This is a genomic window from Sphingomonas ginsengisoli An et al. 2013 (assembly GCF_009363895.1).
GTDB lineage: Bacteria > Pseudomonadota > Alphaproteobacteria > Sphingomonadales > Sphingomonadaceae > Sphingomicrobium > Sphingomicrobium ginsengisoli.
Genome location: NZ_CP045434.1, coordinates 57,672 through 505,791, shown reverse-complemented (window position 1 = coordinate 505,791; position 448,120 = coordinate 57,672). Strand labels below are relative to the sequence as shown.

The window sequence follows — 448,120 nt, the reverse complement described above, 5'->3', positions numbered from 1 at the left end:
CCTTGTCGCCGAGCAGCCGCCCGACAAACAACAGCCGCAGCGGCCCCTCCTCCGCCGGCAGCGGCCGCGCGGCGAAGCGGGCGAGATCGACCCCCGACCCCGGCAACAGCCGTACCTGCTCATGCCGCACCAGCCCCAGACCGACGAACAGCGCGGCATCCTCGCCGTTCTGGAAGAACACCGCCGGGCAGCGCGCGAAGGCGGTGCGGTAGAGCCCGCTCAGCAGCCGCTGGAGCAGCCCGCCGCGAATGAAGGCGGTCCCCAGCCCGCTGACGTTGGGAAAGGCGGGAATGCCGGTGAGCCGCGCCGCCATCGCCCCGTAGATATTGGGCTTGGCCGTCCAGCTGATCAGCGCCGCAGGCCTCTCGCGCCTGAGCAGCCGCACGAACCGCGCCAGCAACAGCGCATCGGCAGCGGGATTGAGCCCGTCGCTGCGCAGCGGAAGGGCGGCGGTGCACCAGGGCAGCGCCACCGGCTCATCCGCCGGCGCCGCCGCCAGCACCGGCTCGAAGCCGGCCGCCGCCAGCCCGCGCAGCAGGCCGCCGCGAAAGTTGGACAAATTCCACAGGCTGTTGGCACTCGCGAGCAGCCGCGGTGCGCCTCGCGGCTCGGTCATGGCCGCCATTCTAGCCAGCCGTGGGCCGAGCGCCAGCCACGCCCGCAAGGGTTACCGTTTTATCACAGTAACCATCTATCAACATTGAATTTGCTAGGGGCCGGAAACCAGCTAGGCTTATCGCGTTCTAGGGGTATTATTCGGCAGTCGCCCTTGTTATGGGCGGGCAGTCGTTGAAAAGGAATGCTCGTGGTGCGTCCGACCGTGAAGATCATTGCAGTTCTGGCCGCCGCCTCCTTCACCCTGTCGTCGCCGGCTGCCGCCGCGGTGCAGTCGCAGTCCTCGCAGGCCGCGCTGATGAGCCCGTGGGTCGCCTTGAGCGCGCTGGGCTCGACCTCGTCGGGTGCAGCGCTCTGCGCCAACGTCGCCGCCGCCGCTGCCGCGGGCCAGGTCGGCACCGTCGGCTGCGTCCTGCCCCAGGTCGACGCTCCGGTCGCTGCCCCGGTCGCCGAGGCCGTGCCGGCCCCGCTGCCGGTCGCTGCCGCCGCCCCGGTCGCCGGTGGAGGCTTCGGCTTCCTGCCGATCCTGCTCGGCCTCGCCGCGGTCGCCGCCGGCGTCGCGCTGCTCGCCGGCAAGGGCAACAACAACAGCACCATCAACCTGCCGCCGCTCTCGCCGAGCTAAGCGCAGGGCGTCGGCATCGCCTGAGCGAGCCGACCCATCCTCTGGTACCAGATCAAGCTGTTCGTCGAGCATGCGAGCGGCTTCAGCATGGACAGCCTCCACGTCCTCGTCGGCGTGACCCTGCAACTCGCTGCCGCCGCTTTCTCGCGTCGCGGGCTGGCGTCATGGCGTCCCTGGCTGGCGGTGTTCGCGGTCGAGCTGCTCAACGAAGCGAACGATCTGTGGGTCGAGCAATGGCCCGACCCCGGCCAGCAATATGGCGAGAGCATGAAGGACATCCTCCTCACCATGATCCTGCCGACTTTGCTCCTGCTCGTCGCCCGCCGCCGCCCCGCCGTGCTGGTCCCGCCGCCGCCGCAACCGCCGGCATGATTGTCGCTGCCCTGACCCCCCGCTAGGCTTGGCCGTGGCCACGCTTCGACCGATCCTGCGGCTGATCGCCCCGGCCCGCCGCCGCGAGGCGGTGCTGCTGGTCGCGCTGATGGTGGTCGGCGCGCTCGCCGACCTCGTCACCGTCGGCGCGCTAGTCCCCTTCCTCACCCTGCTGGCGGGCGGCTCGGCGAACAGCCGCTGGAGCGCTCTCGCCCAGCGCTTCACCGTCGGCGAGGCCGCCGCCTTGTTCGCCGCGGCGGCGCTGGCGGCGGGGCTGCTGCGGCTCCTTCTCACTCGCTGGACCCAGCGCTTCGCCGCCGCCACCGGCCACGATACCGCGGTCGAGATCCAGCGCCGGCTCCTGCTTCAGCCTTACTCCTTCCACCTCCACCAGCATTCGAGCGGGCTGGTCGCGGCCCTCGCCAAGGTCGAGGAACTGGTCTGGCGCGTCCTCCTTCCCTTGCTCCAGGGGCTCGCCGCGCTGCTGATCGCCGCCGCCTTGTTCGGCGCGCTGCTCTGGCTCGAACCGCTCGTCGCCGGCGTCGTCCTCCTCGGCTTCGGCCTGCTCTACGGACTGATCGCGCTGGCGGTGCGCGGACCGCTCGCCCGCGCCGGCCAGGATTTCGAGCGCCACTACGACCGCCGCATCCGGCTCGTTCAGGACAGCCACGGCGCGATCCGCGACATCATCCTCGACGGTTCGGCCGCGACCGCCCTCGACTTATTCCGCCGCAGCGACCGCGCGCTCGCTTTGGCCCAGGCCCGCAGCGCCACCATCGCCGCCGCGCCGCGCTTCCTGGTTGAGGCGCTCGGCCTCGGCCTCATCGCCCTGCTCGCGCTGTGGCTGAGCGGACGGCCGGGCGGGCTGGTCGCCGCGCCGCCCCTGCTCGGCGCGCTCGCGCTCGGGGCGCAGCGCCTGCTTCCGCTCCTCCAGCAGCTTTACCAGAGCTGGGCCGCGCTGACCGCGAGCCAGGCCATCACCCGCGAGGTGCTGCGCCTGCTCAGCCTGCCGCTCCCGACCGCCAACGACACCGACGTCCCGCCCTTGCCCTTCGCCCGCAACATCGCCCTGCGCCACGTCGACTTCTCCTACCCCGACCGCGCCGGCCCCGCGCTCGCCGGCATCGACCTCACCATCGCCAAGGGCGAGCGGATCGCGCTCAGCGGGCGGACCGGCAGCGGCAAGAGCACGCTCGCCGACCTCGTCATGGGCCTGCTCGAGCCAACCGCCGGCGCGCTGCTGGTCGACGGTGTCCCCGTCGGCGCGACCGAGCGGCCGCGGTGGCGGCGGCTCATCGCCCACGTCCCCCAGGCCGTCTTCCTCAGCGACGACAGCATCGCCGCCAACATTGCCTTCGGCGTTCCCGCGGCGGCGCGCGATCCCGCCCGTCTCGCCCGCGCGCTCACGCTGGCGCAGCTCGACGCGCTGGTCGCCGAGTTGCCCGCCGGGGTCGACACCCCGGTCGGTGAGCGCGGTGCGCGACTATCGGGGGGCCAGCGCCAGCGGATCGGCCTCGCCCGCGCCATCTACCGCGACACGCCCGTCCTCGTTCTCGACGAGGCCACCAGCGCGCTCGACGACGAGACCGAGGCGGCGATCCTCGCCGCGCTCGACCGCCTCCAGGCCGCCGGCACTACCATCCTCATCATCGCCCACCGCCGCTCGGCCTTGCGCGGCTGCGACCGCATCGTCCGCTTGGACGGCGGCCGGATCGTCGAAATCGACGAGGCGCTGCCCGCCTAGCCTCGTTGCTCGGCCAGCCAGGCCTGGAACATCAGTACGCTCCACAAGGCCTGCGCCCCGTCGCGCCGCCCGGCGAGATGATCCGCCCACCGCCGCCGCACCAGCGCGGTCTCGAACCAGCTCTGCTCGTTCAAGCTCGCCGGTTCGAGCAGGCTCTCGGCCCATTCGCGTAGCGGCCCCTTGAGCCAGTCGCCGAGCGGAATCCCGAAACCGGTCTTGGGCCGGTCGATCAACGCCGCCGGGACATGACGGTAAAGCAACTGCCGGACGAGATACTTCCCCCGACGATCGCGGATCTTGAGCGACAGCGGAATCCGCGCGGCCAGTTCGGCGACGCGGTGGTCGAGAAACGGCACTCGGGTTTCGAGGCTGACCGCCATCGACGCCCGGTCGACCTTGGTCAAAATATCGTCGGGCAGAAAGCCGAGCGCGTCGGCAGTGGTCAGATCGATGGCATTTGGCGGATTCGAATCCGCCAAATGGCGGATTTCGACGCGGCTCGCGCCCCGAACGGGCTCCTCCCCCGCCCATTCGTCGAGGAACAGATCGGCCAATTCCCCCAGCGACCGCGCCCTCCCCGCGACCTGCAATCCCTTCTGGATCTTGGCTCCGACATGGGGTTGCCCACTCGGCAGCAACCCCTTCCAGACCCCCGGCGGCACCCGCCCCAGCACCCCGCCAGCGGCCCGAAAAGGCGCAGGAATCCGCGACAAACGCCGCCACAACGCCGGCGCCTGGACATGCCGATTATAGCCCGCGAACAGCTCGTCGCCCCCGTCCCCCGTCAGCGCCACCGTCACCTCGCCCCGCGCGAAACGGCTGACGAGAAAGGTCGGAATCTGCGAGCTGTCGGCAAACGGCTCGTCATAAATGGCGGGAATCAGGGGAATAATTTCCCTGGCGTCAGCAGCGGTGACGAGCTGCTCGTGGTGAACCGTGCCGAGATGTTCGGCGACGGCCCGGGCGTGGTCGGCCTCGTTATACCCCTCCTCCCCAAATCCGATCGAGAAGGTCCGCACAGCGTGCCGCGAGTGGCGCTGGTAGAGGGCGGTGACGGTCGAACTGTCGACCCCGCCCGAGAGAAAAGCGCCGACCGGCACGTCGGCAACCGCCTGGTCGGCGATCGCCTGGCCGAGCGCCTCCTCGAGCGCGGCGAGCGCCGCCGCCTCATCGGCGATCGGCTCGGCGAAGCCGGCGGCGACGACTTGGCGATAGTCCCAATAATGTCGCAGAAATCCGCCATCCGCTGCCGGTGCCTCGCTCAGCGGCGTCGTCGCTGCCGCGCGGTCGAGGGTGAGGATCGAGGCCGGCGGCAGCTTGAAGATGCCGCGATAGATGCTGCGCGGCGCCGGGACGTTGCCGCGGCGGGCGAAGGCGTCGAGGCTGGCACGGTCGATCTCGCCGCGGAAGTTCGGGTGGCGCCGCAAGGCTTTGAGCTCGGAAGCGAAGACGAAATCTCGGCCGCACCAACCGTAGTAAAGCGGCTTCTCGCCGAAGCGATCACGGACGAGCAGCAGCCGGCGCTCACCGGCGTCCCACAACGCGAAGGCGAACATGCCGGCGGCGGCAGCGAGCGTGCGGTCGAGGCCCCAGGTGGCGATCGCCTGGAGTATGGTCTCGGTGTCGCTATGCCCGCGCCACCCGCCCGGCGGTCCGGCGCCCTCACTCTCCAGCGCGCGGCGGATCGCGCCGTGATTGTAGATCTCGCCATTGTAGCAGAGCGTCCAGCGCCCGTCGGCCGAGGTCATCGGCTGAGCGCCGTGCGGCGACAGGTCGACAATGGCGAGCCGGCGGTGCGAGAAACCGATGCCGGCCTCGGCGTCGCGCCAGACCCCGCCGGCGTCTGGGCCGCGATGGCGCAGGCTCTGCCCCATCGCCTCGAGCAGGCGTTCGTCGGGTGGTGCGTTTCCGTAGGTTCCGGCGATGCCGCACATGTCGTTGAAATGCCCTCGCCGCTACCGGGCCCGTCTGGCCAGTCGCGCGCCAGGGCGCAAGCCTCAGGGCTGCCAGCGGCCCGCCATGATGTCGCTGATCTCGCGAATCCGGTCGCGGTAGGCGGCCGCCATGCAGGCGCTGTTCGCGCAGCGGTCGCGATAGCCGAGGAAGCGGTCACGGGTCTGGTGGAGCAGCGCGTATTGCGTCGACGAGGCGTTGCGCAGCGCGTCGACGTAAACGCTGGTCATCCGCCGGTCGAGCAGCGCGAGGCCGTCGTCGTTGCACACCGCGATCTCGCCGCGGGTGCGGGCATAACGACAGTTGAAGCCGGGGTCACTGCTGGCCTGGGGCGGGGTCGGCGCGGGCGGCGGCGTGGCGGCGCGCGGGACGGGCAGCGGCTGGGGAGTCGGCGCAATGGGCGACGGCGCCACGCCCGGCTCGTCCAGCGAGCCGGCGTCGGGCGCGGTCGCATCGCCAGATCCGGACTCGCTCGTGGCGGGCGTTTCTCCCGTCCGGGCGAGCGTCGCCAGCGGCACCGTGATCGGGTCGGCGCCCGCCAGCGTGATCACCTGCCCGCTGCCGTCGGCGGCATTCTGCAGCGTGTAGTCGAGCGGCGCCGACAGGGTGGTGCGGCCGCCCGCGACGACCAGGCCCGGCGGCAAGTCGATCGAGGCCCGGCCCGAGCAGGCGAGCGCGCCGGTCGCGCCATCCTGGCTCTTGAGGACGGGCGACTCCATCCGCAGCGTCGCATAGGAAGCCAGCCGGTCGAAAGTGGCCTGGTCGTGGCCGCGGGTGGCGGCGGCAAGGCGGAACAGCTCGGCCTTGACCCCGTCATAGGTCTGACGACTGGCGCAGCGCGCCGCCGGATCGGCCGCCGCCGTCGCGGTCGCGTTGCCTCCGCTGTCGTTGGCGGCGGTGGCGCCATTGCCGTCGACCCGATCCTCGCCCGGCCCGCTGCGCGCGAGGTTGACGACGAAGAAGCCGACCAGCACCAGCGCGACCAGCCCGGCGAGGATCACCCACAGTGGCGGGCGGCGGCGGACGACCACCCGGTCGGATTCCTCGACGTCATAGTCGTCACGCGGGTCGAAGCGACGGCCGCGTTCATCGACTACATCGCGGCGACCAGGGCGATCATAGGGCGGTTCGGGCGGACGGCTGGACATGGGCGTGCAACTCCCGAAAGCGGCAAAGGGTGGCAGCCGCTAGAGGACCGCCGCGATGTCCTTGGCGATATCCTCGGGCTTGGTCTGCGGGGCGTAGCGTTTGAGCACCTTGCCCGCGCGGTCGACCAGGAACTTGGTGAAGTTCCACTTGATCGCCTCGCTGCCGAGCAGGCCGGGCGCCTCATGCTTGAGATAGCGGTAGACCGGCGCGGCGGCGTCGCCGTTGACGTCGATCTTGCCGTAGACCGGGAAGCTGACGTCGTAGGTCAGGCTGCAGAAATTGGCGATCTCGGCGGCGTCGCCCGGTTCCTGCGCGCCAAACTGGTTGCAGGGGAAGCCGAGTACCGAGAAACCCTGCGCGGCGAAGCGGTCTTGGAGCGCCTGCAGCCCGGCATATTGGGGGGTGAAGCCGCACTTGCTGGCGACGTTGACGATCAGCAGCGCCTTGCCGTCGAAGGCAGCGAGGTTGGTCTGGCTGCCGTCGGCCGCGGTAATCGGAAGCTGATGAAGCTCGCTCATGCCAGGCGTCCTTCGTGGAGGCGGACGACGCGGTCCATGCGTGCCGCGAGCCGCTCATTGTGGGTGGCGACCAGCGCGGCGCTCCCCTCCCCGCGCACGAGATTGACGAATTCGGCGAACACCACGTCGGCAGTCGCTTCGTCGAGGTTGCCGGTGGGCTCGTCGGCGAGAACCAGCGGCGGCCGGTTGGCGAGCCCGCGGGCCACCGCCACGCGCTGTTGCTCCCCGCCCGACAGCTTGGCCGGACGGTGGTCGAGGCGGTTGCCGAGCCGTAGCGTGGTCAGCAGCTCCTCGGCACGCGCCTTGGCCGCGGCGGGCTCGGCGCCGTGGATGAGCTGCGGCAGCACCACATTCTCGATCGCGGTGAAGTCGGGCAGCAGGTGGTGGAACTGGTAGACGAAGCCCAGCGCGTCGCGGCGCAGGTCGGTGCGGCCGGCATCGTCGAGCTCGCTGGCCTCGCGGCCGGCGATCCGGATCGAGCCTTCGAAGCCGCCTTCGAGCAACCCGACCGCCTGGAGCAGGGTCGACTTGCCCGAGCCCGACGGCCCGAGCAAAGCGACGATTTCGCCGGGCATGATCGCCAGCTCGACCCCGCGGAGCACCTCGATGGTGGTCTCGCCCTGGGTGAAGGAGCGCTTGAGGTCGCGGGTGGCGAGGACGGGCTCACTCATAGCGGAGGACCTGGACGGGGTCGGTGCTGGCCGCCTTCCATGCGGGGTAGAGCGTCGACAGGAAGCTCAGCAGCAGCGCCAGCAGGATGATCGCGGCGATCTCGACCGGGTCGGACTTGCTCGGCAACTCGGACAGGAAGCGGACCGAGGGATCCCACAAATTCTGGCCGGTGACGAGCTGGATCACGTTCACCACCGACTGGCGGAAGTAGAGGAAGACGGCGCCGATGATAATGCCGAGCAGGATGCCGAGCGAGCCGATGGTGGTGCCGACGGTGACGAACACCTTCATCATGCTCCGCCGGCTCGCGCCCATCGTGCGCAGGATGGCGATGTCGCGGGTCTTGGCGCGGACCAGCATGATCAGTGACGAGAGGATGTTGAACACCGCGACGAGGATGATCAGCGAAAGGACGACGAACATCGCCACCCGCTCGACCTCGAGCGCTTCGAACAGCGCGGCATTCATGTTGCGCCAGTCGGTCACCCGGCCGCGGTCGCCGACGATCTGCTGGAGCGCGGCGACCTGCGGCTGGATCTTGTCGGGCTTGGTCACCATGACCTCGACCATCTGCGCATTGTCGCCGAGCATGAGGAGGTTCTGCGCGTCCTCGATAGGCATGATCACATAGCTATTGTCATAGTCGTAGACGCCGACCTCGAAGGTCGCGGCGACGGTGTAGCTGACGATCCGCGGGACGGTGCCGACCGGGGTCGCGCGGCCCTCCGGGCTGATCAGGCTGATCTCACTCCCCGGATAGGCGCCGAGCTGCTCGGCGAGGCGGGTGCCGAGCGCGATCTTGCCCGAGCCGGGCTCGAGCAGCCGAAGGTCGCCCGACTTGACGTTGTTCATCAGTGTCGGGGTGTTGAGCAGGTCGGCGCGGCGGACCCCGCGGACGAGCACGCCTTCAACCCGGCCATTGGCGCTGGCCATCAGCGGCTGCTCAACCAGTGGCAGCGCCGAGACCACGCCGGGAACCTGCCTGGCCTGGGTGGCGATGCGCTGCCAGTCGGGCAGGCGTCCCTCGTAGCCGACCACGATCGCATGGCCGTTCAGGCCGACGATCTTGTCGAACAGCTCGGCGCGGAAGCCGTTCATCACGCTCATCACGATGATCAGCGCGGCGACGCCGAGCGCGACCGCGCCGAGGCTGATCGCGGCGACCAGGAAGATGAACCCCTCGCCCTTACCGGGGAGGAGATAACGCTTGGCGATGGTGCGCTCGTAGCGGTTGAGGATCATGCGGTGAGGTGCGCCAGCGCGCTCTCGAGGCTGATCTCCTGCTTCTCGCCGGTGCGGCGGTCCTTCAATTCGACCGTGCCGGCGGCGAGGCCGCGCGGGCCCAAGATAACCTGCTTGGGCAGGCCGATCAGGTCCATCGTCGCGAGCTTGGCCCCGCCTCGCTCGTCGCGGTCGTCGTAGAGCGTCTCGACCCCGGCGGCGGTGAGCTTGGCGTAGAGGTCGCCCGCCGCAGCCATGCTCGCCGCATCGTCGCCGCGCATGGTGACGATGCCGACCTTCCATGGCGCGATGCTGTCGGGCCAGATGATCCCGGCGTCATCGTGGCTTGCCTCGATGATCGCGCCGACCAGGCGGGAGACGCCGACCCCGTAGCTGCCCATGTGCGGGGCGACGGTCTCGCCGCCCGGCCCGGTCACCTTGAGCCCCATCGATTCGCTATACTTGGTGCCGAAGTAGAAGATGTGGCCGACCTCGATCCCGCGCCCGGTGCGCTGGCGGTCGACGGCGACCTCAGCCCAGCGGCCTTCCTCATGGGTCTCGTCGGTCGCGGCGTAAGTGGTGTTGACGCGGTCGAACAGGCCCTTGAGCCCGGCCTCGTCGGCGTAGCTCAGGTCCGCCTGGCTCCAGTCGAATTCGTCGTAGGCGGCGTCGTAGAAGACTTCGCTCTCGCCGGTCGGGGCGAGAACGATGAACTCGTGGCTGAGGTCGCCGCCGATCGGGCCGTTGGCGGCGCGCATCGGCACCGCCTGGATGCCGAGCCGCTGGAACGTCCGCAGGTAAGCGAGCATCTGGCGGTAGTAGCTCAGGCGCGCGCCCGCTTCGTCAAGGTCGAAGCTGTAGGCGTCCTTCATCAGGAACTCGCGCCCGCGCATCACGCCGAAGCGCGGGCGGACCTCGTCGCGGAACTTCCACTGGATGTGGTAGAGCGTGCGCGGCAGGTCGCGGTACGAGCGGGTGTCGTCGCGGAACAGCGCGGTGATCATCTCCTCGTTGGTCGGGCCGTAGAGGATTTCGCGCTCGTGTCGGTCGCGGATGCGGAGCATCTCGGGACCGTAGGCGTCGTAGCGGCCACTCTCGCGCCAGAGGTCGGCCGACTGCAGCGTCGGCATCAGCAATTCGATCGCGCCGGCGCGGTCCTGCTCCTCGCGGACGATCTGTTCGATCTTCTGGAGGACACGGAAGCCGAGCGGAAGCCAGGCGTAGATTCCGGCGGCGGTCTGGCGGACGAGCCCGGCGCGGAGCATCAGCTTGTGGCTGACGATCTGGGCGTCGCTCGGGCTCTCCTTGAGGACGGGCAGGAAGGCTTGGGAAAAACGCATGGCGCGCTCCTAGAGGCGGCAAGCTGAACAGGCAATGCGGCGGGCCGATGTGGCGCACACGCCACAAGCGTCGCGCAAATGCGCCACCCCACGCAATTGCGTGGTGACAAGCAACCTGATTTGGATCAGCTTCCCATCACCAAGCGGGCGATCCGGCCAAGAGCCAGATTGTCCGGGAGGCTGCCGGGACGGTCAGGGCCGTTCGGTGGGCAGGCAACACTCCAAAGGGGGCTGACGAGCAATCGTCACGCGGACGCCCGGGTCTCTCCAGAGATCCGGGCGTTTGCTTGTGCAGCTCAGCGGCGCGGCGTCAGCGCCTGATCGTGCAAGCCGCGCCAGACCCGTAGCGCCTGGACCGTCTCGAAGACGTCGTGGACGCGGAGCAGCTGCACCCCCTGCTCGGCCGCCTTGATCGCCAGCGCGATGCTGCCGCCGAGACGGCGGTCAGCGGGGGCTTCGTTGTGGAGCGCGCCAATGGTGCGCTTGCGGCTGGCGCCGACCAGCAGCGGGCAGCCGAGGCCGTGGAAGGCGGTCAGCTCGTTCATCAGCTCAAGATTGTGCGCGACGGTCTTGGCGAAGCCGATGCCCGGATCGAGGATGAGATTGGCGCGGGCAATGCCGGCGGCCTCGACCGCGGCGATCCGCTCGGCGAGCCACAGCCAGACTTCGACCAGCGCGCCGCGCGGGTATGACGGATTGTCCTGCATCGTCTCGGGACGGCCCTGGTGGTGCATCAGCACGGTCGGGACCTTGGCGGCGGCGAGCACTTCGGGAGCGCGATGGTCCCAGGTCAGCGCCGAGACGTCATTGACGAGGCGGGCGCCGGCGGCGAGCGCGGCCTCCATCACCACCGCCTTGCGGGTGTCAGCCGAGACCGCCACGCCGCCCGCCGCCAGCGCGCGGACCACGGGCTCGATCCGGCCAATCTCGTCGCCTTCCCAGACGGGCTTGGCGCCGGGGCGCGTGCTCTCGCCGCCGACGTCGATCATCGCCGCGCCCTGCTCGGCCATGGTGAAGCCGGCCGAGGTGGCGGCCGCGGGATCGGCGTTCTTGCCGCCGTCGGAGAAGCTGTCGGGCGTTACGTTGAGGATGCCGACCACCTGCGGCTGGTCGAGCCGGATCGTGCGCTCGCCCAGCTGCATGGGCGCGCGCGGGGCGGTGATCGCCGCCCACTGCGCGGCGGTGTCGTCATCGAGGTGACGATCGAGGTCGGCGACCGGGACGAGCTCGGCCGGGCCGCCGTCGACCGGAATGAATTCGACCGCCGTAAACCACAGCATCCCCCCGGCAAGGCGCGCAACCTTGCCGTCATGGCCGAAGGGCGCGTCGACGAAAGCGGTGGGGCGGAGGATGGTTCGGGTCATGGCTCAACCGTCATTGCGAGGACCGAAGCGACGAAGCAATCCATCGGCAGGCTCAGGGCGCACGTAATGGATTGCTTCGCTACGCTCGCAATGACGAAAATTACTCCAGCCCCGCCAGATGCTCCTGCCGCAGCGTGTCGAGCGGGACCAGCCGGCCCTGCCGCTCGACGTGCCAGAAGGTCCAGCCGTTGCAGCTCGGCGCCTTGTTAAGCCCGGCGCCGACCTTGTGGATCGAGCCGGTATGCGGCCCACACGACAGCGAGCCGTCGGCACGGACGGCGGCTTTCCACCGCCGCTTGGCGTCGCTCAGCACGGTGCCGGGCGCAATCATCCCGCTCTCGACCAACAGGCCGAAGGCGACGCGCGGCTGGCTGCGCTTGTCGGGCACCGTCTCCATCGCGCTCTCGTCGAGCGGCAAGGTGGCGTGGATCCGCTCGCGGGCGACCGCGACATAGCTGTCCTCGCGCTCGATTCCGATCCAGCGGCGGCCCAGGCGGCGGGCGACCGCGCCAGTGGTGCCGGTGCCGAAGAAAGGGTCGAGCACCGTGTCGCCCGGCTTGGTGCAGGCGAGCAGCACGCGGTAGAGCAAGCTCTCGGGCTTCTGCGTCGGGTGCGCCTTGTGGCCGTCGTCGTCCTTGAGCCGCTCGAACCCCGAGCATATCGGCAGCACCCAGTCGGAGCGCATCTGCAGGTCGTCGTTGAGCGCCTTCATCGCGCGATAATTGAAGGTGTATTTCGCCTCGGCGTCCTTGGCGCACCAGATCAGCGTTTCATGCGCGTTGGTGAAGCGGGTGCCGCGGAAATTGGGCATCGGGTTGGCCTTGCGCCAGACGATGTCGTTCAGGACCCAGTAGCCGAGGTCCTGGAGCGCGGTGCCGACGCGGAAGATGTTGTGGTAGCTGCCGATCACCCATAGCGACCCGTCGTCCTTGAGCACGCGGCGCGCCTCGGCCAGCCAGGCGCGGGTGAAGGCATCGTAGGCGGCGAAGCTGGTGAACTGGTCCCATTCGTTGTCGACCGCGTCGACCCGCCCGCCCTCGGGCCGGAACAGGTCGCCGCCGAGCTGGAGGTTGTAGGGCGGATCGGCGAAGATCATGTCGACCGACTTGGCCGGCAGCTTCTTCAATTCCTCGACGCAGTCGCCCTGGATGAGGTGGCCGTCCTCGAAGACCGGCGCCTTGCGCACGCGTTCCTTGACCGGCCGGACTGGCAGAACGAGATTCATGGATAGCACCCCCGGAGTGGAGCCTATGCTGAGTCCGACCGGACTCGCGGTCAATCGGGAAAGGGTTAACGGTGCTTGCCGAGCGCCGAGAACGGAACGAGTCCGCAACGTTTGCGGCACAAGATGTTGAGTCTGTGAGGTTCCGCTGGACTCAACCGGCTGTGGTGTGGCGCGGAGGACTCGTCTCCGCTGTTTCGATCAAATCGGACGTGCGATGACACTTCGCACTCGTCTCAACCGGACGTGCTGCATGTGTCCAGCGACATATATTTCGCGAGCGCATACGAAGAAGTCGCCCCAGTAATCCTCTTTGGGCCAAGCGTTGCGCATTGAGAAGCGGATATCCGGCACGTCTTCGTCGTCGTCGCGTAAATTGATGATGTGCCGGGTGCCGGACACCGTGATCCGCCTGATGCCCGCACCGTTCCAGAATGCGAAACGCCCTCGAACCCATTCGCATTGTCCAGCACGCGTTGGGAAGCGTGGCGGTGCGGCCGGCATTGCCGCAAGGACGATTGCCGCGAGTGCAATCATTCCGCCGCAATCGCGAACGGCATCTCATGCAGCGCCACCGCCTCGCGGACGAGGGCGAAGCTGCGGCGGTGAAGCGGGGTCGGGCCGAGGTCACGGAGCGCGCGGCGGTGGTCGGGGGTCGGGTAGCCGCGGTTGGTCTCCCAGCCGTAGCCTGGGTGCGCTTCGGCGTGGGCGGCCATGATCCGGTCGCGCGTGACCTTGGCGACGATCGAGGCGGCGGCGATCGAGCGGCACTTGGCGTCGCCGGCGACCACCGCAACGCTCGGCCGGGTCCAGCGCGGGGAGCGGTTGCCGTCGACCATCACCATCTTTGGCTCGAAGCCGAGCGCCTCAACCGCGCGGGTCATCGCCAGCATCCGCGCCCAGTAGATGTTGAGCGCGTCGATCTCCTCGACGCTGCAGATGCCGACGCCGAAGCGCGCCTGGACGGTCAGCCGGGCGTAGATTGCCTCGCGGGTGGCGAGGTCGAGCTTCTTGCTGTCGTCGATCCCGCGCGGGAAGCGCTCGCGGTCGAGCACCACGGCGGCGGCGACCACCGGCCCCGCCAGCGGGGCGCAGCCGGCCTCGTCCACGCCGGCCAGCGGCATGGGGTGATCACGCTCGAGCTTGAAACAGGGTCGGGCCACGACGCCTAGGGTAGGACGGCGCGCTTGACCTCGAAAGAGTCGAATGCGGGCGCCGGGCTCGGCTCGTCGCTTTTCGCCGGCGCTTCCTCGGCCTCGAGCCGCCACGGCGGATAGCGGCGATGCTCCCCCGCCTTGTAGAGGAAGACGATGTTGCCCGACGGGTCGCGCAGCCGTGCCTCGCGCCACATCCACGGCTGGTTGCGCGGGCCGTGCTCGAACGGCAGGCCCTGGCGAGCGAGCTGCTCGACCCGAGTGTCGAGATCGTCGCATTCGAGGTAGATGGCGGTGGTCGGCCCCATCTCCTCCTCGGGGTCGATCTGAATCGACAGCGTGCCCCCGCCCCAGCTCTCGAAGCGGGCGTAGCCATTTTCGGGGCTGTCGACGATTTGCTTGAGGCCGAGCCGGGCGTAGAAGGCGACCGACTTGGCGTAATCCTTGCCGGTCAGCGTGACCTGGTTGAGGCGCGGGCCGCCACCGACATCAAGTCGGACGCGCTGGTGGCCCATCGGCCCGGCGCCCTGCCCCAGCCCCGGCGCTTCGTAGAGCGCCATGCGGACGAATTCGCGCGCGGTGGCGATGGCGCCGGCGAGGTCATTGCCCTCGGCCAGCCCGACCGCGATCGCGCTGGCCAGCGTGCAGCCGGTGCCGTGGGTGTGCGGCGTGTCGATCCGGCTGCCCTGCCAGCTGGTGATATTGTCTTCCTCGATCAGCGCGTCGGCGAGCGCGTCGCCCTCGTCATGCCCGCCCTTGATCATCACCGCACAGCCGTGCGCCCCGACCAGCGCCAGCGCGGCCTCGACCGGGTCTTCCTTGCCGGTCAGGCGCTGCAGCTCGGGCAGATTGGGGGTGGCGATGGTGGCGATGTCCATCAGCCGATTGAAGGCGGCGACGGTGGCGTCGTCGGCGAGCGCCGCGCCGCTGGTCGCGACCATCACCGGATCGAAGACGATCGGCACGCGCGGTTCGAGCTGCTCAAGGCGGTCGGCGACGACATGCGCGGTGAAGGCCGAGCCGATCATCCCGATCTTGATGGCGTCGACACCGAGGTCGTCGATCACCGCGTCGATCTGCGCCAGCACGATTTCGGCCGGGACCGGATGCACCGCGGTAACGCCGAGCGTGTTCTGCGCGGTGATGGCGGTGATCGCGGTCATCGCATGGCCGCCGAGCATGGTGACGGTCTTGATATCCGCCTGCACGCCCGCGCCGCCCCCGCTGTCGGAGCCCGCGATGATCAGGATGCGGGGGGTGGTGTTCGACATGGTTCCCGTCATTGCGAGCCGCAGGCGAAGCAATCCATTGCTGCGCTCATCGAGGCACTGGATTGCTTCGCTACGCTCGCAATGACGAACATAGCGTTAAGCAGCCGCTTGGCGCACCGCGTCGCAGATGCGGTCGACGACGGCGTGGACCTGCCCCTCGTCGTCGCCTTCGGCCATCACGCGAATGAGCGGCTCGGTGCCCGACTTGCGGATGACGAGGCGGCCGCGGCCGGCGAGCTCGGCCTCCGCGTCGGCGATGACCGCCTTGACCGCGGCGTCGTCGAGCGGCGCGCCGGACTTGAAGCGGACATTCTTGAGGAGCTGCGGCACCGGCTCGAACTGGTTGAGCAGCTCGCTCGCCGACTTGCCCTGCCCGACCATCGCCGCGAGGATCTGGAGGCCCGCGACGAGGCCGTCGCCGGTGGTGCTGTGGTCGGTCAGGATGATGTGGCCCGACTGCTCCCCGCCGACGTTGCAGCCGGTCGCGCGCATCGCTTCGAGCACGTAGCGGTCGCCGACCTTGGTGCGGTCGAGGCGGAGGCCCTCGGCCTGAAGCTTCCGCTCGAGCCCCAGATTGCTCATCACCGTGGCGACCACCGCCCCGCCCTTCAGCTGGCCGCGACGGTGCTGGTCCAATGCGATCAGCGCCATCAGCTGGTCGCCGTCGATCACCTTGCCGGTCTCGTCGACCACGATCAGCCGGTCGGCGTCGCCATCGAGCGCCAACCCGATGTCGGCGCCACTGGCGACCACCGTTTCCTGAAGAAGCTGCGGGTGGGTCGAACCGCATTCGTCGTTGATGTTGGTGCCGTTGGGCGAGACGCCGAGCGGGATGACGTCGGCGCCCAGTTCCCACAGCGCATCGGGGGCGACGTGGTAGGCGGCGCCGTTGGCGCAATCGACCACGATCTTGAGCCCGTCGAGCCGAAGGTCCTCAGGAAAGGTGTTCTTGGCGAAGTGGACGTAGCGGCCGCGCGCGTCCTCGATCCGCTTGGCGCGGCCGATGGCCTTGGGCTCGGCGCGGATGGGGTCGCCCTCGAGCATCGCCTCGATCTCGAGCTCGTCCTCGTCGCTGAGCTTGTAGCCGTCGGGGCCGAACAGCTTGATGCCATTGTCGGCGAAGGGATTGTGGCTGGCCGAGATCATCACGCCGAGGTCGGCGCGCATCGAGCGGGTCAGCATCGCCACGGCGGGGGTCGGCATCGGGCCGAGCAGGACGACGTCCATGCCGACGCTGGTGAAGCCCGCGACCAGCGCCGATTCCATCATGTAGCCCGACAGGCGGGTGTCCTTGCCGATCACCACTCGGTGGCGGTGGTCGCCGCGGAGGAAGCGCGCGCCGGCGGCCTGACCGACCTTGAGTGCGATCTCCACCGTCATCGGCAGGGTGTTGGTGAGGCCGCGGATCCCGTCCGTGCCGAAATATTTGCGGGTCATCGGGCGCTCCTACCGCGCCAGCGTCAGCCTATCCAGCGCCAGATGCCGACGGGGATTGGGTGGAGCCAGGTCGCCAGCAGGAACAGTGCGACGCCGCCGAGCAAAGCGGTCCAGCCCGGTGCGGCGAGTCCGCGCCCGAAGGGCAAGTAGCTGGTCTGCGCCTCCCACTCGGCCCAGCGTTCGCCGAGCAGCGCCTTCTTCTTGGCATCCTGCCCGGCGGCGCCGCCCAGCGCGAGGATGAGGATGGCGAGCGCGACGATCATCGCCGGACGCTGCGGATTCACCAGCAGATGGGCGATCGCCCACAATGCGAAGCTCCACATCATCGGGTGGCGAGTGATGCGGAAGACGCCATGCGGCGGCGGGATCGCGGCCTTGGGGTTGGCCAGCGTCTCGATCGCGGGGTTCTTCACGAACGAGCCGACCAGCAGGATCGACGCGAACAGCATCAGCAGCGCGGCGATGCCCCAGGCGAGGTCCGACGGTTCCCACAGCCAGTCAACCCCGCCGGCGCTGCGCCGCGCCAGGATCAGCGGGATGAAGGTGGCGAAGGAGACGGCGCTGTAGGCGGCGACGAAGCCGCGCGGGCCGAGGCGGCGGACCAGCGGCGCGCGCAGCGGGTGCGACATGACGAGATGCGTGCCGACGAACAGAACCGCGAAGAGGAAGATGGCCCCCATCGCGCTCACCGCCGATAAGCCGGCGGGAGAACGCCGGGCGTCAGGTCCTGGTAGCGTTCGCGCAGGCGGGTCTGGCGGGTAACCAGCGGCTGCTCGACCCCATCGATCAGCACCGTCTCGGCCGCCGCCACATTGTCGAGCGGATCGGCCGACCAGATGACGACGTCGCCGTGGCGGCCGGGCTGGAGGCTGCCGATCTCACCGCCCACGCCGACCGCTTCGGCGGGCCGGCTGGTGATCAGCGCCAGCGCCTCGCCCCAACTCACCCCCACCGCGCCGGGCAGCCGGCCAAGCGCGACCAGGTTGCCGGCATATTGGCGGGCGCGGAACGCCATGCGGGTGTCGTCGTCGTTGACGGTCCCGATCGCGACCTTGACCCCGGCAGCGCGCATCCGGCCGATGTTGCTCTGCGTCGCGGCGATGCTCTCGAAGGCGGCGGGCAGGTCGGACAATGCCGAGGCGATCACCGGGATTCCGCTGCGGGCGAGCTCGGGGGCGACGGTCCAGCCCTCGTCGGCGCCGACCAGCACCAGCTTGAGCCGCGGGAACTCGCGACCCAGCGCGATCACCTGGCGGATGTCGGCGGCGCGCTCGGCGTGGATCATCAGGATCTGCCGACCCTGCAGCACCGGCACCAGCGCCGCGGCGTCGAAGCGGGTCAGCAGGACGTCCTGGCTGCGACGGGCGTCGTAGAGGCGTGATTCGTTGGGGTTGCGGACGACCGGCTGGCTGTCGGGCGAAATCGGATTGCGGGTGACTGCCGCGGCCGGGATGCCGCGACCAAGCTCGGCCGCTTCGCGCAGCGCGTTGCGGAGGAGGACGTGGGCCGCGGCGCGCGAGCCGCCCGCCTGCTCGGCCCCCTGCTCGCCCAGCTCGACATATTGGAACAGCCGGGCGCGGGTGACCGGATCGACATCGGCGGCGGTGTCGATCAGCGCGCCCTGGCCGGCAAAGATGCTCTTGCCGACGCCGGGCGCGACGATCGCGCGGGTGACCCCATCGGCGCGGTTGACCGCCACCGGCTGGGCATTGGGATTGATCGCCGGGGCGATGTCGAGCGCGGCGCTGAACGGGCCGTCGCTGCTGATGTCGGTCGCTTGCTCGACCCCGTCGACGTCGGTCAGGCCGAGGCGCGAGAAGCCGGCGACGATTCCCGGAGTGACCCACTTGCCGGTGGCGTCGATGACGCGCGCGCCGGCGGGCACCGCGACGCTCGCGCCGGCGGCGACCACCCGGCCGTCACGGACGACGACGGTGCCGTTGGGGATCGGGGCCGAGCCGTCACCGATGGCGATAGTTCCGCGGACGATGGCGATGGTCTCGGCCGACGCCTTGTAGCCGACGAGGACGCCGGCAAGGCCGCAGACGATCCCGGTGACGCCGAGCCAGGAGATGCGCTTGCGCTGGGTCATTTGACGTCTCCCTCGCCGGGCTGGCCGAGCTCGAAATCGCTGACCGGGCGCAGCCGTGGGTTGTTGGCGTCGTACATCAGCGCACCGTCGATCCATACGCGTTCGGGCCGCGTGTAGGTGCTGAACGGATTGCCGTTCCACAGCACGACGTCGGCCATCTTGCCCGGCGTCAGGCTGCCGGTCTTGTCGAAGATGTCGAGCGCCTTGGCGGGGTTGGCGCTAAGCCAGGTCCAGGCATGCTCCTCGCTGATCGGGATGCCGACGCGGCGGCCGGCGGCGATCGCCTTGCCGGCCTCTTGGTACAGGCGCTGGATGCCGTTGGGATCGTCGGAGTGAACGATAGCGCAGGCGCCGGCCCGGTCGACCAGCGCGATATTCTCGCGGATGGCGTCATAGGCTTCCATCTTGAAGCCGTACCAGTCGGCCCACATCGCCGCGCAAATGCCATTCTCACGCAGCAAGTCGGCGATCTTGTAGGCTTCGACCGCGTGGTGGAAGGCGGCGATCTTGTAGCCCATCTCGTGGCTGAGATCGATCATGATCGCCATCTCGTCGGCGCGGTAGCAGTGGTTCTGGACGAGGATTTTGCCCGCCAGCACGCCGCGCAGCGTGTCCATCGCGAGGTCGCGCTCGGGCATGTCGCCGCCCTTCGCCTCGTAATTGTCCCACTTGCGCTTGTAGGCCTGCGCGTTGAGCCAGGTCTGGCGGGTGACCGCGATGTTGCCCATCCGGGTCGAGGGCATCTGCCCCTTTGAGCCGTAGACGCGCTTGGGGTTCTCGCCGCAGGCCATCTTGAGGCCGTAGGGCGCGCCGGGGAACTTCATCCCCTGGACGGTGCGGGCGGGGACGTTCTTGAGCACCACCGAGCGGCCGCCGAACAAGTTGGCCGAGCCGGGCAGGATTTCGAGGGTGGTGACGCCGCCGTTGGCGAGCGCGCGGCTGAAGCCGGGGTCCTGCGGCCAGACACTATGCTCGGCCCAGACCTCGGGGCGGGCCGGCGCGGTCGCTTCGTTGCCGTCGTCGTGCGCGGCGACCGCCGGGCTCGGATAGTCGCCGAGGTGGCTGTGGATGTCGATGACGCCGGGGGTGACATATTTGCCGGCGGCGTCGACCACCATCGCGCCGGCCGGAGCCGACAGCCCGCGACCGACCGCCTGCACCCGGCCGTCGGCGATGAGCACATCGCCGCCGTCGATCCGCCCGCCCTGCCCGTCGAGCACCGTCGCGCCCTTAAGCAGGGTCGGGACGCCCGGATAGGCGCGGTAGGTCGAGGGATAGGGATCGTGGTTGAACTTGACCGGCGGCTCCTTCGCCGGGGTCGTCGCACAGCCGCTAAGCACCCCGGCGGCGAGCGCCGCCAGCAAGCCGAGGCCACTCGCCTTCAAAATCCCCATCGTGTCTTCCCTGTTTGACGACGCTTAGTTGACCCCGTGCATCCACTTCTTGAGCGGCCAGGAGAGCAGGAACAGCACCACGCCCGCCCCGATCGCGATCCAGGCGATGGTGCTGAAGGTGCCAGTGTAGGTGGCGAGGCTGTTCTTGAGGTTGGTGACCTGGCCGCCGACGGTCTCGACGCTGGCGAATTGCGCCACCACGCCCGCGACATATTGCGCGACCGAGATCGAGAGGAACCAGACGCCCATCATCAGCCCGACGATGCGGGCGATCGACAGCTTGGTGATCATCGAAAGGCCGACCGGCGAGATGCACAGCTCGGCGAGCGAATGGATCAGGTAGAGGCCGGCGAGCCACCACAGACCGACCTGGTAGTTGTTGCCCGCGCCGGCGAACTGCGCGCCAAACACCAGCAGCAGAAAGCCCGCGCCGACGCCCATCAGCGCGATCGCGAACTTGACCGGGATCGACGGCTCGAGCCCGCGCTTGGCGAGCCGCAGCCACAAGGCGCTCATCACCGGGGCGAGCAGGACGATGAACAGCGGGTTGAAGTTCTGGGTCTGCGGCGCCGACAGGTTGAACAGCCCGAACACCGAGCGGTCGGTGTTACGGTCGGCGAACAGGGTGAGCGAGGAGCCGGCCTGCTCGAACAGGGTCCAGAAGAAGACGTTGAAGACGATGAGGATCATCGCCGCGGTCATCATCTGCGCTTCCTGGCGGGTTCCCTTGGCGTAGGACCAGGCGAGGATGCCCGGCACCGCGACGATGAAGGTGCCGAACAGGAGCTTGCCCATCAGCGAGAGCGAGGCGAGGTAGCCGATGAAGCCCGAGCCGGGCGCCGCCGGCTGCGAGTTCATCAGATTCTGGAACAGGAACACCAGCACCGGTACCGCGACCGCCGCACCGATGTAGATGAGGATGTCGCGGTTGGGCGCATGGTCGGGGCGGTTGCCATATTCGCTGAGCAGCCCGCGATCGAATTGCACCAGCGCATAGCTGATCAGCATGCCGAAACCGGCGAGGCTCAGACCCGCCCACCAGCCGAGCCAGTCGGCGAGCAACGGACAGAAGAGCTGGCCGCCGATGCTGCCGAGGTTGATGCCCATGTAGAAGATGGTGAAACCCGAGTCGCGACGGCGGTCGCCGGTGGCGTAGAGCGCGCCGACGACGGTCGAGATGTTGGGCTTGAAGAAGCCGTTGCCGACCGAAATCAGCGACAGCGCGATGAGCATGATGGTGATGGTCAGCGGATCGCGCTCGGCGCCGGCCTCGAACTGGCCCTTGGGCAGGCGGCGCGCTTCCTGGCCGCCGTTCAGCAGCGAGACGCTGCCGTCGTCATTGCCGCGGATCTGCAGCTTCTGGTTGTCGACCACGACCGAGCGGACCTCGTCGGTGCGGCTGGTCGGGCGGTCGACGAAATTGTCGACCACCACCTCGTAGCGCTGGCCGTCGATGGTGGCATAGGGCTTGGCCGCGCTGCCGCCGAAGGCGAGCATGAAATAGCCCGCGGCCATCACCAACGCGCCGAACTTGATCGCGCGCTTGGAGCCGAGGAACTGGTCGGCGAGCAGGCCGCCGATCAGCGGCGTTAAGTACACCAGCGCGGTGTAGCCGCCGTAGAGGCCGGTCGCCTGGCTGTCGGTGAAGAGGAAATGCTTGGTCAGGTAGAGGGTCAGAAGCGCCCGCATGCCGTAATAGCCGAACCGCTCCCACATCTCGGTGGTGAACAGGCGCGCGAGCTGCCGCGGATGACCGAACCACCCCCCGTCGCTGCGCCCGACGTCCTCCGTCATGGGCGCGGTGGTGGTTTCGGGGCCGACGTTGACCATGCAGTTCCTCTTCCCTGGCGCGCTGACGAGCGCTGAATGGCGCGGCACCGTAACGGCCCAAATGCGTCTGCCAAGCACATTGTGACCGCCGGGCGGCGTCCCTATGTCCCCGGCGCATGCTCAACGACCGCTCTTCCGCCCTCGCGCTGCTCTCCACCCGGCGCTCGGGACGGCCGCGCGAGATGGTCGCGCCGGGCCCCTCCCCGGCTGAGCTCGCGCAGATCCTGTCGATCGCGATGCGGGTGCCCGACCATGGCAAGCTGGCGCCGTGGCGGTTCGTGATCGTCGAGCCGGAGCAGCGCGCGGCGCTGGCCGCGCTGCTGCACCGCGCGCTCGACGAGAATGACCCGGATGCCGGACCGGCGCACCACGCCAAGGCCGAGGAATTCGCGCACCAGGGAGAAGCGCTGGTGGTGATGCTCGCGGCCCCGGTCGCCGGGCATAAGGTGCCGGTGTGGGAGCAGGAACTGTCGGCCGGGGCGGCGGCGATGAACCTTTTGTTGGCGGCCCACGCGCTGGGTTACGTCGGGGGCTGGATCACCGGCTGGGCGAGCACCGACCCGACCGTCCGCGCGGCTTTCGCGCAGTCGGCCGACGAGCGGATCGTCGGTTTCTTCTTCCTCGGCAGCCCGGGAATTGCGCTGCAGGAGCGGCCCCGACCCGATCCGGCGAGCATCGTCCGAAGCTGGTCGCCGCCCGCCTGACGGACCGTCACCGACTTGCAATCTTCTCCGCCACGCTGTATTAGGACAGCATGACGCCGCGCACCGCCCATGAGAAACCGGTTTACGTCCGCCTGCGCGAGACGATCACCGACCGGATCTTGAGCGGGCAATATCGTGACGGGGGCTCGCTTCCCTCGGTCCGCGCCCTCGCCGCCGAGCAGGGCGCCAATCCGCTGACCGTGGCCAAGGCCTATCAGGGCTTTCAGGACGAGGGACTCGTTGTGGTCCGCCGCGGAGTGGGCATGTTCGTCGCCGAGGGCGCGCGCGCACGGCTGACCAGCAGTGAGCGCGAGGCGTTCGTCGCGCAGGAGTGGCCGGCGATCCGCGCGCGAATGCAGCAGCTCGGGATCGATCCGGTGGAACTGCTGGAGCGGAGCTAGGCGAGCGCTTCGGCCGGCACCGCGTAGAGCAGCTTCGCGCCCGCTTCGGCCCCGGCGGCCAGCCCGATCGCTTCGGGCACCACCACATCGATGAAGAAGCCGGCGGCGGCGCGCTTGACCTGCTCGAACGGCGTGTCGCCGACCGCCGCCTTGGCCTGACGCTCGAGCAGCCAGCCGGCGGTGAGGACCGCGCACATCGTCAGGAACGGATAGCTGCCGGCCAGCCGGTCGTCGGCCTCGGCCGCGCGAAGGGTCGCGGCGGCGACCTCGACTGCGTCGGCGAGCGCTTGGAGCGTCGGTGACTGCGTTTCGGCGCGGATGTCGGCGATGAGGCCGTCGAAGGCGAGGCCGCCGTCGAGGCCGAGCTTGCGGCCGACGAGATCGGCGGCCTGGATGCCGTTGGTGCCTTCGTAGATCGGGGCGATCCGCGCGTCGCGGAGGTGCTGGGCGGCGCCCGTCTCCTCGACATAGCCCATCCCGCCATGGACCTGGACGCCGAGGCTGGCGACGTCGCAGCCGACTTCGGTGCCCCACGCCTTGACCAGCGGGGTCAGCACGTCGGCGCGCAGCGCGGCCTGCGCATCGCCGCGATGCGCGCGGTCGACTTGGCCGAACGCGTAATAGGTCAGCGCGCGGGCGCCCATCGTGAGTGCGCGCATCCTGAGCAGCATCCGACGGACGTCGGGGTGCTCGGCGATGGCGACGGGCTCGCGGCTCGGGCCGCCGGCGCGGGCGGACTGGACGCGGCCCAGCGCGTAGTCGACCGCGCGCTGGGTGGCGCGCTCGGCGATGCCGACGCCTTGCAGACCGACGTTGAGGCGCGCGTTGTTCATCATGGTGAACATCGCCCGCATCCCGCCATGCTCGGGCCCGATCAGCCAGCCGGTTGCCCCGCCCTCGTCGCCATAAGCCATGACGCAGGTCGGCGAGGCGTGAATGCCGAGCTTGTGCTCGATCGACGCGCAACGGAGGTCGTTGCGGCTGCCGTCGGGGAGGATCTTGGGGACCAGAAACAGCGAGATGCCGCGGGTGCCGGCGGGCGCATCGGGCGTACGGGCGAGCACGAGATGAATGATGTTATCGGCGAGATCGTGGTCGCCGTAGGTGATGAAGATCTTGGTGCCGGTGATTGCCCACGAGCCGTCGCCGTTGGGCTCGGCGCGGGTCTTGAGCGCGCCGACATCGCTGCCCGCCTGCGGCTCGGTTAGGTTCATCGTCGCCGGCCATTCGCCCGAGACGATCCGCCCGAGATAGTCGGCCTTCTGGCTGTCTGAGCCGTGCGCCTGCAGCGCCTCGATCGCGCCCATGCTGAGCATCGGGCAGAGCGCGAAGGCAAGGTTGGCGGCGTTCAAATCCTCCATCACCGCCGCGCCGAGCGCCTGCGGCAGCCCCTGCCCGCCCGCTTCTTCGGGCGCCGAGATGGTCATCCAGCCGCCCTCGACGAAATGGCGGTACGCGCCATGGAAGCCCTGCGGCATGGCGACGCCTTCGGGCGACCATTTCGCCCCGACCTCGTCACCGACCCGGTTCAAGGGCTCTACTTCGCCCTCGGCATATTGCGCCGCGCCTTCGAGCACCGCGTCGACGATGTCGCTGTCGTTGGTGAGCTCGGCGATGCCGACGACGTGATCGAGGACGAAACGCTGTTCCTGGACGGGGCACCGGAAGGTCATCGCAATTCCTTGTGAGCTGGCAAGGATTGCCATAGCGGCGGGGCCATGAGCGGTGAAGTGACCGAAATACGGGTAGCGGATGCGGCGGGCATCGCGGCGGCGGCGGCGCTGATCCGCGCCGGCCAGCCGGTCGCGGTCCCGACCGAGACGGTCTACGGGCTCGCCGCCGACGCCACTCACGGCGAGGCGGTCGCGCGGATTTACGCGGCCAAGGGACGGCCGAGCTTCAACCCGCTGATCGTCCATGTGCCCGACATGGCTACGGCCGAGCGGCTTGGCGTATTTGGCGACGAGGCGCGGGCGCTGGCCGAGGCACACTGGCCGGGGCCGCTGACGCTGGTGGTGCCGCTTCGCGATGGTGCGCCGATTGCCGGGCTGGTGACAGCGGGCCTGCCCACGATCGCGCTGCGCGTCCCCGCCCACCCGGTGATGCAGGCGCTCCTGCGAGCGGTCGACCGGCCCCTTGCCGCGCCGTCCGCCAATGCGAGCGGGCGGATCAGTCCGACTACTGCGCAGCATGTGCTGGCGAGCCTCGACGGTCGGATCCCGCTGGTGCTCGACGGCGGCGCGACAACGCGCGGGCTGGAGAGCACTATCGTCGGCGCCACCGGCGATCGGTTACGGCTGCTCCGCCCCGGCCCGTTGCTCATTCCCGGCGCCGAGCCGGTCACTGGCGGCAGTATCGAGGCGCCCGGAATGCTGGCGAGCCATTATGCGCCGACCAAGCCGCTCCGCCTCGACGCCACTGACCGCCGCGAGGGCGAGTGGCTGATCGGTTTTGGCCCCGTCGCCGGCGACGACACACTCAGCGCAAGCGGCGACCTCGTCGAGGCCGCCGCGCGCCTGTTCGCCTGCCTCCACCATGCCGACGCCCAAGCAGCCGAGCGGATCGCCGTCGCCCCGATCCCGGACGACGGCCTCGGTGCCGCGATCAACGACCGGTTGCGCCGCGCCGCGGCCTAGGCGGTCGCGCCCGCCTGGCTCTTGAGGCGGTTCTGGAAGCTCTTGCGCAGCTTCTGCAGCTTGGGCGGAATAACCGCCATGCAATAGGGATTGCGCTGGCCTTCATTGGCCCAATAGTCCTGGTGATAATCCTCGGCCGGATACCAGTCGGTCAGCGGCTCGATGGTGGTGACGATCCGCCCGCCGTGATCCCCATTATGCTCGGCGATCTTGGCCCGGGCGATGTCGGCCTGCTCTTCGTCCAGCGGGAAGATGGCCGAGCGATATTGGGTGCCGATGTCGTTGCCCTGCCGGTTGAGCTGGGTCGGATCGTGCGTGGCGAAAAAGATGTCGAGCAGATCGCCGTAGCTGACCTGCGCCTCGTCGAACGTGATGCGGATCGCCTCGGCGTGACCGGTGTCGCCGCCGCACACCTGCTTGTAGGTCGGGTTGACGGTCTGCCCGCCGATGTAGCCGCTCTCGACGCTGCGCACGCCGACCACGTCGAGGAACACCGCCTCGGTGCACCAAAAGCAGCCGCCGGCCAGGATTGCTTGGCTTTCCGCCATGATTCTCATCTCCGCTTGAAGGTGACGGAGATGTAGGAAGCGCGGGCCGCCGAAACTAGCGGCTGGTGTGGACGGCCTTGAGGCTGGCGACCTCGAGACGCTTGCCGATCCACTCGGCTAGCTCGTCGAACCGCAGTTCCTCTTCAAACACGATGCCGGCGCGGCGGTCCGAATACCAGCGCACCTCGCCCTTCACCGGACGCAGGCTCTCGATCACCACGACGACCTTCTTGCCGAGGCAATATTCGTTGATCGGCTCGACTTTCATGCCGCCGAGCGAAATGTCGTGGACGTTGCAGGTGTAGAAGGTCTTGCCGACCTTGACCGAGGCGCGGCAGTCGACCTGCAGGCGTGGCGGGCGTGGGCGGAAGCCGTGGCGCGGTTTGCGCCCGGCGAGCAGCTCGCCGAGGTCGACATTCTGGTCGAACTTGATGCCGACAGTGCCTTTGCGGATCCAGACCACGCTGGAGGGAATTTTCTGGCCGGAGAATTCGAGCTCGACCGAGTCGCCGACCGGCGGCGATGCGCCGCACTCGGCCATCAGCCCGCCGGCCGAGACGTTGCGGATGCGGATAAGCTGCTCGCCGCCGACGCTGGTCAGCTTGCCGACCTGCAGCGTCGAGAGCACGCGATCCTCTTCACGCCGTTCGACCGGGCGCGGCACATTGGTGCTGAGCGAGAAGGTGGTCGACTCGAACGCCGCCTCTTCGCTTAGAGGTTTGCGGCCTTTGCGACGAATGAGGGAAACGAACACGGAACAATTCCCCTTGGACAGGCACTTTGAGGGGACAGCCTGCACTCCTCAGGGTTAAGAAGCCGTTTCAACTGTGATGCGTGACGATCGGTTTGACGAGCGCGGTCAAGCCAGCGCAAGGGAAGAGAAACTCAGGAGCAAGGATGATAATGGAGCGGCCGCGCCTGCTGCTGATCGACGACGAACCGGCGCTCGCGGCCTTCGTGGCCACGGCGGCGCAGGAATCGGGCTATCAGGCGTTCATCGGCACCAACGAGGAAGATTTCCGCCGCCAATATCATGAGCAGCGGCCAGATGCGGTCGCGCTCGACCTCGGTATGCCGGGGATGGACGGGGTCGAATTGCTGCGCTTCCTCGCGGGGGAGGAATTCAAGGGTCCGGTGCTGATCATCTCGGGCTTCGACCGGCGCGTGCTCGAGAGCGCGTTCCGGCTCGGCCAGGCGCTCGGCCTCCGGATGGTCGGACCGCTCGAGAAGCCGACCCGGCTCGAGGAACTCGAAGAGGTGCTCAAGGAGGTGCGACCGGCGCCCGCGCCATGACCAGCCGCAAGGATATTGCGCTGCTCGACGGGTTCGAGCGAGCCTTGCTCAATGGGCGGCTGGCGATGGCCTATCAGCCCAAGGTGGCGCTCGACGACGGGCGGCTGATCCGGGTCGAGGCGCTGGTCCGCTGGACCGATCCGCAGCTTGGCCAAGTCGCCCCCTCGCGCTTCGTCCCGCTGGCCGAGCGGCATGGCCTGATCGACCAGCTTACCCAGTGGGGCCTGCGGACGACGCTCCGCCAGTGGCTCGAGTGGCGCAACCACGGGCTCGACACCTCGATCGCTTTCAACATTTCGGCGCTGTCGCTCCAGCACCTCGATTTCCCTGACCTGGTCGAGCGGATGTGCCGCCACCTCCACGTCCCGACCGACCGGCTGGTGCTCGAGCTGACCGAGGGGGCGACCCAGCCGCTGGTCAAGCTGATGGACACGCTGACCCGCTTCCGGATCAAGGGGATCGGGCTGGCGATCGACGATTTCGGCACCGGCTATTCGACGCTGATGCAGTTGAAGCAATTGCCCTTTACCGACGTGAAGATCGACCGCCTGTTCGTATCGGACATGGTCCGCAGCAACGACAGCCGGGTGATCGTCAAGAGCGTGATCGACTTGGCGCACGGGCTGGGGCTGACCGCCACCGCCGAAGGGGTGGAGACCGCCGAGCAACTGGCGATGCTGCGCCAAATGGGGTGCGACACCGCACAAGGTTTCCTGATCGCGCAGCCGCTCAGCCCCGACGAGTTGCTGCCGTGGAACAGCCGGCACAAGCGGCGCTGGAAGCTGCTGGTCAGTCCGTCCAAGGACCCGATCGTGCGGCGGCGGATCGAGGCCGACGTCCGCGCCTAGCCGCGGGCGAGGTCGCGGGCCTTCGCCATGGCAGCGAGGCCGGCGGCGATCGTTTCATCGCGCTTGGCGAAGCAGAGCCTGACGAGGTTGGTTGCCGGCGCTTCCTCGTAGAAAGGCGAGAGCGGGATGACCGCGACCCCGGCCCGCTCCACCGCGAGAGTGGCGAAGGCCTGGTCGTCGAGCGCGATACCCGAGGCGGCGAGATCGACGCACTGGAAATAGGTCCCCTCGCTCGGCAGCAGAACGTAGCCGGCGGCGGCGAGGCCGTCCGCCAAGCGGTCGCGGGCGGCGGTGAAGGCGGCGCGCATCGGCGCGAGCCACTCGTCGTGCCCAAGGCCGACCGCGACCGCCGCCTGCAGATTGGGCGCGGTGGCGAAGGTCAGGAACTGGTGCGCCTTGGCCGCCAGCGCGGCGAGCTCGGGCGGAGCGACCAGCCAGCCGACCTTCCACCCGGTGAGCGAAAAGATCTTGCCCGCCGAGCCGCATTTGAGGGTGCGCGCGGCCATTCCGGGCAGCGAGGCGAAGGGCACAAAGGCGCGTCCCTCGGGGAGGACATGCTCCCACACCTCGTCGGAGAGGACGAGCAGGTCATGACGATCGGCGACGCGTGCGACGGCGGCAAGCTCGGCCGCGTCGAATAGCCGCCCCGTCGGATTATGCGGGTTGTTGAGGACGATCAGGCGGGTGCGTGGGCTGACCGCCGCCGCCAGCTCGCCCTCGTCGATCCGCCACTGCGGCGGCCGCAGCGCGACTTCGCGAATGACGCCGCCGGCCCGGCGGATGAGCGGCGCATAGGCGTCGTAGGCGGGGGCGATGACGATCGCCTCGTCGCCCGGCTCAAGCAATGCGAACAGCGCCGCCGCGATCGCCTCGGTGGCGCCACTGGTGACGAGGACGTTGTCAGCGGAGAGGTCGAGGCCCTGGTGGCGGGCGTAATGGTCGGCGACCGCCTGGCGCAGCGCCGGCAGACCGCGCGAGGGCGGATATTGATTGCTGCCGCGGGTCAGCAGGCGCGCGGCTTCGGCGACCAGCGGCTCGGGCCAGCCGAAATCGGGGAAGCCCTGGCCGAGGTTGACCGCTCCATGCGCCGCGGCGGCGAAGCTCATCCGTTCGAAGATGCTGACCGGCATGGCGGCGTAAAGCGGGTTCATCGCAGCACGCCCCGGGCCTCGAGGTCGGCAATCTCGGCCGCGCCCATCCCGAGCTCGGCGAGGATCGCGGCCCCATCCTCTCCCTCGCGCCGAGGCGGCCGTGGCGGGTCGGTCGGGGTGGTGGCGTAGCGCGGGGCGGGTCCGGGTTGGGTCACGCCACCGACCTTGATGAAGGTGCCGCGCGCCCGGTTGTGCGGATCGTCCGGCGCGTCGCCGAGGCCGAGCACGGGGCCGACGCAGGCATCGGTGCCGGCGAAGCGCTCGAGCCAGTCGGCGCGCGGGCGGCTTGCGAAGGCGGCGGCGATCTCGGCCTTGCTCGGCGCTCCAGCCAAGCCGAGGCCCTCGAACAGCGCGGCGCGGAATTGCGGCTCGAGCGCGCCGACGCTGACATGGCGGTCGTCGGCACAGGCGTAGCAGCCGTAGATCGGGTCGCCGCCATCGAGCAGGTTGGCGCCGCGCTCGTCGCGCCACATTCCGGCGGCGCGCAGCCCGAAGATGACGGCACCGGTCAGCGCCGCCCCGTCCGTCATCGCCGCGTCGATCACTTGTCCTGGGCCGCCGCGCTGAACGGCGAGCAAGGCGCTGACCATCCCGAAGGCGAGCATCAGCCCGCCCCCGGCGTAGTCGGCGACGAGATTGAGTGGCGGCATCGGGGGACGGTCGGCCGTGCCGATGCACGACAGCAGGCCGGTCAAACCGAGGTAATTGATGTCGTGACCGGCAGTCTGGGCGAGCGGCCCCTCCTGCCCCCATCCGGTGATCCGTCCGTAGACCAGCCGTGGATTGGCGGCGAGCAGCGCATCCGGCCCGAGCCCGAGCTTTTCCATCACGCCGGGGCGATAGCCTTCAATGAGCCCGTCGGCGCGCTCGGCGAGGCGGCGGACAATCGCCCGCCCCTCTTCCTGCTTGAGGTCGAGCGCGATGCTTTCGCGGTTGCGGGTCAGCGGATCGTTGGGGACGCTGAGGTTGCCCTGCCGCTCGACCCGGATCACCCGCGCGCCATGGTCGGCGAGCATCATCGCCGCGAATGGGCCGGGGCCAAGGCCGGCCAGCTCGACGATCGTCAGTCCTGCCAGCGGTCCGGCCATGTCCCTCTTCTCCCCCGCCGCTCTAGCCTCTAGCCTGCCCGGCACAAGGAGAAGCCATGCTCGACACCGGCGCGCGCACCATTTTCAGCGAGGACCATGAGGCGTTCCGCGACACCGTCCGCAAGGTGGTCGGCGCACTCGACACCGATCGCCACGAACGCGAGGGCATCGTTGAGCGCGCGGCGTGGCAGGCGGCAGGCGCGGCGGGGCTGCTCTGCCCCGGGGTGCCCGAAGCCTATGGGGGACCGGGGCTCGACTTCAGCTGGAACGCCATTGTCGACGAAGAGGTGGCTTATGCCGGCTCGGCGGTCGGCTGGACGCTGCAGAGCGACATCGTCGCCGATTACATCATCGGCTACGGCAGCGAGGAGCAGAAGCACCGCTGGCTGCCGGGCATGGTGTCGGGCGACACCATCACCGCCATCGCGATGAGCGAACCCGGCGCGGGCAGCGACCTGCAGGGAATGAAGACGATCGCGCGCCGCGACGGCAACGGCTGGCGACTGAACGGCAGCAAGACCTACATCACCAACGGGCAGAGCGCCGACCTGGTGATCGTCTGCGCCCGCACCACCGAGGAAGGCGGCGCGCGCGGGATCAGCCTGTTCCTGGTCGAAGAGGGCGACGAGGGCTTCAGCCGCGGCCGCAACCTCGACAAGATCGGGCTGCACGGCAACGACACCAGCGAATTGTTCTTCGAGGATGTCGCCCTCCCCGCCGATCGCCTGCTCGGCCAGGAGAATGGCGGGTTCGGGATGCTGATGAACCAGCTGCCGCAGGAGCGGCTATCGATCGCGGTGCAATGTCAGGGCGCGGCGCAGCGGGCGTTCGACCTGGCGGTCGAGTTCACCAAGGACCGGAAGGCGTTCGGCAAGACTGTGTTCGAATTTCAGAACACGCGCTTCACGCTGGCCGATATGAAGGCGCGGCTGCAGGTCGGCTGGGCGCATCTCGACTGGGCGATCGCGCGCCATGTCGCGGGCAAGCTCACCGCCGCCGAAGCGAGCGCGGCCAAGCTATGGCATTCGGAAACGCAGTTCCAGCTGTGCGACCTCGCGCTCCAGCTGCACGGCGGCGCTGGCTATATGAACGAATATCCAATCGCCCGGCTGTGGCGCGATGCGCGCGTCGCCCGCATCTACGGCGGGACCAGCGAGATCATGAAGGAGCTGGTCGCGCGCTCGATCTAGGCGGCGGCGCTCATGTCGCGCGCCTGCACCTCGGCGGCGAGCGCCTTGCGGTCGGGCTTGCCGATCATCGTCCGCGGCAGGGCGTCGCGCAGCTCGAGCCCGGCGAGCCGCTCGTGCTTGCCGACATGCTTGGCGAGATAGGCGGTCAGCTTGTCCGCGCTCGCCTGGCAGCCCTCGTTGAGGACGACAAAGGCGTAGGGCCGCTCACCGACGCGCTCGTCGGGCGCGGCGACGACGATCGCCTCGGCAACTGCCGGATGGCTGGCGAGCACCGCTTCGAGCTGGCTCGGGAAGACCTTGAACCCGCCGACGTTGATCATGTCTTTCAAGCGGTCGACGATGCGCAGATAGCCGTCGGGTTCGATCCGGCCAATGTCGCCGGTGCGGAATTCGCCTTGGTCGAGCGGCTCGACGCGCTGCTCGTCGGGGCGCCAATAGCCCTGCATCAGCTGCGGGCCGCTGACCACGATCTCGCCGCTTTGCCCGACCGGGACGTCGCGGCCGTCCTCGCCGACGATCCGCACCAGCGTGCCCGGGAGCGGCTGGCCGACGGTGCCGGCGTGGGCCTCACCGACGTAGGGATTGACCGAGACCACGCCGGCGCTTTCAGTCATGCCATAACCTTCGAGCACGCGGGCGCCAGTCGCCGCCTCGAAACGTTCCTTGAGCGCCGGGGTCATGGCCGCGCCGCCCGAAAACGCCTGCTTGAGCGAGGCGAAGGCGGCGGGCGAGCAAGCGGGGTCGTCGATCAGCGCCTGGAACATCGCCGGCACCCCGGCCATGTCGGTGCAGCGTCGGCGCTTCAAGGCGGCGAGCGCCTCGCGCGCTTCGAACTTGGGCAGCAGCACGATCTCCGCGCCGCCGAGCACCGAGCGGTTGAGGATCGCGGCGATGGCGAAGATGTGGAACAGCGGCAGGCAGCCCAGCACCCGCGCTTGCGTCCCCCGCGGCGTCGGGTCGATCGCTTCGAGCTGGAGCGCGTTGATCGACAGGTTGGCGTGGGTCAGCGCCGCGCCCTTGGGGACGCCGGTGGTGCCGCCGGTAAACTGAATGAGGGCGAGATCACGCTGCGGGTCGACCTTCATTGGTTCAGGCGCACCATCGTTGGCGAGCAGCGCCGACCAGCGGGTGACTCTGGGGTCAATCGGCAACGGCTGGCGCTCGCCACGCTTGAGCAGGCGGAAGCCGAGCGCCTTGGGCCACGGCAGCACCTCGGCGAGGTCGCCGACGATGACGTGGGAGACGGCTTGCTCGTCGAGCAGGCGCTGGATCGGCGGCCACAGCCGCTTGAGGTCGAGGCAGACGATCGCCTCGATCCCGCTGTTGCGGGCCTGGGCGAGAACCTCGTCGGGCGAGTAGAGCGGCGAGAAATTGACCACCGTCGCGCCGGCCAGCAGCGAGCCGTAGAAGGCCGCCGGATAATGCGGGGTGTTGGGCAGGAACAGCCCGACGCGCTTGCCGGCGAGGCCAAGCCTCTGCAGCCCGCGGGCGACATGGCGGACTTGGTCGAGCAGGTCGGTATAGGTCGTGCGGCGACCGTAGAAATCGAGGGCAATTCGCTGCGACCACGCCGCTGCCGCGCGTTCGAGCAGCGCGTGAACGGGCAGCGCGTCGAAGCTGCGCGCCCAGCCGCCGGGATGGCAATAATGCTCGCTCCAGATCGCCGCCACGCGCTTCGTCCCGTTATCGTCTGGCTCTCTGTAACCAAGATAGGTTTCTCAAAGCCTCACGGAAGGTCCGCCCGGCTTGCGCGCCATGTTGCCGGCCTTAAGCATGGCCGCGCATGTCGACCGTCCCTGCCCCGCCCCTGCTCCGTCCCGGCACCGACCCGCGGCTGATCGAGGCGGCATTGGCGCTCAACGGCGACCGGCTCGACGTGGCCGAGCGCACCCTCAAGGCGTTTCTCAAGGAGGATCCGTTCGAGGTCCGGGCGATCCGCATGTTGGCCGAGCTGGCGGCGCGGATCGGGCGAATGGGCGACAGCGAGACGCTACTCCGCCGGGCGCTCGAGATTGCCCCGGCGTTTGTGCCTGCAAGGGCCAACCTCGCGCTCGTGCTCGCCCGGACCGGGCGCGCGGCCGAGGCGCTGCCGCTGCTCGACGCGGTGTTCGAGGCCGAGCCCGACGATATCGGCCACTTTAATCTCAAGGCGGCGACGCTTGGCCGGCTGGGCGATTTCGACGAGGCGATCGCGCTTTACGAGCAGGTGCTGGCGCGGGCGCCCAATCAGCCGCGGGTGTGGCTGAGCCTCGGCCACATGCTCAAGACGGTCGGACGCCAGGCCGAGGGGATCGCGGCCTATCGCCGGGCGATCGAATTGCGGTCGCAGCTGGGCGAGGCGTGGTGGAGCCTCGCCAATTTGAAGACCGTGCGGTTCGACGAGGCCGACCGGACGACGATGGAGCGCATGCTCGATGAGCCGGGCCTCACGCCCGAAGACCGCTTCCAGCTCCATTTCGCGCTCGGCAAGGCGTGGCACGACGCCAAGGAGCCGCCGCGCGCCTTCGGACATTATGCCGAGGCCAACCGGCTGCGGCGCGAGCGGTTGCCCTACGATCCTGCCACGATCAGCACGGCAGTCGACCGGGCGATCGCGGTATTCACGCCCGAGCTTTACGCCGCTGCTGCCGGAAGTGGCTGCCAGGCGCCCGATCCCATTTTCATCGTCGGGATGCCGCGCGCGGGCTCGACCCTCGTCGAGCAGATCCTCAGCTCGCACAGCCAGGTCGAGGGAACGAGCGAGCTGCCCGACCTGCCGGCGGTCGCGCGCGAACTGCTGGGTTATCCCGGCAGCGTCCGCGAGATGGATGCGGCGGCGCGCGAAGCGGCGGGTGCCGACTATCTCAAGCGTGCCGGGGTGCAGCGGCGTACTGCGCGGCCCTTCTTTATCGACAAGCTCCCCAACAACTGGCTCTACGTGCCGTTCATCGCGCTGGTGTTGCCCAACGCGAAGATCATCGACGCCCGGCGCCATCCGCTCGGTTGCGGTTTCGCCAATTTCCGCCAGCATTTCGCGCAGGGGCAGCCGTTCAGCTACGACCTCGCCGACATGGGGCGCTACTATGCCGACTATGTCCGGCTGATGGCGCATGTCGACGCGGTGCTGCCGGGGCGCGTCCACCGCGTGATCTACGAAGAGATGGTCGCCGACACCGAGACGCAGGTGCGCCGGTTGCTCGACGCCTGCGGGCTGCCGTTCGAACCCGCCTGCCTCGAATTCTACCGGACTGAGCGGGCGGTCCGCACCGCCAGCTCGGAGCAGGTCCGGCAGCCGATCTATCGCTCGGGAACCGAGGAATGGCGCGCTTACGAGCCGTTCTTGGGCCCGCTCCGCGAGGCGCTCGGCCCGGTCCTCGACGCCTATCCCGCGGCGCCTTTGCAACGCTGACGTAACAATCGCCTCCGTCTTCTTAGCGAGCCGTTGACTTGCCCGGCGGAATTTGGCCGATTGCGAGCCTGTCGATCTGCAGGGGGCATTCTGTGACCGGTCGCGCGCTTCGCACGCTTATTCTCGCTTCCACCGCGCTGGCGACGCCGGCCTTCGCCCAGCAATCGGGCGCCGCCGGCGGAGTCAACAACACTCCGCCCACGCCGCAGCAGCAGAGCGCCTCCGCCGGGCAGAGCGAGGACCCGACCGAGATCGTCGTCACCGCGCAGAAGCGCGAAGAGAATCTGCAGAACGTTCCGGTCAGCGTGCAGGCGATCGGCACCCGCCGCCTCGACCAGCTCAACATCTCGAACTTCGAGGATTACACCAAGCAGCTGCCGTCGGTCAGTTACCAGACCGCGCAGCCAGGCCTCACCACCGTTTACATGCGCGGCGTCGCGACCGGCGGCGACGGCAACCACTCGGGCTCGCTGCCGAGCGTCGGCACCTATCTCGACGAGCAGCCGGTGACGACCATCGGCGGCACGCTCGACGTCCATATCTACGATGTCGCCCGGATCGAGAGCCTCGCCGGACCGCAAGGCACGCTCTACGGCGCGTCGAGCCAGGCCGGCACCATCCGCATCATCACCAACAAGCCCGACCTGCGCGCGACCTCGGGCCGGATCGACGGCGAGATCGACAGCGTCGCGCACGGCGGGGTCGGCGGCAAGCTCGAAGGGATGATCAACATTCCCCTCACCCGCAACATCGCCTTCCGCGGGGTCGCCTTCTACCAAAAGGACGCGGGCTACATCGACAATGTGTTCGGCCAGCGGACCTATTACGTCTACGCCGACGGCATCCCGACCGTCACGGTGAACAACCGCAACCTGGTCAAGAAGAACTTCAACACCCAGCGAACCTATGGCGGGCGCGCTGCGCTCAAGATCGACCTCGACGAAAACTGGACCGTCACCCCGACGATCATGCACCAGGATCTCAAGGCCGACGGCGCCTTCTTCTACGATCCCAAGCTCGGCGACCTCAAGATCGACCGCCTCTTCCCCGAAGTGCGCAAGGACCGCTTCACCCAGGCCGCGCTGACGGTCGAGGGCAAGGTCGGCAATTTCGACGTCACCTATGCCGGCGCCTACCTTCACCGGCCGACCTTCACGAGCAGCGATTATTCGGATTACGCCGACGCCTACGACCAACTCTACGCGGCCTACGGCGGGCTCGGTTACTTCTATTACCAGGATGCGGCGGGCAACAATATCGACCCGCGCCAGCACATCGACGCGACCGACAATTTCAAGAAGATGAGCCATGAGCTGCGGATCGCCAGCCCGCAGGGCAATCGCTTCCGGGTGATCGCCGGCGCCTTCATGCAGCGGCAGTCGAACGACATCTTCCAGAACTACATCATCGACAATCTGGCGCCGCAGCTGTCGGTCAACGGCCTGCCCGGCACGCTGTGGCTGACCAAGCAGAAGCGCGTCGACCGCGACTATGCGCTGTTCGGCGAGGCGAGCTTCGACGTCTCGCCCAAGCTGACGGTGACCGCCGGCGGGCGCGTGTTCCGCTACAACAACTCGCTGTTCGGTTTCTTCGGTTTCGGTCGCGACCCGGCCTACTTCCAGGGCGCCGACGACAATCCGCCGCCGAACGGCGCGGGGAGCACCCGGACCGGCGTCGCCGGCTGCTACACCACCAGCGGCGACAGCCTGCGCGACAGCCAGAGCAACGGGACCGACACCACGCTGATCACCGCGGGCGCCATTCCGGGCACGCCGTGCACCAACCTGGCCGACTATGTGAACGGCAAGCTGGTGCCCAAGCGTGCCAAGGGCAGCGGCTTCATCCACCGCCTCAACGCGCAATGGAAGCCGGCGCAGGGCGTGATGTTCTACGGCACCTGGTCGCGCGGCTTCCGCCCGGGCGGGATCAATCGGCGCGGCACCCTGCCCCCCTATGACCCCGATTATCTGAGCAATTACGAACTGGGGTGGAAGCTGACGCTTGGCCAAGGCTGGCGCTGGAACGGCGCGGTCTACCACCAGAAGTGGAACAAGTTTCAGTTCAGCTTCCTCGGCGCGAACAGCTTCACCCAGATCCAGAACGGCCGCAACGCGCGGATCAACGGGGTCGAGACCGACGTGAGCTACGTCGGCGGCGGGTGGACGCTCAATGCGTCGGGTGCCTACACAGACGCCAAGACCAAGGGCATCATCTGCTCCGACGTCGCCGACTTGACCGCCGACTGCAGCGCGAGCTTCGTCGCGGCGCCGAGCGGGACCCGGCTGCCGATCACTCCGCGGTTCAAGGCCAACGCCACGGCGCGCTACAGCTGGCCGGTGTTCGGCGATGCCAAGGCCCACCTCCAGGGCGGCGTTTCCTACCAGAGCTCGGCGCCCGCCACGCTGCGGACGCAGATCCAGCTGGTCGGGGCGCCCCCGACCCTGGTCAACCCGCGCGATTTCCTTGGCAATTTGCGCGCCTTCACCTTGTTCGACCTCGCCGCGGGCTTCGACTTCCGTCGCTGGAACATCGAGCTGGTGGCGCAGAACGTCTTCGACAAGCGCAACGACCTCAGCCGCTTCACCGCCTGCTCGAGCTGCACCCGCGTGCTGGTGGTGCCGGGAACCCCGCGGACGATCGGGCTGCGCGCCGGGCTTAAGTTCTAGCGCGGGCGGCGACAGGCCACGGCGGCCCGTCACCCCTCACCATCCGCGTCAGTGAACGGCGCGGGCCTGGTTGTCCTGCTTGCTGTCGAGCCTTAAGCGCGGGTCGAGCCGCGGCCCGCCCGTCACGAGCGAGGCGGCGAGGCGGCCGACTTCGGGGCCATGCTTGAAGCCGTGACCCGAGCCGCCGCCGACCAGCACGGTGTCGCGCCACAGCGGGTGACGGTCGATCAGGAAATCGCCATTCGAGCTGTTCTCATATTGGCAGACTTCGGCGGAAAGCAGCGGCGCGTTGCGGAGCAGCGGGAAGCGCCGGTCGCGATAGGCTGTCACCTCGACCAGCGCGGCCTCGGTCGGCCGGCGGCTCTGCGTGTCGGGATCGACTTCGACGCCATGCGCATCGTGGGCGAACTTGACCCCGCGCCCCTCGAGATCAGGAAAGCCGTAAAAGATGTCGCCGCCGTTGAAGTCGGCCCAGCCGGGCATGGCCGCGGGCTCGAACCGCGGGTCGGCGTCGGGCGGCGCGAAATAGAAGACTTCCTGACGGGTCGCGACGATCTTCCGCGCCAGCAGGTCAGGCAGCAATTTCGGCAGCCAAGGCCCGGCGGCGAAGACGAAGCGGTCGGCCTCGAGCAGCGAACCGTCGCTCAGGTGGAGCTGGCCAAGCTGGTCGCCACTTGCTCGCGGCGGCATTACGCGCGCCTGGCGGTAGTGGCCGCCGGCAGCGACGAAGCCCTGCACTAGCGTCTGTACCGCCCGCCGCGCCATCAGCGCGCCGAACTGCGGCTCGAACAGGCCGGCGACGATCCCGCTGAAATCGATCATCGGGAACCGGCAGGCGAGCGCAGCCGGCTCGAGCAATACGCTGGGGATGCCGAGCTGGTGATGCGCGGCGATACTGTCGCGCAGATAGGCCTCTTCGCGCGGGAAGAAGAACAGCACGCCGCATTGGTGGAGGATGGGCAGCCCCGCGACGTTGCTCAGCCGCTGCCACTCGGCGAGGCTGGCGAGCGCCATGCGGCTGTAGACGAGGTCCTGGCCATAAGCGGCGCGGGTCAGCCGGCTTTCGCCCCCCGACGAGGCGCGGCTGTGGGCCGGCCCGGCGGCGTCGACCAAAGTGACCTGGTGACCGGCGCGGCGAAGATACTCGGCGGTCCACGCCCCGAACACGCCCGCGCCGACCACCGCCACCCGGGCCGCGCTGCCACGCGGGGCGGCGCGGAGCACGCCGGGCGCGCCGACCGCGCCGCCGAGCAAGGCCAGCGCGTCCCGGCGGCTGGTCGCCGGCCCGGTCCCGCGCTGGCGCTTGCGCGTCACCTCACTGGCCGAACTTGAAGCGGGCGGTGATCCCGATCGTGCGCGGCTGGCCGATGTTGTACCCGATCCGCGCCCGCGCCCCGCGCTCACGGTCGAGCGACAAAAGCGGCTTCTTGTCGAACAGGTTGTTGGCGAACAACTGGACCTCGATCCCGCGGGTGAGGGTCACGCCGGTCGAGACGTTGACCAGCGTGTAGGCGGGCAGCTTGAACGAGCCGAAGTCGTTGACGCCCGAGCCGTACGCGCCCGTGCCGGGATCGTAGAAGAGCGCGTTGGGGACCAGCGCCGCGCCCGGCTCCTGGTCGCCGGGCTGGGTGAAGCGGCTGCCGATCCGCTGGACGCTGGCGGTGGTGAACCAGTCGCGCCCGTCGCCGAGCGGGACGGTGTAGCTGCCGGTGGCGGCGAGCTGGTAGCGGGGCACCGTCGGCAGGCGATTGCCGTCGCGGATGCCGGCGATCACGACCCCGCTGGTGGTGGTCACGCTGCTGTCGAACTTGGCGTCGGTCAGGCTGCCCGCGAAGGACAGGTCGAAGCCGGCACCGAGGCGCGCGTTCAGTTCGGCCTCGATGCCCTTGGCGTGGGCCTTGGGCACGTTGAACACCACGCGCGACGAGCAACTGCCGGCGTCGGCGGTGACCTGGAGGTTCTTGATGTCGTTGTAGAAGGCAGCCGCGTTGAAGGTGATGCCGTGGCGGCTGTATTTGACGTTCGCCTCGTAATTCCACAGCGATTCATCGCGGTAGGTCGGGCGATTGCCGAAGGTCAGCGCATCGACCCCGGTCGCCCCACCCGAGCAGAGCGGGATGTTGAGCGGATCGTTGACGCCGCCCAGGCGGAAGCCCTTGGCGGCCTGGAGATTGACGCTGAGCGCGCGGTTCGGCTGCCAGGTGACGATCCCGCGCGGGCTGAAGCCGTTGGACTTGGTCTTGTCGCCGATGCGGGTGTCGCCGTTGGCGAAGATCCCGCCAGAGATGAAGTCGCGGGTTTCCTTGAAGTCGTAAAGGCGGCCGCCGGCGGTCAGCTTGATCTGCCCGAACTTGTAGCTCGCCTCGCCGAACAGCGCTTTCTGCTTGATGACGTAGGGGATCGACGAATTGTACGGCGAGTCCGGCGCGAAGCCGTTGCGGGTCTGCGCGACGGTCACGCCGGGCGCGGCGACGTTGAGGAACAGCTGGCTGTAGACGTCCGAGCCGGGGGTCGGCAGCAACTGCTGATACTTGCGGTCGACATGGCTGGAGAAGCCGCCGACCACCCACTGGAACGGGCCCGCGCCGGTCGAGCCGAGGCGCAGTTCCTGGGTCCACTGCTTGAGGTCGGTGGTGTCGCGCAGGTTTGACGGCAGGTTGGCGCCCGGCGCGGCGAGCGCGGTCGCCCCGGCGAACGAGACATAGACCGAGCCGGTCAGCGCCGAGGCGTCGCGGCTGACCAGGATGTTGCGCTTGATGTAGCTGGTGACCGAGGTCAGCTCGACATTGGGGCCGAGCGCCGCGCTGGCGGTGAGGTCGGCAAGCAGGGTCTTGTCGCGGAAGGCTTCGCGCAGCTTGAGATATTGCTGATACTCGCCGAGCCGCGGCTGCGAGGTGGTGAACTGGTTCGAGTAGAGGTTGTAGCGATCCTCGCGGTTGAAGCCGTTGGCCTTGACCTTCTGGTAGACGATCCGAGGGGTGAGCTTGATGCCCGGCGCCGGCTGCCACAGCAGCGAGGCGCGGGTGCCGACGCGCGAGCCGTCGTTAACGTTCTTGCCCGCCGCCGGGCCGATGGCGTCGATGAAGCCGGGATATTTGGTGCCATAGGCCACGATGCGCGCGGCGGCCGTCGGGCCGAGCGGCACATTGATCGCGCCCTTGACGTCATAGCCGCTGCCGCCGTGCGCGACATGGTTCACGCCGACCTCGACCTGGCCGTCGGTGTGGCCGAGGCGCGGCTGGTTGGTGATGTAGCGGATGGTACCGCCGACGCTGCCCGAGCCGAACAGCGTGCCCTGCGGCCCGCGCAGCGTCTCGACGCGATTGAGGTCGAACAGGTCGAAGTCGGGTGTGAACAGCGACAGCGAGACGACGCTTTCGTCGAGATAGACGCCGACCTGCTCCTTCACCCCGGGCTGGTCGCGGACGATCTGGCCGGCGGAGACGCCGCGGACCGACACCTGGCTCTGCCCCGGCCCGAGGTTCTGGACGGTGAGGCCGGCGACGTTGCGCGAGAGATCCTCGACCGTGGTCGCATTCGACCGCTCGATCTGCTGCTGGGTCTGGGCGTTGATCGAGAAGGGCACGTCCTGGACGGTCGACGCGCGCTTGGTCGCGGTGACGATGACCTCGGCCGGCTCAAGATCTGGGCTGGTCGCCGCGGTGGCCTGATTGGCAGCCTGCGCCTGCGCCTCCCCGACCGTCTGCGCCGCCGCGGGCATCGCGAAGGCGCCGAGCGCCGCGCCGATCAACAGGTGCTGCTTGAGGCTAATCATGTCCTGTCCCCCGATTTTTGTGCAGGTGCGAAGAGATTATGCCTCCGCGCCGTGGAGGTGAAGGCTCGTCGCTCCAAAATGAAACGGTTCCGTTACAACTGTGGTAAACGGGTCACTCATTGTGGCGCGCAAGCGTGCTTTAACCCTCTTGGGCGCAAGGATGGCGGGCCGACAGGAGGGTGTGCCGATGGCGAGTATGAGCAAGCGTCAGCAAGCGGCGGAGGACCAGCGGATCCACGATCGCGTCACGGTCCGCTGCCCGGCGCGGGTCCGCATCGGCAATCGTCAGCACGCCGCTTATCTCGAGAACATCTCGCTCGGCGGCGCGCGCCTTAAGACCTTCGGCACGATCCGCGATACCGGCAAGGTGACGCTGAAGCTGCCCGACCTGCCTCCGCTCATGGGCGAATTGCGGTGGGTCGAGGATGCCGCCGGCGGCGTGATGTTCGCGCTGCCCGAAGTCTCCGAACTGGTCCGTCGCTGGATCGCCGAGCGCAATGCCAAGAGCCGCGAGCCCGGCAACGACTAGAGCAGGGCGAGCATCCCGAGCGCCAGCCCGACCATCATCAGATTGACCAGCACGGTCGCGCCGGCAACGCGCGGCCCGACCTCGCCGAGCGTCTTCAGGCGGACGCCGAAGCCGAGCCCGGCCATCGCCACCACCGCCAACCAGTTCGACACCAGCCCGAGCGGTCGCGCGAGGTCCTCGCCGATCAGCCCCGTCCAGCGGCACACTGCAAGCACGAGGAACGCGATGATGAACCACGGCAGGAACAGCCGCGGCCGCGCGGCTGGCGCGACCGAACTGTCGGCATCGGCGAAGCGCGGGGCGAGCAGCGACAGCAGCAGGGTCAACGGCCCGAGCATCAGCACCCGGGCGAGCTTCACAAAGGTCGCCAGCGTGATGGTCGCCGCCCCGAACGGCGCCGCGGCGGCGAGCACCTGGGGCACGGCATAGACGGTGAGGCCACTCAGCAGCGCATAGCGCGGAAGCGGAAGCGCGAAGACATAGACCGCGATCGGCAGCAGCAGCACGGTGACCACGCCGAGCAAGGCGGTGAGAGAGATGGCGGCGGCGATCTCTTCCTCGTCGGCGCCGATTATCGGTGCCACCGCCGCGATCGCGCTGTTCCCGCAGATCGCATTGCCCGCCGCGATCAGCATCGCCAGCCGGCGGTTGAGGCCGAGCAGGCGCCCGAGCCAGAAACCGCCCGCCAGCGCCACGAACACCATCGCGGCGATCAGGACGACCGCGACCAGCCCAAGCGTTTCCAGTGCGGCAATGCTCAAGGTGGCGCCGAGCAGGGCGACCGCAACGTCGAGCACGGTCTTGGCGCCGAAGCGGATGCCCGGGGCGACCGATGGCGGGAGCCTGAAGCTGTTGGCGAGCGCCATACCGAGCAGAATGGCGAGTACCAGCGGTTCGAGCCAGGCGCGGCCGAGCAGCAGTGCCTCGCCCGCGCCGAGCGCTTGCGCGGCTAGCCCGACCGCGACGCACAGCGCTAAGCCGGGCAGCAGCGACAGCGGCGCGCGGCCGTTCGGCTCGGTCGAGGGCGCGCTGCTCACTCGGTAGCGGCCAGCAGGTCGTTCCATCCGCCGAGGCGGCGCGCGCGGGCATCGACGTCGGTTTGCGGCGCGAACTCCTGCGACGCGGGGAGCATCGCCGCGGCGGCGGCGGCGAGATTTGGGTGAAGCCCCGCCCCAACCGCCGCCAGCATCGCCGCGCCGCGCGCGGTGGTCTCGACATCGGCCGGGCGCCGCACCGGCAACTCGAGCATGTCGGCGAGGTCCTGGGCGAGCCAGTCATTGGCGCTCATCCCGCCGTCGATCCGCAACTCTGCCCAGCGCGCGCCGGCGGCGGCGAAGGCGGCGGCGAGATCGACCGTCTGGTGGCTGATCGCCTCGAGCGCGGCGCGGATGACGTGCGCGCGACCGGTGCTAAACGTCATGCCGGCGATCACCGCAGTGGCGTTGGGCCGCCAGTAGGGCGCGCCCAGGCCGGACAGCGCGGGCAGCAGGAACACACCGCCATTGTCAGCCACCGAGCGGGCCAGCGCCTCGCTCTCGCCCGCCGACAGCAGCATCTTCAAATCGTCGCGGAGCCACTTGATCAGGCTGCCGGCGACGAAGATCGAGCCTTCGAGCGCATAGTGCCGCTGACCGCCGACGTCGCACAGCACGGTGCCGAGCAGGCGGCCGGGGTCGTCCGGGCGGCGCTCGCCCAGATTGGTCAGGACGAAGGCGCCCGTGCCGAGCGTCAGCTTGGTCTGGCCTGGCGCGAGACAGCCCTGGCCGATCGTCGCCGATTGCTGGTCGCCGACCAGCGCGCAGATCGGGATGGCGGCGCCGAACCATTCAGCGTCGGTCTCCCCTACCCGCTCCGCCGTACCGACGATCCGCGGCAGCGCCGCCCGGGGCACACCGATGAGGTCGCACAGCGCCGGGTCCCAATCCTGGCCGTCGAGCGGCATCAGCATCGTCCGGCTAGCGTTGGTGGCGTCGGTGACGTGCGCGGCGCCCTTGGTGAGCTGCCAGGTCAGCCAGCTTTCGACCGTGCCGAAGGCGAGCGCTTCGCCGGCATCCAGAACGGCGGGTTGCCCGAGCAACCAGGCCATCTTGGTGCCCGAGAAATAAGGATCGAGGAGCAGGCCGGTGCGGCGCTGGACCTCAGGCTCGTGCCCGGCGGCGCGAAGCTCGGCGCAGCGGTCAGCGGTGCGGCGATCTTGCCAGACGATTGCGCGGTGGAGCGGCTGGCTCGTGCGGCGGTCCCACGCGACCACGGTCTCGCGTTGATTGGTGATGCCGATCGCGGCGATGGCGGCGGGGCCGCCGATCCGCTCGACCAGCTCGCGCCCGCAGGCGAGCGTTTCGCGCCAGATCTCGTCGGCGTCATGCTCGACCAGACCGGGCGCCGGATAATGTTGCGTCAGCGGGCGACTGCAACTGCCGTGAACCGACCCGTCGCGGCCGTAGAGGATGGCCCGGGTCGAGCTGGTGCCTTCGTCGAGAACCAGGATCAGCGGCTGTCCGCTCATGCCGCGTGGTCCTTCACCCACTGGCCGATGTCGACCACCGGGATGTTCGCGGCGGTGGCCCAGCCGGAAATCTCACGCAGCCGCGCCATGCTGCCGTCCTCGCGCAACATCGCGCACAGGACGACGCCGTCGCCGAGCCCGGCGTCGGCGACGATGGCGAGACCCGCCTCAAGCGTCGACAGGCGCTTGGCGGGGCCAGCAGGGTCGGCGATCAGGGGGAAGACGTGGCCGGGCGAGACGAGGTCGGCGCGACCCTTGGCCGGATCGACCGCGACGGTGATCGTGTGCGCCCGGTCGGCGGCGCTGATCCCGGTCGAAACCCCTTCGGCCGCCTCGATCGACTGGCCGAAGGGCCGGCCGCTGCTGCCGTGATGCTCGCGCTGCTGCAGCTCGATCCCGAGCGCGGCGGCGCGTTCGGCGCTGAGGCCGAGGCAGATGAGGCCGCGGCCGTGGCGCGCCATGAAGGCGATCGTGTCGGGGGTGATCCGGCTGGCGGCGGCGGCGAGGTCGAGGTCGCCGCCGCGCAGGGCGTCACCGGCGAGCACGACCAGCCCGCCTGCCCCGAGATGTTCGGCAAGGTTGCTCATGCAAATCGTCCCGCGGCCTGCGCCACCTGGCGGCCGACCAGCTCGAGCTGGCCCTGGATGCTGGGATCGAGGCAGGCGCCATTGTCGTGGAAGCTGTCGGGCCCGGTCTTGATCGCGGCGCCGAACGGGGTCGGCCAACCGCGCAGCGCGTGGGCGATGGTCCTCAGCGTGGTCATTCCGCTGTTGGCGGCCTGGTGGCCGAACGCGGTGACGATGAGGCCGACCGGACGGCCTTCGAGATAGGGCCGGCGATCCTGGGCAAGCTCCTCGAGGTAATCGATCGCATTCTTGACCATCCCCGAGACGGTGCCGTGATAGCCGGGACTGGCGAGGATCACGCCGTCCGCCGCACGCACCGCCTCGATGAGGTCCTTCCCATCGGCCGCGCTCCAGTCGGGGCCGCGATAGTGCGGGAGGCGGGCCATGTAGGCGCCGTCGAAGGTGGCGACTTCGGCGCCCTCGTCGGCGGCGGCAGCGGCGGCAATCGCGAGGGCGCGCTCGGTGCTGCTGCCGGGCCTGATGGTGCCGCCGATGGCGACGATTCGGCGGGTCATTCGGCGGGCTCCTTGAACAAAGCGGCGAGGCGGGCGCGCCCATCGGGCGGGATGACGAGGCCGAGCTTCGAGCGCCGCCACAAAATGTCGTCGCTGCTCATCGCCCACTCCTCTTTTCGCAGCCAGTCGACCTCGGCCTGCGACAGGCCCGCGCCATAATAAGCGCCGAGGTCGTCCCAGGCTTGCGCCGCACCGAGCCAGCGCCGCGCCTCGGTGCCATAGGCTTTGCCGATCCGGCGCGTGTCGTGGGGCGCGAGGAAGGGATAGTCGCGGGCGAGATCGTCGATCAGCCGGTCGAGCCCCTGCACCGGGAAGTCGCCGCCGGGCAGCGACGACCCGCCGGTCCAGGCGCCGCCGGCCAGCGCGGGCAGGCGCGGTGCCAATCTGTCGACCGCGGTCTCGGCGAGGTGGCGGTAGGCGGTGATCTTGCCGCCGAAGATGTTGAGCAGCGGTGCGCCCTCGCCCTCGTCGCTGAGATCGAGGCGGTAGCCGCGGGTGGCCGCTTCAGGCTTGCCGCTGGCGTCGGCGACCAGCGCGCGCACGCCGCTGTAGGTCCAGTCGACGTCTGACCGGGTCAGCTGGCGCTCGAAATAGAGGTTCGCGCCCTCGATCAGATAGGCGATCTCTTCCTCGCTGGCGCGCGGCGGGACGTCGGGGCCGGGATGGTCGACGTCGGTCGTGCCGATCAGCGTGAACTTTTCCTCATAGGGAATGGCGAAGAAGATGCGGCCGTCGCGCAACTGGAAGAAATAAGCGAACGGATGGTCGAACAGCGCCGGAACGACGATGTGCGAGCCGCGCACGAGGCGGACGACCGGGGCTTCGGCGGCCGGTTCGGCGCGGCCGATGACGGTCGCCACCGCCGGACCTGCCGCATTGACCAGTGCGCTCGCGCGGAAGGTCCGACCACCGGCCTCGATCGTCCACCGCTCATTCTCGCGGCGGGCGGCGGTGAGTTCGTGACGGGTGAGGACGGTCGCACCGCGCGCCGCGGCGCCGCGGGCGTTCAGCACCACCAGCCGCGCGTCGTCGACCCAACCGTCGCTATATTCGAATGCGCGCCCGGCATGGTCGCGGAGCGCGGCGCCCGCCGGATGCGCGGCCAGCGTCACCGTCCGCGTCGCTGGCAGCAGCTTGCGGCCGCCCAGATGGTCGTAGAGGAACAGCCCCGCGCGGATCATCCAGGCCGGGCGCTGGGTCTCGGTCAACGGGAGCACGAAGCGCATTGGCTGAATGCAGTGCGGCGCCATCGCCCACAGCCGCTCGCGCTCGATCAAGGCCTCGCGGACCAGCCCGAACTCGTAATGCTCGAGGTAGCGCAGGCCGCCGTGGATGAGCTTGGTCGAGGCCGACGAGGTGCCCGAGGCGAGGTCGCCGCGCTCGAGCAGGAGCACGCGCGCGCCCCGTCCCGCCGCATCGTAGGCGACGCCGGCGCCGTTGATGCCGCCGCCGATGACCGCCAGATCGAAACTCTCCGGACTGCCGCTCACTGCTCCCCTCGACCCGTCTGTCTTACGGTGTCATAGTCTCGCGATGCTGTGGCCCAAGCCGGGCGGCTTGGCAACGCCTGAGGGCGTAGCGGGGAGAGTGAGGATGGACCAGCGCGAAGACCAGGAACCCAGCGAGGCGGGGCCTGAACTGGCGGTTCAGCGCCTGCTGATCGTGCTGATCTTCGCGGCGAGCGCGCTCAACTACGTCGATCGGCAGGTGCTGGCGCTGCTCAAGCCGACGCTCGAGGCGCAATTCCACTGGACCGACGAGCAATTCGCGCATTTGGGATCGGTGTTCCAGATCACCGCGGCGGCCTCGTTGCTCGGGGTCGGCTGGTTCGTCGACCGCGTCGGTGTACGCTGGTCCTATGCCCTGGCCGTCGGCGTCTGGAGCGTAGCCGGCATGGCGCATGCCGCCGCGCGCACGGTCACCCAGTTCGTGCTGGCGCGGGCGGTGCTGGCGGCGGCGGAATCGGTCAATACGCCCGCCGCGCTCAAGGCTTCGGCGGTCTATCTCCCGCTCGATCGCCGCTCACGCGGGATCGGGTTGGTCAACACCGCTCCCAATATCGGCGCGATCATTACCCCATTGCTGATCCCGCCGCTGGCGCTCGCCTTCGGCTGGCAATCGGCGTTCGTGGTGACGGGCGGCCTCGGCTTCCTCTGGCTGATCGCCTGGTGGTGGGGTACGCGCCGGTTGAAGCCGGTGGTGGCCGAGAACAGCCTCCAGGCGCGCGGCGCACGCAACGTCGGTGCGGTCCTGCGCGACCGGGCGAGCTGGGCGGTGATCGGCGCCAAGGCACTAACCGACCTCGTCTGGTGGTTCGTGCTGTTCTGGATGCCCGACTTCTTTAACCGGCAATTCGGCCTGTCGCAGGGCAAGTTGGGCGTTCCGGTCGCGATCATCTTCCTGCTCGCCGCCGCCGGGGCGCTCAGCAGCGGCGCGGTTTACCCGTGGCTGCTGGCGCGTGGCTGGAGCGTCGATCGCGCGCGTAAATCATCGATGCTGTTCTACGCGCTGGTGGTACTGGCGATGCCGCTCGCGTTGCTGGTTCACAGCCCCTATTTGGCGGCAGTCCTGATCGGCCTCGGCCTGTTCGCGCACCAGGGCTTCTCGACCAACATCTTCGGCATGGCGACCGACATCGTCCCGGCGGCGCGGATCGGCACGGTGATCGCGTTCGGCGGGGTGGCCGGCAATCTGACCGGCAGCGGGATCATCGAGTTGGCCGGCTGGTCGCTGACCAACGGCCATGGCTATGCGCCGATGTTCGTGATCTGCGGCTCGGCCTATCTGCTGGCCTTGCTGTTCATCCACCTGGTCGAGCCGCGCCTGACCCTTCGCCAAGGCTGACGGCGCACAAAAAAAGGGGCGGCCCCGGAGGGAGGCCGCCCCATCTTCGCGCTGGAGGATGAGCGCTTAGAAGTTCACCCGCCCGGTGATCCCGTAATAGCGATCGGCGTCGCGCGGGATCTGGTAGCGATAGCTGCCCGCTGGACCACCGTTGGTGATCGCCGCAGCGTAGCTGGTGTCAAACAGGTTGCGGACCTGGAAAGTCAGCCGGTAGCGGTCCGCCGAATCGCCGACGCCAATCGAGGCGTTGACGATCGCATAGCTCTTGATCGTCCCGAGCTGGCGCTGGACCGGGTCGGAGGCGAACAGCGCAAGCTGACTCGACTGCGCATTGCCGTTCGCGCCGAGGTAGACGTCAACCGGGCCGCCGGTGCGGACGTGGTAATTGGCCGACAGCGAGCCCTTCCACTTGGGCGCGAAGCCGAGCGGGGTGAACGGCGGAATGATCGCGCTGCTCGCCGCGCCCGGGGCGGCGTTGAACTTGTCGACGGTCGCGTCGGTGTAGGCGACGCCCCCGCTGACCGTCAGGTCGTCCAGCGGACGCCAGATGAGATCGGCCTCGACGCCGCGGGTCGAGACAGTCCCGGCGTTGGTGAAGCGGGTAACGACCACCCCGGCGACGAGGTCGGGATTGTTGGCCTGGAAGTTGTTGTACTTGGCGTAGAAGGCGTCGAGGTTGAGGACCAGCCGCCCACCCAGGAACGTGTTCTTGAGCCCGACCTCGTAGCTGTTCGACGTTTCTGGATCGATCCGGTTGGTGCCCGTCGCGGTCAGATTGTAGAAGATGTTGTAGGCCGGGCCCTTATAGCCGCGGGTATAGCTCACATAGCCCATGATATCGCGGCTGAAGTCGTACTGTAGCGCGGCCTTGCCCGAGACGTTGCTGCTGCTGGTGCGGGTGCGGAAGGGCACGCCGTTAGAGGCAAGCGGCGCGGCGGCGAGCGCGGCGGCAACCGTGCTGCCCGAGTTGATCAACTGGACGTAGCGATCATAGACGCCCTGGTCGAAGTTGGGCTGGATGCCCGGCGCGGCGGTCGGCTGGCCGGAACCGTTGAGGGTAAGGCCGGTCGAAACGCGGCTGTGGAAGACCGACAGACGGTCCTTGGTCCAGCGCAGCCCGCCGACGAAGCGGAAGCGGTCGGTGGCGTTGAACACGCCCTGGCCGAACACTGCGAAATTGCGGAAGGTCGAGCCGAAGTCGGCGGTCCCGGAGGGCGTCGTCGAGGCGTTGGCATTGGGTCCGCCGCACGGGATCAGCACGTTGGTCGGCGCTCCAGTCGCGGCAGTGCAGACGACGTCGTTGCGGGTGAACACGCGCTCCGACTTGGCGCGCGAATAATAGCCGCCGAGGACATAGCTGATGAGCTGCTTGGACGGACTGGTCAGCCGCACTTCCTGTGACAGCGTGCTGCTGGTCTGCGGGCCGAAATCGTGAAGCTGGTTGAAGCCGACATAGGCGCGCGGCAGCCAGTCGCCGTCGCGGATCTCGGTGTTATCCCACTTGCGATAGGCGGTGATGCTGGTGAAGGTGTCGTTGCCGACCGGCACGTCGACCTGGCCCGAGACGCCCCATCCCTTCTCCTTGGTCCGGGTGACGAGGTCCTGGTTGATGGTGCGGGTGTTGTCGCCGAGCGGGGTCGGCAGGACAGAGAACACCGGCGCGGCGGTGGTGAAGCCGGTGGCGACACCATTGGCGACGACCGGGGTGCCGGTGGCGATCACCTCGGCGCAGCAATTGTCGTTGTTCTTGTGATAGTCGCCGATCAGCAGCACGCGCAGCCCGCTGTCGGGGCGGTAGAGCAGTTGCCCGCGCACGCCGTAATGCTTGTAGCCGTTCACCCGGTCGTTGTTCTGGGCGAGGTTGCGGATGTTCCCGTCGTAATGGCCATAGAAGCCGGTGACGCGGGTCAGCACGTCCTTGGACAGCGGAACGTTGATCACTCCGCGCAGGCGCACCTCGCTACCGCCGGTAAAGTAACTCGCCTCGACCGTCCCGCCGGGCCGCGCGGTCGGCTGCTTCGTAAGGATGTTGATGACGCCCGCCGAAGCGTTCTTGCCGAACAGCGTGCCCTGCGGTCCACGCAGAACCTCAAGCTGGTCGACGTCGATGAGGTCCGAAAAGGCCTCGCCCGAGCGGGCGTAGACGACACCGTCGACGATGGTCGAGACCGATGGCTCGCCCGCGATCGAGAAGGAGGCGGTGCCGACGCCGCGCAGGAAGATGGTCTGGTTAAGCGTAGTGCCCGACTTGAGGAAGTTGAGCGCCGGGACGAGCTGGGTCGCGCTCTCGATGCTCGGGCGCGCGGCGGTCTCAAGCGCGGTGCCACTGACCACCGACACGGCGACCGGAATGTCCTGCAGCCGCTCGCTGCGCTTCTGCGCGGTGACGACGATGTCGCCGGGAGCGGCATCGTTGGCATTGGCCGCCGGCGCCTGTGCCTGGTCGCTGCTGGTGGCGGGCGGCGCCGCCGGGTCGGCGGGCGGGACCGAAGGCGGCGTCTGCACCGCCGGAGCGGGCTGTGCGGCGAGCGCCGGTCCCGCCATGCCAACGGTGGACAGAATCGTGCCTAGCAGAAGCGTGTTCTTCATTGCTCTTTCCTCCTCACCGCGCGCGGCGACTCCTCCTACGGTCGGAGTTTGCCCCAACCATCCTCACGCAGAGGTTGATATCGACCGTCCCTTTATGTCAAGCGTTGTCATATGGCCGAGGGGCAAGCAGCTTCGAGCAATCGACTGGCGTGGCGAGAGCGCGACGGCGACATCGCGCTGACGCTGGGCGACGTGGTGCTTCTCGACACCGGCAAGGGTGCGATCGCGCGAATCGCGAAGGGTGCGCCGACGGTCGAGATGTTCCGCGGCAATTTCCGAATCGGCGATTCGCCCCGTGACGAACAGGTGCTGGCGTTCGCGACCCTGGAGGGCGAGCGGCTGCTGCTGGCGACCAGCGAAACCGCCGCGCCAACGCTCGAACTGTCGCTGGCCACGCGCGCCGATACCGATGGCGTGCTCGTAGTGCGCACGCTGGTCCAGGACTTTGATCGCATCTGGCTCCAGCTCGAAGGAGCGCCGGGCGAGCACCATTGGGGCGGCGGCGAGCAGATGAGCTATCTGCGACTGACCGGTCGCCGCTTTCCGATTTGGACCAGTGAACCGGGCGTCGGCCGCGACAAGGACGATCCCTTCACCAAAGCGATGGACACCGCGGCAATGGCCGGCGGCGACTATTGGACGACCAACTATCCACAGCCGACCTATCTCTCGTCGCGCGGCTATGCCTGCCATTCGACGAGTAGCGGCTATGGCGTGCTCGACTTCACCGATACGCGCGGTCCGTTGCTCGAATGCTGGCAAGGCGAGGTCGAGCTCGAATTCACCGCCGGCGCTACGCCGGTGGCGCTGGTCGAACAATTGTCGACCCGCTTTGGCCGCCAGCCGCCACTCCCCGACTGGGCAATCGGCGGGGCGATCGTCGGGCTCAAGGAGGGCATCCGCAGTTTCGAACGGCTCGAGCGGATCGTCGCGGCGGGCGCGGCGGTCAGCGGACTGTGGTGCGAGGATTGGGCGGGCATCCGCGAGACCAGCTTCGGCCGGCGCCTGTTCTGGGACTGGCAGTGGAACGCGCAGCGCTATCCCGACCTCCCCCACCGCATCGCCGACCTCAACGCGCGCGGCATCCGCTTCCTCGCCTACGCCAACCCCCATCTGGCGGTCGACGGACCGATGTACGCCGAGGCGGTCGCCGGCGGCCACCTCGCGCTACGCCAGGACAGCGACGAACCCTATGCGGTCGACTTCGGCGAGTTTGAGGCCGGGGTAGTCGATTTCACCCGCGAGGAAAGTTGCGCCTGGTTCGCCGAGCGCGTGCTCGGGCGCGAGCTGCTCGACCTCGGTATCGATGGCTGGATGGCGGATTTCGGCGAATATCTGCCGACCGACGTGCGACTGGCGAGCGGCGAAGATCCGATGCTCGCGCATAATCGCTGGCCGGTGCTGTGGGCCGAGGTCAACGCGCGGGCGCTCAAGTCGCGGGGCAAGCGGGGTCAGGCGTTGTTCTTCATGCGCGCCGGCTTCTCGGGGGTGCAGGCGCATTGCCCGTTGCTGTGGGCTGGCGACCAGAGCGTCGATTTCTCGCGGCACGACGGGATAAACACGGTGATCACCGCCGCGCTCTCGGCCGGGCTGGTCGGCAACGCTTACAGCCATTCGGACTGCGGGGGCTACACCTCGATCGGCGGCAAGGTGCGCAGCGCCGAACTGCTGATGCGCTGGTGCGAATTGGCGGCCTTCGCGCCCGTCATGCGCAGCCACGAGGGCAACCGGCCCGACGACAATCTGCAGATCGACAGCAGCGACGAATTGCTCGCCTGCTTCGCCCGCTGGAGCCGGGTCCACGCCGCGCTTGCGCCCTACGTCCGGCACCTGTGCGACGAGGCGGTGATGAGCGGGCTGCCGGCGCAGCGCGCGATGTTCCTCCATTACCTCGACGACCCCGAATGCGCAGCGTTGCAGGACCAATATCTCTACGGCGCAGACCTGCTGGTCGCCCCGGTGGTCGAGGAAGGCGCGACCGAGCGGCGGGTGTATCTGCCCGCGGGTGAGCGCTGGACCCACCTCTGGTCGGGCGCTCCAGCGGGTCCCGGGTGGGTGACCGCCGCCGCGCCGATCGGCAGCCCGCCGGTCTACTTCCGCGAGGGCAGCGACTTCGCGCCCTTGTTCGCAGGCCTTCCTTCGGCTTTGGCGGGGGCGCAATGAGCGAGCGCAGCAACATCCGCGACGTCGCGAGCCGCGCCGGCGTGTCGGTGAAGACCGTCAGCCGGGTGCTCAACCGCCACCCCTATGTAAGTGCCGCGACCCGTCAGCGGGTCGAGGCCGCGGTGCAGGCGCTCGACTTCAAGCCCAGCGTCGCCGCGCGCATCCTGTCGGGCGCCAAGTCGAACCAGCTCGCGCTGATCTACGACAACCACAGCCCCTATTACATGCACCAGGTCCTGACTGGCTGCTGGGAGCGCTGCCATGAGCTCGGCGTTCGCCTGCTGTCGCAGCCGGTGGTCGTGACCGACGCCGACGTCGGCGACCAGGTCCGCGGATTGATTGACGAGACCCATGTCGACGGGGTGATCCTGTCCTCGCCGGTGACGGATTGCGAACCGGTGCTCGAAGCGCTCGAGGCGATCGGCACGCCGTTCGTGCGGATCAGCCCGGGCACCAACCACGCGCGCTCCTCGTCGGTGTTCATGGATGACGTCCAGGCGGCCGACGACATGACGACTTACCTCATCAATCGTGGCCACCGGCGGATCGCCTTCATCCGTGGGCATCCCAACCACTTGGCCTCGGACGACCGGTTGTTCGGCTACCGCCGGGCGCTCGACCGGGCCGGCATCGCGTTCGAGCCGCAACTGGTCGCCGACGGACTGTTCGACTTCGACAGCGGCTGCGCGGGAGCGGCGCAGTTTCTCGACTTGCCCCGGCCGCCGACCGCGATCTTCGCCGCCAATGACGACATGGCCGCAGGGGTGCTTGCGGTCGCGCACGACCGTGGGATGGACCTGCCGCGCGAGCTGTCGGTGGTCGGGTTCGACGACACCACGCTGGCGCGCACCGTGTGGCCGCCGCTGACCACTATCCACCAGCCGATGTTCGACCTCGCCAGCACCGCCACCGGCCTTCTGCTGTCGGGCGAGTTCGCGCATCGCCGCCTCGATCACCGCCTCGTCGAGCGCGCCTCGGTCGCGCCGCCGGCGGCGCGCAAGGAGAAGAAATGAGCGAACTGCCCTTGCCGCCGTCGACCCTGCCGCTCGGTCCGTCGGGACCGTCGATCTCGCCGCTCGCGTGGGGGATGTGGCGCCTGGCGGGCTCGCGCGCCGAGGCGGCGACGCTGGTGGCCGCGGCGCTCGACGCCGGCATCACCCTGCTCGACACCGCCGACATCTATGGCTTCGATGGCAGCGGCGGGTTCGGTGATGCCGAAACGCTGCTGGGCGAGGTGTTGGCGGCCGATCCTGCCTTACGCGGCCGGATGGTGCTGGCGACCAAGGGCGGCATCCGCCCGCCCCTCCCCTACGACCAGAGCGGTGCGTATCTGGCCGAAGCGCTCGACGCCTCGCTCAAGCGGCTTCAGGTCGAGCGAGTCGAACTCTACCAGATCCATCGCCCCGACATACTCGCCCATCCGCACGAGGTCGCCCGCGCGCTCGAAAATGCGGTCGCAAGCGGCAAGGTCGGCGCGGTCGGGGTGTCGAACTTCACCACCGCGCAGATCACCGCGCTGGCGCATTTCCTGACCGTGCCGCTGGCCTCGACCCAGCCCGAGATTTCGCCGCTGCGGATCGACTGTTTCGAGAATGGCGAACTCGACCAGGCGATGCAGCTGGGGATGCGCCCGCTCGCCTGGTCGCCGCTCGGCGGCGGGCGTCTGGTCGATCCGCAGGGCGAGCGCGATCGCGCCATCGCTGCGGCGCTCGACGCGGTCGCGCACGACCAAAACGTCAGCCGCACGGTCGCCGCCTACAGCTGGCTGATGGCGCATCCGGCCGGGATCGTTCCGATCGTCGGCAGCCAGCGCCCCGAGCGGATCCGCGAGGCGGCACAGGCGACCGCGGTCCGCTGGAACCGCGAGCATTGGTATGCGGTGCTGGTCGCCGCCAGAGGAGAGAAATTACCATGAGCGCCCAAGGTCCGTGCGAAGTCAGCTGGTTCTCGGCGCTGTGCGACGACGACTATGAGTATCTCGGCGTCCCCGACGACAAATTGCGCTCGAGCTGGGAGCATTGCCGCAACATCGTGCTGGCCGCCGAGGATGGCGGCTATGACAACATCCTGTTGCCGTCGGGCTATCAGCTCGGCGTCGACACGACGGTTTTTGCCGCGGCGATCGCGCCCTACCTCCAGCGACTCAAGCTGCTGTGGGCGGTGCGCACCGGCGAGGACTGGCCCGCGCAGCTCGCCCGGCGGGTGGCAACGCTCGACCGCATCCTCGGCTGGAACGCCGACCACAGCGGCGGGCGGTTGACAGTCAACATCATCGCCTCCGACCTGCCGGGCGAAAAACTCCCCTCGGCGGCGCGCTACCAGCGCGCGATCGAGGTGATGCGCATCCTCAAGACGCTGCTGGCGGGCGAGCATCTCAGCCACCAGGGCGAATTCTATAACCTCGACCTCGATCCGATGCGGATCACGACGCTGTCGGGCAAGCCGCCCCTGCTCTACTTCGGCGGCCTCAGCGACGAGGCGCGCGAGGCGGCGGCGATCGGCTGCGACGTCTATCTGATGTGGCCCGACACCATGCCCAAGGTGAAGGAGACGATCGCCGACCTCAAGGCGCGGGCCGCCAGCCATGGGCGCGAGTTGCGCTTCGGCTATCGGGTCCACGTCATCGTCCGCGAGACCGAGAGCGAGGCCCGCGCTTACGCCGACAAATTGCTGTCGAAACTCGACGCCGCCACCGGCGACGCAATCCGCAACAAGTCGCTCGACGCGCAGAATTATGGCGTCCAGCGGCAGGCGGAGCTGCGCGGCGCGGCCGATGGCGAGGGCTTCGTCGAGGACAATCTGTGGACCGGGATCGGGCGTGCGCGCTCGGGCTGCGGCTCGGCAATCGTCGGCGATCCCGACCAGGTGCTCGCTAAGCTCCAGGCCTATCGCGAGGCCGGGATCGATGCCTTCATCCTCTCGGGCTATCCGCACATCGCCGAATGCGACTTGTTCGCACGCCACGTCCTGCCGCGGATCGACCACGCGCCGTTCTAGCGGCGGAGGCGCGCCCGCAGCTTGCGCCATTCACGCGCGCCTTCCATCGCGATCCCGCGCGCGGAAAGATCGATCCGCTTGACGTCGAACAGGGTCACCGAGCCGGCTTCCGACAAAGTGTGCAGGCCGCGATCGAACGGCGCGATCCCCGCTGGCGGCGCGATCGCCGGGCCGAGGGTGTGCGACGCGGCGGTGGGCGAGATTTTGAGCGACAGGATGCGGGTCGCGCCGCCGTAAGTGCGGCGGCAATCCTGGACCGGCAGAACGATCGTCTCTCCGTCCGAGATCGCACGTCCGGCCGGGCGCGATCCGTCGAGGCCTGTGCGGATGGGGTTGGCGGGATGCGGCGTCCACGGACCGCGCGGATGGTCCGCCCACGCGGCGTGCAGGACACCCTGCTTGGCGAACTCGCTCGTCGCCGGGCAGTAGAGCAGCCACCAGCGGCCCTGATGGAAGACCGGCGTTGCATCGACCGGAACCTCGGGCAGTTTGAGGTCGGCGGCCGCGGTCCAGCCATGCGGAAAATCGGTCGCGCGGTATAGGGTCGAGCCGCCGCCGCGATGCGCCTCGGGCAGCAGCCAGGTTTCGCCCTCGGCTTCAAATACGATCGGATAGGACAGGTGCCAGGGTTCGGCGAGCACGGTTGACCGGTCGAGCAAGTGCAGGTCGGACGAATAGGTCAGCGCCTCGATCGTGCCGATCCGGACACGATAGTCGTAGGCCTCGACGAAGATGTGGAGGCGATCGTCGCGCCACAGTCCGAACGGGTCGGCGAGGAAGCGGAATGGGCCGGGATCGGGCAACCAGACGAGTCGCTCGCCGGCGAGCGATCCTCGCGCGACGATGGTCGCGAACGGCGCGCAGGCGATGGCGCTGCGCCAGATATCCTTGCGAAGCGGCACGTTCTGCTCCCGGTGGAGCGTGCTTAGAGCGCGGCCCGCTCCATCGCGCAATCGGCGGCGAGCGCGGCGGTGTCGTTGGCCGAGACCAGTAGCCGCGCCGCCTGCCCGTCGAAGCCGGGAGCGATGCCGACGAGGCTGAGGTAGCGGCGCGCGACCGGGCCGATGCGGAACCGCTCGACCAATGCGGCGAGCGCGGCGGGGTCGACCGCGGGGCGAGCGAGCATCTGCTCGATGCCGCGCGCGAGCGCCCCGACATCGCAGATCGGCACCACTTGTCCGGCCTGCGGATCGTGGAGCAATTCGTGCACCGCCGGCGAGCAATCGGTCGCCAGCACCGGCCGGCCCGCCGCCAGTGCTTCGATGATGACGGCCCCATAGCCCTCATGCTCCGAAGGCATCGCGAGGAAGCTGGCGCGATCGAGCCAAGGGCGGATGTCGGGGACATAGCCGAGCAATTGCACCCGCGCCTCAAGACCGAGTTCGCTCACCAACGCCCTGATCGCCACCTCGTTCGGGCCCGAGCCGGCGATCACCAGCCGCGCCAAGGGATGACGGGCCGCGGCGAAGGCCCGCACCAACGTCTCGATGCCCTTGCCCGGCACCAGCCGTGAGGCGGCGAAGATCACCGGTGCGTCGCCAGCGACCGGCGCCCGCAGCCGTTCACGGCGCTGCCCCAGTGCCGGCAGCGGGATGGCGGTGACGTCGGTGCGGCCGAGCATCCGTCCGGCCTGCCGCGCCGCGCCCCAGCACATGCCGACGACCTGGTCGACGTGGCGCAGCCTCGAACGCATGCGATGCTCGAACAGGCGCTGGCGAAGAGGCCCGCGCTGGGGCTTGGACAAGGCGGCGCTGACCTGCGCGATGATCCGCGGGCGGATTGCGGCCGGAAGGCTGGCGAGCGGCCCGGCGACCGGCCAGTGGGTGTTGCCGGGAATGTAGACCGCATCGACCGGATGGGCCGCGAAATGCGCGCGGGCGGCGAGCGCCAGGCGGCGCAGCGAACCGCGTCCGCGAGCGATCGGAAGTTCCGGACCGGCCAGTTTCACTGACGGATGGAGCAGATCGATCAGCGGCCCGCTACGGGCGCCGCAGAAGAGCTCGACCTCGACCCCGAGCAGCGACCAGTGATTTGCGAGGCGAACGGCAATCCGCTCGGTGCCGCCGAGTGCGAAGTCATGGATCACCACGCCCATCCGCGGTCGCGGCCCGATCGCGGCCTGGCGGCCGATCGGCAGGCGCAACTCGAACGAGCGGTGCATGGAAGCGAGCGGAGCGGCCCAGGCCATAGAATTTTTGCACAATCCTCGGTGGCTACTGCCCGTTAGACGGCGCGTCGGGTCCGAAGCCGCAGCGGGTTACTTGCATTTAATCTTTCTGCCCCCGATGCTTGGGCTGATGGAGGGTGGTTCGGCAGGGCTGGAGGCGGTGTTCCTTGCGCAGCGGCCATTGCTGTTGCGGATGCTGACCGCGCGTCTGCAAAGCGCCGACGATGCCGAGGATGTACTACAGGATCTGTGGCTCAAGCTCGGCCAGATGAGTGCGCGGCCGATCAACGCACCCGCCCCTTTCCTCTTTCGGGCCGCGGCTAATCTGGCGACCGACCGGCGGATCGCCGCGAGCCGGCGCGCCGCGCGCGACGTCGCCTGGGCGGACCACCAGCCTGGCCCGGACGATGTTCCCGGGATCGAGCGAACCTTGCTGGCGCGCGAGATGCTGGAACAAGCGAACCAGCTGATCGCCAAGATGCCGCCACGGATGGCAGCGGCGCTCCGGCTGTACCGGATCGAGGGCCTTGGTCAGCGCGAGATCGCCGAGCAATTGGGGGTGAGCGTCAGCGCGGTCGAGAAGCTGCTGCGCAAGGCTTATGCGCAAATTATCAGTTTCGCGGCGAAACCGGCGGGTGCGGAATCGCCCGGCTGGCGCCGTCTAGGCAGTGAAGGATCAAGCTCGCGTGTCGACTGAAGGCGGATCAGTGCTGGATCAGGCGATCGCCTGGCACCTCCGCCTCGCGGAGGCTGACGATGCTACGTGGGAAGATTTCACCCGCTGGCTCGAGGCCGCACCCAAGCACGCCGACGCCTACGATCAGGTAGCGATGGTTGACGGCCTGCTGCCCGACGCGACCGCGCTCAGCCACGCCGAACTGCCGGTCAGCGCGCCGAGCGCCAACGATAACCTGCCGCTTGCCGGCCGTGCCCGCTGGCTCGTCGGTGGCGGCACCGTGGCCGCCGCTGCCGCTGCAGTCGCGCTGCTGCTGGTGCCCGCGCTGCGAAGCGCGGCGGCTCCGAGCATTTATGAGACCCCCGCCGGCAGCGCGCGCACGATCGCGCTCGCGGATGGGTCGTCGGTCGAGCTTGGCGGCGGTTCGCGCCTCAGCGTGACCGGGTCAGGCACTCGGGTCGCGATGCTCGAGCGCGGCGAGGCCGTCTTCCACGTCCGCCATGATTCGAGCCATCCCTTCACCGTCAAGGTCAACGACATTGCGGTGCAGGACCTCGGCACCGTCTTCGCGATCATGCGCGACAGCGATGCCGTGCGGGTGGCGGTTTCCGAAGGGTCGGTCGCGGTGAGCCGCGCTCAGCACCGCCTAACGCTCGGGCGAGGCGACATGGCGGTTGCGGTCGCGGCGCAGGACGCGCTGGCAAGCGCGCGGATCGATCCGGCGGCGGTCGGCGGATGGCGTAGCCGCTCGCTGACCTTCCAGGGTGAGCCGCTGGCGAGTGTCGTTGAACGGCTCAACCGCCTGTACGCGCTGCACATCTCGCTGGGGCCGAACTTGTCCGACCGTCCGTTTACCGGCATGGTCCAGCTGACTGGGGATGCCGCGCGCGATGTACCGCACCTGGCGGCGCTGATTGGGACGACGTGGCGGCGTGACGGCGAGGGGTGGGTTTTGTCGAGCGCGGATCCGGTCCGGCGCTAGCGCGCTCGTCCTCGCTCTGGCGCCGGTGGCGCCCACGTTCGCAGCTCCTCCCCCGGCAATCATCGACATTCCCGATGCTACCCTCGACGTGGCCGTGGTCGCGCTTGCCCGCCAGGCGGGCGCCGAGATCGTCAGCACCGAGCGCGGGCTGAACCGCGTCCGTTCACGCGCCGTGCGTGGTCGGTTGCCGGTCGCCGCCGCGCTCGAACAATTGCTCGCCGGAACGCCGTTCGAGGCGCTTCGCCTCGCCAGCGGAGCGTTCGTGATTCGCCGCCGCCCCGCCCCGCCGCCAGTCGCCGCCCACGCGGCGCCGCGGCGTCAGCCTCTCGTCCGGCAACCGCAAGTGGCCGAAGCGGCCCCGCCAGTCGTCATTGTTCAGGCCAGCAAGCAGCAGACCCCGTTGATCCGCTACCCCGGCGCCGTGACCTCGGTCAGCGGCATCGACCCCTTGCGCGCCGGGTCGAGCGGCCGCGCCCGCGACCTGTCGGACCTCGGCGAAACCATGCCGGTGCTCCAAGGCACCCATCTCGGTCCCGGCCGCGACAAGTTGTTCATCCGCGGCATCGCCGACAGCAGTTTCAGCGGCAGCACTCAGTCGCCGACCAGCCTCTACTGGGACGATGTCCAGCTCAACTATACCGGGCCGGACCCGGGCCTGCGGCTCTACGACGTTAGCAGTGTCGACGTGCTCGAGGGGCCGCAGGGCACGCTTTACGGAAGCGGCGCCATTGGCGGCGTGATCCGGGTCAATTCCAATCCGGTCGACCTCGGCAATGCCGGTGGCGCACTCGGCGTCGGGATCACGGCGACGCAGGAGGGCGAGCCCGGCGCCGACGGTGCGGCGATGCTCAACCTGCCGCTGGTTAGCGGCGTGCTTGGCCTGCGCGCCGTCGGCTATGCCAGCCGTGAAGGCGGCTATCTCAACGATCTGCGGCGCGGCGCGAACGACATCAACCGCACCACCACGCGCGGCGGCCGGTTGACCGCGCGCTTCCGTCCGGGCGCCGGCTGGCAGGTCGAGGCCGGCGGCGTCTTCCAGGCGATCCGTTCGCGTGACGGCCAATATGCGTTGCGCAGCGCCCCCGCGTTGAGCCGCCGATCGGCGATCGCCCAGCCTTACCGTAATCAGTTCGCGCTCGGCCGCCTGTCGGTGGGGCGGCAGTTCGGTAACGGGCTGCAATTTCAGTCGACCACCGCGATCGTCGGCTATCGCTCGACCGACCAGTTCGATGCCACCGGCGCGACCGCGCTGCTGCCGGTCACCTATGTAGCCGAGCGCCACAAGCGCCTCCTCAGTCACGAGAGCCGACTCAGCCGCAAGCTGCCCGACGGGGCGAGCTGGGTGGTCGGGGTGGGCCTGATCGATAATCGCGATTCACTGGCGCGGACCTTCTTCTTCGTCGACCAGCCGGTCAGCGTCACGGGCGTCACCAACAAGACGACGTCGCTGTCGGCCTTCGTCGAGGCGACCCGGCCGCTGTCGCGGCGGTTGTCGGCCACCCTCGGTGCCCGCGTCACGACGGCGCGGGTCGATGGCGACCCCTCGATCAACCCGCGCCCCGGCACCTTCGTGCGCGGCCACCCGACCCGGCGCATCGATCCGACCGCCGCACTGGTGTGGGAAGTCCGCCCCGACACCACGATTTTCGCCCGGCTCCAGTCGGGTTTCCGCACGGGCGGGCTCGCGGTGGCCCCCGGCGTCGGCCGGGTCAGCGACTTCGAAAGCGACACGGTGCGCATGAGCGAGGTCGGCGTCCGCCATCTCAAGCGCGGCGCGACCGGCCTCAGCATCGGCAGCACTGTGTCGCTGACCTATTGGAACGACATCCAGGCCGACCTTATCACCCGGCGCGGGACGCCGAACACGGTCAATCTGGGCGATGCGCGCATCCTGTCGTGGGAAGGCAATGCGGAGTGGACACCGCTGCCCGACCTCACCGCCAAAGGCTCATTCCTGGTCAGCCGCAACCGCGTCACGGGGCCGATGGCCGACCTCTCGCAGCGGCGTAACCGGCGCCTTCCCAACACGCCGCTGTTCTCGGCGTCGGGCGAAATGGGATATCGTTGGCGAGCGTTAGCTGGGGCGCCAAACCTGAAATTCAGTGCCAGCTACGTCGGCCGCTCGGTGCTCGGCACGGGCGACCTGTTCGATATTGCGCAAGGGCGCTACCTGCTGCTGGGCGCTGCCGCCGGGATCGATTGGCGCGGCTTCCACTGGTCGCTCGCGGCCGAAAATCTCGGCAACGCCGCCGCCAACCGCTTCTCCTACGGCAACCCATTCACGCTGGTCGCCCGCGACCAGATCACACCGCTGAGGCCGCGTAGCGTGCGCCTTGGCGTATCGACTCGCTGGTAGGCTCAGTCGGTCGGCTTCCAGCCGGTCAGGAAACTGGCGACCGCCATCTCGATTTCCGCCATTCGCTGTTCGGCCGGATAATCCTCGACCAGCCCCAGCAGCAGCCAGTGCCACGAACGCGCCTGGAGCAGGCCGACGAACTGGCTCGCGGCCAGCGCCGGATCGGCGGCGCGAAGATCGCCGCGGTCCATCGCCGCGCGGACCAAGGAAGCTAGCCGGGCCTTGCCCCGCGCGGGGCCGCGCTCGAAGAATAATCTTGCCATCTCGGGGAAGCGCGCCGCCTCGCCGATCACCAGCCGCTGGAGGTCGATCATCGGCGGGCTGAGCACGGTGTCGAGCAAGGCGCTGCCGAACAGCCGCAACTGCTCGGCAATCGGCGCCGACGGGTCGATCGGCGTCGTCAGCGCCCGGCCATACCGCTCGACCAGATCGTCGCAGACCGCCGCAAACAGCGCCTCCTTGCTGGGGAAATAGGTCCACAAGGTGGTCTTGGACCCCCCTGCAATCTCCGCGATGCGCGACATGGAAGTGGCGCCATAACCATGCTCGAAAAACACCGCGCGTGCGATCTCGACCAGCCGCGCACGGCGTTGCGATGCCGCAGAGGCTGAGCGTTCGACAATTTCTATACCGCCCAGTATCTTTCTCCTTGACTCACCTGCGGCAGGACGTCAGGGCGCGAGCCGTACTATTCAGTATGGTCCTTTGCATGCGCCCGATCAACTCAGCTCCGGTCCTTGCCATGCTCGCGCTGGCGGGCTGCGCCGCCGTCCCGCATTTGCCGCCTGCCCCGTCGCTGGCCGATCACCCGGCCACCACAACCGCCACCAGCCTGGCGGGAGGCACCGCGAGCTTTCCGACCGATCAATGGTGGCAGGGCTTTGGTGACCCGCAGCTGACCGAACTGATCACCGAGGGGCTGCAGGGCGCGCCCGACGTCAAGCTGGCGGCGGCCCGGGTCCGCGCCGCCGAGGCAATGGCCGACGAGAGCCGCGCGGCGACGTTGCCGACGATCACCGCCGACGGCACGGTCGGGATCGTCCAGCAGAGCAAGAATCTTGGCATCCCCCCGCAATTTGTGCCGCCGGGAATCCAGGATACCGGGCGGATCACGCTCAGCGGCAATTTCGACCTCGACCTGTGGGGTCGCAACCGCGCCCGGCTGCGTGCCGCCCGCTCGGAAGCGGAAGCGGCGCGGGTCGACCAGGCGCAGGCCGCGCTGATGCTGTCGACCGCGATCGCCACCGCTTATGCCGACCTCGCCAGGCTCTACGCCGAGCGCGACGTCGCCGCGACGGCCGTGCAGGTGCGCGGGCAGACCGCGACGCTGACCGGGCAGCGAGTCCGCGCGGGCCTCGGAACCGAGGGCGACGTTGCCGCGGCCCGGGCGCGCGCAGCGGGCGCATCGGCCGACGTCCAGGCACTCGACGAGCAGCTCGTCCTGACCCGCAACCGGCTGGCGGCGCTGACCGGCGCGGGCCCCGATCGGGGCCTTCACGTCACTCGCCCGACGCTCCGCTCGCAGCCTTCCGCCCTTCCCGCCAACCTCCCGCTCGACCTGCTCGGTCGCCGTCCCGACATCGTCTCGGCGCGCCTCCGGGCCGAAGCGGGGGCGGCGCGAATCAAGGCGGCCAAGGCGTCCTTTTACCCGAACATCAACCTGGCTGGGCTGATCGGCCTGCAAGCGCTCGGGCTCGAAAATCTGTTCTCGAGCAACTCTCTCTACCTCAATGCCGGACCGGCGATCTCGCTGCCGATCTTCGAGGGTGGCCGCCTGCGCGCGCAATATCGCGGGGCCCGCGCGACCTACGACGGCGACGTGGCGCAATATGAAGGCAACATCGTCACCGCGCTGCGCGAAGTGGCCGACGCGGCTGGCAGCCTGCGTGCGCTGCAGGGCCAGCTGGCGCAACAGCGTGCGGCGCTGGCGGCGGCGCAGGACGCCAAGCGGGTTGCCGAGCTGCGCTATCGCGCCGGGCTGACCAATCAGCTGGCGGTGCTGCTGACCGACGATCAGCTGCTCCTCAGCCGCCGCGCGGTGGCCGACTTGGAGGCGCGCACCCTCACCTTGCAGGTAAGCCTCATCCGCGCGCTGGGCGGCGGCTTCGCCAGCGCTCCTTCGACCATGACTGGAGTTCATTGATGGCCGACAATCCCATGGCCGATCCGCCCAAGGACGAGCAGGTCCCCGCGCAGGAACCCGCCGCGGGCCAGCCAGGCGGCAGTAATGAGCCGGCGATTCCGACGCGGAACCGGCGCAAGCTGTTCGTCATCCTCGCCATCGTGCTGGTCGCCGCGGGCCTGATCTGGTTCGTCTGGCACCGCATCACCCAATCCGGCCGTGTCAGCACCGACAACGCCTATGTCGGCGCGGAGACCGCCCAGGTCACGCCGCTGGTCGCGGGCAATGTCGTCAAGGTGCTGGTGTCGGGCACGCAGACGGTGAAGACCAACGACATCCTCGTCGTCCTCGACGACACCGACGCGCGGCTGGCGCTGACCAACGCCGAATCGGCGCTGGCGCAGGCCCAGCAGCGCTATCGGCAGGCCACCGCGGGCGTGTCGACCGCGCGTAGCCAGGCTGTCGCCCGAACCGGTGATATCGAGCAGGCGCAAGCGCGCCTTGCTTCGGCCAGCGCCGAGGTCAACCGGACCGCGGCCGAATTGGCCCGGCGCCAGTCACTCGGGGGCACCGGCGCGGTCAGCGGTGAGGAATTGACCTCAGCCCGCACCGCTTACGCCGCCGCCCGGGCCGCGCGCGACCAGGCCGCCGCCGCTGTGCAAACCGCGCGGGCGACCCGCGATGCCTCGATCGGCCAGGTCGAGCAGAGCGCAGCGGTGATCCAGGGCACGACCATCGGCACCGCACCCGACGTCCGCGCGGCGCAGTCTCAGGTCGAGTTGGCCCGGCTCAACCTCGCCCGCACGGTGATCCGCGCCCCGATCAACGGCGTCGTCACCAACCGCACGGTCCAGGTCGGGCAGCGGGTGGCGGCGGGAACGCCGATCATGACGCTGGTCCCCATCGCCCAGGCCTATGTCGACGCCAACTTCAAGGAAAACCAGCTGGCGCAGGTCCGCCCGGGCCAGCCGGTCGAGCTGACCTCCGACTATTATGGCGGCGATGTCGTCTTCCACGGCAAGGTGGTCGGCTTCGCGGGCGGCACCGGTGCGGCTTTCGCGCTGATCCCCGCGCAGAATGCGACCGGTAACTGGATCAAGGTCGTGCAGCGCCTGCCCGTCCGCATCGCGCTCGACCCGAAGGAGCTGGCGCAGCATCCGTTGCGGGTCGGGCTGAGCATGGACGCGACCATCGACACCCGGGGCCGCTGATGGCGCTCAAGGCGATCAAGGCGATTAAGGCGCAGGAGAAAGAGCCCGAGCCGCTGCAGGGCGGCAAGCTCTTGCTCGGCGCCTTCGCGCTCGCCTTGTCGAACTTCGTGGTGGTGCTCGACACCACCATCGCCAACGTTTCGGTGCCGCATATCGCCGGCGGCCTCGCCGTGTCGCCGACCCAGGCGACGTGGACCATCACCTCCTACGCCGTCGCCGACGCGATCACCGTCCCGTTGACGGGCTGGCTGTCGGCGCGGTTCGGGACGGTTCGCTGGTTCGTCTTCTCGCTGATCGGCTTCGGCATTTTCTCCTTCCTGTGCGGCATTTCGACCTCGCTCAGCATGCTGGTGCTGTTCCGCATCCTGCAGGGCCTGTCGGGCGGGCCGCTGATGCCGCTCACCCAGATCCTGTTGCTGCGGATCTTTCCCAAGAACCGTGCCGCCGCGGGCCTCGGCATCTGGGCGATGACCACCACCGCGGCGCCTATCCTGGGGCCCATCCTCGGTGGCTGGATCAGCGACAATTGGACCTGGCCGTGGATCTTCTTCATCAACCTGCCGGTCGTCGCCACCTGCATCATCTTCTCGATCCGGATCGTCGCGCCGTTCGAAACCAAGCGCCTCAAGCAGCCGATCGATGTGGTCGGGCTGGGGCTGCTCATTCTGTGGGTCGGGGCGTTCCAGATCATGCTCGACACCGGGCGCGACAATGACTGGTTTGCGAGCTGGTGGATCACCGAGCTGGCGATCGTCGCCGGGGTGGGCCTCATCGCCTTCATCATCTGGGAGCTGACCGACCGCCACCCAGTGGTCGACATCAAGGTGCTGAGGCACCGCGGCTTCCTCTTCCCCTCGCTGGCGATCGGGATGGGATTCGGCGCCTTCTTCGCGCAGGTCGTGCTGACGCCGCTGTGGCTGCAGCAGTCGCTTGGCTATACCGCGAGTGAGGCCGGGCGGGTGGTCGCCTGGACCGGCGTGTTCGCAGTCCTGCTGTCGCCCGTCGCCGCGCGGCTGGCGACCAAGGTCGACCTGCGGGTCACCGTCTCGATGGGGATCATGTGGCTGTGCTTCGTGACCCTGCTCCGAACGCGCTGGGACCCCGCGCCGGATTATTGGACGCTGGCGATCCCGCACCTGCTGCTCGGGCTCGGCATGCCCTTCTTCTTCATCGGCCTGACCCAGCTCGCGCTGGGCGCGGTGCCGCCCAACGAGGTCAATAGCGCCGCGGGCATTCAAAGCTTCATGCGGACGCTATCGGGCGCGATCGGGACCGCGCTCGCAACCACGGCGTGGGACAATAGCTCCAACGTCGCCCGTTCGGAGATCGTCGGGCGCATGAACGACGCCGGCGGGCTGCTCGACCGGTTGCAGGGCGTCGGGCTCACCGCCGACCAGGCGCGCGCTTCGCTCGAGCGGATCGTCGTCGGGCAATCGTCGACGCTCGCGCTACTCCACATCTACTACATCGCCGCGGCGGTGTTCGTGGTCGCGGCGGTATCGGTCTGGTTGGTGCCCAAGCCCAAGAAGCCGGGAGCCATGGCCGCGAGCCACTGAGCGCCAAGTAAATTGCGCGTCGGCCGTGCAGTGCTAAGCCTCGCCAAGTGGGGCAATTCGTTCAACTGCAGGCGACGCCGGCGGCTTTGGAGGCGCTGCGCACCGGGCTGACGTCTTACGGGCCGGCCGCCGGCGATCCGGCCTGGCTGGTCGGCGGCGTGTGGCTCGCCACGCGCGGGGCCCGGTTGCTGGCGACCGCGGCGGTCGATGTGCTGGCCGACGGCCAGGTCGCCCGGCCGTTGTGCCTTCATTCGCCGTCGGAACTGGTCGAGCAAATCGCGGCGGACCTGCCTGATATAATCGGCCGGCTGCGCTCGCGCGGGAGCGATCTAAGCTTCGGTCCGCCGCCCTCGCTCCCGCCGGCCCCGACGCTCAAGCCGTGGCCCGCTGCGCCCTATTTCATGGCAGTGCTGGTGCGCGCCTATCGCCGCCAGGCCGCGATCAACCACATCGCCTGCGGGCTGTTGTTCCGCAGCGAGGCCGGGCGGCACTTGCTGATCTCCACCGATCCCCATTCGCTCGCGCTGGTATTCAGCGAGGAGATGGACCTGGTCGAACGCTACGAAGCCGACTGCGAGGTGCTCTCGCTCGACCGTTATCTCGCGCGCTGCTCCGGCTAGGCGGCGACCGGTTCTGGGCAGTCGAGCAGCTGCCGAACCGCCGCCCGCTCGCCTTCGCTGAGCTCGGGCCGCCAGAGGTCGGCGATCAGGACGACGCGGGTCTCATCGCTGTCGTTCCACGCCTCGTGCATCGTCATGTCGTCGAAGATCAGCGCCTCGCCCTCGCGCCACTCGCGCGTCTCCTCAGCCACCCGGAAGCCGCAGCGGTCGGGCACGATCAGCGGGAAGTGGACGATCACCCGGGCGTTGGTGAGGCCGGTATGCGGCGGGATGTGGCTGCCCGGCGCAAGGATCGAGAAATAGAGACTGGGCGAGATCAGCGGCAGGTGCGGCCTGGCGAGGTGCGCGGTCGCCGCCATCGTCCGCGGGCAGCGCGAAGCGAATTCCTCGACCACCTCGCCGTTGCGCATCAGCGGGATCATCGTCCACTCGCCGGCGCGGCCAATCTGGCCTTCCGCGCCGTGCAAAGCGGACAGGTGCGCCGACAGCTCGGACCGGTCGGCCACTAACGCGCGATATTCGGCGCGGATGGCGTCGGTTTCACGCTCGACCGTAGCGACTCCGGGGAACTCGCTGCGCTCGAAATAGCCTTGCGGGCGCAGCCGCGGAATGCGGAAGTCGGGCGCCACCATTGCCCCCGCCCCGAGATTTTCGAGCAAATTCGCCTGGAAGCCGCGCATCCGCCGCTCCTCGTCCGGGCCGAGGCTGCCGGGTTCGGGCGCCCAACCCAACAGCGCCTGCCGCCACGCATCGGCAGCGCGGACCCACGCCTTCGCGTGCGCAAGCTGCTTGGCCATCGCCGGCTGGAATACAAGGTCGCGCGGGGCGTTGGCGCAGGCCGCGCGATAGGCGCGCTCGGCCGCGTGCGGCGCGCCCATTGCTTCGCGCAGGCTGCCGAGCAGCAGGCTCATCAGGAAATTGCGCGGTTCGAGCTCGACCGCCGCGGCCGCCGCCTTGGCCGCCTTGGGATAGTCGCCGAGCGCGCGATACACCGTCGCCAGCCGCAGGAGGGTGGTCGCATCGCGGCCCCGCTGGGCGGCCTGCTCGAGCAGACTGCTCGCCTGCCGCAGATCGCCGCGCGCCATCGCCTCGTCCGCCTGAGAGATGAGCGGATAGACGGGGGACGACCTGATGATGCCACGCTCCTAAGCTTGAGACGCTGTCACATATCGCGCGCCTTCTCGAGGCGGTGAGATGTTCGACAAAGATAGGGCGCGGCTTCTACGAACGGCGTACCCGAAAGTCACGCAGGCGACATTCCGAAAACGCTTTTCAGGCGGTCAGTTCGAAGCTTCCGTGCACGCCGTCCGCTTCTGCCGACGGGGCGATCCAGACGTCGAAGGTTCCCGGCTCCACCACCGGGCGGTTCTGCACGCCGATAAAGGCGAGGTCGGCGGGGCGGAGGACGAACCTCACCACCTCTGACGCGCCCGGTGCAAGCGCCAGCTTGCGGAACGCCTTGAGCTCTCGCACCGGGCGGGTGACGCTTGCTGCCCGGTCGCGGACGTATAGCTGCACCACTTCCTCGGCGGCGCGGCGTCCGCTGTTGGTGATCTGCGCACTGATTGCGATTTCCCCGCTCATCGGGATCGCCGCCGCACTCAGCGCCAGTTCGGCATAGGTTGGCTTGCCGTAAGTCAGGCCATGCCCGAATGGGTAGAGCGCATTGTTGCTGATGCCGCGGAAATGCGTCTTGTAGGGTTGCAGCGGGCCGACCGGATTGGGCCGGCCGGTCGGTTTGTGCGCGTAATAATAAGGCTCCTGCCCCGAGCGTTGGGGGAAGCTCATTGGCAGGCGCCCGGCCGGTGAATAAGCGCCGAACAGCACGTCGGCGATGGCGTGGCCGGTCTGGCTGCCGAGGAACCAGGTGACGAGGATCGCGGGCGCGTTCGCCACCGCGCCCTCGAGCGCCAGCGCCCGACCGTTCTTGAGCACCACCACCATCGGTTTGCCGACTGCGGCCACGGCTTCGGCCAGCGCCTGCTGCGGCGGCGGGACCACGATCTCGGTCCGCGACTGCGCCTCGCCCGACATGTTCTGCCCCTCGCCGATTGCGAGCACGACGATATCGGCTTGCTGCGCCGCCGCGACCGCCTGGGCGATTCCGCCGGGCAGCGCTTCCTCGATCCCCGAGCCGGGCGCAATGATCACCTGGTTGCGATCACCGACTACGGCGCCGACCCCGGTCGCGAGGTCGATCGCCTTGGCATCGTCGCCATAGACGCACCACGGCCCGATGAGGTCGTGCTGGCCCGCCGCGAACGGTCCGATCAGCGCAATTTTCTTGCCCGAGCGCGGCAGCGGCAGCAGGTCGCCGTCGTTCTTGAGCAGCACGATCGATTTGCGCCCCGCCTCGCGCGCGAGGACGAGTGCCGCCGGCTGCATCGAGCGCTGCCGCTCGCGCTTCTCGTCGATCCGGCGGAAGGGATTTTCGAACAGGCCGAGCATGGCCTTCATGGCCAGCACGCGCCGCACCGACTGGTTGACGCGTTCCTCGGGCACCTCGCCGCTGCGCACCAGGTCGGGCAGATGGTCCCGATAGAAGCCGCTCTGCATGCTCATGTCGACGCCGGCCATGAACGCGAGCTTGGTCGCCTCGCGCGCATCCTTGGCGAAGCCGTGAGCGATCATTTCCTCGTCGCCGGTGTAGTCGCTGACGACGAAGCCCTCGAACCCCCACTCGCCCCGCAGCAGGTCGGTCATCAGCCACTTATTACCGGTCGAGGGGATGCCGCTGATCTCGTTGAACGAGGCCATCACCGACAGCGCGCCGGCGTCGAAGGCGGTCTTGAACGCCGGCAGATAGATCTCGCGCAAGGTGCGCTCGGACACGTCGACCGTGTTGTAGTCGAGGCCCGCTTCGACCGCGCCGTAAGCGGCGAAGTGCTTGGCGCAGGAGAGCATGGTCGAGTCCGACTTGAGCCCGGCACCCTGGAAGCCATGCACCCGCGCCGCGGCGAAGAGCTTGCCGAGCAACACGTCTTCGCCAGCGCCCTCGACGCCGCGGCCCCAGCGCTGGTCGCGGGCGACGTCGACCATCGGCGCGAAGGTCCAGTCGATTCCAGCACCGGCGGCCTCATACGCCGCGGCGGCGGCGGTGCGGCGGGCGAGGTCGGGCTCGAAGCTGGCCACTTCGGCGAGCGGCACCGGGAACACCGTGCGGTGGCCGTGGATGATGTCGGCGGCGAAGATGAGCGGGATCTTGAGCCGCGAATCGCGCACTGCGGCGGTTTGCAGGATGCGATGCATGTTGGCGCCGTTGCCGTTGAACACGCCAGTCAGCAGCCCGCGTCGCGCTTCCTCGGTCTGCTTGCCGAAGTCGCCGTTGGACGGGGGATTGAGTGCGGCCGCCGCGCTGCCGCCCCACGCCGATGCCATCAGGCTCAACTGCCCAGCTTTCTCCTCGAGCGTCATGCGAGCGACAAGGTCGTTGGCGAACGCCGGGATGGGGAGCCGGCCCGCCGCCTCGACCAGTGCCCGCGCCGGGCTGGCGAGCCAGGCGAGCGTCGCCCCCGCCCCCAGCATCGTCGCACGGCGCGAAATCGGCTTGTCGAGCATCGTCCCCTCCTCACTGGCACACGGGCCCACACGCGGCACCGCACCCGGGTCGTCAGCTCCTCAATCTCCTCGGTTGACGAGCCGTGTAACCGGTTACATGACGGACCCGGGCGGGGATTGCAATCCGCCTTTCACGGTTGTCCGAACCGAAATCCGCCGCAAGAAGGAGCCCATGGCCGAAGCCACCATCCGCGATGTCGCGCAGCTTGCCGAAGTGTCGGTGGCCTCGGTCTCGCGCGTGTTGAACGGCTCGGGCAAGGTCAGTCCGGCTGTCCGCGAGCGTGTCGAGGCGGCGATCGCGGCGCTCGGCTACGTGCCGCATGCCGCGGCGCGCAGCCTAAGCATCGCCCGCACCCATTCGATCGGCGTCGTCCTGCCCGACCTCCACGGCGAGTTCTTTTCCGAGATCGTCCGCGGGATGGAAACGGTCGCCAGCGAGCGCGGCTACCTGCTGCTGCTGTCGAGTCTGCATAAGGACACCAGCCTCGGCACCTCGGCGCTGCGCGCGCTGCGCGGGCGGGTTGATGCTGCGGTGGTGATGGCGCCGCACCTCAGCGACGCGGAGTTGGCGCTGACCCTGCCGCCGGGAGTTCCGGTGGTGCTGCTCAACAAGCGCGCAGCCGAGGACAGTCACCTGTCGATCACCATCGACAATGAGGGCGGCGCACGGGCGATCGCCGAACATCTCCTCGCGCGCGGCTGCCGGCGCTTCGTCCACATCGCCGGCCCGTCCGGCAACGCCGATGCCCGCGAACGTGCCGAGGCGTTCGCCGCCGCGCTGAGCGGCCGCGACGGCGTCCTGCTGCAGGTCGTCCAAGGCGATTTCAGCGAGGATTCGGGAGAGGCCGCCATCGCTGCATTGCTAGGGTCAGGGCAGCACTTCGACGCAGTGTTCGCAGCCAACGACAATATGGCGATGGGCGCGCTGCAGGCGCTGCGCGCGGCGGGCAAGCAGGTGCCGGACGAAATCGCGGTGGTCGGGTTCGACGACATCCCGCTCGCGCGCCACCTCGGGCTGACGACCGTCAGCGTGCGGATCGCCGACCTCGGCCGCCGCGCCTTGATCGCGCTGATCGACGGGTTCGAGGAAGGCATTGCACCCTTCCACATGGTCCACCGGGTCGACCTGGTGTCGCGCGCGACGACGGTGCGCTCATGAGCGGCTGGAACCGTCGCGAGCTGCTGGTGGGCGGCACGGCCGCGTTGAGCGCAACCGGCGTTGGTGGCCGCGCCGCTGCCCTCGCGTCCCGCCCGCCCAATCGGCTGCCGGCCTTTTACGAGGATATCGAGCAGCGCACCTTCCGCTTCTTCTGGGAGACGGCGAACCGCGCCAACGGGCTGGTCCCCGATCGCTGGCCGACCCCGTCCTTCTCGAGCATCGCTGCGGTCGGCTTCGCCCTCCCCAGCTACGCTGTCGGCGTGGAGCGCGGCTGGTGCAGCCGGGCCGCGGCGCGCGACCTGACCCTCACCACGCTGCGCTTTTTCCACCGCGCCCCGCAGGGTCCGCAGCCGAGTGGCACGGCGGGCTACAAAGGCTTCTTCTATCACTTCCTCGACATGACAACCGGCACCCGCTTCCGGCAGGTCGAGTTGTCGAGCGTCGACACCACCCTGCTGATCCTGGGCGTGCTGTTCGTGGGTCGCTATTACGACGGCGCGCATCCCGCCGAGCGCGAGATCCGTGGCCTCGCCGATGCGCTCTATGCGCGGGCCGACTGGAATCATTTTCGCAGCGATGGACGGCTGCCGCTATCGATGGGCTGGCTGCCCGAGATCGGCCTGCTCGAGCGCAATTGGGTCGGTTACAATGAAGGCATGGCAACCAACCTGCTGGCGCTCGGCGCGCCGGTCCATGCCGCTCCCGCCAACCTGTGGGACGCCTGGGTCGCCCCCTACCCCTCCTGCTGGCGCGGCGAAGGCGCGACCCGGCACGTCGCTTTCGCGCCGATGTTCGGTCATCAGTACAGCCACATGTTCATCGATTTCCGCGGAATCCGCGACGCGCCGATGCGCGTGGCCGGCTTCGACTATTTCGAGAACAGCCGCCGCGCGACCTACGCCCAGCGCGCTTATTGCACCGCCAACCCGATGGGGTGGGACGGCTATTCGAGCGACATCTGGGGACTCTCCGCATGCGACGGTCCGGTCGGCGTGACGTTGCCGTTCAAGGGCGGGCAGCGCCGCTTCCACGGCTATTCGGCGCGCGGCCCGGTGGGCATGCCCGACGGGCTCGACGACGGCACGCTGGCGCCGACCGCTTCGCTCGGCTCGCTCCCCTTCGCGCCCGAGATCGTGGTGCCCGCGGCTCAGGCATTGCTGCGCCAGCACGGCAGCCGCATCTACGGTCGCTACGGCTTCATCGACAGCTTCAACCCGAGCTTCCGCGACACCAAGGTTCGGCTGGGCAACGGCGCGGTCGACCCGCAGACCGGGTGGGTCGCTCGCGACTATCTCGGCATCGATCAAGGCCCGATCCTGCTTCAGGCCGCCAATCATCGCAGCGACTTCGTCTGGCGTTACATGCGCGAGGTGCCTGCCCTCCGCCGCGGCCTTCGCCTGGCCGGCTTCACCGGCGGCTGGCTCGACGCCTAGCGGACGGCGACGGTGCGGCTCAGCCGCGAGACGCCGCTTTCGTTGAACGCTTCAACCGCCACCCAATAAGGCACGCCGGCGTTCAGCGACCGCAATTCCTTGTTCAGCGCCGCGCCGGATCCGAGCTCGTCGGCCCACAGTTGATAGGTCTGCGACAGGCGATCGCGGCGGATGCCGAAGCGGATGTTGTAGCCGACCGCACCCGGAACCCGCTGCCAGCGGACGGTCGCGTCGCGCTGGTCCTGGTGCCGCGTAGCGACCAGCCCCGCTGGCGCTGCCGGCGCGCGGCCATCAGCGCGGCCGAAGACGCGCAAGTCGCTGATCGCCAGATGAGCGGCGCCGACATGGCCGTGGACGTAGCGGATGAAGCGCGTCCGCACCGGCTGCGGCAGTTCGAAATAAGCGTTGGGCCGGTCGCGTCGGGGCGCCTCGGTTCGCGCCAGTGGCTGCCAGCTTTTGCCGTCGAGCGACTGCTGCAGCTCGAACTCCGTATAGATGTCGGGCGCGTCGGCGAAGCGGCCCGACTTGTAGTCGGCAAAATTGACCTGCACCGCACGCACCTCGCGCAAGTCCCCGAGGTCCATCGTCAGCGTCTCGCCCGGCGCATTGCGCGCCGCCACCCAGAAGGTGCGCGGATTCTCGTCGCTTGCCCGGTCGGCGCTATACTCGCCGAGCGTCGATGAGGCGGTGAGCGGCTTGCGGTAGCTCAGCAGCATCCAGCCCGCGAACAGGCTGTCGGGGTCGGTGAAGCGGCTGGTCGGGATCAGTCGCGGCCAGTCGCCGAAGCGGGTCGAGGCGCTGAACTGACCATCCGGATAGAAGCGCGCCGGATAGATGACGATCCGCCGCTCCATCCCCCAATTGTAGCCGATCCACGAGGTGCCGCTGTTATACCAATTGCCGAAGCCGTCCTCGACGGTCGACCCGTGGCCGACCCCCTCCGCGAAGCCACCCGGACGGTAGGCGATCGGATTCCACGGCGCATAGGTGAACGGCCCGAGTGGCTTGTCGCTCGTGTAGGTGCCGTTGGCGTAGACGTTGAATTCGGAGCCGGGCGCGCCGTACTGGAGGTAGTAGCGGCCGTCGTGCTTGGTCATCCAGGCGCCCTCCATGTAGGACGGGCTGGGCTTGCCGGGCGCCCAGCAGGCGCAATGGTCCTGCCCGAACCGTTCCCACCCGTGGGTCGCCGGATCGAGCGACAGCATCGGCTTGGCGGGGGTCTTGTAGATGAGTTTGTCGGGCTCGAAGGCGATCTCGCTGCCGTACATCGGAAAGACATTCGACGAGCCCCAATAAAGGTACCACTTGCCGTCATCGTCCTTGAACAGGGCGGGATCCCATGGGCCGGTCGGGATCTCGCCGGGCTTCATAGCCTCGGGATCCTTGTTTACCGCGCCGGGCAGCGGGGGCATTCGGCGGACGAGGAAGTCGAGCTTGCCGCTGTCGGGATCGCTGGTCGAAAGGATCGACTTGGGCTCCATCATCGAGGGCTGGATGATGAGCTTCTCGCCGTCGGACCACACCGCGGGGGCAACGATGCTCTCGAATGGCCAGCGACTGGGGGTGATGAAGCGCCAGTGGGCGAGGTCGCCCGAGCGCCAATAGCCGTCGGCCAGCGTCTGGAACATGTAGAAGGCGCCCTTGTGGCGCACGATCGCGGGGTCGGCGCCGGTGCGGTAGGATGCGCCGTCGTAGATTTGCTCGAAATTGTAACGGTAATCGAGGTCGACGGGATTGATCGTCGTTCGCTGCTGCGCGGGCGCGGCGGTCGCCAGCAGACCGACGGCGACCAATGGAAGGAGGCGGCGGAACGACATCTAGCGACCTTTGACGAACAGGTTGGCAGTCAGACGGCCCTCGCGCGGATCGCCGCTGAAGGCCATGGTCGGCGGGATGATCCCCGAGTGCAGTAGGCTGCCTTGGTAGATGACTAGCCGGTCGGCGACGGCCTCGACCGCGCCGATTTGCTCGTAATGCGCGTCGGAGCCGCCGATGTAGCCGGCGTCGGGAGCGAGGGCGGCGGCGGCGGTCTCGGCGGCGCGCACAAAGGTGGCGACGTTCTGCTCGGTCACCATTTCGATCCCGGTCGAACGTTGGCGATAGAAAGCGGTGCCCGATCCTTCGGGCACGCGAAGATAGTGGAGCAACGCGAAATGCCGCGGATCCGGCGTGTCGAAATGCGGCGCGCGTTGCGCCGGGGCGAGCGCAGCGGGAGCGGTGGTCACCAGCGAGAAGCTCGCCTCGAGGAGATCGAACTCGTCGATGTCGAATGCGCCCGCAAGGAAAGGCGCAGCGCTTTCGCACAGGCGGCGCGCGTAAGCGTCGGCGTCGGTATCGGCGGCAGTGATGAAGCGGCGCAGGCCCGGGTAATAATTGCCGGCGGCCGGAGGAAATGGCGCCAGCTCGTCCGCCAGTGCCGCAACCGCCTCGGCATCGCCCGAAAAGTCGTCGATCACGACGACCGGGCTGGCCTCACGGCCGACGCGGCGAAGCTCAGGTAACACAGCTGCCCTTTAATGAAACGGGGAGGAAGCACCACGCCCGCTCCCCGTCCCTGGTTTCGATCGGTCAGAACTTGAAGCGCGCGCCAACCTTGAAGTTGCGTCCCTGGCTGGCGACGCTGCCCGGATCGTAAGCGCCGGTCGGTCCCGGTCCACCGACGTTCTGGAAGCCGCCACCCCACATCGAATAGTTGCGGTTGACGAAGTCGAACACGTTCAGCGCCTGGAAGTAGACCGTGAATTCCTGGTCGCGGTTCCACGGCGCCTTGAACGACTTGGTGACGTTCAGATCGACGTTTTTGTAACCGATGCCCTTGGGATGGTAGATGCCGAAGTTGGTCGTGTAGCAATCGGTCCCGCCGCCGCTGACGGGCACGTTGCAGAGCACGCCGCCATACTTCGGACCCGAGGACAGGGTCACGATGGTCGACAGGCGGATATCGAGCGGGAGGCGGACCGTACCGCTGCCGACGAAACGCCAGCGCTCGAGCCCGGTGGTCGGTCCCCAGCCCTGGGCACCAATGGTCGGCGCATCGAAGTTGAACGGATCGCCGATGCTGTTGGTGTTGCGGGTGTCGTTCGAGCGCGCGGTCGACAGCGTCAGCGCAGCGCTGAAGCCGTAGCCCGAATCTTCGGTGTAGGGCTTGTCAGCCTGGAGGTAGAGCGCGGCGTAGCTCGCCTTGCCGTCGCTGTTGCCGATGAAGATGCTGCCGTAGCGGGTGCCGTCGACGCCGATCAGCGGCGCCCCGTTGATAGCCGACGGTCCGTAGAAGATGCCGCGCGAATAAGGGACGCCGTTGTAGACGTAGATCTGATCCGGCCCGTACGACCCATCGGGGAAGCGGTTGCCAACCACTTCCTGGAAGATGTTGTGCGAGCGGATGTAGGACACTGACGCCGAGGTGTTGATCCGCCCGAACCGCTTGCGCACGCCGGCGCTGAACTGGTCCGAGTAAGGCACCTTGGTGTCGTTGTTGAGCAGGTGGACTTCCCCGCCCTGCGTCGCCGCGAGCGCACGGAGCGCAGCCGGATCGGTGGGGATCGTCTGCACGCAGCCGGGGGCATTATTTGACGACGCACATGTCTGGAAAGTGACGACCGTCTGATAGTAATCCTTAATCGTCTCGATCGCGGAATCGATGAACAGCGAACGGTCGTAATAACGGCCAGCGCCTGCCGTCAGCACCAGGTCGCGATCGCCCTTGACGTCATAGGAGACTCCGAGCCGCGGCTGGAAGGCGCCGAAGAAGTGCTTCCGGTTGCTGCCGGTCGAGATGTAGTCGTCCGGATTGAACCCCGCCGCCGCAAAGCCGGGATAGGCGCGCAGCGCCGCGGCGACCGCCGGCGGCGTCACGAAATTCTCATTGCGGGCGTTGGATTCATAATCCCAGCGCAGGCCGGCGCTGATCTGCCAGTGATCGTCTGGCCGCCAGTCATCCTGCACGAAAGCGCCAATCTCGGTGTTCTTGGCGCTGACCGGCTGGACGTCGGCGGCATTGATGCTCGCCGCATAGGGCACCGCGCCAGTCAGACCGGTAAAGGTCTTCCCATCGTAGAAATAGGTGCCCGAGCCGTTGTTGTCTTCGAGCCGCTGCAGCTTGGTGAAGTTGACCTTGCCGCCGAACTTCACCGTATGGTCACCGGCATTCACCGTGACATTGTCCTTGATCAGGAATTGCCGCTGGCGATCGTCCTGGGTGAAGTTGGTGCCGCCGAGTTGGATGAGGCGGTCGTTGCCGGTGTTGAGCACCGTCCCTGGGGTGAGGGTCACGACATAAGAGGAGCCGTCGACATTGGGCACGGCGCCGTTCTGCGCCTTGTCGCGGGCGACGATCAGCTCGTTCAGCCAGCCGGAGCCGCGGTGGGTCCAGTTGACCTGATAGCGATCCTCGTTGTTGCGGTTGCGCGTCGATGCGTCGGTAGTGGTGATCCCGCCGTTGATCTGCAGATTGTTCTCGCGCCGCCGGAAGCCGGTCAGATTGACTGTGTCGGCAGGCGTCGCGAACCAGGTCAATTTGCCGAACAGCAGACTTTCCTTGAAGTCAGCCGCATAGCTGCCGTTGTACTGCGAACGCGCCGAGGCGGCATAAGCGGCGGCGGCCGGGCTCAGTAGTGCGAGGTTCGGGTTGGTGGTCGGATAGACGTTGATGTCGCTCGACCCGAAGGTCTTGTTGGTGCCTTCATAGTCGATGAAGAAGTGCAGCTTGCCCGGGATGATCGGCCCGCCGATGTTGCCGCCGTAAAATTTGTTGCTGAAATTCGGCTTGGGCCGATAGGGCGAGGTGGCGTTGTTCAGGTTTCCGGGACGGTCATCGTAATTCTGGCTGATGAAGCTCTTGGGCTGCCATTCACCGAAAATCTCGCCGTGGAAGGTGCGGCCACCGGTCTTGGTGATCGACGAGATCACCGCCGAACCCGCCTGCTCGAACTCCGCCTTGAAGTTCTGCACCTGGACGTCAAACTGGTCGACCGCCGACGCCGGGAAGGGGTTGCCCGACGAGTAGTTCTGCCCGTTCGTCCCGCCGTGGTTGACGAGGTTCTTGATGCTGACGCCGTCGATGAAGGTGTTGGTGTTATCCGAGTTGATGCCGCCGGCCTGCACCTGGCGCGCCTTCCCGCCAAGCTGCGGCGGCGACACCGTGACGCCCGGGGCGAGCGCGGCGAAATTGAGGAAGTTGCGGTCGCCGTTGGGAAGATTCTCGATCTGGAACCGCGAGACGTTGGTCGAGACAGTCGGCGTCTTCACGTCACGGGCGCGCGACCCGATCACCACGACGTCGGCGCCGCTTGCGCCGCCAGTCGCGGCTACGGCCGCCAAGAAATCCACTGTCACCGCCTGGCCCAGCGGCACCGTCACCGTCTGGGTCTTGCCGCCGGTCTGCACGCGGTACGTGCTCGGCGGCACGCCGACGATCTGGTAATTGCCGTTGGCGTCGGTCCGCGCACTGTCGGTGCGGCCGGTGTTGGTGTCGGTGAAGGTCACCGCCGTACCCGCCGCCGCGCCGTCGATATGGCCCTGAATGCTCGAGGTCGTCTGCGCCTCGGCCGGGACCGCCGCCATCATGCCCACGGCCAGCGAAGCCACCGAGATGCCCGTCGACAGTCGCAGCTTGAGAAGCTTGCTGATCATATTCTGGTCCCCATCCTGTTCATGGCGCGGCGCGGGAAAACCGGTGTAACCGGTTACATCTCCTGCGGCCGACGTCCTCCTCGTCCTCAGGGGGCGCAAACAACTCTTGTTGGGCAGGCAAGTCAACGGGGGGCGGACGGGCGGGCCCAGGCCTGTGGCGGCAAAGCCACGCTGTGCAGCCGCGCTCAGTGGGCGAGGCGAACGGGGGTCAGGGAGAAGTTGACCGGCGATGCGCCCGCCGACGGCTGCGCGCCGCTGGCAAGCAACCGGTCGATAAAGGCGCCATGGTCGGGCATGCGCTCGGCGACATCCTCGATCACTTCGGCCATCTCGGCGAGGTAGGCAGCAATCTCATCGTCGGGAACGAAGCGGGTCACCGGGTCGGGCCAAGCAAGGAAACCTTGGCCGAGGAGGACCTGGACCCAGCTCTCCTCGGCGAACAATTCGGCCGCGCCATGCTTGAAGAAGCGGCCCGAGGAGCGGAACAGTTCGTAGCGCTCGGTCAGGCTGTCGGGCACCGCCATGGTCCGCACATGATCCCAGAACGGATCGCCGCCGCGCCGGGTGACATTGTAGTGAGCGATGATGAAGTCGCGCACGTCTTCATATTCGAAGCGCGACTGGCGGTTGAATTCGGCGATGTCGGGCGCCGCCATTCCGTCGGCAGGGAACAGCGCGAGCAACCGCAGCACCGCGGTCTGGATCAGATGGATGCTGGTCGATTCGAGCGGCTCGAGGAAACCCGACGAAAGGCCGACCGCGACGACATTCTTCTCCCACGCCTTCAGCCGCCGACCGGGGGCGAAGCGGACTGGACGCGGGTCGGCCAGCGGCTCGCCGTCGAGGCTGCCGAGCAAGGTCTCGGCAACCTCGTCGTCGCCGATCAGCGCCGAGGAATAGACATAGCCGTTACCGGTGCGGTGCTGGAGCGGGATCCGCCATTGCCAACCGGCGCGCTTGGCGGTCGAGCGGGTGTAGGGCGTCAGCGGCGCGACGCCCGCACACGGCACCGCCATTGCCCGGTCACACAGCAGCCACTCGTTCCAATGCTCGTAACCGACCCCGAGCGCCTCGCCGATCAGCAGCGCGCGCATCCCCGAGCAATCGACGAACAGGTCACCCTCGACCTCGCGCCCGTCGCTTAGACGCACCGTGTCGACGAACCCGCTCTCTCCGTCCTTGAGGACTTCGACGATGCGCCCCTCGATCCGCTCGACCCCGCGTTCCTCGCAGACCCCACGCAGGAAGCGTGCGAACAGCGAGGCATCGAAGTGATAGGCATAATCGATATCGGCCAGTGGCGAGGCCGGGTTGCTCGGATCGGGGAAGCAGAAGCGGTTGCGCAAGGCGGCCGCGCCGCACAGCGAATAATGGTCGAAGTGACGGATGCGGTCGGGCGTCCGCGCGCGCGCCGCCAGCCATAATTGATGCGGATGAAGCCACAGCATGTCGCGACCGATCTTGCCGAAGCCGTGGAAATAGTCCTCGCCCGGCGCCCCCCAATCGACGAACTGGATGCCCAGCTTAAAGCTCGCCTTGGTCGCCCGGATCATGTCGACCGGGTCGACCCCCGCCAGCGCCAGATAGTTGCGGATGTGCGGGATGGTCGCCTCCCCCACCCCGATCGTGCCGATCTCGTCGCTTTCGATCAGCCGAATCTCGACCTGGCTCAGCCATTGCGACAGCACCGCCGCGGTCATCCATCCCGCGGTGCCGCCGCCGACAATCGTCACTCGCCTGGTTGGTCGCATCATGTCGAGGCTCCGCGCGTACCGGTCGGGTGCTAGCGGACCCGCGGCGAGTGGCTGGCTGGGGCGGCAGGATTCGAACCTGCGAATGCCGGTACCAAAAACCGGTGCCTTACCACTTGGCGACGCCCCAGCAGAGCGCGCGCTTATAGAGCGGCGGCGGCGCTCCTCAAGGGTCTAAGCGCGGGCGATCCGGCGGCGCGCGGAATCGGTCGCCGGCGCCGAGATGACTAACGCGCGCGGATCGGCGGCGGCCGGACGGCCGAAGTGGAAGCCCTGCAACTGATCGACGCCCATCTTCTCGAACAGGCGAGCCTGCGCGGCGGTTTCGATCCCCTCGGCGGTAACGTCGCAACGCATCGCCCGGCCGAGCGCGATCACCGCCTCGACGATCGCGCGGGCGTCGCTCCGCCCCTCGCCCGCCCCGGCGACGAAGCTGCGGTCGATCTTGATTTTGCTGAAGTCGCCGCGGGCGAGCGATTTCAGCGAGCTGTAGCCCATCCCGAAGTCGTCGAGCACCAGTCGCACTCCGATCGAGCGTAGCCGCGCAAGCGTTTGGCGAGTGGATTCGTCGTCGGCGAGGAACACGCTTTCGGTGACCTCCAGCTCGAGCCGCGCAGGCGACAGGCCGCTGCTCGTCAGTGCGTTGATGACCGTCCCGACGAGGTCGGCACCAGTGAGCTGAACCGCCGACACGTTGACCGCGAGGCGGGCGCTGTCGGTCCAGCTGGCGGCCTCGCGGCAGGCTTCGCGGACGACCCAATTGCCGACCTGGCCGATCAGGCCGGTGTCCTCGATGACCGGGATGAACAGGTCGGGTGGGATGTCGCCGCGCTCGGGGTGGCGCCAGCGAAGCAGCGCCTCGCGGCCGACGATGCGGTGGCTGCCGGCCTCGACGATCGGCTGGTAGGCAAGGCTGAGCTCGCCACTCTGCAGCGCCAGCCGCAGGTCGCGCTCGAGCTCGCGCTGGGCCTTGGCACGCTCGGCCATGGCGGGTTCGAAGAAGTGGTAGCGACCGCGTCCGGCGGCCTTGGCGCTGTAGAGCGCGAGGTCGGCGTTGCGGGTCAGCGTGCCCTCGGTCGTTCCGTCCCACGGCGCGAGGGCGATGCCGATGGTGGCGCCGATGGTGAGGTCGGCGCTACCAATCGCGAACGGCAGCGCGAGCGCGGCGATGACTTGGTCGGCAAGGGTGCCAACCGCGGCACGATCGGTGATGCCGGGCGCGACGATCGCGAATTCGTCGCCGCCAAGCCGGCCGACCTCGGCTTCGCGGACGACGGTCCGCAGCCGCTCGGCCACCGCCGCGAGCAGCTGATCGCCGAGCGCGTGGCCGAGCGTGTCGTTGACCAGCTTGAAGCGGTCGAGATCGAGCAGGAGCAGCGCGCAACCGCCACGGCCCGACCGTTCGCGCAGCAGCGATTCCTCGATCAGCTCACGGATCAGCAGGCGATTCGGCAGGCCGGTCAGTGGATCATGCCGCGCGGCGCGGATCGAGTTGCGCCCGACGCGGCGCGAGCGGGTGACGTCGGAGCCAACCCCGCGCCAGCCGGTGATCCGCCCTTCCGGCCCGAGCAGCGGCTGGCCCGAGAAGATCCACCACGCGCGGCCGCCGCGGACCGGCACCGCAATCTCGCGGAAGGCGGTGCCGTTGGCGAGCGCGTCGAACAATTGTCGCATCGAGCGCGAGACCGAGCGGGCGTCACCGTTCGGGTCGAGTAGCTGGCGCACGTCCCCGCCGAGCAACCGGTCGACCGGCTGGCCGGCGCTGTCGATGAAGGCCGACGACATGTGCCGCATGCACAGGCTCGCATCGAGTTCCCACAGCCAGTCGCTGCCGCTCGCCTCGAACTGGCGAAGCAGGGCGATCATCGCCGCCTGTTCCTCGACCTCGAGCCGGGCGCGGAGGTGGCCGACGAACTGCCGCGCGTTCCACAATACGGTGTAGGAGAGCGCGCCGCCGAACAGGCACACCAGGCTGATCAGCAGCGCATGGCCGGCGATGGCCAGCGCCGCCATCGCCGCCATGCTGACGATCGCAACATAGGTCAGCGCGGCCGGCGGCACCGTCGACAGCGTGACGCTTGCCCCGCTGGCGAGGCCGAACAGCATCAGCGCGATCAGGATCTTGTCGACGTCGCCGGCCTGGCCGAACCAAACCAGCGCCGGAACTGCCCACAGCACCGAGAGGATGACGATCGCCGGCATGATCGTGCCGACGCTCGACGGCTTGCGCGCGGCGTAGGCAGCGTCGTGGCGCAGCCGCCACGCACGCAGCAGCCGCTGGCAGCAGAGCAGGCTGAACAACGTCGCCCAGGCGATCAGCTGGTTGTGTGAGATCTCGTCCCACAGCGACGAGACCACGGTGGCGGCGGCGACGAGGTTGGCGCCGACGGTGAGCGGGACCATTCCGACCAGCGCCGCGACCTGTGCCTCCTGGATTTCGCGCCCGGTGGCGTCGCGCGGCTTGGCGATGAGGCATAGCTCTTTGAGCGGCACTTCGGCGACCAGGCGGTCGAGCCGCGGTCGTTCGCTGCCGTCGACCAGCATGTTACGCTCGGCACTCATCGCCGCAGGGTAGCCCGCGATCGGCAAACAAGACGTAAAGGGGCTCGGCGGGGTCGCTCACCATGCTCAGGCCAGCGGTCGCCGATGGGTTTCCTCAAGCCAGATGGCACTGACCACGAAGGCCAGGGCGACCACCGCGATCGTGTACCACAGCCCGGCATAGGCATCGCCGGTGCGCACCACGATATATTGCGAGATGAGTGGCAGGAAGCCGCCGAAATAGCCCGAGCCGATATGATAGGGCACCGACATGCTCGTGTAGCGTATCCGTGCCGGGAACATCTCGACCAGGATGGCGGCGACCTGGCCATAGGTCATCGCCGACAGGCCGACCATCACGAACACCGCAAGAATGATCTTCCATGGCTGCTTTTCGGCAGGATCGGCCTGGTCGGGATAGCCGGCGGCGACCAGCGCGGCGGTGTAGGCGGCCTGGTCGAAGCCGCCGATCCTGGCCTGCCCGACATTGAGCGCGACATCGGATGCCGCGACCTTGCGGTAGCTGACCCCGCGCTTGGAGAGATAGTTCAGCGCCTGGGCGCACGGGGTCAAGTGCTTGGCCGCGAACACGTTGAACTCGCAGTCGGCGGGTAGCTCAAGGCGGACCGGCGAGGCGGCGGTGGCGCGGCCCAGCGCGGGATTGGCGCCATCGGCCATCAGGTGGAACAGCGGGAAGAGCAGCGCCAGCGTCAGCGCATAGCCGAGCAGCAGCAGCTTCTTGCGCCCGACCCGATCGGACAAGGCGCCGAAGCCGACATAGAGCGGCGCGGCCAGTGTCGCGCCGGCGGCCATGTAGAGCAGCGCCTCTTCCTCGCCGACCCGGGCGGTGCCCTGGAGGAAGTAGAGCGTGCCGAACTGGCTGGTATAATAGATCACGGTCAGGCCCGCGGCGACGCCGAACAGCGCGACCATCACTCGCTTGATGTTGCCCGGGTAGGTCAGGCTGTCCTTGAACGGATTGCGGCTGGTTTCGCCTGCGTCCTTCATTGCCCGGAAGACCGGGCTCTCGCTGAGCTTGAGCCGGATGTAGAGCGAGATGGCGAGCATCACGAAGCTGGCCAGAAACGGCACGCGCCAGCCCCACCCGTCGAACTGCTCCTTGCTCACCGCGTGGCGGCACAGCAGGACCATCACCAGGCAGAGCAGGAACCCGCCGACCACGCTGAACTGGATCCAGCTGGTGTACTGGCCGCGCTTGGTCGGCGGTGCATGCTCGGCGACGTAGATCGCCGCACCGCCATACTCACCGCCGAGCGCGAGCCCTTGGATTAGGCGCAAGCCCACCAGCAGGACCGGCGCCCACAGGCCGGCAGTGGCGAAGGTCGGCAGGAAACCGATCGCTCCGGTCGCGCCGCCCATCAGCGTGATGGTGATGAGGAAGGTATATTTGCGCCCCACACGGTCGCCGAACCAGCCGAACAGCAATGCGCCCAATGGTCGCACGCCGAAACCGGCGCCGAAGGCAGCCAGGCTGGCGAGGGTGGCGGCGGTGGGATTGTCGGCCGGGAAGAACAGCTTGCCGAGCAATGCGGCAAGGATGCCGTAGAGGAAGAAGTCGTACCACTCGAACACGGTGCCGAGCGCTGAGGCGGTGATGACCAGCCGGTCGCGCTTCGGATCGACGACATGCTCCGGTGTTGCCGGCGCGGCGGTACTGGCCATTTAATCCCCCTCCGCGCGCGACCTTAAGCGAGCGGACGGCAGGAGCAAGCCTCGTCAGGCCTGGCGGTGGTTGACCAGATCGTCGTAGTCGCGCTGCAACTGGCGCGAGAGGTCGCCGACCTCGAAATTCCACGGGCCCGCCGAGCGGACCAGCGTCACTTCGGCGGCCGAGCCCGTCAGGAACATCTGCTGGAAGCTTTCCAGCTCCTCGGGCCAGATAGCGCGGACTTCGACCTCGATCCCGCGTTTCTCGGCGAGCTCGATCACCGTCTGGCGGGTGATGCCGTTCAAGAAGCAGTCGGGGGTCGGGGTGATGAGCTTGTTGTCGCGGATGAAGAAGGCGTTGGCGCCGGTCGCCTCGGCTACCTGGCCGCGCCAGTCGAACATCAGCGCATCGTCATAGCCGCGGTCGTCGGCATGCTGCTTGGACAGGGTCGCGATCATGTAGAGCCCGGCGGCCTTGCTATGGACCGGCGCGGTGAACGGCGCCGGCCGCCGCCACGGGGCGATGTCGAGGCGGATGCCCTTGAGCTGCTTTTCCTCGTCGAAATACTTGCCCCATTCCCAGCAGGCGATGGCGAGGTGCGGTTCGGTCCCCTTGGGATTGACGCCCATCGATTCCGACCCGCGCCACGCGACCGGACGCATGTAGGCGTCCTCCATTCCGCTAGCCTTGAGCACTTCGATGCAGGCGGCGTCGATTTCGTCGACGCTGTAGGGGATTTCGAAACCGAGCAGGCGGGCGCTTCGCTTCAGCCGGGTGCTGTGGTCGGTCAGCCGGAAGATCTTGCCGCCGTATGCGCGCTGGCCTTCGAATACGCTCGAGGCATAATGCATCGCGTGGGTCAGGATGTGGACGTTCGCCTCGCGCCAGGGGACGAGCTTGCCGTCCATCCAGATCCAGCCGTCGCGATCGTCAAACCCTGCCATATGCGTCCTTACTCCAGTGCGGGCGACTTAGGCGGCACCCTCGGGCGACGCAATGGCGCGGGTGGCGGCGGCCAGCTCGCCGCCACGCTTGGTCGCAGCGGCGACCGTGCGCTCGAGCAAGGGCGTTAGTTCGGGCTCGAGCACCGCCAGCCCGGCGGCGGTGGTTCCGTTCGGGCTGCGGACCCGACGGACGATCTCGTCCATCGAGGGGTTGTCGGTGACCGCCAACCATCCTGTGCCGAATACCGTCTCACGCGCGATCGCCAGGGCCAGCGACGGCTCGATCCCGCGCTCCTCGGCGGTCTTGGCGAGCGCCTCGATGAAGCGCGCGACATAGGCCGGCCCCGCCCCGCCAATCGAGGCGATCGCACCCAGCTCGGCCTCGGCGTTGCAGTCGATCGTCAGCCCGAGGATCATGAAGAACTGCCGCAGCCGCGCGCGCAGGGCGTCGGAGACGTCGGGCATGAACAGCGCGGTGATCCCGCGCCGCACTGCGGTCGCGACGTTGGGCATCGCGCGGACAATCGCCCCGGCGGTCGGGAACAGCTGCCGCAGGCTCGCCGCTTCGGTCCCCGCAAGCAGCGAGATGACCGTGGTCTGCGGCGTGACGTACGGCGCGATGGTCGGCGCCAGTTCGAGCACCTGTTGCGGCTTGAAGCCGAGGATCAGCCACTCGGCCGGCCGGCCCGCCTCGCCCAACGTCCGCACGGTGCGCACGCCCGGCACCTCCTTCCCGCTCGGCCGGATCGCGACCGACTGGCCGAAGTCGACCCTGGCCGAGCGCCAGCCCGCGACCATCGCCCCGGCCATGTTGCCGCAGCCGACGAACCAGATCGACGGCGCCAACGGACCCGACGAGGCCGGTTGGCCCCCAGTGACATTCACCACGTTCATGCGTCTATCCTCGCCTCAGGCTTCGCCCGCTGTATCGATCAGCGCGGCGCTGATCGCCTCGCCGGGCGACTTGCCGCCCCACAGGACGAACTGGAAGACCGGGAAAAAACGCTCGCATTCCTCGAGCGCGGCTTCGGCGATCGCTTCCGCCTGCTCGAAACTGAGCGCATCGCCGTCGCCATTATCGAGCAGCGCCGAGTAGCGGAACACGATCAGCCCCGAGCCCGACCATAATTCGAAATGGCCGAGCCACAGCTGCTCGTTGATCAGGCCCAACGTCTCGTAAATCGCCGGACGCTTGTCGGCCGCGACCTTGATGTCGGGAAAGGCGAGGAACTGGAGGACCTGGTCGTCGGGCCGCCACACCCCGCGCAGCTCGTACTGCGCCCAGCTGCCGGGCGCGCTAGCCACGATCTCCCCGTCGCCGGCGCGCTCGCACGACCAGCCCCGGGCCTCGAAATATGCTTCGAGCACCTCGATCGGAGCGCCGTCCTCGCGCTCCTCGTTCCGGTCATCCTCGCTCAACTGGTCGCTCACTCCTCGGGCGTTTCGACGCCCGTGGACGGCCCCTTCTTGCGCGGTGCAGCGGACGGCTTGGCCGTCGCCGCAGCGGGCGCGCCGCGCGCTTCGAGCGCGGCCAGGCGGTTGCGCAGCGCTTCCACTTCCTCGCGCGCGGTGGCGGCCATCGCCTTGACCGCCTCGAACTCGTCGCGCGAGACAAAGTCCATGCCGCCGACGAACTCGCGCATGCGCTCCTTTATTCCGTCCTGCGCCTCGCGGGTCATCCCCGCGACGGTGCCCGCGGCGCCGTTCATGATCTTGACGAAGTCGTCGAACAGCCGGTTCTGCGACTGCATGGTCTAGCCTCCCGTAATGCCCAGCGGCGCGCGATCGGCGCCCGGATTAAGCTTGCCCGTCTCGTGGTTGAGAACCGTCGCCAGGCACAGCCATGCCAGATAGGGTACAAGCAGCAATGCCGCCACCCTGTTCAGCGGCCAGGCGGCGATGATCGTCGCGGTCACCAGCACGTCGAGCGCGAGGATGATCAGGAACGCCCAGTCGATGAAGCCGGCCCCGAAGAAAACCGGCGACCACAGGAAATTGAGCGCGAGCTGGACCGCGAACAGGGTAAGCGCCAAGGTGCGTTGGCGCGACGCGGGCAACGCCAGCAGCAAGGCCACGGCGATCCCCATGAAGGTGTAGAGCGTCGTCCAAACCACGCCGAATGCCCAGCCCGGCGGCTGGATGCTCGGCTTGTTGAGCGGAATATACCAGCCGTTCGAGAAGCCGCTGTTCGACAGCCAGCCGATCGCCGACCCGGCAACGACGATCGCAGGCACCGCGACCAGCGCGATCTTCCACCAGCTGCGGCGCGGGCGCGGCGCGCCGTCATCGAAGCCGTCAGCCGTGGTCGCCATACTCGTCCTCCTTCACTGCCCCAAGAAGAAATTCGACGTTGCCCTCGGGCCCGGTGATCGGGCTCGGGGTAATCCCCAGAACCCGCCAACCCTGCGAAGCGATCCATGCCGCAGCGTCGGCGCAGACGCGCTTGTGGACGGCCGGATCACGGACCACCCCGCCCTTCCCCACTTCCTCACGCCCGGCCTCGAACTGCGGCTTGATCAGCAGCACCGCATGGGCGCCGACCCTCGCTAGCTTAAGCGGCGCCTCGATCACTTTGGCGAGACCGATGAAACTGGCGTCGCAGACGACGATGTCGATCGGCTCGGCAATCTCGACGGCGGTCAGGTTGCGGGCGTTGAACTGCTCCATAACGACTACCCGGTCGTCCTGGCGCAGCTTCCAGGCGAGCTGGTTGGTCCCGACGTCGACCGCGAACACCTTGGCCGCACCGCGCGTAAGCAACACGTCGGTGAAGCCGCCCGTCGAACTCCCGACGTCCAGCGCCACTGCGCCGGTCACGTCGATGCCGAAGTGGCTAAGGCCGTGATCCAGCTTGAGTCCGCCGCGCGACACCCACGGATGATCCTTGCCGCGCAAATCGAGCGGCACGTCGGCGCCGACCATCTCGCCAGCCTTGGCGATCTTCCGTGTCCCGGCAAACACCAGCCCGGCCATGATCAGCGCCTGCGCCTTGGACCGGCTCTCGACCAGCCCGCGCTCGACCAGCGCCTGGTCAGCGCGTTGCTTCATGCTCGCTTACGCCCGCGCGCCCTCTTCGACGCCGACGCTGTTGCGGCGGAGTGCTTTCAGGACTGTGTCGACGATCGCCGGCGCGTTGAGCCCCGCCTCGTCATACTGCTTGTCGGGCTTGTCCTGATCCTGGAAGCGATCGGGCAGACGCATGGTGCGCAGCTTGAGCCCGGCGTCGATCAGGCCCTCGTCGCTGGCGAGTGTCAGGACGTGGGCGCCGAAGCCGCCCACCGCGGCTTCCTCGACAGTCACCGCGACCTCATGTGTGGTCAGCAGTTTGCGGATCAGCGCCTCGTCGAGCGGCTTTGCGAAGCGCAGGTCGGCGACCGTGGTGCTCAGCCCCTTGCTCTCGAGCTGCTCGGCCGCCTTGAGCGCTTCGCCGAGCCGGGTACCGAGCGACAGGATGGCGACGGTCTTGCCTTCCTTGACGATCCGCCCCTTACCGATCTCGAGCCGCTCCGGCTGCGCGGGCATGAGCAGCCCCTCACCATTGCCGCGCGGATAGCGAACCGCACTCGGCCCGCTATCATGGAGCGCCATGGTGTGGACCATGTTGGCGAGCTCAACCTCGTCGGCGGCGGCCATCACCGTGAAATTGGGCAGGGTGCAGAGGTAGGCGAGGTCGAAGCTGCCGGCGTGGGTCGCCCCGTCGGCGCCGACCAGCCCGGCACGGTCGAGCCCGAAGCGGACCGGCAGATTCTGGATCGCGACGTCGTGGACGACTTGGTCGTACGCGCGCTGAAGAAAGGTCGAGTAAATGGCGCAGAACGGCCGATAGCCCTGCGCCGCCAACCCTGCCGCGAAGGTCACCGCATGCTGCTCGGCGATGCCGACGTCGAAAGTGCGCTCGGGGAATTTCTTCTCGAACCGGTCGAGCCCGGTCCCGCTCGGCATCGCCGCGGTGATCGCGACGATCTTGGGATCGCGCTCGGCCTCCGCGGTCAGCGCGTCGGCGAACACCTGGGTATAGCTTGGAGGGCCGCTCGGCCCCTTGTCCTGCTTGCCGGTGACGACGTCGAACTTGACCACGCCATGATATTTGTCGGCACTGTTCTCGGCGGGCGCATAGCCCTTGCCCTTCTGCGTCACCGCATGGATCAGCATCGGGCCGTGGTCGGCGTCGCGGACGTTCTCGAGGATCTCGACCAGGCTGATCACGTCGTGTCCGTCGACCGGACCGACGTAATAGAAGCCAAGCTCCTCGAACAAAGTCCCGCCGGTCATCATCCCGCGGGCATATTCCTCGAACCGCTCGGCCGCGTTGCGGACCGGGCGCGGCAGGCGGCCGGCGATGCGAGCTGCGAGCTTGCGCGGCGTAAGATATTTGCCACTCGACACCAGCCGGGCGAGCGCGTTGCGAAGGCTGCCGACCGGCGGCGCGATTGACATGTCGTTGTCGTTGAGGATCACGACCAGCCGGTTCCCGGCGGCCTCGGCATTGTTCATCGCTTCATAGGCCATGCCAGCGGTCATCGCGCCGTCGCCGATCACCGCGATGGCATGTTCGGGCCGGTCGTCGAGTTTGCTGGCGATGGCGAAGCCCAACGCCGCGCTGATCGAGGTCGAGCTATGGGCCGCGCCGAACGGGTCATATTCGCTTTCCGAGCGCTTGGTGAAGCCGCTCAGGCCCCCACCCATGCGGATGGTGCGGATGCGGTCGCGCCGTCCGGTGACGATCTTGTGCGGGTAGCATTGGTGCCCGACGTCCCAGATCAATTTGTCCTGGGGGGTGTTGAACACATAATGGATCGCGACGGTGAGCTCGACCACGCCGAGCCCGGCGCCAAGGTGCCCGCCGGTGACCGACACCGCCGAGATGGTCTCGGCGCGAAGCTCGTCGCACAGCTGGGGCAGTTGCGCCTTGTCGAGCTGGCGGATGTCGGCAGGAGACTGGATGCGGTCCAGCAGCGGCGTCGAGGGACGATCGGACATGTCCCAGCTCTACCCGAGCGACCGGCGGCTGTCGAACGATACCAAGGGTCAGGTGTCCGCCTGCTGCCGGCGATGCGCCACCAGCCGGTCGACCGCCGCGACCGCCGCGGCGAAACGCGCCTCGCCCTCGCCGCTGATCTCCACCACCGGAGCGCGGGTCAGCTTGAGCACGTCGCGGGTAATGCGGTCGAACTTGGCGCGCTGACGAGGCTCGCCATAGACGCGCGTGCCATCGTCGACGAAGGGGATGTCGGGCTTGAGCAGCAGGTAGAGGTCGGCCTGGCGGTGGCAGACAAGCTGGTCGGGGACGTAGCCGATCATCATCTGCGACCAGGCGGCGGTCATCAGCGCGTCGGTGTCGGCGATCAACAGGCGGTTACACCAGGCGCGCGCGGCCTCGATCTCGGCCTGCTGGGCAAGGCCGATCAGGAGCAGGTCGCTCTCGCGGCAGTCGGTGCCATGCGCCTCGCAATGCGCGCGGCCATATTCGGGCACCTCGATCGTCTCGTAATGGCGGGCAAGCTGATCGGCGAGGGTCGACTTGCCGACGCTCTCGACGCCGTGGAGGCAGACGGTGAGACTGTAATGCGCCTTGACCGGTTCCGGCAGCCACGGCCAGTGTCCCCACCAGTCGGCGCGGACCGCGCTCGCCGAAAGGCCGCCAAGGCCGGCCCGGTCGGCATCGAGAATCCGTCCGCCGAGCGGCACGAAGAACGCCTGGATTCGCGTCGCAAGCTCGGCGCCATAGGCCTCGCCGGCGAAGATATAGTCGATCGGCTCGGGATGGGCGTCGCGGACGATGGTCGTCCATTGCTCCCAGAAATCGGGCGCGTCAGCGGGCTCCTGCGGCGCCGGGCGGTCGAAATAGACAATCCGGCACTCGGGGAAGAGTTGGCGCATCCACTCCAGCCGCGACGGGCCCGGGATTGGGTCGCCGTCCTGCGCGCAGACCAGCACGGTCAGCCGATCGACCAGCTGCCGCGCCGAGCGGATCAGCGCGACGTGTGCGGCGTGGGGCGGCATGAACTTGCCGAGCAGGAATCCGCGCTTCACGCCGTCGCCTTTCGTCGCCACTCGAGCAGCCCGGCGACTGCCAGGCAGAGGAAGATGCCGTAGAGCCCGGCGGTGATCAGCAACCCGCGCGAGAAGAACAGCGGGATGGCGGTTAGATCGACCAGGATCCACAGCCACCAGCTCTCGACCTTGCGGAAGCTCTGCAACAGCTGCGCGGCGACGCTGGTGATCGCAATCGGGCCGTCGACGAACGGCGCGGCGGCGTCGGTCAGCGACGACATCAGGCTGCTCCAGACCCCGGCGGCGACCACGATCGCCGCCGCCCAGCGCAGGCGGTCGGACGGACTGAGCTCACCCACCGCTACGCCGTGCTCGATCTGCTCGGCGCGCTGCCACGCCCACCAGCCATAGAGCTGCACCGCGATGAAGAAGAGCTGGAGGAGCGCGTCGCTGTAGAGCCGCTGCTGAAAGAAGACGAAGAAATAGACCGCAACGGTCGCCAGCCCGAACGGATAATTCCAGATCGACCGCCGGACGACCAGCAGGACATTGACCACGCCAAGCGCGGCGGCGATCGCCTCGACCAAATTCATGAGGTTCGCCGCGGGTCCGAGCTTGAGCTAGCTGCAGCTCTCGCAGGTGCCGCGCACCTCGATCACGGGCTTGGTAGGCGCGAAGCCACTCTTTTCGGCCGCTGCCCGGACACCCTCGGTCAGCCGGTCGTCGTCGATATGCTTGGCTTGTCCGCACTGGTCGCAGATCAGGAAGATGCAGTCGTGCAGGCACCCGGGATGCGAGTTGGCGACATAAGCGTTGGCGCTCTCGACCCGCATCGCGAGGTTGGCGCCCACGAACAGGTCGAGGATCCGGTAGACGCTGTTGGCGGCGACCCGTCGCCCTTGCGCGGTCGAGACCGCTTCGGCGATGTCGTAGGCGCTCGCCGGCCGCTCGAAGGAGGCCAGCGCCTCGAATACCGCTTCGCGCATTCCGGTCCACTGCTCGCCGGTTTCGGTCAGGCGCGCCTTGGCCGCGTCGACCAGGCGTTCGCCCTCGTGGCTTTGATGATGATGGCCGGACATGGTGATGAGATACTCTCTCGCCGCGCCAGGAACAAGTGAACCGAGCCGCGAAACGCTTCGTTACGGTGGGTGATGGCCCTATCCCCCGCCCCAGCCGACCTCCAGGAACCGCCGCGGCGCGATGCGCACGAGGGCGAAGGCGCGACCCGTGGCACCGGGCGCATGGAAGCATTTGCCGACGGCGTCTTCGCGATCGCCTTCACCCTGCCGATCTTCAACGTGATCGCGCCGCAATTCCGTGACGGCGGCCGCTTCCTCGGCGCCGACCTCGCCGCCGCCTGGCCGCAGGATATCGGCTACCTCCTCGCCTCGGTGGTGATCGGGCTGTACTGGGTCCACCATCATTTTTCCGGAGCGATCTATCGCACCACCGGGCACTGGTTCCTGCTCGCCACCGCGGTCTTCCTCGCCATGGTCGGCTACATCGCCTTCCCCTCGCGAGTGTTCGCGGAAAGCCTGGTTCATCCCGCCGCCCTCCCCGCCGCGAGCATGTTCCTGGTCGACATGCTCGCGCTGACCTCATTGAGCTGGCTGCTCAAATGGAATGTCGGGATGGCGCGCGGCAACGTCGATCCTCGCCTGCGATCCGACTACGTCCAGCGACTCAACCGACGATATTGGATCAAGTCGGCCTGCTACGTCGCCGCGGCGGTGGTGGTGCGGTTCAGTTGGCAGGCCGGGCTGGGACTTGCGACGCTCAGCCTATTGCATCTGATCTGGCCGCCCGAGACCCCGCGCTACCGGACCGAGGCACCGCTGATCGACGGAGACGACACCTAAGTGGTGGAGCGCTTGCCGAACGGATGCACCGTGCCGCGACGGTTGAGGTCGTGGCCGAGCGCCAGGAGCAGCACTCCGACGATCGTCGCCGCCGCTTCCGACCCGTCGTGCGGAAGCGACAGCGCGCCGGCCATCACGCCGAGACCCAGCCCGCCGACCGCGCTCGGCATCATGAAGCCATGCTCAAGGATGCCGCGGTAGAGAGCGAAGGCGCCGATCCCCATCGCCAGCGTCAGCCCGACCTCGTGAATCAGCTCTGACCCGAGGATGCCGCCCGCCGCCGACAGGAATGCCACCAGCACCGTGGTCGCGACGCAATGCACGACGCACAGCCCGGACAGGCCGATGGCCAGCCGATCGAACCGGTGAGTCGAGTGGAGGTGCGCCGTCACGAGCGGTGATATACTGAGACAAGCCTTAAGTTACAACATCTCATGGCGCCGGAACGACGCTTTCGGCAGCAGGTGTGGCCGGCCATCCCGCCCTCGCCCAACGACCCGCTTGCCCGACCCTTCGCTGCCGACCATATCGCGCGCATCATGACCGCCACGACCCTTCCGCTGGAGCGTCCCACCGCTTCGGACCTGCCCACCGCCCGACCGCGCGCACTATCGACCTGGCTGCTGACCGTCGCCGCGCTCATCTTCGTGATGGTGGTCGTCGGCGGGATCACCCGGCTGACCGAGAGCGGGCTGTCGATCACCGAGTGGAAGCCGATCAGCGGAACCCTCCCGCCCCTGACCCAGGCGCAATGGGAGGAGGCGTTCCGCGGCTACCAGCAGATCCCGCAATATCAGCAGCTCAACAACGGCATCACCCTCGCCGAGTTCAAGGGCATCTTCTTCTGGGAATATGTCCACCGCCTGCTCGGTCGCGTCATCGGACTGGTCATCGCGCTCCCCTTGCTGTGGTTCTGGGTCCGAAAAGCGATTCCGCGCGGCTACGGCGGGCGGCTCGTCGCCATCCTGCTCCTGATCGGGCTGCAGGGTGCGATCGGCTGGTGGATGGTGGCGAGCGGCCTCAGTGAGCGGACCGAAGTCAGCCATGTGCGGCTGGCGGTGCACCTGCTGACCGCACTGCTGCTGTTCGGCGCCGTGGTGTGGACCGCGCTCGACCTGCGCTCGCCAGGAAGTGTCCGGCGGCGGCTGCCGACGCTGGCGATCTGGTCGCTGGCGGCGTTGAGCCTCCAGTTGATGTTCGGGGCGTTCGTCGCGGGGCTGCGCGCCGGTTATGCCTTCGACACCTGGCCGCTGATGGGCGACGAGCTCTACCCGAGCGGCGCGCCATGGCTCGAGCCGCTGCTACGCAACTTCGTCGACAATCCGATCACCGTGCAATTCGTCCACCGCTGGCTGGCCTTCGGGGTGCTCGCTTTTGCTGTCGTGCTGGCGCGCCAGGTCAAGCGCCTCGGCAGCCGGCGCGAGGCGGTGATCCTGCACGCGGTGATCGGGCTGCAGATCCTGCTCGGCATCGCGACCCTGCTGACCGGGGTCGATCACCACATCGCCGCGACCCACCAGGGCGTGGCGGTGCTGTTGCTCGGCGCGTTCCTGTTGACCGGTCACCGGATCGCCGTGTTGCGCGACGAGACGCAAGCAGGCCATGACGTCAGGCAGCCTGAAACCATAGGGTAACATATTACCCGTCAAGAACATGCCTCAAATGCTTGACTTTTTGCCCTCTCGCCGCGATTAGCCGCGTCCAAGCGCTGCCCGTCGGGCGGCGTTTTCATGTTTCAAATGAGGGTTTTTCAGCCATGAAGGCGCTGTTGAAGACCACCAAGTCGGCCAAGCCGGCGGAGGTCGAACGCAAGTGGCACATCATTGATGCCGACGGTCTGGTGGTCGGGCGTGTCGCGTCGATCATCGCCAACATCCTGCGCGGCAAGCACAAGCCGAGCTTCACCCCGCACGTCGACTGCGGCGATCATGTGGTCGTGATCAACGCCGACAAGGTCCGTTTCACGGGCCGCAAGGCGCAGCAGAAGATCTACTACAAGCACACCGGTTACGCCGGCGGCTTGAAGGAAACCCGCGCCGACAAGATCCTCGAGGGTCGCTTCCCCGAGCGCGTGCTCGAGAAGGCCGTCGAGCGGATGATCCCGCGCGGCCCGCTCGGCCGTGAGCAGATGCGGCACCTGCATCTCTACAACGGCACCGAGCATCCGCACGAGGGCCAGGCTCCGGCGACGCTCGACGTCGCTTCGATGAACCGCAAGAACAAGGTGGGCGCATAACATGGCCGACAAGAAGTCCCTCTCCGACCTCGGCGAGCTGACCAGCCAGCCGGCTCCCACGCCGACCCCGGCGCCGGCCGAGGCCAGTGCGGCTCCGGCCGCCGACGCGGACACCTCGACCGACGAGGCGCCCGCCGCCCCGGTCAATGTCCAGCCCGAAGCCCCGCTGCGCGAGCAGCAGCTCGACAAGCATGGCCGCGCTTATGCGACCGGACGACGCAAGGACGCTGTTGCGCGCGTCTGGCTCAAGCCGGGCACCGGCAAGATCGAGGTCAACGGCCGCGATCAGACCGTCTACTTCGCCCGTCCGACCCTGCGCCTGGTGATCAACCAGCCGTTCGGGATCACCGATCGCGCCGACCAATACGACGTCGTCGCGACCGTCAAGGGCGGCGGTCTGTCGGGCCAGGCCGGCGCGGTGCTTCACGGCATCGCCCAGGCGCTGAGCCGCTACGAGCCGGTCCTCCGCACCACCGTCAAGCGGGCCGGTTTCCTGACCCGCGATCCGCGCGTCGTCGAGCGTAAGAAGTACGGCAAGGCCAAGGCTCGCCGCAGCTTCCAGTTCTCGAAGCGCTAGGCTTTTCTACTCCGCCGGCTGGCCCGGCAACGAACGAGGCGCTCCGCTCCGGTGGGGCGCCTTTTTTGTGGCGCGGCCGGGGTGGAACCTCGCGCGTTTCTGCGCGCTTGACCCAGACTTGCAAGGGAGACCCAACCGCATGGCGCTGGCCTTTACCCGGCCGCCGAGCCCGCAGCTCGGCGAGTGCGAACTCACTCATATGGAGCGTGCGCCGATCAGCGCCGACCTCGCGGCCAAGCAGCACCGCACTTATGAGGAATTGCTCGCCAACGCCGGGTTCGACGTCGTCCAGCTGAAGCCTTTGGCCGAGCATCCCGACGGCGTCTTCGTCGAAGACACCGCCATCCTGCTCGGCGACCATGCAATCATCACCCGCCCGGGCACGCCCTCGCGCCGCGCCGAGGCCGACGACACGGCCGCGACCCTGGCCAAGCATTTCACCGTTCACCGCCTGCGCCGTGGTCGCCTCGACGGCGGCGACGTCCTCAAGGTCGGCAAGCAATTGTTTGTCGGCCTGTCGAGCCGGACCGACAGCGCCGGCGCGATCGCGCTCGCCAACCTCGCCGCGCCGCTCGGCTACGAAGTGATCGGCGTTCCGCACAAGCGCTGCCTGCACTTGAAGACCGGCGCGTCCTACGCCGGTCGCGATGACCGCGGCCGCGAGGTCGTCCTACTTAATCCCGACTGGATCGACCCCGAGCCGTTCAGCGACCATCTGGTCGTCCCCAACCACCCGCTCGAGCCCTATGGCGCCAATGTCCTGCGTGCTGGTGGCGCGTTGCTGGTTCCCGCCGACGCGCCCCGCACCGCCCAGCGGCTGCGCACGCTCGGGTTTGAGACGCGGCCGGTCGATGTGGGCGAATTGCAGAAGGCCGAAGCCGGCCTCACCTGCATGAGCCTGATCGCGGAGTAAGTCAGGCGACCCGACGGTCGGCCTGTTCCTCGTTAGTCGCGAGGACGTAGAGCCCGCGTGAGTCCTTGTCGGAGACCAGCTTGCGGGTCTGGCCGATGACGGTCTCGCCCGCGCCAAGCATCAACCAGCCGTCGGCCGCCATCGCGCTCGCCAGCCGGTCGAACGCCTTCTCGCGGGTCGCCTGGTTCAAATAGAGCAGCACGTTGCGGCATAGCACGATGTCGAACTCGCCGGGGTGCGGCGGCAACTCGAGCAGATTGTGGGTCTGGAACCGCACCGTCTTGCGCAGCGCCTCGACCGCGCGCCAGCCGGCCGGGGTCTCCTCGAACCACTTCACCATCTGCGCGATGCCAAGCCCGCGTTGGACCTCGAACTGGGTGTAGGTGCCCGTCCGCGCCCGCTCGACCACCGTCTCCGAAACGTCGGTGCCGATGATGTCGACCGTCCAGCCGGCCCATTTGAGGGGGTCCTCGGCGAACATCATCGCCAAGCTGTAGACCTCCTGCCCGGTCGAGCAGCCCGCCGACCAGATCTTGAGCCGCTTCGACGAGGCGCGACGCTCCATCAGCTTGGGCAGCGCTGCCTTGGCGATGAGATCGAACGGGGTGCGATCGCGGAAGAAATAGGTTTCGTTGTTCAACAGGGCCTCCACCACCTTGGCGGACAGGTTGGGCTCCTTGCCCATGACGAGGATCGTGATGAGTTCGTCGATGCTGGCGATCCCTCGCTCGCGCATCAGCGAGGAGAGCGCGGTTTCCAGCCGCCAGCGGCGGTTCATCGTCAGTTGCTGACCGGTTCGCGCCTCGAGCAGGCCGGCGAGGATGCGGCTCGAGCTGTCGCTTATTTCCATGGTTGGTCTCCCGCCCGGGACGCAACACGGCGGGCAAGCTGAAGGGGTGGCAGGACGGCGCTGGCGAGCCCGGCGTCGGTGACCGCCTTGGGCATTCCCCAGACGGCGCAGCTGGCTTCGTCCTGAGCGAAGATGGCGCCGCCGGCCCCGACCAGCCGGGTCGCCCCGACCTGGCCGTCGCGGCCCATGCCGGAGAGGATGATCCCGAGGCCAGTGGCGCCGTAGAATTCGGCCATCGAGGCGAGCATCGGGTCGACCGACGGCAGGCAGCCACTGCTGACCGCGCGGCGATCGAGCCGGACCACCGGATGGCCGCCGCGATTCTCGACCGTCAGATGGGCCTCGCCCGGCGCGACCAGGATGACGTCGCGGAGCAAAGGCATTCCGTCCTCGGCGACCAGCGCGCGGCGCTTGGCGGCAACGCCGAGCTGGCGCGCGAAGACGCTCATGAAGGCGGCCGGGAGATGCTGGGTGACGAGGATCGGCACACAAAGCTTGTCGGGCAGCGCCGAGAACATCAGCTGCAGCGCATGGATGCCGCCGGTCGAGGCGCCAATCCCGAGGCACTGCATCGGCTCATTGCCCATCGCCCGCAAGGCGGCGACCGAGCCGTTGCGCTGGATCAGCTGGTCGGCATTGCCGAGCGCGCGCAGCTTGGCGAGCAGAACTTCGCTGAACTTGCCGTTGAAGCGGCCGATGCCCGGCTTGGGAAGCGTGTCGGCGGCGCCCAGCGCCAACGCAGAAACGGTCACCTGCGCCCCCTGCTCGGCGAGCGAGGAGACGATGATCACCCGCGCCCCCCGTGCCGCGTCGAGGATCGCGGGCAGCATCTTCAAGCCCCCGGCACCCGGCATTTCGAGATCGAGCAGGATGACGTCGACACGGACGTGCGCGAGCGCGTCGATGGCGTCCTCGGCCGTCCCGGCGACCGCTGCGAGCTCGAACCCGCGATCGCCCTCGACCATCCGCGACAGCACGGCGCGGGCGACGGTCGAATCGTCGACGATCATCAACCGGATCGGCCGCCGCTCGTCGCCGCGGGCCTTGCTGGCGAGCGCGGCGCTCATGCCCGCGACCTTACGCGACGCCGACGAGCTGAAGCTTGATGTGCAGCGTCTCGCGGTCGAACGGCTTCATCACATATTCGTCGGCCCCGGCCTCGAGCGCGGCGCGGATGTGCGCCATGTCGTTCTCGGTGGTGCAGAAGACGACCTTGGGCTGGTCCGAGTGGCCGCGCTGACGCAGCAGTTTCAGAAATTCCATCCCGCTCATCACCGGCATGTTCCAATCGAGCAGGACGACATCGGGCATGGTCTGCTCGCAACGCTCGAGCGCTTCCTTGCCGTCGCCGGCTTCCTCGACTGTGAACTCGAGCGTCTCGAGGATGTGCCGGGCGACCTTGCGGATGACCTTGGAGTCGTCGACGATGAGGCAGGTTTTCATAAAGGCTACTCGGTCCTGTCGGTTCGGGTCTGACTTAGGGAGGAGAGGTAACGGAGCCGTTAAGCGGCCTGGGCTTCGACGCCCTCGACGAGCGCGCCGACGTCGACCAGCAGCAGCGCGCCTTCCTCGGTGTCGATCAGGCCGGCGCTGACATGCTCCCAGCCCGGCCCCATCGCGGCGCGGACCGGCTGCGGCTCGCCCGCGGCCTCGACCACGTCCTCGACGCTGTCGACGATCAGCGCATAATGATGGCCCTCGATCTCGACCACCGCGGCCTCGCACAGCCCGCGGCTGAGGTCGCTGCTGCCGAGGTCGAGCGCGCGGCGGCAGTCGATCACGGTCAGCACGCGGCTGCGCAGCGCCGACAGGCCGGCGACATGCGCCGCGGCGCGCGGCACCGGGATCAGCGCGTCGAGTTCGACCACGCTTTCGACGGCGGCAGCCGGCAGCGCCACCCGCTGGCCGGCGATGGTGACGATGAGCAGCAGCGTGTTCACTTGGCGCCTCCTTCGGCGGCCTTGAGCGCGAGCATCAGTCCGGCGCGGTCGTAACGGTAGATGCTCTTGTCGTTCTTGCGGGCCTCGGGCTCGGCACGCAGCCAGATGGTCCGCGCGGCCTCGTCGTTGGCGGGCAAGGGCTGACCCTTGGCGGCGATCACCAGGTCGGCCTCGACCTCGCTGTCGCCGCTGACGACGGTGTAGCCGGCGGCCTCGACGATCGGGCGCAGCATGTGCTGCATCCACGGATCGTCCGACGGCAGGCGGCAGATCATGCTGCGCTCGGCGGCCGTGGCGGCGCTGCCGAAGCGGGCGAAGAGCCAGTGAACGTCGACCAGTTCGGCCGGCTCGCCGCCGATCAGGGTCACGCCCTCGACCTCGCCGGCGGACACGGCCGGAAGCACGTCCTCCTCCAGCTCGGCCATGTCGATCACCTCGCGGAAGGCCAAACCGATCTCGCCCTGCCCGTCGCTGAGGCGGAAGAGGCGGACCTTGGTCTCGCTGTCGGGCGCGCGATCGAGCCCGGCGAGCGGCACGATCGCTTCGCCCAGCTGGACCCGAAGCTGGCCGGCGCCCCACTGGATGGCGCTGGCGGGAACTTCCTCGATCCGATCGACCAGGCCGAGCCGGACGGCACGACGCTGACCTTCGAGCGTGCGGAACAGCAGCACCGGCGTGGTGGCGCGGACGCTCGCCGTCGCGGCATTGGCATCGACGATGCGGCTGCCGCGCTCCTGCTGCTCGAGCTTGACCCCGCCGACCTGCGCCAGCCCGGCGGCATCGAACAGCAGGATCGGCGAGCCGTCGTCGGCGAGCGTCGTCCCGGCGTACAGGCCGGTCGCCATCACCGCCGGGGCGGCCGGCTTGACCACCAGTTCCTCGTGATCGTGGACCTTGTCGACCGCCAGCGCGAACACATCGCCGCCAGCGGGCTTCAAGACGATCAGCGTGCGCTCGGCGTCGGTCAACGCACTCGGCAGGCCAAGGATATCGGCCAGGGCGACCTCGGGCACGCGGCGGCCGCGGATGGTCGCCACCCCTGCCCCGCCGACCTGGCTCAAGACCACGCTCTCGCCATTGGCGCGGACGATCTCTTCGATCGCCGAGCGCGGAATGGCGAAATGCTGGCTGCCGATCGAAACGGTCAGCGCTGGAATGATGGTAAGGGTCAGCGGCACGCGCAGCGTCATCCGGCTGCCGTGGCCCGGCCGGCTGTCGACCTCGACGATCCCGCCGATCCGCTCGATATTGGAGCGGACCACGTCCATGCCGACCCCGCGGCCCGAGATGCTGGTGACCTCGGCGGCGGTGCTGAGGCCGGCTTCGAACATCAGCGCATATTGCTCGCGCTTCTCGAGCTTCGCTCCGTCGGCGGCTTCGATCAATCCGGCGGCGACCGCCTTCTCGACCAGACGCTTGCCGTCGATGCCTCGCCCATCGTCGCAGATGTCGATCAATATCTGGTTGCCCGACTGGCGCGCCGAGACGGTCAGCAGGCCGATCTCACGCTTGCCGCCCTTGAGGCGGTCGGCGGGCTTCTCGATCCCGTGGTCGACCGCGTTGCGGACGATGTGGGTCAGCGGATCGCGGATCATCTCGATCATCTCACGATCGAGCTCGACGTCGCCGCCCTCGATATCGACGAGCACCTGCTTGCCGAGTTCGGCCGACAGGTCACGGACCATTCGCGGCAGGCCGACGAACAGATTTTCGATCCGCTGCATGCGGGTGCGGGTAATGGCATCGCGCATTTCGGCGATGATGCTGGACAGCCGCTCAAACGCCCCGTCGACCGATACGTCGACCTCGCTGTCGCGCAGGCGGCGGGCAAGCTCGTTGCGGGCGAGCACCATGTCGCTGACCCCGCTCATCACCCGGTCGAGCAGTTCGACCGACAGGCGGATGGTCCGCGGCGCGGCGCTAGCGGCGAATTTCTCGCCGACCACCGCGGTGGGAGCGGAGGCGGGCCCCTCGGCGCCGGGCTGCAGCGCGGCAATCAATTCATGGTCGTCGCCCTCGGGCAGTTTCTCGCCCGCACCGATGACGTCGATCATCTCGCCGATGCGGTCGATCACCGCGAGCACGGCACTGACCAGCGCAGCATCGGGCTGACGGCGGCCGGCGCGGACGTCGGCGAGCGAGTCCTCGGCGGCGTGGCTCAGCGTCTCGAGGCGCGGAAAGTCGAAGAAGCCGCAATTGCCCTTCACCGTGTGGACAAAGCGGAAGATGCTGTCGAGGCGGGCGCGATCGGCCGGCGCGGCCTCCCAGGCGACGATCTCGCCCCCGAGGCTTTCGAGCATCTCGCGACACTCGGCCACGAAATCGGCAATCAGGTCGTCCATTCCGCCCCTACGCAGCGCTGTTCGGCCTGCGGTCTAGGGACCAAGGAGTTAAGGCCGCGTTAGCCCTGCGTCGGCAGGTCGGCCCCGATCAGCAGCAGCTGGCCGTCCTCGGGCGACAGCTTGATCGAGCCGCCCGCATTGGCGGCCAGCCCGTGCGCCAGCCAGGCGCCCGCCGCCCGCGCCTCGACCGTGCCGCCGGTCGAACCGCGCACCAGAGTCTCGCGCAAGGTCGGGTCGAGTAGCAGCCGCGGGCCTTCGGCACGGATGACGAGCTCGATCCCCCTCGAGCCGCGCTCGGCGCCGACGTCGAGCCGGCCGCCACGAACAAGCGCGTCGCCGGCGATCATGGTCAGGTTGAGGAGCAGCTTTACCGCGTCCTTGGGCAGCCGCCCGTCCGCGACCATCCAGCCGAGTTCGATCTTCTTCTCGGCCCCGAACAGACCCTCGATCGCCGCCTGCGCCTCGCGAGTGTCGATCTCGACCCCGAAGCCGCCGCCGGCGCCGAACGCCAGCCGGAAGAATTTAAGCTTATTGGCGCTCGCCCGCGCACTCTCAGCCAGTAATTCGAGGCACTTGGCGCGCATTTCGGGGTCCTGCTCGTCGGCGAGCAGTTCGATGCCGTTGTTGAGCGCGCCGACCGGCGAGAGCAGGTCGTGGCAGAGGCGGGAGCAAAGCAGACTGGCGAGATCGATCGCGTTCATAGGCGCGGTGGTGGCCGATGCCGCTAAACCGCGCAAGGGCTTGAAGTCGGCGCAGCAAATTCCAACATCTGATGGGAATGGCCGGGGGGTTGCAGATCATCGAGGTGGCGCTGACGTCGGGCCACGCCGGCTGGCGGCTCGACCGTGCGCTGGCCGACGCCGTGCCGACCCTGTCGCGCGAACGGCTCAAGGCACTGGTCAAGTCGGGCGCGCTCGAACGTGCGGGGTCGGCGGTGCGCGACCCGGCGCTCAAGGTCGCCGGGGACGAGGCGTTCCGCCTCGCGGTGCCCGAGCCGTCGCTTCCGCACAACGAAGCGCAGGATATCCCGCTCCGCATCGTGTTCGAGGACGATCATCTGCTGGTGGTCGACAAGCCGGCCGGGCTGGTGGTCCATCCGGCGGCGGGCAATCTCGACGGAACGTTGGTCAACGCCCTCCTCCACCATTGCGCCGGTCGCCTCAGCGGCATCGGCGGGGTCGCGCGGCCGGGAATCGTCCACCGGATCGATAAGGACACTTCGGGGCTGCTGGTGGTCGCCAAGTCCGATCCCGCCCACGAAGGCCTCGCCCGCCAGTTCGCCGCGCACAGCATCGACCGCCGCTATCTCGCCGCCGTCTCCGGCGTGCCCAAAACCGCCGAGGGGACGGTTGACGCGCCGCTCGCCCGCTCGAGCAGCGACCGCAAGAAGATCGCCATCGTCGCGGACGGCCGCGGCAAGCGGGCGGTAACCCACTGGACCCGGCTCAAGACCGGCAGCGGCGCGGCGCTAGTCGAATGCCGGCTCGAAACCGGGCGGACCCATCAGGTGCGGGTCCACATGGCGTCGATCGGCCATCCGCTGCTCGGCGACCCGGTCTATGGCCGCTCGCCGCCCAAGCGGATGCAGGAGTTGCTCAGGGGCCTCGGCTTCCGACGCCAGGCCCTCCACGCCGCGGTGTTGGGCTTCACTCACCCGATAACGGGGCACAGGCTATCGTTTCAGTCGCCGGTTCCGACCGATATGCAGGAACTGTTCACGGCGCTTGGTGTATAGGATTTAGGAGGCTAGGGCGGCTCGGTTCAAAGCTCGCTCGGCCTGGGAAGGAACGCTTTAAGGTCATGGCACAGGCGAAGGCACTTTCGATCCCCGCGGCGGGCGGTGAGGCTGGCCTCAACCGCTACCTCTCGGAGATCAAGAAGTTTCCGATCCTCGCTCCCGAGGAGGAGTTCATGCTGGCCAAGGCTTGGCGCGAGCACGGCGACACCGATGCCGCGGCCAAGCTGGTCAACTCGCACCTGCGCCTCGTCGCCAAGATCGCGATGGGCTATCGCGGCTACGGCCTGCCCGTCAGCGAGCTCATCTCCGAAGGCAACATCGGCCTGATGCAGGGCGTCAAGAAGTTCGAGCCCGATCGCGGCTTCCGTCTCGCCACCTACGCGATGTGGTGGATCCGCGCCTCGATCCAGGAATTCATCCTGCGCTCGTGGAGCCTGGTGAAGATGGGCACCACCGCGGCTCAGAAGAAGCTGTTCTTCAACCTGCGCCGGATGAAGAACCAGATTGACGCGTTCGAAGAAGGCGACCTCAAGCCCGCCGATGTCACCAAGATCGCCACCGACCTCGGTGTGAGCGAAGATGAAGTGGTTTCGATGAACCGTCGCATGGCGATGGGCGGCGATACCAGCCTCAACGCCCCGCTGCGCGGCAACGAGGATGGCGAGAGCCAGTGGCAGGATTTCCTGGTCGATTACGGTCCCTTGCAGGACGAGATCATCGCCGAGGATGAAGAGAAGAAGGTTCGCCACGAACTGCTCGGGCGGGCGATGGAATCGCTCAACGAACGCGAGCGCCACATCCTTGCCGAGCGCCGCCTCGCCGACGACCCCAAGACGCTCGAGGAGCTGAGCCAGGTTTACGGCGTCAGCCGCGAGCGAATTCGCCAGATCGAGGTGCGGGCTTTCGAGAAATTGCAGGGTTCGCTGTTGCGGATCGCTACCGAACAGCGGTTACTACCAGCGGCCTGAGCGACGCGGGCCCCAGCCACTGGCTGGAGCCCGCACCCCCGCTCGGCTATGGAATCACCGGCCAGTTTGCGCCGTTTACCGGCCGGTGATCGCCATGGTGATGGTAATGGCCGGACCGACCGGCAGCCCGGCCATCTGCCGCTGCGCCCGCTCGATCGCCGCGGCGACCTGGTCATGCGTGCTGTCGAGCGCGAAGGTGACGCACTCTTGAGTGCCATAGGGCCCGTTCAGATCGTCGCAGAGGTCGTTGGCCGTCCGCCAGATGCGCCCCTGGAGGACGCGCTGCCCGGGCCGATAGGCGAGGTTCAGGTCGGCAAAGCTGACCCGCCGTTCGGTATCGAGCCGATGCGGCGACGCCTTGACGACTACGTCGCCGTTGGGGCGATAGGCCTTTGCGCCGCTGGCGCTGGCGACAAGAGCGACCGCGACGAACCCCGCGGCGCACAGGCTGGCTATCGATCGACTATTCATTGCGACCTCCCGCTTGAACGACGGAGAGGAACTCCCCGCCATTTCTCCGCTTACCCCTGGAGGAAGGTCTCAAGCTTCATCGTTTCGGTCAGCACCGGCCGCGCGTCGCCCGTTGGTGCCCCGTTCGCCAAACTGTGCTCATGGCTCGACGACTCGGCCGTTAACAGCCGCAGCACCGCCGCCACCCGGCTTCGGGCCAGATTGTAGCGCGTTCCGTCCTTGAGCTGCGCGACCCAGCGTCGATCGAGATGCTGAAGGCGCTCGATGAAATCGGTTCGTACAACGGTGGAGCGGTGGAGGCGGACGAAGCGCTGCGGATCGAGGCGTGCCAGCAGATGTCCAATTGTCTCGTGCACGAGGCACTCGGATCCGGTCAGGAACAGCCGCATATAATCGCCCTCGGCGACGATCTTGTTGATCATCCCGGCCTCGATGCGGCGGCGGCCGTCGGCGCAGGGCACCCAGATGACGCTGTCCGCGCCATGGCAGTCGACCGTCCGGCCGACGAAATTCGATTCGACCCGTGTCGCGAAGTTCGCGAGCGGGGCCGCCAGCCGCTCCATCTCGCGCAGAAATTCGGCCAGCGACGCCAGACTGGCGTGAACGATCAGGTCGAAGGTTCCGGACACCTCCATCACTGCCTCGACCTGCGGACAGGCGAGAATGCATTGCTTGAATTTACTCAGGCCATCGGGCGGTGCACGGTGGTCGAGCGCGACGCAGACTATCACGGATAGATCGGGCATGCGCAGCCTCCTCGGCGGAAGCGGGCCTCGGTTTACGCCGAAGTTAACGCCGTCGCAATCGCCGTCCGCGCCGGACGGACTGTCGCGCGCGGCCTTGCAATCGACGGGAAAGAGGCAGAGCCTCGTCGACCCCCAAGGCGCGTGAGCGCCCTTCAGGCGACTCGCCGCCCGTATCTCGGACGAAGGAGAGTCGCACATGCATGAGGCTGTATCGGGCACCCGAGCCATCGCGCTGGTCGGGCCGGCCGGCGCGGGCAAGACCTCGCTGGCCGAAGCGCTGCTGTTCGCCAGCGGAACGATCGATCGGCAGGGATCGACCGGTCACGGCTCGAGCATCGGTGATCATTCGCCCGAGGCGCGCGCGCGTGGCGGTTCGACCGAGCTCAACCTGCTCAACTTCAGCTTCATGGGCGAGCGCTTCGCGCTGCTCGACGTGCCCGGCGGGACCGGTTTCGCGGCTGACGGCACTCGCGCGCTGGCCGCCGCCGACCTCGCCATCGTGGTGGTCGATCCCGATCCGGCGCGCGCCCCGCTCGCCGCGCCGGCGCTGCGCATGCTCGACGAGTTGGGCGTTCCCTACCTCGTCTTCGTCAACCGCATGGACCAAGCGCGCGGCTCAATTCGCGAACTGCTCGAAGCGCTCCAGCCGATGAGCGTCTCGCCGCTGATCGCCCGCCAGATCCCCATTCGCGAAGGCGACCGGGTCACCGGCTTCGTCGATGTCGCGCTTGAACGCGCCTTCCATTACGAGCCCGGCAAGCCGTCCGAGCGGATCGACATCCCGGACGATCTTCGCGAGCGCGAGCAACAGGCTCGGACCCAGCTCCTCGAGCAGCTCGCCGACCACGACGACGCCCTGCTCGAGCAACTGCTGATGGACGAGCAGCCCGAGGCCGAGCATGTTTTCCGCGACCTCGCGCGGGAGACCGGCGAGAACCTCGGCGTGCCGGTGCTGTTCGGCTCGGCCGGCAACTGCTGGGGCGTGCGGCGGTTGCTGAAGGCGCTGCGGCACGAAACCCCCACCCCGGCGAGCACGGCCGCCCGCCTCGGCGTCGGCAACCCGGCGCTGTGGTGCTTCAAGGTCAGCAATGCCGGCCAGATGGGCCGGCTTGCTTTCGCACGGCTGCTCGGCGGATCGCTCGCCGAGGGGCAGGAAGTCCACGCAGGGGACGGCCGCGGTCAGCGGCTGGTGGCGATGTTCGCGGTCCAAGGTGAGAAAACCACGAAGCTCGCCAAGGCGGATGCCGGCGAAGTGGTCGCGCTCGCAAAACTCGAACGAGTGGCCGCGGGCCAGTGGCTCGGCCTCGGCGCCCTGCCGGCGGCCCCCGAACTTCCCTTCCCTGCCCTCAACTATGCGCTGGCGATCGAGCCCGCAGACCGCAAGGATGACGTCAAGCTGTCGGGGGCGCTGGCCAAGCTGCTCGAGGAGGATTCGACCCTACGCCTCGAGCATGACGAGGGTGCGCACGAGATGGTGCTCCGCGGCGTCAACGACGAGCAGCTGCAGACCGTCATCACCAAGCTCAAGCGGCGCTACGGCGTCAGCGTCACCCACCGCCCGCCGAGCATCGGCTATCGCAGCAGCATCCGCCGCTCAGTGACCCAGCGCGGGCGGCACAAGAAGCAGTCGGGCGGCCACGGCCAGTTCGGCGATGTGGTGATCGAAGTCCGCCCGCTCGGCCGCGGCGAAGGCTTCATCTTCACCGAGACAATCCATGGTGGTGCCATCCCGCGCCAATATGTCCCGGCGGTCGAGCAGGGCGTCCGCGACGCACTGGCGCGTGGGCCCTTGGGCTTTGCGGTGGTCGACGTCGCGGTGACGCTGACCGACGGAAGCTACCACAGCGTCGACAGCAGCGAACTCGCCTTCCGCACGGCCGGGCGAATGGCGATGCAGGAGGCGCTCGGTCAGTGCCAGCCGCACCTGCTCGAGCCCGTGCACCGGGTGACCGTGGTCTCGCCGACCGCAGCGACCAGCAAGGTGAGTTCGGCGGTTGCGGGCCGGCGCGGGCAGATGCTGGGCATGGGGCCGCGCGACGGCTGGACCGGCTGGGACCGGGTCGAGGCGCTGATCCCCGAGGCCGAGCTGGCGGGCCTCGAAGCCGAGTTGCGCTCATTGAGCCAGGGCCTCGCCACCTACGAGGCGACGTTCGACCATCTGGCTGAATTGAACGGCCCGTTGGCCGACAAGGTGGTTAAGGCGCGCGAGCCCGAGCACGTCTGACCCTCACGCGGGCTTGTCATTGGCGGCGAAGCGAAGCAATCCGGCCTGACACACTGGATTGCTTCGTCGCTGCGCTCCCTTGCACTGACGATAGAGGGGAGCTGACCGCGTGGCCAAACGCCTGACCTGGTACATTCTGGGAGCCCTGTTGCTCGGCCTGTTCACCGGCTGGGCAATCAATGCTGCGATCGACAACGGAACCCCCGAAGCGGCGGCGCGGCTGAAGGACATCGCCGGCTATTTCGGGATCGTCACCACGCTGTTCCTGCGGCTGATCAAGATGATCATCGCCCCGCTGGTGTTCGCGACGCTGGTCGCAGGGGTGGCGCACATGGGGGATACGGCGGCACTCGGCCGGGTCGGGATCCGCTCGCTCGCCTGGTTCATCACCGCCAGCCTGCTGTCGCTGACGCTGGGCCTGATCCTGGTCAATATGCTCCACCCCGGCGTCGGGCTGAACCTGCCGCTGCCCGACGTCAGCGCGGCCAGCGGGGTTGAGACCAAGGCCTTCAACGTCAAGGACTTCGTCACTCATCTGGTCCCCGCCTCGATGATCCAGGCGATGGCCGAGAATGAGATTCTGCAGATCGTCATCTTCTCGCTGTTCCTCGGCGTCGCCATCACTGCGGTTGGCGAAAAGGCGCGGCCGCTGGTGCGCGGGGTCGAGGCGCTGGTCGAGGTCATCCTCCAGGTCACCAACTACGTGATGCGCTTGGCGCCATTGGCGGTATTCGCCGCGGTCACTGCCGCGATCGCCGAGCAGGGCATCGGCATCCTCGTCTACTACGGGCGCTTCATCGGCAGCTTCTACCTCGGTCTGATGCTTCTCTGGGTGATGCTGCTCGCCATCGCCTTCCTCGCGGTCGGACAGCGGGTGCGGCACCTCATCCGCTACATCCGCGATCCGCTGATCCTCGCTTTCTCGACCGCCTCGTCCGAGGCCGCCTACCCTCGTACGCTCGAGGCGCTCGACCGGTTCGGGGTGCCGCCGCGGATCGCCAGCTTCGTCCTGCCGCTCGGCTATTCGTTCAATCTCGACGGCTCGATGATGTACATGACCTTCGCGACGATCTTCATCGCGCAGGCCTATGGCATCGACCTCACGCTGGGGCAGGAAATCACCATGCTGCTGGTGTTGATGATTACCAGCAAGGGCATCGCCGGGGTGCCCCGCGCCAGCCTGGTTGTGATCGCCGCGACCTTGTCGATGTTCAAAATTCCCGAAGCGGGGCTGCTGCTGATCCTCGCGGTCGACCACTTCCTCGACATGGGCCGCTCGGCGACCAACGTCGTCGGCAATGCGGTGGCGGCGGTACTGGTCGCCAAGTGGGAGGGCCCGATGCACAGCGAGGGTGACCCCGACGTCGACGCCCTGCCCGCACCGAGCCACGTCCCCCCGCCCCCGCCGACGGTGTGAGCGACAACCTCGACGCGCTGCCGGCGCGCTTCACCACGGTACTGTGCGACCTGTGGGGCTGCGTCCACGACGGCTTCCGATTGCTGCCCGGCGCCGAAGGCCGGCTGCAGCGCTGGCATGGCGAGGGGCGGCAAACCATCTTCGTCACCAACGCCCCGCGGAGCGCGGCGATGACCCGGGCGCAGCTCGACCGGCTCGGCCTCGACCGGGGCCTCTACGACGGGATCGTCAGCGCGGGCGAGGTCGGGATCGCAGCGCTCAAGGGACGGCCGGTCGGTTTCTGCGGGACCGCCGAGGACCGCGCCGACCTCACCGCCGCCGGGCTCGAACTGGTCGAAGCGGGGTTTACCGAGCTCGCCTGCGCCGGATTGGAGTGGCACGAGACCGTCGCCGACTATGCCGCGCGGCTGCGCGCCTGGCGCCGCGCCGACGTGCTGCTCCACTGCCTCAACCCCGACCGGGTGGTGATTCACGGCAACCGACGCGTGGTCTGCGCCGGAGCGCTGGCCGATGCCTATGAGGCGCTGGGCGGGCGGACCGTGTGGCACGGCAAGCCCTACCCCTCGACCTACGATTATGCGCTGCGGCTGGCCGGCCATCCGCCCAAGGAGACGGTGATCGCGATCGGCGACGGGCTCCAGACCGACGTGCTCGGCGCGGCGCGCTACGGGCTCGCCTGCGTCTTCGTCAGCGGAGGAATCCACGCTGGCGAGCCCTACCCCGCCGAGCTGACGCCGGGCTGGCGACCGCTGCTGACGGTCGAGGGGCTGTAGCAACGGCCGGCTAAAAGCCCGCCGCTTTACTCGCCACCGCCTGCTGCTAGCCTTAGGCGATGCATGCGGGGGCTTCGCAATGGCTCGGCGTCAACATCGCGCCACGGTTCGACCAGCGCTCGCTCGCCCTCTACGTCCTACTCGCCTTCAGTGGTCTGCTGGAACTGATCGCGCTTGGGATATCGGGCGTCGACGTCTCCGCCTTCTTCGGCGTCGCCGAGGCGATCGGGCTGACCGCCCTCATCCTCGTCGCAGCGATGCTCCGCCGCCTCGGATGGGTGCGGTCGAGCACCGGACTGGAAACGTGCGTTCTCGTCGCGGTGGCCCTCGCCATCCTGTTCCCGCTCCAGTTCGCCATGGCCACGGTGCCGGCGCCATGGGCCGACGAGGCCCTGTTCGCGGTCGACCGGGCGCTCGGCTTCGACTGGCTCGCCTTCGCATCGGCGCTGCGGGGGGAGACCGCGACGCGCCTGCTGCGGATCGCCTATCTCTCGATGTGGCCGCAAGCCTATGCTATCCTGCTGCTGCTAGCCGCGACGGGGGCGATCACTCGGGCCTGGCGCTTCCTCACCGCGCTGTTCCTGATCTTCCTCATTGCGGTGATTTTCATCGCGATCGCGCCGGCGCAGGGACGTTTCGTGCTGTGCGGTCTTCACCCGGCGGACATTCCGGTCTTCCTGAATTTCTGCGACTACCCCGCCGTCCTCGCCGCGCTCCACGACCGGTCGCTGCGGCTGATCGACGCGGACCACATGATCGGGATGGTGAGTTTTCCGAGTGGCCACTCGGCCGCGGGTGCGCTGTTCGTCTGGGCGGTGTGGCCGTATCGGCCGCTCCGCCTCCCTGCGCTTCTGCTCAATATTGCCCTGTGCGCCGGCGCGATCGTCGTTGGGTCGCATTATCTGGCCGACGTTCTCGCGGGCTTTGCCCTTGCAGCGGCCAGCCTTTGGGTCAGCAGGTCGATGGTGCCAGACCCTTGTGTGCCGAGTCCACTCTGCGAGCCGGCAAAGGCGCCAGCGGCGACTGCACAGTCGGATTCGATGAGCATTTGAACAAAGTTTAACGTGCACCAGTCCCGCCGACCGGCGAGGGCGCCGGGCGTCGACCCTCGTTTGACCGCGACGCTGGCGCCGTGGTTACGCTGGGGTCCGTTCACAGACGGGCGACATGCTGCGTATGAACCAGGTCGACTCCCACGCGGCGTTCCGGCGTCGACTCATCCCCTCGCCCGAGCGGCCCCTGCAGCTGGCCGTTATCGTTCCGGTGCTGAATGAGGCAGCGAACATCACCCCGCTGATAGCGCAGCTCGAAAGAGCGCTGACCAACCTCGTCTGGGAGATCGTCGTGGTCGACGACAATTCGCCCGACGGTACGGCGGACGTTGCGCGCGACCGAGGCGTCATCGACCCCCGCGTCCGGATCGTCCAGCGGGTCGGGCGGCGCGGCCTCTCCTCGGCGGTAGTCGAGGGGATGCTGGCAACCAGCGCGCCGGTGCTCGCGGTCATGGACGGTGACCTTCAGCATGACGAGGCGATCCTGCCGAAGATGTACGAGATAGTCGCTCGCGGGGGCTACGACCTTGCGATCGGCACGCGCTACGCCGGCGAGGGTTCAACCGGCAATTGGAGCGCGTCGCGGGCCCGGATCAGCAACTTCGCCACGAAGCTGTCAAAGCGCTTGCTTAAGGCCGACGTCAGCGATCCGATGAGCGGCTTCTTCATGATCAGACGGACGCCGATGATGGCGGCCCTCCCCCATCTCTCGACAATCGGGTTCAAGATTCTGATGGACCTGGTCGCCTCGTCGCCGCGGCCGCTGCGCATCGCCGAAGTTCCCTACACTTTCCGCGAGCGGCTTCACGGGGATTCGAAATTCGATCTCAAGGCGGCACAGGAATTCGGCGTCCTGCTGCTCGACAAGCTGGTCGGCCATCTGGTGCCGGTCCGCCTACTGCTGTTCGCCTTGGTCGGGGCGTCAGGCGTATTGGTTCATCTTGCGGTGCTCGGCTCCTGCCTGTGGAGCGGCGCGAGCTTCCGGGCCGCACAAATCGCTGCGGTAGTTGTCGCGATGACGGGGAACTTCCTGATCAATAATCTGATCACCTTCCGCGACCGGCGGCTGCGGGGGATGCGCTTCTGGCGGGGGCTGCTGACCTTCTACGCCGTGGGCGCGATCGGGGCGGTCGCCAATGTCGGGATCGGGACCGTTGTCTACCGGCTCGACGGCATCTGGTGGCTGGGCGGCCTGGCCGGGGTCGCGGTTGGCCTGGTGTGGAATTACGCCGCCTCGTCGGCTCTCACCTGGCGCAAAAGCTGACGCACGTGCGCATTCTCACCTTCCTCCACAGCTTCGAGCCGGGCGGGGTCGAGCGGGTTGCGTTGCGGCTGGTCCGGCAATGGCGCGAGATGGGCGTCGAGGCGCCACTGTTCATCGGCCGTGAGGAGGGCGACCTCAAGGCCGAGCTGGCGCGGGACCTCGCCTTTTCGACCCCGGCCAGGCAGATCAAGGGCGACCGGTTCGAGACGTGGTGGATGCTCTGGCAGCTGCCGAAAGTGATCCGCGCGCACCGCCCGGACGTCATCTTCTGCGCCGGCAATACCTACACCGTGGTCGCAGCCGTGACCAAACTGCTGATGAGCCGCCGCTGCCCCCCGATCGTAACCAAGGTCAGCAACGATTTGGTCCTCCCGGGTCTGCCGAGCTGGCTCGTCGTCCTCTATCGCCTGTGGGCGCGGACGCAGGCGCATTTCATCGAGGGCTGGGTGGTGATGCACCCGGCCATGCGCGCCGAGGTCAGTGAATATGTCGACCCGGCGTCGATCTGGACGGTAGCCGATCCGGCCCTGACCACGGCGCAGGTTCGCCAACTGCGCGGATGGCGCCCGCCATCGATCGACCAGGCAGGAAAGCGCTTCGTCGCGCTCGGACGGCTGGCCGCGCAGAAGAATTACCCGCTGATGCTGCAGGCCTTTGCGCGGGGATCGGGTCCGAACGATCGGCTGACGATCTTCGGCGACGGTCCGCTTCGCGCCGAGCTGGAGATGCTGGTCGGGGAGCTTGGCCTCGGGACTCGCGTGCGATTCGCCGGTCATCTGCAGGACCCTTGGCTGTGCCTCAAGGATCAGGACGTCCTATTGCTGAGCTCGGCCTACGAAGGCATTCCGGCGGTACTGGTGGAAGCGATGACCTGCGGCATGCCCATCATCGCGACCGATTGCGGCGAAGGGGTGCGCGGTCTGCTGGACGGCTATGACGAGGTGACGCTCTGTCCCGCTGGCGACGTCGAGGCGTTCAGCGCGGCGGTGCGACAACGCTCCAAGGGCTCTGCGACCCGATCGGCAGCGGCTTTCGACGCCGAGAGCTACACGGTCGAGGTCGGCGCACGACACTATCTCGAGGCCTTTGCCGCGACTGCTTGGCCAGCGCAGCGGGCGGCTGGCGCAAGAAGCGTCGGTCTGCAGCCGTCTCGGATCGCTCGGACCCTGCCGATTACTCACCGGGCCGATACCGATCTGACGGCGGTAACGAACGACTGATGACGAGCGCAGCGATCGCGCCCGTCAGCGCGCGGCTCCCCCGTCGCGCCTCATTGCAGCCACCGTCATTTCCGCCGCGCCAGGCGCTGGTGATCGGCGCCATCCTGCTCGTCGCTACCCTGATCGCTCGCGGCCAGACGTTCGGCAATCCGGTGCTCGGCTTTGACGAGCAATTCTATCTTGTCGTCGGCGACCGGTTGCTCGGCGGCGCTTTGCCCTTCGTCGATGTGTTCGACCGTAAGCCGATCGGGCTGTTCCTGATCTACGGCTTCATCCGCCTCCTCGGTGGCGAGGGGACGATCCAGTATCAGCTCGTCGCCGGACTGTTCGCCTGGGGCACGGCGACGCTCGTGTGGCGCTTTGCCGGGCGAGTCGGCAATGCCCGCGGCGCGATTGCCGCGGCGCTCGCCTATCTCCTCTGGCTCGACCTGATGGAAGGCGAAGGCGGCCAGGCTCCCGTCTTCTTCAACTTGCCTGTCCTGTGGGCGGCGATGCTGACCGAGCAGGCGATTCGCCGCGGACGCATCGATTGGCGAGCGGGGCTGGCGCCGATGCTGATCGTAGGGGTGGCGATCCAGATCAAATATACCGCGCTCTTTGAAGGGATTTTTTTCGGCTGCGCCCTGCTGGTGGGCGCGTGGCGGGCGCGGGCGGGGACGGCTTCCCTTATCGGCATGGCGGCGGTCTGGGTCCTTATGGCCCTACTGCCGACACTGGTCGCTTACCTGGCCTATCTGGCGCTGGGGCACGGCCAGGATTTTCTCTTTGCCAACTTCATCTCGATGTGGGGCAAGCTCGCCGACCCGTTTGCCACCAGCGCGATCGGGCTCGTTACCATCGCCGGCATCCTGTTTCCCCTGACCCTGTGCATCATCCTGCCCCCCCCAGCAGACGGCGAGGCCCAGCGCCGCTCGCTGAAATTCGTATATTGGTGGCTGGCCGCGGCGGTTGCGGGGATGCTGGTCATGCGGAGCTTCTCAACTCCTCAATATGCGATGCCGGTGCTGGTGCCCGCGGTGATCGCCGCCGCGCCGCGGCTCGGGCAGATGCGGCCCAGCCCCCGCTTGGTCTGGCCGTTCCTGCTGGTCATCTTCGTGGCCTCGCAGATCGTCCTGTGGTCGCTCCAGAACCTCAAGGGCCGCGCCCACGAGGCCGCGCTGATCACCCGCGCCGCGACGCCTGCCCGCGGTTGCCTATTCGTCTATGACGGCTACCCGGCGCTTTATCGCCTGACCCATGCCTGCGTGCTGTCGCGCTTCCTTTTTCCGGGCCATCTCAACATGGAGAATGAGAATAGCGCGCGCGCCCTCGGAGTCGCGCCGACAGTGGAGGTCAGGCGGATCCTGGCGCAGCGGCCCGCGACGATCGTGATGGACGATCCGCCATTCGAGCGGGTCAATTCCACCACCTACGCCATCGTCCGCGCCGAGGTCGCGCGACACTATGTCGAAACCTTCAGGATGCACACCGGCGACCGCAATCGCCTGGTCTTCACGCGAAAGGATGCTGTGACGCCGACCGCAGCGCGACGCTAGCGGGTCGGTGCACCCACCGCTCGGGCTAGGCCGTGAAATTCAATTGCTTGAGCAGCGCCGCGAACCGCGGATCGCCGCGGACGGGGTCGAGAAAGGGGTCGACCCTGAGATAGGCAAGCCCCGAATCCCGCGCGCGCACGGCTTCTGCCAGCTCGGCGAAGGCCCGGTCCTGGTCACCCAATTGCGCGAAGATCTCGGCGAGCTGGTAGTTCAAGGTCACATCGGCCCGCTGCTTGAGTTGGGTCGCCAGCTGTTCAGCGCCGGACTGATCCCCCGTCCGTGCGGCGAGCAAGGCAAGGCGCGGTCCGCGAAGTGGATTATCGGCGCCCATCAGGCCGTACTCGGCCTTAGCCTGTGCCGGCTTACCAAGCTGCAGAAATGCGTCGCCAATGAACAGGTGGGAGATCAACCGCGTCGGCGCGAGGCGCAGCGAGGATTTGGCGGCGTCGATCGCCTGCGGGTAATGCCGCAAATAGAACAGCATCTCGGCCTTGTAGCTATAGAGCGCGGCGTTGAGCGGATCGAGCGCCCTGCTCCGGTCGGCGACCTCAAACGCCTCGGCAGGCGTGCCGAACAGCGCCAGATTCCGGGAGGCGGAATTCAGCACGCCGGTATCGTTGGGCGCGAGAGCGAGCGACATCTTCGTCTCGCGTAACGCCGCCCCGAAATTGAGTCGGCCCTGGGCGTTGAACGCCAGCACCGAATGCGGACCGCCAAGCGCCGGCGCGATGGCGATGGCCTTGCGCGCGGCCGCTTCGCCTTCGGAGAGCTGGCTGTCGACCTTGGTGGGATCGCTGAACAGGATTGCCATGGTGGTGAACGCGCTCGCCCTGGCGATATAGGCATCTGCGTAATGGGGATCGAGGCGGATAGCCGCATCCGCCAAGGCGATCCGCCGTTGGAAGCTGTCGGCCGAGGTCATCTCGCGGCTCAACTTGCGGCATTGCAAGATGAGGTCCTGCGCTTCGGCATTGGCAGTCCCGCCGAGCGCGATCGCGACCTTCTTCGCCGCCCCCAGCGCGACCCTGAGCGCACTCGCCACCTCGGTCGCGATATCGGTCTGGATCCTGATCGTGTCGCCTGGCGCGCGGTCGTAGGTCTGCGCCCATTTCTCCACGACGTCCGCGCCGTTGACGAGTTGCGCATCGACGCGGATCGTTTGGCTCGAGCGGCGGACGCTGCCGGTCAGAATGTTGGCGACTCCGAGCTTGGCGGCCGCTTCCGGAATCGCCAAATCCTTGACCGCATCGCAAGAAGCCCGGCCGATCACTTCGAGCCCGACGCGAGAGAGCGCGCCGCGCAATTCTTCGGCGATGCCGTCCGAGAAATAGGCCTGGCTCGGATCGCCGGACAGGTTGGCGAAGCTCATCACCGCGACGCGGTTCGAGACCGCCGAGCCCCACGGTGTGAGGAGCGCCCACGCGCCGACGCCGGCAACGGCTACCGTGCCCGCGCCGCCGGCGATCAGGACGCGGCGGGAGATGGCGGGTGACTTGCTCGCGGTCCCTGTCGGCGCAGCCCATTTTCCACTTTGGCAGGACCGCACGGCGTCCACCAAGGCGCGGAAGTTGGGGTCGGCCGGATTTCCCTTCCACGCCTTAAGCGAGAGAAGCTGGACTTCGCCGAAACCGAGCGGCGGATCGACCTCGTCGAGCCGGATGGGGAGGTAGACGCCGCGGCGGCGGGCGCGGGCAGCCTCGTCGCGGACGAACTCGCCGTCGGGGCCGACCGACCGCTTGGTCCAGACGACGATGACGCAGGCGGCAGACTCGAGGTGCTGCTCGATATCCTGCCGCCAATTGCTGCCGCCGCCGATGCGCGCGTCCCACCAGACCGGAAAGCCCTCGGCCTCGAGCGCGGCGACGAGCGGTTTCAGTCGGGCGCGGTCCTCCGACTTGTAGGAAACGAAGACTTCCGCCGGTCCTGTCATGGCTGCCCCCGCGCGAGCGTGCAGTCAGCCTAAGGAGAGTGCGCCAATTGGCAAGCCGTTGGCCTGGCGCGACCAGCGGTCCTAGTAGAGCCGCAATCCTCGCGTTTCGTCGAGCCAGGCCGCTTCGTCACGCCCGGCCAGGACATCAAGGTCGCCGGGCTCGGCCGACGGATCGTCGACCCACTCGCGCAAGGCCGGGCCGCCGTTGATGACGTCGATGGCGAGCTTGTCGAAGACGTACTCATACGGGAAGTCGCGCCACAGGTCGTAGTCGGGCACGAGGGTGCGGATGGCCTTGAAGGCGAGCGCCTGGAGCCGCCAGGGCTTGAACGCCGCATGATCGTAGAAGCGGCCTTCGGCGTGGATGAACAGGCCGGCGTTCAATTCGTGCGCGTGCTTGTGGAAGGTCGGCTCGAAAAAGACTTCGCGAAGCGAGCAGCCGGCAAGCCAGTCGGGGGCGACCCGCTCCATCTCAGCGTGGATCGCACGCGGGTCGAGGCCGGGGGCGCCGAACAGCTCGAGCGCGCGGGTGGTCCCGCGGCCTTCGCTCAGTGTCGTGCTTTCGAGCATGACAGTGCCAGCGTAGGCGCGGGCCATGTTCAAGTTCGCGGCGTTTGGGCTCGGGTTGATCCAGATACGGTCGGTGGGCCAGCCGAAACCGGGGGCGGCGTCGGGCTCCCACCCTTCCATCTCGATGACGCGATAGTCGACGTCGAGATTGAAGTGGCGGATGAACCAGTGGCCCATCTCGCCCATCGTCAGGCCGTGGCGCATCACCATCGGGCCGGCGCCGACGAAGCTCTCCCAGCCGGGGAGCAGCAGCGTCCCCTCGACCGGGCGGCCGGCGGGGTTGGGTCGGTCGAGCACCCAAACGGTCTTGCCATGCTCGGCGGCGGCTTCGAGCAGGTAGAGCAGGGTCGTCACGAAAGTGTAGATGCGGCAGCCGAGGTCCTGCAGGTCGAATAGGAAGACGTCGGCGCTGCTCATCATCTGGCCCGACGGGCGGCGGACCTCACCGTAAAGGCTGAACACGGGGATGCCGAGGCGCGGGTCGGTCTCGTCCGCGGTCTCGACCATATTGTCCTGCTTGTCGCCCTTGAGCCCGTGCTGAGGACCGAAAGCGGCGGTGACGTTGAGCCCGGCGGCGATCAGCGCGTCGATGCTATGCGTGAGGTCGGCGGTCACCGAGGCCGGATGGGCGAGCAGCGCGACGCGCTTGCCGTCGAGCGGGCGGCGAAGCGCGGGATCCGCGAGCAGACGATCGATACCGAAGGAAGTCATTCGTCGGTCACTGGCGGGAGGGTCGCGGCGAGGCAAGCGGGCAAGTGGAAATCGGGTTTGTCGGCACCGTGGGCGAGCGCCCAGTAGCTTTTGGTCCCGCCGACTTCCTCGACCACCGCGGCAAGGCCGAAACGGCCGCGTTCGGGCAGGTCGAGCACCGCGTCGACCAGCAATTTGTCGCCGATGTCCTCGACGTCGCTCTCGGGCGGCTCGATCGCCGGCTTGGTCATGCCCGCGCGATAGGCGGCGAAGTCGTAGGCCGCCCAGGCGCCCGAGGGCGAGAAATTATACTCGCGGTAGCCCGCCCCCGCCGCGGGCTCGACGAACAATTCGAAGCAGGTCGATTTCCACAGGTCGTCGTGGCGGCCGCGGCGGGGCTTGTCGGGAATGACCAGGCTGTCGGTCGGGGCATGGAGGTGGAAGCTCACCTCGACCCGTCCGTCGTCCCAGCGCTCGACCCAAGCATCGAGCGACATCGCGGCGCGGGCTGGCGGTGTCGCGGGGTGCGGGATGAGCGTGAGGTGCATGCGGCTGGTTTGGCGGAGGGGCGGGGCTTCGACAAGACGAAGTGAGGCGGTTAGAGGCGCTGACATGACCGACGTGACATCCGCCCCTGCCCTGCTCCAGCTGCTGACCGAGCGCGGTTATATCCATCAGACGACCGATGCGACGGCACTGGGTGCGCTGGCAGAGCGCGAGGTGGTCAGCGGCTACATCGGGTTCGACGCGACCGCGCCGTCGCTCCACGTCGGCAGCCTGGTGCAGATCATGATGCTGCGGCGGTTGCAGCAGGCGGGGCATCGGCCGATCGTGCTGATGGGCGGGGGCACGACCAAGGTCGGCGATCCGTCGGGCAAGGACGAGAGCCGGCAGCTGCTGACCGACGAGAAGATCAGCGACAATATCGCCGGCATCCGCAAGGTGTTCGAGCGGTTCCTGACCTTCGGCGAGGGCCCGAGCGACGCGGTGCTGGTCGACAATGCCGACTGGCTCGACCACCTCCAGTATGTCCCCTTCCTGCGCGAGGTCGGGCGGCACTTCACCATCAACCGGATGTTGACCTTCGACAGCGTCAAGCTGCGGCTCGAGCGCGAGCAGCCGCTGACCTTCCTCGAATTCAACTACATGATACTGCAGGCCTACGACTTCCTCGAGCTGTCGCGGCGGCTGGGGTGCCGGCTGCAGCTCGGCGGGTCGGATCAATGGGGCAATATCGTCAACGGCATCGAGCTCACCCGGCGGATCGACGGGACCGAGCTGTTCGGGGTGACGACGCCGCTGATCACCACAGCCGACGGCGCGAAGATGGGCAAGACCGCGGCCGGGGCGGTGTGGCTCAACGCCGACGGGCCCGAGGGATATCGGCTGCCGGCCTACGACTATTGGCAATTCTGGCGGAACACCGCCGATGCCGACGTGGGCAAGTTCCTGAAGCTGTTCACCGACGTGCCGCTGGACGAGATCGCGCGGCTGGAAGCGCTGCCGGGGGCGGAGATCAACCAGGCCAAGGTGGTGCTGGCGACCGAGGCGACCGCGCTGCTCCACGGCCGCGAGGCGGCCGAGGCGGCCGCGCGGACGGCCGCCGAGACCTTCGCCGGTGGTGGCTCGGGCGAGGCGCTACCGCGGCTCGAAACGGGGGGCGAGATCGGGGTGCTGGCGGCGCTGGTGGGGCTGGGCTTCTGCGCTTCGAATGGCGAGGCCAAGCGCAAGGTGGCCGAGGGCGCGGTACGAATCGATGATGTTGCGGTGAGCGACATTTCGCACGTGATTGCCGTGGATTCCGAGGTGAAGTTGAGCCTTGGCAAGAAGAAACACGGACTCTTGGTTCCGTCACCCTGAACTTGTTTCAGGGTCCATCTTCGAGCCGCGGTGAGCGCGAGAGAATGGATGCTGAAACAAGTTCAGCATGACGAGCAGGGGAATTAGCCGGAGCGCAGCAGATCGACCGCCTGGTCGCGTTCGAACAGGTAGAGGCAGAGCCGCGCTGCTTCGCCTCTGGGCCCCGCCAGGCCACCGTCGCGGTCAAGCAACAAGCGCGCATCGTCGGTGGCTGCGGGAGCCAATTCCTGCATCTGCTCGGGTGAGGCGAGACGGAAGGCGGCATCGCCCGACTGACGGGTGCCGAGAATCTCACCCGGGCCGCGCAGCTTCAGATCTTCCTCGGCGATGCGGAAGCCGTCGCTGGTCTCGCGCATCAGCGCTAGGCGGGCGCGGCCGGTCTCGCTCAGCGTTGGGCCGCGGACCAAGAGGCAGGTCGATTTCCCCTCCCCCCGCCCGACCCGGCCGCGCAACTGGTGCAATTGGGCGAGGCCGAAACGCTCGGCGCCCTCGATGATCATCAGCGTCGAGTTGGGAACGTCGACCCCGACCTCGATCACCGTGGTAGCGACCAGCACCTGGAGCTGGTTGGCAGCGAAGGCCGCCATGACGGCGTCCTTGTCGGGCCCCTTCATCCGCCCGTGGACCAGCCCAACCTGCCCGGGAAAGCGCGCGGCGAGGATGGCGGCGCGGTCCTCGGCGGCGGCGGCGTCGCTGGTCTCGCTTTCCTCGACCAATGGGCAGACCCAATAGGCCTGACCGCCCGCGGCGAGGTGGCGGCCGAGGCCGTCGATGATCTCGGGCAGTTTCTCATCGCTGATGACGCGGGTCTCGACCGGGGTCCGGCCGGGCGGCATCTCGTCGATCCGGCTGACGTCCATCTCACCATATTGGGTCAGCGTCAGCGTGCGCGGGATGGGCGTCGCCGTCATCACCAGTAGGTGCGGCGGGCGCTCGGCCTTGGCGGAGAGCAGCAGGCGCTGGCTAACGCCGAAGCGGTGCTGCTCGTCGATCACAGCGAGGCCGAGGTTCCGGTAGCCGACCTTCTCCTGGAAGATGGCGTGGGTGCCAACGAGGATGTGGATGCTGCCGTCGGCGAGGCCCATCAGCACGCTGTCGCGCGCGCGACCCTTTTCGCGCCCGGTCAGGATGGCGACGCGGACGCCGATCGGGTCGAGTTGCTTGAGCAGGGTCGCATGATGCTGGCGGGCGAGGATCTCGGTCGGGGCGAGCAAGGCGGCCTGGGCGCCGGCCTCGACCGCGTTCAACATCGCGAGCAGCGCGACCAGCGTCTTGCCCGAGCCGACGTCGCCCTGGAGCAGGCGGAGCATCGGCGTCGCCTGCGCCATGTCGCCGCGGATCTCCTCGGTGACGCGGCGCTGGGCGCCGGTGAGGTCATAGGGCAGCCGGAGCTTCGCGATCAGGCTGCCATCGCCTTCGAGCGGATGGCCGCGCTTGCGGCGGCTGACCTGGCGGAGAAGCTGGAGCGCGAGCTGATTGGCGAAAATCTCGTCATAGGCGAGGCGGCTGCGGGCGGCACTGTCGAGATGGTCGGCGTGGGCCTTGCCGAGCGCGCTGCGCCAGGCCGGCCACGAGTGACGGGCGAGGACCGAGGGCTCGATCCACTCGGGCAGCGCGGGCGCGCGCTCGAGCGCGGCGGTGGCGAGCTCGCGCAGCCGTCGGCTGGTGAGCCCTTCGGTCAGCGGGTAGATGCTTTCGCGCAGCGGCGGCTCGGGCTTGCCGGGCTCGAGCACGTCGGGGTGGACCATCTGCCACTGGTCGCCATAGGCTTCGAGCTTGCCCGAGACGGTCCGAGTTTCGCCGAGCGGGAGCTGCTTCTTCGCCCAGCCGCCATTGTTGAAAAAGGCGAGCGTGATGACGTTGCCGTCGCCGTCGGCGGCGTAGATGCGGGTCGGACCGCGGCCGGCGCTCTGGCGCGCGTCGAACGGCTTGACCTCGAGCACCACATGGCTGCCGAGCAGCGCCGCCGAGGCGGCGGGCGCCCGAACCCGCTCGATGCTCCCGGTGGGCAAATGAAACAGCAGGTCGACCAGGCGGCTGAGGCCGAGGCGGTGGAGCAGGCGCGTCAGCTGCGGGCCGACGCCCTTCAGCGTCTCCACTTCGGCGAACAGCGGATTGAGCAGGTCGGGACGCATGCCATCGTCTCGTAGCCGGAACCGTCGCCGTCATGCCAGCGCGGTCTGGACCTCGGCCTTCGCCGGGGTGACAGGAAAGGGTGGAAACCCTATCTCCGCCCGATGCAATCCGAGGACGTCGAACTGAAGCGCCTGCGCTGGCGGGCGCACCATCGCGGGGTGAAGGAGGCGGATCAGATGGTCGGCGGCTTCTTCGACCGCCATTCGGCGAGCTGGAGCGCCGCCGATCGGGCGCTGTTCACCGAGTTGCTCGAGGAGCAGGACGTCGACATCATGGCGTGGGCGATCGGCGCGCAACCAGTGCCGCCGCGCTTCGCCGGGCCGCTGATGCAGTCAATGCAGCGGCTCGACTATCTGCCGTTCGCGCGTTGAGCCCCGCATGCCCGAGCTGAACGCGATCCTCTCCGCCCGCCGCCCGCTGACCCTGGCGGGCGTGCCGACGGGCTTCCTGCCGTGGCTCGCCGCCGATCTCGCCCGCGCCGCCAGCGGCACCGGCGGCGGTGGCCGCGCGGTGGTGATCGTCCCCGACGAGGCGGCGATGCGTTCGCTCGCCGACACCGCGCCGGTGTTCGCGCCCGAGTTGCAGGTCATCACCTATCCCGCCTGGGACTGCCTCGCCTACGACCGCGCGTCGCCGTCGCTCCGAGTCATGGCCGAACGGCTGGCGGCGCTACAGGCATTGCAGGGCGCCCGCAGCGGGCCGCAGCTGCTTATCGCGACCGCCAATGCGGTGACCCAGCGGACGTTGACCCCGTTCCGGATCCGCCAGCTGACCAAGCGGCTCGCGCCCGGCGAGCGGATCGACCGCGACAAATTGATCAGCCTGCTCAGCGCCAATGGATATCAGCGCGCTGATTCGGTCGCCGACGCGGGTGACTTCGCGGTCCGCGGCGGGTTGATCGACCTCTACCCCGCAGGCCAGCCGCACGCGATCCGGCTCGATTTCTTCGGCGACGAGATCGAGACGATGCGGGCCTTCGACCCCGCCGACCAGCGCACCACCGGTCCGGCCGAGGCGTTCACGCTGATGCCCGCGAGCGAGGCGCTGCTCGACGAGGAGAGCATCAAGCGCTTCCGAGCGGGCTATCGCGAGAAGTTCGGCGCCAATGCGACCGGAGACCCGCTCTATCAGGCGATCAGCGACGGGCGCCGGCTGGCGGGGATGGAGCATTGGCTGCCGCTGTTCGAAGAGAAACTCGCGACGCTGTTCGACCATTTGAGCGAGCAGGACATCGTCATTCGCGATGGCGGGACCGACGGCGCGGTCGATAGCCGCTACGAATCGATCCAGGACTATTTTACCAACCGCGAGCGGGCGATGGTCGCCGAGCCCGGCAGTTATCGCCCGCTGCCGCCGACCGCGCTCTATCTCGCGCGCAGGGAATGGGACGCGCTCGTGGCCGAGCGACCGGTCCACCGCACCTCGCCCTTCCCCGAGCCCGAGACGCCGTCGATCATCGACTTCGGCGTGACCCCGGCGCGAGATTTCGCGCCCGAGCGGGCGAAGAACGAGAATATCTACGAGGCGGTGGTCGCGCACGCCAAGGCGCTGCGCCGCAGCGGCCACAAGGTGGTGATGGCGAGCTACACCGGCGGTGCGCGCGAGCGGTTGGCGGGTCTGCTCAAGGACCATGGGCTGAGCGGCTTGAAGGGCGCGGGCGGGTGGCAGGAAGCGCTTGGGCTGAGCCGCGACGCGACCCTGATCGTCCTGCCGCTCGACCACGGCTTTACCACCCCCGAGGTGGCGGTGCTCACCGAGCAGGACATGCTCGGCGACCGGCTGGTGCGGCGGCGCAAGCGCAAGAAGAGCGCCGACGCGTTCCTGTCGGAGCTGGCGACGCTGACCCCCGGCGACCTCGTTGTCCACATGGAGCATGGGATCGGCCGCTACGAGGGGCTGACCCGGATCCCGGTCGGCACCAGCCCGCACGACTGCGTCGCGCTCGAATATGCCGGCGGCAACCGGCTTTACGTCCCGGTCGAGAATATCGACGTGCTGTCGCGCTACGGCTCGGAGAGCGAGGGCGTGGCGCTCGACCGGCTGGGCGGCGAGGCGTGGCAGCGGCGCAAGGCGCGGATGAAGGAGCGCATCCGCGAGATCGCGGGCGACCTCATCAAGGTGGCGGCCTTGCGTGCGACGCGCCAGGGCGTGGTCGCCGAGCCCGACAGCGCCTACCCCGCCTTCGTCGACCGCTTCCCTTACGAGGAGACGGAGGACCAGGATCGCGCGATCGGCGACGTGATCGAGGATCTGGGCGCGGGCAAGCCGATGGACCGACTGGTCTGCGGCGATGTCGGCTTCGGCAAGACCGAGGTGGCGCTGCGCGCGGCGTTCGTCGCGGCGATGGCGGGACAGCAGGTCGCACTGGTCTGCCCGACCACGCTGCTCGCCCGCCAGCATTACACCAATTTCGTCGAGCGCTTCAAAGGCTTCCCGATCGAGATCGGTCGGCTCTCCCGGCTGGTGCCGGCGGCCGAGGCGAAGAAGACCCGCGAGGGCCTTGAGGCAGGCCAGGTCGACATCGTGATCGGCACCCACGCGATCCTCGCGAAGGGGGTCAAGTTCAGGAAGCTGGGACTGGTCATCGTCGACGAGGAGCAGCGCTTCGGGGTCACCCATAAGGAGCGGCTCAAGGAGCTGCGCGCCGACGTCCATGTGCTGACGCTGACCGCCACGCCCATCCCGCGCACGCTGCAGATGGCGATGAGCGGCCTGCGTGAGCTGTCGGTCATCCAGACCCCGCCGGTCGACCGGCTCGCGGTCCGCACCTACGTCACCCCGTGGGACCCGGTGGTGGTGCGCGAGGCGCTGCTGCGCGAGCATTATCGCGGCGGCCAGACCTATTTCGTGGTGCCGCGGATCGCGGACCTCCCTGACATCGAGGATTGGCTCCGCGAGGAAGTGCCCGAGGTGAAGGCGGTCACCGCGCACGGGCAGATGAGCCCGACCGAGGTCGAGGAGAAGATGAGCGCCTTTTACGACCGCAAGTATGACGTGCTGCTATCGACAACCATCGTCGAGAGCGGGCTCGACATTCCGAGCGCCAACACGCTGATCATCCACCGCGCCGACCGCTTCGGACTGGCGCAATTGTACCAGCTGCGCGGGCGGGTCGGGCGCTCGAAGACGCGCGCCTACGCCTATTTCACGACCCCGCCCGACCGGCAGATCACCGAGACCGCCGAGAAACGGCTGCAGGTCCTCGCTAACCTCGACAGCCTCGGCGCGGGCTTCCAGCTCGCCAGCCACGACCTCGACATCCGTGGGGCGGGCAACCTGCTCGGCGACGAGCAGTCGGGACACATCAAGGAAGTCGGGTTCGAACTCTACCAGTCGATGCTGGAGGAAGCGATCCTCGAGGTGAAGAGCGGCGCGACCGAGCGACGCGAGGACTATTCGCCGCAGATCAACGTCGAGGGCGCGGCGATCATGATCCCCGAGCTCTACGTCCCCGACCTCGATCTGCGGATGGGGCTCTACCGGCGCCTCGGCGAACTCGAGGACAGCCGCGAGGTCGAGGAATTCGCCGCCGAGATGATCGACCGCTTCGGCCCGCTGCCCGAGGAAACCGGTAACCTGCTCCAGGTAGTCGAGACCAAGATCAACTGCCGCAAGGCGTGCATCGCCAAGCTCGACGTCGGCGCGCGCGGCGCGGTGGTGACCTTCGCGCCGAGCGGCTTCCCCGACCTTCCCGGGCTGCTCGGCTATGTCGAGCGATTGAAGGGCGCGGCCAAGCTCAGGCCCGACAGCAAGCTGCTGGTCAGCCGCGACTGGTCAACCCCGCACGCCCGGCTCAACGGCGCGCTGCAACTCAGCCGCGGACTGGCGCGGGTGGTGGCCGCGAGCAGCGGCGGACCCGCAGCCGAGACCAAGGACAAGGTTCTCGCCTGAGCTAGAGCCGCGCGACCCGGCTGACGAGCGGCATCACGACGTGCCGCTGCTGGTCGTCGGGCCATAGGGCGGCGAGCTTCGCGAAGGCGTCGGCCAGCGCGGCCTCGCCCAGTTTCTGGGTCGCCGACCAGCTGCGGATCAGGCCGGCGAATTGGCGGCCGGTCCAGGCGAGGTGGATGGCGGCGGGGCTCAGCCGCACTTCCTCGCCGGGGAAGGGGATGGTGCGATAGCCCTCCATGATCAATCGGTTGCCCGCCGCCCAATAGGAATCGAGCGGCGCGAGGAAGTTGCGGGCGACCAGCGCGTCGACCTCCGGATCGACGAACGACCAGCCATAGCCGAGCGCCGCGACGATCCCGCCCGGCTTCAGAACCCGCCGGACCTGCGCGTAGAAACGGTCGAGATCGAACCAGTGGATGCATTGCGCCGCGAGCGCGAGGTCGCAGCTGGCGTCAGGGAGCGAACAGTCCTCGGCGGCTTCGACCGCGAAGCGCACGCGGTCATGCGGCTCGGCCTGGGCGATCTGCTCGGCGCTGGCGTCGGTCGCGACCACGCTGGCGAAATGACCGGCGAGCAGCCGCGCGGCCTGCCCGTTGCCGGTCCCGCAATCCCACGCCAGCCCACGGCCAGGCGCCAGCGCGGCAAGCTCGGCGATCGTCCGCTCGGGATACGTCGGCCGCGCGGCGGCATAGAGCTTCGCATGACCCGAAAACAGGTCAGGGAAGCTCATGGCTCACGCCGCCGCGTCGTCCTTTTTCTTGTCGGTGTAGACGCGCACGGGCTCCTTGGTGCCCATGACGACTTCCTTGTCGACATGCACCTCGTCGACCCCGTCCATGGTCGGCAAGTCGAACATGGTGTCGAGCAGGATGCCTTCGAGGATCGAGCGCAGGCCGCGCGCACCGGTCTTGCGCTCGATCGCCTTGCGGGCGACCGCATGGAGCGCTTCGTCGGTGAACTCGAGTTCGACGTCTTCCATGTCGAACAGCTTGCCATACTGCTTCACGAGCGCGTTCTTGGGCTCGACCAGGATCTTGACCAGCGCGGTCTCGTCGAGGTCCTCAAGCGTCGCGATCACCGGCAGACGGCCGATGAACTCGGGGATCAGGCCGAACTTCAGCAAGTCCTCGGGCTCGCAATTCTTGAGCACCTGGCCGGTCTTGCGCTCGTCGGGGCCGGCGACATGCGCGCCGAAGCCGATCGACTTGCCCTGGAGGCGGTCGCCGATGATCTTCTCGAGGCCGGCGAAGGCGCCGCCGCAGATGAACAGGATGTTGGTGGTGTCGACCTGGAGGAATTCCTGCTGCGGATGCTTGCGCCCGCCCTGCGGCGGGACGGAGGCGGTGGTGCCTTCCATCAGCTTCAAGAGCGCCTGCTGGACGCCCTCACCCGAGACGTCGCGGGTGATCGAGGGATTGTCCGACTTGCGGCTGATCTTGTCGATCTCGTCGATGTAGACGATCCCGCGCTGCGCCTTCTCGACGTTGTAGTCGGAGGCCTGGAGCAGCTTGAGAATGATGTTCTCGACGTCCTCACCAACATAGCCGGCCTCGGTCAGCGTGGTCGCGTCGGCCATGGTGAAGGGCACGTCGAGGATGCGGGCGAGCGTCTGCGCAAGCAGGGTCTTGCCGCAGCCGGTCGGGCCAATCAGCAGGATATTGGACTTGGCGAGCTCGACGTCCTGGCCGCCCTTGGCGCCGTGGTTGAGCCGCTTGTAGTGATTGTGCACCGCGACCGAGAGCACGCGCTTGGCGCGGCTCTGCCCGATCACATAATCGTCGAGAACCTTGCAGATCTCCGCCGGGCTCGGCACGCCGTCGCGGGTCTTGACCAGCGCCGACTTCGATTCCTCGCGGATGATGTCGTTGCACAGTTCCACGCATTCATCGCAGATGAACACGGTCGGGCCGGCGATCAGCTTCCTGACCTCATGCTGCGACTTGCCGCAGAAGGAACAGTAGAGGGTGCTCTTGCTGTCGCCGCCGGAAAGCTTCGTCATAATCGTCCTTGTCTGGGGGCGCCCGAAGGCAGCCACTCGCGAGCGATGCTAGCCCGCTTTCTCTCATTATCAAACTATCGGAAGGCTTAACGTGTTGCGGCCCCCGAAACATTTGAGTCCGGATATGGCGTGGGTGCATCGGTGCGACAAGGGAAGCCGCTCCGAAACAGGGACTTAGCGGTCAGCCTGGGAAGAAGGTCGTCAGCCAGAAGATCAGCGCGGCGACGGCGGCGCTGGCGGGGATGGTGATCAGCCAGGCGAGGACGACGTTCTGGGCGACCCCCCAGCGTACCGCACTGGCCCGGCGGGCGACTCCGGCGCCGATGATCGAGCCAGTGATCGTGTGGGTGGTCGAGACGGGGATGCCGAGCCAACTCGCCCCGAACAGCAGGATCGAGCCGCCGGTCGAGGCGGCGAAGCCCTGGTGCTGGTCGAGCTTGGTGATGCGGCTGCCCATCGTTTCGATGATCTTCCACCCGCCGGTCAGCGTGCCGAGGCCGATCGCGATGTAGCAGCTGATCGCCACCCAATGGGGCACTTCGAAGGCGCCGTGGAGATAGCCGGTCGAGAAGAGCAGCACGGTGATAATGCCCATCGTCTTCTGCGCGTCGTTAAGGCCGTGGCCGACCGAATAAGCCGCCGCCGAGACGAGGTGCAGCGTGCGGAAGGCACGATCGGCACCCCGGACGGTGGCGCGGCGGGCCGCCCAGCTCGAGACGAGCATCACGATCATCGCCATCGCCATTCCAAGCAGCGGCGCCAGCGGGATGAACACGAGGGTCTTGGTGACCCCACTCCACTGGATGGTGCCGAGACCCGCCGAGGCGAGGCCGGCGCCGACCAGTCCGCCGACCAGCGCGTGGCTCGACGACGACGGAATGCCCTTGAGCCAAGTGACGACGTTCCAGAACATCGCGCCGATCAGCGCGGCAAACACCACCGAGGGAGTGACGAGGTCCTTGTCGATGAGCCCCTTCCCCACCGTGTCGGCGACCTTGTGCAACGCCGGAAAGGCGAGCGTCAGGAAGTAGGCCGCGAAGTTGAAGAAGGCGGCGAACAACACCGCCTGGACCGGGCCGAGCAGCTTGGTCGCAACCACGGTCGCGATCGAGTTTGCGGCGTCGTGGAGGCCGTTCAGATAGTCGAACGCCAAGGCGACCACGATCAGGCCGACTAGCAGCGGAAGCGCGAGCTGATGCATCAGGCCCGAACCTCAGGCATTGTCGATGACGATGCCGTCGATCTCGTTGGCGACATCCTCGAAGGCGTCGACGATCCGCTCGAGATGCTTGTAGATTTCGCGCCGGACGGTGAACTGCATCGCCCCGCCAGTATCGCCGCCGAAGCGCTGGAAAGCGCTCTTGAGGCCGGCGCGGTGGATTTCATCGGCATGGCCTTCCATGCGGACCAGTCGCTCGGTCAGCTCGTGCAGGCGGGTGCCGTTGGCGCCGACGTTCCGCAGCAGCGGAAGCGCCTCGGCCATCAGCCGGCCGCAGTCGATGATGATCGCGACCATGTCGCGCATCTCGGGCTCGAAGGTCGAGAAGTCGTAAAGGTCGACCGCGTTGGCGGCGGCCTGCATCTCGTCGATTGCATTGTCCATCGAGCTGATCAGCGAGGTTATCGCGCCGCGGTCGAAGGGGGTCAGAAAGGTTCGACGGACGGTGTGGAGCATTTCGCGGATGATGTTGTCGGCGTCATGCTCGCGCTCGCTGATCTCGCGGATGTGCTCGGCGCGGTGGGCGCCGTCATTGAACAGCCGCCCGAGCGCATTAGCGGCGCCGCAGACGCTCTGAGCGTGCGCCTCGAACAGCTCGAAAAAGCCGCCGGTCTTGGGCAGCAGGCGTTGGAACCAGGCAAACATCGGACCTACCTTCGATTTTTCGGCCATGATGGAGAGCAGCGAAGCGCGCCGCGTGGCGGTGTTGAACTCCGCCGCGTTGAACGAGCGGATGAGGTCGGCAAGGTCAGGCTCCTCGACCATCCCGGCAGCCTCGGACAGGCTGAACCAGCGGCGAGTGCGTTCATGGCCTTCCTTCCACTCGGCCAACTCCTCGCTGACGCTGAGCGGATAGACGTCGACGTCGAACATCAGCGAGGCGCCGGTCTTGCGGCGCTTGCGGTAGCGGTAGGAGCCGAGCGGAATCGGGCAGACCGCGCCGCGGACGCCAGCTTCCTCCTCGGCCTCGGCGGCGGCGGCGGCGTGGGGGCTGAGCCCGGTCGCCTGATTACCCTTGGGGACGACCCAACGCCGGCTCTCACGGCTGGTGACGAGCAGGACGCTGACCGGCGCGTCGCGGCCCGGGCCGCCGGTGCGGTATGGCAGAGCGGCAATCTGGCGAATGGTCCCCTCCCCGCGAGCCATGGGCGTGACGCGAACGTGACGGCCCCATGACAGAACGGGCGGGAAGCACAAGCCTCCCGCCCGCCGTCAGGTCGTTCGGTCGTTGGCCTCAGGCCGGGGTGTCGGTCCCCGCGCCCGGGGTCAGGCCGGCGCCCTCGAAGTCGCCGCTCTCGGGACGCTTGTCGAACACCGCGTCGATCAGCCCGAAGTCCTTGGCCTCGTCGGCCTCGAGGAACTTGTCGCGATCCATCGCGAGCTCGATCTCCTCGATCGGCTTGCCGGTATATTTGGCGTAGAGCGAGTTGAGGCGCGTGCGCATGCGCAGGATCTCGCGCGCCTGGATCTCGATGTCGCTGGCCATGCCCTGCGCCCCGCCCGAAGGCTGGTGGATCATGATCCGGCTGTTGGTCAGCGCGACGCGCATCCCCGGCTCACCCGCGGCGAGGAGGAAGCTGCCCATCGAGGCGGCCTGACCGATGCAGACGGTGCCGACCCGCGGACGGATGTATTGCATGGTGTCGTGGATCGCGAGGCCCGCGGTGACCACGCCGCCCGGCGAGTTGATGTACATGAAGATGTCCTTCTTCGGGTTCTCGGACTCGAGGAAGAGCAACTGGGCGGTGATCAGCGAGGACATATGGTCTTCGACCGCGCCGGTGATGAAGATGATGCGCTCGCGCAGCAGCCGCGAATAGATGTCGAAGCTGCGCTCGCCCCGGTTCGACTGCTCGATGACGATCGGCACGAGGGCCGAGGCGATGTCCTGATGATCCATGAGGAAGATGCGATCCTGTATTGTGGTGACGCCTACATCGGGCGGTTGCGGGAGGAGTTCAAGCGGGGGTCGGTCCGCCCCTAAAATAGGAGGGCGGCCGTCACGAATGCCGACCGCCCCTTCCGTTCACGATGGCGGCCCGCCTACATCTTATAGGAAAGGCGGACGTAGCCGAAGCGGCCCGGCACGTCGTAGGTGGTCGGATCGAAGTTGTTGATGCTGCACGAGAAGCAGGGCGGCGGATCCTTGTCGAACAGGTTGTTCACGCCGACGGTCAGCCCCAGCCGGCGGTCGATCATCGACGGCAGGAAGGTCAGCTGGATGTCGGTGTAAAGCCGGCTGTTGAGCTTGTTGGGCCCGCCGGTGTTCGGATTAATCTCCGTCACCGAATTGATGTAGCGACCGGTGATCGCGACATCGAGGTTGGCGAGGCTCCAGTCGAGCGTCGCATTGCCCTTCCACTTGGGATAGGCCTGGTCGGGGCTGCCCCGCTCGGTCCCCTCGCGGTTGATGACGACGAAGCCGTTGGAGGCCGACAGCCGGTACTTGAGCAGGTGGCTGGCGTTGGCCGAGATGCCGACCCGGCCCCACGAGGCGGGACCGGTGCGGTAGTTCAGCGTCATGTCGATCGACTTGGTGCGGATGCTGTCGAGATTGCCCAGCGTGCCGTCGATCTCGTTGATGAAGCCGTTGGCCGTACGCTTGACCAGCGCGCAGCTGGCAGCATTGCCGAGCAATGCGCAATTGTTGAGCGTGACGTTGGGATCGACCGCGCCGATCGCATTCTTGAGCCGGATGTCGGAGTAATTGACCTCGACGTTGAAGTTGCTGCCGCCGCGCCGCGCCCATTGCGGCGAGAAGACGATGCCCGCGGTGAGGTTGCGCGACTTCTCCGGCTTGAGGTTGCGGTTGCCCTGCGTGATGACCGGCAGCTGGCCGCCCTGGTCCTCCGCATAGCTGCCGCTGGCCGGGACGCCGTCGGCGATGCAGTTGGCGCGCACGGTGGCATTGGTCGGGAACAGGCCGCCCGCCGCGCTGGTGCAGGGGTCGTTGGCCGGCAAGTCGAAGCGCGACCGGCCGCCGAACAGCTCGCCCAGGCTCGGCGCGCGGAAGCCGGTCGAGTAGGCACCACGCAGGAGCAGGTCCTGCACCGGCTTCCACAGGCCGGTGACGGTGTAGGTCGTGGCGCTGCCGCTGATCGAGTATTTCGAGTGACGGACCGCGCCATTGAGGTCGAGCGAGTAAGCGAACGGCTGCTCCTTGAGGATCGGCACCCGCATTTCGCCGTAGATTTCGTTGACTCGATAGTGGCCCGCCGCCGGCTGCGCCGGAATGTCGGCGCCAAGACCCGCGGCGACGATCGGGTCGGGCGTGAAGTAGGCGCTTTGGTAGCGATGCTCGATGCCGACCGCGACGCCGACCGGACCGGCCGGCAGCTCAAACAGGTCGCCGGTGAGGTTGGCGGTCAGGCCGCGCACCTTCTGCTGGCTTTGATCATGCTCGGTGAAGGCGATGTAGTTGAGCATCGCCGGCGTGATCGAGCCGTTGCCGCCGAACAGGTTCAAGGGCACGCAGCCCGCGGTAGCGAGGCAGGTTGAAAGCGGCCCGATCGCCAGCGCCACGCGGTCGGCACGGACGTTGCCGGTGAACGACTGGCGGGCGTTGTTGACGCCAAGGATGCCGTTGACGTCCCAATACCATTCATGCCCGAACAGCGGCACCTTGCCGTCAAGCGTGGCGTTCAGCGAGAAAGTGTTGACCCGCTGGTTGAAGGTCCGCTGGCCGGCTTCGACCAGGCGACGGGCGATGAAGCTATAATTGGGAGTGCGCCCGTTGGGCGTGCCGTCGGGGTTGAGCCCGCTTTCAAGCGTCACGCCGAACGGGTTGTACGGGTTGGTGACGTCGAACGAGAGCGTGTCGAACAGGCTGCCCGCGCCGTTGCCCGCGTCAGGTCCGATGAACAGCGGCTCGAACGCCGCCTGGTTCTGCGAAATACGGCGGTTCCAGCTGCTGCGGATGCGCAGGTGCGTGTTGGCGCCGAGGTCGGTCTTGGCGCTGACCCACACGCCGTAGCGCTTGTTGGGCGTCTGGAAGTAGTTGAACGGCGCGAAATTGAAGCGGTCGGCCGAAGTGAACGGCCGCAGTTCCGCCAGCGTCGGCGTGTTGTCGGGCGGGTTGGAGATGGTCTGGCTGCCGCGGAAGGTCAGGAAGCGGCCGTTGACGGCGGCGCTGCTGCACCCGCCGACCGGATCGGTGCAGCTGGTCTGTCCCGGATTAGGGAATTGCGAAATGGAGCGGTTCGCCGAGCGGACCGCTTCGGATTTCACATAGGCGCCGCCGACCGCGAACTGCAGCGGGTGCGACGTACCGTTGCCCCAGCTCGCCTGATAGTCCTGGGTCTTGCCGTCGCCGTACTTCAGGAACTGGCCATATTGCGCCGACAGGCGGAGGCCCTTCTGCTGCGACACGGTGATGACGTTGACCACCCCGGCGATCGCATCCGAACCGTAAAGCGGCGATGCTCCGGCCTGGAGCACCTCGATCCGCTCGATCATGTTGGCGGGGATCGAGTTCAGGTCGACGTTGGCAGGAATGCCGCTGGCGCTGGTCGCGTTAACGAAGCGAAGGCCGTCGACGAGCACCAGCGTGCGCTTAGCGCCGAGATATCGGAGGTCGATCTCGGCCGAGCCGGCTCCGACACCGCCGCCGTCGGGCGGATTGCCGAGGTTGCCCGAATTATTGACCTTGGAGTTAAGGCCGCCCGCCGCGCTCGGCAGGCGCTGAAGCACGTCGGCAACCGCCGACAGACCGGTCTTGGCGAGCGATTGCTGGTCGAGGGTGACGACCGGCGAATCCTGCGCGAGCGGATCGCGGCGGATGCGCGAGCCAGTCACCACCACCTCGTCGCCGACCGGCGTATCAGCCGCGGCAGCCTGCGCCGGCGGGACGGTCGGCTGCACGGCGGCAGCGACGGCGGGACTGGCGGCGAACGCGCTGGCGATGACGAAGGCGGCGCTGCTCGCGCGCAAATGGATGTCGCGGTGGTTCATGTCTCTTACCCCCTGCTTTCGCCAATTTCTGGCGGGCAGCGGCAAGGTGACCTGCTTACAGCGCGCTTCCCAGCGCTTTTCGCACTCGAAGCGGACTCTTTCGGGGGATAGTTGCTTTTGCGTTACAATCCGCTGCCCGGCGCGGGCAAAGCGAGATAGGCCAGCCGGCGGATTTCACGGCGACCGCGGGTGACGGTGTCGAGGATCAGCCCGGCGAAGAAGCACAGCACGGCGATGATCGTCATGCCGGTGACCAGCACGGCGGTCGGAAAGCGTGGCACGAGCCCGGTGTGCAAGTAGGTGGTGACCAGCGGCACCGACAGGACCAGCGCGGCGAGCAGCAGCGCGGCGCCGATCGTCCCATAGAACAGAGTCGGCCGCTCGACCCGGTAGAGGGTCCCGATCGTCTTGAGGATCCGCCAGCCGTCGCCATAGGTCGATAGCTTGGAGGCAGAGCCCTCGAGCCGCGCACCGTAGCGGGTGATAACCTCGCCCACCGGCATTCTGAGTTCGAGCGCGTGAACGCTCATCTCGGTCTCGATCTCGAACCCGCCCGAAAGGACCGGGAAACTCTTCACGAAGCGGCGCGAGAAAACCCGGTAGCCGCTGAAGATGTCGGTGAAGCTGCGACCGAACAGCCCGGCAAGCAACCCGGTGAACAGCTTGTTGCCGAGCACGTGACCGCCGCGATAGGCCGACTTGGCTTCGTGCTGGCGAGTGCCGACCACCATGTCGAGCTGGTCGGCCAACAACTGCTCGACCATTGCCGGGGCCGAGGTCGGATCGTAGGTGAGGTCGCCGTCGGCCATCACATAAACGTCGGCGTCGACGTCGGCGAACATCCGCCGGACGACGTTACCCTTGCCCTGCTGTCGCTCGCTGCGGACCACCGCTCCCGCCGCCCGCGCGACTTCGAGCGTCCGATCGGCGCTGTTGTTGTCGTAGACGTAGATGGTCGCGCGCGGGAGCGCGGCGCGGAAACCCGCGACCGTCTGCGCGATCGCGGCTTCCTCATTGTAGCAGGGCAGCAGGACGGCGACGCGCGCGGCTGCGGTCATGGCCGTCCTGCCCCTCTACCTGCCGAGCCTTACGCTTCGGCCTTTTTGCTCTTCTTGGCCGGCGCCTTTTCCGCTTTCGCGGCCGCCGGCTTCTTGCCCGCAGCGTCCTTTACCGGCTTGGCCGGCGTCGGGGTCGCCGGCTCCGCCTCGACCGCACCCTTGGCGGGCTTGGCGGGCTTGGCCTTCGCCTCCGGCTTGTCCTCGGCGGTGGCCGGAGCGGCCTCTTCGTTGACCGCAGCGGCCTTCTTGGCCGCCGGCTTCTTGGCGGCCTTGGCGGGCTTTGCCTCGTGCGCGTGGTCGTGACCGCAGTTCGGACCGTGGACATGGCCTTCCTCGCTCTCGAGGTCGGCCTCGACCTCGGCGCGGGTGGCGGCGCGGTCGGTGATCGCGGCCTTGCCGAACAGGAAGTCGACGACCTTGTCCTCGTAGAGCGGCGCGCGCAGCTGGGCGGCGGCCATCGGGTTCTGCTGGACGAACTGGATGAAGCGGTCGCGCTCGGCCGGCTCATACTGCTGCGCGGCCTGCATCATGATCCGCTGCATTTCCTGCTGGGTCACGTCGACGCCGTTGGCCTGGCCGATCTCGCTCAGCAGCAGGCCGAGACGGACGCGGCGCTCGGCGATCTTCTTGTAGTCGTCCTTGTCCTTTTCGAGCTCGGCCTTGGCGGCCTCGGGGTCGGCCTCGTGGCTAGCCTCATGCTCGAGCTGGTTGAGGATGTTCTGATATTCGGCCTCGACCATCGAGGGGGGCACCTCGAAGCTGTGCGTGTCGGCGAGCTGGTCGAGCAGGCGACGCTTCATGTGGGTGCGGGTGAGGCCGTTCAATTCCTGCGTCTGCTGGTCGCGCAGCAGGTTCTTCAACTGGTCGAGGTCCTGCAGGCCGAGGTTCTTGGCGAACTGGTCGTCGAGGGTCGCCTCGCTGCCCGTGTTCACCGCCTTGACGGTGACGTCGAAGGTGGCGTCCTTGCCCTTGAGGTTCTCGGCCGGATAGTCGGTCGGGAACGTCACGTTGAGCGTCTTGGAATCGCCGGTCTTCACGCCGACCAGCTGGTCCTCGAAGCCGGGGATCAGCGAGCCCGAGCCGATCTCCACGGCCATGTCCTCGCCGGTGCCGCCGTCGAAGGCGACGCCGTCGACCTTGCCGACGAAGTCGATCACGACCTGGTCGCCCTGCGCGGCCTTCTTCTTGGCGCCGGCATCAGTCCAGCTCTTCTGGCCGGAAGCGAGCTGCTTCAACTGCGCGTCGACCTGGGTTTCGTCGGCGTCGAGCGTCAGCCGCTCGAGCTTGAGGTCGTCGATCTGCGGGGTCGGGACCTGCGGCAGCGTCTCGAGGTTGACGGTGAGCTCGGCGTCCTTGCCGGGCTCGTAGCCGTCCTCCAGCTTGACCTCGGGCTGCATCGCCGGACGCAGGTTGTTGTCGTTGAGCAGCTGCTGGACGCCGTCCTGGACCGCGGTTTCGAGCGCCTGGCCCTGGAGCGCCTCGCCGTGCATCTTGCGGATGAGGTTGGCGGGCACCTTGCCCGGCCGGAAGCCCGGCATGCGGATCGTCGGGGCAAGCCGCTTGACCTCGGAATCGACCTTGGCATCGATCTCCGCGGCGGAAATCGTCAGCTTGTAGGCCCGCTTCAGGCCTTCGTTCAGGGTCTCGACGCTCTGCATGATGACTGTGCTATCCTATTGAATTCTGATCGGGTCTGAACCGGGGTTCGAAAACTCGCGGTGCGAACTTCGCCGTGCAAGCATCCCCCGGATGCTTGCACGGCGAAGTTGGTGCGCGCGGAGGGACTCGAACCCCCACATCTTGCGACAACAGGACCTAAACCTGCCGCGTCTACCAATTCCGCCACGCGCGCATCGGACCCGTGAGGCGGGAGGCCTATAGCAAGGCTGGGGCGAGGGGCAAGCGCAACCACCGCCGGTCCGCTTCGTTCAAAAGGGACAAGGAGTTTCCCGATGCAACAGCTGCCCCCCTTCCCCGACAACGCCCCCGAGCATGAGCCGGGCCAGCCCGCCACCCCAACCCCCGAGCCGGCGCGCCCGACCCCGCCCGGGCAGCCGACCGAGGTGCCGAGCGAGACTCCCGGGGCCGAGCCGCCGATCGACGTCCCCTCGCCCGGCGGGCCGGACACCAACACCCCGCCGACGCCGATCTCGCCGGTCAGCTAGGCGCGCTCAGCGGCGGCGGGCGCTCACCACCATCGCCTCGAAGTCGGGCAGCGCGGCGGCATAATAATGCGACCGCGCGGCATCGAACTGGATGAGGTAGAGCCTGCCGTCGATCACCGCGCCGACCGCCCGCCCCTTGCGCCACAGCTCGTCGCTGTCGAGGTGCTCATAGTCGTATTGGAAGCCCGCCGCGCCGAGGAACGGGCGCGGCGCCAGGTTCAGCGTGCGCCACTCGATCGCGCCGCCCTCGATCCGGTAGAGGCTCTCGAGCAGCGAGGCGATCTCGGGCGGGGTCATGGTGGCGCGGAAGCGCGGCACCTGGCGATCGGCCTTGCGCTCCTGGTGGATAATGCGCTTGTCGTTGGCGAGGCCCGAGACGAAACTGATGCTGTCGAGATAGGGGCCGTTGAGCGTCCAGTCCTCGACCGTGCCGATGTCGGTGAAGCTGCTGCGGCTAGCGCGGTTCCATTCGCGCGGAGACACCACGGCCATCGCGCCATTGCCGACCGCGACGACGCGGTTGGGGCGGACCAGCGAATAATAAGCGAAACCGCCGAGGCCGTTGGGTCCGCCCGAACAGGCGGCAAGGGCGAGCGAGATGCCCGCAAGTAGAGCGTGGCGGCGGACACGCATGACGCTCCTCAACTAGCCAGCATCTGGCGGACGAACGGCGCGTCAGGGGCGGACGGAGCGAGCGCGAGGTAGCGCTGCAGCGCGGCGTGGCTCTCGTCGCGGCGGCCGGCTTTCATCAGCGCGATGCCGTGCCAGCGCCAGGCGTCGGCGGGCGCGTCGGGGTAGGCCACCGCCGCCGCATAGCTGAGCGCTGCGCGGGCGTCGTAATCGGGCGTGTTGCGCAGCCGCAGCGACTCGCCCTCGTAGAAGCGGAGCAGGCCATTCCAGCCGTCCTGCGCGAGCGTCTGGATCACATATTGCGAGGCGCCCGCGTCGTTCAGCTTGACCTGGTCGTCGAGCAGGGTCGGGCGGATGGCGGCAATCGCGGCAAGGTAGCGCTCGCGCCCGCGGTCGTAGCGGCGGCCGGGCACGGTGAGCCCGGTCGCCGAGGCGGTAAGATCGATCATCCGGTCGCGCGGCGCGGGATGGTCGGCGAAGATCGAATAGCCGCGGTCGGGCCGTTTGCGGCGGACGGCGGCGCTGAGCTCGATCTCGCCGATCAGCTGCTGCCAGGTCTCGGCCATCGACAAGGGCGCGTAGCCGGCCTGAGCGATCAGCTTGATGCCGAGCGCGTCGGCCTCGGCCTCGAGTTGGCGGTTGTAGCGCAACAAAGTGAGGATCGTACCGAGCTGCGCGAGCTGGTCGAGGTTACCGGTGTAATAGCCCGCCGCGCCACCGACCACGCCGCCGAGCATCGAGGCGAAGGAGTAGATGTCGGTCTTGCGGCGAGTGTCGCGCCACTGGCGAAGCTGGTGCTTGAGGAGGAAATGGCTGCTCTCGTGGGCGAGTACGCCGGCCAGCTGCGCCTCGTCGCGCATCCGCAGCAGCAGACCGGTGAAGACCACCGCGAAACCGGTCGGAAACATCATCGCGTTGAACTCGGGAACGCGCGCCAGATAGACGCGCAGGTCGCTGGTGGCGGGGCCGCCGACCTTGCCGACGAGACCCTGGAGATAGCGGTTGAGCGCGGGATCCTGCACCAGCAGGTTCGAGCCGGCGATCTCCTCCTCGACCCGCGCCATTTGCTGCCACATGCCCCGCTCGTCGGGGTCCTGCGGGCGGTAGCCGGGGCCGACCATCGGGGTCAGGCTCGCGGGGTCGATACGGGCCGACGCCGCGGTGCCTCCAAACAGTGCCGTGGCCCCCGCCCCGGCCAGCATCGTGCGGCGGGAGAGCGAAGTCATGGCCGCGCCCGCTGCGCCGCCTGCGCGCGGCGGACCTCCCGGCCCGGCTTCATAAGGCCGAGCAGCCGCTCGACCATCTGCGCCGCGCCGTCGGGGGTGCGCAGGTCGCCCATCTTTAGCCCGGCGACCTGGCTGCCCGCCTGGAGCACGTTGAACCAGACCACCTCGCCGGTGCGCAGGTCGACCAGGCTGGCATAGGCGAACTGCCCGGCGCCGCCGACATTGGGCGCGCAGAAGCCGATAAAGCAGCCGGCGATGCCGAGCACCTGCAGCGCGACCCGCCCCTGGCTGGCGAAGCTGTCCTCGGCGTGGAGGAACAGCGCATAATCGTAGCCGGTGCGCTGGCCGAAACGAACTGCGTCCGACCCCAGCGTATAGTCGAGCCCGCGGCGGCGCTTGGTCGGCAGCGACACGCCCGAATATTTGTGAAGGGCGATCGACTGGTCGACCGCGGCGTTGAGCCGCTCAAGCTCGGCGACCTGCTCGGCGGGGACCGCAGCCAAACTGTCGCGGCGGTCGAGGATCAGAGTCTGGCCGCCCCGCCCCGCCTGCTGCGCCCTGAGCGCGGCGATGACGTTGGCGCGGGCCTGCTCGGTCCAGTCGGCGCGGGCCTCGACCAGCCCGCCGGTGGTGACCGCCCCGACCTGGATGTCGGGCCGGAGCACGAGCAGCTTATAGTCGCCCTGCGGCGGGGCGAACTGGAGGTCGGCATATTGCTGTGTCTGGACGCAGCCGCCCACCGACAGTGCGGCAAGGGCAAGCAGCGGTACCTGGCGACGCATCGGAAAAACGTATCACGCCAAGCGCTTGGCGCAAGCGGGCCGAATCCCGATCTGGACCGGTCAGCGGCAGCGCACTCCCGCGGCGCCGTCGAGGCAGCGGCCGTCGATCGCCGGCGCGGCAAGCGTGAGCCCGATCATCGGCGCCAGCGTTGGCAGGATGTCGACCGTCTCGACCGCTTCGGTTCGGTCGGCGGGCGCGGCCCCGCGCCGCCAGAAGATGATTGGCACCCGGCGATCGTAATCCCACACCGAGCCATGGGTGGCGGTATAGCCCGGCGCGGGCTTGGCGACCGCGCTGACATAGGGCTTCAGGACCACGTAAAAATCGCCCGACCGCTGCCGCTCGTAGGAGGCGCGGACCCGCTGGATGACGCTCCACTTGTCGGGGTGGCCGTGAGGCACCGGCGACCGCAGGATCTCGTCCTTGGTGTAGACCGCATAGACCTGCGGCTGCGCCTTGTAGCGCGCGACCGTAGCGGCAAGGACGCGGCGCGCGGTAGCCGGGTCGAGGCGCTTGTCGAGCCAGCCGTCGGCGCCGATCCCGTCGCCGACCAGCACCGGCTCGGTCCGCCCGACCTGCGGGGCGAGCAGCTTGCCCACCGCGCTCGGCGCCAACGCCGGGTCGGCGCGCTGGGCCTGTGGCACGCCTTGGTCGCGAAGCCGCTCGGGGATGTCGAGCCCGCCATGGTCGGCGGTCAGGACCAGCGCATAGTCGATCCCGGTCTTGTCCATCTGGTCGAGGAAATCGCCCAGCTCGCGGTCGAGCGCGAGCATTTGCAGGCACATCTCCTGCCCGCGATTGCCGTAGGCGTGGCCGACATAGTCGGTCGCCGACAGGCCGACGGCGAGCACGTCGGGCGCCGGGCCGCGGCCGAGCCCAAGCTCGTTCACCAGCGCGGCGGCGCCGGCGAGCACTGCCCCGTCGAAATCGGGGTGTGCACGGACGAAGCGCGGGTCGTTCGCCGCGCGCTGGAGCGTGCCGTTGCCGACCGTCAGCGTCGGGGTGATCGCATAGGGCTTGGCACGCGCGGTGCAGTTGGCCGGCGGGACCAACGGCTCGCTGGCTTGCGCGAGTTTGGCGGCCCACAGCTGGTTCAGCCGGACGATGGTCTGCGGTGGCGCCTTGCCGGTGTCGGTTGTCCAGCTTTTGCCGTCCCAATACCAGCGCTGGTCGACGTTGCGGCCGCCCATCATGATCGCCGCGCGGTCCTTGCCGGCGATGGCGACGTTCCGGCTCTGCGGGCTGACCGCCTTCAGCCGATCACCCAGCGTGGCGACGCGCAAGTGCGCCGTGCTGACCTTGTAGTTGGTGAAGGTCGTGTCGGGCTGGGTCTCGTCCTCGGCGCAATAGACATGTTTGTCGGCGCGCGCGGCGCCCTGATCGATCCAGTCGTTGGCGACGATCCCGGTCTCGGACGGGTGGTCGCCGGTGAGGATGGTCGAGTGGCCGGGGCAGGTCTCGGTCGCCGCGTGGCTCTGGTAGCCGTTGCGGAACACGGTGCCCTCCCGCGCCAGCCGTGCAAAGCCGCCGCTGAACTCGCCACGATAGCGGTCGAACAGGTCGGCGGCGAACTGGTCGACCGAGATGGCGACGATCAGCTTGGGCGGGGTCGCAGGGGCGGCGGCGGGCGCCGGAGCGGCGGTGACGGCGGCGGCGGCCGCGAGGAGCAGTGGCAAACGCATGGCCGCCCTCGTAACCGAAGGCGGCCATGCCAGTAAGCGGGTCGAAGCCGACCGGCCTACTTTTTCATCTTTACCATGGTCATCAGCGTCGGGCTGGCGACGTCTTGGCCGGTGCGGGCATCGACGATGACGTCGCGGCGATAAGCCAGTACGCCCGGGATCGGCGCCATCCGGGTGACCGTCAGCCCGAAGTAGTTGTTCATCTTCGGCGCCGCGCGGAAGGTCGGCGCGATGCTCGGCCACGCCGCGAGGGCGGGCGGGAGGCCGGTCCGTGAGGCGATCTGGGCGAAGGCCGGAAGCGGCGGCTTGCCGGCCGCGACCCGTCGGGCGTTGAGCTCGGCCTGCGCGACCCGGCCGACGTCCTGCTGTTCCGACCAGTGCGGCAGGCTGGAGAGCAGATTGCCGAGGTCGGTGATCGTGCCTGGCCGGACCTCGAACTGGACCGAGCCGAGGCAGAAGCAGGAGCCGGCGGCGGTGCCGTTGGGTGCCTGCATGACCGGGCCGTACCAGACATAGGTGCCCGGCTTGACCGCGCTCAGATAGCTGAAGCCGCCGCCGGCATCCTTGCCGAATGCGTTCATCGGCCCGAAGCTCTCCATGTCGCGCAATTCGGCGGCGGTGATGCCGAGGTTGGCGAGGGTCGGCACGACCGGATGCTCGGGAATGGCCGACTGCGAGTTACGGGCGAAATTGGCCTGGACCTCCCAGTCCTTCATCTGATTGGCATAGCGCCGCTGCGCCTTGGCCCAGGCCTTGTCGCGCTCGGCGTTGTAATCGGCCCAGGTCGCCGCGTCGGGCACCCGCAGAAAGGTCCCGAACTGGCGCTGCTCGCCCGAGACAAAGATGTAGCCCTGGGAGGCATCGCGCACGACCTTACCCGACTGCACGTCCTTGTCGGAAATCGGCTTGGCCGGCGCGGCGGTGGCGACAACCGCGAGCGCAGCGGTCGCGGCGAGAATGCGAAGTCGGCTCACAGGCCCAGCTCCTTGGTGGTGGGTTGCGGGCCCGAGGCGATCAGCGCCTGCAGCGCCAGCGCGTGCAGCCGCACCGGCTCGCGCTTGCGGCCGTTACCCTCCTCGAAGTTGAAGGCGGTCCACAGGTCGCGGGTCAGGCCGTAGCGGCCATAACCCTTGAACGACATGCAGTTGCGCAGGTTGGTGCGGCGCTGCTCGCGGCGCGCGGCCGAACCGAAGATGGCGTCGGCGATGGCCCCCCCGATCGCGCCGCCGATGGCGCCGGGAAGGACGCCATATTGCGCGATCGCCCCGGCCATCGCGCCCGAATTGCCACCGAGATAGATGCTGCTGCCACTCGCCAGTGCGTCGCACTCGCGGATGTCGGCATAGGCTTCCTCGAAGCTGGTATTGGCCCGGTGGAAGTAGAAATATTTGTCGAAATTCGCCTCGGCCTCGGGCGACGCCGCGAAGGTCAGGCTGGGTGCGACGAGCCCGTCCCGCGAGGGGATGGTGAAGTCGTCGGAATCATCGTCCGGCGCCGGCGCGGCGGCGGTCGGAGTGGCGGCGGGCGCAGGCTGCGCCCAGGCTGCGGCGGGCGCAGCAACGGAACCCGCGGCTAGCAGGCACAACATCGATATACGCAAGAATAGTCCCCCTGTTCTCGGTCAGGGAACAATATTTCGGCACGAGTTAAGCGTCAATTAGCAGCGCAGGCGATTAGCCCAATTTGGCTTTCAGCCGCTCGTTGACGACGCCGGGGTTGGCCTTGCCGGCCATCGCCTTCATCGTCTGCCCGACGAAGAAGCCGAACAGCTGCACCTTGCCGTCCCTATACTGCGCGACCTTGTCGGCATTGGCAGCGAGGATCTTATCGATCTCGGCATCGATCGCGCCGGTGTCGCTGGTCTGCTTCAACCCCTCGCGCTCGACGATCGCGCCGGCGGGGTCGCCGGTTTCGAGCATCTTCTCGAACACGGTCTTGGCGATCGAGCCCGAGATGGTGCCGTCGGCGACGAGCCCGAGCAGTTCGGCGGCATGCGCGGGCGAGACCGGCGCCTCGGCGATCGATTCGCCGCGACGGTTCAAGGCGCCGAACAGTTCGGCGACGACCCAGTTGGACGCCTGCTTGGGTTCGACCTCGTTGCTCAGCAGCGCGTCGAACCAGCGCGCGGTCTCGACCTCGGCGGTGAGTACGCTGGCGTTGTAAGGCGAGATGCCCATCTGCTCGTAGCGGCGGCGCTTGGCGTCGGGCAGCTCGGGCAGCGACTTTAAACAGTCCTCGACGAACGCCTCGTCAAGCTCGAGCGGGAGAAGGTCGGGGTCGGGGAAATAGCGATAGTCGTGCGCGTCTTCCTTGGAGCGCAGCGTCCGCGTCTCGCCCTTGTCTGGGTCCCACAGGCGGGTTTCCTGGACGATGCTGCCGCCCTCTTCCAAGACGTCGATCTGGCGGCGGGCCTCATGCTCGATCACCGCCTGGACGAAGCGGACCGAGTTGACGTTCTTGGTCTCGGTGCGAGTGCCGAATTCGGCGCCCGGCTTGCGCACGCTGACGTTGACGTCGGCGCGCATCGAGCCCTCCTCCATATTGCCGTCGCAACTGCCGACATAACGGAGAATGGCGCGCAGCTTCCTGAGGTAAGCCCCTGCTTCGACAGGCGAACGCATGTCGGGCTTGGAGACGATCTCCATCAACGCGACGCCCGAGCGGTTCAAGTCGACGTAGCTCATCGTCGGGTGCTGGTCGTGCATCAGCTTGCCCGCATCCTGCTCGACATGGATGCGCTCGACACCGATCTTGCGGGCGCTCGCCTCGTCCTTCTCGTCGAGCAGCACCTCGACCGTCCCCTCCCCCACCAGCGGATGGTAGAGCTGGCTGATCTGATAGCCCTGTGGCAGGTCGGCGTAGAAGTAATTCTTACGATCGAAGCGCGACCAGCGGTTGATCTTGGCGTCGATCGCGAGGCCGGTGCGGACCGCCTGGCGAATGCACTCGCGGTTGGGCACCGGCAGCATGCCGGGCATCGCCGCATCGACCAGGCTGACCTGAGTGTTGGGCTCGGCCCCGAAGGCGGTCGCCGCGCCCGAGAAGAGCTTGGCGTTGGAGACGACCTGGGCGTGGACCTCGAGGCCGATCACGACCTCCCACTCGCCGGTGGCGCCCTTGAGGCGATAGGGTGCGTTCACTTGATTTGCTTTCCGGTTTTGCTGTCGAAACGCGCTTCCCCAAATCCTTTGCGCCGGCCTGCGCGGCTCAGAAGGCCCAGCGCATAGCCGAGTACAAGGCAGATGACGGGGACTAGCCAGTTATTCACCACCACTTCTTCGGGCGGGCGGTGAAGCCCGCCCGCTCTTCGATCGCGAGACCGGCGTTCAGCACGCCCTGCTCGTCGAGTTCGTTGCCGATCAGGTGCAGCCCGAGCGGCAGCCCCTGCGCGTCGAGCCCGCCGGGGACGCTCATCGCGGGCAAGCCGGCGAGGCTGGCGGGGACGGCGAAGACGTCGTTCAAATACATCGCCAGCGGGTCGCTCATCTTCTCGTTCAAACCGAACGCGGCGCTCGGCGCGGTCGGGGTGAGGATGAGGTCGCAGCTTTCGAAGGCCTTGCGAAAATCCTGCTTGATGAGGGCGCGGACCCGCTGGGCCTTGGTGAAGTAAGCGTCGTAGAAGCCGGCCGACAGCACGTAGGTGCCGATCATGATCCGGCGCTTGACCTCGGCGCCGAAGCCGGCGGCGCGGGTCGCGGCGTACATGCCCTCGAGCCCGCCGCTGCCTTCCTCGCGGATGCCGTAGCGGACGCCGTCATAGCGGGCGAGGTTGGACGAGGCCTCGGCCGGGGCGATGATGTAATAGGTCGGCAGCGCGTATTTGGTGTGCGGCAGGCTGATCAAGACAGGCTCGGCGCCTGCATCCTTGAGCCACTCGATCCCGCGGTCCCACAGCGCGTTGATCTCGTCGGGCACGCCGTCGATGCGATATTCCTTGGGAATACCGATGCGCTTGCCCTTGAGATCGCTCGACAATCCAGCTTCCCAATTGGGCACGGGGAAGTCGAGCGAGGTCGAATCCTTAGGATCGAAGCCGGCCATCGCTTCAAGCAAGATCGCGCAGTCGCGGACCGTGCGCGCCATCGGCCCGGCCTGGTCGAGCGAGGAGGCGAAGGAGACGATGCCCCAGCGCGAGCAGCGGCCGTAGGTCGGCTTGATGCCGCTGATGCCGGTGAAGGCCGCGGGCTGGCGGATCGAGCCGCCGGTGTCGGTGCCAGTGACGCCGGGGGCGAGCCCCGCGGCGACCGCCGCCGCCGACCCGCCCGAGCTGCCGCCCGGAGTGAGTGCCGCGTTGCCGCCGTCGTTGCGCTTCCACGGGGAAATCACAGGACCGTAGGCGCTGGTTTCGTTCGACGAGCCCATTGCGAACTCGTCCATGTTCAATTTGCCAAGCATCCCCGCGCCGGCGCGGCGGAGGTTGGCGGTGACCGTGCTCTCGTAGGGCGGCTTGAAGCCCTTGAGGATGTTCGAGCCGGCGGTGGTGTCGGTGCCGGCGGTGGCGAACAGGTCCTTGATGCCAAGCGGGATGCCCGACAGCGGCATCAGCGCGTCGCGCTGGCGGTCGCTGTCGGCGGTGTCGGCAGCGGCGAGCGCGTCCTCGGGAGTCGTCACCGTGTAGGCGTTGAGGGTCTTCGAGGCGGCGACGGCGGCGTTGTAGCCCTCCGCGATCTCGCGCGCCGAGAAGGTGCCGGCGCGGAAGCCGTCGCGCAGCTCGGCGAGCGTCAGGCTGGTGAGCTCGGCCACTATTCGATCACCTTGGGAACGGCGAAAAAGCCATGCTGCGCATCGGGGGCGTTCAGCAGCACCGCGTCGCGGACGTTGCCGTCGTCGATGACGTCATCGCGCAGGCGCAGCTTCTGGTCGATCACCGCGGTCAGCGGCTCGACCCCGTCGGTATTCACCTCGGCGAGCTGCTCGACCCAGCCGAGTATGTTGTTGAGTTCGGGCACGAGTGCCGCGACCTCCGCGTCGCTCATCTGCAGACGCGCAAGCCGGGCGACGTGCCGCACGGTGGCGGTATCGACGGACATGGGGCGGGCGTTAGCGAGCGCCCGCCCCGGTCGCAAGCCGTGCCTAGCGGCGGTGGCGGCGCTCGGCGCGCCACTGCGCCCGACGCTGCTCCCAATAGCGGCGTCGGTCGTCGTTCCAGCGGATCGGCCGGCGGGCGCGGTCGTAGACGTAGATGCCGGTGCCCGGATAATAATAGTCGCCGTACCAGCCGCCCCACGGGCGGGCGTAGCCGTAACCGTAGCCGCCGTAGCCGCCGTAGCCGCCGTAGCCGCCGCCGTAATAGCCACCACCATAGCCACCGTAATAGCCGCCGGTGCCGATGCCGACCGAAAGGCTGGAATAGCCATAGGGGCCATAGGTATCGCAGCCGGACAGCGCAGCCGCGCCAGCGACGGCCGCGGCGGCAAGAAGCATTCGGGAAGGAGTCATGAGCTTCGCTCCACGCACAACAAGCCCACCCCGGCCATTAAATCCGTCGGCCGCCGGCGCTGAATGGCGCGTGAATATGCGAGCGAGCGTTAAGGCCGCCAAACTGATAAGGATGGCCGATGAAGAATGTTTCCGCCCATAGCGAAGCGCACATGGTGCAGCGGGTCGGCTGGCTGCGCGCCGCGGTGCTCGGTGCCAACGACGGGCTGTGCTCGGTAAGCAGCCTGATCGTCGGCGTCGCTGCCTCGGACGCCAGCCGGCCCCATGTCCTCCTCGCGGCGGTGGCGGCGTTGGTGGCCGGCGCGATGTCGATGGCGGCCGGCGAATATGTCTCGGTCTCCTCGCAGGCCGATCTCGAGGAGGCCGACCTCGCGCGCGAGCTCGCCGAGATCGAGAAGAATCCGATCGCCGAACGCAATGAGCTGGCGCGGATCTACATGGGCCGCGGGGTCGACAAGGAGACCGCCGCCGCCGTCGCCGACCAGATGATGGCGCATGACGCGATCGGCGCCCACGCCCGCGACGAACTGGGCATTAGCGAGCATGCCGCGGCGCGGCCGCTGCAGGCGGCGGGGGCCTCGGCGCTCACCTTCACGCTCGGCGCTGGGGCACCCACCATCGCCACCGCACTGGCACCGGCGGGCGCGATCCTGCCGGTGGTGGGGGTGGTGACCTTTCTTGCGCTGATGCTGCTTGGCGGCCTGGGGGCGCACGCCGGCGGGGCGTCGATCGGGCGCGGGGTTTTCCGAGTTACTTTCTGGGGCGTGCTGGCGATGCTGGTGACCGCCGGCGTCGGCCATCTGTTCGGGGTCGCCACCGCCGGATGAGCCCGCTCGCGCAGCTCGAGGCGCTCGAGCCGGCGGCGCCGCTGGCCGACGTGCTGGCCTTTTACGACAGCCTGCCCGGCGTCGCGCCGGAGGCGATGCGCGGGCGGTGGCGCGGCGGCGAGATTGCAACGGGCCATCTCTACGATGGGCTGCTGGGGCCGTCGGGCTGGTGGGGTAAGGCGTTCCGCTCGATCGACGACGTCGATCCTCTGCTGTTCGAGCGCGGTAGCGAGCTGCTCGCGGCCAACCCCGCCCTGCTCCCGCTCGGGCTGATCGAGCGTTTTCCCCGCCTCGCCAAGTCGGCTCCGGCCGCCGCGCTGTTCCGCGCTGTGGTGCCACTGCTGCGTACCGGAAAGCCTCGGGCGCGCCTACGCCCCCTCACCTATCGCGGCGTGACCTCGGCGGCGATGATCTACGACGCCCACCCGATCGCCGACTGCTTCCGCGCGGTAACGCCAGATGTGCTGCTCGGCGCGATGGACATTCGCGGGCACGCCAATCCCTTCGTCTTCACCCTGCGGCGGGTGGCGACCGACTAGCTTGCTTGGCTCGCGCCCCGCCCCTACCTGCCGCCACCATGTGCGTCCGCCGCTTCCTGCTCGCCATCTTCTTCCTGACCCTGCTGGTCGTCGCGGCGGCGTTCGGCATCTATCAGTATGGCAGTTCGGTGCTTGTCCGGCAGGCGCAGCCCGAGGGCCACTTCCAGGCGCCGGTCGCGGCGAGCGGGCCCGACTATGTTCAGACCGCCAACTGGCTGTCGCTGCCCGACACGGTGCCGCCGGGGCCGGGAGACTGGCTGCCGAGCGGCTCGCCGCCGCCCGACAGCGCGCGGCCGGTCAGCGTCTTCTACATCCACCCGACCACCTATCTTGAGAAGGACCATTGGAACGCCCCGCTCGGCGACCGTGAAAGCCAGGACCGCGCGGCACTGTTCGTCCGCAGCCAGGCGAGCGCGTTCAATGCGATCGGCCAGATCTATGCGCCTAAGTACCGCCAGGCGGCTTATGGCGCCTTCCTGCTCCGCAACGACGACGCGACCAAGGCGCTCGACCTCGCCTACCAGGATGTAGCGCGGGCGTTCGATCGCTTCCTCGCCCAGGCCCCCGACGGCCCGATCATCCTCGCCGGACACAGCCAGGGCGCGCTTCACCTGACCCGGCTCCTGCGCGAGAAGGTCGCCGGCACGCCGCTCGCGAAGCGAGTGGTCGCGGCCTATGTGGTTGGCTGGCCGGTGTCGGTCGCCGCCGACGTGCCGAAGATGGGCCTGCCGGCGTGCGAGCAGGCGACCCAGGCCGGCTGTATCTTGAGCTGGCTGAGCTTCGCCGAGCCCGCCAACACCTCGCTCATCTCCGACGTCTACGACGGCTCGACCGGCTTCACCGGCCAGCCACGGCGGCGCGAGGACATGCTGTGTGTCAATCCGCTGACCGGCATCCGCAACGCCGCCGCGCCGCCGCAGGTCAACCAGGGAACGTTGGTGCCGAGCGACGACACTATGACGACCGGAAACCTCCAGCCCGGCGTGGTCGGCGCGCATTGCGACAAGGGCTTCCTGCTGCTCGAGGGGGACCTGCCGAAGATGGGGCCGTTCGTGCTCCCGGGGAATAACTATCACGTCTACGACTACGCCCTGTTCTGGGCGAACATCCGCGAGGATGCGCAGCGGCGGCTCGCGGCGTGGAAAGCGCGTTGATCACCGCCAGCGCGGCCGAATTTGCGGCGGCGCTGCCGAATGGCGGCAAGCTCGCCGGGCTTGACGTCGGGACGAAGACCGTCGGGGTAGCCGTATGTGACCCTGGATGGTCCTTCGCCGGACCGGCCGAGACGATCCGCCGAACCAAGTTCACCGCCGACCTCGTGGCGCTGCGCACGCTGGTCGAGCGCCAGCAGGTGGTGGGCCTCGTCGTCGGGCTGCCGCTCAACATGGACGGGAGCGATTCGCCGCGAACCCAGTCGGTCCGCGCCTTCGCCCGCAACTGCCGCGTGCTCGAGCGGCCGATCCTGCTGTGGGACGAGCGCTGGTCGACCCAGGCGGTCGAGCGGGCGATGATCGCCGCCGACGTCAGCCGCGCCCGGCGCGCCGAGGCGGTCGACAAGCTGGCGGCGGCGCACATCCTCCAGGGGGCGATCGACGCGCTGGTCAATCTGCCGCGCGCCGATTAGCAGACGCGTCCGTGGACCTGCTTTCGATCGACACCCTGTCCGATGGCCAGATCGCCATCCTCCTCGACGCCGCCCAGCTGTTCGCCGAGCGCAAGGGCTCGAGCGACCGGCTGGCGGGCAAGGTCGTCTTCAACATCTTCTACGAGAACAGCACCCGCACCGCGATGAGCTTCGCAATGGCGGCGGCACGGCTTGGCGCGCAAACGGTGACGCTGTCGGTCGAGCATTCGAGCGTCAAGAAGGGCGAGACGCTGGCCGATACCGCGCTGACGCTCGACGCGATGCGGCCCGACGCGATCGTCATGCGCCACCGCAACAATCTGGCGCCGCACGAGGTCGCGCGGCTGGTCGACTGCCCGGTGATCAACGCGGGCGACGGGACGAACGAGCATCCGACCCAGGCGCTGCTCGACGCGCTAACGCTACGCCAGGCGCTCGGCGCAATCGCCGGCAAGACGATCGCGATCGTCGGCGACATCCGCCACAGCCGGGTGGCGCGCTCCAACGCCAAGCTGCTGCCGCGGCTGGGGGCGACGGTGCGGCTGGCGGGACCGCCGGCGCTGCTTCCCGACGATCTGCCCGGCGGAGGCGAGATCGAGGCGGCGATCGCCGGCGCAGATGCGGTGATGATGCTGCGAGTCCAGCGCGAGCGGATGGACGACGAGCTCGGCGACGCGCCGGGCGAATTCCTCAGCCGCTACGGCTTGACCGAGCAGCGGCTGGCGCTGGCCAAGCCCGACGCGTTCGTGCTCCACCCCGGGCCGATGAACCGCGGGGTCGAGATCGCCGACAGCGTCGCCGACGGTCCGCGCTCGCTGATCCGTCGGCAGGTCGCGAACGGGGTCGCCGTCCGCATGGCCGTGCTCGAGATGCTGTTGAAGGCCTAGCGGCTAGCGAAGGCGATCGGCGCGTCGCCCGCGACATTGCGGACGAAGCAGGCCGCGCCCGCGCTCTTCAGGCCTTCGCACACCTGGCGCGCTTCGGCGTTCGAAGCGAACCCCTGCAGGCTCAGGCGATAGACTGGGCCGATCGGCGCCTTGAAGTGCGCGGTCGTGGGCACATAGCGACCGAGCACGCCCTTGTGGCTGCGCGACAACTTGGCCCAGCCGGCCTGCAGCTTGCCCTGCGACCCGTAGGCGCCGAGCTGGACCACCACGCCCGAGTTGGCGAAGCGAATCGCTGCGCTGCGGCGCAGCTCGCTGACCTTGGGCAGGGCGCCCGAGGCGCGGACCGGCTCGTGGCGGAGCGCGTCGAGGTTTTCGGCGATGTCGGCGAGCGGACCGGCCTGCTCGGGCGCCGGAGTGGCGGCGGGCAAGGCGACGGTGACCGCGCTGGCGGCGACCGCGACCGGGGCCGAAACCACCGGCGCTGCAGGCGCGGCGAAGCCGGCGTCATTCATGACGGTGGTGTCGGCGGCGGCGGTCGCCGCGATCATCGGGGCCGGCGCGGCTGCCGCCACTTCGACGGGCGCCGGCGCGGCCTCGGCCATGCGGACGCTGCCGGTGGCGTCGCGCAGCGCGAGGCGGATCGGCTGGCCGGGATCGCTGGCGGCGGGGGTGACCCCGATCAGCGTCGCGACCTTGGTCGCCCCGGCCTGCGGCGCGGCGAGCTTCATCCACTCGGCGATGCGGGCATCGACCTGGTCGGCGGGAACGTCCTGCGCCGCGACCACGCGGGCATTGTCCCAGTCGCCGGCAAGCGCATGGGCAAGCGCCAAATTCTGGCGGGTGCGGGCGTCGGCCTCGGGCCGGCGGGCAGCCTCATCGAGCAAAGCGACCGCATTGCCCGGCTGGCCGGCCAGCGCCATCGCCAGCCCGACATCGGCCGGGTCGGTGGTGTTGCGCAGCTGGTCGAGCATCGCCAGCGCCTCAGCATTCTTGCCCTGGGCGATCTGGCTCAGCACCAGCTTCATCGCCACCGCGCCCTGGTCGGGGAGCAGGCTGAGCGAATCCTTGTAGGAAGTCTCGGCCGAGGCGAAGCGGCCTTCGGCCATGTAGACGTTGCCGAGCAGCGAGCGGAAACCGGCATCGGTCGGCGTCGCGGCGACTGCGCGCTCGGCGAGACGGACGGCCTCATCCTTGTTGCCGGCCTGGAGCGCCGCGAGGGCGCGGGTGGCGATTCCGAGCTGGGTGTCGACCGGGCGGGCGAAGCCGCCGCTGACCTTCATATTGGCGGTGGGGCCGGCGCATCCGGCGATCAGGCTGGCGGCGACGGTGACGGCCGTGAGCGCGGTGCTTGCGCGAAGCGTCTTCGACATGGCTTGGCCCCTTTTTCCTACTGTTTACTCGCCCTCTCGACCGGTGCCCGTTCGGCCATCGCTTCGAGTTCAGGCATGGACGCGAGGAGCTCATCGAGCGCCCGCGTGACGAGCTGCTGAGCGGACTTGCCGGTAATGGCGCAGGCCAGCCGCAGCTTGAGGTGACGCGCCGGATCGAGCCGGAGCGTGAAGGCGGCCTTGCCCTTGGCGGCCGGCTCGGCGCGACCGCGCGGCTCGGCGACGACCGACGCCTTCAGCGACGGCTTGGGCATGACCTGGATGACCGGCGCGGACTGGATCACCGGCGCGGGCGCAGGGGCCGCGAACTCCGGTTGCGGAGCCTCGGCGACCGGCGCAACGACCGCGGTCACCGGGTGGGCGAGCTCGAGCGTGTCGTCCTCGTCCTGTTCCTCGACCTCGTCGGCCATAGGCGCGGCATGGCGCGCGGTGGTCAGCGAGCCGTAGCTCACCGCGACCTGCTCGTCCTCGCCCTCATCCATCTCGGCGTCGAGCTCAGCGTCCACTTCGGATACTTCCTCGCCCCCGTCCTCGGCATCGCCATAGGCGCCGAAGCGCTCCTCGATCTCGGCCTGCTGGTCGTGGACCGGCGAGATCGGGGTCAGCCCGGCGAGCGGGGTACGCGAGAGCTGCGGCACTTCACCATCGTCGCCGACCGGCGCGAGGGTCGGCCGGGGCAGATCATGCCCCATGTCGTTCCAGCCAAGGTCGTCGAGATTGGCGCCCGCCTGGCCGAAGCCCTGGGGCCGCATGGCCGGCCGCGCGGCGCCCTTGCGGGCGAGGAGACCTGAGGAGAGGGACGCAAACGCCCGGGGTTCGCTCTTCACTGGAGCACCCTTCCCTTTCGCTTAACCGACAACACGGCGGCCGAAGCCACCAACCGGACGCGGCGCCGCGGCGACCGCGCCAACCGGACCGCTGGCCGGAGTCGCGAACACGTTGCGGCGGAACGCCTTTTCGAGACGCTCGTGAATATAGTCCCACAGCTCGACCACCTCGCGGGCCGAACGGCCGTTGGGGTCGACTTCCATCACCGTCCGGCCGTCGATCATCGAGGCGGCGAAATCGGTGCGGTGGTGGATGGTGACCGGCGCGACGGTGCCGTGCTGCGACAGCGCAACCGCGGCTTCGCTGGTGATCTTGGCCTTGGGCGTCGCCGCGTTGACGACAAAGATCAGCGGCTTGCCGGCACGGTCGCACAGGTCAACGGTAGCGCCGACGGCGCGCAGGTCGTGCGGGCTCGGACGGGTCGGGATAACGATCAGCTCGGCGACCGCGATCACGCTCTGGATCGCCATGGTGATCGCCGGCGGGGTGTCGATCACCGCTAGGCGGAAGCCCTGCTGGCGAAGCACCTCGAGGTCCGAGGCGAGGCGCGCCACCGTGGTCTGGGCGAAGGCCGGCATGTCGGCCTCGCGCTCGTTCCACCAGTCGGCCAGCGAGCCCTGCGGATCGATGTCGATCAAACAGACGGGCCCCTGCCCAGCCAACTGCGCCTGCACCGCGAGATGTCCGGACAGGGTCGTCTTGCCCGATCCCCCCTTCTGCGATGCCAAAGCCAGAACGCGCATCCCAATCCCCTTGCCTATTTGGCCGTGTCCATGCCGGCATGCCCGCACCACGCCTAAAATCTGGTTAAGATTGCCGGGCCCTGTGGCGGCCGCGCCGCTTGTCCCCTCGCGCGCATGAGGTAAGCTGCATGTGAGACGCCCCGACTTGGGACGAGGCGTGGGGGAACGAACGATGTTCTGGTTGGCAGCAGCGCTGCTGGTGGTCGCCGAACCGGCGCCGGGTGCGAGCGTCGAGGACGGCATCGCCGCCGCGGCGCAGGGCGACAATGCCCGCGCGATCGCGATCTGGACGCCGCTGGCCAAGAGCGGCGATGCCGAAGCGAATTACCGGCTGGCCGAAGCCTACCAGACAGGCCGCGGAGTGCCGGTCAATATCCTGCGCGCGCGCCAGCTCTACGGCCGCGCCGCCAAGGAATGCCACGCCCCGGCCCAGGCCAGCCTCGCGCTGCTCGACATTTCGAGCGGGCGGAAGGCCTCGGCGCTGAAGCTGCTCCGCGCCGCCTCGGCGAACAACGAGCCGCGCGCTCTGCTGTTCTACGGGCTCGCGCTGTTCAACGGCGACGGCGTCCCGCTCGAACGCGAGCGCGGCTATGCGATGGTCAAGCGCTCGGTGGCGCTGGGGCTGGTCGATGCCGAGCAGACGCTGTCGGAGATGGACGTGGTGATGTTCGTCACGCCGCCGGAGCGGGCGCGGACCAATCTCGCCCCGGGTGCGCTGCCAGCGCCGAAGCTCGCGCAATCGTCACCGAAGCGGCCAACCACGGCCCAGCCGCCTGTCGTCACGCCGTCCCCCACGACGCGGGGTCGTCCCGCCCCGCCACCGCCGAGCGCTGCGGCCGCCGCACCGGCTGGCGGCGGCGACTGGCGGATCCAGCTGGGCGCCTTCCGCCGTCCGGGCGCGCCGCAGGAATTGTGGGGCCGCATCAGCGCGCGCCTGCCGGGACGCCAGCCGTTCCTGCCGACCCAAAACGGACTGACCGCGCTGCAGGTCGGTTCCTTCGCGACGCGCGGCGAGGCGCAGGACGCCTGCCGCGCCGCGGGCACCAGCCCCTGCGTCGTGATCCGGGTTCGCTAGCCGGTCACCCACTCGGCGCGGCGAATGCCTTGCGCCCACAGCAGAGCGGTGAGGTCGTTATGATCAATCCGCGCGTCGGCGACTTCGCGCAGCTTGGGCTTGCCGTGATAGGCAACTCCCAGCCCCGCTTCGGCGATCATCGGCGCGTCATTGGCGCCGTCGCCGACCGCCAGCACCGCCGCCGGCTCGATCCCCATCTGGGTGCGGCGCTTGATCAAAGCCTCGCACTTGGCCGCGCTGTCGACGATCTCGCCAGTGACGAGACCGGTCAGGTGGCCGTGGATGCTGTCGAGATGGTTGGCGCGCACTTCGGTGAAGCCGAGTTCGGCCGCGGTGGGATCGGCGAAATCGTGGAAGCCGCCGGTCACCAGCAGCGTCCCCGCGCCGCGGGCGCGCATCGTCTGGACCAGTGTCCGCGCCCCCGGATTGGGGCGGATGCGCTCTTCGCGGCAGCGCTGGATGCAATGGGTGCTGAGGCCGTTCAGGGCGGCCACCCGCTGGTGGAGCGCGGTGGCGAAGTCGATCTCGCCGCGCATGGCGGCGTCGGTCACGGCCGCGATCTCGTCCTTCATCCCGGCATAATCGGCGAGTTCGTCGATGCACTCCTGCCCGATCATGGTCGAATCCATGTCCGCCACGAGGAGCCGTTTCACGCGGCCTTCGGCAGGCTGGACCACGACGTCGAGGCCCATCAGACCACGTTCGAGCATCAGCCGGATTTCCTGTAGCCGCTCGGGCGCTTCCTCGACCATTACGTCGGCAGCGTCGCCTTCGTCGAGCCAGCTCCACGTCTCGGCGTCGACCCGCGCCGAGGCGAGCAGCCGAAGCGCCTCGTCGATTCTGTCCTGATTGAGCGATCCGGCTGCTATCAAGGTGGCAATGAGCAAAGGACGTCCTCCTCTCGGCCTCATCGCCGGTCCGACTGCTGCGGGCAAGTCGGCGGTCGCGCTCGCCTGGGCCGAACGGGCGAACGGGGTGCTGATCAACGCAGACAGCGCCCAAATCTATGCAGGCCTCGGCATAATCAGCGCGGGGCCGTCCCCAAGTGAATTCGCGCGTGTCGAGCATCGGCTGTTCGGGTTTCGCGATCCCGGCGACCCCTGCTCGGCCGCCGAGTGGGCCGGGCTGGCCGCGCGGGAGGTCCGCGCGGTGTGGGCCGACGGCCGCTTGCCGATCCTCGTCGGCGGGACCGGGCTTTATCTCCGCACCCTGCTCGACGGGATCGCGCCGGTGCCGCCGATCGACCCGGCGGTGCGGAGCGCGGTGCGCGCGGCGACGGTCGCGGACAACCATCGCGAGTTGCGCGAGCTCGACCCCGAGGCCGCGACCCGGCTGCACCCGGCCGACACCACCCGGATCGCCCGCGCGCTCGAAGTGGTGCGCTCGACCGGACGATCCCTCGCCGACTGGCAACAGGCGCGTGAGGGCGGGCTGCGCGCCGAGGCCGACCTGCGCGGCGCGATCCTCCTCCCGCCGCGGGCCTGGCTGTACGAGCGCTGCGAGGGGCGCTTCGCGGCGATGCTCGACGAGGGCGCGATCGCCGAGGTGCGGTCGCTGCTCGAGCGCGGGCTCGATCCGGCGCTGCCGGCAATGCGGATGATCGGGGTGCGCGAGGTGGCGGCGCTGCTGCGCGGCGAGGTCGACCGCGCGGGTTGCGTCGCGGCGGGTGCCCAGGCCACTCGCAACTATGCCAAGCGCCAGTATACGTGGTTCCGACACCAGCGGCTGGGGGACCTGATGAACGTGGAAGACGCGCTGGACGAGGTGAAGATCGATCGGTTGGCGGCGACGCTGGCATGCTGACCGACCGCGACCTCGACCCCGCCCCGCTTACGGGCAAGACGGTGGCGATCATCGGTTACGGCAACCAGGGCCGGGCGCAGGCGCTCAACCTGCGCGACAGCGGCGTCGCGGTGCGGATCGGGCTTCGGCCCGGCAGCCCGAGCGAGGCCGAGGTCCGCACCGCCGGCTTCGACGTCATGCCGCCGCTCGCCGCGGCGGACGGGGCCGACCTCGTCATGCTGCTTGCCCCCGACGAAAAGCTCGCCGCGATCCACGACGAACTCGCCCCGGCGCTCAAGCCCCGCGCGGCGCTGGGGTTCAGTCACGGGCTGGCGATCCACTTCGGGCTGATCCGACCGCGCGCCGAGCTCGACGTGATCATGGTCGCTCCCAAGGGGCCGGGGACCGCCCTGCGCAGCCTGTTCGTCGAGGGCCGCGGGATGGTCGCGCTGGCGGCGGTGGCGCAGGACGCGACCGGCGGGGCGTGGCCGCTGGCGCTGGCCTATTCCCGGGCGCTCGGTTGTGGGCGCGCAGGCGTCATCCGCTCGACCTTCGAAGAGGAATGCGTCGCCGATCTGTTCAACGAGGGCGCGGTGGTGTGGGGCGCGGTGCCCCAGATCTTGGAGGCCGGCTTCGACACGTTGGTCGCCGCCGGCATCCAGCCCGAGGTCGCCTACCTCGAATGCGTCACCGAGTTGAAGCTGCTCGCCGGGCTGATCGAGGCGCGCGGGATCGCCGGCACCGCCGAAGCGATCAGCAACACCGCCGAGTTCGGCGCGCTCACCGGCGGCCCGAAGGTGATCGATGCGACGGTCCGCGCGCGAATGGGCGACGTGCTCGACGAGGTCCGCTCGGGCAACTTCGCAAACGCACTGAGCGAAGAGGCCGACGGCGATTATCCCCGGCTGCGCGCGGCGCGTCGGGCAGCACGGGAGACGGCGCTGGAAACCGCGCGGCGGCGGCTCGCCGGCGAGGCCTAGCCGACCACGTCCTTGATCGGATAGCGATCGCCGACGCTGGCACGCTCGGCATAGACCCGCTGCAATCTGCGATGCGCCTCGCGCGCGGCCGGATCGTCGGCCCCTTCGAACCGCTCTTCCTCCTCGGCGGCACGCCGGGCGAAATAGATGCGACTGGGTTCTTGGATCATGGCGCGGCTCCTTCGCGAGGTCCGTAAAACCGGGATTAACACGGCGGCGTCACGAAAGCGAATCGGCGGTCTGCAGACGCCCGATGAATTCATCGGCCGGACACGCGTCAGCCATGGAATTCAACTATGCCCGTCGGCAGGATCGAGGGCCTTGCCAATGCCAACCCTGTTTTCTGCACGGTTTCCCCATCGCGCTCGGCGCAACCGATCGCTGCCGGCGCGTCACACCGCTGCGGCGGCAATCGCCGCCGCGCTGCTCGGCGCAGCCTCCCCGGTCGCCGCGCAGGACCGCGTGGCCGAGATCTGCCGGGGCACCGAGACGACCGAGGCGGGAGGCAAGATTTCGCGGTCTCTGTACGCGGTCGACTTCAGCGCCGATCTTAAGGCCGGCTATGTTTGCTACAATCGGTGCACGGCGGCCGAGACCTTCGCCATCCACACTGGTCAGACGAATCCTATCACATTGGCCGACGTCGATAGCCCCACTCAGGTTCGATCGACCAAATTCGATCGTCGCACGTCATTGCTGATCGATCATCAGGTCATCCGCGTGCTTGGTGAGGTGCGACGCAATGCGACCGCCACCTGTCGCCCGACCACGTACCGTCAGCCGACGGTTGCGCGTGTCGAGGCCGGCGGCGGAGATCGTTAGGACGACGCCCGACTCATTTCCGCCCGAACAGCCGCTCGATGTCGCCGTGGGCGAGCTTCACCCAGGTCGGGCGACCGTGGTTGCACTGGCCGCTGTGGGGGGTGACTTCCATCTCGCGCAGGAGGGCGTTCATCTCGGCGACCGAGAGGATGCGGCCGGCGCGGACACTGTGGTGGCAGGCGAAGGTCGCGGCGACGAGGTCAAGGCGCTCCTTCAGGCCCTGCGGGCCGCCAAGCTCGGCGATCTCGGCGGCAAGATCGGCAAGCAGGCGTTTGAGGTCGGGCGTGCCGAGCACCGCCGGCGTGGCGCGGACCAGCATCGCGGACGCGCCGAAGCGCTCGACCTCGAGCCCGAAGGCGGCCAGCTCGGCGGCGGCCTCGTCGAGGCGGTCGCAATCGGGTTCGTCGAGCTCGACCACCTCGGGCAGGAGCAGCGCCTGGCGCGGCACCCCACCATTGCCCGCGCCGCGCTTGAGGCGTTCGAGCACGAGCCGCTCGTGCGCGGCGTGCTGATCGACCAGCACCAGCCCGTCCTCGGCCTCGGCGACGATGTAGGTCGCGGCGACCTGGCCGCGGGCAACCCCGAGCGGGTGGGCCGGGACCGGCGCGGTCGCGGGCTCGGCCCGCGCGGCTGGGGCGGCGGTGAAGAGGGCGTGGGTTTCGTTTAGCATCGTCCCGGCGAAGGCCGGGACCTCAGCGCGCGTAGGCGCCAGATACTCATGCTCCCCGAGATCCCGGCCTGCGCCGGGATGACCGCTGGGAGGTGTCAACTCGCTGGTCCACTGGACGGCGGCGGCGGGCTGCATCCGCGCGGCGCTGCGATGGCCAGCCTCGTCGAGCGCATGGCGAAGGCCGCCGACGATCAGCCCGCGCACTGCCTGCGGATCGCGGAACCGGACCTCGGTCTTGGCTGGGTGGACGTTGACGTCGACCTCCTCAAGCGGGAGCTGGAGGAAAAGCGCCGCGATGGGGTGGCGGTCGCGGGCAAGGACGTCGCTGTAGGCGGCGCGCAGCGCACCGACCAGCAACCGGTCCTTCACCGGGCGGCCGTTGACGAACAGATATTGGTGATCGGCCGCCCCGCGGTTGAAGGTCGGCAGGCTGACGACCCCGCCCAGCGCCAGCGGCCCGCGCGTCAGGTCGATCGGCAGGCCGGCGCGCTCGAGCTCGGGGTCGAGCAGCGCGGCGACCCGCCCGGGCAGGGTCGAGGGCTGGACCGCCAGCGTGCGACGCCCGTCGTGCTCGAGGGTGAAGCCCACGTCGGGCCGGCTCATCGCCAGCCGGCGGACGGCGTCGAGGCAGGCGGCATATTCGGCGCGCGGGGAGCGCAGGAACTTGCGCCGCGCGGGCACCTTGGCGAACAGCTCGTCGACCCGCACGCGGGTGCCGGGCGGGAGCGCCGCGGGCCCCTCCCCCACCCGCTCGCCATGGTCGACGACGATTCGCCAGCCGTCATGGTCCGCCGGCCGGCTTTCGAGGGTGAAGTGGCTGACGCTGGCGATCGACGGCAGCGCCTCGCCGCGGAAGCCGAAGCTGGCGACCGCCTCGATCCGCTCGTCGGGCAGCTTGGAGGTGGCGTGCCGCTCAAGCGCGAGGCTCATCTCGGCTGGATTCATGCCCGCCCCGTCGTCGCTGACCTCGACGAGGTCGAGCCCGCCGGCCGCCAGCCGCACCTGGACCGACCGCGCGCCGGCATCGAGCGCGTTCTCGACCAGCTCTTTCAGGGCGCTCGCGGGGCGCTCCACCACCTCTCCGGCAGCGATTCGATCGACGAGGTGAGAAGGCAGCCTTCTTATTGACATGGCAGGGGGTCTAGCCCAATCGGTCAGGGCGGGCGAGGGACTGCGACGGGACCCGGTTTACCGGCAGTTACCTCGTTGGGATTTAATCATTTTTCAGGAAGACGGGCGGGCATGTTCTGGACTCGGTGGTTCAAGTGGATGTCGCACGACATGGCGATCGATCTCGGGACGGCGAACACGCTCGTCTACGTGCGCGGTCGGGGGATCGTGCTGAACGAGCCGTCGGTGGTCGCGATCGAGACCATCAACGGGGTCAAGAAGGTCAAGGCGGTCGGTGACGACGCCAAGCTGATGATGGGCAAGACGCCCGATCAGATCGAGGCCATTCGCCCGCTGCGTGACGGGGTCATCGCCGACATCGACGTCGCCGAGCAGATGATCAAGCACTTCATCCACAAGGTGCACGGCGGCAAGATGCGCGCCTGGCGCTTCCCCGAGATCGTGATCTGCGTGCCGTCGGGCTCGACCAGCGTCGAGCGCCGCGCGATCCGCGACGCCGCCTCCAACGCCGGCGCGAGCGCGGTTTACCTGATCGAGGAGCCGATGGCCGCCGCGATCGGCGCCGACATGCCGGTGACCGAGCCGATCGGCTCGATGGTCGTCGACATCGGCGGCGGCACCACCGAAGTCGCGGTGCTCAGCCTTCGCGGCCTCGCCTACACCACCTCGGTCCGCGTCGGCGGCGACAAGATGGACGAGGCGATCTCCTCCTACGTCCGGCGCAACCACAACCTGCTGATCGGCGAAGCCACTGCCGAGCGGATCAAACAGGAGGTCGGCATCGCCAAGCCGCCGGTCGACGGCATCGGCAAGACGGTCCACATCAAGGGCCGCGACCTGGTGAACGGTGTTCCCAAGGAAATCTCGATCAACCAGGGCCAGATTGCCGAAGCGCTGTCGGAGCCGGTAGGGACCATCGTCGAGGGCGTCCGCATTGCGCTCGAGAATACCGCGCCTGAACTGGCCGCCGACATCTGCGACCAGGGCATCGTCCTGACCGGTGGCGGCGCGCTGCTGCAGGGTCTCGACGAGGTGCTGCGCGACGAGACCGGGCTGCCGGTCACGGTCGCCGAGGATCCGCTCACCTGCGTCGCGCTCGGCACCGGCCGCGCGCTCGAGGAAGAGCAGTTCCGCGGCGTGCTCCAGACCGCGTAGAGGAGCCTGACGCGTGGCGGCGCCGATGGGTGCGCGCCCGGGCTGGTCGCGACGGGCGCAATATGGCCTGTTTTTCAGCTTCCTGGCGGTCATCGCCGGAACGCTGATCGGGCTCGTCCTGCTGGGACTGTCGATCGTCGCGCCGACGGCTTACGCCGGGGTGCGGGGAGCGGCGCTCGACGTCACTGCGCCGGTCAGCAATTCGCTGCGGGCGGTGACCAGCACCGTCGGCGGGCTGTTCAGCGGTGCCGAGAATTACTGGGACGCCGCGCGCCAGAATGGCAGGCTCAAGGCCGAGCAGGCCGCGCTTCGCCGCCAGATCATCCAGGCCCGCGCGATCCTCAACGAGAACGCCCAATTGAAGGCCGCGCTGCAGCTGCGCGAGAAAACCCCGGTGGCGGTGGCCAGCGGACGCATCGTCGGCTCGTCCTTCGAAAGCCAGCGCCGCTTCGCGCTCCTCTCGGCCGGGCGCAGCGACGGGGTCGAGGTCGGTATGCCGGTCCGCGCTGCCGACGGGCTGGTCGGTCGGATCGTCGACGCCGGGGCCACCGCCAGCCGCGTCCTGCTCGTTTCCGACCGCGCCAACGTCGTTCCCGCCCGCCTGCTCCGCACCGGCCAGGCGGTGATCAGCACCGGCCGCGGCAACGGGACCATCGACGTCCGCCCGCTCGAGGTCGGGCGCAATCCGTTCAAGCGCGGCGATATCGTGGTCACCAGCGGGACCGGCGGACTCTACCCGCCCGGGGTTCCGATCGCGCGGGTGATGAAGCTCGACGACGACGGCGCGATCGCGCTGCCGATGGCCGACCCCGCCGACGTCAGCTTCGCCCAGGTCGAGCGACCCTATGAGGAGGCCGCGCTCGCCGCCGGCGCCGAGGTCCCCGCCCCGACCAGCACCGCCGCCGCGACCGGGCCGGTCGACGGGGGCCGCTGATGGTCCGCTCCGCGCTGGCCGGCAAAAGCCAGATCGGTCGTGGGCCCAAGCCGATCGCGCCGTTCGTCGCCCCGGTCAGCATCGCGCTGGCAAGCCTGCTCGGATTGCTGCCGATCGTCGCCCAGGTCGGCTGGGGGCCAAGCTTCGGCTACCTCATGCTGATCGCCTGGCGGCTGCTCCGCTCCGACGCCTTCCCCGGCTGGTGGGCGGCGCCGCTGGGCCTGTGGAACGACCTGGTCGTGGGGGAGCCGATCGGGCTGTCGATCTTCGTCTGGACGCTGTCGATGCTGCTGCTCGACCTCGCCGACCGGCGGACGATGTGGCGCGACTATTGGATTGAGTGGCTGCTCGCCGCTGGGCTTTTGTTCATCGGTGCGGTGGTACGGTGGAAAGTCGATGCCCTGATGGGCGCCCGCAATGAGTTTCACGTGATCTGGCCGCCGCTGATCATTGCCGTCCTCGCCTTCCCGGTCGCCGCCTGGGCCGCGAGCCGGCTCGACCGCTGGAGGCTCGGCCGGTGAACGCGCCCATCCGCTTCACCGCGGTCCACCAGAATTTGACCTTCTCGCGGCGGATGATGGTGGTTGGCGCGGCCCAGGTCGCGGTCGGCGGGGCGCTGGTCGGGCGGCTGGGCTGGCTCGCGGTGCGCGAGAACGCCAAATATAATCTGCTGTCGGAGAGCAACCGGGTCCAGCTGATCATCGTCCCCCCGCGGCGCGGCTGGATCGTCGACCGCGGCGGCAAGCCGATCGCGATCAACCGCTCGAACTTCCGGGTCGACCTCATCCCCGACCAGGTCAAGGACGTCCCCGGCACGATCGCCAAGCTGACGGGCCTGCTCGCACTCACCCCCGACGAGGTCGACCGGATCAACCGCGACATCGACGCCGCGGTCGGCTTCCAGCCGGTCCAGGTCGCCGAGAACGTGCCCTACGAGCGCTACGCCGCGGTCACCGTGCGGCTCCCCGAACTGCCCGGGGTGCAGCCGATGCGTGGCTTCTCGCGTTTCTATCCGACCGGGCCGGCGGTGGCGCATCTGATTGGTTATGTCGGCACGCCCTCGGCGGTCGATTACAAGAAGACCAAGGACCCCCTGTTCCTCACCCCCGGTTTCAAGATCGGCAAGCAGGGGCTGGAAAAGGTGCTCGAGCCCTACATGCGGGGCAAGCCGGGCGGCCAGCGGATCGAGGTCACTGCCAGCGGCAAGCTGGTCAAGGAACTCGACCCCAAGCCCGACCAGAGCGGCAGCACGGTCGCGCTGACGATCGACGCCGGCCTGCAGGAATATGCCGCGCGGCGGATGGGCGACAATTCGGGCGCGCTGGTCGCGATGGACCTCGCCTCGGGCGACATCCTCGCCTTCGTCTCGATGCCCGCGTTCGATCCCAACAGCTTCTCGAGCGGGATCGGCCGGACCGAGTGGAAGATGCTGTCGGAAGACGACCACAAGCCGCTGATCAATAAGGTCGCCCAAGGGCTCTACCCGTCGGGCTCGACGATCAAGCCGGCGATGGCGCTCGGCTTCCTCAAGCAGGGCGTCGATCCGTCCGCGCGGGTCTTCTGTCCGGGCGGGATGCGGATCGGCAACCGCTTCTTCAGCTGCGACGACCGCCACGGCTCGATGGACATGCACTCGGCGATCGCGCGCAGCTGCAACACCTATTTCTGGACGATGGGTCTGCGCACCGATCCCGAGCTTACCACCGAGATGGTCAACTATCTCGGCTATGGGCAGCAGTTCGAGCAGCTGCCGATCAACCAGCGTTTCGGCACCATGCCCAGCCCCAAGTGGCTCGAGCAGAAATACAAGCGCAAGTGGCAGGGATTCGACAGCGCCAACACCTCGATCGGCCAGGGCTATGTGCTGATTAATCCGCTCCAGTTGGCGGTGATGCCGGCGCGGCTCGGCTCGGGGATGCTGCTTCAGCCGCGGCTGCTGATGGGCGCGCCGAAACACCCGGTCGCCCAGGTCGCGGTCGACGCCGAGCATCTCAAGATCGTCCGCGAGGCGATGGGCGCGGTGGTCAACGGCGGCGGCACCGCGGCAGCTGCCAAGCTGCCGCTCGACGGTGTCCAGATGGCGGGCAAGACCGGCACAGCACAGGTCTACAAACTGACCCAGCGCAAGGTCGCCAATGCCAATTGGGCGCTACGCGACCACGCCCTGTTCGTCGCCTTCGCTCCCGTCGAGAAGCCGCGCTATGCGATCGGCTGCATCATCGAGCATGGCGGCTTTGGCGCCTCGTCCGCCGCGCCGATCGTCCGCGACACCATGACCTATCTGTTCGACCAGCAGAAGGCGTGGGCGACGCTCGGCCCGCTCGAGCAGAGCTGGGGCGGCTCGCTCGCAGAACGCACCGCCCGCCAGTCGGCGGCGTTCAAGGCCGCGGCGCAGAGCGCCGTCCAAGCCAAGGCCGCTGCGGCCGAGGCCGCGGCCAAGCCCGCCAGCGCATGATCCTCTCCTCGATCATCCCGCAGCCGCTCGCCCGGCTGCCGTGGAAGCTGTTGTTTCTGATGGTCGCGATCGGCAGCTTCGGGCTGGTCAACCTCTATTCCGCCGCCGGCGGCTCGATCCAGCCGTGGGCTCTCAAGCAGGGGCTGGCGATCGTCCTGTTCCTCGGCATGGCGGTCGCTCTGAGCAGCGTGCGCGAGGAGCGGATCAAACCGCTGGTGATGCCGATCTACGGAGCGATCGTGATCGCGCTGGTCCTGACCGACGCGATGGGCATCGTCGGCAAGGGCGCCCAGCGCTGGCTCGACCTCGGCATCATCCGCCTCCAGCCGTCCGAATTCATGAAGCCCTGCATAGCCCTGATGCTCGCCCGCTTCTACGAACTGCTCCCGGCCGGCGACATTCGCTCGTTCCGCGCGATCTGGCCGGCGGCGGCGCTGATCGGCGTGCCGGCGCTGCTGATCATCGCCCAGCCCGACCTCGGCACCGGCCTCATGGTCGTTTTCGCCGGGGTGACGGTGATGTTCCTCGCCGGCTTGCCTTTGCGCTGGTTCCTGCTTCCCGGCGCAGCGATCGCGGCCGCCATCATCCCGATCTACGAATTCCTGCTCCACGGCTACCAGAAGAAGCGGATCGACATCTTCCTCGACCCCGAGAGCGATCCGATGGGCGCGGGCTATCACATCACCCAGAGCAAGATCGCGATCGGCTCGGGCGGGATCTTCGGCAAGGGCTTCATGCAGGGAAGCCAGAGCCACCTCCAATATCTGCCCGAGGGCCATACCGACTTCGCCTTCGCCACCCTGACCGAGGAATGGGGGATGATCGGCGGCACCGCCATCATCATCGCCTATCTGTTCGTGCTGCGGTGGGCGATGAAGGTCGCCGCCAACGCCCCGACCCGCTTCGGCCAGTTGAGCTGCGCCGGGCTGGCCGCGGTGCTGTTCTCTTACTTCGCGATCAACCTGCTGATGGTGATGGGACTCGCCCCGGTGGTCGGCATCCCGCTCCCGCTGATCAGCTACGGCGGCTCGGCGGTGATGACCGTGATGATCTGCCTCGGCCTGCTGATGAGCTTCGAGCGCCAGCAGCGCTCGCGCAGCGGATCGACGCTTAGCTAACACGAGCGCTGAAAAGCGGTTGCATTGCCCGGAGCCCCCAGTTAGAGGACCGCCCGCGCCCTGCTACGGCACCGGCGCGTTGCCTGACAGGCATGGACGCATAGCTCAGTTGGTAGAGCAGCTGACTCTTAATCAGCGGGTCCTAGGTTCGAGCCCTAGTGCGTCCACCATTCTTCCCCTTTCGATGATCTCACGCTTCTAGCGCTCAATGCGGTAGAGGCTGGCGTCGGCACTCTGCGCGACGAGGCGGAGGCCGTGGAATTGCGCAGGCCGGGGCGGCTCGGTGCCGAGTAGCCAGACGTAGTCGAACCACGGGCGCGGCAACGCGCTCAGCGCTTGGTCGACCGTCCAGTTGGTCACACAGGCGGCGGGCTGAACCATCTCGGACGGATCGGTGGCGAACGGGCCCGGTGGGCGATAGCGCAGCCTGAGCAGGTTGATCCCCTGCCCCGGCCACTGGTCATTGCTGAACCCGTCGCGGCGCACGGTCACCATCGAGGCAAGATGACCGTCGCGGACCGCCGCCCAGCTGTCGTCGCAGTCGCGACCGACCAGCGCAACCACACGGGCGCCCTGCGGCAGTTGATCGAGCTGGTCGAGGCGCTCGTCCTGCTGCCGACCCGCCAGCGCGAAACTGGCGCTCTGCGTGGCGGTCCGGACGACGAAGAACAGCGTCGCGGCGATGGCGAGCCGGGCAGCGAAGCGCCGGTCGCTGCGGTCGCTGTCGATCGCGACGATCGCGACGGCGAGCAGCACGGGAAGCAGGCGCATGTCGGCCAGCGCCGAGTTGAGCATGTAGAAGGGTAGCACCAGGCAGGCGAGGCTCATCAGCACCGCGCCGGCGGCCAGCGGCTGGGCGAAATGCAGGCGCGGGTCGATGCGCGCGAACAGCAATGCCGCGAACAGCAGCATCCCCGCCGGCAGGTCGAGCCACTTCCAGCGGTCGCGCAACGGGGCCACCAGCCAGCGGAACTTGAGCGGGAGGTCGAACCAGCCGGTGAACGACCCACCGCCTGCGTTACGGATCGCGCCGAGTAAGGGGATCAGCGGCGCCGCCAACACGAGACAGGCCACGGCCGAGGAAATTAACGCGCTCGGCCAGCCGCGTCCGCGCCGGTCGCGGGAAGCGACTAGCTCGGCTCCGAAGCAGAGCAGGCCAAGCACACCCCAGCCGTAGATGTGCGTGAAGTAGAGCAGCAGGCTGACGGGCATGAACAGAATACCGCGCAGACGCCGCCGACCCAAACGCGCCAGTCGCAGCCACCAGGCGAAGGCGAGTAGCGCAAGCGCGACGCTCAGCGAAAAATTGAGGAATCCGTAGAGGAAGGGTGTCGCGTAAGCCAAGGGCGCGGCGAGCGCGGCGGTCGGCGGCAGGCGGCCATGAACCTCGCGCGCGATCGCCAGCAGTCCGCCAACGAACAGCGCCGGAATGGCGAGCACGACCAGCTTGACGCCAAGCTCGAGCCCGACGAGCGGGGCGATGACCTCGACCAGCAAATCGACGCCGAGATTGCCGACCGGCGCGCAGTGAAATTCGTAATAGCGCTGCAGCCAAGGCGAGCCGTCGAGGCTGAGCTGGACGTGATAGCGGGCAAGGTGCCCGGGCAAATCGAGCAGCGGCGGCAGCGATGGCCATAACAGCGGCACCATCGAGCCCAGCACGAGCAGCGCGACGAACCAGGTGCTGTTCCACCACGCGTGCCTCGTGCCCGCGCCTTGTTCGCGTTCGCTTTCGATCTGTCCGCCCTGCCCCACGCTCGCGACGCTAGTGGAGCGCTTAGCGCTGGGAAAGGGCGGCGGACCGTCCGACCGGCTTTGACCAGCGCACCTCGCAGCTGCCGACCGCTTGGGCATCGGTCCACCCGGCGATCACCGCGGGCTGGCAGCTGGCGAGCAGGCCGGAAAGCCCCGGCGCCTCTGCCATCACGCGGTGCGCGACGAGGCCGCGCTCCCGCCAGACCAGCTGGTGCCAGCGCAGCAAGGGCGCATAGCCCGGCCGGCCAAGATGAAGGCTACCCGGATCGACGACCGTGACAGCGGTCGTGCCGCGTGCGGCTAGCGTGGCGAACAGGTCGCCATACGACGCCTGCGGGTAGAAATCGCGCTCGGGAAAGCGATGGTAACGCCAGTCGATCGATTGCTGCACGAGGACCAGCCCGGTCAGCCCGAGCGCGGTGCCGAGCGTGATTGCCTCGACCCGGCGATTGGACCGCCAGGCGCCACTCACCATTCCGACAAGGTGGCGGAGCGACAGAGCGGCGATGATCGCCAGCCAGGGAAAGACCGGAAGGGCATATTGCAACGCGCGGTTGGTCGCTGTGCTCAGCACCAGCAGCGAGAATCCCGCGATCGCCAGCGCATAAAAGAACAGCAGCTTCGCGCGAGACGGGAGCTTGGAGAAAGCGAGCGGGGCCGCGACGAGGAACGGGCCGGCGATGAACCAACCAACCGGCAGCGAGGTCAGATAGAATAGTGGCGTGCTCGGGACGTTGAGCGACTGGCTGAACCGCCCGGCAAGGTCATTAGTGAGCGCCGCGGCGACATAGCCTGGCGCAGCCCGCTCGCGCAGAACGTAAAAGACCACCAGCGGAATGACGGCCGTCGCCGCGGCGAGGGCGAAGCGCGGCGTCTGCCGGAGTACCCGCCCGAAGCGGCCGATGGCGATGAGGTAGAACACCACCCCGACCATTGGGATGAAGGCGGCGATGCTCTTGGTCAGCGCTCCGGCGGCCACCAGCGCGCCGATCAGAAGCAGCGACGCCACGCTCGGTCGTGCTTGGTGGACCGCGAAGAACAAGCGCTGCAGCGCAAGCGTGACGAACAGGGTCAGCAGCGCATCGAAGTCGGCGGTCCGTGCCCCATGCTCGCCGAAAAAGCCTGGGCTCAGTAGCAGCATCCCCCCCGCGGTCAGCGCGACCGCCAGCGAGCCGGTCGTCCGGCGGGTGAACAGCACGCTGGCCAGCAAGGTCCCAAGCGCCGCCAGCGCTGATGGCAGCCGCATCGACCATTCGGACGGGCCGAACAGCGTCATGCTCAAGTCCATCAGCCAGATCAGCATCGGCGGCTTGGTGTTCCACAGGTCGGGCTGGAAGCCGAAGGTCGTGACCAGGCTGGGCCCGGTCAGATACATTTCGAGGGCGTTGTTGGCGTTGCGTGCTTCGTCCTGCAGCGCCAGCGGCGCCGTGCGCGGATCGACGAACAGGAAGGCGGCGGCGAGCGCGAGGAACAGTAGCACCCACAGCCAGTCCGCCACCGACCGACGAGCCAGTGGCGCGGATCGACCGTGAGCAGGAAGAGCGGACGCCAGCAACACCCCCGCTCGATAGTGCAATCGTCGTTAAAATTTGGTGCGTTTTGCACGACTTGGCGGCGAAGGATCAGCCCTCGCGCTGATAAATCAGGCCCAATTCCTCAAGATCGAGGTCGCGTTCGAGATTGTGAAGCGTCTCGTCCTCGATCTCGCCCTTGCGATGGAGCCGGATCAGCGTCGCGCGACCGGCGGCGAGCGCTTTCAGCATGATGTCGAAATGGCCGCGGATATTGTCCATGAAGCCATCGGCATCGCGGGCGTATTTCTCGGTCGCGGCGGCGCGCTTCTGGTACATGTCGAGGAGTTGCGGGTGCACGACCTCGCCGTCGGGGCCGTAGGCATGGCGCTCGGCTTCGGCGAGCTTGGCGCGGGCGATCGCCGCCTCGGCCTGCGGCAGCGGCACCTTGGCCGGGGGCTCATGATCCTCCGGCTTGACCGCGCGGATCAGCAGCCCGAGCGTGCTGCCCTGCACCACCACCGTCATCAGGATGACCGCGAAGGCGGCGACCAGTATGAAGTCGCGGCCGGGAAAATCGGCCGGCAGGGTCAACGCGACGGCCAGGGTCACCACGCCCCGCATCCCGGTCCAGGCGAGGACCACCGCCTGCCGTTCGCCGAGCGGACGGGCGCGCTTCGAGCCGGCGAGGCACAGCAGGCGCAGCAGATAATCGGTCGCGAACACCCAGACGAAGCGGGCGAGCACGACCGCCGCGAGGATGCACAGGATCGGCCCCCACAGGTTGGTCAGCACCTGTTCGAGCCCGCCCGCACGATCGAGCACGCTGCGCAGTGACGAGCCGATCAGGATGAACACCAGCGCCTCGAGGCAGAAGGTTAGTGTCCGCCAGAAAGCGTTGCCCTGCAGCCGGACCGCGGCGGGCATGATGACATGCTGGTACCAGCCGAAGATCAGGCCCGCGGTGACGGTCGCGATCACTCCCGAGACGTGGACCGCCTCTCCGGCCAGATAGGCAACCCAGCACAGCAGGGTGGCGGTAGTCACCACCAGCGTCTCGTTCGTAAGCCGGCGCAGGATCCACACCCACAGATAACCGACCCCGATCCCGACCGCGACGCCGCCCAGCGCTAGCAGCGCGAACTGGCCGATCGCGGCGCCGGGGCTGAAGACGCCGCTCAGGGTGGCGGCGACGGCAAAGCGGAACAGTACCAGCCCGGTCGCGTCGTTGAGCAGGCTCTCCCCTTCGAGCAATGCCTGCAGCCGGCGCGGCAACTGGACCCGCTGGAGGACCGCGCGCGCCGCCACCGCATCGGGCGGCGAGACGATCGCACCAAGCGCGAAGCAGGCCGGCCACGGCAGGATGGGCAGGATGAGGTGCACTGCCACGCCGACCACCAGGGTGGTGAAGACCACCGCCCCGACCGCCAGCGAAAGGATGCCCGGCAAGTGACGGCGGAAGCGGCCGAAGGCCGTGAAGTAAGCGCCGTCGAGCAAAAGTGGTGGGAGGAATAGGACCAGCGCGAGTTCTGGATCGAGTTCGATCACGGGGATGCCAGGCAGGAAAGCGAGCGCTCCGCCGCCGACCAGCAGCGCCGAGGACGGTGGCAGGCCGACTTTCTCGGCCAGCCATTGCAGGGCCACCACCGCGCCCAGCAGCAGGAGCACCAATTCGAAGGTCTGGACGGCGTGCACGAGAGCGATGTTAGGCTGGTACGGTGTGGCTGGCCACCGCTTGCTTCGGTTGCAGTTCACCTTGCGGACGCCTAGCTGTCGGTGATGGTCGCCCGCCTGCTCAGCCTGTTTGCACTCACGGCGCTGCTACTGATGCCGTTCGCGCCCGCACCGGCGCAGGCCGCGACCAGCTCAAGCATGGCGATGAGCGGCGACGGCCACTGCGGCGGCGAGGCACCCGTGGGTGCAGACAAATCGCTCCCCGGCGCGCACTGCGGTGCGGCTTGCGCGCTAGTCATCCCACAAGTCGGCGCCGTCATGGCACCGACTCCCGCCCGCGAAAAGATGCCGGCGGCTAGCCCGCTGACCCCGCTCGACGGCCGCACGCCCCGACTGGCCACACCACCTCCCCGCCTCGGCTGACGAGCGCTCCGTCGCCATTCAGCACAGAAATCAGACGATCGCGCCGGGGCCCCGAGGCCGCGCGACACTGGGGATACGATGATCAGACCGAAGACCCTCCTTGCCGCGAGCACGGCCTTGCTGCCGGCCGCCGCCCTCGCCCAGTCAATGCCCGGGATGGACATGCCCGGGATGCACCATCCGACGCCCGCGAACTCCGCGCCGGCCGCCAAGCCGAAGCCCAAGCCCAAGGCTAAGGCTAAGGCTAAGCCGGCCCACCACGCGACGCCGACCACGCCTGCTCGTGAGAACCCGCCGGCGGCTGCCGCGCATCCCGGCCACGAAACCCCGGCCGTGGCTCCATCGGCTTCGCCTCCGGCCGAAGCACCGCCGCCCGCACCAATGGACCACGGCTCCATGGACCACGGCGCAATGGATCACGGCGCGATGGACCAAGGCGGCATGGCGATGGGCGCGATGGACCACATGATGACCGGCGCCCTCGGCAGCTACGCGATGACCCGCGACGGCTCGGGTACGAGCTGGGTGCCCGACAGCGCGCCGATGATGGGACCGATGATCTCGCTCGGCGGCGGGTGGAGCGGAATGGCGCATGGCTCGGCGACGCTGATCGTCGATCACCAGGGCGGGCCGCGCGGAGCCGACAAGACCTTCGTCGCCTCGATGTTCATGGGCATGGCGCAGCGTCCGCTCGGCACGGGCACGCTGACTCTCAAGGGCATGGCCAGCCTCGACCCGCTGATGGGCAAGGCGGGCTATCCGTTGCTGCTGGCGACCGGCGAAACCGCCGACGGCCGCACCGAACTGGTCGACCGCCAGCATCCGCACGACGCGCTCGCCGAACTGTCGCTGACGGTCAGCCAGCCGCTCGGGGCCAGGACTAGCGGCTTCGTCTATCTCGCATACCCCGGCGAGCCGGCGCTCGGGCCGACCACCTACCTCCACCGCTTCTCGGGCATGGGCAATCCCGAGGCGCCGATCAGCCACCACTACCTCGATTCGACCCATGTCACATTCGGCGTCGCGACGGCGGGCGTGGTCCACGGACCGCTCAAGCTCGAAGGCTCGCTGTTCACCGGACGCGAGCCCGACCAGCATCGCTGGGACGTCGAGCGCCCGCGCTTCGACAGCTGGTCGCTGCGCGCGACGTTCAACCCCTCACCCGACTGGTCGCTGCAGATCAGCCACGCCTTTCTAAACAGTCCTGAGGGGCTGCATCCCGAGGAGAACGTCCGTCGCACGACCGCCTCGGCGACGTGGAATCGACCCTTGGCGAAGAGCGGCTTCTGGCAAACCACGCTGGCGTTCGGGCAGAACCGCACGAGCGGTGGCGACCACGCTGCGAAGACCACCCGCGCAGCGCTGCTCGAGAGCGCAGTCGAGATAGGCCGCTGGGGCGCGTTCGTCCGCGGCGAGGTCGCGGGCAAGGACGAATTGTTCGGCGACGATCTCGCCGATCCGCTCGCGGGCCGGACCTTGACCGTCGGCAAGCTTTCGCTCGGCGGCTACCGCAGTCTGCCGCTCGGCGCGCTGACCGTGGACGTCGGCGGGTTGGTCAGCACCTTCGCGCTGCCGGCGGCGCTCGAGCCGCGCTACGGGCGAAGCCCGAAGGCGGCGATGCTGTTTACCCGCTTGCGGCTGGGGCGCTCGGCGGGGGCGCCTCACCCCTGATCGCCCCGATGGCGGCGGCGAGGTCCGCCTGGCGGAACGGCTTGGTCAGGCGCGGGAAGGCCGGCGCCAGCGCATCGCTCTCGGCGTAGCCTGAGACGATCAGCACCGGCAGGCTCGGCAGGCGGGCGCGGAGGCGAACGGCGAGGTCGGTCCCGCTCAGTCCCGGCATCAGATGATCGGAGACCAAAAGGTCGGGGTGCAGCCCGTCCTTGACCAGCTCGAGAGCCTGCTCGGCCGACTTTGCCTCGACCACGCGATAGCCGAGGTCGGTCAGCATCGACGCGGTCGATTCGCGCACCAGTTCCTCGTCGTCGACCAGCAGCACGAGGCCCTGCCCGGCCTCGCGGGCGGCGCGACTGGTTCGCTCGGCCTCGCCGACGCGTTCGGCCGAGACCGGGAGCCACAGCTCGATCCAGGTGCCCTCGCCTTCGCGGCTGTCGATCCTAAGGGCGCCGCCGAGCTGGGCGGCGAGGCCGTGGACCATCGACAGGCCGAGGCCGGTGCCCTTGCCGACGCCCTTGGTCGAGTAGAACGGCTCGATGCAGCGGGCGAGCGTCTCCTCGTCCATCCCGAGCCCGGTGTCGGCGACCGTGAGGACGATGTGCGGCCGGCCGGCGAGGTCGGGCAGGTCGGACGGCGCGTCGGCCGAACGGACGTCGATATTGAGCCGGCCGCCGCTCGGCATGGCGTCGCGCGCGTTCACGCTGAGGTTGAGCAGCGCCATCTCGAGCTGGTTGCCGTCGGCACGGGCTGGCGGCAGCCCCGGCGCGACCGTCACCGCCACCCGCACCCGCGGCCCCGATGTGCTGGCGATGAGGTCGGCCATGTCCTCGACGATTTGGCCGACGTCGATCGCCGTCGGCTGGAGCGGTTGGCGGCGGGCGAAGGCGAGCAGGCGCTGGACCAGCGTCTTGGCCCGCTCGGCCGACTGCAGCGCGCCGTCGACCAGCCGCTGCATCCGCGCGTCACCGACTTCCTTGCGATGGAGCAGGTCGAGACTGCCGATGATCGGGGTGAGCAGATTGTTGAAGTCGTGCGCCACCCCGCCGGTGAGCTGGCCCATCGCCTCAAGCTTCTGCGACTGGCGGAGTGCCTCCTGCGCGGCCTCGCGCTCGCCAACGACCTTCTCGACTTCGCGTTCGAGCCCTTCGGCCAGCCGCTTCTCGCGGTCAATGTCGATCGTGGCGACCACCCCGCCCACCAAATTGCCGCCGGCATCCTCGATTGGGGCGGCGACGTAGCGGACCCAGGCGAGCGAACCGTCGCCGCGCGTCACCTGGCATTCGAGTTCGGGTCGCTGCTCGGCCCCGCTGACAACACGAGCCAGCGGGAATTCATGGTTCTCGACCGGTCGCCCGTCACCGTGAAAGGAGCGATAGTCCCGCGCATAGTCGCCGACTTCCTTGGTCAGTGGCGGCTCGGTCAGGAGGATATCGCCGATCCGCTGGTTGCGCCCGGTGAGTTTGCCCGTCGCGTCGGAGAACATCAGTCCGACCGGCATGCTCTCGATCACTGCCCGCAGGGTCGCTTCGGATTCCTCGAGCGCGGTGCGGGCGCGGACAGTGTCGTCGACGTCGGTGCAGGTCCCCATCCAGCGGACGATCTCGCCCTCTTCGTCGCGCACCGGCAGCGCGCGGCCGAGCACCCAGCGATAGTCGCCGCTGTTGTGGCGCAGGCGATATTCGATCTCATAGGGTTCGCCGCTGGCCAGCGAAGCGCGCCACCGCGCCCAGGCGCGCTCCTGGTCGTCGGGATGAAACATGTCGTTCCAGCCCTCGCCGTCGGTCGATCCCGGCGGCGTGCCGGTATATTCGTACCAGCGGTCGTTGTAGAAATCGTGGAAACCGTCGGGGCGGGTCGACCAGACCATCTGCGGAATGGCGTTGAGGCGAAGCCGCAAATCCTCTTCGCGGCGCACCCGCTCGGTGACGTCGCTGAACAGGATGGCCACATGTCGCCGCGCCGGATCGCCGATCCGAAAGGCATAGACTTCGAACCAGCGGCCAAGCGGCGCAGCATGTTCGACGAAACGCTGGGAGATGCCGGTCCGCGCGATCTCGGCATAATGGTCCGACCAACTTTGCTCGAGGTCGGGAACCGCCTCCTTGATCGAATGGCCAATCACACTCGGGGGAAGACCGCTCTGCCGTGAGAAGGCCGGGTTGATTTCGATGAAGCGGTGATCGACCTTCCCGTCGTCGCCGGGCGTGACCTCGACGACGCAGAAACCCTGCTCCATCGATTCGAACAATGCCCGGTAGCGCTCCTCGCTGGCGAGCAGGCGGCGCTCGGACTCCTTGGCCTGGGTGATCTCCTCGGCCGAAATGGTGACGCCGATGATCGAACCGTCATCGTCGCGCATCGGCAGCCAGTTTTCGCGCCAGGTGCGTTGGACCCCGGGCTGGGCGGCAGTCTCGCCCGTCATCTCCAGCCCCCAGACCTCCTCGCCGGCAAGCACCCGGTCGAATAGCGCTTCGCCGGCTTCGGCGAGCGCGGGCACGACATCGCGCAGCGTGCGGCCGATATGGTCGTCGGCCGCGACCCCATTGATCTCGGCAAGCCGCTGGTTGATCCGGACGTAACGGCCATGCTGGTCCAGCACAGTCAGCCCGACCGGCGCGGCCTGGTAGATTGCCTCAATTTCACGAGCGCCGATCCGCGCCGCTTCTTCCGAGTGCCGGCGGGCGGTGATGTCGACGCATGCGCCCGACAGGAGCGCGGGCTTGCCGTCGGCGTCGAGTACGGTCTTGCCGCGGTCGTACAGCCAGCGCTGCTCGCCATCCGGGCGGATGACGCGGAATTCCATGTCGAAGTCAGCGCCCTCGGCAACGCAGCGCTCGCACCGTTCGACCACCCCAGCGCGATCGTCGGGGTGAACCATCGCCAGGAACTGGTCGAGGCTGCGCGCGGTCTTCCCGGGCGGCAGGCCGAACAGGCGGTCCAGTGCCTCGTCCCAGTCGAGCGCGTTGCTGCGCATGTCCCAGAAAAAGGTCCCGGTCTCGCTCGCCTCGAGCGCGGCGGCGAGCCGCTGCTGCGCCTCGCGCATCCGTTCTTCGGCGATCAACTGGTCGGTGATGTCGGTGTTGGTCCCGAACCAGTGGGTGATGGCGCCATCTGCGCCGTGACAGGGATTGGCGCGCGACAGAAAGGTGCGGAACGTGCCGTCGGCGCGGCGCAGCGGGAACGTGTCCTCCCACGGCTCGCCCGCGGCCAGCGCGGCGCGCCAATTGGCCACCACCCGGTCGAGTTCGGCGGGATCGTGGACGGTGGTCCAACCCCAACCGAACATCTGGTCGAGCGTGGTGCCAGTGTAATCGAGCCAGCGCTGGTTGTACCAGTAGATCGAACCTTCGGCGTCGGCGATCCACGCCAGCTGGGGCAGATTGTCGGCGAAGGCGCGGAAGACGTCGAAAGCCGCAAGCTGTGTCGAAGCCGGCGACGCGTGGTCTTGGTCGGCCATGGCTGAAGCGGATCCCCCCGGGCTTATTGCCCTGAATTGCGTAACGGTGATGTTTGCATCCCTTTGCTGCGGTTTGCCAAGCGCCGACGGCCTTGGTAGCCAATCGAAACGCATCCCCTCCAGCGGAGCCGCCGCAAGACATGGCCGTGCCACGGATTTTCGACCAGCTGCGCCTGCCCGTGATCGGCGCGCCCTTGTTCATCGTCTCCAACCCGGCGCTGGTGATCGCCCAGTGCAAGGCCGGCGTGGTCGGCAGCTTTCCCGCGCTCAACGCGCGCCCGCAAAGCCAGCTCGACGAGTGGATTCACGAGATCACCGAGGCGCTCAGCGCGCATGACCGCGACCATCCGGACGCGCCAGCCGCGCCCTTCGCCGTCAACCAGATCGTACACCGCTCGAACGAGCGGTTCGAGGAGGATGTCGCGACCTGCGCCAAGTGGAAGGTGCCGATCGTCATCACCTCGCTCGGTGCGCGCGAGGAGCTCAACACCGCAGTCCATAGCTGGGGCGGCATCACGCTCCATGACGTGATCGACGACCGCTACGCCCGCAAGGCGATCGAGAAAGGCGCGGACGGCCTCATCGCGGTCGCCGCTGGCGCCGGCGGTCATGCCGGCAAATGGTCGCCGTTCGCGCTGGTGCAGGAAATCCGCAAATGGTTCGACGGGCCGCTGGCGCTGTCGGGCTCGATCGCGACCGGCGGGGCGATCCTCGCCGCGCAAGCGATGGGCGCCGACTTCGCCTACATCGGCTCGCCCTTCATCGCCACCGACGAGGCCCGCGCCGACGAAGGCTACAAGCAGGGAATCGTTGCCAGTGGCGCGGGCGACATCGTCTATTCCAACCTCTTCACCGGTATCCACGGCAATTATCTGCGCTCATCGATCGCCGCGGCCGGGCTCGACCCCGACAATCTGCCCGAGAGCGGCCCCGAAGCGATGAGCTTCGCCAGCGCCAGTGGAGCCAAGGCATGGCGCGACATCTGGGGCTCGGGAATGGGGATCGGGGTCATCGACCGGGTTCAGCCGACCGCCGATCTCGTCGCCCGGTGGGCGGCCGAATATAGCGCGGCTCGTGGCCGGCTGGCGATCAGCTGAGGCTGGCTAAGGCGGCGCGCCAAGCCTCGGGCCACGGCACCGGGCGGCGGTCGTTTCGGCCAACCGCGACATGGACGAATTCACCCGCCGCCGCGGCCGTCGCCGCACCGGGCGCGAATACCCCGATCCGGTAACGCACCGACGAGCGGCCAAGCTCGGCGACCACAAGGCCAACCTCGACTTCGCCGGGAAAGCTGAGCGGCGCGAAATAGGCGCAGCCTGTTTCCGCGACCAGCGCGATCGGGTCGCCGGCGGCGATGTCGAGCAGCCCCCGCTCGACGAGCCACGCGTTCACTACGCTGTCGAACCATTGGTAATAGACGGTATTGTTGACGTGCCCGTAGGCGTCGTTGTCGGCCCAGCGCGTAGTAACAGTCTGCCAGTGGCGGAAGTCGGCGCGGGCGGGCGCGGCCGGGCGGCTCACCACGCCGCCTCGTAAAGCCGCTGGGCATCGGCCTCGCTGATCGGAACCGGATTATTCACCAGCAGTCGTTGTTGCTTCATCGCTTCGCGCGCAAGCGTCGGTGCTTCCTCGAAGCCGATGCCGTGATCGCGCAGGCGTGGCTGAAGCCCGCTGTCGATCACCAGCCGGTCGAGCCGCTCGATGAGCAGCGCCGCCCGGGCCTGGCTGCCGAGAGCACTGCAGTCGGGGTCGAGCACTTCGGCCAGCTCGGCATAATGCTCGCGCGCCGCCTCCGCATTGAAGCCGAGCACGTGGCGCAGCATCAGCGCATTGCTGAGCCCATGCGGCAGATGGTGGATCCCGCCGAGCGGATAAGCGAGCGCATGGACGCCGGCGACGGGCGCGTTGGCGAAGGCCAGCCCGGCAAGATGCGCGCCGAGCAGCATCGCCGAGCGCGCATCGCGGTCGCCCGGGTCTTCGCAGGCCGTGATGAGGTTGGCGCCGAGCAACCGCAGCGCCTCGCGGGCGTAGAGATCCGACAGCGGGTTCTTGGCGTGCGCCGAGGTGTAAGCCTCGATCGCGTGGACCATCGCGTCGATGCCCGTCGCGGCGGTCAGTGCGCGCGGCATACCCAATGTCAGCTCGGCGTCGAGTACCGCCCAGTCGGCGATCAGCGCCGGGCTGTTGACCCCGCGCTTCTCGGCGCCTTCGCAGGTGATCACCGCGACCGGAGTCGCCTCACTGCCGGTGCCGGCGGTGGTGGGAACGAGCGCCAACGGCAGGCGCGCGCCCGTCGCCAACCCGACCCCCCAGATGCGGTCGAGGTCGTCGCCCGAGCCGAGCAGATAAGCGGCGAGCTTGGCGACATCCATCGGGCTGCCCCCGCCGAACCCGATCACGCTCGCCACACCCGCGTCGCGGCCGGCTTCGACCGCGGCCAGCAATGTCGACCGCGACGGATCGGCTTCGACTGCGTCGAAGACGGTGACCTGCCGTCCGCTCTGGGCCAACGCAGCGAGGGCGTCGTCGGGCAGTCCCAGCCGCCGCACGTCGGCGTCGGTGACGAACAGCACCGGTCCGGCGGGAAGCTGCTCGGCGAGGTCGCGGCTGCGCCCGGGGCCGCTCAGCAGCCGCGGGCCGGGATTGAAGCGGAAGGACGTCATGCGGGCGAGCGTAGCGCGCGTCGCGGCGCGCTCCTAGTCGCCGTGCGCGCCGCGCCGGAGGTCGCGTTCGAGCCGCCCCATCAGCGCTCGCGCCGGGCTCGGCACCGGGGCCTCGTCGAAGCCCTCTTCGTCCAACCTTTTGACCCGCGCATAAAGCTCGGTGCTGGCCGTGACGAGGCGCTGGGCGGCCGCGGGAAGTTGCGAGACCACGTCCGGATCGCTGTCGGCCGCGTGGCCGAGGCGCCGCTCGGGACGGGTCGCGCTGGCCGGCGCGATCTCGCCCGTCTCGACCGCGCGCTGGGTCAGCAGCCAGGCGACGATGTGCATGATCCGCGTGGTGACCTTGAGCGACTCGCAGGCGAAGCCGACCCGCACGAACGGATCGAGCTGCGAGCGTTCGTCGCGGCCTTCGCGATCGAAATAGGTGCGCGCCTCGTCGGCCAGCACCATCGCCTCGGTGTAGAGGCTCTCGATCAGGCGCGGGGTGGTCCGGGCACGATCGGCAGCTGGGTCGAACGGGTCACTCATGACGCTCTTCTGGCACGGTATCGTTACGGGGGGAACGCGGCTTGGACGGACGGGGTGCGCCCTGGCACCACCCATCCCTTTGCGGGACAGCTCAAGCGATGATGTCGGGGACCAATTGGTCTTCAAGAAAAGCGATCTCGTCCTTGAGACGTAGCTTGCTCCGCTTGAGCCGCGCCAGCTCGAGCTGGTTGCCGTTGGGCTCGGCGACGAGCGCCCGCAACTCCTCGTCGAGCGTCCGATGCTCTGACCGCAAGGCGTCGAGCCGACCGTGGAGAAGATCGTCGTTCATAACCTCGTTTAACGGCTACCTTGGGGAAACGGCCAACCGAGCGGAGGCGCGGGCCGGATGGATCAAATGTGACGCGACAAAGTCGTCCGTCTGTGGTTTTCTAATGGGGTCGCTACCTAAGGAAGGGAATGACGAATATGGAAAATGCACACGTCGACGCTCTGGCATCTAAGCATGCTGCTCTCCAGTCACAGATCGACGCGGAAGAGCAGCGACCCCACCCCGACGATGTGCTCCTCCATCAACTGAAAAAGGAAAAGCTGCGTCTCAAGGACGAGATGCTCGGCCTCGCCACGCTGCACTGAGTGGGAACGGCGCCCTGCCCCGCCCCCCGGTGGGGTCGGGCGCGTGACCCAAAAGTCAGTCGTCGCGGCTGACCTTCTCGATCCGTTCGTGCCGCTCCTGCGCTTCCAGCGTCATGGTCGCGATCGGGCGGGCTTCGAGCCGGCCGAGGCTGATCGGCTCCCCGGTGACGTCGCAATAGCCATATTCACCGGCATAGAGGCGGCGGATCGCCGCCTCGATCTTACCGATGAGCTTGCGCTGGCGGTCACGGGTGCGAAGCTCGATCCCCCAGTCGGTTTCGCTCGACGCGCGATCGGCGAGATCGGGCTCGCGGAGCGAGTCGATCTGGAGCTGGGCCATGGTCGCCCGGCTCTCCTCGACGATGGCGTCCTTCCAGTCGAGCAGCTTGCGCAGGAAGTAGGCCTTGTGCGCGGTGCACATGAACTCTTCGTCGTCGCTCGGCTTGTAGCCGTGCGGCAGGATCATCGTATCGAACGAGACGGGGTGATCCCCGTAGATGTCGACCAGTGCCGTCGCCATAAGTCCCCTCCCTCATGGTCACGAGCGACCGCCACAAGGCCGCTCGAGACCGTTCAAGCACGGTGCCGCCGGTACCCGGGGCCACCCGGACAACCGGAGACGAATACGAGACTTTACCGGGACTTAGACCCGGTGAAGTCGGCCATTCCCCAGCGCGCCCATAAGTCCATCGCGAGAGTCGAACAAGCGCCCTGTTGACTGGACGACACGCGAATCGTGCCGTTTGTTGCCAAAATGGCGCAAGTCGGGACACTTGCGGGCTCTCCGGTGCTGGGCCAGAGCCGCGGCATGCGCATCCTCCTCACCAACGACGATGGCGTGAACGCCGCTGGCCTCAAGCTGCTGGAGGAGGTCGCGCGGCGGTTTTCCGACGATATCTGGGTGGTGGCGCCGCTCGAGGAGCAGTCGGGCACGGGTCATTCGCTGACCCTCACCAGGCCGCTCCGGCTGCGCAAGCTGGGCGAGCGCCGGTTCGCGGTGGCGGGCACGCCGACCGATTCGGTGCTGATGGCGCTGTTCCACGTGATGAAGGACGCGCGCCCGGACGTGATCCTGTCAGGCATCAATCGCGGCGCGAATCTGGGTGAAGATGTCACTTACTCAGGCACGGTCTCGGCGGCGATGGAAGGCGCGCTTGCCGGGGTGCGCTCGATCGCGCTCAGCCAGGCCTACGCCCGCGAAGGGATGGGCGACACCGTTCCCTTCGCCGCGGCCGAGGCGTGGGCCGAGCGCGTCCTTGGTCCGCTGCTGACGGAGGACATGCCCGCAGGAACGCTGGTCAACGTCAACTTCCCGCCCAGCGCGCCCGACGACGTGCGCGGCGTCCGTGTCTGCCGCCAGGGCATCCGCGACTATGGGCGGACCCAGATCATCCACCGCACCGACCCACGTGGCTTCAACTATTATTGGCTGGGACTAGGGCCGCTGGTCCAGACGCCTGGTCACCAGACCGACCTCGAAGCGATCGCCGACAAATATGTGTCGGTCACCCCGCTCCACCTCGACCTTACCCACGAGCCCTCGCTCAACGCGCTGGAGGCGCGGTTCGGCCCTCGCTGACGAACCGGGCGAGCTCGACATCGTCGAGCGCCTCGGCACCGAGGAAGCCTTGGTAATAATCGCAGCCCCACTGCTGGAGCAATTCGAGCTGGGCCGGGTCCTCCACCCCTTCGACCACCACCTCAAGCTCGAGTTCACGGGCGAGCGCAATCAGCGCGCGCACCACGATCCGGTCGCGGCTGCCCCCGACCATGTCGATGATCAGCCCACGGTCGATCTTGATGAGGTCGAGCGGCAACGTGGTGAGGTAAGCGAGGCTGGCGTAACCGGTACCAAAGTCGTCGACGGCGATCCGCACGCCGGCGGACCGCAGCCGCGCCAGCCGGGCGGCCGCCGCAACGGGATCGGCGACCAGGCTGCCCTCGGTGATTTCGGCGGTGATCCGCTCGGGCGTCAGGCCGGCGGCGACGATCTCGTCGAGCAGCCACTGCTCATAGCCGGGCCGCGCCAGATCTTCGGCCAGCAGGTTGATCGACAGCTTGAGCGCGGCGCGGCCGTCGCGCCACTGGCCGGCGGCCTGGAGCGCCTTGCGCTGCATCGTTCGGGACAGACGCTCGGACAGGTTGGCGTCCGCTGCGCGGGCGAACAGCTCGACCGGACTGGCGACCCCGGGCCAGCGGGCGAGCGCCTCGACCCCGATCATCGCCCCGCTGGCAACGTCGAACTGGGGCTGGAAGGCGATGCTGAGCTCATCGTTCTCGAGTGCCCGCTGAAGCGCCTCGTCAGCCTGGCGAACCGGCGCCGGCGCAGCGGGCCGATCGGAAGCGCGTTTGCCGCGCTGGGGATGGAAAGGGGCCGTCATCACTGTCCGTTTAGACGCCGTCGCCCTTAGATGCACCCTTGCGCCACTCTCCTGCGTCTTAACGGGACAGTGGCGGCGGGCCGATCGGCTGCTATGCTGCCGGCGTAAGGCCGCCCCGGCGGAGGAGTAAAGTGAGCGCCATCTTGCCCGCGAGCCCCGCCACCGTCGACCGCGACCTTGCCGCCCGGGGCATCGGCCTCGTTGCCAGCCATAATGAAGCGGCGCAGGCGGCGGCCAAGCTGCTGCGCCGTCGCTACAGCTTCGCCGAGGATCGCCAGGCGACCCAATTGGTCGCGCTCGGCGGCGACGGTTTCATGCTTCACGTCCTCCACCAAATGCTCGACGAGGGCGAGTTCCGGCCGGTGTTCGGGATGAACCGCGGCACGGTCGGCTTCCTGATGAACGAATGGCGAATCGATCGCCTCGCCGAGCGGATCGAAGCCGCCAAGAAGATCAGCGTCGCCCCGCTGACCATGGTCGCCCGCACGATCCACGGCGACGAATGGACCAGCAACGCGATCAACGAAGTCTCCCTGCTCCGCGAAACCCGCCAGGTCGCCAAGGTCGAGGTGCTGGTCAACGGCCGCGTGGTGCTACCCGAGCTGGTCGGCGACGGCGTGTTGGTGGCGACCCCGGCCGGATCGACCGCCTATAATCTCTCCGCCCGCGGCCCGATCCTGCCGCTCGCGGCGCGGATGCTGGCGCTGACTCCGATCGCGCCCTTCCGCCCGCGTCGCTGGTCGGGCGCGATCCTGCCCGACGATACGCGGCTACTGTTTCGCATCCACTCGCCCCACGATCGAATGGTCGCCGCGGTCGCCGACCAGTTCGAGGTGCGCGACGTCGCCGAGGTCGAGGTCAGCCTCGACCGCAGCCGCTCGCTGAGCCTGCTGTTCGATCCCGAACACGCCCTCGACGAGCGGATCGCGATGGAACAGTTCGCCTCCTGACGGGGGTTGCCAAGCCCAAATCGCTAAGCCATAGGCGCGGGCGTCCGCACTGGACCGCTCCCCGATAGCTCAGCGGTAGAGTAGGTGACTGTTAATCACTTGGTCGTTGGTTCGAATCCAACTCGGGGAGCCAGCTTCTAGCCGGCTCAGGCGCTAGACTTTCCTGAACTCACTGCACCGTTGCTGCCGTCCGGGCCCGGATACGCTATGCACCGTTGTGCCGGGTGACGGAGAAACGCTGTGACGGGTCACGAACGGATCAAGCGGGAAATCGAGCGGACCGCCCAGGCGATCCGCGCCGAAATGCAGGCGCTGGCCGAGGAGTTTCGCCGGAATATCGAACCGGCGGTAAACGATCCCGGCCATCCCGGCGCGGTGCGGAAGACGGCCGACGAACTGACCGCGACGTACGAGCGACGCATCGCGGCATGCGCCCAACGCCTGGATGCCGAGCTAGCCCGGCACTTTCCCGATCGCGCGTGCCCTTCTCGCGGTCCCTATGAGGAACCGCGTCGGCGCGCGCAGCCTCGCAACCGCCGCCTGCCCAAATGGCCGCCCGACAAGCGCCCAAGCGCGGGCGGTGTGACGGTCGAGCCCAACCGACCCAACAATCTGTCGGGTGGGGCCGCCGCTCCGCTCGAATTCGACTGAGCGTCGCGGACGCGCGCGCGCCACCCGATCGTTAGCCCTTCGCCAATTCCTTCTCGGGCGCCTTGACGTAAGCGTCGGGGTCCTTGTCGACCGCCTTGATCCCCTCGCGGTGCTCGCTGGTGAAAGCGATGAACTGAATCCCGAGCCGGTGCCGCTCGTCGACCGACGCATGCTCGCGGAAATCGGCCAGCCCCTGCCGCTCTTCCTCGCCCATGTGCTTGCTGTTGGCCTCGTCGGCCTTGGTCACGGCCTTGAACCAGGAGTCCGAGCCCGGCTTTTCCTTGTCGACCGCCTCGCCGGCATCGCGGATTTCGTTGTGGTCCTCGATGGCGTCCTTGGTTTCTTCTTTGGCGCTGTCGGCATCCGCTTCGCCGCTGCCTTCCTTGAGTAGGCGCGGATAAAAAAAGCGCTCCTCGGCCTCGGCATGGACGTCGAGCAGCGCCTTGAGCGCTCCCCAGACCGCGCTCAGCTCGTCGGGCTTCGCGTCGTGCATCTGCTGGAGAAGCCCGAATAGCCGCCGCTGCTGCTGATGCTGGTCGAGAATGAGATCGGTGATGTCCATGCGCGCCTCCGAGGAATGTCCTCGCCCGAACGCGCCGGAATGCCGCCGGTTCAGCGCCTAGTCGATCGCCGCCATCAGCGAAGCGTTGCCGCCCGCCGCGGTGGTGTCGATGCAGCTCACCCGCTCGGTCGCGAAGCGCGCGACGTAATGGGGTCCGCCTGCCTTGGGCCCGGTCCCCGACAGCCCTTCGCCGCCGAACGGCTGCGCCTCGACCACCGCGCCGATCTGGTTGCGGTTGACGTAGAGATTGCCGACCCGCGCGCGCCGCTCGACGTGGTCGCGGACGGTGTCGATCCGGCTCTGCAGGCCGAGCGTCAGGCCGAAGCCGGTGGAATTGATCTGGTCGATCACCGCGTCCAGCCCACCCGCAGGATAGCGGATGACGTGCAGGATCGGCCCGAAATGCTCGCTGTCGAGGTCGGCAAGGCTGGAGATCTCAGCCAGCACCGGGGTGACAAAGCTACCCTGCTCGGCGCCTTCGGGCAGGGGCAGTTCGCACAGGATCTTCGCCCGCGCGCAAAGGTCGGCGATATGTGCGTCGAGCAGCGCCTTGGCCTCGGCATCGATGACCGGGCCAACGTCGACCGCGAGTTCACCCGGCTGACCGATGCGCAGGGTCTGCATCGCCCCGGCGATCATCGTCAGCATGGTGTCGGCGACATCGTCCTGAACGAACAGGACGCGCAGGGCCGAGCAGCGCTGACCGGCCGACTGGAAAGCCGAGGCGATGACGTCGCGGGTGACCTGCTCGGGCAGCGCCGAGCTGTCGACGATCATCGCATTCTGGCCGCCGGTCTCGGCGATCAGCGGGACGATCGGGCCGTCGCGCTCGGCAAGGCTGCGGTTGATTGCCTTGGCGACACTGGTCGAGCCGGTGAAGGCGACTCCCGCCGTCAGCTGGTGCGACACCAGCACTGCGCCGACCTTGCCGTCGCCCACCGCGAGCTGGACGACCTCGGCCGGGATTCCCGCGCGGTGCATGAGGTCGACCGCGAGCGCGCCGATCAGCGGGGTCTGCTCGGCTGGCTTGGCGATGGCGGCGTTTCCCGCGGCAAGTGCTGCCGCAACCGGCCCGGTAAAGATCGCCAGCGGAAAATTCCACGGGCTGATGCAGGTCCACACCCCCCGTCCATGGAGGCGTAGCTGGTTAAGCTCGCCGGTCGGTCCGGGCAGCGTCTCTGGCGCGGTGAACAGCCGCCGCGCCTCGGCGGCGTAGTAACGGAGGAAATCGACCGCCTCGCGCACCTCGAGGATCGCGTCGGGCAACGTCTTGCCCGCTTCACGAATGCACAGCGAATAAAAGTCCTCGCGATGCTCCTCGTAAAGATCGGCGACGCGGTCGAGGAGTGCGGCGCGGCGATTGCCGCCGAGCGCGTCCCACCCCGGCTGGGCCTTGAATGCCGCGGCCAGCAGCGCGTCGACCTGCGCCGTCGTGGTCTCGATGGCGGTGCCGACCACCTGCCGATGGTCAAATGGTGAGCGAACATCGCTGCGCGCGCCGCTCCCCTGCCCCGCCGTCCACTTCTTGCTTTCGAGCCGCCGCAGCCGCGCCATCAGCGGCTCGCGCACACCAGGATCGGACAGGTCGCAGCCGCTCGAGTTGGCGCGGTTGCTGCCGAACATCTCGCCCGGCAGCGCGATCTTCGGATTGCGCCGCGGCTTCAGCCCCGCCAGCTCAGCAACCGGATCGCGGATGAGGTCGTCGAGCGCGATCTGCTCGTCGGCGATACGATTGACGAAACTCGAATTGGCGCCGTTCTCAAGCAGTCGGCGAACGAGGTAGGCGAGCAGCTCCTTGTGGCTGCCGACCGGCGCGTAGATGCGGACCGGGGTCTGCGGCTGGCCGAGCTTCGCCTCGAGCTTGGCGAGGCCCTCGTAAAGCCCCTCGCCCATGCCGTGGAGGCGCTGGAACTCGAACGGGGTCGACCCTGCCAGCGCCTTGATCGCGCCGATGGTGGTCGCATTGTGGGTGGCAAAGGCGGCGTAGATGCAATCGGGCGCGCCGAGCATAACCTTGGCGCAGCCGAGGTAACTGACGTCGGTCGCAACTTTGCGGGTGAAAACGGGATAATCGTCGTAGCCGCCGACCTGCGCGACCTTGATCTCGCTATCCCAATAGGCGCCCTTGACCAGCCGGATCATCAGCCGGCGGCCGTGGGCGCGGGCCAGGTCGACCACCCATTCGGTGACCGGCAACGCGCGCTTGGCATAGGCCTGGAGCGCCATGCCAAGCCCGCTCCAGCCGTTGCTGAACAGGCTATCGTCGCGAACCAGCTCCTCGAGCAGGTCCATCTGCAGCTCGAGCCGGTCGGCCTCTTCGGCGTCGATGGTGAGGTGGATGTCGGCCGCGCTGGCGGTGACGGCCAACTCGCGCAGGATCGGAAGGATGTGCGCCTTGGCTTCGTCGGCGCGGAGGAAATCGTAGCGCGGGTGGAGCGCCGACAGCTTCACCGAAATGCCGGGCGAGGCGATGAACCCACCCTTGGCTTCCTTGGCAATGCGGGCGAGCGCGTCGCGGTAGGACTGGGCGTAGCGGTCGGCGTCGGCCATCGTCCGCGCCGCTTCACCGAGCATGTCGAAGCTGTGGCTGAGCCCGCGCTTGCGCTCGGGCGCGGCGCGGGTCAGCGCCTCGTCGATGGTGCGGCCGAAGACGAACTGGCCGCCAAGGATCTTCATCGCCTGGCCGACCGCGGTGCGGATCACCGGCTCACCCAGCCGCCCGACCGCGCGGCCGAGCGCCGCGCTCCAGGTCGAGGAGCGGTCGTTGGCGCCGTCGAGTACCTTTCCAGTCAACAGCAGCGAGAAGGTCGCGGCGTTGACGAAGGGCGAATGGCTCTCGCCCAGTTTCTCCTTCCAGTCGGGACCGGACAATTTGTCATGGATCAGCTCGTCGGCAGTATGCGCGTCGGGAATGCGCAGCAGCGCCTCGGCCAGGCACATCAGCGCCACCCCCTCGTCCGAACCGAGGTCGTAGGCGTGGAGGAAGGCGTCGAGCCCGGCCGGCTTGGCCGCGCGGACGTGGGTCACCAGCGTCCGCGCAATCGCGGTCGCCTCGCTCTGCTTGCCGACCGGCAGCCGCGCCTGGTCGAGCCGCTCCGCGACGACCTGCTCCTCGTCGCGGCGATAGTCGCGGCGGATGGCGGCGCGGTCGAGGCTGGCGCCCAGCGGCTGGTGCGTGTTCATCGTGGCGTCCTTGCGTCCATCAGCTCGTCATTGCGAGCCAAAGGCGATGCCATCCAGTGCCTTGAGGACTGGAAAGCGCCGCTACACTCGCAATTCGAAAACCTCTTAAGCCAGCTGGCCGTGGCAATGCTTGAACTTGCGACCCGACCCGCACGGGCAGGGCGCATTGCGGCTGACCGGCTCGTTAAGCGCGCCCTCGGGCAGTGGCGGCAGGTCGGGCTGCGGGATGTTCATCGCATCGTCGGGCCGCGGCGACGGCACCAGCCCGCGCGCGGCGGCGTCGAGGTCGAAGGTGTCGTCCTCGCCGGTGAAGGGGTCGAGGTGCTGGGTGAGGAAGGCCGGCAGCTCGGGCAGCGGCGGCGCTTCCAACTGGACCTGCGCCTTAACCAGCATCTTGGTGACGTCCTCGCGGATCGCGACCAGCAGCCGTTCGAACAGCAGGAAAGCCTCCTGCTTATATTCGTCAATCGGCTTCTTCTGCGCATAGGAGCGCAGATGGATGACCTGGCGGAGCGCGTCGAGGGTCGACAGATGCTCCTTCCAGTGATGGTCGAGCGTCTGGAGCAGGAAACTCTTTTCGATCTCGCGCCAGCGCTCGGGCTCCATTTCGGCGACCTTGGCCGTCATCTGCTCGTCGGTCTGCGCCTGCAGCCGCTCGACGATCATCTCCGGCTCGACCGCGTCTTCCTTGAGCCAGTCGTCGATGGGCGGCTGGAGGCCCAGCACGTCGTCGACCGCGGTCTTGAGGCCGGCGACGTCCCACTGCTCGGGATAGGTGCCCTCGGGGCAATAAGCCGCGACCAGCCCGACGATGGTGTCGGCGCGGAACTCCTCGATGACGTCCGAGATATGCTCGGAGTCCATGATCTCCGAGCGCTGCTCGTAGATCACCTTGCGCTGGTCGTTCATCACGTCGTCGAATTCGACGACCTGCTTGCGGATGTCGTAGTTGCGCGCCTCGACCTTCTTCTGCGCGGTCTCAATCGCCTTCGACAGCCACGGGTGGCGGATCGAAGCGCCGTCCTCGAGCTCCTTGTTCATCAGCCGCGAGAAGGCGGTCTGCGGACCAAAAATGCGCAGCAGGTCGTCGTCGAGGCTGAGGTAGAAGCGCGAGAAGCCCGGATCGCCCTGACGGCCCGAACGACCACGCAGCTGGTTGTCGATGCGACGCGATTCATGCCGCTCGGTGCCGAGGACGAACAGCCCGCCCGCCTGGCGGACCAGCTCGCGCTGCTCGAGCACCTCGTCGCGGATGCGGGCGATCGCAGCTTCGCGCTCGGCGCCCTCGGGCACGTCCTTGAGTTCGTCCTCGACCCTGAAGTCAATGTTGCCGCCGAGCTGAATGTCGGTGCCGCGGCCCGCCATGTTGGTGGCGATGGTCACCGCGCGCATCCGCCCCGCCTGGGCGACGATATGCGCCTCGCTTTCGTGGAAGCGCGCGTTCAGCACCGAGTGGGTGATCCCCTCGGCCTTGAGATATTCGCTCAGCAGCTCCGACTTCTCGATCGAGACGGTGCCGACGAGCACCGGCTGGCCGATCTCCTGGCGCGCCTTGATCTCCTTGGCGATCGCCGCGAACTTGTCGGTGATATTCTTGTAGAACTCGTCCTCGTCGTCCTTGCGCTGGACGGGCACGTGGGTCGGGATCGAGACCACGTTCATCTTGTAGATATCGAAGAATTCGGGTGCTTCGGTCAGCGCCGTGCCGGTCATGCCCGACAGCTTCGGATACATGCGGAAATAGTTCTGGAAGGTGATCGAGGCGAGCGTCTGGTTCTCAGGCTCGATCGCCACCTTCTCCTTGGCCTCGACCGCCTGGTGGAGGCCGTCCGACCAGCGCCGCCCGTCCATCATCCGGCCGGTGAACTCGTCGATGATGACGACCTTCTCGTCCTTTACGATATAGTCGATGTCCTTGCGGAACATCGTGTTGGCCTTGAGCGCCTGATTGAGGTGGTGGACCACCTGGGTGTTGGCGACGTCGTAGAGGTTCGAGCCCTCCAGCAGCCCCGCCTGCTCGAGCAGCCGCTCGGCCTTTTCGGTGCCTTCCTCGGTCAGCACGACGGTCTTTAGCTTCTCATCCTTTTCGTAATCGCTCTCGCCCAACTGGACCACGACCGCGTCGGCGGCAAGGTAGAGGTCCGACTTGTCGTCGGTCGGTCCGGAGATAATCAGCGGGGTCCGCGCCTCGTCGATCAGGATCGAATCCACCTCGTCGACGATCGCGAAATTGAAGGCGCGCTGGACCATCTGCTCGCGCGAATACTTCATGTTGTCGCGGAGGTAATCGAAGCCGAGCTCGTTGTTGGTCGCGTAGGTGATGTCGCTGTTGTAGGCGGTGCGACGCTCCTCCTCGGTGAGGTTGGGGACGACCACGCCGACCGTCAGGCCGAGGAAGCTATGCACCCGGCCCATCCACTCGGAGTCGCGCTTGGCGAGATAATCGTTGACCGTGACGACGTGGACGCCGGTGCCCGGCAGCGCGTTCAGATAGGCCGCCAGCGTCGACACCAGCGTCTTGCCCTCGCCAGTCCGCATTTCGGAAATCTCGCCGCGATGAAGCGCGATGCCGCCGATCATCTGGACGTCATAATGGCGCTGGCCGAGCGTCCGCTTGGCCGCTTCGCGCACCGTCGCGAACGCCTCGGGCAACAGGTCGTCGAGCGTCGCTCCGTTGGCCAGCCGCTGGCGGAAGATCACCGTCTGGTTCTTGAGCTCGTCGTCCGACATCGCCGCGATCGTCGGCTCGTAGCCGTTGATGGTGTCGACGATCCGGCGGAGCTTGGCGACATAACGGTCGTTGCTGGAGCCGAAGATCGACTTGGCCACGTTGGCGAGCATGAAACTTCCTTATGGGCGCGTGAGGCGTGCGTGATGGCGCTCGCGCGCGAGCGTTTTCGTGTGCGCGGCGATGTAGGGACGGCTTAGAAGCGCGTCAATTGAAGGACATGCGAAGTCGCGCTTACAGCGCGCCTTCGAGCCAGCCCTGGATCTGCCCGCGCGGCGCGGCGCCGACCTTCTGCGCGACCGGCTGGCCGTTCTTGAACAACAGCATCGCTGGGATACCGCGCACGCCATATTTGCCCGGTGTCTCGGGATTTTCGTCGATGTTGAGCTTGGCGATGGTGACCTTCTCGCCCAGCTCGTTGCTGATTTCCTCGAGCGCGGGGGCAATCATCCGGCACGGTCCGCACCATTCCGCCCAGAAATCGACCAGCACGGGCTTGTCGGAGCCCAGCACGTCGGTGGCGAAACTCTCGTCGGTTACGGTCTTGCTGGGCATGGCGGGATGCGACTCCAAGTAGGTTGTTGAGCCGACATATGGGGGTTCAGTCCGGCAGTGCAATCAGCTTCGGACCTGCGGTGTAGAGCAGCGACGCCGCGACCCGCCGGCCGGGGAAGATCACTCGCAGCGCCTCGACGTAGGCGGCCATCTGGAGCCGGTGCGAAGACGGCACGGCAGCCAGATCAGCGGGCACGGCGCGACCGGTCTTGAAGTCGACCACCTCGACGAGGTCGGCGCCGACGACCAGCCGGTCGACCGTCCCGGCAACGACCCGGCCGTCGGGCAGGGTCGCGGCGATCGGGGCCTCGGCCAGCGCACTTGGCGCGAACAGGGCGGCGAAATCGGGATGCTCGATGATTTCGAGCGCCGCGCCGAGCAGCGCCGCGCGCTCGCCCGCATCGGCGACCGCCGCCGACTGTTCGAGCCACCGGTCGCCCGCCGCCCGGCGCTGCCCCGGTTCGACCCCAGGCAACCGCTCGAACAGCGCATGGAGTAACACCCCGCGACGCGCGGCGGCGCGCAATTCGGGCGTCGGCGGCGGTGCGGCCTCGCGATCCTCAGCTAGCTGCGACGGCGCGAGCGGACGCGACGGGCGCGCTTCGGGCGGGGCCGGCTGGCGGATCCATTCGGGCAGCGCCGGCGACGGCACGGCGGTGCGGGCCTTGGCAATTCTCAGCGTGGAACTGCTCGCCGGCCTGGAATATCGGAGCACAGGACCGTCCTGCTCGGCGCCCAGCCGCTCGAGCGCGGCGCCGGCCATCACGTGCCAGCTGTTGGCGGGCAGCGTCTTGGCGCGTGGCTTCAGCCCGGCGATCACCAGCCGCTCGGCGGCACGGGTCAGCGCGACATAGAGCAGTCGCCAATGCTCCTCGAGGTCGCGCGCCTTCTGCGCGCCGATGAGGTCGGTGAACGGCGGCGCTAGTTCCTCCTTGCGCGGACGGATCACCGGAGCGTTGCCGGCCTCACCAAACGGCAGCGCGATCGGGCCGTTGCGCTCGCCCAGCTTGGCCGGATCGGCGGTGGCGTCGGCGAGGATCACGACCGGCGCCTCGAGCCCCTTGGCGCCATGCACGGTCATCACCCGGACCGCGTTGGTGGGCGCCGAAGGGTCGCGCTTGATGGTCACCTCGCCGCTCCCGAACCAGGCAAGGAAGCGGTCGAGCGACGGCGTCTCGACCCGCTCGAAGTCGAGCGCGGCGGCAACCAGCTCGTCGATCGGGTCGCGCGCCGCGGGCCCGAGCCGGCCGAGCAGGCGGCGGCGCCCCTGCAGCGGTCCCGACAAGATCAGCTCGAGGAAGCGCGCGGGGGTGATGAAGTCGGCTTGGGCGAGCAGGTCGGTGAGGCTGGCGTGCGCGGAGGCAAATGCACCGCCTTCAGCCGATCGCCGCCGCAATTCCTCCCACAGCGAGCCGTTGCGGCCATGCGCAAGCGTGTAGAGCTGGTCCTGGTCCCATCCGAGCAGCGGCGACACTAGAAGGCTGGCGAGGTTCAAGTCGTCGAGCGGCTGAACCGCGAAGGTGACCGCCGCCATCAGATCCTTGACCGCCAACGGCGAGGACAGGTGGAGGCGGTCGATCCCGGCGACCGGCACGCCCTCCTTAAACAGGCGGGCGACGATCAGCGAAGCCAGTTCGCCGCGGCTGCGGACAAGGATCAAGATATCGCCCGGTGTGATCGGCTGCCCGGTGGTGGCGAGCGGCTCTGCTTCCTCGAGCCAGTGGCGAATGGTCCGCGCGAGCTGGCCAGCGTAAAGCCGCGCCGGCTCGGGCAGCCAGCCCTCTTCGCCTGCGTCACCATTGTCGTTGGCGGCGTTGTCGTCCTCTTCGTCGTCGAGCGCGAAGGGCGGCCACAGTTCGACCGACCCGCGTCGACTGGCATGGTGCGAACGGTGAGGCTCGGGCTGGTCGGGCAGCCCCATCGCTACTGCGCCCACCTCGGCAATCATCGCGTCGACCACGTCGAGGACCGGCTGCGCTGAGCGGAAGCTGCGGCTGATCGACAGGTCCTGGAACTGGCGGACCGGCTCGTCGGCGTCGACCGCCGCGTCCTCAAGCGCCTGGACCCGCTCGCGGATCGTCTGCCGCGCCCGCTCGAATTCGCGCGGGTCGGTCCCCTGGAAACCGAAGATCGCCTGCTTGAAATCGCCGACCATGAACAGGGTGCGATGGTGGCGGCTGGCGCCCTCCCCGCTGAAGAATTCGTCGAGCAGCGAGAAGACGATCCGCCACTGACTGGCATTGGTGTCCTGCGCCTCGTCGACCAGCACATGATCGGTGCGGCGGTCGAGCTTGTAGCGGACCCAGTCGCCCATGCCCGGCGTGGCGAGCAGGTCGCGGGTCCAGCGGATGAGGTCGTCGAAGTCGGCCACTCCCGCGGCGCGCTTGGCCCGCACATAGCTCTGCGCAAAGGCCGCCCCGGCGCGCAGCCCCGCCGCCTGGACCGCAACCAGTTCGGCCTTGCGGAGCAGCAACAGCAGTTCGCTCAGCTCCTCGGCCAGGGCATCGCAATGCGCTTCGGCATCGGGCAATTGCTTGAGGAGGCCGCCGCCGATTTTGCGACGCTCGCCCGCCTGGGTGAAGACCAGCCTGGCGAGATCTCCAAGCAAAGCGCAGCGTTCGGCCGGCGGCTTGCCGAGCCAGTCGTCGACCAGCGCGGCCATCGGCAACGCGGTCTTGACGCCCCACGCCCGGTGCGCGTCGCCGACCGCCCGCAGCAGCGCGCAGTCGAAGCTATCGTCGTGGCAGCGCGCGGTGACCATCGCGACGATGTCGCCCTCGGGCAGGTCGAGCTGCCCGCGCAGCCACGCTTCGGCGGCATCGATCGTCGCGAAATAGGTCAGCGCCTCGGGCTCGCGAGCGCAGGCGAGCAGATAGCGCTCGGCCTCGCGCTCGCCGAGCCGGCGGCTCAATGCTTGGATGTCGTCGACCAGCCCCGGATAGCCACCCTCCCCCGCCTCCGCATCGGCGACCAGCGCGGCGAGCGTGCGGCGGGCGAGCAACTCTTCCTCCCGCCCTTCGAGCGGGCGGAAGCCCGGCGTGATCCCCGCTTCGGCCGGAAAGGCGGTGAGCAGTGTTTGCGCGAAGCTGTGGATGGTCTGGATGCGCAGACCCCCGGGCGCGTCGAGCACTTCGGCGAACAGGCGCCGCGCCCGCTCGCGCTCTTCGGGACCATAATCGGCGCCGATCGCCTTGAGCTCGCGGCCGAGTTCGCTATCTTTGAGCCGCACCCAATAGGCCAGCCGGTCGCCGATGCGGTTGGCCATCTCCGCCGCGCCGGCCTTGGTGAAGGTCAGGCAGAGGATGGTTTCGGGCGCGGCCCCACCGAGCAGCAGGCGCAGCACGCGCGCAGTCAGCACCTGCGTCTTGCCGGTCCCGGCACTCGCCGACAGCGCCGCATGAATCGCCGGATCGGCCGCCCGCGCCTGCTCGGCCTGTAGAGTGTGCAGCGCGGTCAACCGGTGGGCCATGACGCGACCATAGCGCTTCCCATCGGGGGCGCCATGCGTTTAGGAGCACCCAATCATCGGACGAGGGAGCCCATGAGCGAGACTGTGAAGAAGACCGACGCCGCCAAGCCCGACAAGGGCGACCACCGCAATTTCAAGGCGGGCGTCGCGGTCGGCATCGGCTCGGCGGCGATCGTCGCGGCGTTGCTCTACGCCCGGTCGGGCAAGCCGAAGAAGAAGTAGGCCTGCTCAGTCTTCGCGGCCGTACCACTCTTCGAGCCGCATCAACTGATCATAGTCGCCATAAGGCGCGTAGGCCGGGTGAAGCTTGGCGACGAAGGGCTCGCTACCGGTCAGATATTTGTCGGCCGCCCGAGTGAACGCCGCCGCCGCGGAAGCGAGGAACGCCTCCGGATCGCCCTCGTCGGCGACCGCCACGAAGCCCGGCGTCCGCGCCCCCGACTTCTTCGCCAGCGACCAATATTCATGCGCCCCTGGTGCGCCGCTCACGCCGGGGAAACCGCCCTGGCGGGCGATCAGGCCGAGCAGGCCGAGCTGCAGCGCGAACCCCTCGGCCAGCGCTTTCTTCGACGGCGGCTGCCCGGTCTTGTAGTCGAGCACCGCCAGCCGCCCGTCGGCGAGCCGATCGAGCCGGTCGGCCTTGCCCTTGAGGGTGATCGCGCCAAGCACCGCCTGCCCCTCGCACTCGGCCACCAGCGGACGGCGGCCGCCGGCCTGGTTCTCCGCTTCGCGCGCGGCGATGAAGGCGATCGCCTCATACAATCGCGGCGCCCACAGCGCGCGGAGCAACGGGTGGATCGTCTCCTCGGCGAGCAGCGCCGCGGTGCGGCCCATCAGCCGTTCGGGATCGCACTCGTCCTGCTTGAGCCACTCCTCGAGCACCTCGTGCACCGCGCTGCCCTTCCACGCCGCGGTGGTGTCGGCGTCGACCGGCTCTAGCGCGCGTAGTTTCAGCATCGCCTTGGCGTAGAAAGCGAAGGGGTCGGCGTTGAGGCGATCGACGTCGGTGACGTAGATTTGTCGCGGCCGCTCCTCGGCGGGCGGCGCGGGCGCGGGCCGGTCGACCGGTTGCGGCGTTCCCGCATCGTCGAGCGCGGCGGCAAGCCTTTCGAGCCGATGGTCGCGGGCAAGACCGCCAGTCAGCGCCTGCAGCCGCAGCAACAATCGCGAGGCGACGGTCGGCGAGCGGCTGTCCCGCCGCGCCCGCGTCAGCAGCACCCGCGGCGCCCCGAGCAGCCCGGCGAAATCGTGCGCGGCAAGGCCGATCCGGAACTCGAGCCCCGGCAGGCCTAGCGCCTTGCGGACCGCCGGCGCGAGCCACGGGTCGGGCTGCGGCAGCGCCGGCCAGGTCCCCTCGTTCAATCCGCCGAGGATCATCAGGTCCGCCTGCACCAGCCGCGCTTCGAGCAGGCCGAGGATCGCGATTCGCGGATGGCCGCCATAAGGCGGCCGCACCGCCTCGGCGTCGAGCAACTGGCGCAGCAGCGGCACTGCATCCTCGGGGCGGACGTCGAGCGCCAGCGCGCCGTCGGCCTCTTCCAGCCCGGTAAGCAGTTCGGCAGCAGCGCGCCCGTCGGGACCGCTCCACGCCGCCTCGCCCGCAATCCCGCCGGCAAGCTCGCGCAGCATCGCGGCGAATTGGCCCACCGGCAGCGGCCGCTCGAACGCGCGGTCGACCCGCTCGAGGCAGGGTCGCACCGTCGCCCATGCCGCGCCGCAGCCCCTCGTCCGGCGGTCTCGTTCCTTCTCCGTGCAATGGGCATCGAGCCCCGCCAGCCCGGCCGGCGGACGCGGCCCGCGCAGCGCCAAATCGAGCAGGCGCGCGGCTTCGAGCCACGCCTGGCGATCCTCGCCCGTTCCGGCAAGCGGATGCTTGAGCAGCGCCAGCACCGGCACCGGCGCCAACCGTTCGGCGGCCGCGGCTGCGATAGCCAGTAAGAGCGTGCCCGCGGCGGTCTGGCCGAGCGGGCGGCCCGCGCTGTCGTCGGCGGCGATTTCCCACCGCCGCAGCAGCGCCGAGACGCGCGCCGCCAAGGCCCGGTCGGGGGTCACCAGCGCCGCGGTCCGGCCGGGCGTCTCGAGCGCCTCCCGAAGCGCAATCGCGATCGCTTGTGCTTCCGCCGCTGGATCGCCCAGCTCGACCAGCCGCACCCCGGTCAGCCGCCGGTCGGGCGGGGGCAGATCGGCCCAACGGCTGGTGAAGCGCGCGCTCTTCATCGCGGCGGCAATGGCCCGCGAGCGCGCGCGTGGCGCCGCCGCGCGGCCGCCGCGGCGCCACCGCTCGACCTCCTCGCGGCGCACGCCGAGCCGGTCGAGCAGGCGCTTCAGATGGAATTGCGGATGGGTCTCGTCGGCGCGCTTGCTGTCGGGATCGGGGCCGAGCCACTCCCATTCGGCGGCATCCATCAGCCCCGGACCCGCCAGCGCGGGCAGCACCACCTGGCCCTCGGGCAGCCTGGCGACCACCTTCAACAGCGCCGCGACCGCCGGAGCGCTGGTGGTGATCCCCGCCGCCACCGTAAAGCCTGCGGGCGGCGCCGCGGCCCAGCGGCGAGCGGTGGCACGCAGCAGGCGGTTGCGGCGGTCGGCGAGGTCGATCCGCCCGAGCCGCGCCAGCTCACGCGGCCAAGCGTCGAGCATCACCCGCAGGTCGGCGAGCGAGGCTTGCCAATGCCCCGCCAGCTCCTCGGGCACGACATTGGTCAGCCGCTCGGGTGCAACTTCCTCGACCAGCGACGCATCGCGGGTGCGGGCGAGGTCGGCGGCGAGGCGGAAGGCTTCGGCGGCGCTCGCATCGGGCCGTCGCTGCCGCACCAGCCGTGCCATCGCCACCAGCCGCGCAAGCGGATCGATCGCCGGCGGAACGGGCGCGTCGGCGGCGCTCTCGAACGCGTCGCCGAGGCGATCGTCGAGCTCGGGATCGCCGACCGCGATCAGGCGCGGCAGCAGCAGGCCGCCGCCACTGGCGCGGACGAACGCCTCGGTGACGGTGCGGATTGCGCGATTGTTGGGAAGCAGGATGCGCCCGCGGGCGAGCATCAGGGGATCGCGGCCATGCTCGGCAATCAACCCCGCGGCGAGCGCGTCGGCGAAGCTGCGGTGCGCCCCGATAGTGAAGACCTGGGGCCGGCGGGCCTCAGACAAAAGTCAGCGCCTGCTCGGTCGCCTTGATCGCCCCCGGGGTACCGACGTCGAACCACAGTCCCTGGTGGACGACGCCGAAGCAGCGACCGCGCTCGATCGCCTGGTCCCACATCAGGTTGGTCGAGAAAACCCCGTCGGGCGCGTCGGCGAGGGCTCGCTTCGAGAGGATCTGGATACCGGTGTAGACGAACGGCGCGACCTTGGCCTTGGTACGCCGCTTGAGCCGGCCGGCCGGGTCCATCTGGAAATCGCCCAGCCCGCTATGATTGCCCGCCCGCGCATGCGGCACGAGCAGCAGCAGCGCGTCCATCCGCGCATCGTCCCAGTGCGAGGCGAGCAGCTTCAGCGCGTCGGTTGGGCCGTCGACCCAGAAATTGTCGCTGTTGACCGCGAGGAACGGGTCGCCCTCGATCAGCGGCAGCGCCTGCTTGAGCCCCCCGCCCGTCTCGAGCAGCAGCTTGCGCTCGTCCGAGATGGCGACGTCGAGGTCCTTGGCCGACTTCCTGAGGTGCGCCTCGATCGAATCGGCGAGGTAATGAACGTTGACCACGATCCGCTCGACCCCCGCGGCGCGCAGCCGGTCGAGAACATGGTCGAGCAATGCCTTGCCGGCGACCTCGACCAGCGGCTTGGGCCGGGTCGCGGTGAGCGGCCGCATCCGCTTGCCGAGCCCGGCGGCCATCACCATCGCCGTGCGCGGGACGGCAGCCTCAATCTTCGGCCGCAGATGCAGCGCGCGCTTGACGGTGGCGGCGGTCATTGGCCCTCCTCGAGCCAGGGGGCGACGCGCTTATCGGCGGGCACATTGCGGTCGAACCAGTCGCGCACCGGTTGCAGCTGCGGCTGCGCGAGGTCGCGCTCGAGCAGCCCCCACATCCGCGGCTGGAAGCGGCGATAGCCGGGCTTGCCGTCGCGCTGCCACAGCCGGGTGAAGACACCGAGAATGCGCGTGTTGCGCTGCGCCGCGAGCGCCCAATAAGCCCGCTCGAACTCCGCCCCTGCGCCGGTCGCGGCGACATACAGGTCGATCATCGCCCGTTCGATCGCCGGCGAAACGTCGCGCCGCGCATCCTCGAGCACCGAACAAAGGTCGTAGGCCGGATGTCCGGCCAGTGCGTCCTGGAAGTCGAGCAGCCCCATGTGCGCGACCCCGCTGCGGCCGCCCACCAGCATGATGTTCTCGGCATGGTAATCGCGCAGCACGGTGACCGGTCCGAGCTCGTCCTCGGCAACCGGCCCCAGCACCTCCGCCCAGGCGGCGCGGTAAGCGGCAGCATCAACCTCGAGCCCGACCGCCGGGCAATACCAATCGGTGAACAGGTCAAGCTCGGTCAGCCATTGCTTGAGCCCGTGCGGCGGCAGCCCGGGCATCGGCGGCCGCGCGTGAAGGTGGACCAGCACGTCGGTGGCGAGCGCGTAGAGTTCCTCCTCCCGGTGCGGCGCCTCGTCGAGCCGTTCGCGCAGGCGATCGGCGCCAAGGTCACTGAGCAACAGCAGGCCGCGCTCCTCGTCGCGGGCAAGGATCTCGGGCGCCGACAGGCCGACCCCGCTCAGCCATTCGGCCACCCGGACGAACGGCCGCGGGTCCTCGTGCGGCGGCGGCGCGTCCATCAACACCGCCTCGCGATCGTCGAGCCGGACCCGGAAATAGCGGCGGAAGCTGGCATCGCCCGCCAGCGGCGCGAGCCGCGCTCCGCCCCACCCCGCATCGGCGAGGAAACGGTCGGCGTGCGGCGGGGGAGTCATGCTGGCGGCCATCGCCCTTCCCATGCCGCCGACACCTCCCAAGTCAAGGCGCGCCGACCGTCCTCGCGCACGGCCAGCCGCAAGTGGAGCGCTTCGGGCCACGCCCCCTCCCCGGCGCGCTCGGGCCATTCGACCAGCAGCGCGCCGTCGGCGAGGATGGTGTCGAGCCCCAGCTCCTCCAGCTCGGCGTCATCGAGCCGGTACAGGTCGCAGTGCCAGATCGGGGGCTCAAGCTCGTCATAAGGCTGGACGATCGCGAAGGTCGGGCTCGGCACCTCGCCGCGGTGCCCGGCGGCGTGTAGCACCGCCCGCGCCAGCGCCGTCTTGCCCGCCCCAAGCGGTCCCGACAGAGTCACCACATCACCGGCGCGCAACAGTCCGGCCAGCCGCGCCCCAAGACGCGCCGTCGCCGCTTCGTCGTCAAGGATCATGCGGGCTGGCGCGGAAGGACGATAGTCACCGCTGTCCCCGTGCCCGGCTCGCTCTGCAGCGTGACCTGCCCGCCATGAGCCTCGACGAACTGCCGGGTCAGCGGCAGCCCGAGGCCGAGCGCGGCTTCGCCCTGGCGGCCGCCGATCCGGGTGAAGCGCTCGAACACATGGCGCTGGTCGTCGAGCGCGATCCCTGCGCCGGTGTCGGCGATGCGGATGGTGGCATTGCTCTCGTCGCCCGACGCGGTCACCGCGACAATGCCCTTATCGGTGTAGGCGATCGCGTTGCGCAGCACATGCTCGATGCTCTCGCGCAGGCGGCGGGAATCGCCGATGACGGTGCCCGTGCTCCCTGCGATCTCGAGCCGCAGCTTGAGCTTTTTGGCCGCCGCCGTCGTTTCCATCCGCTCGGCGACGTTGCGGACCAGCCCGGCGAGGTCGACCCGCTCATGCTCGATGGTGACCGCCGTCTGCTCGCCCTGGGTCAGATCGAGGACGTCGTCGATCAGCTTGGAAAGCCGCGCGACCGATTCGAGGATCGCACCGACATAGTCGTTCGCCGCCGGCGCGAGCTTGCCGGCGTAGCCCCCGGCCAGCATCTGCGCGAAGCCGCCGATCGAGGTCAGCGGGGTGCGCAGTTCGTAGCTCATGTTGGCGACGAAGTCGGTGCGCACCGCGTCCGCTTCCTCGAGCGCCGCGGCGCGTTCGCGCAGCGCATGCTCGATCCGGGTCGAATCGGTGACGTCAACCATGGTGAAGAGCGCATTGCCATCGGGCAGCGGCACCGAGGCGAATTCGAAATGGCTGCCGTCGACCATCGATAGCCGCCCGCTCCCCAGCCGCCGCTCGTTGGTGGCGGCGCGGACCAGCTCGCGCAGCTGCGCCGCGGCGGTCGGGTTGACCAGTCGCTGGGCCATCGCCGGGACCAGCTCATCGACCCGCGGATGCTCACCCAGCCAGCTTTCGTCCAGGTCCCAGAAGCTGCAGAAGCGGCGGTTCCACAGGTAGAGGCGGCCGTCGGCGGCGAACACGCCAATGCCCTCGAAGAGGCTGTCGAACGTCGCGGTGCGGACCCTGAGCAGCGTGTCGCGCGCGCTGGCCAGGCGGACCTGCTCGGTGCGGTCCTCGAAGATCAGCCGCAAGCCGCCGTCAGGCAGTGGCTGGCCGACCACCCGCAAGTGATCGCCGTTGGCGAGGATCCACTCTTCCTCGACCGCTTCCTCGGCGGAGATGAACCAGCCGCGGCGGTCGGCCTTCCACTGCGGGAAGTCGCGCGTCTCGGGCAGCCGGCCATTCTCGCGCATCCGCTCGAGCACGCGGTCGAACTCCGGCCGCTCGGCGAGCCATTCGGGATCGAGCTGCGCCATGATCGCGAACGGCTGGTTGAAGAAGCTTAAGGACCGATCGGGGTCGAACTGGACCGCGCCGGCGGTCATCCGGTCGGACAGCTCGCGCTGGCTCTCGATGTAGCGCGCGAGTTCGAAGCGAGCGTCCTCGAGGTCCTGGATGTCGATCGCGAAGCCGGCGACGGCGCCGCCGCCCAACGGCACGTCGACCAGCCGCAGCATCCGCCGCTCGCCGCCGATCGTGGCCGGCTGGGTGCGCGAATAAGGTCGCTCATCGGCCAGCGCGCGCTCGGCGGCTTCCTTCGCCGCGCTGCCGCCCGACCCGTCGGTCAGCTCGATGCCGTCGGTGATCACCGCCGCGGCCGACTCCGCTTCCACCGCAGCGACGAAGGCGCTGTTGACGAGGCCGAGCCGCAGGTCGGGACCGCGATACCACATTGGGAACGGCGCCGCCTCGATGAGGTGCATCAGCGAGTTGAGTGCGACGCCGGTGTCCTCAAGCTGCTCGGCGAGCCGCGCCTTGTCCTGTTCGGCGCTGCTGGTGTCCGACAGCCACAGGAGCATGCTGCCCGCCTCGGCCGGTGGCGGCGCGGGGCCGCCAAGCACCTGGAGCACACGGTCCGAGCCCGCCAGCCGGACCGACCGATCGACCCGTCCTCCCGTGAATGCCGCCGCGCGCACGTCGGCGATCAGGGCCGCCAGGTCCGCCGGTTCGAGCCCCTCGCCATCGGCCGCGAGATTCTCCAGCCGCGCTGGCATCGACGACAAGCCGAGTTGGCGTTGTAACTGGTCGTCGAGGTCGAGCCGGCCGGCGGCGGTCATCAGCAACGGCCGCGCCGGCGCCGCGGCGAGCAGCGCGGCCAGCGAACGCGCCGATTCCAGCACCGCCGCCGCGCGGGCCATCCGCCGGCCGGCGACGATCGACAACACGACCGCGATCGGCAGCCAGATGGCCGCGAGCGCCAGGACAATCATCACGCCCCCCGAACCCGTCACCGCCGCTGCCATGTCCGCCCCATCCCCGCGACCATAAGCCGGGCGGACGCGGTGGGAAGCGCAAAGTGGTCTGCCGGAGTGACATTCGTCGACATGAGCCGCTGGTGAAGAGACGGATCGCCATGCGGCGCAACCACCTCTCCAGATCGCCACGCAACACTAGACTTGGCGACGACAGCCCCATCCTCTCGCCGCTGCCGAATTTTTGTGAACACCCTGTCACATTTCGGCATCATTGGCTCAGAAGCGCTCATCCAGCGACCTGCACTGCGCCTTCATTCGCACCGCTTTTTTGCTGGTTTTCAGTCGGTTTTTACGTCCCACCACCTGAAAATCGTCCCCCCGGGTGACCCGCGAATTTTTCCTGTGCGGGAGATTAAAAACGGAATCGTCAGGCGTGCTCGGCCGATGTCCGCCCGCAGTTGACGTCGAGGGGCTCCGCACCCTTGCCGAACCGCCAAACAACGGACATTGCTGCATTTATCAAGCGATCGGGCGCTTCAGGGGCCGCGCACCGACGCCGATTTCGCGACTTCGAGTGGACTGCCAGCCTGCAGCGGATCCTCAGTCAGCGCGTGCTCTCCGAGCAACACGACCGAAATGGGCGGAGGCGGAGCTTTGCCAAGTCGTTGTAGACAAACAGTTTCTGAGCCACGGTCTCTTGTTGCAGGTTTGCGACACTCGTTGAATTAATGTTGTGAGCGCCGCCGGATTTGGTTCCATTTGCCGAACGAATCCGTAACAGGGCCGCGCAGTTTCATTTTTCGGCCACCATCCAACTGTTGGAGATTTCATGGGTAAGATGTCGTTGTTGAGCGCGAGCGCTCTTCGTTCGGCCGCCTTTGCAAGCGCGTTTGCGCTGGCAGCGGCGACGCCGGCGTTCGCACAGGACGCCGCGCCGGGTAATGCCACCAAGCCGGCCCCGACCCCCGATTGCACCGCGCCGGGCGCCGCCAACAGCGCCGGTTGCGCCGCCGCCGCCGCGACCCAGGACGCCAGCGCGCCCGTGTCGCAGAGCGAAGTGGTCGTCACCGGTTCGCGCATCCGCACGCCGAACCTCGAATCGGCCGCACCGGTCACCACGCTGAGCGGCGAGCAGCTGCTCCAGACCGGTAAGGTCCAGATCGGCGACCAGCTGAACCAGCTGCCGCAGCTGCGCAGCACCTTCAGCACCGCCAACTCGACCCGCTTCCTCGGCACCCGCGGCCTCAACCTGGTCGATCTTCGCGGCCTCGGCACGCAGCGCACCCTGGTGCTGGTCAACGGCCGTCGTCACGTCGCTGCCGACGTTCTCAACAACGGCGTGTCGGTCGACATCAACACCATCCCGGCCGACCTCATCGAGCGCGTCGACGTGGTCACCGGCGGCGCCTCGGCCGTCTACGGTTCGGACGCCGTCGCCGGCGTGGTCAACTTCATCCTGAAGAAGAACTACTCGGGCGTTCAGCTGCGTGCGCAGTCGGGCCTCAGCAAGTACAAGACCGCCGGCAACCAGTTCGTCAGCCTGCTCGCGGGTCAGAACTTCGGTGGTGGCCGCGGCAACGTCGTCGTCGCCGCGGAATATTCGCACAACGACGACTTCTACGCGTCGGACACCGGCAAGCTGAAGCAGAGCGACGGCTTCGTCATCGTCGAGACCGATCCGGCGGGTTCGCCCAACGGTGCGGCCGGCAGCTTCGACCGCGCTTACTTCACCGACATCCGCTCGGCGACGATCTCGCTCGGCGGCATGGTTGCCGTCCGTGAAGGCAATTCGGCGGCACCGTGCGGCAAGGATTATCTGGGCAACGCCTACACCTGCCCGTACATCTTCCAGCCCGACGGCACCCTGGTGCCCGAGACCGGCCAGCGCATCGGCCTCGCGCCGAACGCCGGCTTCAGCGGCGGCAACGGCTACAGCGGCCGCGAGGGTAACCTCCTCGCCCTCTCGCCGGACGTGAAGCGCTACTCGGTCAACCTGCTGGCGCATTACGAGATCTCGCCGGCGCTCGAGCCGTTCATCGAAGCCAAGTACGTCCGCGTCGACGCCAAGGGTTCGCAGAGCGGTCCGTTCTTCTCGCAGGGCCAGACCCTCGGCGACAACATCTGCATCACCACCTTCAACGACCGCTCGTATGACGTCGGCTCGACCGGCAGCTGCGCGGTCGGCCGTGTCAACCGCGAGGGTATTCGTCTCGACAACCCGTATCTGAGCGCCTCGGCTCAGAGCACGCTGCGCACGCAGCTGCTGGCGGCCCTCAACGCCGGCATCAACCCGAACACCGGGACGGCCTACAGCAGCTCGGCAGCCCAGCAGGCGGCGCGTGCGCAGGCGATTGCGGAGGTGAACAACAACACCTTCCGCTTCAGCCTCCGTCGCAACTACCTCGACCTCGGCGTGCGCGACGAAGACTTCAAGCGCGAGACCTATCGCGTCGTCGTCGGTGTCCGCGGCAGCTTCTGGGACAACTTCAGCTACGAACTGTCCGCCAACTATGGCGAGCACAAGGAGCGGAACCAGATCCAGGGCAACGTCGATCGCCAGCGCTTCCTGCTCGCGAACGACACCGCGGTGAACTCGGCGGGCCAGGTTGTCTGCCGCTCGCAGATCGATCCGAACTATGCCGGTACCGACCGTGCGGGTAACCCCTCGCGTCTCGCCGCCGACATCGCGGCCTGCGTCCCGCTGAATCCGTTCGGCACCGGCAACATCAGCAGCGCTGCGAAGAACTACATCCTGCTCAACACGCTCGCGACCGGCAAGATCACGCAGTTCGACGTGCTCGGCTTCATCGCCGGCGACACGGGCAGCTTCTTCCGCCTCCCGGGCGGTCCGATCGGCTTCTCGCTCGGTGGCGAGTATCGCAAGGAGACCCTGCGCTACACCCTCGATCCGGTGACCCAGGCAGGCTACGCGTTCTACAACGCCATCCCGAGCTTCTCTTCGCCGTCGTTCGGCGTGAAGGAAGCGTTCGCCGAGTTGAACGTGCCGATCCTCAAGGACCAGTTCTTCCATGAACTGACCGTCAAGGGTTCGGGCCGTTACTCGGACTACAAGGGCGCTGCCGGCAACGTGAAGACGTACGGCATCGAGGGCATCTGGAGCCCGATCCGCGACATCACCTTCCGTGGTGCCTACAACCGGTCGGTCCGCGCTCCCAATCTGTCCGAGCTCTACTCGGCGCAGGGCCAGAACTTCGCTCCGGGCTTCAGCGATCCGTGCTCGGCGCGGAACCTGGCGACCGGCAGCGCGACCCGCGTGGCGAACTGCACCGCGGCTGGCCGCCCGTCGACCTACGACTATGTCTACAGCAGCTCGCTGGAGATCATCAGCGGTGGTAACCCGGGCCTGCAGGTCGAGAAGTCGGACTCCTACACCTTCGGTGGGTACATCCAGCCGCGCTTCCTGCCGGGCTTCTCGCTGTCGACCGACTATTACGACATCACGGTCAACAACGTGATCTCGAGCATCGGTTCGGCCCAGCAGATCGTGAACCTGTGCTATGACTCGGCCTCGCTGAACAACCCGTTCTGCGGTCTGTTCCAGCGCGCCGGTTCGTCGGGCGGTCCGCGCGGTGAAGAGCCGTTCCGGATCCTCGAGGGCTCGCTCCTTCAGTCGACGGCGAACTTCGCCAAGCTGAAGACCCGCGGCTTCGACAGCCAGATCAACTACACCCACAACTTCGGCATCGGCCGAGTGACGGCGCAGGCGATCTGGACCCACGTCCTGAAGAACGAGAGCTACACCAACCCGTCGGATCCGACGTTCGTGGACGTGTTCCTGAACGAGCTCGGCACCCCGAAGGACACGGTGTTCGTCAGCGCCGGCCTCAAGACCGGCAAGTGGCTGCTCAACTACTCGGGTCGCTGGATCGGCGGCATGTACCTCAACACCTACGAGGACTATAACTCGGTGAACGGGCAGCCGCCGCAGAACACCGACTATGCGCCGATCATCAAGTATCCGTCCGTGATGTATCACAACATCCGCGTCGGCTACGACATCACGCCGAAGTTCAACCTCTATGCGGGTGTCGACAACCTCACCAACCGGTTCCCGCCGTACGGCCTGACCGGCGTCGGTGGCGGTTCGGGTATCTACGACAACCGTGGTCGCTACTTCTACCTTGGCGCCGTCGCCAAGTTCTAAGCTGCCACCACCAGCAACTAAGGAAGGGAGTCGGGGAGCAATCCCCGGCTCCCTTCTCTTTTGGCCGCTGCGCAAGCGGCCTGCGGCCTGCTAGACAGGGTGCCATGACCGACGCGATCGCCCAGGCCGACCACAAGTGCAGCAGCGGAGACGTCGCGGGCGCCCTTGCCGTCCTCGACGCCGCCGCGACAGCGGGCGACGCGCTCGCGGCGCGCGAGTTGGCGGTCTGGTATCTGGAAGGCCAGCTCGTCCCCCGCGACCTCTCCGCGGCGCGCCGCGCGTTCGGTCGCGCCGCTGAGCTCGGCGATGCGCCTTCACGGACGGTCTTTCGCAACTTCGTCGCGCAGGGGCGCGGTGGCCCCGCCGACTGGCCCCGAGCGGTCGAGTTGCTACGGACCGACGGGGACGACGACGGTGCCCGGCAACTGGCGCTGCTCGAGGCGACGGGCCAGCTGAGCGCGCCGGGCGGGACGCACGACTACCCTTCCGAAACGCTGAGCGAAGCGCCGCTGATTCGCCATTTCCACGGCTTTCTCAGCGCGGCGGAGTGCGACTATCTCGCCGCCAGCGCGCTGCCGCTGCTGCAGCCGGCGGTGATCGTCGATCCGCAGACCGGGCGCCAGCGGCCCAACCCAATCCGCACGTCGGAAGCCGCCGCCTTCGCCTTCATCGACGAAAGCCCGTTCATTCATTCGGTCAATCAGCGGATTGCGGGCGCCAGCGGGACCGACGTCCGCTGCGGCGAACCGCTCCAGGTCCTCCGCTACGCACCCGGTCAGCAATATCGCTTGCACAGCGACGCCTTGCCCGGCTGCCCGCCGCAGCAGCAGCGCGTGCTGACCTTCCTCATCTGGCTGAACGACGATTTCGCCGGCGGCGAGACCGACTTTCCCGAACTCGGGATCAGGGTCCGCGGCCAACGGGGCGACGGCCTGCTGTTCCGCAGCGCCGACCCACAAGGGGCACCCGACCCGCGCGCGGTGCACGCGGGCCTGCCCGTCACCGCGGGCACCAAGCTGCTGGCGTCGCGCTGGATCCGCGCGACGCCGCTCGCTTATTGAGGACCGCTTAGTAGCGGTAGTGGTCGGGCTTGAACGGGCCCTGCTGCGGCACGCCGATGTAGCTGGCCTGCTTGTCGCTCAAGGTGGTCAGCTTGACGCCAAGCTTCTCGAGGTGGAGCGCGGCGACCTTCTCGTCGAGGTGCTTGGGCAGGACGTAGACGTCGTTCCCATATTGCTCGCTCTTGGTCCACAGCTCGATCTGGGCGAGCGTCTGGTTGGTGAAGCTTGCCGACATGACGAAGCTCGGGTGACCCGTGGCGTTGCCGAGGTTGACCAGGCGGCCCTTCGACAGGACGATGATCTTCTTGCCATCGGGGAATTCGACCTCGTCGACCTGCGGCTTGATCTCGGTCCACTTCATGTTGGCGAGGCCGCCGATCTGGATCTCGCTGTCGAAGTGGCCGATGTTGCAGACGATCGCCATGTTCTTCATCGCCCGCATGTGGTCGACGGTGATGACGTCCATGTTGCCGGTGGCGGTGACGAAGATGTCGGCGCGGGTGGCGCCCTCTTCCATCGTCACGACCTCATAGCCTTCCATCGCCGCCTGCAGCGCGCAGATCGGGTCGACCTCGGTCACCAGCACGCGCGCGCCGCCGTTGCGAAGCGACGCCGCCGAGCCCTTGCCGACGTCACCGAAGCCGGCGACGCAGGCGACCTTGCCGGCGAGCATCACGTCGGTGCCGCGGCGGATCGCGTCGACCAGGCTTTCCTTGCAGCCGTAGAGGTTGTCGAACTTGGACTTGGTGACGCTGTCGTTGACGTTGATCGCCGGGAACGGAAGCTTGCCCTGCTTCGACAGCTCATAGAGCCGGTGGACGCCGGTGGTGGTCTCTTCCGAGACGCCCTTGATCGTCTGCACGGTCTTGGTGAGGTAGCCCGGACGCTCCTTGAGGAAGCGGGTCAGGGTCGCGGCAAAGATTTCCTCTTCCTCGTTCGACGGGGTGAACAGCGTCTCCCCCGCCTCGACCCGCGCGCCCCACAGCGCGAACATGGTCGCGTCACCGCCGTCGTCGAGGATCATGTTGCAGGTCTGATCGCGATCGCCCTCATGGCCCCAGTCGAAGATGCGAACGACATAGTCCCAATATTCCTCGAGGGTCTCACCCTTGACCGCGAACACCGGGACGCCGGTCGCGGCGATCGCCGCGGCGGCATGGTCCTGGGTCGAATAGATGTTGCAGCTCGCCCAGCGGACCTGCGCGCCCAACGCGGTCAGCGTCTCGATCAGCACTGCGGTCTGGATCGTCATGTGGAGCGAGCCGACGATGCGCGCACCCTTTAGCGGCTTGGCCGCGCCGAACTCCTCGCGCAGCGCCATCAGGCCCGGCATTTCGGTCTCGGCGATCTCGATCTCCTTGCGGCCGAAATCGGCGAGGGAAATGTCCTTGACGAGATAGTCGCGCTCAAGCGTCTGAATGGCCACGGGGTAAACTCCAGCAGGTTGAGGCCGCGCGCGTCAGGCGGCGGCCGGTCGGCGGCGCCCCTAACGCGAACCAGGATATAAAGAAAGCTTTATATGTGCTTTGGCGCGCAGCTCAGGCGATACCGGCTTCGCTGCTGAGCAGGCGCGGATCGATCCCGGCGCCGCGAAACGCGCTCGACCAGCGCTCGTCGGTCGGCGTCTCGAACAGCAGCTTGGGATCGCCGGGTACCGCGAACCAGCCGTGGCGAGTCATCTCCTCCTCGAGCTGACCCGGCCCCCAGCCGGCATAGCCCAGGGCGATCGACCACTCGCTCGGCCCTCGCCCTTCTGCGATCGCGCGCAGCACGTCGATCGTCCCGGTCATCGCCCACTGCTTGCCGCCCGGCGCGTTGACCTGCAGCGTGTCCTCGCCGCCCCAGTCGGTCGAGTGGAGCACGAACCCCCGCCCCGGCTCGACCGGGCCGCCGTGGTGGATCGCGCAGTCGGGCGCGGCGCCCGGGTCGAGCTCAAGCTGCTTCAATAATTCGCGAAAGCGCAGCCCGGCGCGCTTGTGGCCGATGCCGATCCCGACCGCGCCCTGCTCGTCGTGGACGCAGATCGCGATCACCGAGCGGTCGAACCGCGGGTCGGCCATCCCAGGCATGGCGAGCAGCAACTGGCCGGAAAGGAAGGGCGCTTCGCTCATCGCCTCCTGATGCCCCGCGGCCAAGCCGATGCGCAAGCCTTGAGCGCGATAAGATCGGCTCCTAGGTGCGTGGCTGAGCACACCACAGGAGCATCACGACATGACCATCAAGACCGGCGACCGCCTGCCCGAGGTTCCGCTGACCATCGCCACCAGCGAAGGTCCCCGCCCGACCACCACCGGCGAATATTTCGGCGGCAAGAAGGTCGCGCTGTTCGCGGTGCCCGGCGCCTACACGCCGACCTGCTCGGCCAAGCACCTCCCCTCGTTCGTCGACAAGGCCGAGGAGCTGAAGGGCAAGGGCGTCGACGAGATCGCCTGCACCAGCGTCAACGACGCCTTCGTGATGAGCGCGTGGAACAAGGACCAGGGCAGCGAGGACATCACCATGCTCGCCGATGGCAATGGCGAATTCGCGCAGGCGCTCGGCCTGACCATGGACGGCGCCAAGTTCGGCATGGGCACGCGCTCGCAGCGCTATTCGATGATCGTCAACGACGGGGTGGTCGAGCAGCTCAACGTCGAGGCCCCCGGCGAATATCAGGCGTCGAGCGCCGAGACGCTCCTCGGCCAGCTCTAACTATCGCGGCGCGGCCCCGGATCGACGGGGCCGCGCAACGACCCGCGGCCCGGTGCGTTCGGCCTGGTGATACCCCTCGCGTCAACAGAGGAGCCCACCATGGCCGAGACCCGTACCCGCAAGACCACCCGCACGCGCCGCAGCAATACCCGCAGCACCGGCAGCCGCCTTGGCGCCGTCGGCGATTCGATCCGCGAGCGTCCGTTCGCCACCGCCGCCGTCGCCACTGCGGCCGCGGCCGCCGGCGCCTTCTTCGCGCGCCGCAGCGGCGTGACCAGCGACACGGTCGCCAAGTGGGGCCAGGACGCCAAGGAAGAGCTCGGCAACCTTACCGAGCGCGGCAAGGCGCTCGCCGAGGACGCGCTGCAGGGCGCCAAGTCGGTAGCCAGCAAGGCCACCCGCAAGTCCGCGCCTGCCGGCGACACTGGCTTCGATGACACCGACCAGGACCAGGCCGCGGTCGGCTCGGTCGCCTACGGCGCCTAAATAGCTAGGCGCCCGACTCGGGCGCGGCGGTCAGGAACGCGACGATCGCCGCGCCGAGGTCGGGCTCGGTCACCGAGCTCATGTGGGTGCCGGGCACTACTGCCAGTCTCGCGTCGGGCAGGCGCGCGACCAACTCGGCCGCCGAGCCATTGTCCGCGTCCTTGTCCCCGCACACCACGAGCACCGGCATGGTCAGCTTGTCCAGCCAGTCCATGAAGACGTCTTCGAAGCTGTCGAGCAGCAGCCGCGCAGCAGCCCGGTCGACTCCCTGGCTCTTCATGAACTGCGCCGCCAGCCAGTGCGGGTCGCCGCGCTGGAGCGTGTCGAAGCGGTCGATCACCTCGAGGAAGAAGGTCTTGCGCCGCTTCCAGTCGGCAAGCCCTTGCAGCCCCATCCCGCCAAGGATCGCGCGGCGTGGCCGCAGCCCCTCGCCGATCGCCTGCACGGTGGTCCGCGCGCCGAGCGAGAAGCCGCCGAGATCGAAATCGGTGAGGCCGAGCCGCGCCACGAGTTCGCGGACATCCCTCGCCAGCACCCCGGGCCCGTAAGCGGCGGGATCGTGCGGCTTCCCGCTCTGCCCGTGCGCGCGGTGGTCGGGCATGATCACCCGGAATCCGGCCGCCGCGATCCGCGCCGCGTGGCCGAACTTGATCCAGTTCATATGGGCGTCGGAGAACAAGCCATGGAGCAGGATCACCGCCCGCCCGGCGCCGACCTCGTGATAGGCAAGCTCGACCCCGTCCGACGCGGTCCAGCGGTGGGTGACGACCGTGTCGCTCATCCGGGGAAGCTGCCCGTCGCGTCGATCCATTTGTCCTTGAGCTTCTGATATTCATCGGTGCGCTGCTCGGGCAGCCCCTCGGTGTTGAGCCAGGCGCGATGCATGCTCTCCGCGCCGAAGTGGTGGGTCGGCTTGAAGCGTTCCGGCTCGTCGAAGCTGGCGACGGTCAGGTCCATATTCTCGCTCCCTTCCTTGAAACGGAAGCCGAGCGAGGTGCCGCAGGCGGCGCAATAGGGCCGTCGGGCGATCGGCGAGCTGTCATACCAGTCGGGCTCGCCCGTCCAGCTTACTTCGCCCGCTTTGACGCTCTTGAAGGCGATCGAGACCGAGCCGGTCGACCGATGGCACATCCGGCAGTGGCACAGATAAGCGGCGTCGTCGGCGATCGGCACCGTGTATCGCACCCGGCCGCAGGCGCAGCCGCCACTCATTTCCGCCATCGTCCGTGTCCTCCTCGCGGCCGCTTCAACGCTCGAAAAGCGCGGTCAACCGCCAATTAACCATCAAATATTTGCGCACATCCAACCGCGCGCCCCGCTTTCCTTCCCACAAGAGAAGGGCAGCGGCTGTGCCGTCGCAAGGACCGCAGAAAGCGGTTCTTTGAAACCCAGAATGGGAGAAGATCAATGTCGTTTTCCGTCAACACCAATGCGGGCGCGATGGCGGCCCTCCAGAGCCTCGGGTCGACCAACAAGTCGATGGCCCAGGTTCAGAGCCGCATCAACACCGGTTACAATGTCGCCTCGACCAAGGACGACAGCGCCGCCTTCGCCATCGCGCAGACCCTGCGCGGTGACATGGGCGGGCTCAAGGCCGTCAGCTCCTCGCTGAACCGCGCCAAGAGCGTGACCGACGTGGCGGTCGCTGGTGCCGAACAGGTTTCGGACATCCTGATCGAGATGAAGCAGAAGGCCTATCAGGCCGCCGACGCGGGCATCGATCAGACCAGCCGTGACGCGATCAACCAGGACTTCGTTGCCCTGCGCGACCGCATCACCACCGTCGTGGGTTCGTCCGACTTCAACGGCACCAACATCCTGAAGGGCGGTGGCGGCAGCGTCTCGGCCATCCAGTCGCTGCAGGACGGCGATTCGACCACCACCGGCTGGCAGCCGGACTCGCTGGCCGTCAGCAACCAGGGTCTCGACCTTGGCGGCGCGGTGATCACCGTCGGCGCGACCGACCAGATCAACAGCCAGGCCAATGCCCAGGCGATGGTCGACACGCTTACCACCAGCCAGTCGAACCTCAAGACCAGCCTGTCGACGCTGGGTTCGGCGTCGCGCAAGATCGACGCGCAGCTCTCGTTCACGAGCAAGCTGAGCGACGTGGTCGAGTCGAGCGTGGGTAACCTGGTCGACGCGGATCTCGCCAAAGAGTCCGCGCACCTCCAGGCCCTTCAGGTCAAGCAGCAGCTGGGTATCCAGGCGCTTTCGATTGCCAATCAGGCTCCCCAGGCAATCATGTCGCTGTTCCGTTAATCCCCAAGACTATTGGAACACCCGCTACTGTGAGGACGGGCCGGAGTGGGAAACCACTCCGGCCCGTTTCGCTGTCTGAGGTTGAGGGGGAAAGAACGGCAGTGCGGCTCAGGCCGCGACCGCCACGCCAAGCAGGTCGGACAGCGGCAGCGATACCTTGCCGCCGAGCCCCAGCCACAATTCATTGTCGCGCTGGGTGACGTCGCGGACGGTCCCGACGCTGTGAACTGTGGTGACGAGGTCGGCGCCACTCGCATCCTTGGCGATCAGCTTGAGCGAATAAGCCCCGTCGGGTGCCCGGCTGCCGTCGCTCATCCGCCCGTCCCACGCGAACGACCTGCTCGCCGCGCCGCCGGCGATCGTCGGGGTCGCGACTAGCTTGCCGCTGCTGTCGCGGATTTCGGCGGAGAGGGTGGCGGGCGTGCTCGGCACGCTCCAGTTCCACTGCGCGCTGCCGCCGCCCGCCAGCGCCGCGACCGAGTTGGAGAATTCGGCCTGGCGCCCGATCAGTCCGGCAGCGCCGCTGCATCGCAACCGCGAGATGTGGTCGACCTTCGCCGCGGCGTGCGGGGCGGCCGACAATGCGCTGCCGCCCGAGCTTCGCGCGAGCATCATCTCCTTGAGCCTGTGGGTCGACCGGCACACCAGCGCGGTGATGGCGGGACGCGAGCGGTGCGAGCCGCTGCTCGACGTCAACCAATTGCTGATGGACGGGCTGGCGGGGTCGGCGGCGGTCCGCTCAGCGTGAGGCGAGCTGGGCCGGGCTGTCGCGCTCGGAGCCCTTGGGCAGGAGCACGCGCAGCTTGCGGCCGGCGAAGTCGATCGAGACCTTGTCGAAGGCGCGGATCGCGTTCATCCCGAGCAGCATCGCCGGCTTGTCGTCGAGCTTGAGCTGGTGGAAGGTGTGCGCGTCGGCGAACACCACCGCGACGTTGGTCAGCGTCACCCCGCCGAGGACGAGTTCGCGCAGGAAGGTGTAGCTGCCGGTCAGCTTGGCGCCGGTCACCGAGGTCAGCTCGATCTGGCTGTCGCCCGCCAAGAGGCCCTTGCGCCGGAGCATCGCCTCCATCGCCGGATTGCCGATGTTGAGGTCGGAGCCGGTGTCCACCACCACCGAGACGCCGTGGCCGCTGGCGAGCGCGTTGGTGAGAATCAGCCGCCCGGCCTGGCGACGGCCCTGGACCACCACCGTGCCGGGATCGTCGGGCGGCGCCTGACGGGCCGAGGTGATCGAGAGCGTCTTGGCCTTGAAATCGAACTGGACCCGCTGCGCGCGCAGGCTGTCGGTGCCAAGGATGCCGTCGGCGCCGATGTTGATGCCCTCGAGCACCGCGGCGTCGATCCCGTCGACCCGTTTGGCGGTATATTCGAGGCGGTCGACCCGCGCGGTGTGGATCGAGTCGACGCCCGAGATGCTGTGCAGCGTGGCGGTCGGCCCGCTCGGCAGACGCAGCCGGTCGGCGAGCTCGCGCGCGACCACGGTGCGGTCGGCGCCGGTGTCGACGATGAACTGGTAAGGCCCCGAGCCGGCGACGCGCACCGCGACGGTCATCCGGTCGCTGGCGTCGCGGCCCATCTTGGCGTCGGTGGTCTGGGTGGAGGAGTCGACCTGGGCGGCGCCGTTGACCGCCTCGACATGGGTGATCTGCGCCGCCGCGGGGCAGGCGAACAGGGTGAGCACGAGCGGCACGAACGGGACGGTGCGCATGGGTGAGCTCCTCTGCCGCGCAGCCTACGCCTCAAAAGACGCGCCGACCAGCGGGGAGCTAAACCTTTGCTAAACGAAGATTTGCGTAAGCTTGACCGCGAAGACTTTGAAGCCCGAACTCGGAGCCTTGGGCGTGGACAATCGACCGGTTGAGACGACGATCTATTCGCTGACCGACGCGCCGCCGCGGCAGCCGGCGCCCGAGCTCGAGCGGCGCGATGCCGAGCGGCATCTGACGCTGTTCCGGGTCGGCGCGATGGTGGTCAACGGGCGGCGCGAACTGTGCCTGATCAAGAATATCTCGGCCGGCGGCATGATGCTGCGGGTCTATTGCGCGCTCGAGCCGGGGGTGCCGGTCGAGGTCGAACTCAAGACCGGGCAGCCGCTGACCGGGCGGGTGACGTGGGTGCGCGAGCATCAGGTCGGGATCGCCTTCGCCGTCCCGGTCGACGTGATCGCCATCCTCGCCAGCGACGAGGCGGGCCCGCGGCCGCGGATGCCGCGGATCGAGGTCAACACCTCGGCCTATGTGCGCGACGGTGCGGCGACGCTGCGGCTGCATTGCGCCGACATCAGCCAGGGCGGGATCAAGGTCGACACCCCCACCCCGCTGACGCCCGATGCCGAGGTGGTGGTGACGTTGCCGGGGCTGGCGCCGCAACCGGCGGTGGTGCGCTGGGCGACGCAAGCTGCCGCGGGCATCTCGTTCAACACGCCGTTGCCGCTGTCCGAGCTAGTCGACTGGCTGCGCACGCAGCGCGACGCCGCGAAAGCCGCCTAATCAAATTTTGAAGGGGATTATTCGCCGGGCCGGTCGAAGGTCGGGCGGTAGCCCCACGACGCCGCCGCCTCGCGGTCGAGGTCGCTGACGCGGCTGGTCAGGCCGGGCCGACGGAACTCCGGCTGGACGCGCGGCTTGGGGGTCGGGATGTGGCGCAGCACCGTTTCGGGCGTGAGCGCAAAATCGAACGACAGGCCGGCGCGGCCGCCGCGAACCCAAATGACCCGCGCCGCGACGCTCAGGTCCTGGCGCTTGAAGACGACCTTGGCGCCTTCGACCGGAAGCTTGTCGCCTTCCACCAGCGCGCCTTCGGCCGAGAGATTGCGCAGCTTGACGCCAAGCGAGGTCCCCGACAACTCTAGAGCCGCGCTCATGAAGACCTGGGACCGGCGCTGCCGGCGGTTCTGCACAAATTGACTCTCGTCCATTGGGCCGTCGTATCCCTGACAGGTAAAACTTCGTTTAACGGTATATGACACGCTGGACTTACCCTCTTCTCGGCCTCGCGCTGCTGCTGGTGATCGTGATCGCCGGCGTGATCGGTGGGCCCTATTTCGCGCCCGACATGGCGGTCGACCGCTGGTTCATTGGCTGGCGCGCGGGCCATGTGGACCAGACCCGCGCGATCCTGGCGTTCACCCAGCTTGGCGGGTCGCTGGTGCTGGTGCCGGTGGTGCTGATCGCGACCGGCTGGCTGTGGTGGCGGGGCGAGCGGCGCGAGGCGCTGCTGTTCTTTGCGACGACGATGAGCGGGCGGGCGATGGTCGAGCTCATCAAATGGGCGGTCGATCGGCCTCGGCCGAGCTTCGATCCCTATCCGGTGATCGTCTCGGTGAAGAGCTTCCCGAGCGGACATGCGAGCAATTCGACGCTGACCTTGGTGTCGCTGGCGCTGTTCGTCGCGCCCGCGCGGTGGCGGGCGGCGGCGCTGACCGCGGGAATCGCGCTGGCGGTGGCGATCGGCTGCACGCGCCCGGTGCTCGGCGTCCACTGGCCGACCGACATCATCGCCGGCTGGTGCTTCGGGCTATTGTGGGTGGGCGCGTGGTGGCGGCTCAGCCGGCGCGGCGAAGCAGCAGCATCCGGTTATTCGCCGGCATCGCCTGCTGACGGTCGAGGCTGAAGCCGGCCTCACGCGCGGCGGCGGCGAAGGCGGCGACATTGCGGATGCCGAAGCGCGGGTCGCGCGCCTGGAGCGCCGCTTCGAAGGCGAGGTTGGAGCGGGCGAGCGGCTCGCCGGGCACTCGCCATGGGCCGTAGAGGATCAGCGGGGCGTGCGGCGGAAGGATGGTGGCGGCGCCGGCGAGGAGCGCGAGGCTCGCCGCCCACGGACTGATGTGGACGAGGTTGATCGCGACCACTGCGTCGGCGTGGGCGATCGGCCACGGCTCTTCACATACGTCGAGGCGGAGCGGCGGGCGGAGGTTGGCGGGCCCCTCCTCGCGCCAGGCGGCGATGGATTCGAGCGCGTCAGGCGCGGGGTCGGTCGGCTGCCACTCGAGCGCGGGGAAGCGGCGGGCAAAGGCGAGTGCGTGCTCGCCGGTACCGCTGGCGATCTCGAGTACCAGGCCGGTGGGCGGGAGCCACTCGGCGAGGACGTCGCCGATCGGCCCGACGTTGCGCGACGCCGCGGGCGCCTCGCGCTTCACGCGGAAGCCGCGGCTCGCCGGGCGCGGCGTTCGCGGATGAGCAGCCAGACGAGCAGGCCGAGCGGACCGGCGAGGAAGGTCAGCAGAAGGACCGGCGCCTGGACCAGCCGAGAGAAGCCCTTGTGGTCGGCGTCGCGCCCGATCCACAGGCCGATGAACAGGTCGAAGGCGAGGTAATGGGTCCAGCCGAGCACGACCCCGCCGTCGCTGCCGAACAGGCGGCGGATGCCGGCGATGCTATAGTCGCTAAGGTCGGCCGGCCCCTGCCCTGCCGCCTGCCCTGGATCAGCAAGATGGCCGACGAGCAGGACGACGATGATCGCATAGGTCAGGCAGAGCAGGCCGACGCCGGCATAGAGGATCAGCGAGTGCGTGGTCGGCCGGCGGGGCAGCAGGATGAGCGCCGCCCAGCCGAGCACCGCCACCAAATTGACGAATCCCCAAGCCCAGTCCCAGCTCACGCCGGGTCGCGCTCGCCGGCGAGGAGGCGCTTGGCGCGCAGGTACATCTCGATGCGGGTGAAGATCAGCAGCCCGACCGCAAAGCCCATCAGCCCGTCGGTAATGATCGTCGCCAGCAACGCCGGATGGTGGTCACCGGGATTGACGCCGGCGACGTCGCGGATCGCGGTGCGGGCGAACACGATCACGATGAGCAAGATGGTCGCGGCCGGCGAGGCCTGCTGGAACAGCTGTCCGGTCGCCGGCTCGACCCGGATGCGCATCAGCTTGCCACGATGCCAGCCCGCCGCGGCCCCGACCAACACTCCCGCAATCAGCGCCAGCCAACCGCTCGGCGGGGTCGGCACGAACGCCAGCGAAGCGAGGATCAACAGCGACGCCAGCGCCGGCATGATCCACATCCGCTCGATCCTGAGCGGTTGTTCCTTCGCCGCCCGGCGCAGGCGGAACAGCATGATGGCCGCCACCACGAAGAGCGGCAGAAGCTTGCTCCAGTTCATTGCCCGCCGACTTCGCTGCGGCCGCTGATCTTGTCGGCGTCGGGCGCGGGGGTCTTCCAGGCGACGATCGGCTTCCTCGCCGCGAGCGTCTCGTCGAGGCGGCGACGCGGGGCGTGGACCGGGGCGGCCTTGAGGGTCTCGTCCCCGGCCTTGGCGCGCTCGGCGACGTGGCGGAGCGCGGCGACGAACTGGTCGAGCGCGGCCTTGCTCTCGGTCTCGGTCGGCTCGATCAGCATCGCGCCATGCACCACCAGCGGGAAGTACATGGTCATCGGGTGGAAGCCCTCGTCGATCAGCCCCTTGGCGAGATCGAGCGTGGTGAGGCCGGCGGCGAACCCCTTATCGGAGAAGATCGCCTCGTGCATGCACGGGCCCGAGCCTGCGAAGGGCGCGTCGAGCAGGTCCTCGCAGCTGCGCAGGATGTAGTTGGCGTTCAACACCGCATCCTCGGCGACCTGGCGGAGGCCGTCGGCGCCGTGGCTGAGGATGTAGGTGAGCGCCCGGGTGAACATGCCCATCTGGCCGTGGAAGGCGGTCATCCGTCCGAAGCTCGCCAGCGGGCCGCCGAAATGCTCGCGCGCGAAATCGTCAGCCTGCTCTTCCTCGACGAGGTGGACGACGCCGTCCTTGGTCCGCGCGGTGTAGGGCAAGGGCGCGAAGCGGCTCAGCGCCTCGGACAGGACCACCGGGCCCGAGCCCGGGCCACCGCCGCCGTGCGGGGTGGAGAAGGTCTTGTGGAGGTTGATGTGCATCGCGTCGACGCCGAGGTCGCCGGGGCGGACCCGGCCGACGATGGCGTTGAAGTTGGCGCCGTCGCAATAGACGAAGGCACCGGCGGCGTGGACCGCGTCGCTGATCGCCTTCATGTCGGGCTCGAACAGCCCGCAGGTGTTGGGGTTGGTGATCATCACCGCGGCGACGTCGGGCCCGAGGCGGGCCTTCAAGGCGTCGAGGTCGACCCGACCGGCGGCGTTGGCGGGGATGTTCTCGACCGCGTAGCCGGCGAAGGCGGCGGTCGCCGGGTTGGTGCCGTGCGCGCTTTCGGGGACCAGCACCACCGAGCGGGCGTCGCCCCGCGCCTCGAGTGCGGCGCGGATGCAGAGGATACCGCACAACTCGCCGTGGGCGCCGGCCTTGGGGCTCATCGCCACGCCGTGCATGCCGGTGAGCTTGATCAGCCAGTGGGCGAGCTCGTTGATGACCTCGAGCGCGCCCTGCACCGTCTCGCGCGGCTGGAGCGGGTGGATGTCGGCGAAGCCAGGCAGCCGGGCCATCTTCTCGTTCAAGCGCGGATTGTGCTTCATGGTGCACGAGCCGAGCGGGAAGAAACCGAGGTCGATGCCGTAATTCTGGCGCGACAGGCGGGTGTAGTGGCGGACGGTCTCGGGCTCGCTGAGGCCGGGGAGGCCGATGGGGGCGGTGCGGGCGAGGCCGCCGAGGCGGTCGGCCCCCTGCGGCGCGGGTTCGAAATCGACCCCGGTGGTCTCGCTATCGCCGATCTCGAAGATCAGCAGCTCCTCGAGCATCAGCGCGCGGTTGCCGGTGACGGTGCCGGTGTCGCCCGGGCCCTGGGTTGGGGCGGCGGGCCGCCAGCCGCTCTGGTTGATGGTCACGCCACTGCCTCCCTGAGCGCGCCTTCGAGCGCGTCGATATCCGCGTCGGTGACGGTCTCGGTCACCGCCACTACCAGCCCGTTCCTTAGCTGCTCGGCCGCCGGGTAGAGCCTTCCGAGCGATACCCCGCCGAGCACGCCGGCCTCGACCATCTTGTGGACCGCTGGGCGCGCCTCGACCGGCAGCTCGAGGGTGAACTCGTTGAAGAAGGCATGGTTGACGAGGCGGACGCCGGGGATGGCGGCCAGCCGTTCGGCGACTTGGGCCGCGCGGGCGTGGTTGAGTTCGGCCAATTGCCGCAGCCCCTTCTCGCCGAGCAGGGTCAGATGGATCGAAAAGGCCAGCGCGCAGAGGCCGGAGTTGGTGCAGATGTTGCTGGTCGCCTTCTCGCGGCGGATGTGCTGCTCGCGGGTCGACAAAGTGAGGACGAAGCCGCGCTTGCCCTCGGCGTCGACGGTCTCGCCGGCGAGGCGGCCGGGCATCTGGCGGATATGCTTCTCGCGGCAGGCGAACAGGCCGACATAGGGGCCGCCGAACTGGAGGCCGACGCCGATCGACTGGCCCTCGCCGACCACGATGTCGGCGCCCATCTCGCCCGGCGACTTGATCAGGCCGAGCGCGACCGGCTCGGTCACCACCGCGATCAGCAGCGCGCCGGCGGCATGGGCGGCGTCGGCGAGCGGCTGGAGGTCAGCGATGCGGCCGAGGATATCGGGATATTGGACGACCACCGCGCTGGTTTCGCCGTCGATGGCGCCGATCAGCCGGTCGAGGTCGGTCTTGGCGTCGAGGGTCGGTACCGCGGTCGCGAGCGTGTCGCCGGTGAACTTGGCCATCGTCTCGCAGACCGAGACGTAATGCGGGTGGAGGCCGTCGCTGAGCAGCGCCTTGGTTCGGCGGGTGATCCGCCGCGCCATGCCGATCGCTTCCCAGCAGGCGGTCGAGCCATCGTACATCGAGGCGTTGGCGACCTCGCAGCCGGTCAGCCGCGCGACCTGGCTCTGGAATTCGAACAGCACCTGCAGCGTGCCCTGCGCGATCTCGGGCTGGTAGGGCGTGTAGGCGGTGAGGAACTCGCCGCGCTGGATCAGGTGATCGACGCTGGCGGGGACGTGATGCTTGTAGGCGCCGCAGCCGATGAAGAAGGGCGTGGCGCCGGCGGGCATGTTCTTGGCGGCGAGCGCGGTCATGTGCCGCTCGACCGCCAGCTCGGGCGCGTGCATCGGCAGGCCGGCGATCGGGCCCGACTGGCGCGCGGCCTCGGGCACGTCGCGGAAAAGATCGTCGATGGTCTCGGCGCCGATGACGTCGAGCATCTCGCGCCGGTCGGTATCGGACAAAGGCAGGTAACGCATCAGTCGGCTTTCCTGAGGAGAAAACGAAGGCGGACGTAGTCGGCATTGTCGCTGCCGACGCGGGCGGCGACGGCTTGGGCGAGGTCGGGGCGCTCGCCTTCCGGGACGCCGGCCTGGTCGAGCCAGCCGGCGCGGAAGACGGTGACCCAGCCGGCGACGCCATGCTCGAGCGCGGTCGGGCGCGGGATGGTCTGGACCGAGACGGGGTCGAAACCGGCGGGCTCGTAGACGGCGAGGAACTCGGCGCCGGTCGGATACCAGTTGGCAGCCTCGACCGGCGGGCGGTAGCCGCGGGCGACGAGCTCCTCGTCGAGCGCGCCGCGGAGGCGCTTCAGATTGTCGGCACCACCGAACTCGCCGGCGAAGCGGCCGCCGGGCTTGAGCGCGCGGGCGACGCCGGCGGCGACGGCTTCCTTGGCCAGCATCCAGTGGAGCGAGGCGTTGGAGATAGCGGCGTCATATTCGGCGGCGAACGGCATGGCGGCGGCGTCCATCACCCGCGCATCGAGCCCGCGCGCCTGCGCGGCGGCGACCATGCTTTCGCTATTGTCGATGCCGACCACGGTGGCGCCGGCCCCGGCGATCTGCGCGGTCAGCGCGCCGTCGCCGCAGCCGACGTCGAGGATGCGCTCTTGCGGCTGCGGGTCGAGCAGGCGCAGCGCGGCGCCCCCAAGCGCGGGGACGTAGCCTCCGACCCTGGCATAGGCGGCCGCGTCCCAGCTGCTGGTCGAGGCGGGTGCCTCATTCATCGGTTCGACACCATCCTTGGCTCCCGCACCATGTCGGCCCGGTCCGTGCAGACGAGCATCTCACTTCGGCCATGCGCGCCGAACTCCCGATCGGCGGCGGCGTGGAGGCAGGCTGCATTGAGCCTTCCCTCCACCGTGATCGGCAGACCTAGCGTCGACTGCACCTCGGCGTCGAAGCGCTCGGAGTTCCCAAGGCTCAACGTCCGCGCACTCGGACCGCGATGCTCGCGCAGGCTGCAGCTCAACGCGCGGCAGTCCGTCACCACCCCGCGAACGCGAATCACCTGACCGTCCAGGGCAACATGGTTCTGCCAGACTTCACGGATCGAATAAGCGGGCGGGCGCGCCGGGGGCGGCAGCTCGGAGGCAGCGAGGGCGAGGGCAAGTCCGATCACAGAGTGGCGGACCACTCGCGATAGGCGCTCTCGTCCATCAGGCCGTCAAGCTCGGCCGGGTCGGCGAGCTTTAGCTTGAAGAACCACCCCTCGCCCTCGGGATCGGTGTTGATCAGCGCCGGCTCATCGGCGATCGCGCCGTTGGCCTCGACCACTTCGCCGCTGACGGGGGCGTAGACGTCGCTGGCGGCCTTGACCGATTCGACTACCGCGGCCTCCTGGCCCTTCTTGAGCTGGCGGCCGGCCTCGGGGGCTTCGGCGAAAACGATGTCGCCGAGCGCCTGCTGGGCATGGTCAGAGATGCCGACGGTGGCGGTGTCGCCCTCGACCCGGATCCACTCATGTTCCTTGGTGAAATAGAGGCTCACTTAACGCGCTCCCTTGCGGACGTAGTTGTGGGGGACGAACGGCATGGCGGTGACGGTCGCGGCGAACAGCTTGCCGCGCTGCTCGAGCGTCAGGGCGGTGCCCGCTGTGGCGAGCGCAGTGGCGACATAGGCCATGCCGATCGGCTGCTGGAGCGAGGGCGAGAAGCCGCCGCTGGTGACCTTGCCGACTTCATTGCCTTCGCCGTCGAGGACGCGGGCGCCCTCCCGGACCGGCTGGCGGCCCTCGACGGTGAAGCCGACGCGCTTGGTGATGGCGCCGTCTTTCAGTTCGCCGAGGATGCGCTCGGCGCCGACGAACCCGCCCTGCTCCTTGCGGCGCTTGTTGATCGCGAAGGTGAGGTCGGCGGCGACCGGGGTGGTCTGTTCGTCGAGATCGTGGCCGTAAAGCGGGAGCCCCGCCTCGAGCCGCAGCGAATCGCGCGCGCCGAGGCCGATCGGCTTGACCAAAGGATCGGCGAGAAGCGCTTCGGCGATCTGTTCGGCGGCGGTGCCGGGGAGCGAGATCTCGAAGCCGTCCTCACCGGTGTAGCCCGAGCGGCTGATCCAGGCGTCCACGCCGTGGATGGCGAAGCGGCCGGCCTGCATGAACACCAGGGCGGAGACGCCGGGGGCGAGCTTCTCGAGCGCCTCGACCGCCTTGGGCCCCTGCAGCGCGAGCAGCGCGCGTTCCTCGAGATAGTCGATCTTGAGGCCGGGCAGCTTGTCGCGGAGGTAGGCGATGTCGCCGTGCTTGGTGGCGCCGTTGACGACGACGTAGAAGCCGTCGCCCTGGCGGGTGGCCATGAGGTCGTCGACGATCCCGCCAGCGTCGTTCAAGAGCAGCGAATAGCGCAGCCGGCCGTCGCCCAATGCAGCGAGCTCACCCGGGAGCAAAGTCTCGAGCGCGGCGGCAACGTCGTCGCCGGTGATGAGAAGCTGGCCCATGTGGCTGACGTCGAACAGGCCGGCGCTCTGCCGCACCCACAGGTGCTCGGCCATGATGCCTTCATATTGGACGGGCATGCCGTAGCCGGCGAAGGGGACCATCCGGCCGCCACGGTCGCGGTGCCAGCGGTCGAGCGGCAGGGTCAGCATGTCGTCGGCCATTTGGGGCAAGCTCCACGTCCGTGCGAGCGCCACGCGGCACCCGGAAAAACACGAACCCCCGTCTGTCGCTTGCGGCCTGAGAGCTTTCCCCGCTGGTGGCCAGAAGCCGGCGGCGGGTTACCCCTTCGGCGGCCGCCGATCGCTCGGCGACACTTTCCAGACGTCCTGCCCCGCGCGGTCCTCGGTGCCTGAGAGATTCCGGGGGCGGTTGCTCCTTCGGCGTCGGCCTGGCGGCCGAACTCTCCCGCGCGAGCCCTCCCGCCGGCACGCCGCCGGGTTGACGCGGTCAGCCTTGGCGAGGCGCCGTCCCCAAGTCAACGCGACTTGAGGACGGGCGGTGAGAATCTCGCGCTTAGCCTAGCGAGTGGCGTTGTAGCGGAGCTGCTGGTCGGTCAGCTGGAAGCCGACCAGGTGCTCGAAGGTCGAGCGGGCGACCGCGTCGCGGATCTTGGGGTTGGCAAGCGGGTCGATCGCCGCGTCGGCGTCACCGGCCTTGCGCGGGCGGGTAAGGTCGGCGACCACGTCGGCCGGGAGCGCCACCGCCGAGCGGGCGATCCGCACCGTCGCCTGGCTGCGGCCCTGGGCGCGGTAGGAGCCCGCGGCGAAGTCGAGCGCGACCGCGCCGACATGCTTGGCGGCAATCGCGCTGCCGCCCTGCACCGCCGCCGAATAGAAGGGCAGCACGACCTGGCGCGCGGCGCCGGCGTCACGGCGCGTCGCGACGACATCGAAGGTCACGGTGGAGACGATGTAGGTCGCGTCCTGGGTGCAGGTGCCACGCAGGTTGGTGATCGAGGCCGAGACGTCGATCGCCCGGGCGTCGGTGCTGCCGGCCGGGTTGAACAGGGTGATGTCGCCGGTCGCGCCGGGAATCGCGACCTGCGGGCAGCCGGTGCGCTTCAGATAGACGCCGCCGGGAACGAGCTCCTTCTGCTTGCCGTTGCACGAGGCAAGGGCGAGCGCAGCGAGGGCGACGGCGACAGGGGCGAGTTTCACGGGGGCGATCTCTTTTCAAATCGTTCGGGTCGGGGCCTCCATAGGAAGCGCCTTTCAACCCCGCAAGCAATCGCCTACATCGCGCGGCATCATGACGCTCCACCAACCGCTCGTCCCCCCGCGGCCGCCGCTCCGGGTGATCATCGCCGCCCCGCGCGGTTTTTGCGCAGGCGTCGACCGGGCGATCAAGATCGTCGAGCTGGCGCTCGAGCGCTACGGCAAGCCAGTCTACGTCCGCCACGAGATCGTCCACAACAAGTTCGTGGTCGACCGCTTGAAGAGCCTCGGGGCGATTTTCGTCGAGGAATTGGACGAGGTGCCCGAGGGCGTGCCGGTGGTCTTCTCGGCGCATGGCGTGCCCAAGTCGGTTCCGGCCGAGGCACAGAGCCGCGGCCTCTCCTACCTCGACGCGACCTGCCCGCTGGTCAGCAAGGTCCACCGCCAGGCGCAGCGGATGATCGAGGACGGGCGCCACATCCTCTTCATCGGCCACGCCGGCCATCCCGAGGTGATCGGGACGCTCGGGCAAGTCCCGTTCGGCTCGATCACGCTGGTCGAGACGGTCGAGGACGTCGCCAGGCTCGAGGTCGCCGATCCCGCCAGCCTCGCCTTCCTGACGCAGACGACATTGAGCGTCGACGACACCGCGCAGGTCGTCGCGGCGCTGCAGGCGCGCTTTCCCGAAATCCGCGGGCCGCGCGGCGAGGATATCTGTTACGCGACCTCGAACCGGCAGGCGGCGGTCAAGACGATCGCGCCGAGCGTCGACAAGATGCTGGTGATCGGTGCCCCCAACAGCAGCAATTCGGTCCGGCTGGTCGAGGTCGCCGAGCGCGAGGGCGTGCCGGCGATGCTGATCCAGCGGGCGAGCGAGATCGACTGGGCGTGGCTCGGGACCCCGGCTGCGGTCGGCATTACCGCCGGCGCCTCGGCGCCCGAGGTGCTGGTCGAGGAAGTGCTCGAGGCGCTGAGCGGCCATTTCACCCTTCAGGTCGAGGAAGCGGCGCACGTGCCCGAGGGCCTCACCTTCAAGCTGCCGCGCGAACTCATTGCCTGAGCTGCCCAAGGTCGACCTGTTCACCGACGGCGCCTGCCGGGGCAATCCCGGGCCGGGCGGCTGGGGCGCGCTGCTTCGCGCGGGCGCGCAGGAGAAGGAATTGTCGGGCGGCGAGCCGCTGACCACCAACAACCGGATGGAGCTGCTGGCGGCGATTCGCGGGCTGCAGGCGCTGACCCGCCCGGCGCTGGTCGTGCTCCACACCGACAGCATGTACGTCAAGGACGGGATCACCAAGTGGGTCCACAACTGGCGGCGCAACGGCTGGCGGACCGCCGACAAGAAGCCGGTCAAGAATGCCGAGCTGTGGCAGGAATTGTGCGAGGCGACCGAGCGCCACCGGATCGAGTGGAAGTGGGTCAAGGGGCATAGCGGTCACCCCGAGAACGAGCGGGTCGACCAGCTCGCCTGCGCCGCCGCCGATGCCCAGCGCAAAGGCTGACGAGGGCCACAACCGCCGTCCCGCGCGTTGGCGGTCGATGAAGACGATCGAACTCCCCGATGGAACCACCCTTCCCGCGCTCGGCCAAGGCACCTGGATGATGGCCGAGGATGGCTCGCGCCGCGCCGACGAGATCGCCGCCTTGCGCGCCGGGCTCGACCTCGGGATGACGGTCATCGACACCGCCGAGATGTATGGTGATGGGAGCGCAGAGACGCTCGTCGGCGAGGCGATCGCCGATCGGCGCGACTCGGTCTTTCTCGTCAGCAAGGCCTATCCGCAGAATGCCTCGCGCGAACGCCTGCCCCGCGCCTGCGAGGCAAGCCTGCGGCGGCTCGGCACCGACCGCCTCAACCTGTACCTGCTGCACTGGCGCGGGGGCGTGCCGCTGGCCGAGACCGTGGCGGCGATGGAAGCGTTGGTCGCGGCGGGCAAGATTTTGCGCTGGGGGGTGAGCAACCTCGATACCGACGACATGGACGAGCTGGTCGAGGCCGGCGGCGAGGACTGTGCGACCGACCAGATCCTCTACAATCTCACCCGCCGCGGACCCGAGCACGCGCTGCTTCCCTGGCTTGCCGAACGCCGGATGCCGGTGATGGCCTATAGTCCGGTCGAGCAGGGACGCCTGCTCCGCAATCCCGAACTCACCGTCATTGCAACGGAGGTCGGGGCGACGCCCGCGCAGCTCGCCCTGGCCTGGCTGCTCGGCCGCGACGGCGTGATGCCGATCCCCAAGGCCGGTTCGGTCGCGCACGTGAAGGAAAATCGCGCGGCGGCCGATCTGAAGCTTGAAGCAGACGTGCTCAGCCGGCTCGATCGCGCGTTTCCCGCGCCTGCGCACGCGGTTGCGCTGGAAATGCTTTAACCCGCCCGCCGCCGGAGCGAACGCGGGGCGAAGTCGGCGGCGTCGATCCCCGCCAGCAGGGCGTCGAGCGGGTCGCCGAGCAGCAGGTTGGCGCACAGCAGCGAGGCGGCGGGGGCGGTCTGGATGCCCATGCCCCCCTGCCCCACGCACCAGAAGAAGTCGGGTGCGGCAGAGTCGAAGCCGAACTTCATGCCGCGATCGGGGGCGAAGGTTCTGAGGCCCGCCCATTTGCGCTCGACCGCCTCGACCGGCCAATCGACCGCGCGCTCGAAGCGGTCGATGGCGATGGCGACGTCCAGCTCCTCGGGCGCCGCGTCGCAGGGCGGGCTGTCGCTCTCGTCGAGGGGGCAGACCCACACGCTGCGGTCGCCCTCGCCCTTGAAGTAGAAATTCTGGTGGAGGTCGGTGACGAAGGGCAGGTCGCGGAGGCCGCCGCGGCCGACGCGGAGCTGGACGACGGTGCGGCGTTTAGGCTGGAGCCCGAGCGGGGCGACGCCGCAGCGGGCCGCGACCTCGTCGCCCCAGGCGCCGGCTGCGTCGACGATGGTGGTCGCCCGGACGGTGCCGTCGGCTAGCTCGACCGTCCAGCCGTCGCCGTCGTGGCGAGCGCCGACGAGTGCGTTGCCGGTGGCGACGGTGGCGCCGCTGCGGCGGGCTTCGGCGAGGCAGGCGGCGTGGAGGGCGGCGACGTCGATGTCGGCGCAGGCCTGTTCGAACCAGGCGCCGGTCCACTGCGCGCGGGCGCCGGGCAGCGCCTGCTCGACCTCGGCGCGGGTCATGCGGCGGGGGGCAAATTCGGGCGGGAGGCCGGCGCTGTCGCCGAACTCCTCGCCATGCGCACCGGTGAGGTGGATCGCCCCGCGCTGGCGCAGCAGCGGGACGGGGGAATCGGGCCAGCGGCGGTCGAACAGGGGCTTGGAGGCGAGACTGAGCTGGCGCTCGGGGGTCGGGCCGCTGAGGCTCGGTTCCCAGAAGGCGGCCGAGCGGCCGGTGGCGTGGGCGCCGCACTGGGCCTCGGCCTCGACCAGCAAGACCGAGGCACGCCCCGCCAGCCGCGCCGCGAGGCTCGCCCCGGCGATCCCGCCGCCCACGATCAAGATGTCGACGTCGATGCTCACGTTCCCGCGGTTACGGTTTGCTAAGGGGGCGCGTCTAGGGCTCAATGGCATGATGAACATCGCTTTCACCACGGCGCTCGGCTTCGCGCTCAACGCAGTCCTGGCCGGCCTGCTCGTGGTGGCGACCGTGACCGATTATCGGCGGCGGATCATCAGCAACAAGCTGAACCTGACGATCGCCCTCCTCGCCCCGGTCTACTGGGTGGTGGTCGGGCTGCCGTTGTGGCCCGACGTCGCGGTCCAGCTCGGCCTAGCGGCGGCGGTGTTCGCGCTGTTCTACGTCTTCTTCCATTTCGGCGGGATGGGCGGCGGCGACGTCAAGCTCGCGACCGCGCTGGCGTTGTGGTTCTCGATCCCCGAGATGCTCAATCTCGTGCTGATCATGTCGGTCGCCGGCGGGATCATCACGCTGGCGGCGTGGGGCGACCATCGCCGGAGCGGCGCGGACGGCCGCGTCAAGGTGCCCTACGGCATCGCCATCGCCATCGCCGGATGGCTCGTCCTCGCCCAACGATATCTTAACCATTTTGGCTGATTGCTGAGGCTGTTCCGAGGGGGTCCTCGACAGTGGAGGCGGATACGCCATGGATGTGAAGAAGATCGCGCTCTTGTTCGGAGCGCTCCTGGTTGCGGCGGTCACCGCCGTCATGGCCAAGAACATGTTCACCGGCGCGTCGGCGCCGCAGGCGCAGGCCGCGCAGGTGCCGATGGGTCCCAAGATCCTCGTCGCCAAGAAGGCGCTGCCGGTCGGCACGATCGTCGACGCGGAGGCCTTCACCTTCCAGCCGTGGCCGAAGGAGCTGATCCAGAACGCCTACTATCAGGAAGGCCAGCCCGATAGCGACATGCGCAAGCTGATCGGCACGGTGGTCCGCAACCAGGTCACCGCCGGCCAGCCGCTGACCCGCGGCAACCTCGTCGGCCCGCAGGACCGTGGCTTCCTCGCCGCGGCGCTTGGCCCGGGCATGCGCGCCGTGACCATCCCGGTCGACGGCCGCACCGGCGGCGTCGGCGGCTTCATGTTCCCGGGCGACCGCGTCGACCTGGTGCTGAGCCAGACCGTGGCCGGTGGCGGCGACGGCCCGCCGCTCAAGGTCTCCGAGACGATCATCCGCAACCTGCGCATCCTCGCGATCGACCAGCGGACCGACGGCGCCAAGGACGACAAGGGCAACCCGATTGTCAGCAAGGCCGACACCATCACCCTCGAGGCGACGCCGCGGCTCGCCGAGAAGATCGCGGTGGCGCAGAGCCTGGGCAACCTCTCGCTCTCGCTGCGCTCGATCGCCGACAACACCGCCGACTTCGAGCGGGCGGTCGCCGAGGGGCAGGTCAAGCTGCCCGCCAACGCGACCCCGGAGGACGAGCGCAAGATGATGCTCTCGTTCGCCAGCCAGCCGATCGACAACGGCAGCACCTACAGCACGGGTGGTGACGTCAGCCGGTTCCAGCGCCGCACGGTGCCGGGCAAGGCGGGCGCCAGCGAGTCGCTTCAGACCGCGACCCGCTCGCTCGACCGCATGAGCAGCGCGCTCGGCAGCCTCGCCGGCGGCGGTTCCAACGCCAATGCCATCCCGGCCGGACCCGCGGTCCGCGTCGCCCGGGGCAACAACGTCAGCTACGTTCCAGTGGGGGCACGTTAAATGACCAGCCGTAAGATCGCTCGCCAGTCTCGCCTCGGCGTCGCCGCCGCGGCCCTGGCCCTCAGCCTGGGAACGACGGTCCTTGCCGCCGCCCCCGCTGCCGCCCAGTCGCGCGCCGCTCGTCCGGCCGAGACGCTCAACCTCAGCCAGGGCACGGGGACCATGGTCCGCCTGTCCGCGCCGATGACCGACCTGTTCGTCGCCAACGACCAGATCGCCGATGTCCAGGTCCGCTCGTCGAACCAGCTGTACATCTTCGGCAAGGGCAAGGGCGAGACCACCGTCTACGCCACCGATCGCGGTGGCCGGGTGGTCTATGCCGCCAACGTCCGCGTCGGCACCAACGTCGGTTCGGTCGACGACATGCTCCGCATGGCGATGCCCGACGCCAACATCCAGGCGACCCCGATGAACAACCTCGTGCTGCTGACCGGTACGGTCGCCAGCCCGCAGGACGCCGCCGAGGCCCAGCGCCTCACCGCGGCCTATGTCGGGACCGGCACCGAGGTCGTCAGCCGCTTGCGCACGGCGACCCCGCTGCAGGTCATGCTCAAGGTCAAGATCGTCGAGATCAACCGCTCGCGTTTGAAGACCATCGGCGTCAACCTGCTCGCCAACACCAAGGGCGGGTTCCGGATCGGCGTGGCGCAGGGCCAGGGCATCTACCTGCCCCCGGTCGGCAGCACGCCGGGCACCACCGGCAGCGCGGGCGATATCATCCGCAGCGCGACCGGCTCGACCATCTCGGGCGTCGGCAAGCTGTTCGGGCTCGACCTCATCAGCTCGATCGACCTGTCGTCGAACGACGGGTTCATCACGACCCTCGCCGAGCCGACGCTGACCGCTTTGTCGGGCGAGACCGCCAGCTTCCTGGCCGGCGGCGAGTTCCCGATCCCGGTCTCGCAGTCGCTGGGTTCGCTCAGCATCGAGTATAAGCAATACGGTGTCGGCCTCGCCTTCACCCCGATCGTGCTCAACGACGGTCGCATCTCGCTGCGGGTTCGCCCCGAAGTCAGCGAGCTTAGCGACGCGGGTTCGGTCCGCCTCAACGGTTACGTCATCCCGGCGCTAACTACGCGGCGCGCCGAGACCACCGTCGAATTGGGCTCGGGCCAGTCGTTCATGCTCGCCGGCCTGCTGCAGAACCGCAACAACAACTCGATCCAGAAGGCGCCGTTCCTCGGCGACATTCCGGTCCTCGGGGCGCTGTTCCGGTCGAGCAGCTATCAGCGCAACGAGACCGAGCTGGTGATCGTGGTCACCCCGTATCTGGTGCGCCCGACCTCGGGTCAGCTCGCCACGCCGGCCGACGGCTATCGGGCGCCGAGCGACACTCAGCTCAACCTCGAGGGCCAGACCTTCAAGGGCGTTTCGGGTCCGCGCGCGGTCGCTCCGGTTCCGGGGCCCGGCTTCCCGGTGACCACCGGAACGGCGGCCATCGCCGCGCCGGCCACCGCGACCGCCGCTCCCGGCTTCAAGCTTTGATGCCGCTCGTCAGGCAAAAGGAAGAGATGATGCGCTCCAAACTCACCCTTGTCGCGATCGCCGCGGCCATGACCAGCGCCTGCGGCTACACCACCCAGGACCAGCCCTCGAAGGGGGTGCTGCCGGTCAACGTGCCGGTCGTCTCCCGCAGCGACTTCACGTTCGACGTGGCGGCGCCCGGCGGCACCATCCCGGCCTATGAGGCAGGACGGCTCGACGCCTGGTTCCAAGGCCTCCAGCTCGGCTACGGCGACAACGTCTATGTCGACGGGCCGATGGCCGCCTCGGTTCGCGGCGACGTCGCCCGGGTCGCCGGCAAGTACGGCCTGCTGGTCGCCCCGGCGGGCGCCCCGGTGACGGTCGGCGTGATCCCCGCCGGCGCGGTCCGCGTGGTCGTCAGCCGCACCCGCGCCAGTGTTCCGAACTGCCCCAACTGGAGCGACCCGGCCCAGCCGGACTTCCAGAACCGGAGCATGTCGACCTGGGGCTGCGCGGTGAACGGCAACCTCGCCGCGATGATCGCCAATCCCGAGGACCTGGTCCACGGCCGCGAACCGAGCGGGGTCACCGATCCCGTCGCTGCGAGCCGCGCGATCGACCTCTACCGGAGCAAGCCGATGACCGGCGCGACCGGGCTTCAAGACACCAAAGCCGGAGGCAAGTAAATGAACGCGCCTTTCCATGCTCGCGCCGGTTTGCGCGACCCGTTCCAGGCCTTCGTCTGCGACGATGCCACTGCCGACATGCTGCGTCCGGTCGCGGTCGAACACGGCTGGTCGCCGGAGAAGGTCAACAAGGGCGGGCTGCGCAACGCGGTCCAGTCGCTGTCCGTCTCCGCCAGCCCTAACATCCTGTTCGTGGACCTGTCGGAATCGGCCGATCCCTTGAACGACATCAACGCCCTGGCCGAGGTTTGCGAGCCCGGCACGGTGGTGATCGCCTCGGGCCAGGTCAACGACGTCCGCCTCTACCGCGACCTCGTCGCCAGCGGCATCCACGATTATCTGCTCAAGCCGTTCAGCGTCGACCAGCTGCGCGACACGCTGACCCACGCCCAGACCATCCTGGCGGGTCCGCGCGGCGAAGCGCAGGTCGATCGCCCGCACGTCATGAGCGCCGTGATCGGCGTCCGCGGCGGCGTCGGCGCCTCGACCATCGCCACCTCGCTGGCTTGGCTGCTGGGTGACAAGGCGCATCGCTCGACCGCGCTGCTCGACCTCGACATCCACTTCGGGACCGGCGCGCTGGCGCTCGACCTCGAGCCGGGTCGTGGCCTCACCGACGCGATCGAGAATCCGAGCCGCATCGACGGGCTGTTCATCGAACGCGCCATGGTTCGCGCCAACGAGCGGCTGAGCGTGCTGTCGGCCGAAGCGCCGATCAACCAGCCGCTGATCACCGACGGCGCCGCCTTCTTCCAGCTCCAGGAGGAGATGAAGAACGCGTTCGAATCGACCGTGATGGACCTGCCGCGGCAGATGCTGATCCAGTATCCGCACATGGTGCACGACGCCCATGTCGCGGTGGTGGTCAGCGAGCTGACGCTAGCGGCGACCCGCGACACCATCCGCCTGCTCGCCTGGCTCAAGGCCAATGCGCCGCAGACCAAGGTGATCGTGGTCGCCAACCGGATGCCCTCGGGCGGCGCGCTGGAAATCAACCGCAAGGATTTCGAGCAGTCGATCGAACGTCCGATCGACCTCGTCATCGCCGAGGACGGCAAGCTGTCGGCGCAGGCCGCCAAGCTTGGCAAGCCGGTGGCGGAAGTCGCCAGCGGCAAGTCGGCGCAGCCCTACCTCGCCCTGTGCAACATGGTGCTGAGCCATGCCACCGAGGACGGGGTCGAGGTGGCGGCGGCGAAGCCGGCCGCGGCCGGCGGCAAGTCGATGATCGGCGGTTTCAAGGCGATGCTCGCCAAGCAGCCCAAGGCCGCCTGAGCCGAGCGGTCGCCGCGTAAAGCGCGCGGCGACCGAACGGCCCGTAGTCAAGACATGAAGGACTGAACCGATGCAGATGCTGGTGATCATGGCCGGAGCGATGCTGCTGGTGCTGGCGATGGTCGTGTTCGCCTTCCGCGGCCCCTCGCCCGCCAAGTCGGTCAAGCGCCGCATGGAGCTCTTGAAGGAGCGCCACGGCGGCACCCCGCTGCAGGCTTCGGCCCAGGCGCAGATCCGCAAGCTGATGGCGCAGCGCCAGAACCGGGTGGAGAGCGCGTTCAGCTCGCTCATCCCCAAGCCCGCGCTGCTCCGCCTCCGGCTCGAGCGGACCGGCAAGACCTGGACGCTCGGCCGCTACGCGATGACCTGTTGCGGGATCGCGGTGGTCGCGGCGCTGCTGCTCGCCTTCAAGGGCATGCCGTTCCTGCTGTCGCTGTTCCTCGGCCTGTTCGTCGGCATCGGCCTGCCCCACTTCGTGGTCGGCAAGATGATCACGCGCCGGGTCGGCAAGTTCAACGTCAACTTCCCCGACGCGATCGAGCTGATGGTCCGCGGCCTGCGGTCGGGTCTGCCGATCACCGAGACGCTGAGCGTCGTCGCGACCGAGATGAAGGGCCCCGTCGGGGTCGAATTCCGCGCGGTGTCCGACAAGATGAAGATCGGGCGGACGATGGAAGCCGCGCTGCAGGAAACCTCGGACCGGCTCGGCACCGCCGAATTCCAGTTCTTCGTCATCACCCTGGCAATTCAGCGCGAGACCGGCGGTAACCTGGCGGAAACACTCAGCAACCTTGCCGACGTGCTCCGCAAGCGCGCGCAGATGAAGCTCAAGATCCGCGCGATGAGCTCGGAATCGAAGGCTTCGGCGATGATCGTCGGCGCCCTGCCCTTCATCGTGTTCGGCTTGGTGACGATGATCAACCCGACTTACATGGGCGGCTTCTTCGTCGATCCCCGCCTGATCGTGGCCGGCATCGGGGGCCTGTTCTGGATGAGCATTGGCGTGTTCATCATGGCCAAGATGATCAACTTCGAGATCTAGGGGGTCTTTGACATGCAATCCGGCGCCACTGGCCCCACCCTGCTCGGGATCGACGTCGTCTTCGTGGCGACCATCCTCTCGGCAGTCGCCACCTTCGCGGTCATGCTGGCGATCTACGCCGGGATGACGGCGCGCGATCCGATGATCCGCCGCGTCAAAGCGCTCAACGAGCGTCGCGAGCAATTGAAGGCGGGCATCGTCGCCTCGACCAACAAGCGCAAGAAGCTGACCAACAAGAATGCGGCGGCCGACAAGGTCCGCGGCTTCCTCGGCAGCTTCAAGATGCTTCAGGACGACCAGATTCAGAAGACCCAGATCCGCCTGATGCAGGCCGGTATCCGGACTAAGGATCTCGCCTTCTTCGTCATCCTCGCGCGCTTCCTCGCGCCGTTGATCCTGGGCGTGATCGTCATCCTGATGGTCTATGTCTTCAACACCTTCCCGGCGTGGGGCGCATTCAAGAAGTACGCCCTCGTCGCGGGCACCATCGGCCTCGCCTACAAGGCGCCCGACCTGTGGCTGTCGAACAAGGTCAAGAAGCGCAGCAACGAGGTCCGCAAGGGCCTGCCCGACGCGCTCGACCTGTTGGTCATCTGCGCCGAGGCCGGCCTCACCGTCGACGCCGCCTTCGCCCGCGTCGCCAAGGAGCTCGGCCGGGCCTATCCGGAACTGGGCGACGAATTCGGCCTGACCTCGATCGAGCTGGGCTTCCTCGCCGAGCGCCGGATCGCGTTCGAGAACCTCGCCACCCGCATCGATCTGGAAGCGGTGCGCGGCGTGGTGACGACCATGATCCAGACCGAGAAGTACGGCACCCCGCTGGCCAGCGCGCTGCGCGTGCTGTCGGCCGAGTTCCGCAACGAGCGGATGATGCGCGCCGAGGAAAAGGCCGCGCGGCTGCCCGCGATCATGACCATCCCGCTCATCCTGTTCATTCTGCCGACGCTGTTCGTCGTCATCCTCGGGCCCGCGGCCTGCCGGATCAGCGACAACTTCATCCACCGCAAGCCGTAAAGGCTTCGCGAGGGAGGCACGAGGGCCCGTCCGGTTGTTCCGGGCGGGCCCTTTGCGTTGGGGATGGGCGCGCGTGGAACCAGCGCGGCGATACGACGTCTAGTCGTTACGCAATCAGCACAAGGATGTTTGAAACGATGACCAGCTTCACGCCCGACCAGTGGGTGATCATCGGCCTGGTGTTCGTGCTCGGCTTCCTGGTCGGCGCCTGGGCGACCAGCGGCGGCCGCCGCAAGTGGAAGGCGCGCTACGTCGCCGAGCAGGACCAGCGCCGCGTGCTCGAAAAAACGCACGAGGAGCGCGAGGCGCATTGGGCCGCGCGCGAAAAGGACTGGCGCGAGCAGGACTCGCTCCGCTCCGCCGCGGCGCGTGACCGGGTGGTCGAGCGGCCGGTGGTCGCCGAGCGCCGCCCGGGCGACCTCGACGGCGACGGGATTCCCAACCGCGCCGATGCCCGCCCGATCGACGGCGATCGGTATTGAGCGGGTCGTAACCTACTTCGTCATTGCGAGCGTAGCGAAGCAATCCATCTGCGGCGGGTGAAGCCACTGTAGTGGATTGCTTCGCCTTCGGCTCGCAATGACGGGAGTGTCTACCCCTCGATCTTCGAGAAATCGGCGACCGTGTGAACCGCGGCGCGGAAGCGGGCGAGGAGGTTGAGGCGGCGGGCGCGAACCTCCTTGTCGGGGTCGTTCACCGTCACCTGCTCGAAGAAGGCATCGATCGGCGTCCGCAGCGAGGCGAGCGCGCCCATCGCGCCGGCGAAATCCTCGCGCGCTACCGCCGCGGCGGCGGTCGGCTCGGCCGCCTCGAGCGCGGCGACCAGCGTCTGTTCCTCGGCGGGGGCATTGGCGTTGTGCGGCGAGCCGAGCGCCATCTCGGCGACGGCGGCGGCGATCGCCGGTTCCTCGACCAGCGCCAGCGGGTCTTCCTCGCCGGTCTGCGGCATCCCCTGCTCGCCGCGCGTCGCCATCACCCGCGGCAGGTCCCACTCCTCCTTGCGGAGAATGTTCGCCGCGCGCTTGTAGCCGGCGAGCAGGTTGCGGCCGTCGTCGGTGGTGACGAACGCCTGCAGCGCCGCGACGCGAGCGAGCAGGCGGACGAGGTCGTCCTCGCCCCCGAGTGCGAACACCGCGTCGATCAGGTCGTGGCGGACACCGGCTTCGCGCTGCTGAACCTTGAGACGTTCGGCAAGAAACCACAAAACGTCGGTAGCTTTTTGGTCGTCGTAATAGCGATCAGCATCGAGCGTCCGTTCGAATAGATTTCCAAACGCCTCCACCGCCGCCAGCTGGGCTCCAAGACGTAGATTGTTCTGCACGATCAGCGCGATCATGCCGAGAGCTGCTCGACGGAGGGCGAACGGGTCTTTCGAGCCTGTTGGAGCCTCGTTGATGACGAAGAACGCAACGATCGAGTCCAGCTTGTCTGCCAGGCTGACCGCCACTGTCACCGGTGCGGTCGGCACGTCGTCGCCCTGCCCGACCGGCTTGTAGTGATCGCGGATCGCCTCGGCGACGGCCTTGGGCTCGCCCTGCGCTTCGGCGAGGTAGCCGCCGATCAGGCCCTGCAATTCGGGGAATTCGCCGACCATGCCGGTGACGAGGTCGGCCTTGGCGAGCCGCGCGGCGCGCTCGGCTTGCGCAGCAAGCGTCATCCCGGCGGAGGCCGGGATCTCAGCGTGCTCGGACGCCGCACCTTCGCGAACTGAGGTCCCGGCCTGCGCCGCGACGACGCCTTCCTCGACCAGCCAGCGAGCGAGCTTCGCCACCCGCTCGACCTTGTCGGCGACGGTGCCGAGCTTTTCGTGGAAGACGATTTGCGACAGCCTCTGCGCCTGCTCTTCGAGCGGGATTTTGAGGTCCTGCTCCCAGAAGAAGCGGGCGTCGCTGAGGCGGGCGGCGAGGACTCGCTGGTTGCCGGCGACGATGGCCTTGCCGCCGTCGCTCGCCTCGATGTTGGCGGTGCAGATGAACGCGTTGGCGAGCGCGCCTTCGTTGCCGCGCAGCACGAAATATTTCTGGTTCACGCGCGCGGTGAGCTGGATGACCTCGGGCGGCACGTCGAGATAGTCGCTGTCGAAGCGGCCGAGCAGCGGCACCGGCCATTCGGTGAGGCCGGCATTCTCGGCGACGAGGCCCTCGTCGGCGACCAGCTCGAGCCCGGCCTCGGCGGCGAGCGCCTGGGCGCGGTCGCGGATCAGCGCGGCGCGCTCCTCGGGATCGACGACGACATGGCAGGCGCGCAGTTTCTCGACATAGTCGTGCGCGCCGCCGAGCGTGATCGGGCCCGGGTGGTGGAAGCGGTGGCCGACCGTGCTCGCCCCGCTGGCGATGCCGTCGACATCGACCGGCACCAGCTCGTCGCCGAGCAAAGCGACGATGCCGTGCAGCGGGCGGACCCAGCGCAGCGACGCGGTGCTGGCGCTCGCCGCGCCCCAGCGCATCGACTTGGGCCAGGGGAAGCCGCGCACGATCCGCTCGATCGCCGGGCCGAGGACGTTGCTGGTCGCCTGTCCCGCCTTGTCGATTTGCCCGAACCAGACGCCGTCGCGCTCGACCAGCTGGTCCTGGGTGAGCCCGGTCTTGCGGAGGAAGCCCTCGAGCGCCTGCGGCGGGGCCGAGCTGCGCGGCCCCTTCACTTCCTCGGACACCGCCGCGGTGGCCAGCGGCAGCCCGCGCGCGATCAGCGCCAGCCGGCGCGGGGTGGCGAAGGTCTCGATTGCCGCGGCGGCGAGCCCGGCCTTGGCGAACTCCTCGGCGAGCATCCGCGCCAAGTCGTTGCGCGCCCGCGCCTGCATACGCGCGGGAATTTCCTCGCTGAGCAACTCGAGCAGGAAGTCGGCGGTGGCGGTCATGCCGACACTCCCTCGCTCTCCACCCACTTGGCGCAGGCGGCCTTGGCGAGGTCGCGGACGCGGCCGATGTAGGCTTGGCGCTCGGCGACCGAGATGACGCCGCGGGCCTGGAGGGTGTTGAAGATGTGGCTGGCCTTGATCGCCTGCTCGTAGGCGGGGATGGCGAGGCCGGCGGCGAGGCTGTTCTCGCATTCGGCGGCGGCCTTCCTGAAGCCGTCGAACAGGCTGTCGGTGTCGGCGACCTCGAAGTTCCAGCGGCTCATCTGGCGCTCATTCTCGAGGAAGACGTCGCCGTAGGTCACGCCCTCGTTGTTGAACTTGAGGTCGAAGACGTTGTCGACGCCCTGAATGTACATCGCCAGCCGCTCGAGCCCGTAAGTGAGCTCGCCCGCGACGGGCAGGCAGTCGAACCCGCCGACCTGCTGGAAGTAGGTGAATTGGGTCACTTCCATCCCGTCGCACCAGACCTCCCAGCCAAGCCCCCAGGCGCCGAGCGTCGGGCTTTCCCAATCGTCCTCGACGAAGCGGATGTCGTGGGCGTGGAGGTCGACGCCGATCGCCGCGAGGCTGTCGAGATAGAGCTGCTGGAGGTTGGGCGGGCTCGGCTTCAGCATCACCTGATACTGGTAGTAAGCGCCCAGCCGGTTGGGGTTCTCGCCATAGCGGCCGTCGGTCGGGCGGCGGCACGGCTGGACGTAGGCGGCCTTCCAGGGCTTGGGGCCGAGCGCGCGCAGCACGGTCGCGGGATGGAAGGTCCCCGCCCCCATTTCGAGGTCGTAGGGCTGGAGGATCAGGCACCCCTTGTCCGACCAATAATGGTGGAGGGTGAGGATCAGGTCCTGGAAAGAAAGCGGCGCGGTCACGGGCCGGGGCAATGGCACTGCCTTCTCCGCTTGCCAAGCCGCCCCTACATGGTCCGTTAACAGCCGCGCCCCGATGGAGTGATCATGCAGTTCAAAACCATAGTTCGCCGGGGCCTTGCGGCGCTCGGTCTCGCCGCCACCGCCGTGGCCTGTACCTCGTCGACCAGCAGCGCGGCGCCCGCCGCCGCGCCGCATCCCGCGCTGTGGCGCGTGGCGGACAAGGACACGACGATCTACCTGTTCGGGACGATCCACCTGCTGCCCAAGGGCTATCAGTGGCGGACGCCCAAGTTCGACAAGGCGCTCGCGAGCTCGAACGGGCTGGTGGTCGAGACGATCGTCGATCCCAAGAACCCCGCGCCGCTGGCGCAGGCGCTGATGACGCTGGGGATGAGCCCGGGCCAGCCGCCGCTGGTTCAGCGGGTGCCGGTCGACAAGCAGGGCGCGCTGCTGACCGCGGTCAAGGCGTCGGGGGTGCCGATCCAGGCGTTCGACAAGATGGAGACCTGGGCGGCGGCGTTCATGTTGCTCGGCACGCAATTCCACTCGCTCGGGCTGCAGGGCGAGGACGGGGTCGAGACGACCCTGCGTGACAGCTTCACCGGGGCGGGCAAGCCGATCGGCCAGCTCGAGACCAATGCCGAGCAGCTGGGCTTCTTCGACCGCCTTCCCGAGCAGGCGCAGCGCGACTTGCTGCTCTCCGCGCTCGAGGATCCGGCGACGGCCAAACACGAGTTCGACGGGATGCTGGCGAGCTGGACCCGCGGCGACGTCAAGGGAATGGCGATCGCGTTCAACGAGGAGATGCAGGCCTCGCCCGCGCTCAAGGACGCGTTGCTGGTGCAGCGCAACCGCAACTGGGCGGGGTGGGTCGAGCGGCGGCTGGCGCAGCCGGGGACGGTGTTTGTGGCGGTCGGCGCGGGGCATCTGGCGGGACCGGAATCGGTGCTGGCGATGCTGCAGGCGCGTGGCCTGAAGGTCTCGCGGGTGCAGTGACGAGGCCGGCTGCACCGTGCCTCAGCTGATCTTGTCTACCCGCGGGAAGCAGATTCCCGAGCGCACGTTCATATGAGGACGAAAATTGGCCGGGAATGTCTGCTTTGGGTGGAAAGCAGACTTAATCGGACTTTCCGAGCAGGCGAAGCGCTGTGAAGCGAAAGCCTTCCCAGGCGGCTGGGATGCCAATCAGGGCAATCAAGAAATTGACATCGCTGTCCCACCTGGAATGAAAGAGCGCAACGTATGCGAACCCGACTGCAAAGAGGACGGCCAGGAACCTCGATCCAAACCTGCGCATAAAGCCTATCTATCGACTAGAGCCCCTGCCGCGACGTCCGCAACGGGTGGCGAGCGGACATTGGCTTTATTGTGTGGCTCTCAAACGGCGGGCTACGAGCGCAGGCAAGCCGACGATGGTTGCAAATTGCATGATCGCTATGTCGACAAGCAGGGCTCGCAGGAAAGCAACCGTAGGGGCCAGGTCGTGGCCCAATGTGACAGAGGCAAAGGCACCTAAGCCGAGAGCGGCGACGACCCTGTATGCTCTCGATAGTCGCGGGCTGATCAGTTTCACGGTGTGCTCAGACTTCGCACTAGCGTAGGCCTGAGGCAGGGCCGCGAGCGTTGGCGGAGCAAGCGCTGCGATTAAGGCGCGGCGGCTATCAGCAGCACGAACTGAAGAGTAAACATCCACCCCCAAATTGCTGTCTCAAGCTTTGTTACGCTTCTCGTCAGGTCACCCTCCTGAACGGCAGCTAGCTAGGTAAACTTCGCCAGAGGCTAATGTCCGTAATGGGTGGAAAGCGGACGTTCCTCGAAGATGATCGACCTTCTTCGGAAAGTCGCCAGTGATCGAGAAATCTGGGAGCACCTAGAATCCGATCCGACAGGAGCCACCACGCTTCGCCTCCGCTTCCACGCAAAGGCGGTCGACGAGGCCTTGAGCGCAGTCGGCCGGCGCGAAGCGGAGTTGGCGCTTCACGATCTGGAAATCGCCTGGCGTCAGGCCGCTGACTTCGCCGAGGCTGGGTGGTGCCGGCACGTTGAAGAAGCGCTCGAACGCGCGAGCGGCTCGCGCCGCGCTCATCGGCTCGAGGCGAACCTTGAAGATGAACCGCCGCAGCGTCGCGGGATCGAGCCGCTCGACATGATTGGTGGCCGCAATCACCGGGAGCGGGTGCTGGTCCAGCCACGTGAGCAACTCGTTCACCTGTCCGACTTCCCAGCTGGTTCGCGCGGTCGAACGATCGAACAGCAGCGAGTCCGCCTCGTCGAACAGGAGCAGGGCGCCGCGTTGCCGCGCCTCGGCGAACGCCCCTGCAATCTGCGCCTCGGTCTCGCCCACCCATTTGGAGAGCAGGTCCGATGCACGCTTGACCAGCAACGGCCGGTCAATCGCCTCTGCAAGATGATGCGCGAAGGCCGTCTTGCCCGTGCCCGGCGGACCGCTCAGCAGGATGGAAACGGCATCGTGCTGACCGATCGAGCCGAACAGTGAAGCAATCGGATGGTCGCTTTCGAGCAGATCGAGATCGAAGTCTGCCGGGGCGGGAGGCGCCAATTCCCCGCCGCGCAGCGCCTTGACGAGCGCTTCCGCGGCGGTGGCCCCACCCTCCTCGTCACCGGCAAGGCGACCCGCCCGCGAGGCGACGCGCAGCACGGTGGCCGTTTCCGGCGCCGCGGCGAGCAAAGCCGAAAGCCGCGGACTGGGCACGACCTCTTCTTCCCGCGTCACGCGCGTCAGCATCGCCTGAGCAGCACGGCGGCTCGGCAGGTCAAGCTTCAGGACAAAGCTCATGCGCCGAAGAATGGCGCCATCGACATTACCGATGGCGTTGGTCGTCCAGATCACCGGGACCTTGTTGGTTTCCAGCAGCCGGTTGACGAACACCTTGCTGCCTTCGCGCCGCGAAAACCAATCACCGCCGGACAGCCGCGCGTCGCCGATCAGGTCCTCCATCTCGTCGAACAGCAGGACCGCGCCGCCGCGGCCGGCAAGCAGCCGTTGCGCCAGGCCAAGCGCGGCAATGCGGTCCCAACGGCTGGGCTCATGGCCGTCGTCGTCAGCTTCCCCCACCCCGTGCAAGGCCGCGCCGGCGGCATTGGCGAGAGTTCGCGCGAACTCGGTCTTGCCAGTCCCCGGCGGGCCGTGGATCAGCACGTTGATGCCGGTCGCGCGCTCGTTCACCGCGCCGCGGAGCAAGCGCAACAGAAAGTCTGCGTGCGCGACGTGCGCGAAGTCGGCAAGCGCAAGCGCCGCGGGCTGACGCTTCCCGACCAAGGCCTCGAGCATCTCGGGCCCGCGATTGGGCGCGCGATCGAGCAAGCGTTCCAGTGGCCAGCTGACTTGGACCTCTAACTCTCCCTGGCGGTTCAGTACGAACTCGGCGAGGTCGAGGCGAAGCGGAGCGCTGCGCCGCACCAGACGCTCGGCCTCGTTCGGCTGCGCGCCCGCAACCTCGCCGAGCAGCGCCGGCAGGTGGCGCCCGTGCTTGCCCAGGACCTTCGCCAACAGATTGACGCGGGGCAGGCGGTCGCACGCAACCATCGCCGCCAGCAAGGCAGCGTCGAAGGAAGCGAGCTCGAGCAGCGCGGCAAGCGCGCCGACGAGGTCGAGCGCCTGCGTCTGCTCCTCGACGAGGCGCGGCTCGGCGAGACTGGCGAGCAACGCCGGCCAGTCGAGCTCGCCCTCGTGTCCGGGCGTCAGCCATTCGCTGTGCGGCGTTGCCCATTCGAGCAAGGCCGCCGCGAGGGGCGATGATGCCGGCAAGCCGCCGGCGGTCCGAAGCACCAGGCTTCGAACGATCGAATGTTCGTCCATGATTTTCCCACAAGCCGGGACGCGCCGGGGCGCGCGGCTTCCTCGTTTCAAGTCAGATGAGGTGCGGCAGCCTCGGTCCGGCATGCCGCGCGCGTCGTGGGACGGTTACGCGAAAGGCCGGAGGTCGCTGCTCGTCGCACCGCAGATAGCGGCAAGAACCAGCAATGCATTTCTCCACGCTCGAGTCTGTCGAGCGGCGCGGCCGATAGCAAAAGATCGTTCCGCCTGCAACGTCGGCGCAATCATGGCGCGCTCAACCGGAATGATCAGCCGACGGTCACCGAGCTCCAGTCGAGGCCGAACCGGGCCAGATATTTGCGCAAGCGGTCGGCATCGTTCGCCGACGTCCGCCGGGTGCGCGAGGCGGCGAACAGCGCGCGGCCGGCCTCAGAGAGCGAACGGCTTCGGCGGCAGATGCGGATGGTCTCGGCCAGTTGAACGCGGTCGAACGGGTCGATCGCGGCGAGGGCGTCACCGTCGAGCAAAGCCTCGAGCTCGTCCGCCGCCGCGCTGGTCTGGCCCGACCACAGCCGTTGCAGCCGCGTGATCTCGGCATCGACGCAGGCGAGGTCGATCCGGCCCTTGGGGCTGAGCGTCGCCATACGGGTCACGCTAGCGGCGAGATCGCGGAAATTGCCTGGCCAAGTCGCGTGCGGACCCGTCGCAAAGGCGAGGAAGCGCTGGCGGGCCTCCTTGTTGAAGCTGGCGCGGTCACCCTCGCGTTCCGCGAAGCGATCGAGTTCATAGTCGAGATTGGGTTCGATATCCTCGCGGCGGTCGGCCAGCCCCGGTAGGGTGAACGTCCACAGGTTGAGCCTGGCGTAGAGATCGTCGCGGAAGCTGCCGTTCGCGACCGCCTTGCCCAAGTCCTGGTTGGTGCCGGCGATCAGCTGGAAGTCCGACGCCGCTTCCTTGTCCGCCCCGACCGGCAGGAACCTTTTGTCCTCGACCGCGCGCAGGATCATCGCCTGCTCGTCGAGGCCCAGCTCGCCGATCTCGTCGAGGAACAGCATCCCGTTGTCGGCGGCGCGCAGCAGTCCCGGCCGCTCGGCGACTGCGCCGGTGAACGCGCCCTTGCGGTGGCCGAACAGTGCCGACATCGCCCCATCACCCTTGAGGGTGGCGCAGTTCACCTCGACGAACGGGCCGGCGACCTGATGCTTGAGCTTCTTGAGCTCGTAGATGCGCCGCGCCAGCAGGCTTTTGCCGGCGCCCGTCGGCCCCATCAGCAACACCGGCGCCTTGGAGCGCAGCGCGACGCGCTCGATCTCGTCGATCATGCGGTTGAAGGTGGCGCTGCGGGTGTCGATCCCCGATTTCAGGAACGAAGTACTCTCAGCGCTGGCCGCAGCGAACCGCGTGGCGATGCTGTCGTAGCGCGACAGATCGAGGTCGATGGTGTTCCAGCTGCCGGCCGGGTTGATCGAGCCGCGTTCGGGCTGCGTCTGGAGCAGCTTGCCAGGCAGGTAGCGCGCTTCCGTCAGCAGGAACAGGCAGATCTGGGCGACGTGGGTGCCGGTGGTGATGTGGACGAGATAGTCTTCCAACTCCGGATCGAACGGCTCAGCGCGGGCGAAATCGAGCAGCTTGCCGTACACTTCCTCGAAGTCCCACGGGTCGGTGAAGTCGAGCACGCGCGGGTCGACCTGCGTTTCGGGGGACACGGAGGCAATGTCTTCGGCGACATATTCCGCAAGGCGGCGGTGCCCGGTGCCGTGCAGCAGGATGAAACGGTCGACGCGTAGGTCCTCGTGCATGGTGAGGCCCACGGTGGGCCGCCACTTGTTCCAGCGCGACGGCCCGAACTTGCTGGCATCCAACGTCGAGCCCAGGAATCCGACGACGACCAGCGACTTCATTTGATCTCCACGGATAAAGAACAATTCTAGGCGATAAGAATGTCCGAACACAAGGCGCGATGGCCCAATAAGTATCTCAAGATATTATCGTGCACCTTCAATCGCTTCGCTCATTCCGCACCGAACGAACCGTCATTTGGCACGTCTCGTGCTCATCATATTCCGTCGGTCGAGGCGGATTACTCGATCGATCGCGGAAGCCGGGGCGGTCGGAATGGGCCGGCCGCCCCTCAGGAATTCACAGGGGTGCAGCCCTGACCAGTTGAGGAGTTGGACGATGGCCAACAAGGGACTTTTTGCATCGGCGGTGGCGCGGCTCTTGCCGCGCGCCGACTCGGTGAACCGCGAAGGAGCGCCGGCCTATGCCTATGGGCCGGAAGCGAAGCTCGCGCAGCTTGCCGCGACCGGGACGCTGGCCGACAATTTCTACGGCGTTGCGGAAACGCAGCTCGCCGACGTGATTGCGGCCGCCCGGGCGGTTGATCCTTATTTCGTCGCCCAGGCCGCGGTTTATGCCCGCCGGTCGGGCGCGATGAAGGACATGCCGGCATTGCTCGCGGCCTATCTGACGGTGGCGGCGCCCGATCTTTCGGTCGCGGTCTTCAACCGCCTGATCGACAACGGCCGCATACTGCGCAATTTCGTGCAGATCATGCGCTCGGGTCAGGTCGGGCGGACGTCGCTCGGCTCACGGCCGAAGCGGCTGGTCCAGCGCTGGCTGGAGCAGGCGTCGATGCCGCAGCTGATGGCCGCGGCGACGGGCAAGGACCCGAGCCTCGCGGACGTGGTCCGCATGGTTCACCCCAAGCCCGCCGATGCCGCGCGCAAGGCCTTCTATGGCTGGCTGATCGGGCGTCCCTACGACGTCGCCGCCTTGCCCGCCGAGGTCGCCGCGTTCGAGGCATGGAAGGCCGATCGGTCGCTTCCCCTGCCGCCGGTGCCGTTCGAATGGCTGACCGCCTTTCCGCTCAACGCGGAGGACTGGGCGTTGCTGTCGACGCGGATCGGGTGGCAGGCGCTGCGGATGAACCTCAAAACGTTGGCGCGCAACGGCGCGTTCGCCGTGCCTGGGGTCACTGAGGCAGTCGCTGCCCGCCTCGCCGATCGCGACGCGCTGCGCGCGGTCCGCCCCATGCCCTATCAGCTGATGGTGGCGCTGGGTCAGGCCGGCGAAGGCGTGCCGCTCAAGGTTCAGGCGGCGCTGGAGGAGGCGCTGGAGCTGTCGCTCCGGGGCGTGCCGAAAGTGCCGGGCCGGGTTGTCGTCTGCCCCGACGTGTCGGGGTCGATGAGCTCGCCGGCGACGGGCATCCGCAAAGGCGCCTCGTCGAAGGTGCGGTGCATCGACGTCGCGGCCCTGGTCGCGGCCGCGATGCTGCGGACCAACCGGGACGCCCGCGTGCTGCCGTTCGAACAGACGGTCGTGAAGGTGAAGCTCAACGCCACTGCCCGCGTCGCCGTGAATGCGGCGAAACTGGCGGCGGTCGGGGGCGGCGGGACCAACGTCTCGGCGCCGCTGGCGAAGCTGAATGCGGAACGTGCCCTCGTCGACCTGGTCGTCATCGTCTCGGACAATGAGTCCTGGGTCGACGTCAGCCGGCGCGGTTCGACGGCGACGATGACGGAGTGGACCAGGCTGAAGACCCGCAACCCGGGGGCGAGGCTCATCTGCGTCGACATCCAGCCGTACGGGACCACGCAGGCGCAGAGCCAGGCGGACATCCTCAATGTCGGAGGCTTCTCCGACGCCGTATTCGACACGATCGCGCGCTTCGCCGCCGGCGAGACGCGGGACTGGGTCGAGATCGTCAAGGAGATCGAAGTATAAGAATTGGGTCGTGGCGAATGCTGGTGGGACTACATCCTCCACAAGAAAGGTCCGACGAGTAAAGCGCCCGGAACGCCGCGAGGCCGGACGGGAGATGCGGGTTCGAATCCCGTCGCCGGAACGTAGCTTAAGGACCGCCGTCCTGCCGCTCCTTGTCGCCACGACCCCATTTTCAACACGGCGAATGCCTGTGGAACTACAGGGACTTCAGTGTCGGCGGTTCGAGTCCGCCCGGGCGCAAGCCCGTAGCTCAGCTGGGTAGAGCATGAGGCTGTTTCACGAACCCCTTGTCGCCGTGATCGAGATTTCTCGTGACGAATGCCTGATGGACTACATCGATTATTCATCGCCAGGTCGCGGGTTTGAATCCCGCCGGGTCTTCGTGGACCCGTAGCTCAGTGGGTAGAGCGGGAGCGTCCGTCAAACATCTGGTCGTCACGAACCAACACCAAGCTGGCGAATGCCGGCGAGACTACATCGGTAAGGCCCAAGGGCCGAGCGGTTCGAATCCGCCCCGGAGCAATCCGGGATGTCTCGCCTCCCTCGTCGCCAGCACCGCAATGAACGTCGGCGAATGCTGGCGGGACTACAGGTAGAGCGCCTGCCGAGAGGCAGGAGGTCGGCGGTTCAATTCCGCCTCCGGGCAACCGGATAGCTCAGCAAAATGTCTCGCCACCCCTCGTCGCCGGCACCATGATGAATAGAGGAGGTCGCGATGACCGAGACTTTGTACGACTACCAGCACGTCGAGGGCGGCGTGCCGATCAAGATGTGGACGCGGGGCGTGCCGGTTGAAGACGGCGCCCGGGCGCAGCTCGCCCGCGCGGCGCAGATGCCGTTCGTGTTCAAGCATGTGGCGGCGATGCCCGACGTCCACGTCGGGATCGGTGCGACCGTGGGTTCGGTGATCCCGACCAAGGGCGCGGTGATCCCGGCGGCGGTCGGCGTCGACATCGGCTGCGGCATGATGGCGGCGCGGACCTCACTCGTGGCGAGCGATCTTCCGGACAATCTGGAGGCCATTCGCTCGGCGATCGAGCAAGCGGTGCCGCACGGCCGATCCGTCGGCCGCGGCCAGCGCGATCACGGCTCGTGGGGCAGCCCGCCGCCGCCGATCGTCGAGGCTTGGGCGACACTCGTGCAGCGCTTCGAGCGGATCTGCGAGAAGCATCCCCGGCTCAAGAACACGAACAACCTCGTGCATCTTGGGACGCTCGGCACGGGCAACCACTTCATCGAGCTGTGCCTCGACGAGGCGCAGCGCGTGTGGGTGATGCTCCATTCGGGCAGCCGCGGCGTCGGCAATGCGATCGGCAGCTTCTTCATCGAGCTGGCCAAGCAGGACATGCGCAAGTGGCACATCAACCTGCCCGACCAGGACCTTGCCTACTTCCCCGAAGGGACCGACCATTTCGACGATTATGTCGAGGCGGTCGGCTGGGCGCAGGACTATGCCGCGCTCAACCGGCGAATGATGATGACCAACGTCATCCGCGCCTTGCGGACGCAGATCGCGAAGCCGTTCGATGCGGAGCTGGAAGCGGTGAACTGCCACCACAACTACGTGACGCGCGAGCACCATTTCGGTGAGAATGTGCTCGTGACCCGCAAGGGCGCGGTGCGGGCGGCCAAAGGCGTGCTGGGGATCATCCCCGGGTCGATGGGCGCCAAGTCGTTCATCGTGCGCGGGCTTGGCAACGCGGAATCGTTCGACAGCTGCTCGCACGGTGCGGGCCGGGTGATGAGCCGGACCGCCGCCAAGAAGCTGGTGTCGCTCGACGAGCATATCGCCGACACGGCGGGCGTCGAGTGCCGCAAGGACGAAGGCGTCATCGACGAGACTCCCAAGGCCTACAAGCCGATCGAGGCCGTCATGGCCGCGCAGGCGGACCTGGTGGAGATCGTCCACACGCTCAAGCAGGTGGTTTGCGTGAAGGGCTGATCCTTTCACGCAAACCCATGCCGACGAAGAATTGGTCACAGCGGCCATGATGGAAGCGATGCGACAGATGATCGAGATCGATGGGGCGGAGGGCGAAGGTGGCGGGCAAGTTGTCCGCAACGCGTGCGCCCTGTCGCTCGCCACCGGCCAGCCGTTCCGGATTGTCAGGGTCCGGGGCAAGCGAGACAAGCCCGGCCTGATGCGTCAGCACGTGACGGCGATCGAAGCCGCGCTGGCCATCGGCGGCGCCTATGCCGAGGGCGTCGCCGTCGGCTCGTCCGAGATAAGCTTCACCCCGCGCCCGGTCACGCCCGGCGAATACCGCTTCGCCGTCGGCACGGCGGGAAGCACCAGCCTCGTCTTCCAGACCGTGCTGATGCCCCTGCTGCTCGCCGATGCACCCTCGCGGCTCGTGCTCGAGGGTGGCACCCACAATCTGCTTGCCCCGCCGTTCGAGTTCATCGCCAAGACCTTCGTGCCGGTGCTTCGGCGCATGGGCGCGGGGATCGAAGTGCGCCTCGACCGGCATGGCTTCTTTCCGCGCGGTGGCGGCCGGATCGAGATCGACATCCAGCCGAGCAAGCTCGCCGCCATCGATTGTCTCGAGCGCGGAGCGCTACGCTCGGTGTCGGCGACCGCGATCTTCGCCGCCTTGCCGTTCGACATCGCCGAGCGCGAGCTGAACGCGGCGCGCAAAGTGCTGGCGGATTGGCCTGACGATGCGTTCGGCGTCCGCCAACTTGCCGACGAGCAAGGCCCGGGCAACGCGCTGCTGCTCGACGCCGAATTCGAGCAGGTGACCGAAGTCGTCACCGGCTTCGGCAAGCTTGGCGTCTCGGCGGAGTCATTGGCGAAGAAGGCAGCCAACCGCATGGCGGGCTTTCTTTCTTCGAATGCGTTCGCGGGGCCTTATTTGGCGGACCAACTCCTGCTGCCCTTCGCGCTCGTCGGGGGTGGGAGCTTCACCACCGTAAAGCCGAGCGACCATGCGCGCACGGCAGCCGACGTGATCGCGCGTTTCACCGGCCAGCAGTGGACGTTCGAGCAGCAGCCGGACGGCGGGCATCTCGTCCGTCGAATTTTATGATCAGGCATACTGGCGCTGGAAGCGCTCCGCATGGATCTCCAGCGCCGCCATCCGGCAGCCTCGCACTCTGAGCAATGTCGGCTTTGGGTGGAAAGCGGACGTTGGCTTAGGCTCGTCGAAGGCCGGATGTCCGGGTGCTTTGAGCGCCATCTCACCATGTAAGGTAACGGCGCGATTCTGGTTTTAAAAAGGTATCCACAGCACTGAAATCAAAGCCGCCGTTCTGAGCATCATGCCAAACTGCGACCAGGAAGCCGTTGGCAACGCTGAAGGCCAAGTCCTGCGATCCGTTTCGAATGAGTTACACCGCGAAAGCGAATAATTTTTTCTTGTCAGAACTTGGGACAGATCGCCTGCTTCACCCAATAGCCACACCGATGGCGTTGAATGCAGTAGGCGCGACGTCGTGGGAGTGTCGCGTCAGTCGCCACGTTGCTTTGTCGAAACGCCGTTTTGTTTCAGAAGAGAGTGCTGCCATCATGCGGGCTGCCTCAATTCCCTCCAAGTCAATCTGCTTAGCCATTCGTCGTCGTTTCGCAGCCGCAGCGAATGTCCGCAGTGAGTGGAAATCGGGCATTTGCTTCCTTAGCTTAACCAAAGTGCGCCGGAGGCAAGGTGAAGCGAACGTCAATCGAAAGGGGTCTCGGCTGCGCCGCTGTGCTCCCAGCAACTTTGATCGGATTCGCTGGCCTCATGGATGAGGCGGCCCAAGCGGCTGGCGCGGCTTCTCGGAAATCGTCGGCTGGGTCTTCGTGTGCGGAGGCGTCTGTTTGCTTTTAGGTCATGCATTAAGCAATGCTCGTCGCTTCGACCTTGCTGCCCTCGCCGTCGTGCTGATGGTACTAGTCAGCCTCGCGGCTTTTACCTGACTGCCGTACTGGATCGGACTTGACGCCTTGATGGCTGCCCAAGGGGCGTTCACGAAAGCATTGCATGTTCTTGGGAACCTCGCACCCGTCGTTCTCGTGCTCTCTATAATCTACTTGTTTTGGCTTGGGCGTGCGTCACATTGAGTGTCTGAAATTGGTGGAAAGCGGACCTCAGCGATTAGCATCCGCCCCGCGTGCTGCCCACGCAATGCCGCCGCCCACGCACGCCGAGGAGGTCGCAAGGCTGATGCAGGCGCCTAGTAAGAATCTGCCCCAGTCCCCGACGAAATATCCAGGTAGGGGAACGCCGACGGTGAGGCAAGCCACCACCATACTGCGCTCGACGCGATCCATCCCTTCCCTTTAAAGATCGTCTCTATGTCCTCGATGGGTCGAAAGCTGCCAGTCAGCCAGCAGGCTCAGGCGTTCGTTGGCGCCCCTCGTCGCTCAGGTCGACCTCTCCGTCGGCATTTTGTCCGCGACCCGCTGTCGCCAGGGCGCGGCAAGCGCGTGATAGAGTCGCTCGCGACATAAGAGTGACGACACACCATGGGCGATGAGCGCGGCGAGGAATAGGGGAATGATCAGCCCTCGACTGGCGGTTGCCTCGACGATGATGATGACGGCGGTCAGCGGCGCTCGCACCACGCCGGTGAAATAGGCCACCATGCCGAGCAGGATCACCGCGCCGCCCGGATCGGCGGGGAAGACCGCGCGAAGGATGCCGCCAAGCCCCGCACCGGTGGCGAGCGATGGAGCGAAAATTCCGCCCGGCAAGCCGGAGGCCGAGGTGGCGAGCGTCGCCAGGAACTTGGCCGGACCGAACCACAGGGGCGCCTCACCGCCGTCGATCATCGCGCGCGCCGGCCCATAGCCTGTGCCCCACGTCAGTCCGGTCGTGTATCCGAGCAACGCGACCACAAGCCCGCAGGCGATCGCCCAGACGATGGTCCGGTCGGCGAAGCGCGGCAGGTGCCGTGCGCGCAGCTTGCCTACCCCGAGCAACGCGCGGGCGAAGAGGCCGCCCGCAAGCCCGCCCAGCACCCCCGCGACCGGAGCGATCCGCAGGGTCGCGCCGATCGGGAGGTTGCCGCCGACCGCGCCGAAATAGACATAGTCGCCCGCCAGCCCCAGGCTGACGATGCCGGCCAGCAGGATAGTTGTCATGACGAGGAGCGCGACGCGCTGCTCATATTCGTCGGCGAGTTCTTCGATCGCGAAGGTCACCCCCGCCAGCGGGGTGTTGAACGCCGCGGCAACCCCGGCCGCGCCGCCGGCGATTATCATCGACGATCGCAGCGGCACTCGCAGTAGCCGATGATACCAGCACAAGATCGCCGCCGAGACCTGCACGGTCGGCCCCTCGCGCCCGACCGACGCGCCGAATAGCAGCGCCGCGAGCGTGAACAGACATTTGAGCAACGCCGCTTTGAGCGACAGCAATTGCCGCGCCGCGAACCCCGGATTGTGAGTGGCGGCGATGACCTGGGGAATGCCCGACCCCGCCGTTTCGGGGGCCAGGCGACGGGTTAGCCAGGCGAACAGGCCGAAGCCGAATGGAGTGACCAGCAACGGAAGCCAAGGCGTCGCGCCGATCTGGCGCTCAAACAATCGCGACGCATGGTCGGCCAACCAGGCGAACAGCATCGCGGCGAGTCCGACGCTGATCGCGCCGAAACCCATCGCCATCCGCCGCCGCCACCGTCGTGAGGCAAGCCCGTAGCGGCGCAGCAGCACCCTCGAACGACGATTGGTAAGTAGGCTCATCGGCCGTCTTTAGGGCGCTGTGGAAGGAGTGCCAATCGGCGTCGCCGCGACGTCATCGCGCTCCGCTTGATCGCCGCTTGCGCCATGTTAAGTTCTTGCCCGCCGGCCCTCGCGGCCGTGCCCGTGATATGCGTTGACCTTCATTCGAAAGTGACGCGTCCATGCCGTTCATCCGCCACGCCTTTCTGATCCTCGCCGCCACCAGCCTGCCGACCCTCGCCGTAGCTCAGGCCGCGCCGCCGCTGCGCCAGGTTCCGCTCACCGAGACGGTCCACGGCATCACCCTTCAGGACGAATATCGCTGGATCGAGCAGCCGGCCGCGCTGCCCGAGTGGAACGGCTGGGTCACCGCCCAGTCGCAGCGCACCCGCGCGATGCTCGACGCCCTGCCCGCGCGCGCCGACTATGCCCGGCTGATCACCACGACCTCGTCGAGCCTCGTCCGCCAGGGCGGCTACCAACAGGGCGGCGCCACCGCCATCTGGCTGCGCGCCCTGCCCGGCGAGCAGACCATGAAGCTCATCGTCCGCGATGCCGCCGGCACCCGCGTGCTGGTCGATCCCGCGAAAGTCGCCGGCAACGAACTCGGCGCGATCGGCGCCTTTACCCTCTCCCCCGACGGCACGACCGCCGCGGTCCAGGTCTCGAGCGCGGGCTCCGAAGTCGGGAGCGTCCACTTCTTCGACACCGCCAGCGGGCGCGAGGCCTATCCCGCAATTCCCCACGTCTGGGGCGAGCGCAGCGCGACCTTCCTGCCGAACGGGATGATCGCTTTCACCCAGATGGCGACCAACCCGCCCGACGGCGATCCCCTGAAGGGCATGACCGCCTACCTCCGCCCACTCGCCGGCGGCGCCTCGGTCAAGGTGCTCGGCGCAGGCTTCCCCGGCACCGACGTCACCGACGCCGAATTCCCCGGCGTCTACCACACCGCGCTCAGCCCGTTCGCGCTCGGCTTCGCCGGTGGCGCGCGCGCCGACAACAAGGCGTTCGTCACCCCGCTCGCCAGCCTGCTCGCCGGCAAGCCGACGTGGAAGCCGTTCATCACCCTCGACGACAAGGTCGGCGGCGTCGCCCTGCGCGGCAACACCGCCTTCATGATCAGCGCCCACGACAATGGCGCGCGCGACCTCCTCGCCCGCCCGCTCGGCCCCGACGGCGTCCCCGGCGCCCCGCGCGTCCTGATGCACGGCACCGACCGCCTGATCCTCCAGGACGTCACCGCCACCCGCGACGGCCTCTACCTCTTCGCCAGCACCGACGGCGTCGCCCGCCTGTTCTTTTATCCCGACGCCGCCGGCCCCCCGCGCGAGGTGCCGCTGCCGTTTGAGGGCACCACCGAAGGGTCGGTCCTCAGCGGGGACGAGAGCGCGCTGCTGATGCCGCTCACCGGGTGGAGCCGCAACCTCGCCACCTACCGCATCGCTGGCGGCCAATTGACCCCGACCGGGATCGAATCGGGCGCGTGGAGCGGCGCGTCGAACATCGCGGTCGACCGCTACGAGGCGGTCAGCGCCGACGGCACCAAGGTCCCGCTGGTCGTCACCCGCCTCAAGAGCTCGACCGGCCGCATCCCGACGCTGGTCGAGGCCTATGGCGGCTATGGCATCGACACCTCGACCCCCTTCTACAACCGCAACGGCATGGCGTTCATCGCCCGCGGCGGCGCGATGGCCTATTGCGGCGTGCGCGGCGGCGGCGAGCGCGGGCGCGCCTGGCACGAGGCCGGCCGCGGCCGCAACAAGCCGCGTGGGCAGGAGGATCTCATCGCCTGCGCCGAGACGCTCACCGCCAAGCGCGTCGCCCCGCGGCAGGGCCCGGTGGCGATCGGCTCGTCGATGGCGGGCACGCTCGTCCCCGAGGCGGCGCTGCGCAAGCCGCAGGCGTTCGGCGGGATGATCACCCGGGTCGGCATCGTCAACGCCTCGCGCCTCGCGGCGGCCGAGAACGGCGCCAACCAGATGGTCGAGATGGGCGACCCCGCGGTTCCCGCCCAATATGCCGACCTCGTCGCGATGGACGGCTATCAGCTGATCCCGCGCTCGGCCGCGCTGCCCCCGACGATGATGCTGATCGGGATGAACGACAAGCGCGTCGCCCCGTGGATGACCGCCAAGTTCGTCGCCCGCGCCCAGGCCAAATGGCCGACCGCGCCGATCTGGCTGCGCAGCGACACCCGCGCCGGCCACGGCATGGGCTCGACCGAAGACGTCCGCCGCGACGAATGGTCCGACATCTTCGCCTTCGCCTGGGCCCAGCAGCAGCCGCGCTAGCCGGTCAGCCCGCCCCGTTGCGCCGGCGGTCGAGCGCGATGCCGGCGAGGTTCTGCGCTCGCGGGGTCCAGCGCAGCCGGCGCGGCGGCTGCTTCTCGCAGGCGGCCAAGAACCGCGCCCGATGCGCCCGCGCGGCGGCGGTGCGGCACGGCGCGGCGCCGCTCGCCTGCTCGATCACGCTCCGGCTGTCCCCGACCAGGTCGAAGCTCGCCACCCCCAACCCCTGCGCGACCTTCAGCGCCTCCCCCAGCGCCAGCCACTCGGCATCGCCGCTGCCCCCCTCGCCGAGGTCGTCGAGAAAGGTCACCGCCCCGCGCGCGACCACCGCCACCTCGATCCGCCCCGGGTTCGGCCGGCACCCGCCGTCGAACCAGACCTTGAGCGGCTTAGTCCTCATCGCCCCCGCGCGCGGTAGCGCTCGAGGAAGGCAGTCGAATGTGCCGCCATCCGCCCCTCGCCGATCGCCTCGCGTAAGGCCTGCATCAGCCGCTGGTAGAACCAGATGTTGTGCTGGGTCATCAGCATCGCGCCGAGGATCTCGCCCGAGCGAACGAGGTGGTGGACATAAGCGCGGCTGTAGCCGGTGCAGGCTGGGCACGGGCACCCCGGCTCCAACGGCTCGCGGTCCTCGGCGAAGCGCGCATTACGCAGGTTGATCGGCCCGTCGGCGGTGAACGCCTGCCCCGTCCGCCCGCTGCGCGTCGGCAGCACGCAGTCGAACATGTCGATCCCGCGCCGCACCGCCTCGACGATGTCGTCGGGCTTGCCGACCCCCATCAAATAGCGCGGACGGTCCACTGGTAATTGCTCGGGCGCGAAGTCGAGGCAGGCGAGCATCGCCTCCTGCCCCTCGCCCACCGCCAGCCCACCGACGGCATAGCCGTCGAAGCCGATCTCCCGCAGCCCCTCGGCCGAGGCGCGCCGCATTCCCTCGTCGAGCGCGCCCTGCTGGATCCCGAACAGCGCCGCGCCTGCCGCATGCTCACCGCCGCGGTCGAACTCCTCGCGGCTCCGCTTCGCCCAGCGGATCGAGCGCTCCATCGCCGCCTGCTGCTCGGCCACCGGCGCGGTGGTCGGGACCAATTGGTCGAACTGCATCACGATGTCCGAACCGAGCAGCCGCTGTATCTCGATCGAGCGCTCGGGGCTGAGCAAATGCCGCGTCCCGTCGAGGTGGCTCTTGAAGCTCACCCCCTCCTCGCTGACCTTGGTCAGGTCGGACAGGCTCATCACCTGATAGCCGCCGCTGTCGGTGAGGATGGGCCGCTCCCACCCGCCGAACGCGTGCAGCCCGCCCAGCCGCGCGACCCGCTCGGCCCCGGGGCGGAGCATCAGGTGATAGGTGTTGCCGAGGATGATGTCGGCCCCCGCCGCGCGCACCTCTTCGGGCCGCATCGCCTTCACCGTCGCGGCGGTCCCGACCGGCATGAACGCCGGCGTGCGGATCGTCCCCCGCCGCATGGCGATCGCCCCGGTCCGCGCGCGGCCGTCGGTGGCGGAAATGGTGAAGGCAAAGCGGGCAGACATGACGCGCGCCGCTCTACAGGCTGGCGAGCGACCCGCAAGCCGCGGCGGTCAGCGGGGCAGCTGCGACAGCGGAATGTCGCTGAAGCACTCGCTCGCGCGCACCGGCCAGAACAGCTGATGGCGCTCTGGGGACCGCGAGCGCTCGAGCACACGCAACCAGCCGAAGCCCCGCTCGCCGACGAGCGTCTGTACCCGCGCGCAAGCCGGGGCGTACTCCGCCACCGGGCGCTTGCCGAGCCCGTTGAGCAACGTCCCGTCGGCGCGTTGGTAGACCGCCTGCCGACAATTCTTGCCGCAATTCTCGTAGCTCACCAAGACTCGCTCGGCCGGCGACGCGGAGGCATGAGCGTGGGCACTCAGCGCGCCTCTGGTGTAGCCGACGGCGTAGCCGATCATCCCGACAAGCGCCGCCGCCAGCACCAGCGTCCGCACCCCGACCAGTCGCCGCGAGGTCGCAAGGAAGTCCGCAACGCTGAGCGCCATCGCAGCGGTGCCCGCAAGGAACAACCGGGCCCACGGCTCGCCATGGACATATTCGTCGTTCGTGCTGCCGATGACGATCCAGTGGGCAATTACCAGCAGCACCGGCGACAACAGCAACGCCGACGCCACCGCGCTTTTGCGCAGCGTTCCGGGCGGCAGTGGCTCGCGCCTGATCGGCGTGACCCGGCGCCGCCGCAACCGCGTCTCGTCGGTGCTGCCGCTGTGCTGACCGACGGCATAGGTGGGCGCGCTGGACCGATATTGGTCGAGCGGTTGGAAATCTAGCATGCGCCCGACCTTGCCCCGCAAAGCTTTCGGGCACCCTAAGACGCCACCTTTCAGGCCAAGGATTGTCCCGTTAGGTGCCGCTTATGCTCGACCCCTGGCTCTTCCCCCTCCTCACCGCCGTCGCCTTCGTCACCGGCTTCGTCGACGCGATCGCGGGCGGCGGGGGGCTGATCATGATGCCGGCGCTGCTGATGAGCGGGCTGCCGCCGCTGTTCGCGCTCGGCACGAACAAATTCCAGTCGATGTTCGGGACCGCGGTCGCGATGGGCAATTACGCGCGCAAGGGCCTGATCGACTGGCGCCCCAACCTGCCGACCGCCCTCCTGGTCTTCGCCGGCGCCGCGGCGGGGGCGCTCACCGTCCAGCAGGTCGACGCGCACTGGCTCGCCCTCGTCATCCCGCTGCTGCTGCTCGTGAACGCGCTCTACATCCTCCTCTCGCCGCGGATGACCGACGAGGACGCACACCACCGCGTCACCAGCCTCGGCTACGCCCCGGTCGGCGCCGCCATCGGCTTCTACGACGGCTTCTTCGGCCCCGGCACCGGGAGCTTCTTTTCGAGCACGTTGGTCGCCCTGCGCGGCTACGGCCTGACCCGCGCCACCGCGCTGACCAAATTCTTCAACTGGACCAGCAACCTCGCCTCGGTCCTGCTGTTCGCATTCGGCGGCAAGATCGTCTGGACGCTGGGCGCCTGCATGGCGGTCGGCGCGATGAGCGGCGGCTGGCTCGGCAGCCACTCCGCAATGCGCTTCGGCGCGCGCCTGATCCGCCCGCTGCTGATCGTCGCCAGCGTCGCGCTCACCGCCAAATTGCTGTGGGGCTGGTTCGCCTGAGCATGGCGCTCGCGCGCCCGCAGGCCTACATGGGCCCGATGCCCATCACGGCGGACCAGCGGCGGCAGACGCGGATCGGGCTCGGCCTCGCGCTGCTGATCGTCGCCGCGTTCCTCGCGCTCCACATCATCGCCGTTTTCCTTCTCCCGTGGCGCCCCTCGACCATCGCTCTCGCGCTGCTCCTCGTGCCGCTCCAGACCTGGCTCAGCGTCGGGCTGTTCATCGTCGCCCACGACGCGATGCACGGCAGCCTCGCCCCCGGCCATCCGGCCGTGAACCGCGCGGTCGGCCGGCTGACCCTGTTGCTCTACGCCGGCTTCTGGATGGACCGGCTCTCCCCCAAGCATCACGACCACCACCGCCATGTCGGGACCGAGCGCGACCCCGATTTCGACGCCGCCCACCCGACCCGCTTCTGGCCGTGGTACTTGAGCTTCATGCAGCGCTATTTCGGCTGGCGCGAGGCGCTGGCGATCACCGCGGTGGTGTGGACCTACGTGCTCCTGCTCCACGCCGATGTCCGCAACGTCCTCTTGTTCTGGGCGCTCCCCGCCATCCTCTCCTCGGTTCAGCTGTTCGCCTTCGGCACCTACCTCCCCCACCGCCACGACGCCGACGGCTTCGCCGACCGCCACAATGCCCGCACCAACGACTATGGCTGGCTCGCCTCGCTGCTGACCTGCTTCCACTTCGGCTACCACCACGAGCATCATTTGAGCCCGGGCACGCCGTGGTGGCGGCTGCCTAGCGAGCGCCGCCGGCACCGCGCCGGCCTCGGCCCGGCCTGAGCCGCATGGCGCATTTCGGGCTGATCTGCCCGCCGTTCACCGCGCACCTCGACAGCCTCGCCGCGCTTGGCGAGGAGCTCGTCCGCCGCGGCCACCGCGCAACCTTCGTCTTGAACACCGGCGCCGAGGTGCGCGGCACCTCGCTCCCGGTGGTCCACGTCCCCGCCCGACCCGGCGACCCGGCGGTCGCGCGCATCCTCGCCACCGCCGCGCGCCCGAGCGGCCTCGCCGGCACGCTCCGAACCATCGCCGACAGCGCCGCTTTGACCAGCCAGCTCTGCGCCGGCGGGATGAGCGCAATCCGTGAGCTCGACCTCGACGCCATCGTCGGCGACCAACTCGAGCCCGCCGCCGGCCTCCTCGCCCGCGCCGCCCGCCTGCCCCAGGTCAGCGTCGCCTGCGCGCTGCCGATCGACCACTCTCCCGGCGTCCCGCTCCCCTATCTCGACTGGCCCTACGACCCGAGCCCGCGCGGCCGCGAGCGCGCCCGTTTCGCCCAAAAGGCCGGCGCCGTGCTGAGCTGGCGCCAGCGCGCCGCCCTCATCCGCTGGTCGGGCAAGCTCGGCCTGCGCCGCACCCTTCGCACCCCGCAGGACTGCCTCGCCCCGCTCCAGCTCGCCCAGGTCGTGCGCGGCTACGACTTCCCCCGCCCCGACCCCGCGCCCTTCCACGCGGTCGGCCCGCTCCGCAGCGCGCAAGCCAGCGAAGCGCTACCCTTCACCCCCGACCCGAGCCGCCCGCTCGTCTTCGCCACCTTCGGCACCCTGCAAGGCGGCCGTCCCGAGCTATGGCGACGCCTCGCCACCGCGGTCCACGCCGCCGGCGCCCAGCTCGTCATCGCCCACGGCGGCCAGCTCACCGCCGCCGAGGCGCGCGCGACCGGCGCCGACCACGTCCACGCCTTCCTCCCCTACAGGGCCGTCCTCCGCCACGCCGCATTGTGCATCGGCCACGGCGGCAGCAACCTTGTCCTCGACGCGCTCGCCTGCGGCGTGCCTTTGCTCATCAAGCCGTTCGACTTCGACCAGCCCGGCAACCTCGCCCGCGTCCTCCACCACGGCCTCGGCGAGCGGCTGGTCAACAAGGAGATCGCGCTGCAAATCCGCCGCCTCCTCGCCGACGACCGCACCCGCGTCCGCTGCCACCGCCTCGCCCAAGAGATCGCCGCGGCAGGCGGCACCCCCCGCGCCGCCGACCTCGTCGAGACCGTCCTGCCCTAGCCGTTCGGCAGCAGCAGGCTCGAATCCCCATAACTGTAAAAACGATAGCCCTCAGCGATCGCATGGGCATAAGCCGCGCGCATCGTCTCCAACCCCATCAGCGCCGACACCAGCATGAACAGGGTCGAGCGCGGCAGGTGAAAATTGGTCATCAGCCCGTCGACCGCCTTGAAGCGATAACCGGGCGTGATGAAGATGGCCGTATCCCCCGCGAAGGGCTGCACGGTCCCGTCCTCGTTCGCCGCGCTCTCGAGCAGCCGCAGCGAGGTCGTCCCGACCGCGATCAGCCGCCCGCCCGCCGTCCGCGCGGCGTTCAAGCGCGCGGCGACCTCGGGCTCGATCCGCCCCCACTCGGCGTGCATCTTGTGCTCGGCGGTGTCGTCGACCTTCACCGGCAGGAACGTCCCCGCCCCGACGTGCAGTGTCAGCGTCTCGCGCCCCACCCCCGCCGCATCGAGCGCCGCGATCAGCTCGGGCGTGAAGTGTAGCGACGCGGTCGGCGCCGCCACCGCCCCATCTTGGCTCGCGAACATCGTCTGGTAATCGGCCGCGTCGGCGGCATCGATCGCCCGCTTCGACGCGATATAGGGCGGCAGCGGCATCGTCCCCGCGCGGTGGAGCAGCACCTCGACCGGCTCCTCCCCGCCGAAGCGCAGGAGCACCGCCCCGTCGTCGCCCTTGGCCTCGGCGACCGCCTCGACCCCGCCGCCGAAGGTCACCGTGTCGCCGACCCGCACCCGCTTGGCATTGCGGACGAACGCCCACCAGGCGCGCAGGTCGTGGCGCTTGTGCAAGGTCGCCCCGATGCTCGCCTCGCCCCGCCGCCCTTCGAGCTGGGCGGGAATGACTCGGGTGTCGTTGAACACCAGCACGTCGCCTTGACGGAGCAGCTGCGGCAGCTCGCGCACAGTCCGGTCGGCCAGCCCCGCCGGGGTCACGCTCAGCAGCCGCGCGCTGTCCCGCGGCCGCGCCGGGCGCAGCGCGATGCGCTCCTCGGGCAGCTCGAAATCGAACAGGTCGACCTTCATGGCCGCCTCGGCGACGCGCCTACTTCTTCGGCGGCGCCGGCGGCGTCGGGGCCAGCTGGTCGGCGGTCCCTGGCCGGCTCGGCGCGGGCAGCTCGGCCGCAACCGTCGCGCCCAGCGTGGCCCGGACGATCTTGGTCGGATCGGCGGGCGGTTCGCCCGGCGCGATCTGGTCGACGAAGCTCATCCCCTGCACCACCCGGCCGAAGATCGTATATTTGCCGTTGAGCGAGCCCTTGGGCCCGAACATGATGTAGAACTGGCTGTTGGCGCTGTTCGGGCTCTCGGCGCGGGCGGCGGCGACGCTGCCGCGCAGGTGCGGGATCGAGTTGAACTCGGCCGGCACGTCGGGCAGGTTCGAGCCGCCGGTCCCGTCCCCCTTGGGGTCGCCGCCCTGGGCCATGAAGCCCGGGATCACGCGGTGGAACACCAGCCCGTTGTAGAAGCCCTGGCTGACCAGCTGCTTGACCCGCGCGACCATCTGCGGCGCGGCGTCGGGGCGCATCTGGACGACCACCCGGCCGCCGTTCGACAGCTCGAGGTTGAGGAGGTTCGACGGGTCGGCGGTGACGTCGGCGGGGGCGTTGATCGGCACCGTGCGGACCGCCGGCATCGGCTCGGGCGCGGGGGTCGGCGCCGCGGCGGGCGCAGGCGCGGGCGCCGGATTCTCGGTCACCGGCGGGGCCGGGGTCGGCGGCGGCGCGACCTGGGCGGGCGCGGCCGGCGCCGGCGCGGTCGCGGGCTGGGCGGACAAAGTGGAACCGGCGAACAGCGTCGCGGCGGCGGCGGCAAGCAGAGTAAGGCGCAACGTCATATTCCCCGAACTAACCTTGGTGACCCAACCGCGCCGCCACCTCGACGGCGACGGAGGCGGGCACGAACTTGTCGATGGCGCCGCCGTAGCGGGCGATTTCTTTCACCAGCCTTGACGCGATCGGCTGCAGCGAGACGTCGGCCATCAGGAAGACCGTCTCGATCCGGTCGTTCAGCTGCTGGTTCATCCCCGCCATCTGATACTCATATTCGAAGTCGGCGACCGCGCGCAGCCCGCGCAGGATCATCGTCGCCCCCTCGCGCTCGGCGAAATCCATCAGCAGGCTGTCGAACTCGACCACGCTGACATTGGCGATGTCCGCGCTTTCGCGCCGGACCATCGCCATCCGCTCGGCGACCGTGAACATCGGCTCCTTCGACGGATTGGTGGTGACCCCGATTACCAGCCGGTCGGCCAGCCGGCTGCCCCGCCGGATGATGTCGAGATGCCCGAGCGTCAGCGGATCGAAGGTTCCCGGATAAACGGCGGTGCGGCTGGTCATGGTTCTAGCGGTCCCGCTCGACGGCGTAGCGCGCGATGGCGCGGAGCAGGTCAGCCTCCTCACCATGATCATGGAGATGCTCGATCGCCTGCTCGACGAGCATCGCCGCCTGTGCCCGCGCGCGCTCCTCGCCGAGCAGCGAGACGAAGGTCGCCTTGCCCGCTTCGGCATCCTTGTGGAGCCGCTTGCCCGCCGCTTCCTCGTCGCCGCCAAAATCGAGCAGATCGTCGGCGATCTGGAACGCCAGCCCGACGTTGCGCGCATAGCCCTTGAGCGGCACCCGCGCCTCGGGGGCGAGCCGGGCCATGATCGGCGCCGCCTCGACCGCATATTCGATCAGCGCGCCGGTCTTGAGGCTCTGCAGCCGGGTGATCGCGCCCAAGTCGAGCGTCTCGCCCTCGGCAGCGAGGTCCATCATCTGCCCGCCGGCCATGCCGTCGATTCCCGACGCGCGGCTCAGTTCGAGCACCAGCTCGGCGCGGACATAGGGGTCGTCGTGGGTGGCGGTCTCGGCAAGCAGCTCGAACGCCAGCGCGTGGAGGCAGTCGCCCGCCAGCACCGCGGTCGCCTCGTCATAGGCGCGGTGGACGGTCGGCTTGCCGCGGCGCAGGTCGTCGTCGTCCATGCAGGGCAGGTCGTCGTGGATGAGGCTGTAGACGTGGATCGCCTCGACCGCCGCCCCGGCGCGCAGCGCGCGGCCTTCGTCGAGCCCGAACAGCCGGGCGGCGGCGACGGTCAGCAGCGGCCGCAGCCTTTTGCCGCCGCCGATAGCGGCATGGCGCATCGCGCTGCATAGCCGATCTCGCCCGTCGCAGCGGTCGGCCAGTGCGCCCAGGAAAATCTCGTCCACCGCGGCCGAGACGCGCGCGGCCTCGCCCGTCAGGTCGACCTCGGCCAGCGTCGCCACTTTAGCTCCCGTCAAACGGCACCGTCCCGTTGGGCTGGCCGTCCGGTCCGAACGCGATCGCCTCGATCCGCGCCTGCGCCGACTTGAGGCGCTCCTCGCACAAGCGCTTGAGACGGTCGCCTTCCTGGTAGAGGTCGATCGACTGGTCGAGCGGCGCCTCGCCCCGCTCGAGCACCCGCACGATCTCCTCGAGCCGCTGCAGCGCGGCTTCGAAACTAAGCTGTTCGGGTGCGCCGGTCATGGCAGGAGGCGTGGCCTAGGTCAGAGGGAGAATCAAGCACCCAACCCGCTCGTCCTGAGCGGACCCCGGACTTGATCCGGGGGAAGTCGAAGGGCGCTTCGCGAAACGCCCTTCGACTGCAGCCTGCCGGCTTCCGCTCAGGACGAGCGAAAACCGAACGGATCATTCCTACTCCGGCTTGCGGAACGGGTCGGCGATGCCCGGCATGATCTCGCCCGGGGCCAGCCCGCGCTCGTCGCGCTGGGCGTCGAGCAGCGCCGCGTCGGCCTCGCGGGCGTGGCGCTCGCGCTCGGCGCGCAGCTCCTCGATCAGGGCGGCGCGGTCGGTGTCGAGGCGGCCGTCGTCACGCTGCTCAGTCCCGGCGGCCTTCTGCGCCTTGGCCACCGCCGCATCCAATTCGCGCTGGCTGGTGAGGCCGAGCGTCACCGGGTCCTTCGGCTGGATGTTGGCGATGTTCCAGTGGCTGCGGTCGCGGATCGCGGCGATGGTCGTGCGGGTGGTGCCGATCAGCTTGCCGATCGCGCCGTCGGTCACTTCCGGATGATTGCGGATGATCCAGGCGATGCCGTCAGGCTTGTCCTGCCGCTTCGAGACCGGCGTATAGCGCGGGCCCTTGGTGCGGGTGACGGGGTCGGGCGCCTTGTGCATCTTGAGGCGATAGTCGGGGTCGGACTGACCCTTCTCGATTTCCTCGTGGGTCAATTCGCCCGAACGGATCGGGTCGCGCCCTGTCAGCTTGGTCGCCGCCGTGTCGTCAGCGATCGCCTGGACCTCGAGGATGTGAAGGCCGCAAAAGGCCGCGATCTGCTCAAAGGTCAGCGCGCTATTGTCGACCAGCCAGGCGGCGGTCGCGTGCGGCATCAGCGGGGTGGGCGTGGGCGCAACGGCCATCGCGAAAAACTCCAGACATGAAAAGGGCCGCCCCATCCGGAGCGGCCACACCATGCCCATTCGCTTACGCCCGTCGGCGGCCAAGGACAAGGCTCGCCTTGTTTTTGGCATTTGGCGGATTACAATGCGACAAATGGCGGAAACTTCATCGGTGAGTGAGCTGGCGCGGGTCGATTCCTCGCGCCACCTTGCGGCGGTCGAGGCCGGTCTTCCGGTCAAGATGCTCCGCGTCATGATGCGCGACTACGGCCTTACCCTCACCAATCTCGCCGGGGTGATCGCCGTCCGCCGCACCCTCGAACGGCGCCTCGACAGCGGCGAGCGTTTCACCCTCGAGGAGAGCGAACGCCTCGCCCGCCTCGTCCGCGCCCTCGACCTGGCGGGGGAGATTTTCGACGACCGCGCTCGCGCCCGCGAGTGGCTGACCGACGTCAAGCATAGCTTCGGCGACCGCAGCCCCCTCTCCCTCCTCAAGACCGAGGCCGGCGGTCGCTGGGTCGAGGAACGCCTGCTCCAGCTGAAGTACGGCATCTACTCTTGATCCTCTGGCGCGTGTCGGGGTTCGCCGACTTGAGCGGCGCCGGCGGCCTCTATGTCGGCGGCCGCTGGCACAGCCGGGGCAAGCCGATCGTCTACGCCGCGGAATCGGTCGCGCTGGCGCTGCTCGAAGTGCTTGCGCAGGTCGAGGACCGGCTCGAACTTCCCCCGCGATTCCAGTTGCTTGAGATCGAAGTCCCCGACGACCTCAAGGTCAGCCGGTGGGACGAGCCCCTCCCCGCCCTCGCCGACAGCCGGGCGTGGGGCGATGCGTGGCTGGCGGCGGGCGCAACCCCGCTCGCCCGCGTCCCCGCCGCGGTCGCACCGCACAGCACCAATTGGCTGCTCAACCCCGCCCACCCCGACGCCGCTTTGTTCGTGCTGCGCACCGACGCCGAATGGGACTGGGACCCGCGGCTACGCGGCTAGCGGCTCACGGCGCGCCGGGGACCGCATAAGCGTCGGGATGGGCGGCCGGCGGCGGGGCCGACAGCGCCGCCGACGCGGCGAGGAAGAAGCGCTCGACCACCAGGTAGAACAGCCAGGCACCGAGGATGGCGACGACGAGGCAGAACCCCTGCCCGGCCAGCTTGGCGAGCACGCTGCTCGGCGCGACCAGCCGGACGTAGACGAACTCCGCCATCGAGGCGGCGAGGATGTGGGTCAGGTAGAGCGAGTAGCTGATCTTGCCGAGAAACAGCAGCGGCCGGGCGGTCAGATAGGCGAAAGCGATCAGCAACGCGCCCGCCCCGCCGATGGCGGCCGGCAGCCAGGCATGGCCGAGCGCGGCAGCGAGCGTCAGCGCGCCGAGGCCGGCGAGGAACGGCATCACTCCGATCGAACCGCGGACCCGCAGCAGGGTCAGCCCGCCCATCGCGAAGTAAACGGCGTAGCGGGGGAAATAGCCTTCGCCGCCGGGGATCAGCAGGCCCGCGGCGCACAGCGCCAGGGTGACGAGGATCGCCGCGCGGCTGCGCTCGATCAGCGGAAAGACGATCGCGAGCAGCAGATAATATTGGAACTCGACCGAGAGCGTCCAGAACACCCCGTTGAGCCAGCGGTCGCCGGTGAACGGGACGAGGTAAGTGAAGTTGGCGAGCAGTTGCCCGGCGGTGAAGGTCCACTCGCCCCCGGCGTGGACGAAGCGCTGGATGCCGAGGAACTGGAGCACGGTCAGCCCGAGCAACACCGCCGACGGCGGCCAGATGCGGACGAACCGCTTGAGCAGGAAGCGCCCGGCCTCGCTCCACCGATAGCCCGACCGCAGCAGCACGTGCGGGATGACGAAGCCCGAAATGACGAAGAACAATTCGACCCCGGTCCAGCCCCAGCTGGTCAAGGCGGTGGTGGCCGGCGACGCCAGCTTCGGCAGCGCCGAGCCGCCGAGGTGGAACAGCACGACGAACAGCGCGGCCACCCCGCGCAAGGCATCGATGGTCTGGAAACGATTGGCCTGCATCGCCCCGGTGTGGGCGAGGAATGCGACCTTGTCGATTGCCGACGACAGGTGATGGGGGCGAGCGCAGCAAGGTCCGCTTTCGACCCATTCCGGACATTATGGCCGTGAGCAACAACTCTCTTCGCCGCTCTCCCTAGCGTCCTGAATGGGTGGGCACGGCACGTTTGCAAAGGAGCAGAAAACGCAGCAGTCCCCGGCGAGCGGTTTGAGAAGGACACCGCAATGCTTGCAGTCGTAGAAATATTGGCACGCGTCGGTTGGCATTGTCTCGGTTGCAGTGCCCGCACACTTTGGACAGGTTAGAGTTGATTGAAGTTCGGCCATGTGTCGATTTAACCTATCTGTTCGCTGGAATGGCTGGCGTTCGAGGTGCGCTTCGAGCCATCAAGTCCCATAGAGCAAGCCCAATCATGAGCATGAGGCCCGGATAAAGCAGCCACTCTGTGGCCATGCCGTAAGTGGCCATGAGCAGCGATGCAGCAATCACGAGCGATGGTCCGACAACGCCGAGAACAATGCGCACCCGACTACGGCGGCGCATGCCGCTAAGAACGTTTGCGACCAACCCGACCAGGGCAAAAAGCGGCAGCATGTAATGGATTGAGATGCTCTCGAACTGACTTAGGAAGCCCAGTCCGAGCGCGGAAGCGAGAGTGGCAAGGGCAGGAAAGCATGCAGTGCAACTCATCGCCGCGATGATGGCTCCTACTGTGCTTGTGCTGCCCGCAACGCGGGTGCCTTGGGTGGTCATGGCCGTGGACGGTCCTAGTTCCTCGTGAAGTCGAAGAGCAGCTTACACGCAATGACCGAGTGTCTGCTATCCACCCATTGCGGACATTTACGCTCCAGGTCACAGTAGAGCGTGATCTTCGTGGCGTTCCTTATGCTTTTCGGAGTTTCGCCCTCCGAAAGGGCCATTCAGCAGCAAGCATTACGCTGCGGACTGAAATCGACGCAGTTGGTCTGGACGGTCGATCGTACCGGAGAAAAGCGCGCCCTCATCAGGCCGAATGGAGACCTCGACGACCTTCCATTCTCATCCCTGGCTTGCATGCTGGAATGGGGGAGGCGGACTGGCGCGCCAATCGGCTTCATCTCCGCACCGGCACCGAAGACCGCACGCTGATCACGAAGGGCAGCTTTCCACCCGATGCCGGCTCCTTTACCTGTACGCACATGAGCCAGGGAAACCCCATTCGATGAGCGTCGCATTTCGGCGGGAGAGCGATGACGAGCATCTCGAGCCGACGTTCGAGCTGCCCATTCCGCCTGGCCCCAACCTCGTCACGCCGCGCGGGCTGGCGCTGATCGAGGCCCGGGTCCGCGCGCTCGAGGCGGGGCTGGCGGAGACGCTGACGGAGGAAGAGCGCAAGCCCCTGCTGCGCGACGCGCGCTACTGGCGCGCCCGCCAGGCGAGCGCGCAGGTCGTTCCCGCGCCCTCGGGGGATGAGGTCGCCCTGGGCACCCGCGTCACCTATGTCCGCGAGGGCGAGACCAAGACGATCGAGATCGTCGGCCATGACGAGAGCGACCCGGCGAATGCGCGGATCGCGTTCACCGCGCCGCTGGTCCGCGCGATGATCGGCAGCGCGGTGGGTGACGAAGTTGACCTTCCCGACGGAAACACGCTGACGATTATCGCGATCGCTCCGTCCGATTCCTTCGCGGCTTGAGGCCCGAACGGAGCCCATTGCGGACGCTCGCCGCTGGTCTATGATTTTCCGGCGGAAGACTCTCACGGGGCAAGGATAAGAGCATGGGCGAACGCGACATGGTCCACCGCCTGCTCGACGCGGTGTCGCTGCGCGCGCATGCGACCGCGGTCGGGCTGGTGCAACTGACGGTGGAGCTGCGGCGCGCCGGCGTGCTCGACGATGCGGCGGTCGGGCGGATCAAGGAATCGATGATCGAGGAGATCTGCACGACCCGGCCGCGTACCTCGATCCGAAGCGTCTACGAGGCCGACATCCGTCAGCGCCTCGATCAGGTGTTTGCCGGTGAGCAGCACGTCGGCCCGACCAAGGCCGAGGCGGAAGGCTGAGAGGCCTCTCGCCGCCGCACGTCAGGCGCGGCTGTCCCCCACCGTGAGCACGATCTTGCCGACATGGTCGCCCGCTTCCATGCGGGCGTGGGCGGCGGCGGCGTCCTTGAGGGGGAAGCTGCGGTCCATCACCGGGCGGAGCTGGCCGCTGACCACGAACGGCCAGACTTCCCGATGGAGCTCGTCGGCGAGGCCGGTCTTGAAGGCGACCGTGCGCGGGCGGAGCGTCGAGCCGGTGAGCTGGAGCCGGCGCTGCATCACCTGGGCGATGTTGAGTTCGGCAGTGGCGCCGCGCTGGACCGCGATCGAGACGTGGCGCCCCTCGTCCGCCAATGCCTGGAGGTTGCGCGGGAGATAGTCGCCGCCGACCATGTCGAGCACCACCGACACTCCCTTGCCGCCGGTCAGCCGCCGCGCCTCCTCGACGAAGTCTGCATTCTTGTAATTGATCGCGGCGGCGGCGCCGAGCTCGAGCGAGCGGGCGCACTTCTCGTCGCTGCCGCAGGTGACGATCGCCTTGACCCCGAACAGCTTGCAAAGCGCGATGGCGGTGGTGCCGATGCCGCTGGTGCCGCCGTGGATGAGCGCCCACTCGCCCTCGACCGCGCCGCCGCGCTCGAAGAGGTTGTGCCAGGCGGTGAACAGGGTCTCGGGCAATGCGGCGGCTTCGGCCATGCTGAGGCCGTCGGGGACCGGCAGGCAGGTGCCTGCCGGGGCGATGGCATATTCAGCATAGCCGCCGCCCGCGACCAAGGCGCATACCGGCGAGCCGAGTAGCCGCTCCGCCCCCTGCCCCGTCGCGACCACCGTGCCGGCGACCTCGAGCCCGGGGAGGTCGCTGGCGCCCGGCGGCGGCGGATAGACGCCGCGCCGCTGGAGCACGTCGGGGCGATTGACCCCCGCGGCGGCGACCTTGATCAGCACCTCGTTCGGGCCCGGCTGCGGAACCGGCCGGGTGGCGGGGACCAGCGCCTCGGGTCCGCCGGGCTGCTGTATCTCGATCGCCACCATCGTGGCCGGAAGCTCGTCACTCATGCACGACTCATTGACAGGCCGGCGGGCCGGGTCAACGCTTGGCGGCATGGATGACGATTTCTTCTCGTCCAAGCCGGACGATCCGCTGGTCCTCCTATCGCGGCAGGACCTCGATCCCTTCAGCCAGCACGAGCTGGCCGAGCGGATCGAAGCGCTCCGCGCCGAAATCGCACGGGTCGAGACGCACATGAGCCGGGTCGACCAGCATCGCTCCGCAGCCGATGCGCTGTTCAAGCGATAGGGTCCGTCGCGGAGCCGCTTTCGAGGGCCTTGATGGGGGCCGCTCGCCTACCGACATAGAAGATAAGTCCGGGGGGCCTCCTGCCCTTTCGGCGAGGAGTAACTAATGCCCAGTTTCGCCCGGGAGCTTGAACAGACCCTGCACAACGCCTTGGGAGAGGCGAGCCGGCGGCGGCACGAATATGCGACGCTCGAGCATCTGCTGATGGCGCTGATCGACGATGCCCATGCCTCCAAGGTGATGACCGCCTGCGGGGTCAATCGCGACGAATTGAAGGCCACCGTGAAGCAGTATCTCGACGGTGAGCTCGGGGCGCTGGTCGCCGACAGCGGCACCGACCCGACCCCGACCAGCGGCTTCCAGCGGGTGGTCCAGCGGGCGATCCTCCACGTCCAGTCGTCGGGCCGCGACGAGGTCACCGGCGCCAACGTGCTGGTCGCTCTCTTCTCCGAGCGCGAGAGCTATGCGGTCTATTTCCTCCAGCAGCAGGACATGAGCCGGCTGGATGCGGTGACCTACATCAGCCACGGCGTCGGCAAGGGCGAGACCGCCGAGGGCGAGAAGAGCACGCCGCCGCAGGGCAGCGAGCAGCCGACCGAGACCAAGAGCGCGGGCGACAAGAAGGAAAGCGCGCTCAAGCAGTTCACCGTCGACCTCAACGAGAAGGCCAAGCTCGGCAAGGTCGATCCGCTGATCGGGCGCATGGCCGAGGTCGACCGGACCATCCAGATCCTCTGCCGGCGGTCGAAGAACAACCCGCTCTATGTGGGTGATCCAGGCGTCGGCAAGACCGCCATCGCCGAAGGCCTCGCGCGCAAGATCGTTGAGGGCGACGTTCCCGAGGTCCTCCGCGAGGCGGTGATCTATTCGCTCGACATGGGCGCGCTACTGGCGGGCACCCGCTATCGCGGCGACTTCGAGGAGCGGCTGAAGAGCGTCGTGTCCGAGCTCGAGAAGCTGCCCCACGCCGTGCTGTTCATCGACGAGATCCACACCGTAATCGGCGCCGGCGCGACCAGCGGCGGGGCGATGGACGCGTCGAACCTGCTCAAGCCGGCGCTGTCGTCGGGCGCGATCCGCTGCATCGGCTCGACCACCTACAAGGAGTTCCGCAACCACTTCGAAAAGGACCGGGCGCTGCTGCGGCGGTTCCAGAAGATCGACGTCAACGAGCCGACGATCGAGGATACGATCAAGATCATCGCGGGGCTGCGCTCCTCGTTCGAGGGGCACCACGGCGTCCGCTACACTCCCGACGCGATCAAGTCGGCGGTGGAGCTCAGCGCGCGCTACATCCACGACCGCAAGCTGCCCGATAAGGCGATCGACGTGATCGACGAGGTTGGGGCGATGCAGATGCTGGTCCCGGTGAACAAGCGCAAGAAGGTGATCACGCCCAAGGAGATCGAGCAGGTCGTCGCGACCATGGCCCGCATCCCGCCGAAGAGCGTGTCGACCGACGACAAGAAGACGCTCGAAAATCTCGAGAGCGACTTGAAGCGCGTCGTGTTCGGGCAGGATCTGGCGATCGAGAAGCTCGCCTCGGCGATCAAGCTCAGCCGCGCGGGCCTGCGCGATCCCGACAAGCCGATCGGCAACTACCTGTTCTCGGGACCGACCGGCGTCGGCAAGACCGAGGTCGCGCGCCAGCTCGCCTCGATCATGGGCATCCCGCTCCAGCGCTTCGACATGTCCGAATATATGGAGCGGCATTCAGTCAGCCGGCTGATCGGTGCCCCTCCGGGCTATGTCGGTTATGATCAGGGCGGCCTGTTGACCGACGCGGTCGACCAGCAGCCGCACAGCGTGCTGTTGCTCGACGAGATCGAGAAGGCGCACCCCGACCTGTTCAACATCCTGCTGCAGGTGATGGACAACGGGAAGCTGACCGATCACCACGGCAAGACGGTCGATTTCCGCAACACCATCCTCATCATGACCACCAATGCGGGTGCCAGCGACATGGCGCGCGAGAGCATCGGGTTCGGCGCCATGAGCCGCGAGGACGTGCAGGAAGACGCCATCCGCAAGATGTTCACGCCCGAGTTCCGCAACCGCCTCGATGCGGTGGTGCCGTTCGGCTATCTGCCCCCGGCAGTGGTCGCGCGGGTGGTCGACAAGTTCATCCTCCAGCTTGAGTTGCAGCTGGCGGACCGCAACGTCCACATCGACCTCGACGACGAGGCGCGCGAATGGCTGACCACGCGCGGCTACGACAAGCTCTATGGCGCGCGGCCGATGGGCCGCCTCGTCCAGGAGAAGATCAAGCAGCCGCTTGCCGAGGAATTGCTGTTCGGCAAGCTGGTCAACGGCGGCGAGGTCAAGGTCCGCATCAAGGACAACGCCCCGGCGTTCGAGATCACTCCGGCGGCGCCCAAGGCCAAGGCGCCCAAGGGCGCCAAGGGCAAGGGCCGGGCCCGCGGCCAGGCGGTGCCCGATCCGCAGCCCGACCTGCCCGACCAGTCGGACGAGCCGGAAACCCCGGGCACGCCCGACACGCCGGTCGAGTAAGCCCGAAGCGGCACGAACGGACGGCCTCGCACCCAAAAGGTGCGGGGCCGTTGTTCGTTGGGGTCGAGCCTTATTGGTCGGCGGCGAGTGCGGCGCGGACCGCTTCCTGCGACCGGGCGTGCAGGTCCCAGAAATTGGCGACCCCGCCGCCCGCGAGCCGCTTGGCGAGCATCGCGAGGTGCGAGGTCCAGCCGCTGCCGAAATTCTGCGGCCCCGTCGGGCTGGTGATGCCGCGATGGGTGAGGACCAGCCGGGTCTGCTGTCCGCGCGGCTCGAGCTCGTAGGTGACCTGCCCCTGCTCGCCCCCGCCGAAGGTGGTTTCGAGCAGGTGCGGCGGCTCGAAGCGAAGCACGGTCTCGCGCATCGTCTTGCCCTTCGAGGCGGCGTAACTGTCGGGATAGGGCGCCGGGCCGTCCGACAGATTGTCATGGTCGATCACCAGCTCGAACTCGCCCGACGGCGGGGCGTCGGTCCCGCCCATGAACCAGGTCCGGCGAAGCTCTGCCTTGGTCAGATAGGCCCAGACCTTGTCGACCGGCGCGTCGAGCAACCGCTCGAGGCGGATGGCGTCGGGCGCGATCCGCGCGATGCCGGGGGCGGTTAGCGTGTCACTCATGGTCGGTCTCCTGTTGATCGTCGGTGGCAAAGGCGGATTCGAGCGCGTCGAGGCGACCGCTCCAGAAATGCTCCCACTGGCGTAGCCAGCGCTCGGCCTCGGCCAGCGGCGTGGGTTCGAGGGTGATGAGGTGGGCGCGGCCGGCGCGGCGGCGGGCGACTAGGCCGGCGTCCTCGAGCACCTTCACATGCTTGGAGGCGCCCGCGAAGCTCATCGCCAGCGGCGCGGCGAGCTGACCGATCGAACGCTCGCCGAGGGCGAGCTGGGCGAGCATGCCACGCCGGGTCGGATCGGCCAGCGCGGCAAAGGTCATGTCGAGTCGTTGTTCAACCATAAGGTTGAGCAATAGACTCCGCCCAGCCTTTGTCAACCTTGTGGTTGAATGACGTCAGGCGGCGTTGGCGGCTTTCGTGATCGCCTCGATCGGTCGCTCGTTCGCCGAGCGCCACAACAGCCCCATCAACAGGTCGAGCCGCGGCGGCTCGACCCGCTCGAGCCCGCTGCCGGGGTAGAAGGTCAGCTCGCCGAAGCGCGGCTGGCCGCCGATCTCGTAAAAGTCGGCGCGGACGAAGCTGAACCCTTCGCCGAGCAATTCGGCGGCGCGGAGCATCGCCGGCAGGCTGTGCGGCCGCGGCGGATCGGCGTCGGCGGTCGCGAGCGACACCCGCCGCCAGTCGGTGTCGAAGACGATCCAGCGATGGTCGGCGCCGCGCCCGAGGTGGACCTGGACGAACCGCGCCTCGCCGCCGAACACGAACACCTTAAAGTCGATCGGGAGCGCCTCGCCCTCGCCGATGAAAGGCTCGACCAGCAGCCCGCGCTCGATCTCGCCGTAGAGCCACTCGTCGAGCCAGGCGCCGTAATCGCGCGCCATCCACTCGCGCGACTGGCGAACGGCCTCGGCATGGTCGGCGGGGGTGCGGACCACCAGCGTCTGCTGGCAGCCGTGGCGCGCCTTGACGACGTAGGGAAACTCCCACGCCGGTTCGGCCGGGAGAGCGCGCCCGCGCCACAAGGTAGGCGTGATCCACTCGCGGCCAAGCAGATCGGCGACAACGTCCTTGACCAGCACCTTGTCGGCGAGCGCGGGGAAGCGCGGATCGCGGTCGTTCAATTTGCGATGCTGGACCCACTCGGTGAACAGCAAGGGGGTGTCGAGCCGGGCGAACCGCCGATGCCGCCACCAGTAAGTGAGATGGACCCTGAGCGGGCTGGAGCCGGCGGCGGTCGGCGGATCGGGAAAGCGTACCATCGCCAAGGAGACGCCGCGCCAGGGCGATCGTTCCTGCCCCGCACCGAAAGTGGCCATGAACTTTCGCGCGCCCCTAGCCAAGTCGCGGCCCGCTGTGCTTCTCTTGCTGCCTCTACTCGGGGGAGGTCCCATGCATCACTGGAAGCATCTCGTCGCCGCGCTGCTGGTCTCGGCCGCGCCGCTCGCGCCCGCCTACGCGCAGAGCAGTGACGACCCGCCGAGCACGGTGCTGACCGGGGCCGACCTGTTCAATTTCGCGGTCGCCGCCGATCCGCAGATCAGCCCCGACGGCCGCCAGATCGCCTACACCAGGCTGACCGCCGATCCGCTCAAGGACCGGATGACCTCGACCATCTGGCTGATCGATGTCGCCACCGGTCAGCAGCGCCCGCTGATCGCCGGGACCGGCGGGCCGAGCAGCCCGCGCTGGTCGCCCGACGGCAAGCGGCTCGCCTACGTCTCGGGCGCCGACGGCGGGTCGCCGCAGTTGTTCGTCCGCTGGATGGACCGCGGCGACAGCGTACGGGTGACTGGCTTGCCCGACAGCCCGTCGGACATGGCCTGGTCGCCCGACGGCCGGCGGATCGCTTATGTGATGCGCGTGCCCGGCGACGAGCCGAAACTCGGCACCGCCCCGGCCAAGCCCGAGGGCGCGACCTGGGCGCCGCCGCTGCAGGTGATCGACAAGGTCACCTACCGGGCCGACGGCGCGGGCTATCTGCAGGCAGGGTTCGACCACATCTTCCTGGTCGATGCCGACGGCGGGGCGCCGCGGCGGCTGACCAGCGGCAGCTTCAACCATGAGGGGCCGCTGAGCTGGACCCCCGAAGGCCGCACTCTCCTGTTCAGCGCCAACCTCAAGCCCGACTGGGAATTGAACGCGCTCGACAGCGAGATCTACGCCCTCCCCGTCGATGGCGGCCAACCGGTCGCCCTGACCCACCGCAACGGCCCCGACCAGGGCCCGCGGGTCTCGCCCGACGGGCGGCTGATCGCCTTCACCGGCTACGACGACCACGGCAAGGGGTTCGAGCAGGCGCACCTCTACGTCATGAACCGCGACGGCAGCGGGGTGCGCGAGCTGGCACCCTCGCTCGACCGCAACATCGACAGCCTCGACTGGGCCGGCGGCAGGCTGGTCGCGGGCTATGAGGAAGCTGGCGGATACAAGGTGTCGCGGATCGGGCTCGACGGGCGGGTCAGCCCGCTTGCCAGCGGCGCGGTCGGCGCGGGTCTCGACCGCCCCTATGCCGGCGGCAGCTGGTCGGTCGCGCGCGACGGCACGGTCGCGTTCACCAGCGGCAACGCGCTAAGCCCCGCCGACGTCTCGGTCGCGCGCGGCGGCAATGCGCGGCGGCTGACCCGGCTCAACGAGCTTTGGCTCGGCGGCAAGCGGCTGGGCGAAGTCCGCGCCTTCACCGCCCGCGCCCCCGACGGCGGCAGCGTGCCGAGCTGGCTGGTCCTGCCCCCGACCTATCAGCCGGGGACCAAGGTGCCGCTGATCCTCGAGATCCACGGCGGGCCATACAGCAGCTACGGCCCCAATTTCTCGACCGACGACCAGCTCTACGCGGCGGCCGGCTATGCCGTGCTCTACACCAACCCGCGCGGCTCGACCGGTTACGGCCAGGCCTTCGCCGACGGGATCGAGAAGACCTATCCGGCGAGCGACTTCGACGACCTGATGGCGGCGGTCGACGGCGCCATCGCGCAAGGCGTCGCCGATCCCGACAATCTGTTCGTCACCGGCGGCTCAGGCGGGGGCATCCTCACCGCCTGGATCGTTGGCAAGACCAATCGCTTCCGCGCGGCGGCGGCGCAGAAGCCGGTCATCAACTGGACCAGCATGGCGCTGACCGCCGACGGGGTGCCCTTCTTCGCCAAATATTGGATGGGCAAGCTGCCGTGGCAGGACCCGCAGGGCTATTGGGCGCGCTCGCCGCTGGGCCTTGTCGGCAACGTCAAGACGCCGACGCTGGTGGTGGTCGGGAGCGAGGATTATCGCACCCCGGTCAGCGAGGCCGAGCAATATTATGCGGCGCTGAAACTCGCGGGCGTGCCGACCACGCTGGTCAAGGTGCCGGGCGCGAGCCACGGCGGCTTGGCGTCGCGGCCGAGCCAGTCGGCGGCCAAGGCGAGCGCGATCCTCGCCTGGTTCGACCGCTACCGGAAGGGCTGAGGCTCAGCCTTTCGTGTCGCGGATGACGATGGTGCCGCTGGTGCCGCCGTCGCCGGGCGCGAGGCCGATGACGAACTGCTCGCCGTCCTTGCCGGTGCCGGCGACGCCGCTGCCCTCGGCCTTGGCGGTGACGCCCTTGGCGGCGAACTGGTCGAGGAAATATTTCTGGACCTCGGCCGGGCCGACCGGGGCGGTGAACTTCATGTTGACCACCGCGTCCTTGTCGCCGCCGGCATCGACGTTGAAGCCGGTGATCTTGCCGCCGGGGATCATCCTCACCCCATCGATGTCGAAGTTGGCGTTGCTCATCATGCCCGTCGGCAGCTTCACCTGACCCTTGGCGAAGGGCAGGTCGAACGACACCGAGCCATTGCCGTCACCCGAGATGGCGACATTCTCGTCGCCACCGTTGGGGTTCTTCGGGGCAACGTGGCAGCCGGCCAGCGCCACGAGCGCAATGCCGGGGACGAGAAGCGAGCGATGCATGGCAAATCCTCCACTGTATTGCATACACAATACAGTGGCGCCCGCCTTCGTCAAGTGAACCCTAGATGGTGACCTGGCTGCCGAGCTCGACCACCCGGTTGGGAGGCAGCTTGAAGAAGTCCATCGCGGTCGCCGAGTTACGCACCATCCAGCCGAACAGCCGCTCGCGCCACATGGCCATGCCGGGCTTGCTCGACGGGATCACCGTCTGGCGCGAGAGGAAGTAGCTGGTGGTCATCGGCTGGCAGGTGCCGACCTCGGCCTTGGCGAGTGCCAGCGCGGCGGGGACGTCGATGTCCTCCGAGAAACCGAAGCGCAGGGTCACGCGCTTGAGGCCGCACCCCAGTTCCTGCACGCCGACGCGCTTGTCCTCGGGAACGAAGGGCACGTCCTTGATTCGGATGGTGGTCAGCAGCACCGTCTCGTGGAGCACCTGGTTGTGCTTGAGATTGTGGAGCAGCGCGGGCGGGATACCCGTCGGCGACGAGGTCAGATAGATGGCGGTACCGCGGATGCGGTGGACGCCCTTGCTCACCGACTTGACGAACAATTCGACCGGCATCGCCGCGCTGGCGAGCTGCTCGTGGACCAGCTGGCGCCCCTTCGACCAAGTGGTCAGCACCGCGAAGGCGGCGAGCGCGATCAGCACCGGGAACCAGCCGCCGTCAAAGAATTTGGTGAGGTTGGAGGCGAAATAAGTGAGGTCGACCGTCGCCAACAGCACGATCAGCGGGACCGACACCCACTTTGGCCAGTTCCAGTAGCGGAACAGCAACACCGCCAGCATCACCGTGGTGATGAACATCGTGCCCGTCACCGCGATGCCATAGGCCGAGGCGAGGTTGGAGCTGTTGCGGAACAACAGCACCAGCACCAGCACCATCACACACAATGACCAGTTGACGAGCGGAATGTAGATCTGCCCCTCGGCGCGGGCACTGGTGTGGCGGATCAGGATGCGCGGGAAGAGGCCGAGCTGGACCGCCTGCCGCACCACGCTGAACGCGCCGGTGATCACCGCCTGGCTGGCGATCACGGTGGCGACCACCGCAAGGATGATCAGGCCGAGGCGCCACTGCTCGCTGGCCAGCATGTAGAAGGGGTTTTCGATCGCCTTGGGCGTGCGCAGCAACAGCGCCCCCTGCCCCAGATAATTGACCATCAGCGCCGGGAAGGCGACCGCCAGCCAGGCGAGGCGGATGGGCTTGGCCCCGAAATGCCCCATGTCGGCATAGAGCGCCTCGGCCCCGGTCACCGCCAGCACGATCGACCCCAGCGCGAGGAAGGCGAAACCGGGATCGTGCGCGATGAAACGGATGCCGTAGACCGGCGACAGGCTCTTCAAGATCACCGGGCTGGCAGCGATCGATTCGACGCCGAGCACCGTCAGCACGAGGAAGTAGAACAGCATGATCGGGCCGAACAGATTGCCGACCCGGTGCGTGCCGTATTTCTGGCCCGCGAACAGGCCGATGATGATGACCACCGCGAGCGGGACCGCGAAGCTTTCGAAACGTGCGTCGATGGTGTTGACGCCCTCGACCGCCGAAAGGATTGAGACCGCCGGGGTGATCATCGCGTCGCCGAAGAACAGAGCGGTGGCGAACACGCCGAGCATGGTCAGCCCGCCGGTCCACTTGCCCGCGCTGCCGGTCCGCGAGAGCAAAGCCAGCAGCGACAGACTGCCGCCCTCGCCCTTGTTGTCGGCGCGCATCATGATCGCGACGTATTTCAAGGTGACGACGATCATCATCGTCCAAAAGATGATGCTGATGACCCCCATCACCCGGCTTTCCATCACCGGCATCGGGTGGTGGCCGATGAAACTTTCCTTGAGCGCGTAGAGCGGCGAGGTGCCGATGTCGCCGAAGACGATGCCGATTGCGCCGAGCGTCAGCCAGCCGGTCGAGCCGTGATGATGGTCGCCCTCGAATGAAGGCTCGCCCACCTCATCGGCGGCGGCGGTAATGGTCATCACGGGGGCGTTGCCTTTCGTGCCAGCTTGCTGACGGTCGTCGTCGCATCCGGGCGGCGGCCTCGCGGCGGGGGCACATAGTCACGGCGTGAATGTGTTGCAAGTGCGAAGAAACACAGCCCCTTTTCAGGACGGCCACAGCGGCGCATGAGGCGCTTCCTTGTGAACTTCTCACGCGCGTTTTTCGACGATGGAGTCCTGCCTGTGATCCGACCCGCCTTCCTGCTGCTTGCCGCCACCGCCCTGATCGCCCCGGCGCATGCCCAGACCGCGCTGTTCAGCCCGCAGCGGCTGGCGAGCCACGTCAACGTGCTCGGCTCCGACGCCTATGAGGGCCGCGGGGTCGCGACCCGCGCCGAGACCAAGACGGTGGCCTACATCGTCCAGCAGTTTCAGGAAGCGGGGCTCCAGCCCGGCGGCGCGGTGGTCAACGGCCAGCGGACCTGGACCCAACCGGTGCCGCTGCTCAAGTCGGACCTGGTCGGTGACCCGGTGGTGACGGTGCAGACCGCTAATGGCGGACTGCGCCTCGTCCAGGGTACCGACATCGCGCTGCGCTCGCCGATGAACGGGGCGAACCAGATCCGCCTCGCCAACGCCCCGCTGGTGTTCGTCGGCTACGGCGTCGCGGCGCCCGAGCGCGGCTGGGACGATTTCAAGAATGTCGACGTCCGCGGCAAGATCCTCGTGGTGCTGGTCAACGACCCTGATTTCGAGGCCGCGGCGGGCGAGCCGGTGGCGGGCAAGTTCGGCGGCAAGGCGATGACCTATTACGGCCGCTGGACCTATAAATATGAGGAAGCGGCGCGTCGCGGCGCGGCCGGCATGATGGTCATCCACGAGACCGCGCCCGCCTCCTACGGCTGGAACACGGTCAAGAACTCCAACACCAACACGATGTTCGACATCGTTCGCCAGAACCCGGCGGCGTCGCACACCGGGTTCGAGAGCTGGATCACGCTCGACACCGCGCAGAAGCTGTTCCGCGCCGCCGGCCTCGATTACGCGCAGATGAAGGTCGCGGCGCGCCGGCCCGACTTCCGGCCGGTCGATCTCAAGGCCAGCCTGAGCGCGACCGCCAATGCCACGACGCAAGTGATCAATTCGGCAAATGTCGTCGGACTGCTGCCCGGCAAGACCCGGCCGGACGAGACCGTGATCTACTCGGCCCACTGGGACCATCTTGGCATCGGCAAGCCCGACGCGCGCGGCGACACCATTTACAATGGCGCGGTCGACAATGCGACCGGCGTCAGTCAGCTGATCGAGCAAGCGCGCGCCTTCGCCCGCGGCCCGCGGCCCGACCGCTCGATCGTGTTCCTGGCGGTCACCGCGGAGGAGAAGGGGCTGCTGGGCTCCGAATATTATGCCCGCAATCCGCTCTACCCGCTCGGCAAGACGGTCGGGATGCTCAACACCGACTCGATGGGCGTCCACGGCCGCGCCCGCGACTTCTCGATCAGCGGCACCGCCCGCCTCGAGCTGCTCGACACGCTGGTCGACGAGGCGCGCAAGCAGAACCGCGTCTTCACCCCCGATTCGCACCCGGAGAGCGGCGGCTTCTACCGCTCGGACCACTTCTCGATGGCCAAGGTCGGGGTGCCGGCGGTCAGCTATGAAAGCGGCGGCGACCTGGTCAACGGCGGGGTCGCCCGGGCCGAGGCGATCGGCAAGGAATATGTCACCAACCGCTACCACCAGCCGGCCGACGAGGTGCAGCCCGACTGGGACTATAGCGGGATGGTCGAAGATGCCGCGCTGCTCCACGCGGTGGGCTTGCGGCTCGCCAACAGCAACGCCTGGCCGAACTGGAGCGCCGACAGCGAGTTCCGCGCCACCCGCGACCAGACCGCCGCCGACCGCGGCCTCAGCGCCGTCGCCCCCGCGCCGCAGCCGGTCGCTCCGCCCGCCCCGCCCGCTCCGGCGGCCCGGCCCGGCGAGCGCGGCTAGGCTCATGCGGAGACCTCCGGTCGCTTGAGCGGCCGGAGGTTTGGGGCTATTGTTCTCGCTTCGTTCTCATCGGGGAGACCTGCACGTGGCCGAGCTCATCTTCTACACCAACCCGCAGTCGCGCGGGCAGATCGTCCGCTGGATGCTGGAGGAAGTCGGCGCGCCCTACACGGCCGAATATCTCGGTTACGGCACCAGCATGAAGGAAGAGCCGTACCTGTCGGTCAATCCGATGGGCAAGGTGCCGGCGATCAAGCATGGCGACAAAGTGGTGACCGAAGTGTCGGCGATCTGCGCCTATCTCGCCGACGCCTTCCCCGACGCGGGCCTCGCCCCCGCGCTCGACGACCGCGCCGATTATTATCGCTTCCTGTTCTTCGCCGCCGGGCCGCTCGAAGCGGCCTTCTCGAACAAGGCGGCGGGGTTCGTGCCGACCCCCGAGCGCGAGCGGATGTTCGGCTATGGCAATTGGGACCAGGCGATCGGCGGGATCGAGCGGATGCTGACCGGCCGCGACTATATCACCGGCAAGTTCAGCGCCGCCGACCTCTACGTGACCTCCGAACTGGGCTTCATGATGATGTTCGGAATGCTCGAGCCGCGGCCGGTGTTCGCCGATTACGTCGCCCGCTGCACCGACCGCGACGCCTATCGCCGCGCGAAGCAGCGCGACGAGCAGGCGGCCGAAGAGTTGAAGGCCAGCGCCTGATATTCGCATCGTCGTCGCTTCATCATCGGAGGACTTGCATGACCGACATCCGCCAAGAGGCCATCGCCCTCTATGACCGCTTCACCCATGAGGGCATGGAGCGGCGCGACTTCATGGCGCGGATGGTGGCGCTGGCGGGCAGCGTGGCGGCAGCCGAGGCGTTGATCGCCGGGATCGCCGCCAGTCCGGCGGCCGCCGCGATGGTCCCGGCCGACGACAAGCGCCTGACCACCGCGACCCGGATGATCGACGGCTACAAGGTCTATTCGGCCGAGCCGCGCAGCCGCTCGCTCAAGGCGACCGTGATTGTGATCCACGAGAACCGAGGCCTCAACGACCATATCCGCGACATCGCCCGGCGGCTGGCGCTGGCCGGCTACCGCGCGGTCGCCCCCGATCTCCTCTCCCCGGTCGGCGGCACGCCCGCCAACGAGGATTCGGCGCGCGATCTGATCGGCAAGCTCGACCTCATGCAGGCGACCGCCGCCGGGGTGGCGATGATCAAGACGCTCAAACCGACCAGCCGCGACGGCAAGGTCGGGGTGGTCGGCTTTTGCTGGGGCGGCGCTTATGTGAACCGGCTGGCGGTCGCCGCCGGTGCCGAGCTTAATGCCGGCGTGGCTTATTACGGCCCGGCGCCGAACCCGAGCGAGGCGGCCAAGGTGCAGGCTCCGCTGCTGCTTCATTACGCCGGGCTCGACGACCGGGTGAACGCCACCGGCAAGCCGTGGGTCGCGGCGCTCCAGGCGGCGCACAAATCGGTCGAGACCTACACCTATCCAGGCGTCAACCACGCCTTCAACAACGACACGTCGGCGGACCGCTACAACAAGCCCGCCGCCGACCTCGCGTGGAGCCGGACGCTCGCCTTCTTCAAGCAGCATCTGGGCTGATCGGGCGGGTCGTGCGTTGACGGCGTTCGCGCGCGCCGGCGACGATCCGCGCACCATCCAGGCTTGAAGGGAGCTTGCCTTATGACCCGTTTGACCCTCACCGCGCTGATCGCCGTCGGGATCGCCACCGCCGCCGACGCCTCGACCCCGCAGGCGTGGGCGCAGATGAACCGCCAGGTCGACCGGACCTGCCTCGCCGCGGCCAAGCTGACCCGCGCCAAGATCATCGCCGACAAAGCGAGTTTCGACGACCGGGTGCCGATCGAACTGAGGATCGTCGAGGGCTATAACAAGCAGTCGGTGGTCGACGTGAAGCTGTGCGCCTACGACCGGCGGACCAAGCGGGCGGCGATCACCGACGGCGTCGGCCGGCTGGGCGTCAACCGCCGCTAGGCGTGGTTCCCCATGCGCCCGCCGCGTCCCGCCATGAGGCGCGGCGACGGCGGGCGCGCCGTTGTCTCCGGTTCATGCATCCTCAGGCGGCGGTGAACCGTTGTGCTGGCGATGAAGTCCCCCGGCACCTGCCCGGCGGGCATTGAGAGACCAGTCATGAAAATGCTTGCCACCTTCGCCGCCGCCGGCGCGCTGCTGAGCATCGCCGCGCCGGCCGCCGCGCAATATTATCCCGCGCCGCCGCCGCAGCCCTATCCGCAGCCCGGCTATGGTAATCCCGCCTATCCGCAGCCCGGCTATGGTAACCCGGCCTACCCTCAGCCCGGCTATCCCGCGCCCGGCTATGGCACGGGCAATCCGGTCACCGATGGCGTGATCGGCCAGCTGACGGGCAACCGCTATGCGGTGAACGACCGCCAGGCGATCGCTCAGTGCGCCAACGCCGCCGCCGCGCAGTTCGGCAACGGCTATCGCAACAACGCCTACGCTTATAACCAATATGGCCAGCGCTGGGCCTACAACCCGTCCTACCAGGCCAATGCGCGGGTCACCGCGATCACCAGCGTCGACCGCCGCAACTGGGGCGTCAAGGTCAACGGGCTGATGAGCAGCGGGCTGCCCTACGGCGGCTATAACCAGAACAATCCGATCGCGGACCTGAGCTTCCGCTGCGACGTCAATTACAACGGCGCGGTGACCAACTTACGGGTCAACCGGATCCAGCCGCGCCGCACGCTCGGCTACTAAAGGATAGACGCCAGTGGAGGGGCGTGTCGGCAGCTCGCAGGCGCACCCCTTTGCGCATCAGGTGAACCGCTTGTCATTTGCTTGGGGCCAAGGCGACGCCGACAAGCGCCGCCGACCTTCAAAAGGAACCCCTCATGCCGCTCGCCCTGCTCGCTTTTGCCGCCGCCCTCCAAGCCGGGCCCGCGCCGGCGCCGGTGATGCACCCGCCGCACGTGATTGCCGGCGGCGGCGCGACGGGCGGCGACATGGCCGCGCTGATCACGAGCTATCGCGAATGCCTGCGGGCGAAGGCGGCGGCGGTGCCGGTGAGCGTGACCCCCGAGGCGGCCGCCGCCACCGCCATGGCCGGCTGCCAGCGCGAGCATGACGCGGTATCGGCCAGCATGACCGAGATGATCGCGACGCTTCCCGCCGAGCAGCAGACCATGATCCGCGCCAAGATCGCCGAGCGCGAGGCGGCCATCCCCGGCCAGATCGCCGACGGCATCCGCGCCGCCCGGGCCGGGACGCCAGCCCCCGCCAAATAAGCCGGGGTGCGGGCGCGGCGGTGCTCAGGCCCCGCCGATCACCGCGCAGGCGATGCGGTCGCCGCTGTTGCCGCTCGGATCGGTCTTCATGTCGTCGGGCTTGGCGTGGACGACCAGCGCCGCGCCATCCTTGTCGAGCAGCGGGGTCATCCCCGTCCGCAGCGCCGCCGACAGCGTCACCGTGGTCCCGCCCGAACCGGCCGAGCCGACTTCGAGGTTGGGCAGGTCGCCGGCATGCCAACCCTTGGGGTTGAGCGTGCCGTGCTGCTTGTTCTCCGGGTTCCAGTGGGCGCCGGCGCTCTCGAACTTGGGCCCTTCGCACTTGCCGACCGAATGGACGTGCATGCCATATTTGCCGGGCTTCATCCCGGTCGCCGAGACGGTCAGCACCACCCCGCCATTCTCCTCGCGCACCGAAACGCTGCCGACCGTCTTGCCGTCGGCGGTGCGCAGCGGCGAGGACTGATCGGCGCCCGCGCCGGTGGTGCTGGTGCCGAAATTGTCCATCCCGCCGTTGACCGGCACGCCTTGCGAATCATTCTCCATATTGAGCACGTCGTTGGCATCCTGATGGGTCTGCGCCTTGCACGCGCCGAGCAGCGCCGCGCCGCACATCAGGGAAGTCATCACCAAGGTCCGCATCGTCGTCCTCCTGTCCACCCCTGGCTAAGCGCGCGGGCGCGCGGTTGGTTCAGCGCGGCGTCAAGGCGGCGGGCCTAGCGAGCCGTGCGGCGAGCTTCTATATTCGGGCCATGCGGCGCGCGGCGGACTGGAACGACTGGCGGCACTTCCTCGCGGTGGCGCGGGCGGGGAGCACGCTGGTCGCCGCGCGCGAATTGCGGGTCAGCCAGACGACGGTCGCCCGGCGGATTGCCGCGCTCGAGGAAGCGCTCGGCCTGCCCTTGTTCGAGCGGCGCCCCGCCGGCTACGCGCTGACCGCGCAGGGCGCTACTCTCGTCGGCCAGGCCGAGGCGCTCGAACGTGCCGCGCTGGCCACCGAGCAACTCGCGCTGGCGAGCGGGCGCGAGGCCGCCGGCAATGTCCGCTTCACCAGCGAGGACATCTTCGTCACCGCGTTGCTCGCGCCGCACATCGCCGATTTCCAGGAGCGATTTCCCGCCATCCGGCTCGAGTTCGACAGCTCGCCGGGGATCCGCGACCTGGGGCGTGGCGAGGCCGACGTGGCGCTGCGCAGCACCAAACAGGGCCAGCCCGCGGGCACGGTCGGGCGCGCGCTCTGCGACGACGACTGGACGCTCTACTGCAGCCGCGCCTACGCCGCGCGGCACGGCGTCCCCCGCTCGATCGCCGAGCTGCGCGATCATGCGCTGATCGGCGGCGGCGGCGGTCACCTGGCGCAGGAATATGGCGAGTGGATCGACTCCGCGGGCCTCAACGACCGGGTGACGATGCAGCAGGGTTCGGCGACCGGCCTGCTGTCGGCGGTGCGGACCGGGCTCGGCATCGGAGTGCTTCCCGCGGTGATCGCCGACGCCGATCCCGACTTGCTGCAATGCGCGCCGCTCACCGAGCACGGCCGCCAGCTGTGGCTGGTGACCCACGAACGGGTCCGCCACAGCCCGCCGGTGCGCGCGGTGATCGATTTCTTCTACGAGCGGCTGAGCGCACACATCCGCGCCCTCGAACCCGTCCGCGCGGAGCGCCGCGCGGCGTAGGTCACGCCGAGCTACGCCTCAGCGCGGCGTGCGGCCTGCTGATACGCCGCTGCCCGCCGACACCACTCCGAGAATTGCTCATCGCTGGCGAAAGCGCGGCGGGGAAGGATGATCGCGTTATTGGGCGTCGTGAAGAGAAACAATCGGCCGCCCTTCTCGCGCACCTTCATTATCGCCGACCAGTGATTTTGAGAATCCTGCGATGGGTGGCGGACGTTGACGCTCAACGGTGAGAAGCTGATCTCCATGGGGCTGCCCCATCCCGCCGCACGTCGCCTGCGGACCATTTGAGTTGGGGAGATGATTAGGAAGGCGGCGAGCACGATCCCGATCGCCAACAGCGATCCGACCAGGATAGGCCATAGGTCCCGCGGCAGATCGTTCCAGCTCAGATAGAAGACGACCGCCGGCGGTGCGAGCATGCTCAAAACCATGATCCAGCGACAGCGCCGGCACGCGAGCGTGATTGCCCGTAGGTCCGCTGCGGAATAGACCACTTGTACTTCTTCGGAGCGTTCGCCCTCGCTCACTCGACCGTGACGCTCTTCGCCAGATTGCGGGGCTGGTCGACGTCGGTGCCCTTAAGCACCGCGACATGATAGGCGAGCAGCTGCACCGGCACCGCGTAGACGAGCGGGGCGATCAGCGGGTGGACCGCCGGCATTTCGATCGTCGCCATGCAGCCTTCGCCCGCTTCGGCAATTCCGGCCGCGTCGCTGATCAGCACGATCTTGCCGCCGCGCGCGCGGACTTCCTGCATGTTGCTGACGGTCTTCTCGAACAGCGGGCCTGAAGGCGCCAGGACGATCACCGGGACATTGTCGTCGATCAGCGCGATGGGCCCGTGCTTCATCTCGCCCGCGGCATAGCCCTCGGCGTGGATGTAACTGATTTCCTTCAGCTTGAGCGCGCCTTCGAGCGCCATCGGGTAATCGGGGCCGCGGCCGAGGTAGAGGACGTCGCGGGCGGGGACGATCAGCGGGGCGATGGCGAGGATCGCCTCGTCGAGGGCGAGCGCGCGGGTCAGCGCTTCGGGCGCTTCCTGGAGATGCGCGACGATCTCCTTTTCTTCCTCGGCGCTCAGCTGCCCCTTGGCGCGGGCGAGATTGGTGGCGAGCGCGGCGAGCACCGCGAGCTGGCAGGTGAAGGCCTTGGTCGAGGCGACCCCGATCTCGGGGCCGGCGCGGGTCGGCAGCAGCAGGTCGGCCTCGCGCGCCATCGAGCTGGTCGGCACGTTCACCACCACCGCGATCTTCTGCTGCTTTTCGCGCGCGTGACGGAGCGCGGCGAGGGTGTCGGCGGTCTCGCCGCTCTGGCTGATGAACAGCGCCAGTCCGCCGGGCTTGAGGACCGGGTCGCGGTAGCGAAATTCGCTTGCGACATCGATCTCGACCGGGACGCGGGCGAAGCGCTCGATCCAATATTTGCCGACCATGCCGGCGTAGAAACTGGTGCCGCAGGCGACCACGGTGACCTGCTCGACCGCGGCGAGGTCGAAGTCGAAATTGGGAATGGCGACCTCGCCCTCGAAGGCGCGGACGTAGCTTTGCAGCGTCTGTGCGACGACGATTGGCTGCTCGTCGATCTCCTTGCGCATGAAGTGGGCGTGGTTGCCCTTGGTGATCGTCTCGGCCGAGGCACCGCTGTCGACGATCTCGCGCTCGACCGGCTGATTGTCGCGGTCGAAGATCTGCACGCTGTCGCGCCGCGCGACGACCCAATCGCCCTCGTCGAGGTAGGCGATGCGGCGGGTCCACGGCGCCAGCGCGATGGCGTCCGAGCCGAGGTAATTTTCCCCCTCGCCATAGCCGACGGTCAGCGGCGCGCCCATCCGCGCGCCGATCACCAGGTCGGAATCGTCGAGGAAGAGGAAGGCGATGGCGAAGGCGCCGTGGAGGCGCGGCAGAACGGTGGCGACCGCCGCCTCGGGGCTCGCCCCGCGCTCGACCTCGCGCGCGACGAGGTGGGCGACGACCTCGCTGTCGGTCTCGGACTGGAAGGTGCGCCCTTCGGCGAGCAGTTCCTCGCGAAGCGGCTTGAAGTTCTCGATGATGCCGTTGTGGACCAGCGCGACGCGGCCGACGATGTGCGGGTGGGCGTTGCTCTCGGTCGGCGCGCCGTGGGTCGCCCAGCGGGTATGGGCGATGCCGACGTCCCCCGCCGGCGTATTCTCGGCGAGCTTGGCGGCGAGATGCTCGAGCTTGCCCTCGGCGCGACGGCGCTCGAAATGGCCGTCGACCTCGGTGCAGATGCCGGCGCTGTCGTAGCCGCGATATTCGAGCCGCTTCAGCCCCTCGAACAGGCGCTGGGCGACCGGCGCCCGACCGACGATGGCAACAATCCCGCACATAGCTTGCTACTCACTTCCCGATAAAGCGCCTGCCGGGCTCGCTAGCGAAGCTCAGGTGAACGCGCACTTGTTTTCGCATGAAGCGATGGTCACCCGGTCAGGCGTGCTTCTTGGCGGTCTGCCGTTCGCGGAAGCGCGCGGCCCAGCCGGCGAGACCCTTCTGCTCGGCGCGGGTGACGCCGAGCGAATTGGCCTCGACGTCGCGGGTGACGACCGAGCCGGCACCGACGATCGCGCCCTCGCCGATGCTGACCGGAGCGACCAGCGAGCTGTTGGAGCCGATAAAGGCGCCGGCGCCGATCTGGGTGCGATATTTGAAGAAGCCGTCGTAATTGCAGGTGATGGTGCCGGCGCCGATGTTGGCCTTGGCGCCGACGTCGGCGTCGCCGATGTAGCTCAGGTGATTGGCCTTGGCGCCCTCGCCCAGCCGCGCTTTCTTGACCTCGACGAAGTTGCCGACCTTGGCCTTGGCGCCGAGCACCGCGCCGGGGCGGAGCCGCGCGTAAGGGCCAACCTCGCAGCCTTCGCCGACGGTGGCGCCCTCGAGGTGCGAAAAGGCGTGGATGGTGGCGCGGTCGGCGACGCTGACGCCGGGGCCGAAGACGACGTTGGGGGCGATCGTGACGTCCTGGCCGAGCGCGGTATCGAAGCTGAACCAGACGCTGGCGGGATCGGTCAGGGTCGCGCCTTCGGCGAGCGCGCGCTGGCGGCGGCGCTGCTGCCAGTCGAGCTCGAGAGTGGCGAGTTCCGCACGGCTGTTGACCCCGGCGGTCTGCCACGCAGCGCATTCGAGCGCGACCGAATGGCGCCCTTCGGCGGCAGCGACCATGACGATGTCGGGGAGATAGTATTCGCCTGCCGCATTGGCGTTGCCGACCTGGCCCAGCCAGCGGAACAGGTCGCCCTTGCGGACCGCCATCATCCCCGAGTTGCACAGGCGCACCGCGCGCTCGGCGGGGTTGGCGTCCTTATATTCGACCATCCGCGCGATCTCGTCGCCCTCGCCGAGGATCACCCGCCCGTAGGCGCCGGGATCGTCGGGGGACGAGGCGAGCACGACCACCCCCGGCGCGTCGGCGGCCTCGAGCCGCTCGCGCATCGCGCTCAGCGTCTCGGCGGCGACGAACGGGGTATCACCGTAGAGAATGATGACGGTGCCGTCGAAACCGTCGAGCGCCGCCTCGGCCTGCTGGACGGCGTGGCCGGTGCCATTCTGCTCGGCCTGCACCGCGATCCGCACGTCATGTCCGGCGAGCGCCGCCTCGACCTGCTCGCGGCCCTTGCCGACGACCACCACGCGGCGTTCGGCGCCAAGGGAATCGACGGTATCGAGGAGATGCGCAAGCATCGGCCGCCCGGCGATCGGATGGAGCACCTTGTGGGTGGCCGAGCGCATGCGTGTGCCCTGGCCGGCGGCGAGAATGACGACGGAAAACGGGTTCATGGGCGCTCGCATGGCACGCGCAGGCGGGACTGCAAAGAGGCGAGCGCCGCCCCGGCCCAAGCCGGAACGGCGCCCATCGCTACCTCAGCCGAAGCGGCTCAGGACTTGCTGCTGTCACCACCGCCCGCGGGCGGCTTGGTCCCGCCCCGGCCACGGCCGGTGGTCGATCCGCGGCGCGTGGCGCCCGACTTGGCGGTCGAGGCGCGCGAGCGCGGCGCGGTGCCAGTGGCGGCCCGGGTGCGTGACGCGGCGGGCTTGGCTGCAGCGCTGCCGCTCGCCTTGCTGGCCGCGGGCTTGCGGGCGGTCGCCGCGCGAGCCGGCTTGGCTGCGCTGCTGCTGCGAGCGCGGGTCGACGGCGCCTTTGCCGTCGCCGAGGTCGCCCGCTGCGCGGTCGAGCGGCTGCTCTTGGTCCGGCTGCCCGAATCACTCTTTCCGCCGGTGGTGAAGATATCACCCGACAGCACCCGCTGGGCGGCGTCGGCGACCGCATCGGCGATCAGCGCGCCAAGCTTGGCGACCGAACTGCCGGCCTTGCTGGCGGTGTCGGCGGCATCGCTGCCCGCATCGCGGATCTTCTTACGGACGGTCGGCGAGGCGCTGATCGCCGCGGCCGCCGCAGCAAGCCCGGCGGCGAGCATCTCCTTGCTCATCGCCGCCTTGGCGAGCTTGTCGAGAGTCTCTTCGGCCGAGGCGACGGCTGCGCTGGCGCGGCCCTTGCCGGCCCCGCCGGCGGCATCGGTGCCGCCGCCGTGCTGGTCGGTGAAACTGGCATTTCCGCCATTGTTATTGGATTTGCTTCCGCTGGTGCCTTTGGCCACTTGTCGCAACTCCCTGCTGACTGGTCGGGCAGTAGACGACGCAGACGCGCAACGGTTCCGTTACGAGGGTCGATGGCAGGCGCGGGAATGTCGGTTTTTAGACAAGTCAAAGGCGACCGTCACGGGGTCGTGACGGTCGCCTCGAACATGGTCAGCGGCTGGAGAATCCAACCCGGGAGACCATGGGCGGTTCGGGTTAGAACCGCGTCTCCCAGACGAACTTCACCGACCTCTCTGCTGAACCATGAGACATCGGATCACCTCCTTTCGCTGCGTAATTGCCCCGCCAGAATGCGCGAGATTCGCGTTCGTTCAAGTCTTGTAATGCGTTTCAGTTTCGGCAATCTTCGATGCTTCGCGCCGCTTCCGGCCAGCTCGGCAGGACCAGCGACGCAAGCCCCGCCACCTCCACCGACCAGCGCCCGCGCGAATAAGCAATCGCGTCGAGCAACGGGTCGCGCGCGCCCAATGTCGCGCTGGCTGGCAGCGTCCGCTCAAGGCTTGTGGTGCGAATGATGACGCTGGCGCCCGTCGGAGCACCGCTCCGCAGCAGTTGGACCGTCCGGCTGGCGAGCGTGCAGCGCAGCGTGAACAGCGGATCGGTCGCCGACTGGAAGGCGGCTTCGCTCCCGCCCGGCACCGCGCGGTAGGTCCAATCGCCGGCTGTCGGCGTGGCGGTCGTCCACGGCGCCGCGGCCGCCTGGAGCAGCGCGACGCCGCCAAGCAGTCTCAGCATCACTGGCCGAGCCGGTCGACCTTGGCTTTCAGCGCATCGAGCTCGGCGCGCAGCGCGTCGACCTCGCTGGCGCCACCGGCGGGCTTGGCAGCCGCTGCGCCGCCTTTGGGCGCGATCCCGCCGGCGCGGGTGAACTGCTCGAACATCTCCATGTTGCGGCGCGCCAGGTCCTGGAAGATGTTGGTCCCGAAAGCATCGCGGAAAGCGGCCTGGTTCTTCTCGAAGCTGGCCATCGCGGTCTCGAGATATTGCGGGACCATGCCCTGCATGGAGTTGCCGTACATCCCGATCAGCTGGCGCAGGAAGTTGACCGGCAACATGGTCGAGCCGCGCGATTCCTCCTCGACGATGATCTGGGTGAGCACCTGGCGGGTGATGTCCTCGCCGGTCTTGGCGTCGAGCACCTCGAAATCGCGGCCCTCGCGGATCATCTGCGCCAGCCGGTCGAGCGTGACATAGGCCGAGCTCTCGGTGTCGTAGAGCCGCCGGTTGGCGTATTTCTTGATGGTGACCTTGGCTGCGGCCGACTTTGTCATGCTAGGTGTCCTGCGAAGTGATGGCCGACCTAGCACCGCCCGATGATGCACCGCAACAAGAGCCGGGCCCGCGGCCGCTGCCGCTGTTTCTCGAACTGGTACGGCGCGCGGGCGAACACGATCCGGCGCTGGCGAGTGCGGCGCTTGCGGGTTTGCGCGCCTACCAGCGGGCGCCGCGTGCGGCCGACCGGCGCCAACGCGCCGCGGTGGCCACCGTCGGCGGCGCGTCGCTGCGCGCTTGCGGCGGCAGTGGCGCGCCGATCGTGCTGGTCCCGTCGCTGATCAATCCGCCCTATATTCTCGATCTCGAGCCCGGCTGCTCGGTGGCGGAGGCGCTGACCCCGGTCGGGCGTGTGCTGCTGCTCGACTGGGGTGCGGCGAGCGCGCGCTCGCTGTCGCTGAGCGAGCATGTCCGCACGCTGTTGCTGCCGCTGCTCGCCGCGCTGGGCGAGCCGGCGGCGCTGGTCGGCTACTGCCTCGGCGGGACGCTCGCGCTCGCCGCCGGGAGCGCGGCGCCCACCCGCGGCGTTGCCACCCTCGCCGCGCCGTGGCGGTTCGCCGGCTATCCGGAGGCGACGCGCAGCGCGGTGAGGCGGATGCGCGACGAGGCGTGGCCGGCCGCCGCCGCGCTCGGACTGATGCCGATGGAAGTGCTGCAGGCGGCCTTCTGGTCGATCGACCCGGCGCGCACGGTGGCCAAGTTCGCCGCTTTCGGCCGGCTCGATCCCGCCAGCGCCGAGGCGCGCCGCTTCGTCACGCTCGAGGATTGGGCCAACGGTGGCGAAGCCATGCCGCTCGCCGCCGCCGCCGAGCTGGTCGACGATTTATTCGGCGCCGACCGCAGCGGCGCGGGCGAGTGGTTCGGGCTGCCGACCGCCCCCACACTCCACTTCACCGCCGCCGACGATCGCATCGTCCCCGCCGCCACCGCCGGCCCGGGCGAGTGCCGCGCGATCCCTTCGGGACATGTCGGGATGATCGTCGGCCGCCGCGCCCCCGAGCAGCTGTTCGCTCCGCTCGCCGAGTGGCTGCGCGCCCGCTAACCGCGGCCTTGCCCCAGCTGCCGCGCGCGGCTAATCGGCTCGGCAGGCACAAGGCACCCATAGCTCAGCTGGATAGAGCGCTGCCCTCCGAAGGCAGAGGCCAGAGGTTCGAATCCTCTTGGGTGCGCCATCTTTTCAAGCACCTAGCGGACGACTCTGACCACGCGCGCGGGGCGGCGTGTCAGTTATGTGCACGCTACGCGCTCAGAGCCGTGGCATGAGGCCCGCCGTCCGACTTGATCAGCGCAGCCTAGAAGACTGGCTTTCCGCCTGCTGCGAGAGCTCGCCTTCATACTTTGAAGAAGCCGGGAAGCTGTGGGAAAGCTGGCGTTGTCACGCGCGTAGGCGATCGTCTGAAGCGGGCACGCTGGCTGAGTTAGCCGCGCACCTAGCGGCGCGGCTTTGCGATCTACCGATTGCCTAGCGAGCGCCACCGCAGTCGCTGGGGATTGAGGCTGACATGACGGCGACCGTGCCGATCGCACCCCCGCACCCCCATGCTGACCAGCTGCGCCGCTCCAAGTCGATCCTTCCAAATTGAATGGAGGCGGAAGGGTCTTGGAAGGGTGGCGGCAAGGGAAACGGAAGGGTTGGAATGGTTTTCGCGTTAATACAACATGTGCGGGCGAGCCCGCAGACACACACTGACGTAGTCATAAAGCCATTCCAGCCCTTCCACATCCTCCCATTTCATAAGAATGCAATAAGGATTGTTTTATGATTGTAAGTACTTGTCAGTCGATTGTTTGCAGCTCGAATTTCCTTACAATCCTTACAGCACGCTTCCACCACCCTCCCGCTTTTCGGCTGCCGTCCGCGCCGGACTCGTTCCGTGAATTCTACGCTGAGCGACTGCGCTTCCAGAGTGGCGCAAGGGTGCGCGCGCTTGTGATCGCAAATGAGTACGCCAAGTGGGCGCATGCGGCGGATGCGCCCTGGATGGGACCGCCTTCGATCGAGCGAGCGATGTTGGCCTTGGGCCACCGGCATTTACGCTCAAATCAATCTTTCTTCGGTAATGTGCAGCTGATCGATGCGCCGTAGCCGAAGTCGAACTGCAACCGGCGATTGCGCCAGAAGGTCGGAGCCCTTGCGCACGCTGTCGAGCAATTTCGCCTCGAATTGGGCGGTCAACAGGAGAGCAACCAATGACCGAGCGTGACTTGGACCAAGCGTCTGACGTGCTAGCTAGTCAGACCATCGCGGCAGCCTCGGCGATCGTCGGCATCGAAAGCGTTGGCTTGCCGAGCGAAGTCGCAATGCTTGCGGGCATGGCCGCCGGCACGGCACTGGTTGAGAAGAACCATTCGCCAGCGATGCGGCTGACCGGCTTGAAGCGATGATGCGCCCAACCGCGATCCAGTTCGCAGCGCAACAGGCAACGTTCGTGATCCAGTGGCCGGCAAGCTGCACCGCTTGGGGGTTGCGGGTCCTTCCCGGCCCCGCCCCCTAATACGGTGTGGCGAGGCGCAGCGTCGCGGTGTTCAAGCCCGTGCCAAGATAATGAACTTACTGAACTAATTAGTTCATCCGGGGGTGCTTATGAACGTCGATCAAATTGTGCGGTGGTTCGATGAAAAAGCGGCAGCCCGCATTCTGGGCGTCGCGCCCCGCACTTAAGGAGTTGGCGGAAGGCCGGCCGCATCGCGCTTCTGACCACGCCAATTGCACGCATCCGTCACTCGGTGGCTCAACTGCTCAGGGCGCAGGAAAGTGGCGCGCTCGACTAACGCGCGTGTAAATAAACGCGAATGTCTGCAATGGGTGGAAAGCGGACATCAGCGAGACGGCCAAGCAACTCGCTTGAGTCGACGGCCGCAGCGCGCAGACCTGTCCACCCGGCTTTGACCGGTGCATCTCCTAAAACGCGCGATGAATTCGGCTAACCTCAGCTATTCGACAGCAATTCCGCGATCTGGCTTCGAAGGAGGTCCATCGGGAAGGGCTTGGTGACGAGGCGCGTACCCACTTCGAGCCGGCCATCGCTGACAACCGCGTTTTCCGCGAAGCCGGTGATGAAAATGACCTTGAGATCGGGACGATCGACCCGAGCCGCGTCGGCGACCTGGCGACCGTTCAGCCCACCCGGCAGACCGACGTCGGTGATCAGCAGGTCAATCGACGCGCCCGACTTGAGGATGGCCAGTGCCGCGGGACCATCGCCGGCTTCCAGCACCCGATTGTCCATATCCTCGAGCACCTCGCTCACCAGCATCCTGATGGTGGGTTCGTCGTCCACCACGAGGACCGTCCGCTTGCCCGTGTCGGGAAGGTCAACGGCCGGTGCCACCTCGGGAGTGCCTTCGGCGTCGCCGAAATGGCGCGGGAGATAGAGGCATAGGGTCGTGCCCATGCCGGGCTCGCTGTAGATTCGGACTTGGCCGCCCGATTGGCGCGCGAAGCCGTAGATCATCGACAGCCCAAGGCCAGTGCCTTCGCCGATGGGCTTGGTCGTGAAGAACGGGTCGAACGCGCGCTTAACCACGTCCGGTGTCATGCCGGTCCCGGTGTCCGTGACGCACAGGGAAAGATATTGTCCCTCGGGCAGGTCACGCTCCCGCGCGGCCCTCGGATCGAACCACTTGTTCGCTGTCTCGATCGTGATCCGGCCGCCGTCCGGCATCGCGTCGCGGGCATTGAGACACAGATTGAGCAATGCGTTTTCGAGCTGGTTAGGGTCGACCAGCGTGGTGAAGAGGCTGGCGGCGCCGACGACCCGGACCTCGATGGACGGACCGACCGTTCGGCGGATCAACTCGTCCATGTCCGCGATGAGGCGGTTGACGTCCGTTGGCTTGGGATCGAGCGTCTGGCGGCGCGAGAAGGCCAGCAGGCGATGGGTCAGCGCCGCGGCGCGGCGCGACGCGCCCTGCGCGGCGGTGATGTATTTCTCGAGTTCGCCGAGCCGCCCCTGGGTAATGCGAACCTGAAGCATTTCCAGCGATCCGACGATTCCGGCCAGCATGTTGTTAAAGTCGTGGGCAAGACCTCCGGTGAGTTGTCCGACCGCCTCCATCTTCTGTGACTGACGAAGCTGCTCTTCGGCCGCCATCAGTTCGGCGGTGCGCTCTTCAACCTGGAGTTCGAGGGAGACGGCAAAGTCCGCCAGGCGAGCTTCGGCGCGACGGCGTTCGGTAATGTCGCGGGTCCGTGCGGCGATTTCGTGCATGAAACTCAACTCGCCCTCGGTCCAGACCCGCGGAACGGCGTTGTTGACGTAAATCAAGGCCACGAAGGCGCCGTTTTCCCGCAGCGGCATGTTGATGAAGGAGTGGGCCGTGATGGCCTTGAGCGCGTCGGCATTGTCGATCGTTCGCGGATCCGTGTCCGCGTTGACGCAGAGGACCGTCTCGCCGCGCTTCAAGTCCTCGATGTAACTTCCGTAGTCGCGAAAATTGAGCGTGCCGGCGATGGTCGTGACACCCGGCGCATTCCAGTCGCGCTCGATCGTGATGCACTCGCGCACGGGATCGATCGTGCCGTAGCCGGCCCGGCTGACCCCCAAGGTCTTGCCGAGGATTTCGGACGCGAGATAGGCGATCTCGCCCGGATCGCTGATGTCGCGAACGGAGTCCGACAGTTGAAGCAAGGCCGCCTGCCGGGCTTCATTCTCCCGTCGGTCAGTGATGTCGAAACTGATGCCCGGAAATATTCTGGATGCGCCGTTCGGCGACAGCGAGCACCGCCCCTCCGCGGCGACCCAGCGCAGCGATCCGTCCGGCTGGACCAATCGATATTCAGCGGAGAACGGGGCCAGCATGTCGATCGCGCGTTGGATCTCGTCCTTCAGCCGGTCGAGATCATCGGGATGAACGCGTTTGAAGAATTCGGCGATCGGGGCGCCGCGTGCCGCCACCGCGACATCAACTCCGTAAAGTTTGGCGAAGGCAGCGTCGGCGACGACCAGATTGTCGTCGACCGACCAATCCCATGTTCCGACGGACTGCCCGGCCGTAAGGATCGCCTGGCGCTGGCGGAACGCGTGCAACTCGATCAGGCGCTCGACCTGTTTGCCAAGTGCGGTAAGCGCCCGCTTCTGCGCTTGATCCAGGCCAGCGGGCCGCGCGACCGTGTCGATGACGCACAAGGTCCCTAACGCCAGGCCCTGCTCCGACCGCAGCGGAACACCAGCATAAAAGCGTATTCGAGGATCGTCGGTGACGAGGGAGAATTGCGCGGTTCTCGGATCAGCCGCCAAGTCCGCGATCTCGAAGATCCCGGTCTCTTGAATGGCAAGTGAGCATACCGACGTGTTTCGCGGCGTTTCCCGCGCGGCAACGCCGACGCTGGCCTTGAACCACTGTCTCTCGGCATCGACCAAGCTGACGAGCGCGATCGGCGTGTCGGAGATCTCTTTGGCGAGAAGGACGATGTCATCGAAGGCGGCGTCGGCCGGCGTGTCGAGAATGTCGAGTTGAAGCAGCGCCGCCAGCCGCTCTTCCTCGCTGCCATTCAAATCGGATGAATCGGTGGGGTTCGCCATTAGCGAGGCAACTCCAGACGTTCAGAGGAGATGGCAGAAGGCGTAGGTGATTGCGATTGCAGCGTCATCAGCGCGCCGGGTAAAACGCGATGCTCGATGCGAACGCGCTATCGCGTGATCGGTTGCGGTCCGCAATAGCGATGGCGGGCGTTGAGCCCGCCGGGCCCCGATCGGCCATCCGTTGCCGAGCGAGACGGTTTCACTCGGGCGTCTGTTTCTGGGCGGTCAAGACAATGCCGCCTTGACGTAAACAAAGCCGCCGTTGGTCGCGCAAGCGCTGCCCTGCCAACTCCCGACGAGCAGTCGGTCAACTGTACCGAAGTGACTTTACGCGTGCCCGACCGCCCGCGTCATGCGGGGGTTGCCATGAAGGCGTGCGCGTCGTGCACGGGACAGCCGTTGAAGCTTGCACGGAAATCGGCCGACATCTCGTAGGTGCGGCGCCGCGCGCGATTGACGGAACCGAGCGGTTGGTGCGCTGCGAGCCCATGCCACGGACTGAAGAACGTCCGCTCGTCGGTCAGCGTCTGGAGCTCGGTGCCGACTGACAATTGCGGAGCGACCGTGATCCGGGCGACGGTGTGATAGGGGCTCGCCTCCTCGTCCCATGCGACCGAAGCGTCTTCGACCGGCATCTTCTCGAGGTCGGAGCAAAGCTGTACGCGCAGCTCCCATTCGCCGCCCTGTTCGATCATCGTATTGCGGATCTCTTCGCGAAGCGCGTCGGGGCGGTCCGTGACGTCTACGCGCTCGCCCTTGAGCTGCGTCAGATTGTCCGACACCGGCACCAGCGCGAACTTCGCAATATAGTCGCCAAAGCGAAAGGCGGTCTGACTGTGATAGCTGTCACCCAACGGGTGCGTGATCGGAACGCCGCTCATCGACTTGAGCATGGCGCTCTGGCCGCCGACCGCCTCGAGCGCGCCCTCGAGACCGCGAAACGTCGCCGAGAGCGCCTTCTTGGCCCATTCCGCTTTGTCGGTCGTCGCCGCGAGTTGCTTGAGCGAACCCAGAAACTTCTTGGCGTCCGGTGCGGCGAACGCCGGATCACTGGCGAGGACGAAGTTCTGGCTCGTTTCATCGCGACTGTCGGGCAGACGCTCGCCCGGTACGTCGAGCACCTTCACCGCCATGCCGCGGGCGGCGGACACCGAATCGTCGAGGAGATCGCCGGGCTGGGTCGAGAGCCGCATCACGACCTTGAAGGTGGCGGGGGCCCCGAACAATCCCTGCGCCAATTCTGCCGGCAGACCAGACGCAACGGTCAACTCGCCCGCGAAGACCCCGTGCGCCTTGGCATGGACGGATCGCACGGCATGGCCGTTGTCTTTCGAGGTCGTCTCCGTGATCGAGCGCATGGTATCCATCAATTCGCGATGGACCTGCTCCTCGTCTTCGATCGGCTTTTCGACAGACGGACTGTAGGCGACAGGACGAGCGTGCATGGTGGTCTCCGGGATGAGTTCAACCAGCGAACCTCACCTTCGGATGTTCCGCACAAAACGATAAACTTCTGAATATCTTACCTGTTTGCTGGCGAATGGCGGAAGCGGCGGCCTTAAGTGATCACCGCAACTGGCTGTCCTTGCTTCCCCGCCGATTGAACGCTGCCGCCGGTGGCCGGTCGCGGCTGCTCTGACAGGTGACGCAGGTCCGGACTCCAGGCAGCGCCCGGCGCCGGCCCTCGGGGATGGCATCGCCGCAAAGGATACAGAAGGGCTCGCTCGCTCCGCTGGGCATATTTGCCCGAGCAGCGAGTACCGCGTCCGCCACTGTGTCGTCGATCTGATCCTGCACCGCGCCATCGCGCGTCCAGCCGCCGGCCATCTACCTCTCCTTGGCCAAGACATATGGGAGGCGGGAGGCCGCAATTCCAGCGATTGCCCTGATGCAGGTCGCCGTCACCAAGCAGTCGATGACGCCCCTTCCGACGACAGTTGATGGCGCGTTCCGACCGCGAGAACTGGGTGAATGCAGGCCTGCTTTCGACCCCTTGCGGATATTGCGCCTCGGCTTGAGCTCAGAATCCTCGGATGGCTTCAGAGTAATCTCCAACTCGTTGTCTTGACGACATTTGTCGTCTGGAAAATTGTCTAGAGTGCAGGATTCGATTGTTACCGCTTGCGGTTACAGCAAGTTAAGCAAAGAAATGCCCGGCCGTTTGGAGGCGGCCGGGCTATCATAAGTACACTGAGAAAAACTCTTCCCGATTTATTGAACGCGACTTTCTTACACAAGTTCCTTGCGGGCACGCATCAAATTCATAACAAGTCTATTATTTTGCAACAGTATCAGCGGTCCGGAGATCGAGAATCTCTGTGATCATTCTGCGGCCATCGGCGCGGTTCAGTTGTACAACCACATCGATGACGCTTCGCGCATAAACAAGCGTATCCGGCCGAGACAGGCCAAGACCTGCCTGCATCACCATCAGTCCCAGTTGTTCGAGCGCCGCACTCGGATTGTTTGCGTGGATCGTGCTGAATGAGCCGGGATGGCCGGTGTTGATCGCCCGCAGGAAGCTGACGGCCTCGGGCCCGCGCAGCTCACCGACCACCAGCCGGTCCGGCCGCAGGCGAAGCGAGGCCTGAAGCAGGTCATTGACGCCGATCAGCGCCTCGCCCAATTCTCCCTTGACCGCGACGAGGCCGAGGCTGAGCGGGTTCGGGAGGCGAATTTCCGGCGTGTCTTCGATCAGGATGATGCGCTCATTGGCCGGCACCTCACCGATCATCGCGTTGAGGAAGGTGGTCTTCCCCGATGACGTTCCGCCGCTGACGAGGATGGTTCGCCGCTGGCGGATCGCCTCGCGGATGAAGCCGAGCGGATCCTGCTGCGGATCGAGCCGTGTCCCCTGGTCGCGTAGAGGCAGTGGGCCGGACGCGAAGGCCGACAGCGGTGCGCTGACCACGCGGTGACGCCGGATCGCCATCGCCCATCCTGAACGGGTGGCGGGCGGCGACACGAATTGCACACGGGAACCGTCGGGCAAGGTCGCCGCCAGCAGCGGCCGCTCGCGGCTGATTCCCTGGTTGGTGGTCCGGGCGACCTGTTCGGCCAAGCGCTTGACGAGGAGGTCGTTGATTTCCGGCGCCGCGACCCGCCTCAAGTCGAGTTCGCCCGCAGCCTCGATCCACAACTCGCCCGACGCGTTGACGATGATCTCGGAGATGTCGTCGCGTTCGAGCCACGCGCGGAACGGGCGGAGGTAGGCGGACAGATAGACGCCCCCCGCCTCCGCCGGAACCGGGGCGGACGTGTCAGCCAGGACCGGTTCGAGGAGGGTCACAGCCGGCCCGGTGCGCCGACTTGCGAGAAATCGAGATCGCGGGCGGTGAAGACCCGGATGGGCTGGCCCTGGCTGACCCGTACGGTCGGCGCGATCGAGCCATTCTGTTGGGCGGCAACACCCGCCGCGCTCGCTCCGCCACCGGAAATCAGGAGCGAGGCGCCGCCGGTCCCGATCGCCGATGCCGCCCCGACCACCGAGAGCAGCAGGGCCGAGCCGAAGCGCTTGAAGAAATGGCCGTCGACCTGGCCGGCAAGCCCGCTCTGCCCGGCCTCGTCGGTCCCGGGCGACGCGATGGCGACGGACACGCCGTCGGGGCGGATCAGCCTCGACCACAAGACGTAAGCGCGGGTCTGACCGGCCGCGAGACCGCTCTTATACTGCCCGACCAGACGCGATGAGCGCGGGATGAGGATCCGGCTGCCGTCGAAGCTGCGCACGTCCTGGCTGACGACAGCCCTGACGTAGCCCGGCAGGTCGCTGTTGATGGCGGTTTCGAGGACCGCGGGGATCAGCGTTCCCTGGCTGACCGTGCTGGCGGGATCGACCATTCGGCGCGCGACGGCGGTGTCGATCGCCGAGGCGTCGGCACGGCTGGCGAACTCGTCCCCGCCGGCCGGACGGATCGCGATGCGTCCTGGCGCCGACGCTTCGGTCGGCCCCGAGGCCGGCCCGGGGGCAGTGACGACCTGTCCCGAATTGTCGAACAGCAATGTCGGCGAGCGCAGCCGCTCGGCCAGGCTGGTGGCCGCCGCCGGCGCCGGGCCGATGGGGGTGACCTGCGGAAAGGTCTGCGGCGAATGGAAGACGAGCGAGCCGGTCGCCGGGGTCTGCGAGGGATCGAGCACGCCGAGTTGCGGTCGCGGCGGCGGCGGGACCAGCGCCGGGGTCGTCGGCACCTGATTCAGCGGAGGCGCAGCGACCGCGGCATGGCGGGCATCACGTCCGCTACTGAGACCGAAAAAGGTCGCGGCGCCGAGCAGCAGGGCGACTCCGCCACCGGCGATCAGACCGACATTATCCTTGCGCGACGCCGTCACCGCCACGGCGGGATAAGCGATGCGGCTGGCGTCGATCAGCGCGCCCTCGTCCATGTCGGCGCGCGGATCGTAAGGAACGGCGTGGCCGCGCACCCCAGGCGGCGCGCGGAAGCCCTGCGGCTCGAGGATCCGGGTGGTGTCAGCGACCTTCACGGGCGGCTCTCCGAACTGGCGGTCTGGGTCGGGACGGGTGAGCGCGGGCGCGCGGCGCTGACGAGCGCGCGCTCACGGCCCCGGCGGATGATGATCTGGGGCGGCAGGCCGGCAACGACGATGTAACCGCCGTCGACCTTGTAGCTGACCGGGCTTTCGGTGCCGTCCGGCGCGGGGACGAGGACCGCGGGCAGTGCCAAGTTTTCCGGCCAGCTCATGTAGACGGCCACCGGATCGCTGAAGACGCGACCGGGCCGCAGGGATTTGGCGCCCGAGCTGTTCCAGGCGAAATCGAGCCGTTCCGGCGCGGCTTTCGGAAGCAAGGTGAGCGTGGCCTGCCGGACGGGCGCCGCGGGCGCCGGGACCGGCGGCGGTTGGATCGAGCCCGGCGCCGGATAGGCCGGATAGTCGAAGCTCAGGGCATAGACCGGCTGCGCCCCGCGCGGCGCATTGAGGTCGAACAGGTAGGTGCGCTGGTCGGTGATGACCATGAGGTTGCTGTGCGCACCCGTCACCATCGGCTTGATGAACAGGTAGTTGCCCCGCTTGTTCGGCGTGACCTGCCAGGCGGCGCTGTCACCGACCGCGATATTCTCGATCCGCTCGTCGTCGCCGAACCGGATTGAGCTCTGGAACCCAGGCTTGCCGACGAAACCGAACACGTGATTGGGCGCGTAGAGGACGCTGCGCACCCGGTTGTCTGCGCTGGCGGGCTGCGCCGCGAGGACAAGCGGGAGACAGGCGAGGAGGAGGATCGATCGGGTCATGACTTGGGCTTTCCCGGCACGAGGGCAGGCTTGGCGCGAAAGCGTCCGCGCACGCCGTCGACCCGGCGGTCGCCGCCCGAAGCGAAGCGCGGCAGGCGCTCGCCGTCACCGAGCCGGACGCTCGCTACGGTGGTGCGCGTCCGGTGGTCGGCGCCGACCCGCTCGGTCGAATCGTTGGCGGCGACCCGAGTCGCTTCGACAATCGAGCGCACGCGATCCGAGGCCGGCTGGCGTTGGTTCGTGTATGTGGTCGCGCCGCCAGCGGTGGCGACCGGAGCCGTAGCGACTGCCGACACCGATGCCGCGCTGGTCTGGGCTTCGGCTGCGTCGTTGCGGCTGCCGCCACCGATCCGCCAGCCCGCGACCATGGTCGCACTGACCTTCAATACGATGGCCATCAGCGCGGCGTAGACGCAGGCGCCGAGGAACATGGTGACGGCGGCGCGCATGGTGACGTCGCCGCCGTCGAGGTTGGCGACGACTGGCGTCAGCAGCTGCAGCGCGGCGCCGCCGATGAGCACCGTGAATAGCGGCACCAGCGCGAACATGACCGCGCCCTTGAGCCAGCCGACGAACAATCCGTGGGTCCCACGGAACAGCGCCATGACGATGAAGACCGGTCCGAGCGCCAGCAGCGCCGCGAGCGCGATGCGGGAGACTAGCAACACCCCCACCGTGCCGAGCAGCAGCAATAGCGCGGCCATCCACAGGACGTCGCCGGCGGTCCAGCCATGCGCCTGGGGCGGTGCCGGGCTGATCCCGTTGACCGCGGACACGGGGACCGGGCGGTTGGCCGCCTCGGCCGCATCGCCGACCGCGGTGAATACCGTGTCGAGACGATGCGCGAAGGCGACGGTTGCCGACCCCTGTTCACCGGTCACCACCGACGCGATCTGATCAGGCGCGCCGGTCAACAGATTCCAGACCACGCTTTGGTAGGCGACCCAGCTGGTCGCAAAGGTCAGGACGAGCCCGAGCATCAGCATCCGCGGCGTCAGCATGCTGAGGCCCAGCCGCGAGCGACCGGTGAGCAGGTTCATCGCCAGCAGCCCGACGTACAGCGTCAACAGCAAGGTCAGGGCGGTCCCCAAGCCGCCACCCGCGCCGAACAGCCGGCCGAAGGCGGTCTGCGCGGCGCTTGCCGAGACGCAATCCACGGTGCGCAGGGCCTCGGCGATGCCGGCACCATCCTGGACGCCAAGGGCGGGGCACGCGTTCACTCGGCGGCTTCCCGAAGGCTCATCGGCTCGCCATCCCCCGGCCAGGACTCACCCACCAGCAGCGGGTACCAGAGCGCCGGATCGTCACCATGGATGGCCCGCAGGGCATCGAGCCGCCGCACGCTGGCCTCGCGTCCGGACAGCACAGTGAGCAACTCTGGCATTCCGGCAAGGTCGAGCCGCACGACGACCGAATGATTGGCGTGCCGCACGAGGAAGCAGCGACTGTGCGCCGGCAAGGCGCGGATCAGTTCAAGCTCATGTTCGGACAGGCCGAACCCGCCGCAATAATCTTCGGCGCGGGCCTTGGCGTTGGGCATGAAGATACCGGTCGCCGCCTGCTCGACGATCGCGCTGCTGATGCTGCTCGACAGCGCGTCGCGGGCCGACTGGGTGCCGAAGCCAACCAGCGCATTGCGCTTGCGCAGCGTCTTCATCCAGTCGCGGATACGACCGGTGAAGACCGGATCGTCGAGCGCCTTCCAGCCCTCGTCGATCAGAATCAGCGCGGGCTCGCCGCTCAACCGCTCATCGATCCGATGGAACAGGTAGAGCATGGTCGGCGTGCGCAGCTGCGGACTGTCGAGCAGCGCCGTCATGTCGAAGCTGACGAGCTTGCGGCTGAGGTCGAGTTCGTCGTGCTCGTTGTCGAACAGCCAGGCGTGCTCGCCCGCACCGACCCACGGCCCCATGCGCGATACCAGGTCGCCTTCTTGCGGACGGCTGTTGCCGGCCAGCAGCTCGCGGAAGTGACGCAGGCGCCGGAACGCGGCGTCGTGCTCGTACGAGGCGTCGACGGCGTCGGCGATCGTGCGCGCCTCTTCGCCCGAATGGGCCTGCAACAAGGTGCCGAGCCAGTCGCGCAGGAAGCCGCGGTTGTGCGGCGTGTCGGGCAGTTGCAGCGGATTGAACCCGGTCGGTCGACCGGTCGACAATTGCGCGTAGTGGCCTTCCATCGCCCGGACGAAGATTTCGGCGCCGCGATCCTTGTCGAAAATCACCATTCGCGGCGAGAATCGCTGCGCCTGCGCGGCGAGAAAGTTGAGCACCACGGTCTTGCCCGAACCCGATGGGCCGATGACCGTGAAGTTGCCCAGATCATTCTCGTGGAAGTTGAAATAATAAGGCGTCGCGCTGGTGGTTTCGAACAGCGCGGCGGCGTCGCCCCAGTGATTGCCCTCGGCCAGTCCGAGCGGGAAACCGTGGAGCGACAAAAAGGCGGCGGCATTCGCGCTCGAGATCATCGCGCGGCGGACGACATAGGCTTCGTTGCCCGGGAACTGGCCCCAGAAGGACGGCTCGAGATTGACGTCCTCGCGCACGGCGATCGCGCCCATGTCCGCCAGCGCCGCACCGGCCTGGGCCAGCGCCTCATCGAGCTGCGGAAGGTCGTCGACCCGCAGGGTCAAGCTGAGGTGGTGATCGCCAAACGAAGACTGCCCCGCCGCCAGCGCATCCTTGGCGCCGAGCATCTCGCGGCGCTCGGTGGTGGCTTCCTCGTCGGTTGCGCGAAGGCGCCGGATCGCGAGGTCCATCCGTTCCTTGGCGATCTGGCGATCGGCCGGAGCGAAGCTCTCGGTCAGCACCAACGGGTAAGGGAGTCGCAGCAGCCCGTCGACCAGTCCGGGGCGCGTGGTCGCCGGATATTCCTTGATCGACAGCGTCCCACAGAAGCTGCGGCCGACCGGTCCCCGCACTTCGAACGCCTCGAGCCCGAAGCTAACCCGCGAATAGGGCAGGTGATGGCCAAGATCGACGTCGGCCGACGGGGCGAGCACCGGCCGCAACTCACCGTTGAACAAGGCCGACAGCAGCTCGAGCGGCTCGGAACAGGTGCCGCCCGGTCCCTCATACGCACCGAGCACGCGCGCACCATAATCCTGCAGCCCCGCGACCAGCGCGGTCGCGGCGGCATCGAGGTCGCGCAGCGCCTTCGGGTCCTGCTCGGCGGCTCGTCCCTTGCTGAGCTTGCGCATGACCCGTTCGGGCCAACCCGTCTTGCCCCGCGCCGGGCGCCGGATCAGCGTCAGGAACTGATCGTTGACGAACAGCTGGCGGCGGTCGAGGCGGTCGCTCCACAGCGCGTCGAGGTGGCGGGCGAACGCCGGGCCTTCGACCGCGGGCAGCGATGCCGACACCGGGCGCCTGATGATGTGGCGATAGATCACGAACCGCGCGTCGAGCGCGCTGCGCAAGAGCATCTCGCGCACGCCGTGGGCGTGGTTGAGTTCGTCCACATCGGCAGTTTCGAACGCCATGCCGGGGACGTGGATCGAGCGCATCAACGACCCGTCGCGCAGCTCCACCGTCGCGGCATCGAGGAGACGGCGATAGGGGAGCCGATCACCCGCGCGCTGTTCGCGCCTGGCCCAGCGCGCGGTTCCGGTCGGGGCGGCTGAGCGGCTCATGGGGCGTAGCTGTTGCAACCCCACCGCTTCCAGTTCTTCACCCGCGGGCAGCGGCTGACCTTGGTCAGCCACAGGTCGAACACGCGCGGTTCGCGCAGGCAGGCCAGATATCCCACGCCATGCACCAGCAGGGCGACGGGGAGCGCGAGGAACGAGCCGGTGATCAGGAAGGCCTCGGTCGTGACCGCCGCATTGATCACGAAATAGCTGTAGGTCACGCCAGCGAACATCTGCGGCCGGGTGAGGGCGCGAAAGACCGGATCGCTATTGAGGCTGGTCATTGCGTCAGCGCGTTACCGACGCCGTCGACTGGATGCCCGTCACGATCGCCGCCGATCCGAACAGCACGAAGCAGCCGACGATCACCGTCGCGCCGAAGCGCCAGTTCAGGCGGCCCGTCAGCATCATGAAGCCGACCATCGCCACGGCGATCACAGCCACCGCGGTGGCGACATTGCCAAGCAAGGTTCCCTGCAGCCAATGCAGCGCCGCGACGATCGGGCCGGACCCCTGGGGGTCGGCCGCCTGGGCAAACGCCGGTGAGGCGCTGGCCAGCAGCGCTCCTGTCAGACATGCAAAACGCGTCTTCATCGTGATGCTCCTTGTGCCTCCGTTGAGCGGGACAGCCGGTCGACGATCGACCGGACGTAGGATTGAGTTTCGGCGATCCGGGGAACGCCCGCGGCACGAAGCACGCGGCCGGGCCCGGCGTTGTAGGCGGCCAGTGCCCGCTCGACATCGCCGTCGAAGCGGTCGAGTTGCTGGCGGAGATAGCGCGCGCCGCCATAGAGATTGGTGGTGGGATCGGTCGGATCGACGCCGAGATCGCGAGCGGTCCCCGGCATCAGTTGGGCAAGCCCGATCGCCCCCGCGCGCGAGCGCACCGCCGGATGCCAGCGGCTCTCCTGCCATACCAATGCCTCGAGCAATGCAGGGCTGAGCCCGTGCGCCTCGGCGGCCTGGTGGAGCATGGCGGAGTATTCCGGCGGTCCGACCGGGCCGTTGGTCAGCGTCAAGGCCTCGACCGGGACATCGGGCCCGTCGGTAAGGTCGGAAGGCGCTGCAGATGGCAGGCGCGTCGTTGAATTGCGGTCGGCCGCCTTCAACGTCGCGCTGCCATCCGCCGCGAGTTCGATCACATCGGCGTGGGCAACCTGCGCTCCCGCAGTCGCACCGAGAGCGATGCCCAAGCCGATGATCCGACCCAGCTCATTTCGCCAACGCTGCCTGGTCCTGCGCATGTCGACCTCCGGGCGAACCCTCAGCCTGCCGTGCTCGTGTTGATCGTGCCGTTGACTCCGTTCGGGAAGAAACCACCCTTCGGCACCGCGCCGGCATTGAGGTAGACGATGTTCAGCACGTCTCCCGCCGAGCGGCTGTAGGCGATTCCATTGGCGTCGGTCGGCACGATGTTCGAGGCACCGTTGCGCATGCGGACGCCCTGGTCGTCGTCGACCGCATTGTCGAGCGAGTCGCGCGCATCGGAGATCTTCTCCGTCGCATCGACCAGCGCCGGTGTCGCGATGCCCTTGGCGTAGAGCACCGTGCGGATCAGCCCCGCATGATAGGCTTCGGCACCCAGGATCCCGGCCGCCGCCGACAGGAAGGTCGAGCTTTGCAACAAGGGCGACGCGCCCTTGTACGCGGTCACTCCGACATCCTCGAAGATGTAGGCGCCGAGCAGGAAATTCTCGTCGCTCGCATAAGGGTCGAACGACTGGCCCTGGGTGATCAGGCCGGCGGCAACGGCCGCCTGCGAGAACGGCCCGGTGGGCGTCGCGCTGATGTCGATCGCCGGTTGCGCCACCGCGGCCGAGCCGAGCGCGGTGCGCAGGAAGGCGACATGGTTGCGCTCGTCGGCGGCAATCTCGTTCGCATATTGGCGAACGACGGTGTCGGTGAAGGCGACCGCCCGGCCACCCGTTGCGGCGCCCTGCGTTCCAGTGCCGGTGAGCAACGTGCCCGGAAGCCCGGCGCCGGTCGCGGCGTAGCTGTAGAATTGCGCTTCGAGATATTCGAGGTTGAGCGCGAAGTTGAGGATGTCGGCGTCGCCGATCCCGCTCTTGGGCGGAACGACGTTGACGCCGTTGTCGACGCCTAGTCCGCTTCCGCTGCCACCGCCGCCACAGGCGCTGACGGTGACCGCCCCGGCCGCGACCGCGGACATTCCGGCGAAGCGCAGGAAAGCCCTGCGATCTTCGCGGCGGCGGGCCTGGCGTTCGAACACCTCGGCAATGAGTTCATGCTGATCCATGACGACCGTTTCCTCTCTTAGCCCGCGCTGCTGACGGTGATGTTTCCGTTGACTCCGTTGGGGAAGAAGCCCCCCTTCGAAACGGCGCCCGGGTTGAGATAAACGATGTTCAGGACGTCACCGGTGGTTCGTCCGAAAACCAGCCCATTGGAGTCGAGCGGGACGATGTTGCTCTGGTCACCGATCGGAGCGATGCCCTGGTCGTCGTCGAGCGCGTTATCGAGCTGATCTCGAGCATTCGAAATCTTCTCGGTGGCATCGATCAGGGCCGGCGTCTGAATGCCCTTGCGATACAAGGTCGTGCGGACGATCGCCGCGTGATAGGCTTCGACGGCGAGGATCCCCGCGGCGGCTTCCTTGTAGGTGCTGTTGCCGATGAGCGGCGCGGCACCCTTGTAGGCGGTGACGCCGACGTCCTCGAAGATGAATGCGCCGAGCAGGAAGTTCTCATCGCTAGCGTACGGATCGAACGACTGGCCGGGACCAACCAATCCGGCTGCTCGGGCCGCGCTCGAGAAAGCGCCGTTGGGATCGGTGCCGACATCGATGGCGGGCTGCGCCACGGCTGCCGTGCCAAGTGCCTGGCGAAGGAAGTTGACGTGGGCGACTTCGTCCTGCGCGATTTCCTTCGCATATTGGGCGACGACCGGATCGGTGAAGTTGACCTGCCGCCCGCCCGTCACCGCGCCTTGCGTGCCGGTCCCGGTCAGGCTGCTGTTGGGCAGGCCAGCGCCGGTCACGGCGTAAGAATAGAATTGCGCCTCGAGATACTCGAGGTTGAGCGCGAAATTGAGAATGTCCGCGTCGGTGATCGTTTGTGCAAAAGCCTTCGTACTGAGACCGGCGGCAGTCAGTCCGACCCCCGCGGCAGCAAGCGAGCCGAACGATTGCAACATCGCTCGCCGACTCTCTCGACGCTTTGCTCGATCCTCCAGAACTTCGAGCATCAGTTCTTGGTCGGCCATTCATGCCTCCGCGTCTAAGTGTCGGGAATAGTGGCGTTCTCCTCCGTTCAATTCGCGTTGCCAAGGCTGTTAACTGCCCGGTACGATGCCGTACTTCGTTGACCCAAGTTACGACGTCTGCGGGTTTTGTTCCGGCAACCGAAGATTAAATCGCCACGGTTGCATCCGGCGGTCGCGAAAAACCGTAGCTCCAGGAGGAGTTACCTGTTTGCGTTCGGACGATTCAATTCTCACGAGCTTTGGGGCGCACAGCGTCACCGGTCTGCTCCGGCACTTGCGCGCCACGGACCTGACGCGGATCCGCACGCAGCTTGAGGCGGTGGCGGTCTCGCACGGCAACGTGCTGGTCGAAGTGCAGGACGGCGCGGAGTATCTCTTCTTTTCGCAAGGCCCGCTCATTTCCATCGAGCGGGCGGACGGGATCGAAATTGCACTGGTGGGCAGCGAAGGCCTGGTCGGCTGGCCTGCTCTGGTGGGAGTGGGCGAATCACCCTTCCGGGCCGTGGTCCGCGGACGCGACGGGACCGTCCTGCGCATCAACGTTCATGCGGTGTTGGATGCGATCGTCTCTTCGCCTGCCATGGGCCATCTCTTTCAGCGTTTCGTGACGTCGATGAGTATCCAGATGGCCGAGACGTTGAGTTCCTGCGCGCTGCGTCGTGTCGAGCTCAGGGTTGCGCGCTGGATCCTGCTTCGACACGACCGCGTCGGCGGTGACGAAATTGTCGCGCAGCATGAAGAGATCGCCGCCAATCTCGGCACGCGCCGCGCAAGCATTACCGACGCGCTTCACATCATCGAAGGAAGCGGAGCGGTCCGGTGCCGACGGGGGCGTTTGCTGGTGCGCGACCGGGTTGGGCTCGAGCAACTCGCCGCCGGATCTTATGGTTCGGCCGAAGAGCTCTACCGGAGCGCAATCGGCAATTTCGGCAAATCGACCCCGCGGCTGAGCGTGCCCGTCGAGACCTGTAATGTCGCTCGTTAGATAGCGCCGTTCGACGGACGTCGGGGACTGCTGTTTCCAGCAATCCCCGACCCCAGTCAGCGTTTGTCGTCAGCCGCGTTCGGGCGCTGCTTCCGGCGGGGGCGGCGGCGGCGGCGGTGCCGGGCACGCATCGGTCGCCAGGATCACCGAACCGTCCGGACACGTCTGCGTCGCAGGCGGCGCGGGCGGCGGCGGGGGCGGCGGCGGCGGGGGCGGGGGCGGCGGGGGCGGAGCCGCCGCAGCGCCGAAGTTGAAGATCAGACTGGCCAGCAGCGAGTGGCTGGTGAACTTCTGGTTATAGCCTGTCGTAAGGCTCGCATTGACCGTCTGATCGACGATGACCGGCGTCGAAGTACCGATGACGTAGCGGTTCGGATTCCCGTTGATGGCAATGCTGGAATCGTCGACGATGTTGAGCCTGCCGGTGCGGAAGTAACGATATTTGAGGCCGAAATCGATGTTGCTGGAAAGCGCATAACGCACGCCCGCAATCAGCTGATAGGCCCAGGCATTGTCCTTCACGCCGGCGAATTTGACGCGGGCGCGGCCGGCGCCGCCGCCGGCGTAGAACGACAGTCCGTCATTGTTACCAAAGTCGATCAAGCCGTTGATCATACCGCTCAGGATCCGCGGCCGACCGTCGAAGGTGAAGTTGCTGGCGACCAGCGGGGTCAGGCCAGGCGCACCCGGATCAGGCGCGGCCGAAGGACGGTTGAGCCCCGCATTCAGCGAACTGATGAAGGCCGGGTCGATCGAGAAGCTGCGCACTTTCGCGCGCTTGTACCCAAGCTCGCCTTCGAGCCGGAACAGGCCGAAATCGTAGCCGGCGATGGCGTCGAAATCGACGCCGCGCTTTAGGTTGAGGTTGAGCGCGTTGTTACCCGTGAAGCTGGCCGGACCCGCCGGAGCGGTTGGCGTCGCCGGAGTCTGGGTGGTGGTGTAGGCAACAGCAATGTTGGCGCTGCGGTCTTTCGGGAAAAGAACGCCGCCTTCAATGCCAATATATGGTTGCCCGTCGCGCGCGATGGCCGGCGCGGAGGCCGAGAGCGCGATAACCGCGCAGATGGTAAGTCGACGCATGATGACTCCTGTTCATGTCCCCCAAGGAGCAGACATACAGCAGGAAATTGCACCGAGATACGCCGCGAACCGACCGAGCGTCTCTGACGCCTTCAACTCGTCGCTCGCTCACGCCGCGCTGATCTTCTGGCCGAACGACGAATTCGACCCAACAACCGACGGTGATTCGGTGCTTCGCTACCTCAGCGGCAGATCGGCAGATCGACCATTGTCCAACGGCGTTCCGTTCTTTGCGCCCTGATTGAGCCATTCGCGGCGCACAGCGATGCGAAATTTTGCATCCAATCGAGACGCCCGTGCGTAACTGTCCGATACACCAGCTTTTTTCGCGCTTGGCTCAGGCCGCCGCTTAGGGGTTCATAAATGGGCGGCTTCAGTTTCTGGCATATCCTCCTGGTCGCGTTGCTGGTGATGCTGCTGTTCGGCGGCAAGCGATTTTCGGCAATGATGGGCGACGTTGCGAAAGGCCTGAAGAACTTCAAGGCCGGCATGGCCGACGACGAGGCGGAGCAGCGGTACGGCACCGACCAGCAGCGCGATCGCGGCCGGCTTGGCACCCCCGAGGCCCCGATCGACGTGGCCCCCCGGCAGCATGCGTCCGACCCGTTCGCGCCTCCGCCCCAAGACCCGCGCGCCTAAGCGCTCGGACCGATATCGGTGTTCGGCGTCGACGGCAGCGAGCTGCTCATCCTTGCGGTTCTCGCGCTGATCTTCATCGGGCCCAAGGAATTGCCGGCGACGATGCGGACCGTCGGTCGGCTGATCGGTAAAGTGCGCGCGCAGACCCGGCACTTCACTGCCGGTATCGAGAACATCATGCGCGAAGCCGAACTCGCCGAAATGGAGAAGCGCTGGCGGGAGGAGAATGAGCGGATCAGGACCCTGACCCAAGTCGATCAGCTGAATTTGTCGAGCAATCCGCCCGGTCAGCCGGTCCCGGTGATGACGTCACTGCCACCTTCCGCCGAGCCTGCGCAGGGCGACCCGCCACCAGCCCCCGCCCCCGCAGATGAACGGTCGTGGCAAATAACGGGCGAACCCGACCATAGCGGCAAGCCTTTGCCGTGAACGACATCGACGACACCAAGCAGCCGCTGCTCGAGCATCTGATCGAGCTTCGTCGCCGGCTGCTGGTCAGCTTCGCGACGCTGGTCGCCGCTTTCTTCATCTGCATGTATTTCGCCAAGCCGATCTTCGCGGTGCTGGTCCAGCCGCTGCTGCGGGCCGGGCAGGGCAAGCTCATCTACACCGACATCTTCGAGGCCTTCTTCACCGAGGTGAAGGTCGCCGTCTTCGCCGCGCTGATGCTCTGCTTCCCGGTGTTCGCGACGCAGATCTGGCGGTTCGTGGCGCCGGGCCTCTACGTCAAGGAGAAGAAGGCGTTCCTGCCCTTCCTCCTGATGACGCCCTTCTTCTTCATCGGCGGCGCCTGCTTCGCTTATTTCGTGGCAATGCCGTGGGCGTTAAAATTCCTGCTCGGCTTCAACGGCAATGTCGGCGGCATCCAGCAGGAGGCGTTGCCCGGCGTCGGCAATTATTTGAACTTCGTCACTCGTTTCCTGTTCGGCTTCGGCGTCGCCTTCCTGACCCCGGTGCTGCTGATGATCCTCGAGCGCGCGGGCATCGTCACCCGCGAGCAATTGGCCGCCCGGCGCCGCCACGCGGTGGTGATCTCGGCGGCGGTGGCGGCGGTGCTGACGCCGCCCGACGCGGTGTCGATGCTGCTGCTGCTGGTCCCGCTCTACCTGCTGTTCGAGTTCGCGCTGCTGGCGATCTGGGTCACCCACTGGCGCGCCGCCCGCAAGGCCGCGGCCGAGCACAATTAATGTCTGCAACGCTGGACCGAATGTTCGCTTTGGGTCGAAAGAGGGCTTTCAGCGGCAACGCCTACCGCGCCCTGCGAAGTTGGTCCAGCGCCGCTTCCATTGCCTTCGCGGCCACGCTCGGCTATGCGCGCCCCCGCTCCTCATGGTCATCCCTGGAGGCGTGGGCGAGCGAGACACTCACTTCTTAAGGAATATCACGATGAGCGAACAGCTGACGCTGCCCGCTGAGACGCGCGACCGGGCTGGCAAGGGAGCCTCCCGGGCACTGCGTCGCGATGGACGGGTACCCGCCGTGGTCTACGGCAACAATCAGGACGCACTGAGCATCCACGTCGAGGAAAAGCTCCTCGCCAAGATGCTGTCGACCGGCCACTTCATGAATTCGGTCGTGATGATCGACGCCGGCGGCCAGAGCCTGCGGACCCTGCCCAAGGACGTGCAGTTCCACCCGGTCTCGAGCCGGCCGATCCACGTCGACTTCTTCCGCATCGGCGAGCACAGCAAGGTCACCGTCGCGGTGCCGGTGCGCTTCGACAATGAAGAGGCGAGCCCGGGCATCAAGCGCGGCGGCGTGCTCAACGTCGTCCGCCACGACCTCGAGCTGGTCTGCGACGCGGCCGAGATCCCCGACGAGATCCACATCGATCTCGACGGCCTCGAGATTGGCGACAGCATCCACATCTCGGCCATCAAGCTGCCCAAGGGCGTCGAAAGCGCGATCACCGACCGCGACTTCACCATCGCCACCGTCGTCGCGCCGAGCGCGATGAAGAGCGAGGAAGGCGACAACGAGACCGAGGCCGAGAGCGCTGCTGCTGCTCCCGAGGCCGAGGGTGAAACCGACGGCGAAGCCGAAGGCGAGTAAGCCAGGCGATATGCCTCACGAACCGCTCGCTCCCCAACCGGGAGCGGGCGGTTTTGCTTTGTCCGCTTGCGCCGCTAACGAGGCCGCATGCAGATCTGGACCGGCCTTGGTAATCCCGGCACGCAATATGCGCTGCACCGGCACAATGTCGGCTTCATGGCGCTGGACGCGATCCATGCGGTTCATAACTTCGCACCGTGGACCAAGAAATTCCGCAGCCTGGTGAGCGAGGGCCGGATCGGCCGCCATCGCCTGCTGCTCCAGAAACCGCAGACCTTCATGAACGACAGCGGCGACGCGGTTCAGCAGGCGCTGAATTTCTTCAAGCTCGACGAGGAGGCGCTGACCGTCTTCCACGACGAGCTCGACCTCGCGCCGTTCAAGACCAAGGTGCGGACCGGCGGCGGCCTGGCCGGGCATAACGGCCTTCGCTCGATCAACGCCTCGCTCGGCCCCGACTTCCGCCGGGTGCGGATCGGAATCGGCCATCCGGGGCACAAGGATCGGGTCACCGGCCATGTGCTGGGCAACTACGGCAAGCGCGAGATGGAGGACTTGTCCGACCTGCTTGCCGCACTCGCCAGCGAGGCCGAGTGGCTGGCCGACGGCGACGACGTCCGCTTCATGAGCGAGGTCGCCCGCCGATTGCACCAGGACGACTGAGCGCTTTACCCGATCGTTAACCTCACCTGGTTAGCACGGTCGGATGTTCGAGGGCACGACCGTCCAGTGGCAGTCGAGCCGCCGCGCCCCTGCGTGGGCGCTGGCGGTCGGCATGGCGCTGTTCGCCGCGCTGCTCCAGGCATCGTTCATCCCCATCGACGGCGACATCAGCTGGCTGATCACGGTCAGCGAGCGGGTGCTCGACGGGCAGCGGCTCTACGTCGACGTGATCGAGGTCAATCCGCCGGCGTCGGTCTGGCTATACCTGCCGTGGGTCGCGCTGGCGCGGCTCTGCGGGCTGCGGCCCGAGGGGGTGATCGTCGGTGCGACGCTGGTCGGCGCGCTCTTGTCGCTCCGGGCGACGCTGCGGCTGACGGCGCGGCTGCCGCAGGCGTCCAATCCGGTGGCGGTCGCTGCCGCGGTCGGCTTCGTCACGCTGCTGCTCCCGGGCGGACTGTTCGCCCAGCGCGAGCATGTCGCGCTGCTGCTCGCCATTCCGACGATCGCCGCGATCGTGCTTCTCGGCCATCGCGGCCGCCTGCCCCGCCGGACCGCTCTGCTGGCGGGCCTCGGCGCCGGGCTGATCATCGCGATCAAGCCGCATTTCGCGCTGGCGCTGCTGCTGCCGGCGCTGGGAGCGAGCCGCAAGCTGCGCTCGCCGGCGCCGCTGCTGGTGCCGGCGCTGGTCGCGGCGGCGGTGGTCGCGCTCTACGCGCTGGCGGTCGTCCTGTTCGAGCCCGCTTTCCTCACGCTGCTGCCGATGCTCGCGGCGACCTATCTGCCGATGGGGCCGCCGTGGTGGCATTATTTCGCCAGCTCGCTGCTGATCGTCCCCGCGGCGCTGGTCGCGGCGGCGGTGCTGCTGCGCGCCCGGCCGGGCAATGGCCTCGCCGCCGGCTGGCTGCTCGGCGGGGTCGGTTTCGCGCTGGCGGGGCTGCTGCAGTGGAAGAATTACGCCAACCACGCCTTCCCGGGGGTCGCGCTCTGCCTCGCCGGGGTGGTGTTGCTTTTGCTGAGCGGCGCGGGCGACCCGCGGCGGCGGCGGACGATCGGTATCGGGGTAGCGGCGCTGGCACTGGCGCTGGTGTCGCAGACGGTCTCGATCCGGCCCGACCCCACGCTCGCCGTTGCCATTGCCCGGGTCGCGCCGCCGCACCCGACGATGATGACGCTCGGCAGCGACCTCGTCACCGGGCACCCGGTGGTGCGCAACATCGGCGGCCGCTGGGTCGGTCGCCGTGCAGCCCTCTTCACCGCCGCGGGCGCGCTCTACGTCGGGCTCGACAAGCCGGGCATTCGCCACTGGTATGACGAGGACTTGGCCCAGTGGGTCGCCGACGTCCGCGCGCATCGGCCCGAGGTGATGCTGGTCGAGGACAGCAATCGCGGCTGGCTGCTCAAGGAGCCGCAGGTGCGCGCCGCGATGCGCGACTATCGTCCTGCCGCGCGGGCCGGCGAGATCGAGGTCTGGCGCCGCCGCTGAGCGCCCGTTAAGCGCGAGCCCCATGTCGCGCGCCTTGTTCGTCACCCCGCTCTACGAAGCGAGCCTCGGCGATGCCGCGCTGATGGACGAACTGGCGCATTCGATCCGGACACTCGCCGAGGATGATGGCGCCGGGCGGCGCTGGGCGAAGGAGCATGGCTACCGGGGCTACACCAGCTACGCCTCGCTCGACGATCTGCCCCGCCGCGATCCGGTGATCGGCGACCTCGCGAGGTTGCTGGCGCGCCATGCCGCTACCTTTGCGAAGGAGCTGGCGTGGGCGGGCAAGCCCAAGCTCGACAGCCTGTGGGTCAATCTCTTGAAGCCCGGCGGCCACCACAGCGCGCACATCCACCCGCATTCGATCCTGTCGGGGACGCTCTACGTCGAGGTGCCCGCGGCCAGCGGCGCGATCCGCTTCGAGGACCCGCGGCTGCCGATGATGATGGCCGCGCCGACCCGTGCGGCGGACGCGCCCGAGCCGCTGCGGCCGTTCGTTAGCGTGGACCCCGCCCCCGGCCTGCTGCTGCTGTGGGAAAGCTGGCTGCGCCACGAGGTGCTGCCGGGCGCGGGCAAGGGCGAACGGTTGAGCATCAGCTTCAACTTCGCGTAAGGGGCGCGGCGAAACCTTTTTCCGTCATTGCGAGCGCAGCGAAGCAATCCACGTCGCTGGATCGCCGCGTCGCTGCGCTCCTCGCGATGACGACCTTGTGACCGGAGAATACCCATGGGCTTCCGCTGCGGCATCGTCGGGCTGCCGAACGTCGGCAAATCGACCCTTTTCAACGCGCTGACCGAGACGCAGGCGGCGCAGGCGGCGAACTATCCGTTCTGCACGATCGAGCCCAACGTCGGCCAGGTCGCGGTGCCCGACCCGCGGCTCGACAAGCTCGCGGCGATCGCCGGCTCGGCCAAGATCATCGCGACGCAGCTGGGGTTCGTCGACATCGCCGGGCTGGTGAAAGGCGCGAGCCAGGGCGAGGGCCTCGGCAACCAGTTCCTCGGCAACATCCGCGAGGTGGACGCGATCGTCCACGTCCTGCGCTGCTTCGAGAATGACGACATCCAGCACGTCGCCAACAAGGTCGACCCGCTGGCCGACGCCGAGACGGTCGAGACCGAGCTGCTGCTCGCCGACCTCGACAGCCTCGAGAAGCGCGTCCCCAACCTCGTCAAGCGCGGCCAGCAGGGCGACAAGGAGAGCAAGATCGCCGCGAGCGTGCTCGGGCAGGCGCTCGAGCTGCTGCGCGAGGGCAAGCCGGCGCGGCTGACGCAGCCCAAGGACGAAGAGGAAGCGCGAGTCTTCAGCCAGGCGCAGCTGATCACCGCCAAGCCGATCCTCTACGTCTGCAACGTCAACGAGGACGACGCCGCCAACGGCAATGCGCTCTCGGAACAGGTGTTCGCCAAGGCCAAGGCCGAGGGCGCCAACGCGGTGGTCGTCTCGGCGGCGATCGAAGCCGACCTGATCGGCATGGAGATGGACGAGCGGCTCGCCTTCCTCGAGGAGATGGGGCTGCACGAGACCGGCCTCGCCCGCGTCATCCGCGCCGGCTACGACCTCCTCCACCTCATCACCTTCTTCACCGTTGGCCCCAAGGAAGCGCGCGCCTGGACCGTGGAAAAGGGCGCCAAGGCGCCGCAGGCCGCGGGCGCGATCCACTCCGACTTCGAGCGCGGCTTCATCCGCGCCGAAACCATCGCCTATGACGACTATGTCGCGCTGAACGGCGAGAGCGGCGCGCGCGATGCGGGCAAGCTGAGGCAGGAAGGCAAGGAATATGTGGTGCAGGACGGCGACGTCATGCACTTCAAGTTCAACGTCTGAGGGGTCACTTCACCACTGGCTGGGGCCCATGACCGCTGATCAGGGCGGGCGATGGTCATCGGCCTCGCCGATTAAGGCGAGGGCGGCTGGCTGAGCTGCGCGACGAGTAAATCGAACACGGCGGGGTGCATTTCGTTGCGGAAGTGCAAGCCGAGTTCGACGTTTTCGACCCAGCAGACGGTCGACTCTAGGGATTGAAGTCCGTCGAACTTGATCCAGACGCTTTCGCGTATGGAGGGCCGCTCGACGAACTCACACCGGCATCCGAAGCGGGTGACATCGAAGCTTTTAACTCGATAGGTGAGGCGACCGGCTCTGCGGAGAGATGCCTCACCGAAGACCGCGACGCGCTCGGCCTTTCTTGGCCAGATCGTCTTCTTGCGAGCAGTCTCAAAGAGGAGCCCGGCGGTGCGGTCGCGATACCAACGCACCGTGGCATTGGTTGAGCCCCGCCCCAGAGCCGATACCTTGACTCTCTCTCCGACGGTGAGGGGCACAAGCGTCCTGACGGCGCAACCGTCGTACGAGAGATCGACCATCGTGACGTCAACGATTTGGCAATTCTCACGGACCAGATAGCCCTTGAGCTCGACGGTCCGTCGCTCTGCGCGGGGAAGGTGCCGCGGATCATCGGGAAGAGAGAGATGCTCTTCCAAGAACGGGTCGTGCCGAAACGCGTGCGTCACCGATCCAAGTCCTCTCCCGGTCTTACCTTCCTAGGCGCCAGGGGTAAAAGAATTCTGACCATGAGCCCGCGAAACGGGAGAAATCGGCGAGGCGTGAGCCTTGGCCAGCGATGGCTGCGATGAATCCAGCGGCAGCCATCGCTCCTCGTACGGTGTAAGCCGCTCTACCCTACCCGCCGGCAGCCGCCGCGGTGGTGGGTTGGCGCGAATTTCTCGCCGTCGAGGATATGCGCCAGCGGGCCGGTCCTGGGCGCGGTGCAGTCGGGGCCGTCGTAACGGGCGCAGAAGAGGGCGATCCCGCCGAGCAGGACGAGCCAGAACAGCGCCGCCCACCCCTTGTGGCTGCGCATCAGCGGGTCCGGCGCCATATTCGGACGCGGGCGCTGTCGGGGGCGCCGCCGCTGCCGGGGCGGCAGGCGGCGTAGCGATACTGGCGGTCGAGGCAGAGCCAGAGCTCATCAAGCCAGCCGCCGCCGGTGAGCGTCACCCGGATGGCGTCGACAGGCAGCGTCCGGTTCGCGCCGGCGATCGCCGCTTTCACCTGTCCGACGGTCGGCTGCGCCCGCGACAGCGCGTCCATGTCGGGAAAGCGCAGGCCCGCGTAGAGGGCGGTCGAGCGGCCGAAGTAAGCGCTGGGCGTGGCCGCCATGCAGGTGCCATGCTTGGCCCATTCATGCTGGATCAATTGCTCGGACGGGGTGGCGCAGACCGCGCCGCGGATGACCTCGGGCGGGACGATGGCGGCCGGGGCGCAATATTGCGGCCACTCCTTGCCGGCGCCGTCTGGCCACAGGCCGTGGAGCGAGAAGCCGAAGCGCGTCCCCTGCCCGCATTGGAACGCGGCGTGGGGATCGCCGCGATGGGCGCGGCAGAAGCCGGGGGTCCAGGTCAGCGCGAGCGTGTAGCTGGCGATCGGCAGGCTCCGCCGCGGCTCGCGCGCGGTCGGCAGTTCGGGGTGCGGCACCTGGAGCTGCCCCGGCGCGCGGCATTCGAGCGCCTGCGCCGCGGCCGCGGTCGACGAGGCCAGGCTCACCGCGGCGAGCAGTCCCGCGATCCATGTGCGCATTTCATCGTCCCTCCAGTTGCCGGCGCCTCTTTGTATCGCCGCCGTGCGCGGGCTCAAGCGCCGGGCGCCATTGCCGGGCGCGGGCGGCTGTGAGACGACCGCTCCGGGTCGAGGCTGAAGGCTGGAGGTCGGTTCGCGATGGTCGGAGCGGTTGTGCTGCTCGCCCTAGCGCAGGCGATGAGTCTGCCGGAGAGCTTTCCCGATGGGCCGGCAGGATTGCGGATCCGGACGGTGACGCTCGATCCGGTGCATTATACGCAGAGCACGCCGCTGGCGGGGAATGGCGAACTGGCGCGGCGGGCGTTGACGCCGTTGCAGGCGGACCAGCTACCCGAGCTGCTGGCGGCGCGGCACGCGCAATTGGCGGACCAGCCGGTGGCGGTCGCGCAGGAGCGGTTCGGCGAGCATGTGCCGCCGACCCGGCCGGCGAGCGGGCATTACGGGCTCGTCGTGTTCGTGCCGCCGTGGCAGAGCGCCGAACTGCCCGCAGAGTGGATCTCCGCGCTCGACGCGGCGGGAATGATCGTGGTCAGCGCGGCGCGGCAGGGTAATGCGGAGAGCCCGCTGGGTCGGCGGCAGCCGCTCGCGCTGCTGGCCGCGTGGAACGCGATCGAGCGTTATCCGATCGATCCCGAGCGGGTGTTCGTCGCGGGCTTTTCGGGCGGGGCCAAGGTCGCGCTCAAGCTGGCGCTGGCTTATCCCGATCTGTTCAGCGGGGCGCTGCTCGACGCCGGGGCCTATCCGATCGGCGGCGAGGCGCTGCCGATCCCGCCCGCCGAGCTGTTCGACCGCTTCCGTAGCCACTCCCGGATCGTGCTGCTCGCGGGTGACCATGACAGCGCGCGCGAGGAGCAGGCCGAGGGGACGGCGTCGCTCAAGGGCTGGTGCGTCGCCAACGTCACCGCGCGGCTGGTCGACGGGCTGGCGCATGAGCCGGTGAGCGGGCCCGACTTCGGCCGCGCGCTGGCCGCGCTGACGACGCCCCCGCGCGCGCCGACCGCCGCGCTCGACACCTGCTGGCAGCGGCGGCTGGCCGAGCGCGATGCGGCGCTTGCCGCGGCTAAGGCCGTCGCGCACTCGGGCCACCAGGCGGCGGCGCGGCGCGCGCTGCTCGCGCTCGACCGGAAATATGGTGGGCTCGCTGCGCCGGCGAGCATCGTCCTGTGGGTCGGGCTGGACCCGGCGCTGCGTTAGGCTCGGCCGCCTACTGAGTGTTCGGGAGGACCTCGACCGTCGGGGTCAGCACCCTGATGCGGACCAGCGAATCGCGCTGCGGCTGCTTGCACAGGGTGAGCCGGCCATCGAGGGTCAGCTTGGCCTTGGTGGTCGGGTTGCGCAGCTGGAAGCGGACGGGCAGATCGCAGGCGTCGGGGCCGCCCGACTTGAAGCGGAAGGTCGCGCTTTTCGGGCGCAGCGGGGCGCCGAACTGGTTGTCGCTCCAGCGTCCGCGGCGTGGATCCTGGACGAGGAATTGGGTGACTTCGTAGGTCGGTGATTCGTTGACGATGACGAGGCAGCCCATCTCCCAGCAGAGGTCCTGCTGCTTCTTTTCGAGCTGCATCCCCAGCAGCATCGAGTGGGCGACTTCCTCGGCGTTGCCGGTGACGAGGCCGCCGGTGGAGTCGCCGTCGCCGCCCATGGGATCGCCGGGATCGACCACCTGCGCCGCGGCGGGCGTTGCGGCCAGCGCCATCACCGCACCCAACAGAACGAACCATTTACGCTGCACAGGCCCTCTCCCCGGCTCCTTCGGCGCGGCGAGTGTGCGCCGCCTAAATCGGGCGGACAAGCCCCCGTTGGCGCCTCACTCGCCGGCGAAGTCGAGCAGGCAGCGCGTGTCGATGCCGTCGGCGCGCAGCCGCTCGTTGCCGCCCAGCGCCGGCAGGTCGACCACGAAGCGGGCGCCGTCGACCACGCCGCCCGCCCGCCGCACCAGCCGCGCGGCGGCGAGCGCGGTGCCGCCGGTGGCGAGAAGGTCGTCGACGACGAGGACCCGCGCGCCCGGCGTGCAGGCGTCAACGTGCATGGTCAGCCGGTCGCGGCCATATTCGAGCGCATAATCCTCGGCGATGGTCTCGCCCGGCAGCTTGCCGTCCTTGCGGATGAGCAGGAGGCCGCAGCCGAGCCGGACCGCGAGGGCGGCGCCGACGACGAAGCCGCGCGCCTCGATCGCGGCGATGAGGTCGGGTTTGGCGGTGACGGTCGCGGCGAGTTGCTCGATCGTCTCGCGCAGGCCCGCCGGATTGAGCAGCAGCGTGGTGATGTCGCGGAACATGATGCCCGGCCGGGGATGGTCGGGGATGGTCCGGATGAGGGCGCGGAGGTCGGTCATCGGCGCGTCATCGCGGCGCGGCGCGGCCGGCACAACGAAAAAGGGCGGCTCCGAACCGGAACCGCCCTTTCGAAGTCTTGCGTTGGTGATGCCTTAGCCGGCGATACCGCGGTCGGCCTTCTGCTCGTTGACGCGATCGCGGAAGGCGGGCTCGAGCGGGCCGCGCATGGCGACCTCGCGCTTCGCATTCGCCCAGATGTTGCGATAGGCCATGTAGGCCAGCACGGTGGCGACGGTCAGGAACAGCAGCACCACCCAGCCGGTCTTGAGCCGGCTCTCGAGCTTGGGCTGCGCGGTCCAGACGAGGAAGCTGGCGACGTCCTTTGCCATCTGGTCGACGGTCGCCGGCGTCCCGTCGGCGTAGGTCACCTGCCCGTTCGAGACGAGCGGCGGCGGCATCGCGACGTTCAAGTTGGCGAAGTAGGGATTGAAATGCAGGCCCGCGGGCGTCTTCACGTCCGGGAATTCCTGCAAAATCAGCTTGCCTTCCTTGTTCCGGAAAGTCGCCTGGTTCGCATAGCCGGTGATGAGCGAATAGACGTAGTGCGCCCCGCCCTCGCGCGCCGAGGTGATCAGCGAGAGATCGGGCGGCAGCGCGTTATTGTTCGCGGCGCGCGCGGCGGTTTCGTTGGCGTAGGGGCTCGGGAAGCGGTCGGAGATCAGCGCCTTGCGGGTCGCGGGCTCACCGGTGTCGGGGTTCACCGAGGGGACCTCGGTCGCCCACTGGCTGGCGATCGCCTTCACCTCGGCCTCGTTATAGCCGAGGCCGGTGAGCTGGTAGAAGCTCACTTCCTTGAGGCTGTGGCAGGCCGAGCAGACTTCCTTGTAGACCTGGAAGCCGCGCTGAAGCTGCGCCCGGTCGAACCGTCCGAACGGCCCGTCGGTGGCGAAGTGCACTTCCTTGGGCTTGAGGTGGAACTCCTCCTCCGCGGTGGCGGGCGGCGGGTTCTTGATCGCCTCAATCCCGTTGGAGATCAGCGACAGGAAGAGGACGCCGACAAAGCCGAGCCCGACGAAGAAACCGATGATGCGGACCATTGTCCCTGATGTCCCCTTATTCGGCCGCAGCCGGAGCCGTAGTCGACCCGCCCGTCGTGGCGAGGCCGAACGGTGCACTTTCCTCATGCTCGCCGTGGAGCACGCTCTCGCTGATCGAATTCGGCAGCGGGAGCGGCTTCTCGAACTTCGAGACCAGCGGCAGGATGACGAGGAAGTGCAGGAAGTAGTAGCTGGCGGCGATCTGACCGAGCGCGACGTTCACCGGGGTGATGTGCGCCTGACCGACGTAGCCGAGCAGGATCAGGTCGGCGACCAGGATCCAGAAGAAGATCTTGTAGACCGGACGATAACTGGTCGAGCGGATCGGCGAGCGGTCGAGCCAGGTCAGGAAGAACAGCAGCAGCACCGCGCTGAACATCGCCAGCACGCCCCACAGCTTGGCCGGGAGGATGAAGTCCACCGTGAAGCTGCGCAGGATCGCGTAGAAGGGCCAGAAATACCATTCGGGGACGATGTGCGCCGGGGTCACCAGCGGGTTCGCCTCGATGTAATTGTCGGGGTGGCCGAGCGCGAACGGCAGGAAGAAGACGAAGATCGAGAAGATGATCAACGCGACGCCGATGCCGAAGCCGTCCTTGGCGGTATAGAACGGGTGGAAGGGCAGCGTGTCCTTCTCGTCCTTGACGTCGACGCCGGTCGGGTTCGACGAACCCGGGATGTGAAGCGCCCAGATGTGGAGCACGACCACGCCCGCGATCACGAACGGCAGCAGATAGTGGAGCGAGAAGAAGCGGGTCAGCGCGGCCTGATCGGGCGCGTAACCGCCGAGCAGGAAGATGCGCAGCGGCTCACCCACCACGGGGATCGCCGAGAAGAAGCCGGTGATGACCTGCGCGCCCCAGTAGCTCATCTGCCCCCAGGGGAGGACGTAGCCCATGAAGGCGGTCGCCATCATCAGCAAGTAGATGACCACGCCGAGCATCCACACCATCTCGCGCGGGGCCTTGTACGACCCGTAGAAGAGACCGCGGAAGATGTGGATGTAGACGATCGCGAAGAAGAAGCTCGCCCCCGTCTGGTGGACGTAGCGGATCACCCAGCCGGCGTTGACGTCGCGCATCATCCGCTCGACGCTGTCGAAGGCGCCGCCAGCGTAGCTGTAATAATGCATCGCCAGCACGATGCCGGTGACGATCTGGATCACCAGCGCGAGCCCGGCGAGGACGCCGAAGTTCCAGAAATAGTTGAGGTTGCGCGGCACCGGATAGCCGCCGCCGATGGCGCCATAGACCAGGCGCGGCAGCGGCAGACGCTGATCGACCCACTTGGTGAACGCCGACTTCGGCTCGTAGGGCTTGGCCCAGGCGAAACTCATTGCTCTTTACCTCAGCCGATCTGGACGACGGTGGCGGACGTGAACTTATACTCGGGCACGAAGAGATTCTTCGGCGCCGGGCCTTTGCGGATGCGCGCGGCGGTGTCGTAGACCGAGCCGTGGCAGGGGCAGAAATAGCCGCCATACTCGCCCCGGGTCTCGCCCTCGCCAATCCCGAGCGGGACGCAGCCGAGGTGGGTGCAGACGCCCAGCGTGATCAGCCAGTTGGTCTTGCCGGGCTTGGTCCGCTCGGCCAGCGTCTGGGGATCGCGCAGGGTGGAGACGTCGACGGCATTGGCCTCGGCGATTTCCTTGGGCAGCAGGTTGCGGATGAACACCGGCTGCTTGCGCCACACCGCCTTGATGCCCTGGCCGGGCTTGATCTTGGAGATGTCGACCTCGGTGGTCGACAGCGCAAGCACGTCGGCCGAGGGGGCGAACTGCATCAGCAGCGGCGCGACGGCGACGCCCGCGCCGACCCCGGCGAAACTGGTCGCCGCGATGTTGATGAAGTCGCGCCGGCGAACGCCGTCCGAATGCCCGTCGGCAGCGTCCGTGACCGGCTCACCGGGCATGATCGGCTGCGCGGGATCACTCACAGTAGCCATCGAAATCCCAAAACCCTTCAAGAGGTCAGCGCTAAGCTGACGCCACCTGCGCGAAGCCGGTGAACGCCTATGACGAAAGCCGTCACGGACGGGCCGGGACGGATTGGCGGTGCTGATAGCGAGGCGAACCGCGTCCGCCAAGTGGAAGTTACGGCGCTGTCACCTCTCGGCCAGCGCGGCCTTTGCGGTGGCGGCGCATCTGCCCTATCGGCCCGCGCCATGGAGCTTGACCCCCAGCAATCGGCCGCCCGCACCTGGTTCGAGAGTTTGCGGAACCGCATCTGCGCCGAGTTCGAGGCGATCGAAGGCGAGGCCGGCAGCGACGCGGCGTTCGTGTTCACCCCGTGGGACCGGACCGATCACGACGGCGCCCCTGGCCCTTCGACCGGCTCAGGACAGGGCGGCGGCGGCGTGCGCGGGCAGATGGCGGGCCGAGTGTTCGAGAAGGTCGGGGTCAACGTCTCCACCGTCCACGGCGCCTTCAGTCCCGAGTTCGCCAAGAGCATCCCCGGCACCGAGGCTGACCCGAGCTTCTTCGCCACCGGAATCAGCCTGGTCGCGCACATGGCCAATCCCAACGTGCCGGCGGTGCACATGAACACGCGCTTCCTGACGACGGGCAAGCGCTGGTTCGGGGGCGGCGCGGACCTGAACCCCGCCCTGCCCTATGCCGATGACACCGAAGCCTTTCACGCCGAGCTCAAGGCCGCGTGCGACGCGCACGGCTGCGACTATTACGAGCGCTTTTCCAAGTGGGCGGAGGAGTATTTCTGGCTCCCCCACCGCCAAGTAGCGCGCGGGGTCGGGGGGATTTTCTACGACCGGCTGGAGAGCGACAGCGAAGAGGCATTCGCCGCCAATTTCGCCTTCACGCGTGCGGTCGGCGAGGCGTTCCTCGCGGCCTTCCCGCCGCTGGTGCGCCGGCGGATGGACCAGCCCTTCACCGACGCCGACATGGAGCGATTGCTCGAGTTTCGCGGGCGCTATGTCGAGTTCAACCTGCTCTACGATCGCGGGACGCTGTTCGGGCTCAAAACCGGCGGCAACATCGACGCGATTCTGATGAGCCTGCCCCCGCTCGCCCGCTGGGCTTGAGCAGCTAGAGCAGGCGTTCGGGCGGGCCGTCGCCGAGGTCGGGCGCGGCCGCGGGCTGCAGTCCGATGTCGTGCCAGTGCTGGCGCCGTAGTCCCCGGCGATCAAGCCAGTCGGTGAGCCGATAGACCAGCCCACCGCGCGAGCCCGCCAGCGGGGCGAGCAGCCAGCCGCCGACATTGGGGAGGAAGGGCGCGCGGCGGCTGTAGGACCACAGCTCGACCCGGGTGGTCGGCTTGGCGGCATCGCCGCGGGCGTGGAAGCCGAACATGTCGGCGACGATCAGCGTGTTGGCGGGGACCGCGAAGCGGGTCGGCGTGGGGAGCCCGAGGCCGGGCAATTCCTCCTGCTCGACGCGGAAGGAGCCGCGCTGCGAGAGGCGGTCGCCATGCTCGAGGACGGTGAGGCTGCGGCCGCGCTCCCACGCCAGCCGCGCCGGGGTGAGCCGGTGCGAGCCCGCGACATAGGTCAGCGGGCGGCCGTTGTCGGCGACGTCGGCGAGGAACAGCCACGCCTTCATCGACGAATAAAAGGCGTCGGCGTGGAGGTGGACCTGGGGATCGGGGAGGTCGCCGGGGGCGGCGCCGCCGAGGATGGTCTGGAGGAAGTGGGCCGGCGGGGCGCGGGTCCCCGCGACATAGGCGAACAGCGCGCGGAGGTCGCGCCGCTTAAGCAGGCGCTCGAGCGCCGGCAGGCGGGCCATGGCCGGGCGGTCGAGCACGACGCGCGCGGTGATCGTGTCGCCCTGGAGGTGGGCACGCATCGGCAGGCGCTCTTCGCTCAGGGTGCGGCGAACCGCTTCGAGCTCGGCGGGCGAGAGCAGGTCGGGGACGACGACATAACCGTCGCGGTCGAACGCTTCGCGCCAGTGCGGCGGCACCGCGGCGGCGAGGCGGCGGCGGCGCTGCGCGGTCAGCGCGTGCGCCAGCCGGACGCGGACGGCATGAAGCCCGCGCGCATTCAGCCGGCGCGAGCCGAGCAGCGGACTATCGGCGAAGCTCTTGGCGCCGGTCGCCAGCGCCACCAGCCACCAGGGCGCGCGCCACCATCGCGCCCAGCGCATGACGCGCCGGGCTTAGCGGACCCGCGGCCCGCCGAACGGCAGCGGCGGCGGCGGCCGGCGATCGCGCCGCGGCAGCTGCGCCTGGTAGGCGACGCCGCAATGCTGGACGCAATAAGGGAAGCCCGGGTTCGCGTCATTGCCGCAGAAGTGGAAGTCGGGCTCACCCGGGTGCCCAATCGGCCACTTGCAGATGCGGTCGTTCAATTCGAGCAGGCTGGTCTTGTCGGCGACCTCGGCACTCGGCTTGGCCGGGACCAGGCGGCGCGGCGGGGCGGGCGGGATCGGCGCCTGCTGCTCACCCGGGCCCTGGCGGACGAAGCCGCCCGGCCCGATCGAGCGATACTGGATCGTCGGTTCGGGCTTGGTCGGCGTGCCCGGCGAGGCCGGGGCGGCCGGCGCCGGAGCGGCGACCGGGGGCATCGGGGCGGCGGCCTCGAGCGCGGCGGCGATCGGCGGACGTTCCTTCACCCGGGTCGGCTCACTGACCAGCTTGGCGGTCTGCTTGGGCGTGGCGGCGGCCGGCGCGGGCGCGGGTTCGGCCGGCTTCTCGTCGCCGCCCTTGACCGGGGAAGGACGCGAATCGAGGCCGAGGCGGTGCGCCTTGCCGATCACCGCATTGCGCGACACTCCGCCCAATTCGTCGGCGATCTGCGAGGCGGTCTTGCCCGCGGTCCACATCGCTTTGAGGCGGTCGATCCGCTCGTCGGTCCAGCTCATGACTTTTCTAAACTCTTTCCTGGCTTGGCAGGTGCCGCCATTGCGGCGCGAAGCCGCAGCCGATAGGCGATTCCACCGTGAACAACCAGCCGTCCCCCGTCCCGTCACCGACGACCGCCGCCTGGGTGCGCAGCGCGCCCGGCGAAGCCCGCCTTACCGGCGTGAACTGGGGAGGCCTGAAGACCTTATATGTGAAGGAGGTCAGGCGCTTCTTCAAGGTCCAGACCCAGACGGTGTGGGCGCCGGCGGTCACGACGCTGATGTTCCTGGTCATCTTCACGGTCGCGATGGGACGGACCGGGCGGATGGTGCTGGGCGTCCCCTTCGCCGATTTCATCGCGCCCGGCCTCATCGTCATGGCGATGATGCAGAACGCTTTTGCGAATTCGAGCTTCTCGCTGCTGGTCGGCAAGATCCAGGGCACGATCGTCGATTATCTGATGCCGCCGCTGTCGACTGGGGAGTTGATCGCCGGGCTGATCGGTGCCGCGGTCACCCGCGCCTTCCTGGTCGGCGGGGCGGTGTGGCTGGCGATGAGCCTGTTCCCCGGCGTCCATGTCTGGGTCCGCCATCCCCTCGCCGCTCTGTGGTTCGGGCTGATGGGGTCGCTGCTGCTGAGCTTCCTCGGGCTGCTGACCTCGATCTGGGCGGAGAAGTTCGACCATGCGGCGGCAGTGACCAATTTCGTGGTCGCGCCGCTGTCGCTGCTGTCGGGCACTTTCTATTCGGTCGAGCAATTGTCGCCGACCTTCCGCGCGATCAGCCATGCGAACCCGTTCTTCTACGTGATCAGCGGCTTCCGCTACGGCTTTCTCAAGGCCGCGGATTCCCCGCTCGCCGTCGGGGCGATCGGGCTAGGCATCCTCAACCTCGCGCTGTGGGCGCTCTGCTACACGCTCCTGCGCAGCGGGTGGAAGATCAAGAACTGAGCCCGCTCCGTTAAGCCAGGTGAATGGGGCCTAACGAGCGCGTTCAGGGTCGTCACACCGGCGAATCGGTAGATCACTCCCATCACCACTCGAAGGGAGTGAATGCATCATGCGCAAGTTCATCATCGCCGCCGCCGTCGCCACCAGCGCGCTGGCCGCCGCGGCGCCTGCCGCCGCCCAATACTACCAGGGCCAGCCTTACGGCTACGGCCAGCCCGGCTATGGCCAGCAGTACGGTTACAACCAGGGCGGCCAGAATTACATGGTCCGGATCGACCGGCTGACCCAGCGGATCGACATGCTCGGTCAGCGCGGGATCCTCAGCCGCGGCGAGTATCGCGGGCTGCGCAACGAGGCTCAGTATCTGCGCGAACGGATCGCCCGCACCGGCTACAACGGCCTGCGTGGCAGCGATCGCCGTGACGTCGAGTGGCGCCTCCAGAACCTCGAGCGCCGGATCTACGCCGAGGCGCGCGACGGGCGTGGCGGCTGGAACAACAACCAGGGCCAGTATGGCAACGGGTACAATGGCGACCCGCGCTACGATCGTGACCGCGACGGCCGCGACGACCGCTACGAGGACGACCACGGCCGCTATCCCGGCTAAGCGTCGCTTCTGAAGCGAACAGAAATTGGCGGCTCGGGGCGACCCGGGCCGCCTTTTCTTTTGGGCCCTCCCCCGGCTAAAGGACCCCCAACCCGTCAGCCAAGCACAAGGACCCTGCCGCCATGGCCATCACGCCGCTCATGCCCGTCTACCCGCGCTGCGAGGTGCGACCGGTCAAGGGCGAAGGCGTGTATCTGATCGGCGAGGGCGGCGAGCGTTACCTCGACTTCGCCAGCGGCATCGCGGTCAACCTGCTCGGCCACAGCCACCCGCACCTGATCGGCGCGATCCAGAAGCAGACCGAGACGCTGATGCACGTCTCCAACCTCTACGGCTCGCCGCAGGGCGAGCGGCTGGCGCAGCGGCTGGTCGACCTGACCTTCGCCGATACGGTGTTCTTCACCAATTCGGGCGCCGAGGCGGTCGAGTGCGCGATCAAGACCGCGCGCCGCTATCACCATGCGCGCGGCAATCCGCACAAGCACACGCTGATCACCTTCTCCAACGCCTTCCACGGGCGGACCATGGCGACGATCAGCGCGACCGATCAGGCCAAGCTGCGCGACGGCTTCGCCCCGCTGCTCGAAGGCTTCAAGGTCGTCGCCTTCGACGATCTCGACGCCGCGCTGGCCGCGATCGACGAGAATACGGCGGGCTTCCTGGTCGAGCCGGTGCAGGGCGAAGGCGGCATCCGCCCCGCCTCCCCCGAGTTCATGAAGGGCTTGCGCGCTGCCTGTGACGAGCATGACCTGATGCTGGTGCTCGACGAGGTCCAGTGCGGGGTGGCGCGGACCGGCACGCTCTACGCGCACGAGCAATATGGCATCGTCCCGGACATCGTCGCCTCGGCTAAGGGGATCGGCGGCGGCTTCCCGTTGGGCGCGTGCCTCGCCACCGAGAAAGCGGCGCAGGGGATGGTGATCGGCACCCACGGCTCGACCTATGGCGGCAACCCGCTGGCGATGGCGGCGGGCGAAGCGGTCCTCGACGTGGTCGCCAACCCGGAATTTCTCGAGCACGTCCGGGCCATGGGCGAGCGGCTGCGCGCCGCGCTCGAGCAGATGATGCCCAACCACGACCATCTGTTCGAGAGCGTCCGCGGGATGGGGCTGATGCTCGGCATCAAGATGAAGACCGACAGCCGCGCCTTTGTCGGCTACCTGCGCACTCAGGGCATCCTGACCGTCGCGGCGGGCGACAATGTGGTGCGTGTCCTCCCGCCGCTGATCATCGAGGAAGCCGACATCCGCGCCTTCGTCGATGGACTGAGCGCCGCGTCGGCCGCTTATGAGGTTCCGGCGCAGGCCGCTTAATCGGCGTTAACCCCTGCGGTCCCGAAATGCGATAACACCCTCCCCTGACCAGCTCTTGAGGGGGAGTGCCGAGTCGTGAATCAGCCGCAGAATTTCGCGCAGGCGACCGACCTGGCCGGGCGCGCCATCCGGGCGACCAATTTCCTGCTCGACCATTGGTATGTGTGGCTAATCCTGGTCGCGCTTGCGGTGGTGCTGTGGATGTGGCGCTCTCAGCATCAGCTGATCGGCCAGCTCGAGGAGCGCGCCGATGCCGCTTACGGCGATGTCGACGCGCTGCTGGTTGAGCGCAAAGGGCTGATCGGCAACCTCGTCGAGGTAGTCCGCGCCTTCGCCAACCGCGAGCAGTCGGTCATCCGCGACGTGCTCGACGGCCGGGTGGCGGCGCTAGAAGCGCTGACCTCGGGCGACAATGCCGGGATCACCAACAACCAGATGGCCGGGGTGCTGCAAAACCTGTTCACGGTCAGCGAGAATTACCCCGAGCTGCACTCCTCGGAGCATTACCGCCAGCTGCGCACCGACCTCATCCGCACCGAGGAAAAGATCACCGCCGCGCGGCGCTTCTACAATCTGTGCGTCGAGGAATTGAACGGCGTGAAGCGCGCCTTCCCGGGCAATCTCATCGGCCGCAACAGCGGTGAGCCGCGCGAGAAGTTCAGCTTGGGCGAGCGCCGCGCTGACTTCGCCGAACCCATCTCGATCAGCCTCTAACGGCCGGCGTCCGGCGGTGGCCGCCAAGGGCTACGTCAGTCATGCGGCGGCGAGCCGGCGCTTCGCCGGGCTGCTGCTGCTGCTCTACGTCCTCTCGTTCGAGCTGATCGCCGCCTTCGCGCTGACGCTCGTCCTGCTGCTGGTCGATCCCGAGCATACGATCCTCACCAATCCGCTCGGCTATCTGCTGCGCTACGGACTGCCGGTGGCGCTGCTGAGCGCTTTCATGTTCTGGCGGCTCTACCGCCATCATGCCGAAGCGGTCGCCCGCATGCTCGATGTGCGCACCGTCACCTGCGCCGAGGAGCCGCGCTTCGTCACCATCGCCGAGCAGGCCTGCACCACGCTCGGCGTGCGCTTCCCGCGCTTCGGGGTGATCGAGGCGGGCGAGGCCAATGCGCTGACCGTCGGCGAGGGTCCGGCGGCGGGGCTGATGGTCGCCACCAGGGGGCTGCTCGACCGGCTCGACGACGACGAATTGCTGGCCGTCTTCGCGCATGAGGCGTCGCACGTCCGCCAGGGCGACACGCGCATCCTTGCCGCCAACCACGCGCTGATGCGGACCGCGCTGTTGTGGCAGGTCAACAATCCCTTCCGGATCGAGCAGTGGCAGCAGCTCCTCCTCGTCATCCTGCTGCCGCCGATGCTGCTGCTGCTGCTCGCGGGCGGCGGGGTCACTATGCTGTCGCTCGCGCTCGCCCGGCTGGCCCGGCGGGGGATCAAGCTGTCGCGCGACCATGTCGCCGACGTCGAGGCGGTGCGGGTCACCCATTATCCCGAGGCGCTGCTGTCGGCGCTCGACAAGGTCCATCGCCGCGGCGCCTTTGCCGGGAGCACCCGCGTTGAGGGGCTGCTGTTCGACGGCCCCGCCGATTTCGAGGGTGGCAGCCATCCAGGGATCGCCGAGCGGCTGACCGCCATCCGCGCGCTCGGCGCCGGGCTGATGGACCCGGGCCGCTCGCGTCGCGACACGCGCGCGCCGGTTCGCCGCCGCTTCGGGGTCGCCGCGCCGCAGGAGCAGCGGCGAGTGCTTTACCCGGCGGACGCCGACGGGCGCCCGCTCCAGCAGCCGCCGACCCCGACCCTCCAGTTGCTGGCGCTGCGCTTCACCGATCCGGACGCCTATCGCCAGTGGCAGCAGGCGCAGCTCGCCTGGTGGGAATGGCGCGGCAGCGACCGCCGCAACCTGCTCGGGATCAAGCCCAAGCTGATCATCCCGGTGGCGATGGCGGTGGTGTTCAGCCTGGTCTTCTGGTGGCCCAGGGACGGCGACCTCGGCCATGCCGTGCGGACCTTCAGCCCGGGGGCGATGGTGGAGTGGGCGCGGACCGCCGATTCGGGGCCGTTCTGCGAGGGGCCGTCCTATCCCGACGGTCTTTGCCCCGGCTATGATTATTCGCCCGCCCAGCGCGCCGCCAAGCAGGCCGAGATGGCCAAGCGCAAGGAGGCCGCCGCCAACCCAGGTCCGCCCGACCTCGGCGCCGCGCCGCTGCTGATGTTCCTGTTCATCGCCGGGATGATCGGCCTGTCGATCTTCCGCCCCGACCTCCTCAAACGCGGGTTCGGGCTGGTCGACGCCACCTCCGAGCAGCTCGGCGACCGCAACTGGAAGCCCTGACGAAGCCCAGGCCCCGCCTGCCCCGCCACGGCCCCAAACTTGCAAAATCGCCGCCAAGCGCCCACATGAACATCGCTATCAGTCGCAAGTTGACGGTCTACGGGCGCTTTGCGGCACCTTTTCTCCTTCTCCTCACGCCGCTCCTAGCCGGCGCTTCGGCAGTTCGCGGCGCCGCACGAGAAGGACATACTCAAATGATCAACGGCACCGTCAAATTCTTCAACGCCGACAAGGGCTATGGCTTCATCCAGCCCGACGACAACAGCGGCGACGCCTTCGTCCACATCACGGCCGTTGAAGCCGCCGGCATGCGCACGCTCGATCGCGAACAGCGCGTTCAGTATGAGCTGCAGTCGGGCCGGGACGGACGCAACAGCGCGGTCAACCTCCAGGCCGCTTCCTAACGCATCGAGGGCCCGCCGCGATCGATCGCGGCGGGCCCTTCGCTTTTCCGCCAGCCTGGAGCCCTGCCTATGTCGACCCTCGAATTCTACACCGAACGCGCCGCCCATTGCCGCAGCGAGGCCGAAGGCTCGACGCTGAGCAACGTGCGCGAGCGCAACCTCAACGCTGCGCTGGCATGGGATGCGATGGCCGAGCGCCTGCATCGCACCAACGCTCACCGCGAAGCCAACGCCGCCGCCCGCGCGGCCAGCGAAAGCGCGCCCTTAGCGGACTGATTGCCGCTCGCTTGTTGGCGGCGGACACGCTTCCTATCTGCTCGTCGGTATGACCCCCGACATCCAGACTCTCGACGTGGCGCTCGGCGTCACCATTCCCTCGCGGTCGGCCCGGGGCCGCGCGGCGCGGCTCGGGCCGGTGCTCGACAGCATCCTCTCCGCCCACGACTATCCGCCGCAGATCGAGCAGTTGCTCGCCGAGGCGCTGACCCTGACCGCCTTGCTCGGCGCGCTGCTCAAGGATCCGGGCGGCCAGCTGACGCTCCAGGCGCAGACCACCGAGGGGATCGTCGACCTGCTGGTGTGCGATTATCTGAATGGGGAGCTGCGCGGCTATGTCCGCCACGATCCGGCGCGGCTGGCCGACGCCCGCACGCCGAGCCTCGCGAGCCTGTTCGGCCACGGCTACCTCGCCATCACCTTCGACCAGCCGGCGACCGACGAGCGCTATCAGGGCATCGTCCCGCTCGAGGGCGCGAGCCTGGCCGAGGCGGCGCAAAGCTATTTCAGCCAGTCCGAGCAGATCCCGAGCATCGTTCGCCTGGCCGCGCGCAAGGACGAGGACGGCCACTGGGTCGGCGGCGGCATCCTGTTCCAGCACCTCCCCGAGGGCGAGGTCGGGCGCGAGCGGCTGCACACCAGGATGGACCATCCCGACTGGGACCATGTCGCCGCGCTGGCGCAGACCGTCGGCGAGGCCGAGCTGACCGACCGCGCGCTGCCGCTCGAGGAGCTGGTCTGGCGGCTGTTCCATGAGGAGCCCGAGGTGCGCACGCTGGCGCTTCAGCCTCTCAGCCGCGGCTGCCGCTGCAACCCCGACTATGTTCGCTCGGTGATCGCCCGCTTTCCGGCTGAGGAGCGTGAGGCGATGAAGGGCGACGACGGGCTCATTCGGGTCGATTGTGAATTCTGTTCGACGAGTTTCCCGGTCCACTTCGACCAAGCCTGAAGACGTGGTAAGATACGCAGAAATGCGCCGTTTCCTGCCTTCACTGTTCGTCCTCGTCGCAGCCCCGGCGGCCGCGCTGGCGGCGGTGGCGGGCCCGACCCTCAAGAGCCTCGAACCCGGGCTGTGGTCGGTCAGCCGCAGCGCCACCGGCGAGCGCGCGGTGAGCCTGTGCGTGCATGACTTCGCCGCCCTCGCCCAGTGGGAGGAACGCGGGCGCCAGTGCCACCGCACGATCCTCTCGCAATCGGGCAGCGAAACGGTGATCCGCTACAATTGTCCGGGCGGCGACTTCGGCGAGGCCCGACTGACCGCGGTGACCCCGCGCTCGCTCAAGCTCGACATCCAGGGAATCCATGGCGGCGGTCCGTTCCAGACCGCATTATTCGCCAGAAAATCCGACGCTTGTCGCATTCATTAAGCTCTTGTTTAGCACTCCGGGATTATGAGAATGGGGTGTCTCTTCTTCGGGGCACGCTTTCCTCCCTATCGGGCTTGCCCCGAACCTGGGCCGCCTTCGGGCGGCCCTTCTTTTTTGGGTCGCGCGCCTCTAAGTGGCCGCCGCAATGACCGACGTTTCCACCCCCGCCGCGGGCCGCCGCGCCGTCGTCCTCCTCTCGGGCGGGCTAGACTCGATGGTCTGCGCCGCACTGGCGCGTGAGGCGGGCTTCGCCGTGCTCGCGCTGACGATCGACTATGGCCAGCGCCACCGGGTCGAGCTCGCCGCCGCGCGCCGCATCGCCGCCGACCTGGCCGAGCAGCATATCGTCCTGCCGATGGACCTGACCGGCTTCGGTGGTTCGGCGCTGACCAGCGACACCGCGGTACCCAAGGATGGGCTGAGCGAGGGCATTCCGGTCACCTACGTGCCCGCCCGCAACACCATCTTTCTCAGCCTCGCACTCGGCTGGGCCGAGGCGGCCGGCGCGCGCGACCTTTATGTCGGGGTCAATGCGCTCGACTATTCGGGCTATCCCGACTGCCGGCCCGAGTTCGTTTCGGCGTTCGAGAACCTCGCCAACCTCGCCACCAAGGCCGGGGTGGAGGGCCAGCGCTTCACCATTCGCGCGCCCTTGCAGCAGATGACCAAAGCCGACATCGCTCGCGAGGCGGCGCGGCTCGGGCTCGACGCGGGGATCAGCCACAGCTGCTACGATCCGGGCGCGCTCGGCGGCGCCTGCGGCGAATGCGACGCCTGCCGGCTGCGCGCCAAGGGCTTCGCCGACGCCGGGCTGCCCGACCCCACCCACTACGCCCAGCCGTGAGCTACGCGGTCAAGGAATGCTTCCTCACCCTCCAGGGCGAGGGGGTGCAGGCGGGCGCGCGGGCGGTGTTCCTGCGCTTTGCCGGTTGCAATTTGTGGAGCGGGCGCGAGGCCGATCGCGCCACTGCCCAATGCCGCTTCTGCGACACCGATTTCGTCGGCACCGACGGGCCTGGCGGGGGCAAGTTCGCCGAGGCGGACGCGCTGGCGACGCAGGTCGAGTCGACGTGGGGGGCCGGGAGGGCCGAGCGGCTGGTGGTGATCACCGGCGGGGAGCCGATGCTCCAGCTCGACGCAGCGCTGCTGGATGCGCTGCACGCGCGCGGCTTCCGAGTGGCGATGGAGAGCAACGGCACCCTCCCCGCGCTGCCCGGGCTCGACTGGCTGTGCGTCAGCCCCAAGGCGGGAACCGAGGTCGTCCAGTGCGCCGGCGACGAGTTGAAGCTGGTCTGGCCGCAGGAGGGTATCGACCCGGCCGCGCTAGAAGGATGGGATTTCGCGAATTTCCTCGTCCAGCCGATGGATGGGCCGGAGCGAGCGGCGGCGGTCGAGGCGGCGATCGCGCTGGCGATGGCGCGGCCGAAGTGGCGCCTGACGCTGCAGGCGCACAAGCTGGTCGGGCTGCCCTAGCCCGCGGTATTGCCGGTGGCGGCGGCCGGTGCCGCCGGGGCCGGCTGGCTCGGGGTGGATGGATCGCTCTGGCTACTGGCCGGGCGCTTCGGCTTGGCCGGGCTTCGCTGGGTAGGAGCAGGGGCTGCACCGCCGTCGCCTTCGTCACCATTGTCGAGCACCGCGTCGGCGGGCACGTCGGCCGCCATGTTGGCCGCGTCGCCGGTCGCCGCGTCGATCGCGGTGACGTCGTTGGCGACGATCGCCTGGCTGGTGAAGTCCTCGTCGCTGAAGGCCTGGTTGCCCTCGGCCGCCCGTTCCTTGTTGCAGGCAGCAAGGGCGAGCGCGGCCACGGCGATGAGGCAGGTCCGGATCATGGGCTGGAAGGGCTCCGCATACGAAAAGAGGCTGCCGGCTTATGCCGACAGCCTCTCCAAAAGCCAACGCCCCCTGCGAGGGGGGCGTTTGGACTTACATCGCGTTGGTGGTGTTGGTCGTCGTGGTGGTCGTCATGCTGTTCGACGACATGTTCGACGACATGTTGGCGTCGGTCGAGTTCATCATCATGTTCGCGTCGGTCGCGTTCATGTCGGTCATCCCGGCGTTCATGTCGGTCATGCCGGCATTCATGTCGGTGGTGAGGTTGACGTCCTCGGTGGTGTTGTTCGCAGTGGTGTTGCTGCTGCACGCCGAAACAGCGAGGGCCGCACCAGCGACCAGGATAAGAGCACGCATTCTAGACTCCCTTCGGAAAAATCGATCTGGCGCGGTTTGCCCGCGTCACAAATCGCCCGCACAATAGTGTGACTAGACGCCCCCCTCAAGAGGGCATCGTCGCCTCCCCCAAATCCACAAGGAATTCAGGCAAGTGCGCCCATAACGCCGCGTCCAGCTCGGCTGTTCCGGCCTTATTTGCGAGGGCCGCGAGACTGGTCACCCCGAAGTCGGCGATTCCGCACGGCACGATACCGCCGAAATGATGTAAATCCGGCGACACGTTGATGGCAAAGCCGTGGAGCGTGACCCAGCGCTTCACCCGCACCCCGATCGCGCCGATCTTGGCCTCGGAAGGGCCGGTCCCGGTCCAAATGCCGATCCGCCCGGGCTCGCGCCGCGCAACCACGCCCACATCGCCGAGCGCGGCGATCATCCAGCCTTCGAGCGAATGGACGAAGCGGCGGATGTCGCGGCCGCGCTTGTCGAGGTCGAGCATGAGGTAGCCGACCCGCTGCCCCGGGCCGTGGTAGGTGTAGCGCCCGCCGCGTCCGGCTTCGTACACCGGGAAACCCTGGGGGTTGAACAATTCAGCCGGGTCGGCGCTGGTGCCGGCGGTGAACATCGGCGGATGCTCGAGCAGCCAGACGAGCTCAGGCGCGCCCTCCTCGCGGATTGCCCTGGCCCGCGCCTCCATCGCCGCCAGCGCCTCCGGATAAGGCACCAGGCGATCGCTGACCCGCCACTCGATCCCGTCATAGTCCATCGCGCTCGACAGGTGGCGCGTCGGCGCGGCGCCCGCAAGCCGTTGCCTCGCCCCGCCCGCGCCACCATAAGCGGGCCAGAGCAAGGCGCGCTGCGCCAGGGGAGTGTGATCGGGTGAGCAAATTGTCGTTTTCGGCGGCCTGGGACGAGACCCGCGCGATCCTTGCCCGCGACGGGCGGCTGATCTGGCCGCTCGGCCTGATGACGCTGGTCCTCCCGCAACTGCTGATCGGCACCGTGATGGGCCCGGCGGCGATGGCCGCGGCCGCGACGAACGCGAGCGCGACCTCGCTGACCCTGCTCGTCGCGCTGGTGCTGATCGCCTGGACCCGGTTCGGCGGGCTGGTCGGGATCGCCCAGCTCGCGCTGCATTCCGACGAGCGGGTCGGCGACGCACTCCGCTCGGGGCTGCTGCGCGGTCCCGCGGTGCTCGGCGCGACCGTCCTGCTGCTTATCCCGCTGACCGCGTTGATGGCCCCGGCGCTGATCGCCACCAGCGCGCAGCAGCAGCCGAGCCCCGCCGCCGCGCTCGCCTTCCTCGCCGGGCTGGTGATCGGCGTGGTGATCCTCGCCCGCCTCCAGTTTGCGGTCTCGATCGCCGCGGCCGAGGGCGGCAATCCGATCCGGCTGCTGGTCCGCAGCTGGCAGCTCACCAAGGGCCGCACGCTGCGCCTGCTCGGTTTCGTGCTGCTATTCCTCGCCCTGCTGCTGATCGTCACGCTGGCGCTGAGCGCGGTGCTCGGCTCGCTGGTGATCCTCGCGCTGGGCAAACCCGAGCCGATGAGCGTCGCGGCGCTGCTGCTTTCGGGGCTCGGCCTGCTTGGCGAATTGCTGGTGCTGGTGCCCTATTCGGTCATGCTGGCGCGGCTCTACCGCCAGGCGTCGCACGGCAGCGCCACCGTTCCGCACGCGCCGTGACGCGTGAGGCCGGCGGCGCGACGCAGTCGCCGCTTGGCAGACGCGGCCCGGTCCCTATACGTTCCCGCGCATCATGACGGACCTTTTCGGCACATCCAGCGCCACCCCAACCCCCGACAGCTACGACGCCAGCGCGATCGAAGTGCTCGAGGGGCTCGAGCCCGTCCGTCGCCGTCCCGGAATGTACATCGGCGGGACCGACGCCCGCGCGCTCCACCACCTCGCCGCCGAGGTGATCGACAATAGCATGGACGAGGCGGTCGCCGGTCACGCCAGCCGGATCGAGGTCACGCTGGAGCCGGGCAACCGCCTGACCGTTACCGACAACGGCCGCGGCATCCCGGTCGACCCGCATCCCAAGTTCCCTGGCCAGTCGGCGCTCGAGGTGATCCTCACCACGCTCCACTCGGGCGGCAAGTTCGAGGGCAAGGCCTATTCGACCTCCGGCGGTCTCCACGGCGTCGGCGTCAGCGTGGTCAACGCCCTGTCGACCGAGACGGTGGTCGAGGTCGCCAAGGACAAGAAGCTCTACCGCCAGGTCTTTTCGCGCGGGGCCGCCACCGGACCGCTCGAGGAAATTGGCGCCGCCCCCAACCGCCGCGGGACCAGCGTCTCCTTCCATCCCGATCCCGAGATCTTCGGGTCCGACAATCTGTTCGATCCCGGCCGGCTCTACCGGCTCGCCCGTTCGAAGGCCTATCTGTTCGCCGGGGTCGAGATCCGCTGGAAGTGCGATCCGTCGCTGGCGTCGGCCGACGTGCCCGAAACCGCCACCTTCCAATTCCCCGGCGGGCTGCTCGACCATTTGAACGAGCAATTGGGCGAGCGGCCGTGCGTCACCAACGTCCCCTTCGCCGGCCGCCAGGACTTTCCCGAAGGCCAGGGCAGCGCCGAGTGGGCGGTCGCCTGGCCGCTCTATTCGGACGGCGCCGAAAGCTATTATTGCAACACCATCCCGACCCCCGACGGCGGCACCCATGAGGCGGGCCTGCGTGCCGCCTTGTCGAAGGGCATCCGCGCGTTCGGCGACCTGGTCGGCAACAAGCGCGCGAAGGACATCACCCCCGACGACGTCTTCAATGGCGTCGAGCTGATGCTCAGCGTCTTCATCCGCAATCCGCATTTCCAGAGCCAGACCAAGGACCGCCTGACCAGCCTCGAGGCCGCGCGCTTCGTCGAGGCGGCGGTGCGCGACCATTTCGACCATTATCTCGCCGACAACATGGACCGCGGCCGCGCGCTCTTGGGCTCGATCATCGAGCGGATGGACGAGCGGCTGAAGCGGCGCGCCGAGCGCGAGGTCAAGCGCAAGACCGCCACCAGCGCGCGCAAGCTGCGCCTGCCCGGCAAATTGACCGACTGCGCCAGCGACGACCCCGAGGGGACCGAGCTGTTCATCGTCGAGGGCGACAGCGCGGGCGGGAGCGCCAAGCAGGCGCGCAACCGCAAGACTCAGGCGATCCTGCCGATCCGGGGCAAGATCCTCAATGTCGCCAGCGCGACCGCCGAAAAGATCCGCGCCAACAGCGAGATTGCCGACCTCCAGCTCGCCTTGGGCTGCGGCATTAAGGACAAGTTCGACGAGGCGGCGCTGCGCTATGAGCGGATCATCATCATGACCGACGCCGACGTCGACGGGGCGCACATCGCGACCCTGTTGATGACCTTCTTCTTCCAGGAGATGCCCGAGCTGGTCCGCCGCGGGCACCTCTTCCTTGCCCAGCCGCCGCTCTACCGGCTGACCGCCGGCAACAAGACGCTCTACGCCCGCGACGACGCGCATCGCACCGAGCTCGAGGCCAAGGAGTTCAAGGGCAAGAAGGTCGAGGTCAGCCGCTTCAAAGGCTTGGGCGAGATGAACCCCAACCAGCTCAAGGAAACCACCATGGACCCGGCCACCCGCTCGATGCTGCGGGTGACGTTGCCGAGCCAGTATGAGGACCGCCAGCCTGTCAAGGATCTGGTCGAGCGGTTGATGGGCAAGAACCCCGAGCACCGCTTCGCCTTCATCCAGGCGCGGGCGAGCGCGATCAGCGACGAGGAACTCGACGCTTAAAGATCGCGGTTTAGGTCCTTAGGCGCGCGACCGGTTGGTGCGCGCCCACAGCTGAGTCTTGCACAAGACCGCCTTGCATCCCGACACCTTGAGGCGCGCATTGCCTTCGAGGCTGAGCTTGGCCGAGGCGCGCAGGTTCACGTCGGGCACGAACAAATTACCGCGCCAGCCGTCGGGGGTGTTGTGGAGGCCAGTCAGGAGCTGGGTGCCGACGAGGTGCGGGGTGCCGCGCCGGGCGTCGCGCTTGGCCTGCTCGGAGGCCCAGACGACGACACCGCACATCTGCCGGCCGCCGCTCGGCTTGATGTCGATGATCACGCTCCGGGACGGGTTGATCCACTTGCCAGCGACCGACGCCGCCTCGGCGGCCCCACCCCACAGCACCGAGCAGGCCAAGATTGTGCGAAGCAAGGTTTGGCGGCGCATGAGCATTCCCATTTCCTGAAAGGCCGGCGGCGATCACCGCTGCCACACATCATCCGTCGGGCGGCGGGCATCTGCAAGGGCCGGCGGTGGGTCCCATGCACCACTGGGGCGGCCGGCCCCAAGGGGGACCGACCGCCCATTACTCACTCGGGAGGAGGGAGTAGCTCACTGGCCCGGCGGCGGCGGCGGGACCGCGGTCCCGGTCGGCTGGACCTGCGTGGTGGTGGTCGTGGTGGTGGTCGGCGTGATCACCTGGGTGACCTTGTAGGTCGAGGGATCGACCACGTAAGTGTAGCCTTCGGCGGTCACATAGCGGTTAGTCGGGGCGAGGTGATATTGCGTCACCACCGCCTGCGGGATCTGATCGTAGGGGGTGTAATAGCTGTAGTTGGCGCCGAATTCGGTGCCGACCGCGATGTCGCGGACCTGCTTGTTGGTCAGCCGGTTCCAGGCGACGCACTGGCCGTCGCGCCAGCCGCTGCAGGCCACGGTGTTAGAATAGGTCCGGGCTTCGGCCGGCAGCGCGCCCAGCGCCACGCTCGCCGCCCCGAGGACGATCAAGGTCTTCATCATCGCAATTTTCTCCTGTCAGAAGCCGGGGAAACGGCGACTTCCGCTGCTCGGTTGCGAGATGAACCCGATTTCACTTACGGCGGTGGAACGACCTCGTCAGTCGGCCTTAGAGGTGCGCAATCGCTCGAACAGCTGTCGCAGGGTCGGCTTCTGGCCGGTGGCGAGCAGGCTGTGGCGAAAGAGCCGGCCGAGCATCACCAGCTGGAGCGCGGTCCAGGCGAGCAGCAGCGCGCCGGCGACCAGCACCTGCCAGGTCGGAATCCCGCTGCCGAGCCGCGCGAGCACGGTGAACGGGGTCCAGATGGGGACGAAGGTCAGCACCGTCAGCGCAACCCCGCCCTGCCCGCTCAGCACCGCCTGGATGAGCAGGGTGACGGGCAGGATCAGGCCGAGCATCACCGGCATCAGATAGCCCTGCGCCTCGCGCATCGACTCGGTCATCGCCCCGATCGCGAGGAAGAAGATGGCGATCGAGACGTAACCGACGACGAGGAAGTAGATCATCGTCAGCCAGGTCGTCGGCGACTTGAGCGGCTCGACCGCGGGGCGGATGAAGTCGGCGATCGCGCCCTGGGTAGCGGTGGCGGCGAACACCCCGCACAGGATCCACACGCCGATCATCAGCATGCCGACCGCGACAGTGCCGATCAGCTTGCCATACATCAATTCCTCGGGGCTGACGCAGGCGAGGACGGTCTCGATCAGCTTGTTGCCGCGCTCCTCGACGCTGCCCTGGAGCATCCAGCTGCCCGACAACATCAGGCTCATCATCAACAGGTAGCAGACCGCGAGCGGGAGGACCGAGCGGACCACCATCGCCTCCTTGAGCCCGCCGCCTGGCGGGGGCGTGGCGACGGCGAGCGCGGGCGCGATCTGTCCCGCGGCGGCGGCGGCCTGAGGGCTGAGACCCTGGCTTTGGAGGAAGCCGGTGCGGAGCTGGCGGGTCAGCACGTCCTGGACCATTCCCATCAGCCGCGGCGAGGGGTCGGAGTTGGCGAGCAGCCGGGCCTGGCCGGTGCGGGCGAAGTCGGCCGGGATCACCAGGATGGTGTCGATGGGCTTGGCGTTCTTGTCGGCGGGATGAAGCAACGGCTGGGCGGCGGCGTCGAGCCCGGCGGGCGGTGCCGCCGCGAGCGCCGGGGCGGTCGGGACCACTGCATAATTGGGGTCGGGCGCCTTATAGTCGGGCAGGCCCGACGGCTTGATCCGGTCGATCGCCTTCAGGGCGGCGGGGAGGCCGCCGGCAGCGCGGAAGGCGGCGACGTCGGCGTCGGTGTAATATCGATCGTGCTCGGCCCACGGCTGCCCGGGCCCGGCGGCCGCGAGGTCGTGGCGGCGGACGTAGCGCGACAGCCCGCTCAGCACCTCGCGTTGTTGATCGGCGTCGATCCGCGCACTGAGCGCGGCGGCGACTGCGCCACCCGAGCGATCGACGATCATCAGCCGCGACGCCGCATCGTCCTTGAGGAACTTGCCCGCAAGCGGCCCGAACGACAGCGCGATCGGCAGGATCAGCAGCGTCAGCCAGAAGCTGCGCATCGCGGTGATCTGCTTGAACTCGCGCGCGGCGACGATGAGGATGTTTCTCACGAGCGGGCCTCCGCCGGTCCGACAAGGTGGATAAAGATGTCGTGCAGGCCGGGGCGCTGCTGCTCGCAGCGGCGCAGCGCGAATTGCTGTGCGACCGACTGTTCGAGCAGGTCGCCCGCGTCGGCGCCGGGAGCGAGGTGGACCTCCCATTCCTCCCAGCCGGGTTCGGGGCTGCCGAGCCGGGTGGCCGAGGCGACGCCGGGCAGCGCCGCGGGCGATTGGCGCGCCACCATCGTCAGCCGCGCGGGCAGGCTCGCGCGCGCCTCGTCGAGCGTGCCTTCGAAGCGCTTGCGGCCCTTGGCGAGGAACAGCAGCCGGTCGCACAATCGCTCGGCGTGCTGCATGACATGGGTCGAGAAGACCACGGTCGCGCCGTCGGCAGTGGCGCGACGGATCTCGTCTTCGAGCAGCGTCTGGTTGACCGGGTCGAGCCCCGAGAAAGGCTCGTCGAGCAACAGCAGCCGCGGGCGGTTGACCACCGCGGCGGCGAGTTGGACCTTCTGCGCCATGCCCTTGGAGAGCTTGTCGATCGTCGACTTGACGTTGGCGGCGAGCCCGAAGCGGTCGAGCAGCGCCAGCCCCTCGCGCTTCGCATCGCCGGGAGTCATCCCCTTGAGCCGCCCGAAATAGATGATGGTGTCGAGCGCGGTCATCTGGCGGTAGAGCCCGCGTTCCTCGGGGAGGAAGCCGATCAGCGCGGCATTCTCGCGTCCCGGGGCACGACCGAGCACCGAGATGCTCCCGCTGGTCGGGCGGATGATGTCGAGCACCATCCGCAGCGAGGTGGTCTTGCCAGCGCCGTTGCCGCCGAGGAACCCGAAGGTCTCCCCCTCGCGGACCGTGAAGCTGAGGTCGTCGACCGCTAGCGTCTGGTCGAATTTCTTGCTGACCGCGTCCAGCCGCAAGGCCGTTGCTTCATTACGCGACGCCACCGCCGTCCCCTGTCTTGCCCGGAATCGAAGTGACGCGCGCAAGGTCGGCTTGGCAAGTGACAACCCGTGCTCGTTCCGGCCAAGGCGGGGCTCGGCTCGACCAACGACGGAGGCAACCGCTTCGACGGCAGGCTCGTTACGCCGCCGTGCTCAGCTATCGCCCTTCCCAGCCCCACCAGGCGCCGATGACACGGTCCGTTCAGCCGGCGTCGGACAATAAGTGACCATGCGCCGCAGCCTCCATGACCGCCGTGACAGCGCGCGCTCGTTCGCGATCGTGGCGCTGGTCCATGTCGCGCTGGGCTGGGCGCTGCTGACCGGGCTTGGGGTGACGCCAGTGCCGGCGGCGCTGCAGCAGCCACTGGCGGTGATCAGCCTGCGCGACGAGCCGCCGCCGCCGCCGCCGGTCGTGCCGATGACGCCCGAGAAGAAGCCGACGCCGTCCCACAAGCCCAAGGACCCCGAGGGCGCGGCGGCGCCGCCCAACAAGCGCAACACGCCGACCCCGGTGGTCGCGCCCAAACCCCTGATCGTGCTCCCCCCGCCCCCGCCGCTGCCCGCCGCGCCGGTCGCGGGCCAGGGCACCGCGCCCGCCGCCGGCGCGGCGCCGGTAATCGGCCCCGGCACCGGCCGTGGCGGGGTCGGCAACGGGCTTGGCTCAGGATTGAGCGGCGACGGGACCGGCGGCGGTGGTGGCGGGGGCAGCGAAGACGGCCCCGAATATCTTGGCGGTGAGCTGGCGTGGTCTGACGTTCCCCCGGCGGTGCAGGCGCAGCGCCCCAGCGGCCGGGTGTTCTTCCGCCTGCGGGTCAGCCGGTTCGGCCAGGTCACCGACTGCCGCATCGTTCGTTCCTCGGGCTCCCCCGGGCTCGATGCCGCGACCTGCCAGGGAGCGCTGCGCAAATTGCGCTTCGGCCCGGCGGTGGACCGTGCCGGCCGTCCGATCGACGCCTGGACCGAGACGAACGAGCACGAGTGGGTGCGCAGGCGCGCGCCGCGTGGCGAGGCGCCAGACGATGGCCCTGACGACGACTGACACCATCTCGATTTCGCCCCACTTTTCGGTTACAGGCGCCGCTCCCATGGCAACCCGTCTTCCTTCGCCGCCCCGCGTGGGCATGGTTTCGCTCGGCTGTCCCAAGAATCTGGTCGACAGCGAGCGCATCCTCTCGCAGCTCCGCTCCGACGGCTATCAGATGTCGCCCGACTATGCCGGCGCCGACGTCGTGCTGGTCAACACCTGCGGCTTCTTGGATAGCGCCAAGGAAGAGAGCCTCGAGGCGATCGGCGAGGCCATCGCCGAAAACGGCCGAGTGATCGTCACCGGTTGCATGGGCCGCGAGGCCGAGGTCATCCGCGACCGCTTCCCGCAGGTGCTCGCGATCACCGGTGCGCATCAATATGAGCAGGTCGTCGAGGCGGTGCACGAGGCGGCGCCTGCGCCGCGCTCGCCCTATCTCGACCTCGTGCCCCAGGCCGATCCGGCGGCGTTCGGCGGTTTGAAGCTGACCCCGCGCCACTACAGCTATCTCAAGATTTCCGAGGGCTGCAATCACCGTTGCGCTTTCTGCATCATCCCGCAGATCCGCGGCGACCTCGTCAGTCGGCGCCCGGATGCGATCCTGCGCGAAGCCGAGAAGTTGCTCGCCGCTGGCACCCGCGAATTGCTGGTGATCAGCCAAGACACCAGCGCCTACGGCCTCGACCTCAAGCACCAGGCGTGGCCGTGGAAGGGGCGCGAGGTGCGGGCGCACATGACCGACCTCGCCGCGGCGCTGGGCGAACTGCGCACCCCCGACGGCGAGCGACCGTGGGTGCGACTGCACTATGTCTATCCCTACCCGCACGTCGACCGGATCATGCCGCTGATGGCCGAAGGGCTGATCCTCCCTTACCTCGACATTCCCTTCCAGCACGCCAGTCCGAAGATCCTGAAGTCGATGCGCCGCCCCGCCAACGAGGCGCGGGTGCTCGAGCGGCTGGTCCAGTGGCGCCGCGAAGTCCCCGACATCGCGATCCGTTCGAGCTTCGTGGTCGGCTTCCCCGGCGAGACCGAAGAGGATTGCGAATATCTGCTCGAGTGGCTCGAAGAAGCCCGCCTCGACCGCGTCGGCGCCTTCCGCTTCGAGCCGGTCGAGGGCGCCCCCGCCAACGACCTTCCCGACCATGTCGCGCCCGAACTCAAGGAAGAGCGCTACGCCCGCGTGATGGAACTGACCGCGCGCATCAGCGCCGAGAAGCTGGCCGCCAAGGTCGGCCAGACGCTCGACGTCATCATCGACGCGGTCGACGCCGAGAGCGGCGGCGCCACCGGCCGCAGCAAGGCCGACGCCCCCGAGATCGACGGCGAGGTCCACCTGCGCGATGCGGGCGACCTCACCGCCGGGGACATCGTCAGCGTCGTGGTCGAGGAATCGGACGAGCACGACTTGTTCGGCGTGCCGGCCTTGGTGGCCCAGGAAGAAAGCCGTGAGGCGGCTCGAGGCTAAGCGCTGCATCGTCACCGGCGCCGCGCGCGGCATCGGGTTGGCGATTGCGCGGCGCTTCGCCGACGAGGGCGGCGAGGTGCTGCTGACCGACGTCGATGAAGAAGCCGGCGAGGCCGCCGCCGCCGAGCTCGGCGCGCGCTTCCGCCGGCTCGACGTGCGGCTGGAAGCAGACTGGGCCGCGCTCGAAGCCGTCGAACCCGCTTGCGACGTGCTGGTCAACAATGCCGGGGTGACCGGCTTCGAGCATGGGCCCGCGGCCCACGATCCCGAGCATGCCAGCCTGGCGAAATGGCACGCGGTTCACGCGACCAACCTCGACGGCACCTTCTTCGGCTGCCGCTACGCGATCCGCGCGATGAAGGCAGCGGGGACGGGATCCATCATCAACATCTCCTCGCGCTCGGGACTGGTCGGCATTCCCGGTGCGGCGGCTTACGCCTCGTCCAAGGCGGCGATCCGCAATCACACCAAGTCGGTCGCGCTCTATTGCGCGCAGCAGGGCTGGCGGATCCGCTGCAACAGCGTTCATCCCGCCGCCATCCTGACCGAGATGTGGGAAGCGATGATCGGCGACGCGCCCGGCCGCGAGGAGCGGATGGCCAAGCTGGTCGCCGACACGCCGCTCAAGCGGTTCGGCACGGTCGACGAAGTGGCCGCGCTGGTCGCCTACCTCGCCGCCGACGAATCGGCCTATGTGACGGGGTCCGAGCTCGACATCGACGGCGGGCTGCTCGCCGGTTCGGCGGCAAGCCCGGGCTAGGCGGCCGCGGCCTCGTCGGCTTCTTCCTCGACCTTTGGCCGGATCCACTCGCGCCAGACCAGCAGCAGCGCGGCCATGATCACCGGGCCGACGAACAGCCCGACCAGCCCCATTTCGGCCAGGCCGCCGAACGCGCCGATCATCGCCATCAGGAAGGGCAGCTCGACCGCGCTGCCGATCACCGAGGGCTGCACCACATTGTCGCCGATGGTCATCACCGCGACCCCGAAGACGAACAGCAGGACGCCCGCCCAGATGACGCCAGTCCCGAGCAGGATCAGCGACGCGACCCCGAACGCCGCCCACGCCCCGAACGGGACCAGCGCGAGGAGGATGGTGAAGACGGTGAACAGCAGCGGCTGGGGGACGCCGGCGACGAAATAGCCGACCCCGATGATCGCGCCCTCGCCGAAGGAGACGATGGCGGTGCCGCTGACGACCCCGCGCACCGCCTCGATCATTCGCCCGAGGAATTCTCGGCCGAACTCGCCGAACAAGCCGTCGGCCATGCGCTCGGCATGGGCGCGGACCTGCGCGCCACGGCTGAGCAAGGAAACGAGCGCGATCAGAGTGATGAGGAAAAGCCCCAACTCCTGCGCGAGGAGCCCGCCGACCGAGCGGGTCCAGCCGAGCACCGAGGTGGCGCTGATCGAGCCGAGCAGGGCGTTGGCGCCCTGCGGAGTGCCGAGATGCTGCTGCCACGCCGCTTGCAACCGCTCGCCCGCCAGCGGGACCGAGGCCAGCCACGCGGGCGGCGGGAGGCCACTTTTCTGAACTTTCATCACCCACGCGGCGGCTGCCTGGCTTTCCTGCGCCAGCGTCACCCCGGCGAGGGACAGCGGGACCAACACGATCAGCGCGGTCAGCAAGGCGAAAGCGAGCGCCAGCAGCAGGTCGTGGCCCGGCCAGCGGCGGCGGGCGATAGCGAACAGCGGCCATTCGGCGATGGCAAGTACCGCCGCCCACGCCAAGGGCACGAGGAATTCATAGGCGACCCACGCCGCAAGCGCGACCACCGACGCGACCAGCAACGTCTGGCGGACGCGTATGCCCGGGGTGACCCCATGCGGCGCCCGCTGAACCTGTTTCCCCACCGTCGTCGCCCCCTTTGTCGCCTTCCCCTGGATAAAGGCGCGCGGATATTCCGCAAGCGCACGACCGCCGCTAGGGTCCCGGCATGATCGACTTCGCCGCCCTCCTCCGCCCCGACCGCAACGACGAGGCGCGTGCGCTTCACCTGCTCACGCCCGAGCGCCTGCCCGACTGGCTGCGTCGACACGGCGGCCAGCGACTGGCGCTGGTCGAAGCGGCGGGGTTCGAGGGCAAGCCGGGGCAGTCGTTGCTGCTGCCCGGCAAGGACAATGCCGCCAACTTCGACGTGCTGGTCGGGGTGGCCGACCCGGCCGACCTTGGACCGTGGGATCTGGCGGGCGCGGCCGACAAGCTTCCGGCCGGCGCCTATCGGCTGGCCGACGAGGCGCCGCTCGGCGCGGGCGGGCTCGGCTGGCTGCTCGCTCAGCACAAGTTCGAGACCTACAAGAGCAAGCCGGCGGAGCCTAAGGGCGCGCGGGTGCTGGTGGCGCGCGACGTAGCGCGGGTCGACGAGACGGTGCGGCTGGCTGGGGCGACCGCGCTGGTCCGCGACCTTGTCGACACGCCGTCGGCCGACATGGGCCCGGCCGAGCTGGAGGCGGCGGTGCGGGCGCTTGCCGACGAGGTCGGCGCGACAATCACCGTCACCGGCGGGGAGGCGCTGACCAAGGGCTATCCGATGATCGCCGCGGTGGGCCGGGCGGCGGTTCCCGCCCGCGCCCCGCGGCTGATCGAACTCAGCTGGGGCAAGGCGGACGCACCGCGGCTGGCGGTGATCGGCAAAGGCGTCTGCTTCGATAGCGGCGGGCTCGACCTCAAGCCGGCGAGCGGCATGCGGCTGATGAAGAAGGACATGGGCGGGGCGGCACATGCGCTGGCGCTGGCGCGGCTGATCACGACCGAGCGCTGGCCGGTGCGCCTCCACCTGCTGATCCCCGCGGTCGAGAATGCAGTGGCGGGCGACGCCTTCCGTCCCGGGGACGTGCTGACCAGCCGCTCGGGACAAACGGTGGAGGTCGACAATACCGACGCCGAAGGACGGCTGATCCTCGGCGATGTGCTGACCCGCGCGGGCGAGGAGAAGCCCGAGCTGATCGTCGACTTCGCCACGCTCACCGGCGCGGCGCGGGTGGCGCTCGGCCCCGACCTGCCCGCGACCTTCGTCAACGATGACGAGTTCGCCGCGGCGCTGCTGGGCGCCGGGGGCGAGGTGAACGATCCACTGTGGCGCATGCCATTATGGGACGGTTATGATGAGATGCTGAAGTCCGACCTCGCCGATATGGTCAATAGTGCCGAAGGCGGAATGGCGGGCTCGGTCACTGCCGCGCTGTTCCTCCGCCGCTTCGTTCCCGAAGGCGTGGTGTGGGCGCATCTCGACACCTTCGCCTGGCGGCCGGCGGCCAAGCCGGGGCGGCCCAAGGGCGGCGAGGCGCTGGGCCTGCGCGCGGTCCACGCGGCGCTGAAGGCCCGTTTCGCGGCTTAAGCGGACTGATTAAATACGTCTTTTTTGACGACCGGTCCTGTCGGATACGCAACATTTCCCATAGCGGCCCGTTAACTGAGCCAAGCATATGGTTCAGGAGTTTCCAGTCCAATGAGCGAGGTATCGCTGAGCGGGTGGATGCGCGCCCTAGTCGGGTATGTGCGGTCCGGTGAACCCGATTTGACCAATCGGCAGATGGCGCTTTTGATGATCGTCTATCTGACGCCCGGCCCTCACACCGTGCGCGGTCTCGCCAAAGTCCTCGGGGTCAGTAAGCCGGTGGTGACCCGCGCCTTGAATACCCTGGGTGCGCTAAGCTATCTGCGCCGCGAACGTGATCAAGACGACCGCCGTAACGTGTTCGTCGTCCGTACGCAGGTCGGGGCAGATTTTCTTGAAGGCTTCAAGCGCAACATCCGGGGTTCCGAACGCGGCAGCGACCGCAGCGACGGCGATGCCGACCGCCGCGGCAGCCGCCCCGCGCTCAGCCAGCTCGCTCACAGCCACTAATCCGCCGCCGGGCGGCTGGCCGCTCGCCGGGCCCAGCAACCTGCCCGACCCGCGCACTCACGCCTATCGCCAGGACCTCGCCGACGTCGCGCTGGTCGGCACCGTGATCGCCTCGCACTTTGCCGAGCCGCTGAATCGAGAGTTGCGCTCGGCTGCGCCGCTGTTGCAGGCGCCTGCGGCCGATGCCGCGGTGATCACCGATCTTCCGGCCGGGACGACGCTTCGCATGCTCGACAACAGCCGCGGCTGGGCATGGGGCTATGCCGACGGACTGGTAGGCTATGTTCGGAGCGAAGCGGTCCGCTAATCTCAAACCGGATCAGCCGAGCAAATTGCTCAGCAGATCGGGGTGGAAGCCCCAGCCCATGAAGCCGGCGAGCGTCATTAGCAAACCGAACGCGCCGAACGCCCAGGCGAAGAAGAGTGGCAGCCAGCTCTCGGCCAGCGCCGCCACCGCCGCGATGGAGATGGCGGTGGTGAGCGAGGCTTCGGCGGCGTCGAACTGGTCGTCGTGGATGTTGAGCCGGTCGTATTCGGCGGAGAAGCCCTTGGCCTCGGCCGCGAGCCGCGGCGCTTCGGCGCGGTATTTGGCGGCGTCCGCGTCGAATGCGGCGGCCTGGTCCGACGGCTTCGCCTGCAACGCCGCCAGCTCGGCGCGGGCGGTTTCGACGATGTGGAGCTTGGTCCGCGTCGACTGATACTCGTTCCAGCGGTCGAGCGAGTTGGCCTGGGCCTGGCTCATCGCCTGGACGATGTTGCCATCCTTGATGTTGCCGAGGCCGGTGGCGACCGAGAAGACGACCACGGTGATGGCGACGAGACGGTTGAGCCGTTTGTCCTCGGCGGCGCTGCTGAGTTCGATTTCCATGGGCTTCGCTCCCGGCTGTGCACGTCGCCAGATTGCGTCCGGGTGGTCTGGCGATGAACTTGTCGGAGGGCCTTAGAGCTCGCCGCGCGCCTTGCGGATGGCGCGCCACTTGGCGACGTTGGCGTCGTGCTCGGCGAGCGTTCGGGCGAAGACGTGCCCGCCAGTGCCGTCGGCGACGAAATAGAGATATTGGCTCGGCTCGGGGTCGAGCACCGCGGCGATGCTGGCCTTGCCCGGGTTGGCGATCGGGCCTTCCGGCAAACCGGCGCCGCGGTAGGTGTTGTAGCCGTTGTCGGCGTCGAGCTCGGAGCGGAGGATGCGGCGGCCGAGCGGCTTGCCCTTGGTCACCGGGTAGATGACCGTCGGGTCGGCATCGAGTTTCATCCCGATCTTGAGGCGGTTGCAATAGACGCCGGCGACGATGCGGCGCTCGGCGGGCTTGCCGGTCTCCTTCTCGACGATCGAGGCGAGGGTGACCGCCTGCTCGGGCGTGGCGACCGGGCAGGTCGGCTTGCGCCTGGCCCACAGCGCCGCGAGTTCCTTGGTCATCGCCGCGGTCATCCGGGCGGCGACCTGCTGGCGGGTTTCGCCGCGCTGGTAGCTGTAGCTGTCGGGCAAGACCGAGCCCTCGGCAAGCGTCGGCGTGGGGCCGGTCAGATAAGGCACCGCGGCGAGCTTCTCCTCGATCAGGATCGACGGCGTCCCCTCGGGCACGGTGACGAGACGCGACAGCGGCTGGCCGTGCTGGAGGAGGTCGAGCAGCGCGGCGCCGTCGGTGTGGGCCGGCACCTTGAACTCGCCCGCCTGGATCGGGTCCTTCGAGCCGAACAGCCGCGCCATGCCGCGATAGGTCTCGCAGCTGCCGGGGATGAGGCCTTTCTTCGCCAGGCCCGGGCAGAGCCGGGTCAGCGTCGCGCCTTCCTCGACGATGATGCTCTGCGTCGTCGCCGCGCCCCCGCCCCACCAGAGGGCGTAGATGAGCGCCAGCGCCGCCAGGACGGCGAGCACGGGGACGGCGATGAGGAGACGCTTAATCACGGGCGCAGAGCCCTCCGCTCAGTCGACCGCCTTGACGATCAGCGAGGCGTTGGTGCCGCCGAAGCCGAAGCTGTTGTTGAGCGCCGCGCGGACCGGCCGCTTCTTCGCATTGTGCGGGACGAGATCGACCCCTTCGGTCCCTTCGTCAGGATCGTCGAGGTTGAGCGTCGGCGGGACGACCTGGTCGCGGATGGCGAGGATGCAGAAGATGCTCTCGACCGCGCCGGCGCCGCCAAGCAGGTGGCCGATCGCCGACTTGGTGCTGCTCATCGAGGCGCCCGACAGGTTGTCGCCGAAGACGCGCTTGGCGGCGGCGAGCTCGATCGTGTCGGCCATGGTCGAGGTGCCGTGGGCATTAATGTAGTCGATGTCCTTGGGCTCGAGCCCGGCCTTCTTGAGCGCCATCCGCATGGCGAGCTCGGCGCCCTTGCCCTCGGGATGCGGGGCGGTGACGTGATAGGCGTCGCCCGACAGGCCGTAGCCGACCACCTCGGCATAGATCTTGGCGCCGCGCGCCTTGGCATGCTCATATTCCTCGAGCACGACGACGCCGGCCCCCTCGCCCATGACAAAGCCGTCACGGTTCTTGTCGTAGGGGCGGCTGGCCTGCTCGGGCCGGTCGTTATAGCTCATGTTGAGCGCACGGGCCTGGGCGAAGCCGGCAACGCCGATCGGGCAGATGGTCGCCTCGGCGCCACCCGCCAGCATGATGTCGGCATCGTCGTCGCGGATCATCCGCGCGGCGTCGCCGATCGAATGAGCGCCGGTTGAGCAGGCGGTCACCACCGCATGGTTCGGGCCCATCAAGCCGTATTTGATCGAAACCTGGCCCGAGATGAGGTTGATCAGGCGGCCGTGGACGAAGTGCGGGCTAACCCGGCCCGGACCTTTTTCGGCGAGCACCAGGCTTTCGCTCTCGATGCCGGGCAGGCCGCCGATTCCGCTGCCGATCGAGACGCCCGCTCGCTCCTTGTCCGCCTGGCTCATTTCGGTCAGGCCGGCGTCCTCAAGCGCCTGGCCGGCGGCGTCGATGCCGAAGACGATGAACGGGTCGACCTGGCGCTGGACCTTGTGGTCGACGCGCTTGTTGGGGTCGAAGCCATATTCGTGATCGGCCGGCTTCACCTCACAGGCGATGTGGCATTTCTGATTGGACGTGTCGAAATGCGTGATCGGCCCGGCGCCGCTCTTGCCGGCCAAGAGGTTCGCCCACGTCGTCTCGACATCCGCGCCGAGCGGAGTGACCAGACCCAATCCCGTTACGACCACACGCCGCATCACGTCTTCTCCATAAACAACAGGCCCAGTCCCGTGCGGGCTGAGCCTGTCGAAGCCCTGTTCTTGCCCCTTCTGTGCAGAAAGGGCGGCCCGGGAGCAAGCTCCGGGCGAACGGGCGAAAGGATGCCCTCGGGCTTAGCCCTGGTGCTGATCGATATAGTCGATCGCGTCCTTGACCGTGGCGATCTTCTCGGCCGCGTCGTCGGGAATCTCGACCCCGAACTCTTCCTCGAAGGCCATCACCAGCTCGACGATGTCGAGGCTGTCGGCACCCAGATCGTCGATGAAGCTGGCTTCCTCGGTGACCTTGTCGGCCTCGACGCCGAGATGCTCGACGACGATCTTCTTCACCCGCTCGGCGGTCTCGCTCATGGTGGTACTTTCCTTCCCGTTGATATTTGCACGGTGCGTTAGCGGCGGCGCGAAGCGGCGGCAAGCCTTGCGCTTCCCCGCGCGACGGGCGCCTCTTACATGAGGTGAATGGAGCAGCGCCCCCTGACAACCGGCGAGAAAGAGCTGGCCCACGCGACGTTCGGCGCGGCGCTCGACCTCGAGCGGGTGAAGCTGATCCGCGGCAAGTGGTGGCCATTCCAGCCCAAGGGGATCGTGATGTCGCCGACAGGGAACGTGCATTTCCATCCGGACGACCCGCACTGGCTCGACGACTTCGCGCTTGGGCCGCTCAGCCTGCAGGGGTTGCTGATGCACGAGCTGACGCACGTCTGGCAGACGCAGAAAGGCGGCCGCTGGTATTTGCCGCTGATGCGCCACCCCTTCTGTCGTTATGCCTACGTCCCCGACCCTGAGCGGCGGTTCGACCGCTACGGGCTCGAGCAGCAGGCCGAGATCGTACGCCACCGCTTCCTTCGCTCGAAGGGCGCGCTGGTGCCGTACAGTGATGAGGTGGCGGCAATGACGCTGCCCTTCGTCGGGCAGCCGTCCATGCGCGCCTGACGCGCATGGACGGCAATGCTTACGCCGCTTGGGCGACGACCTTGGGCTGGCAGTTGCGGACGCCTTCCTCGACATGGTCTGCGAACTGCTCGAAATTCTCGCAGAACAGGTCGACCAGCTTGGCGGCCATCGCGTCGTAGGCCTGGGGATCGGCCCAGGTCGAGCGCGGGTCGAGGATGCCGCTGTCGACGCCCGGCACCGCGACCGGCACCTCGAAGCCGAAATAGGGGTCCTTGCGGAACTCGGCATTGTTGAGGCTGCCGTCGAGGGCCGCATTGAGCAGGGCGCGGGTGGCCTTGATCGGCATCCGGCTGCCCTCGCCATATTTGCCGCCGGTCCAACCGGTGTTGACCAGCCAGCAGGTGACTCCGCCCTTGGCGATCCGCTCCTTGAGGAGGTTGCCGTAGACTGACGGGTGACGCGGCATGAAGGGCGCGCCGAAGCAGGTCGAGAAGGTCGCCTCGGGCTCGACCACGCCGATCTCGGTGCCGGCGACCTTGGCAGTGTAACCCGAGAGGAAGTGGAACATCGCCTGGTCGGGAGTGAGCCGAGCGATCGGGGGCAGCACGCCGAACGCATCGGCGGTCAGCATCACGATCGTCTTGGGCAGCGGCCCCATGTTCTTTTCGGACGCGTTGGGGATGAAGTCGATCGGGTAGACCCCGCGGCTGTTCTCGGCGAGCGTGTTGTCGTCGAGGTCGAGCTCACGCGTCTCTGGGTCCATGACGACATTCTCGAGCACCGTGCCGAAGCGCTTGGTGGTGGCGAAGATCTCGGGCTCGGCCTCGGCCGAGAGGTGGATCATCTTGGCGTAGCAACCGCCTTCGAAATTGAAGACCGCGGTGTCCGACCAGCCATGCTCGTCGTCGCCGATGAGGGTGCGCTTGGGGTCGGCGGAGAGCGTCGTCTTGCCGGTGCCCGACAGCCCGAAGAAGATGGCGGTGTCGCCCTCAGGGCCGATATTGGCCGAGCAGTGCATCGGCATGATCCCCTGCTCAGGCAGCAGGAAGTTCAGCAAGCCGAACACGCTCTTCTTCATCTCGCCGCCATATTCGGTGCCGCCGATGAGGATCAGCTTCTTGGTGAAGTTGATCGCGATCACCGTTTCGGTGCGGCAACCGTGCTTGTCGGGGTCGGCGCGGAAGCTCGGCAGGTCGATGATGGTGTAGTCGGGGACGAAGCCGGCGAGCTCGCTCACTTCGGGGCGGACCAGCATCGTGCGGATGAACAAATTGTGCCAGGCGTACTGGTTAATCACCCGGACGTTGATCCGATGCTCGGGCTGCGAACCGCCGAAGAGGTCGGCGACGTAGAGCGTCGGCTGGTCGGCCAGCGCACGGAGGAAATCGGCGTGGAGGCGGTCGAACGCGTCGGGGTCCATCGGCTTGTTGGACTTGCCCCACCAGACCACGCTCTCGGTGGTCGCGTCGCGCACGACGAAGCGGTCCTGGACCGAGCGGCCGGTATGGCGGCCGGTCTTGACCACCAGCGGACCGTCCTTGGCGAGCAGGCCTTCGCCGCGGCTGACCGCCTGCTCCACGAGCGGCGCGGTGCTCAGGTTCCAGAAGAGTTCGGCATCGGTCCTGATGCCCTGCTGGTCCAGCCCATGCTGCGGAACGCGGTTCGCCACTGAAGAAATCCTTTAAACTGATGCCCCGACTTGAGGGCGCTCGCCATGAGTCAGATACGCAAACGGCGGCGTGCACCCGTCACTGGGAGCTGCCGCCGCATACGTATGCGCTAAGCGCTATAAGCCGGAAAAGGTTGCCCGGTCAAAACGGGTCATCCGGCTTGTCTCACTTGGACACGCTCGGTAGGGCGGCGGTCTCTTCGAGGGACATGGATTGAGCCAGGTCATCGCGCTGGTCGACGACGACCGCAACATCCTCACCTCGGTGTCGATCGCCCTCCAGTCCGAGGGATTCGTCACCCGGGTCTATTCGGACGCGCCGGCGGCCCTGAAGGCGCTCGCCGACAATCCCGCCGACCTTGGCGTGTTCGACATCAAGATGCCGGCGATGGACGGGATGGAGCTGCTCCGGCGCCTACGCGAAGGCGGCGCGGCGGCGCTGATGCCGGTCATCTTCCTGACCTCCAAGGACGAGGAGCAGGACGAGGCGCTCGGCCTCGCGATGGGCGCCGACGACTATATCGCCAAGCCCTTCAGCCAGCGCCTGCTGATCGCCCGCATCCGCGCCATCCTGCGCCGCGCCGAGATGGTCCGCCGCGGCGGCGGCAACGGCGCCGAGGCCGACGCGGTAGCGGCGGAAGAACAGCCACTGCTCGAACGCGGGCGACTGGTGATGGACCCCGCCCGCCACCAGGTGCGGTGGGACGGCCAGCCAGTGACCCTCACCGTGACCGAATTCCTGATCCTCGAGGCGCTCGCGCAGCGCCCGGGGGTGGTGAAAAGCCGCAACCAGTTGCTCGACGTCGCCTATCAGGACGACGTTTATGTCGACGACCGGACGATCGACAGTCATATCAAGCGGGTGCGTCGCAAGTTCCGCAGTATCGATCCCGCCTTCGATGCAATCGAAACCCTTTATGGCGTCGGTTACCGCTTCGGCGACGAATGACGCCGAGCCTCTCCCGCTCGACGACGATCCGGTCGAGCGCGGGCTAAGGCTCGGCTGGAGCCGCGGCTGGTCGCTGCGGCGCCGGATCCTCGGCGTCAACGTCATTACCCTGTTGCTGGTCGCGCTGGCGATCTTGTTCCTCGACAGCTTCCGCAACCGGCTCGAGGAAGAGCGCGAATTCCAGGTCCGGCGCGAAGCCGGCATGGCGGCGGCGGCGCTGAGCAGCCTTCCGGATTCCGACCGCAACATCTTCCTCGCCCGGATCGGCGCCCAGAGCTACAGCCGGTTCCGCCTGTTCGATCCCGCGGGCGCGCTGGTCCTCGACAGTTGGCGCAGCAGCGGCCCGACCTACGAACTACGCGATCCCAACGAGCAGCCTTGGACCAAGGCCGCCGCGCGCAGCCTCGACCGGGCGTTCGACGCGATCACCGGCACGCCGACCCCGTCCGAATATCTCGAACCGGCGGTGGACCGCCTACAGGCGTGGCCCGAGGGGCGCGCCGCCGCGCGTGACCGGCAGATGGTCTCCGCCGTTCGACTCGCGCCCGACCGGACGCCGGTCATCTCGGTCGCCGCGCCGGTCGCGTCGGGCGGCACACTGCTGGTCACCTACAATGACCATGATTTCACAACCACGGTGAGGGCCGAGCGGCGCAAGCTGGCCGCCGGACTGTTGTTCGCGACGGTCTTCTCGGTGCTGCTCTCGCTGTTCCTCGCACGAACCATTGCCCGCCCACTGCGCCGCCTCGCGCTCGCCGCACACCGGGTCCGGCTCGGGCGGTCGCGCGAGGTCAAGGTGCCTCGCCTGCCGAGCCGCAAGGACGAGCTGGGCCTGCTCGCCCGCTCGGTCAGCGACATGAGCCAGGCGCTGCGCCAGCGGATCGAGAACACCGAGGCGTTCGCCGCCGACGTCACCCACGAACTCAAGAACCCGCTCGCCTCGCTGCGCAGCGCGGTCGACGGGCTCGAGCGGATCGACGATCCCAAGCTCAAGGGGCAATTGCTCGACATCGTCCGGCAGGACGTGCGGCGATTGGACCGGCTGATCGGCGACATCGGCGAGGCGGCGCGGACCGACGCCGAGCTGGCCCGCGCACGGTTCGAGCCGGTCGACCTGGGCGAGCTGGTCGGCCAACTCGTCGCCAGCTGGGAGGAGCGTCGCCTGACCGGCTCGGTGCGGATCGCCTTCGCCCGCCCCCGCCGCGGCAGCGCACTGGTGATGGGCGAAGCGGGGCGGCTGGCGCGAGCGATCGACAACCTCATCGACAATGCGGTGAGCTTCTCGCCGAGCGGCGGACTGGTCGAGATCGCGGTCGCGCGGCTCGGCCCTGACGTGAAGATCCGCATCGACGACGAGGGGCCGGGCGTTCCGGCCGACGCGCGCGAGGCGATCTTCAACCGCTTCCATTCGGTCCGCCCCGAAAGCGGTGGGTTCGGCCGTCATTCGGGGCTCGGCCTCGCCATCGCCAAGGCGATCGTCGCCGGGCACGACGGCGAGATTCACGTCGCCGACCGCGACGACGCGCCGTCGGGCGCGCGCTTCACCATCCGCCTGCCCGCCGTCCCCGAGACCCCCGAGGCGCCACGATGACCGCGCGCCTGTCTAGCGAGACGATCCATGCCACGACTGTCGCCCACGACGGCCGCGCGGTGCTGATCTGCGGCCCCTCGGGCAGCGGCAAGTCCGATCTCGCGCTGCGGCTCATCGACCGCGGCTGGCGGCTGGTCAGCGACGACCAGACGATCGTTCACCGGGTCGGCGAAACGTTGCGCGCCTCGGCGCCCGCCACCATCGCCGGTAAGCTCGAGATCCGCGGGCTCGGCATCGTCACGCTGGCGCATGACGATGATGTCCCCGTGGCGCTGACGGTGGAACTGACTAATGAGATCGAGCGGATGCCCGACGATGCGCGCGAACGGAGGATAGTGGGAGTGACCGTGCCGCTGATCAGCGTCGATGCGAAGACCGCCAGCGCCGCCACCAAGGTCGCCTTCGCGCTCGAACGGGTGGGCGTGCGATGAGCCGGACCGAACGACGCAGCGCCAAGCGGCTCCCCCGCCTGCTGCTGGTGACCGGCATGTCGGGGGCGGGCAAGTCGAGCGTTCTCGACGCGCTCGAGGATATGGGGTGGGACACGGTCGACAATCTGCCGACTGCGCTGGTCCACGACTTCGTCCACGGCGCCGACCGCGCCCGCCGCGACGCGCATGTCGCGATCGGGATGGACTCGCGCAGCCGCGGGTTCGATCCCGAGCGGCTGCCCGAGCTCATTCACTCGGTCGAAGGCGTGTCCCCCGAAATCCTCTACCTCGACGCCACCGGCACCGAGTTGATGCGGCGCTATGACGAGACCCGCCGGCGTCATCCCCTCGCCCCCGATCGCCCGGCCGAGGATGGCGTCGCGCGCGAGCGCAACCTGACCGCAACACTCCGGCTGGCGGCCGATTCGGTGCTCGACACCACCGACTTCACCCCTGCCGACCTGCGCGACGAATTGCGCCGGCGTTATGGCGGTGAAAGCGACGAGCCGGTGCTGACGATCATGAGCTTCGGCTTCGCCCGCGGGATCAGCCGCACCGCCGATTATGTGTTCGACCTGCGCTTCCTGCCCAACCCGCATTGGGTCGAGGAGCTGCGGCCGCTGACCGGGCGCGACGCGCCGGTGCGCGACTATGTCGCCGCGCAGGAGGGTTTCGCGCCCTTCATGGACCGGGTCGAGGCGTTGCTCGCCGAGGTGCTTCCCCGCTTCGGGACGGCGGGCAAAAGCTATGTCGAGGTGGCGTTCGGCTGTACCGGCGGGAGACACCGCTCCGTGGCTGCGGCGGTCGGAATGGGCGAGCGGTTGCGCGCCCGCGGCTTTTCGCCGAATATCCGGCATCGCGATCTGTCGCTGAAGCCCAGCGATTCCATCGAGGATGAGTCCGGGCTCGAACCGGCAGCAAGCATCTGAACGAGATACGACAACGAACATGATCGGTTTAGTTCTGGTGACCCACGGCCGGCTCGCGGCCGAGTTCGTCACCGCCCTTGAGCATGTGGTCGGCCCGCAGGAGGCGATCGAGTCGGTCTGCATCGACGCCGACGACGACATGGAAGCGCGCCGCCGCGACATTGCCGAGGCGATCGGCAAGGTTGAGCGCGGGAATGGCGTGATCGTCCTTACCGACCTGTTCGGCGGCACCCCGTCCAACCTCGCCATCAGCCTGATGAAGAGCGAGCAGATCGAGGTCATCGCCGGGGTCAACCTACCGATGCTGATCCGCCTCGAGGGCGCGCGCAAGGTGATGAGCGTACGCGCCGCGGTCGCCGCCGCGCGCGAGGCGGGGCGCAAGTACATCTCGGTCGCGTCCGAAATTCTCGGTGAGGCCGCGGCTTGAACGCGCTCAGCCAGCAGGTGCTGATCGAGAACAAGCGCGGGCTCCACGCGCGGGCCAGCGCCAAGTTCGTCAATCTGGCGGCGCAGCTGCCCGCCGAGATCGAGGTCGCCAAGGACGGGCACGCGGTGTGCGGGACGTCGATCATGGGGCTGATGATGCTCGGCGCGGCGATGGGCGACACGATCGAGATCCGCGCGGCTGGCGAAGGCGCCGACGACGCGCTGGCACAACTGGTCGGGCTGGTCGTGGACAAGTTCGGGGAAGAGTGACCTCGCTCTCCGGTCGACCGTCATGCCCCGCCTGATCACCTCCTTCGGCAACGATACCGTCAAGCAACTCCGCGCGCTCCGCGACAAGAAGGCGCGGCGGGATACGGGCATGTTCCTCGCCGAGGGACTGCGGATCATCGCCGAGGCGCGCGATAGCGGCTTGCTGCCCGAGACGATCGTATTTGCGGGCGGCCAGCCGCTCCACCCGCTCGCCGCCGAGATCGTCGCCGCGACCGAGGCGGCCGGCGGCGACGCGATCGAGACCAGCGCCGACATCCTTTCCAAGATGAGCGGCAAGGATAATCCGCAGGCGTTGCTCGCCGCCTACCGCCAGCCGACCACCCGCCTCGCCGACCTTGATCGCTCAACTGCCGGCCTGTGGTTCGTCGCCGAGCGCCTACGCGATCCGGGCAACATCGGGACCATCTTGCGCACCGGCGACGCGGTCGGCGCGGGCGGGCTGATCCTCGTCGACGACAGCGCCGATCCCTATTCGGTCGAGGCTGTGCGCGCCTCGATGGGCGCGACCTTCACGCAGAAGGTAGTGCAGGCGCCGTGGGCCGAGTTTCTTAGCTGGCTACGCGATGGCCCGGGCCAACTCGTCGGCACCTCGCTGCGGACCGACACCGACTATCTTGCCGCGACCTACGAGCAGCCCTGCTTCCTGCTGATCGGCAACGAAAGCCAGGGACTTCCTGCCGCCTACGAAGCCGAATGCGACTTGCTGGTGAAAATCCCGATGGCCGGGCGTGCGGACAGCCTCAACGCGGCGATCGCCGCCGCGGTGATGGCCTTTCAGGTGACAGCAAGCTGGCGCAGGCGATAGAAACGCGCATGGAACGACTCGCCGCCTTGTCGCTCGCGCTCGGCCTTGCCGCCTGCGCACCCCTCCCCGCTCCGCTGCCAGGCCCCGGTCCCGCACCCGGCGCCTATCGCGCGGTCGGGACCGAGCCGTTCTGGAGCCTGACGCTCGACGGCCGCGACATGATCTTCACCGAGGCGGCGCGGCCGGGCCAGCGGATCGTGGTGCCCCAGCCGCGGGTGATCGTCGGCTTTGCGGGCGAGATCTATCAGACGCCGCGGATGGGGGTGAACATCGTCCATTCGCGGTGCAGCGACGGGATGAGCGATCGGATCTATCCCGACAAGGTCCAGCTCAGGGTTGACGGCCGCTCGTTCGAAGGCTGCGGCGGCGATCCGGTGGCAAGCGAAAGTCGGCTGCAGGACAGCAGTTGGAGCGTGCTGGCGGTCAATGGTCGCGCGACCGGCGGTGGCCCGCGCTTCACTCTCGCCTTCACCCGCGACCGGCTGAGCGGCCAGTTCGGCTGCAACCGGATGAGCGGGACCTACCGCGCCAGCCCGAATGGCCTGACCGCCGGGCCGATCATCGCCACCCGAATGGCCTGCCCCGACATGCGGTTCGAGGACGAAGCGGGCCGCATCCTCGCCCAACCGGTCACCCTGCGGACGCTGCCCGACCTCGATCTCGAACTCGCGAACAGCGCGGGAACAATTCGTCTGCGCCGCCAGAATTGACCGCAAATCTTCGCGAACTTCACGCACAGGCGAGTCCGTAGGCCGGCCGGTAAAGTTTTGTACGTCAGGCCCTTTTGCGCGGGGCGCTTGTTCGACGATGCAAAGAGCCGCGCGGAGCGAAGCAGGCGAAATCCTACTTTGCAATCGCCGGGCTATTCGGCGGCCTCCGGCAGATCGGTGGCGGGCGCGGCAAGCTTGGTCAGCGGGCGCGGGCTGACTTCGAGCATCGGCGCTGGCGCGATCTCCTTGTTGCTCCCCGCACCGAGCGTCTCGAAGCGGCGGGCCTGGGTGAAGACCTGGCTTTCGAAGCTGCCGACCATCTGATTGTAGGCGGCGTTGGCGGTGGCGAGGTTCTTCCCCATTCGGCCGACATGCTCAGCCATGGTGGCGAGGCGCGAGTGGAGCTCCTTGCCGAGCGCGGCGATCTCCTCGGCGGCCTCGGCGAGCTTCTCCTGCCGCCAGACGCTGGCGACGGTGCGGGCGATGGCGACAAGGTTGGTCGGGGTGGCGAGGAGGACGCGGTCCTTGAACGCCTTCTCCCACAGCTCGGGATCCTGCTCGAGCGCGGCGGAGAGGAAATGCTCGCCGGGAATATACATGACGACATAGTCGGCCGCCTCGCCCCACTGGGTCCAATAGGCCTTGGAGCCGAGTTGCTGAGCGTGGCGGACGATGGACGCCAGATGCGCGCGGAAGCAGGCGGTGCGCTTCTCGTCGTCGACCTCGTCACACGCATCGAGATAGGCGTTCAAGGAGCATTTGGCGTCGACGATCAGCTTGCGACCCTGCGGCAGGTTGACGATCGCATCGGGGCGCTGGCGCCCGTCGTCGGTCTCGACCGACACTTCCATGTGGAAGTCGATATTCTCGACGAGGCCCGCCTGGACGAGGACGTTGCGCAAGCTCTGCTCGCCCCAGCGGCCACGCTGCTTCGGGCTCGAGGTCAAGGCGGTGACGAGGCGGCGGGCCTCGTCGCGGACCTGCCCCTGCCCCGCGCGGACCAATTCGACCGCCTCTCGGAGGCCGGCGTAATGATCGACCCGCTCCTTCTCGACCCGGGCGAGGCCCTCTTCGTAGCGCTTCAAGGTGGTTTCGACCGGCTGGAGCAGGGTGCGCAACTTGCTGGTCTGTTCAAGGTCGGCCTTGGCCAGCCGGTCGTCGGCCTTGGCGAGGAAGTCGGTCTGCGCCTTTTCAAGCAATTTGTCGCCGACCTCGCGGAACTGGGTGACCAACTGATCCTTCGATTCCTGAAGCAGCTTCAGCTGCTTGTCGAAATTGCGAGAATCCGCCTCGAGCGCGGCGCGGGCCTGGCGATCGGCGTCACGCTCCTCGGTGACGGCGCGGAGCATCGCCTCGGTCTGGGCGAGACGGCGGGCCTGCTCGGCGGTGAGCGCGAGTTCGCGCTCGGCGGCGACGCGGGAATCGCGGAGGGTAGCGACCTCAGACTGAAGGGCGGCGAGCGGGCGCTGGCCGAGCCACCAGCCGACCGCCAGACCGACCAGCAGCGCCACGATCGCGGCGATCGCCAAACCCATTTCCATCGCAGACGCCCCTCAAGAACAGAAAGAGAACCCTACTCGTCCTGCCGCGCGCGCTCAAGATCGTCATTGCGAGGAGCGGAGCGACGCGGCAATCCAGTTGTTATACCGCCACGGGGTGGGGTGAAGTGGATTGCTTCGCTACGCTCGCAATGACGAGGAGGAATTCGAAGCTCATGTCCATTCGCAAGATGATCGGCCTTCACCCGGCCAGCGCCAAGCACGATAACCAGGCCCTGGGCGATGCGGTGCACCACCTGATGTATTGCGCGAAAATGTGCCTGAGCTGCGCGGATTCGTGCCTGGCCGAGAAAATGGACATGACGCAGTGCATCCGGCTCTGCTTCGACTGCTCGGACATCTGCGAGGCGACCGCGCGGCTGGGGCTGCGGCGGACCGGGGACGACAACCTCATCCTGCGCGAGCTGCTCGAGCTTTGCGCGCGGATGTGCGAGCAGTGCGCAGCCGAATGCGAGCGCCACGAGCATGAGCATTGCAAGCTGTGCGCGCAGATCTGCCGCGAGTGCGCGGCGGATTGTCGCAATGCGGCGATGAGCCTGGCGGCCTGAATCCGTCGTCCCGGCGCAGGCCGGGACCTCAGGTCAATTTACCAAGGGGTGCGAGTTCTCGCTGAGATCCCGGCCTTCGCCGGGATGACGGATCAGAGCGCCTTCGCGCCGCGCGTCCCGCGGGCCTTGACCACTTTCTTGACGATCATGTCGCGCTTCAATCGCGAGAGATAGTCGATGAACAGCACGCCATCGAGGTGGTCGACCTCGTGCTGGAGGCAGACGCTCATCAGCCCGTCGAACTCGGCTTCCTGTTGCCGGCCCTGCTCGTCGAGCCAGCGGGCGCGGATGATGTCGGGGCGCTCGACCTCGGCATAGTGATCGGGGATCGAGAGGCAACCCTCGGTGTAGAGCTTGGTCGCGTCCGAAGCGTGGACGATCTCGGGATTGATGAAGACGTGCGGGCGGCGGACCGGCTTGGGCTCTTCGCCTTCCGCCACCTCGGCGTTGGGGTCGGGATCCTGGAGGTCGATCACCACCAGCCGGCGCGGGATCGCGACCTGGACCGCGGCGAGGCCGATGCCGGGGGCGTCGTACATCGTCTCGAACATGTTCGCGATGGTGGCACGCAATTCGTCGTCGACCCGCTCGATCGGCGCCGAGGGCGCGCGCAGGATGGGGTCGGGAATTTCGATGATGGGGAGCAGGGACATGGCGCGCGGTTAGGCGGTTGGCGTGGCTGGTTCAAGCAACCGGGCGGCGGGCTCGCAGCGCCTGCGCCAGCGTGCCCTCGTCGAGATAGTCGAGCTCACCGCCGACCGGGAGGCCGTGGGCGAGCTGGGTCAGGCGGATGGGGAATTTCTCGAGCCGTTCGGCGAGGTAGTGGGCGGTGGTCTGCCCTTCGAGCGTGGCGTTCATCGCCAGCACCACCTCGTCGATCCCGCCGGCGGCGATGCGGCGGACCAGTTGCTCGATGGCGAGGTCCTCGGGCCGAACCCCGTCGAGCGCGGAGAGACGACCGCCGAGCACATGGTAACGGCCGGGGAACAGGCGGCTGCGGTCGAGCGCCCACAGGTCGGCGACTTCCTCGACCACGCACAGGCTGGCGGCGTCGCGGCGCGGATCGCGGCAGATGCTGCAGGGGTCGGCGGTGTCGACGTTACCGCAGACCGAGCAGGTCGAGAGCTTGTCGGCGACGGTCTGCAGAGCGGCGAGCAAGGGCATCAGCGCGCCCTCGCGCTTCTTCATCAGGTGTAGCACCGCGCGCCGCGCCGAGCGGGGGCCGAGCCCGGGAAGGCGGGCCAGCGCGCCGCTGAGGGCTTCGATTTCCTGGGAGGCCATGCGGCCGATGTAGGAATTTCGCGCCTGCTAGGCCATAGCGCGGACCATGCGCGTCATCTTCATGGGTTCGCCGCCATTCGCCGTGCCGACGCTGGAGGCGCTGGTCGCTGCCGGGCACGAAGTGGTGGCGGTCTATTGCCAGCCGCCGCGCCCGGCCAAGCGGGGCAAGCGAGTGCAGCGGACGGCGGTGCACGCGCGGGCCGAGGAGTTGGGGCTGGAAGTCCGCACCCCGGCGCGGCTGCGCGGGGACGAGGAGCAGCGTGAGTTCGCCGCGCTCGGCGCCGACGTGGCGGTGGTCGCGGCCTACGGGCTGATCCTGCCGCAGCCGATCCTCGATGCGCCCGAGCGCGGATGCATCAACGTCCACGCCTCGCTCCTGCCGCGGTGGCGGGGGGCGGCGCCGATCCACCGGGCGATCCTGGCGGGCGATGCGGTGACCGGCGTGACGATCATGCAGATGGAGGCCGGCCTTGACACCGGGCCAATGCTGGCGGCGGCCGAGCTGCCGATTGGCGATCGAAATGCGGGCGACCTCACCGACGATCTCGCGCGGCTGGGGGCGAGCCTGCTGGTCGACGTGCTTGCCGATCCGACCAACTTCCCGCCGGAGCCGCAGCCCGACGAAGGCGTCACTTACGCCGCCAAGATCGACAAGGCCGAGGCGCGGATCGACTGGGCGCGGCCGGCGGTGGAGGTCGAGCGCCAGCTGCGCGCCTTCGCGCCGGCCCCGGGGGCGTGGTTCGAGGCGAATGGCGAGCGGGTGAAGCTGCTTCGCGGCGCAACTGTCGAGGGATCGGGCGCGCCGGGCGAGGTGCTCGACGAGGCGCTGACCATCGCCTGCGGCGAGGGCGCGATCCGGCCCGACGTGGTGCAGCGTGCCGGGCGTGGGCCGATGAGCCCGCAGGAGTTGCTGCGCGGATTCGCGGTGCCGAAGGGCACTCGGCTGACGTGACACGCTGGAAGCTGATCCTCGAGTGGGACGGCGCGCCGTTCATGGGCTGGCAGCGCCAGGATCATGGGCCCTCGGTGCAGGCGGCGGTCGAGCGCGCGGCCAAGGCGATGACCGGCGAGGAGGTCACCGCGCACGCCGCCGGGCGGACCGACGCGGGGGTGCATGCGCTGGGGATGGCGGCGCATATCGAGCTGACGAAGGAGCTGACGCCGCATCGGCTGCGCGAAGGACTGAATGCGCTGCTGCGGCCCGACCCGGTGGCGGTGCTGAGCGCGGAGCCGGTGGCCGACGACTGGCACGCGCGATTCTCGTGCGTCGGGCGGCGCTATCTCTACCGGATCGCCAACCGACGCGCGCCGCTAACGCTCGACCGCGGCAAGGCGTGGCGGATCGGCTTGCCGCTTGAAGTCGCCGCGATGGCCGAGGCGGCGGCGGTGCTGGTCGGGCGGCACGATTTCACCACCTTCCGCTCGGTCAATTGCCAGTCGGACAGTCCGGTGAAGACGCTCGACCGGCTCGAGGTGGAAAGGGTTGGCGACGAGGTGCACGTCCATGCGGCGGCGCGCAGCTTCCTCCATCATCAGGTGCGTTCGATGGTCGGGTGCCTGGCGTTGGTCGGTCAGGGGCAGTGGAAAGTGGCCGACATGGTGGCGGCGCTGAGCGCGAAGGATCGGGCGGCGCTGGGGCTCAACGCGCCGGCGGAGGGGCTGTACTTCGTCGAGGCAGTCTACCCCCGTCGTCCCGGCGGAGGCCGGGACCTCGGCGAGAGTGGCACGACCGCTGCGTTCTAGCGACCTGAGATCCCGGCCTTCGCCGGGATGACGATTGAGCGCTAAACCAGCACCTCCCGCGCCGGTGGCATCGAGAGGAACGCCTGCGGGCTGGCGGTGAGGCCGTAGGCGCCGGCGCAGAAGATGGCGATCAGGTCGCCCACCCTCGCGCGCGGCAGCATGACCTCGTCGGCAAGCAGGTCGAGCGGGGTGCAGAGGCAGCCGACGATCGTCACTTCCGCCTCCGGCTCGGCGTCGAACTTGTTGGCGACCGCAACGGGGTAGTTGCGGCGGAGCAATTGGCCGAAGTTGCCGCTGGCGGCGAGCATGTGCTGGAGGCCGCCGTCGACGACGAGGAAGGTCTTGCCGCGGCTGACCTTCCGGTCGACGACGCGAGTCAGGTAGACCCCCGCCTCTCCCACCAGCCAGCGGCCAAGCTCGATCACGAACCTGGTGTCGCGCAGAATGGCGCGGCGCCTGTCGAGGGTCTGCTGGAGCGCTGTGCCGATGGCCTCGACGTCCAGAGGCTGATCTCCCGCGAAATAGGGAATACCGAAACCGCCGCCGAGGTTGACCTCGGGAGGGGTCGCGCCAGCCGCCTCCGCGATCTCGGCGGCGAGCGCGACGGTGGCGCGCTGGCTTTCGATGATCGCCTCGGCCGAGAGCGACTGTGAGCCCGCATAAACGTGCAGCCCGCGCCAGTCGCCGCCCTCGTCGATGATGCGGCGGACGATCGCGGGGACGCGGTCATGGTCGACGCCGAACGGGCTCGCCAAACCGCCCATCTTCATCCCCGAACCCTTCAGCCCAAACGGTGGGTTCACGCGGACGGCGACGGTGGGTGACCGATCGGTGGCGAGTAGGCGCAGGCGGTCCCATTCGGCCTCGCTTTCGAGGTTGACCGTCACCCCAGCCGCAAGCGCCGCGGCGAGGTCGGCGTCGGTCTTGCCGGGGCCGGCGAAGCTGACCGGTTTTTCAGCGGCTCCGGCGGCCTGCAGCGTCGCGAGTTCGCCGGCCGAGGCGAGGTCGAAGCCGTCGACGTGGTCGGCCATGAACGTCAGCAAGGGCGCGAAGGGGTTGGCCTTTACCGCATAATGGAGCGCCACGTCGCCGAAGGCCGCGCGGAAGCGGGCGATGCGCGCTTGGATGACGGCGCGGTCGTACACGAATAGCGGCGTTCCGCCTGCCTGCGCGACAAGCTCGGCCGGTGACTGGCCGCCGGGAGCAAGGCCGGCGGCATAGTCGGCGGGGATCGGGCCCATCGCCTTCACGGCGCCAACTCCGCCTGCAGCGCGGCACGGTCGGTCTTGCCGTTGGGCGAGAGCGGGAGCGCGTCGCGCCACGCGATGCGGCTGGGGCGGAGATGCGCTGGCAATTCGGCGGTGAACCAGGCGCGGAGGCGCTCGTCGGCGCCCTCCCCTTTCGCCACCGCGACCAGCACGATCGCCTGGCCGAGCCGCTCGTCATTGACCCCGAACGCTGCGCAGTCGGCGACGGCGCCGCTGGCGAGCGCGGCTTCCTCGACCTCGGTCGGGCTGACGCGGTTGCCGCTGACCTTGATCATCGCGTCGTCGCGGCCGCGGATGCGGAGCAGGCCGTCGGCGCCGATCACCGCGCGGTCGCCGCTCCACACCTCGCCGTCGCGAAAGCGCTGCGCGGTGCGTTCCGCATCGTTCCAATAGCCCTGCGCCACCAGCGGGCCCGAATGGACGAGCTCGCCCTCTTCGTCGGGCGCTGCGCGGCTGCCGTCGGAGCGGACGATGCGCAGCTTGGCGAACGGGATGGCGGTGCCGACCGCGTCGGGGTGCGCGTCGACCAAAGCGGGATCGAGGCTGGCGGAGCGGAAGGCTTCGGTTAGGCCGTACATCAGGTGCAGCCTCGCCTGCGGGAAGAGGTCGCGCAAGCGGCGGACGAGTGGCTCGGGCAAGTGTCCGCCCGAATTGGTGAGCGTGCGAAGAGAGGCGCCCGCGCCGTCCCATTTCTGTTCGGCGAGTTGCAGCCACAGCGGTGGCACCCCGGCGAGCGTGGTGATCCGTTCGCGCGCGACCGCTTTCACCACTTCGCGGGGGAGGAGATAGTCGAACGCCACCGCGCAGCCGCCGGCGAACCAGGTCGAGAGCAACTGGTTCTGGCCATAGTCGAAGGCGAGCGGGAGGACGCACAGGGTGCGGTCGTCGGCTTGCAAGCCGAGATAATGGGCGACGCTGACCGCGCCGAGCCACAAGTTGTCGTGGCTCAGCATCACGCCTTTTGGCCGTCCGGTCGAGCCGGAGGTGTAGAGCAACGCGCAAAGTTCGCCGGGGTCGCGCTCGGACGGTGGGAGCGTGTCGTCGCCTTCCTCCCAATCTTCGAGCGCGACGGACCTAACGCCGGCGTCGCCGAGGCTGTCGAGCCGCGCGCGGTTGGCGACCAGCAGCGCCGCGCCGCTGTCGGCCAGAATATGCTCGGCCTGCGCCCGGCGCAGCACGGGATTGATCGGGACATGAACAAGCCCCGCTCGCGCCGCCGCCAGCGGGGCGATGCAGGCGAACCGCGTCTTGCCCATCCAGCTCGCCACCCGGTCGCCGGGCTGCAGCCCGAGCGCGCGCAGCCGCGCGGCGGCGCGGCCGACCACCTGCTCAAGATCGGCGTAGGTCATCGTCTGCCCGTCGGCGACCAGCGCGGGCGCGTCGGCCGCGCCGCGCAAGGTAAGATGATCGAGCGGTCGGGGAAGCGGATCGGGCAGCGCCATGGGTGTCGCTTAGCCGTTGGCTTGCGGTGCCGCCAACCTTCCCCTAGGCGGCGCGGCGATGACCGCGCAGTCCGTTCCCGCGTCCGATGGCCAGCTCGACTTCACGCTGCGCGCTTTGCTCAGCGGCGTGCTCGGCCTGCCTGCCAGCCGGGTGGCGGGGTTCGAGGCTGGGACCGAATTGTTCGGCGCGCTGCCCGAGTTCGATTCGATGGCGGTCGCCAATCTGCTGACCGGGATCGAGGAGCGGTTCGACGTGACGGTCGAGGACGACGACGTCGAGGCCGAGGACTTCGCCACCTACGGATCGCTGCGCGCCTTCGTCGAGCGGCTGGTCGCCGGCTGACGCCTTACCCTTAGAGCGGGCCTAGCTCGCGTCGACGCGCGTGACGGTCAGGGTCAGTTGCTGATCGCGGCGCTGGATCGTGAGTTCGGCGGTTGCTTTCACCGCGTCGAGCGCGCGGCCGAGTTCGGAGGCGCTCGAGACGGGGCGGCCGTCGACGGTCGTGACGATGTCGCCGGCGCGCAAGCCCGCCTTGGCCGCGCTCGACCCAGCGGCGACCAGCGCCACCCCGGCACCGGCGCGGACGTCGCCCAAGCGGCCAGCGAGCGCGCCGCCAAAGTCGACCGCTCGGAAACCGAAGCTCGCAGTCGGCGAGAGCGCGTTGCGGAGAAGTTCGTCGACCACCAGCCGACCGATGCTGGCGGGAATCGCGGTGCCCCCTGCCCCCGCGCTCGCGACCACCCCGATCATTTGCCCGTCGGCGCCGAGCACCGGCAGGCCGGGCGGCCAGTCGGCTGCGGAGGGCGCGAGGCGGAAGTAGCCGTTCGGTGCGCCGCCGTCGGTGAGGAAGTCGCTTTCGATCATGGCGAGGTCGGCGCTGCAGCCGAGCCCGGCGGGTGTGGCCACCGCGAGCCCGAACTGACCCGCGCGGGGAGGCGCTCCGTCGCTGAAAGACAGCGATTCGCCGGTCGCATCGGTAGTCCTGGCGATGGCCAGCCCGGAAACAGGATCGGTGCGGACCTCGCCAACCGCGACCCGACGGCCGTCGCCGAACACCGCTTCCAGATTGCCTGCGGGGATCGTGCTGGCGGCAGCGAGCAGCCAGCCGTCGTCGGTGATGCGGACGGCAGGGGTCGCCTTGGCGCCCTCGGCGACGGGAAGGACAGCGCCGGCCGGGACCAGCAGCGCCATCGCCGGGCAGCTGCGCTCGACCAGATCGGCAAGGTCGGGGAGACCGCTTTGCTGGCGGACGATCTGGACGATCGGCCGCGCGGGTGCCCTGCCCTGCGGCGTCGGCGTTGCCGTCCACCAGCGCATCCCGGCGGCCCCGCCAAGCACGGCAAGCAGCAGGCCGCCGCCGATCAGCGCGCTGCGCAACGGGCGCGGGCGCGGAAGGATCGGCGCCTCACTCACCGAACAGGTCCCGCTGCGCCTTCTCGACCTCGTCGGCGTAGCGGCGGTGGACGAAGCGTTCTGACAGGGTGCCGAGCACTTCTCCGTCGGGGCCGACGACCGCGAGATAATCGGCTTCGGTGCGGTCGAACGCGGCGATCGCCGTGCGCACGTCGGCGGCCGGGTCGAGCGCGAAATCGGCCAGCGATGCGAGGGTGGCGACGGGCGCCGTCTCGGCGACGCCGGGCGCGAACAGCCGGGCGGTGTCGACCAGCCCGGCGTAGTGCCCCGCCGCATCGAGCAGCACGACGCGGGTGGTCGAGCCGAGCGGAAAGCGGCGACGGAATTCGGCGACCGAGGCGGTGGCGGACAGGGTCTCGACCGCGCGCTGCATCATCGTACCTGCGGTCAGCGCGCGGGCCCAGCCGACATCGCGCGCGCTGCGGATGTTCTCGCCGCGGGTGTGCAGCCGCCAGGTCGAGAAGCTGTAGCCGAAAAGTTCGCGGACCAGCGTGCTGGCGCACAAGGAGGCGGTGACCGCCGCCCCGGTCAGCGCGAAGTCATGGGTCACTTCAAGCACCAGCATCGACATGGTCATCGGCCCGCCGACGATCGCGACCGCCATCGCCGCCATGCCGATCAGCGCCGCGTCGGCCGGGTCGACCGTCGGCAGGACGGACTGGTGCGTGAGCAGCGCGGCGAACAGCTGGCCGATCAGCGAGCCCATGAACAGCGACGCGAAGAACAGGCCGCCGCGAAAGCCGAAGCCAAGGGAGATGGTCGAGGCGGCGATCTTGACGAGCAGCACCAGCAGGATGAAGCGGACCCCGACCTCGGCGCCGAGATCGATGTGCAGCGCGCCGTGCCCGGCCGACAGCACCTGCGGAGTGATCATGGCGAGCGGAATGAGCAATAGCCCGCCAACCGCCGGACGCCAGGCGTCGGGCACGGCGAGGCGGCGGAACTGGACTTCGCAGAAGGTCACCCCGCGCATCACCGCGATGCCGATCAGCGCGCAGATGAGGCCCAGCCCGGCGTAAAGCAGATAGTCGGCGGTGGTGATCGCGCGGGCGCCGGGCAGCGCGACGACATAGGGCTCGACCCCGACCAGCCGGCCGAGCAGGGTCGCCGCGATCGCGGCCGCCGCCACCGGCGCGATCGCGGCCGGCGTGTAGGCGCCGATCACGATCTCGAAGGCGTAGAAAGCGCCCGTTAGCGGCGCGCCGAAGGCGGCGCCGACCGCCGCGCCGGCGCCGGCGCCGACCAGCACGCGCAGGCTGGCGCGGCGCAGGCGGAGCCACTGGCCGACCAGCGAGGCGAGCCCGCCGCCAGCCTGCGCATAGGCTGCCTCGAGCCCGACCGAGGCGCCCGCGCCGTTGGAGAGGATGGTCTGGCCGCACACCGCCAGCGTATCGCGCAAGGGTATAGCGCCGCCGTGCAGCGCATTCGCCTCAACCACGTCGACCGGGGTGCGCCAGCGGCGGGTGGCGGCGCGGGTCGCATAGCCGAGCGCGAGCCCGAGGAGCGGCAGCGCGAGCAACCGCCACGGTGCGATCGACGGCGCGGCACTGAGGCTCGCGCCGCTGAGGCCGTAAAGCAATGCTTGGATGGAGTGGGCGAGCCCGCGCTGCGCGAGCATCAGCAGCCCCGCTCCCAGACCGACCCCGACCGCGAGCAAGACCAGCGCGGCTTCGCTCGAGCGGAACACTCGCCGGAAGGACGTTACCCCGCGCTCGTAGACGGGCAGGATGGTCAGCGCGGGAGACCTCACGAGGGGCGGACGCTCGGGCGGTCGGGCTGGGCGGCGGCGGGCATGACGCCAAGGCTCTTAGAGCCCCGGCGGCGCGAGGCCAACGCTCGCTCTCAGGTGATGCACCCGAGTTGCGAAGGGCGCGCGAGCCGGACACAGTGGCTTGCATCAGGGACGTGTGGGGGCTTGATGGATCAATTCGGCTATGTGGTCGGCCTGTTGTCGATCATCACCGGTCTGGCGCTGTCCGACCTGGGGTTTAGCCTCCATCGCCTGCTCCGCCGCCGCCACGAGGTGCGGTGGGACCCGCTGGTGCTGGCGACCGCGGCTTATTTCGCCTTCACCGTGGTCCGCTACTGGTACCAAGTCTGGTCGATCCGCGAGATGGCCGGGGTCACCTCGCTGTTCTTCTTCCTCGGCCTGCTGATCGAGAACTTCCTGCTGTTTCTCATCGTCGCCTCGGCGCTGCCAGACGCGGACGATCTGAAGCCCGGCGCGATCGACCTGCGAGCATTTCAGCGCGAGAACAGTCGTTATCTGTGGACGCTGTTCCTTCTCTATTCGGTGATGTGGGGCGCTCATGGTTTCTATTTCGGCTTTACGTTAAACGGCTACGTCAGCCCGCGCCTCGCGGAGGTGTTCATCGCGCCGGTCGTGCTGAGCGCCGGGCTCGCGCTTTCCCGCCGGCGGTGGTTGCAGGTGGCGCTCTTCGCGGTGCTGGTGATCCACGAGGCGTCGTGGATCGTCATTTCAGGCTATTGACCGACCGCCGTTTCGCCATCTCGCCACGCCGATCCGGCGCGGTTGCCAAGCTTCGAAAAGTCGACATAAGTTCGACGGTGAAAGACGAGTTCGCCAAGCTGGTCGCACGGGATGGCGACGATCCTGAAATCGAGGCGATCCTGCTCGAGGTCTGCCACGCCACCCGCATGGGCTTCATCGCTGTCGCAGGCGTGACGGAAACGCGGTGGGTCGCGGCGCAGGTGCTCGACCGGATCGACTTCGGCCTCAATCCGGGTGACGAGCTCGACGTCAAAAAGACCATCTGCGACAATATTCGCGAGTGCGGGCAGGCGATCATCATCGACCGGGTTGCCGACGATCCCGATTGGCGGACCCACCCCGTCCCGATGCTGTTCGGCTTCGAAAGCTATGCGTCGGTGCCGGTCGTCCTCGCGGATGGGCAATTCTATGGCACGCTGTGCGCGATCGATCCCGAGGAGCGCGTTCTGAGCGGGACGGAGACCGTCGCCCTCCTCACGCGCTGCGCCGAACGATTGGCCGCGATCCTGTCGGCACGACCGGAGCAGGTCGGTGCGACCGCGAGCCCGCCACTGCCCGCCTGACCTTCGCGCCGCGAATTACTCTGCGGCGAGCGCCTGATATTCCTGCGCGGCGAGATATTTCTCGGCGTCGAGCGCGGCCATGCAGCCGGTGCCGGCAGCGGTGACCGCCTGACGGTAGATTTTGTCCATCACGTCGCCGCAGGCGAACACGCCGGGGACGCTGGTGCGGGTCGAGCCGGTTTCGACGGCGAGATAGCCGTCCTCGTCGAGATCGAGCTTGCCGACGAAGAGCTCGGTCGCGGGCTTGTGGCCGATGGCAACGAAGGCGCCGTCGACGGTCAGGTCCTGGGTCGCGCCGGTGAGGCGATCCTTGAGACGGAGACCGACCAGCGCTTCGGGCTCGCCGCCCGAGAGGAATTCCTCGACCTCATGATTCCAGATGATTTTGATGTGCGGATTGGCGAACAACCGATCCTGCAGGATCTTCTCCGCTCGAAGCGAATCGCGGCGGTGGATCAGGGTGACGTCATGGCTGTGGTTGGTGAGGTAGAGCGCTTCCTCGACCGCGGTGTTGCCACCGCCGATCACCGCCACCTTCTTGCCGCGATAGAAGAAGCCGTCGCAGGTCGCGCAGGCGCTCGCGCCCTTGCCCTTCATATGCTCTTCGGTCGGCAGGCCGAGCCATTTGGCCTGCGCGCCGGTCGCAATCACCAGCGTATCGCAGGTGTAGGTGGTCCCGCTGTCGCCCTTGAGCCGGAAGGGCGGGGCAGACAGCTCGACGCTGTCGATATGGTCCCATACCATGCGCGTGCCGACGTGCTCGGCCTGGGCCTGCATCTCTTCAACCAGCCACGGGCCCTGAATCACCTCGCGGAAGCCGGGATAATTCTCGACGTCGGTGGTAGTCGTCAGCTGGCCGCCGGGCTGGATGCCCTGGATGACGATCGGCTGGAGCCCGGCGCGGGCGGCATAAATGGCCGCGGTCAGGCCGGCGGGGCCTGACCCCAGGACGATCATGCGGCTGGAAACGGTGTCGCTCATGCCGCCCATTTGGCGACTGAGCGACCCGCTGGCAATGCCGGTTAGACCGCCGAACGACCGCGCACGAAGTGCAGCACGAGCACGATGATGCCGACGATGAGGAGGATGTGGATGAGGCCGCTGGTGACGTGGAACACGAGGAACCCGGCGAGCCAGAGGATGATCAGAATGGCGGCGATAATCGCGAGCATGGTTAACCCTTCTCTTGCAGATGGCGGGACAATCGCCGCTGCGAAGGGATGTTCCGTTAACTTAACGAAATGTTCGACGGGCGCTCAGGCCAAGCGAACCGTGCGTCAGAACAGCCGCGATTGCTTCACCGCCGCTTCGATGAAGCTGGCGAAGAGCGGATGTGGCGCGAACGGCCGGCTCTTGAGCTCGGGATGGAACTGGACGCCGATGAACCACGGATGGTCGGGCCGCTCGACGATCTCGGGCAGGCGACCGTCGGGCGACATGCCGCTGAACACCAGTCCGCCCTTCTCGAGCGCGGGCATGTAGGCCGAATTGACCTCGTAGCGGTGGCGGTGGCGCTCGGAGATGTGGGTGGTGCCGTAGACCTGCGCGACGCGGCTGTTGCCGCCGAGCGTCGCGTCATAGGCGCCGAGCCGCATGGTCCCGCCAAGGTCACCCCCGGCGGCGCGCGCCTGGAGGCCTTCGGGGCTCATCCATTCGGTGATCAGGCCGACCACCGGCTCGGGCGTGTCGCCGAATTCGGTGGTGGAGGCTTCAGCAATGCCGGCGGTGTTGCGGGCACCCTCGATGCAAGCCATCTGCATGCCGAGGCAGATGCCGAAGAAGGGGACGCCGCGCTCGCGGGCGAATTTGACCGAGGCGATCTTGCCCTCGCTCCCGCGCTCGCCGAACCCACCGGGGACGAGGATGGCGTGCATCGGCTCGAGCTCGCCGGCGAGATCCTCGCCCTTTTCGAACAGCTCGGCGTCGAGCCACTTGATGTTGACCTTGACGCGGTTGGCGATGCCGCCGTGGACCAGCGCCTCGCGCAAGCTCTTATAGGCGTCGGGCAGGCCGACATATTTGCCGACCACGCCGATCGTGACCTCGCCCTCGGGATTGTCGAGCCGGTCCATGATCTCGTCCCAGCGGGCGACGTCGGGGCGCGGAGCATCGGTGATGCCGAAGGCGGCGAGCACCTCGTCGTCGAGGCCTTCGCGGTGATAGGCGAGCGGCACGTCGTAGATCGAGCGGGCATCGAGGGCCTCGATCACCGCCGACTTGGGGACGTTGCAGAATTGCGCGATCTTGGCCTTGTCGCTGTCGGGGATCGGCATTTCGGCGCGGCACAGCAGGACGTCGGGCTGGACGCCGAGGCTCGAGATTTCGCGGACCGAATGCTGGGTCGGCTTGGTCTTGAGTTCGCCCGCGGCCTTGATCCACGGCACCAGCGTGGTGTGGACGCTGACGGTATTGCCGCGGCCGAGGTCGTTGCGGAGCTGACGCAGCGCTTCGATGAACGGCAGGCTCTCGATGTCGCCGACGGTGCCGCCGATCTCGCAGATGACGAAGTCGAGGCCGTCGGTTTCGGCCAGCGCAAATTCCTTGATCGCGTTGGTGACGTGCGGGACGACCTGGACCGTCGCGCCGAGATAGTCGCCGCGCCGTTCCTTGGCGATGATGTCGCGGTAGATGCGACCGGTGGTGACGTTATCCGACTGCTTGGCCGAAACGCCGGTGAAGCGCTCGTAATGGCCGAGGTCGAGGTCGGTCTCGGCGCCGTCGTCGGTGACGTAGACTTCGCCGTGCTGATAGGGGCTCATGGTCCCCGGATCGACGTTCAGATAAGGGTCGAACTTGCGGATGCGGCACTTGAAGCCGCGCGCCTGCAGCAGGGCTGCGAGCGATGCCGAGAGAAGACCTTTGCCGAGGCTGGAGACCACGCCGCCGGTAACGAAAATAAACCGCGCCATGGGAGACGAGCCTTAGGGGTGAGAGGGCGGGATGGGCAAGCCAAAACCGTCATGCTGAACCTGTTTCAGCATCCATCGTGGGTCCCGCGCCACGGTGTGCGGCGGAGGCATGGACCCTGAACCGAGTTCAGGGTGACGGCTATTGAGACGTTACTGCGCGAGCGGAACAGCGCCGTTGCTGACCGGGGTCGGCGCCGGGAGCGTGCCGGCGGGGGCGCGGCTGCCCGGGGCGGCGGGAGTCGCCGGCGCCGTTGTGGTGCCGGTCGGCTGACCCGGCAGCGCGGTCCCGGCCGGAGTCTGCTGGCTGATCGGGGCCGCCTGATTCGCGACCGATGCGTCGATCGACTGGGTGTTGGTGCGGGTGCCCGAATAAGCCGCCAGCGCGATGCACAGGATCACGAACAGCCCGCCGAGCACCGCGGTCGCGCGGGTCAGGAAATCGGCCGCGCCGCGCGCGGTCATCAGGCCCGCCGAGCTGCCGCCCACACCCAGCCCGCCGCCTTCCGAGCGCTGCATCAGGATCACCGTGCAAAGGGCAAGGGCGACCAGCGCTTCGAGGATGAGGAGGAAGGTGAACATGGGGGAAGGTCGGCTTTCGATGAGGAAATGAGGTTCGCGCGGGCACTTAGCGGGGGTGCCGCCAAGTTTCAACGAGTCTGCTAGACCGCCGCCTCGACGATCGGGACGAAGTCGGCGGCCTTTAGGCTGGCGCCGCCGACCAGCGCCCCGTTGACGTCGGCCACGGCGAAGATCTCCGCCGCGTTCGACGCCTTGACCGAGCCGCCGTAGAGGATGCGCACCCCTTCCCCATCCGCGCCGAGCGCCTTGACCAGCGTCTGGCGCAGCGCGGCGTGCATTTCGGCGATGTCGGCGGTGCCCGGGACCTTGCCGGTGCCGATCGCCCAGATGGGTTCGTAGGCGACCGCAAAGGCCGCGGCGGTCGCGCCCTGGCCCGGCAAGCTGGCGCGGAGCTGGGCGGTGACGACGGCGAGCGCCCGCCCCGCCTCGCGCTCGGCATCGCTCTCGCCGACGCAGAGGATGATCTTGAGCCCCGAGCGCAGCCCCGCCTCGGCCTTGGCGCGGACCGCAGCGTCGTCTTCGCGATGGGCGTCACGGCGTTCGCTGTGGCCGACGATGGTCAGCGTCGCGCCGGCGTCGTGGAGCATCGTTGCGGCGATGTCGCCGGTGTGGGCGCCGCCCTCGGCCATATGGATGTCCTGCGCGCCGATGGCGAAGCCGGGCGCTGCCTCGGCGGCGCGGTGGATCAGGGTCGCCGGCACGCACAGCGCGACGTCGACCTGCCCCGCCAGCCGCTGCGCCGCCTGCGCCACTGCCTGAACCTCACCAAGGTCGGCCGAAGTGCCGTGCATCTTCCAATTGCCGGCGACCAGCTTGCGACGCGTCATCCTACTTCTCCTCTGTTCGCCGCCGCGCCTAGCAAGCCCGCCATATTGAAGGGAAGCCGTCGGCTCTCTAAAGCCCCTGCCGACTTCTTTTCCGCAGACGCGAGCTTGCCCCTTCATGCTGTCCTTCTTTCGCCGCCTGTCCAAGTCCAAGGCGGGCGCCGCCATCGGCATCCTGTTCCTGGTCATCATGCTGGCGAGCTTCGCCGTCGCCGACGTCAACAACTTCAAGTCGTTTGGAACCGGCGGGTTCAACCAGGGCGTGCTCGCCAAGGTCGGCAAGGAGCAGATCACGGAGACCGAATTGTCGCAGACGCTGCAGCGCCAGCTCGCCCAGCTGCGCCAGCAGAAGCCCGACGCGACCTACGCCGACCTCGCCCCGCAATATGACCAGATCATCAACGGCCTCATTCAAGCCAAGACGCTCAAGGCGTATGCGGTGGCGCACGGGCTGATGCCGCCCAAGACCGCGATCGACGCCGAGATCGTCAAGATCCCGCAGACCCGCGGGCTCGACGGCAAGTATAGCGAGGCTTCGTATCAGCAATTCCTCCAGCAGCAGCGGCTGACCGATGCGCAGTTGCGCGACGAGATTGCGGTGCTGCTGCTCCAGCGGATGCTACTGGCGCCGATCGCGGGCAACATGCGGATGCCGCTGGGGGTCGCGCAGCCCTATGCCTCAATGCTGCTCGAGCAGCGCGAAGGCCTGGCAGCGCTGATCCCGAGTGCGGCGTTCAAGGGCGCCCCGCCGACTGACGCCGAGCTGCAGGCGTTCTACGCGCGAAACCGCGCGCGCTACGTCATCCCTGAGCAGCGCGTGCTGCGGCTGGCGCTGATCACGCCGGAAACGGTGGCGGGGGTCCAGCCGACCGACGCCGAGGTCGCCGCTTATTATCAGCAAAATGCCGCGACCTATGCCGGGGGCGAGAGCCGCGTGCTGAGCCGCGCCTCGATTCCGGACCAGAACCAGGCGAACCAGGTCGCCGCGCGGGCCAAGGCCGGGGGCAATTTCGCCGCCGCCGCGCAGCCCGCCGGCTTCTCCGCCGCCGACGTCAGCCTCGGGCCGCAGAGCCGCGCCGAGCTCGCAGCGCTCGCCGGTGAGCAGGTCGCCGCGGCAGTGTTCGCCGCCCCCGCCGGCGCGGTGGTCGGGCCGATCAAGTCGAGCACCGGCTTCGACGTCATCAAGGTCGAGCGGGTCGACCGCAAGGCCGGCAAGACGCTGGCCGACGCCAAGCCCGAGATCGTCGCCAAGCTGGCCGGCGACAAGCGCAAGAATGCGCTGACCGACGCGGCCGGTAAGATCGAGGACGGGATCGGCGAGAGCCGCACCTTCGACGAGCTGGCGCAGGCCAACAAGCTGCCGGTCACTACCACCCCGCCGCTGACCGCCACCGGCCAGTCGATCGCCCAACCGGCGTTCAAGCTGCCGCCCGAATATGCGGCGCTGGTGCTCAAGGATGCGTTCGGCATGTCTGCCGGCGACGACCCGATGGTCGAGACGCTGCCCAATGACGGGGGCTATGTCCTCGTCGCGCTGGGTCCGATCACGCCGGCCACCCCGGCGCCGCTGGCGCAGATCCGCGACCGGCTCGTGGCCGACTTCGTCGCCAAGCGCGCCGAGGACGCCGCCAAGACCGCCGCCGTCGCGGTGCTGGCCAAGGTCACCCGCGGCGTGCCGCTGCAGCAGGCGCTCAAGGAACAGGGGATCGCGGGCGTGCCGGCCCCGGCGCCGCTCAAGGTTCGCCGGATCCAGCTCGCGCAGCTGCAGGGCCAGGTGCCCGCGCCGCTGCAGATGCTGTTCAGCCTGACCCCGGGCAAGAGCCGGATGGTTGCCGCGCCGCAGGGCCAGGGCTTCTTCATCGTCCAGCTCGACAAGACCATCCCGGGCGATTCGCTGACGCAGCCGGGGCTGATCGGCCAGACCCAGCGCGATCTCAGCCAGTCCGGCGGCGAGGAGATTGCGGTGCAGTTCCTCAACGCCGCGCAGAAGGAGCTGGGCGTCAGCCGCAACGAGGCGGCGATCGCCGACGCGCGCAAGCGGCTGCTGGTCGGCGGCTGAGGCTGACTTGCCGCGGCTGCTGGTCGTCGACAATCACGACAGCTTCAGCTTCACGCTGGTCGATTATCTGCTGACGCTCGGCGCCGCCGTCGAGGTGGTGCAAAGCGACCGGATCGGCGTCGACGAGGCATTGGCGCGTGAGGCCGACGGGGTGCTGCTGTGTCCCGGTCCCGGCCGCCCAGAGGAGGCGGGCTGCTCGGTCGCACTGGCGCGGGCGTGCATCGACCGACAGGTGCCGCTGCTCGGCGTGTGTCTCGGGTTGCAGGCGATCGGGCTGGCGTGCGGCGCGACGGTCAGCCGAGTGGCGCCGGTGCACGGCAAGGCCGGGCCGGTCACGCACGACGGCTTCGGCTTATTCGACGGCCTGCCCTCCCCGCTCACCGTGACGCGCTATCATTCGCTTGCGCTGGCGGCCTTACCGGCCGAATTGAGGGAGACCGCGCATTCGGCCGATGGGGTGATCCAGGGTGTGGCGCACGTGTCGGCGCCGACGCACGGGGTGCAATTTCATCCAGAAAGTGTTGCCAGCGAGCATGGTCACGCATTGCTCGGCCGATTTGTTGCCATGTGCGGTTGACAAGCCACCGAAACGTTCCATAAGCGTTCCCCGTCTGTTCACGATGGAGCCCCCGGGCCATGCTCACGGTCAAGCAGCGCGAGTTACTGCAGTACATCCACGAGCGGGTCAGCAAGACCGGGGTTTCGCCCTCGTTCGACGAGATGCGCGAGGCGCTCGAGCTCAAGAGCAAGTCGGGGGTCCATCGGCTGATCTCGGCACTCGAAGAGCGGGCGTTCATCCGCCGCCTGCCCAACCGCGCCCGCGCGCTCGAGGTGCTGCGCATGCCCGACCAGCCGGGCGCGACCGCCGCTGCGTCTGCCACTGCCAAGGCGCCCGAATTGAAGCCGGTGCGGGTGCCCGCCAACGACACGATCGAGATTCCGCTCCACGGCCGGATCGCCGCCGGTACGCCGATCGAGGCGCTGCAGGGGACCGAGCAGTTCGCGGTGCCTGCCGCGCTGCTTGGTCCGGGCGAACATTATGCGCTCGAGGTGTCGGGCGATTCGATGGTCGAGGAAGGCATTCTCGACGGCGACTATGCGCTGATCCGCAAGGTCGACCAGGCACGCGAGGGCGAGATCGTGGTCGCCCTGATCGACGGCGAGGAAGCGACTCTGAAGACCTTTCGCCGCGAGGGTAAGATGGTCCGGCTCGACCCTGCCAACGGCGCTTATTCGCCGCAGCGCTACGAAGAGAATCGCGTGCGCATCCAGGGCCGGCTGGCCGGCCTCATCCGGCGCTATTGAGCGTCATGCAGGACGCCCGCATCGACTATGTCGAGTTGCCGTCGGCCACGGCGCACGAGCTGACGCGGGCGTTTTACGCCAAGGCGTTCGGCTGGGCGTTCGCCGACTACGGCCCCGACTATAGCGCGACCAGCAACGGCACCACCGACGTCGGCCTGCAGGGCGATCCTCACGAAGCGCTGTCGGCACCGCTGCCGGTGATCCGCGTCGCCGACCTCGACGCTGCCTTTCAGGCGGTGGTCGCCGCCAACGGCCTGATCGCCCGCCCCATTTTCGCCTTCCCCGGCGGCCGGCGATTCCACTTCATCGATCCCGGCGGCAACGAACTTGCCGTGTGGAGCACGAGCTGACGGTCAGCCCTTGCGGCGGGCCATGAAGGCAAGGCGCTCGAACAGCATCACGTCCTGCTCATTCTTGAGCAGTGCGCCGTGGAGCGGGGGAATGGCCTTGGTCGGATCGCGATCCTGAAGGATGTCGAGCGGCATGTCCTCGTGGAGCAGCAGCTTGAGCCAGTCGAGCAATTCGCTGGTCGAGGGCTTCTTCTTGATTCCGGGAACGTCGCGGACGTCATAGAAAATCTCGAGCGCCTTGCCGACGAGGATCTTCTGGATGCCGGGGAAGTGGACCTCGACGATCTTCTCCATCGTCGCGCGGTCGGGAAAGGCGATGTAGTGGAAGAAGCAGCGGCGCAAGAAGGCGTCGGGCAGTTCCTTCTCGTTGTTCGAGGTGATCACCACGATCGGGCGCTCGGCCGCCTTCACCGTCTCGCCGGTTTCGTAGACGAAGAACTCCATCCGATCGAGTTCGGTCAGCAGATCGTTGGGGAATTCGATGTCGGCCTTGTCGATCTCGTCGATCAGCAGCACCGGCAGCTGCGGGGCGGTGAACGCCTCCCACAATTTGCCGGGCCGGATGTAGTTGCGGATGTCGTGAACCCGCGGGTCGCCGAGCTGGCCATCGCGTAGCCGCGCCACCGCGTCATAGTCGTAGAGGCCCTGGGCGGCCTTGGTGCTCGACTTGATGCTCCAGGTGATGAGCGGCGCGCCCAAAGCCTTGGCGATCTCTTCCGCGAGCACGGTCTTGCCGGTCCCAGGCTCGCCCTTGACGAGCAACGGGCGGCGCAGGGAGGCGGCGGCGTTGACGGCGACCTTGAGGTCGGGGGTGGCGACGTAGTCGGCGGTACCTTCGAAGCGCATGACCCGCTTCGTAGGGGTTGGCGCGGCTCTTTAGAAGCCTTCGCGCGCGTCGGCCCGCGCTTCCATGAGGTCGAACATCGCGCGATGCTGGAGCAGCAACTGCTCGGCGCCGAAGCGGATTGCGCGGTCGGGTCCCGGAGCGGTCGCGGCGGCGGCGATCACGTCGGCGATGCTGTCATCGCCGGGCAGCCCGCACGGCGGCACGTCGCAGCCGACGCGGTGCGCGGCCTGCTCGAGCAGCCCGCGGATCGCGCGCCAGTCTCCGACCAGCGCGGTCGCGGCGCCAAGCGCGCAACCCTGCCGCTCGGACTGGACCAAGGTCTCGAGCGCGTGACGCTGGGCGAGGATCGCGGCTTCGGTCTCGGCATTGCCGGGGGTCGAGGGCGCCGGGCCGACCAGGGCCGACAGCCGCAGCAGGAACAGTCGCTCGCGCTCGAAGGCATTGGCGGCGCCGCTCAGCCAGTCGTGGACCGGGCCGGCGGGCGCGCGGACAAGCGCAAGATCGATCGGGCTCGGCTGACGGCCGTAGATCGAAGCCAGCAGATGGAGGCAATCGTCGAGGTCACGCCCCGCGTCGACGTGCGTGCCGAGCAATTCGGCGGCGAACGGATGGCCGGCGCTGCCCGCAGCGGCGAGCCGCGCGGCGTGGGCGTTGGCGGGCGTCGAGGCCAGATCGTTCTTCAACAAACTCATGGCCGCCATGCTCGCTCTTGCCCCCTTACGCTCAACCGGCACCGTGGTGAGCGGCCAGCGGTAGTGGCTGGATGTAAAGAGGGCGTAACCATCCCGGTAAGAAGTCGTTGGGAGAGGTTACGATCTGTGCCGGGGTGGGACGCGGCGACGGCCAGCGGCCCTCCCCTTGCCACTTCCCGAACCTTGCGACACCATCGCCCCGATGGAGCCTGTCCGCCCCCTGCAAGCGCCCCCCGCCCGCCGGTTGGGGCGGGGCGTGCTGCTCGCCTACGGGCTCGGCGCGGTCGCCTATGGGGTCAAGGACAATGGCTTCGGGACCTTCCTGCTGTTGTTCTACAACCAGGTGTTGGGGATGCCGTCGGCGTCGGTCGGGCTGGTCATCATGGCGGCGCTGGTGCTCGACGCTTTCATCGACCCGATGGTCGGCATCCTGAGCGACCGCACCCGCTCGCGCTGGGGACGGCGGCACCCGTGGATGTACGCGGCGGCGCTGCCGATCATGGTCGGCTGGCTATTGCTGTGGTCGCCACCGGCGTCGCTCGGCCAGAGCGGGATGCTCGCCTGGCTGTTCGTCACCGCCATCGCGGTGCGCGCGGCGGTCAGCTGCTATGAGGTGCCCTCGGTCGCGCTAACGCCCGAACTCAGCTCGGATTATGACGAGCGCACGCGGATCATGGCCTATCGCTACCTGTTTGGCTGGGCCGGCGGGCTGCTGATGCTGGCGGCGGCCTACACCCTGTTCCTCGCCCCGCGGCCGGGCTTCGCCAACGGCCTGCTCTACCGGCCGGGCTATCACGGCTATGCGCTGGCCGGGGCGCTAGCGATGGGTATCGCCATTTTGGTCTCGGCGATCGCCACGCACCGCGAAATCCCGCGCCTGCCCCAGGCGGGGGCGGTCGACGCGGGCATCGGCGCGGCGGCCCGCGAACTCGTCGCAACCGCCAAGAACCGCGGGTTCGTGATCCTGCTGCTGGGCGGCCTGTGCTCCTACACCAACCAGGGGCTGATCTACGCGCTGTCGAACTACTTCTACAGCTACGTCTGGCTGTTCCGCGGGCCCGACTTCCTGCTCGTCGCGCTGGCGCTGTTCGGGGGCGTGCTGATCGCCTTCGGCAGCGCGCGACCGCTCAGCCAGCGCCTCGGCAAGAAGCACGCGGCGGCGATGATGACCGTGGCGAGCTATGTCCTGTTCGCGGTGCCTTACCTGCTGCGGCTGATTGGCTGGTTCCCAGCGGCGGGGAGTGGCACGGCGCTGGTGCTGGTGCTGTTGTCGCTCATGCTCAGTACCGGCACGGGCGTCGCGACCTTCATCCTCGGCAGCGCGATGCTCGCCGACGTGGTCGAGGATAGCGAAGCGACCACCGGCCGCCGCAACGAAGGCCTGTTTTTCGCCGGCGGCTTCTTCGTCCAGAAATGCACCAGCGGGTTGGGCATCTTCCTCGCCGGCGCCATCCTCGCGGCCGCCAGCTTTCCCAAGCAGGCGCATCCCGGCGCGGTGCCGGTGGCGGTGCTCGACCGGCTGACGCTGATCTACCTCGCGCTCGGCGCCCTGCTCGCGGTACTCGCCGCCGCCGCTTACCTACGCTTTCCGTTCGGACGCGACGAGCATGAAGCGCGGATCGCGGCGCGCCCGGCCTGATGCTCAGGCCAGCTTGATCTCGCGCAGCCGCTCCAAGAGGTAGTCGTGGCTGCTGATCGGCGGCCACTTCGGTTCCTTCCCGGCCGGGACAGTGCCGGGCAGCGCCTCGATGGTGAAATCGGGGCGGAAGTGGAGGAAAAAGGGCATCGAATAGCGCGCGTTGCTGGCGCGGTCGGGCGACGGATTGACCACCCGGTGCGGCGTCGAGCGCAGCTTGCCGTTGGTCAGCCGCTGCAGCATGTCGCCGATGTTGATGACCAGCTCACCCGGCTTGGGTGACACGGGGATCCAGCGCCCGTCGCGGGTCTTGAGCTCAAGCCCGGCTTCCTCGGCGCCGAGCAGCAGCGTGATGGTGTTGATGTCCTCGTGTGCGCCGGCACGGATGTGCGCGCCGGTCGGCTCGGTCTGCGGCGGGTAGTGAAGCAGGCGGAGGACCGAATTGCCGTCACGTACCGTGTCGCGAAAATAATCCTCGTCGATGCCGAGATAGCGGGCGATGGCGGCGAGCACGGTCAGGCCGGTGCGGTCGAACGTGTCGTACAGCTCGAGGAAGGTTTCCTTGAAGCCCGGGACCTCGCTCGGCCAGACATTGTCGTCCATGACCTCGCGGAACTGGTGGCCTTGCGCGAGCTCGCGGCCGACGTGCCAGAATTCCTTGAGGTCGTGCGCGGTCTGGCCCTTGGCGGTCTCGATCCCGAACGGCGTGTAGCCGCGCGCGCCGCCGTGGCTGAGCTTATACTTGCGCTTCACGTCCTCGGGCAGCGCGAAGAAGGCCTTGGCCTTCTCCTCGGCGCGATGGATCAGCTCGTCGGGGATGCCGTGGTCGGCGAGGACGGCGAAGCCATATTCCTCGAAGCTGCGGCCAAGCGCCTGCGCGAAGGCGTCGCGATCGGTGGCGGCGTCCTTCAAGGAAACGGAGGCGATGTTGTCGGTGGTGAGGGTGTCGGTCATGGAGGCGGCTGTAAACGCAAGCCGCGTGAGCTTCAAATACTTGGGGCGGGAGCCGTCACGGGAGTAATCCCGTGACGTCGATCAGGCTCGCTGCGCGACCTGTCGGCCGGCTTTCGCTGACTCTTCGCGGGACGCGGCTAGCTTCGCTAGGCCGGTGTTCCGCTCGGCAGCTCAGCTTGGCATCATGATCCCGGCCAGCGCCGCGCTCATCAGGTTGGCGAGGCTGCCGGCCGCCAGCGCCTTGAGGCCGAGCCGGGCGATCACCGGGCGCTGGTTGGGCGCCAACCCGCCGGTGACCGCCATCTGGATGGCGATCGAGCTGAAGTTGGCGAAGCCGCACAGCGCGAAGGTGACGATTGCGCGGCTGCGGCTCGACAGGACGGCGGCGGGGCCGCTGGCGTTGCCGAGGTCGATGAAGGCGACAAATTCGTTGAGGACGATCTTGGTCCCGAAAAGCCCGCCGGCGACGCCCGCCTCGTTCCACGGCACGCCGATCAGATACATGAAGGGCTGGAAGATGTAGCCGACCAGCATCTGGAAGCTGAGGCCGGGATGGCCGAACCAGCCGCCGATGCCGCCAAGCAGGCCGTTGGCGAGCGCGACCAGCGCGACGAAGGCGAGCACCATCGCGCCGACCGCGACTGCCAGCTTGACGCCGGTCTGGGCGCCCTGGGCGGCGGCCATGATGATGTTGGCGGGCTTCTCGCCCTCCTCGAACGTCTCGGCGATGTCGATCGTCTCGTGCGGCGGGCCAGCCTCGGCGACCGCGAGCTCGGGGGTCGGGGCAGCCACCGGCTCGACAGGGTCGGGCATGATGAGCTTGGCCATCAGGATGCCGCCGGGCGCCGACATGAAGGCGGCGGCGAGGAGGAACGGCAGATATTGCGGCCCAAGCAGGCTGGCGTAGGCGGCGAGGATGGTTCCCGCGACGCCCGCCATACCGACGGTCATCAGGGTGAAGATCTTGGCCGGCGGCAGCGCGGCGAGATAAGGCCGCACCACCAGCGGACTTTCGGACTGGCCGACGAAGATGTTGGCGGCGGAGCCGAGCGCCTCGACCCGGCCGATGCCGGTGATCCAGCCGATCGCCCCGCCGACCCAGCGCACCACCCGCTGCATGATGCCGAGATAGTAAAGGATCGAGACCAGCGCGGCGAAGAAGATGATCACCGGCAGCGCGCCCAGCGCGAAGGTCTTGGCGAGCGGGTTGGTGGCGCTTGGCCCGAACAGGAATTCGGTGCCCTGGTTGGCGTAGCCGAGCAGGTTGGACACCCCGCGGCTCATGCCGAGGATGCCTTCGCGGCCCCACGGCGTGTAGAGCACGAGGAAGGCGATCGCCGCCTGCAGCGCGAAAGCGGCGCCGACGACGCGCGGACGGATCGCGCGCCGGTCGCTCGACAGGAGGAAAGCGAGCAGCAGGATCGCGCCCACGCCGAGCAGGCCAGACAGGTGATTCATCGTGAGTGAGCCCTCCCCCGGCTCTTACCAGACCATGCCTTGCGTAGCGTTTCGTGCGCTTTCGTCCAGCTTGTCGAGCGCCTCGGCAGGGCTGTGCGCGAACAGCAATTGCTCGCGCCGGGCCTTGGACAGGAAGCCGCTGTCCGAGACATGGTCCATGAACAGGTCGAGTCCGCGCCAGAAGCCGTGGACGTCGAGCAGGCAAAAGGGCTTGGCGTGATAGCCGAGAGCGTTCCAGGTCCACGCCTCGAACAGCTCGTCCAAGGTGCCGATGCCGCCGGGCAGGGCGACGAAGCCGTCGCACAGCTCGGTCATCTTGGCCTTGCGCTCGTGCATGCCGGCGACGGTGTGCAGGCTTGTAAGCCCGGTATGGGCAACTTCCTTGTCGACCAGCGCCTGCGGGATCACGCCGTGAACTTCGCCCCCGAATTCGAGGACACGATCGGCGACGATGCCCATCAGCCCGAGGCGGCCACCGCCGTAGACGAGGCCGAGCCCACGAGTGACCAACTCATCGGCCAACGCCGTGGCCATCTCGGCGAAGGCGGGATCGGCGCCCATCGCCGAACCGCAGTAGACAGCAACATTGCGGATCACAGCTTCACGAACTCCTTGAGGTCGGCGAGCGGGCGCGCGCCGAAATGGCTGATGACCTCGGCGGCGGCGATCGCGCCGGTCAGCAGCTGGCGGTCGATGCCATAGCCTTTGGTCCGCGCGGCGAGCACGCCTGCGGCGAACAGGTCGCCCGCGCCGGTGGTGTCGACGAGTTGCTGAACCGGGACGGCCGGGTGGTCGGTCCGCTCGCCCCCCTCGACCGCGGTGGCTCCGGCCGCGCCGCGGGTGACGAACAGGGTCGGGACATGACGGCCGAGCGCGGCAAGCGCGCCGTCGAGGTCAGCGGCGCCGGTCAGCTGGCAGACTTCGTCCTCGTTTGCGAACAGGAGGTCGACGCCGCCTCCTTCAATCAGTCCCATAAAGCCGTCCTTGCGACCGGCTAGGCAGACGCTTTCGGACAAGGTGAAGGCGACCTGATTGCCGGCAGCGTGGGCGATCTCGACCGCCTTCATTTGCGCCGCGCGGGGCAGTTCAGGTCCGAACAGATAGCCCTCGAGCATCAGCACCGCGGCGCTGCGGATCAGTTCCTCGTCGAGCGTCTCGGGCGCCAGCCGGTGCGAGGCGCCGGGACAGGTGTTCATGGTCCGTTGCGCGTCAGGCGTGACGAGGATCAGGCAGCGCCCGGTGGGCAGCCCGACGTCGATCGGCGGGGTGTCGAAGGCGACCCCGAGCGCGCGCATGTCGTGGGCGAAAATCTGCCCGAGCTGGTCGTCGGCGACCTGGCCGACGAAGGCCGCGCGCCCGCCCATCGCGGCGAGCCCGGCCATGCTGTTGGCCGCCGAGCCGCCGCTGGTCTCCCGCGCGCTGCCCATCGCCGCGTAGAGCGCGTCGGCGGCGGCCGGTTCGAGCAGCTGCATCTGCCCCTTGGGCAGGCCGTGGACGCGCAGGAAGTCGTCATCGCAGGTCGCGATGACGTCAACGATGGCGTCGCCCATGGCGAGCACGTCGAAGCGGTGGGAAGGCATTGGCCGGCGCGGTTAAGCGGCTGACACAAAAGGGTCAAGGAATGGCCGCTTGCCAGCCACCGCAACGCCAGGGCGTGCGCGTGAGATAGGGCGGGCGGCGCGCGAGCATTCGCGCGCCGCCCGCAGACAATCGCTTACTTGCAGGCCTTCTTGGTCTTGTTGCCGGCCTTGCTGCAATCGTAGCGCACGGTCTTGCCGGTCGCGGTCTTGGTGGTGACCGTCTTGCTGGAGGTCGCTGCCATCTTCTTGGCGTGCGCCGCGGCGGCGGCGCCCGACAGCGGCCGCGTGGCGGTCGTCTTGGTGGTCGTCGTCTTGGCCGGAGTCGCGACCGTCTTGGTGGTGGTCGTGGTCTTGGCCGGCGCGGCGAGCGCAGGCGCTCCCGTGACGAGGCCGACCGACGCGAGTGCGAGCAACATGGTGCGCATGGATCTTCTCCCGAGCTGACCCGCCGCGCAGGCGGCGGCGGACACCTCTCGCTACGCCCGATTTAGGCACGGATCAGCAACGAACCGCAAAGCATGAACAACTCTTAAGAGAAGTGCTGGGCCTCGTTCATCTTCAGCCGATTTGCGCCGAAATCACCTAGCGGGCGAGCCCCAGCACCCAGTCATCGAGCGCGGCGCGAACGGCCGGATCGAGACCCGCCCCCTTGGCTACCGCGCGGCGGATTTCGGTCACCTCGATCTGCGGCAGCGGCTCATAGAATTGGAGGCCGCATTCGGTGCCATTGCGCCAGCGGACCACCGCGACGGTTTTGAGGCGGAGGACCGAGAACCACATTTCCTCGCCGACCGGCGGCAGGTCAGCGCCGGTGAGCCGCGCTCCCGTCGCTGAGATGTCGACCAGGACCGCCTCGAGCGTTCGGCTGAGTGAGCTGATGAGGACGATCAGCGGTGCGGCGGCCCGGCTTTCGGTTCGCCGACCACCACCCGAAGCTTTACCGAAGGCATTCATGACTGACCTCGCGACGCGACTGCGCCCCCGTCAACCGCGAGTATGCGGCAAGGGTTAGCGAGGCTTTACGACAAAGGGTTAATGCGGCGGGCGGTTGTGCCGGGGAAAGGCTTCTCTATCAGTGGCGCCATGTCCGCCGGCCACCATCACGACCACGACCACCATCACGCTCCGGCCGACTTCAGCCGGGCGTTCCTGGTCGGCACCTTGCTCAACTTGGGATTCGTGGTGGTCGAGGCGGGCTACGGCGTCGTCGCCAACTCGATGGCGCTGCTGGCCGACGCCGGGCACAACCTCTCCGATGTGCTCGGGCTGCTGATCGCCTGGGGAGCGTCGGTACTGGCCAAGCGCCGCGCGACCGAGCGCTACAGTTTCGGCCTCAAGAAGGCGTCAATCCTCGCCGCGCTGTTCAACGCCTTGCTGCTGTTGCTCGCGGTGGGCGCGATCTTCGCCGAGGCCGGGCGCCGGCTGTTCGAGCCCGAAGCCTCGAACGGCGATGTGGTGATGTGGGTCGCGGCGGCAGGAATCGCGGTCAACGCGGTGACGGCGTGGCTGTTCGCACGCGGCCGCCACGACGACATCAACATCCGCGGCGCCTACCTCCACATGGCGAGCGACGCGGCGGTGTCGGCAGCGGTGGTGGTCGCAGGCTTACTGATCCTGCTCACCGGGCAGCAATGGATCGATCCCGCCGCCTCGATCCTGGTCGCGGCGGTGATCCTGTGGGGGACCTGGGGGCTGCTCAAGGAATCGGTGCTGCTGACCATGGCGGGCGTTCCCAAGACGATCGAGCCGGCCAAGGTGCGCGGGGCGCTGGCGGCGCTGCCGGGGGTCGAGGCAGTCGACCACCTCCACATCTGGCCCTTGAGCACGACCGAGACCGCGTTGACCGTGCAGCTCGCGGTGAGCGCCGCGACCGACCGCGACCGGCTGCTCGAGGCGGCACGCGAGAGCCTCGCCGCGGTCGCCGACATTCACCACACTACCATTCAGATCGAGGTTGCCGGGCGCGCTCCGGTGGCCAGCTGCACGGCGGCGGCCGGCGGCCACCATCACCACCACGGCTGACCCCGCGCCCCTTGCGTCACGCGGCGGAGCCGTTACCCCTCGCGCGCCTATGGACCCGATCGCCCACCCCACCCCGGCCCCCGCCATCACGCCTTCGCTATTCCTGCTGTCGATCTTCTACGGCGGGATGGTGTGCATCGCCGGCGTGCTCGGCAACAAGCAGGTGGCGCTGGGGCCGTTGGCCGTGGAGGCGGGCATTTTCGCCTTCCTGCTGCTGGTGGTGACCTCCTCGTCGATCGCCGAGTTGCACGGGCGCGAGACCGCCAACCGGCTGGTGCTGTGGGGCTTTATCCCGCTGCTGGTCAGCCTTGGCCTCACCATCCTTGTGCTCGCCGTGCCGGCCGCCCCGGCGATGGATCCGGCGCGGCTGTCAGCGTTCGAGACGATGATGAACGGGACGCCACGAATCTGGCTTGGCGGAATCGTCGCATACGGCCTGTCGACCCTGCTCAACGTCACCATCTTCACCAAACTGAAGGGCCAGGAAGGGTCGCGGCTGCTGTGGCTGCGCTCGGCGGTGGCGTCGGGGCTCAGCCAGATCGTCGACACGCTGATCTTCATCGGCATCGCCTTTTATGGCGTGTTTCCGATCGGCGAGCTGCTGCTCGGCCAGATGCTTGCCAAGGTCACCCTGTCGATTGTGCTCGTTCCGCCACTCATCTATTTTTTCGTGTGGCTCGGGCGCCGGTTGGACGCCCCCAAGTCTTGATTGAGTCATAATCGGCTGCTGTAGGGACCCCACGAGTCGCCGGGGGGCGACCGGGCGGCGTTGTCAAATTACAACAGCGACAGGCGATAATGGTGGCTCCCTTCGGGCCGTCACCCGATTGTCGCAAAGCGTCCCTAGCGGCCCCCTTGCACTCGCTGATGCGAGACAAGTTTCATTTCATCTTCGGGGATGCTCTTCGTGAAAAAGCTGCTGCTCACCTCCTGCGCGCTGGTCGCCTTTGTACCGACCGCGGCCTACGCCCAGTCGACCGGCACGGTCGACACCGAGACCCGCGATACCGTGGTGGTGACCGGGACGCGCCAGCAGCAGGTCGGCGGCGTCCAGTCGCCCGACACGCCCAAGGCAAAGTCGGTCCTGACCCAGCAGATCATCAGCCGGCAGAACCCCGGCCAGACCATTCTCGACACCATCAACGTGGTGCCGGGCGTCAGCTTCCAGAACAATGATGCCTACGGCTCGTCGGGCGGCACGCTCAACATCCGCGGCTTCGACTCGAGCCGCATCAGCCTGACCTTCGACGGCCTGCCGCTCAACGACAGCGGCAACTACGCCATCTATTCGAACCAGCAGCTTGACCCCGAGCTGATCGAAGAAGTGAACGTCAACCTCGGCTCGACCGACGTCGACTCGCCCACCGCCTCGGCGGTCGGCGGCACCGTCAACTACCGCACCATCCTGCCGACCAAGGATCCGAGCGCGCGCTTCGTCGGGACTCTCGGCGACTTCCGCATGCGTCGCATCTTCGGCGTGCTGCACAGCGGCGAGTTCGGCCCGTGGGGCACCCGCGCCTTCATCGCGGCGTCGAAGCAGACCTACAACAACCCGTTCAACAACTACGGCAAGATCGACAAGCAGCAGTATAACGCGCGCATCTGGCAGCCGGTCGGCACCAACGGCGACTTCATCAGCCTGTCGGGCCACTACAACCAGAACCGCAACAACTTCTTCGGTTCGCTGCCGCTGCGTCAGGACATGACGCGCGTGCTGACCAACGGCAGCACCCTGCCGCGCATCGTCGGCCCGAACGCCAACAACCGCTATCCGACGTCGAACGACGATCGCGATTACAACATCAACTATCCGTGCACCGTCGCCGTCGGCCGTGCCGGCGTGGCCGACACGCCCGCCACCAGCACCGGCCCGAATGGCGCCGCCGATCCGAACAGCGATTACGCGAGCTGCGGCACCGAATTCGACCGCCGTTACAACCCGTCGAACACGGGCAATCTGCGCGGCCAGTCGAAGTTCACGCTGGCCGACGGCATCGTCCTGACGGTCGACCCGAGCTACCAGTATGTGAAGGCGAACGGTGGCGGCACCGTCACCGCCAACGAGGGTCTGCGCGACATCAACCCGGCCGGCGGCACCGCCTCGGTCGCGACCTGCCGCACCACCCCGAGCAGCGCCACCAATACCTGCGTTCCCGGCTATCTGGGCGGCACGCCGTACTTCGGCCGTGACATCAATGGCGACGGCGACACGCTCGACACCGTGACCGTGCTGGCGCCGAGTCAGACCACGACCCACCGCTACGGCGTCATCGCCGGCCTGCGCTGGGACCTCGACCGCAACAACACGTTCCGCATCAACTACACGCTCGACCACGCCAAGCATCGCCAGACCGGCGAAGTCGGCCTGCTCGCCCCCGACGGCGAACCGCTCGACGTGTTCCCGGTCAACGGTGGCCAGCAGGACACCACCGGTTCGATCCTGCAGAAGCGCGACCGCGTTTCCTATGCGATCCTGAACCAGATCTCGGGCGAGTATCGCGGCTACTTCTTCGACCGCAACCTGAACGTGAACATCGGTGTGCGCGCGCCCTTCTTTAAGCGCGACCTCACCAACAATTGCTTCACCTCGAGCGCCTCGGGCTTCGTGGAATGCTTCGGCAGCAACACCGCGGCGGCCAATCAGGCAGCAACCTTCAACCCCTACACCTTCAACACCACCACCGGTGCGGTGACGGGTTGGGCGCCTCCGGGCCACCGCGTGCTCAAGTACAACAAGGTGCTCCCGAACGTCGGTGTCGTCTATCATGTGACGCCGAATGCCAGCCTGTTCGCCAACTATGCCAAGGGCCTCTCGGTCCCGGGCACCGACAACCTGTACAACGCCTTCTACTTCCCGGCGGGTACCGACCAGGCCAAGCCGAAGCCTGAAACGACCAACAGCTTCGACTTCGGTGCGCGCTTCCGCAGCCGCACCATCCAGGCGTCGCTGTCGGGCTGGTACACCAAGTTCAACAATCGCCTGGCTTCGGCCTACGATCCCGAGCTGAACGCGACCGTCTACCGGAACCTCGGCACCGTTACCAAATATGGCGTCGACGGCTCGGTCGCTTACTCGCCGACCACTGACATCACGCTTTACGCCTTCGGGTCGTGGAACAAGTCCAAGATCAAGGACAACATCCAGATTGGCCGCTTCGGCACCGGCGTGAACCAGGTCAACGACTGCGACAACGTGCCCGCGGGCGCCGCGCAGATCGACATCCTGCGCAGCTGCGCCTTCACCGCCGGCAAGCGTGAATCGGGTTCGCCCAAGTATAGCTACGGCATCTCGGCGACGGGCACCGTGCTCGACAATCTGGTGCTCGGTGTCACTGCCAAGCGGACGGGTCCGCGGTTCATCTTCGACAACAACCTGCCGGTGTTCGCCGGCGACCTCCCGGGCCAGACCGGCACCACCACGGTGTTCGGCGGCAAGCAGGTGTTCGGGGCCACCGCGCCGGCCTACTGGCTGGTCAACCTGGATGCCCGCCTGAAGCTCGACCAGCTGTCGCCGTCGCTCAAGGGCAGCTACATTCAGTTCAACGTCTACAACCTGTTCGACCAGTTCTACGTCGGCGGGTTTGGCGGTGGCCTGTCGCAGAGCCTCTCGACCCAGTCGCGCGGCACGCCATCGGTGACCTATCAGACCTACGGCAACCCGCCGTTCGTGCAGATCGGTGCGCCGCGGACCGCGTCGGTGTCGCTGAGCCTGAGCTTCTAAGCGACCGCGAAGAAAAGAAGGGGGCGTCGCGGGTGACCGCGGCGCCCCTTTTCTTATGCGCTGCGCTGTGGCAATCGCCCGCTCGGCGCTAGGCCCACGGAAGTGGGCGGGTATGATGTAATGGTAGCCTGTCAGCTTCCCATGCTGAACGCGCGGGTTCGATTCCCGCTACCCGCTCCAACAGACAACATGCCGGGGGCATGTTGTCTGTTGGAGCGCCCGAAGCGCAGCTGAGGGGCGCCAGCCCGCAAATCGCCCAGCACTAAATTTCCACAAGCGACTGACCTGGCAAAATGGGCGCCCATCGCTGGACGCCCATTCCGTTCAGGCACTCGGCGGGGGCGGCGGAGCGGCGGGAGCCGCTGCGCCCTGTGCTGGCGGCGGCGGCGGCGGCGGTGCCATCCGGCCGCCTTGCGCGGCACCCGGGGGCGGAGGCGGCGGCGAAGCCATGCCCGGTCCGCCCGGCGGAGGCGGCGGTGGAGGAGCCATTCCCGGACCTCCAGACGGCGGCGGCGGGGGCGCCAGGCGCGGGCCGCCCGGCGGCGGTGGCGGCGGCGGAGCGCCTGGGCCAGCATGGGGTCCGCCGGGCCCGCGCGGTCCGTGCGGCGGCCGCGGAGGCGCCACCTCGGCGATTTGCCCCGAAGCATTCACCAGGAAGTGCGCCTTCAGCTGTCCATCGGCATAGCGGCCCTGCACCAGCAGCGGCGCGCCGACCTGCGCATAGCCTTGCGAGTCGCGGCCACCGTCGACCATGGCCCTGCCCGTCTGATCCTGGATGACGAAGCGGTCGCCATAGACTTCGGCGACCTTACCGCGAACGCTGACGATGCCGCTTGAAGCGGGCAATTTGGCGGCTGCGGTGACGACGGTCGGTGCCATCTCGACCGGAGGGCGGGTCAGCGACACCGCGCCGGCGCCACCCGCCGCGCCGAGCGCAACCAGGCCGACCCCGGCGAGCGACAATTTCTGGCCCGTGCCGAGGCGGGGCAATCTCGTTCTCATCATGCTTGCTCCTTTGGTGGAGCCCGCCATCTACGCCGCGTCCGCCGACCCCCACTGAACCAAGCGGTTTGGTTTCGGTTTATCGAGGGAGCTTTAGGAGCAAATGGTGCGGATCCTACTGGCAGAAGACGACCGAGATCTCGGCCCGGCGATCGCGGCAGCCTTGCGCGACGAGCGCTTCGCGGTCGACCTCGCTACCGACGGCATCGACGCCGCGCATCTGGGCGATACCGAGGCTTATGACGTCGCGGTGGTCGACCTCGGCTTGCCGCAGCAAGACGGCGTGTCGGTGATCGCCGGCTGGCGTGCGGCCGGCCGCTCCCTACCCGTCCTGATCCTGACCGCTCGCGATGCCTGGCCCGACAAGGTCGCCGGGTTCAAGGCGGGGGCGGACGACTATCTGACCAAGCCGTTCCGGATCGAGGAATTGGTCATGCGGTTGCGCGCGCTGGTGCGCCGCTCCACGGGACATGCCCAGAGCCGGATCAGCTGCGGACCGCTGACCTTCGACAGCCAGACCGGCCAATTCGAGTTGAATGGCCTGCCGCTGAAGCTGACCGCCTTCGAATGGCGGGTGTTGTCGCAACTGATGCTGCGCAAGGAAGCGGTGATCGAGCGGCTCGAGCTGATGGAGCGCGTCTATGAGGGCGATGTCGATGCCAGCCCAAACAGCCTGGAAGTCATCATCGGCCGGCTGCGCAAGAAGATCGGCGGCGCCCTGATCGAGACGGTCCGTGGACGCGGTTATCGCCTGACCGCGACCGCCTGAGCGATGAAGCGCCCCACTTCGATTGAGGGCCGCATGCTGGCCTTGTCGGCGGTGGCGACGCTGGCGGCGCTGCTGCTTGCCGGATGGGCGATTTCGGGCGTGCTGGCGCGGTTCGTGATCGCCGGGCTCGACCAGCGGCTCGATAGCGAATTGGCGGTGTTAGCGAGCACGGTCGCGCCCGATGGGCGGGTCAGTCCGGCGCAGGTCCGGCAGCGCGTGGCAGCGCTTGAGCGCGGACCTGACTGGCAGTGGCGGATCGTTGGCCCGCACGGGCAATGGTCCTCGGACGATTTTCCCATCCTGACCAAGCCGCGCCCGCCCGCGCCTCCCCCGCCACCGCCGCCCGCGCCCGAAGCGATCCAGCCGCCCGCGCCACCAGCCCAGCTTGCTGAGGGCATTTCCGTGCTCGACGGTCACGACGAGCATCACCGGCGCGTCCACGCCCGCCAGCTCACCCTGACGACGTCGGCAGGCCAAGTGACGATCACGGCGGCCGCGCCGCAGGCGGTGATCGAACGGCCACTACAGGCGGCGGTTGTTCCGCTGCTCGCTACTCTGGCCGCGCTTGGCGCGCTTCTCGCACTCGCGCTGCTCGTGCAACTACGATTGGGGTTGCGGCCGCTGCGGCGGCTGCGCGCCGAAGTCGCTGCAATCCGCACTGGCGCGATCGACGCCGTCGACGAAGATCAACCGGCCGAACTCCAACCGCTGGCAACCGAGCTAAACGCCCTGACGCGCGACAATCGCGCCGCGCTGGCCGCCGCCCGACTGTCAGCCGCCAATCTGGCGCACGCGCTCAAGACCCCCGTAGCGGCACTGGCACTCGAATGCCGCGACGATCCGGCCCGGGCGCGGCAGGTGGCGCGGATCGACGCCACCATCCGCCATCACCTGGCCCGCGCTCGAAGTCTGGCGACGGACCGCCGAGCGGCGACGGCGGTGGGACCGGTGGTGACCGATCTGGTCGCGACGGTCGGTCGGCTTCACGCCCGCCGGGGACTTCGATTCATCGTCGATGCCGGCGTGCCGATGGCCGTACAAATGGACAGCAACGATCTCACCGAGCTGGTCGGCAATGTATTGGACAATGCCGCCCGCCACGCCTGCGGCGAGGTCCGAATCAGCGCCGCCGCCGACGCTACCGATGCGCGCCGCGTCCGGCTGACGATCGACGACGACGGGCCAGGCATTCCCGCCGCCGATCGTGACCGCGTTCTCGCACCCGGCCTGCGACTGGACCAGCAAGAGGACGGCTATGGCTTCGGCCTGACGATCGCAGCCGAATTGACGAGGCTCTATGGTGGGACGATCGCCCTCGACGAAAGCCCCGCCGGCGGCCTGCGGGTCACGCTCGACCTGCCGGCAACGCCGCAGGCTTAGCGTCAGCGCATCCGCTTCATCATCTCGCCCATCGGCATCAGCTGATGGTTGAGGTGGGCCATGATCCACATCGAGCCCAGCAGCACGAGCCCGACGATCAGCACCCCGAAGGCCAGCGCCAGCACGTTGTTGGTGTTGTCGGGACCGCTGGTGACGTGGAGGAAAAAGACTAGGTGGACGCCCATCTGGGCAATCGCCAGCGCGATCAGCGCAGCGGGGATGGCGGGCTGCCAGATGACACTCGACTTGAGGATGAAGAAACTGGCGGCGGTGAGGCCGGCGGCCAGCGCCAGCCCGACGATGTAGCCGGTCAGTCCGCCGCCGAGTTCGCCACTGTCGGTGTCGTCGCCGGGCGCGACGTCATGGTCGTCGCTGCCGGTCTGCTCTTCGGTCATGCCACCAATCCCATCAGATAGACCATGGTGAAGATCGCCACCCAGATGATGTCGAGCGCGTGCCAGAAGAGGTTGAAGCAGAGCAGCCGCCGCTCGATGTCGGCGCGGAACCCCTTGGCCCACAATTGCGCCATCATCGTGCCGAGCCAGAGGAGACCGGCCGAGACGTGCAGCCCGTGACAGCCGACCAGCGCGAAGAAGGACGAGAGGAAGGCGCTGCGATCCGGCCCGGCGCCCTCGTGGATCATCTTGGCGAATTCGGCGAACTCGAGCGCGAGGAAGCCGAAGCCGAGCAGGCCGGTGACCAGCAGCGCGATCTCGCTCCACAGCAGATTCTTGCGGGCGGCGGCGAGGCTGCCGAGCCCGGCGGTGAAGCTCGACAGCAGGAGCAATGCCGTCTGCCAGGCGACGCGCGAGGGATCGACGATGCCGCCGATCGCCGGGCCGCCGGCGGTCTGGTCGCGCAGCACGGCGTAGGCCGCAAAGAAACCGGCGAAGATGACGAAGTCGCTGAGCAGGAAGATCCAGAAACCGTAGGCGGTGGTGATCCGCTTGGAGGCAGGACCGCCCTCGCCATGGCCGGTCGCGGCATGGTGGCCGTGGCCATGCTCGTGCCCGTGGCCGAGCTGGTAGGGGTCGCGCGGGCGAGCAGAAGGAGCGCTCATGCGAGTTCACGTCCCTGGTCGAGCCAGCGCTGGCGCTCGGCGCGGCGTTGCTGGTCCTGCCGCTCGACCTCGTCGGCGGGAATTTCATATTCGTCATGGTCGCGCCAGGCGAAGACCACGAAGGTGGCGTAGGCGCCGATCAGGCTCACCACCACCAGCCACCAGATATGCCAGATCAAGGCGAAGCCGGTGAAGCTGGCGAAGAAGGCGCAGACCACGCCGGTCGGACTGTTGCGAGGCATGTGGATGGGTTGATAGTCGGGCCGCGGGGACAGTTGCTGCTGCTCAAATGCGCGCTCCTTGATTTCCCAATAGGCCTCCTCGCCACGGACGTCGGGAAGCACCGCGAAGTTGAACACCGGCGGCGGCGAGGTGGTCGACCATTCGAGGCTGCGCCCATCCCACGGGTCGCCGGTGCGGTCGCGCAGTTGCTCGCGATTGCGGATCGAGACGACCAGTTGGCCGACCTGCGCGGCGACCCCGGCGAGCATGATGACGATGCCGGCCAGCGCGACCAGCAGCCACGGCTCCCACGCCGGATTGTCGATGCTCTGCAGCCGCCGGGTCATGCCGTCCAAGCCGAGGATGTAGAGCGGCGTGAAGACCACGATGAAGCCGGTGATCGACAGCCAGAAGGCCCAGTGACCCCATTTCTCGTCGAGCGTGAAGCCGAACGCCTTGGGGAACCAGAAGGTCAGCCCGGCGAAGGAGCCGAACAGCACCCCGGCGATGATCACGTTGTGGAAGTGGGCGACGAGAAACATGCTGTTGTGAAGCTGGAAGTCCGCCGGCGGCACCGCCAGCAGGACGCCGGTCATCCCGCCGACGATCCAGGTGGTCATGAAGCCCAGCGACCACAGCATCGGGGTCGAGAAACGGATCCGGCCGCCGTAGAGGGTGAACAGCCAGTTGAAGATCTTCACGCCCGTCCCGACCGCGATGATCGAGGTGGCGATGCCGAAGGCGGCGTTGACGTCGGCCCCCGCCCCCATGGTGAAGAAGTGGTGGAGCCAAACCATGAAGGAGACGACGCAGATGAACAGAGTCGCGGCGACCATCGAGCGGTAACCGAACAGCGGCTTGCGGCTGAAGGTCGAGATGACTTCGGAGAAAACCCCGAAGCTGGGCAGGATCAGGATGTAGACTTCCGGGTGACCCCAGGCCCAGATCAGATTCATGAACATCATGGCGTTACCGCCGCCGTCGTTCGTGAAGAAGTGGAAGCCAAGGTATCGGTCGAGGGTCAGCATCGCGAGCGTCGCGGTGAGGATCGGGAAGGCGGCGACGATCAGCAGGTTGGAGGCGAGCGCGGTCCAGCAGAACATTGGCATCCGCAAATAGCCCATGCCGGGGGCGCGCAGCTTGAGGATGGTGGTGACGAAATTGACTCCGGCCATCAGCGTGCCGACGCCCGAAATCTGGATCGCCCACAGATAATAATCGACCCCGACCCCGGGCGAGTAGTTCATCTCCGACAGGGGCGCGTAAGGGAGCCAGCCGGTCCGCGCGAACTCGCCGACCACCAGGCTGACGTTGACCAGCAGTGCGCCCGCCGCGGTCAGCCAGAAGCTCACCGAATTGAGAGTCGGAAAGGCGACGTCGCGCACGCCCAGCTGGAGCGGTACGACGAAGTTCATCAGACCGATGATGAACGGCATCGCGCCGAAGAAGATCATGATCGTCCCGTGCGCCGAGAAGAGCTGGTCGTAATGCTCTGGCGGCAGGAAGCCCGGCGCATTGATGGCCAGCGCCTGCTGCGAACGCATCATGATCGCGTCAACGAAGCCGCGGATCAGCATGGCGAGCGCGAGAACGACGTACATGACGCCGATCCGTTTGTGGTCGACGGACGTGATCCACTCATCCCACAGATAGCGCCAATGCCCGGCCCAGGTGATCCAACCAAGCGTGCCGATCAGCACGACGCCAACCAGCAGCCCCGCGACGAGGGGGATCGGCTGATCGAAGGGGATCGCCGCCCAGGTGAGCTTGCCGAACATCCTACTCGCCCCCGTTTTCCTTGACGTGCGGACCGCCGCGGCCGGCGATCGGTCCCTGGCTTGGCGGCAGCGTCTGGTCGACGATCGCCGCGAACAGGTTCGGCTGGACCTGGCCGATGGTGAACGGCGCGACGTTCTGGCTCTGGCGGGCGAGCAGCGGATAGGTCCGCGCGTCCAGCACCCGGCCCCCTGCCCGCGCCTGCGCCGTCCAGGCGGCGAATTGCTGCGGCGGCATGGCGACCGCCTGGAATCCCATGTGCGAGAAGCCATCGCCGCTGAAATGGGCGGATACGCCGGGATAGCGGCCGGGCTTGTCGGCCTGCAGCCAGAGCTCGCTCTGCATCCCGCTCATCGCGTAGATCTGGCTGCCGAGGCGGGGGATGAAGAAGCTGTTCATGACGCTGGCCGAGGTCAGCTTGAAGTGGACCGGCACCCCGGCGGGGAGTGGCAGGACGTTGACCGTCGCAACCCCCTGCGCCGGGTAGATGAAGAGCCATTTCCAATCGAGCGCGACCACCTGCACCTCGAGCGGGGCGGACTTGGCCGGGAGCGGCTTGTGCGGGTCGAGCTGATGGCTGCCGATCCAGATCACCCCGCCGAGGAACATGATGGTCAGGAGCGGAATCGACCACACCAGCAGTTCGACCCGTCCCGAATAAACGAAGTCAGGCTTGTAGTCGGCGCGAGTGTTCCCTTCGCGATACCACCAGGCAAACGCCAGCGTGGCGATGATCGTCGGCACGATGATCGCCAGCATGATCACCGTCGCGTTGACGAGGATGGTGCGATTGGCGTCGGCGACCGGTCCCGCGGGGTCGAGCACGCTGGCCGAAGAGCAACCACACAAGAGCAGTGCCAGGCTCGGCACTAGGGCCTGGCGACTCGACGAGCTGGCGCGATCGGTGGTCACGGCGCTGTCCTTAGGCCTGCTTGGCGGGATGTGCGACCCGGCTCTTCGACCAATGGCGGCTTCGTAATGTTGCGCAGTCGGCGACGAAGGGCTCTACCTGCGCGCCTCACATCCTGTCGGAACGGAGTCGTGCCCTCGTGAAGCTCAAGCTGCTGCTCCTCGCCTCGCTGTCACTGGCCGCCACGGCCGCTCCGGCCCAGCTACTCGCACCGCCGCGCGGCGACATCCCGGCCAAGTTCACCCCGCCGACCGACAACCGCGACTATATCAAGCGCGAAGAGATGATCCCGATGCGCGACGGGACCCGTCTCTACACCGTGATCGTCATCCCCAAGAATGCGGTCAACGCGCCGATCGTGCTGACGCGCACGCCCTACAACGCCAAGGGCAGGGCGGAGCGGATGGACAGCCCGTCGATGCTCTCGACCCTGCCGCTAGCCGACGAGATGTTCGTCAAGGCCGGCTACATCCGGGTCTATCAGGACGTGCGCGGCAAGTACGGCTCGGAAGGGCAATATGTCGTCACCCGCCCGGTGATCGGCCGGCTCAACAATACCAAGGTCGACCACGTCACCGACGCCTACGACACGATCGACTGGCTGGTGAACAAGCGCAACCTGCCCCAGTCGAACGGGCGGGTCGGAATGATCGGCTCCTCCTACGAAGGCTTCACGGTCGTGATGGCGCTGCTCCATCCCCACCCCGCGCTCAAGGTCGCCGCGCCCGAGAGCCCGATGGTCGACGGCTGGATGGGCGACGATTGGTTCCATTACGGCGCCTTCCGCCTCGCCAACATCGGCTGGATCGGCAGCCAGACCGGCTACAAGGGCGACGGCGCCGCCCCGCCGAGCGGCGGCTACGACGACTATGACAATTTCCGCACCGTCGGCTCGGCCGGCGACTGGGCGAAGAAGTCGGGCTATGATCAGCTGCCCTTCTGGCAGCGAATGGTCGCGCATCCCGCCTATGACGAATTCTGGCAGGGCCAAGCGCTCGACAAGCTGCTCGCCGCCAACCCCTCCAATGTCCCGACCATCTGGGAACAGGGGCTGTGGGACCAGGAGGACATGTACGGTGCCATCCACAGCTGGGAGGCGCTCAAAGCTGCCGGCAAGCTCGGCAACAACTACCTCGTGATGGGACCGTGGCGACACAGCCAGGTCAATCGCGAGGGCCGCAGCCTCGGCCCGCTCGATTGGAACGGCGACACCGCCCAGCAATTCCGCGAGCAGATGGTGCTGCCGCTGTTCAACCAGTATCTCAAGGACGGTCCGCCGGCGAACCTGCCGCAGGCGGCGATCTATAACACCGGCGAGAATCATTGGGACCGGCTGGCCCAGTGGCCGCTCGCCTGCGAGGCCGGCTGCGCCGCGCCGCTGACGCCCATCTACTTGCGCGAAGGCGGCAGCCTCGGCTGGGACAAGGGCGCAGTCGGCGGCGACAGTTACGTCTCCGATCCCGCCAAGCCCGTCCCGCACCTGCCGCGGCCGGTCAATTTCGACGACGGCCGCTGGGGCGACTGGCTGGTCAGCGACCAACGCGGAGTCGACGGGCGGACCGACGTCATGACCTACACCAGCCCGGTGTTGACGGCGCCGGTGCGGGTGTCGGGCCCGCCGATGGCCGACATCTATGCGGCGACCACCGGCACCGACGGCGACTTCGTAGTCAAGGTGATCGACGTCTATCCCGACGAGGTCGCAACCAACACAAAGATGGGCGGCTACGAGCTGCCGATCAGCCTCGACATCTTCCGCGGGCGCTATCGCAACAGCTTCTCCAACCCGACCGCGATCCCCGCCGGCCAGGTCCAGCGTTATCGCTTCCGCCTGCCGACGGTGAACCATGTGTTCCAGCCGGGTCACCGGATCATGGTGCAGGTCCAGTCGAGCCTGTTCCCGCTCTACGACCGCAACCCGCAAACCTTCGTCCCCAACATCTTCCTCGCCAAGAAGAGTGACTATCGCGCCGCGACCGTGACGCTCGAGCGCGGCGGCGAGCAGGCGAGCGCGGTGTGGCTGCCGGTGGTCCGTGCGCAATAGGGATGCCTGACCCCGCTCCGCCCCGGCCGCACGCTGCGGCGTTCGTGCTGGTGACGATCCTGATTGACGCGATCGGGTTCGGGATCGTCATTCCGGTGCTGCCGCGGCTGGTGATGGATGTCGGCCATACCGGGATCGAGCAGGCGACGCGGATCGGCGGCTGGCTGGCGCTCACCTATGCCGCGGCGCAATTCCTGCTCGGGCCGACCATCGGCAACCTCGGCGACCACTTCGGACGCCGCAAGATCATCCTCGGCTGCCTTGCCTGCCTCGGCATCGACTATCTGCTGATGGCGGTCGCACAGACCCTGCCCTTGTTGTTCCTCGGGCGACTGCTCGCGGGAATTTTCGGCTCGACCTACGGGCCGTGCCAGGCGGCGCTGGCCGACATTACCGCTCCCAGGGACCGCGCCCGGCTGTTCGGCTTCGTCGGGGCGGCGTTCGGGCTGGGCTTCATCGTCGGCCCGGCGCTCGGCGGTTTCCTCGGCGAACTTGGCCCGCGAGCGCCGTTCATCGCCGCGGCGGTGCTGGCGGGGGTCAACTTCGTCTACGGCCTGACCGTCTTTCCCGAGACGCTTCGACCCGAGCTTCGCCGGCCGTTCGACTGGCGGCGTGCCAATCCACTCGGCGCGCTCGGGGTCATTGCCCGCACGCCGGCCTTGAAGCCGGTGGTCGCCTGCTACCTGCTGTGGCAGATCGCCAGCCTCGTCTACCCGAGCATTTGGGCCTATTGGGGCGTCGCCGCCTTCGGCTGGACCCCGGCCATCGTCGGCGCGAGCCTGGCCGCCGTGGGCGTGCTGATGGCAACCGTGCAGGGGGCGCTGACCGGCCGCATCGTCTACCGCCTCGGCGAGCGGCGCACCGCGCAGGTCGGGCTCCTCTCCGCGCTCGGCGGGTTCGTCGGATTTGCGCTCGCCACTTCGACCGTGGTCGCTTTCGCCATCCTGCCGTTCATGGCGCTGCAGAGCCTGGTCCAGCCATCGCTGTCAGCGATGCTCAGCCAGCGGGTGCCCGCCAACGCGCAAGGCGAGATCCAGGGCATCGGCGGGAGCGTGATGTCGCTCGGCGCAGTGATCGCGCCGTTGCTCTACAATCCGGCGCTGGCGCACTTCACCGCCGGCGGCCGGCACTTCCCCGGCGCGCCGTTCGTGATCGCCGCCGCCTTCGCCGGGCTGACTTTTGCGGCATTGGGCCTAGTGCCGAAACGTCACGTCGATCCGGCTGAACCCGCGTCCGCTGCCGCACGTTAGAAGCGTCAGACGGTTCGACGGAGACGACCCATGGAAGACGCGCGCATCTGGGAAATGGAAGAGAAGCTCTGGCACGGCGGCGACGAGGTGTACGATCGCCTGGTCGACGAGAATGTGGTGATGGCGCTGCCCGCCGAACCGTTCCTCTTTTCGCGTGATGAGGCCAAGGCGGCGGTCAAGCAGACGCCGCGCTGGGACGAGGTCAATTTCTCCGACCAAAAGGTGATGCGCCCCGAGGAAGGGCTGATCGTGATCGGCTATCAGGTCGAGGCGAAGCGCGGGAACGAAACCTACAAATGCTTCGCCAGTTCGACCATGATGCGGCGCGGGCATGACGACTGGACAGTGGTGCAGCACAGCCAGGTCGTCCCGCCCAAGGCGACGGTGGACGCCTGAGCGCCGATTATCCCGTCACCCCCGACGGCCGCTATTTCGTGGTTCGGGGGCGGCTGTGGCGCCGCTCCAATCCGGCGCTCGATCCGGCCGAGCGCGAAAGCCTCGTCAAGCAACTGATGGCCGCGCGGCGCTCCCGCGATCGCGCCGAGGTCGATCGCACCAAGCGCGCGCTGGGCGAGCGCGGGCCGGTGTGGTGGGACGATGGTGACCCGGACTGGAACCGGCACCTGGCGAAGAACACGCCCTATGCCGATTGGTACGCCGGGCTTCAGATCCCGCCGGGCACCGCCGGATAGCCGGCGCTTTCGAGGCTGGCGGCGAGGAGGTCGGCGGTGGCCTGGGCGAGTTCGCCGTCCTCCGACCTCACCACGAAATTGGCGCCGGTTTTGCCCTCGCGGAAGAAGGGGTAACTGCCGATGCTGACCCCGGCGGTAGAGCGCTCGGTCTCACGCAGGAGGTCGGCGACCTCGCTCTCGGGCGCCATTGCGCCGACTGTCACGCTGACGATCGGCCGCCCGCCCTCGATCTGGCCGGTCAGCCCGGCCAGCATCCCGGCAGTGATGTGCGGCACCCCGGCGAGGATGAAGATGTTCTGCCAGCGGATGCCCGGCGCGCCGCTGACCGGATTGACGATCAGCTCGGCCCCCTCCGGCACCCGCGCCATCCGCAGCCGCGCCTCGGTCAGCCCGCCGCGGGTGGCGTAATAGCGCTCGAGGATTGCGCGCGCATCGGGATGGACGACCACCCCCACCCCGACCGCCGCGGCGATCGCATCGACGGTGATGTCGTCATGGGTCGGCCCGATGCCGCCGGTGGTGAAGAGATAGTCGCTTTCTTGCCGCAGCGCCTGCACCGCCGCGACAATCCGCGCCTCGACGTCGGGCACCACCCGCACCTCGCTCAGGCGGATGCCCTGCACGTTGAGCCAACTGGCGATCTGCGCGACATTCTTGTCCTGCGTCCGCCCCGACAGGATCTCGTCGCCGATGATCAGCAGGGCGGCGGTCCAGGTACGAGGCGACGTCATTGGCCCGACCTAGGCCCCGGCCAGACGAGCGACAAGCCTGCGCTTCAGGTCAGCGCCTTCACCGCGCGTTCCAGCGCCACGTCGCGTCCAACGGCGATGTCGGCAGCGGTCGGTGCTACGGCGATATCGGGCAGCAGGCCCGCGTCAGGTTGGGGCGTGGTCGGGAAATAGCCGACCAGGGGCAGGTCGAATTCGAGCCCGCTGGCCGGCAGGCGGACGAAGAAGAAGCAACCACCGTTGATCCCGCGACGGTTGCCGCCGGTGGGACGTCCGACCAAAGTGCCGCCGCGCATCGCTCGCAGGTTGCTGGCGAACTGGAACGTGGCGCTGCTGCAGACAGGTCCGATCAACGCCGCGACCGCCGCCGGCAGGCGCTTGCCCGCGGGTTCGATCACCAGTGCGTCTTCGCTCGCGGAACGGCGAAAGAAGCCGCCGGGCAGTGGCGGGCTATTGACGCCAAGGGTGCGGAAACTGTCGTCCCAGGTGTCGAGATATTTGTCGATCGCGGGCGGTGTGCGGCGGAAGCGAATGCGCTGCTCAATGCCTGGCGGAGTGAACGATCGGTCGATCAGGCGGGCAAGGATCAGGTCGCCACAATCCTCGCCGCCCTCGTTGTCGCGGAGGTCGACGATGAGGCCCTTGGCGCCTGACAGGCTGTCGAGCCGCTCGTTCAGCCAGCCCTTCCAATCCCATTTGCTGCCCCACAGCGCCCAGCCGGGCATGGTCAGCACCGCGACGCCGTCGGACCGCATCGCCCATTGCCAGCGCGGCGCACTGTCGCTCGCCGCCTCAGGCGCCATCTGCGCCTGACGCGCGGCGAGCCCGATTGCCGGCAACGCGACCGTCCGCCGCCTTCCGCCCGGCTCGACCAACTCGAGCCGATGCTCACCGCCGAGGGGCGGGGCGACCAGACCCTGGAACACGTCAAAGGTCTCGATCCGGTCGTCGCCACGCACCTCGAGCAGCGAGATTCGCTTGAGGTCGTTGTGACCGTCGGCGCGGATCAGCGGCAGCAACCGATCGCGCAACACCGCCGGATCGGCTCCATTGAGCCGTGCCACCCGGCTGCCGCGTGGGATGTTGCCCGATGGATCGGCGGTGACCACCATCGCCCGGTTGAGCCAGACGAAGTGGAGCGGCACCCGCGTCGGGCGGTCGAACAGCGCCGCCGCGACTACCTTCTTCTGGTTGAAGAAATTGCCGTAGCTGTGCCCGCAGCGGATTTGCGCGGTCAGCCGGGTCAGCGCGAGGTAGCGGCCGTCCTGGTCGGCTGCGCGGACGAATTCGGCGGCAAAGCGCTGGAGCTTCGCCTCGAACGCGGCGGGCGTGTTGTAGCGATAGAGGCCCGGATGGAGCTTCAAGGCTTCGCGCAGGATGGCGACGTCGCCGGCGAGATCGCCCGCGGTCGGCCCGGCGGCGGCCCAGCTGCGCGCGGCCAACCCGCTGAGCGCCGCCGCGGTCCCGGCCGCCAGAAAGCTGCGTCGCTGCATCGCTCGGCCCCCATGACTTTGGCTCGTCGCCGACCTATGTATCGGGCATGACGCAATATATCACCATTGGGGCGGAAGACCGTAGCGAAGCGCGCAACGGGGTCATCAAGCTGCACGGGCCCGACGGCTTCGCCGGAATGCGTGCGGCCGGCCAGCTCGCCGCCGAGGTGCTCGACGCGCTGGTGCCGCTGGTCCAGCCGGGGGTGACCACTGCCGAGCTCGACGACTTCGTTTATCAGCGCATCCGTGCCGCCGGCGGTGTGCCCGCGACGCTCGGCTATCGCGGCTACACGCACAGCTGCTGCACCTCGATCAACCATGTGATCTGCCACGGCATCCCGGCCGACAAGGCGCTCAAGGACGGCGACATCGTCAACATCGACGTGACCCCGATCCTCGACGGCTGGCACGGCGACAGCAGCCGCATGTACCTCGTCGGCGACGTGTCGGTGAAGGCCAAGCGCCTCGTCGACGTCACCTACGAATGCCTGATGCTCGGCCTGGCGCAGGCGAAGCCGGGCAACCGGATGGGCGACATCAGTGCGGCGATCCAGACCCATGCCGAGAAGCAGCGCTATTCGGTGGTCCGCGATTTCTGCGGCCACGGCCTCGGCCGCCTGTTCCACGACAGCCCCGAAGTGGTCCACGCCGGCCGCGCCGGGACCGGCCCCGAGCTCCGCCCGGGCATGTTCTTCACGGTCGAGCCGATGATCAACATCGGCCGCGCCGACGCTAAAATTCTCGAGGACGGCTGGACCGCGGTCACCCGCGACCGCCAGCTCTCCGCTCAGTTCGAGCATTCGATCGGGATCACTGAGGACGGCTGCGAGATCTTTACCTTGAGCCCGGGCGGGTTCGACAAGCCGCCCTACGCCTGAGCGCGGATTGCTTGACGGCCTCGCCTCGCTCTATGCTTGCCCGAGCGAGGGAGCGCAGCGCCGGTGAAGAAGATCGAAGCCATCATCAAGCCGTTCAAACTCGATGACGTAAAGGACGCGCTGCACGAGGTCGGGGTGAGCGGGATGACCGTCACCGAGGTCAAGGGCTTCGGCCGCCAGAAGGGCCATACCGAGCTCTACCGCGGCGCCGAATATGTGATCGACTTCCTGCCCAAGGTGAAGATCGAGGTGGTGGTCGAGAACAGCCTTGCCGACAATGTGGTCGAGGCGATCATGACCGCGGCACGGACCGGCCGGATCGGCGACGGCAAGATTTTCGTGCTCGACGTCGCCGACGCCATCCGCATCCGGACCGGCGACCGGGGGCATGACGCACTCTAAGGAACCGGCGTAACATGGCCCCCGATCCCCGCCTCGCCTCGATGAGCCCCGAAGAGCTGCGCACCCACATGCGCGGCCTCGGCTATCGCACTCAGGCCGAGTTGGCCGAGGCGATCGGGGTCAGCCGCTCGGCGGTATCGCTGTGGCTCGAGGGCAAAGTCGGGGTGCCGCGGCCGGTCGCCATGCTGCTGCGGATGCTGCTCCAAGCCCAGCGCCGAGCTTATTGACGGGCCTTCGCGCCACAGCGGGACAAGTTCCCTCAATTCCCGCGTGAAGTCTTCACGCCCGACTCGACCCTGACCCGCCGGGCTGGAATCGCTCCCGCCATCACGCACCGCCAGTGCATTTCTCGCGAAGGATTCGTCATGGCCGACAAGGTGACCGCTCACAGCATCATGAAGCGCCTCGAGGATGAGGAAATCGAATGGATCGACCTTCGATTTACCGACCCCAAGGGCAAGTGGCAGCACCTGACCATGGTCGCCTCGGCGGTCGACGAGGACATGCTCGACGACGGCTTCATGTTCGACGGCTCGTCGATCGGCGGCTGGAAAGCGATCAACGAGAGCGACATGATTTTGAAGCCGGATCTGGAGGCGGTCTATGTCGACCCCTTCTCGGCGACGCCGATGATGATCCTGGTCTGCAACGTGGTCGAGCCCGCCACCGGTGAGCTCTACGCCCGCGACCCCCGCTCCACCGCGACCCGCGCCGAGGCCTACCTCAAGGCGAGCGGCATCGCCGACACCGCCTACGTCGGCCCCGAGGCCGAATTCTTCATGTTCGACGACGTCCGCTTCGAGGACGGCTACAACGTCAGCTATTACAAGCTCGACGACATCGAGCTGCCGACCAATACCGGCCGCGAGTATGAGGGCGGCAACCTCGCCCACCGTCCGCGCGCCAAGGGCGGCTATTTCCCCGTCGCTCCGGTCGACAGCGCGGTCGACATCCGCGGCGAGATGGTCTCCACCATGCTCGAAATGGGGCTGCCCTGCGACAAGCACCACCACGAGGTCGCCGCCGCCCAGCATGAGCTCGGTCTGACCTACGGCACGCTGGTCCAGACCGCCGACCGGATGCAGGTCTACAAATATGTCGTCCACCAGGTCGCCCACGCCTACGGCAAGACCGCGACCTTCATGCCCAAGCCGATCGCCAAGGATAACGGCTCGGGCATGCACACCCACTTCTCGCTTTGGTCGGGCGGCAAGCCGATGTTCGCCGGCAACGGCTATGCGGGTTTGAGCGAGACTGCGCTCTACTTCATCGGCGGTGTCATCAAGCACGCTCGGGCGCTCAACGCCTTCACCAACCCGACGACCAACAGCTACAAGCGGCTGGTTCCGGGCTTCGAGGCGCCGGTCCTGCTGGCCTACTCCAGCCGCAACCGCTCTGCCTCGTGCCGCATCCCCTATGGCGCGGGCGAAAAGTCGAAGCGGGTCGAATTCCGCTTCCCCGACGCCATGGCCAACCCCTACCTCGCCTACGCCGCGATCCTGATGGCCGGCCTCGATGGCATCCAGAACCGCATCCACCCGGGCGAGGCGATGGACAAGAACCTCTACGACCTGCCGCCGGCCGAGCTGGTCAACGTCCCCACCGTCTGCGGCTCGCTGCGCGAAGCGCTGTCGTCGCTGGCCGCCGACAAGGACTTCCTCTTGAAGGGCGACGTCTTCACCGCCGACCAGATCGACGCCTACATCGATCTCAAGTGGGAAGAAGTGATGCGCTGGGAGACCACGCCGAGCCCGGTCGAATTCGACATGTATTATTCGATGTAAGCATCCCCTTAACCCTGCGCGCCTATGAAAGGTGTTCACCCAGGCGCGCAGGGTCTTGCTCGATGAACGATTTCCGGAACCGCATTCAGTCCGCTGACGATCCGGCAGCGTATCTCTTCAAGCCGAAACTTTCGCGCGACGGACGCAATGCGCCCGCCGCCGAAGACGAGAATCTGCGCGAGGTGGTCATCCCGCGCGAGGAAGTCCGCGCCGCCGACCATCGCTACGACGATCGCCATCGGCTTGCCCGCGAGGCGCCGATCAGCATCCGCCACAAGCGCAAGAAATTCAGCGTCAAGCTCATCAACCTGTCGAGCGGCGGGGCGATGATCGAGACCGATGCGGCAGTGAAACTGTGGGATAAGCTCGTGCTCGAACTCGCCGGCGGCGACCCGCGCGGCAAGATCGATTGCGCGGTGCGGTGGATCAAAAACGGCCGCGTCGGGCTCGAATTCGCGCATGAGACGCATATCGAGGCCGACCAGGCGACCTGCGACGCCTTGCTCCGCGAGGTGCTCGACAAGAGCTTCGCCGACGTCGCCGCCAATCCCGACCCGCTACCCGTTGTCGTTGACGAGGTTGTCGCCGAGCCAGAGGCGGTGATCGCCCCCGCTTTGCCCGACCGCGACGAGGCGCGCCGCGACGAGATGCGGCACCCGATGATCTGGCACGGCCACGTTCATTTCGACCACGACAGCCACAAGGTCCGGCTGCGCAACATCTCGACCAGCGGCGCGCTGATCGAATCGACGACTGCCTTTCCGATCGGGGCCGAAGTGATGCTCGACCTCGGCGAGGGTGCGGGCCATGTCTTCGGCCAGGTCAGCTGGAGCCACGGGGACCAGCACGGGCTGGCCTTCACCGCGGCGTTCGACCTTGCGCGCCTGTCGGCCGCCAAGCCGCAGGTTGCCTGCGATACCTACGTGAAGCCCGACTACCTCAAGCAGGACGACCGCCACAGTTCTCCGTGGGCGTCGCAATGGGGTCGGCTGAGCGTCGCCCAGCTCAAGCGGTCGCTCGCTCGCTAGATACTAGCCGACGGTTCCTTCGGCGCGCGCCCGCGCAGCGGCGCGATGTCCGTAGAGGAAGTAGAGCGCCACGCCGATCGCCTGGGCGATGACGAAGAACAGCTGGGTCTTCTGCGGCAGGCTATAAAAGAGGTAGAGGCAGCCGAGAATTCCGCCCACGCCGATCAGCGATGCGGCCGGCGCGCGGAACTTGCGCTCGGCGGCGGGATCGCGGCGGCGAAGCACCAGCATCGCCGCGCACACCGCAATAAAGGCGGCAAGCGTGCCGGCGTTGGCGAGCGCGGCGATCTCGTCGAGCGGGAAGATGCCCGCGACCACCGACACCACGGCGGCGGTGAAGACGGTGATCCGGACCGGCGTGCCCCGGCTCGACACCCGCGCCAGCACCGGCGGCAGCAGCCCGTCGCGGGCGACGGTGAAGAAGATCCGGCTCTGCCCGTAGAAGAAGGCGAGGATGACCGTCGGCAGCGCGATTACCGCCGACGCGCCGAGCAGCCGCGCCGCCCACGGCTGGCCGATTTCGCTCAGCACCAGCGCGAGCGGCTCGGCGCTGTGCGCGAAGCTCGCCACCGGCACCGCGCCGATCGCGGCCGTGGCAATCACCATGTAGATGACGACGCACAGCGCCATCGAGCCGACGATCCCGATCGCGAGGTCGCGGCCGGGGTTCTTGGCTTCCTCGGCGGCGGTGGCGATCGCGTCAAAGCCGTAGAAGGCGAAGAAGATGATCGCTGCGGCGGCCATCACCCCGACCTCGCTCCCGGCCGCGCCGCTGCGCGGGAAGCCGTTGGGCATGAAGGGGGTGAAATTGGCGGCGTCGAACACCGGCAGCGCGACCGCGACGAACAGAGCGAGCGCGGCGAGCTTCACCAGCACCAGGATTGCGTTCAGGGTCGCGCTCTCGCGGGTGCCGGCGATCAGCAGTCCGGCGACCACCCAGATGATAAAGACGGCCGGCAGGTTGATGAGGCCGCCGAGCTCGGGTCCCTTGATGATTGCGGCGGGCAGCGCCATCCCGATCCGCTCGAGGAAGCCGGCGGCATAGCCCGACCAGCCGACCGCCACCGCACTCACCACCAGGCTATATTCGAGGATCAGCGCGACCCCGATCATCCAGGCGATCAGCTCGCCGAACACGACGTAGGAATAAGTGTAGGCGCTGCCCGAGGCGGGGATCATCGTCGCCACCTCGGCATAGGCCAGCGCGGCGCAGGCGCAGATGATGCCGGCGATGGCGAAACTGAGGATGACCGCCGGGCCCGCCTTGCCGGCGCCGACGCCGATCAGGGTCAGGATGCCGGTCCCGACGATCGCCCCCACGCCCAACGCGACTAGGTGCGGCCACGACAGCGTCTGCGCGAGCCGATGATGCTCGGCCATGTCCTCGCGGGCGACCACCGCCTTGCGGAAATTCCAGTGCTTCACCCCGTGACCCCCTCAGTAATCTTTGCTCACCCGCACGTTGGCACTGGTCCGCCCGATCGTCGAGATGCTCGACAGTAGCGAGAGCCAGCGGGTGACCTGATATTCGACCCGCGTCGCGCTGTAGCCCTGCCCGTCGGTGATCACCTCGACGAACAATTTGCGGGTTAGATATTTGCCCGCGCTGATCGCGGTCTTTTGGCCCGTCGCGATGTCGGCGGGGAGGATGCGGAGGCGGTCGAGCCCGGCGGCGCGACGGATCGCGTTGATCGGGTCGAGGCTCCCGCTCCTGCCCTCGCGCAGGCCCGCGACCGCCGCCGCCAGCTGCAGCGCGTCGCCCGCCGACAGGTTGGCGATCGAGGTGCCGAACAGCAACCGGCTGAGCAGCTCGTCCTGCGGCAGTTGCGGGACCGAGGTGAAGCTGATCTCGGGCTTGAGGCCGGTGCCGCGGACGACCACGCTGGCGTCGAGGCCCTGGATCTGCGCCTCGGCGGCGATGTCGAGCTGCGGGTCGGGCGGGCTCTCGCCGCGGAAGCGGATAGTGCCGCGGCTGAGGCGGAAGCTGCGCCCTGCGAAGTCGTAGCTCCCCCGCACCAGGCCCGCAGTGCCGGTGAAGCGAGGCGCCGCGACGCTTCCGCCGACCCTGAGGTCGGTCGTCCAGCGGCTGTCGATGCCGAGTCCCTGCACCGTCAGCTCGCCGCCGCGCACCCCGACGTCGAGCCGCCAGGGCTTGAGTTCGGCCTCCTCGATCACCGCGTCGCTGTCGATCCCGACGTCGCGGACGGCGAGCTGCGGGACCGCGGCGGCGGCGCTCGCCCGGCCGAGGGTGAAGCGGCCGCGGTTGAGGCTGAGGTCACCGCTGATCGTCCCGCCCGTCCCGTCCGAGCGGATGGCAAGCGGGCCGGTGACGTCGGCGGCGATGTCGTCGCGCGCGAGGATGCGCGCCGCCTTCGTCTGGAACCGGAGATCGAGCGCCGGTCGACCGCCGCTTAAGTCGACCGAGCCCGCGCCGGCGATCGTCCCGTTACCCGGCGTGCGTCCCTGCAACTGCTGGAACACCAGCCGCGAGCCGACGAAATTGCCGCTCGCCGCCAGGTCGGTGATGACCGTTCCGGTGACCGCGCTTTCGAGCCGGGCCTGGGTGGTGCGGAGCGAGCCGCGGATCTGCGGGTCGACCAGCGAGCCGCGGACGTCGGCGCCGATCGCGACCGGGCCGGAGAGGTCGAACAGCTCGGTCCCCGACAGCCGCCACAGCGTGTCCGCAGGACCGGAATAGCGCAGCTGCGCGAACAGCGGGGCGTTCATCAGCGACGCGATCAGCGTGTCGCCGTTCAACGGGGCGAAGCGCGCCTGCGCCCGGCCGATGGTCTGGCCGTTGCTGACGGCGACCGCGCGCATTCCCGCCTGGCTGCCGTCGAGCACCGCCGCGATGCCGACGTCGATCGGCTGGCTGGCGAGCACCAGCCCGGCCCGGCTCAACCCACGCACCGTGACGTTTATCTGCCCGTGCGGGCGACCGCCGTTCCAGCCGTAGGCGAGCCGCCCCGAGGCGACCCCGCCCAGCTCGAGCCGGGGCCAGATGAGGTCGAGCACGCTCATCGGCATGGCCGACAGGTCGGCGCTCAACTGCGGGTTGCGGCCGGTAGCCCCGGCGACGGTCGCGCTGCCGCCGGCGAAGCGTAGCTGGGTCGGCGCGATGCGCCACCCGTCGGCGGTGGCGGTGAGCACCGCCGGGCTGGTCAGCGCCAGCGCCCGCCCCTCGATCGCGCCGTTGCCGCGAACCGTGATTTGTTCAGGGGCGACATCGGCGGTGGCGGCGAACTGGAAGGCATTGCCGCGGCGTCCGGCGAAGTTGGCGCGGACCTGCCCGCGGCCGTCGGTGAGACTGGCCGAGGCGGTCAGGCGGGCAAGGCTCACGCCCGTCGTCTCGAGGCCGCGCGCGCTCAATGTACCGTTCACGCTGGTGCGCCCGGCGACGATCAGGATCACTCCATCGAGCTCGCCTTCGCGCACCGCGAGCGCGGGCGGCCCGGCGCTGGCGAAGCCGCTCGCCTGCAGATGCGCCTCGATCCGCTGCCCGCCGCTGGCCGGGGCAAACAGCAGCCGGCCGCCGAGCCCGCCGCCGGTCAGCGCCAATTGCCCGGCCAGTGCGCCGCCGACCGGCTGAAGCTGCCCGCTCGCCCGCGTCCCGGCCACATCGAGCGCGGCGATCGCGATGGTCGCATCGCCGCCCGGCGGGAGCAGCAGCGACCCGCTGCCGGTGAACGGACCCAGCCGTGACCCCCCTGCCGCGCGAAAATCGAAGTTGCGCCCGTTGGGCATGAGCGACAGCCGCACGTCCTTGAGTCCGAGCGTGTCGTTCGGCCGCGCCAGCAATAGCTCGATCCGCGGCCGCTCGATCGGCCCGTCGAGGTGCAATCGCACCGGGCCATATTCGGCCTGTCGCCCGGTCGCGTCGATGACGAAGGTTCCGTCCTTGCGCCGATAGCCGCTTCCCGACAGCCGCAGCTTGGGGCTGAACAGTTGCAGCTCGGGGAAATGGAGGACGCCATCGGGGCCGCGCTCTAGCCGCGCCTCGATCCGTGGCAGCCCCCCGGTCATCGAACGGAAGAAGGCGTTGTCGAGCCGCCGGACCTGCGCTCGTCCGGTCCCGACCACCCGGCTGCCGTGGCCGCCCGGGCCCGGCTCGACATGCAACTGGCTGGTGACGTCGACCACGCCCAGCCCTGGGATGAAATAGCGCGCGAGCCCGCCGTTCACGAGGACGTCGAAGCGGCCGGTCGCGAGGTCGATCAGCAGCGACAGGTCGGCGCTGAGCTTGTCGCTCGTCAGCCGCAGCCGATCGCCGCGGATCGCCTGCGAGGTGAGTTGGAGCATCCCCTCGAGCCGGGCATTAGCGAGGATCGCGCTCGCATCATTGCCGATGCCGGTGATCGCCCGTGCCGCCAGCCGCAGCGGCACGCGCATCGGCCACGGGGTCAATCGCCCCCTCCCCTCGGCGCGGACGTCGGTGAAGCCGGTGTTGTCGAACGTCACTCCGGGCGAGGTCAGCCGGTAGCTGTAGGCGGCGCGGTCGAAGGCGCCGTCGAGCGTCCACACCAGCCGGACCTGGCGCCCTCGCATGTTGCCGAACAGCGCCTCGGGCCGCAGCAGATCGACCCCCAGCCGAAGTTGCCGGTAAGCACCGCCGGCAAGGTCGACCCCGCCTCGCGCCACCGCCCGCAGGCTCGCCGAGGCCAGCGTCAGCCGGCCGTCTAGCACCCGGTCGGCGAGCCGGCCTTCGCCGTCGATCGCGACCCGCGGTGCGGTCAGCCGCGCCAGCCGTCCCTTCAGCAACAGCGTCGGAGCGGCCTGCCCGCGCAGCCGGTAAAGCCCGCTCGTCGCCGCCAGCCGCAGCCGCGCGAACGGCTTGCCGGCGACGTCCATCTCGCCGACGCCGTTCCACTTCGACCACTGCCCCGCCCCGGCGATCCGCACCCCGAGCGGTCGGCGGATACCGGTCAGCGCCGGCACCAGCCCGTCGGCCGGCGCCGCGAGGTTCAGCCCGAGATCGAAGCGGTCACGGTCGGGCTCGGCGTCGAGCCGCAGCATCAGCGCATCGCCGCCGCCGCTCAGCCGCGCGTCGAGATCGACCATCGCCCGGCCGGCGCGGATCACCGCACGGCCGTCCACCGTGCCAATCCGCGGCGTTCCCGTGACGCCCTTGAGCAGCTCAAGCCGCGCGATTCTCAACCTGCCGAGTTCGATGTCGAAATCCGGCAGCAGCGGTCCGCGGCGCAGGCTCGGGCGAGTGACGGGCAAGCGCACCAGCGTCACCCGTTGCGCGTCGACGCTATCGATGTGGAGATTGCGGTAGAGCCACGCGCCCGGCGCCCAATCCACCGCAATGTCGGGGCTGGTCAGGAATACCCCGCGCGTATCGGCCACCGCGACGTTGCGCAGGTGCATGACGCCGAACAGCGACCCGTCGATCCGCCCGACCCGGATCTTGAGCCCGGTCGCCGTTTCCTGCTCGGCAAGACGGTCGGCCACCCAGCGGTGGCCGGGCGCGCTGTCGAGGATCGCTACCGCCACCGCCGCCAGAAGCCCGAGCAAGGCGACCAGCACTGCAAGCTCGGTCAGCAGCCGCTGCCACCACGGCCGCCGCACCCGCACGACTCGCACCGGCGCTGTGTGGTCGACGTCGTCCACTTTCAGAAGGCCTGCCCGAGGCTGACGGTCACCGCGATCCGGCTGTCGCCTGGGCGCCGGTTCAGCGGCGTCCCAACGTCGATCCGAATCGGGCCGAACGACGAATAATAGCGCACCCCCAGCCCCGCCCCATATTGCCAGCCGCTCAATTTGGGCAGGCTGGCGGTCGACAGCGTTCCGCCGTCGAAGAAGGGCACCAGCCCGAAGCTGCCGAGCCGCGCCCGCGCCTCGAGTGCGAATTCGGCGAGGCTGCGGCCGCCGATCGGGTCGCCGTTGGCGTCCTTGGGGCCGAGCTCCTGATAGCCGTAGCCACGCACCGAGCCGCCGCCGCCCGAATAAAAGCGCCGCGACGGCGCGATCCGGTCGCGGCTGGCGCCGACGATAGTGCCAAGCCGGATCCGACCTGCGGCGACGATCCGGCTGCTCAACGGCTGGTAGGCGCTCGCATCGACTTGCGTCCGGACATAGCCGAAGGCGCTCCCCTGCAAGCTCGCCTCGGGACTGACGCGCCCGCCGAGCCGGAAACCCTTGGTCGGATCGAGCAGATCGTTCGAGCGGTCCCAGGTCAGGCTGGCCGGCAGCGCGGCGATGAAGAAGGTACGGCGGCGGGGCAGGTTGGTCGACAGGTCGATGTCGCGCTCGTCCGAGGCGAGCAATTCGGTGCCGAGGCTCCACGTCCAGGTCTTGCGCCAGAGGAAGTTCGACTGCCGCTCGACCGTCGCGCCGACCTGCAAAGTGCGCGCCTCATAACCCGGGCGATCGAGATGACTGGCCGTGCCGAGCAGGGTCAGCACCCGGTCGCGTCGCCGCCAGTTGCTGAACCGCAGGGTCGAACTCGCGCTCTGCTCCTGCGTGCCGAGGACCGCAGTCAGTGTCAGCGCGCCTTCGGGGTTGATGATATTGCGGTGCTGCCAGCTCGCCTCGGCGCGGACCCCCTCGCCGGTGCCGTAGCCAAGCTCGCCCGAAATCGTATGGACCGGCGCCGGTTCGAGGCGGACGGCGAGGTCGACCGTGCGGCCGTCGGGCTGCGGCTCGAGCGTGACTTCGGCGGCGCCGACCAGCCCCGTCGCGATGAGCGCGCGGCGGAGATCGTCGACTCGGTCCTGGCGATAGCGGTCGCCGCGCTCGAAGCGGGCGATCGCCGCGACGTGCGCCGCGCTGAACGCTGGCTTGCCGCTGACCCGAATGCGGCCGAAGCGCTGGAATTCGCCGGTGGTCACCGGCAGCACCAGCCGGGCGAGGCCGGTGCGATGGTCGACCACCACGTCCTGTTCGCCCACTTTGGCGCGGGCGAAGCCGAGCCGGCCGAGGGCGACCTGCAGCGCGAGGCCGGCGGCGATCACCTGATCGGCATCGACCGGGTCGCCGGCCTTGACCGCGAACGCCTGCCGCAGCGCCGCGGCGTCGCTTCCCGCGCCCTCGAGCCCCGGCAGCTCGACCGCCTCGAACCGGTAGCGTGGGCCCGGCTTCGCCGCGAGGGTGATCCGCACTTGGTTGCCCGCCGCCGCCACCGACGGCTCAACCACCGCATCATAATGGCCGGTCGCGCGCAGCAACTGGGCGAGCAGCTCGGCATCGGCGCGCGCGCGGCGATCGAGCTGCGCGGCGTTAGCGCTCTTGTTGCGGTCACCCTGGAGCGCGGAGGATAAGCGAAAGCGGCGCAGCAGCAGCCGGTTGGCCTCGTCCTCCGGGCCGAGACCTGTGATTGCGTAAGCGTAGCGCCGCTCTTCGGCGAGCTGGTCGACCCGGCTCGGAGCTGGCGTGGTGGTGGCTGCGGGAATTCCCGGGACGGCGGCGTCGGGCTTGCCGAGATCAGGCCAGGCGACCCCGAGGTCGGGCATCGGGTCGAGTGGTGCCGAGGGATCGATCGCCGCCCCGGCGGTCGGTGGCGGCACGGGCGCGGAGGCCGGCGTCGGGGCGGCCGTCTCGGGGACGCCCTGCGCAGCGGCGGGCGCGCCTGCCAACCCCGCCGTCAGCGCGGCCACTCCCCTTGCGATCAGGTGCATCGCCGCCGACCCTAATGGCTGGCACTCGTCACCGCCACCCTGCGGCGCGTGGCGGTTGACGGCTAGTGGATGGTACCGTCCGGCTCGGTCGCGGTGAGGGTCACGATCACTCGCTCGATCTGCCGCCAGTGGCAGAAGCGGATGAAATTGTCGCGGTCGCGGCTGGCCTCGGCGCGGATCGCCGCTTCGAGCCCGGCATTATCGCCAAACCGCTCGACGAGGTCCTGCGCGTCGCGAAGCGCGGCGCGGGTCGGGATGAAGGCTTGCTGCATGACCGACGGAGTAGCCTACCGACCTTACCGCACCGGTCATCGGGCGTACTTAAGACGGCCTTCACCATCGCGTCCGCTTCTGCCAAGGGCCGCGGATGGAACAACGCTCTCCCCAGGCCGCCGGCTGCCTGCTCTTCCTCGCGATCATCGTCGGGCTGGTGATCGGGTTGTCGAAGGGCTGGACCGGACCGGCGCTGATCTACAGCGCCGCGGCCGGGATCGTGCTTGCGGTCGGCTATTGGCTCTACGACCGCCGCCGCACCGGCAAGTAGACCGTCAGGCGATCCGCCGGGCGCTCCAGATGACGCGGCCGATCACGTCGATGTCCTTGGGATCGCAGTCGGGCCAGTCGGCGTAGGCGGGATTGTCCGACTGCACCGTAACTCGCCGGGTGATCGGATGCAGCGCCAGCCGCTTGACCATCAGCACGTCGTCGATCCTGAGCACATAGATGCCGTCGCGCAGGCGATCGCGCGCGTCGCCGCGGTCGACGAGGATGTCGTCACCGTCAGTCAGCGTGGGCGCCATCGAGTCGCCTTCGACCCGGATGAGATTGAGTTCCTCGCGCGCCGCGCCGGTTAATTGCTTAAGCCAGCGTTCGTCAAAAGCGAAGAATGCCCGTTGTCGTTCATCGCCGTCAGCAAAGGCGCCGGGACCAGCCGAAGCGCGCACCGGAAGCGCCGGCACGCGCACCATTCCATCGAAATCGATGCCGATTTCTGGCCCGCCGAGCAGGATTTCCGGAACCCCGAAATAGCGCGCCAGCAAGCGGCGCTCATGCTCCGGCAGGCGCCGCGGCACCCCGCGCCGGATATATTGCTGGATGTATGCGGAGTTGCGACCGATCATCCGCGACAGCCCCGCGAAATCCTCGCCGCGCTCCAAACACAAGCGCTCCAATGTGGCCCGAGCCTCTTCCGTCATTTGTTTCCTTTAAGGACAGGATATTTCCTAGACAAGTGGCGTCATTATACATGACATACCCAGTAGGAAATAAATCTGCCGAGGTGCGCGAGCGGGCGCTCGTTGAGCTGGCCGAAAACCTGTTTCTTCAGTTGGAGCGCTTGGACCCAAGCGGGACGACTTGGGAGGAGCTAGGCGTCGGGGGTCAGCAGATTTACGTTCACGCTTTGCGACGGACCTTCAAAGACAAAGTCAAAGTACGCCTCGCCCTTGGGTAAGTCGCGCTTCGGGCCGATCACCGTATAGGTCGGAGGAAGGGGCGCTCCAGACCTGACTAGGTGCGAGAATAGCCTTATCTGGCATCCGATGTAGCCCTGCCCATTGATGGCGAGGTTGAAGGCCGAGACTTGGTGGAACTGGCGGCTAGTCGGCTGAAGAATCAGGTAGCGGTCGTCTGTTCCGCCCATGAGGTAGCCAAACAGATCGGCTCTGCCGAGAACGGCTTGAGGAAGCAGATCGCCCTCATTCCAAAAGCCATGCGTGACCAGATACCCATGCGCAATCTGGGCGAGCAGCATGTAGAATTCGGATAGCGGGATTATGATCGAGTGTAGCCCCCTCGGGTCTTGTCCAACCAAGTGTTCCGGCGCTGTGGGTATCAAGTACGGAATGGCTGCAATCAGGGAAGGGGCGCCCGGTTCGCAGCCTCGCAATATGCCCGGCGGAGCCAAAACGGGCAGCATGCTCAGCGCTGCATTATCTTGCGAGGGCACTTCGCGCAGAGGATCATCGTCGTTGTTGATTGTGCCGACCAGAACGGTGCCTTTCCCAGGCTTCCGCTTGCTGCTCGGGAATAGGTGGTGCTCACGCAGGCTGCGCCATAACTTGCGACAACAGGCCTCGTTCGCTTTGCAGGTAATTTTTGCGCAGTCCAAGCATGACGCGTCTTCAAGGACGCGGTGGCCGCCAAGACTGGACGGGATCACGTGTTCATCGGTGAGGGGCGGCACATCGGGCGGTTGCCTGAAGCAGTAGATGCATCGCCCAATGGTGCCGATGATCTCCGTCGGCGGAACTTCGTCTTTAGCTCCCTTGGGCATGCCTCCTTGTAATCAGCTGCTGGCGGAGTCGGCTACGGATAAACGACGTGGTTTTGATCAAGCCATACAACGTGAAAGGTGTCATCGATCAGTATCCCATGCACCCTTCCCCAAAGATTTGCAGACACCGAAAACTGATGCGCCTCATAAGCACGCAACTGTTCGTTTAGATGCGAAAAGCCTTCGGGTCTGGCGGTGTCGGACCAATCAATCGTGTGGTTGCGGACGGCTCGTCCTTGTGGGGTCGCAAACTCTTTGACGGTCCACCCGGAAAGGCTCTTCAAGCGCTCCATAAGCGCTTGAACATACCCTTCTTTGAAAGGTGCAGGGCACGCCTCATCATCGCTAGCGTCAAACAGGCGGAACGAAAATTTGAGAAGCGGCGGCTTGACCTCCGCCTTCTTGATACCGGAATCTGACTGAGCGGGAAGCTTACTCTTCTTCGGCTTCATTATAGCGATCGGTAGAAGCTCTGCGTGGTATCGGCGGAGATATAAGTCGAGCACGGATCAGAATCCGGAAGCCCGCCGCGAGCCTCGATCCAAGGCTGCTCGCGGTGCGTCATCAGCTCAAGTGCAACAGCACTTTCAGTTCCGAAGATCTCCAATATCTCGCTGCAATGCTCAGCAATGTCTGCGGACAGCTCGACCTCGGGCACGTCGCTCGTGATTGGGCGCCACTGGTGCTCCTTGAAGCGATGATACTGGCTAACCAGCACAGGGCCGTGAACCCAAGCCTGAAAGCGCTCACGAAAAAGCGGACGGTCCTTAAAAACCATGAACCAAGCATCAGCGTAATAGAGCAGCTTTTGAAGCTTCAGATTGGTCAGCAGTTCGCCACAGTCCCGACTCTCGCGCAGGAGGTAATTTGCGATCGCTTCAGGAGTGGACACCGGCTGTTCCATTTGTCCTCCTAACACATAGCAGATGAACGCTCTAGGTGCGTTTCGTTTTCCGAGTGAGCCTATCCAGCGCCCTCTCACCCGCGATGGGGTCGAGTTCGCCAGCCTGCACTAACCTTTCGGACTCGCGCCTGAACCTTTCGGCCTGTTCTTCCGGCGTTTCCGGGTTCTTCTTTTTTGGCATCATGCACCAGCTTGTTGGTAGGTGAGCCGCTTGCCGACGATACCCGACAGGATGCGATCGGCACGGGCGGAGTCGTCACAACCCAGCTTAGCACGATTGCTGTAGCGGAACTCAAACTCGGCCAAATAGCGATGCAAGTGCTTCTCGGCGCAGTGCTGATAGACGCCCTTCATGCCGCGCTTGAAAATGCTGAAAGCGCCCTCGATGGTGTTGGTGGTAATGTCGCCGCGCACATACTCTTTGCCCTGATGGTTCACCGCGCTGTGCTCGGCAAACTCGCGGCCAACCTTGCGATACAGCATGCGTTCGTCGGTAATCAGGCGGGCCTCGCGAGCGAGGTTGGCGCGGACAACGCCGATGATCTCTCTGCCACCGTCAACGTGGAACAGGCGGCTCTTGCCGCTCGCACGGTCAATCAGGCCCAGCACAGTCATTTTGTGACCCCAGCCACCCTTGGGAAGGCCGGCGCCCGCCTTGCGGCCAATGTAAGTCTCGTCGACCTCGACGGCCCCGCCGTCAGCACCGAACGGCGCCAGATCGCCTTCACGCATGGCCTCACGGATGCGGTGCGACATAAACCAGGCCGTCTTGAGGGTGACCCCAAGGATGCGATGAAGCTGGTTCGAGCTGATGCCCTTCTTGCTGCCAGCAACAAGGAATATCGCCTGTAGCCAGACGTTCAGTGGAACCTTGCTGCTCTCAAAGATGGTGCCGACGCGCACGGTGAACGGCTTGCGGCACTGGTAGCACTTGTAGAGGCCCGGACGGGTGGTCTTGCCCGCCAGCTTACCGATGCGCTCGACACCGCCACAGTGCGGGCAGTTCGGGCCTTCCGGCCAGACCCGCGCCTCGACGTAAGCAAAGGCGGCCTCTTCGTTGTGGAAGTGCGGGGCGGAGAGATTGCTGGCCATGCACCCCAGATATATTTCCTATCTGGGTATGTCAAGTATAACATCGCCAGACAAGTATGAAAGGGATAGTGACTTTGCGGGTGCCGCGTCGAGTTGGAGACGCCCGGGGGGCATTTAATATGGTCTTATTGCGTGAAGTAGAAAAATTCCTCCGTTCCAGAAACTTCAGTGCGGCGAGGTTCGGCCGCGAAGCGGTCCGCGACCCTCGATTCGTGTTCGATCTGCGTAACGGCAGAGAGCCGCGCCACCAGACAGTACAAAGGGTCCGTGCTATCTGGAGCAGGTTCAATGAGCCGTCCGATGCTCAGCAGCGCGGGCTCTGCGCTGCATCGTGCGCTCATGACGATGGTAGAAAACGAGCAAAGCAGGTTTTTGCTTACGAGTTGGTTAAGCGTCGACTGGCAATCGCTTACCTTCGTCGGCGAGCGCCACATGGCGAGCTTCGCGGTGCGGGGCGAACAGGCCCTGGAGCTGGCCGAGAAATTGGTTGCCGGCCTCGAAGAGGCCGAGCTGCCGCTTGGCGGAGGCCGGTTCGTCGCCGACCTCAAGGTCATCCACTGCGCCCCGGCGCGCGACGGCGACGTCGTGATCGAACTGGAAGCGTTGACCTTGTGCGAATGACCCTAGGGCCGGGCTTGGCGAAGCCCGGCCAGCGCCTGGCGCAGCGCGGCTCCGGCATCGGCATGGAGCGGGACGACCTCGGCCGCTTGGGCCGGTCGCTGCCCCATATGACGCTGGATGCGGGCCTCGAGCTCGCCCGGCGTCGGCAGCGGCCTAAGCGGCAGCCGCACTACGCCCTCGGGCAGCGCCTCGACCGCACCGTTCGGAAACTCGGGCAAAGCAAAGGTCGGCAACGCGAAGCGCCGCGGACGGCTTCCCGCCCAGCGCATCGCCCACAGCCCCATTGCAAAGCCCACCAGCGCGGCGCCGCCGACAAGCAAGGGGATCCCGGCGCGCAGTGCGCTCCAGCCGGTGGCGGCGGCAAGCAGCAGCGCCAAGGTCCAATCGATCGCCACGATGCCGACGCGGTCACTGTCCATCATGGCCGCAAACCTAGGCAAAAGTGGTTAGCGGTTCGTTGCTGCCAGCACCGCGCGCGCGAAATCGGCGCTGTTGGCTGGCCCGACTGCGGTCACGATTGCTCCATCGCGCTCGACCGGCCCCTCGGTGACTTTCGCGCCGGCGTTGCGAAGGTCGGTCCGGATCGAGCGCCAACCGGTCGCCCGCACCCCGCGCAGCAGGTCGGCTTCGATGAGCAGCCACGGCCCGTGGCAGATCGCGCCGACCGCCTTGCCCGCCGCGGCGAATGCGCTGACCAGCGCGACCGCCTCGGGCCGGGTCCGCAAGTGGTCGGGATTGATCAGTCCGCCGGGCAGCAGCAGCGCATCCCAATCCGCCACGGCGACCTCGCCGATCGTCAGATGGGGGCGGATCGTCCGCCCGGGATCGTCGAGCACGGTCGCCTGGATGGGGTTAAGCGACGGCGCCGCGAGCGCGACGTCGCACCCCTCCCCGCGCAGCAATTCCAGCGGCACGAACAACTCGTCCTGCTCGAACCCGTCGCTTGCCATCAACAGCATTCGTTTCGTCACGGGAACCGTCCTCTCGTCCGATGCGTCACACCGCCATGGTTCAACTTCGCCACTGCACCGACGACACGCCGGGCATCACCCGCCAGCAGATCAAGGGCAAGTGGGCCTATTATTCCCCCGACGGCGACCGCATCACCGACCGCGAGGAGATCGATCGGCTGAACGCCATCGCGCTGCCGCCGGCCTATACCGACGCCTGGTTCTGCCCCCACGCCAACGGCCATATCCAGGCGACCGGGCGCGACGCCAAGGGGCGCAAGCAATATCGCTACCACGCCGATTTCCGCGCCCGCCAGGACAAGCACAAATATTCGGGCGCGATCGAGTTCGGCGCCGCGCTGCCCAAGCTGCGCCGCAAGGTCGACGCCGACCTCAAACGGCGCACGCTCGACAAGGACGCTGTCGTCGCGGCGGTCGTTCGCCTGATCGACACCAATTTCATCCGGGTCGGTAACGAACAATATGTGAAGTCGGGCAAGAGCTTCGGCGCGACCACCCTGCGCAACCGCCATCTTCGGCGGGAAAAGGGCAAGCTGATGATGCGCTTCAAGGGCAAGCACGGCATCGTCCACGAGGTGCCGATCGCGGACAGTCGACTCAAGCGACTGGTCGGCAGGATCGGCGAGCTGCCCGGCCAACATCTGTTCCAGTACCTCACCGATGAGGGCGAGGCCTGCCCGATCACCTCGGCCGACGTGAACGACTATATCCGCGAGGCGACCGGCGGCGACTTCACCGCCAAGAATTTCCATACCTGGGGCGCCAGCGTGATCGCCTTCGAGCAGATGCTCGAGGCGCAGGAGGAAGAGCGCCGCAAGATCAGCCTCAAGACCGTGCTCGAGCCGGTTGCCGAAGCGCTAGGCAACACCCCGGCGATCAGCCGCAAGAGCTATGTCCACCCCAAGCTGATCGAAGCCGCCCGCGACAATCCCAAGCTGCCGCTCGGCGAGGTCAAGCGCCCCCGCCCGCGCAAATGGCTGTCGAGCGAAGAGGTCGGATTGCTCGACTTCCTGATGAAAGGCGCCCGCAAACGTCGCACGGCCGCCAAGCCCAAGGCCGTCGAAGCGGTGATCAAGGCTGCGGACAAAGGACCGGCCAAGGTCGATCGGGTCGCCGCCGCAGCCTAGGGCCACCCGCCCAACCTTGACCCCTTCCCGCCTCGCCGCCATCCCGCGCGCATGGTCAGGAAGCTCCCCACCGTATTCGACTGGATCCTCGCCAACCTCGACGGGCTGGCAGTCGGCAGCCTGGTCGCGCTCGGTCTTGTCGGCCTGATGCTGCTGGTCCGCCTCGGCGGGCAGAAGCTGATCGCCAAGGACCCCACCGTGCTCCATTGGCGGACCGTGGTCGGCCGCGTCCTCGCCAAGACCACCATCCTCTTCATGGTCGCCGCCGCGCTCGAGATCGTGGTGACCTACGCTCAACCGCCCGCGCGGTTCGAGCGGATCTTCGACATCCTGTTCACCATCGCCTTCGCGCTGCAAGGGGCGATCTGGGGGCGCGAGCTCATCCTCGGCGTGATCGGCACCCATGTCGGCGAGCGCCCGGGCGAAACCACCCTCGGCAACGCGCTGGGCGTGATCCGCGTGCTGGTCAGCGTCGCTTTGTTCGGAATCGCGCTGATCGTCATCCTCGACAATCTGGGTGTCAACGTCACCGCTTTGGTCGCCGGGCTCGGCATTGGCGGCATCGCCATCGGCCTCGCCGCGCAGGGCATCTTCTCCGACCTGTTCGCCGCGCTGTCGATCCTGTTCGACCGCCCGTTCGCCGCGGCGACACCATCCGCTTCGACACCACCACCGGGACGGTCGACCGGATCGGCCTCAAGACCACCCGATTGAAGAGCCTGACCGGCGAGACCGTGATCATGGCCAACACCAAATTGCTCGAACGCGAGATCAGGAACCTCGCCGAGGGTAATGAGCGTCAGGAGACGCTGCGCTTCGGGCTCGTCTACCAGACCGCGCCCGACACGCTGGCGCAGGTGCCGGCGATGGCCAAAGCCGCTGTCGAGGACCAGCCCGGCTGCAAGCTCACCCGCTGCGTGCTGACCGGCTTCGGCGCGTCGAGCCTCGATTTCGAATTGCTGTTCACCCACAAAGGCCGCGATGCCGACCGCTTGTTCGCCAGCCGCCAGGCGATCGTCCTCGACCTCCTCCGCCGCCTCGCCGCCGCGAAGATCGAGTTCGCCTACCCCTCCCACACCACTTTCACCGCCGCCCCCGACGGCCGCCTGGTCATGCCCTACGCCGCTCCTTTCTCCGATAGTTGTGTCTAGGCGTTTGCAGCTGAATTGTCAGAGAACCAGAAAGGGCGAGGCGAGAGCGCACTTTCCGAGGCTATCCTGTAAACCTGTACTTATTTGCGATGCGCCGCTGGGTGACAATCATCAAAGGGACGGCGGGCAGCGAAGTTCTGACCGGCACGGCCGGCGCTGAAACTATCTCCGTGTTGGGCTTTCATGACCTGTTTCACAGCGGCAGCGCTGACAATCAGTTCCGGGAAGGGGCTGGTGATGACGTTCTGATCTTCTACCGCCTCGATCAGCGGCTCGTGGAAGCATCCGGATGATCGGCGGGGCTGACAATCATATCATCACGTCCTAGAGTCACGCCACCGGCAACGTGACGATCGAGGCTTGCGCCTGTGACGATCTCGTTCGATTGTTCTGCAGCACCAACCATGATGTCATCACACTTAGAGACGGCCGCGATGTGCTGGACCTCATGCGCTTACAGCCGTCGGCGGTCGACGGCACGTTGCGCGAGATCACCGACTTTGCGCGGACGCGAATTGCGACACGATCCTGTTCGATGCCTGCATGGCGCTGCCGCACAACTTGCTCGTGCTTCGAGGAGTTTCGATCGGCACGCTGGTTGAGGAGAATTGCTGCGGATCATCTTTAAATGGGTTTGCCGCCGCTCCCTTTACCTCTCCGGCGTAGCCGCGCCGATACGCTGACCGCTGCTATTGCGACGACACCATCAGTTGGGGCGGACGGCAACGGTGTCCTAACGCCTGCATCGATGGCGGATAAGGCCATGATGCCCTTAGCGACGGCTCTCGCAACGTTGTAGTCAGCACCGGTGACGGTAATGGCATCATCGATCTCAAAGCGGACATTAGGCCTCGACACAAATTCAAGATCAGTTTCGCATCTTTCAGAACGTTCGCGCTCATAAGAAGCGGTGCGGTGGCTAAACCTGAAACGATGGCGTCGAGGCTGTGGATGGCCGGTTCGTTGCAGGCGACTGACACGTTGGGCTGACCGAGCCATTCGTTCACCTGACCGTTGCTGTCGCGTAAACAGCAGGTTGGCGCGGCGGTCGCCGCTGAAGCCTCCGGTGCAGGCAACGTCGAAGTTGGTCGTCAATGCGCAGGTCGGTTTACCGCTGGTGCTGAACGTCCCGTCGGCGCGCGACCCGTCGGAGTTGAGACCGAACCAGTGTCCCTCAGTCTACGCGGCAGTGGTCGTCTGCGCGCAGACTTCGAGCAACATGAGACCCGGGCATCCGTCGCGAAACGCCCCTCGTCCCTAGAAGAACAGGGAATGATCGGGCTGGACGTGCCAGTTGAGCCCCAGGTTGTTGTACGAGTTGGCGGCGTTGCCGATATAGTTGCCGTTGGCCTGGCCGAGCCAGTCGGTCACGTCACCGTTGGTGTTGCGCCACAGGACGTCGTCACGACCATCGCCGTTGTAGTCGCCGGTCCCGACGACAGTCCAGCCGGCGCCCGGATTGTTGTACGAGTTGGCGGCATTCCCGGCGAAGTTGCCATTCGCCGTGCCGAGCCAGTTGGTTATGTCGCCGTTGGTGTTGCGCCACAGGATGTCGTCGCGGCCATCGCCATTGAAGTCACCAATCCCGACGACGGTCCAGCCCGCGCCCGGATTATTGTACGAGTTGGCGGCATTGCCGGCAAAATTGCCGGTCGTCGTGCCAAGCCAGTCGGTGACGTCGCCGTTGGCGTTGCGCCACAGGACGTCGTCGCGGCCATCGCCGTTGAAGTCGCCGGTTCCGACCACGGTCCAGCCGGCGCCGGGATTATTGTACGAGTTCCCCGCATTGCCCGCGAAATTCCCGTTCGCCGTGCCGAGCCAGTTGGTCACGTCACCGTTGGTGTTGCGCCACAGGATGTCGGCGTGGCCGTCGCCGTTGAAGTCGCCGATCCCGGCCACGGTCCAGCCGGCGCCCGGATTATTGTACGAGTTGGCGGCGTTCCCGGTGAAATTGCCGGTCGCCGTGCCGAGCCAGTTGGTCACGTCACCGTTGGTGTTGCGCCACAGAATGTCGGCGTGGCCGTCGCCGTTGAAGTCACCCGTCCCGGCCACGGTCCAGCCGGGACCGGGATTGTTGTACGAATTGCCTGCATTGCCGGCAAAGTTGCCATTCGCCTCGCCAAGCCAATTGGTGACCGTGCCGTCGTCGTTGCGCCACAATACGTCGCTCTTGCCGTCGCCGTTGAAGTCGTTGGCGACCGCCGAGCGGTGCTCAGCAATCGTCTGCGCGACGACGTTGTTGGCGTTGTCATTCCACACAACCTCATAGCCGCCGCCGGCCAGCGCATGGAGGCTCGAGAAGTTGCCGGTGGTGTTGCTGATGCTGGTGGCGGCGCGCACCGCAGTGCCGCTGGTGCCGAACTCGCGCACGTAGATGTGCTGATCTGCGCCACCGCGGAAGGAGATGGCGAAGCCGCCGTCGTGAAGCGCCGTCAGGCCGTAGTCGTTGATGTTGGTGTCATTGACGTAGGTGACCGTGCCCGTCGTCGTGGTAACCGTCGCGGTGGACGGTTGATGTGTGTCGGCCAGGGTGAATTCGTTGCCGATCGCCGTGCCGGTGCTCGATAGCAGCTGGCCGTGAATCTGCACGGTCGCACCACTGTAGTCGAGCCAGGTCACGATCGCGTTGCCATTGTCGAGCACGCTGACGTGCGGAATGCCCTGAATGCCGGTGGAATTGGTGTTGATCTGGAACGAGGCGCCCGTCGCCGTCCCGTCCGCGGCGAACAATTGCCCCCGAATCTCCCCCGACCCGGTGGCCGATGCGCTCTCCGAGGAGCCCACTCGCCAGACTTCTAGGAAGCCGCCGTTGGCGAAACCGGCGATGCCCGGCGACTGCGTAGTGACGCCGCTTGCCGACGAATCGAGCGTGAGGATTGCCGTCGCGGCGTTGCCGCTCAAGTCGAACTCGCGCGCATTAAGCGCCGAACCCGGACCCTCACCGCCGTCCCACGTCACGACCAGCTTATTGCCGGCCAGAGTCAGTTCGGGCTGCGAAACGTAAGTCGACGAGCTGCCACCGGTCGTCGATGCCGAAATCACCGCCGAGGAGGCTGCGCCGGTTGAGGTGAAATACTGCAGGGCGATGTCGCTAGTGGTCGCGTAATTGCCCGCGGAATCGGTCGACAGAATGCGCACGCTAGCCACCGCAAACCCGCCGTTCGGCAAGGCGATGACGTCGACGTTGCGAGGAAATTCGACATTAATGAAGTCATTGAAGACGGTGAAAGCGGCGCCCTGCGGATTGCCGAAGGCGTCATACACGCGAGCGGTGACGTCGCTCTTGATGTCACCGTCGCTGGTCTGCCAGACGACCACGTAGCCGCCGCCAGCTAGGCCGACGGTCAGCGGAATGGCATCGAGCGCTGGGGCACGCGCCGGTTGAACCGCCAACTCGTTGCCGAACTCGTTGAAAAACATCACTCAACTCCTTGACATGAGTGGCCGGCACGTAGCCGCCGCTCGCGACGCCCGTTCGCCTTCATTCAACCGAACAGCGGTGAAAATGAATGTGACAGAACCCCAATGACCCCAGATATTCCCCGGGTCTTCAATGCGGTAAAGCTTTGCGTAGTAAAGAGTTCCGGCCTGTCCGATGCCGGGACGATGTAAGAGGGCAACTGTAGTCTTCGCGCCACAGCCCCGACGCCAGGAGGTACGCGCTTGCGGTCCGTCGTTCAGCCGCTACACCTTGTCCATGCCCACCGCTTCCCTCGACACCATCCGCGAGCATGTCGGAAAATCGCTCGGCGCCTCCGGCTGGATCACGGTCGGCCAGGACCGCATCAACCTCTTCGCCGACGCGACCGAGGATCATCAGTTCATCCATGTCGACGAGGCGCTCGCCGCGCAGACGCCGTTCGGCGGGACCATCGCCCACGGCTTCCTCTCGCTCTCCTTACTGAGCCGGATGGCGGCCGACGTGATGCTCGTGCCCGACACGACCAAGATGGGCGTCAACTATGGCTTCGAGCGGGTCCGCTTCCTGAGCCCCGTCCGCGCCGGCAAGCGGGTCCGTGGCCACTTCACCCTCGCCAGCATCGAGGAAAAGCGCCCGGGCCAGTTTCAGTTCGCCCACGACGTCACCGTCGAGATCGAAGGCGAGGACAAGCCCGCGCTCCAAGCGACCTGGATCGGCCAGGTCTTCGCCTAGGCCAGGCGTTCAGCGTGGCAAGGTTTTCAGATAGAAATAGGCGATCAGCGCAATCCCGGCGCCGATGGGCGGGCCCCAGCGGGTCAGCAATTGCATCGCGCGTGAGCTGCCGAGCTGCTTGGCGAGGTGCTGGTGCACTTGCTCGCGTACATGATCGATGGCGAAGGCTGTGTGGTTGCCAGTCGCGGCGATCCGCTCGAGGTCGCGATCGACCGAAGCCAGCACCGCGTCTACCGGCACGCCGCCTTTTCCGATGAGTTCATAGACGAGCTTGCGCCGTTCACCGTTGAACTGCCCCTCGATCTTGCGCGCGGCAGCATCGTCGGCCGTGCTGCAATAGCGCTGATAGCCGGCAAGATCGTCGGCCAGGTCCATCAGCGGCCGGTAGTTCGCCGCCACGCTAGCGCGCCTCCGGGGATGGCGCGTCGGGCGACGTCGCCGCCCCGCCGGCCAGATAGGGGTCGGGGTCGGTTAGCGGCTCCTGCGGGACCGCGTGGTCTGCCTCGTGCGTCGCGGCATATTCGCCGGCCTCCGCTTCGTCGTCTCCTCGCCCGAAGAACCGCTTGATCCGGCGCCACAGCGCCGCCACCGCCACGGCCACGATCACGAAGCCCTTCTTGAGGAACACGAATAGCAGGCCCAACAGCCCGACCTTCTTCGCAACCGCCAGCCCGGCCCCCGCCGCGACCAGTCCGGCGAGACCGAAGTCGGCCTTCTCGTCGGTCTGAGGATTGAAGTCCGCATAAGCCGCGCCCGGTGCGAAGCTGACCGTCTTGCCGAGGTCGACCGCAGCGGTGCGAATGGCGGGCAGGTCGTCCATGCCCGCGATCATGTTGAGCGACAGCACGCCAGTTCGGGCGAGCTTGCGCACATCGTAGTTGAGCGTGTCGCCGTTGACGTCCTCGAAGCGGATGTCGCGAGCCCAGATCAGCGCCTTGCCTGCCGCGTCATATGACGGCTGCTGTGCCCAGCCGACCAGGTGCGCCGGCGCGAAACCGCCCTTCTTGCGCTCAGCATTGTTCTCCTCGGACGCCTGCTTGAGGTCGGCGAGGAGCTTGTCATAGTCCTGGCTCGCCGCGTCGGCATCGTCGACGTGGCCGGTGTTTTCATATTCGACCACCGCGCCCCAGCTATCGAAGACGTGCCCGCCCTTGGGCATCACCAGGCCGAGGATGCCGTCCGCGGCGGCGGGGGGATTGCCCCAGGCGTCGACGATGATCCGCCGCGCTTCGTCGGGCGCATAAAAGACATAGCGATCGCCCAGGTTGAGGCTCGCTTGCGCTCCGGGCACCGTGATGCTGCCACTTTGCGGATGAAGCGATTGCTCGAACCTGGCCGCGGCCGCTTTCTCCTGCGCGGTCGGCTCGGAGGCGTTCGCCCCGGCCAGTGCAGGCATGGCGGTGCCGAGCGCGGCAAGCGCCGCAATCCATCTAAGCATGACTAGTCCCCCCCGTTCGAACGATGGCCGAACGTTGCGAGTGGATAACAAACTCGCGCAATTGTCAAAGCGTCTGGACAACGAAAGTGCGGTGCCGCTTGTCGTGCCGCTCGCTCTGACTTAGCTGCATGACAGCATTCAGGAGCACCCACCCATGCCCACCGCCGCCCGCGACGCCGTCATCGTCTCCACCGCCCGTACCCCGATCGGCCGCGCCTACCGCGGCGCATTCAACGCGACCCCCTCGCCGACTCTGACCGCCCACGCGATCCGCGCCGCGGTCGAGCGTGCGGGCGTCTCGCCGGAGGAGATCGAGGATTGCGTGATCGGCGCCGCGCTCCAGCAGGGCGTGCAGACCACCATCGGCCGCACCGCCGCGCTGCGCGCCGGGCTCGGAGTAGGGGTCGCCGGCATGTCGATCGACCGCCAGTGCGCCAGCGGCCTGATGGCCATCGCCACCGCCGCCAAGCAGGTCATCGTCGACCGCATGGACGTCTGCGTCGCCGGCGGGGTCGAGAGCATCAGCCTTGTCCAGACCCCCGACATGCGGGTCGGCCCGGACCCCGAGCTGCTGGCGATGCACAATGCGGTCTACATGCCGATGATCCAGACCGCCGAGGTGGTCGGCAAGCGCTACTCGGTCAGCCGCGATCGCTGCGACGAATATGCGCTGCGCAGCCAGCAGCGCACCGCTGCCGCGCAGGCCGCGGGCAAGTTCGACGACGAGATCGTCCCCGTCACCGCGCGCATGGCGGTCAAGAACAAGGAAACGGGCGAGACCTCGATGCAGGAGGTCACGTTGGCGAAGGACGAGGGCAACCGCCCCGAGACCACGCTCGAGGGCCTCAAGTCGCTGCAGCCGGTGATGGGCCCCGAGCAGATCATTACCGCCGGCAACGCCAGCCAGCTCTCCGACGGCGCCTCGGCCTGCGTCATCATGGATGCGAGCTGCGCCGAGAAGAAGGGCCTCGAGCCGCTCGGCCGCTACCTCGGCATGGCGGTCGCCGGGACCGAGCCCGACGAGATGGGCATCGGCCCGGTCTTCGCGGTGCCCAAGCTGCTCAACCGCTTCGGCCTCAAGGTCGAGGACATCGGCCTGTGGGAGTTGAACGAGGCCTTCGCCGTCCAGGTGCTCTACTGCCAGGACAAGCTCGGCATCCCCGACGAGCTGCTCAACGTCAACGGCGGCGCGATCTCGATCGGCCACCCCTACGGCATGAGCGGCGCCCGCATGACCGGCCACGCGCTGATCGAAGGCAAGCGCCGCGGCGCGCAATATGTCGTCGTGACGATGTGCGTCGGCGGCGGCATGGGCGCGGCGGGATTGTTTGAGGTCCTGTAGCGCCGAGCTTAGTGACACCGGCGCGCAGCGCCGCTGTCACTAAGCGAGAGACGCGAAAGGCCGGCCGACGGCCAGCGCAGCTGTGTCGATCGACGTCACGGGATTTACTCCCGTGACGGCCGCCCCGCTTGTGGTAAGCAGCACCCCATGACCGGCGTGAACCTCCTCGCCCTCGCCGCCTCGACCAGCCTGCTGGCCGGTTGGCGGCTCTACCTTGTCACTTTCCTCACTGGCCTAGCGATGAAGCTCGGCTGGCTGCCGTTGCCGACGCAGCTCCACGCGCTCGACGTGTTCGCCAACAATTGGGTGCTGGTGCTGTCGGGAGCTGCGGCGGTGTTCGAATTCTTCGCCGACAAGATCGCCTGGGTCGACAGCGTGTGGGACACGATCCACACCCTCGTCCGCCCGGTCGGCGGGGCCTTGCTGAGCCTGGCGATCGTCGATCCGAGCCGCCCCGAATGGCAGGTCGCCGCCTTCCTGCTCGGTAGCGGCGCGGCGTTCGTCGCCCATGCCGGCAAGGCGGGTGCGCGGACCCTCGTCAACGCCAGCCCCGAGCCGTTCAGCAACATCGCCGTCTCCACCGGCGAGGACGTCGCCACCGTCGGCCTGATGGGCCTTGCCATCGCCAATCCGATCGCCGCGGCGCTGGTCGCGCTGATCCTCGTGCTCGCCTCGCTCTGGCTGGTGGTCGCCGCGCGGCGCTTCGTCCGCCGCCTGCTGCCCCCGCCGGTGGCGCGAAGCGCACCCCGCGGGGCGCAGACTGGGCCACCTAAGCCATGACCATGCTCGCCGCCAACCGCTCGATCGCCGCCGCGCGTGCCTGACGCCCCCGCGCCGGGCAGCCGCGCCGCGCACCCGCGCTGGACCCTGCTCGCCTGCATTCTCGCCTCGTCGCTGAGCTTCGTCGAAGGCTCGGTCCTGAACGTCGCCCTTCCCGCCATCCGCGCCAGCTTCAAGGCGGGGGCGAGCGAGGTGCAGTGGGTAGTCAACGCCTATCTGTTGCCGCTGTCCGCGCTGCTGCTGCTCGGCGGGGCGCTCGGCGACCATTACGGTCGCAAGCGCCTGCTGATCTTCGGCACCGCGATGTTCGCGCTGAGCTCCCTGGTTTGTGCGCTAGCCCCCGGGCTCGAGTGGTTCCTCGCCGGCCGCGTCCTCCAGGGCATCGGCGCGGCCTTGCTCCTCCCCAATAGCCTCGCGTTGCTCAACGCCACCTTCGACGGCGAGGAGCGCGGGCGGGCGATCGGGATCTGGGCCGCGGTCGGCGCCGCCGCCGCCGCCATCGCCCCGCTGATCGGCGGCTGGCTGGTCGACCATGTCGGCTGGCCAAGCATCTTCTACATCAACCTGCCGCTCGCCGGTGGTGCGATCCTGCTCGCCGCCTTGTTCGCGGCAGAGAGCCGCAACGAGGGCTCGGCGCGAACCGACTATCCCGGTGCCGCGCTCGCCACGCTCGGCCTCCTCGGGATCACCTACGGCCTGACCCTGTGGTCGGTGCAGCTCCGCTTCACCCCGCTGATCGTCGGCCTGCTGGTTGCCGGCGTCGCCCTGCTTGGCGCCTTCCTGTGGTTCGAGGGGCGGCGCGGCGACAAGGCGATGATGCCGCTCGCCATGTTCGGCAACCGCTGCTTCGTCGGCACCGATTTGATGACATTCTTGCTCTACGGGGCCTTCGGCGCGGTGATGCTGCTGCTCCCCTACGTGCTGATCGAGGCGGGACGCTATTCACCGCTTCAGGCCGGGTTGGCGCTGACCCCGCTGGCGGTGATCATCGCGGTGATGTCGCCGATCATGGGACGGCTGGCGGCGCGGATCGGCGGGCGTCTGCCGCTGACCGCCGGGCCGGTGGTGGTCGCCGCCGGCCTCCTCCTCGGGCTGCGGATCGAGGCCGGCGGCAGCTATTTCGCGCAGGTCTTCCCCGCTGTCGTGGTGATGGCCAGCGGGATGGCGCTGGCGGTCGCGCCGCTCACCAGCACCGTCCTTTCGGCCGTCGACAAGAAGCACAGCGGCACAGCCAGTGGCCTCAACAGCGCAGTCGCCCGAACCGGTGGCCTGATCGCCACCGCTTTGCTCGGCGCGGTGCTCGCCGCGGGGGGCGAGGCGCTGGTCGGCCATTTCCACGGCGCCCTGCTGGTCAGCGCGGCAGTGTGCGTGCTGGCGGGGCTGGTAAGCTGGTTCACGGTGGCCAGCAGCAGCGGAAAGGCCGAGGCGTAGTCGCCACGTCACCCCGGACTTGATCCGGGGTCCCGCTTCTTTCCTCAAAAGCCAAAAAAGCGGGATGCCGGATCGAGTCCGGCATGACGGCACTCGTCACACAAATAAGAACGGCCGCCGGAGCATCTGCCCCGGCGGCCGTTCCATTGTCTTGCTCGGTGAGCCGAGCCGTTAAGCGAATACCTCGTTGGAGGCAGTGCTCACCGACTTGGGACAATGAGACATCTGACCACCTCCTTTCGTTCGTTGACGATAGGAGGAATGTGGTCGGACGCGCCTTAATTTCAAGCGGTTAGCCCCGCGGCTATTTTGGCCGGTGATCGACCGTCGCCTCGCGGCGCTTGCCCGCCGCGATCGCCGCATGCTCGGTCAGGCGGTCGGCCAGGTCGAGCGCGGCCTCAGGCGTGAGCGCGATGCTGACATGGTCGGGTCCATCGAGGAGAACCCGGCCTTCTTCGGACGAGACGTCGCTCGGCCGGCTGTAGGTGTTTCTCATCATCATGAAGGTTGGACGACGGACGGGCGACATCTGTTCCCGATGTTGCACCGCCGTTATGGCGCGCTTGCCCAAGGCGCGTCTTGGCGGCCACACTCCGCCCCGCCGATCATGGGGAGAATCGCATGTTGCTGAGCCTGCTCGCCGCCGCCGTCGCCTCTTCGACCAATGTGGATTGCGCCACGGCCGTGCCTGCTTTCATGGCCAGCTACGCCGCCGATCTGCAGGCTGGCAATCGCGCGGCGATCGCCGGCCGCTACAGCGCCGGCGGGGCCTATTCGCTGGGCTATGAAGCCAAGAGCTTCGACAGCGCCGCCGCCATCGCCCGCCGCTATACCGGCGCCGAATGGCAGAAACCCGACGCCTTTGCGTGGCAGGCGCTGAGCGTCGAACAACTCGGCCCGGGCGCGTGCCTCGCTACCGGCGGCTTTCGCTGGACCCAGGGCGCGGGGTCGATGGACTTCGCTTATACCGCCGTCCTGCGTGCCGAGCCTGCGGGGCTCCGCATCCTGCTCGAGCACGAGAACCCGCTGCCGAAAAAGTAAGTCATGGTCAGGGAAGACGACCCCTTGCGGATCTCGCTGAGCCGTGAGACGTTACATCATCCCGCAAGATGGAGGTCGATGATGAGCATGGTCCTGACCCGCACCGCACCCGACGCCGCGCCGATGATGGAGATGAACACCACTCCGCTGATCGATGTGATGCTCGTCCTCCTCGTCATGCTGATCATCACCATCCCGCAGCAGACCCATGCGGTGAAGCTTTACCTACCCACCGGCACCCCGCCCACCGAGGAGCTCAACCCGCTCAAGAACAAGGTGGTGGTGTCGGCGACCGGCGGTCTGTTGTTCAACGGCCGCGCGGTCGACCGTCTGCAGCTGCAGGCACTGCTGACCGCCTCCGGCCAGCTCGACCCCGAGCCAGAGCTGCAGCTCCAGCCCGAAGCCACCGCACCCTACGGCCCGGTCGACGAAGTCCTCGCCATGACCCGCCGCGCCCAGCTGACCCGCCTCGGTTTCGTCGGCAACGAGAGCTACGCGCGGTTCTGAGAACCTCCCCGTTGCGAAGCAATGGGGGGGGACCGCCGCCGACGGCGGTGGTGGAGGGGCCCGCAGCGGACGTCGCCGAACTTTGATGGTAGAGAAGACAGCACCCGCGCAAGTTTGGGAGCGTCTCGTTGAAACAATTCGATGGATATCTGGCGATCGTTCGCGCCATCTCACGGGACCCCGAGAAGCAATTGATCGATCATTGGTTCGATGAGGACAACTTTGGAAATTTCTACATCGGATATTCTGTTAGCGAGCAGAAACGGTCGATCATTTGCGAAAAAGGGCAGATTATGTCGTGTTCCGACCTGCTTCAGGAGGGTAACTGTTCGGTGATCCATGAGTGGCTTGGCTACGTCGACGAGCAAGTCCTTTTGCACTCTCTAAACCTGCAGTGAGCTCGGTGCGCGCCGCCTGCCTCGCCCCTCTCCTCCTCGCGCTGGCCTCTTGCGGCGGGGAGCGCGCGCCGCCGCCATCGCGCACTTTCTCCGGCTTGCCCGTCAGCGGCACACTCGCCGATGCCCGCCGGCTGGGCTTCACCGCCTGCCGTCCAGACACCACCGACATGCGTTGCCGCCGAGAGGGCGTGATGTTCGCGGGGAAAGGGCCGTTCAGCGCCGCGGTCGACCTCGTCGGCAGCGACGGCGGCGGCGGCTTCGACCATCTGACCTTGTGGCATGACAGCGACCAGAGCGCGCTGGTCGGCGCGGTCGACACCCTGCGCGACCAAGGCTGGAGCGAATGCCTGACCCCGGCTGGCGAGCATTGGCAGGGCGAGGCGATCTACCAGCGTCGCGGCGCGCCGGTCTTCGTCGCGCTCGACCTCAGTTATTGGAGCAAGCGTCGGCTGACCGTCTATCCCGCCACCGCGGGCAGCATCCCGACCTGCCGCCCGAGCTGACCGTCCTCAGAACAGTCGTCCCCCCACCGGAACGTCCTTGCTTGGGCTGACCAGCACCACCTTGCCCGCGGCGTCGGGAAAGCCGAGCGTCAGCACCTCGCTCATAAACGGCCCGATCTGCCGCGGCGGGAAATTCACCACCCCCGCGACCAGCCGGCCGGGCAACTCGTCGAGCACATAATGCTCGGTGATCTGCGCCGAGGAGCGTTTGATGCCGATCGTCGGACCGAAGTCGATTGTCAGCTTGTACGCAGGCTTACGCGCCTGCGGGAACGGCTCGGCGGCGACGATCCGCCCGACCCGGATGTCGACCGCGAGAAACTGGTCGAAGGTGATCACGGGCGCCGCCGGGGCGTGGGTGTCGTGGGTCACGTGCATCGCCTCAGGCCGCCTCGCCCTGGAACTGGAGCCGCGACAGCCGCGCATAGAGGCCGCCGCCGCTATTCAATTCGGCGTGGGTCCCCTGCTCGACGATCCGCCCGCCTTCCATGACCACGATCCGGTCGGCAGCGCGGACGGTGGCCAGGCGGTGCGCGATGACCACCGTGGTGCGGGTCCTCATCAGCCGCTCGAGCGCTTGCTGCACCGCCGCCTCGCTCTCCGCGTCGAGTGCGCTGGTCGCCTCGTCGAGCAGCAACAGCGGCGCGTCGCGGAGCAGCGCGCGGGCGATCGCCAGCCGCTGGCGCTGCCCGCCCGACAGCCGCGCCCCGCCCTCGCCGAGGAAGGTGTCGTAGCCTTGCGGAAGCGCCAGAAGGAAATCGTGGGCGTTGGCGGCGCGGGCAGCGTCCTCGATCTCGGCCTCGCTCGCGTCCCACCGGCCATAGCGCAGATTGTCGCGGGCCGAGGCGGCGAAGATCACCGTCTCCTGCGGGACCAGCGCAATCCGCGCCCGGACCTCGCCCGGATCGGCGTCGCGCACATCGACCCCGTCGACCAGCACGCGTCCGTCCTGCGGATCGTAGAAGCGCAACGCGAGCTGGAACAGCGTCGACTTGCCGGCGCCCGAGGGTCCGACCACCGCCACCGTCTCGCCCGGCGCGACCGCCAGACTGACGCCGTGGAGCGCCTTGTCGTCGGGCCGCGTCGGATAGCGGAATTCGACCTCCTCGAAGGTCAGGCTGCCGCGCGGCGGCTCGGGCAGCGCCACCGGCTGCGCAGGCGCGCGGATCTCGGCCCTGGCCGCGAGCAACTCGCCCAGCCGCCCCGCCGCGCCCGATCCGCGCAGCAGGTCGCCATAGGTCTCCGACAGCGCGGCGAAGGCCCCGCCGACCAGGACCCCGACAAACACGAAGGAGGCGATGGCGCCGCCCGTCATGCGCCCGGCGCCGACATCAAGGGCGCCTTCCCAGATCACCAGCACGATGGCGCCGAACAGCAGCGAAATGAGCACCACGGTCATGACGGCCCGCAACCGCATTCGCAGCAGCGCGGTGCCGAAGGCGCGCTCGACCGTGCCGCCGAAACGGGTTTCCTCGCGCCCCTCCTGACCAAATGCCTGCACGATCCGCATCGCGCCGAGCACCTCGGAGATGTTGGCACCGACGTCGGCGATCCGGTCCTGGGTATCGCGCGACAGCTTGCGGACCTTGCGACCGAACAGGAGGATCGGACCGAACAGTAGCGGGATGCCAATCAGAAGCAGCCCGGCGAGCTTTGGGCTCAGCGCGAACAAGTAGATCACGCCGCCGATCCCGGTGACGATATTGCGCAACGCGACCGACACCGAGGAGCCGACGACCTGTTCGAGGATCGCCGTGTCAGCCGTGAGGCGCGAGGCGATCTCCGACGGGCGGTTCTCTTCGAAGAATCTCGGCGGCAGCGTGAGCAGGTTGCGCTGGACCTGGCGGCGAAGGTCGGCGACCGTTCGCTCGCCCAGCCACGAAACGAAATAGAAACGGCAGCCAGTGGCAATCGCAAGCAAGACGACGGTCGCGAGCAGGAGCTGAAAAGCATGGGTCACGGCGGCATTGTCAGCCGAGCCGTGCGCGAAGCCGCGGTCGATGACCCGGCGAAGTCCCCACGGGATCGCCAACGTCGCGCCCGAGCTCACCACCAGCGCAAATAAAGCGGCGGCGATGTGCCCCGGATATTTGGCGGCGGCGGCGAAGACCAGTCGGAGGTTGCCAAGGTTGCGGCTGGGCTTGTCCTTGGGGTCGGCGCCGGTGGGAGCGGTCGCAGTGGGGGCGGTGGCCATGAGCGCGCGATTAGCAGGAGCAATCACGTTCACAAAGCGTGGCGACCGATCCACGCTGGCACGGTTGGTGACGCCTTCCCAACGAACGATGTTGCAGTGCAACCTTTTCCCCGCCACACCGCTTAACCAATATAACGATGATCGAGACCTGATGCTCTACGACGCGTATGAAGTGCAGCGTTCCTGGCTTGCCGGGGCAAGCCGCTGGGCCGATCTTTCCGCCAGCTGGCTGAACAGCGCCGCCAACCCGCTGCGCTACACCGGCATGAGCCCCTACATCGCCGCCAGCCTCGACGTCTTCGCCCACGCCGCCGCGCCGCGCGGCAAGCCCTGCTTTGACCTCCATACGACCGTGGTCGACGGCAAGACGGTACCGGTGCGCGAGGAAGTGGTCCTGCGCCGCCCGTTCGGCCAGTTGAAGCATTTCGCCCGCGACGGCGCGCCCGCTGGCCAGCCCAAGCTGCTGATCGTTGCCCCGATGTCGGGGCACTACGCCACGCTGCTGCGCGGGACGGTCGAGCGGATGCTCCCCGGCCACGACGTTTTCATCACCGACTGGCAGGACGCCAAGCTGGTGCCGACCGCCAAGGGACGGTTCGATCTCGACGACTATATCGACTATCTGGTCGACTTTCTCGGCGTCATCGCCGAGCGCGACGATGGCGAGGCCGCGCACATGCTGGCGGTGTGCCAGCCGTCGGTCCCGGCGCTCGCCGCGGTGGCGCTGATGAACGCCGACGGCGATCCCGCTTCGCCTAAATCACTGACCATGATGGGCGGGCCGATCGACACGCGCGAGGCGCCGACCGCGGTCAACACGCTGGCGACCGAGCGCCCGCACGCCTGGTTCCAGCAGAACGTCATCGCCACCGTCCCCGGCATCTATCCGGGCGCCGGGCGCAAGGTCTATCCGGGCTTCCTCCAGCTCGCCGGTTTCATGACCATGAACCTCGGCAGCCACCTCCTTAGCCACTATGAGATGTACAAGCATCTGGTGGTCGGGGACGAGGAAGGCGCCGACGCCACCCGCGCCTTCTACGACGAATATCGCTCGGTCTGCGACATGACCGCCGAATTCTATCTGCAGACCGTCGACGTCGTCTTCCAGCGGCACGCGCTGCCCAAGGGCGAGATGACGCATCGCGGCCGCCCGGTCGATCCGGGCGCGATCACCCGCACCGCTTTGCTCGCGGTCGAAGGCGAGCGCGACGACATCAGCGGGCTCGGCCAGACCAAGGCCGCGCTGACCCTCGCCACCGCGCTGCCCGAGACGAAGAAGCAGTATCTGATGGCCGATGGCGTCGGCCACTACGGCATCTTCAACGGCCGCAAATGGCGCGAGCGCATCGCCCCGGTGGTCGAAGAATTCATCACCCGCAACAGCTAGGTCGGCCGCGGCCGGCGCGGCCGCGCCGGGTTGGCTCCAGGTTTTGAGTAGCGAGCGGGGCACGCCAGACTGCTCCCGATCGATCGGGCACTCCTGATTGCTAGGCCCAGGCGTCGTCTCACGGCCGTTGATCGACGGCCAGCGCACGCTGCCTGAGCGACCTCGGCAACGCTGACGCGACCCCCGCCTGATCCCATGACCGCGCATCAAAAAAAGGGGGCGGCACCTTGCGATGCCGCCCCCTAGGTTCATCGGGATGGGTCCCGAGTGAAGTGCTTGCTTAAAGCTACCGGTTAGAAGCTGCCGTAAGCCTCGTTGCCGACAAAGCCCATCTTGGTGACCTTGGCCTGCTTGGTCACCACCAGCACCTGGTCGACCAGCTCGTAGCGGGCGGCCGGGTCGGGCTGGAGGTGGAGCTCAGGCTCCGGGTTCATCTGCTGGGTGATGTCGAGATACTGGCGCAGCTGGGTCAGCTGAACCGGCGTCCCGTTCCACAGCACGGCGCCCTCCGGCGTAACCACGATCTTGTTCTTGATCGGGTCGATCGGCGGCGGGGTCGAGTTGTTGTTCTGCGGAAGGTCCAGCTTCACCGCGTGAGTCTGGATCGGGATGGTGATGATCAGCATGATGATCAAAACCAGCATGACGTCGATCAATGGAGTCGTATTGATCTCCATCATCGGTTCGCCTTCGGCGTTGTTACTGGTCGTTTGCATCGCCATGGCTGGCGGTTCCTTTCATCAAGCCCTGTTCAAGCGCGGCGAGCCGCAGTCTCTTACAGGCGGCCTGCGCTGTAACCCGGAGGCGGTTCGGAGATGAAGCCGACCCGTGCGAACCCGGCCCGCTGCATGGTGAAGATCGCTCCACCGACGCAACGATACTGGGTGTTGATGTCCGCGCGGATGTGCGCCTCGGGCATGTTGTCTTCGTTGAGGTTGTCAGGTCCGCCGGCCGCATCGACCGCCGCCTTGAGCTTCTTGACCGAAAGGTCGAGCAGTTCCTGCGAGTTGACCTTCTTCATCCCCCAGTAAACGCCGCAGCTGCCGTCCTTTTCGTTGCGCACGGACAGCGAGACGTTCTCGGGCTTGGTTTCGGTCGGGATGTAGGCGACCTTGGGCAAGGTCAGCGGAACGGTCTCGACCACCACCGGGATGGCGATCAGGAAGATGATCAGGAGCACCAGCATCACGTCGACCAGCGGCGTGGTGTTGATGTCCGACATGGGGACGTCTTCGCCCTCTTCCTTGCCGACTGTCATTGCCATGGGGGTGTGGCTTCCTTCTTAGCGTGCATCAGGTGGGACCGGCGGCACGCCGCCGGTCCCGAGACTTCCTGCGTGCTTAGCGGCGATCCACCGTGGTGGTGCCGGTGCCGCCGGCCTGCTGGCCGGTCGAGGTCTGACCGGCGGTCAGCGGCGGCGTGCCGGCCGGGGTCGGCGCAGCGGCAGTGCGGGTCTGCGAACCGCGGGCGACGGTGGCCGAACCGGCAGCAGCGGCGCCACCGGCGATCATCGCCGGCTTAACCTTGCCTTCCGACATGATGTAGCCGTGCAGGTCGTTGGTGAAGGCCGCGAGGTCCTCCATGATCGACTTGTTGCGGCGGATCAGCCAGTTGTAGGCGAGCACGGCCGGAACCGCGACGACCAGGCCGAGCGCGGTCATGATGAGCGCCTCACCGACCGGACCGGCGACGGTGCCGATCGAAGCCTGACCGGCCGCACCGATCTTGATCAGCGCGCGGTAGATGCCGATGACGGTGCCGAACAGGCCGATGAACGGCGCGGTCGAACCGACGGTCGCGAGGAAGGCGAGGCCCTCACCGAGACGGGCGCCGATCGAGCCCTGCGAACGGGCGAGGCTATTGGCCATCCAGTCGTGCTGGTCGATCGGGTTGGTCAGCTTGCCGTGCTGGTCCTGCGCGACGAGCGCGTCGTCGACGATCGCGCGATAAGCGCTGCGCTGGTCGAGCTTGCCCGAGGCTTCGCGGAGGTTGGCGCTGTTCCAGAAGCTGGAACGGACCTTCTTACCCTGGCTGATGATCTTCTGCTGTTCGAACAGCTTGGTGAACAGAATGTAGA

432 protein-coding genes, 7 tRNA genes and 2 riboswitches (2 of these 441 only partly in view) are annotated in these 448,120 nt (G+C 68.0%); of the genes, 194 read left to right on the top strand and 245 right to left on the bottom strand.

The annotated features are described in order from the left end of the window. Window positions 1–616, bottom strand: partial view of a glycosyltransferase family 4 protein gene (locus tag GCU42_RS02450; RefSeq protein WP_162789243.1) — the 5' portion only. It extends 530 nt beyond the left edge of the window; only the first 616 of its 1,146 coding nucleotides appear in the window; the start codon lies at window positions 614–616; its stop codon lies off the left edge, out of view. 189 nt (window positions 617–805) lie between these two features. Here GCU42_RS02450 and GCU42_RS02445 point away from each other — a divergent pair, with 189 nt between their 5' ends. The 3 genes from GCU42_RS02445 to GCU42_RS02435 all read left to right on the top strand — a co-directional run bounded on the left by GCU42_RS02445 (window position 806) and on the right by GCU42_RS02435 (window position 3,356). Next, window positions 806–1,240 carry a hypothetical protein gene (locus GCU42_RS02445; protein WP_152569424.1) on the top strand — a complete coding sequence of 145 codons (435 nt, stop codon included), beginning with the start codon at window positions 806–808 and terminating at the stop codon, window positions 1,238–1,240. A gap of 87 nt (window positions 1,241–1,327) precedes the next feature. After that, complete coding sequence (locus GCU42_RS02440; RefSeq protein WP_114228005.1) at window positions 1,328–1,612, top strand: hypothetical protein; 285 nt, start codon at window positions 1,328–1,330, stop codon at window positions 1,610–1,612. Between the two features lie 34 nt (window positions 1,613–1,646). Beyond that, the gene (locus GCU42_RS02435; protein ID WP_114228006.1) at window positions 1,647–3,356 is read left to right on the top strand and encodes an ABC transporter ATP-binding protein; all 1,710 of its coding nucleotides are present in this window, start codon (window positions 1,647–1,649) and stop codon (window positions 3,354–3,356) included. On the opposite strand, the gene asnB is transcribed toward GCU42_RS02435, so the two are convergent. The 16 genes from asnB to GCU42_RS02355 form a co-directional block, all read right to left on the bottom strand. Beyond that, window positions 3,353–5,290 (bottom strand): asparagine synthase (glutamine-hydrolyzing), encoded by a 1,938-nt coding sequence (asnB, locus tag GCU42_RS02430; protein WP_114228007.1) that lies wholly within the window; start codon window positions 5,288–5,290, stop codon window positions 3,353–3,355. The two genes, GCU42_RS02435 and asnB, sit on opposite strands and share 4 nt — an antisense overlap. A 63-nt stretch (window positions 5,291–5,353) precedes the next feature. Continuing rightward, window positions 5,354–6,457, bottom strand: a complete 1,104-nt coding sequence (locus GCU42_RS02425) for a lysozyme inhibitor LprI family protein (protein ID WP_114228008.1) — start codon at window positions 6,455–6,457, stop codon at window positions 5,354–5,356. A 39-nt stretch (window positions 6,458–6,496) separates the two neighbouring features. Continuing rightward, complete coding sequence (locus tag GCU42_RS02420; protein WP_114228009.1) at window positions 6,497–6,976, bottom strand: glutathione peroxidase; 480 nt, start codon at window positions 6,974–6,976, stop codon at window positions 6,497–6,499. After that, window positions 6,973–7,647 (bottom strand): ABC transporter ATP-binding protein, encoded by a 675-nt coding sequence (locus tag GCU42_RS02415; protein ID WP_114228010.1) that lies wholly within the window; start codon window positions 7,645–7,647, stop codon window positions 6,973–6,975. The genes GCU42_RS02420 and GCU42_RS02415 overlap by 4 nt, the downstream gene beginning before the upstream one ends. Beyond that, a complete protein-coding gene (locus GCU42_RS02410) occupies window positions 7,640–8,890 on the bottom strand; it encodes a lipoprotein-releasing ABC transporter permease subunit (RefSeq protein ID WP_114228011.1) in 1,251 nt (416 codons plus the stop codon). The genes GCU42_RS02415 and GCU42_RS02410 overlap by 8 nt, the downstream gene beginning before the upstream one ends. Beyond that, window positions 8,887–10,209: a proline--tRNA ligase gene (gene proS, locus GCU42_RS02405; protein WP_114228012.1), complete on the bottom strand. Its 1,323-nt coding sequence runs from the start codon at window positions 10,207–10,209 to the stop codon at window positions 8,887–8,889. The genes GCU42_RS02410 and proS overlap by 4 nt, the downstream gene beginning before the upstream one ends. A 296-nt stretch (window positions 10,210–10,505) precedes the next feature. Continuing rightward, a complete protein-coding gene (folP, locus tag GCU42_RS02400) occupies window positions 10,506–11,573 on the bottom strand; it encodes a dihydropteroate synthase (protein WP_114228013.1) in 1,068 nt (355 codons plus the stop codon). A 100-nt stretch (window positions 11,574–11,673) separates the two neighbouring features. Then, window positions 11,674–12,798, bottom strand: coding sequence for a site-specific DNA-methyltransferase (locus GCU42_RS02395; protein WP_114228014.1), 1,125 nt, complete (start codon window positions 12,796–12,798; stop codon window positions 11,674–11,676). 198 nt (window positions 12,799–12,996) lie between these two features. Beyond that, window positions 12,997–13,332, bottom strand: coding sequence for a hypothetical protein (locus GCU42_RS02390; protein WP_152569423.1), 336 nt, complete (start codon window positions 13,330–13,332; stop codon window positions 12,997–12,999). Then, window positions 13,329–13,958: a ribonuclease HII gene (locus GCU42_RS02385; RefSeq protein ID WP_240309485.1), complete on the bottom strand. Its 630-nt coding sequence runs from the start codon at window positions 13,956–13,958 to the stop codon at window positions 13,329–13,331. The genes GCU42_RS02390 and GCU42_RS02385 overlap by 4 nt, the downstream gene beginning before the upstream one ends. Window positions 13,959–13,963: 5 nt before the next feature. Next, a complete protein-coding gene (gene thiD, locus GCU42_RS02380) occupies window positions 13,964–15,220 on the bottom strand; it encodes a bifunctional hydroxymethylpyrimidine kinase/phosphomethylpyrimidine kinase (protein ID WP_240309486.1) in 1,257 nt (418 codons plus the stop codon). Between the two features lie 96 nt (window positions 15,221–15,316). Then, complete coding sequence (gene glmM, locus GCU42_RS02375; protein WP_114228017.1) at window positions 15,317–16,657, bottom strand: phosphoglucosamine mutase; 1,341 nt, start codon at window positions 16,655–16,657, stop codon at window positions 15,317–15,319. A 23-nt stretch (window positions 16,658–16,680) separates the two neighbouring features. Beyond that, a complete protein-coding gene (locus GCU42_RS02370) occupies window positions 16,681–17,337 on the bottom strand; it encodes an NnrU family protein (RefSeq protein ID WP_114228371.1) in 657 nt (218 codons plus the stop codon). Window positions 17,338–17,342: 5 nt separating this feature from the next. Further along, the gene (locus GCU42_RS02365; RefSeq protein ID WP_114228018.1) at window positions 17,343–18,749 is read right to left on the bottom strand and encodes an amidohydrolase family protein; all 1,407 of its coding nucleotides are present in this window, start codon (window positions 18,747–18,749) and stop codon (window positions 17,343–17,345) included. Beyond that, entirely contained in the window at window positions 18,746–20,143 is a 1,398-nt protein-coding gene (locus GCU42_RS02360) for an amidohydrolase (RefSeq protein ID WP_114228019.1), read from the bottom strand. The genes GCU42_RS02365 and GCU42_RS02360 overlap by 4 nt, the downstream gene beginning before the upstream one ends. A gap of 24 nt (window positions 20,144–20,167) precedes the next feature. Then, window positions 20,168–21,937, bottom strand: coding sequence for a peptide MFS transporter (locus tag GCU42_RS02355; protein WP_240309516.1), 1,770 nt, complete (start codon window positions 21,935–21,937; stop codon window positions 20,168–20,170). Between the two features lie 152 nt (window positions 21,938–22,089). Here GCU42_RS02355 and GCU42_RS02350 point away from each other — a divergent pair, with 152 nt between their 5' ends. Both GCU42_RS02350 and GCU42_RS02345 read left to right on the top strand, forming a co-directional pair. Next, the gene (locus GCU42_RS02350; protein WP_114228021.1) at window positions 22,090–22,677 is read left to right on the top strand and encodes a nitroreductase family protein; all 588 of its coding nucleotides are present in this window, start codon (window positions 22,090–22,092) and stop codon (window positions 22,675–22,677) included. Window positions 22,678–22,727: 50 nt separating this feature from the next. Next, the gene (locus GCU42_RS02345) at window positions 22,728–23,078 is read left to right on the top strand and encodes a GntR family transcriptional regulator (RefSeq protein WP_114228022.1); all 351 of its coding nucleotides are present in this window, start codon (window positions 22,728–22,730) and stop codon (window positions 23,076–23,078) included. On the opposite strand, the gene GCU42_RS02340 is transcribed toward GCU42_RS02345, so the two are convergent. Continuing rightward, entirely contained in the window at window positions 23,075–24,751 is a 1,677-nt protein-coding gene (locus GCU42_RS02340; protein WP_114228023.1) for an acyl-CoA dehydrogenase family protein, read from the bottom strand. The genes GCU42_RS02345 and GCU42_RS02340 overlap by 4 nt on opposite strands. 45 nt (window positions 24,752–24,796) lie before the next feature. Between GCU42_RS02340 and GCU42_RS02335 the strand changes: the two genes are divergently transcribed. Then, the gene (locus tag GCU42_RS02335) at window positions 24,797–25,714 is read left to right on the top strand and encodes an L-threonylcarbamoyladenylate synthase (protein ID WP_205214989.1); all 918 of its coding nucleotides are present in this window, start codon (window positions 24,797–24,799) and stop codon (window positions 25,712–25,714) included. Here the strand turns inward: GCU42_RS02335 and msrA are convergent. Continuing rightward, complete coding sequence (msrA, locus tag GCU42_RS02330) at window positions 25,711–26,262, bottom strand: peptide-methionine (S)-S-oxide reductase MsrA (protein ID WP_114228024.1); 552 nt, start codon at window positions 26,260–26,262, stop codon at window positions 25,711–25,713. The two genes, GCU42_RS02335 and msrA, sit on opposite strands and share 4 nt — an antisense overlap. Before the next feature lie 55 nt (window positions 26,263–26,317). Further along, entirely contained in the window at window positions 26,318–27,016 is a 699-nt protein-coding gene (locus GCU42_RS02325; RefSeq protein WP_162789245.1) for a PilZ domain-containing protein, read from the bottom strand. A 149-nt stretch (window positions 27,017–27,165) separates the two neighbouring features. Between GCU42_RS02325 and GCU42_RS02320 the strand changes: the two genes are divergently transcribed. Beyond that, window positions 27,166–27,555, top strand: a complete 390-nt coding sequence (locus GCU42_RS02320; RefSeq protein ID WP_162789247.1) for a response regulator — start codon at window positions 27,166–27,168, stop codon at window positions 27,553–27,555. After that, window positions 27,552–28,403 carry an EAL domain-containing protein gene (locus tag GCU42_RS02315; protein WP_114228027.1) on the top strand — a complete coding sequence of 284 codons (852 nt, stop codon included), beginning with the start codon at window positions 27,552–27,554 and terminating at the stop codon, window positions 28,401–28,403. The genes GCU42_RS02320 and GCU42_RS02315 overlap by 4 nt, the downstream gene beginning before the upstream one ends. Here the strand turns inward: GCU42_RS02315 and GCU42_RS02310 are convergent. Continuing rightward, window positions 28,400–29,554 (bottom strand): aminotransferase, encoded by a 1,155-nt coding sequence (locus GCU42_RS02310; protein ID WP_114228028.1) that lies wholly within the window; start codon window positions 29,552–29,554, stop codon window positions 28,400–28,402. The two genes, GCU42_RS02315 and GCU42_RS02310, sit on opposite strands and share 4 nt — an antisense overlap. After that, a complete protein-coding gene (locus GCU42_RS02305; RefSeq protein WP_114228029.1) occupies window positions 29,551–30,642 on the bottom strand; it encodes a CaiB/BaiF CoA transferase family protein in 1,092 nt (363 codons plus the stop codon). The genes GCU42_RS02310 and GCU42_RS02305 overlap by 4 nt, the downstream gene beginning before the upstream one ends. A 56-nt stretch (window positions 30,643–30,698) precedes the next feature. Here GCU42_RS02305 and GCU42_RS02300 point away from each other — a divergent pair, with 56 nt between their 5' ends. Next, window positions 30,699–31,832, top strand: a complete 1,134-nt coding sequence (locus tag GCU42_RS02300) for an acyl-CoA dehydrogenase family protein (RefSeq protein ID WP_114228030.1) — start codon at window positions 30,699–30,701, stop codon at window positions 31,830–31,832. Here GCU42_RS02300 and GCU42_RS02295 read toward each other — a convergent pair. Next, window positions 31,829–33,502, bottom strand: coding sequence for an AMP-binding protein (locus GCU42_RS02295; protein WP_240309487.1), 1,674 nt, complete (start codon window positions 33,500–33,502; stop codon window positions 31,829–31,831). The two genes, GCU42_RS02300 and GCU42_RS02295, sit on opposite strands and share 4 nt — an antisense overlap. Window positions 33,503–33,615: 113 nt before the next feature. Between GCU42_RS02295 and GCU42_RS02290 the strand changes: the two genes are divergently transcribed. Together GCU42_RS02290 and GCU42_RS02285 are read left to right on the top strand one after the other, a co-directional pair. Then, window positions 33,616–35,220, top strand: a complete 1,605-nt coding sequence (locus GCU42_RS02290; RefSeq protein WP_205214990.1) for a tetratricopeptide repeat-containing sulfotransferase family protein — start codon at window positions 33,616–33,618, stop codon at window positions 35,218–35,220. A 92-nt stretch (window positions 35,221–35,312) separates the two neighbouring features. Continuing rightward, on the top strand, window positions 35,313–37,886 hold the full coding sequence (locus GCU42_RS02285; RefSeq protein ID WP_114228031.1) for a TonB-dependent receptor: 2,574 nt from the start codon (window positions 35,313–35,315) through the stop codon (window positions 37,884–37,886). Window positions 37,887–37,934: 48 nt separating this feature from the next. Here the strand turns inward: GCU42_RS02285 and GCU42_RS02280 are convergent, their stop codons facing one another. Continuing rightward, window positions 37,935–39,200 (bottom strand): FAD-dependent oxidoreductase, encoded by a 1,266-nt coding sequence (locus GCU42_RS02280; RefSeq protein WP_162789249.1) that lies wholly within the window; start codon window positions 39,198–39,200, stop codon window positions 37,935–37,937. A 1-nt stretch (window position 39,201) separates the two neighbouring features. Continuing rightward, window positions 39,202–41,661 (bottom strand): TonB-dependent receptor, encoded by a 2,460-nt coding sequence (locus tag GCU42_RS02275; protein WP_162789251.1) that lies wholly within the window; start codon window positions 41,659–41,661, stop codon window positions 39,202–39,204. A 196-nt stretch (window positions 41,662–41,857) separates the two neighbouring features. Between GCU42_RS02275 and GCU42_RS02270 the strand changes: the two genes are divergently transcribed. Beyond that, the gene (locus GCU42_RS02270; protein WP_162789253.1) at window positions 41,858–42,190 is read left to right on the top strand and encodes a PilZ domain-containing protein; all 333 of its coding nucleotides are present in this window, start codon (window positions 41,858–41,860) and stop codon (window positions 42,188–42,190) included. Here the strand turns inward: GCU42_RS02270 and GCU42_RS02265 are convergent. The 5 genes from GCU42_RS02265 to GCU42_RS02245 are packed head-to-tail and all read right to left on the bottom strand — an operon-like array spanning window position 42,187 to window position 47,327. Continuing rightward, window positions 42,187–43,227 (bottom strand): YeiH family protein, encoded by a 1,041-nt coding sequence (locus tag GCU42_RS02265; RefSeq protein WP_205214991.1) that lies wholly within the window; start codon window positions 43,225–43,227, stop codon window positions 42,187–42,189. The two genes, GCU42_RS02270 and GCU42_RS02265, sit on opposite strands and share 4 nt — an antisense overlap. Beyond that, window positions 43,224–44,696 (bottom strand): glycerol kinase, encoded by a 1,473-nt coding sequence (locus GCU42_RS02260; protein ID WP_114228035.1) that lies wholly within the window; start codon window positions 44,694–44,696, stop codon window positions 43,224–43,226. The genes GCU42_RS02265 and GCU42_RS02260 overlap by 4 nt, the downstream gene beginning before the upstream one ends. Next, window positions 44,693–45,283: a 3,4-dihydroxy-2-butanone-4-phosphate synthase gene (locus GCU42_RS02255; RefSeq protein WP_114228036.1), complete on the bottom strand. Its 591-nt coding sequence runs from the start codon at window positions 45,281–45,283 to the stop codon at window positions 44,693–44,695. Before GCU42_RS02255 ends, GCU42_RS02260 begins: the two co-directional genes overlap by 4 nt. Next, on the bottom strand, window positions 45,280–45,837 hold the full coding sequence (locus GCU42_RS02250) for an NADPH-dependent FMN reductase (protein ID WP_114228037.1): 558 nt from the start codon (window positions 45,835–45,837) through the stop codon (window positions 45,280–45,282). The genes GCU42_RS02255 and GCU42_RS02250 overlap by 4 nt, the downstream gene beginning before the upstream one ends. Further along, window positions 45,834–47,327 carry a glycerol-3-phosphate dehydrogenase gene (locus tag GCU42_RS02245; protein ID WP_114228038.1) on the bottom strand — a complete coding sequence of 498 codons (1,494 nt, stop codon included), beginning with the start codon at window positions 47,325–47,327 and terminating at the stop codon, window positions 45,834–45,836. Before GCU42_RS02245 ends, GCU42_RS02250 begins: the two co-directional genes overlap by 4 nt. Before the next feature lie 103 nt (window positions 47,328–47,430). Here GCU42_RS02245 and GCU42_RS02240 point away from each other — a divergent pair, with 103 nt between their 5' ends. Beyond that, window positions 47,431–48,681 (top strand): MFS transporter, encoded by a 1,251-nt coding sequence (locus GCU42_RS02240; protein WP_114228039.1) that lies wholly within the window; start codon window positions 47,431–47,433, stop codon window positions 48,679–48,681. Between the two features lie 66 nt (window positions 48,682–48,747). Here the strand turns inward: GCU42_RS02240 and GCU42_RS02235 are convergent, their stop codons facing one another. Next, window positions 48,748–51,270: a TonB-dependent receptor gene (locus GCU42_RS02235; protein ID WP_240309488.1), complete on the bottom strand. Its 2,523-nt coding sequence runs from the start codon at window positions 51,268–51,270 to the stop codon at window positions 48,748–48,750. A 111-nt stretch (window positions 51,271–51,381) separates the two neighbouring features. Between GCU42_RS02235 and GCU42_RS02230 the strand changes: the two genes are divergently transcribed. From GCU42_RS02230 to GCU42_RS02215, 4 genes are read left to right on the top strand one after another with little or no spacing between them, the layout of a single operon-like run. Then, entirely contained in the window at window positions 51,382–53,433 is a 2,052-nt protein-coding gene (locus tag GCU42_RS02230) for an alpha-glucosidase (RefSeq protein WP_114228041.1), read from the top strand. Further along, window positions 53,430–54,446 (top strand): LacI family DNA-binding transcriptional regulator, encoded by a 1,017-nt coding sequence (locus GCU42_RS02225; protein ID WP_114228042.1) that lies wholly within the window; start codon window positions 53,430–53,432, stop codon window positions 54,444–54,446. Before GCU42_RS02230 ends, GCU42_RS02225 begins: the two co-directional genes overlap by 4 nt. Then, a complete protein-coding gene (locus GCU42_RS02220; protein ID WP_114228043.1) occupies window positions 54,443–55,348 on the top strand; it encodes an aldo/keto reductase in 906 nt (301 codons plus the stop codon). Before GCU42_RS02225 ends, GCU42_RS02220 begins: the two co-directional genes overlap by 4 nt. Further along, window positions 55,345–56,430: an LLM class flavin-dependent oxidoreductase gene (locus GCU42_RS02215; protein WP_114228044.1), complete on the top strand. Its 1,086-nt coding sequence runs from the start codon at window positions 55,345–55,347 to the stop codon at window positions 56,428–56,430. Before GCU42_RS02220 ends, GCU42_RS02215 begins: the two co-directional genes overlap by 4 nt. Here the strand turns inward: GCU42_RS02215 and GCU42_RS02210 are convergent. Further along, window positions 56,427–57,332 carry a glucosamine inositolphosphorylceramide transferase family protein gene (locus tag GCU42_RS02210; protein ID WP_114228045.1) on the bottom strand — a complete coding sequence of 302 codons (906 nt, stop codon included), beginning with the start codon at window positions 57,330–57,332 and terminating at the stop codon, window positions 56,427–56,429. The genes GCU42_RS02215 and GCU42_RS02210 overlap by 4 nt on opposite strands. A 23-nt stretch (window positions 57,333–57,355) precedes the next feature. After that, window positions 57,356–58,591, bottom strand: a complete 1,236-nt coding sequence (locus tag GCU42_RS02205; protein ID WP_162789255.1) for a glycosyltransferase — start codon at window positions 58,589–58,591, stop codon at window positions 57,356–57,358. 136 nt (window positions 58,592–58,727) lie between these two features. Between GCU42_RS02205 and GCU42_RS02200 the strand changes: the two genes are divergently transcribed. The 3 genes from GCU42_RS02200 to GCU42_RS02190 are packed head-to-tail and all read left to right on the top strand — an operon-like array spanning window position 58,728 to window position 62,611. Continuing rightward, window positions 58,728–59,294 carry an RNA polymerase sigma factor gene (locus GCU42_RS02200; protein WP_114228376.1) on the top strand — a complete coding sequence of 189 codons (567 nt, stop codon included), beginning with the start codon at window positions 58,728–58,730 and terminating at the stop codon, window positions 59,292–59,294. After that, the gene (locus GCU42_RS02195; RefSeq protein WP_114228047.1) at window positions 59,284–60,255 is read left to right on the top strand and encodes a FecR family protein; all 972 of its coding nucleotides are present in this window, start codon (window positions 59,284–59,286) and stop codon (window positions 60,253–60,255) included. The genes GCU42_RS02200 and GCU42_RS02195 overlap by 11 nt, the downstream gene beginning before the upstream one ends. Before the next feature lie 25 nt (window positions 60,256–60,280). Then, window positions 60,281–62,611: a TonB-dependent receptor gene (locus GCU42_RS02190; RefSeq protein ID WP_240309489.1), complete on the top strand. Its 2,331-nt coding sequence runs from the start codon at window positions 60,281–60,283 to the stop codon at window positions 62,609–62,611. Window positions 62,612–62,613: 2 nt separating this feature from the next. Here the strand turns inward: GCU42_RS02190 and GCU42_RS02185 are convergent, their stop codons facing one another. Beyond that, window positions 62,614–63,180, bottom strand: coding sequence for a TetR/AcrR family transcriptional regulator (locus tag GCU42_RS02185; RefSeq protein ID WP_275887919.1), 567 nt, complete (start codon window positions 63,178–63,180; stop codon window positions 62,614–62,616). 173 nt (window positions 63,181–63,353) lie between these two features. Between GCU42_RS02185 and GCU42_RS02180 the strand changes: the two genes are divergently transcribed. From GCU42_RS02180 to GCU42_RS02165, 4 genes are read left to right on the top strand one after another with little or no spacing between them, the layout of a single operon-like run. Further along, on the top strand, window positions 63,354–64,754 hold the full coding sequence (locus GCU42_RS02180; protein WP_240309490.1) for an efflux transporter outer membrane subunit: 1,401 nt from the start codon (window positions 63,354–63,356) through the stop codon (window positions 64,752–64,754). Then, window positions 64,754–65,944 carry an efflux RND transporter periplasmic adaptor subunit gene (locus tag GCU42_RS02175; RefSeq protein ID WP_205214992.1) on the top strand — a complete coding sequence of 397 codons (1,191 nt, stop codon included), beginning with the start codon at window positions 64,754–64,756 and terminating at the stop codon, window positions 65,942–65,944. Before GCU42_RS02180 ends, GCU42_RS02175 begins: the two co-directional genes overlap by 1 nt. Then, the gene (locus GCU42_RS02170; protein WP_114228050.1) at window positions 65,944–67,500 is read left to right on the top strand and encodes a DHA2 family efflux MFS transporter permease subunit; all 1,557 of its coding nucleotides are present in this window, start codon (window positions 65,944–65,946) and stop codon (window positions 67,498–67,500) included. The genes GCU42_RS02175 and GCU42_RS02170 overlap by 1 nt, the downstream gene beginning before the upstream one ends. A gap of 47 nt (window positions 67,501–67,547) precedes the next feature. Next, complete coding sequence (locus tag GCU42_RS02165) at window positions 67,548–68,120, top strand: hypothetical protein (protein WP_114228051.1); 573 nt, start codon at window positions 67,548–67,550, stop codon at window positions 68,118–68,120. Here GCU42_RS02165 and GCU42_RS02160 read toward each other — a convergent pair. Beyond that, a complete protein-coding gene (locus tag GCU42_RS02160; protein ID WP_114228052.1) occupies window positions 68,117–69,205 on the bottom strand; it encodes an aspartyl/asparaginyl beta-hydroxylase domain-containing protein in 1,089 nt (362 codons plus the stop codon). The two genes, GCU42_RS02165 and GCU42_RS02160, sit on opposite strands and share 4 nt — an antisense overlap. 187 nt (window positions 69,206–69,392) lie before the next feature. Further along, a complete protein-coding gene (gene bglX, locus GCU42_RS02155; RefSeq protein ID WP_114228053.1) occupies window positions 69,393–71,678 on the bottom strand; it encodes a beta-glucosidase BglX in 2,286 nt (761 codons plus the stop codon). Between the two features lie 172 nt (window positions 71,679–71,850). On the opposite strand from bglX, the gene GCU42_RS02150 reads away from it, so the two are divergent. Then, window positions 71,851–72,837 (top strand): LacI family DNA-binding transcriptional regulator, encoded by a 987-nt coding sequence (locus GCU42_RS02150; RefSeq protein ID WP_162789257.1) that lies wholly within the window; start codon window positions 71,851–71,853, stop codon window positions 72,835–72,837. Then, window positions 72,834–74,270 (top strand): glucoamylase family protein, encoded by a 1,437-nt coding sequence (locus GCU42_RS02145; protein WP_114228055.1) that lies wholly within the window; start codon window positions 72,834–72,836, stop codon window positions 74,268–74,270. Before GCU42_RS02150 ends, GCU42_RS02145 begins: the two co-directional genes overlap by 4 nt. Here the strand turns inward: GCU42_RS02145 and GCU42_RS02140 are convergent. The 17 genes from GCU42_RS02140 to GCU42_RS02060 all read right to left on the bottom strand — a co-directional run bounded on the left by GCU42_RS02140 (window position 74,267) and on the right by GCU42_RS02060 (window position 93,879). Beyond that, window positions 74,267–76,087, bottom strand: a complete 1,821-nt coding sequence (locus tag GCU42_RS02140; protein ID WP_114228056.1) for a family 43 glycosylhydrolase — start codon at window positions 76,085–76,087, stop codon at window positions 74,267–74,269. The two genes, GCU42_RS02145 and GCU42_RS02140, sit on opposite strands and share 4 nt — an antisense overlap. Further along, a complete protein-coding gene (locus tag GCU42_RS02135; protein WP_114228057.1) occupies window positions 76,088–76,774 on the bottom strand; it encodes a DUF6445 family protein in 687 nt (228 codons plus the stop codon). Between the two features lie 64 nt (window positions 76,775–76,838). Then, on the bottom strand, window positions 76,839–79,901 hold the full coding sequence (locus GCU42_RS02130; protein ID WP_114228058.1) for a TonB-dependent receptor: 3,063 nt from the start codon (window positions 79,899–79,901) through the stop codon (window positions 76,839–76,841). A gap of 185 nt (window positions 79,902–80,086) precedes the next feature. Then, the gene (locus GCU42_RS02125) at window positions 80,087–81,655 is read right to left on the bottom strand and encodes a tryptophan halogenase family protein (RefSeq protein WP_114228059.1); all 1,569 of its coding nucleotides are present in this window, start codon (window positions 81,653–81,655) and stop codon (window positions 80,087–80,089) included. A gap of 52 nt (window positions 81,656–81,707) precedes the next feature. Then, window positions 81,708–81,782 (bottom strand) — tRNA-Gln (locus tag GCU42_RS02120). 44 nt (window positions 81,783–81,826) lie between these two features. Continuing rightward, window positions 81,827–84,214 carry a putative bifunctional diguanylate cyclase/phosphodiesterase gene (locus GCU42_RS02115; protein WP_152569422.1) on the bottom strand — a complete coding sequence of 796 codons (2,388 nt, stop codon included), beginning with the start codon at window positions 84,212–84,214 and terminating at the stop codon, window positions 81,827–81,829. Window positions 84,215–84,280: 66 nt separating this feature from the next. Beyond that, a complete protein-coding gene (locus GCU42_RS02110) occupies window positions 84,281–85,876 on the bottom strand; it encodes an MFS transporter (protein ID WP_114228061.1) in 1,596 nt (531 codons plus the stop codon). Window positions 85,877–85,930: 54 nt separating this feature from the next. Beyond that, window positions 85,931–86,806, bottom strand: a complete 876-nt coding sequence (locus tag GCU42_RS02105; protein WP_114228062.1) for a branched-chain amino acid aminotransferase — start codon at window positions 86,804–86,806, stop codon at window positions 85,931–85,933. 27 nt (window positions 86,807–86,833) lie between these two features. After that, window positions 86,834–87,700: a pyrroline-5-carboxylate reductase family protein gene (locus GCU42_RS14940; RefSeq protein WP_162789259.1), complete on the bottom strand. Its 867-nt coding sequence runs from the start codon at window positions 87,698–87,700 to the stop codon at window positions 86,834–86,836. 15 nt (window positions 87,701–87,715) lie between these two features. Further along, the gene (locus tag GCU42_RS02095) at window positions 87,716–88,225 is read right to left on the bottom strand and encodes a type III secretion system chaperone family protein (protein ID WP_114228379.1); all 510 of its coding nucleotides are present in this window, start codon (window positions 88,223–88,225) and stop codon (window positions 87,716–87,718) included. Window positions 88,226–88,233: 8 nt separating this feature from the next. Continuing rightward, window positions 88,234–88,557, bottom strand: coding sequence for an accessory factor UbiK family protein (locus tag GCU42_RS02090; RefSeq protein WP_114228064.1), 324 nt, complete (start codon window positions 88,555–88,557; stop codon window positions 88,234–88,236). A 3-nt stretch (window positions 88,558–88,560) separates the two neighbouring features. Further along, entirely contained in the window at window positions 88,561–89,118 is a 558-nt protein-coding gene (locus GCU42_RS02085; RefSeq protein WP_114228065.1) for a TspO/MBR family protein, read from the bottom strand. After that, entirely contained in the window at window positions 89,102–89,854 is a 753-nt protein-coding gene (locus tag GCU42_RS02080) for a TlyA family RNA methyltransferase (RefSeq protein WP_114228066.1), read from the bottom strand. Before GCU42_RS02080 ends, GCU42_RS02085 begins: the two co-directional genes overlap by 17 nt. Window positions 89,855–89,860: 6 nt before the next feature. Then, a complete protein-coding gene (gene dxs, locus GCU42_RS02075; protein WP_114228067.1) occupies window positions 89,861–91,786 on the bottom strand; it encodes a 1-deoxy-D-xylulose-5-phosphate synthase in 1,926 nt (641 codons plus the stop codon). A gap of 48 nt (window positions 91,787–91,834) precedes the next feature. Then, complete coding sequence (locus GCU42_RS02070) at window positions 91,835–92,839, bottom strand: AAA family ATPase (RefSeq protein ID WP_114228380.1); 1,005 nt, start codon at window positions 92,837–92,839, stop codon at window positions 91,835–91,837. After that, window positions 92,836–93,393, bottom strand: a complete 558-nt coding sequence (gene pnuC / locus GCU42_RS02065) for a nicotinamide riboside transporter PnuC (RefSeq protein ID WP_114228068.1) — start codon at window positions 93,391–93,393, stop codon at window positions 92,836–92,838. The genes GCU42_RS02070 and pnuC overlap by 4 nt, the downstream gene beginning before the upstream one ends. Window positions 93,394–93,420: 27 nt before the next feature. Further along, a complete protein-coding gene (locus GCU42_RS02060; RefSeq protein WP_114228069.1) occupies window positions 93,421–93,879 on the bottom strand; it encodes a Fur family transcriptional regulator in 459 nt (152 codons plus the stop codon). A gap of 72 nt (window positions 93,880–93,951) precedes the next feature. On the opposite strand from GCU42_RS02060, the gene GCU42_RS02055 reads away from it, so the two are divergent. Further along, window positions 93,952–94,659, top strand: coding sequence for a TMEM175 family protein (locus tag GCU42_RS02055; protein WP_114228070.1), 708 nt, complete (start codon window positions 93,952–93,954; stop codon window positions 94,657–94,659). Here the strand turns inward: GCU42_RS02055 and GCU42_RS02050 are convergent. Next, window positions 94,656–95,051 carry a MerC domain-containing protein gene (locus GCU42_RS02050; protein ID WP_114228071.1) on the bottom strand — a complete coding sequence of 132 codons (396 nt, stop codon included), beginning with the start codon at window positions 95,049–95,051 and terminating at the stop codon, window positions 94,656–94,658. The two genes, GCU42_RS02055 and GCU42_RS02050, sit on opposite strands and share 4 nt — an antisense overlap. A 147-nt stretch (window positions 95,052–95,198) precedes the next feature. On the opposite strand from GCU42_RS02050, the gene GCU42_RS02045 reads away from it, so the two are divergent. The 4 genes from GCU42_RS02045 to GCU42_RS02030 all read left to right on the top strand — a co-directional run bounded on the left by GCU42_RS02045 (window position 95,199) and on the right by GCU42_RS02030 (window position 98,385). Continuing rightward, window positions 95,199–96,293 carry a COX15/CtaA family protein gene (locus GCU42_RS02045; protein ID WP_114228381.1) on the top strand — a complete coding sequence of 365 codons (1,095 nt, stop codon included), beginning with the start codon at window positions 95,199–95,201 and terminating at the stop codon, window positions 96,291–96,293. 122 nt (window positions 96,294–96,415) lie between these two features. Further along, window positions 96,416–96,895 (top strand): 50S ribosomal protein L13, encoded by a 480-nt coding sequence (rplM, locus tag GCU42_RS02040; RefSeq protein ID WP_114228072.1) that lies wholly within the window; start codon window positions 96,416–96,418, stop codon window positions 96,893–96,895. 1 nt (window position 96,896) lies between these two features. Next, window positions 96,897–97,472 carry a 30S ribosomal protein S9 gene (gene rpsI, locus GCU42_RS02035; RefSeq protein ID WP_114228073.1) on the top strand — a complete coding sequence of 192 codons (576 nt, stop codon included), beginning with the start codon at window positions 96,897–96,899 and terminating at the stop codon, window positions 97,470–97,472. A gap of 139 nt (window positions 97,473–97,611) precedes the next feature. After that, on the top strand, window positions 97,612–98,385 hold the full coding sequence (locus tag GCU42_RS02030) for a dimethylarginine dimethylaminohydrolase family protein (protein WP_114228074.1): 774 nt from the start codon (window positions 97,612–97,614) through the stop codon (window positions 98,383–98,385). A gap of 1 nt (window position 98,386) precedes the next feature. Here GCU42_RS02030 and GCU42_RS02025 read toward each other — a convergent pair whose 3' ends face one another. The 6 genes from GCU42_RS02025 to GCU42_RS02000 are packed head-to-tail and all read right to left on the bottom strand — an operon-like array spanning window position 98,387 to window position 104,218. Continuing rightward, window positions 98,387–99,235 (bottom strand): CheR family methyltransferase, encoded by an 849-nt coding sequence (locus tag GCU42_RS02025; protein ID WP_114228075.1) that lies wholly within the window; start codon window positions 99,233–99,235, stop codon window positions 98,387–98,389. Further along, window positions 99,226–100,302 carry a chemotaxis-specific protein-glutamate methyltransferase CheB gene (gene cheB / locus GCU42_RS02020; RefSeq protein WP_240309492.1) on the bottom strand — a complete coding sequence of 359 codons (1,077 nt, stop codon included), beginning with the start codon at window positions 100,300–100,302 and terminating at the stop codon, window positions 99,226–99,228. The genes GCU42_RS02025 and cheB overlap by 10 nt, the downstream gene beginning before the upstream one ends. Window positions 100,303–100,312: 10 nt before the next feature. After that, window positions 100,313–100,678, bottom strand: a complete 366-nt coding sequence (locus GCU42_RS02015; RefSeq protein ID WP_114228076.1) for a response regulator — start codon at window positions 100,676–100,678, stop codon at window positions 100,313–100,315. Between the two features lie 59 nt (window positions 100,679–100,737). Further along, complete coding sequence (locus GCU42_RS02010; protein WP_114228077.1) at window positions 100,738–101,175, bottom strand: chemotaxis protein CheW; 438 nt, start codon at window positions 101,173–101,175, stop codon at window positions 100,738–100,740. Further along, window positions 101,172–103,517 (bottom strand): chemotaxis protein CheA, encoded by a 2,346-nt coding sequence (locus GCU42_RS02005; protein ID WP_114228078.1) that lies wholly within the window; start codon window positions 103,515–103,517, stop codon window positions 101,172–101,174. The genes GCU42_RS02010 and GCU42_RS02005 overlap by 4 nt, the downstream gene beginning before the upstream one ends. 59 nt (window positions 103,518–103,576) lie before the next feature. Then, the gene (locus GCU42_RS02000; protein WP_114228079.1) at window positions 103,577–104,218 is read right to left on the bottom strand and encodes a histidine phosphotransferase family protein; all 642 of its coding nucleotides are present in this window, start codon (window positions 104,216–104,218) and stop codon (window positions 103,577–103,579) included. A gap of 77 nt (window positions 104,219–104,295) precedes the next feature. Here GCU42_RS02000 and GCU42_RS01995 point away from each other — a divergent pair, with 77 nt between their 5' ends. Together GCU42_RS01995 and rpoH are read left to right on the top strand one after the other, a co-directional pair. Continuing rightward, entirely contained in the window at window positions 104,296–105,252 is a 957-nt protein-coding gene (locus GCU42_RS01995) for an RluA family pseudouridine synthase (RefSeq protein WP_114228080.1), read from the top strand. Window positions 105,253–105,317: 65 nt separating this feature from the next. Continuing rightward, window positions 105,318–106,223: an RNA polymerase sigma factor RpoH gene (rpoH, locus tag GCU42_RS01990; RefSeq protein WP_114228081.1), complete on the top strand. Its 906-nt coding sequence runs from the start codon at window positions 105,318–105,320 to the stop codon at window positions 106,221–106,223. 75 nt (window positions 106,224–106,298) lie between these two features. Here the strand turns inward: rpoH and GCU42_RS01985 are convergent, their stop codons facing one another. Together GCU42_RS01985 and GCU42_RS01980 are read right to left on the bottom strand one after the other, a co-directional pair. Then, window positions 106,299–106,694, bottom strand: coding sequence for a UrcA family protein (locus tag GCU42_RS01985; RefSeq protein ID WP_162789260.1), 396 nt, complete (start codon window positions 106,692–106,694; stop codon window positions 106,299–106,301). Window positions 106,695–106,744: 50 nt separating this feature from the next. Further along, entirely contained in the window at window positions 106,745–107,440 is a 696-nt protein-coding gene (locus tag GCU42_RS01980; RefSeq protein ID WP_162789262.1) for a LytTR family transcriptional regulator DNA-binding domain-containing protein, read from the bottom strand. A gap of 196 nt (window positions 107,441–107,636) precedes the next feature. Here GCU42_RS01980 and GCU42_RS01975 point away from each other — a divergent pair, with 196 nt between their 5' ends. The 7 genes from GCU42_RS01975 to GCU42_RS01945 all read left to right on the top strand — a co-directional run bounded on the left by GCU42_RS01975 (window position 107,637) and on the right by GCU42_RS01945 (window position 116,925). After that, the gene (locus GCU42_RS01975) at window positions 107,637–109,664 is read left to right on the top strand and encodes an elongation factor G (protein ID WP_114228084.1); all 2,028 of its coding nucleotides are present in this window, start codon (window positions 107,637–107,639) and stop codon (window positions 109,662–109,664) included. Window positions 109,665–109,773: 109 nt separating this feature from the next. Next, window positions 109,774–111,081, top strand: a complete 1,308-nt coding sequence (locus GCU42_RS01970; protein WP_114228085.1) for a dicarboxylate/amino acid:cation symporter — start codon at window positions 109,774–109,776, stop codon at window positions 111,079–111,081. Continuing rightward, window positions 111,078–111,854, top strand: a complete 777-nt coding sequence (locus tag GCU42_RS01965) for an HAD-IIA family hydrolase (RefSeq protein ID WP_114228086.1) — start codon at window positions 111,078–111,080, stop codon at window positions 111,852–111,854. Before GCU42_RS01970 ends, GCU42_RS01965 begins: the two co-directional genes overlap by 4 nt. Before the next feature lie 59 nt (window positions 111,855–111,913). Further along, complete coding sequence (locus tag GCU42_RS01960; RefSeq protein ID WP_114228087.1) at window positions 111,914–112,906, top strand: phosphatase PAP2 family protein; 993 nt, start codon at window positions 111,914–111,916, stop codon at window positions 112,904–112,906. Window positions 112,907–113,021: 115 nt separating this feature from the next. After that, on the top strand, window positions 113,022–114,170 hold the full coding sequence (locus tag GCU42_RS01955; protein ID WP_335341017.1) for a glycosyltransferase: 1,149 nt from the start codon (window positions 113,022–113,024) through the stop codon (window positions 114,168–114,170). A 5-nt stretch (window positions 114,171–114,175) separates the two neighbouring features. Next, the gene (locus tag GCU42_RS01950) at window positions 114,176–115,390 is read left to right on the top strand and encodes a glycosyltransferase (protein ID WP_152569421.1); all 1,215 of its coding nucleotides are present in this window, start codon (window positions 114,176–114,178) and stop codon (window positions 115,388–115,390) included. Continuing rightward, a complete protein-coding gene (locus GCU42_RS01945; RefSeq protein WP_114228090.1) occupies window positions 115,390–116,925 on the top strand; it encodes a glycosyltransferase family 39 protein in 1,536 nt (511 codons plus the stop codon). The genes GCU42_RS01950 and GCU42_RS01945 overlap by 1 nt, the downstream gene beginning before the upstream one ends. A gap of 25 nt (window positions 116,926–116,950) precedes the next feature. Here GCU42_RS01945 and GCU42_RS01940 read toward each other — a convergent pair whose 3' ends face one another. The 3 genes from GCU42_RS01940 to GCU42_RS01930 form a co-directional block, all read right to left on the bottom strand. Continuing rightward, window positions 116,951–118,855, bottom strand: coding sequence for a TIR domain-containing protein (locus GCU42_RS01940; protein ID WP_114228091.1), 1,905 nt, complete (start codon window positions 118,853–118,855; stop codon window positions 116,951–116,953). Window positions 118,856–118,936: 81 nt separating this feature from the next. Further along, a complete protein-coding gene (locus tag GCU42_RS01935; protein WP_114228092.1) occupies window positions 118,937–120,136 on the bottom strand; it encodes an exo-beta-N-acetylmuramidase NamZ family protein in 1,200 nt (399 codons plus the stop codon). Beyond that, on the bottom strand, window positions 120,133–120,663 hold the full coding sequence (locus GCU42_RS01930) for a DOMON-like domain-containing protein (protein ID WP_114228093.1): 531 nt from the start codon (window positions 120,661–120,663) through the stop codon (window positions 120,133–120,135). The genes GCU42_RS01935 and GCU42_RS01930 overlap by 4 nt, the downstream gene beginning before the upstream one ends. A 64-nt stretch (window positions 120,664–120,727) precedes the next feature. Between GCU42_RS01930 and tyrS the strand changes: the two genes are divergently transcribed. Then, entirely contained in the window at window positions 120,728–121,975 is a 1,248-nt protein-coding gene (gene tyrS, locus GCU42_RS01925; RefSeq protein ID WP_114228094.1) for a tyrosine--tRNA ligase, read from the top strand. Window positions 121,976–122,058: 83 nt separating this feature from the next. On the opposite strand, the gene recG is transcribed toward tyrS, so the two are convergent. Beyond that, a complete protein-coding gene (gene recG, locus GCU42_RS01920; RefSeq protein WP_114228095.1) occupies window positions 122,059–124,110 on the bottom strand; it encodes an ATP-dependent DNA helicase RecG in 2,052 nt (683 codons plus the stop codon). Between the two features lie 102 nt (window positions 124,111–124,212). Here recG and GCU42_RS01915 point away from each other — a divergent pair, with 102 nt between their 5' ends. Then, entirely contained in the window at window positions 124,213–124,482 is a 270-nt protein-coding gene (locus GCU42_RS01915) for an FAD assembly factor SdhE (RefSeq protein WP_114228096.1), read from the top strand. 7 nt (window positions 124,483–124,489) lie between these two features. Further along, window positions 124,490–128,002 carry a transcription-repair coupling factor gene (gene mfd, locus GCU42_RS01910; RefSeq protein WP_114228097.1) on the top strand — a complete coding sequence of 1,171 codons (3,513 nt, stop codon included), beginning with the start codon at window positions 124,490–124,492 and terminating at the stop codon, window positions 128,000–128,002. Window position 128,003: 1 nt separating this feature from the next. Here mfd and GCU42_RS01905 read toward each other — a convergent pair whose 3' ends face one another. From GCU42_RS01905 to GCU42_RS01865, 9 genes are all read right to left on the bottom strand, one after another. Continuing rightward, complete coding sequence (locus GCU42_RS01905) at window positions 128,004–128,732, bottom strand: class I SAM-dependent methyltransferase (RefSeq protein WP_114228098.1); 729 nt, start codon at window positions 128,730–128,732, stop codon at window positions 128,004–128,006. 3 nt (window positions 128,733–128,735) lie between these two features. Beyond that, window positions 128,736–130,001 (bottom strand): ATP-dependent Clp protease ATP-binding subunit ClpX, encoded by a 1,266-nt coding sequence (gene clpX, locus GCU42_RS01900; protein WP_114228099.1) that lies wholly within the window; start codon window positions 129,999–130,001, stop codon window positions 128,736–128,738. Between the two features lie 181 nt (window positions 130,002–130,182). Further along, a complete protein-coding gene (locus tag GCU42_RS01895) occupies window positions 130,183–131,202 on the bottom strand; it encodes an inorganic phosphate transporter (RefSeq protein WP_114228100.1) in 1,020 nt (339 codons plus the stop codon). A gap of 12 nt (window positions 131,203–131,214) precedes the next feature. Then, complete coding sequence (locus GCU42_RS01890; protein WP_114228101.1) at window positions 131,215–132,366, bottom strand: DUF47 family protein; 1,152 nt, start codon at window positions 132,364–132,366, stop codon at window positions 131,215–131,217. A gap of 88 nt (window positions 132,367–132,454) precedes the next feature. Then, window positions 132,455–133,120 (bottom strand): ATP-dependent Clp protease proteolytic subunit, encoded by a 666-nt coding sequence (locus GCU42_RS01885; protein WP_114228102.1) that lies wholly within the window; start codon window positions 133,118–133,120, stop codon window positions 132,455–132,457. Window positions 133,121–133,263: 143 nt separating this feature from the next. Continuing rightward, window positions 133,264–136,170: a TonB-dependent receptor domain-containing protein gene (locus tag GCU42_RS01880; RefSeq protein ID WP_114228103.1), complete on the bottom strand. Its 2,907-nt coding sequence runs from the start codon at window positions 136,168–136,170 to the stop codon at window positions 133,264–133,266. A 122-nt stretch (window positions 136,171–136,292) separates the two neighbouring features. Continuing rightward, on the bottom strand, window positions 136,293–137,228 hold the full coding sequence (locus GCU42_RS01875) for a glycosyltransferase family 2 protein (protein ID WP_114228104.1): 936 nt from the start codon (window positions 137,226–137,228) through the stop codon (window positions 136,293–136,295). Window positions 137,229–137,257: 29 nt separating this feature from the next. Next, the gene (tig, locus tag GCU42_RS01870) at window positions 137,258–138,886 is read right to left on the bottom strand and encodes a trigger factor (protein ID WP_114228105.1); all 1,629 of its coding nucleotides are present in this window, start codon (window positions 138,884–138,886) and stop codon (window positions 137,258–137,260) included. Between the two features lie 109 nt (window positions 138,887–138,995). Beyond that, window positions 138,996–139,080 (bottom strand) — tRNA-Leu (locus GCU42_RS01865). Window positions 139,081–139,180: 100 nt separating this feature from the next. Here GCU42_RS01865 and GCU42_RS01860 point away from each other — a divergent pair. Next, complete coding sequence (locus tag GCU42_RS01860; RefSeq protein WP_114228106.1) at window positions 139,181–139,393, top strand: hypothetical protein; 213 nt, start codon at window positions 139,181–139,183, stop codon at window positions 139,391–139,393. A 6-nt stretch (window positions 139,394–139,399) separates the two neighbouring features. Here the strand turns inward: GCU42_RS01860 and GCU42_RS01855 are convergent, their stop codons facing one another. The 10 genes from GCU42_RS01855 to GCU42_RS01810 form a co-directional block, all read right to left on the bottom strand. After that, complete coding sequence (locus GCU42_RS01855) at window positions 139,400–140,026, bottom strand: hypothetical protein (RefSeq protein WP_114228107.1); 627 nt, start codon at window positions 140,024–140,026, stop codon at window positions 139,400–139,402. 8 nt (window positions 140,027–140,034) lie between these two features. Then, on the bottom strand, window positions 140,035–141,249 hold the full coding sequence (locus tag GCU42_RS01850; protein WP_114228108.1) for a M48 family metallopeptidase: 1,215 nt from the start codon (window positions 141,247–141,249) through the stop codon (window positions 140,035–140,037). Next, window positions 141,246–142,031, bottom strand: a complete 786-nt coding sequence (locus tag GCU42_RS01845; protein ID WP_114228109.1) for a hypothetical protein — start codon at window positions 142,029–142,031, stop codon at window positions 141,246–141,248. The genes GCU42_RS01850 and GCU42_RS01845 overlap by 4 nt, the downstream gene beginning before the upstream one ends. A gap of 60 nt (window positions 142,032–142,091) precedes the next feature. After that, window positions 142,092–143,714 carry an alkaline phosphatase family protein gene (locus GCU42_RS01840; protein WP_114228110.1) on the bottom strand — a complete coding sequence of 541 codons (1,623 nt, stop codon included), beginning with the start codon at window positions 143,712–143,714 and terminating at the stop codon, window positions 142,092–142,094. A gap of 56 nt (window positions 143,715–143,770) precedes the next feature. Next, window positions 143,771–144,688 (bottom strand): hypothetical protein, encoded by a 918-nt coding sequence (locus GCU42_RS01835; protein WP_114228111.1) that lies wholly within the window; start codon window positions 144,686–144,688, stop codon window positions 143,771–143,773. Continuing rightward, window positions 144,685–145,302 (bottom strand): hypothetical protein, encoded by a 618-nt coding sequence (locus GCU42_RS15205; RefSeq protein ID WP_205214993.1) that lies wholly within the window; start codon window positions 145,300–145,302, stop codon window positions 144,685–144,687. Before GCU42_RS15205 ends, GCU42_RS01835 begins: the two co-directional genes overlap by 4 nt. 85 nt (window positions 145,303–145,387) lie before the next feature. Next, window positions 145,388–146,854 (bottom strand): Asp-tRNA(Asn)/Glu-tRNA(Gln) amidotransferase subunit GatB, encoded by a 1,467-nt coding sequence (gene gatB, locus GCU42_RS01825; protein WP_114228112.1) that lies wholly within the window; start codon window positions 146,852–146,854, stop codon window positions 145,388–145,390. A 124-nt stretch (window positions 146,855–146,978) separates the two neighbouring features. After that, entirely contained in the window at window positions 146,979–148,457 is a 1,479-nt protein-coding gene (gatA, locus tag GCU42_RS01820) for an Asp-tRNA(Asn)/Glu-tRNA(Gln) amidotransferase subunit GatA (RefSeq protein ID WP_114228113.1), read from the bottom strand. Further along, a complete protein-coding gene (gatC, locus tag GCU42_RS01815; RefSeq protein WP_114228114.1) occupies window positions 148,457–148,744 on the bottom strand; it encodes an Asp-tRNA(Asn)/Glu-tRNA(Gln) amidotransferase subunit GatC in 288 nt (95 codons plus the stop codon). Before gatC ends, gatA begins: the two co-directional genes overlap by 1 nt. A 43-nt stretch (window positions 148,745–148,787) precedes the next feature. After that, window positions 148,788–149,138 carry a hypothetical protein gene (locus GCU42_RS01810; protein ID WP_114228115.1) on the bottom strand — a complete coding sequence of 117 codons (351 nt, stop codon included), beginning with the start codon at window positions 149,136–149,138 and terminating at the stop codon, window positions 148,788–148,790. Window positions 149,139–149,272: 134 nt separating this feature from the next. Here GCU42_RS01810 and GCU42_RS01805 point away from each other — a divergent pair, with 134 nt between their 5' ends. From GCU42_RS01805 to GCU42_RS01785, 5 genes are read left to right on the top strand one after another with little or no spacing between them, the layout of a single operon-like run. Continuing rightward, complete coding sequence (locus GCU42_RS01805) at window positions 149,273–149,980, top strand: VIT1/CCC1 transporter family protein (RefSeq protein ID WP_114228116.1); 708 nt, start codon at window positions 149,273–149,275, stop codon at window positions 149,978–149,980. Further along, the gene (locus GCU42_RS01800) at window positions 149,977–150,519 is read left to right on the top strand and encodes a GXWXG domain-containing protein (protein WP_114228117.1); all 543 of its coding nucleotides are present in this window, start codon (window positions 149,977–149,979) and stop codon (window positions 150,517–150,519) included. Before GCU42_RS01805 ends, GCU42_RS01800 begins: the two co-directional genes overlap by 4 nt. Window positions 150,520–150,557: 38 nt before the next feature. Beyond that, complete coding sequence (locus GCU42_RS01795) at window positions 150,558–151,673, top strand: DUF3089 domain-containing protein (protein ID WP_114228118.1); 1,116 nt, start codon at window positions 150,558–150,560, stop codon at window positions 151,671–151,673. Then, window positions 151,670–152,143 (top strand): Holliday junction resolvase RuvX, encoded by a 474-nt coding sequence (gene ruvX / locus GCU42_RS01790; protein WP_114228383.1) that lies wholly within the window; start codon window positions 151,670–151,672, stop codon window positions 152,141–152,143. Before GCU42_RS01795 ends, ruvX begins: the two co-directional genes overlap by 4 nt. A gap of 11 nt (window positions 152,144–152,154) precedes the next feature. Continuing rightward, complete coding sequence (locus GCU42_RS01785) at window positions 152,155–153,030, top strand: aspartate carbamoyltransferase catalytic subunit (protein ID WP_205214994.1); 876 nt, start codon at window positions 152,155–152,157, stop codon at window positions 153,028–153,030. Here the strand turns inward: GCU42_RS01785 and GCU42_RS01780 are convergent. From GCU42_RS01780 to GCU42_RS01770, 3 genes are read right to left on the bottom strand one after another with little or no spacing between them, the layout of a single operon-like run. Next, window positions 153,027–154,400 (bottom strand): SPOR domain-containing protein, encoded by a 1,374-nt coding sequence (locus tag GCU42_RS01780; protein ID WP_114228119.1) that lies wholly within the window; start codon window positions 154,398–154,400, stop codon window positions 153,027–153,029. The genes GCU42_RS01785 and GCU42_RS01780 overlap by 4 nt on opposite strands. 17 nt (window positions 154,401–154,417) lie before the next feature. Further along, the gene (locus GCU42_RS01775) at window positions 154,418–155,245 is read right to left on the bottom strand and encodes a hypothetical protein (protein WP_114228120.1); all 828 of its coding nucleotides are present in this window, start codon (window positions 155,243–155,245) and stop codon (window positions 154,418–154,420) included. 21 nt (window positions 155,246–155,266) lie between these two features. After that, window positions 155,267–155,989 (bottom strand): ParA family protein, encoded by a 723-nt coding sequence (locus GCU42_RS01770; RefSeq protein ID WP_114228121.1) that lies wholly within the window; start codon window positions 155,987–155,989, stop codon window positions 155,267–155,269. Between the two features lie 172 nt (window positions 155,990–156,161). Between GCU42_RS01770 and GCU42_RS01765 the strand changes: the two genes are divergently transcribed. Then, window positions 156,162–157,064: an SPOR domain-containing protein gene (locus GCU42_RS01765; protein WP_114228122.1), complete on the top strand. Its 903-nt coding sequence runs from the start codon at window positions 156,162–156,164 to the stop codon at window positions 157,062–157,064. Here the strand turns inward: GCU42_RS01765 and serB are convergent. Then, window positions 157,061–157,951 (bottom strand): phosphoserine phosphatase SerB, encoded by an 891-nt coding sequence (serB, locus tag GCU42_RS01760; RefSeq protein WP_114228123.1) that lies wholly within the window; start codon window positions 157,949–157,951, stop codon window positions 157,061–157,063. The two genes, GCU42_RS01765 and serB, sit on opposite strands and share 4 nt — an antisense overlap. Between serB and miaA the strand changes: the two genes are divergently transcribed. Together miaA and ilvC are read left to right on the top strand one after the other, a co-directional pair. Next, window positions 157,944–158,867, top strand: a complete 924-nt coding sequence (miaA, locus tag GCU42_RS01755) for a tRNA (adenosine(37)-N6)-dimethylallyltransferase MiaA (RefSeq protein ID WP_114228124.1) — start codon at window positions 157,944–157,946, stop codon at window positions 158,865–158,867. The genes serB and miaA overlap by 8 nt on opposite strands. Continuing rightward, the gene (gene ilvC / locus GCU42_RS01750; protein ID WP_114228125.1) at window positions 158,861–159,826 is read left to right on the top strand and encodes a ketol-acid reductoisomerase; all 966 of its coding nucleotides are present in this window, start codon (window positions 158,861–158,863) and stop codon (window positions 159,824–159,826) included. Before miaA ends, ilvC begins: the two co-directional genes overlap by 7 nt. Here ilvC and GCU42_RS14935 read toward each other — a convergent pair. Continuing rightward, window positions 159,823–159,996: a hypothetical protein gene (locus GCU42_RS14935; RefSeq protein ID WP_162789264.1), complete on the bottom strand. Its 174-nt coding sequence runs from the start codon at window positions 159,994–159,996 to the stop codon at window positions 159,823–159,825. The two genes, ilvC and GCU42_RS14935, sit on opposite strands and share 4 nt — an antisense overlap. On the opposite strand from GCU42_RS14935, the gene GCU42_RS01745 reads away from it, so the two are divergent. Then, on the top strand, window positions 159,995–160,648 hold the full coding sequence (locus tag GCU42_RS01745) for a hypothetical protein (protein WP_152569420.1): 654 nt from the start codon (window positions 159,995–159,997) through the stop codon (window positions 160,646–160,648). The two genes, GCU42_RS14935 and GCU42_RS01745, sit on opposite strands and share 2 nt — an antisense overlap. A gap of 13 nt (window positions 160,649–160,661) precedes the next feature. Here GCU42_RS01745 and mutL read toward each other — a convergent pair whose 3' ends face one another. Continuing rightward, window positions 160,662–162,449 carry a DNA mismatch repair endonuclease MutL gene (mutL, locus tag GCU42_RS01740; RefSeq protein WP_114228127.1) on the bottom strand — a complete coding sequence of 596 codons (1,788 nt, stop codon included), beginning with the start codon at window positions 162,447–162,449 and terminating at the stop codon, window positions 160,662–160,664. 111 nt (window positions 162,450–162,560) lie between these two features. Between mutL and GCU42_RS01735 the strand changes: the two genes are divergently transcribed. The 6 genes from GCU42_RS01735 (at window position 162,561) to GCU42_RS01710 (ending at window position 168,281) form a co-directional block, all read left to right on the top strand. Next, window positions 162,561–163,604: a rod shape-determining protein gene (locus tag GCU42_RS01735; protein ID WP_114228128.1), complete on the top strand. Its 1,044-nt coding sequence runs from the start codon at window positions 162,561–162,563 to the stop codon at window positions 163,602–163,604. A 13-nt stretch (window positions 163,605–163,617) separates the two neighbouring features. Then, window positions 163,618–164,538, top strand: a complete 921-nt coding sequence (locus GCU42_RS01730; protein WP_240309493.1) for a rod shape-determining protein MreC — start codon at window positions 163,618–163,620, stop codon at window positions 164,536–164,538. Continuing rightward, the gene (gene mreD / locus GCU42_RS01725) at window positions 164,538–165,059 is read left to right on the top strand and encodes a rod shape-determining protein MreD (RefSeq protein ID WP_114228130.1); all 522 of its coding nucleotides are present in this window, start codon (window positions 164,538–164,540) and stop codon (window positions 165,057–165,059) included. The genes GCU42_RS01730 and mreD overlap by 1 nt, the downstream gene beginning before the upstream one ends. Beyond that, the gene (gene mrdA / locus GCU42_RS01720; RefSeq protein ID WP_114228131.1) at window positions 165,056–166,993 is read left to right on the top strand and encodes a penicillin-binding protein 2; all 1,938 of its coding nucleotides are present in this window, start codon (window positions 165,056–165,058) and stop codon (window positions 166,991–166,993) included. The genes mreD and mrdA overlap by 4 nt, the downstream gene beginning before the upstream one ends. Next, window positions 166,990–168,111: a rod shape-determining protein RodA gene (rodA, locus tag GCU42_RS01715; RefSeq protein WP_114228132.1), complete on the top strand. Its 1,122-nt coding sequence runs from the start codon at window positions 166,990–166,992 to the stop codon at window positions 168,109–168,111. Before mrdA ends, rodA begins: the two co-directional genes overlap by 4 nt. Before the next feature lie 94 nt (window positions 168,112–168,205). Then, a tRNA-Lys gene (locus tag GCU42_RS01710) sits at window positions 168,206–168,281 on the top strand. Window positions 168,282–168,309: 28 nt separating this feature from the next. On the opposite strand, the gene GCU42_RS01705 is transcribed toward GCU42_RS01710, so the two are convergent. From GCU42_RS01705 to GCU42_RS01695, 3 genes are all read right to left on the bottom strand, one after another. Beyond that, on the bottom strand, window positions 168,310–169,866 hold the full coding sequence (locus GCU42_RS01705) for a hypothetical protein (RefSeq protein ID WP_114228133.1): 1,557 nt from the start codon (window positions 169,864–169,866) through the stop codon (window positions 168,310–168,312). Between the two features lie 22 nt (window positions 169,867–169,888). Continuing rightward, window positions 169,889–171,364 (bottom strand): ArnT family glycosyltransferase, encoded by a 1,476-nt coding sequence (locus GCU42_RS01700; protein ID WP_114228134.1) that lies wholly within the window; start codon window positions 171,362–171,364, stop codon window positions 169,889–169,891. Between the two features lie 124 nt (window positions 171,365–171,488). Next, window positions 171,489–173,072 (bottom strand): Na+/H+ antiporter, encoded by a 1,584-nt coding sequence (locus GCU42_RS01695; protein ID WP_114228135.1) that lies wholly within the window; start codon window positions 173,070–173,072, stop codon window positions 171,489–171,491. 84 nt (window positions 173,073–173,156) lie between these two features. On the opposite strand from GCU42_RS01695, the gene GCU42_RS01690 reads away from it, so the two are divergent. Continuing rightward, entirely contained in the window at window positions 173,157–173,474 is a 318-nt protein-coding gene (locus GCU42_RS01690; protein WP_152569419.1) for a hypothetical protein, read from the top strand. Between the two features lie 396 nt (window positions 173,475–173,870). Continuing rightward, window positions 173,871–175,145: a hypothetical protein gene (locus GCU42_RS01685; RefSeq protein WP_152569418.1), complete on the top strand. Its 1,275-nt coding sequence runs from the start codon at window positions 173,871–173,873 to the stop codon at window positions 175,143–175,145. Here the strand turns inward: GCU42_RS01685 and GCU42_RS01680 are convergent. Continuing rightward, window positions 175,099–178,605 (bottom strand): hybrid sensor histidine kinase/response regulator, encoded by a 3,507-nt coding sequence (locus tag GCU42_RS01680; protein ID WP_162789266.1) that lies wholly within the window; start codon window positions 178,603–178,605, stop codon window positions 175,099–175,101. The genes GCU42_RS01685 and GCU42_RS01680 overlap by 47 nt on opposite strands. Before the next feature lie 140 nt (window positions 178,606–178,745). Between GCU42_RS01680 and GCU42_RS01675 the strand changes: the two genes are divergently transcribed. Further along, the gene (locus tag GCU42_RS01675) at window positions 178,746–179,702 is read left to right on the top strand and encodes an NAD(P)H-dependent flavin oxidoreductase (RefSeq protein WP_114228139.1); all 957 of its coding nucleotides are present in this window, start codon (window positions 178,746–178,748) and stop codon (window positions 179,700–179,702) included. Here GCU42_RS01675 and GCU42_RS01670 read toward each other — a convergent pair. The 4 genes from GCU42_RS01670 to GCU42_RS01655 form a co-directional block, all read right to left on the bottom strand. Continuing rightward, on the bottom strand, window positions 179,695–180,126 hold the full coding sequence (locus tag GCU42_RS01670) for an acyl-CoA thioesterase (RefSeq protein WP_114228140.1): 432 nt from the start codon (window positions 180,124–180,126) through the stop codon (window positions 179,695–179,697). The genes GCU42_RS01675 and GCU42_RS01670 overlap by 8 nt on opposite strands. Beyond that, entirely contained in the window at window positions 180,123–181,268 is a 1,146-nt protein-coding gene (locus GCU42_RS01665) for an iron-containing alcohol dehydrogenase (protein WP_114228141.1), read from the bottom strand. The genes GCU42_RS01670 and GCU42_RS01665 overlap by 4 nt, the downstream gene beginning before the upstream one ends. Before the next feature lie 33 nt (window positions 181,269–181,301). Further along, entirely contained in the window at window positions 181,302–181,796 is a 495-nt protein-coding gene (locus tag GCU42_RS01660; protein WP_114228142.1) for a DUF1465 family protein, read from the bottom strand. 91 nt (window positions 181,797–181,887) lie between these two features. Beyond that, window positions 181,888–182,085 (bottom strand): YdcH family protein, encoded by a 198-nt coding sequence (locus tag GCU42_RS01655; RefSeq protein ID WP_114228143.1) that lies wholly within the window; start codon window positions 182,083–182,085, stop codon window positions 181,888–181,890. Between the two features lie 128 nt (window positions 182,086–182,213). On the opposite strand from GCU42_RS01655, the gene GCU42_RS01650 reads away from it, so the two are divergent. Further along, on the top strand, window positions 182,214–182,390 hold the full coding sequence (locus tag GCU42_RS01650) for a YdcH family protein (RefSeq protein ID WP_420496920.1): 177 nt from the start codon (window positions 182,214–182,216) through the stop codon (window positions 182,388–182,390). A 55-nt stretch (window positions 182,391–182,445) separates the two neighbouring features. Here GCU42_RS01650 and dksA read toward each other — a convergent pair whose 3' ends face one another. Then, window positions 182,446–182,856 (bottom strand): RNA polymerase-binding protein DksA, encoded by a 411-nt coding sequence (gene dksA, locus GCU42_RS01645; RefSeq protein ID WP_240309517.1) that lies wholly within the window; start codon window positions 182,854–182,856, stop codon window positions 182,446–182,448. 342 nt (window positions 182,857–183,198) lie between these two features. On the opposite strand from dksA, the gene surE reads away from it, so the two are divergent. Beyond that, the gene (surE, locus tag GCU42_RS01640; RefSeq protein WP_114228386.1) at window positions 183,199–183,969 is read left to right on the top strand and encodes a 5'/3'-nucleotidase SurE; all 771 of its coding nucleotides are present in this window, start codon (window positions 183,199–183,201) and stop codon (window positions 183,967–183,969) included. Here surE and GCU42_RS01635 read toward each other — a convergent pair. Next, window positions 183,935–184,771, bottom strand: a complete 837-nt coding sequence (locus tag GCU42_RS01635; protein ID WP_114228145.1) for an EAL domain-containing protein — start codon at window positions 184,769–184,771, stop codon at window positions 183,935–183,937. The two genes, surE and GCU42_RS01635, sit on opposite strands and share 35 nt — an antisense overlap. Before the next feature lie 140 nt (window positions 184,772–184,911). Between GCU42_RS01635 and GCU42_RS01630 the strand changes: the two genes are divergently transcribed. The 3 genes from GCU42_RS01630 (at window position 184,912) to GCU42_RS01620 (ending at window position 186,372) form a co-directional block, all read left to right on the top strand. Beyond that, entirely contained in the window at window positions 184,912–185,721 is an 810-nt protein-coding gene (locus tag GCU42_RS01630; protein WP_240309518.1) for an NAD kinase, read from the top strand. Between the two features lie 58 nt (window positions 185,722–185,779). Continuing rightward, a tRNA-Asn gene (locus GCU42_RS01625) sits at window positions 185,780–185,854 on the top strand. A gap of 107 nt (window positions 185,855–185,961) precedes the next feature. Beyond that, entirely contained in the window at window positions 185,962–186,372 is a 411-nt protein-coding gene (locus GCU42_RS01620) for a hypothetical protein (RefSeq protein WP_114228146.1), read from the top strand. Between the two features lie 31 nt (window positions 186,373–186,403). Here the strand turns inward: GCU42_RS01620 and GCU42_RS01615 are convergent, their stop codons facing one another. From GCU42_RS01615 to addA, 5 genes are all read right to left on the bottom strand, one after another. After that, on the bottom strand, window positions 186,404–186,934 hold the full coding sequence (locus tag GCU42_RS01615; RefSeq protein ID WP_114228147.1) for a hemerythrin domain-containing protein: 531 nt from the start codon (window positions 186,932–186,934) through the stop codon (window positions 186,404–186,406). Between the two features lie 57 nt (window positions 186,935–186,991). Further along, window positions 186,992–190,117 (bottom strand): bifunctional proline dehydrogenase/L-glutamate gamma-semialdehyde dehydrogenase PutA, encoded by a 3,126-nt coding sequence (gene putA / locus GCU42_RS01610; protein ID WP_114228148.1) that lies wholly within the window; start codon window positions 190,115–190,117, stop codon window positions 186,992–186,994. 105 nt (window positions 190,118–190,222) lie between these two features. Next, window positions 190,223–192,958 (bottom strand): preprotein translocase subunit SecA, encoded by a 2,736-nt coding sequence (secA, locus tag GCU42_RS01605; RefSeq protein ID WP_114228149.1) that lies wholly within the window; start codon window positions 192,956–192,958, stop codon window positions 190,223–190,225. A gap of 121 nt (window positions 192,959–193,079) precedes the next feature. Then, a complete protein-coding gene (gene trxA / locus GCU42_RS01600) occupies window positions 193,080–193,400 on the bottom strand; it encodes a thioredoxin TrxA (protein WP_114228150.1) in 321 nt (106 codons plus the stop codon). 46 nt (window positions 193,401–193,446) lie between these two features. Next, window positions 193,447–196,869 carry a double-strand break repair helicase AddA gene (addA, locus tag GCU42_RS01595; protein WP_114228151.1) on the bottom strand — a complete coding sequence of 1,141 codons (3,423 nt, stop codon included), beginning with the start codon at window positions 196,867–196,869 and terminating at the stop codon, window positions 193,447–193,449. A gap of 72 nt (window positions 196,870–196,941) precedes the next feature. Between addA and GCU42_RS14930 the strand changes: the two genes are divergently transcribed. Then, complete coding sequence (locus tag GCU42_RS14930; RefSeq protein ID WP_162789268.1) at window positions 196,942–197,091, top strand: hypothetical protein; 150 nt, start codon at window positions 196,942–196,944, stop codon at window positions 197,089–197,091. Window positions 197,092–197,097: 6 nt separating this feature from the next. Here GCU42_RS14930 and addB read toward each other — a convergent pair whose 3' ends face one another. From addB to GCU42_RS01570, 5 genes are read right to left on the bottom strand one after another with little or no spacing between them, the layout of a single operon-like run. Continuing rightward, a complete protein-coding gene (gene addB / locus GCU42_RS01590) occupies window positions 197,098–200,013 on the bottom strand; it encodes a double-strand break repair protein AddB (RefSeq protein WP_114228152.1) in 2,916 nt (971 codons plus the stop codon). After that, window positions 200,006–200,773 carry a nucleotidyltransferase family protein gene (locus GCU42_RS01585; RefSeq protein WP_114228153.1) on the bottom strand — a complete coding sequence of 256 codons (768 nt, stop codon included), beginning with the start codon at window positions 200,771–200,773 and terminating at the stop codon, window positions 200,006–200,008. The genes addB and GCU42_RS01585 overlap by 8 nt, the downstream gene beginning before the upstream one ends. Beyond that, window positions 200,770–201,771, bottom strand: coding sequence for an aminoglycoside phosphotransferase family protein (locus GCU42_RS01580; RefSeq protein WP_240309494.1), 1,002 nt, complete (start codon window positions 201,769–201,771; stop codon window positions 200,770–200,772). The genes GCU42_RS01585 and GCU42_RS01580 overlap by 4 nt, the downstream gene beginning before the upstream one ends. Then, on the bottom strand, window positions 201,756–202,190 hold the full coding sequence (tsaE, locus tag GCU42_RS01575) for a tRNA (adenosine(37)-N6)-threonylcarbamoyltransferase complex ATPase subunit type 1 TsaE (protein WP_114228154.1): 435 nt from the start codon (window positions 202,188–202,190) through the stop codon (window positions 201,756–201,758). The genes GCU42_RS01580 and tsaE overlap by 16 nt, the downstream gene beginning before the upstream one ends. Continuing rightward, window positions 202,187–204,511, bottom strand: a complete 2,325-nt coding sequence (locus GCU42_RS01570) for a sensor histidine kinase (protein WP_246165650.1) — start codon at window positions 204,509–204,511, stop codon at window positions 202,187–202,189. The genes tsaE and GCU42_RS01570 overlap by 4 nt, the downstream gene beginning before the upstream one ends. Window positions 204,512–205,325: 814 nt before the next feature. Between GCU42_RS01570 and GCU42_RS01565 the strand changes: the two genes are divergently transcribed. After that, the gene (locus GCU42_RS01565; protein WP_240309495.1) at window positions 205,326–208,661 is read left to right on the top strand and encodes a TonB-dependent receptor domain-containing protein; all 3,336 of its coding nucleotides are present in this window, start codon (window positions 205,326–205,328) and stop codon (window positions 208,659–208,661) included. A gap of 104 nt (window positions 208,662–208,765) precedes the next feature. Continuing rightward, window positions 208,766–209,722 (top strand): prolyl hydroxylase family protein, encoded by a 957-nt coding sequence (locus tag GCU42_RS01560; RefSeq protein WP_114228156.1) that lies wholly within the window; start codon window positions 208,766–208,768, stop codon window positions 209,720–209,722. Window positions 209,723–209,729: 7 nt separating this feature from the next. On the opposite strand, the gene ahcY is transcribed toward GCU42_RS01560, so the two are convergent. After that, window positions 209,730–211,148 (bottom strand): adenosylhomocysteinase, encoded by a 1,419-nt coding sequence (ahcY, locus tag GCU42_RS01555; RefSeq protein ID WP_114228157.1) that lies wholly within the window; start codon window positions 211,146–211,148, stop codon window positions 209,730–209,732. Between the two features lie 112 nt (window positions 211,149–211,260). Further along, window positions 211,261–211,833, bottom strand: a complete 573-nt coding sequence (locus GCU42_RS01550; protein ID WP_114228390.1) for a YqgE/AlgH family protein — start codon at window positions 211,831–211,833, stop codon at window positions 211,261–211,263. 100 nt (window positions 211,834–211,933) lie between these two features. Here GCU42_RS01550 and GCU42_RS01545 point away from each other — a divergent pair, with 100 nt between their 5' ends. Next, window positions 211,934–212,413 carry a peroxiredoxin gene (locus GCU42_RS01545; RefSeq protein WP_114228158.1) on the top strand — a complete coding sequence of 160 codons (480 nt, stop codon included), beginning with the start codon at window positions 211,934–211,936 and terminating at the stop codon, window positions 212,411–212,413. Between the two features lie 99 nt (window positions 212,414–212,512). Then, window positions 212,513–212,899 carry a hypothetical protein gene (locus tag GCU42_RS01540; protein ID WP_114228159.1) on the top strand — a complete coding sequence of 129 codons (387 nt, stop codon included), beginning with the start codon at window positions 212,513–212,515 and terminating at the stop codon, window positions 212,897–212,899. A 4-nt stretch (window positions 212,900–212,903) separates the two neighbouring features. Here the strand turns inward: GCU42_RS01540 and GCU42_RS01535 are convergent, their stop codons facing one another. Further along, window positions 212,904–213,710, bottom strand: a complete 807-nt coding sequence (locus GCU42_RS01535) for an alpha/beta fold hydrolase (protein ID WP_240309496.1) — start codon at window positions 213,708–213,710, stop codon at window positions 212,904–212,906. After that, window positions 213,677–214,120 carry a GFA family protein gene (locus GCU42_RS01530; protein ID WP_114228161.1) on the bottom strand — a complete coding sequence of 148 codons (444 nt, stop codon included), beginning with the start codon at window positions 214,118–214,120 and terminating at the stop codon, window positions 213,677–213,679. Before GCU42_RS01530 ends, GCU42_RS01535 begins: the two co-directional genes overlap by 34 nt. 186 nt (window positions 214,121–214,306) lie before the next feature. Here GCU42_RS01530 and GCU42_RS01525 point away from each other — a divergent pair, with 186 nt between their 5' ends. Continuing rightward, entirely contained in the window at window positions 214,307–215,161 is an 855-nt protein-coding gene (locus GCU42_RS01525; RefSeq protein ID WP_114228162.1) for a flagellin, read from the top strand. 108 nt (window positions 215,162–215,269) lie between these two features. Here GCU42_RS01525 and GCU42_RS14925 read toward each other — a convergent pair whose 3' ends face one another. After that, a complete protein-coding gene (locus GCU42_RS14925; RefSeq protein ID WP_162789270.1) occupies window positions 215,270–215,593 on the bottom strand; it encodes a flagellar hook assembly protein FlgD in 324 nt (107 codons plus the stop codon). Between GCU42_RS14925 and GCU42_RS15305 the strand changes: the two genes are divergently transcribed. Continuing rightward, on the top strand, window positions 215,583–215,909 hold the full coding sequence (locus tag GCU42_RS15305; protein WP_240309497.1) for a flagellar biosynthesis regulator FlaF: 327 nt from the start codon (window positions 215,583–215,585) through the stop codon (window positions 215,907–215,909). The two genes, GCU42_RS14925 and GCU42_RS15305, sit on opposite strands and share 11 nt — an antisense overlap. Here GCU42_RS15305 and GCU42_RS01510 read toward each other — a convergent pair. Continuing rightward, window positions 215,901–216,869, bottom strand: a complete 969-nt coding sequence (locus tag GCU42_RS01510; RefSeq protein WP_114228164.1) for a retroviral-like aspartic protease family protein — start codon at window positions 216,867–216,869, stop codon at window positions 215,901–215,903. The two genes, GCU42_RS15305 and GCU42_RS01510, sit on opposite strands and share 9 nt — an antisense overlap. A 133-nt stretch (window positions 216,870–217,002) precedes the next feature. Between GCU42_RS01510 and GCU42_RS01505 the strand changes: the two genes are divergently transcribed. Beyond that, window positions 217,003–217,650, top strand: a complete 648-nt coding sequence (locus GCU42_RS01505; protein ID WP_152569416.1) for a PilZ domain-containing protein — start codon at window positions 217,003–217,005, stop codon at window positions 217,648–217,650. A 17-nt stretch (window positions 217,651–217,667) separates the two neighbouring features. On the opposite strand, the gene GCU42_RS01500 is transcribed toward GCU42_RS01505, so the two are convergent. Next, on the bottom strand, window positions 217,668–218,024 hold the full coding sequence (locus GCU42_RS01500) for a PilZ domain-containing protein (protein ID WP_162789272.1): 357 nt from the start codon (window positions 218,022–218,024) through the stop codon (window positions 217,668–217,670). Window positions 218,025–218,122: 98 nt separating this feature from the next. Here GCU42_RS01500 and GCU42_RS01495 point away from each other — a divergent pair, with 98 nt between their 5' ends. Further along, window positions 218,123–218,773: a phosphatase PAP2 family protein gene (locus GCU42_RS01495; RefSeq protein WP_114228167.1), complete on the top strand. Its 651-nt coding sequence runs from the start codon at window positions 218,123–218,125 to the stop codon at window positions 218,771–218,773. Here the strand turns inward: GCU42_RS01495 and GCU42_RS01490 are convergent. The 10 genes from GCU42_RS01490 to GCU42_RS01445 all read right to left on the bottom strand — a co-directional run bounded on the left by GCU42_RS01490 (window position 218,706) and on the right by GCU42_RS01445 (window position 226,843). After that, window positions 218,706–219,299 carry a DUF938 domain-containing protein gene (locus GCU42_RS01490; protein ID WP_114228168.1) on the bottom strand — a complete coding sequence of 198 codons (594 nt, stop codon included), beginning with the start codon at window positions 219,297–219,299 and terminating at the stop codon, window positions 218,706–218,708. The genes GCU42_RS01495 and GCU42_RS01490 overlap by 68 nt on opposite strands. Beyond that, window positions 219,296–219,760 carry an ABA4-like family protein gene (locus tag GCU42_RS01485; protein WP_114228169.1) on the bottom strand — a complete coding sequence of 155 codons (465 nt, stop codon included), beginning with the start codon at window positions 219,758–219,760 and terminating at the stop codon, window positions 219,296–219,298. Before GCU42_RS01485 ends, GCU42_RS01490 begins: the two co-directional genes overlap by 4 nt. After that, the gene (locus GCU42_RS01480; protein WP_114228170.1) at window positions 219,757–220,260 is read right to left on the bottom strand and encodes a CcdC protein domain-containing protein; all 504 of its coding nucleotides are present in this window, start codon (window positions 220,258–220,260) and stop codon (window positions 219,757–219,759) included. The genes GCU42_RS01485 and GCU42_RS01480 overlap by 4 nt, the downstream gene beginning before the upstream one ends. Beyond that, on the bottom strand, window positions 220,257–221,867 hold the full coding sequence (gene gcvPB, locus GCU42_RS01475; RefSeq protein WP_240309519.1) for an aminomethyl-transferring glycine dehydrogenase subunit GcvPB: 1,611 nt from the start codon (window positions 221,865–221,867) through the stop codon (window positions 220,257–220,259). Before gcvPB ends, GCU42_RS01480 begins: the two co-directional genes overlap by 4 nt. Window positions 221,868–221,869: 2 nt before the next feature. Next, window positions 221,870–223,228 carry an aminomethyl-transferring glycine dehydrogenase subunit GcvPA gene (gene gcvPA, locus GCU42_RS01470; protein WP_114228171.1) on the bottom strand — a complete coding sequence of 453 codons (1,359 nt, stop codon included), beginning with the start codon at window positions 223,226–223,228 and terminating at the stop codon, window positions 221,870–221,872. Next, on the bottom strand, window positions 223,228–223,977 hold the full coding sequence (locus tag GCU42_RS01465; RefSeq protein WP_114228172.1) for a class I SAM-dependent methyltransferase: 750 nt from the start codon (window positions 223,975–223,977) through the stop codon (window positions 223,228–223,230). Before GCU42_RS01465 ends, gcvPA begins: the two co-directional genes overlap by 1 nt. Then, complete coding sequence (locus tag GCU42_RS01460; RefSeq protein ID WP_152569415.1) at window positions 223,974–224,372, bottom strand: hypothetical protein; 399 nt, start codon at window positions 224,370–224,372, stop codon at window positions 223,974–223,976. The genes GCU42_RS01465 and GCU42_RS01460 overlap by 4 nt, the downstream gene beginning before the upstream one ends. Beyond that, window positions 224,369–224,740: a glycine cleavage system protein GcvH gene (gcvH, locus tag GCU42_RS01455; RefSeq protein ID WP_114228174.1), complete on the bottom strand. Its 372-nt coding sequence runs from the start codon at window positions 224,738–224,740 to the stop codon at window positions 224,369–224,371. The genes GCU42_RS01460 and gcvH overlap by 4 nt, the downstream gene beginning before the upstream one ends. Then, the gene (gene gcvT, locus GCU42_RS01450; RefSeq protein WP_114228175.1) at window positions 224,741–225,847 is read right to left on the bottom strand and encodes a glycine cleavage system aminomethyltransferase GcvT; all 1,107 of its coding nucleotides are present in this window, start codon (window positions 225,845–225,847) and stop codon (window positions 224,741–224,743) included. It lies immediately after the preceding gene. A gap of 59 nt (window positions 225,848–225,906) precedes the next feature. Further along, a riboswitch (glycine riboswitch) is annotated at window positions 225,907–226,010 on the bottom strand. A gap of 2 nt (window positions 226,011–226,012) precedes the next feature. After that, window positions 226,013–226,104: riboswitch (glycine riboswitch) on the bottom strand. A gap of 100 nt (window positions 226,105–226,204) precedes the next feature. Further along, window positions 226,205–226,843, bottom strand: a complete 639-nt coding sequence (locus GCU42_RS01445; protein WP_114228176.1) for a hypothetical protein — start codon at window positions 226,841–226,843, stop codon at window positions 226,205–226,207. 91 nt (window positions 226,844–226,934) lie between these two features. Between GCU42_RS01445 and ispH the strand changes: the two genes are divergently transcribed. Genes ispH through GCU42_RS01430 form a run of 3 tightly spaced genes read left to right on the top strand, consistent with a single transcriptional unit; the run spans window position 226,935 to window position 229,210 of the window. After that, window positions 226,935–227,900: a 4-hydroxy-3-methylbut-2-enyl diphosphate reductase gene (gene ispH / locus GCU42_RS01440; RefSeq protein ID WP_114228177.1), complete on the top strand. Its 966-nt coding sequence runs from the start codon at window positions 226,935–226,937 to the stop codon at window positions 227,898–227,900. After that, window positions 227,893–228,342 (top strand): ribonuclease HI, encoded by a 450-nt coding sequence (gene rnhA / locus GCU42_RS01435; RefSeq protein WP_114228178.1) that lies wholly within the window; start codon window positions 227,893–227,895, stop codon window positions 228,340–228,342. The genes ispH and rnhA overlap by 8 nt, the downstream gene beginning before the upstream one ends. Window positions 228,343–228,379: 37 nt before the next feature. Beyond that, on the top strand, window positions 228,380–229,210 hold the full coding sequence (locus GCU42_RS01430) for an aldo/keto reductase (RefSeq protein ID WP_114228179.1): 831 nt from the start codon (window positions 228,380–228,382) through the stop codon (window positions 229,208–229,210). Here GCU42_RS01430 and GCU42_RS01425 read toward each other — a convergent pair. Continuing rightward, the gene (locus GCU42_RS01425; protein WP_240309498.1) at window positions 229,207–230,328 is read right to left on the bottom strand and encodes an NAD(P)/FAD-dependent oxidoreductase; all 1,122 of its coding nucleotides are present in this window, start codon (window positions 230,326–230,328) and stop codon (window positions 229,207–229,209) included. The two genes, GCU42_RS01430 and GCU42_RS01425, sit on opposite strands and share 4 nt — an antisense overlap. A 49-nt stretch (window positions 230,329–230,377) precedes the next feature. On the opposite strand from GCU42_RS01425, the gene GCU42_RS01420 reads away from it, so the two are divergent. The 8 genes from GCU42_RS01420 to GCU42_RS01385 all read left to right on the top strand — a co-directional run bounded on the left by GCU42_RS01420 (window position 230,378) and on the right by GCU42_RS01385 (window position 237,931). After that, window positions 230,378–230,863, top strand: coding sequence for an A24 family peptidase (locus GCU42_RS01420; RefSeq protein ID WP_240309499.1), 486 nt, complete (start codon window positions 230,378–230,380; stop codon window positions 230,861–230,863). Window positions 230,864–230,912: 49 nt separating this feature from the next. Continuing rightward, a complete protein-coding gene (gene cpaB, locus GCU42_RS01415) occupies window positions 230,913–231,971 on the top strand; it encodes a Flp pilus assembly protein CpaB (protein WP_114228181.1) in 1,059 nt (352 codons plus the stop codon). Continuing rightward, complete coding sequence (locus tag GCU42_RS01410) at window positions 231,972–233,456, top strand: type II and III secretion system protein family protein (RefSeq protein ID WP_114228182.1); 1,485 nt, start codon at window positions 231,972–231,974, stop codon at window positions 233,454–233,456. It abuts the gene before it with no gap. Between the two features lie 26 nt (window positions 233,457–233,482). After that, window positions 233,483–234,121, top strand: a complete 639-nt coding sequence (locus tag GCU42_RS01405) for a CpaD family pilus assembly protein (RefSeq protein ID WP_240309500.1) — start codon at window positions 233,483–233,485, stop codon at window positions 234,119–234,121. Then, window positions 234,122–235,393 carry a pilus assembly protein CpaE gene (locus tag GCU42_RS01400; RefSeq protein WP_114228183.1) on the top strand — a complete coding sequence of 424 codons (1,272 nt, stop codon included), beginning with the start codon at window positions 234,122–234,124 and terminating at the stop codon, window positions 235,391–235,393. 76 nt (window positions 235,394–235,469) lie between these two features. Further along, on the top strand, window positions 235,470–236,435 hold the full coding sequence (locus tag GCU42_RS01395; protein ID WP_425505004.1) for a type II secretion system F family protein: 966 nt from the start codon (window positions 235,470–235,472) through the stop codon (window positions 236,433–236,435). Between the two features lie 12 nt (window positions 236,436–236,447). Next, window positions 236,448–237,449: a type II secretion system F family protein gene (locus tag GCU42_RS01390; protein WP_114228185.1), complete on the top strand. Its 1,002-nt coding sequence runs from the start codon at window positions 236,448–236,450 to the stop codon at window positions 237,447–237,449. Between the two features lie 137 nt (window positions 237,450–237,586). Beyond that, window positions 237,587–237,931, top strand: a complete 345-nt coding sequence (locus GCU42_RS01385; protein WP_152569414.1) for a hypothetical protein — start codon at window positions 237,587–237,589, stop codon at window positions 237,929–237,931. Between the two features lie 110 nt (window positions 237,932–238,041). Here the strand turns inward: GCU42_RS01385 and glyS are convergent, their stop codons facing one another. Together glyS and GCU42_RS01375 are read right to left on the bottom strand one after the other, a co-directional pair. Continuing rightward, on the bottom strand, window positions 238,042–240,306 hold the full coding sequence (gene glyS, locus GCU42_RS01380) for a glycine--tRNA ligase subunit beta (RefSeq protein ID WP_114228187.1): 2,265 nt from the start codon (window positions 240,304–240,306) through the stop codon (window positions 238,042–238,044). Further along, window positions 240,303–241,169, bottom strand: coding sequence for a glycine--tRNA ligase subunit alpha (locus GCU42_RS01375; RefSeq protein WP_205214995.1), 867 nt, complete (start codon window positions 241,167–241,169; stop codon window positions 240,303–240,305). The genes glyS and GCU42_RS01375 overlap by 4 nt, the downstream gene beginning before the upstream one ends. Before the next feature lie 84 nt (window positions 241,170–241,253). Here GCU42_RS01375 and GCU42_RS01370 point away from each other — a divergent pair, with 84 nt between their 5' ends. Beyond that, window positions 241,254–242,165, top strand: coding sequence for a TraB/GumN family protein (locus GCU42_RS01370; protein ID WP_114228188.1), 912 nt, complete (start codon window positions 241,254–241,256; stop codon window positions 242,163–242,165). Window positions 242,166–242,250: 85 nt separating this feature from the next. After that, the gene (locus GCU42_RS01365) at window positions 242,251–242,685 is read left to right on the top strand and encodes a hypothetical protein (protein ID WP_152569413.1); all 435 of its coding nucleotides are present in this window, start codon (window positions 242,251–242,253) and stop codon (window positions 242,683–242,685) included. 354 nt (window positions 242,686–243,039) lie between these two features. Here GCU42_RS01365 and GCU42_RS01360 read toward each other — a convergent pair whose 3' ends face one another. Both GCU42_RS01360 and rtcR read right to left on the bottom strand, forming a co-directional pair. After that, window positions 243,040–245,073 (bottom strand): AAA family ATPase, encoded by a 2,034-nt coding sequence (locus GCU42_RS01360; RefSeq protein ID WP_246165641.1) that lies wholly within the window; start codon window positions 245,071–245,073, stop codon window positions 243,040–243,042. A 182-nt stretch (window positions 245,074–245,255) separates the two neighbouring features. Beyond that, window positions 245,256–246,848, bottom strand: coding sequence for an RNA repair transcriptional activator RtcR (gene rtcR, locus GCU42_RS01355; protein ID WP_114228191.1), 1,593 nt, complete (start codon window positions 246,846–246,848; stop codon window positions 245,256–245,258). 277 nt (window positions 246,849–247,125) lie between these two features. On the opposite strand from rtcR, the gene GCU42_RS01350 reads away from it, so the two are divergent. The 4 genes from GCU42_RS01350 (at window position 247,126) to rtcA (ending at window position 251,702) form a co-directional block, all read left to right on the top strand. Beyond that, complete coding sequence (locus GCU42_RS01350; protein ID WP_114228192.1) at window positions 247,126–248,673, top strand: vWA domain-containing protein; 1,548 nt, start codon at window positions 247,126–247,128, stop codon at window positions 248,671–248,673. A gap of 239 nt (window positions 248,674–248,912) precedes the next feature. After that, window positions 248,913–249,051 (top strand) — tRNA-OTHER (locus tag GCU42_RS01345). A gap of 337 nt (window positions 249,052–249,388) precedes the next feature. Then, on the top strand, window positions 249,389–250,615 hold the full coding sequence (locus tag GCU42_RS01340; protein WP_114228193.1) for an RtcB family protein: 1,227 nt from the start codon (window positions 249,389–249,391) through the stop codon (window positions 250,613–250,615). Window positions 250,616–250,682: 67 nt separating this feature from the next. Further along, window positions 250,683–251,702, top strand: a complete 1,020-nt coding sequence (gene rtcA, locus GCU42_RS01335; protein WP_114228396.1) for an RNA 3'-terminal phosphate cyclase — start codon at window positions 250,683–250,685, stop codon at window positions 251,700–251,702. A gap of 358 nt (window positions 251,703–252,060) precedes the next feature. On the opposite strand, the gene GCU42_RS01330 is transcribed toward rtcA, so the two are convergent. Both GCU42_RS01330 and GCU42_RS01325 read right to left on the bottom strand, forming a co-directional pair. Then, entirely contained in the window at window positions 252,061–252,279 is a 219-nt protein-coding gene (locus GCU42_RS01330; protein ID WP_152569412.1) for a hypothetical protein, read from the bottom strand. Between the two features lie 739 nt (window positions 252,280–253,018). Further along, the gene (locus GCU42_RS01325) at window positions 253,019–254,338 is read right to left on the bottom strand and encodes a chloride channel protein (protein ID WP_114228194.1); all 1,320 of its coding nucleotides are present in this window, start codon (window positions 254,336–254,338) and stop codon (window positions 253,019–253,021) included. 161 nt (window positions 254,339–254,499) lie between these two features. On the opposite strand from GCU42_RS01325, the gene GCU42_RS01320 reads away from it, so the two are divergent. Then, window positions 254,500–256,611, top strand: coding sequence for a prolyl oligopeptidase family serine peptidase (locus GCU42_RS01320; protein WP_114228195.1), 2,112 nt, complete (start codon window positions 254,500–254,502; stop codon window positions 256,609–256,611). A 4-nt stretch (window positions 256,612–256,615) separates the two neighbouring features. Here the strand turns inward: GCU42_RS01320 and GCU42_RS01315 are convergent, their stop codons facing one another. From GCU42_RS01315 to GCU42_RS01305, 3 genes are read right to left on the bottom strand one after another with little or no spacing between them, the layout of a single operon-like run. Then, the gene (locus GCU42_RS01315; protein WP_114228196.1) at window positions 256,616–257,008 is read right to left on the bottom strand and encodes a ribonuclease HI; all 393 of its coding nucleotides are present in this window, start codon (window positions 257,006–257,008) and stop codon (window positions 256,616–256,618) included. Next, window positions 257,005–258,138: a tRNA guanosine(34) transglycosylase Tgt gene (tgt, locus tag GCU42_RS01310; protein ID WP_114228197.1), complete on the bottom strand. Its 1,134-nt coding sequence runs from the start codon at window positions 258,136–258,138 to the stop codon at window positions 257,005–257,007. Before tgt ends, GCU42_RS01315 begins: the two co-directional genes overlap by 4 nt. 48 nt (window positions 258,139–258,186) lie before the next feature. Beyond that, window positions 258,187–258,909 (bottom strand): hypothetical protein, encoded by a 723-nt coding sequence (locus GCU42_RS01305; RefSeq protein ID WP_152569411.1) that lies wholly within the window; start codon window positions 258,907–258,909, stop codon window positions 258,187–258,189. A gap of 83 nt (window positions 258,910–258,992) precedes the next feature. Here GCU42_RS01305 and GCU42_RS01300 point away from each other — a divergent pair, with 83 nt between their 5' ends. Genes GCU42_RS01300 through GCU42_RS01290 form a run of 3 tightly spaced genes read left to right on the top strand, consistent with a single transcriptional unit; the run spans window position 258,993 to window position 261,753 of the window. After that, window positions 258,993–259,745 (top strand): TSUP family transporter, encoded by a 753-nt coding sequence (locus GCU42_RS01300; RefSeq protein ID WP_114228199.1) that lies wholly within the window; start codon window positions 258,993–258,995, stop codon window positions 259,743–259,745. 38 nt (window positions 259,746–259,783) lie between these two features. Beyond that, window positions 259,784–260,533 (top strand): fatty acid desaturase, encoded by a 750-nt coding sequence (locus tag GCU42_RS01295; protein ID WP_114228397.1) that lies wholly within the window; start codon window positions 259,784–259,786, stop codon window positions 260,531–260,533. A 5-nt stretch (window positions 260,534–260,538) separates the two neighbouring features. Further along, entirely contained in the window at window positions 260,539–261,753 is a 1,215-nt protein-coding gene (locus GCU42_RS01290; protein WP_114228200.1) for a glycosyltransferase, read from the top strand. Here GCU42_RS01290 and queA read toward each other — a convergent pair. From queA to GCU42_RS01260, 6 genes are all read right to left on the bottom strand, one after another. Next, the gene (gene queA, locus GCU42_RS01285; RefSeq protein ID WP_114228201.1) at window positions 261,750–262,781 is read right to left on the bottom strand and encodes a tRNA preQ1(34) S-adenosylmethionine ribosyltransferase-isomerase QueA; all 1,032 of its coding nucleotides are present in this window, start codon (window positions 262,779–262,781) and stop codon (window positions 261,750–261,752) included. The genes GCU42_RS01290 and queA overlap by 4 nt on opposite strands. Before the next feature lie 19 nt (window positions 262,782–262,800). Beyond that, entirely contained in the window at window positions 262,801–263,592 is a 792-nt protein-coding gene (locus GCU42_RS01280) for a peptidylprolyl isomerase (RefSeq protein ID WP_114228202.1), read from the bottom strand. A 10-nt stretch (window positions 263,593–263,602) separates the two neighbouring features. Continuing rightward, window positions 263,603–264,094: a pantetheine-phosphate adenylyltransferase gene (gene coaD, locus GCU42_RS01275; RefSeq protein ID WP_114228203.1), complete on the bottom strand. Its 492-nt coding sequence runs from the start codon at window positions 264,092–264,094 to the stop codon at window positions 263,603–263,605. 4 nt (window positions 264,095–264,098) lie between these two features. Next, the gene (locus GCU42_RS01270; RefSeq protein ID WP_420496921.1) at window positions 264,099–265,001 is read right to left on the bottom strand and encodes a polyprenyl synthetase family protein; all 903 of its coding nucleotides are present in this window, start codon (window positions 264,999–265,001) and stop codon (window positions 264,099–264,101) included. Window position 265,002: 1 nt separating this feature from the next. Then, on the bottom strand, window positions 265,003–265,242 hold the full coding sequence (locus GCU42_RS01265; RefSeq protein WP_114228204.1) for an exodeoxyribonuclease VII small subunit: 240 nt from the start codon (window positions 265,240–265,242) through the stop codon (window positions 265,003–265,005). Window positions 265,243–265,410: 168 nt separating this feature from the next. After that, window positions 265,411–266,103 carry a DUF1013 domain-containing protein gene (locus GCU42_RS01260; RefSeq protein ID WP_114228399.1) on the bottom strand — a complete coding sequence of 231 codons (693 nt, stop codon included), beginning with the start codon at window positions 266,101–266,103 and terminating at the stop codon, window positions 265,411–265,413. A 163-nt stretch (window positions 266,104–266,266) separates the two neighbouring features. On the opposite strand from GCU42_RS01260, the gene GCU42_RS01255 reads away from it, so the two are divergent. Both GCU42_RS01255 and GCU42_RS01250 read left to right on the top strand, forming a co-directional pair. Then, entirely contained in the window at window positions 266,267–266,674 is a 408-nt protein-coding gene (locus tag GCU42_RS01255; protein ID WP_162789273.1) for an antitoxin Xre/MbcA/ParS toxin-binding domain-containing protein, read from the top strand. After that, window positions 266,671–267,099 carry an RES family NAD+ phosphorylase gene (locus GCU42_RS01250; protein WP_114228206.1) on the top strand — a complete coding sequence of 143 codons (429 nt, stop codon included), beginning with the start codon at window positions 266,671–266,673 and terminating at the stop codon, window positions 267,097–267,099. The genes GCU42_RS01255 and GCU42_RS01250 overlap by 4 nt, the downstream gene beginning before the upstream one ends. Before the next feature lie 4 nt (window positions 267,100–267,103). Here the strand turns inward: GCU42_RS01250 and GCU42_RS01245 are convergent, their stop codons facing one another. The 3 genes from GCU42_RS01245 to GCU42_RS01235 form a co-directional block, all read right to left on the bottom strand. Continuing rightward, window positions 267,104–268,129, bottom strand: coding sequence for an acyltransferase family protein (locus GCU42_RS01245; protein WP_114228207.1), 1,026 nt, complete (start codon window positions 268,127–268,129; stop codon window positions 267,104–267,106). Window positions 268,130–268,225: 96 nt separating this feature from the next. Continuing rightward, window positions 268,226–268,393 (bottom strand): GDCCVxC domain-containing (seleno)protein, encoded by a 168-nt coding sequence (locus GCU42_RS15475; protein ID WP_281346853.1) that lies wholly within the window; start codon window positions 268,391–268,393, stop codon window positions 268,226–268,228. A 73-nt stretch (window positions 268,394–268,466) separates the two neighbouring features. Then, window positions 268,467–268,880 (bottom strand): MerC family mercury resistance protein, encoded by a 414-nt coding sequence (locus tag GCU42_RS01235; RefSeq protein WP_114228209.1) that lies wholly within the window; start codon window positions 268,878–268,880, stop codon window positions 268,467–268,469. A gap of 448 nt (window positions 268,881–269,328) precedes the next feature. Between GCU42_RS01235 and GCU42_RS01230 the strand changes: the two genes are divergently transcribed. Then, complete coding sequence (locus tag GCU42_RS01230; RefSeq protein WP_114228210.1) at window positions 269,329–269,802, top strand: GreA/GreB family elongation factor; 474 nt, start codon at window positions 269,329–269,331, stop codon at window positions 269,800–269,802. 83 nt (window positions 269,803–269,885) lie between these two features. Beyond that, complete coding sequence (locus tag GCU42_RS01225) at window positions 269,886–270,170, top strand: hypothetical protein (RefSeq protein WP_114228211.1); 285 nt, start codon at window positions 269,886–269,888, stop codon at window positions 270,168–270,170. A gap of 21 nt (window positions 270,171–270,191) precedes the next feature. On the opposite strand, the gene GCU42_RS01220 is transcribed toward GCU42_RS01225, so the two are convergent. After that, window positions 270,192–271,205, bottom strand: coding sequence for an NAD(P)H-quinone oxidoreductase (locus GCU42_RS01220; protein WP_114228212.1), 1,014 nt, complete (start codon window positions 271,203–271,205; stop codon window positions 270,192–270,194). Window positions 271,206–271,251: 46 nt separating this feature from the next. Here GCU42_RS01220 and GCU42_RS01215 point away from each other — a divergent pair, with 46 nt between their 5' ends. Both GCU42_RS01215 and clpA read left to right on the top strand, forming a co-directional pair. Next, window positions 271,252–271,446 (top strand): DUF1192 domain-containing protein, encoded by a 195-nt coding sequence (locus GCU42_RS01215; RefSeq protein ID WP_114228213.1) that lies wholly within the window; start codon window positions 271,252–271,254, stop codon window positions 271,444–271,446. 105 nt (window positions 271,447–271,551) lie between these two features. Continuing rightward, window positions 271,552–273,957 carry an ATP-dependent Clp protease ATP-binding subunit ClpA gene (gene clpA / locus GCU42_RS01210; protein WP_114228214.1) on the top strand — a complete coding sequence of 802 codons (2,406 nt, stop codon included), beginning with the start codon at window positions 271,552–271,554 and terminating at the stop codon, window positions 273,955–273,957. Window positions 273,958–274,027: 70 nt separating this feature from the next. Here the strand turns inward: clpA and GCU42_RS01205 are convergent, their stop codons facing one another. Genes GCU42_RS01205 through GCU42_RS01195 form a run of 3 tightly spaced genes read right to left on the bottom strand, consistent with a single transcriptional unit; the run spans window position 274,028 to window position 275,882 of the window. After that, entirely contained in the window at window positions 274,028–274,573 is a 546-nt protein-coding gene (locus GCU42_RS01205) for an SRPBCC family protein (protein ID WP_114228215.1), read from the bottom strand. Further along, complete coding sequence (locus GCU42_RS01200) at window positions 274,566–274,907, bottom strand: ArsR/SmtB family transcription factor (RefSeq protein ID WP_114228216.1); 342 nt, start codon at window positions 274,905–274,907, stop codon at window positions 274,566–274,568. Before GCU42_RS01200 ends, GCU42_RS01205 begins: the two co-directional genes overlap by 8 nt. A 54-nt stretch (window positions 274,908–274,961) precedes the next feature. Then, window positions 274,962–275,882 carry an ATP-grasp fold amidoligase family protein gene (locus GCU42_RS01195; protein WP_240309502.1) on the bottom strand — a complete coding sequence of 307 codons (921 nt, stop codon included), beginning with the start codon at window positions 275,880–275,882 and terminating at the stop codon, window positions 274,962–274,964. A gap of 73 nt (window positions 275,883–275,955) precedes the next feature. Between GCU42_RS01195 and GCU42_RS01190 the strand changes: the two genes are divergently transcribed. Next, window positions 275,956–278,004 carry a S9 family peptidase gene (locus tag GCU42_RS01190; protein WP_114228217.1) on the top strand — a complete coding sequence of 683 codons (2,049 nt, stop codon included), beginning with the start codon at window positions 275,956–275,958 and terminating at the stop codon, window positions 278,002–278,004. A 3-nt stretch (window positions 278,005–278,007) separates the two neighbouring features. Here the strand turns inward: GCU42_RS01190 and GCU42_RS01185 are convergent, their stop codons facing one another. Both GCU42_RS01185 and GCU42_RS01180 read right to left on the bottom strand, forming a co-directional pair. Further along, complete coding sequence (locus GCU42_RS01185; RefSeq protein WP_114228218.1) at window positions 278,008–278,490, bottom strand: hypothetical protein; 483 nt, start codon at window positions 278,488–278,490, stop codon at window positions 278,008–278,010. 61 nt (window positions 278,491–278,551) lie between these two features. After that, the gene (locus GCU42_RS01180; protein ID WP_114228219.1) at window positions 278,552–280,465 is read right to left on the bottom strand and encodes a potassium transporter Kup; all 1,914 of its coding nucleotides are present in this window, start codon (window positions 280,463–280,465) and stop codon (window positions 278,552–278,554) included. A 204-nt stretch (window positions 280,466–280,669) separates the two neighbouring features. On the opposite strand from GCU42_RS01180, the gene GCU42_RS01175 reads away from it, so the two are divergent. From GCU42_RS01175 to GCU42_RS01150, 6 genes are all read left to right on the top strand, one after another. Further along, window positions 280,670–282,415 (top strand): M28 family metallopeptidase, encoded by a 1,746-nt coding sequence (locus tag GCU42_RS01175; protein WP_240309503.1) that lies wholly within the window; start codon window positions 280,670–280,672, stop codon window positions 282,413–282,415. An 85-nt stretch (window positions 282,416–282,500) separates the two neighbouring features. Further along, the gene (locus GCU42_RS01170; RefSeq protein ID WP_114228221.1) at window positions 282,501–283,124 is read left to right on the top strand and encodes a glutathione S-transferase family protein; all 624 of its coding nucleotides are present in this window, start codon (window positions 282,501–282,503) and stop codon (window positions 283,122–283,124) included. A gap of 38 nt (window positions 283,125–283,162) precedes the next feature. After that, the gene (locus tag GCU42_RS01165) at window positions 283,163–284,017 is read left to right on the top strand and encodes a dienelactone hydrolase family protein (RefSeq protein WP_114228222.1); all 855 of its coding nucleotides are present in this window, start codon (window positions 283,163–283,165) and stop codon (window positions 284,015–284,017) included. A gap of 81 nt (window positions 284,018–284,098) precedes the next feature. Then, window positions 284,099–284,410: a hypothetical protein gene (locus tag GCU42_RS01160; RefSeq protein ID WP_114228223.1), complete on the top strand. Its 312-nt coding sequence runs from the start codon at window positions 284,099–284,101 to the stop codon at window positions 284,408–284,410. A 156-nt stretch (window positions 284,411–284,566) separates the two neighbouring features. Continuing rightward, on the top strand, window positions 284,567–285,157 hold the full coding sequence (locus tag GCU42_RS01155; protein WP_114228224.1) for a hypothetical protein: 591 nt from the start codon (window positions 284,567–284,569) through the stop codon (window positions 285,155–285,157). 134 nt (window positions 285,158–285,291) lie between these two features. Then, on the top strand, window positions 285,292–285,684 hold the full coding sequence (locus GCU42_RS01150; RefSeq protein ID WP_152569410.1) for a hypothetical protein: 393 nt from the start codon (window positions 285,292–285,294) through the stop codon (window positions 285,682–285,684). Between the two features lie 24 nt (window positions 285,685–285,708). Here the strand turns inward: GCU42_RS01150 and GCU42_RS01145 are convergent, their stop codons facing one another. Then, entirely contained in the window at window positions 285,709–286,326 is a 618-nt protein-coding gene (locus GCU42_RS01145; RefSeq protein ID WP_114228226.1) for a superoxide dismutase family protein, read from the bottom strand. A 110-nt stretch (window positions 286,327–286,436) separates the two neighbouring features. On the opposite strand from GCU42_RS01145, the gene GCU42_RS01140 reads away from it, so the two are divergent. Continuing rightward, entirely contained in the window at window positions 286,437–287,360 is a 924-nt protein-coding gene (locus tag GCU42_RS01140; RefSeq protein WP_114228401.1) for a LysR family transcriptional regulator, read from the top strand. A gap of 11 nt (window positions 287,361–287,371) precedes the next feature. Here the strand turns inward: GCU42_RS01140 and GCU42_RS01135 are convergent, their stop codons facing one another. From GCU42_RS01135 to phaR, 6 genes are all read right to left on the bottom strand, one after another. Further along, window positions 287,372–287,890, bottom strand: coding sequence for a YcxB family protein (locus GCU42_RS01135; RefSeq protein ID WP_152569409.1), 519 nt, complete (start codon window positions 287,888–287,890; stop codon window positions 287,372–287,374). Next, window positions 287,887–289,710, bottom strand: a complete 1,824-nt coding sequence (gene glmS, locus GCU42_RS01130; protein WP_114228228.1) for a glutamine--fructose-6-phosphate transaminase (isomerizing) — start codon at window positions 289,708–289,710, stop codon at window positions 287,887–287,889. Before glmS ends, GCU42_RS01135 begins: the two co-directional genes overlap by 4 nt. Window positions 289,711–289,807: 97 nt before the next feature. Continuing rightward, window positions 289,808–291,154 carry a bifunctional UDP-N-acetylglucosamine diphosphorylase/glucosamine-1-phosphate N-acetyltransferase GlmU gene (gene glmU / locus GCU42_RS01125; RefSeq protein ID WP_114228229.1) on the bottom strand — a complete coding sequence of 449 codons (1,347 nt, stop codon included), beginning with the start codon at window positions 291,152–291,154 and terminating at the stop codon, window positions 289,808–289,810. Window positions 291,155–291,252: 98 nt separating this feature from the next. Further along, window positions 291,253–291,972, bottom strand: a complete 720-nt coding sequence (locus GCU42_RS01120) for a hypothetical protein (protein ID WP_114228230.1) — start codon at window positions 291,970–291,972, stop codon at window positions 291,253–291,255. Window positions 291,973–292,303: 331 nt separating this feature from the next. After that, window positions 292,304–292,708, bottom strand: coding sequence for a hypothetical protein (locus GCU42_RS01115; RefSeq protein ID WP_114228231.1), 405 nt, complete (start codon window positions 292,706–292,708; stop codon window positions 292,304–292,306). Continuing rightward, window positions 292,708–293,244, bottom strand: coding sequence for a polyhydroxyalkanoate synthesis repressor PhaR (gene phaR / locus GCU42_RS01110; RefSeq protein ID WP_114228232.1), 537 nt, complete (start codon window positions 293,242–293,244; stop codon window positions 292,708–292,710). Before phaR ends, GCU42_RS01115 begins: the two co-directional genes overlap by 1 nt. A gap of 20 nt (window positions 293,245–293,264) precedes the next feature. On the opposite strand from phaR, the gene GCU42_RS01105 reads away from it, so the two are divergent. Both GCU42_RS01105 and GCU42_RS01100 read left to right on the top strand, forming a co-directional pair. Then, entirely contained in the window at window positions 293,265–294,287 is a 1,023-nt protein-coding gene (locus GCU42_RS01105) for an alpha/beta hydrolase (protein ID WP_240309504.1), read from the top strand. A gap of 53 nt (window positions 294,288–294,340) precedes the next feature. Next, a tRNA-Arg gene (locus tag GCU42_RS01100) sits at window positions 294,341–294,417 on the top strand. A gap of 866 nt (window positions 294,418–295,283) precedes the next feature. Here the strand turns inward: GCU42_RS01100 and GCU42_RS14920 are convergent. Continuing rightward, complete coding sequence (locus GCU42_RS14920; protein ID WP_162789276.1) at window positions 295,284–295,421, bottom strand: hypothetical protein; 138 nt, start codon at window positions 295,419–295,421, stop codon at window positions 295,284–295,286. Window positions 295,422–295,435: 14 nt separating this feature from the next. On the opposite strand from GCU42_RS14920, the gene GCU42_RS01095 reads away from it, so the two are divergent. Beyond that, the gene (locus GCU42_RS01095; RefSeq protein WP_152569408.1) at window positions 295,436–295,630 is read left to right on the top strand and encodes a hypothetical protein; all 195 of its coding nucleotides are present in this window, start codon (window positions 295,436–295,438) and stop codon (window positions 295,628–295,630) included. Between the two features lie 545 nt (window positions 295,631–296,175). Here the strand turns inward: GCU42_RS01095 and GCU42_RS01090 are convergent. The 13 genes from GCU42_RS01090 to GCU42_RS01030 form a co-directional block, all read right to left on the bottom strand. After that, window positions 296,176–298,770, bottom strand: a complete 2,595-nt coding sequence (locus GCU42_RS01090) for a GAF domain-containing protein (protein WP_114228234.1) — start codon at window positions 298,768–298,770, stop codon at window positions 296,176–296,178. A 350-nt stretch (window positions 298,771–299,120) separates the two neighbouring features. Continuing rightward, on the bottom strand, window positions 299,121–300,137 hold the full coding sequence (locus GCU42_RS01085; RefSeq protein WP_246165639.1) for a catalase family protein: 1,017 nt from the start codon (window positions 300,135–300,137) through the stop codon (window positions 299,121–299,123). 199 nt (window positions 300,138–300,336) lie between these two features. Continuing rightward, complete coding sequence (locus GCU42_RS01080) at window positions 300,337–300,597, bottom strand: DksA/TraR family C4-type zinc finger protein (RefSeq protein ID WP_114228236.1); 261 nt, start codon at window positions 300,595–300,597, stop codon at window positions 300,337–300,339. Between the two features lie 448 nt (window positions 300,598–301,045). Next, a complete protein-coding gene (gene virB11, locus GCU42_RS01075) occupies window positions 301,046–302,059 on the bottom strand; it encodes a P-type DNA transfer ATPase VirB11 (RefSeq protein ID WP_114228237.1) in 1,014 nt (337 codons plus the stop codon). After that, complete coding sequence (locus GCU42_RS01070; RefSeq protein ID WP_240309505.1) at window positions 302,056–303,252, bottom strand: TrbI/VirB10 family protein; 1,197 nt, start codon at window positions 303,250–303,252, stop codon at window positions 302,056–302,058. Before GCU42_RS01070 ends, virB11 begins: the two co-directional genes overlap by 4 nt. Next, a complete protein-coding gene (locus tag GCU42_RS01065) occupies window positions 303,249–304,019 on the bottom strand; it encodes a TrbG/VirB9 family P-type conjugative transfer protein (RefSeq protein ID WP_114228238.1) in 771 nt (256 codons plus the stop codon). Before GCU42_RS01065 ends, GCU42_RS01070 begins: the two co-directional genes overlap by 4 nt. Then, window positions 304,016–305,239 (bottom strand): TrbL/VirB6 family protein, encoded by a 1,224-nt coding sequence (locus GCU42_RS01060; protein WP_114228239.1) that lies wholly within the window; start codon window positions 305,237–305,239, stop codon window positions 304,016–304,018. Before GCU42_RS01060 ends, GCU42_RS01065 begins: the two co-directional genes overlap by 4 nt. Continuing rightward, window positions 305,236–307,647 carry a VirB4 family type IV secretion/conjugal transfer ATPase gene (locus GCU42_RS01055; protein WP_114228240.1) on the bottom strand — a complete coding sequence of 804 codons (2,412 nt, stop codon included), beginning with the start codon at window positions 307,645–307,647 and terminating at the stop codon, window positions 305,236–305,238. Before GCU42_RS01055 ends, GCU42_RS01060 begins: the two co-directional genes overlap by 4 nt. Continuing rightward, the gene (locus GCU42_RS01050; protein ID WP_114228241.1) at window positions 307,644–307,928 is read right to left on the bottom strand and encodes a VirB3 family type IV secretion system protein; all 285 of its coding nucleotides are present in this window, start codon (window positions 307,926–307,928) and stop codon (window positions 307,644–307,646) included. Before GCU42_RS01050 ends, GCU42_RS01055 begins: the two co-directional genes overlap by 4 nt. A 4-nt stretch (window positions 307,929–307,932) precedes the next feature. After that, a complete protein-coding gene (locus GCU42_RS01045) occupies window positions 307,933–308,238 on the bottom strand; it encodes a TrbC/VirB2 family protein (protein ID WP_114228242.1) in 306 nt (101 codons plus the stop codon). Further along, window positions 308,235–308,837, bottom strand: a complete 603-nt coding sequence (locus tag GCU42_RS01040; RefSeq protein WP_240309506.1) for a lytic transglycosylase domain-containing protein — start codon at window positions 308,835–308,837, stop codon at window positions 308,235–308,237. Before GCU42_RS01040 ends, GCU42_RS01045 begins: the two co-directional genes overlap by 4 nt. 71 nt (window positions 308,838–308,908) lie before the next feature. Then, a complete protein-coding gene (locus GCU42_RS01035) occupies window positions 308,909–309,901 on the bottom strand; it encodes a ferritin-like domain-containing protein (RefSeq protein WP_114228244.1) in 993 nt (330 codons plus the stop codon). A 17-nt stretch (window positions 309,902–309,918) separates the two neighbouring features. Beyond that, the gene (locus GCU42_RS01030) at window positions 309,919–310,866 is read right to left on the bottom strand and encodes a ferritin-like domain-containing protein (RefSeq protein ID WP_114228245.1); all 948 of its coding nucleotides are present in this window, start codon (window positions 310,864–310,866) and stop codon (window positions 309,919–309,921) included. Window positions 310,867–311,074: 208 nt separating this feature from the next. On the opposite strand from GCU42_RS01030, the gene GCU42_RS01025 reads away from it, so the two are divergent. Further along, on the top strand, window positions 311,075–311,851 hold the full coding sequence (locus tag GCU42_RS01025) for a Crp/Fnr family transcriptional regulator (RefSeq protein WP_162789277.1): 777 nt from the start codon (window positions 311,075–311,077) through the stop codon (window positions 311,849–311,851). 69 nt (window positions 311,852–311,920) lie between these two features. Here the strand turns inward: GCU42_RS01025 and GCU42_RS01020 are convergent, their stop codons facing one another. Further along, window positions 311,921–312,931 carry an outer membrane protein gene (locus GCU42_RS01020; RefSeq protein ID WP_114228247.1) on the bottom strand — a complete coding sequence of 337 codons (1,011 nt, stop codon included), beginning with the start codon at window positions 312,929–312,931 and terminating at the stop codon, window positions 311,921–311,923. Between the two features lie 363 nt (window positions 312,932–313,294). Here GCU42_RS01020 and GCU42_RS01015 point away from each other — a divergent pair, with 363 nt between their 5' ends. The 8 genes from GCU42_RS01015 (at window position 313,295) to ychF (ending at window position 319,596) form a co-directional block, all read left to right on the top strand. Continuing rightward, complete coding sequence (locus GCU42_RS01015) at window positions 313,295–313,570, top strand: twin-arginine translocase TatA/TatE family subunit (protein WP_114228248.1); 276 nt, start codon at window positions 313,295–313,297, stop codon at window positions 313,568–313,570. Window positions 313,571–313,588: 18 nt separating this feature from the next. Then, a complete protein-coding gene (locus tag GCU42_RS01010; RefSeq protein ID WP_114228249.1) occupies window positions 313,589–313,999 on the top strand; it encodes a Sec-independent protein translocase subunit TatA/TatB in 411 nt (136 codons plus the stop codon). Then, window positions 313,996–314,757: a twin-arginine translocase subunit TatC gene (tatC, locus tag GCU42_RS01005; RefSeq protein ID WP_114228250.1), complete on the top strand. Its 762-nt coding sequence runs from the start codon at window positions 313,996–313,998 to the stop codon at window positions 314,755–314,757. The genes GCU42_RS01010 and tatC overlap by 4 nt, the downstream gene beginning before the upstream one ends. A 199-nt stretch (window positions 314,758–314,956) precedes the next feature. Beyond that, a complete protein-coding gene (locus GCU42_RS01000) occupies window positions 314,957–315,622 on the top strand; it encodes a 50S ribosomal protein L25/general stress protein Ctc (protein WP_114228251.1) in 666 nt (221 codons plus the stop codon). Between the two features lie 87 nt (window positions 315,623–315,709). Further along, the gene (gene pth, locus GCU42_RS00995; protein WP_114228252.1) at window positions 315,710–316,285 is read left to right on the top strand and encodes an aminoacyl-tRNA hydrolase; all 576 of its coding nucleotides are present in this window, start codon (window positions 315,710–315,712) and stop codon (window positions 316,283–316,285) included. A gap of 43 nt (window positions 316,286–316,328) precedes the next feature. Next, complete coding sequence (locus GCU42_RS14915) at window positions 316,329–317,768, top strand: hypothetical protein (protein WP_162789279.1); 1,440 nt, start codon at window positions 316,329–316,331, stop codon at window positions 317,766–317,768. A gap of 22 nt (window positions 317,769–317,790) precedes the next feature. Continuing rightward, on the top strand, window positions 317,791–318,381 hold the full coding sequence (locus GCU42_RS00985; protein ID WP_114228253.1) for a TIGR02466 family protein: 591 nt from the start codon (window positions 317,791–317,793) through the stop codon (window positions 318,379–318,381). 114 nt (window positions 318,382–318,495) lie between these two features. Continuing rightward, window positions 318,496–319,596, top strand: coding sequence for a redox-regulated ATPase YchF (gene ychF, locus GCU42_RS00980; protein WP_114228254.1), 1,101 nt, complete (start codon window positions 318,496–318,498; stop codon window positions 319,594–319,596). A 71-nt stretch (window positions 319,597–319,667) separates the two neighbouring features. On the opposite strand, the gene GCU42_RS00975 is transcribed toward ychF, so the two are convergent. From GCU42_RS00975 to GCU42_RS00965, 3 genes are all read right to left on the bottom strand, one after another. Continuing rightward, window positions 319,668–320,282, bottom strand: a complete 615-nt coding sequence (locus tag GCU42_RS00975; protein ID WP_114228255.1) for a PilZ domain-containing protein — start codon at window positions 320,280–320,282, stop codon at window positions 319,668–319,670. A 164-nt stretch (window positions 320,283–320,446) separates the two neighbouring features. Next, the gene (locus GCU42_RS00970; protein WP_152569407.1) at window positions 320,447–320,632 is read right to left on the bottom strand and encodes a hypothetical protein; all 186 of its coding nucleotides are present in this window, start codon (window positions 320,630–320,632) and stop codon (window positions 320,447–320,449) included. Beyond that, window positions 320,632–321,348 (bottom strand): ribonuclease T2 family protein, encoded by a 717-nt coding sequence (locus GCU42_RS00965; RefSeq protein ID WP_114228257.1) that lies wholly within the window; start codon window positions 321,346–321,348, stop codon window positions 320,632–320,634. Before GCU42_RS00965 ends, GCU42_RS00970 begins: the two co-directional genes overlap by 1 nt. Before the next feature lie 138 nt (window positions 321,349–321,486). On the opposite strand from GCU42_RS00965, the gene GCU42_RS00960 reads away from it, so the two are divergent. Then, a complete protein-coding gene (locus tag GCU42_RS00960) occupies window positions 321,487–322,542 on the top strand; it encodes a PHB depolymerase family esterase (RefSeq protein WP_114228258.1) in 1,056 nt (351 codons plus the stop codon). 10 nt (window positions 322,543–322,552) lie between these two features. Here GCU42_RS00960 and GCU42_RS00955 read toward each other — a convergent pair whose 3' ends face one another. From GCU42_RS00955 to petA, 5 genes are all read right to left on the bottom strand, one after another. Next, the gene (locus GCU42_RS00955; RefSeq protein WP_152569406.1) at window positions 322,553–323,077 is read right to left on the bottom strand and encodes a hypothetical protein; all 525 of its coding nucleotides are present in this window, start codon (window positions 323,075–323,077) and stop codon (window positions 322,553–322,555) included. A 75-nt stretch (window positions 323,078–323,152) separates the two neighbouring features. Then, window positions 323,153–323,680: an adenine phosphoribosyltransferase gene (locus tag GCU42_RS00950; RefSeq protein WP_114228404.1), complete on the bottom strand. Its 528-nt coding sequence runs from the start codon at window positions 323,678–323,680 to the stop codon at window positions 323,153–323,155. Between the two features lie 93 nt (window positions 323,681–323,773). Then, window positions 323,774–324,718: a cytochrome c1 gene (locus GCU42_RS00945; RefSeq protein WP_114228260.1), complete on the bottom strand. Its 945-nt coding sequence runs from the start codon at window positions 324,716–324,718 to the stop codon at window positions 323,774–323,776. Between the two features lie 16 nt (window positions 324,719–324,734). Then, window positions 324,735–326,054: a cytochrome b gene (locus tag GCU42_RS00940; protein ID WP_114228261.1), complete on the bottom strand. Its 1,320-nt coding sequence runs from the start codon at window positions 326,052–326,054 to the stop codon at window positions 324,735–324,737. 11 nt (window positions 326,055–326,065) lie between these two features. Beyond that, window positions 326,066–326,629 (bottom strand): ubiquinol-cytochrome c reductase iron-sulfur subunit, encoded by a 564-nt coding sequence (gene petA, locus GCU42_RS00935; RefSeq protein WP_114228405.1) that lies wholly within the window; start codon window positions 326,627–326,629, stop codon window positions 326,066–326,068. A 252-nt stretch (window positions 326,630–326,881) separates the two neighbouring features. Here petA and hemF point away from each other — a divergent pair, with 252 nt between their 5' ends. Continuing rightward, window positions 326,882–327,757, top strand: a complete 876-nt coding sequence (hemF, locus tag GCU42_RS00930; RefSeq protein WP_114228262.1) for an oxygen-dependent coproporphyrinogen oxidase — start codon at window positions 326,882–326,884, stop codon at window positions 327,755–327,757. Between the two features lie 4 nt (window positions 327,758–327,761). Here hemF and GCU42_RS00925 read toward each other — a convergent pair whose 3' ends face one another. Both GCU42_RS00925 and GCU42_RS00920 read right to left on the bottom strand, forming a co-directional pair. Further along, window positions 327,762–328,817, bottom strand: a complete 1,056-nt coding sequence (locus tag GCU42_RS00925; RefSeq protein WP_114228263.1) for a phytanoyl-CoA dioxygenase family protein — start codon at window positions 328,815–328,817, stop codon at window positions 327,762–327,764. Between the two features lie 12 nt (window positions 328,818–328,829). Then, a complete protein-coding gene (locus tag GCU42_RS00920; RefSeq protein ID WP_114228264.1) occupies window positions 328,830–329,534 on the bottom strand; it encodes a GcrA family cell cycle regulator in 705 nt (234 codons plus the stop codon). Between the two features lie 77 nt (window positions 329,535–329,611). On the opposite strand from GCU42_RS00920, the gene GCU42_RS00915 reads away from it, so the two are divergent. The 11 genes from GCU42_RS00915 (at window position 329,612) to queE (ending at window position 338,235) form a co-directional block, all read left to right on the top strand. Beyond that, the gene (locus GCU42_RS00915) at window positions 329,612–330,463 is read left to right on the top strand and encodes an ABC transporter permease (RefSeq protein ID WP_114228265.1); all 852 of its coding nucleotides are present in this window, start codon (window positions 329,612–329,614) and stop codon (window positions 330,461–330,463) included. 109 nt (window positions 330,464–330,572) lie between these two features. After that, window positions 330,573–331,070: a hypothetical protein gene (locus tag GCU42_RS00910; RefSeq protein WP_114228266.1), complete on the top strand. Its 498-nt coding sequence runs from the start codon at window positions 330,573–330,575 to the stop codon at window positions 331,068–331,070. 122 nt (window positions 331,071–331,192) lie between these two features. Then, on the top strand, window positions 331,193–332,383 hold the full coding sequence (locus GCU42_RS00905; RefSeq protein WP_114228267.1) for an aspartate aminotransferase family protein: 1,191 nt from the start codon (window positions 331,193–331,195) through the stop codon (window positions 332,381–332,383). A gap of 75 nt (window positions 332,384–332,458) precedes the next feature. Next, window positions 332,459–333,097, top strand: a complete 639-nt coding sequence (locus tag GCU42_RS00900; RefSeq protein WP_114228268.1) for a LemA family protein — start codon at window positions 332,459–332,461, stop codon at window positions 333,095–333,097. A gap of 16 nt (window positions 333,098–333,113) precedes the next feature. Further along, on the top strand, window positions 333,114–334,715 hold the full coding sequence (locus tag GCU42_RS00895) for a M48 family metallopeptidase (protein ID WP_114228269.1): 1,602 nt from the start codon (window positions 333,114–333,116) through the stop codon (window positions 334,713–334,715). A 194-nt stretch (window positions 334,716–334,909) separates the two neighbouring features. Continuing rightward, the gene (locus GCU42_RS00890) at window positions 334,910–335,119 is read left to right on the top strand and encodes a cold-shock protein (RefSeq protein ID WP_114228270.1); all 210 of its coding nucleotides are present in this window, start codon (window positions 334,910–334,912) and stop codon (window positions 335,117–335,119) included. Window positions 335,120–335,188: 69 nt separating this feature from the next. Then, entirely contained in the window at window positions 335,189–335,395 is a 207-nt protein-coding gene (locus GCU42_RS00885) for a hypothetical protein (RefSeq protein ID WP_114228271.1), read from the top strand. 49 nt (window positions 335,396–335,444) lie between these two features. Next, window positions 335,445–336,344: an Hsp33 family molecular chaperone HslO gene (hslO, locus tag GCU42_RS00880; protein WP_114228272.1), complete on the top strand. Its 900-nt coding sequence runs from the start codon at window positions 335,445–335,447 to the stop codon at window positions 336,342–336,344. Window positions 336,345–336,366: 22 nt separating this feature from the next. Beyond that, window positions 336,367–336,762, top strand: a complete 396-nt coding sequence (locus GCU42_RS00875) for a DUF3617 domain-containing protein (RefSeq protein WP_114228273.1) — start codon at window positions 336,367–336,369, stop codon at window positions 336,760–336,762. A gap of 145 nt (window positions 336,763–336,907) precedes the next feature. Continuing rightward, on the top strand, window positions 336,908–337,606 hold the full coding sequence (gene queC, locus GCU42_RS00870) for a 7-cyano-7-deazaguanine synthase QueC (RefSeq protein WP_114228274.1): 699 nt from the start codon (window positions 336,908–336,910) through the stop codon (window positions 337,604–337,606). Beyond that, on the top strand, window positions 337,603–338,235 hold the full coding sequence (queE, locus tag GCU42_RS00865) for a 7-carboxy-7-deazaguanine synthase (RefSeq protein WP_114228275.1): 633 nt from the start codon (window positions 337,603–337,605) through the stop codon (window positions 338,233–338,235). Before queC ends, queE begins: the two co-directional genes overlap by 4 nt. On the opposite strand, the gene GCU42_RS00860 is transcribed toward queE, so the two are convergent. The 3 genes from GCU42_RS00860 to lipB all read right to left on the bottom strand — a co-directional run bounded on the left by GCU42_RS00860 (window position 338,232) and on the right by lipB (window position 339,694). Next, complete coding sequence (locus GCU42_RS00860; protein ID WP_114228276.1) at window positions 338,232–338,591, bottom strand: hypothetical protein; 360 nt, start codon at window positions 338,589–338,591, stop codon at window positions 338,232–338,234. The two genes, queE and GCU42_RS00860, sit on opposite strands and share 4 nt — an antisense overlap. Window positions 338,592–338,685: 94 nt before the next feature. Beyond that, window positions 338,686–338,949, bottom strand: coding sequence for a hypothetical protein (locus GCU42_RS00855; RefSeq protein ID WP_114228277.1), 264 nt, complete (start codon window positions 338,947–338,949; stop codon window positions 338,686–338,688). An 85-nt stretch (window positions 338,950–339,034) separates the two neighbouring features. Beyond that, entirely contained in the window at window positions 339,035–339,694 is a 660-nt protein-coding gene (gene lipB, locus GCU42_RS00850; RefSeq protein WP_114228406.1) for a lipoyl(octanoyl) transferase LipB, read from the bottom strand. A gap of 113 nt (window positions 339,695–339,807) precedes the next feature. Between lipB and GCU42_RS00845 the strand changes: the two genes are divergently transcribed. Together GCU42_RS00845 and parE are read left to right on the top strand one after the other, a co-directional pair. After that, window positions 339,808–340,611 (top strand): DUF7847 domain-containing protein, encoded by an 804-nt coding sequence (locus GCU42_RS00845; protein ID WP_114228278.1) that lies wholly within the window; start codon window positions 339,808–339,810, stop codon window positions 340,609–340,611. A 73-nt stretch (window positions 340,612–340,684) separates the two neighbouring features. After that, the gene (gene parE / locus GCU42_RS00840) at window positions 340,685–342,667 is read left to right on the top strand and encodes a DNA topoisomerase IV subunit B (RefSeq protein ID WP_114228279.1); all 1,983 of its coding nucleotides are present in this window, start codon (window positions 340,685–340,687) and stop codon (window positions 342,665–342,667) included. Between the two features lie 18 nt (window positions 342,668–342,685). Here parE and GCU42_RS00835 read toward each other — a convergent pair whose 3' ends face one another. The 4 genes from GCU42_RS00835 to GCU42_RS00820 all read right to left on the bottom strand — a co-directional run bounded on the left by GCU42_RS00835 (window position 342,686) and on the right by GCU42_RS00820 (window position 346,188). Next, window positions 342,686–343,078 (bottom strand): DUF2147 domain-containing protein, encoded by a 393-nt coding sequence (locus tag GCU42_RS00835; protein WP_162789281.1) that lies wholly within the window; start codon window positions 343,076–343,078, stop codon window positions 342,686–342,688. Window positions 343,079–343,258: 180 nt separating this feature from the next. Further along, window positions 343,259–343,666 carry a hypothetical protein gene (locus tag GCU42_RS00830; protein ID WP_114228281.1) on the bottom strand — a complete coding sequence of 136 codons (408 nt, stop codon included), beginning with the start codon at window positions 343,664–343,666 and terminating at the stop codon, window positions 343,259–343,261. Between the two features lie 96 nt (window positions 343,667–343,762). Then, window positions 343,763–345,256: an ABC transporter permease gene (locus GCU42_RS00825; RefSeq protein WP_114228282.1), complete on the bottom strand. Its 1,494-nt coding sequence runs from the start codon at window positions 345,254–345,256 to the stop codon at window positions 343,763–343,765. Next, entirely contained in the window at window positions 345,253–346,188 is a 936-nt protein-coding gene (locus GCU42_RS00820) for an ABC transporter ATP-binding protein (protein WP_114228283.1), read from the bottom strand. Before GCU42_RS00820 ends, GCU42_RS00825 begins: the two co-directional genes overlap by 4 nt. A 226-nt stretch (window positions 346,189–346,414) precedes the next feature. Here GCU42_RS00820 and GCU42_RS00815 point away from each other — a divergent pair, with 226 nt between their 5' ends. From GCU42_RS00815 to GCU42_RS00805, 3 genes are read left to right on the top strand one after another with little or no spacing between them, the layout of a single operon-like run. Next, on the top strand, window positions 346,415–347,224 hold the full coding sequence (locus tag GCU42_RS00815; RefSeq protein ID WP_240309523.1) for an energy transducer TonB: 810 nt from the start codon (window positions 346,415–346,417) through the stop codon (window positions 347,222–347,224). A 46-nt stretch (window positions 347,225–347,270) separates the two neighbouring features. Further along, complete coding sequence (gene rimO, locus GCU42_RS00810) at window positions 347,271–348,677, top strand: 30S ribosomal protein S12 methylthiotransferase RimO (RefSeq protein WP_114228285.1); 1,407 nt, start codon at window positions 347,271–347,273, stop codon at window positions 348,675–348,677. After that, window positions 348,658–349,437, top strand: coding sequence for an SDR family oxidoreductase (locus tag GCU42_RS00805; protein WP_114228286.1), 780 nt, complete (start codon window positions 348,658–348,660; stop codon window positions 349,435–349,437). Before rimO ends, GCU42_RS00805 begins: the two co-directional genes overlap by 20 nt. On the opposite strand, the gene GCU42_RS00800 is transcribed toward GCU42_RS00805, so the two are convergent. Beyond that, window positions 349,434–350,531 carry an AI-2E family transporter gene (locus GCU42_RS00800; protein WP_162789283.1) on the bottom strand — a complete coding sequence of 366 codons (1,098 nt, stop codon included), beginning with the start codon at window positions 350,529–350,531 and terminating at the stop codon, window positions 349,434–349,436. The genes GCU42_RS00805 and GCU42_RS00800 overlap by 4 nt on opposite strands. An 83-nt stretch (window positions 350,532–350,614) precedes the next feature. On the opposite strand from GCU42_RS00800, the gene GCU42_RS00795 reads away from it, so the two are divergent. From GCU42_RS00795 to GCU42_RS00785, 3 genes are all read left to right on the top strand, one after another. After that, window positions 350,615–352,015: a leucyl aminopeptidase family protein gene (locus GCU42_RS00795; RefSeq protein ID WP_114228288.1), complete on the top strand. Its 1,401-nt coding sequence runs from the start codon at window positions 350,615–350,617 to the stop codon at window positions 352,013–352,015. 138 nt (window positions 352,016–352,153) lie between these two features. Continuing rightward, window positions 352,154–352,525 carry a MarR family winged helix-turn-helix transcriptional regulator gene (locus GCU42_RS00790; RefSeq protein WP_114228407.1) on the top strand — a complete coding sequence of 124 codons (372 nt, stop codon included), beginning with the start codon at window positions 352,154–352,156 and terminating at the stop codon, window positions 352,523–352,525. Further along, entirely contained in the window at window positions 352,470–352,832 is a 363-nt protein-coding gene (locus GCU42_RS00785; RefSeq protein ID WP_114228289.1) for an SH3 domain-containing protein, read from the top strand. Before GCU42_RS00790 ends, GCU42_RS00785 begins: the two co-directional genes overlap by 56 nt. 12 nt (window positions 352,833–352,844) lie before the next feature. Here GCU42_RS00785 and GCU42_RS00780 read toward each other — a convergent pair whose 3' ends face one another. The 4 genes from GCU42_RS00780 to GCU42_RS00765 all read right to left on the bottom strand — a co-directional run bounded on the left by GCU42_RS00780 (window position 352,845) and on the right by GCU42_RS00765 (window position 356,081). Continuing rightward, window positions 352,845–353,393: a DUF4337 domain-containing protein gene (locus GCU42_RS00780; protein ID WP_114228290.1), complete on the bottom strand. Its 549-nt coding sequence runs from the start codon at window positions 353,391–353,393 to the stop codon at window positions 352,845–352,847. Between the two features lie 72 nt (window positions 353,394–353,465). Then, window positions 353,466–354,431, bottom strand: a complete 966-nt coding sequence (gene mltG, locus GCU42_RS00775) for an endolytic transglycosylase MltG (RefSeq protein ID WP_114228291.1) — start codon at window positions 354,429–354,431, stop codon at window positions 353,466–353,468. An 18-nt stretch (window positions 354,432–354,449) separates the two neighbouring features. Continuing rightward, a complete protein-coding gene (fabF, locus tag GCU42_RS00770; protein WP_114228292.1) occupies window positions 354,450–355,709 on the bottom strand; it encodes a beta-ketoacyl-ACP synthase II in 1,260 nt (419 codons plus the stop codon). A 135-nt stretch (window positions 355,710–355,844) separates the two neighbouring features. Continuing rightward, window positions 355,845–356,081: an acyl carrier protein gene (locus tag GCU42_RS00765; protein WP_114228293.1), complete on the bottom strand. Its 237-nt coding sequence runs from the start codon at window positions 356,079–356,081 to the stop codon at window positions 355,845–355,847. Window positions 356,082–356,189: 108 nt separating this feature from the next. Here GCU42_RS00765 and GCU42_RS00760 point away from each other — a divergent pair, with 108 nt between their 5' ends. Then, window positions 356,190–356,663 (top strand): vgr related protein, encoded by a 474-nt coding sequence (locus GCU42_RS00760; RefSeq protein WP_114228294.1) that lies wholly within the window; start codon window positions 356,190–356,192, stop codon window positions 356,661–356,663. A 19-nt stretch (window positions 356,664–356,682) separates the two neighbouring features. On the opposite strand, the gene GCU42_RS00755 is transcribed toward GCU42_RS00760, so the two are convergent. Then, window positions 356,683–358,293: a phosphoenolpyruvate carboxykinase gene (locus GCU42_RS00755; RefSeq protein ID WP_114228295.1), complete on the bottom strand. Its 1,611-nt coding sequence runs from the start codon at window positions 358,291–358,293 to the stop codon at window positions 356,683–356,685. A 214-nt stretch (window positions 358,294–358,507) separates the two neighbouring features. Here GCU42_RS00755 and GCU42_RS00750 point away from each other — a divergent pair, with 214 nt between their 5' ends. Genes GCU42_RS00750 through GCU42_RS00715 form a run of 8 tightly spaced genes read left to right on the top strand, consistent with a single transcriptional unit; the run spans window position 358,508 to window position 364,425 of the window. Continuing rightward, complete coding sequence (locus tag GCU42_RS00750; protein ID WP_114228296.1) at window positions 358,508–359,242, top strand: response regulator transcription factor; 735 nt, start codon at window positions 358,508–358,510, stop codon at window positions 359,240–359,242. Beyond that, entirely contained in the window at window positions 359,211–360,833 is a 1,623-nt protein-coding gene (locus tag GCU42_RS00745) for a sensor histidine kinase (RefSeq protein ID WP_114228297.1), read from the top strand. Before GCU42_RS00750 ends, GCU42_RS00745 begins: the two co-directional genes overlap by 32 nt. Beyond that, window positions 360,830–361,264 (top strand): HPr kinase/phosphorylase, encoded by a 435-nt coding sequence (locus GCU42_RS00740; RefSeq protein ID WP_114228298.1) that lies wholly within the window; start codon window positions 360,830–360,832, stop codon window positions 361,262–361,264. Before GCU42_RS00745 ends, GCU42_RS00740 begins: the two co-directional genes overlap by 4 nt. Then, on the top strand, window positions 361,261–362,193 hold the full coding sequence (gene rapZ / locus GCU42_RS00735) for an RNase adapter RapZ (protein WP_114228299.1): 933 nt from the start codon (window positions 361,261–361,263) through the stop codon (window positions 362,191–362,193). Before GCU42_RS00740 ends, rapZ begins: the two co-directional genes overlap by 4 nt. 19 nt (window positions 362,194–362,212) lie before the next feature. Then, on the top strand, window positions 362,213–362,620 hold the full coding sequence (locus tag GCU42_RS00730) for a PTS sugar transporter subunit IIA (RefSeq protein ID WP_114228300.1): 408 nt from the start codon (window positions 362,213–362,215) through the stop codon (window positions 362,618–362,620). Next, window positions 362,617–362,889, top strand: coding sequence for an HPr family phosphocarrier protein (locus GCU42_RS00725; RefSeq protein WP_114228301.1), 273 nt, complete (start codon window positions 362,617–362,619; stop codon window positions 362,887–362,889). Before GCU42_RS00730 ends, GCU42_RS00725 begins: the two co-directional genes overlap by 4 nt. 22 nt (window positions 362,890–362,911) lie before the next feature. Further along, complete coding sequence (locus GCU42_RS00720) at window positions 362,912–363,715, top strand: TrmH family RNA methyltransferase (protein WP_114228302.1); 804 nt, start codon at window positions 362,912–362,914, stop codon at window positions 363,713–363,715. Window positions 363,716–363,723: 8 nt separating this feature from the next. Continuing rightward, complete coding sequence (locus GCU42_RS00715; protein ID WP_162789285.1) at window positions 363,724–364,425, top strand: META domain-containing protein; 702 nt, start codon at window positions 363,724–363,726, stop codon at window positions 364,423–364,425. A gap of 152 nt (window positions 364,426–364,577) precedes the next feature. Here the strand turns inward: GCU42_RS00715 and GCU42_RS00710 are convergent, their stop codons facing one another. Then, window positions 364,578–365,966, bottom strand: coding sequence for a DNA recombination protein RmuC (locus tag GCU42_RS00710; protein WP_114228304.1), 1,389 nt, complete (start codon window positions 365,964–365,966; stop codon window positions 364,578–364,580). Between the two features lie 173 nt (window positions 365,967–366,139). Here GCU42_RS00710 and GCU42_RS00705 point away from each other — a divergent pair, with 173 nt between their 5' ends. Further along, window positions 366,140–366,532 carry a four-helix bundle copper-binding protein gene (locus GCU42_RS00705; RefSeq protein ID WP_114228408.1) on the top strand — a complete coding sequence of 131 codons (393 nt, stop codon included), beginning with the start codon at window positions 366,140–366,142 and terminating at the stop codon, window positions 366,530–366,532. 92 nt (window positions 366,533–366,624) lie between these two features. On the opposite strand, the gene def is transcribed toward GCU42_RS00705, so the two are convergent. After that, a complete protein-coding gene (gene def, locus GCU42_RS00700; protein ID WP_114228305.1) occupies window positions 366,625–367,185 on the bottom strand; it encodes a peptide deformylase in 561 nt (186 codons plus the stop codon). A 31-nt stretch (window positions 367,186–367,216) separates the two neighbouring features. Beyond that, window positions 367,217–367,813, bottom strand: coding sequence for a recombination mediator RecR (gene recR, locus GCU42_RS00695; RefSeq protein ID WP_114228306.1), 597 nt, complete (start codon window positions 367,811–367,813; stop codon window positions 367,217–367,219). A 46-nt stretch (window positions 367,814–367,859) separates the two neighbouring features. Here recR and fmt point away from each other — a divergent pair, with 46 nt between their 5' ends. Further along, window positions 367,860–368,765, top strand: coding sequence for a methionyl-tRNA formyltransferase (fmt, locus tag GCU42_RS00690; protein ID WP_114228307.1), 906 nt, complete (start codon window positions 367,860–367,862; stop codon window positions 368,763–368,765). Next, the gene (gene truA / locus GCU42_RS00685; RefSeq protein ID WP_114228308.1) at window positions 368,762–369,556 is read left to right on the top strand and encodes a tRNA pseudouridine(38-40) synthase TruA; all 795 of its coding nucleotides are present in this window, start codon (window positions 368,762–368,764) and stop codon (window positions 369,554–369,556) included. The genes fmt and truA overlap by 4 nt, the downstream gene beginning before the upstream one ends. A 41-nt stretch (window positions 369,557–369,597) precedes the next feature. Here truA and GCU42_RS00680 read toward each other — a convergent pair whose 3' ends face one another. Further along, on the bottom strand, window positions 369,598–370,806 hold the full coding sequence (locus GCU42_RS00680) for a pyridoxal-dependent decarboxylase, exosortase A system-associated (RefSeq protein WP_114228309.1): 1,209 nt from the start codon (window positions 370,804–370,806) through the stop codon (window positions 369,598–369,600). Continuing rightward, window positions 370,803–372,266, bottom strand: coding sequence for an AMP-binding protein (locus tag GCU42_RS00675; RefSeq protein ID WP_114228310.1), 1,464 nt, complete (start codon window positions 372,264–372,266; stop codon window positions 370,803–370,805). Before GCU42_RS00675 ends, GCU42_RS00680 begins: the two co-directional genes overlap by 4 nt. Before the next feature lie 58 nt (window positions 372,267–372,324). Here GCU42_RS00675 and GCU42_RS00670 point away from each other — a divergent pair, with 58 nt between their 5' ends. Then, window positions 372,325–372,609 carry an acyl carrier protein gene (locus GCU42_RS00670; protein WP_114228311.1) on the top strand — a complete coding sequence of 95 codons (285 nt, stop codon included), beginning with the start codon at window positions 372,325–372,327 and terminating at the stop codon, window positions 372,607–372,609. A 21-nt stretch (window positions 372,610–372,630) separates the two neighbouring features. Here GCU42_RS00670 and GCU42_RS00665 read toward each other — a convergent pair whose 3' ends face one another. Both GCU42_RS00665 and GCU42_RS00660 read right to left on the bottom strand, forming a co-directional pair. Continuing rightward, the gene (locus tag GCU42_RS00665; protein WP_114228312.1) at window positions 372,631–373,680 is read right to left on the bottom strand and encodes a S1C family serine protease; all 1,050 of its coding nucleotides are present in this window, start codon (window positions 373,678–373,680) and stop codon (window positions 372,631–372,633) included. Further along, on the bottom strand, window positions 373,673–375,430 hold the full coding sequence (locus GCU42_RS00660; protein ID WP_240309508.1) for a chloride channel protein: 1,758 nt from the start codon (window positions 375,428–375,430) through the stop codon (window positions 373,673–373,675). Before GCU42_RS00660 ends, GCU42_RS00665 begins: the two co-directional genes overlap by 8 nt. A 168-nt stretch (window positions 375,431–375,598) precedes the next feature. Between GCU42_RS00660 and GCU42_RS00655 the strand changes: the two genes are divergently transcribed. Together GCU42_RS00655 and GCU42_RS00650 are read left to right on the top strand one after the other, a co-directional pair. Continuing rightward, on the top strand, window positions 375,599–376,171 hold the full coding sequence (locus GCU42_RS00655; protein WP_114228313.1) for a hypothetical protein: 573 nt from the start codon (window positions 375,599–375,601) through the stop codon (window positions 376,169–376,171). Between the two features lie 77 nt (window positions 376,172–376,248). After that, a complete protein-coding gene (locus tag GCU42_RS00650; protein ID WP_114228410.1) occupies window positions 376,249–376,755 on the top strand; it encodes a GAF domain-containing protein in 507 nt (168 codons plus the stop codon). Window positions 376,756–376,770: 15 nt separating this feature from the next. Here GCU42_RS00650 and trxB read toward each other — a convergent pair whose 3' ends face one another. The 5 genes from trxB to tpiA form a co-directional block, all read right to left on the bottom strand. Beyond that, window positions 376,771–377,736: a thioredoxin-disulfide reductase gene (trxB, locus tag GCU42_RS00645; protein ID WP_114228411.1), complete on the bottom strand. Its 966-nt coding sequence runs from the start codon at window positions 377,734–377,736 to the stop codon at window positions 376,771–376,773. Window positions 377,737–377,777: 41 nt separating this feature from the next. Continuing rightward, the gene (locus tag GCU42_RS00640) at window positions 377,778–377,927 is read right to left on the bottom strand and encodes a lmo0937 family membrane protein (protein ID WP_114228314.1); all 150 of its coding nucleotides are present in this window, start codon (window positions 377,925–377,927) and stop codon (window positions 377,778–377,780) included. A gap of 105 nt (window positions 377,928–378,032) precedes the next feature. After that, the gene (pyrG, locus tag GCU42_RS00635; protein ID WP_114228315.1) at window positions 378,033–379,664 is read right to left on the bottom strand and encodes a CTP synthase; all 1,632 of its coding nucleotides are present in this window, start codon (window positions 379,662–379,664) and stop codon (window positions 378,033–378,035) included. A gap of 150 nt (window positions 379,665–379,814) precedes the next feature. Next, entirely contained in the window at window positions 379,815–380,243 is a 429-nt protein-coding gene (gene secG / locus GCU42_RS00630; RefSeq protein ID WP_114228316.1) for a preprotein translocase subunit SecG, read from the bottom strand. A gap of 80 nt (window positions 380,244–380,323) precedes the next feature. Then, a complete protein-coding gene (tpiA, locus tag GCU42_RS00625) occupies window positions 380,324–381,070 on the bottom strand; it encodes a triose-phosphate isomerase (RefSeq protein WP_114228317.1) in 747 nt (248 codons plus the stop codon). 115 nt (window positions 381,071–381,185) lie between these two features. Here tpiA and GCU42_RS00620 point away from each other — a divergent pair, with 115 nt between their 5' ends. The 4 genes from GCU42_RS00620 to GCU42_RS00605 are packed head-to-tail and all read left to right on the top strand — an operon-like array spanning window position 381,186 to window position 384,781. Then, window positions 381,186–383,126, top strand: a complete 1,941-nt coding sequence (locus GCU42_RS00620) for a peptidylprolyl isomerase (RefSeq protein WP_114228318.1) — start codon at window positions 381,186–381,188, stop codon at window positions 383,124–383,126. A gap of 7 nt (window positions 383,127–383,133) precedes the next feature. Then, window positions 383,134–383,703, top strand: coding sequence for an anthranilate synthase component II (locus tag GCU42_RS00615; RefSeq protein ID WP_114228319.1), 570 nt, complete (start codon window positions 383,134–383,136; stop codon window positions 383,701–383,703). Between the two features lie 59 nt (window positions 383,704–383,762). Next, window positions 383,763–384,431, top strand: coding sequence for a transcriptional repressor LexA (gene lexA, locus GCU42_RS00610; RefSeq protein ID WP_114228320.1), 669 nt, complete (start codon window positions 383,763–383,765; stop codon window positions 384,429–384,431). A 5-nt stretch (window positions 384,432–384,436) separates the two neighbouring features. Beyond that, a complete protein-coding gene (locus GCU42_RS00605) occupies window positions 384,437–384,781 on the top strand; it encodes a VOC family protein (RefSeq protein ID WP_114228321.1) in 345 nt (114 codons plus the stop codon). Window positions 384,782–384,784: 3 nt separating this feature from the next. Here the strand turns inward: GCU42_RS00605 and GCU42_RS00600 are convergent, their stop codons facing one another. Both GCU42_RS00600 and GCU42_RS00595 read right to left on the bottom strand, forming a co-directional pair. Further along, window positions 384,785–385,627: an AAA family ATPase gene (locus GCU42_RS00600; RefSeq protein WP_114228322.1), complete on the bottom strand. Its 843-nt coding sequence runs from the start codon at window positions 385,625–385,627 to the stop codon at window positions 384,785–384,787. A gap of 30 nt (window positions 385,628–385,657) precedes the next feature. After that, window positions 385,658–386,320 carry a DUF6975 family protein gene (locus tag GCU42_RS00595; protein ID WP_114228412.1) on the bottom strand — a complete coding sequence of 221 codons (663 nt, stop codon included), beginning with the start codon at window positions 386,318–386,320 and terminating at the stop codon, window positions 385,658–385,660. Between the two features lie 202 nt (window positions 386,321–386,522). On the opposite strand from GCU42_RS00595, the gene GCU42_RS00590 reads away from it, so the two are divergent. Next, on the top strand, window positions 386,523–387,959 hold the full coding sequence (locus GCU42_RS00590; RefSeq protein ID WP_205214996.1) for an MFS transporter: 1,437 nt from the start codon (window positions 386,523–386,525) through the stop codon (window positions 387,957–387,959). 3 nt (window positions 387,960–387,962) lie between these two features. On the opposite strand, the gene GCU42_RS00585 is transcribed toward GCU42_RS00590, so the two are convergent. The 6 genes from GCU42_RS00585 to GCU42_RS00560 all read right to left on the bottom strand — a co-directional run bounded on the left by GCU42_RS00585 (window position 387,963) and on the right by GCU42_RS00560 (window position 392,902). Beyond that, entirely contained in the window at window positions 387,963–388,910 is a 948-nt protein-coding gene (locus GCU42_RS00585) for an isopenicillin N synthase family dioxygenase (RefSeq protein WP_114228323.1), read from the bottom strand. 171 nt (window positions 388,911–389,081) lie between these two features. Further along, complete coding sequence (locus GCU42_RS00580; RefSeq protein WP_114228324.1) at window positions 389,082–390,368, bottom strand: NupC/NupG family nucleoside CNT transporter; 1,287 nt, start codon at window positions 390,366–390,368, stop codon at window positions 389,082–389,084. Window positions 390,369–390,392: 24 nt separating this feature from the next. Next, the gene (locus GCU42_RS00575) at window positions 390,393–390,965 is read right to left on the bottom strand and encodes an LOG family protein (RefSeq protein WP_240309509.1); all 573 of its coding nucleotides are present in this window, start codon (window positions 390,963–390,965) and stop codon (window positions 390,393–390,395) included. Continuing rightward, window positions 390,962–391,948, bottom strand: a complete 987-nt coding sequence (locus GCU42_RS00570) for an adenosine kinase (RefSeq protein ID WP_114228325.1) — start codon at window positions 391,946–391,948, stop codon at window positions 390,962–390,964. Before GCU42_RS00570 ends, GCU42_RS00575 begins: the two co-directional genes overlap by 4 nt. A gap of 134 nt (window positions 391,949–392,082) precedes the next feature. Beyond that, complete coding sequence (locus GCU42_RS14910; protein WP_162789286.1) at window positions 392,083–392,373, bottom strand: hypothetical protein; 291 nt, start codon at window positions 392,371–392,373, stop codon at window positions 392,083–392,085. A 157-nt stretch (window positions 392,374–392,530) separates the two neighbouring features. Continuing rightward, entirely contained in the window at window positions 392,531–392,902 is a 372-nt protein-coding gene (locus GCU42_RS00560) for a PilZ domain-containing protein (RefSeq protein ID WP_114228326.1), read from the bottom strand. A gap of 129 nt (window positions 392,903–393,031) precedes the next feature. Here GCU42_RS00560 and GCU42_RS00555 point away from each other — a divergent pair, with 129 nt between their 5' ends. The 4 genes from GCU42_RS00555 to GCU42_RS00540 all read left to right on the top strand — a co-directional run bounded on the left by GCU42_RS00555 (window position 393,032) and on the right by GCU42_RS00540 (window position 397,871). Further along, window positions 393,032–393,970: a cation diffusion facilitator family transporter gene (locus GCU42_RS00555; RefSeq protein WP_114228327.1), complete on the top strand. Its 939-nt coding sequence runs from the start codon at window positions 393,032–393,034 to the stop codon at window positions 393,968–393,970. 49 nt (window positions 393,971–394,019) lie between these two features. Next, entirely contained in the window at window positions 394,020–394,679 is a 660-nt protein-coding gene (locus GCU42_RS00550) for a queuosine precursor transporter (protein ID WP_114228328.1), read from the top strand. Window positions 394,680–394,877: 198 nt separating this feature from the next. After that, entirely contained in the window at window positions 394,878–397,691 is a 2,814-nt protein-coding gene (locus GCU42_RS00545) for a TonB-dependent receptor (protein WP_246165636.1), read from the top strand. Window positions 397,692–397,797: 106 nt separating this feature from the next. Beyond that, window positions 397,798–397,871 (top strand) — tRNA-Gly (locus GCU42_RS00540). 144 nt (window positions 397,872–398,015) lie between these two features. Here GCU42_RS00540 and GCU42_RS15200 read toward each other — a convergent pair. Further along, the gene (locus GCU42_RS15200) at window positions 398,016–398,696 is read right to left on the bottom strand and encodes a hypothetical protein (RefSeq protein ID WP_162789288.1); all 681 of its coding nucleotides are present in this window, start codon (window positions 398,694–398,696) and stop codon (window positions 398,016–398,018) included. A gap of 103 nt (window positions 398,697–398,799) precedes the next feature. On the opposite strand from GCU42_RS15200, the gene GCU42_RS00530 reads away from it, so the two are divergent. Both GCU42_RS00530 and GCU42_RS00525 read left to right on the top strand, forming a co-directional pair. Beyond that, window positions 398,800–399,462 (top strand): response regulator, encoded by a 663-nt coding sequence (locus GCU42_RS00530; RefSeq protein ID WP_114228415.1) that lies wholly within the window; start codon window positions 398,800–398,802, stop codon window positions 399,460–399,462. Window positions 399,463–399,465: 3 nt separating this feature from the next. Then, window positions 399,466–400,842: an ATP-binding protein gene (locus GCU42_RS00525; RefSeq protein ID WP_240309510.1), complete on the top strand. Its 1,377-nt coding sequence runs from the start codon at window positions 399,466–399,468 to the stop codon at window positions 400,840–400,842. A 2-nt stretch (window positions 400,843–400,844) separates the two neighbouring features. Here the strand turns inward: GCU42_RS00525 and cyoD are convergent, their stop codons facing one another. From cyoD to cyoA, 4 genes are read right to left on the bottom strand one after another with little or no spacing between them, the layout of a single operon-like run. Continuing rightward, window positions 400,845–401,237 carry a cytochrome o ubiquinol oxidase subunit IV gene (gene cyoD / locus GCU42_RS00520; RefSeq protein WP_114228332.1) on the bottom strand — a complete coding sequence of 131 codons (393 nt, stop codon included), beginning with the start codon at window positions 401,235–401,237 and terminating at the stop codon, window positions 400,845–400,847. Continuing rightward, window positions 401,234–401,902: a cytochrome (ubi)quinol oxidase subunit III gene (locus tag GCU42_RS00515; protein WP_114228333.1), complete on the bottom strand. Its 669-nt coding sequence runs from the start codon at window positions 401,900–401,902 to the stop codon at window positions 401,234–401,236. The genes cyoD and GCU42_RS00515 overlap by 4 nt, the downstream gene beginning before the upstream one ends. Then, a complete protein-coding gene (gene cyoB, locus GCU42_RS00510) occupies window positions 401,899–403,902 on the bottom strand; it encodes a cytochrome o ubiquinol oxidase subunit I (protein WP_114228334.1) in 2,004 nt (667 codons plus the stop codon). The genes GCU42_RS00515 and cyoB overlap by 4 nt, the downstream gene beginning before the upstream one ends. 1 nt (window position 403,903) lies before the next feature. After that, window positions 403,904–404,725 (bottom strand): ubiquinol oxidase subunit II, encoded by an 822-nt coding sequence (cyoA, locus tag GCU42_RS00505; protein ID WP_246165635.1) that lies wholly within the window; start codon window positions 404,723–404,725, stop codon window positions 403,904–403,906. Between the two features lie 224 nt (window positions 404,726–404,949). Here cyoA and GCU42_RS00500 point away from each other — a divergent pair, with 224 nt between their 5' ends. The 4 genes from GCU42_RS00500 to GCU42_RS00485 are packed head-to-tail and all read left to right on the top strand — an operon-like array spanning window position 404,950 to window position 408,796. Further along, window positions 404,950–406,854 carry a CocE/NonD family hydrolase gene (locus tag GCU42_RS00500; protein WP_114228336.1) on the top strand — a complete coding sequence of 635 codons (1,905 nt, stop codon included), beginning with the start codon at window positions 404,950–404,952 and terminating at the stop codon, window positions 406,852–406,854. 2 nt (window positions 406,855–406,856) lie between these two features. Continuing rightward, window positions 406,857–408,104 (top strand): MFS transporter, encoded by a 1,248-nt coding sequence (locus GCU42_RS00495; protein ID WP_114228337.1) that lies wholly within the window; start codon window positions 406,857–406,859, stop codon window positions 408,102–408,104. A 30-nt stretch (window positions 408,105–408,134) separates the two neighbouring features. Next, the gene (locus GCU42_RS00490; RefSeq protein ID WP_114228338.1) at window positions 408,135–408,500 is read left to right on the top strand and encodes a DUF4440 domain-containing protein; all 366 of its coding nucleotides are present in this window, start codon (window positions 408,135–408,137) and stop codon (window positions 408,498–408,500) included. A gap of 38 nt (window positions 408,501–408,538) precedes the next feature. Continuing rightward, window positions 408,539–408,796: a hypothetical protein gene (locus GCU42_RS00485; protein WP_240309511.1), complete on the top strand. Its 258-nt coding sequence runs from the start codon at window positions 408,539–408,541 to the stop codon at window positions 408,794–408,796. On the opposite strand, the gene GCU42_RS00480 is transcribed toward GCU42_RS00485, so the two are convergent. Together GCU42_RS00480 and GCU42_RS00475 are read right to left on the bottom strand one after the other, a co-directional pair. After that, window positions 408,769–409,527 carry a competence/damage-inducible protein A gene (locus tag GCU42_RS00480; protein WP_114228340.1) on the bottom strand — a complete coding sequence of 253 codons (759 nt, stop codon included), beginning with the start codon at window positions 409,525–409,527 and terminating at the stop codon, window positions 408,769–408,771. The genes GCU42_RS00485 and GCU42_RS00480 overlap by 28 nt on opposite strands. Before the next feature lie 44 nt (window positions 409,528–409,571). Further along, window positions 409,572–411,017 carry a S41 family peptidase gene (locus GCU42_RS00475; RefSeq protein WP_114228341.1) on the bottom strand — a complete coding sequence of 482 codons (1,446 nt, stop codon included), beginning with the start codon at window positions 411,015–411,017 and terminating at the stop codon, window positions 409,572–409,574. A gap of 47 nt (window positions 411,018–411,064) precedes the next feature. On the opposite strand from GCU42_RS00475, the gene map reads away from it, so the two are divergent. From map to GCU42_RS00450, 5 genes are all read left to right on the top strand, one after another. Then, entirely contained in the window at window positions 411,065–411,895 is an 831-nt protein-coding gene (map, locus tag GCU42_RS00470) for a type I methionyl aminopeptidase (RefSeq protein WP_114228342.1), read from the top strand. 63 nt (window positions 411,896–411,958) lie between these two features. Beyond that, window positions 411,959–412,297, top strand: coding sequence for a P-II family nitrogen regulator (locus GCU42_RS00465; RefSeq protein ID WP_114228343.1), 339 nt, complete (start codon window positions 411,959–411,961; stop codon window positions 412,295–412,297). A 14-nt stretch (window positions 412,298–412,311) separates the two neighbouring features. Further along, a complete protein-coding gene (locus GCU42_RS00460) occupies window positions 412,312–412,524 on the top strand; it encodes a helix-turn-helix domain-containing protein (RefSeq protein WP_205214997.1) in 213 nt (70 codons plus the stop codon). A gap of 138 nt (window positions 412,525–412,662) precedes the next feature. Beyond that, window positions 412,663–414,081 (top strand): type I glutamate--ammonia ligase, encoded by a 1,419-nt coding sequence (gene glnA / locus GCU42_RS00455; RefSeq protein ID WP_114228344.1) that lies wholly within the window; start codon window positions 412,663–412,665, stop codon window positions 414,079–414,081. A gap of 62 nt (window positions 414,082–414,143) precedes the next feature. Further along, complete coding sequence (locus tag GCU42_RS00450; protein WP_114228345.1) at window positions 414,144–415,109, top strand: PilZ domain-containing protein; 966 nt, start codon at window positions 414,144–414,146, stop codon at window positions 415,107–415,109. A gap of 3 nt (window positions 415,110–415,112) precedes the next feature. Here the strand turns inward: GCU42_RS00450 and GCU42_RS00445 are convergent, their stop codons facing one another. From GCU42_RS00445 to GCU42_RS00430, 4 genes are all read right to left on the bottom strand, one after another. After that, entirely contained in the window at window positions 415,113–416,489 is a 1,377-nt protein-coding gene (locus tag GCU42_RS00445) for an amino acid permease (protein ID WP_114228418.1), read from the bottom strand. 57 nt (window positions 416,490–416,546) lie between these two features. After that, window positions 416,547–420,722 (bottom strand): translocation/assembly module TamB domain-containing protein, encoded by a 4,176-nt coding sequence (locus tag GCU42_RS00440; RefSeq protein WP_240309512.1) that lies wholly within the window; start codon window positions 420,720–420,722, stop codon window positions 416,547–416,549. A 2-nt stretch (window positions 420,723–420,724) separates the two neighbouring features. Next, window positions 420,725–422,728, bottom strand: a complete 2,004-nt coding sequence (locus GCU42_RS00435; RefSeq protein ID WP_114228346.1) for a BamA/TamA family outer membrane protein — start codon at window positions 422,726–422,728, stop codon at window positions 420,725–420,727. 62 nt (window positions 422,729–422,790) lie between these two features. Further along, a complete protein-coding gene (locus tag GCU42_RS00430) occupies window positions 422,791–423,000 on the bottom strand; it encodes a hypothetical protein (protein ID WP_114228347.1) in 210 nt (69 codons plus the stop codon). A 95-nt stretch (window positions 423,001–423,095) separates the two neighbouring features. Between GCU42_RS00430 and GCU42_RS14905 the strand changes: the two genes are divergently transcribed. Beyond that, window positions 423,096–423,272, top strand: coding sequence for a hypothetical protein (locus GCU42_RS14905; protein ID WP_162789290.1), 177 nt, complete (start codon window positions 423,096–423,098; stop codon window positions 423,270–423,272). 4 nt (window positions 423,273–423,276) lie between these two features. On the opposite strand, the gene GCU42_RS00425 is transcribed toward GCU42_RS14905, so the two are convergent. From GCU42_RS00425 to GCU42_RS00405, 5 genes are all read right to left on the bottom strand, one after another. Further along, complete coding sequence (locus GCU42_RS00425; protein WP_114228348.1) at window positions 423,277–423,924, bottom strand: S24 family peptidase; 648 nt, start codon at window positions 423,922–423,924, stop codon at window positions 423,277–423,279. A 170-nt stretch (window positions 423,925–424,094) separates the two neighbouring features. After that, window positions 424,095–425,003 (bottom strand): hypothetical protein, encoded by a 909-nt coding sequence (locus GCU42_RS00420; protein ID WP_152569405.1) that lies wholly within the window; start codon window positions 425,001–425,003, stop codon window positions 424,095–424,097. 32 nt (window positions 425,004–425,035) lie between these two features. After that, on the bottom strand, window positions 425,036–425,455 hold the full coding sequence (locus GCU42_RS15195) for a hypothetical protein (protein WP_205214998.1): 420 nt from the start codon (window positions 425,453–425,455) through the stop codon (window positions 425,036–425,038). Then, window positions 425,455–425,907, bottom strand: coding sequence for a Panacea domain-containing protein (locus tag GCU42_RS00410; RefSeq protein WP_114228350.1), 453 nt, complete (start codon window positions 425,905–425,907; stop codon window positions 425,455–425,457). Before GCU42_RS00410 ends, GCU42_RS15195 begins: the two co-directional genes overlap by 1 nt. Before the next feature lie 180 nt (window positions 425,908–426,087). Beyond that, a complete protein-coding gene (locus GCU42_RS00405; RefSeq protein ID WP_114228351.1) occupies window positions 426,088–426,999 on the bottom strand; it encodes an IS1595 family transposase in 912 nt (303 codons plus the stop codon). Between the two features lie 288 nt (window positions 427,000–427,287). Between GCU42_RS00405 and GCU42_RS00400 the strand changes: the two genes are divergently transcribed. Beyond that, window positions 427,288–427,620 carry a hypothetical protein gene (locus GCU42_RS00400; protein WP_152569404.1) on the top strand — a complete coding sequence of 111 codons (333 nt, stop codon included), beginning with the start codon at window positions 427,288–427,290 and terminating at the stop codon, window positions 427,618–427,620. A 2-nt stretch (window positions 427,621–427,622) separates the two neighbouring features. Here GCU42_RS00400 and GCU42_RS00395 read toward each other — a convergent pair whose 3' ends face one another. Both GCU42_RS00395 and GCU42_RS00390 read right to left on the bottom strand, forming a co-directional pair. Beyond that, window positions 427,623–428,042 (bottom strand): hypothetical protein, encoded by a 420-nt coding sequence (locus tag GCU42_RS00395; protein WP_152569403.1) that lies wholly within the window; start codon window positions 428,040–428,042, stop codon window positions 427,623–427,625. A gap of 24 nt (window positions 428,043–428,066) precedes the next feature. Then, entirely contained in the window at window positions 428,067–428,591 is a 525-nt protein-coding gene (locus GCU42_RS00390; RefSeq protein WP_240309513.1) for a DJ-1/PfpI family protein, read from the bottom strand. Window positions 428,592–428,611: 20 nt separating this feature from the next. Here GCU42_RS00390 and GCU42_RS00385 point away from each other — a divergent pair, with 20 nt between their 5' ends. The 4 genes from GCU42_RS00385 (at window position 428,612) to GCU42_RS00375 (ending at window position 431,162) form a co-directional block, all read left to right on the top strand. Further along, window positions 428,612–429,718 (top strand): DNA topoisomerase IB, encoded by a 1,107-nt coding sequence (locus GCU42_RS00385; RefSeq protein ID WP_114228355.1) that lies wholly within the window; start codon window positions 428,612–428,614, stop codon window positions 429,716–429,718. Between the two features lie 51 nt (window positions 429,719–429,769). Next, entirely contained in the window at window positions 429,770–430,432 is a 663-nt protein-coding gene (locus tag GCU42_RS15300) for a mechanosensitive ion channel domain-containing protein (RefSeq protein WP_114228356.1), read from the top strand. After that, window positions 430,372–430,869 carry a mechanosensitive ion channel family protein gene (locus GCU42_RS15295; RefSeq protein ID WP_114228421.1) on the top strand — a complete coding sequence of 166 codons (498 nt, stop codon included), beginning with the start codon at window positions 430,372–430,374 and terminating at the stop codon, window positions 430,867–430,869. The genes GCU42_RS15300 and GCU42_RS15295 overlap by 61 nt, the downstream gene beginning before the upstream one ends. Before the next feature lie 89 nt (window positions 430,870–430,958). Continuing rightward, window positions 430,959–431,162, top strand: a complete 204-nt coding sequence (locus GCU42_RS00375; RefSeq protein WP_114228357.1) for a hypothetical protein — start codon at window positions 430,959–430,961, stop codon at window positions 431,160–431,162. A gap of 964 nt (window positions 431,163–432,126) precedes the next feature. Here the strand turns inward: GCU42_RS00375 and GCU42_RS00370 are convergent. Further along, window positions 432,127–434,289, bottom strand: a complete 2,163-nt coding sequence (locus tag GCU42_RS00370; RefSeq protein WP_152569401.1) for a beta strand repeat-containing protein — start codon at window positions 434,287–434,289, stop codon at window positions 432,127–432,129. Between the two features lie 277 nt (window positions 434,290–434,566). On the opposite strand from GCU42_RS00370, the gene GCU42_RS00365 reads away from it, so the two are divergent. Further along, complete coding sequence (locus GCU42_RS00365; RefSeq protein WP_114228873.1) at window positions 434,567–435,022, top strand: MaoC family dehydratase; 456 nt, start codon at window positions 434,567–434,569, stop codon at window positions 435,020–435,022. Window positions 435,023–435,031: 9 nt separating this feature from the next. Here the strand turns inward: GCU42_RS00365 and GCU42_RS00360 are convergent, their stop codons facing one another. Next, entirely contained in the window at window positions 435,032–435,421 is a 390-nt protein-coding gene (locus tag GCU42_RS00360; protein WP_114228872.1) for a hypothetical protein, read from the bottom strand. A gap of 1 nt (window position 435,422) precedes the next feature. Next, window positions 435,423–436,460 (bottom strand): DUF2167 domain-containing protein, encoded by a 1,038-nt coding sequence (locus GCU42_RS00355; protein ID WP_114228871.1) that lies wholly within the window; start codon window positions 436,458–436,460, stop codon window positions 435,423–435,425. A gap of 154 nt (window positions 436,461–436,614) precedes the next feature. Here GCU42_RS00355 and GCU42_RS00350 point away from each other — a divergent pair, with 154 nt between their 5' ends. From GCU42_RS00350 to GCU42_RS00340, 3 genes are all read left to right on the top strand, one after another. Next, on the top strand, window positions 436,615–437,802 hold the full coding sequence (locus tag GCU42_RS00350) for an acetyl-CoA C-acyltransferase (protein ID WP_114228870.1): 1,188 nt from the start codon (window positions 436,615–436,617) through the stop codon (window positions 437,800–437,802). A 147-nt stretch (window positions 437,803–437,949) separates the two neighbouring features. Then, a complete protein-coding gene (locus tag GCU42_RS00345; RefSeq protein ID WP_114228869.1) occupies window positions 437,950–438,582 on the top strand; it encodes a DUF4126 domain-containing protein in 633 nt (210 codons plus the stop codon). A gap of 36 nt (window positions 438,583–438,618) precedes the next feature. Next, window positions 438,619–440,013, top strand: coding sequence for an MFS transporter (locus GCU42_RS00340; RefSeq protein WP_240309558.1), 1,395 nt, complete (start codon window positions 438,619–438,621; stop codon window positions 440,011–440,013). Between the two features lie 304 nt (window positions 440,014–440,317). Here the strand turns inward: GCU42_RS00340 and GCU42_RS00335 are convergent, their stop codons facing one another. Beyond that, on the bottom strand, window positions 440,318–440,584 hold the full coding sequence (locus tag GCU42_RS00335; protein WP_168713089.1) for a hypothetical protein: 267 nt from the start codon (window positions 440,582–440,584) through the stop codon (window positions 440,318–440,320). A gap of 50 nt (window positions 440,585–440,634) precedes the next feature. Between GCU42_RS00335 and GCU42_RS00330 the strand changes: the two genes are divergently transcribed. The 4 genes from GCU42_RS00330 (at window position 440,635) to GCU42_RS00315 (ending at window position 442,462) form a co-directional block, all read left to right on the top strand. After that, window positions 440,635–441,054 (top strand): hypothetical protein, encoded by a 420-nt coding sequence (locus tag GCU42_RS00330; RefSeq protein ID WP_114228867.1) that lies wholly within the window; start codon window positions 440,635–440,637, stop codon window positions 441,052–441,054. A gap of 87 nt (window positions 441,055–441,141) precedes the next feature. Then, window positions 441,142–441,561, top strand: coding sequence for an ExbD/TolR family protein (locus GCU42_RS00325; RefSeq protein ID WP_114228896.1), 420 nt, complete (start codon window positions 441,142–441,144; stop codon window positions 441,559–441,561). Window positions 441,562–441,689: 128 nt separating this feature from the next. Continuing rightward, a complete protein-coding gene (locus tag GCU42_RS00320) occupies window positions 441,690–441,959 on the top strand; it encodes a hypothetical protein (protein WP_114228866.1) in 270 nt (89 codons plus the stop codon). Further along, window positions 441,956–442,462 (top strand): hypothetical protein, encoded by a 507-nt coding sequence (locus GCU42_RS00315; RefSeq protein ID WP_240309557.1) that lies wholly within the window; start codon window positions 441,956–441,958, stop codon window positions 442,460–442,462. The genes GCU42_RS00320 and GCU42_RS00315 overlap by 4 nt, the downstream gene beginning before the upstream one ends. Before the next feature lie 6 nt (window positions 442,463–442,468). Here GCU42_RS00315 and GCU42_RS00310 read toward each other — a convergent pair whose 3' ends face one another. Beyond that, window positions 442,469–442,840, bottom strand: a complete 372-nt coding sequence (locus tag GCU42_RS00310; RefSeq protein ID WP_114228865.1) for a tRNA-binding protein — start codon at window positions 442,838–442,840, stop codon at window positions 442,469–442,471. Window positions 442,841–442,844: 4 nt separating this feature from the next. After that, on the bottom strand, window positions 442,845–444,656 hold the full coding sequence (locus GCU42_RS00305; protein WP_114228864.1) for an ABC transporter transmembrane domain-containing protein: 1,812 nt from the start codon (window positions 444,654–444,656) through the stop codon (window positions 442,845–442,847). A 151-nt stretch (window positions 444,657–444,807) separates the two neighbouring features. Between GCU42_RS00305 and GCU42_RS00300 the strand changes: the two genes are divergently transcribed. Next, on the top strand, window positions 444,808–446,043 hold the full coding sequence (locus GCU42_RS00300; RefSeq protein WP_114228894.1) for a polyhydroxyalkanoate depolymerase: 1,236 nt from the start codon (window positions 444,808–444,810) through the stop codon (window positions 446,041–446,043). 293 nt (window positions 446,044–446,336) lie between these two features. Here the strand turns inward: GCU42_RS00300 and GCU42_RS00295 are convergent, their stop codons facing one another. The 3 genes from GCU42_RS00295 to GCU42_RS00285 all read right to left on the bottom strand — a co-directional run. Then, window positions 446,337–446,759, bottom strand: coding sequence for an ExbD/TolR family protein (locus GCU42_RS00295; protein WP_114228893.1), 423 nt, complete (start codon window positions 446,757–446,759; stop codon window positions 446,337–446,339). A 59-nt stretch (window positions 446,760–446,818) separates the two neighbouring features. After that, window positions 446,819–447,307, bottom strand: coding sequence for an ExbD/TolR family protein (locus GCU42_RS00290; RefSeq protein WP_114228863.1), 489 nt, complete (start codon window positions 447,305–447,307; stop codon window positions 446,819–446,821). Between the two features lie 76 nt (window positions 447,308–447,383). Beyond that, window positions 447,384–448,120, bottom strand: the 3' portion of a protein-coding gene (locus GCU42_RS00285; protein ID WP_114228862.1) for a MotA/TolQ/ExbB proton channel family protein. It continues 151 nt past the right edge of the window; only the last 737 of its 888 coding nucleotides appear in the window; the start codon falls outside the window, past its right edge; its stop codon occupies window positions 447,384–447,386.

What these genes read in the sequence shown, in the direction of transcription:
- GCU42_RS01540 (WP_114228159.1), top strand. Translation starts at nt 212,513, where the DNA reads ATGGCCGAGACCCGTACCCGCAAGACCACCCGCACGCGCCGCAGCAAT.
- GCU42_RS02420 (WP_114228009.1), bottom strand. Translation starts at nt 6,976, where the DNA reads ATGAGCGAGCTTCATCAGCTTCCGATTACCGCGGCCGACGGCAGCCAG.
- GCU42_RS00445 (WP_114228418.1), bottom strand. Translation starts at nt 416,489, where the DNA reads ATGGCCGAGCATCATCGGCTCGCGCAGACGCTGTCGTGGCCGCACCTA.
- GCU42_RS01400 (WP_114228183.1), top strand. Translation starts at nt 234,122, where the DNA reads ATGAACGCGCCTTTCCATGCTCGCGCCGGTTTGCGCGACCCGTTCCAG.
- GCU42_RS00640 (WP_114228314.1), bottom strand. Translation starts at nt 377,927, where the DNA reads ATGCTCGCGATTATCGCCGCCATTCTGATCATCCTCTGGCTCGCCGGG.
- GCU42_RS00350 (WP_114228870.1), top strand. Translation starts at nt 436,615, where the DNA reads ATGCCCACCGCCGCCCGCGACGCCGTCATCGTCTCCACCGCCCGTACC.
- mreD (WP_114228130.1), top strand. Translation starts at nt 164,538, where the DNA reads ATGGTCCGCTCCGCGCTGGCCGGCAAAAGCCAGATCGGTCGTGGGCCC.
- GCU42_RS02130 (WP_114228058.1), bottom strand. Translation starts at nt 79,901, where the DNA reads ATGATCAGCAAGCTTCTCAAGCTGCGACTGTCGACGGGCATCTCGGTG.
- GCU42_RS00425 (WP_114228348.1), bottom strand. Translation starts at nt 423,924, where the DNA reads ATGACGGAAGAGGCTCGGGCCACATTGGAGCGCTTGTGTTTGGAGCGC.
- GCU42_RS00585 (WP_114228323.1), bottom strand. Translation starts at nt 388,910, where the DNA reads ATGACCGACACCCTCACCACCGACAACATCGCCTCCGTTTCCTTGAAG.
- GCU42_RS00875 (WP_114228273.1), top strand. Translation starts at nt 336,367, where the DNA reads ATGCGCCGTTTCCTGCCTTCACTGTTCGTCCTCGTCGCAGCCCCGGCG.
- rodA (WP_114228132.1), top strand. Translation starts at nt 166,990, where the DNA reads ATGATCCTCTCCTCGATCATCCCGCAGCCGCTCGCCCGGCTGCCGTGG.
- GCU42_RS01635 (WP_114228145.1), bottom strand. Translation starts at nt 184,771, where the DNA reads ATGACGGCCCCTTTCCATCCCCAGCGCGGCAAACGCGCTTCCGATCGG.
- GCU42_RS00555 (WP_114228327.1), top strand. Translation starts at nt 393,032, where the DNA reads ATGTCCGCCGGCCACCATCACGACCACGACCACCATCACGCTCCGGCC.
- GCU42_RS01845 (WP_114228109.1), bottom strand. Translation starts at nt 142,031, where the DNA reads ATGCGTCGCCAGGTACCGCTGCTTGCCCTTGCCGCACTGTCGGTGGGC.
- recG (WP_114228095.1), bottom strand. Translation starts at nt 124,110, where the DNA reads ATGCGTCCCGACCTGCTCAATCCGCTGTTCGCCGAAGTGGAGACGCTG.
- trxB (WP_114228411.1), bottom strand. Translation starts at nt 377,736, where the DNA reads ATGAGCGACACCGTTTCCAGCCGCATGATCGTCCTGGGGTCAGGCCCC.
- GCU42_RS02340 (WP_114228023.1), bottom strand. Translation starts at nt 24,751, where the DNA reads ATGACCTTCCGGTGCCCCGTCCAGGAACAGCGTTTCGTCCTCGATCAC.
- def (WP_114228305.1), bottom strand. Translation starts at nt 367,185, where the DNA reads ATGTCCCTGCTCCCCATCATCGAAATTCCCGACCCCATCCTGCGCGCG.
- GCU42_RS00730 (WP_114228300.1), top strand. Translation starts at nt 362,213, where the DNA reads ATGATCGGTTTAGTTCTGGTGACCCACGGCCGGCTCGCGGCCGAGTTC.
- GCU42_RS00365 (WP_114228873.1), top strand. Translation starts at nt 434,567, where the DNA reads ATGCCCACCGCTTCCCTCGACACCATCCGCGAGCATGTCGGAAAATCG.
- rtcR (WP_114228191.1), bottom strand. Translation starts at nt 246,848, where the DNA reads ATGAAGTCGCTGGTCGTCGTCGGATTCCTGGGCTCGACGTTGGATGCC.
- GCU42_RS01235 (WP_114228209.1), bottom strand. Translation starts at nt 268,880, where the DNA reads ATGACCACCCAAGGCACCCGCGTTGCGGGCAGCACAAGCACAGTAGGA.
- GCU42_RS01370 (WP_114228188.1), top strand. Translation starts at nt 241,254, where the DNA reads ATGCAGTTCAAAACCATAGTTCGCCGGGGCCTTGCGGCGCTCGGTCTC.
- GCU42_RS15200 (WP_162789288.1), bottom strand. Translation starts at nt 398,696, where the DNA reads ATGATGAGAACGAGATTGCCCCGCCTCGGCACGGGCCAGAAATTGTCG.
- hslO (WP_114228272.1), top strand. Translation starts at nt 335,445, where the DNA reads ATGACCCCCGACATCCAGACTCTCGACGTGGCGCTCGGCGTCACCATT.
- GCU42_RS02355 (WP_240309516.1), bottom strand. Translation starts at nt 21,937, where the DNA reads ATGACGGAGGACGTCGGGCGCAGCGACGGGGGGTGGTTCGGTCATCCG.
- GCU42_RS00885 (WP_114228271.1), top strand. Translation starts at nt 335,189, where the DNA reads ATGTCGACCCTCGAATTCTACACCGAACGCGCCGCCCATTGCCGCAGC.
- GCU42_RS00450 (WP_114228345.1), top strand. Translation starts at nt 414,144, where the DNA reads ATGAACGATTTCCGGAACCGCATTCAGTCCGCTGACGATCCGGCAGCG.
- GCU42_RS01315 (WP_114228196.1), bottom strand. Translation starts at nt 257,008, where the DNA reads ATGAGGACTAAGCCGCTCAAGGTCTGGTTCGACGGCGGGTGCCGGCCG.
- GCU42_RS01650 (WP_420496920.1), top strand. Translation starts at nt 182,214, where the DNA reads ATGACGAATATGGAAAATGCACACGTCGACGCTCTGGCATCTAAGCAT.
- GCU42_RS00370 (WP_152569401.1), bottom strand. Translation starts at nt 434,289, where the DNA reads ATGTTTTTCAACGAGTTCGGCAACGAGTTGGCGGTTCAACCGGCGCGT.
- GCU42_RS00965 (WP_114228257.1), bottom strand. Translation starts at nt 321,348, where the DNA reads ATGCGCACATGGATCGCGGGACTGCTCGCCGCGGTGAGCCTGGCCTCG.
- GCU42_RS00400 (WP_152569404.1), top strand. Translation starts at nt 427,288, where the DNA reads ATGAGCCGTCCGATGCTCAGCAGCGCGGGCTCTGCGCTGCATCGTGCG.
- GCU42_RS01405 (WP_240309500.1), top strand. Translation starts at nt 233,483, where the DNA reads ATGATGCGCTCCAAACTCACCCTTGTCGCGATCGCCGCGGCCATGACC.
- clpX (WP_114228099.1), bottom strand. Translation starts at nt 130,001, where the DNA reads ATGACGAAGCTTTCCGGCGGCGACAGCAAGAGCACCCTCTACTGTTCC.
- GCU42_RS01680 (WP_162789266.1), bottom strand. Translation starts at nt 178,605, where the DNA reads ATGGCCGACCAAGACCACGCGTCGCCGGCTTCGACACAGCTTGCGGCT.
- coaD (WP_114228203.1), bottom strand. Translation starts at nt 264,094, where the DNA reads ATGACCAGCCGCACCGCCGTTTATCCGGGAACCTTCGATCCGCTGACG.
- GCU42_RS01550 (WP_114228390.1), bottom strand. Translation starts at nt 211,833, where the DNA reads ATGAGCGAAGCGCCCTTCCTTTCCGGCCAGTTGCTGCTCGCCATGCCT.
- GCU42_RS01665 (WP_114228141.1), bottom strand. Translation starts at nt 181,268, where the DNA reads ATGACGTCCTTCCGCTTCAATCCCGGCCCGCGGCTGCTGAGCGGCCCC.
- addA (WP_114228151.1), bottom strand. Translation starts at nt 196,869, where the DNA reads ATGGCCCACCGGTTGACCGCGCTGCACACTCTACAGGCCGAGCAGGCG.
- GCU42_RS01350 (WP_114228192.1), top strand. Translation starts at nt 247,126, where the DNA reads ATGGCCAACAAGGGACTTTTTGCATCGGCGGTGGCGCGGCTCTTGCCG.
- GCU42_RS01465 (WP_114228172.1), bottom strand. Translation starts at nt 223,977, where the DNA reads ATGAATGAGGCACCCGCCTCGACCAGCAGCTGGGACGCGGCCGCCTAT.
- GCU42_RS01385 (WP_152569414.1), top strand. Translation starts at nt 237,587, where the DNA reads ATGACCAGCTTCACGCCCGACCAGTGGGTGATCATCGGCCTGGTGTTC.
- ychF (WP_114228254.1), top strand. Translation starts at nt 318,496, where the DNA reads ATGGGCTTCCGCTGCGGCATCGTCGGGCTGCCGAACGTCGGCAAATCG.
- GCU42_RS01855 (WP_114228107.1), bottom strand. Translation starts at nt 140,026, where the DNA reads ATGCGTGTCCGCCGCCACGCTCTACTTGCGGGCATCTCGCTCGCCCTT.
- GCU42_RS00590 (WP_205214996.1), top strand. Translation starts at nt 386,523, where the DNA reads ATGGAGCCTGTCCGCCCCCTGCAAGCGCCCCCCGCCCGCCGGTTGGGG.
- GCU42_RS01615 (WP_114228147.1), bottom strand. Translation starts at nt 186,934, where the DNA reads ATGGACATCACCGATCTCATTCTCGACCAGCATCAGCAGCAGCGGCGG.
- GCU42_RS01095 (WP_152569408.1), top strand. Translation starts at nt 295,436, where the DNA reads ATGACCGAGCGTGACTTGGACCAAGCGTCTGACGTGCTAGCTAGTCAG.
- rplM (WP_114228072.1), top strand. Translation starts at nt 96,416, where the DNA reads ATGAAGGCGCTGTTGAAGACCACCAAGTCGGCCAAGCCGGCGGAGGTC.
- GCU42_RS00495 (WP_114228337.1), top strand. Translation starts at nt 406,857, where the DNA reads ATGCCTGACCCCGCTCCGCCCCGGCCGCACGCTGCGGCGTTCGTGCTG.
- GCU42_RS00925 (WP_114228263.1), bottom strand. Translation starts at nt 328,817, where the DNA reads ATGCGCTGGGCGCGATGGTGGCGCGCGCCCTGGTGGCTGGTGGCGCTG.
- GCU42_RS02015 (WP_114228076.1), bottom strand. Translation starts at nt 100,678, where the DNA reads ATGAAAACCTGCCTCATCGTCGACGACTCCAAGGTCATCCGCAAGGTC.
- GCU42_RS00570 (WP_114228325.1), bottom strand. Translation starts at nt 391,948, where the DNA reads ATGCCTTCCCACCGCTTCGACGTGCTCGCCATGGGCGACGCCATCGTT.
- lipB (WP_114228406.1), bottom strand. Translation starts at nt 339,694, where the DNA reads ATGGACTATGACGGGATCGAGTGGCGGGTCAGCGATCGCCTGGTGCCT.
- GCU42_RS01960 (WP_114228087.1), top strand. Translation starts at nt 111,914, where the DNA reads ATGCATGCGGGGGCTTCGCAATGGCTCGGCGTCAACATCGCGCCACGG.
- GCU42_RS00705 (WP_114228408.1), top strand. Translation starts at nt 366,140, where the DNA reads ATGTCCATTCGCAAGATGATCGGCCTTCACCCGGCCAGCGCCAAGCAC.
- GCU42_RS01280 (WP_114228202.1), bottom strand. Translation starts at nt 263,592, where the DNA reads ATGACGTTGCGCCTTACTCTGCTTGCCGCCGCCGCCGCGACGCTGTTC.
- GCU42_RS01145 (WP_114228226.1), bottom strand. Translation starts at nt 286,326, where the DNA reads ATGCGGACCTTGGTGATGACTTCCCTGATGTGCGGCGCGGCGCTGCTC.
- GCU42_RS00375 (WP_114228357.1), top strand. Translation starts at nt 430,959, where the DNA reads ATGCGCCGCTGGGTGACAATCATCAAAGGGACGGCGGGCAGCGAAGTT.
- rpoH (WP_114228081.1), top strand. Translation starts at nt 105,318, where the DNA reads ATGGCACAGGCGAAGGCACTTTCGATCCCCGCGGCGGGCGGTGAGGCT.
- GCU42_RS00600 (WP_114228322.1), bottom strand. Translation starts at nt 385,627, where the DNA reads ATGCGCTTCGAAGGTACCGCCGACTACGTCGCCACCCCCGACCTCAAG.
- GCU42_RS01255 (WP_162789273.1), top strand. Translation starts at nt 266,267, where the DNA reads ATGGCGGAAACTTCATCGGTGAGTGAGCTGGCGCGGGTCGATTCCTCG.
- GCU42_RS01200 (WP_114228216.1), bottom strand. Translation starts at nt 274,907, where the DNA reads ATGGTTGAACAACGACTCGACATGACCTTTGCCGCGCTGGCCGATCCG.
- gatC (WP_114228114.1), bottom strand. Translation starts at nt 148,744, where the DNA reads ATGTCCGTCGATACCGCCACCGTGCGGCACGTCGCCCGGCTTGCGCGT.
- GCU42_RS01795 (WP_114228118.1), top strand. Translation starts at nt 150,558, where the DNA reads ATGTGCGTCCGCCGCTTCCTGCTCGCCATCTTCTTCCTGACCCTGCTG.
- GCU42_RS01305 (WP_152569411.1), bottom strand. Translation starts at nt 258,909, where the DNA reads ATGCTAGATTTCCAACCGCTCGACCAATATCGGTCCAGCGCGCCCACC.
- gcvT (WP_114228175.1), bottom strand. Translation starts at nt 225,847, where the DNA reads ATGGCCGACGACATGCTGACCCTGCCGCTCGACCGCTGGCACCGCGAC.
- GCU42_RS01480 (WP_114228170.1), bottom strand. Translation starts at nt 220,260, where the DNA reads ATGAACTGGAGCAAGCTTCTGCCGCTCTTCGTGGTGGCGGCCATCATG.
- GCU42_RS01085 (WP_246165639.1), bottom strand. Translation starts at nt 300,137, where the DNA reads ATGGATACCATGCGCTCGATCACGGAGACGACCTCGAAAGACAACGGC.
- GCU42_RS01945 (WP_114228090.1), top strand. Translation starts at nt 115,390, where the DNA reads ATGACGAGCGCAGCGATCGCGCCCGTCAGCGCGCGGCTCCCCCGTCGC.
- map (WP_114228342.1), top strand. Translation starts at nt 411,065, where the DNA reads ATGACGCAATATATCACCATTGGGGCGGAAGACCGTAGCGAAGCGCGC.
- GCU42_RS01430 (WP_114228179.1), top strand. Translation starts at nt 228,380, where the DNA reads ATGAAGACGATCGAACTCCCCGATGGAACCACCCTTCCCGCGCTCGGC.
- GCU42_RS00950 (WP_114228404.1), bottom strand. Translation starts at nt 323,680, where the DNA reads ATGACCGACCTCCGCGCCCTCATCCGGACCATCCCCGACCATCCCCGG.
- GCU42_RS00310 (WP_114228865.1), bottom strand. Translation starts at nt 442,840, where the DNA reads ATGCACGTGACCCACGACACCCACGCCCCGGCGGCGCCCGTGATCACC.
- GCU42_RS01660 (WP_114228142.1), bottom strand. Translation starts at nt 181,796, where the DNA reads ATGAGTGACCCGTTCGACCCAGCTGCCGATCGTGCCCGGACCACCCCG.
- GCU42_RS00435 (WP_114228346.1), bottom strand. Translation starts at nt 422,728, where the DNA reads ATGCACCTGATCGCAAGGGGAGTGGCCGCGCTGACGGCGGGGTTGGCA.
- GCU42_RS02300 (WP_114228030.1), top strand. Translation starts at nt 30,699, where the DNA reads ATGCTCGACACCGGCGCGCGCACCATTTTCAGCGAGGACCATGAGGCG.
- GCU42_RS00620 (WP_114228318.1), top strand. Translation starts at nt 381,186, where the DNA reads ATGCTGTCCTTCTTTCGCCGCCTGTCCAAGTCCAAGGCGGGCGCCGCC.
- GCU42_RS01395 (WP_425505004.1), top strand. Translation starts at nt 235,470, where the DNA reads ATGCTGGTGATCATGGCCGGAGCGATGCTGCTGGTGCTGGCGATGGTC.
- GCU42_RS02125 (WP_114228059.1), bottom strand. Translation starts at nt 81,655, where the DNA reads ATGATGCGACCAACCAGGCGAGTGACGATTGTCGGCGGCGGCACCGCG.
- cheB (WP_240309492.1), bottom strand. Translation starts at nt 100,302, where the DNA reads ATGAGCGCCGCGCTCGCCAGCAAGGCCCGCGGCGACGAGCGGCGGCCG.
- glmS (WP_114228228.1), bottom strand. Translation starts at nt 289,710, where the DNA reads ATGTGCGGGATTGTTGCCATCGTCGGTCGGGCGCCGGTCGCCCAGCGC.
- glyS (WP_114228187.1), bottom strand. Translation starts at nt 240,306, where the DNA reads ATGACCGCCACCGCCGACTTCCTGCTCGAGTTGCTCAGCGAGGAAATT.
- GCU42_RS00330 (WP_114228867.1), top strand. Translation starts at nt 440,635, where the DNA reads ATGTTGCTGAGCCTGCTCGCCGCCGCCGTCGCCTCTTCGACCAATGTG.
- mfd (WP_114228097.1), top strand. Translation starts at nt 124,490, where the DNA reads ATGCCCGAGCTGAACGCGATCCTCTCCGCCCGCCGCCCGCTGACCCTG.
- GCU42_RS00305 (WP_114228864.1), bottom strand. Translation starts at nt 444,656, where the DNA reads ATGGCCACCGCCCCCACTGCGACCGCTCCCACCGGCGCCGACCCCAAG.
- GCU42_RS01560 (WP_114228156.1), top strand. Translation starts at nt 208,766, where the DNA reads ATGACCGACGCGATCGCCCAGGCCGACCACAAGTGCAGCAGCGGAGAC.
- GCU42_RS01570 (WP_246165650.1), bottom strand. Translation starts at nt 204,511, where the DNA reads ATGATTGTCCTGGCGCTCGCGGCCATCTGGCTGCCGATCGCGGTCGTG.
- GCU42_RS00420 (WP_152569405.1), bottom strand. Translation starts at nt 425,003, where the DNA reads ATGCCCAAGGGAGCTAAAGACGAAGTTCCGCCGACGGAGATCATCGGC.
- GCU42_RS01690 (WP_152569419.1), top strand. Translation starts at nt 173,157, where the DNA reads ATGGTCGCCCGCCTGCTCAGCCTGTTTGCACTCACGGCGCTGCTACTG.
- GCU42_RS01800 (WP_114228117.1), top strand. Translation starts at nt 149,977, where the DNA reads ATGAGCCCGCTCGCGCAGCTCGAGGCGCTCGAGCCGGCGGCGCCGCTG.
- GCU42_RS00910 (WP_114228266.1), top strand. Translation starts at nt 330,573, where the DNA reads ATGCGCAAGTTCATCATCGCCGCCGCCGTCGCCACCAGCGCGCTGGCC.
- GCU42_RS01530 (WP_114228161.1), bottom strand. Translation starts at nt 214,120, where the DNA reads ATGGCGGAAATGAGTGGCGGCTGCGCCTGCGGCCGGGTGCGATACACG.
- hemF (WP_114228262.1), top strand. Translation starts at nt 326,882, where the DNA reads ATGGAGCTTGACCCCCAGCAATCGGCCGCCCGCACCTGGTTCGAGAGT.
- GCU42_RS02415 (WP_114228010.1), bottom strand. Translation starts at nt 7,647, where the DNA reads ATGAGTGAGCCCGTCCTCGCCACCCGCGACCTCAAGCGCTCCTTCACC.
- glnA (WP_114228344.1), top strand. Translation starts at nt 412,663, where the DNA reads ATGGCCGACAAGGTGACCGCTCACAGCATCATGAAGCGCCTCGAGGAT.
- GCU42_RS01935 (WP_114228092.1), bottom strand. Translation starts at nt 120,136, where the DNA reads ATGACTTCCTTCGGTATCGATCGTCTGCTCGCGGATCCCGCGCTTCGC.
- GCU42_RS02080 (WP_114228066.1), bottom strand. Translation starts at nt 89,854, where the DNA reads ATGAAGCAACGCGCTGACCAGGCGCTGGTCGAGCGCGGGCTGGTCGAG.
- GCU42_RS15300 (WP_114228356.1), top strand. Translation starts at nt 429,770, where the DNA reads ATGGTCAGGAAGCTCCCCACCGTATTCGACTGGATCCTCGCCAACCTC.
- GCU42_RS00760 (WP_114228294.1), top strand. Translation starts at nt 356,190, where the DNA reads ATGGAGCAGCGCCCCCTGACAACCGGCGAGAAAGAGCTGGCCCACGCG.
- fabF (WP_114228292.1), bottom strand. Translation starts at nt 355,709, where the DNA reads ATGCGGCGTGTGGTCGTAACGGGATTGGGTCTGGTCACTCCGCTCGGC.
- surE (WP_114228386.1), top strand. Translation starts at nt 183,199, where the DNA reads ATGCGCATCCTCCTCACCAACGACGATGGCGTGAACGCCGCTGGCCTC.
- GCU42_RS00720 (WP_114228302.1), top strand. Translation starts at nt 362,912, where the DNA reads ATGCCCCGCCTGATCACCTCCTTCGGCAACGATACCGTCAAGCAACTC.
- GCU42_RS00515 (WP_114228333.1), bottom strand. Translation starts at nt 401,902, where the DNA reads ATGAGCGCTCCTTCTGCTCGCCCGCGCGACCCCTACCAGCTCGGCCAC.
- GCU42_RS14905 (WP_162789290.1), top strand. Translation starts at nt 423,096, where the DNA reads ATGGAACAACGCTCTCCCCAGGCCGCCGGCTGCCTGCTCTTCCTCGCG.
- GCU42_RS00790 (WP_114228407.1), top strand. Translation starts at nt 352,154, where the DNA reads ATGCGCGCCCTAGTCGGGTATGTGCGGTCCGGTGAACCCGATTTGACC.
- queC (WP_114228274.1), top strand. Translation starts at nt 336,908, where the DNA reads ATGACCGACGTTTCCACCCCCGCCGCGGGCCGCCGCGCCGTCGTCCTC.
- glmU (WP_114228229.1), bottom strand. Translation starts at nt 291,154, where the DNA reads ATGAACCCGTTTTCCGTCGTCATTCTCGCCGCCGGCCAGGGCACACGC.
- GCU42_RS00905 (WP_114228267.1), top strand. Translation starts at nt 331,193, where the DNA reads ATGGCCATCACGCCGCTCATGCCCGTCTACCCGCGCTGCGAGGTGCGA.
- rimO (WP_114228285.1), top strand. Translation starts at nt 347,271, where the DNA reads ATGGCAACCCGTCTTCCTTCGCCGCCCCGCGTGGGCATGGTTTCGCTC.
- asnB (WP_114228007.1), bottom strand. Translation starts at nt 5,290, where the DNA reads ATGTGCGGCATCGCCGGAACCTACGGAAACGCACCACCCGACGAACGC.
- GCU42_RS01330 (WP_152569412.1), bottom strand. Translation starts at nt 252,279, where the DNA reads ATGCCCGATTTCCACTCACTGCGGACATTCGCTGCGGCTGCGAAACGA.
- GCU42_RS00605 (WP_114228321.1), top strand. Translation starts at nt 384,437, where the DNA reads ATGCAGGACGCCCGCATCGACTATGTCGAGTTGCCGTCGGCCACGGCG.
- GCU42_RS14910 (WP_162789286.1), bottom strand. Translation starts at nt 392,373, where the DNA reads ATGCGCACCATGTTGCTCGCACTCGCGTCGGTCGGCCTCGTCACGGGA.
- GCU42_RS01260 (WP_114228399.1), bottom strand. Translation starts at nt 266,103, where the DNA reads ATGCCGCACGCGACCGCCGCCTGGCTGGTCGACAATAGCGCGCTGACC.
- mutL (WP_114228127.1), bottom strand. Translation starts at nt 162,449, where the DNA reads ATGTCAATAAGAAGGCTGCCTTCTCACCTCGTCGATCGAATCGCTGCC.
- ilvC (WP_114228125.1), top strand. Translation starts at nt 158,861, where the DNA reads ATGCTGACCGACCGCGACCTCGACCCCGCCCCGCTTACGGGCAAGACG.
- GCU42_RS01265 (WP_114228204.1), bottom strand. Translation starts at nt 265,242, where the DNA reads ATGACCGGCGCACCCGAACAGCTTAGTTTCGAAGCCGCGCTGCAGCGG.
- GCU42_RS02410 (WP_114228011.1), bottom strand. Translation starts at nt 8,890, where the DNA reads ATGATCCTCAACCGCTACGAGCGCACCATCGCCAAGCGTTATCTCCTC.
- miaA (WP_114228124.1), top strand. Translation starts at nt 157,944, where the DNA reads ATGAGCAAAGGACGTCCTCCTCTCGGCCTCATCGCCGGTCCGACTGCT.
- phaR (WP_114228232.1), bottom strand. Translation starts at nt 293,244, where the DNA reads ATGACAAAGTCGGCCGCAGCCAAGGTCACCATCAAGAAATACGCCAAC.
- GCU42_RS00395 (WP_152569403.1), bottom strand. Translation starts at nt 428,042, where the DNA reads ATGATGGACAGTGACCGCGTCGGCATCGTGGCGATCGATTGGACCTTG.
- GCU42_RS01225 (WP_114228211.1), top strand. Translation starts at nt 269,886, where the DNA reads ATGGGCGAACGCGACATGGTCCACCGCCTGCTCGACGCGGTGTCGCTG.
- GCU42_RS02250 (WP_114228037.1), bottom strand. Translation starts at nt 45,837, where the DNA reads ATGACCCGCCGAATCGTCGCCATCGGCGGCACCATCAGGCCCGGCAGC.
- recR (WP_114228306.1), bottom strand. Translation starts at nt 367,813, where the DNA reads ATGGCCTCCCAGGAAATCGAAGCCCTCAGCGGCGCGCTGGCCCGCCTT.
- GCU42_RS02220 (WP_114228043.1), top strand. Translation starts at nt 54,443, where the DNA reads ATGAGCGAACTGCCCTTGCCGCCGTCGACCCTGCCGCTCGGTCCGTCG.
- GCU42_RS00780 (WP_114228290.1), bottom strand. Translation starts at nt 353,393, where the DNA reads ATGGAAATCGAACTCAGCAGCGCCGCCGAGGACAAACGGCTCAACCGT.
- GCU42_RS00890 (WP_114228270.1), top strand. Translation starts at nt 334,910, where the DNA reads ATGATCAACGGCACCGTCAAATTCTTCAACGCCGACAAGGGCTATGGC.
- GCU42_RS01185 (WP_114228218.1), bottom strand. Translation starts at nt 278,490, where the DNA reads ATGCATCGCTCGCTTCTCGTCCCCGGCATTGCGCTCGTGGCGCTGGCC.
- GCU42_RS01300 (WP_114228199.1), top strand. Translation starts at nt 258,993, where the DNA reads ATGCTCGACCCCTGGCTCTTCCCCCTCCTCACCGCCGTCGCCTTCGTC.
- GCU42_RS01055 (WP_114228240.1), bottom strand. Translation starts at nt 307,647, where the DNA reads ATGAGCCGCTCAGCCGCCCCGACCGGAACCGCGCGCTGGGCCAGGCGC.
- GCU42_RS00940 (WP_114228261.1), bottom strand. Translation starts at nt 326,054, where the DNA reads ATGAGTTTCGCCTGGGCCAAGCCCTACGAGCCGAAGTCGGCGTTCACC.
- GCU42_RS01105 (WP_240309504.1), top strand. Translation starts at nt 293,265, where the DNA reads ATGGCCGACCTAGCACCGCCCGATGATGCACCGCAACAAGAGCCGGGC.
- GCU42_RS01655 (WP_114228143.1), bottom strand. Translation starts at nt 182,085, where the DNA reads ATGAACGACGATCTTCTCCACGGTCGGCTCGACGCCTTGCGGTCAGAG.
- GCU42_RS02440 (WP_114228005.1), top strand. Translation starts at nt 1,328, where the DNA reads ATGGACAGCCTCCACGTCCTCGTCGGCGTGACCCTGCAACTCGCTGCC.
- GCU42_RS02230 (WP_114228041.1), top strand. Translation starts at nt 51,382, where the DNA reads ATGGCCGAGGGGCAAGCAGCTTCGAGCAATCGACTGGCGTGGCGAGAG.
- folP (WP_114228013.1), bottom strand. Translation starts at nt 11,573, where the DNA reads ATGACCCGAACCATCCTCCGCCCCACCGCTTTCGTCGACGCGCCCTTC.
- tpiA (WP_114228317.1), bottom strand. Translation starts at nt 381,070, where the DNA reads ATGACGCGTCGCAAGCTGGTCGCCGGCAATTGGAAGATGCACGGCACT.
- GCU42_RS01180 (WP_114228219.1), bottom strand. Translation starts at nt 280,465, where the DNA reads ATGACCATTACCGCCGCCGCCGATGAGGTGGGCGAGCCTTCATTCGAG.
- GCU42_RS01875 (WP_114228104.1), bottom strand. Translation starts at nt 137,228, where the DNA reads ATGACCGCAGCCGCGCGCGTCGCCGTCCTGCTGCCCTGCTACAATGAG.
- GCU42_RS02305 (WP_114228029.1), bottom strand. Translation starts at nt 30,642, where the DNA reads ATGGCCGGACCGCTGGCAGGACTGACGATCGTCGAGCTGGCCGGCCTT.
- GCU42_RS00670 (WP_114228311.1), top strand. Translation starts at nt 372,325, where the DNA reads ATGACCGCGCAGTCCGTTCCCGCGTCCGATGGCCAGCTCGACTTCACG.
- GCU42_RS01195 (WP_240309502.1), bottom strand. Translation starts at nt 275,882, where the DNA reads ATGGCCACTTTCGGTGCGGGGCAGGAACGATCGCCCTGGCGCGGCGTC.
- GCU42_RS01525 (WP_114228162.1), top strand. Translation starts at nt 214,307, where the DNA reads ATGTCGTTTTCCGTCAACACCAATGCGGGCGCGATGGCGGCCCTCCAG.
- GCU42_RS00795 (WP_114228288.1), top strand. Translation starts at nt 350,615, where the DNA reads ATGATCGACTTCGCCGCCCTCCTCCGCCCCGACCGCAACGACGAGGCG.
- GCU42_RS01230 (WP_114228210.1), top strand. Translation starts at nt 269,329, where the DNA reads ATGAGCGTCGCATTTCGGCGGGAGAGCGATGACGAGCATCTCGAGCCG.
- GCU42_RS00675 (WP_114228310.1), bottom strand. Translation starts at nt 372,266, where the DNA reads ATGGCGCTGCCCGATCCGCTTCCCCGACCGCTCGATCATCTTACCTTG.
- GCU42_RS01150 (WP_152569410.1), top strand. Translation starts at nt 285,292, where the DNA reads ATGCCGCTCGCCCTGCTCGCTTTTGCCGCCGCCCTCCAAGCCGGGCCC.
- GCU42_RS02055 (WP_114228070.1), top strand. Translation starts at nt 93,952, where the DNA reads ATGGCCCTATCCCCCGCCCCAGCCGACCTCCAGGAACCGCCGCGGCGC.
- GCU42_RS02320 (WP_162789247.1), top strand. Translation starts at nt 27,166, where the DNA reads ATGGAGCGGCCGCGCCTGCTGCTGATCGACGACGAACCGGCGCTCGCG.
- rpsI (WP_114228073.1), top strand. Translation starts at nt 96,897, where the DNA reads ATGGCCGACAAGAAGTCCCTCTCCGACCTCGGCGAGCTGACCAGCCAG.
- GCU42_RS01735 (WP_114228128.1), top strand. Translation starts at nt 162,561, where the DNA reads ATGTTCTGGACTCGGTGGTTCAAGTGGATGTCGCACGACATGGCGATC.
- GCU42_RS00655 (WP_114228313.1), top strand. Translation starts at nt 375,599, where the DNA reads ATGGATCAATTCGGCTATGTGGTCGGCCTGTTGTCGATCATCACCGGT.
- GCU42_RS02240 (WP_114228039.1), top strand. Translation starts at nt 47,431, where the DNA reads ATGGACCAGCGCGAAGACCAGGAACCCAGCGAGGCGGGGCCTGAACTG.
- GCU42_RS00715 (WP_162789285.1), top strand. Translation starts at nt 363,724, where the DNA reads ATGGAACGACTCGCCGCCTTGTCGCTCGCGCTCGGCCTTGCCGCCTGC.
- GCU42_RS02395 (WP_114228014.1), bottom strand. Translation starts at nt 12,798, where the DNA reads ATGAATCTCGTTCTGCCAGTCCGGCCGGTCAAGGAACGCGTGCGCAAG.
- GCU42_RS01905 (WP_114228098.1), bottom strand. Translation starts at nt 128,732, where the DNA reads ATGAGCTTCCCTGACCTGTTTTCGGGTCATGCGAAGCTCTATGCCGCC.
- GCU42_RS02045 (WP_114228381.1), top strand. Translation starts at nt 95,199, where the DNA reads ATGACCGCCACGACCCTTCCGCTGGAGCGTCCCACCGCTTCGGACCTG.
- GCU42_RS02290 (WP_205214990.1), top strand. Translation starts at nt 33,616, where the DNA reads ATGTCGACCGTCCCTGCCCCGCCCCTGCTCCGTCCCGGCACCGACCCG.
- GCU42_RS01995 (WP_114228080.1), top strand. Translation starts at nt 104,296, where the DNA reads ATGGCCGGGGGGTTGCAGATCATCGAGGTGGCGCTGACGTCGGGCCAC.
- GCU42_RS02170 (WP_114228050.1), top strand. Translation starts at nt 65,944, where the DNA reads ATGGCGCTCAAGGCGATCAAGGCGATTAAGGCGCAGGAGAAAGAGCCC.
- tyrS (WP_114228094.1), top strand. Translation starts at nt 120,728, where the DNA reads ATGACCGACGTGACATCCGCCCCTGCCCTGCTCCAGCTGCTGACCGAG.
- GCU42_RS01860 (WP_114228106.1), top strand. Translation starts at nt 139,181, where the DNA reads ATGCAACAGCTGCCCCCCTTCCCCGACAACGCCCCCGAGCATGAGCCG.
- GCU42_RS01160 (WP_114228223.1), top strand. Translation starts at nt 284,099, where the DNA reads ATGACCCGTTTGACCCTCACCGCGCTGATCGCCGTCGGGATCGCCACC.
- thiD (WP_240309486.1), bottom strand. Translation starts at nt 15,220, where the DNA reads ATGTCGAACACCACCCCCCGCATCCTGATCATCGCGGGCTCCGACAGC.
- GCU42_RS14940 (WP_162789259.1), bottom strand. Translation starts at nt 87,700, where the DNA reads ATGAACGTGGTGAATGTCACTGGGGGCCAACCGGCCTCGTCGGGTCCG.
- GCU42_RS01420 (WP_240309499.1), top strand. Translation starts at nt 230,378, where the DNA reads ATGATGAACATCGCTTTCACCACGGCGCTCGGCTTCGCGCTCAACGCA.
- GCU42_RS02260 (WP_114228035.1), bottom strand. Translation starts at nt 44,696, where the DNA reads ATGAGCGGACAGCCGCTGATCCTGGTTCTCGACGAAGGCACCAGCTCG.
- GCU42_RS02060 (WP_114228069.1), bottom strand. Translation starts at nt 93,879, where the DNA reads ATGTCCGGCCATCATCATCAAAGCCACGAGGGCGAACGCCTGGTCGAC.
- cpaB (WP_114228181.1), top strand. Translation starts at nt 230,913, where the DNA reads ATGGATGTGAAGAAGATCGCGCTCTTGTTCGGAGCGCTCCTGGTTGCG.
- GCU42_RS01495 (WP_114228167.1), top strand. Translation starts at nt 218,123, where the DNA reads ATGACACGCTGGACTTACCCTCTTCTCGGCCTCGCGCTGCTGCTGGTG.
- GCU42_RS00595 (WP_114228412.1), bottom strand. Translation starts at nt 386,320, where the DNA reads ATGAGTTTGTTGAAGAACGATCTGGCCTCGACGCCCGCCAACGCCCAC.
- proS (WP_114228012.1), bottom strand. Translation starts at nt 10,209, where the DNA reads ATGCGTTTTTCCCAAGCCTTCCTGCCCGTCCTCAAGGAGAGCCCGAGC.
- GCU42_RS02215 (WP_114228044.1), top strand. Translation starts at nt 55,345, where the DNA reads ATGAGCGCCCAAGGTCCGTGCGAAGTCAGCTGGTTCTCGGCGCTGTGC.
- GCU42_RS01955 (WP_335341017.1), top strand. Translation starts at nt 113,022, where the DNA reads ATGCTGCGTATGAACCAGGTCGACTCCCACGCGGCGTTCCGGCGTCGA.
- GCU42_RS00525 (WP_240309510.1), top strand. Translation starts at nt 399,466, where the DNA reads ATGAAGCGCCCCACTTCGATTGAGGGCCGCATGCTGGCCTTGTCGGCG.
- pnuC (WP_114228068.1), bottom strand. Translation starts at nt 93,393, where the DNA reads ATGAATTTGGTCGAGGCGATCGCCGCCGCGCTTGGCGTGGTCAATGTC.
- gcvPA (WP_114228171.1), bottom strand. Translation starts at nt 223,228, where the DNA reads ATGCGTTACCTGCCTTTGTCCGATACCGACCGGCGCGAGATGCTCGAC.
- GCU42_RS01030 (WP_114228245.1), bottom strand. Translation starts at nt 310,866, where the DNA reads ATGGCCGACCAAGAACTGATGCTCGAAGTTCTGGAGGATCGAGCAAAG.
- GCU42_RS02160 (WP_114228052.1), bottom strand. Translation starts at nt 69,205, where the DNA reads ATGGCGCGCGGCGATCTGCGGCAGGCGAGCAGTCTGCTCGAGCAGGCC.
- GCU42_RS00490 (WP_114228338.1), top strand. Translation starts at nt 408,135, where the DNA reads ATGGAAGACGCGCGCATCTGGGAAATGGAAGAGAAGCTCTGGCACGGC.
- GCU42_RS01245 (WP_114228207.1), bottom strand. Translation starts at nt 268,129, where the DNA reads ATGCAGGCCAATCGTTTCCAGACCATCGATGCCTTGCGCGGGGTGGCC.
- GCU42_RS01510 (WP_114228164.1), bottom strand. Translation starts at nt 216,869, where the DNA reads ATGCGCACCGTCCCGTTCGTGCCGCTCGTGCTCACCCTGTTCGCCTGC.
- GCU42_RS01565 (WP_240309495.1), top strand. Translation starts at nt 205,326, where the DNA reads ATGGGTAAGATGTCGTTGTTGAGCGCGAGCGCTCTTCGTTCGGCCGCC.
- GCU42_RS01050 (WP_114228241.1), bottom strand. Translation starts at nt 307,928, where the DNA reads ATGACCAGCCTCAATAGCGATCCGGTCTTTCGCGCCCTCACCCGGCCG.
- GCU42_RS01215 (WP_114228213.1), top strand. Translation starts at nt 271,252, where the DNA reads ATGGATGACGATTTCTTCTCGTCCAAGCCGGACGATCCGCTGGTCCTC.
- GCU42_RS01940 (WP_114228091.1), bottom strand. Translation starts at nt 118,855, where the DNA reads ATGACAGGACCGGCGGAAGTCTTCGTTTCCTACAAGTCGGAGGACCGC.
- lexA (WP_114228320.1), top strand. Translation starts at nt 383,763, where the DNA reads ATGCTCACGGTCAAGCAGCGCGAGTTACTGCAGTACATCCACGAGCGG.
- GCU42_RS01205 (WP_114228215.1), bottom strand. Translation starts at nt 274,573, where the DNA reads ATGAGTGACACGCTAACCGCCCCCGGCATCGCGCGGATCGCGCCCGAC.
- queA (WP_114228201.1), bottom strand. Translation starts at nt 262,781, where the DNA reads ATGAAGGTCGACCTGTTCGATTTCGAGCTGCCCGAGGAGCGCATCGCG.
- GCU42_RS01155 (WP_114228224.1), top strand. Translation starts at nt 284,567, where the DNA reads ATGAAAATGCTTGCCACCTTCGCCGCCGCCGGCGCGCTGCTGAGCATC.
- cyoD (WP_114228332.1), bottom strand. Translation starts at nt 401,237, where the DNA reads ATGACCGAAGAGCAGACCGGCAGCGACGACCATGACGTCGCGCCCGGC.
- GCU42_RS15475 (WP_281346853.1), bottom strand. Translation starts at nt 268,393, where the DNA reads ATGCCAACCGACGCGTGCCAATATTTCTACGACTGCAAGCATTGCGGT.
- GCU42_RS02115 (WP_152569422.1), bottom strand. Translation starts at nt 84,214, where the DNA reads ATGAGTGCCGAGCGTAACATGCTGGTCGACGGCAGCGAACGACCGCGG.
- GCU42_RS01765 (WP_114228122.1), top strand. Translation starts at nt 156,162, where the DNA reads ATGTTCTGGTTGGCAGCAGCGCTGCTGGTGGTCGCCGAACCGGCGCCG.
- GCU42_RS01810 (WP_114228115.1), bottom strand. Translation starts at nt 149,138, where the DNA reads ATGCTTCTTGCCGCCGCGGCCGTCGCTGGCGCGGCTGCGCTGTCCGGC.
- pyrG (WP_114228315.1), bottom strand. Translation starts at nt 379,664, where the DNA reads ATGGCGCGGTTTATTTTCGTTACCGGCGGCGTGGTCTCCAGCCTCGGC.
- GCU42_RS00405 (WP_114228351.1), bottom strand. Translation starts at nt 426,999, where the DNA reads ATGGCCAGCAATCTCTCCGCCCCGCACTTCCACAACGAAGAGGCCGCC.
- GCU42_RS00985 (WP_114228253.1), top strand. Translation starts at nt 317,791, where the DNA reads ATGTCGCGCGCCTTGTTCGTCACCCCGCTCTACGAAGCGAGCCTCGGC.
- GCU42_RS00480 (WP_114228340.1), bottom strand. Translation starts at nt 409,527, where the DNA reads ATGACGTCGCCTCGTACCTGGACCGCCGCCCTGCTGATCATCGGCGAC.
- GCU42_RS02345 (WP_114228022.1), top strand. Translation starts at nt 22,728, where the DNA reads ATGACGCCGCGCACCGCCCATGAGAAACCGGTTTACGTCCGCCTGCGC.
- GCU42_RS02350 (WP_114228021.1), top strand. Translation starts at nt 22,090, where the DNA reads ATGCTCAACGACCGCTCTTCCGCCCTCGCGCTGCTCTCCACCCGGCGC.
- GCU42_RS01850 (WP_114228108.1), bottom strand. Translation starts at nt 141,249, where the DNA reads ATGACTTCGCTCTCCCGCCGCACGATGCTGGCCGGGGCGGGGGCCACG.
- GCU42_RS01745 (WP_152569420.1), top strand. Translation starts at nt 159,995, where the DNA reads ATGGCGCGGCTCCTTCGCGAGGTCCGTAAAACCGGGATTAACACGGCG.
- GCU42_RS00970 (WP_152569407.1), bottom strand. Translation starts at nt 320,632, where the DNA reads ATGCGCAGCCACAAGGGGTGGGCGGCGCTGTTCTGGCTCGTCCTGCTC.
- GCU42_RS01360 (WP_246165641.1), bottom strand. Translation starts at nt 245,073, where the DNA reads ATGCCGGACCGAGGCTGCCGCACCTCATCTGACTTGAAACGAGGAAGC.
- GCU42_RS01980 (WP_162789262.1), bottom strand. Translation starts at nt 107,440, where the DNA reads ATGCCCGATCTATCCGTGATAGTCTGCGTCGCGCTCGACCACCGTGCA.
- GCU42_RS02255 (WP_114228036.1), bottom strand. Translation starts at nt 45,283, where the DNA reads ATGAGCAACCTTGCCGAACATCTCGGGGCAGGCGGGCTGGTCGTGCTC.
- GCU42_RS01290 (WP_114228200.1), top strand. Translation starts at nt 260,539, where the DNA reads ATGGCGCATTTCGGGCTGATCTGCCCGCCGTTCACCGCGCACCTCGAC.
- GCU42_RS01190 (WP_114228217.1), top strand. Translation starts at nt 275,956, where the DNA reads ATGCATCACTGGAAGCATCTCGTCGCCGCGCTGCTGGTCTCGGCCGCG.
- GCU42_RS02390 (WP_152569423.1), bottom strand. Translation starts at nt 13,332, where the DNA reads ATGATTGCACTCGCGGCAATCGTCCTTGCGGCAATGCCGGCCGCACCG.
- GCU42_RS01675 (WP_114228139.1), top strand. Translation starts at nt 178,746, where the DNA reads ATGGCCGTGCCACGGATTTTCGACCAGCTGCGCCTGCCCGTGATCGGC.
- bglX (WP_114228053.1), bottom strand. Translation starts at nt 71,678, where the DNA reads ATGCTCGACAAGCCGATTTCGCGCCGTGCGACGATGCTGGGGGCGGGG.
- msrA (WP_114228024.1), bottom strand. Translation starts at nt 26,262, where the DNA reads ATGGCGGAAAGCCAAGCAATCCTGGCCGGCGGCTGCTTTTGGTGCACC.
- GCU42_RS02000 (WP_114228079.1), bottom strand. Translation starts at nt 104,218, where the DNA reads ATGAACGCGATCGATCTCGCCAGTCTGCTTTGCTCCCGCCTCTGCCAC.
- GCU42_RS00475 (WP_114228341.1), bottom strand. Translation starts at nt 411,017, where the DNA reads ATGCAGCGACGCAGCTTTCTGGCGGCCGGGACCGCGGCGGCGCTCAGC.
- GCU42_RS00740 (WP_114228298.1), top strand. Translation starts at nt 360,830, where the DNA reads ATGACCGCGCGCCTGTCTAGCGAGACGATCCATGCCACGACTGTCGCC.
- GCU42_RS00710 (WP_114228304.1), bottom strand. Translation starts at nt 365,966, where the DNA reads ATGGAAATGGGTTTGGCGATCGCCGCGATCGTGGCGCTGCTGGTCGGT.
- GCU42_RS02275 (WP_162789251.1), bottom strand. Translation starts at nt 41,661, where the DNA reads ATGATTAGCCTCAAGCAGCACCTGTTGATCGGCGCGGCGCTCGGCGCC.
- GCU42_RS01685 (WP_152569418.1), top strand. Translation starts at nt 173,871, where the DNA reads ATGGACCACGGCGCAATGGATCACGGCGCGATGGACCAAGGCGGCATG.
- GCU42_RS15195 (WP_205214998.1), bottom strand. Translation starts at nt 425,455, where the DNA reads ATGAAGCCGAAGAAGAGTAAGCTTCCCGCTCAGTCAGATTCCGGTATC.
- GCU42_RS02365 (WP_114228018.1), bottom strand. Translation starts at nt 18,749, where the DNA reads ATGACCCAGCGCAAGCGCATCTCCTGGCTCGGCGTCACCGGGATCGTC.
- GCU42_RS00855 (WP_114228277.1), bottom strand. Translation starts at nt 338,949, where the DNA reads ATGCGTGCTCTTATCCTGGTCGCTGGTGCGGCCCTCGCTGTTTCGGCG.
- GCU42_RS01090 (WP_114228234.1), bottom strand. Translation starts at nt 298,770, where the DNA reads ATGGCGAACCCCACCGATTCATCCGATTTGAATGGCAGCGAGGAAGAG.
- GCU42_RS01035 (WP_114228244.1), bottom strand. Translation starts at nt 309,901, where the DNA reads ATGGATCAGCATGAACTCATTGCCGAGGTGTTCGAACGCCAGGCCCGC.
- GCU42_RS01065 (WP_114228238.1), bottom strand. Translation starts at nt 304,019, where the DNA reads ATGACCCGATCGATCCTCCTCCTCGCCTGTCTCCCGCTTGTCCTCGCG.
- GCU42_RS01770 (WP_114228121.1), bottom strand. Translation starts at nt 155,989, where the DNA reads ATGCGCGTTCTGGCTTTGGCATCGCAGAAGGGGGGATCGGGCAAGACG.
- GCU42_RS00745 (WP_114228297.1), top strand. Translation starts at nt 359,211, where the DNA reads ATGGCGTCGGTTACCGCTTCGGCGACGAATGACGCCGAGCCTCTCCCG.
- GCU42_RS00355 (WP_114228871.1), bottom strand. Translation starts at nt 436,460, where the DNA reads ATGCTTAGATGGATTGCGGCGCTTGCCGCGCTCGGCACCGCCATGCCT.
- tig (WP_114228105.1), bottom strand. Translation starts at nt 138,886, where the DNA reads ATGCAGAGCGTCGAGACCCTGAACGAAGGCCTGAAGCGGGCCTACAAG.
- GCU42_RS00290 (WP_114228863.1), bottom strand. Translation starts at nt 447,307, where the DNA reads ATGGCAATGACAGTCGGCAAGGAAGAGGGCGAAGACGTCCCCATGTCG.
- tsaE (WP_114228154.1), bottom strand. Translation starts at nt 202,190, where the DNA reads ATGATCCTTGACGACGAAGCGGCGACGGCGCGTCTTGGGGCGCGGCTG.
- secA (WP_114228149.1), bottom strand. Translation starts at nt 192,958, where the DNA reads ATGCTCGCCAACGTGGCCAAGTCGATCTTCGGCTCCAGCAACGACCGT.
- GCU42_RS14935 (WP_162789264.1), bottom strand. Translation starts at nt 159,996, where the DNA reads ATGATCCAAGAACCCAGTCGCATCTATTTCGCCCGGCGTGCCGCCGAG.
- GCU42_RS02005 (WP_114228078.1), bottom strand. Translation starts at nt 103,517, where the DNA reads ATGGACGACCTGATTGCCGATTTCGTGGCCGAGTGTCGCGAGATGCTC.
- GCU42_RS02030 (WP_114228074.1), top strand. Translation starts at nt 97,612, where the DNA reads ATGGCGCTGGCCTTTACCCGGCCGCCGAGCCCGCAGCTCGGCGAGTGC.
- GCU42_RS00765 (WP_114228293.1), bottom strand. Translation starts at nt 356,081, where the DNA reads ATGAGCGAGACCGCCGAGCGGGTGAAGAAGATCGTCGTCGAGCATCTC.
- rapZ (WP_114228299.1), top strand. Translation starts at nt 361,261, where the DNA reads ATGAGCCGGACCGAACGACGCAGCGCCAAGCGGCTCCCCCGCCTGCTG.
- GCU42_RS02205 (WP_162789255.1), bottom strand. Translation starts at nt 58,591, where the DNA reads ATGCACCGCTCGTTCGAGTTGCGCCTGCCGATCGGCCGCCAGGCCGCG.
- fmt (WP_114228307.1), top strand. Translation starts at nt 367,860, where the DNA reads ATGCGCGTCATCTTCATGGGTTCGCCGCCATTCGCCGTGCCGACGCTG.
- GCU42_RS01975 (WP_114228084.1), top strand. Translation starts at nt 107,637, where the DNA reads ATGCATGAGGCTGTATCGGGCACCCGAGCCATCGCGCTGGTCGGGCCG.
- GCU42_RS02025 (WP_114228075.1), bottom strand. Translation starts at nt 99,235, where the DNA reads ATGGAAATAAGCGACAGCTCGAGCCGCATCCTCGCCGGCCTGCTCGAG.
- GCU42_RS01840 (WP_114228110.1), bottom strand. Translation starts at nt 143,714, where the DNA reads ATGCGTTTGCCACTGCTCCTCGCGGCCGCCGCCGCCGTCACCGCCGCT.
- GCU42_RS01880 (WP_114228103.1), bottom strand. Translation starts at nt 136,170, where the DNA reads ATGAACCACCGCGACATCCATTTGCGCGCGAGCAGCGCCGCCTTCGTC.
- GCU42_RS02235 (WP_240309488.1), bottom strand. Translation starts at nt 51,270, where the DNA reads ATGAAGAACACGCTTCTGCTAGGCACGATTCTGTCCACCGTTGGCATG.
- GCU42_RS01295 (WP_114228397.1), top strand. Translation starts at nt 259,784, where the DNA reads ATGCCCATCACGGCGGACCAGCGGCGGCAGACGCGGATCGGGCTCGGC.
- GCU42_RS01015 (WP_114228248.1), top strand. Translation starts at nt 313,295, where the DNA reads ATGGGCGGCTTCAGTTTCTGGCATATCCTCCTGGTCGCGTTGCTGGTG.
- GCU42_RS00560 (WP_114228326.1), bottom strand. Translation starts at nt 392,902, where the DNA reads ATGAATGCCTTCGGTAAAGCTTCGGGTGGTGGTCGGCGAACCGAAAGC.
- GCU42_RS01340 (WP_114228193.1), top strand. Translation starts at nt 249,389, where the DNA reads ATGACCGAGACTTTGTACGACTACCAGCACGTCGAGGGCGGCGTGCCG.
- GCU42_RS02110 (WP_114228061.1), bottom strand. Translation starts at nt 85,876, where the DNA reads ATGGCCAGTACCGCCGCGCCGGCAACACCGGAGCATGTCGTCGATCCG.
- trxA (WP_114228150.1), bottom strand. Translation starts at nt 193,400, where the DNA reads ATGCCCAGCAAGACCGTAACCGACGAGAGTTTCGCCACCGACGTGCTG.
- GCU42_RS01045 (WP_114228242.1), bottom strand. Translation starts at nt 308,238, where the DNA reads ATGAAGACGCGTTTTGCATGTCTGACAGGAGCGCTGCTGGCCAGCGCC.
- putA (WP_114228148.1), bottom strand. Translation starts at nt 190,117, where the DNA reads ATGAACACGCACCAGCCGCTGGGCGCCAGCCTCGACCGCGCCGCCATC.
- GCU42_RS01545 (WP_114228158.1), top strand. Translation starts at nt 211,934, where the DNA reads ATGACCATCAAGACCGGCGACCGCCTGCCCGAGGTTCCGCTGACCATC.
- GCU42_RS01580 (WP_240309494.1), bottom strand. Translation starts at nt 201,771, where the DNA reads ATGGCCGCCAGCATGACTCCCCCGCCGCACGCCGACCGTTTCCTCGCC.
- GCU42_RS01930 (WP_114228093.1), bottom strand. Translation starts at nt 120,663, where the DNA reads ATGCACCTCACGCTCATCCCGCACCCCGCGACACCGCCAGCCCGCGCC.
- GCU42_RS02225 (WP_114228042.1), top strand. Translation starts at nt 53,430, where the DNA reads ATGAGCGAGCGCAGCAACATCCGCGACGTCGCGAGCCGCGCCGGCGTG.
- secG (WP_114228316.1), bottom strand. Translation starts at nt 380,243, where the DNA reads ATGTTCACCTTCCTCCTCATCCTCGAAGCGCTGGTCGCCCTTGCCCTT.
- GCU42_RS02145 (WP_114228055.1), top strand. Translation starts at nt 72,834, where the DNA reads ATGAGCGGCTGGAACCGTCGCGAGCTGCTGGTGGGCGGCACGGCCGCG.
- GCU42_RS00410 (WP_114228350.1), bottom strand. Translation starts at nt 425,907, where the DNA reads ATGGAACAGCCGGTGTCCACTCCTGAAGCGATCGCAAATTACCTCCTG.
- pth (WP_114228252.1), top strand. Translation starts at nt 315,710, where the DNA reads ATGCAGATCTGGACCGGCCTTGGTAATCCCGGCACGCAATATGCGCTG.
- GCU42_RS01780 (WP_114228119.1), bottom strand. Translation starts at nt 154,400, where the DNA reads ATGTCGAAGACGCTTCGCGCAAGCACCGCGCTCACGGCCGTCACCGTC.
- GCU42_RS00550 (WP_114228328.1), top strand. Translation starts at nt 394,020, where the DNA reads ATGGACCCGATCGCCCACCCCACCCCGGCCCCCGCCATCACGCCTTCG.
- GCU42_RS02175 (WP_205214992.1), top strand. Translation starts at nt 64,754, where the DNA reads ATGGCCGACAATCCCATGGCCGATCCGCCCAAGGACGAGCAGGTCCCC.
- glmM (WP_114228017.1), bottom strand. Translation starts at nt 16,657, where the DNA reads ATGACCCGCAAATATTTCGGCACGGACGGGATCCGCGGCCTCACCAAC.
- GCU42_RS01895 (WP_114228100.1), bottom strand. Translation starts at nt 131,202, where the DNA reads ATGCATCAGCTCGCGCTTCCGCTGCTAGTCGGCCTGATCGTGGTCGCC.
- GCU42_RS02180 (WP_240309490.1), top strand. Translation starts at nt 63,354, where the DNA reads ATGCTCGCGCTGGCGGGCTGCGCCGCCGTCCCGCATTTGCCGCCTGCC.
- cyoB (WP_114228334.1), bottom strand. Translation starts at nt 403,902, where the DNA reads ATGTTCGGCAAGCTCACCTGGGCGGCGATCCCCTTCGATCAGCCGATC.
- GCU42_RS00785 (WP_114228289.1), top strand. Translation starts at nt 352,470, where the DNA reads ATGCCGACCGCCGCGGCAGCCGCCCCGCGCTCAGCCAGCTCGCTCACA.
- GCU42_RS00325 (WP_114228896.1), top strand. Translation starts at nt 441,142, where the DNA reads ATGGTCCTGACCCGCACCGCACCCGACGCCGCGCCGATGATGGAGATG.
- clpA (WP_114228214.1), top strand. Translation starts at nt 271,552, where the DNA reads ATGCCCAGTTTCGCCCGGGAGCTTGAACAGACCCTGCACAACGCCTTG.
- GCU42_RS14930 (WP_162789268.1), top strand. Translation starts at nt 196,942, where the DNA reads ATGAGCGAGACTGTGAAGAAGACCGACGCCGCCAAGCCCGACAAGGGC.
- GCU42_RS01220 (WP_114228212.1), bottom strand. Translation starts at nt 271,205, where the DNA reads ATGAGTGACGAGCTTCCGGCCACGATGGTGGCGATCGAGATACAGCAG.
- GCU42_RS01985 (WP_162789260.1), bottom strand. Translation starts at nt 106,694, where the DNA reads ATGAATAGTCGATCGATAGCCAGCCTGTGCGCCGCGGGGTTCGTCGCG.
- ispH (WP_114228177.1), top strand. Translation starts at nt 226,935, where the DNA reads ATGACGCTCCACCAACCGCTCGTCCCCCCGCGGCCGCCGCTCCGGGTG.
- rtcA (WP_114228396.1), top strand. Translation starts at nt 250,683, where the DNA reads ATGATCGAGATCGATGGGGCGGAGGGCGAAGGTGGCGGGCAAGTTGTC.
- GCU42_RS02085 (WP_114228065.1), bottom strand. Translation starts at nt 89,118, where the DNA reads ATGGCGACCACGGCTGACGGCTTCGATGACGGCGCGCCGCGCCCGCGC.
- GCU42_RS00295 (WP_114228893.1), bottom strand. Translation starts at nt 446,759, where the DNA reads ATGCAAACGACCAGTAACAACGCCGAAGGCGAACCGATGATGGAGATC.
- GCU42_RS01885 (WP_114228102.1), bottom strand. Translation starts at nt 133,120, where the DNA reads ATGGATCATCAGGACATCGCCTCGGCCCTCGTGCCGATCGTCATCGAG.
- GCU42_RS02335 (WP_205214989.1), top strand. Translation starts at nt 24,797, where the DNA reads ATGAGCGGTGAAGTGACCGAAATACGGGTAGCGGATGCGGCGGGCATC.
- GCU42_RS00300 (WP_114228894.1), top strand. Translation starts at nt 444,808, where the DNA reads ATGCTCTACGACGCGTATGAAGTGCAGCGTTCCTGGCTTGCCGGGGCA.
- GCU42_RS01020 (WP_114228247.1), bottom strand. Translation starts at nt 312,931, where the DNA reads ATGCGTCGACTTACCATCTGCGCGGTTATCGCGCTCTCGGCCTCCGCG.
- GCU42_RS00460 (WP_205214997.1), top strand. Translation starts at nt 412,312, where the DNA reads ATGGCCCCCGATCCCCGCCTCGCCTCGATGAGCCCCGAAGAGCTGCGC.
- GCU42_RS02150 (WP_162789257.1), top strand. Translation starts at nt 71,851, where the DNA reads ATGGCCGAAGCCACCATCCGCGATGTCGCGCAGCTTGCCGAAGTGTCG.
- GCU42_RS01320 (WP_114228195.1), top strand. Translation starts at nt 254,500, where the DNA reads ATGCCGTTCATCCGCCACGCCTTTCTGATCCTCGCCGCCACCAGCCTG.
- dxs (WP_114228067.1), bottom strand. Translation starts at nt 91,786, where the DNA reads ATGTCCGATCGTCCCTCGACGCCGCTGCTGGACCGCATCCAGTCTCCT.
- GCU42_RS01805 (WP_114228116.1), top strand. Translation starts at nt 149,273, where the DNA reads ATGAAGAATGTTTCCGCCCATAGCGAAGCGCACATGGTGCAGCGGGTC.
- GCU42_RS01500 (WP_162789272.1), bottom strand. Translation starts at nt 218,024, where the DNA reads ATGAGCGCGGCTCTAGAGTTGTCGGGGACCTCGCTTGGCGTCAAGCTG.
- GCU42_RS02360 (WP_114228019.1), bottom strand. Translation starts at nt 20,143, where the DNA reads ATGGGGATTTTGAAGGCGAGTGGCCTCGGCTTGCTGGCGGCGCTCGCC.
- GCU42_RS00920 (WP_114228264.1), bottom strand. Translation starts at nt 329,534, where the DNA reads ATGAGCTGGACCGACGAGCGGATCGACCGCCTCAAAGCGATGTGGACC.
- GCU42_RS00430 (WP_114228347.1), bottom strand. Translation starts at nt 423,000, where the DNA reads ATGCAGCAAGCCTTCATCCCGACCCGCGCCGCGCTTCGCGACGCGCAG.
- GCU42_RS01915 (WP_114228096.1), top strand. Translation starts at nt 124,213, where the DNA reads ATGCAATCCGAGGACGTCGAACTGAAGCGCCTGCGCTGGCGGGCGCAC.
- GCU42_RS00385 (WP_114228355.1), top strand. Translation starts at nt 428,612, where the DNA reads ATGCGTCACACCGCCATGGTTCAACTTCGCCACTGCACCGACGACACG.
- GCU42_RS02105 (WP_114228062.1), bottom strand. Translation starts at nt 86,806, where the DNA reads ATGGCAGGGTTTGACGATCGCGACGGCTGGATCTGGATGGACGGCAAG.
- GCU42_RS01000 (WP_114228251.1), top strand. Translation starts at nt 314,957, where the DNA reads ATGAGCGAACAGCTGACGCTGCCCGCTGAGACGCGCGACCGGGCTGGC.
- parE (WP_114228279.1), top strand. Translation starts at nt 340,685, where the DNA reads ATGACGGACCTTTTCGGCACATCCAGCGCCACCCCAACCCCCGACAGC.
- GCU42_RS01535 (WP_240309496.1), bottom strand. Translation starts at nt 213,710, where the DNA reads ATGGATCGACGCGACGGGCAGCTTCCCCGGATGAGCGACACGGTCGTC.
- GCU42_RS01410 (WP_114228182.1), top strand. Translation starts at nt 231,972, where the DNA reads ATGACCAGCCGTAAGATCGCTCGCCAGTCTCGCCTCGGCGTCGCCGCC.
- GCU42_RS15205 (WP_205214993.1), bottom strand. Translation starts at nt 145,302, where the DNA reads ATGTTGTGCCTGCTAGCCGCGGGTTCCGTTGCTGCGCCCGCCGCAGCC.
- GCU42_RS01140 (WP_114228401.1), top strand. Translation starts at nt 286,437, where the DNA reads ATGCGGCGCGCGGCGGACTGGAACGACTGGCGGCACTTCCTCGCGGTG.
- tgt (WP_114228197.1), bottom strand. Translation starts at nt 258,138, where the DNA reads ATGTCTGCCCGCTTTGCCTTCACCATTTCCGCCACCGACGGCCGCGCG.
- GCU42_RS00945 (WP_114228260.1), bottom strand. Translation starts at nt 324,718, where the DNA reads ATGGTCCGCATCATCGGTTTCTTCGTCGGGCTCGGCTTTGTCGGCGTC.
- GCU42_RS01890 (WP_114228101.1), bottom strand. Translation starts at nt 132,366, where the DNA reads ATGGCTCGCGGGGAGGGGACCATTCGCCAGATTGCCGCTCTGCCATAC.
- petA (WP_114228405.1), bottom strand. Translation starts at nt 326,629, where the DNA reads ATGCCCGGTGAGCCGGTCACGGACGCTGCCGACGGGCATTCGGACGGC.
- GCU42_RS02370 (WP_114228371.1), bottom strand. Translation starts at nt 17,337, where the DNA reads ATGGGGGCCATCTTCCTCTTCGCGGTTCTGTTCGTCGGCACGCATCTC.
- GCU42_RS02090 (WP_114228064.1), bottom strand. Translation starts at nt 88,557, where the DNA reads ATGCAGTCGCAGAACCGGCTGTTCGACGACTTCGTCAAGATCATGAAC.
- GCU42_RS01325 (WP_114228194.1), bottom strand. Translation starts at nt 254,338, where the DNA reads ATGAGCCTACTTACCAATCGTCGTTCGAGGGTGCTGCTGCGCCGCTAC.
- GCU42_RS00860 (WP_114228276.1), bottom strand. Translation starts at nt 338,591, where the DNA reads ATGATCCGGACCTGCCTCATCGCCGTGGCCGCGCTCGCCCTTGCTGCC.
- GCU42_RS01115 (WP_114228231.1), bottom strand. Translation starts at nt 292,708, where the DNA reads ATGCTGAGACTGCTTGGCGGCGTCGCGCTGCTCCAGGCGGCCGCGGCG.
- GCU42_RS01585 (WP_114228153.1), bottom strand. Translation starts at nt 200,773, where the DNA reads ATGACCGCCGCCACCGTCAAGCGCGCGCTGCATCTGCGGCCGAAGATT.
- GCU42_RS01390 (WP_114228185.1), top strand. Translation starts at nt 236,448, where the DNA reads ATGCAATCCGGCGCCACTGGCCCCACCCTGCTCGGGATCGACGTCGTC.
- GCU42_RS00345 (WP_114228869.1), top strand. Translation starts at nt 437,950, where the DNA reads ATGACCGGCGTGAACCTCCTCGCCCTCGCCGCCTCGACCAGCCTGCTG.
- GCU42_RS02315 (WP_114228027.1), top strand. Translation starts at nt 27,552, where the DNA reads ATGACCAGCCGCAAGGATATTGCGCTGCTCGACGGGTTCGAGCGAGCC.
- GCU42_RS00960 (WP_114228258.1), top strand. Translation starts at nt 321,487, where the DNA reads ATGGTCGGAGCGGTTGTGCTGCTCGCCCTAGCGCAGGCGATGAGTCTG.
- GCU42_RS00815 (WP_240309523.1), top strand. Translation starts at nt 346,415, where the DNA reads ATGCGCCGCAGCCTCCATGACCGCCGTGACAGCGCGCGCTCGTTCGCG.
- GCU42_RS02425 (WP_114228008.1), bottom strand. Translation starts at nt 6,457, where the DNA reads ATGTCCAGCCGTCCGCCCGAACCGCCCTATGATCGCCCTGGTCGCCGC.
- GCU42_RS01165 (WP_114228222.1), top strand. Translation starts at nt 283,163, where the DNA reads ATGACCGACATCCGCCAAGAGGCCATCGCCCTCTATGACCGCTTCACC.
- dksA (WP_240309517.1), bottom strand. Translation starts at nt 182,856, where the DNA reads ATGATCCTGCCGCACGGCTACAAGCCGAGCGACGACGAAGAGTTCATG.
- GCU42_RS01080 (WP_114228236.1), bottom strand. Translation starts at nt 300,597, where the DNA reads ATGGCCGGCGGCTGGACGCGCGATGGCGCGGTGCAGGATCAGATCGAC.
- GCU42_RS02200 (WP_114228376.1), top strand. Translation starts at nt 58,728, where the DNA reads ATGGAGGGTGGTTCGGCAGGGCTGGAGGCGGTGTTCCTTGCGCAGCGG.
- GCU42_RS00830 (WP_114228281.1), bottom strand. Translation starts at nt 343,666, where the DNA reads ATGATGAAGACCTTGATCGTCCTCGGGGCGGCGAGCGTGGCGCTGGGC.
- GCU42_RS02140 (WP_114228056.1), bottom strand. Translation starts at nt 76,087, where the DNA reads ATGTCGTTCCGCCGCCTCCTTCCATTGGTCGCCGTCGGTCTGCTGGCG.
- GCU42_RS00580 (WP_114228324.1), bottom strand. Translation starts at nt 390,368, where the DNA reads ATGAATCACCTGTCTGGCCTGCTCGGCGTGGGCGCGATCCTGCTGCTC.
- GCU42_RS02310 (WP_114228028.1), bottom strand. Translation starts at nt 29,554, where the DNA reads ATGAACCCGCTTTACGCCGCCATGCCGGTCAGCATCTTCGAACGGATG.
- GCU42_RS14915 (WP_162789279.1), top strand. Translation starts at nt 316,329, where the DNA reads ATGTTCGAGGGCACGACCGTCCAGTGGCAGTCGAGCCGCCGCGCCCCT.
- GCU42_RS02270 (WP_162789253.1), top strand. Translation starts at nt 41,858, where the DNA reads ATGAGCAAGCGTCAGCAAGCGGCGGAGGACCAGCGGATCCACGATCGC.